The following is a 443,858-nucleotide window of genomic DNA, read 5'->3' as shown; positions in this document are numbered from 1 at the left end:
GTCAGGACTGCACCCGGTAGCGCGGTCTCGCGCATCACCGGCTCGCCGGTGACGACCGCGGCGAGCGAGCGCGTGGTCGGGATGCCCAGCGCGAACATCGCCTCGCTGACGATGTATTCGCGCAGCACCGGGCCGAGCGCGGCGCGGCCGTCGCCACGGCGCGAGAACGGGGTCGGGCCCGATCCCTTGAGCTGGATGTCGCGGCGGACGCCGTCCTTGTCGACAACCTCGCCGAGCAGGATGGCGCGGCCGTCGCCGAGCTGGGGCACGAAGTGCCCGAACTGGTGGCCGGCATAGGCCATGGCGATCGGGTCGGCGCCTTCAGGCAGCCGCTTGCCGGCAAGGATTTCGGCGCCCTCGGCCGTCGACAGCAGGTCCGGATCCAACCCGAGCTGGACCGCGAGCGGCCGGTTCAGCTTGATCAGCCGGGGGGCGGCGACCGGGGTCGGCGCGACGCGGGCGAAAAAGTTCGCCGGCAGCGCCGAATAGGTGTTCTGGAACGGGAAATGGATGGTCATATCGGGAAGATAGGCCTGCGGGGCGAATAGGCAAACGATTGGCGCCGGGCCGCCGCAAAATGTGCGGTTTCGGGGCAAAAGCGGGCGTTCCATTGGTTGCCGCACCCGGCCTCGTCGGGTAAACCCTCCGCAACTTCGGACAGGGCATTTTGGCCCTGTCGCGATTCGACCCTCCGACATCAGTTTTGGAACGAATATGCATCGCTACCGGTCACACACATGCGGCGCGCTCCGTGAGAGCGATATCGACCAGACGGCCAGGCTGTCAGGCTGGGTCCACCGGGTCCGCGACCATGGCGGCGTGCTGTTCGTCGATCTGCGCGACCATTACGGCATCACCCAGTGCGTGGCCGATCCAGACTCGCCGGCGTTCGCCGAAGTCGAGAAGTTCCGCTCGGAGTGGGTGGTGCGGATCGACGGCAAGGTGCGCCGCCGTCCCGCCGGCACCGACAATCCGGAATTGCCGACCGGCCTGATCGAAATCTACATCAAGGAGATCGAGGTGCTTGGCCCGGCGGCCGAGCTGCCGCTGCCGGTGTTCGGCGAGCAGGAATATCCTGAGGACATCCGGCTCAAGTACCGCTTCCTCGACCTTCGTCGCGAGAAGCTGCACCAGAACATCATGACCCGCGGCGCGGTGGTCGATTCCATGCGCAAGCGGATGAAGGAGCAGGGCTTCTTCGAATTCCAGACCCCGATCCTGACGGCGTCGTCGCCGGAGGGCGCGCGCGACTTCCTGGTGCCGTCGCGCATCCATCCCGGCAAGTTCTACGCGCTGCCGCAGGCGCCGCAGCAGTACAAGCAACTGCTGATGATGTCGGGCTTCGACCGCTATTTCCAGATCGCGCCGTGCTTCCGCGACGAGGACCCGCGCGCCGACCGCCTGCCGGGTGAGTTCTATCAGCTCGACGTCGAGATGAGTTTTGTGACTCAGGACGACGTGTTCGCGGCGATGGAGCCGGTCATCACCGGCGTCTTTGAAGATTTTGCCAAGGGCAAGCCGGTGACGAAGAACTGGCCGCGGATTCCGTTCGCGGAAGCCGTGCGCAAATACGGCTCCGACAAGCCCGATCTGCGCAACAAGATCGTGATGCAGGAGGTTTCCGAGCACTTCCGCGGCTCCGGCTTCAAGGTGTTCGCGCGGATGCTGGAAGACCCGAAGAACCAGGTCTGGGCGATCCCCGGCACCGGTGGCGGCAGCCGCGCGTTCTGCGACCGCATGAACTCCTGGGCGCAGGGCGAGGGCCAGCCCGGTCTCGGCTACATCATGTGGCGCGAGGGCGGCGAGGGCGCCGGTCCGCTCGCGAACAACATCGGAGCAGAGCGCACGGCCGCGATCCGCGACCAGCTCGGTCTCAAGGAAGGCGATGCGGCCTTCTTCGTCGCCGGCGATCCCGAGAAATTCTGGAAGTTCGCGGGCCTTGCACGGACAAAACTCGGCGAGGAGCTGAACCTGATCGACAAGGACCGGTTCGAGCTCGCCTGGATCGTCGACTTCCCGATGTACGAGTATGACGAGGAGAACAAGAAGGTCGACTTCTCGCACAACCCGTTCTCGATGCCGCAGGGCGGCCTCGACGCGCTGAAGACGCAGGACCCGCTGACGATCAAGGCGTTCCAGTACGACATCGCCTGCAACGGCTACGAGATCGCCTCCGGCGGCATCCGCAACCACAAGCCGGAAGCGATGGTGAAGGCGTTCGAGATCGCGGGCTATGGCGAGCAGGAGGTCATCGACCGCTTCGGTGGCATGTACCGTGCGTTCCAGTACGGCGCCCCGCCGCATGGCGGCATGGCGGCCGGTCTCGACCGCATCGTGATGCTGCTCTGCGGCACCAACAATCTGCGCGAGATCTCGCTGTTCCCGATGAACCAGCAGGCCATGGACCTCTTGATGGGCGCGCCGTCGGAAGCGACGCCCAAGCAGCTCAAGGAGCTGCACATCCGCACCAATCTGCCGGCGAAGGGATAGGTTGGGAGGAGAGGTGCGTAGCCCGGATGGAGCGGAGCGAAATCCGGGGCGGCCTCTCCGATGGAGATACTGCCCCGGATTGCGCTCCGCTTCATCCGGGCTACGGAAGGGGAAGTGTGATCACAACCCCGTCGAGGCCTCGATCTTGAATTGCGCCAGCGCCAATGGCGGATCGGTCTTGAGCAATTGCATCAGCTGAAGCGCCGGCGCCTTTGCGCGTGGCGTCAGCTTGATCACCAGCGTCTGCCCCGGCGTCTCGATGAACTGGCTGATGGCGGTGACGAGCGCCGTGACATCGGCACTGCCTCCGCTCATCGCTTCGCCCTGCGCCTTGATGCCGTCGAGGACGGCATTGCGCGCCTCGTCGCGGCTGACATTCTGGGAGCGTGCATACTGGGCGATGGCAAGGTCGATGGCGCCGAGGTCGTGGACCGCGAGCTCGATCGCGCCGGCCTCGATCTGTGCGGCCGCGCCCATCGCTTCCGCGGCGTTGGCCGAGAATGCCTCGCGCGGCACGTTGGCGAGCGCGACCTTCGCCGACGCATTCAACAGTCCGGCCATGTCGAGCTTGACCGGCTCGAGCGCGAACGAGCGGGACGCCTCGGTCCAGACCGCGCCGAGATCGGCATCGACGGCCATCCGGTCGATTCCGGCGGCGGCGAGCACCTGTTGCTGCGGATCGGCCACATCCAGCGGCGCCGCCATCTTCGCGACCAGCCGAAGCTTGCTCGGGATCGATCCGACGAACTGACCCCAGTCGAGACTGAGGACGTCGATGTTGACGGGCTTGCCGGTCGCCTTGTAGGGCGACGTGACGCCCTTGACTTCGACGCCCTCGATCAGCGGCAACAGCGCGAGCGCCTGTTCAGGCGACGGCTTCTGCGCGGCGAACTGCGCCGACAGCCGCATGAGGCTTGCGAGGTCGAGCGATTTCAGCGCGAAGCGTCCGACCTTGAGAGGGCCGTTCGGCGCACGCGCATCGAGCCCTTCGATCGCAAGCTCGCCGATCTTGCCGTGCTCGAGATTGAAGCGCACCGAGGACAGCTTGAATGGGCCCTCCGGGGTTTCAACCGAAAGACCGCGGATTTCGGCATTGCCGATTCCTGCGCCCGAATAGAGGCGCGCCACCTTTTCCAGCACCTCGCGCGCCTGTGCCGGACTTGGCGGTGCGCTGCCCTGCGGCGGGATCATCGCCAACAGCGCCGGCAGTTGCATCCGCGACGGGTTGATCTTGACGTCGTCGACGGTGACGCCCTCGATCCGCATGTTCAGGCCAGGCATGGCAGCGACGCCATCAGCTTTGGCCGATATGACATAGGGACCGACCGAAACATGGCCCTGAACCCGATAGTCCCGGTCGTCGTTGGCCTTGGCCGGATCAAACATCGCCGCCATCGCAGCGACGTCGATGTCGGTCGTGGCGATATTGGCGAGCTCGCCGGTCATCCTGACCGGCTTGCCCGCCTGCGGCTGCGTATTGATCCTGAACGCAACCTTGTCGGTCTTGCTGGACGCGATCTTTCCGTCCTTCAGATTTTCGATCACAAGGCCCGAATAGTCGAACGTGCCGCCGGCGCCGTCGCCCGCGTGTGCCGCGGCGCTGAAGGTCATCGTTCCGCTCAATGTGGGGATGGTCACCAACGAGGCGTTGATGCTCGCGACCTGGGCGAATGCAAACCGGTACAGCTCGATGAGCGACGATGAGGCCGGCAGCTGCGGCAGGGAGGCGGGACCGGAATAGTCCTTCACCGTGATCTGCGGCGCCTTGTAGGTCAGGATGGCGATGGTCGCCGTCGGTCCCGTCGCGCCGATCTCGACGTCATTGAATGCGATATTGTCGGCGGAGATCCGGCCCGCGTCGAGTTGACCGAGGCCCGTCATGGTGAGGCTGGCAATCCTGACGTTGATCGGGGGCTGCGTCCCCGACTCGGTGGCAATGTCCGAAATCGTCAGGGTGCGGCTCCTGGTGTCGAACGCGATCTTGCCGTGGCTCGCCTTGGCGCCGTTGGCGCGGACCTGCTCGAAGGCGGCCTCGACGTCGCGGGTGACCCGGCGCTGGGCATAGAAGTCGAGACCGAAATAGCCGCCGGCCGCGAGGACTGCGACGGCGACCAGGCCGAGCAGAATTTTCTTCATTCGGTCAACTCCGGATCATCGAGGAAAAAAAATTGCCAATCGGCGGTCGGAAGGTGCAGCATCGATGAACGGGCCCGCCCGGGCCTGTTGACGAGGACAGTATCCGATGTTGCATCCAAGCGGCGGGACATGCTTCACATCCGGCTCGATTTACCGGACAACTGACTTTTGCCTGGATTAGCACAGAAACAAGAAATTTGGGCCGGAAACGCGGGGAGCACGCATGTCGTCATCGTCTGAAGAACTCCACAACGCCGCGCTCGCCTATCACCGGCTGCCGCGACCGGGCAAGCTCGAGATCCAGGCGATCAAGCCGCTTGCCAACCAGCGCGACCTGGCGCTGGCCTATTCGCCGGGCGTCGCCGCCGCCTGCACCGAGATCGCCAATAATCCGGCCGAGGCGGCGACGCTGACCACCCGCGCCAATCTGGTGGCGGTGGTCTCGAACGGCACGGCCGTGCTCGGGCTCGGCAATATCGGCCCGCTGGCCTCCAAGCCCGTCATGGAAGGCAAGGCGGTGCTGTTCAAGAAATTCGCCGGCATCGACGTATTCGACATCGAGATCAACGCCGACACGATCGAGCGCGTGGTGGAGACCGTCGCGGCACTGGAGCCGACCTTCGGCGGCATCAATCTGGAGGACATCCGCGGGCCGGAGTGCTTCGAGATCGAGACCCAGCTCAAGGAGCGGATGAAGATCCCGGTGTTCCACGACGACCAGCATGGCACCGCCATCATCGTCGCGGCCGCGATCGTCAACGGGCTGCTGCTGAACGGCAAGCAACTGTCCGACGTGAAGATCGTCTGCTCCGGCGCTGGCGCGGCCGCGATCGCGACGCTCAATCTCCTGGTTTCGATGGGGGCGCAGCGCAAGAACATCTTCGTCTGCGACATCGACGGTGTGGTCTATGAGGGCCGCAACACCACGATGGACCGCTGGAAGGCGGTCTATACCCAGAAGACCGATGCGCGCGTGCTGGCCGACGTCGTTCCGGGGGCGGACATCTTCATCGGGCTGTCGGCGCCGGGCGTGCTGAAGGCTGAAATGGTCAAGCAGATGGCCGACAAGCCGCTGGTGATGGCGCTTGCCAATCCGGTGCCGGAGATCATGCCGGAAGAGGCGCGCGCGGCGCGTCCCGACGCGATGATCTGCACCGGCCGGTCGGACTATCCGAACCAGGTCAACAACGTGCTGTGCTTTCCCTTCATCTTCCGTGGTGCGCTCGATGTCGGCGCCACCGCGATCAACGAGGCGATGAAGCATGCCGCGGTCGATGCGATCGCGCAGCTCGCGCGCGATCCGCCGTCGGATGCGGTGGCCCATGGTTTCGAGAGTGGCGAGACGCAGGGCTTCGGTCCGGGGTCATTGATCCCGAGCCCGTTCGATCCGCGCCTGATCCTGCGCATCGCACCGGCCGTCGCCAGGGCCGCGATCGAGTCCGGCGTCGCGACCCGGCCGATCGCCAACTTCGACGAATATGCCGCCAGCCTCGAACGATTCGCGTTCCGCTCCGGCCTCACCATGAAGCCGGTGTTTGCCAAGGCGAAGACCCAGCCGGTCCGCGTGATCTACGCCGAAGGCGAGGACGAGCGCGTGCTGCGCGCGACTCAGGTGGTGCTCGAGGAAAAGCTGGCGCGGCCGATCCTGGTCGGCCGCCCGTCGGTGGTCGAAACCAGGATCAAGCGCTTCGGCCTGTCGATCAAGGCCGGCCGCGATTTCGACCTGATCAATCCCGAGGACGATCCGCGCTACCGCTCCTACGTGCAGTCCTATATCGACGTCGCCGGCCGTCGCGGCGTGACGCCCGAGGCCGCGCGAACGGTGGTCCGCACCAACAACACGGTGATCGCGGCGCTGGCGGTCTCGCGCGGCGAAGCCGACGCGATGCTGTGCGGCGTCGAAGGCCGCTATATGAGCCATCTGCGCCATGTCCGCGAGATCATCGGCTTCCTGCCGGGGGTCAGCGACTATGCCGCGCTGGCGCTGATGATCACCTCCACCGGCGCCCATTTCCTCGCCGACACCCAGGTGCGGCCGAACCCGAGTGCGGAGGAACTCGCCGAAGTGGCGTCGCTCGCGGCGATCCATGTCCAGCGCTTCGCCTTCAAGCCGAAGGTCGCCTTCGTGTCACATTCCGACTTCGGCAGCTATGATACGGAGTCCTCGCGCAAGATGCGGCGGGCCACCCAGCTGTTGAAGGACAAGCATCCGGAGCTCGAGGCCGACGGCGAAATGCAGGGCGACACCGCGCTGTCGGCGGTTGCGCGCAAGCTCGTCCTGCCGCAATCGCGGCTGGAAGGCGAGGCCAACATCCTGATCATGCCGAACCTCGACGCCGCCAACATCGCCTATCAGATGATCAAGTCGCTGGCCAACGCGTTGCCGGTGGGGCCGATCCTGATCGGTCCGGCGCGCCCGGCGCACATCCTCACGCCCGGCGTCACGGCGCGCGGTATCCTCAACATGACCGCGGTTGCCGCGGTCGAGGCCCAGGAGCGCGCCGGTCGCGCGCAGCCGACGCTGTTCGGGTGAACCAGCGACGTCGGACGGATTCGATTTGATCGAAGCAGGCGGGGCGGCCATACTCGCCCCGCCTGCTTCGTCCGATTTCTGCCATCCAGTGAGGCCGACCCATGCCAGCGTTCATCACCTTCGGACGGATTCTGTTCGCCGTGCTGTTCCTCTATTCGGGGGCGAGCAAGCTGTTCGGCATCCAGGCAACGGCGGATCTGCTCACGGCCAAGGTGACGATCCCCGCCATCGTCGCGCCCTATACGCAGCAGATCGAGACCTTCGTCGGGATGCCGTTCATGCAGCTGCTGGCGATCACGATCGGTGGCTTCGAGATCATCGCGGGGCTGATGATCGCGGTGAACGTGCTGGCAAGGTTCTTCGCGATCCTGCTGATCATCTTCGTATGCTTCACAACCTTCTATTTCCATGATTTCTGGAATCAGCCGGCGCCCGACAACGCCAAGACCCTGATCGACGCGCTGAAGAACCTGTCGCTGATCGGCGCGCTGTTCATCATCGCCGGCTACGGCCGCGGCCCACGCCGCGACGACCCGGCGTATGGGGACGTGTAGCGCGCCGGAGCACCGGTCAGGCAGGCCGGGAGAGCGGTCGGCAATCAGTCCGCGATGCGGGGCGGGGCGATTTCCCGCATCCACCTCGAGATCGTCGCGCTGTCGGCATCGGCCGCTGATCGGTCGATGCGGGTGCCGAGCAACGCGGCCGCACGCGCTGCGCGGGGCGTGATGCCGTAGGCGGTCTTGAACGAGCGGGTGAAATGCGCGTCGGTGCCGAGGTGCCAGCGCCTTGCGACTTCGCTGATCCTCAGGTTGCGTCCGTCCGACCCCGCAAGGTCGAAAAGTGCCCGATGCAAACGTCGGCTGCGGATGTATTCGGCGATGCCTCCCACCGGCGCGAACAGCCGGTAGAGCGAGGCCCGGGACAGGCCGAAATGGACCGCGAGCGACGCGACCGAGAGCTGTTCGTCACCGAGCTTCGCCTCGATATGTTGCCTGACCCGCATCAGCGATGCATTCGCGGTGACGCCACGGTCGGCATCGCCCCGCTCGAGCTGGCCCCTGAGGCAAGCTGAGAGCAGCGAGATCGTGCCTTCGACCACCGATGGGTATTCCTCGAATGTCATGCGCGGCGCGAACTCGAACAAGGCCGTGAGATGCCCGGCCAGCAGGCGTCCGACTGCGCTGCTCGCCGGTAGCACGAGGCCGTGCAGGGCATCGACCTGCACGATGTGGGCCGCGAACATCGGCCGCGGCACGACGAGGGTCACGTTCTCGAAAGCGGTCGCTCTGGTCTCCAGCGTCTGGGCGAGGTCGAACGCACAGATGTCGCCGGCGCGCACGCGGACCGGCATTACGCCGGCAACGCCGTCGAAGCCGCCCTTCAGATAGAGCTGCAGGATGATGTGATCGACACCGGACCGCGCCACCGTCGCGGCGGTGCGCAGGAAGCGCTGGCCGCTGGCGCGACTGAACCCTATCAGCAGGGGTCCCATCCCATAGGAACAGAGATCCGCCGAGAATGGTGCAGGTTCGCCGCGCGCCAGTTCGTCGACGTCGAACAGCGTGGCGACTGCTTCCTGCCAGGCTGCGATGTTTTCATCCGGACCCATCCGTGCGGCGGCAAAACCGAAGGTCGGTAGCAGGGACGACACGGAGGCAGCATCGCCGGCTGCTTCGGCCGTTGGCCGCTCGCCGGTCGTGGTGGGGTCGTCGGTCATTGTGGCAGGAGCCCAGTCTTCTCGGGAATTCGATTTCGCATCCGGCTCGGGGGATAGGCCGCAGGTCGTGCCATTCCCTTGATGAATCGTCTCTGAAGACCCGGGTATAGGTCGCCGCTGTCGGAACGGAAAGTCGCCGGCGGGCCGTTTGGCGCGACCCTCGTCATGTTCCATCAAGATCATGGCCGCGCGGCAGGGGCGATCGCTCGTCCGTCGCGATACCCCAGTTTGCGTTTTTGTCTCAGTCTATTGATCTGGCGTTTCGCGAGCATCAGCCTGTATTGACGATATTCATCCCATGCCGGTTATAGCTCGGCGCGCGTCGGACACCGACGCAGGCCTGCGCTCTGGTTTCCTCGAGAGACGGAACAAGCCGCTGGTTTGGGACCGCCGTCGGGGCCGATTGCTGGCTCTTGGCATATTGTGCGAGCCGGCTTTTCGCTGGCCGGCGGCGGTACCAGTTTCAGGCAATTGACGGGTTTCGGTCGATTGACGTGGCGAGAGCGACGAGGGTCGTGCCCTCCGTTAATCCGCGCGCCGCCACGGCGTCACGCTGACATCGTGCTCCGCATCGATCAGCTGCGGCGTGCCGGCGTGAAGGCCGTGCGCCGCTAGCACCTGCTGCGGGGTGCGGGCAGGGACGCCGGGAAAGCACGGCTCGCCGTCAGGGATACGCACCTTCGGCGCGACCGAGAGCCAGAATGTGTCGTAGCGGTCCATGAACATGCCGAACACGGCGGGACCGCCGATGATCGCGACCATGCCCGAGCTCACGCCGGCCTCGCGGCTCGCGGTCTCGAACGGGCAGCCGGCGGGATTCCACAGCAGCGCCTTCGGATTGTCGGGGTCGGGTGCGATCGCCGCGACCTTGCCGGTCAGGATCAGGCGGCGCCGTTTCGGCGCGTTCGGCTGCTCTTCCTGGGAGTGGCGGCCATGCACGACGAGATCGGCACGGTCGAGGGCGGCGGTGAAGAACCGCTTGTCGCCCTCGATCTTGAGGTCGTCGGGCATCACATTCCGCGGGTTCGCCAGTCGGCCATCGGCGGAGACGATGACGAAGCCCTCGATACGCAACCCAGACACTGGAAATATCGCCGGCGCGCTTACTGATCGACTGTCGTCACGACGCTGTTCACCGGCCGCGAGCTCACGGTCGGCAGCTTGACGTCCTTGGCGAGCTCCTGCTCGTATTGCGGCAACACGGTCGCCGGGAATTTGGCGCGCATCGCCACCACCTTGTAGCCGCCGGCCTTGAGCTGCGTCAGCAGCGTCGGCAGGGCTTCCGCGGTGTGCTTCTGGAAGTCGTGCATCAGGATGATGCCCTTGCCGAGCTTGGCGAGCTTCTTCATCACGGTGTCGATCACCTGTTGCGGGTTCTTCGACTTGAAGTCGAAGGAGTCGAGGTCGCAGGAGAAGATCGCGATGTTGCGGTTGCCGAGATAGGTGACCATCTCCGGCGGGTGCTGCAGGGCCGGGAAGCGGAAGAACGGCGAGGGTGACGTCTCGAGCGCCCACTTGACCGCAGCCAGGCCGCGCTCGATCTCGTCCTTCTTCTGGTCCTCGGTCAGCTTCTTGCTGTTCAGATTCTCGTGCGACCAGGTGTGCGAGCCGACGGTGTGGCCGGCGGCATAGACCTGGCGCAGGATCTCGGGGTGATAGGTGGCGTGCTTGCCGATCGGGAAGAAGATGCCCGTGGTGCATTCATCCGCGAGCGCCTTCAACACCGCCGGCGTGTTGCCCGGCCACGGACCGTCGTCGAAGGTCAGCACCACTTCGTGATCGCGCAGGAAGTCGAGCTGCTTGAAATGCTCGAAGCCGAAGCCGGGACCGCCTGTCGTGTCGATCTCGACCGTGCGCGCGACGCCGAGCGCGTTCGGATTGTTGCAGGCAGCGCGCGCCGGCTGCGGCGCTTGCTTCGGCGGCACTTGAGCGGCCGCTGCGGCGGGCGCAGGCGCTGCTGCAGCAGGGGCCGGGGCTGCGGCCGCTGGTGCTGCCGCCGGCGCCGCGGCGGCGCCCTTGGTAGGTGGCGTCTGCGACCAAGCTGCGCTCGAGGCGAGCAACGATACGGTCCCTGCGAAAATCAGACCTGCCGCAATGCGCATGGCGTGTTCCCTGCTGATCGCGCTCCAGATCGCGGTATTGCCGCAACCGGACCGCTTCACCCCCAACTCATCGTACCCTAGTCGCAGTGGCGACGCCAAGGCAATGAACGTGGCGGGGGGTGTCCGAAATCCCAGTTAATTCCGTGGATTACCCTAGCCCCTCAGGCCGCGGCCAATGCCCGTGCGATCCCGGTCTTGATACGGGTGTCGTCCGGCGTCACCGACTCAGGGAAGACCTCGGCGATATAGCCGTCGCGCCCGATCAGGTATTTGTGGAAATTCCAGCGTGGTACGTCCCTGGGCCGAGCCTCCGCCGCCCAGCGGTAGAATGGATGTGCGTTCGCGCCCTTGACCACGGCTTTCGCCGCGATCGGGAAGGTGACGCCGTATTGATGCTGCGCGGTCTCGGCGATCTCGGTCGGGCCGCCGGGCTCCTGGCCGCCGAAATCATTGGACGGCACGCCGATGATGACAAAGCCGCGGTCGCGGAATTCGGTCCACAATTGCTGCAGGCCGGCATATTGCGGCGTGAAGCCACAGAGCGAGGCCGTGTTGACGATCATCAAGGGATGGCCGGCATAGTCGGCAAGCCGAATGTCGCCGCCGGCGAGCGCCGGAAATGAGAAGGCGTAGGCTGTGATCCGGCTCATCGCGGGTTGCTCCGCATGCAGCGCACGGGATCCTGCAGCCGCGGCGAACGCCGCCACGATCAGTGTCCTGCGGTCCATCATGGTCTCGTCCCCGGAACAGATGCTCCCAGGGATCATAATCCAGAGTGGAGGCGTAGGCCTTCAAGAAGGCGTTATGTCCGGGTCTAGCGCAGCGGCAGAATGAAGTCGGTGCCTTCGCCGGTCTCGCCCTGGTTCACGCCGAGGTCGGAGACGATGATCGATCCGCCGGTGCCGAGCGCTTCGTTGATCCGCGCCATCACGTCGGCCGGGATCGAGATGCGATCGAGCGCCTCGGCCGGGGTGTCGGTCGCCGGCTGCGGCTTCGCCTCGACCGGGGCTGCGGCCGCCACCTTGCGGCGATGCGAGGCGCGCTCCTCGACGTCGATGCGGGCGGCGCTGCGGGTCGGCAGCGTCACCACCGACCAGCGCAGCAGGTTCGCATCGGTCTTGTCGGCTTCCGCGGTGAACACATGCGTGCCGAGCGGCCGGTCGCTTGCCGCGATCGTCACCGGCACCTCGAACAGCGGCGCGAAGTTCTGCCGCACGTAGAGCCTGGAATCCTTGCGGCTGATGAACACCGCGATCTGGCCGGCGCGCTTCGACACGTCGATCCTGGCGACGCCCGGCAGCCGCGCCGGATCCTTGGCCACATCCTTGTTGACGTCGGCTGTGTCGGCCGCGGTTGCCGCCTCAGATGGCCTGGCAGCGGCCTTGGCGGTATCCGTCGTCTTGGCTGCATCCGACTTCGATGTATCCGTTCCGGGCGCGTCGGCAACGCCGGGCTTGGCGGCGTCTGCCTTCGGCTCGTCGGCCTTGGCTTCGGCCTTCACTGGGTCCCTTGCGGAAACCTCGGACTTCGCCGTGTCGGTGCTGCCGGTGACTTCGCCGACGGTCTTGTCGTCGCCAGCGGCGGAATTGGCCTCGGCCGGCTTGTCGGCTGCGGCAGTCTCGGTCGCGCTCGCCTCGGACTTGTCAGCCGCGATCTTCTGCGCAATGGCGTCGCGCGCGGAGGAGGACGCATCGGACATCGTCGCCGACGCGCTTGCCGCCGGCATCGCGCTGCTAGCGTCGGCGGTGTGGGTGTTGTCGCGCAGTGATGCGGCAGCATGGCCGACGCTGCTGCGCAGGTCGAGGTCGGTCTGCGGCTTGTCCGCGCCCTTGTCGCTCTTCACGCCGAGCGGCGCATCCATCTTCAGGATGTCCTCGGCAACCGGCTGCTGTGGCGCGACCTTCTGCGTCACCAGCAGCGGATGCGAGAAATTCTCCGGCGAGATCGTGCCCGGCGTGACGAATACGCGGGCGCCCATCCGCGTCCAGTTGTACATCTTGACCGCAAACGACATCGGCATGCGGATGCAGCCATGCGATGCCGGATAGCCGGGCAGCACGCCGGCGTGCATGGCGATGCCCGACCAGGTGATGCGTTGCATGTACGGCATCGGCGCGCCGCTATAGATGTTGGACTGATGGTACTTCTGCTTCTGGATGACGCTGAAGACACCCATCGGGGTCGAATGCCCCTTCATGCCGGTCGATACCGGACTCTCGGCGTAGAGGCCGTTGGCGTCGTAGATGCTGACCCGCTGCTGGTCGATCGAGACCGAGATGATCAGGGGGCCTTGCGGCTTGCGGCCAGCCTCCTTCTCGATCGCCGGACTTTTCTTGGCTGTATTACGCTTCGGCTTCGGCCGGGGCTGCTGCGGCAGCATCGGCTCGACCTCGCCGTAATAGGCGGAGTCACGGTTCCAGTAGAACAAGGCTGCATCGGCCTGAGAGGAAGCGGCCACAGTGCCGGCCGCCGTCAGAATTGCAAACTGCCAGAACCGCCCATTCGCAGAATCAAAAATCGAAATCCGACGTCCGCTTGCGCGCATATTCCGAATCCCAGTCCAAGCTATCTGTTGGTTGTCGCAGACGCCGAACACGTTCACCAGCGCAAGCGATCTAACCCTTCCGTGAGGGGCGGATTTTCGACGAAAGAGTAGCAAAAAAGCCTCACAGGAGGTTAAAGCGCCCGGTCCGTTCACCGAACTGTCAGCGCCTTCCTGTGCGGCGTTTGCGCACTACATAGGCGGGAACCACCCGGCCGGAGACCTCGATGAGAAATGTGAGCTTGTGTGACGTGCGGCTGTTGCCTCGATTGGGCGGCGCGGTGCTGCTGATGTTGCTGGCTTTGGGGCAGCCAGTTCCCGCGGCCGCGGCCGACGAGCCGGACCTGATCTTTCGCCGCTCGACGGTGTTCAAATGGGTGAGCCCCAACGACAAGCTTGCGACCTATGGCGTCGACGACCCCGAGGTCGAGGGCGTCGCCTGTCACTTCACGGTGCCGGAGAAGGGCGGCTTCAAGGGTTGGCTCGGCCTTGCCGAGGAAGTCTCTGACATCTCGCTGGCTTGCCGCCAGATCGGGCCGATCCGCTTCAAGAGCAAGCTTGGCCAGGGCGACGACATGTTCAGCAAGCGGCGGTCGCTGTTCTTCAAGAAGATGCAGATCGTGCGGGGCTGCGACGCCAAGCGCAACGTGCTGGTCTACATGGTCTATTCCGACAAGCTGATCGAGGGCTCCCCGAAGAACTCGACGTCGTCGGTCCCGATCATGCCTTGGGGCGCGGCCGACAGCACCGCCGTGCAGAAGTGCGGCGAGTTCATTCAGTAGCTGGAGCAGGGACTTGGCCCTGTTGGCTGAAGCGGCGGGCGAGCTAGCGCTTGGTTTGCCCGAACTGCTTCGCACCGATGCTGAGGCCTGGCTTGACCTTCGAGTCGCGGCAACCGACCAGGCGGACCAGCTTTTGCTGCGCGCACTCATTGTCGCCCATCACATAAGCGCCTTGCTGCGGCATCGCGGCCGTCATCTGCTGCTGCTGGCCGGATTTGCTCGCCGCGGATTCATTGCCAACACCGATGTTGCCATTTCCCACGACTGACATCCTTCGTTGGATCGGATCACAACAACCGTTGGATCGGGAATCACCACAACGCGCCACCACGAAGATGGTTGCACGACGCCCAGATGAGTCGGCCGAACCGCCGACCGGTTCACGTCCCCTTGCTGGGCCGCTTCCTGTCTAAGCAGAGGAAAGTTAAGAAAACGCGGTAGGACGCTCGATTTGCACGCATAATCGAACCCTCCACTGCCCGGCAGGTTGAACGCTCGAAATCTTGAGCAGGCTGGCTGCAGTGTCGCGGCTACTGAAAACATTGGGGTTTTCCGGCGAATGTTTCGTGGGCTGCCCGCCGACGAAACAATTGTCCCGGCGACGAAACCATTTTCTGCTTGTTCCGCAGAACTCCGGAAACGGCAGATCGTTATCAAACCGTCAACACAACGGCGCCGGGCGCCGAACCGGAATGACGGAGACTGTCAGATGCGGACCATGAGCCTGATCCTCGCCTTCGCTTTCGTGATGGTGGGTTCGTCGATGGCTGGTGCCCCGGACAGCGGTTTGCCCGGTATCGGGACCTTCTCCTATAACGGCTCGCCGGTGGTCGCCTCGGCCCCGATGGTGATGGCGCAGGTCAACTGAGCGCGACGTAAAAAGCAGAACTGCCGGTAAAAGCTCCCCATGTCGCTCCGTATCTGTTCCGCCGCGCTCCTGGCATCGCTCGCTCTGGCCGGTTCCGCGCAGGCCCAATCCCAACTTCCACTCGAGTCGATGCAGATCCGCTCGCTCTACCGGGTGCCAGAACCGCGCGATGAATTCGTGCGCCAGTGCGCGCCGCATATGCTCGGGCGCTGGGCGCATCCCGAAGCCGTGTGCGGCTGCTTGCACGACCATGCTGCTGCGACCGTGGACGATCCCGATCTGCGCCAGGCGCTGCTGCGCGGCATCAGCGAAACCGGCGTGCCGACCATCGAGACCGATTGGGTGCCGCCCTCCAAGCAGGCCGAGATCGGCCCGACCTTCACCAAGATCGCCAAGCCGACGCTGCAATGCATGTTCGAGCCGATCTCGAACTGAGCAACGTGACAAGGCGCAGTGATGCAGCAAGCGCCTCGCGACAGCGAGGCGCTTTACCTTTTGGCGAGCCGCGGCACGCAGCTGCTGGTGCGCACGACGCCGTTCTCACTCAGTCTGGAACCAACGATCTGCTTGATCTGTCCGGCCGGGCACGACCCGTCATCGACCAGGACGCGCTGGCCGACCCGGAGATCGACGATGTCGGCCTCGCGCATAACGGCCTGCTGGGCGGAGGCGGAGTGAGCCATCGCACCGATGGCGACGGTGCCGATCAGCGCGACCAATCCGAAGCGCGGCATCCGAGCCTCCTTCACTTGCTCTGGATCTTGAGCCCGTCGGGGCCGACATTGATCTGCAGGCCTTCCGGCTGCTTCTTCGCCTGGTAAAGATTGTAGCCGAGCATGCCCGCGATCACGACCAGCGCGCCGATCACGAGATACAGGACGTTGCGATTGGGCATCCGGTATCTCCTTAGGCGGACACTGACTCGACGACTCAACGCGGGCGACCTTAGTCAGGTGGTTGCGATTCTCCTAGAGCGCCGCGGCGCGGCGGATGCCTTGACGGATATCTTGCGCGTCGCGCGCAGCGCAGTCAGCGTTGTCCTTGCCAGTTGTTCCGCCGAAGAGACAAGTTGCGGAACCGGGTGACCGGAGAATCCCAGCACGAAGCCGGGCAGGGGCCGCGCGCGGTGATAAGTCTCGGCGAGCAGCCAGCCGCCGACGCCGGCACTGGCCTTGGCCTGCGCGGCAACCAGCGGATCGGTTGCGGGATCGAGCCGCGCCACGAGATGCAGGCCTTGCGACGGCACCGGAACCGTGAGTTCGCCCTCGGATGCACGGGTGAGTGTCGACGCCAGCACGTCACGTGCCTCGCGATAGAGCTTTCGCGATTTCCGCAGGTTCGCGGCGAAGGCGCCGGAGTTCAGCATGTCCGCGACCGCGCCTTCCATCAAGGTGCCGGGAAAGCGATCGAGCGCGGCGCGCGCCGCAGTCACTGGACCGATCAAGGCTTCGGGCAGGGCGCAGTATCCGATCCGCAATCCCGGAAACAGCGTCTTCGCAAACGTGCCCATGTAGATTACGCGGCGCAGATGATCGATGCCGGCGAGCGACAGCAGCGGCGCGCCGTCATAGCGGAACTCGCTGTCGTAATCGTCTTCGAACACGAAGGCGCCGGCATCTCGTGCCCAGTCGAGCAGTTCGAGCCGGCGCGGCATCGACATCTGCACGCCGAGCGGAAATTGGTGCGACGGCGTGACATAGGCGGCGCGCGCGGCGGAAGCGGATGCGCGTCCCTTGTCGGTGCGCATGCCGGAGCCATCGACCGGCACCGACACCGGGCGATAGCCGCAATGCTCGATCGCGCGCCGCGCCGCCGGATAGCCGGGGTCTTCGCACCAGACCTGGTCGCCGGGCTTGAGGATGGCGCCGAGCACGATGCGCAGCGCATGCAGCGTGCCCGACGCCAGCATGATCTGGTCGGGATCGCAGCGCAGCCCGCGCGCCGACAGCAAATGGTCCGAGATCGCGGCCCGCAATTCGCTGCTGCCGCGGGGATCGCCATAGTGCAGATGCTCGGCGCCGAAGGCGCGCAGCCTCCGGCCGGCAAAGGCGCGGAAGCGCTGCAGCGCGCGGTCGTCGATATGGGTGCAGCCGAGCGAGAGCGCATTGTGCTGCGGCGGCTCGATCTCGATCCTCGCACGCCGCGGCGCGCTGGCCTGGGCCGGAATGCGCGCGGCGACGAAGGTGCCGGAGCCCGTGGTCGCCACCGCAAAGCCGTCGGCGATCAGCCGCTCATAGGCCGTGGTGACCGCGTTGCGGCGGAAGCCGGTCTGCTTGGCCAGCGCGCGCGACGGCGGCAGCGGCTCACCCGGCTTGACGAGGCCGCCGACGATCGTGTGGCACAGCGCCTGGTAGAGCCGCTGCTGCGAGGCCGCGCCCTGCGTGATGTGCGGGCCGGTGAGGTCGAGCGGCAGCTCCGCCTTGCGCGCTGCGGGCTTGCGGGAATTGGTCGGAATTTTTCGCATGGAATTGGCACTATCGCAGACCAAATGGGCCGCTACAACTCTGGACAGATTCCAGATTTCGAAAGGCACTGCCGTGACCGAAGGCGCGTCCAATCCGTCCTACCCCATGTCGTCCCGCAACCGGGTCAAGCGCCGCCATGACCGCGGCTTCTACGATCATGCCACCGTGCACAGGATCCTGGACGCCTCGATGCTGTGCCACGTCTCCTACGTGATCGACGGCCAGCCCTATTGCACGCCGACCTTCTTCTGGCGCGAGGGCACCAGGCTCTATTGGCACGGCTCCAGCGCGAGCCGGATGCTGGAGAACCAGTCGGAAGGCCAGCGTGTGTGCCTGACGGTCGCGCATCTCGACAGCCTGGTGCTGGCGCGCTGCGGCTTCAATCATTCGGCCGACTACCGCGCGGTGATGGCGTTCGGCTCGGCCTATCTCGTCACCGATCCCGAGGAGAAGGAGCGCGCGATTGTCGCGATGGTCGACCGCTTCTTTCCGGAGCGCACGGCGAGCCTGCGCGCCAGCAGCAAGCAGGAGATCAAGGCAACGTCGTTCATCGCGATGGAGATCGAGGAGGCCTCGGCAAAGGTACGCGCCAAGGGCGTCGCCGACGACGATGAGGATTACGAGTTGCCGATCTATGCCGAGCGCATTCCGGTGCGCACCGTGCTCGGCGCGCCGGAGCCGTGTCCGCGGCTGCTCGACGGCGTGACGCGGCCTGCGACGCTCGATGGCTATTCGGAAGGCCGTCTGCTCGAAGATGCATTGCGAGATGCCTATTTTGCGCAATACCCGGAGGGATAAATCGGGTTACGGTGCGGCTCCCGCCTTTTCTGATGTCCCCCATGGAGCTGCCGCATGACTGCCGAGACTCAACAACGAATCCTTGATGCCGTTGACCAGGGATTCGATGCGCAGCTTGCGACCACGCAGGCCTTCGTCGCGATCCCCTCGACCCGCGGCGCCGAGGGGCCGTGCCAGGACATGATCGGCGATCTCCTGCGCGAGCGCGGCTATGAGGTCGACGACTGGCACATCAATCTCGACGAGCTGAAGGACCTGCGCGGCTTCGGCCCGATCGAGCATGATTTCTCGAAGGCGCGCACGGTGGTCGGCACCTACCGCCCGGCGACCAATGCCGGCAAATCGCTGATCCTGCAGGGCCACTGCGACGTGGTGCCGACCGGGCCGCTCGAGATGTGGGAGACGCCGCCGTTCTCGCCTGTGATCAAGGAAGGCAGGATGTACGGCCGCGGTGCCTGCGACATGAAGTCCGGCACCATCGCCGCGCTCTATGCGCTGGATGCGATCAAGAAGGCCGGCCTGAAGCCGATGGCGCGGATTCACTTCCAGTCCGTGATCGAGGAGGAGAGCACCGGGGTCGGCGCGCTCTCGACCTTGCAGCGCGGCTATCGCGCCGATGCCTGCTTCATCCCGGAGCCGACGGGCGGCAAGATGATCCGCTCGCAGGTCGGCGTGATCTGGTTCCGCCTGAAGGTGCGCGGCTTCCCGGTGCATGTGTTCGAGGCCGGTGCGGGCTCGAACGCGATCATGGCGGCGTATCACCTGGTGCACGCGCTGGAGAAGCTCGAGATCGCCTGGAACGAGCGCGCCAAGGCCGACCGCCATTTCAAGGACGTCAATCATCCGATCAACTTCAATCCCGGCATCATCAAGGGCGGCGACTGGGCCTCCAGCGTGCCGGCCTGGTGCGATGTCGACTGCCGCATCGCGGTGCTGCCGGGCTGGTCTATCGCCGAGTGTCAGAAGGAGATTTTGGCCTACGTGTCGGCCGCGGCACGCGATCACCGTTTCCTCTCCAACAATCCGCCGCAGGTTGAATGGTCGGGCTTCCTGTCGGAAGGCTATGAACTGGTGAACTCCGAGGCGCCGGAAGCCGCTTTCGCCAAGGCGCATCAGGCGGTCTATGGCGGCGCGGTGGAAGATCGCGCCTTCACGGCGTTGACCGACACGCGCTTCTACGGCCTGAATTACGACATCCCGAGCCTCTGCTTCGGCGCCAGCGGCGCGGCGATGCACGGCTTCAACGAGTATGTCGAGCTGGACTCGCTGCGGAAGGCGACCAAGGCCATGGCGCTGTTCGTCGCGGAATGGTGCGGGGTGGAGAAGGCGTAGGCGGTCTCTCTGTCATTGCGAGGAGCGAAGCGACGAAGCAATCCATGTCTCGCCACGTGGTGACGTGGATTGCTTCGCTTCGCTCGCAATGACGCCGGTAAGCGTTTAAGCGGGCTCCGCCCACAACGCCTTCACGATCGCATCGAGCCCATCGGTCAACGCGGCAGGGCCGGGCTGCAGGATGATCGGCGATTTGATCTCGATAATGCGATTATCGCGCACGGCCGGAATCTCGCTCCATCCCTTACGCGCGCGGATGCGGCCGGGCACGACCTTCTTGCCGCACCAGGATGCCAGGATCACGTCGGGCATCGCCGTGCGTACGGCATCAGGCGTGACGATGCGGTCCTTGGCCGCCTTCTGGGAACGCAGATGTGGCAACACGTCTTCGCCGCCGGCGATCTCGATCAGTTCGGACACCCAGCCGATGCCGCTGATCAGCGGATCATCCCACTCTTCGAAATAGACTTTTGGCCGCGGAGCCGGACGCGGCGTTGCTGCGATTGCGGCGAGCCGTTGCTTGAGGCTTTGTGCCAACTGCCCGGCGCGATCGGCGGCGGCGACCATCGCGCCCAACGTGCGGATCATCGCAAGGATGCCGGCTACGTCGCGCTGATTGAAGACATGGACCGCGACACCGGCCCGCACGAGGTCGGCGACGATGTCGGCCTGGAGATCGGAGAAGGCGAGTACCAGGTCGGGGTCGAGCGCCAGGATCTTCGGGATGTCGGCGGAGATGAAGGCCGAGACCCGCGGCTTTTCGCGACGGACCTGCGGTGGCCGCACCGCGTAGCCGGAGACGCCAGCGATGCGGTCCTGCTCACCGAGCAGATAAAGCGTCTCGACCGTCTCTTCGGTCAGGCAGACGATCCGGCGGGGAGGGAAGTCACGCATCGCGGACGGTAGGCAGACTCGCCAAGGATTGTCACGGAATGTCACGACGGCCATGACGTCATTCGCACCATTACCTCGCACGTCATTGCCGGGCTTGACCCCGCAATCCATCATGCAGAGCAAGCTTCCCACGAAGAACGATGATGCGCGGGTCAAGCCCGCGTATGACGCCAGAAACCGGAGGAACCTGATGACACCGCTCGAGAAGATCCAGTCGATGAAGATGCCGTTTGCAGAACTGAAGGGCGTCATCTTCACCGAGGCCAGCAAGGATAGGGTGATCGCCAAGATGGTGGTACGGCCGGACCTCTGCACCCTCCATCACACCGTCCATGGCGGCGCGGTGATGGCATTTGCGGATTCGGTCGGCGCCGCTGCCACCGTGGTCAACCTGCCCGAGGATGCCAAGGGCACTACGACATTGGAGAGCAAGACCAACTTCATCGGCGGGGCCAAGGAGGGGACCATCGTGATCGCGACGGCAACCCCAGTTCACCGGGGCCGGCGGACCCAAGTCTGGCAGACCAGGCTGGAGACCGAAGACGGCAGGCTGGTCGCCGTCGTCACCCAAACGCAGCTGGTATTATGATGAGGCAATGATGTGATTTAGAGATCACATCATTGTTTACTTAAATGAATCTGGGCACTTGAATTATATGGTGCGACGCACAATATGGGGCTGCTAGGGACTCGACGCCTCCTCGAGGGCTACCAAGAGGAGTTATGAAATGAACTACGATTCCATCCGTCCGACGTCCGCGAAGGGCACCGTGCGGACGTTGAGCCAGCAGGAGGAGCTTCCTCTGCTGCGCGATCATTTGTTGCGACTGGATCGTGCCAGCCGCCATGATCGTTTTCATGGCTTCATCGACGACAGTTTCATCCGTCGCTACGCCGAGCGTTGCGCCAACGACGGCACCGTCATCATCGCCTATTTCGAGGATGGCGTAGTCCGCGGCGCGGCCGAACTGCATCCGCCGGAGCAGTCACCGGACGCGCAGCCCGAGATCGCCTTCAGCGTGGAGCGGTCGGTGCGGCGCAAGGGAGTCGGCAGCACGCTGTTCCGCAAGCTGATCGCCGAGGCGCATGCCAAGGGCTACGGCAGCCTGCGCATCACCACCGGTGCGCAGAACGACGCGATGCGCGCGCTCGCCACCAAGTTCGGGGCGCAGCTGAGCTTCCGTCACGGTGAGTCCACCGGCAGCATCGACCTAACTGAGCAGCACCAGCCGGAGCCCGCGCCGGCGATTGCCCCGGTAACGCCGGTCGAGGCCGCGCGCGCGATCGTCGACATGAACCGCGCCTATTGGCGAATGGTGATGCAGATGTCCGGCTGGGGCCGGGCTGCCTGAGCCATCGGTCTTAGATCTAACGTAAAAAGGGCAATCCGCTCAGCGGATTGCCCTTCTTCTTTGAGCAATCGGATGTTGTATTTCAGGTGCCGGTGCGCTTGGCGGGCGCGAGACGGCGGACCACGCGGCGCTCGACCACGACCGAGCGCTGCGCGCCCTGCTCGCCGGCGATCACACGGGTCGCCGTGCCGGTGCGGGCGCTGACGCGCGCGGTCTTCTTCACCTCGGCCAGCACCTCTTCATAGGGTAGCCCCATCAGCGACGACGCGATCTCGGCCTGGGCCTCCACGTCATCGGTGATGCCGATGGCGGCGAAGATTGCCTCCTCCAGCGTCGGCGGATCATGCCGCACGCGCCTTGTGCCGTACTTGGTATTCCAGTCTCCGCTCATCGCCGCCTCATCTTTGAATCGCGGGAGATACGTAAGGTCCCCAATGTTGCATTGCAATATGAATATGAGATGGCAATCCAGCCATGCAGCTAGAGTCTCTCAATCTTGTGAGCGTCGTAAAGTTCGATGGCGGTCGCCGCGGCCGCAAGAGATTGCAGGGAGCGGACGAAATCGCGTGACGCGGGGACCGCGAAATGCGCCGCCAGCGCGGCGCGGTCGGCCCATTGCTCGAAAAATACCAGCTTGAGCGGATTCTCGCAGTCGACATGAACCGCGTGCGAAATGCAGCCGGGCTCGGTGCGCGAGCGATGGACATGCGCGAGGCTCAATCGCCGCACCTCGTCGAACGAGTCGGAGCGGGCGGTGACGCTGCCGGTGACGACGATCATGATCTCCCCCCTGTTGTTATGGAGCGGCTTCCGCCCCTGACGCGCTCACCGGCTGCGGCCAGCGCTTCAGCGCGGCGCGGCCGGCATCATTGAGTACATAGATGCCGCGCTCGGCACGATCGAACCAGCCGTAGACATTGTGCAGCAGGATCTTGCCGGCGTCGGGAATCTCGGCGCGCAGGTCGCGCACCCGCCGGGGGCCATCCGACAGTGCACAGGCGCAGGCCAGCGCCTGCTGCCGGTAGGCGGTCATGATCGGCGCCCGCGTCGATCCGCCCATGGCGGGATCGCCCTTGCGCTTGCGATGCTCGGCGATCAGGCGCGAGCGCTTCTTCGGATTGCGGCGCGGTGCCGCGGTTGGTGGCGGCACCAGCACCTCGACGTCGCCGCGATCGGTAACGCCGAGCATCCCGAAGCCGAGCCGCCGGCACAGGTTGCGATACCGCGCGTCGCTCTCGCGGCCCTTGCCGCGGGCCGACACCTTGGCCGCGATCCAAACCTCATCGGCGGCCGCGGCGCGATCGACCGCCTGCAATATCAATTCGAGATTGAAGGCGAGCTTCAGCTCACCGATCACCACGACAGGCGGATCGCCGTCGCTCAGCGCCACGAGGTCGCACCCTCCGATCTCGCCCTTCACCGTGAAGCCGAGCTTTTCCAAGAAGTGTTTGACGGGCAGATAAAGCGCGGTTTCCAACAGGCAGGCTCCTGCGGCATCCTGCCGCGACTCAGGTGCCCAGCATAGCGCGGAATGGTACTCCCTAAGCCGGATGGAATTTGCCCAAAGCGCGGCCAGGCGGCTATTATTGGACCGGACAGGGCGCGACCATTTCATGATCCGGAACGGCCTTTATCACATCACCGTTGAATTTCTCGATGGCGTCTCTGGCGGCAACCAGGGTGTCATGGTGCTGCGCGACGGCCAGATGCGCGGCGGCGACTCGTTCTTCTTTGCCCATGGCAGCTACACCGCGGCCGACGGCAAGTGGAAGGGCGAGGTCACCAACGAGGAGCACTCGCCGACCTATGGCGAGCGCCCGGTGTGGGAACGCAAGGTGGTGACCATCGGCTTCACCGGCACCTATACCGACCAGACCGCCGAGGGCGACGGCATGGCGCTCGCCGGTAAGCAGAGCATCCGCTTCAGGTCGAAGCTGCGGCTGCTGGTTGCTGACTAAGACGCCGAGCCAGGCCTGCAAGGTCGCGGTCGGGGACATCGGCCGCCCCGCGGCGTCCGGGTCGCGCGCGATTGACCTACGGCTTTCTTGCTAGCCTTGTCCGCCTGGTGACACCGATTGAAATGTTACTGCTTGTTGCGCGGATGGCACAGGGGCCCCAGCCCAGATCGATTAAGTTCCAACCCGGACTTGGAAGGTTAAGCATCACTGGGGCCAAGCGTGATGTCGGACACCGTCAGCCTGTCTGGTACACCAAGTGTCGCCGACGCCGCGGCTGCTGCCGCGCGGTTCGGCGTGAAGATCATGACGCGCGGCGAACTCGCCGGTTGCCGCGCCTGGGCTGACACCTTCGCTGCCCTGCGCAAGGATCGTCGCTACTACGAAATCCTGGAGGATACGCTCCGCGACGGCGTTGAGTACCGCTACGTCGCGATCGTCGACCGGGCTGGCTGCATCCAGGCCGTCCAGCCGTTCTTTCTTCTCGACCAGGACATTCTCGAAGGACTTGGCGCGGAATGGCAGGTTTGGCTGGCGCGCATCCGGCGCTTCGTTCCCCGATTTCTCAAGATGCGCACCTTGATGGTTGGATGCTTCGCCGGGGAAGGACATCTCGGCGCATCAGACACGGTCCCACCAGGCGAGATGGCGGAGATTCTCTGCCGCGAGATCGTCAATCTCGCTAGATCGTGCCGGGCGCAGCTCATCGTCCTGAAGGAATTCCCTGCGCGCTATCGGCCGGTGCTGGATTGCTTCGTCCGGCACGGCTTTGCCCGCGCGCCGAGCATGCCGATGACGGTGCTCAATATCGAGCACGAGGATTTCGACGCCTACATGCAACATGCGCTGCCGCGATCGGCGCGGTGGCAGCTTCGCAAGAAATTCAAGGCGACCGACGGCGTACCCCTTGTCCTCACCGTCACCGATGATGCCGGGGATGCCGTCGACGACATCCATCCGCTCTATTTGCAGGTCTTCGACCGTTCGAAATTCCGTTTCGAGAAGCTGACAGCCGAGTATTTGCGCCGGGTCGGCAGTGACATGAAGGACAAGGCCCGTTTCTTCATCTGGCGGCGGGGCGGGAAGGTGATTGCCTTCAGCCTCTGCATGGTCGAAGGCGACAGCCTGTTCTGGGAGTATGTCGGGCTGGACTATGCTGTCGCCCTTGACCTCCATCTTTACTACTACACCATTCGCGACATGATGAACTGGGCGATCGCCAACGGTTACAGGTGGTTTCGCAGCACAGGTCTCAGCTACGAGCCGAAATTCCGGATGCGGCATGAGCTCGATCCGCTCGACCTCTATGCGCGTTTTCGCTCTCCGCTTCTGAATGCGATTTTCAGGCTGCTGTTGCCCTGGATCGTACCGGCCCGCTACGACGAGACCCTCCGAAAGTTCGCGAACTATCGCGATCTCTGGTAGCGGGTCCGTTCGGCAGCGACAGGCTCAAACCCGCCCGTTGACCGGCAGCAGCGCGCCGGTGACGGCGCTGGCGGCATCGCCGGCGAGGAACAGGATCACTTCGGCGAGTTCCTTCGGCGTCACCCATTTGGAGATGTCGGCCTTCGGCATCGCCGCGCGATTGGCTGCGGTGTCGATGATCGATGGCAGGACGGCGTTGACCGTGACCTTGCCCTTGAGTTCCGCCGCGAGCGACTCGGTGAGGCGATGTACGCCGGCTTTCGAGGCCGCATACGGACCCATGCCGGACGCGGCCTGCAAGGCGCCGAGTGCACCGATATTGATGATCCGTCCGGCGCCCGATTTGATCAGGTGCGGAATGGCCGCGTGCGATGTGTTGAAGGCGGTCATCACGTTCATCGCATACATGCGCTGCCAGGTCGCGGGATCGCCGTCGCTCACCGCTTCGAAGGTAAAGCCGCCGGCGATGTTGATCAGCCCGTCGAGTCGGCCGAAATGCGACGCCGCCTTGTCGATCGCAGCCGTCGCCTGCGCGGTGTCGGTGAGGTCGACATTGCCGAGCTCGATACGATCGGCCGTCGCGGCAAGCTGCGAGGCCGCATGATCGATGCCGGCAACGCGCGCGCCGCTCGCCAGGGCTTCTTCGGCGACCACTTTGCCAAGCGCGCCGAGCGCGCCGGTGATGACGATGGCTTTTCCCTTCATGGCGGTCTCCGTATCAGCAACAGGTTGCTGCCCACTATGATCAGGCGGATTTCATTTGCAATGCCGCCAATTTTGTCTCCTACTGCGCGCATTCATCAATTCATTCGCCTCAAGGATGTTTGCGATGCCGACATCAAGGCCGTGCGAAACCCATCTCGAACTCGTCAAGTTCGCTCATCGGCTGCCGCACTTCGCGGAAGCGCTTCGGCATCAGCGCAAGATCAAGGTGGTGGCGCTCGGATCGTCGTCGACCGCGGGCGCCGACAACATCCTGCCATTTCCGCCGCGGCTCGAAATCCTGCTGCGGCAACGCTTCTTCGGCCGGATGATCGATGTCATCAACCGCGGCATCGGCGGCCAGGAAGCGCCGGAGGAATACTCGCGCATCGAGTCCGACGTCACGGCCGAGGCGCCGGCGCTGGTGATCTGGCAGGTCGGCACCAACGCCGTCTACAAGAGCTACAATCCGGCCGAAGTGCGCGCCACGCTGGAGGCTGGGCTCGACGTGCTCGCGGCGGAGCCGCTCGACGTGATCGTGATGGATTCACAATACACGCAGGCGATCGTCGGAACGGACGCTGCGCTCAACCTCGCCAACGCGATCATGCCGATGATCGCGGACGTCACCTCGAGCAAGGGCGTCAACCTGTTTAGCCGTTTCGCGCTGATGAAGCGGTGGGCCGATGCCGGGATTCCGCTTGGCGAGCTCGACGATGGCGGCCAGCTTCACACCAGCGAATGGGCGACCAATTGCGTGACCCAGTCGCTGTTCGGCGCGATCGACGAAACCTTGAAGCCGGAGGCGATCACGTAACGCTGACTACGTAAGACTACGGAGGTGGGCCGGTTCGATAAAATTTGCAGCAGTTCTGTAAGTGGTTTTCAGAACCCTTTGCTTAGAAGCGGAACTCCAGCCAAGGTAGGGGTTACGCGAATGGGAAATCTTCCGGATCACGGTTTACCGCTTGTTCAGCTTAAGGAGCAGCGGCGCGATCTCGTGGTGGCGCTGCAAAACCGCAACGGACCCGTGGGCAGCTGGGAGCTGATGCAGATCGCAGCGATTCAGCAGGCAATCTCGGCGTTCGAGGATGTGATTGCCGACCTCGATGCGGAGCTCGAGCTCGAGGCCGCGGCGGCCTGAGCGAAGTAAAATAGTCAGGCCTGCAGATAGCGGCCCTCAAGCGCCCTGCGCTCGGCCTGGCCGAGCCCGAGGCCTTCGCGGAAATATCCGTCGAGGCTGCCATAATCGGCATCGATCGCCTCGAACGCCGCCTCCAGAAACGCCGCGCGAACGGTGCCGAGCACCTGCTTGACGTCATCAGGCAGCTCGGTGCTGTGGGCCGGGTCTCGCTTGTAGAACTGGTTGGTCAGGAGATAGTCGTCCGCGATCACCTGACCGGACACGCCGAGCGCGTGCAGGATCAGCGCGCAGGCAAAGCCGGTGCGGTCCTTGCCTGCGGTGCAATGGATCACCAGCGGGGCGCTGTCCTCGAGCAGATGGGCGAACAGCGTGCGGTAGCGCGGCGTGTTGTCCTGGACGTAGCCGCGGTAGGAATCCCGCATCACCTCGATCGCGTCGGCTTCCAGGAGTTGACGCTTGCTGGCGATCGCCCGCAGCGAAGCAACCACCGTCGGCTCGACCGGCAGTGAATGCACGGTCACGTCGCTCATGCTGCACAGCGCATCGGCGCGCTCGGCGACACCGCGGAAGTCGAACGCGCTCTTGACCCCGAGCGAGCGCACCACGGCGACGTCCTGCTCGGTGAGATAGGCAAGATGGTTGGAGCGGAAAATCTGCCGCCAGCGCACCGTCCGGCCGTCGCGTGTCTGGTAGCCGCCAAGGTCACGAAAATTGCTGGCGCCGGCGAGATTGAGGTGACGGGCAGGGGCTTCTTACATCGGGCGGGCCTGTTGCAGCTCATGAGCTCTTGGCGCAAAAATCCTGGCGCAGAAATCCTGGCGCAGGGGTGTCGGCGCAGACAGGTTTATAATGAGCCTCTCGGGGGGAGAATATGACTTATCGCGGAGGCGCCATTCTCGCAGGCGTAATTCTTTTCGAGATTCTTGGGCTCTCGGCAGCGCCGGCGCAATCCGCCTTCCGGAATTATCACTGTGCCGACGGCACGCAATTCATTGCGGCGTTCTTCGGCGGGGATACCCGCGCGCATCTGCAACTCGACGGCAAGGCGGTGACACTGACGAAGCGTCTGGCGCTGACGGGCATGCGCTACAGAGGCGGTGGGGTCACGCTCGAGATTACGCGGGCTGGACTGACCCGGCTCCGGCACGCGAAGCGGCCGGTGACGGCCTGCGAGCCGGCATGAAAAAAGGGCCGAAACGCTGCGTTCCGACCCTCTCTTACTTGGCTGTTGCTGTCTGACGTTTTTGCGTCGCGCCTCTCTGCCTGATCCACATCAGTGATCGCGGCTCGGCTTGGCGTCGTCGATGGCCGCCTGATGGTACCAGCTCTCGCTGCAGGCGGAGGTCTCGACCTCAGCGGCAAGCTCGCGCGCTGTCCGCATCTCGCCGTAGCGTCGTCCGCCGAGAGCCGCGCGGCCCCCTGCCGGGAATTGATAGATCGTTGCCGATCCCTGATTTTGGCCCGTCGTGATCATGTCAAAGTCTCCTATGGCCGGAGCGAGCCTCCATGGTGCGCCCGACTCATTCGCGTGTCGTTACCGTCATTTTGATATCGGCCCCGGCTCGGCGGGGTGCAAGTTGACCAAGAAATAATCGTCAGCTGTCTAAATCGTGTGCAAATCGTCGTTTGCATCCTGCGAGGCAGGATGCAGCTGACCAACGCTTGGGCCGAGCGGATGGTTGCTCGGCGCCCGATGGTTGGACACGGACTGTCACACGGCGCTGCCGCTGCATTAATCGGCGGCCGACGCCGTAGCTGAATTTGCTGCAGAAACGGGCGGCGGAGGGCGCTGAGAGAAGATTTTGGCTGACGGTGGTGCGCGCCGGCTGCGCTGCTTTGTCGCAGCTGAAAATGCGATGTCCGCTGTGGACATCCGCGAGGAGGCCGGGTGCCGCAGTGCAGCGACTGGCATTTTAATTGCTTAGTAAGAGCTGGCCGATGGTGGCCGGGTACGCGTGCGGCGGCCGACTGGCTTTCGGTTCCTCACGGTTTTGCATCATCAACAGAGAGGTTCAATGACCAAGTACAAGCTCGAGTATATCTGGCTCGACGGATATACGCCGACGCCGAGCCTGCGCGGTAAGACGCAGATCAAGGAATTCGCGTCGTTCCCGACCCTCGAACAGCTTCCGCTGTGGGGCTTTGACGGTTCGTCCACCCAGCAGGCTGAAGGCCACAGCTCTGACTGCGTGCTGAAGCCGGTCGCCTGCTATCCCGACGCCGCGCGCGAGAACGGCGTGCTGGTGATGTGCGAAGTCATGATGCCCGACGGCAAGACGCCGCATGTGTCCAACAAGCGCGCCACCATCCTGGACGACGACGGCGCCTGGTTCGGCTTCGAGCAGGAATACTTCTTCTACAAGGACGGCCGCCCGCTCGGCTTCCCGGAAGAGGGTTATCCGGCTCCGCAGGGCCCGTACTACACCGGCGTCGGCTACAAGAACGTCGGCAGCGTCGCCCGCAAGATCGTCGAAGAGCATCTCAATCTCTGCCTCGCGGCCGGCATCAACCACGAAGGCATCAACGCCGAAGTGGCGAAGGGCCAGTGGGAATTCCAGATCTTCGGCAAGGGCTCCAAGACCGCCGCTGACCAGATGTGGATGGCCCGCTATCTGATGCTGCGTCTCACCGAGAGCTACGGCATCGATATCGAATTCCACTGCAAGCCGCTCGGCGACACCGACTGGAACGGCTCGGGCATGCACGCCAACTTCTCGACCAAGTATATGCGCGAAGTCGGCGGCAAGGAGTACTTCGAGAGCCTGATGAAGGCGTTCGAGAAGAACCTGATGGATCATATCGCCGTCTACGGCCCGGACAACGACAAGCGCCTGACCGGCAAGCACGAGACCGCGCCGTGGAACAAGTTCAGCTATGGCGTGGCTGATCGTGGTGCGTCGATCCGCGTGCCGCACTCCTTCGTCAACAATGGCTACAAGGGCTATCTGGAAGACCGCCGTCCGAACTCGCAAGGCGACCCCTACCAGATCGCTTCGCAGATCCTGAAGACGATCTCCGAGGTTCCGACCGGCGCCAAGGCTGCGGCCTAAGCAGCTATCGGAGCCGGATGGAGCCATCCGGTATCGCAATCGGGTCCGCCAGGGCGACTGCCTTGGCGGACCTTTGCATTTAACGACAGTCTTTGCGGCGGGCCTGCCGCCGAAAGCGGTTTCGCTGCGTTATGAACCGCGCTAGACAACGGTTGTATCTTGGCTGCCGGGGACGCGGCGCTTGTTTGAGGGGTTCTACAAGGTTCGGTTCGAGCTGGGCGGCGCCGTCGGCCGCAGCGTGATGTATGTCGGCGACGGCAAGATGCTCGGCGGCAATTCGGCCTTTGCCCATATCGGCACCTACGAGAAGACCGGCGACGAGGTCGCGGTCGAGATCCAGACCGTCCGCCACAACCCCGATCCGAACTACCGCGCGATGGCCGGCACCGATGATGCGACGCTGCTCGCCAAGGGCGGCCCGGACGGCGAGCTCTACCGCTTCAAGGGCGAGCTCAAGGAATTGCCCGGCGTGCCGTTCCAGTCGGTGATGACGCCGATCACCGAGGACGAGGCCCCGATCGCGGGCGGGGTCGGTGAGGGTGGCATCGTCAACGGGCTGTATTCAATCCACATCCAGCTGCTCGACGGTGTCGACGGCAATCTCACGGGCGTGATGCTGCTGAACAACGGTCGCATCCTCGGCGGCGACGCGTTCTTCTACTATCTCGGGACCTACACCTCCGAGAAAGGCCGCTGGAAGGGCCAGATCCTCAATCAGGAGCACACCTCGGCGATGAGCGAGAATCCGGTGTTCGGCGGCCATGAGGTCGGCATCGGCTTTACCGGGACCTGCGACGCGGAAGGCGCCGTGCTCGAGGCAACGGCGCTCGCCGGCAAGCGCAGCCTCCGCCTCAAGGCCACCCTCAAGCTGATGCGGCGGGCGTAAGCGGGATGGACAATTCGGTTCGCGTACTCTCGACGCTGGCGCTGAAGGGCGCGGTCGCGCGCCTTGCCGCGGCCTACCAGGCGGCGAGCGCCGTGCGGATCGATGCCGATTTCGCGCCGACGCTGGCGCTGCTCGAACGCCTGCGCGAAGGCGAGGCCGCCGACCTCGTGATCCTGACCCGCGAGGGCCTTGACGAGATGACCGGCGAGGGCCGCATCGCGCGGGACAGTGCTGTGGATCTCGCGCGCTCCTACGTCGGTGTCGCGGTGCGGGCAGGCGCTGCGCATCCCGATATCGGCAGCGAAGCCGCATTGCGTGCGGCGCTGCTCGGTGCGCGGGCGGTGGCTTATTCGCGGCTCGGCGCCAGCGGCGTCCTGTTTGCGCAGCTGATCGCCCGTCTCGGCATTGCCGAGGTGATCAACGCCCGTGCGGTGATCATTCCGGTCGGCTTCACGGCGGAAAAGCTCGTCAGCGGCGAAGCCGATCTTGCGATCCAGCAGATCAGCGAGTTGAAGCAGATCGATGGCATCGAAATCGTCGGGCCAATCCCCTCGGGCCTGCAGACGCCGGCGGTATTCTCGGCGGGCCGAATGGTCGCCTCAGAGCGCGCATCGGCCGCCGATCACTTGCTGCGGTACCTCGCGTCGGCCGATGTCGCGCCGGTGTTGCGCGAGACTGGGCTCGAGTCTTGGCTCGAGCCTTGAATTTGCCTGCACGGCGACGCAACCTGCCGGTCATGTTCAGACCTCTCCATGCAATCGTCCTTGCCGCGGCGCTGGCCGCGCCTGTGCTGGCTCATGCGCAATCGGCCGACCTCGTGCTCTGCGACCGGCTCGCCGCCGATCCCACCGATCCCGACAAGCCGGCCGACGTGAAGGGCGTGCCTGAAATCGCGCCGGCAGATGTCGCGACCGCGATCAAGTATTGCGCAGTTGCCGCAAAATCGTCGCGCCGCGCGATGTACGAGCTCGGCCGGGCCTATGCCGCCAACCGGCAGACCGCGGAAGCCATGTCGGCTTGGCGCAAGGCAGCCGACAAGGGCTCGACATCGGCGATGGTCGAGCTCGGCGTGCTCTACGGTAATGGCACCGGCGTTGCCAGAGACGAGGCGCAGGCGCGCAAATTGTTCGAGCGCGCGGCGCAGGCCGGCAATGCGCGCGGCGTCAGCAATCTCGCCGCGCTCGGCGGCGGCGGCGCGGCTGCCGATCCGGCACGTGCGCGCGAATTGCTCGCCAGGTCGGCCGAGACCAACGCGGAGGCGCAGTACCAGCTCGGCCTGATGCTGGCGGAAGGCAAGGGCGGCGCGCAGGACGATGCCGGCGCGCGGGCGCTGTTCGAGAAGGCCGCGGCGCAGAACCATCCGGGCGCGCTGGAGCGGATGGGCGCCTTCGCACAGGCCGGCCGCGGCGGTCCTAAGGATAGCGATGCGGCAAAAGCCTACTACGAACGGGCGACCGCGCTTGGCGACGAGGACGCCAAGAAGGCGCTGGAGCGCGCCCGCTGTCCCTACGTGATCAAGGACAAGCGCGGCAATGCCGTGACCAACCTCTGCTTCTAGTCAAACTGGAACGCTCGCCGCGGCTGGTCGTTGACATGCGAAAGACATCGGCGAGGCGCTGTCATGATCCGCAAGTTGCGTTCCGGCGAGTACCGGCTGTATTCCCGCAAGGTCAATCCGAAGACCGGCAAGCGTCGCAATCTCGGCACCTTCAAGTCGCGCGCCGCGGCCGAGAAGCACGAGCGCGACGTGCAGTATTTCAAGCGCCACTAAGCGTGTACGCTACGGCGGGCAGGCCGCCCCGGTCTTGACCCAGGCCTCGACCAGCGCGCCGGCCTCTGCCTGCGTGCCGGGCGCCGGCGAGCGGCCGAGGCCGGGATGCCAGGCCCAGCCGACCAGCGTGTCCTTGCCGATATGGTCGATCAGCTCCTCGACCTTGCGGCCGCCGTTGCGCGCAGGGTCGCGGATCTGCTGGCAGATCTCGCCGATGGTCTTGCCGGCCCAAGCCATCTCGCGCGGCGCGAGATGCCATTCGGGATGACCCGGCACGTGGCCGGGATCGAAATTGGCGCGCTGGTGGCAGATCGAGCAGCGCATCGCGGTGGTGCCGTGGCCGTCGGCGCCGCGCGTGACCGGGGGCTGGTGCATGCGGCTGACATCACCTTGCCGCGGGCTGTCGCCGGCAGGATGGCAATTGGTGCAGCGCGGATGAGTCAGCACCTTGCCGAGCTCGGTGAAGATCGCCGCCGAGCGCTGTTCGATATTCTGTATGCCGGCAAAGCTTTCCGGTGAGGCGAGGGCGTGGCTCGCGCTCTCCGACGCCGCATAGCCGGCGCACAGGCTGGTCGCGAGCGCCGTCAGCACCGCAATGATCCGAAACCGCGTTTCCGATGTCATCGCGCGTGGGCTCACTTGTTGGCGGTCAGATAGCGCGTGGCATCGGCGAGGATCACGTCGCGCACCGCCTGATGATATTTGATGTAGCCGGTGCAGCGGCACAGATGGCCGTCGAGCGCATCAGCGATGACGGTTTCGAGCCGGTCGCGCGGCACAGGCTCTCTGGCCAGCAATTCGAGCAGCACCTGGCCTTCGTTGAGGAAGCCGGCCGTGCAATAGCCGCACTGGAACGCGAAATGGTCGATGAAGGCGCGCTGCAAGGGCGAAAGCTCGCCGTCCTTGGCGTGGCCCTCGACGGTGCGGATCGCCTTGCCGTCGAAATTCGCCGCCGGCACCACGCAGGTCGGGCTGGTGTAGCTCGTGCCATCAGGGTTATCGATGATGACAGCGCAGCTCAGGCACTGCGCGGCGCCGCAGCCGAACTTGGTGCCGGTCATCCCGAGCATCTCGCGAAGGAAATCGTTCATCGAGAGGTCGTCGCGGACCTCGATCGGGCCGTGCTTCTGGCCGTTGATGGTGAGGTTGAGCGTCGTCACGCAAGCGCCCCCCTGAGCAGGCTCGTTGTCACCGGCAATGAGCGGAAACGGTGGCCGGTGGCATCGTTGATGGCGTTGAGCAGCGCCGGCACGATCGGGATCATCACCACCTCGGCCATGCCCTTCGGCGGTTCGTCCGGCGTCAGCGGCGGCAGCATCTCGATCTCGAGATCGTGCAGCGGCAGGTCGGAGCCGCGCGCGATCAAATATTGGCCGAGATTCCATTGGCCGTTGCCGGGTCCGCCTTCGAACGGCGGCAGGGTTTCGAGCAGCGCGTAGCCGACCCCCATGGCAAAACCGCCATGCGCCTGGCCGAGCACGACTTCAGGCACCAGCGCCTGGCCGCATTCGAACACGCTGTAGGCCTTGGCGATGCGCAAGATGCCGGTCGCGCGCTCGATCTCGACACGCACCAGCGTGCCGCACATCGAGGTGTAGGCGGTGCCGATCCGGTTGTTGTCGGTCGGCGGAAACTTGACGCTGACGCGGTCGATCCGCTCGAACCGGCCGTGGCCGCGGCGGATCGCGAGTGCATCGATCTCGGCGCGGTACTGCTCGCCGAACAGCGGGAAGCGCGCACGCGACCAGGCCCAGCGCGAGAAGCTGTGCGCGATTGCGCCGGTGACGAAGCCGCGCGCATGCGCGGTCGCCGCAAGTTTTGGTAGCGGCAGCGGCGCGAGATCATCGAGCACGAGCTGGCTATCGCTCCAGCGCGCTTTGTTCCATTGCCCGGCACGGGCATCGGCCTTGCCGACGTGCCAGAGCTCGAGCGCCGCCGGCCATAGGCCGAAGCGGAAGATGACCCGCGCGGCTTCGGCCGAGGAGTGCGTCCCGACATGGGCGCCGATCGAGGCGCTGGTGGCCGAGCTGATCGCCGGCACCCAGCGCGGGTTCTTCTCGGCGAGGTCCTGGGTCTTCTGATCCATCGTGTAGGGATCACCCGACGTTACGAGCCCGAGCGCGTCGTAGCTGTCGACCCGGGAGACGGCGACCTCGTCGGCCACGGCGCCGAGATGGCCCGCAACGCGGTTGGCGAGCGCGGTGCCGACGCCATTGCCCATCTCGACGTGGTCGCAATGGATCGCGATCCGTCCCTCGGCATCGATCTCGACCCGGCCCAGCGAGCAATCTGCGCCGGAGCCGTAATCCTTGGTGACGCAGGCGAGGCCGGTGCCGACCAGCCGTCCCTCCGGCGCCTGCTGCTTGAAGGCGGCGCGCTGCTGCCAGATCGGATGCGTCTCGAGCTTGTGGAGGATGTCGGGCGTGCGCACCGACACGATGTAGGGGTTGCCGGTCATGGTCCGGCCGTTCTGCTTCAGCGCGTTGTTGCGGCGGAACGCGATCGGATCGACCTTGAGCTCGCTCGCCGCCTCGTCGATCAGGACTTCGAGCGCGGTCATGGTCTGCAGCGTGCCGTAGCCGCGCATCGAACCGGCGGTGACGCCGCGCGAATGCACTGCCACGGTAGTGACGTCGACCTTCGGGATGTCGTAGATGCCGATCGCGGCGGTCGCGGCCACGACCGCGACATTGGCGGAGAAGTTGGCGAGCCCGCCGCCGTCGAGCACGTGGTCGGCGGCGAATGCCGTGATCCTGCCGCTTGCGCGATCGATGCCGATCCGCGAGCGCATCTTGATCGGGTGGCGCTTGATGCCGCCCTGGAATTGCTGGTAGCGGTCGTGTGCCAGCCGCACCGGCCGTCCCGGGAAGAACATCGCCGCGAGCGCCACGTAAAGCACGAACGGGGTGTGGTCGCGGCCGCCGAAGCCACCGCCGACATGGGCGAACTGCGCATTGATGTGCGAGGGCCGGAATGGCGGGCGGGCCTTGCCGAGCAGATGCGCGATCGACTCGGTCGCCTCATAGGGCGACTGCACGCCGAGCACCAGTTCGAGATTGCCGCTGTTGTCGCTGTACCAGGCGAGCCCGCTCTCGGGTTCGAGGAACATCGGATCGACCGACTGGGTCTCGAACTCGCGGTCGAGCACGAGCTGCGACGGATCGTCCTTGGCGAGCTGGGCGCGGATCGCTTCGCCATGGATCGCGGCTTTGGCGTAGTCCGCCTTGGTCTCCTTGGCGAGCGGCAGCCAGACCGGCAACGCCGCGTTCTGGATGCGGCTCGGTGAGACCCAGCCGGCCTGGATCGGCGAGTAGACGTCGGGTGCCTCAGGCGTGGCGCCGGCGACGCGCGTGAAACGATAGGCGCCGAAGTCCGGCAGGACGACCGGCCCGGTCTCGTCGCCGAACCTGACGAAGCCGCCATCGCGCAGCGCAAGGCGGGCGCGATCGAAGGCATCGAACCGTTCGAAGATCAACAGCGCGACGGGTTGGCCGAGATAGAGCGGCGTCTTGCCGACCGGGCAGAACAGATCGCCGGTGTAGAACTCCGGCACCCGGGTCCCGATCCGGTCGAGATCTGCCGCTGTCACGACGACCGCGGGCTTTGCGGGACCGTCGAGGCGGGCGAGGTCCAAGCCGGCATAGACATGTGTCGCGTCGTCGGCGCGGACCAAAATGGCGTGCGAGGTGGTCGCAGGCCAGCCCGGCATGTCGATGGCGCGAAAGTCGGAGGCGTAGAGTTTTGCGCCGGTGACCTTGGCGACGCCGTCGACGCGGCCGGCGCCCCTGGCCGCCGGATTGAAATGGCCGCGCCCGGGCAGCGTCTCGCGAGCCGCGAAGGCCGGGTCCTTTGCCAGCGCCAGATGCGACAGGCTGACCGAGATGCCGCCTGCCGACAACCACTTCACGAATTCGCGTCGCGAGGGCTGCATGGTCTGATCTTTCATCAACACCTCGACGGCATATCGCGCCAAGGTTTAATAAACTGTGCAATACAAGCTGCAGTGTTGCGGCAAAGCGAATGCGATCGCAATGTCGCAATAGGTCGTAGCCGCGACCTCACTTGAGGTCGGCGATGGTGGCCGGTCCCGGACCTGATGTGATCAGCGTCGGCCATTGCTTGGAACCGAACGGCACCAGCGGTGGTAGGAAGGCCGTCATGCCCCGCTTCTTGGTCTCGGCGATGATCGCCTCGCGCGCGTCGCCTCCCATCAGCTCATAATCCATCAAATGATAGCTGCCGAAGAACAGCGCGCCCACCGAGCGGTCGGCAATGATCCGCGTCAGCGATTCCAGCATGTCCGAAGGCGTCGTGGTAAAGGAGATCGTCTCGATCAGCATCAGCCGGCTGTTGATGGCGTCAGGGCCGAAGAACTGCGCCAGCACGCTGAAGATCACGTTGTTCTGCCGCGCGACGTAGATCGTGTTGCTCGCCCCATAAGCCTTGTCCCAGTCCGGGCCGAGCTGGGTCTTCCAGTCGGCCATGACGCCCATCCAGTGCGCGACCTGGGTCTGCGCGGCCCAGGCGACGTTCTTGGCGAGCAAGGGCGCCTGCTTCTTGCCGAAGGCCTCGAGCGTCGCGAACGGGATCGCGCCGGCGCTGAGGCATTCGTCCATGAAGGCGATGTTGTTCTTGAGGATGGCGCGATTGTTGTCGCGCCAGTCCGCCTGCATCGGCGTGGCATCGAGCCCGTCGAGCGCCGACTGCATCCGGCTGCGATAGGCCTGCATCGAGCCGCGCCACGCCTTGTCGTCGGGATTGTTGACGTAGGGGCCGACCACCTCCGCCAGCGCCATCGTGCTGTGGCCGACCGATTTGAGCAGCTGATAAACCACCGGCACCTGCGGCGCCTCGGTCGGTGGCTTGCCCGGCCGGTACAGGATCAGGCGGCCGCCGGCGCCCGAGAACAGGCCGAGGATCACCGGATGCTTGTCGAGGATGTTCTTCTGGAAGATCCGCGCCGCATCCCCATAGAGCTCGAACATGCCGGTGTTGAGCGCCAGCACGTCCTTGGTCGCGACATCGGCCGGCGTCGATGCGGTCTTGCCCGAGATCGGCGCCATGTAGTCGGGCAGCGACTGGGCGAGCGCGGCGCCAGTGCTGCCGAGCAGCAGCGCCAACGCAGTGACCAAATGCAAACGATGGGTCATGTGATGCTCCTCGCAGCCTCCGACCCGCGCCGAAGCCCGCGATGCGGCCTCTCGACACTGGGGGGATGCTCAATACTTCTTTGACGCAAATGAACAGGGATGGTCGGTCCCGCATGACGCAACACGACGAGGGCGGGTGCTTACAGCTAAGCGACGAATCGGCGGGTGTCCACACCCGGAGATGACCCCGGAGGTTGCATCATAACGTCAGTCGCCGCCGGATTCAGCGGGGCTTTCTCATTCAGGGAATCAATCGCGTCGACCGGCTTGTCGATGGCCTCAATCCTTGATCAGCAGCACGCCGCCGATGATCAGCGCGATGCCGGCCAGCCGCGAGAACGATACCGGATGCTGCGTCAGCCCGAACATGCCGAAATGGTCCATCGCGATGCCCGCGATCATCTGACCCGCAACCACCAGCGCCAGCAGGGTCGCGGCGCCGAGCGAGGGCAGCAGCAGGATCATCAGCAGGATGAAGACCCCGCCGAGGATGCCGCCGCTCCAGGCCCACCACGGCACAGCCGAGACCAGCTTCCAGGACGGCACCGGCTCGCGCGTTGCCACCAGCACGACCGCCATCGTCACGAGACCGCCGAGATAGCTGACGAGGCCGGCCCAGGCCGGCGAGTTCAGCGCGGCGCGGAGGTTGCCGTTCAGGACCTGTTGAACGGCCACCGCGATGCCGGCGCCGAGCGCGAGGAGATAGAGAAGCCAGACTTGCATGCGATGCCCCAGAACCGGTCGCCGAACGGTTTCCTGTCATATTCGATCTGCAACGATCGTGGCATGCATTGGCGCGCGGAGCGAAACCCGCGGAATGGGCTTCCACCGGCGTCCGAGATCGAATAAGAGGCCGCAACCCCTTAATTCCCCAATATTTGAAGCATGATCCGCCTCGATAACGTCTCCAAGCAAGTCGGCCACCAGATCCTCTTCATCGAAGCCTCCGCGGCGCTCCAGAAGGGCGAGAAGATCGGCCTTGTCGGCCCGAACGGCTCCGGCAAGACCTCGCTGTTCCGGATGATCTCGGGCCACGATATCCCCGATGAAGGCCAGGTCTCGCTCGATCGCGGCATCTCGATCGGCTATTTCAGCCAGGATGTCGGCGAAATGTCCGGACGCAGCGCGGTCGCCGAGGTGATGGACGGGGCGGGACCCGTCAGCGTGGTGGCAGCCGAGCTTCGGGAACTCGAGGCCGCGATGGCCGACCCCGACAAGGCCGACGAGATGGACGACATCATCGCGCGCTATGGCGAGGTGCAGCATCAGTTCGAGGAACTCGATGGCTACGCGCTCGATGGCCGCGCGCGCGAGGCGCTCTCGGGGCTCGGCTTCAGCCAGGAGATGATGGACGGCGACGTCGGCAAACTCTCCGGCGGCTGGAAGATGCGGGTTGCGCTGGCGCGTATCCTCTTGATGCGGCCCGACGTCATGCTGCTCGACGAGCCGAGCAACCATCTTGATTTGGAAAGCCTGATCTGGCTCGAGCAGTTCCTGAAGGGCTACGAGGGCGCGCTGCTGATGACCTCGCATGACCGCGAGTTCATCAACCGCATCATCAACAAGGTGGTCGAGATCGACGGCGGCCAGCTCACCAGCTACTCCGGCAATTACGAGTTCTACGAGCAGCAGCGCGCGCTGTCCGACAAGCAGCAGCAGGCGCAGTTCGAGCGCCAGCAGGCGATGCTCGCCAAGGAGATCAAGTTCATCGAGCGCTTCAAGGCGCGCGCCTCGCACGCAGCGCAAGTGCAGAGCCGGGTCAAGAAGCTCGACAAGATCGAGCGGGTCGAACCGCCGCGGCGGCGGCAGACCGTGGCGTTCGAATTCCAGCCGGCGCCGCGCTCCGGCGAGGACGTCGTCAGCCTGAAGAACGTCCACAAGGCCTATGGCAGCAAGCGCATTTATGACGGGCTCGACTTCATGATCCGCCGCAAGGAGCGCTGGTGCGTGATGGGCATCAACGGCGCCGGCAAGTCGACACTCTTGAAGCTGGTCGCCGGTTCAACCGAACCGGATGACGGCGCGGTCGCGATCGGCGGCAGCGTCAAGATGGGCTATTTCGCCCAGCACGCGATGGATCTGCTCGACGGCGAGCGCACCGTGTTCCAGTCGCTGGAGGATGCCTTTCCGCAGGCCGGGCAGGGCTCGTTGCGCGCGCTGGCCGGCTGCTTCGGCTTCTCGGGTGACGATGTCGAGAAGAAGTGCCGGGTGCTTTCGGGCGGCGAAAAGGCGCGGCTCGTCATGGCCAAGATGCTGTTCGATCCGCCGAACTTCCTGGTGCTGGACGAGCCGACCAACCACCTCGATCTCGCCACCAAGGAGATGCTGATCAATGCGCTCTCCGAGTTCGAGGGCACCATGCTGTTCGTGTCTCACGACCGGCACTTCCTCGCCGCGCTCTCCAACCGCGTGCTGGAGCTGACGCCTGACGGCATCCACCAATATGGCGGCGGCTACACCGAATACGTCGCCCGCACCGGCCATGAAGCGCCGGGATTGCGGAGCTAGGATTGCGATCAAGCGCGCCAGTCTTGTAGCCCGGATGCAGCGAAGCGAAATCCGGGTCAGTCCTTCCGCTCGCCAAAGTCGTCGTTGTCTGTCGCTCCGTTGCCGCCCCAATCGGACGGCAATACACCCTGGCGGATGTATCGATGAAGCGACGAGTGCGGCCAGTCCCCAGGCGACGAGGCCAGCCGGTGCTTGGCGGGATTGTAATGGATGTAGTCGACGCAACGCTCAAAGTCGCGTTCGTTGCGGACAGTGTGCTCCCAAAACCGCCGCTGCCAGAGGGCGTATTCGCCACGATGATTGGCTGAGAGTGGTGCACCAGCGGCAACCAGCCCGCGAGTGAAGTAGCTCTTGATCTGCCGCCATCGATCCGAGAAGTCGGCATCGCCGGACGGCAAGGTCATCACCGCGTGCAGGTGCTCGGGCAGAATCACAATGGCATCGACCGTGAACGGCTTTTTGCCGCGTGCTGCACGAAATGCAGCACGCAGTAGTTCGATATGATCGACAAGCAACGACGACGACCGGTCTTCCAATGTCACCGTGAAGAAGAACGTTCCGCCTGGCAAGAAGTTACGTCGATAGTGCACCATGCGGATAGATTACTCCGGATTTCGCTTCGCTTCATCCGGGCTACGAAGTCAAATGGCTCTATTCTGTAGCCCGGATGAAGCGAAGCGAAATCCGGGGCAGTCCTAGGGGTTCACGCCCGCCACCGCGCGCAAAAGGCCTCGACGTCGCCGGACTGAAATTCCGGCAGGCGCTCCCAGATGGTCTCGGGCGGCCAGTTCCACCAGGCGATCTGTGATAGCTCGGCCGCGATCTTGCGGCTGAACCGCTCCTTGATCGGCCGCGCCGGGACGCCGCCGACGATGGTGTAGGGCGCGACATCGCGCGAGACCACCGCGCCGGCCGCCAGCACCGCGCCGTCGCCGACGGTGACGCGGGGCAGCACGATCACGCCGTGGCCGATCCAGACGTCGTTGCCAATCACGACGCGGTCCGCGCGCCGGTCGCTGAAGAAGCCATGATCGCGCTCGGCTGTGGCCGCGTAGTATTCGGGGCAGTAGGTGAAGCGATGCTGGGAGGGGCGCTCGACCGGATGGTTGGGCGCGCCGATCCTGACCTGCGCCGCGATCGCACAGAACCGGCCGATCACGGCATCGGCGACGATGCAACCGCTGCCGAGATAGGAGTAATCGCCGAGCTCGGTGTATTCGATCGCGGTGTCGCCGAGCACTTCGCAGCAGCGGCCGACCTTGACCTCCCGCAGCTTGACCGTCGGTTCGATGACGGTTTCGGCAAGCTTGGGGCGGGAAGGATTCGGTGCGTTCATAGCGTTGTCCTCGATGCGGCGAGCCGTCTCAGTCGCATGATTTCTATTACGGCGAGATGACAAGGGCGGCAGGCCGAGCGCCGCCCTGCTCGCGGAGCAGTTGGGCGCATGGCGCATTGCGTGCTGCGCGCCTTGTGGGGTTCGGTCCCGCTCGCTACGCTTCACGAAAAAGTGGGAGCGAAACGGCATGAAGCAGATCAGGATCGGCGACATCACGATCGACGCGGTGATCGAGCGCGAGGGGCCGTGGCGGCGGCCGCAGGATTTCTTCCCGACCTATGACGACGGTGTGTTCAGGCATCATCTGAAGACGATGGAGCCGGAAGTCTTCGACGCCGCGCGCGGCATGATGATGATCACATACCAGACCTTCGTGGTGCGGACGCCGCGCTACACCATCCTGGTCGACACCTGCACCGGCGAGGACAAGGGCCATCCGCCGCCGTTCGACTTCCCGGGCAAGGAGCGCTGGCGCAACGAGCTGTTCGCGGTCGGCATCTCCTATGAGCAGGTCGACTACGTGTTCTGCACCCATTTGCACATCGATCACACCGGCTGGAACACCACGCTGCGCGACGGGCGCTGGGTGCCGACCTTCCCGAACGCGAAATACGTCTTCCACAAGGGCGAGTATGCGGCCTGGGAGGCCGAGAACGCCAGGGGCGCCAACCCGCCCGGCACGGTGTTTCGCGACAATTGCCTCCCGATCGTCGAAGCCGGGCAGGCGCTGCTGGTCGACGACGACTATGCGCTCGACGACACCGTCACGCTGACGCCGACGCCGGGCCACTCGCCCTGCCATTGCTGCGTCAACATCTTCTCGAAGGGGCAGCGCGCCGTGGTCGCCGGCGATCTGATGCACCACGCGATCCAGTGCCGCGAGCCGGAGTGGTCGGCGAAGCCCGACTGGGACCCGAAGCAATCGGCGGTGTCGCGGCGGAAGTTCTTTGCCTCGGTTGCCGGGACCGACACGCTGATTCTGCCGATCCATTTTCCGGCGCCTACCGTCGGCCTGATTAGGGCGGATGGCGACCGCTTCGACTATCGCTTCAAGCGCGAGTAGGGCGCGGCAGTCGGCGGCTCGAGGTCACCGCGTCGTGCTGGTCTGGCGCGGAACTTGGGTTAGAAACCGCTCGAGATCGCTGCAGAGGCGATGGGCAAGCTCCTCGTCGATCTCGAACGTCGCGACGGTGCCGGAACAATCGATTGCGATGGTGCCGCGTAATGGTGCGGCGGAGACGGCCGATACCGCGATGTTGGTTGCTCTGTGCATGGTCATGTCGTCAACTTTCCTTGAGGGCAGGTTGCCGCCAATCCTCATCTCGGAATGACGGCTCGTCCCTTTCGCTTTCGCTCTTCGATGAATCGCACGCCGATCTCGGTGCCGTCGACCCGAACCAGCTCGCAGCGGCGGAACGCCAATCCGCGCGAGGACAACACAAGGAAGAACTCCTGGGCCTTCAGCACATCAAGCGTTCCATCGACCTCGAGTCGGGCACCGCTTTGCGAGACGTCGAGCAGGATGCAGCTTCGCCGCCACGTGCCGTCGACCCCCATGAGGTTGACGGGATGACGCGTCTCGAGCTTGACGCGCTCCGCCCTGCGGTCACCATACGTCATGACGCCACTCATACTGCCTGAACGGGTTTCGCAGCGAGGCCGGCATCGATCGCGGCGCGGATTGCGTCCCGAAACTCGGGGCGTGCACGTTTGAGCAGCCGGGCCTGCTGGGGCGGCGTGGATCGCTTGATGAGGTCGGCAAGCACGTGGTGAGGCAGGTCCTCGCGCGAAACCAGTGCGGCTGCGATCTCCGCGTCGCGCTCGGCGGCGTCGACCATCATGGCAAGGCCTGCGCTGGTGATGTCGGCGCCAGGATTGCGCGCGAGCGCGCGAAGCACGTTGCCGTCGCCGCGCATCAGCAGAATGTCCGTGAGCTCCTGGTTGACGGCCTTGCGTCCCGCGATCGCGCAGAGATGCCCCTCGGCCCGCATCCAGGCAATGTCGATCAGATCGACATCCGGAATGCACGCGCATTTTCGCAGGATCGGAGCGGCAACATCGGCATCGTCATGGTTGGCGAGGCGACGGGCGAGCTCCCGCGGCACCAGATGCAAGTCGGCGAGCGAGCGGCTGAGCGTGGTCAGGGTCCGCAGCTCGACGCTCTCGGTCAGACAGATCAGGATGTCGTCGAACAAACTCACCTGATGCTCGCTGAGGCGGTGAGCGTCGTCGAGAAACAGCCCGGCCACCTCCTGCAGCATGCGCGTGCGGAGGTCCGGGGAACCGGCTCTCAAGACATGGTCGAGCTTGGCAATAAGGTCAGGCGAGGCAATGGCTGTCATTGCGGTCTCTAAAATGTTCCGCGACGGAGAACATCATCGTTCCCGATGTCAATCTGCTCCCCAAATCTTTAATAGGGGTATAGAATTTGATGTGGAGGTTGACCTAGCCGGTGGATATCCTGGCAAACACTATCGAAATTCGGCAGCGGCGCTGTTTTGCCAGATTGTCCGGTTCGACCGACGGATCGCATTTTTCTTGATCGAATACTTTGGACGATTCGCATTTTGTGCACGCAATTTATCAACGCGGCCGGCGCGCTATGCGCGGCGTCGGGCGCCAATTTTAGAAATCATTTCGCAGGAGCAGCCATTTGACGGCGCAATTGCTGCTGCCGAGAGTCTTTCGTTTTGACGATGTCGACGCATTCCGGAGTTCGATCCGGGATCTGGATGTTGATTTCACGCCACTCGCACGGAAGATTTCGGCCGAGCAGATCATCCTGAGTTTGCCGGGATGCGAGCTCAACTACACACAGTCGTTCCCGCGGATCGTCGACGCGCAGCTCGCGCGGCATACGACAGCGGTCGGTTTCACGATGGATGACGGCGTTCCGATGCGGTTCAACGGCGTCGAGCGCGATCGTGCGGTGATCGTGCTCGGCGGCGGCGGCGCGTTCTACACCTCGGTGGAGGAGACGCCCCGCCAATACGTCTCGATGATGTTCACGCCCGAGATTGTCGACCGCGGCTGGCCGGAACCTGGTCTCCATTTCAGCATTCACGAGATCTCTCAGCGCGCGCAGGATCGGCTGCGCGAAGTGGTGAGGCAGGTTCTGCTCGTCACGTCGGATCAGGTCACGATCGCGGAGTTCGCCACGGGCGCGGCGATCAAGGAGACGTTGCTCACCGCAATCGACAACGCGTTCGCCGAGATCGTGCCGGCCAAGTGGACGACGCGGGCCAATACGACGCGCCAGTTCAAGGTCTTCAACGACGCGCGCGCCATCCTGGCCGGCGACGTGGCTCACCCGATCTACAGCGGCGAACTCGCCAGGCAGATCGGCGTGTCGGTGCGCACGCTGCATGACGCGATCCAGCGGTACCGGGGCATCAGCCTGCATCGCTATCTGCGGCTGCGCCGGCTCTGGCTGGTGCGCCAGCAACTCCTTGCAGGTGCGCCCAGCGTCAAGGCCTGTGCGCTGGCCTACGGGTTCTGGCACCTCAGCGATTTTTCGCGGAGCTATCGATCGCAGTTCGGGGAAGCGCCATCGGAGACGCTGGCGGTCTCGCGCCGTGCTGGCGTCGGGCCGGCCGAGCCGGCCGGCGGCAAACACGAATCGTAACAATTCGCCTGAACGGAATCTTAACGGGCGGTTGCGAATCTGTGGGTACGATTCCACCAGAGGCGGCCTGATGCATCCCCGACGATTTGCGCGTGTTCGTCCGACAGGATGCGTCTCCAGCGTGGTCAAGCTCCAGCTCGAACCGAAGGCGCCGCTGATCGAATGCCGGCTGGTGGATTATTCCGCCGGCGGGGCCTGCCTGGAGTTTTCGAAGCCCGTCCAGCTGCCTGAACGCTTCGAGATGTTTCACGGCAACACCCGCAAGCGCGTCCGGCGGGTCTGGAGCAAGGGCGTCCGGGTCGGCGTCTCGTTCTGAGGACACCGGTCAACAACGGCTCGGGCCGCGGCCTGCGCGACCCGATGATCTGTCCCGATTAAAGGGGGCTAAATAAGCGCCGGCGAGGGCTCAGGCGCCGCTCTGGCACTTCTTCATGAACGAGGTCTTGGCCGCACCGGCGAGCTTCTTGCCGTCGGAGCCGACTGCCTTGGTCTCGCAGGCGTCGGTCGTGCACTTCTTCATGAACGAGGTCTTGGCCGCGCCGGCCAGCGGCTTGCCGTCCTTGCCGACGGCCTTCGTCTCGCAGGAGGCGTCCTGAGCAAATGCCGAACCGGCGGCAAAGGTCGCGATCACGGCCGCCAAGAAAATCCGCTTCATCTGGGTTCTCCCTAAACCAAACCAGTGGACGGATTGGATATCGGATTCTTGGCTCGATCAAGTTCCCACGGCCGAATTTGTCTATAAAATGCCCGGATAACCGTGAGAAAATTCCGTGTGCAGCGCGGAACAAAATGGGGAAACGCGGAATGGAATTCGAGACGCTGGTACAGACACGCAAAAGCGTGCGCGGGTTCAAGAAGCAGCCGGTGTCCCGGGCGACCGTCGAAGAGATCATCGAGGTGGCCAAGCGCGCGCCGTCCTCGATGAACACCCAGCCCTGGCACGTCCATGTCCTGACCGGGGCGCCGCTGGAGGAAGTGCGGCGCCGCAACATGGAGGAGATGCTCGCCGGCGCCAAGGCGAAGCGCGACATCGTCAGCCACGGCGAATACCAGGGCGTGCACCGCGGCCGCCAGGTCGACATCGCCAAGAAGCTGTTCGGGGCGATGGGGATCGCCCGCGACGACAAGCCGATGCGGCAGGACTGGGTGCTGCGCGGCTTCCGCCAGTTCGACGCCCCGGTCTCGCTGGTCCTGACCTACGACCGGATCCTCGATCCCGGCGCGGTCTGCCACTTCGACCTCGGCGCGCTCTGCTACGGCATCGTGCTGGCGGCGTGGGATCGCGGCCTCGGCAGCGTGATCAACGGCCAGGGCATCATGCGCTCCGACATCGTGCGCGAGGTCGCCAACATCCCGGAAGACCAGGTGATCATGACCTGCGTCGCGATGGGCTATCCCGACGACAGCTTTGCCGCCAACGCGGTGCGGTCGGACCGCGAGGCCAACAGCGACTTCGTCCGCTATGTCGGCTTTGCCGAGTAGGGCACGCCCGAACTCGATCGCCTGCTTGCTGCCAAGAACGCCGCGCTGCGTGATCGCTCGGTCGACGCGGCCGCGCGTGCGAGCTCAATTGCGCACGTGCTGACCGCGCCGCGGGATATTGAATTTCGCTTGATGAAACCCCTCGCGCGACAGTGAGTGAACGCGCGCATTTCCGCTATTCGTGCCGATAAAAAATGCGCTACTGGTTTTGTGAAGCGAAACAGCACATGCGAGGAATCCCAGATGAGCGACGATGAACAGACAGCCATGATCCGCGAGACTGTCGCGAGATTCGTCGATCGCGAACTGATCCCGCTGGAGCCGCAATATCTGAAATCGAAACTGCCCGGCAGCGATCATCCCGAGCTCACCGCAGAGCAGCGCAAGCGGCTGCGCGATGTCTCCAAGGAGCTCGGCCTCTGGGGCCTCGATGCACCCGAGGACCTCGGCGGCCACGATTTGCCGACGCGCACGATGGCCGCGGTGCACGAAGAGCTCGGCCGCAGCTGCGTGCCGTTTGTGCTGCCGCCGGATTCGCCGAACCTGCGCATGCTGCAGGCGGTCGGCACCGACGCGCAGAAGAAGAAATATCTGCAACCCTATATCGAGGGCCGGATGGCGTCGGCGATCGCGATCTCCGAGCCCGGCGCCGGCGGCGATCCCGCGGGTATGAAGACGCGCGCGGTGCTCGAAGGCGAACAGTGGGTGCTGAACGGCCGCAAGATCTGGATCAGCAATGCGCGCGCCGCCGACTTCATCATCGTGATGGCGCGCGTGGGCAGCGACCAGCGCCAGGGCGGCATCACCTCCTTCATCGTCGAGAAGGGCACGCCGGGCTTCATCATCGAGCGCGAGATTCCGATGGTCGGCGGCGGCTCGACCTACGAGATCGTGTTCGAGGACTGCCGCATCCCGAAGGACTCGGTGCTGGGCGAGGTCGGCAAGGGTTATGCGCCGATGCAGCTGCGGCTGCGCACGCGGCGGCTCGAGATGGGGTCGACCTGCGTCGGCATCACCAAGCGCGCACTCGACATGATGTGCGAGCACGCCAAGCAGCGCGAGACCTTCGGCGTCAAGCTCGCCGAGCGCCAGGCGATCCAGTGGTGGATCGCCGACATTTCCACGCGCATGCACGCCTGCCGGCTGATGGTGCGCGAGGCCGCGGACAAGACCGATCGCGGCGAGGACATCCGCCACGAGGCCTCGATGATCAAGGTGTTCGCAACCGAGATGGCCTATGACGCCTGCGACCACGCCATGCAGACGCTCGGCGCGCTCGGCGTGACGCTGGAGTTGCCGCTGAACGCGCTCTGGCAGAAGGCCCGCCTGATGCGGGTGTATGAAGGCCCGAGCGAGGTCCATCGCCAGGCGATCGCCCGCCGCGTGCTCGGCCTGCGGGGCGGTTAGAGAGCCGCGAGGTTCTTAACATTATTGCGAGGAGCGACAGCGACGAAGCAATCCACGCCTCCATGTGCGGCATGATGGATTGCTTCGCTGCGCTCGCAATGACGCGGACAAAGCCGTGGCCGTTCCGCGAGCGGCGCGGCCCCGCGACTACGCCGCCCGCACGTCCGACAGGAAGCGGTTGACCTGACCGGCGAGGTCCTTGGACTGCGTCGATAGCTGCTCGGCGGCGCCCAGCACCTGGGTTGCCGCCGCGCCGGTGTCGTCGGCGGCGCGCTGCACGCCGGAGATGTTGGAGTTGACCTCCTGGGTGCCGCGCGCGGCTTCCTGGACGCTGCGCGAGATCTCCTTGGTCGCCGAGCCCTGCTCCTCGATCGCGGCGGCAATCGCAGTGCCGATCTGGTCGATCTCGGTGATGACGTCGACGACGCTGCGGATCGCGGTCACGGTCTCGTCGCTCGCGGTCTGGATCGCGGTGATCTGCTCGGAGATTTCCGTGGTCGCCTTCGCGGTCTGGCCGGCCAGCGACTTCACCTCCGAGGCGACGACGGCAAAACCGCGGCCGGCCTCGCCGGCGCGGGCCGCCTCGATGGTGGCGTTGAGCGCGAGCAGGTTGGTCTGCGCCGCGATGCTCTGGATCAGCGTCACGACATCGCCGATCTTCTGGGCGCCCTCGGCCAGCGAGCGCGCGGTGTCGCCGGTGCGCCGGGCATGATCGACGGCGCGCGCGGCGATCTCGGTCGAGGTCGCGACCTGGCGGGCGATCTCCGAGATCGAGGAGGTCAGCTCCTCGGTCGCGCTCGCCACCGTCTGCACGTTGGTCGAGGTCTGATCCGACGCCGCGGCGACGACCGCGGCCTGGCGGTTGGTGGCGGCCGCGGTGGCCGACATCGATTGCGCGGTGTCCTCCATCACCGATGAGGCCGCGGACAGTCCGCCGACCAGTTCGGTGACCTTGGCTTCGAACGCGCGGGTCAGATCGTCGAGCACGCGGGCGCGGCGCATCTTGACGTCGCTCTCGGCTTCCTTCTCGCTCGCGAGGCGATCGGCTTCGATCCTGTTGTCCCTGAACACCTGCACGGCGGCGGCCATCGCCCCGATCTCGTCGTTGCGTGCGGCGCCCGGGATCGCCTCGGCGACATCGCCCGCGGCAAGGCGCGACATCCGGCCGGTGAGGGCTGCGATCGGGCTCAGGATGCGGCGGCGGACCACGACGATGAGGCCGGCGCTGACGGCAATGACCGCGAGCAGCCCGATCAGCGCGACCACGAAGCTGAGGCGCGCCGACGAATAGGCGCTCGCAAGGCCTTGCTCGGCATTCTCGTAGAACGCGTCGCGCACCGTAATGATGGCAGCGAGGCCGACCTGGGACTCCGGATAGTAGGCTTCGAGATCCTGCTCGTACTTTCCGGTCACGGCGCCTTCCTTGGCGAACTTCAGCGCCTTGCCGAACCTCTCGACATAGTCGGCCTGCATCTTGCCGAGCGCGGTCATGACGTTCGCCGGCGTCGCCGGATTGTTGCGCAGCTCCAGCAACGTCGAGAGGATCTGCTCGGTGCGGCCGGTCGAGCGATAGAGCTCCATCTTCTCCTGATCGGTCGCGACGCGCTTGGCGCCGACCAGCGCCTTGTGCAGGCTGGCGTTGAGGCCGCCGATGTCGCGCAGCGTCCAGGCGACGTTGGCGTAGCTGGCCTGGCGATAGGCATTGCCGTCGAGGCCGGCGAGGCGGCGCACCTGCTCGTCGAGCAGCGCGGTGACCCCGGCATTGAACACGGAATTGTCGGCGACGATCTTGCTGGCCGCCGCGCGGCGCGCATCGGCCGGTCCGGCGATCGCAGCCGCAATGGCGTCGCGCAGTCCGCCAAACTTCGCCTTCAGCGAGTCGATCTCGCGCGCGACGGCCTCGCCGTCGTCGAGCGATCCCGGCAGGGTGGCGCGCACCTGGTTGACCTTGGCCAGCGCGCCGTCGGTCAGCTGGCGCTGACGGTCGAGTTCTGCGACCTGCTTCGGATCGATCGTGGCCCCGCCAAGCAGCAGGTTGGTAGCGTAGCCGCGCTCGGGGTTCATGTAGCGCGGGATGTCGCCGACGGCGCGGACGATCTCGAGCCGGCTCTGCGCGGTCGAGACCTTGTCCATGGTCTGGTACTTGGTCACCGCGACATAGGCCGCAAGGCCGCCGCCGACCGCGGACAACGAGACGATCGCGGCCGTCAGGAGAGTACCGATTTTCATGAGATGCGCGCCATTTCTTGACGGAAGAGGAGAGGCCTCAACCGTACCGGGTGCGCATTAAGCTTGGGTTTATGATACGGGAGCCGTGGGTGGCGCGGCCCCCCGATTGTCGTCTCTGCCAAAGCAGAGACCCATAACCACACAGGGGGCGTGTTGTTGGAGAGCGCTGTGCCCCCCGCGTCGTGCGATCATCACCTTCGGTGGTTATAGGGTCCTTGCTTTCGCAGGACGACACCGGACGGCGCGACGGTCAATGCTCGTCGTCGTCCGCTCTCTTGGTCGTGGCGCGGTGTTGGGTTGAGCCATTGGAGCCCGCTTCCCCGCAGGGAAGCTGGTTCCAGGTGCCGTCAGGGGCCTGCTGGTAGGCCTGGCAGCCGCTCGGGGTGGCGGTGGCGGACTTCTCGTCGGCCTTCTGCCGCTCGGCACCCTTGCCGAGCGCCGGTGTGGCAATGGCGGCGATGGCCGCGAGCGAACCTGCAAAAACCAGCCTTGCGATCGGCATGTCGGGGTCTCCTTTCTCGAAGCGACGACATATCCAGAAAACAAATCTGGCGATTTTTGGCCATCGCGGCGAGCCTGCGACCAATTGCTTAACGCCGGGAAAATACCCCGCGTATGGCGGTTAACGTCTGCGGCGCCGGGTCAGCGCGCCAAGGTCGCGGGACGGCAGTCGCAGCGCCGTGGTAGGATCGCGCCATGACCCACCGCATTCTCGTTTTCTACGGCTCCTATCGTTCGGATCGCATGGGCATCCGCCTGGCGCATTTCGTCGTCGACGGCTTTCGCGCGCGCGGCGACGATGTCGAATTGATCGACGCCAAGGAGGTCGGCCTGCCGATGCTCGACCGGATGTACAAGGAACATCCGAAGGGCCAGGCGCCGGCCGCGCTTGAGACGCTCGCCGGAAAGATCCGCGACGCCGACGGCTTCCTGTTCGTCACAGGCGAATACAATTGGGGCATTCAGCCCGGCCTGAAGAACCTGACCGATCATTTCCTCGAGGAATGGTTCTGGCGTCCGGCGGCGATCGCAAGCTATTCGGCGGGGCGGTTCGCCGGTGCGCGGGCTGCGACCGCCTGGCACGGCACGCTGTCGGAGATGGGCATGGTGGTGGTGTCGAGCACGATCAGCGCGGGGCCGATCGCGCAAACTCTCTCGGCCGAAGGCAAGCCGATCGGCGAGGGCGGCAAGTCGCTCGAGCGCGCCTTCCCACGCTTTGCCGACGACTTCACCTGGTGGATCGAAGCCGCCAAGGCGCAGCGGGCGCGCAAGGCGCCACCATACTGAGCGCAGGTCTTGTTGCTGAGCGCAGGTCTTGGTCGGGCTGACGATCTCGCTCCGATCGGGCTCGCCGCATTGCGTGCGGGACAGCTTCGCGCGAAAGCGCTTCTACTCCTTGCTCCTGATGTAGCCCGCGAGCCGCGCCTTCTGGTCGCTGCACCAGGTCGTCATGCCGATGCGGCGCTGGTCGAGGTCGGTGGTCTGGGTCGCGATCGCGACTTCGGTCATCAGGTCGTCGGCCTGCTTCTCGCCCATTTTGCCGCCGGTGTGCATGTAGGCGATCGCCTTGCGCACCTGTTCGGTGGTGCCGTCGGGCAGGTGCATGTCCTGTGCGCGCTGCACGAGGTCCTGATAGACCAGATCGGTGCCGGGGCACTCGACCTTGGCGGCAAAGGCCTGCAGCACCATCGTGACATAGGCCGCTCGCGGGTCGGCATGGGCCGGGTTAGCCGCGACGATCAGGCCGCCGATCAGCAGGGCGTAACGCATCGAATTCCTCCCGGTGTTTTAGCCATTTTGTGGCAAGGCTAGCGTCCGCGGCAACCGACTGCAACCGTAAGGACACACTTGCCGAAGGAACCGATCAAACAGCCGTGTTCCAGTTCGAGCTGCCACGATTTCAGCACGATTTCGGCAGCAAGTGCCACAAGTTGACGCAGGGGAGAATGATCGTGTCGAAGTTGGGGCTTGCTGCGGTGCTGGTGGGTTCGCTTGCGCTTGGCGGCTGCATGCAGGCGACGCTGTCGCCGGTGACGGATGCCGCGATGACGCCGCGCGATCGGCAATTGCTGGCGCATCCGCCTTATGCGGAGGCCAAAATTCCGGATCAGTTCCAGCGCCACATTGTCGATTACACGCGCAAGGAGCAGCCGGGCTCGATCCTGGTCGATACCGACGCGCGCTACCTCTATTACGTGTTGCCCGGCGGCAAGGCGATCCGCTACGGCGTCGCCGTCGGCGAGGAGGCGATGGCGTTCTCCGGCGTGGCCACGGTCGGCCGTCTGGCGGAGTGGCCCGATTGGGTCCCGACCCAGGATATTCAGGAGCGGCTGGGGCCGTATCCGAAGCGTGTCGCCGGTGGACCGGCCAATCCGCTCGGTGCCCGCGGCATCTACCTCTACCAGGGAAACAAGGACACGCTGTACCGCATCCACGGCACCAACCAGCCCGAATATATCGGGCAGGCGATCTCGTCGGGCTGCATCCGCATGAACAACGCGGACGTGATCGACCTCTACCAGCACGTCAAGCCGGGCGCGACCGTGGTCGTGCTGCCGCCGGGACAGAGCGCGTAATTCGCCTATAGAGATGCAGGGGCGCCGATCGCGTGTCATCGCGATCGGCGCCCCTCTTCTTTCACCCGTCAGCTGGTCGTCAGCGCAGCGGCATCGGCGGTCGAACCACGGGGCCGTCATCATCGGCATCGACAACAGAGGACTGCTGCGGCTGAACCGGCCGCGGTGCTACCGTCTGCGGCGCGGCCGCGACTGGCGCCGGCAGCGGGGCCGCTGATGATGCAGCCGGCGGCGGCGGGATGTAGGCCTGTGCCGGCGGGTACGACCGGCGCACCGGCGGTGGAGCGGCAGCCGCCCGTGGCGCCGCAGGCGGCGGTGCGATCGCGGCGCGCGGGCGCGGCGCAACCGGCCGCGGTTCGACGGCCCTCGTCTCGGTGGTCCGTGCGACCCGCTGCGTCAACTGATCCTGGCTCGCCTTCAGCTGATCGATGCTGGTCTTGAGCTGCTCGATCTGCTGTCCCATCGACGCGAGATCGCGCGCCATCGACTGCAGCAATTGCGTTTGGTCAGGTGCGGTTGCGGCTGCTGCGGCCGGGGCGGCAGCTGCAACCGGCGCCGCTGCGGCAGCGGGTGCAGCAGCAGGAGCGGGCGCGGCTGTGGCGACGTCCTGCGGCGGAGCCGCCGGAGCAGCCTCAGCCGGCTGATCCGCGGCAGCCGCCTGCACGGGCGGGCTCGCCTGATCGGCAGCGGGAGTAGCCTTGCCCGGCAGCAGCGACGTCAGCGCCTCGACCTGCGGCACGTACTCCGCCACCACCTGCTTGACGCGATGCCCGTAGTGTTGCCACGCCGCGGTGCCCATGGCGCCGACGATCGCGAACATGAACCAGAAGGCGCGGATCGCCCATTTGCTGGTCGGACGCGGCGCGCGCTCCAGCCTGATGTCGTCCAGCCTGCCGTCATGGCTCGCAGTGCTGTATTCCGGCGTGGCCGGCGGCGCCGACACTGGTATCGGCGTCACCGGTGGCACCGAGGCGATCGTGGCGGCGGGCGCGACCTGTGGCGCGGCAGAGGGCGCGAGGCTCGGGCCGAACCATGGCTCGCGCGGCCCTGCCTTGCCGGCAGGTGCCGGCGCAGTGCCGCTGTCCGGGCGTGCCGGTGCGAAGCTAGGTTCGATCGCGAAAATGTCGTGCGGATCTGCGTCTTTCAGTGTCGATTGCATGGCGGTCCCCGTTTCAGTCCAAGGTCAACCGCAAATGGGCGGCCGGCAATTTGAGCTCTGTATTGACCCTCTGGTCCACCCCTGGCCCTGTCCCCACGACTCCAGTCCGGTTTGACCAAAGCAAGGCGAGAGGGTGGAGAGGTTGGGGAGTTTCGGGAACAAAACCGGGAGCCGAGGGAGCGGGCGCCGACCGGCGCGCCCGGGGATGCTCGGGGGATCGCATTGCCGGGTGAATCTCCACGGTTGTGTGGCGCATCTACCACACCCGGGGGGGAATCGGGCTGTCTGTGGTACGTCTGGCCGCGCTCCGCCTCCGTTCCGCCCCGATTGGATTCGGCGATGCGGGTGTTGGATTTTCGGCTTGGGCTGGGGGCGCAAGTTGGGGGTGCAACATGTCACGCGACGATGCAGTCATCTCGTACGTCGGCGTCAACCGCAGCGCGCGCGGCGCTGCGCCTCCGATCCTGTTTTCGCATGCCCCAAGGCCGTTGCGGCTGTTCGCCGTCGTGATCGGCGCTGCGTCACTTGCTGCCTGTGCGCAGTCCTCGGTCGTCAGCCAGCGTTCGCAGGCGCTCGCGAGCCGGTCGGCATCGGCCGAGCCGGTCCGGGCTGCGTCATCGGCGCCGCGCACACATGTCGCAACCGCGCGCAAGCACACGCCTTACGCCGCACGCAAAAGCGGCAGCACCAGCATTGCATCGCAGGGCGTCGCGAGCTTCTACAGCGACGAGCAGGAGACCGCGAGCGGCGAGAAATTCAACGCGCACGAACTGACCGCCGCGCATCCGACACTGCCGTTCGGCACCAAGCTGCGCGTCACCGACGTCAAGACCGGTCGCTCGGTCACGGTGCGTGTCAATGACCGCGGGCCTTACGTTCCCGGGCGCATCGTCGATGTCTCGTATTCTGCCGCACAGTCGCTCGGCATGATCGGCAAGGGCGTCGCGAATGTCAGGCTCGACGTGGTGCAGTGAGCCGCGCCGCAAGCCGGGTTCGGGAATTTTGCCGGGTGGATCGGGAAAAAGTCCCGGCTCTGCGCGCGCTTTAATCCTGTTGTCCGAACGCTAGCCGCAAATAGAATTGTCGCCGCTACTTCCTCGCGCTCGCCTTTTCAAGGCGCGTGGATTTCTACCCAATGAACTTCTGCCCCGCCTTGGCGTCCCACCGAGGCGGGTTTTTTCTTTGCGCGCCGAGTGCGCCAAGCACGCGCTCGATATGCCGACCTTGATGGGTAAGTTGAGCTAGCCGCGACCGTACGTTGCGCTGCGTGCTATCCGGCGCCTGTGCTTCCATCAAATTGTCATGCTGCCGGCGAATTGCGGCCCAACGCCGCTGCCAACACACCGCCGAATGGATGACGTCGGCGAGGGACAAGCGTTGGCCTACAAGATGATCGCAGAACGCGAGAACGAAACGGTCAGGATCGAGCGGGAGAGCACCTTCATCATCATCGCCAAGGCCAAGGTCTGGGCGAGCGAGGGATGGCAGGTGGTGATCACCGACAAGGACGGAAAATCATATCCGCCGGAGGAATTCGACAAGCTGCTCGCGGCATAGTGCTAGCGCTGCGCCGACACCAGCAGCATCATCGGTCGCTCCAGTTCGTCGGCGAGTTCCGGCATCGCCTTGATCTGCTCCCGCGTCGGGGAGAATTCCTCGACATGGCGAAGCGTGAAGCCGGCGCCAATCAGCGCGTTGAGCGTGGTGCCGATGGTGCGATGATATTTCAGCACGCCGTTGACGTACCAATCCGTCCGGCGTTCGCCCTCGATGAAGTAGCGGTTGACCGGCCAGGTCTTGCGGCCGTTCTGGTCCAGTCCCCAGTCGGGATGGGCGGCTGCCATGTAGATCGGATGCTCGATGGTGAAGACCAGATGTCCCTCCGGGACCAGCGTGCGATAGAGCATGCGCGCCAGCCGATCGAAGTCCCTGATGTAATGGAAGGTGAGCGCGCTGTAGGCGAGATCGAAGGTGGCCTTCGGCAGCTCCAGCGTCTCGAGGTCGGCGATTTCGTAAGTGACGGCCGGATCCTGCGTCATCGCCGTGGCGCGCGCGATCATGTTCTGCGACAGGTCGACGCCGAGCACGCCCGAGGCGCCTTGCTCGCGCATCCAGCGCGACACCCAGCCGAAGCCGCAGCCGAGATCGACCACGCGCTTGCCTGAAATGTCGGGCAGCATGGCGCGGATCGCGGGCCATTCGGGCGCCCCGCGCAGCCCGCGAACCTGCCGCGGTAGCTGGCTGTAGCCGGCGAAGAAGGTGGGATCGTCATAGATGTTCTGGGCCATGGCTCAGCCAAGTCAGGGCAGCGACGGAATTCGTCTCTCTGTAACCGCCGCCGCGGCACGTGGGAACCGCTGATTGTGCAGTGCCCGGCTGAGCGGCTGGAACCAGACACGGCTTTCGGCGGTTTTTGATCTCAGCAGTCGACAGCCGAGGAGAGCGCCATGATAGCCGAGATGCAGATCCACACCATCGCGCGGCAGATGCTGCTGAAGCACGGCCCCGAGGCGATCGCCCAGGCCGCGCAGAACGCGGTGGCCTGCGAGCGCAAGGGTGAGACCGAAGACGCCCGCGACTGGCGTCATATCGAGGACGCGCTGAAGATGATGCGCGGGCCGCACCAGAGCTGACGGCGGAAGCCGCAACACCTGATCGGGTGATCCGGCGCGGCGCGCTGGACTCATCGACTTGCGAATTCCCTGTTCTGCTTGCCTTCTCGGGAAATTCCGGGAACTCTGTTCCCGCAAGCAGCAGACAAATTCTGTTAGGGGGAATTCGCCATGACCTTTTCACTCTACGACGCGACCGTTGCCAACTATCTGCAGATCCTCGGCGCCGTCTCGGGCTTTCTCGACAAGAGCCTTGCGCACTTCAAGGACAACGGCATCGATCCGGCCGAGATCGTCGAGACCCGGTTGTTTCCGGACATGTTGCCGTTCCGCTTCCAGGTGGTCTCGCTCGCCCATCACTCCCGCGGCGCGATGGAAGCCGCCAGGAACGGCGTGTTTGTCCCGCCGTCCGGCAAGCCCGATTTGGACTTCGCCGCGCTGCAGGCGCTGGTGAAGGATGCGCACAGCGAATTGTCGGCGCTGACGCGGGACGCCGTGAATGTGCTGGTCGGGCGCGAAGTGACGTTCAGGGTCGGCGACCGGTCGATGCCGTTCACGGCCGAGGGATTCCTGATGTCGTTCTCGCTGCCGAACTTCTTCTTCCACTCGACCACCGCCTAAGACATCCTCCGCCACAAGGGCGCGCCGCTCGGCAAACGTGACTTCATTGGCCGGTTGAACATGAAGAAGTGATCGGCCGCGCGCCGCCGACTGGTCTTGTTGAGGCGGCGACCTCAGCCGCTATGCGCAGCAAGGCCAGAACCGCGCGCCGACCGGCGCGGTCAACAGACTCCGAAGCCTGCCGGTGCTAGCCGGCCCTGCGCCACCGCGGCACAGGATCGAGCGGCGTCCGGTAGAGCTCGCGCCGGTCGATGTCGGTGACGCGCACGGCGCAGCCGCGCGCCTTCAACTCCGGCTTGACCTGCGACAGCTCGTTGGCGAGCTGATCGGCGCGATCGGAAGCGAGGTTGATGTTTTCGAGGATGATCGTTCCTTGATTGCGGAACTCGTCCCCCACCACGAGATCGAAGGTGTAGTACGGCATTCCGAAGTTCTCCGTTTCGGTTTGCATCACAGGGTAACACTGAGTCGTGCATTCCCTAAGATGCATCGCGCACAATCGTCGAGCGATCGGCGCAAAAACGATGTGCAGCGTATCAGGCACGATGAACGATGAAGCTGCGCTGCACGGCGAAGGAGTTCTGCCACCCAGCTCACCGCCATGCCGTTAAGATTTGATTAAAACTGTCGTCGCAAGCTTGGGAGCAAGTGGAATTGCGGCGGAACCGGACTCCGGGAACCGGCAGTCGCAGGAGAAGGCCGGTGGCGTAACGCCCATCGGCCTTTTCTCGTCGCTCAAGCCCTTGGACTAGTCGCGCAGCATCGCCTGACGCCTGGCGCGGCATTTCGGACCCGGCCCGCGCATGTAGTACAGTTCGGGGCGATAGGGGTTGACGACACCCTCGATCAGCGCGACGCAGCGCGCAACGAGACGGGCGACGCGCAGCCGCAAGGGCTGCAGGGCGAGTTCCATCGGATTCATGGCACGCCTCAGTGCAATTCGCCGAGGATGGCGGTGAACGGCAGCTCGAAGATCTCGGTACCGATATCGTCGGTGACGTGGACCGCCCAGTTGCGCCAGTCTTCCACACTCGGTGTCATGACAAAGCTGCGCGCCAGCTGCTCCGCGTGCACCCGCACCTCCGAAAAATCCATCGCGGCGCCGATACGATCCATGATGACGTGCTTGTCGTCGGAGCAGTGAAAGTAAACTGCAGACATCTTCCGATTCCCATGCCGAAGCGATTCTCGTGTGCTGGCATAGCAGCGCGCGCGGGCAGTTAGAATCCGGGTGATCCCCCATCGGTAAACTACGGGGAATCCAGAGGATTTGAATCACGCGGCCGTGATCGGGGCGAAGTCAGTAGATCGGCTCGCCGACTGCCACCTCGCTCCGCGGGCCGAGCACGATCACCTGGCCGCCGGCGCTCTTCGCGCCCAGGATCAGCAGTTCAGAGGTGAAGCCGGCGATGTTCTTCGGCCCGAGATTGCAGACGCACACCACCAGCGAGCCGACGAGCGCCGCCGGCTCATAATTCGTGATCTGCGCGCTCGACCACATGATCCGCCCGGCGCCGACATCGACGCCGACCTTGTAGGAGGGATTGCGGGCGCGTGGAAACGGCTGCACCTTGAGCACCTTGCCGATCCTGATGTCGAGGCGGGCGAAGTCGTCGTAACTGGCTTGTGGCTTAAGCGGCGACATCAGCGCTCCTGAAACGCGAGGCGGATGCCGAGCGCGATGTAGATGGTGCCGATCACGCGGCCCTGCCACTGGCCTATGCGGCGATGCTGCCGGATCCACGGGCTGATCTGGCCGGCGGCGAGCGCGAGCAGCGAGGTGTAGGCCGCGCTCATCGCGACGAAGATCAGGCCGAGGGTCGCGAACTGCGCCACGGCCGAGCCGTGGCCGGGATGCACGAACTGCGGCAGGAAGGCGAGGAAGAACAGCGCGGTCTTCGGGTTGAGCATTTCCGCCCAGATCGCCTGCCGGAACGCACGCCGCGGATCGACCGGCTGTGCCGTCGGCAGATGCAGGTCGTGGTTTTTCTCGAACAAGGCGCGCACGCCGAGCACGATCAGGTAGATCACGCCGGCATATTTGACGATCGAGAACGCCAGCGCCGAGGTCATCAGCACGGCCGACAGACCGAACGTCGCCATCGCGGTGTGGACGAGGTCTCCGAGCGCGATGCCGAACCCGGTCGCGACGCCGACGCGTGGTCCGCCGGTGATCGATCGCGCGAGCACAAGCAGCACGGCCGGCCCAGGGATCAGGAACAGGCCGAGCACGACAGCGGCGTAGGTGAGGAGGGTGGTGATGTCGATCATGAGTAATGTCCCGGATGTCAGGATGCGGGGATGGCGACCGCCGCGAAGCGCGGCTTCGGATCAAGCATCACATTGGCGCTCTCGACAATGCGCATTTCCTCGGTCCCGTGCTCCGCGGTGCGCACCAGCACGCCGTGGATGCCGGAGGCGGCGTGGCTGAGCGCCTCCGGCGTCGCCAGGCCACGCGCGCGGCCGGCGATGAACAGCGCGGCGAACAGGTCGCCGGTGCCGGACGGGCTGATCGGCACGCGCGGGGTACGCACGCGCCAGGCGCAAATCTTGCCCGATTGGGTGCGCTCGATCGCCAGCGTCTCGATTTCGCCGTCGGGCGTGCCGGCAAGCTCGGCGCTGGTGATGACGATGGTCGCAGGGCCCCGCGCCGTCAGCACGCTCGCTTGCGCGATGACGTCATCGATCGTCGCCACGCGTGCGCCGCAGAGGAATTCGAACTCGAAATGGTTGGGCGTGATGATGTCGGCCAGTGGACAAAGCTGGTCGCGCACCAGCGGCGGGATATCGGCTCGCACGAACATGCCGCGGTCGCGGTCGCCGAGCACGGGATCGCAGCAATAGAGCAGGGTGGGGTTCTCCGCTTTCGCGCGGGCGGCGAAGTCGGCGACCTCGATCGCGATGTCGGCCGAGCCGAGATAGCCCGACAGGATTATGCGGGCGCTTTCGACCGCGCCGCGCTCCTCGATGCCGCGCAAGAGGTCGGCGACCAGCTGGACGTCGAGCACGCGGCCGCGGATCGTCGGATAGCCCGGCCGGTTGCTGAGCAGCGTGGTCGGCACCGCGACGACGTCAATGCCGTGCAGCTGGATCGGAAAGGCGGCCGCGCTGTTGCCGACATGGCCCCAGGCGACCTGTGACTGGATCGAGATGACGGTCATCTTGTTCGCATCACCCGAACAGCGCCGCGTAGATCACGTAGAGCCAGCCCAGGATACCGTGGATGATCGCCCACAGGATCGAATGGTTCTTGGTGTAGGAGATCGCGATCGCCAGCGCCGAGCCGAACCCCACGCCGTATTTCGCACCTTCGACGCGCACGCCATAATATCGATTGCCGTTCATGGTGGTCCTTCCAGCGAGAGGGCGCGATTGGCGGCAGCGTAACCCGCCAGTCGCCGCGAGTTCAACGGCGGATCGGTATCGCGGCAATGACGGCCATGGAGTTGGAGCGCGGATCTATCTCCATTCGTCGTCCCGGCGAAGGCCGGAACCCATACGCCGCAGCCGGCGTTGCGAACGGGACTCGTCGTTCCCATGTCGCGCAACAAGTTGCACGAGGCTGCGCCAACAGACCTCGCCTCACCGGGACAGGCACCGTGATCATAGCTCTTCGTTACGTCGGAAGCGACATCTCCACGAAGCACCTCGATATCCTTGATGAGGCTGATGGCGTGCCGAGGCGATTGCCAACGCGCCGGTCTTCGCCGGGACGACAGCGGAGTTGCGGCCGCTCGAACCTTAGGTCCCGGCGCTCACGCTCCGATCAATCGAATGTGTCGAACGGAGCCGCAGAACGCGCAAACTCGCTGTGTAGGCGCGGAATAATCGGGGCGCATCGCGCGTCATGGCTTTAGCGAAAACGCTTCAGCAGGCCGGCGAGAAGGTCCGATCCTGTTGAATCCGGCAGGAGACGCTCGATGACCACGATCAAACACGTCGCGGCGGGTTTGCTCGCTCTCGGCATGCTGACGACATCCGCCATGGCGCGAGAAGTCCCGGCTGGCCCATCTGCGCTGGCAAAAGGACATGCCGCGGCCGCCGGCCGCTGGGGCGGCGGGACGCCGCGCATGGCCGTGCCGCGCTACGGCGAGTTCGAAACGTTGCCCCGGGACCAGCCCGGCGGCGTCTGCGATCACGGCGACAATGCCATGATCTGTTGAGCCGGACGGTGCATGGCGGTGATCTCCGGCAAAAGTTGCGCTGGCTTCGCTGGGCCGTCTCCCTCCAGCCGCGAGCGCCGCCGCCATGCACATCCTCCGTCCCCAGTTTCGCATCGAGGACGACCGCGCGCTGGCCTTTGCCGCAGCGTGCGGCTTCGGCGCCATCGTCGCCGCCGATGCGCGCGGCCCGCGGGCGTCGCATGTGCCGTTCGTGATCGCGCGGCGCGAGGATCGCGTGACCGGGCAGACTCATCTCACCGCGAAGAACCCGCTGGTCGAACTCGCCGACGGCACAAGGCGTTTCCTGCTGATCGTCTCCGGCGATGATGCCTACATCTCGAACGACTGGTACGTCTCGCCTGAAGCGACCATGGGACCTCACGCAGATGAAGCCCGGCAAGCGCGAGGCGATGCTCGCCGGGATCCGGGTATGACAGGCTCCGCGTAACCCGCCATCTTTGTTGCGTGGACGGCGGATTACGCCTTCGGCTGGTCGCCCTACAAAGTAGACCGGCACCGAAATCGCACACGTGTTGTTAAGATTTGCTTCGCGCTGATTTGTCCGATTCCGATTCGTTCTTTGCGAACAAAATGGAGTCGGATGAAGAACGGTTAGGGGGCGTCTTGCAGGAAGCGCGCGACCTCATTGTTGAATCGATCCGCCTGCTCGACATTGAGAATGTGAACGCCGGGCAGCAGAAACGCCTTGTTAAGGATCGCTTCGTGCTGATTTTTCGATTCCGATTCGTTCCCCGCGAACAAACTGGAGTCGGATGGGGAACGTGATTGTGATGCGAGTCGTCACTTGATCGCTGAGGCAATCGAAGGCAATGCACTCGAAATGCGCGGAGATATTCCGTGCCGGGAGCAATTTTCCCATCCCGGTACAACATCGGCTCCTCAGATGCTGCGGATGCATACGTCCTATTAATGCTTGAGCCGCACCGATTTTATCGATTCCGATTCGTTCTTCGCGAACAAATTGGAGTCAGATGCAGAACGGGTGGTGGCGTACGATGCGTTTCTCTGCTCCACTCGGTGCGCAAGAGAAAGTGCATTGATGGCCAAGAAGACAGGCAGGAAGACCAACAAGAAAAGGGCAAGGCCCGCGTCGCGGCGGACGGTGCTGGCGATCGACATCGGCGGCACGCATGTGAAGGTCATGACCGACAAGGAGCGCATCAAGCGCGAATTTGAGTCGGGTCCAGCATTGTCCGCCACCGAGATGGTGCGGCAGGTCAAGGCGCTGACCAGGGACTGGTCCTATGATGTGATCTCGATCGGCTATCCCGGACCGGTGGTTCACGACCGACCGCTGACGGAGCCGCACAATCTCGGCCGCGGCTGGGCCGGCTTCGATTTTCACGGCGCGTTCGGCCGGCCGGTCAAGGTCGTCAACGACGCGATGATGCAGGCGATCGGCAGCTATCAGGGCGGACGGATGCTGTTTCTCGGCCTCGGCACGGGGCTTGGCTCGGCGATGATCGTGGAGGGCGTGTGCGAGCCGATGGAGCTTGGGCATTTGCCCTATCGCAAGGACGGGACGTTCGAGGACTATGTCGGCGCTGCCGGCCTCGAGCGGCGCGGCCGGAAGAAATGGCGCAAAAGTGTCGACGACGTCATCGCGCGGCTGTCGGCGGCGCTGGAGCCCGATTACATCGTGCTCGGCGGCGGCAATGCCGACAAGGTCGACAACCCGCCGCCCAAGGTGAGGTTCGGCGACAACGCCAATGCATTCGAGGGTGGATTCCGGATGTGGAAGAAGAGCGCGCGCAAGCCGCGCGGCGTGCATCGATGAAACTGGAACTGCCACCGAATTGCCGCAACTGCCGAAGTTTCACGCCGTTCCGTCGTTGCTGTTCCTGGAACTGATCGGGTGCGCTGCTCGTTTGATGCGACATGACATCCCGTTCCATGAGGAGTGACTGATGCGAAGCTTGATTATTCCCGCAATTGCGGCCTTGGCGATCGGCGCAGCGACGCCGGCGATGGCCTATGATTCCGGCAGCCAGATCTCGATGGAGGCCGCCCTCGACGTTGCGACAAGTATCGGCGTCGTGACGGTGTCCAACACCCAGTTCCTCGGCGACGAGTGGGAGGTCGAGGGCCGTGACAGGCTCGGCCGTTGGATGCAGGTCGATGTCGATGCGCGTACCGGCGAGGTGCGCAACGTGGATCGCAGCTGGTAGCCGCATATTCACTGCAGCGGGAAATCCGCAACGGCCGGCGGTGCAAGGCGCTCGCCGGCCGTTCGTTATCCAGAACTGTCTGATGCCGTGCTTTGGCTTGATGGCATGAAGCTGGGGTATGCTGGTCGCATCATTCCGGGAATCGCCGCCAGCGCGGCGGCCCGTGACCAGGAGACCGGCCATGACAAAACCGTTTCCATCCAGAACCCACATCGGCAACCATCTGCTGCATCCGGAAACCCAGATGCTCAACTACGGCTACGATCCGCAGCTGTCGGAGGGCGCCGTCAAGCCGCCGGTGTTCCTGACCTCGACCTTCGTGTTCCGCACCGCCGAGGACGGCAAGGATTTCTTCGATTTCGTCGCGGGCCGGCGCGAGCCTCCGGAAGGCATGGGAGCCGGGCTGGTCTATTCGCGCTTCAATCATCCGAACAGCGAGATCGTCGAGGACAGGCTTGCGATCTATGAGCGCACCGAGAGTTGCGCGCTGTTCTCATCCGGCATGTCGGCGATCTCGACCACGGTGCTGGCCTTCGCGCGGCCCGGCGACGTGATCCTGCATTCGCAGCCGCTCTATGGCGGCACGGAGACGCTGTTCACCAGGACGCTGGCGGGGTTCTCGATTCAAGCCGTGGGCTTTGCCGACGGCCTCGACGAGCGCGTCGTCCGCGCCGCCGCCGACGAGGCGATGAAGAAGGGCCGCGTCGCGATGATCTTCATCGAGACGCCGGCCAATCCGACCAACGGCCAGGTCGATATCGCGCTTGTCAGGCGCGTCGCCGACGCGATCGGCAAGGCGCAGGGCTTCACACCGATCATCGCCTGCGACAACACCCTGCTCGGGCCGGTGTTTCAGCGGCCGATCGAGCACGGCGCCGACCTCTCGCTGTACTCGCTGACCAAATATGTCGGCGGCCATTCCGACCTGATCGCGGGCGCAGCGCTCGGCTCGAAGAAGCTGATGAAGGACGTCAAGGCGCTGCGCGGGGCGATCGGCACCCAGCTCGATCCGCATTCCTGCTGGATGATCAGCCGCTCGCTGGAAACGCTCAGCCTGCGCATGGAAAAGGCCGACCGCAATGCGCGCATCGTCGCCGACTATCTGCGCGACCATCCCAAGGTGGCGCAGGTGCATTATCTCGGCCATCACGATCCGGCGTCGCCGGCGGGGCGAGTGTTCGCGAGCCAGAGCAGCGGCGCCGGCTCGACTTTCTCGTTCGACATCGTCGGCGGGCAACAGGCGGCGGAGAAATTCCTCAACAGCTTCCAGATATTCAAGCTCGCGGTGAGCCTCGGCGGCACCGAGTCGCTCGCGAGCCTGCCGGCGACGATGACGCATTCCGGCGTGCCCGCCGATATCAGGAAGAAGATCGGCGTGCTCGACACGACGATCCGGCTCTCGATCGGAATCGAACATCCCTCCGATCTGATCGCCGACATCGCGCAGGCATTGAGCAAGGTGTGAGCGTGTAGGATGGGTAGCGCTTCGCTCCCCCATCCTGCCGCTACGTCTGCGGCTTGATCCCGCCGGCCTCGGCGATCAGCTCGAACGAGCGCAGCCGCTTCTGATGATCGTAGACGTCGGACACGATCATCAATTCGTCGGCGCCGGTCTCCGCGACCAGCGCGTCGATGCCGGCGCGCACGGTCTGGGGCGAGCCGATGATGGAACGCTCCAGCATCCGCATCGCCTGGACCTTCTCCGCGGGCGACCAGTAGGTCTCGATGTCGTCGATCGGCGGCTGGCTCAGGCCGCGGGCGCCGCGGAAGATGTTGGTGAACGACATCTGCTGCGTGGTGGCAAGCCGCCGCGCTTCCGCATCGGTGTCGGCGGCGATGATGTTGACGCCGACCATCGTGTACGGTTGCTGGAGCTGCTCCGACGGCTTGAAGCGCGCGCGATAGATCTGCAGCGCCTGGAGCAGCAGCTCGGGGGCAAAGTGCGAGGCGAAGGCGTAGGGCAGGCCGAGCTCGCCGGCCAGCATCGCGCCGAAATTGCTCGATCCCAAGATCCACAGCGGCACGTCGGTGCCCGCGGCCGGCACCGCCTGGATGCGCTGGTTCGGACCTGCGGCGGCGAGGAAGGCCTGCACCTCGAGCACGTCCTGCGGAAAATTCTCGGCAGATTCGGGCGTGCGGCGCAGCGCGCGCAAGGTGAGCTGATCGGTGCCCGGCGCGCGGCCGAGCCCGAGGTCGATGCGGTCCGGAAACAGCCGCGCCAGCGTGCCGAACTGTTCGGCGATCACGTAAGGCGCGTGGTTCGGCAGCATGATGCCGCCGGCGCCGACCCGGATGGTCTTGGTGCCGGCCGCGATGTGCCCGATCACGACCGACGTCGCGGCGCTCGCGATGCCGGCCATGTTGTGATGCTCCGCCACCCAGATCCGGCGATAGCCGAGCGCCTCGGCGTGAACTGCGACATCGCGCGCATTGTACAGCGCGCCGCGCGCGTCGGTCTCTTCGGTGACGCGGACGAGATCGAGGATGGAAAGGGCGGCCACGGGAGCTCCGGAACGTTGGGGACGGCGCCGGTGGGATTTGGCTATGTCCAGGCGGGGGCGAAACGGCGGGGCGCAGCCGGTTCATGCAGATGCATATGGATATGGTCGCCATCCCGGTCAATCCGCCCGTGCCCGTCCCAAAATATCGAAAACAACCCCATGCACAGTAGCAATGGCGAGGGGCGGCCCGAAGAAACGACTTGACGCGTCGGGCAACTCAGCGGTAAATTTCCATTATTCCGAAATGGTGCAGGCGCCCGCCGCCATGCCACGTCAGCCTTGCCCCACAGCAAGGCCACGCTCACCGGCGCTTTAGCGCCGTGCAACCTGGCGAAAATGTTACTAATGACGACCGCTACCACCCGCGGCCGATCCACCCTACTTTCGCGGAGCGCCGCCCGCACAGTCCCGCCGATCCGATCCGGAGCAAACCAATTCCCCAACTCATCTTCGGCCTGACCAGCCTCTTGATCCTGGCCCGCTTCATCTGGCCGCTCGACTGGCCGCTCGCGGCAAAGCTCGTCGCCGCGGTGCTGGTGCTGGTCGCCTTGCAGTTTCACCGTTGGAACAGGCTGTCGTCGGGATCGGTATTTTCGCCGGAGTTTCCGCGCCCGGTGGTCGCGCTGTTCAACTGGGCGTTCGGCGCGGTCGTGCTGCTCGCGCTGCTGCAACTGGCGCTCGATGCTGGCCTGCTGGTCGCAGCGCTGATCCACGGCGGCTTTGTCGGCGCGCCCGACAGTGTCCGCTACGCACTTGCCGGCGTGGCGGGCGTCGCCGCCGCGATCGGCGTCCATCAGGCGATGCGCATTCCGCCGCTGAAGGATGTCGAAGTCGCCATCGGCGGGCTTCCGCGCCAGTTCGACGGCTACACCATCGTGCAACTGACCGACCTGCACATCAGCCGGCTGTTTCCCGCGCCATGGGCGCGCACCATGGTCGCGCGCGCGAACAAGCTCGGCGCCGACCTGATCGCGATCACCGGCGACCTGATCGACGGCAGCATCGATGCGCGTCGGGACGACATCGCGCCGTTGCGCGACCTGATGGCCGCCGACGGCGTCTACGTGATCTCGGGCAATCACGAATACATCTTCGGCTATGACGGCTGGATGGCGCATTACGAAGCGCTCGGCCTGCGCTCGCTCGAGAACCGGCACATCGTTCTCGAACGCGGCGAGGGCCGCCTGGTGATCGCAGGGATGACCGACCGCGCCTCGCGCCACCGCGGCCATTCGATCCGCGACCTTGCCGCGGTGCTCGACGGCGCGCCTGCGGGCGCGCCTGTCATCCTGCTCGACCACCAGCCGAGCGACGCCCGCAACGCCGCTCGGCTCGGCGTTGCCCTGCAACTCTCCGGACACACCCATGGCGGATTGATTTGGGGGATCGATCGTCTCGCCGCACCCGCCAATGCCGGCTTCGTCTCGGGCCGCTACGACGTCGACGGCATGACGCTCTACGTCAACAACGGCACCGCGCTGTGGCCGGGTTTTGCCTTGCGGCTCGGCCGGCCGTCGGAATTGACCCGGATCACGCTGCGGGGGGCGGGCGATATCTAGAACGAGATGAAGTTGGCCTGAAACGATTTGACCGCGGGTTCGATTCTCTCTCCCCATTGGGGAGAGGTCGATTTGCGCAGCAAATCGGGTGAGGGGCCGCAGCTCCAACGAGAGACCGCAACCCCTCACCCGGCGCTGCGCCAAAGCCGAAGCTTCGCTTCGCCGCGGCTCCAGCCCAACCTGATCTCACGCGATGATGCGAGCGTATCGTCGCCACAAAAATACCCTAGCGATGAACGCCTCACAGGGATCGCGCATGCTTAAGACATTGGTCATCTCTTTGCTCTCATTTTCACGACCTCATTCAGCAGGAGGCACCATGTCCGACATCACCATTCCCGGCGGAAGAATTCGTTCCTTCGTCGAGCGGATCGAGAACCTTGACACTGAAATGGCGGAACTGAGCGAGCAGAAGAAGGAAGTCTTCTCGGAGGCGAAGGGCGAAGGCTTCGACGTCAAGATCCTCAAGGAGATCATCAAGCTGCGCAAGCAGGACCAGGACGAGCGCGACGAGCGTGAAAGCCTGCTCGATCTCTACATGCGCGCGATGGAAACGGCGCCGGCGGAAGACAAGACCGCGAAGGCGGCGTGAGGTTTGGGAAGCGTGATGCTTCCATAAGCGGACAGCGAAGTAGGGCGGGTTCGCGACTTGTCTGCCATCGCTCATTGAGCGAAGGTGGAAGCGCAACCCGCCGCGACTGTTGCGAGCGAAACGGCGGATTACGCCTTCGGCTAATCCGCCCTACGCTTCCTTTGCGATCCCATGCTCGTAAATGAATCCGGTCCAGAACGAGAGCGCTTCGACAAAGACCTGCTCGGCCCTGATCTTTTTACCGGCATGTTCGAAGTAGACCAACCAGCCAGTTTCGAGTTCACATGCAACCGTCACTCGCACCGTAGGATCAGGATTGTTGCTCACCGCCCAATGCTTTGAGGCGGTTGCAGCTTGGCGACAGAGGTGGAGGGCGTTGCAGGCCTTCCTTGCGCGATTCTGAAGGTCCCTAAGTTTTGTGATGCCGAGCTTGTTGCGCTGCTCAGCTGTCATGTCGCTGAACACCCAATCGGAGAGGTGCCAGGCAGTTACGCTCCATCACCAGCGACATGCTCTCGCAAATTCTGAGGATATTTTGGTAATCTTCCTCGGCAATCATCCATGACCTCTCTGTAGGTCGTTGGACCGGCTGAGGAGCAATCTGCTTCGGCGTCTCTGGGAGCCTGTAGGTTTGAAGGGCGTTGGCGACCTGACGTAGGGGAAATTTAATGTCCTGGGTCGTCTTGCGAGACTGCTCCGCCAGCCGGCGCCGGTTGTCCAAGCGGGGGCGGATAAAGGTCGGCAGGGCGGAATTGAAGCGCTCGGCGTTTTCTCGCAGCCGATTGAGCGCATCGTCGAGGATATTTAGGTCCTGCTCGAATTTCTGAGTAATCGATTCCGCCGTGTGCCAAGCTCCCGCGGCGTGCACCTTCACTTCTGTAGAGTTCGTAACACCGTGGACCGCGAAGCGGGGCGGTACCGGAGGCATACAGTGGAACAAATGCTCCTGTCCGGTAAAGGGTACTTGCCATGACAATGCTTAAATCTAAGCCCACTTCCGCAGGGGCAAATTTGATTGCGTCTTATCGGGCTAGAGGTTTGCATGGGGTCAATTGACATAGAAGGGAGCGATAGGATCGCTCCCTTCTCCGTCGATTCGTTGTTTTCCTCGCAGGATCAGCTCACGAACACCCCGTCGTGCTGCCGCAAGTATCGCACTTCATGCACGTCCCGTTCCGGACCAGCGTGAAATTGCCGCACTCCGAGCACATCTCGCCTTCGTAGCCTTTTGCCTTGGCTTCGGCGCGACGCTCGGCCTTGGATGGGGCGGCGGCTGCGGCTGACCCGGGCTTGCCCCAGTTCAGGGCCTCGAGCTTCTCGGTCGGCGAGAGGTCGTGGCTGACTTCCTGCTTCAGCGCGACGGCGCCTTCGATGGTGTCGGAGACGCCGCGGGCGGTGGCACCGTGCCCAGCCATCGACGTCACGCGGTTGCCGCCGGCGGGGGCGTTGTCGGCGTTGCTGCTGACTGCGGCGGAGCCACCGCGCATGACGACGAGGTTGTCGGTGCGCGAGCGGGTCAGGCCCTTCGACAGGTACTTCGTCGCCTGGTGGTGCGGCGCCTCTTCCGGCTGCTCCTTGCCTTCCTCGACGCCCTTGCCGAGCGCGTCGAAGCCACTCTCGTTCGGATCGACATGGGCGAGATCGAAGCGCGACATGTAGCTCACCGCGAGCTCGCGGAAGACATAGTCGAGGATCGAGGTCGCGTACTTGATGGAGTCGTTGCCCTGCACCGGGCCCGCGGGCTCGAAGCGGGTGAAGGTGAAGGCGTCGACATATTCTTCCAGCGGCACGCCGTATTGCAGGCCGAGCGAGACCGCGATTGCAAAATTGTTGATGAAGGAGCGCAGCGCCGCGCCTTCCTTGTGCATGTCGATGAAGATCTCGCCGAGCCGTCCGTCGTCATATTCGCCGGTGCGCAGATAGACCTTGTGGCCGCCGACCACCGCCTTCTGGGTGTAACCCTTGCGGCGGTCCGGCATCTTCTCGCGCTCGCGCATCACGACGATGCGCTCGACCAGCTTCTCGACGATCTTTTCCGAGACCTGGGCGGCACGCGCCGCCATCGGCTTCTCGTAGAGCGCCTCGACCGCATCGTCCTCGTCCTCATCGTCGGAGATGAGCTGCGAGTTGAGCGGCTGCGACAGCTTGGAGCCGTCGCGGTACAGCGCGTTGGCCTTCAGCGCCAGCTTCCACGACAACAGATAGGCGGACTTGCAGTCCTCCACCGTGGCGTCGTTCGGCATGTTGATGGTTTTCGAGATCGCGCCCGAGATGAACGGCTGCGAGGCCGCCATCATCCGGATGTGGCTCTCGACCGAGAGGTAGCGCTTGCCGATCTTGCCGCAGGGGTTGGCGCAGTCGAACACCGGGTAGTGCTCGGCCTTGAGGTGCGGGGAGCCTTCCACCGTCATCGCGCCGCAGATGTGCACGTTGGCGGCCTCGATCTCGCGTTTTGTAAACCCGACGGCCTGGAGCAGGTCGAAGCCGGGGGCTGCGATCGCCTCGGCGCCGATGCCGAGCTGGTCGCGGATGAAGTCCTCGCCGAAGGTCCACTTGTTGAAGGCGAACTTGATGTCGAACGCGGTCGGCAGCGCCTTTTCCACCTTGGCGATGGCTTCGTCGGTGAAGCCCTTGGCCTTGAGGGTGGAGGCGTTGATGCCAGGCGCATTCGACAGCGAGCCGTGGCCGACGGCATAGGCCTCGATCTCGGCGATCTCGCTCTCGCGATAGCCGAGCGCGCGCAGCGCGGACGGCACCGCCTGGTTGATGATCTTGAAGTAGCCGCCGCCGGCGAGCTTCTTGAACTTGACCAGCGCGAAATCAGGCTCGATGCCGGTGGTGTCGCAATCCATTACCAGGCCAATGGTGCCGGTCGGCGCCACGACAGTAACTTGCGCGTTGCGATAGCCGTTGACCTCGCCGAGCGCCAGCGCGTCGTCCCACGCGAGCTTGGCATGCGCGACGATATCGGCTTGCGGGCACGAGGCGTGATCGAGCGGAACGGGATTGACCGCAAGCGCCTCGTAGCCACCGGCGTTGCCATGGGCGGCGCGGCGGTGGTTGCGGATCACGCGCAGCATGTGCGCGGCGTTCTTCTTGTAGCCCGGGAAGGTGCCGAGCTCGGCCGCCATCTCGGCCGAGGTCTTGTAGGAGATGCCAGTCATGACGGCGGTCAGCGCGCCGCACAGCGAACGGCCTTCCTTCGAGTCGTAGGGCAGGCCCATGGTCATCAAGAGGCCGCCGATGTTGGCAAAGCCGAGGCCGAGGGTGCGGAACTCGTAGGAGAGCTCGGCGATCGCCTTCGACGGGAACTGGGCCATCATGACGGAGATTTCGAGCACGATGGTCCAGAGCCGGCAGAGATGCTCGTAGGACTCGATGTCGAACCGCTTGGTGGTGGTGCTGTAGAACGTCAGCAGGTTGGCCGAGGCGAGGTTGCACGCCGTGTCGTCCAGGAACATGTATTCCGAGCACGGATTGGAGGCGCGGATGTCGCCGGACGCCTTGCAGGTGTGCCAGTCGTTCATCGTGGTGTTGAAGTGCAGGCCGGGATCGGCGGAGGCCCAGGCGGCGTAACCGATCTTCTCCCAGAGGTCGCGCGCCTTCAGCGTCTTCGTCACCTTCTTGGTGGTGCGGCCGACCAGATTCCAGTCACCGTCGGTTTCCACCGCGCGGAGGAAGTCATCCTTCAGCGACACCGAGTTGTTGGAGTTCTGGCCGGAGACGGTGAGGTACGCCTCGGAATCCCAGTCGGTGTCGTAGATGTCGAACTGGATGTCCTTGTAGCCCTGCTTGGCGAACTGGATGACGCGCTTGATGTAGTTGTCGGGCACGAGGTTGCGGCGCGCGAGCTTGATCTCGCGGCGGGAGCGCCGGGTTCTTCTCGGGATCGAAGCAGTCGTCGCCACTGCCTTCGCAGTTGACGCAGGCCTTCATCACGGCCTTGAGGTGCTTCTGGTTGATCTTGGAGCCGGTGACCAGCGCCGCGACCTTCTGCTCCTCCTTCACCTTCCAGTCGATATAGGTCTCGATATCCGGGTGATCGGCATCGACCACCACCATTTTGGCGGCGCGGCGCGTGGTGCCGCCCGACTTGATCGCGCCCGCGGCGCGGTCGCCGATCTTGAGGAAGCTCATCAGGCCCGACGAGCGGCCGCCGCCGGACAGCTTCTCGCCTTCGCCGCGCAGGCTCGAGAAGTTGGAGCCGGTGCCGGAGCCGTATTTGAACAGGCGCGCCTCGCGGACCCAGAGGTCCATGATGCCGCCTTCGTTGACGAGGTCGTCGCCGACGCCCTGGATGAAGCAGGCATGCGGCTGCGGATGCTCATAGGCCGACTTCGATTTTGTCAGTTTGCCGGTCTTCCAGTCGACGTAATAGTGGCCCTGGCCGGGACCGTCGACGCCGTAGGCCCAATGGAGCCCGGTGTTGAACCACTGCGGCGAGTTCGGCGCGACCATCTGCTTGGCGAGCTGGAAACGCAGCTCGTCGAAGAAGGCGAGGGCGTCTTCTTCCGTGGAGAAGTAGCCGCCCTTCCAGCCCCAATAGGTCCAGCAGCCGGCGAGGCGGTCGAACACCTGCTTGGCGCTGGTCTCGCCGACGATGCGCTCGTTCTCGGGGAGGCTCGCGAGCGCCTCGGTGTCCGGCACCGAACGCCACAGCCACGACGGCACGGTCTCTTCCTCGACCTTCTTCAGGCGCGCGGCAACGCCCGCTTTACGGAAATACTTCTGCGCCAGCACGTCGGAGGCGACCTGCGACCAGAACTCCGGAACCTCGACGTTCTCGGCGCGGAACACGACCGAGCCGTCCGGGTTGCGGATCTCCGAGGTGGTCAGGCGGAAATTGATCCCGGCGTAGGGAGATTGTCCGCTGGTGGTGTTGCGTCGTTCGATTCGCATGGTCGAGCCCCGTCTCTTGTTCTGCCCGGTCCCACGTTTCCCGCAGGTTGCCGGAATTGTTGTCTGTTCGCAGACTTTGGGAACACGCGTGGCACGCCTCCCGTCATCCGCAGCTCAGCCGGTGGACCCGGCCTGTTTTCTCTCATCCGCCAGGCGCCGGTTTGACCCGGCCCGGCGGTGGCATGATCCCGGGGGGGCGCCCGACTGGTCGGGTCCTCCGGGTCATGCATTCAACGCCCCAAACGCTCACGCGACACGTCACGCGTACGCTTCTTGCGGGCCGGTTACGGCCTCTGTTTCCGGGTCCTTCTCGGCCCGTTTGTCGTCCCGGACTCGAAAGACCTCGGGCCCAAAATCAGGGCAGACAAGCCCTTCACCCGCGGCCCGAAGGCCTGGCGGAGTGGTCATTTTGGAACCCTGTGGGAGCGACCGGCGGGGACCCAAACACACTCGCGCCGAACAGGTTGAAAGCTAGGCCATGTCCGTTGCGCCCGTCAAGGACTAGTACGAGTTTCTGAATCAAACACTAAATATGGTGGAAGGAGGGGGATAACAGGGGTCGGTGCCGCGCCTGTGATCGAGCCAACTATCGGTGAGTCCTCAGGGATTCCCAAGCCAAAAAAATTCCTGGTCCCTGTGGATTGGAGTTTCGCCCCGCTTTTCACAGGCGAAGTTTTTATTCGCCGCGGCGGATTGAATTTTGGGGACTCACGTAAGCGTACGGGCAACTTAGGGATCAGGCATGTCAGAGCCGTGATGGTCGGGCGACAAAATCGCGGGCAAGGTGTGGCCGACTCACGTCGTCTTCACTCCTTTGCTTTCACACCCTTGCCGGGTTCCATGACAGACCAGAAACCTTCCGGGCGGACGCGCCTTGCGCCCGCCGGCCTGATGTTCCTCGCCATCACCTCGGTGGGCTGGGGGTTCAACTGGCCGTCCACCAAGTTCCTGCTCAGCGAGCTGCCGCCGCTGACCTTGCGTGGCATCACCGGCGTGATCGGCGCCGTGCTGCTGGCGGCGCTGGCGCTGCTCCGTAGCCAGAGCCTGCATGTCGAGGCAAGGCTGTGGCCGCGCCTCGTGCTGTATGCCGCGCTCAACGTCTCCGGCTGGATGGTGCTGATGGGGCTGGCGCTGCTCTGGCTGCCGGCGAGCGAGACCGCGCTGATCGCCTACACCATGCCGGTGTGGGCTTCGCTGCTGGCCTGGCCGGTGCTCGGCGAGCGGCCGACGTGGCTTCGGACCATCGCGCTGCTGATGGCGTTCGCGGGGCTCGCCGCGATCATGGGCGGCAACGGCATTTCCGCGAGCAAGGACAAGCTGCCGGGAGTCATCATGGCGCTCGGCGGCGCGTTCGGCTTTGCGCTCGGCACCGTGCTGGCGAAGAAATATCCGCTGGTGATGCCGCCGATCCCGGCCGCGGCCTGGCAGATCGGCCTCGGCTGCGTGCCGATCGCGATCATCGGCCTGATGATCGAGACCACGCATCTCGACCGCGTCACCACGGTCGGCTGGTGGCTCTTGGTCTATTCGACGCTGATCCAGTTCTGCGTCGCCTATGTCGCCTGGTTCGCCGCGCTGGCCCGCCTGCCGGCCTCGGTGGCGGCGATCGGCACCATGGCGGTGCCGGTCATCGGCGTGATCGCCTCCGCGATCGCGCTGCACGAGCCGCTCGGGCCGACCCAGATCACCGCGCTGCTGTTCACGCTCGCCGGCGTCGCGCTGGCGACGCGGTAGCTCACATCACTCGCCGAGCGCCTGCTGCAGCATGCTGGCGAGCTGCGCCTTGCGGTAGGGCTTTGCCAGCAGCAGCACGCCTTCGTCGAGGCGGCCGTGATGCACGATCGCGTTCTCGGTATAGCCCGAGGTGTAGAGCACCTTGATGCCGGGGCGCCGCTTTCTCACTTCGTCGGCGAGCTGGCGGCCGTTCATGCCGCCGGGCATGATCACGTCGGTGAACAACAGGTCGAACTTCTCGCCCTTGTCGACCAGCGCCAGCGCGGCGCGGGCGTCGGGAACGGCAATGGTCTTGTAGCCGAGGCTGCCGAGCTGCGTGACGACGTAGTTGCGCACCAGCTGGTCGTCTTCCACCACCAGGATGACTTCGCTGCCGCGCCGCGCCGGCTCCGGCGCAGACGCCTCCACCTCGACCTGGCCGCGGGCAGGGGGCAGATACAGCTTGATCGTGGTGCCGTGGCCTTCCTCGCTGTAGATCTTGATATGGCCGCCGGACTGCTTGACGAAGCCGTAGACCATGCTCATGCCGAGTCCGGAGCCCTTGCCGACCTCCTTGGTGGTGAAGAACGGCTCGAACACCTTGTCCTGCACCGCGAGCGACATGCCGGTGCCGGTGTCGCTGACCGCGAGCAGCACGTAGCGGCCCGGCGTGATGTCGGGATTGGTGGCCGCATAGGCGTCGTCGAGCACGACGTTACTGGTCTCGAACAGCAGCTTGCCGCCGTTCGGCATCGCGTCGCGGGCGTTGATCGCCATGTTGAGCAGCGAGTTGGCAAGCTGCGACGGATCGATATGGACGCTGGCGACATCGGGCGCGAGCATGGAGTCGATCTCGATCTGCTCGCCGAGCGTCGGCCGCAGCAGCTTGGCGATATCGACCACGGTGCCGTTGATGTCGACGGTGCGCGGCTCCAGCGGCTGGCGGCGGGCGAAGGCGAGCAGATGCTGGATCAGCTCGCGGCAGCGCTCGGCGGCGCGGTCGATCAGCTCGGCGGTTTGCGCAAGCTTCGGCTGCGAACGCAGGCTGTCGACCAGCGTCTCGGTGGTGCCGGTGATGACCGTCAGCATGTTGTTGAAGTCGTGCGCGACGCCGCCGGTCAGCTTGCCGATGGCGTCGAGCTTCTGCGCCTGCTGCAGCTTGTGCTCGGTTTCGCGCGAGGCGGTGATGTCGTGATAGATCAGCGCCGCGCCGGTGATGGTGCCGTCGCCGTCGCGCAGCGGCCGGCCCGACACCACGAGGTGAATTTCCGGCGCGCCGCGCACCGGCCGGGCGACGAATTCCAGCCCGTCGAATTCCTCGCCGCGGAGCGCCCTGGCCGAAGGCATGTCGTTGGTCTGCATCGGCGTGACGCCGTCGGCCTGGAACACGGTGCTCATGGCGCGCAATTCGCGGACCGTCATACCCGGCTTGTAGCGCAGCATCTTCTCGGCGGCCGGGTTCGAGAGCAGCACGGTGCCGCCGCTGTCGATCACCAGCACCGCCTCCGCCATGGTGCGGAAGGTGGTTTCCATCACCGAGGTGGAACGGCGGAGCTCTTCGAGGGCTGCGCCGAGATCCTTGGTGCGTTCGGCCACCTTGCCCTCGAGCGACAGATTGGTCGCCTTGGTCGCGCTGAGCGCGCCCTGCAGTTCGCGGCTGACGCGCCGCGCCGTCAACGTCAGCGCGACCGCGAGCAGCAGGATCATCACCACGCCGGCAAGGTCGACCGCCAGCAACAGCCGGCCATTGGTCTTCGACTGTTCGGTGCGAATCCCGAGCAGGCGGCGCTCCTCGGCGACCAGGCGGTCGAGCGCCGCCCCGACCTTGTCCATCAGCGCGCGGCTCTCGTCCGCCGAGATCAGCGCCGCAGCGCCGGCCGTGTCGCCCGCCGTGCGCAACCTGATCAGTTCGGCACCAAGCGCAATGGCGCGCTCGACCTGTCCTCGGGTGCCCTCGATCAGCTTTGCTTCCTCCGGGGCCGACTTCACCGCAGCCATCAAATCGTCGAACGCGGCGCTGAGGGCGGTGCTCTGCTCGCGAAACTCGTCCGCGAAGGAGGCGTCGCCGGTCAGCGCGAAACCGCGCGCCGCGCTCTCGACGCCGCGCGGCAGCGAACGCGCATCCGAAATGCGCTTGAGGACGCCGAGTGCGTGATCGACCGAATCAATCTCGCTGCGCGACTTGACGTCCAGCCCGATCGACGCCGCGCTGATGACGAGGAGGATCGCAAGGCCACTGCCAAGGATGAGACGCTGGGAAGCCATCGACGATTAGTACGAGCAATTATTTGGAAAGACGAGCAGAAGGAGCGGACTTCGCAAGACATTCGTTAACCGCGGCAACCAGCGCCTGCGGGGTGAACGGCTTGCGCAGGCAGGCCGATGCGCCGAGCTCGATCGTCATCCGCAGGAAATCCGGCGCACGGTCGGCATTGGCGAAGGCATAGCCGGACATCGCGATCACGGGAATATCGGGGGCGCGCTCGTGGAAGACGCGGATCGCCTCGAAACCGCGCATATGCGGCATGAAGACGTCGATCAGCATGACGTCGAATGACGCCTTGTCCAGCGCGCGCAGACCCGATTCGCCGCCATCCGCGACGGTGACGTCGAAGCCCTGGCGCTGCAAACAGACCTCGATGGCGACGCACACCATCGGGTCATCATCGACCACGAGAACGCTCGGCACGATGCATCCTCTTGCTGCGGCCTCGCGTGCCGGCGACTCGCTTGGCCACTCTCCCGATTAAGGCGGAACCTGGACGGAAAGTCTGTATCATAAAATGCATATGCTGTTTGCTGACAAGCAGATTTCCAGCTAGCCCTGACACCATCACTTGTATTTGTCCGCCCACATTGCGACGGGTCCATGACCGCAGTTCCAGTCGACGGCCGCACCCCGCCGTCACCGCTCGGCCTCGCATTCCTGGTGGTCGCATCGACCGGCTGGGGCCTCAATTTCCCGATCATGAAGTTCCTGCTTAGCGAGTGGCCGCCGCTGTCGTCGCGCGGGCTCTGCGGCGTGGTCGGCGCGCTCGCGCTCGGCCTGGTGGCGATCGCGCGCGGACAGCCACTGCGCGTCCCCGACGGCATGTGGTTGCGGCTCGTCCTGGTGTCGACGCTGTCGATCGGCGGCTGGGTCGCGTCCATGGGCCTGGCGCTGATCTGGCTGCGCGCCAGCGAGGCGGCCGTGCTCGGGATCTCGATCCCGGTGTGGGTTGCGCTGGTGGCCTGGCCGGTGCTCGGCGAGCGTGTCTCGCTGCCGCGTGCGCTCGCGCTTGCCGTGGCGCTCGCTGGCATCGCCGCGCTGATCGGCGGTGGCGGTCTCGACGCGAGCCTCGGCAAGCTGCCCGGCATCCTGTTCGCGCTCGCGGGCGCGCTCTGCGTCGGGCTTGGCACCGTGCTGACCAAGTTCTTCAAGCTCGCAATGCCGCCGCTGTCGCTCGCGGCCTGGCAGCTTGCGATCGGCTGCGTGCCGATCGCGATCGCCGGCGTCCTGATCGAGCAGCCGCAGCTTGCCGCGCTGTCGCCGCTCGGCTGGGCGTCGATGGTCTACATGACGCTGATCCAGTTCTGCCTTTGCTATGTCTGCTGGTTCGCGGCGCTGGAGCGGCTGCCGGCGGCGACCGCGTCGATCGGCACGCTGTTGGTACCCGTCGTCGGCGTGCTGGCGGCCGCGGTCATGCTGCGCGAGCCGCTCAGCGCGAGCGACATCATCGCGCTGGTAGTGACTTTCGCAGCCGTCGCGGTGGCGCTGCGGACATGACAAAGGGCGGCGTTGCCGCCGCCCTTTGCCAACTCAAGCACTCAGCCCGTAATTACGGGCAGGGGTGCCGCAGGCCGTCATAGCCGAGATAGGTGCCCGAGGCCGGGTCGTAGGACCTGTAGCGCTGCGCGCAGTAGCTCGCGTCGCCGCCCGGCACCGCCTCCACGGCGACAGACGGTTCGTCGTAGTAGCCGTAGCTGTCGTCATAGTAGCCGGGGCCGTAGCCGCCGTAATACGCGCCGGAGGCGAGGGCTCCGCCGACGACTGCACCGGCAACCGCGCCCGGCCAGAAGCCGCCACCACGGTGATAGCCACCGTGCCAGCCGCCACCGCCGCCGTGCCAACCGCCGCCGCCGCCACCGGCCCAGTGGCCGCCGCCACCACCGGCCCAATGACCGCCGCCGCCACCGGCCATCGCAGCACCACGGCCGCCGCCAAAGCCACCACCACCGCCGCCGCCGATATGGCCACCGCCACCGCCGCCGCCGCCGCGCGCACCACCGCCACCGCCCATCGCGCCCATCTGCGCGGCAGACTGGGCGAACGAAACGGTCGGCGCCACAGCCAACGGCAGCGCAAGCGCCAGCGCCGCGGCGGTGCTCAGAACCTTCATATTGATCATTTTGGACTCCATCAAAACGGACAATGTCTAACCATCTCTGCGGTCGGGCGTTCCAGTGCTCGACATTGATTGTCCGTCATCTTTGCTTGACCGGCGGCGCATGTATGGCGGGTGAACAAAACTCCTCGCGATCGCGTCATTTGGTCGCCAAAGGACCCGCAAGCCGGGTGTAATTCGGGAGTGTCCGGCTACCTTGGCGGCGACTGGACATTTGCAGATTCAGGTGGCATCAGAGCCGGACTGCCTCGAACCGACGACCGGCCACGCATGAAACAATTCCTGCTGAAATTCTTCACCTGGTGGAACGGCCAGACCTTTGGCACGCAATTGTGGACCTCGCGCTACGGCGAGCTGGTCGGCGAGGACGAGCAGGGCAATCGCTACTACCGGACCAAGGGCGGCGAGATCGACCCGACGCTGCATTTCGAGCGCCGCTGGGTGGTCTATAACGGCTATGCCGAGGCGTCCCGGATCCCGTCCGGTTGGCACGGCTGGCTGCATCACACGGTCGATGTGCCCCCGACCGACGAGAAGTACGTGGCCCGGGAGTGGGAAAAGCCGCATCTGCCGAACATGACTGGCACCGCGCAGGCTTACCGTCCGTCCGGCTCGACGCTGGCGAGCGGCCGCCGCCCCAAGGCGACCGGCGACTATCACGCCTGGACGCCGGGAAGCTGAGCTTCACGCATTGTTGTTTCGGACGCGGCGCGTGTAACAGCGCGCGTGCACCGCACACGCACCTGTGGCAACGCGAGTGCGTGCCTGTGGACAACGGTAACAGCGGGGACAGCTGTGCCGTGTCCGATGCTGTCCGCTTGCGCTGCGCACGTCTTCGCGGCTCAATGAAGCCATCTTACGGAGATGGGAAACCATCGCGTCGGATCGGGCTCCAGATCGCGACTGTCCCGATGAGCAGCGGCCTCCGAGTTGGATGCGGCCGGGAGATAGGCCCCCGGCACAGACGTCCTGAAATCGCCCGCAAATGTGAGGCTACCGTGAGACAGGAAGGGCCGCTCGGGAAACCGGGCGGCCTTTTTCTTTGCCTCGCAATTTCGTTGTCTCACGATCAGTCAGGGCAGCCGTGCGGCCGCCTGGCTCATCAATTCGCCCCGGCGCGTGTGTGCCGGTCCCATCCGCTCCTTCATGGAGGCGAGGACCTCGGCCGGCGCGGTATCGGGCGAGCCGGCATTGAACGGCGGGGCCGGGTTGTATTCGAGCCTGAGCTGGATCGCTTCGGCGGTCTTGCGATCGACGAGCTCGGAGACCAGCGTCAGCGCGAAATCGATGCCGGCGGTGACGCCGCCGCCGGTGAAACGGTTGCGGTCGACACAGACCCGCGTCTTGGTCGGGATGGCTCCGAACCCCGACAGGAAATCGATCGCGCTCCAATGCGTGGTGGCGCGATAGCCCTTCAAGAGACCGGCGGCGCCGAGCACCAGCGAGCCCGTGCAGACCGACGTGACGTATTTCGCTCCCTCGGCCTGCTTGCGCAGGAAGGCCAGCATCTCCTCGTCGCCGACCATGTCGTCGGTGCCGAATCCGCCCGGCACGCAGATCACGTCGAGCTGCGGGCAATCGGCGAAGGTCGTGGTCGGCGTCAGGACCATGACGGAGTCGGTCGGAACGGGTTCGATCCGTTTCCAGATCAAATGCACCTTGGCGCCGGGGACCGAGGAGAACACCTGCAGCGGCCCGGTGAGGTCGAGCTGGGTCACCTTCGGGAAGACGAGCAATCCAATCTGCAGGGGTTCGGACATCGGAGCTCTCCAAATAGCGCTTGACGGAACCACGATGCCATGATGGCTTTCTGTCCAAAATGGCGTAATTCCCTCATTTTCGGACGTTGCCGCCGCCTCCGGGGATTTGGCATTGCAAGGATCTGGCAGATGATCGGCATCCTGATCTTTCCCGACTTCCAGCTGCTCGATGCGGCCGGCCCGATCGCGGCGTTCGAGATCGCGGCGCGCTTCGCCAACGACCCGCCCGCGATCAAGACGATCGCGGTGAAGGCCGGACCGGTGCGCTCGTCGTCCGGCGTCGAGATGCTGGCGCGCGGCTTCAGGCCGTCGGCGGCGATCACGACGCTGATCATCGCGGGCGGCAACGGCGTGCGCACGCCGGCGACGTGTCCTGTCACGCTGTCATTCGTGCGGCGAATGGCGAGCCGCGGCATCCGCGTCGCAAGCGTCTGCTCGGGCGCCTATGTGCTGGCCGAGGCCGGCCTGCTCGATGGCCGCCGCGCCACCACGCATTGGCAGCGGACGCCGCACTTCGTGAAGACCTATCCGAAGGTCAAGCTCGAGCCGGACCAGATCTTCGTCCGCGACGGCAATATCTGGAGCTCGGCCGGAATCACCGCCGGCATCGACCTCGCGCTCGCGATGATCACCGAGGACTACGGCGACGAGGTCGCGCAGAACACCGCGCGGCAGCTCGTGCTGTACCATCGGCGCAGTGGCGGGCAGTCGCAGTTTTCCTCGCTGCTGGAGTTGAAGGCGCCGAACGGCCGGTTCGGGCCATTGCTCGCCTGGGCGCGCGAACATCTCGACGCGCCGCTGACGGTCGAGGATCTCGCCGACAAGGCCGGGATGAGCTCGCGGCATTTCACCCGCGCCTTCATCGCAGAGACCGGTACCACACCATCGAAGGCGGTGGAGCGATTGAGGATCGAAGTGGCGCGGCAGCGCGTGCAGTCGTCGGGCGAGGCGATCGAACGCGTCGCCGAGATCACCGGCTTCCGCGATCCGGAGCGGATGCGCCGCGCCTTCATCCGCGCCTTCGGCCAGCCGCCGCAATCGCTGCGCCGGGCATCGCGCGCCGGGTAGGCCGCGGACGTGCGCAATCGCGGCGCGTTGTTGGAAAGATAGGGCAATCATTCCACGGCGAAGCCAACGCGGTTGCCGATGAAGGACCGTCGCCAAGCTCACCGGCGTTACCGGCAGCGGCAATTTGAGTTTGGGACAAGCTCGTTGTCCGGTCTCACACGATTCATTCAGTCGTTGCACCGATGAACCGCGCGAAGGTTCCTGTGACCCACGTTAGGTGGGGCGTTGCGGACCCGAGGAGGTTCCACATGACAAAGCATCGAACGATTACCGGGTTCGTGGCCGTCACCCTGCTGGCTGTCACTGCAACCGCCGCGACGATCCGGTCACACCTGCCCCGAAGCGATGGCGTTGTCGTCGAGACGGGCCCGCTCCCGGCTAGGGATTTCAGCGACCGCTGGTCCCCGATTTCAGCTTTGCCCCCGGCAATAAACATGACTGAGCGCGCACCTGAGGAGCGTTAAACCGGTCATCGACGCAGATCCGGCCGGTTCCCGGATAGGCCGCGCGCAGAGATTAGCGCAGGACAAACGCCCCGCCGAAGGCGGGGCAAGATGTTGAACCACTTGATCCTGCACGACTTGATCTCAAAACGACTTGGTCTGAATAGAACTAACGGTTCCGCCGCGCCGGAATAGCGCAGCCATTCACCTTGCAAACGATCAGTACGATCACTGAAAATCCACGGACGGCGAGATATCAATTGCTCAATGTATCGGTCGCGATCTTCTTCTTGAGTGCTTCGCAGGTATTCCGGACCTCCGTGGTCATCAGCGAGACGGCTTCGATCTGGAGGAAGAAACGCTTGCCCTGATCGCGGTAACCCGCGGCGAATTCCTTGATTTCCGCGATCATGTCATGAACGCCCGCCACCATGACCTCGCAGTTCTTGGCGGCCAGTTGCAGTTCCGATCCAAGGGCCTCGATCTCTCTCACCGCCGCTTCGTATTCGCGCACGACCGCCTCGGCCGATAGCTTGCCGACCTCGTTGACGCCGTTGCGGTGCTCGACGTAGTCCGGCATCGGCGAGAGAGGCCGAATGTTGCTGCGTGGGCGATGCGTACTCACCGTGTCGATTTCGCTCTCCGTCGTTTCCAACGGGGCGCGGGCGAGGACTTCTGCACTCACACTCATGCGAAGGCTCCATAAGTTGTTACGGCGAGTGGAGTTTAGCAATGTCAACGGATTTGTCTCGCTTTTCCACAAGTTTAGGAGAAGTCCAATTGTGCGTTGCAGCATAGCGAATCCTGCGCCGCAATCGCTGCGCCGGGCATCGCGCGCGAGCCAACGAGGCGTCGGGGGATCAGGTTCGTTTGCCGTCCGCGAAGCGTCACGGGTGCGCAGCTGCCTCTTTGTGCTGGCGACGCGCGTGGGCCACTCCCCAGCCGAGCCCAAACAGGGCGGCGGCGAGCGAGCCCCCGAGCACCCCGAGCTTTGCTGCGTTGAGCAGGGCCTCGTCGGGGAAGGCGAGCATGGCGGTAAAGATAGACATGGTGAAACCGATTCCGGCCAACAGGCCGATGAGGCAGACGCCGCCCCACGTAATGCCCGGTGCCAGCCGACAGCCCAACTTGACCGCAAGCCAGGTGGCACCGATCACACCGACCGGCTTTCCCAAGGCAAGGGCAAGCCCGACGCCCAGCATCACGGACTGAGCTCCGGAACCGAGGCCGGAAGCTGTGAGGCTGATGCCGGCGTTCGCCAACGCGAACAGGGGCATGATGCCAAAGGCGACCCAGCCATGCAGCGCCGTCTGCACGCGCACGACGGGCGGCAACATTTCGCGATTCGCGACGTGGAGCGTACGGCGCCGTGACCTGAGGCGATGGGTATCCTTCCAGGCCGCATCGCTGTCGCGCAACTCCGCGATCACGCGCGACACCATTTGCAGGGGCGGCTCCCGCAGCGGCATCGGCCGCACCGGCGTCATCAGGCCGAGCACGACGCCGGCAAGGGTCGGATGCGCTCCGCTCATCAGCAGCCCGGTCCAGACCAGCGCTCCCGGCGGAACGTAGGCGAGGGCGGAGCCGATGCCGATCCGCTGAAGCCCGACCACCATCAGAATGCCGAGCGCCGCCACGATAAACCCGCTCAGCTCCAGTCCGCTGGAGTAGACGAAGGCGATGATCAACACCGCGATGACGTCGTCGATGATCGCCAGCGCCAGCAGGAACACCCGTAGATTGACCGGGATCGATCGTCCCAGCAAAGCGAGCGCCCCCACGGCAAAGGCGATGTCCGTCGCCGTCGGTACGGCCCAGCCCTGGCCGCGCACGGGATCGGCATTCAGGCCAATGTAGATGAGCGCGGGGGCGATGACGCCGCCGGCTGCCGCGATCACGGGCAGCAGCGCCTGGTCGAACCTGCTCAGCGCGCCTTCATGGATTTCGCGCCGAATCTCCATGCCGACAACGAGGAAGAAAATCGTCATCAGCCCGTCGTTGATCCAGAAATGCAGCGATCGGGAGCTGACGAAGTCGCCAAACCCGAGCAAGAGTTGCTGGTGCCAGAGAGCGTGATAGCTGTCGGCGAAAGCCGAGTTGGCCCAGATCATTGCAGCGGCTGCCGCGGCCAGCAGTACGCCGCCGCCGACAGCCTCGACGTGCAGGAAGCGCTGGAGCGTGGCGAACGCTCGCTCGGCAAGCAGTTGAGCTCGTGGCAGGTCTTGGGTGGGCAGTCGGTGATCCATCGGGCGCACGCACTCGGCGTGGTGGCCCGACCATCGCTTCACCTGTCGCTGCGCCATGCAGCGGACACCCATAGCCCGTTTTGCACAGCGACAGGCATAGGGCAACCCTATTCGGGCGTCCTGCGACCGTTTGCCATATCGCTGGGAGGCGACTTCGGACCAACGTGGCTTTCGGCGCTAGAACCGCTCAGGCCTCAGCAGGGCGTAGATCAAGTCGACAGGCAGGCCAGCGGCGAGTGACTAATCGAAGATCATCCGCGCTCTCGCTGGAACAATCGATAATCATCCTGGTGGTTCCGCGCCCAGGGCTGGCGATCACAGCCAGCTCGCGAGCATGTTGAGCTGGGTTGCTGCACCGAATATCAGCAGAACCGCGATGCACACCGGCAGAGAGTAGGGGGTCCGATTGTTCTCTTGCGACATGTCAGCACCAAATCGGGAGAGAGTTCCCATGCGCGTGAAAGCTACGCGCTGATTGCCTCATGCAATATCAAGCCGATCGCATAGGAATGCGAGACGAACGCCAAGCCGGCGTTATAAATGCAGAATAAGTGTCAGCGTTAGCTCTCATCGGTTTCCAGCAGCCCTAGCTTCGACGCAAGCCAGCGCGTGGTGGAGGCCTGGACCAGGATCGTGGTCAGGATCGCGACGAAAGTGACGGAGGCGATCATCTCCGCGCCCGGCGCCTTCATGCCGAGCAACAGGCCGGCGAGCGCGGCGGGGATGACACCGGTTTCGCGCGTCCAGCACATGAACAGCAGCTCCGCGAGACTCCAGCGCGCGCGGCGATCCGGCGCTGCGCACAGGAACACGGTGATGGGGCGGGCCACGAACATCAGCACCAGCGTCACCGCAATGCCGCCGAGCCAATATTGCTGCATCAGCGCAAAATCCACCTGCGCGCCGAGCAGGATGAAGATGAACAGGCGCAGCATGAAAGCGGTGGTCAGGACGAACTCACTGAGTTTCTGAGATTCGCCCGGCTCCATCGCGAAGCCGAAGGTCTCCTTGTTGCCAAGCATGATGCCGAACACGAACACCGCCATGAAGCCTGAGGCATGCAGGCCCTCGGCTGCGAAGTAGGCGGCAATCACCGCAACCACTGTGACGACGGGGGCATATTCGGCAAGGAAGGCCCACTTCTCATGGGCGATGAAGATCGTTGCGAGATAGCCCAGTACGATGCCGGCGGTGACGCCGATGATGGAATGCGTGATCAATTGGCTCAGCGAGGCCGAGAGCGAGAACGTGCTGCCGGTCGCAAGGCCGAGGAGAGTGAGGGTGATGATCGCACCCATGGCATCGTTGAACGCGGATTCGCTCATCACGGTCTGGGCGACGCGGTGGCGGATCGGGATCTGGCGGAAGATCGGCACCAGTGTCGCCGGATCAGTCGAGGCCACTGTCGCCGCCAGCAGGAACGCCACGATCGGGGGAACGCCGAGAATGTATTGCGCGGCGAAGCCCGTGATCGCCGCCGTTATGATCACGCCCAACGTTGCGATCACCACGATGGTGATCCACACTTGCTTCAGCACAGCGAGCCGAAGCGTTGCTCCGCCGTCGAACAGGATATAGCTCGCGCCGAACAGCAGGATGATCTGGTTCAGCGCAGAGTCGGCACCGATGTGCACGAGCCCGAGCGCATGCGGCCCGATCGCGATGCCGGTAAGCAGGAACACCGCGACGTCGGGAATTCTGACCTTCTGAGCGAAGAGCGCGGCAATCGTGCCAATCGCCAGGATCAGGCCGCATGATAGCAGCGTGTGCCTGGCGATTTCGATCGAGGACGACACGATCAGCCCAGCGTCTTCAGCCAGGCGCTGATCTCGGTCACCGCGACATTGGCCTGGTTGAGCAGCTTGCCCATGGTGAAGAAGCCGTGGAACTGGCCGGGGAAATGCCGGTAGGTGACGGGCACGCCGGCATCCGTGAGGAATTTCGCGTACTCGTCGCCTTCGTCGCGCAGCGGATCGGCGCCGGCGGTCAGCACATAGGCCGGCGGCAATCCGGCAAAGCTTTTTGCGCGCGCAGGCGAGGCGCGCCAGTCGCTGTTGTCGGCATCGCCGAGATAGTGGTTGCCGAACCAGCCGATCACCGAATGCGTCAACAGGATGCTGGTCTCGGGCTCGCGATGCGAGGGATGCTTGCGCGAAAAATCGGTCGCGGGATAGACCAGCAGCTGGGCCGCGAGCTTCGGACCGCCGTCGCGGGCGGTGAGGGCAACCACCGCCGCCAGATTGCCGCCGGCGCTGTCGCCGCCGACGATCAGGCGCGACGCATCGATGCCGAGCTCCGCAGCGTTGGCAGCGACCCATCTGGTCGCGGTGACGGCGTCGTCTACCGCCGCCGGGAAGCGGTGCTCGGGCGCGAGGCGATATTCGACCGAGATCACGATCAGTTCGCCCTCATGGGCCAGCTTCTGGCAAACCACCTCATGGGTATCGAGATCGCCGATCACCCAGCCGCCGCCATGGAAGAACACCAGGCACGGCGCGAGCCCGTCCGTCTTGCGCAGCGTCTTCGGCGTGTAGATGCGTCCCGGGATCGCGCCGTGCGGCGCCGGGATCGCCAGCGCCTTGCTCGATTCAAGCGCGGGCGGCTCGGGATTGGAGACAATGCGGGCGGCCCGGTAATATTCACGCGCTTCCGGTGCGGTCAGCGATTCATAGGCGGGGCGACCGGCCTCCTGGAATGCCTTGTAGACGGCGGCGGCATCGGGATCGAGAACGACGGGCATTTGCGGGGACCTTCTTGATTTCTGTTGTGTCATTCCAAGGCGATGCGATGCGTCGAACCCGGAAGCGCGAGATTCCGGGTTCGGCCCTGCGGGACCGCCCCGGAATGACGGTTGTATCAGGCGGAGCTTAGCGGTTTGGATGACGCCGGCAGCGCCGGTGACCCGGACCGTCGAGCCTGATGCGAGCTGGCATATTGGGTTTCCTCTGGCTGGTCTGGTTCGATCCGGATTTTCTCAGGTTTTCACGCGTTGCCGCGTGGCTTCAGCGTGAGGACTATCACACGTGTCCCCAGGGGTGGCCAGTGTGCGGGGAGGGCCGGCCGGGCGCCCTTTCCCCGCCGTATTCGGCGTGTTAACCGGTGGCCTGCGAGCGGCCGATATCTAGGTAGACTGTCGCGAGCCCGATTCGCCCTTTAAAGCCGCGCGAGATGCTTCGAACCATTGCCCTGACTGGCTTTGCGGCCTTGGTTGCCGCCTCAACCATCTCGCTTGCGCAGCCTGCGCGCGCGCAGATCGGAACGATTTTCTCCGATCCGCCGCCGCGTCCGCCCGGCGCGATCCCGCGCGGCCAGGCGGCGCCGCCCAGCGACGACGATGAGGAAGTGCCGGAACTGCCGCGCGGCCGCCTGCTGCCGACCCAGCCGCGGGCGTTGCCGCCGGGCCAGGCGGTGCCGCCGCCCGGCAGCGTGCAGTCGCAGCCTTTGGCGCCGCCGCCCGGCAGCACAGTCGCTCCGCCCGGCGTTGCGGTGCAGCCGCCGCAACCGGGCGGGCCGGCCGTCGCCAACACGCCGCCCGGAGCCAATCCGGCGCCGGGGCAGCGTCCGCCGGCCAAGGGCACCGCTCCGGGCACGGCACCGCAGACGCCTGCCGCGTTGCAGCCGGGCGACGAGGTCGTGCAGGAGCCGCCGTCGACCAAGATCACCAACAAGAAGGCGAGCTTCTCCGGCCTCGACAAGATCACCGGACGCATCATCAATTTCGACGAGGATATCGGCGAGACCGTGCAGTTCGGCGCGCTGCGGGTGAAGACCGATGCCTGCTACACCAGGCCGTCGACGGAAGCCGCCAACACCGACGCTTTCGTCGAGGTCGACGAGATCACGCTGCAGGGCGAGGTGAAGCGGATCTTCTCGGGCTGGATGTTCGCCGCGAGCCCCGGCCTGCATGGCGTCGAACATCCGATCTACGACATCTGGCTGACCGACTGCAAAGGGCCGGACCAGACCATCGTGACCGCGGCGCCCGATCCGCCCAAGGCGCCGACGCCGCCACCGCCGCCGGCCCAGAAGCGTGCGCCGCCGAAGCAGGCCGCGCCGCGTCCGCCGCCGCAACCGCTGCCGCAATACCAGCAGCAGCCGCCACCTCCGCCGCCCCAGCAGCAGCGGCCGGGCGGATTGTTCGGCGGCTTGTTCGGAAATTGATCGGCACTGCGTAGCCCGGATGGAGCGTCAGCGAAATCCGGGTTCTTTCTGCGCGGATGGCGTCGTCCCGGGCTACATGCGTCGCAAGATCAATTGCGCTCTGCGATGATCGCCAGTGCGTCGGCCCCCTTGACCGGCTGCGTGGTGTCGAGCTTGCCAAAGTCCGCCGGCGCGCCAGCGATCGCCTTGTCGAGCAGCGCGCGATAGCGGCGGCGCGAAATCTCCACGGCGCCGAACGTCTTCAGATGCTCGGTGACATATTGCGTGTCGAGCAGCTCGAACCCGCCGGCGATCAGCCGCGCCACCAGATGCACCAGCGCGACCTTCGAGGCGTCGCGCGCGGTGTGGAACATGCTCTCGCCGAAGAAGGCACGGCCGAGGCTGACGCCGTAGAGGCCGCCGACCAGATTGTCGTCCTGCCAGACCTCGACACTGTGGCAATGGCCCGACATGTGCAGCCCCACATAGAGGTCGCGAATGCGCTTGTTGATCCAGGTGTCGTCACGGCCGGGCTGCGGCGCCGCGCAACCGGCGATCACGGCCTTGAACGCGGTATCGACGGTGACGGTGAAGACATCCGAGCGCACGGTGCGCGCGAGGCGGGAGGCGACACGGAAGCCGTCGAGTGGAATCACGCCGCGCAATTCGGGCTCGACCCAGAACAGGGTCGGATCGTCGGCGCTCTCTGCCATCGGGAAGATGCCGCAGGCATAGGCGCGCAGCAGCACCTCGGGCGTGATCTCGGAGGAGGCGGAGTCGCGTGAGGTCATGCTGGCGAAGATAGCAAAGCGCGGGCGGTCTTGCGATGGGGCCGGCTACGGGGTTGCGACGTGTTGACGAAGCGCGCCGGTTCCTCCACAAGCCGCGCCATTCCGCCGCAGTTTCCCGAGACGGACTGCGCGGCCATGCTAGATTGCCACAAAATATGGCGCCGCCGCCCGGGACATGGCGGCTTGCGCCTGACAATCAACACAGGTGAGGGGGACGCTGCATGAAATCGTCCTGGCGCACGTTTGCGCCGTTGCTGGTCTGGCTGGTGATCTATCTGGTCCCGGTGCCGTCAGGGCTGAACGCCAATCAGTGGCACTATTTTGCGGTGTTCGCCGCCGTCATCACCGGGCTGATCCTCGAATCGATGCCGGTCGGCGCGGTGGGGCTGATCGGCCTCACGGTCGCCGGCGTCGGCGGCTATGTCGAGCCCGACCCGAACAAGTCGCTGCGCTGGATGCTCAGTGGCTTTTCCGAGAGCACGGTGTGGCTGATCGTCGGCGCCTTCGTGTTCTCGATCGGTTACCGCAAGAGCGGGCTCGGCCGAAGGCTGGCGCTGCTCCTCGTGCGCGGGCTCGGCCGCCGCACCATCGGCCTCGGCTATGCGGTGGCGTTCTCCGATCTGGTGCTGGCGCCGGCGACGCCGTCCAATACCGCGCGCTCGGGCGGCACCATCTATCCGATCGTCAGCAACATCCCGCGCATCTACGGCTCCGAGCCCGGTCCCACCGCGGGCAAGATCGGCACCTTCGTGATGTGGACGGCGTTTGCGACCACGGCCGTCACCAGCTCGCTGTTTCTGACGGCGCTGGCGCCGAACGCCGCCGCGCTCTCGATCGCCAAGAAGCTCGTCAATGTCGAGGTCGGCTGGTCGCAATGGTTCATCGGCTTCGCGCCGCTGGGCATCCTCTTGCTGTTGCTGGTGCCGCTGCTGAGCTACATGGTCTGCCGGCCCGAGATCAAGGCGAGTCCGGAGATCGTGACCTGGAGCGAGGGCGAACTCGCCAAGATGGGGCCGCCGTCGCGGCAGGAATGGATCATGGCGGTGCTGGTGCTGCTCGCGATGTTCTTGTGGATCTGCGGCTCCAATCCCAACATCAGCGTGCCGCTGCTCGGCTCGAACTTCATCAACGCCACCACGGTGGTGTTCGTCGTGATCTCGCTGATGCTGCTGTCGGGCGTGATCGCGTTCGAGGACATCGTCGCGGAGAAGAGCGCGTGGGAGGTATTTTTCTATTTCACCTCGCTGCTCACGCTATCGTCGGGTCTCAACGAGATCGGCTTCATCAAATGGGTGGCCGAGGGTTATGCGAAGCCGCTCGCAGGGACGTCGCCGCTGGTCGGAATGATCCTGCTCGTCACCTTCTTTTTCTGGATCCACTATTTCTTCTCGAGCATCACCTCGCATACCGCCGCCGTGCTGCCGGTGGTGCTCGCCGTCGGCTCCAGCATTCCCGGCCTGTCGGTGCAGACGCTGATGCTGTTGTGCGTCTATTCGCTCGGGCTGATGGGCGTGATCTCGCCCTACGCGACGGGGCCGGCGCCGATGTATTACGGCAGCGGCTATATCGGCAAAGGCGACTTCTGGAAGTTCGGGCTGATCTTCGGCGTAATCTACTTTGCCGGATTGTTGCTGATCGTGTTGCCCTGGCTACAGACGATCGGGTAAAATAGCCACAATCCAGCGAGAAACAGCGGCCGAGCGGGAAGGAGGGCTATCCTTTCCGATTCTTAACGCGCTTTGTCTGACGGAAGCGTCCAAAATGCTTCCTCGGATGTGGCGCGCGCGAACGTCAGGGGACACTTGGGACGGCGCGAGCTCGTTCGTGTTTCTTCGTGGGCAAGTTTATGGACCAGCATATCAAGAACCCGTCGATCGTGGCGTCCGAACAAACCAGGCGGCCGTCGCGCTGGCGAGGCTTTCTGACGGGATGTATCGTGCTGGCGGTGCTCGCCGGCATCGTCTGGTGGACGCGGCAACAGGCTGCGCCGCCGCAGGCCGGCGGCGGGCGCAACGCCGGGCCGATGTCGATCGTGCCGGAGGCGGTCGGCAAGGGCGATATCGGCGTCAGCCTGAATGCGCTCGGCACCGTGACGTCGCTCGCCACCGTGACGATCCGGAGCCAGATCAGCGGCTACCTGATGAAGATCGATTTCAAGGAGGGCGACGAGGTCAAGAAGGGCGATCTGATCGCCGAGATCGACTCGCGTCCCTATGAGGCGACGCTGGCGCAGGCCAAGGGGCAGCTCGCCCGCGACGAGGCGCAGCTGAAGGGCGCCCAGGTCGATCTCACCCGCTACCAGAACCTCGCGGCGCAGAACGCGGTGCCGCATCAGACGCTCGACACCCAGGTCGCGCTGGTCGCGCAGTATCAGGGCACGGTCGAGGCCGACCGCGCCTCGGTGAAATCGGCCGAAGTGAATTTGGCGTATTGCCACATCGTGTCGCCGATCAACGGGCGGGTCGGGTTGCGCCAGGTCGACCTCGGCAACTACGTGACGCCGGGCGACACCAACGGCCTCGTCGTGATCACGCAGCTCGAACCGATCAGCGTGCTGTTCACGCTGCCCGAGGACAATCTGCAGGCGGTCGCGAAGCGGCTGAAGGAGGGCGCGGTGTTGCCGACAGCGGCCTATGACCGCAGCGGCGCCAACAAGCTCGCCGAGGGATCGCTGCAGACCTTCGACAGCCAGATCGATGCGACCACCGGCACGATCAAGCTGCGTGCCCAGTTCGAGAACGACAAGCGCACGCTGTATCCGAACCAGTTCGTCAACATCCGCCTGCTGCTCGACACGCACAAGGATGCCACGACGATGCCGACCGCTGGCATCCAGCGCGGCGTGCCCGGCACCTTTGTCTATCTCGTCAATGCCGACAGCACGGTCTCGGTGCGGCCGGTCAAGCTCGGCGTCACCGACGGCGACCGTGTCGAGGTGCTCTCGGGGCTGGTGCCCGGCGACCGCATCGTGATCGACGGCGCCGACAAGCTGCGCGAGGGCGCCAAGGTGGTGGTGCGCTCCGCCACCGACGCCGCGAACCCGGCTGGTGCAGCTAAGGGGACCGCGAACGGCGCGGCGAAGGGAGGCGGGGCTGCTCCCGACAAGCCTGGAAGCGGCGACCGCAAAGGTCCTGCGGACGGGCAGACAAAATGAACCCGTCGCGGCCATTCATCCTGCGGCCGGTAGCGACGACCCTGATGATGATCGCCATCATGCTGTCGGGCATGCTGGCGTTCCGATTCCTCCCCGTCGCGGCGCTGCCTGAGGTCGACTACCCGACCATCCAGGTGCAGACCTTCTATCCGGGCGCGAGCCCCGACGTGATGACGTCGTCGGTGACGGCGCCGCTCGAGGTGCAATTCGGCCAGATGCCGAATTTGAATCAGATGAGCTCGGTGAGCTCGGCCGGCTCATCCGTCATCACGCTGCAGTTCGGCCTGTCGATCTCGCTCGATGTCGCCGAACAGGAGGTACAGGCCGCGATCAATGCCGCCGGCAACCTGTTGCCGTCGGACCTGCCGGCGCCGCCGATCTACGCCAAAGTCAATCCGGCCGACGCGCCGATCCTGACGCTGGGCCTGACCTCGAAGACCATGCCGCTGACGCAGGTCCAGGACTTCGTCGACACCCGGCTGGCGCAGAAGATCTCGCAGCTGCCCGGCGTCGGCCTCGTCAGCATCAGCGGCGGCCAGCGGCCCGCGGTGCGGATCCAGGCCGATATCCGCAAGCTCGCGGCCTACGGGCTCAACATCGACGATCTCCGCACCACGCTCGGCAACGCCAACGTCAATACGCCGAAGGGCAATTTCGACGGCGCGATGCGCGCCTACACCATCAATGCCAACGACCAGATCCGCAATGCGAGCGACTACCGCTCGCTGATCATCGCCTACAAGAACGGCTCGCCGGTTCGCCTCAGCGACGTCGGCAACGTCGTCGACGGCCCGCAGAACGACAAGCTTGGCGCCTGGATGAACGAAACGCAGGCGATCATCCTCAACATCCAGCGCCAGCCCGGCGCCAATGTGATCTCGGTGGTCCAGGGCATCAAGGACCTGTTGCCGCAGCTGCAGGCGACGCTGCCGGCGGCGATCGATCTCAACATCCTGACCGACCGGACCGTCACGATCCGAGCCTCGGTCCGCGACGTCGAATACGAGCTGGCGCTTGCGGTGATCCTGGTCGTGCTCGTGATCTTCGTGTTCCTGCGCTCGACCCGCGCGACGCTGATCCCGAGCCTGTCGGTGCCGCTGTCGCTGGTCGGCACGCTGGGTGCGATGTATCTGTTCGGCTTCAGCCTGAACAATCTGTCGCTGATGGCGCTGACGATCGCGACCGGCTTCGTGGTCGACGACGCCATCGTCGTGATCGAGAACATCTCGCGCTACATCGAGGAGGGCGAGTCGCCGCTCGAGGCGGCATTGCGCGGCTCCGAGCAGATCGGCTTCACCATCATCTCGCTGACGGTATCGCTGATCGCGGTGCTGATCCCGCTGCTGTTCATGGGCGACGTCGTCGGCCGCCTGTTCCGCGAATTCGCCATCACGCTGTCGGTCACGATCCTGATCTCCGCCGTGGTGTCGCTGACGCTGGTGCCGATGGCCTGCGCCAAGCTGCTGAAGCCGGAGAGCATGACGCGGGAGAACACCTTCCAGCGGCTCAGCCGGGAAGGCTTCGATCATGTCATCGCGATCTACGCCCGGATGCTCAACTGGGTGCTGGATCGCCAGACCTTCGTCCTGCTGATCGCCCTCGCCACCTTTGGTCTCACGGCGCTGCTCTACGTCGTCATCCCCAAGGGCTTCTTTCCGGTGCAGGACACCGGCGTGATCCAGGCGATCTCCGAGGCGCCGCAATCGGTGTCCTATGCGGCGATGGCCGAGCGGCAGCAGCGGCTTGCCAGCGCGATCCTCAGGGATCCCGACGTCGAGAGCCTGTCGTCCTTCATCGGAGTCGACGGCACCAACACCACGCTCAATAGCGGCCGTATCCTGATCAATCTGAAGCCGCATGCGCAGCGCAAGGCCGGCGTCGCGACGGTGATGGACCGGATCAAGGCCAGCACCGCCGATCTGACCGGCATCACGCTCTACATGCAGCCGGTCCAGGACCTCACCATCGAAGGCACCGTGAGCCGGACGCAGTATCAGTTCATCCTGCAGGACGCCGATCCGAACGAGCTTGCGGAGTGGACGCCGAAGCTGGTCGACAAGCTCAGGGGATTGCCCGAGCTCAGCGACGTCAGCAGCGACATCTCGGCGCAGGGGCTTTCGGTGTTCGTCGACATCGATCGCGATCAGGCCGCGCGGTTCGGCATCACGCCGGCGACGATCGACAACGCGCTCTACGATTCCTACGGCCAGCGCATCGTGTCCACCGTCTTCACCAATTCGAACCAGTACCGCGTCATCCTCGAGGCCCGATCCGTCGCTGCAGACCTCGCTGGACTCGCTGTCGTCGATCTATCTGCCCTCATCGGTGGGCTCGACGCCGGTGCCGCTGTCGGTTATGGCCAAGATGCGGATCGAGACCGCGCCGTTGCAGGTCTCGCATCTCGGCCAGTTCCCGTCGGCAACCGTCTCGTTCAATCTCGCCCCCGGCGCCTCGCTCGGCGGCGCGGTGACCGCGATCAAGCAGGCGCAGGCCGAGATCAACCAGCCGCTCGGCATGATCACGAGCTTCCAGGGCGCGGCACTGGCGTTCCAGTCCTCGCTCTCCAACCAGCTGTTCCTGATCCTGGCCGCGATCATCACGGTCTATATCGTGCTCGGGGTGCTCTATGAGAGCTTCATCCATCCGCTGACCATCCTGTCGACGCTGCCGTCGGCCGGCATCGGCGCGTTGCTGGCGCTGATGATGGCCGGGCAGGATCTCACCATCATCGCGATCATCGGCATCATCCTCCTGATCGGCATCGTGAAGAAGAATGCGATCATGATGATCGACTTCGCGCTCGATGCCGAGCGCAACGAGGGCAAGCCGCCGCGGGAGGCGATCTACCAGGCCTGCCTGTTGCGGTTCCGGCCGATCATCATGACGACGATGGCAGCGGTGCTCGGTGCGCTGCCGCTGATGCTCGGCAGCGGCGCCGGCTCCGAGCTGCGGCATCCGCTCGGCATCTCCATCGTCGGCGGCCTCCTGGTGAGCCAGCTCTTGACCCTGTTCACGACGCCGGTGATCTATCTCTGGTTCGATCGCCTCGCGCTGCGGTTTGCCGGGCGGGCGGACGAGGTCGGCGAGGCGAGCGGGTCGCGTTGAGCCATGGATCCGTCAACGCCCTTCATCCGCCGGCCGGTCGCAACCACGCTGTTGACGTTCGGGCTTGCGGCGGCGGGCCTCGTCGCGTTCTTCAAGCTGCCGGTGTCGCCTCTGCCGCAGGTGGATTTTCCGACCATCTCGGTGCAGGCGACGCTGCCCGGCGCCAGTCCGCAGGACGTCGCGACCACGGTCGCCAGCCCGCTTGAGCGGCATCTCGGCCAGATCGCCGACGTCAGCGAGATGACGTCGTCGAGCTCGGTCGGGCAGACCCGGATCACGCTGCAGTTCAACCTCAATCGCGACATCGACGGCGCGGCGCGGGACGTGCAGGCCGCGATCAACGCGGCGCGCGCCGATCTGCCGACCAGCCTGCGCAGCAATCCGACCTACCGCAAGGTCAATCCGGCCGACGCGCCGATCCTGATCCTGACGCTGACGTCGGACACGCTGACGCGCGGCGCTCTCTACGATGCCGCCTCCACGGTGCTGGCGCAGAAGCTGTCGCAGGTCGAGGGCATCGGCGAGGTGGTGGTCGGCGGCAGCTCGCTGCCTGCCGTGCGCGTCGATCTGATCCCGCAGGCGCTCTACAAATACGGCATCGGTCTGGAAGACGTGCGCGCGGCGCTGTCGAGCGCCAACGCCCACAGCCCCAAGGGCGGCATCGACGTCGGCGACCAGCGCTATCAGGTCTACGCCAACGACCAGGCCAACAAGGCCGACGACTACAGATCGTTGATCGTGGCCTACCGCAATGGCGCCCCGGTTCATCTCTCCGACGTCGGCGAGGTAGCCGACGGCGTCGAGAACCTGCGCAATGCCGGGCTCGCCAACGGCAAGCCGGCCGTGCTGCTGATCCTCTATCGCCAGCCGAACGCCAACATCATCTCGACGGTCGACCTGGTGAAGGGCCTGACGCCGCAATTGCAGGCCTCGATTTCGCCGGCGATCGACATCGGCCTCGCGGTCGACCGCTCGACAACCATCCGCACCTCGCTCAGGGACGTCGAGCGCACGCTGGTGCTGGCGGTGCTGCTCGTCATCATCGTGGTGTTCGCGTTCCTACGTAATCTGCGCGCCACCTTCATTCCGGTCGTGGCGGTTTCGGTGTCACTGGTGGCGACCTTCGGGGCGATGTACCTGTTCGGCTACAGCCTCGACAATCTGTCGCTGATGGCGCTCACGGTCGCGACCGGATTCGTGGTCGACGACGCCATCGTGGTGCTGGAGAACGTCACCCGCTACATCGAGGAGGGCCTCAGCCCGCTCCAGGCGGCGCTGAAGGGCGCAGGCGAGGTCGGCTTCACCGTGCTGTCGATGAGCATCTCGCTGATCGCGGTGTTCATCCCGATCCTGCTGATGGCCGGCATCGTCGGGCGGCTGTTCCGCGAATTCGCGATGACGATCTCGATCTCGATCCTGATCTCGCTCGCGGTCTCGCTGGCGACCACGCCGATGATGTGTGCCGTGCTGCTCAAGCCGGACCGCGGCGGCCGCGGCCGGCTCTATTGGGCCAGCGAGCGCTTCTTCGAGGCGATGCTGAATTTCTATCGCAGGACGCTGACCGCGGCGCTGCAGCACCCGCTGTCGGTAATGCTGACCCTGGCGGCGGTGTTCGGCCTCAACTTCTATCTCTACGACGTGATCCCGAAGGGATTCTTTCCGCAGCAGGACACCGGCCGGCTGATCGGTTCGATCCAGGCCGACCAGAGCGTGTCGTTCCAGCTGATGCAGCAGAAGCTCGCGCAGTTCGTGGGCATCATCCAGAAGGATCCGGCGGTGGAGACGGTGGTCGGCTTCACCGGCGGCGGCCAGACCAATTCCGGCTTCGTATTTGTCTCGCTGCGCCCGCTCGACCAGCGCAAGATCGGCGCCGACGGTGTCATTTCACGGCTGCGCCGCCAGATGGCAGTGGTGCCCGGCGCGAGCCTGTTCCTGCAGGCGGTACAGGACATCAGGGTCGGGGGCAGGGCCTCGAACGCGCAATATCAATACACATTGCAGGGCTCGACGCTGGAGGAGCTCAATGACTGGACGCCGAAGATCGCGGCAGCCTTGCAGCGCGATCCGAACCTCGCCGACGTCAACAGCGACCAGCAGAACAAGGGCCTGGAATCCGAACTCGTGATCGACCGCGACGCCGCGGCCAGGCTCGGCATCACGGTAAGCCAGATCGACAACACCCTCTACGACGCCTTCGGCCAGCGTCAGGTGTCGACGATCTATGTCGCGCGCAACCAGTACCACGTGATAATGGAGGTCGCGCCACGCTACTGGCAGAACCCCGAGACGCTGAAGGACGTCTACATCAGCACGTCGGGCGGGTCGGTCGGCGGCTCGCAATCGACCAACGCGGTGGCCGGCACCGTGGTGGCGCCGGGAACCTCGAGCGCGGCCAGTTCAGCCAATGCCCAGGCCGCGCGCAACCAGGCCACCAATTCGATCGGCTCGACCGGGAAGGGCGCGGCGTCGACCGGATCGGCCGTCTCGACCAACAGCGAGACCATGATCCCGCTGTCGGCCGTAGCGGCGTTCAAGCAGGGCGCGACGCCGCTGGCAGTCAACCATCAGGGCCTCCTGGTCGCCAATACCATCTCTTTCAACTTGCCGCCGAACGTGTCGCTGAGCACCGCGGTCGCCAGCATAGACGCGACCATGAACCGGATCGGCGTTCCGGCGACGATCCGCGGCACCTTCCAGGGCTCCGCGAAGGCGTTCCAAGATTCGCTCAACAACCAGCCGTTCCTGATCCTGGCCGCGATCGTCACGATCTACATCGTGCTGGGCGTGCTCTATGAGAGCTATGTCCATCCGCTGACCATCTTGTCCACACTGCCCTCGGCAGGTGTGGGTGCCTTGCTGGCACTGATGGCATTCAAGACCGAGTTCAGTATCATGGCGCTGATCGGCGTCATCCTGCTGATCGGGATTGTGAAGAAGAACGCCATCATGATGATCGACTTTGCGCTGGACGCGGAACGCAGGCGCGGGCTGGAGCCGCTCGAGGCGATCAAGGAGGCCTGCCTGCTGCGCTTCCGTCCCATCATGATGACGACGATGGCCGCGCTGCTCGGCGCGGTGCCGCTCGCGATCGGGATGGGCGACGGCGGCGAGCTGCGGCAGCCGCTCGGCATCGCCATCGTCGGCGGCCTGATCCTGAGCCAGGTCCTGACGCTCTACACGACGCCGGTCATCTACCTCTATCTCGACCGGTTCCGCTTGTGGGCCCAGCGCGTCCGCCGCGGCAGCGCCATGCCGATGCCGGGCTCCTCACTTCAACCGGGCGAGTAAATGCCCACAGGTGCAGCGTTGCATAGTTTTCGAATATTGGGGAAACCGGTCCGGTTTCGCCGCGTGGCGGCGTTCGGCGGGCTCGGCCTTGGTCTGAGCCTTGGCCTGACCGGCTGCATTCCCGGGGTTGAGAAGCCCGAGCTAAGCCTCGAAGTGCCGGCGAGCTATCGCGCCGCGGCCAAGGGCGATGCCGACGCCGCCGTTCCGGCGCTCGCCTGGTGGCGCGGCTTCCGCTCGCCCGAGCTGACCGGGCTGATGGAATCCGCGCAGCAATACAATCTCGATATCGCGGTGGCGATCGCCCAGATCGTGCAGGCCGACGCGCAGACCGGCGTGTCCGGCGCCGCGCTGCTGCCGTCGATCTCGGGATCAGCGAATGCGGAGCGTCAGAAGGTAGCGACGGGATCGAGTTCGTCGCTCGGCGGGAGCAGCGGGACGTTCTCGCAATACAATCTGGGGCTGAGCGCGAGCTATATCGTGGATTTCTGGGGCAAGAACCGCGCGACGCTGTCGGCGTCGGAAGAGAGCGCGACGGCCTCCCGCTACAATCGCGAGGTGGTCGCGCTGACCACGATGGCGACGGTGGCCAACACCTATTTCCAGGTGCTGGCGGCGCAGGACCAGATCAAGGCCACCCGGCGCAATCTGGCGGCGGCCGAGCGCATCCTGGCCTTGATCAAGTCGCAATTCGCCGGCGGCACGGCCTCGCAGCTCGACCTGTCGCAGCAGGAGGCGCTGGTCGCCACGCAGCGCGCGGCGATCCCGCCGCTCGAGGTGACGCTGGGGCAGAACACGGCCGCGCTCGCGCTGCTGGTGGCGCGCGCGCCGGCCGATTTCTCGGTGCGCGGCGGCAGCACCACGCAGATCTCGGTGCCGCGCATCACGCCGGGCATGCCGTCGGAACTGCTCTACCAGCGGCCTGACGTCCGCCAGGCCGAGGCGCAGCTCGCGGCCTCCAATTTCAGCGTCGACGCGGCGCGCGCGGCGTTCTTCCCGCAGATCCAGCTGACCGGCACCACGGGCTTCCAGAGCGCGGCGCTCGCCTCGCTGTTTGCGCCGGGCGCCTGGTACTACACGCTCGCCGCCGGGCTGACCCAGCCGCTGTTCGACGGCTTCCTGCTGGAGAGCCAGTTCAAGCTCGCCAAGGGCCAGCAATTGCAAAACCTGCAGGCCTATCGCAAGGCGGTGCTGTCGGCCTTCGCCGATGTCGAGAAGGCGCTGATCGCGTTGCAGAAGTATACCCTGCAGGAGCGGCTGCAGTCCGACGTCGTCGCCGCCTCGCGCAAGGCGTTCGAGGTCTCCGAGACGCAGCTGCGCGGCGGCACGGTCAATCTCATCACGGTGCTGCAGACGCAGCAGACGCTGTTCACGGCCGAACTCAATCTGGTGTCGGTGCGGCTCAACAAGCTGCTGGCGGCGAGCAGTCTGTTCCAGGCACTCGGCGGCGGCTGGACGCCGGCCGGCACGCTCGCGACGGCAGTGCCATGAGGTCGGTCATGCAGCGGTTCGTCACGCTCTTCGTCGTTATTCTCGTCATCGCGCTCGGCGCGCCGGCCGGCACGGTCCGTGCGCAGCAGCGGCCACCGAACAGCATTCCGCTCGCCTTCGGCATGAGCGCCGACCAGGCCAGCCAATCGCTCGGTGTTCCCCTGAACTACGTTCGCGGCACGCCGGGCAATGAATTGTTCGTCGCGCTGCCCAATGTGAGGGGCAGCGTGCTGTCGCGGCGCAGCGACGGGCTCTATCTGCAGTTCGGGAAGGGGCGCCTGATCGCCTGGAAGGGTGACTGGGGGACCATTCCGCAATGAAGGCCTTGGCCATGACCGCCATCAGAATACTGATCGCCTGCGCAGCCATCACGCTCAGCGCTGCTGCTGCGTCAGCCCAGAACCTGGAGCCGCGACGGCCGCTGCGCTACGGCAGCACCGGCGGTGCGTATTTCGACGGCAGGAACGACGACCGCGATTTCCGCAGCAACGGCTCGTTTCCGGGCAGCTTCGCCGCCGATCCCTTCAGCGCGGGCTTCGGCGCGGCGGGCCTGTTCGGCTCGACGCCGTATCACTCGACGCGGCCCTATCCGTCGCAGGTGACCTTCGGCGCGCCATGCCAGGATTGCCGTCCGCAGCGCACGCGGCGGCACCGCGACCGGCAGGAGTGAGGAGCTCGGGAGATCGACACTTCTAGCTCTTACGCAGTAGATCTTCGATGATGCGCGGCTTCATCCAGCCGACCTTGTCGATAATCTCCCTGCGCAACGCGTCCTTTTCCATCTCATATTGCTCGCGCGAGGTGTCACGGTCGCCGCTCGCGGTGGTTCCGAGCGTCTTGAGCAGCACGTTGTGCCGCGCCTCCCACGCGATCACTTGCTCGGTCATGGCTTGCGTCACCGCCGGCAGGAAGCCGGGATGGCCTGCCAGGCCGCATGCTTCCGTGGTCTGCGGATCTGCCGCCAGCATGATCACGTTCCACTGGTCGTAGCCGATCAGATCCAGCTGCGCGTAGAGGAACGCGCCGTGCGGCCCATCCCAGATCTTGTGGTCGATGACCAGGAACGGCAACGCGTGGCAGTAGCCGTGGCGCGCCGTCATGTCACGGTTGAAGCTCTCGGTACGCTCCTGCAGCCGTTGGCTGGCCGCAGCGAACACGGCGAGGCGATTGTCAGCGCTCGGCGCGATGCTGGCTGCGTCGTCGGGTGCGAACCCCGCATCGCGCAGCATCGGTCCGATCCGCGGATCTTCCCACTGCTTCTTGTGAAAGGCGGGTGCCGCGCCAGCGGCATCCGGTGCCGGACGCAAGGGCTTCTTGAGCTCGCCCGAGGTCGCCTGCTTCTTTCCGAAAACCACCCTGCGCTCGAACATCGTGCCGTTCCTGCCAAGTTGGGGGAAAAGCATGGCAAACAATGCCCAGATTTGTCTTAATCGGTCAGGGCAGGCGGCGGCGATCGAACAACAGGGTGACGCAGCCGTTAAGGCCAACGCGAAAAATCGACCGATTCGCTGCCGTCAGCGGCCTAACTTGCGGCGGCGCTTGTCGATTTCGCCGGCGCGGGGGTGACGCGGGCGAACCGCACCACGAAACGGGTGCCCTTGTGATCCGGGTCGCGCTCGACGCTGGCGTCGAGCTTGGCGGCCATCGCCGCGACGATGCGCTGGCCCATGCCGGTGCCGCGCGGATCGGCTTTGTCGGAGAAGCCCACACCTTCATCGCTGATCGCAAGCTGCAATTCGTCGGCTTGCGGCTTCAGTTCGACATGGATCGGGCCGGCGCCGTCGGGATAGGCGTATTTTACGGCGTTCATCACCAGCTCGTTGACGATGATCCCGATCGCGACCGCGCGATCCGGATCGATCTCGATCGGGTCGGCCTTCAGCGTCAGCCGCGACATCTTGTTGCCTTCGGCCGATCGCCTGAGATCCTCGAGCAGCGCTTCGAGATACTGGTTGAGCATCACCGTCTTGAAGTCGTGCGAGGTGTAGAGGCGGCGATGCACCTGCGCGACGGCGGCGACGCGGCCCATCGCATTGGTGAGCGCCGCCTTGACGTCCTGCTGGCTCGCGGAATTGGCCTGCAGATGCAGCAGCGAGGCGATGATCTGCAGCGAATTGCCGACGCGATGGTTGACCTCGCGAAGCAGCACCTCGCGCTCGGCGGCGAGCGCGGCGTAGCGGTCGCGGGAGGCGTGCACCTCGGCCTCGGCCTCGTCGCGCGCCTTCTGGATGGCGGCGCGCCGCAGCGCGCCGTTCACCGCGACCTGGAGCAGGGGGATGAATTCGCCCCTGACGTCCTTGACCAGATAGTCCGCCGCGCCGGCCTTCAGTGCGGTGACGGCGATCGCCGAATCCTGCGAGGCGGTGACGAACACCACCGGCGGCGCGTCCGCAATCTTGAGGATCTGCTCCAGCGTCTCCAGCCCGTCCAGGCCGGGCATGTACTGGTCGAGCGCGACGACGTCGATGCCGCCCTGCGCGAGGCGGTCGAGGCCTTCCTGGCCGCTTGCGGCGTGCACGACCTTGTAGCCCGCGCGCGTCAGCCCGCGTTCGACCAGGCGCGCCAGCGCCGCGTCGTCGTCGATATAGAGCAGTGTCGGCGTTGCGCTGGTCATAGGGAAGCTGGCGGCACCTGAATCACGGAAAAGAACAGGCCAAGCTGGCGAATGGCGTTGGCAAAACTTTCGTAGTTCACCGGCTTGGTGATGTAGACGTTGCAACCGAGTTCGTAGCAGCGCTTGATCTCCTGGGAGTCGTCGGTGGTGGTCAGTACGACGACCGGCGTCGCCTTGAGATGCTTGTTCTCCTTGACCCGCTTCAGAATGTCGATGCCGGTCATGTCAGGCAGATTGAGATCAAGCAGGATGAGCAGGGCCTGGTTCTTGCGCTCGACCGCGCTGCCGTCCTTGCCGAACAGGTAGTTCACGGCCTCTGTACCGTTGGTGAACGGGACGATCTCATTGTTGACACCTGAGCGCCGGATATTCCGCTCAATCAGGCGCGCATGGCCCTCATCGTCCTCGATCATGATGATGGTGACTGGATCGCTCATGATTCCTTATCCCGGTGCTTGTCTGAGTTCTTGCCTGACCATTTGATAGGCAGCGTGATCGTGAACGTGCTGCCGCCGTGAAGTTCCGATGCTACCGACATGGTGCCTCCCAGTCTGCGCACAAGTGCGCGGACATGGGCAAGCCCGATGCCCTGACCGGGCTTGTCCTGGGTCCCAGCACGGCGGAACAGATCGAAGATACGCTGATGGTCTTTCGGATCGATGCCGCGGCCGTTGTCGGTGACCTCGAAGATCGCAAAGCCGAGCTTGGTGCGGCCCTCGATCGTAATCTCGCCGGGGACGCCGTCCTTGAGATATTTGAGCGCATTGTCGATCAGGTTGGAGAAGATCTGCTCCAGCGCGAGGCGGTCGCTGACGATATTCGGCAAGGCGCGGACCTCGATGGTCGCATTGGCCTCGGCCGCCTGATGCGCGACCGTCTTGACGATGCCGTCGATCAGCTCGCGCAGATCGATCCGCTCTGGCTTGAACTCGCGGCGGCCCTCGCGGGTGAGATTGAGGATCGCGCTGATCAGGCGGTCCATCTTGGCGATCGACGATTTGATGAACCCGAGCGATTCGTTGAATTCGTCGGATAACCGCTTGTCGGAGCCTTCGAGCTCGGGCTCGGCCACGTCGGTCGCGTCTTCCATCGTTGGCGTCAGCGACACAGTGCGATTGAGCGTGGCAATGCGCCTGAAGATATCGCCGCGCAATTCCTCCAGCTCGCTGGTGAAGCCCATGATGTTGACCAGCGGCGAGCGCAGGTCGTGGCTGACGATATAGGCGAAGCGCTGGATTTCCTCGTTGGCCTCGCGCAGGTCGGCCGTCCGTTCGTTGACGATGGCTTCGAGATTGACGTTGCTGTCGCGCAGCTTGGCCTCGGCCTCGTCGCGCGCCCGCGAGGATTGCCGCAGCAGCACGAGAGAGAGGGCGGCGAGCGCCAGCACCATGCAGGAGCCGGCGATGGTGACGGAGGAGGCCAGCACCTGGGTCCTGTCCGCAGTCGCGGTGCGCGTCGCCAGCAGGCGATCTTCCTCGGCGCGCATGTCGCGGCCGATCCGGGCGATCACTTCCAGCGCGTCGGTCGATGTGCCCTTGCGCAGGATGTCGATGCTGGTCGCGGTGTCGTTGTTGTTGACGCGCTCGATGCTGAGGGCGAACTCGGCCAGCCGTTGCTCGACGGCGGCCTTTAGCTTCGCGGCATTGGCGACCTGCGCCGGATTGTCGACGGTCATCATCTGGAGATGGCCGAGCGCCGCCGGAAGCCCGCCTGCAGCCGACCGGTACTCGGACAGGTACTGTGGTGCTGACGTCAAAAGATACGCCCTGGTCGCGCTTTCGGCGCGCCTGATGTCGAGCAGCAGATTGGCAACCTGGCTCTCCACCTCGACCGTATGGACCACCAAGGCATTGTCTTCACGCGCCTTGTTGACCAGCAGGACGGAGGCCACGCTGACCGCGACCAGCACGAAAAATCCCGCCGAAAGCAGCAGGATCTGTAGCGTGGACCGGCGTCGTGAAACCAGTGTCACGACGGTCTCTTCGCGGGAGTGGGATTCAATGCGTCCCCGTGGAAAGCCAATACCCCTCAAATACGCTTGTACAGGGCTCTCGGTTCCACCGGGTTCCAAACTATTTCGAGGCGTCGGACGGCTGGCCGGCGAGGTACTGCTCCAGCCAGTGGATGTGATAGTCGCCCTCGATGATGTCAGGCTCGCGCACCAGCGCGCGGAACAGCGGCAGCGTCGTCTCGATGCCGTCGACCACCATCTCGTCCAGCGCCCGGCGCAGCCGCATCAGGCATTCGCCGCGGGTCTTGCCGTGCACGATCAGCTTGCCGACCAGCGAGTCGTAATAGGGCGGGATCACGTAGCCCTGATAGACGGCGGAATCGATCCGCACGCCGAGGCCGCCCGGCGGATGGAATTGCGTGATCCGACCGGGCGAGGGACGGAACGTCTGCGGGTTCTCCGCATTGATGCGGCACTCGATGGCGTGGCCGATGATCGCGATATCGCTCTGCTTGGCGGGCAGCTCGCCGCCGGCGGCAATCCGGATCTGCTCCAGCACCAGATCGATGTCGGTGATGCTTTCGGTGACGGGATGCTCGACCTGGATGCGCGTGTTCATTTCGATGAAATAGAACTCGCCGTCCTCGTAGAGGAATTCGATGGTGCCGACGCCGAGATACTTCATGTCCCGCATCGCCTTGGCGCAGGTCTCGCCGATCCTGGCGCGCGCCGCGGCCGCGAGCACGGGCGAGGGGCCTTCCTCCCAGACCTTCTGGTGACGGCGCTGCAGCGAGCAGTCGCGCTCGCCGAGATGGATGGCGCCGCCGCGGCCGTCGCCGAGGATCTGGATCTCGATGTGGCGCGGCTTCTGCAGGTATTTCTCGAGGTAGACCGAGGCGTCGCCGAATGCCGACTTGGCCTCGTTGGCCGCGGTCGTGAGCGCCAGCGCGAGATCGGCCTCGGTGTGGGCGACCTTCATGCCGCGGCCGCCGCCGCCGGCCGCCGCCTTCACCAGCACCGGGAAGCCGATCTGCTTGGCGATCGCCATGGCGTCGTCGTCCGCCGTCACTGCGCCGTCCGAGCCGGGCACCACGGGAATGCCGAGGCGCTTCGCGGTCTTCTTGGCCTCGATCTTGTCGCCCATCAGGCGGATGTGCTCGGCCTTCGGCCCGATGAAGCCCAGATTGTGGTCGGCGAGAATCTCGGCGAAGCGCGCATTCTCGGACAGGAAGCCGTAGCCGGGATGCACGGCGTCGGCGCCGGTGATCTCGCAGGCGGCCAGCAGCGCCGGCACGTTGAGATAGGAGTCCTTCGACGGCGGCGGGCCGATGCAGACGCTCTCGTCGGCGAGCCGCACATGCATGGCGTCGGCGTCGGCGGTGGAATGCACCGCGACGGTTGAGATGCCGAGCTCCTTGCACGCCCGGAGCACGCGAAGCGCGATCTCGCCACGATTGGCTATGAGGATCTTGTCGAACATCGCAGCGCCTGACGTTGACGGAAGCTATTCAATGATCACGAGCGGTTCGCCGAATTCGACCGGCTGGCCGTCCTCGACGAGGATCTGCGTCACGGTGCCCGCGCGCGGCGACGGGATCTGGTTCATCGTCTTCATCGCCTCGATGATCAGAAGTGTCTGGCCGGCCGTCACTCTGGTGCCGACTTCAATGAACGGCTTGGCGCCGGGCTCCGGCGCCCAATAGGCGGTACCGACCATCGGCGAGGGCACGGCGCCCGGGTGTTTTGCGAGGTCGGTGGCGGCAGCAGCGGCAGCAGCCGGAACCGCCACGGCGGCCGGCGCAGCGACCGCATGCACGGCGGCAGTGGGCACCGATGCGGCGATGCTGATGTTGCGTGCGACCCGGACGCGCAGGCCGGCGCGCTCGATCTCGATCTCGGTGAGGTTGGTCTCGGCAAGCAGCAGCGCGAGCTCGCGAATGAGGACGCTGTCGTCGCTCTTGGTGTCGTTCTTGGACTTTGCGGCTGATTTGTCGTCTGGCTGGCGCGCCATGTTGTTTGATCCGAAATCTCTGTCTGGTGACGGGGAACGTCAGGATTGACGATTAAGTCTTTGCCTTCGCACCGATCCTGGTGGCGAGGCCGATGATCGCAAGCCGGTAGCCGTCGATCCCGAAGCCGCAAAGTGACGCGAAGGCGGCTTTAGCAGTGAACGAGTGGTCCCGGAAGCTCTCGCGGGCGTGGATGTTGCTGACATGGACCTCGACGGCGGGAATCTTGACTGCGACCAGCGCGTCATGCAGCGCGATCGAGGTATGGGAGTAGCCGCCGGCGTTGATGACGATGCCGACCGCTTTCTTGGCGTGGGCCTCATGGATGAAGTCGATCAGTTCGCCCTCGCGGTTGGACTGTCGGCAGTCGGCAGTCAGCCCGAACTGGCGCGCAGTGTCCGCGCACAGCTTCTCGACGTCGGCGAGGGTGGCATGGCCGTACGTCTCCGGCTCGCGCGTCCCCAGCAGGTTGAGGTTCGGGCCGTTCAGCACATAGATCGTTCCGGCAGCAGCCATTCCAAAATTTCCTGCCAAAATTTCCTGCCAGAGGTTCCGGCCAATGGTCCCGATAAGGGTTCCGACAAGGGGTGAAGTGGGCCGGGTTATAGGTAACAACCGGCCGCAGGGGAAGTCTTTAGGTGGAATCGGAACGTGTCCAACAACTTCTCCCAGGCTATCAGGTACTTGCCGTAACCTGCGGAAATTGCTGATTAACCAAATCCTGCGGAATGTAGCCTCATGGAGCGCGCTGCGCAGCCATCCACTGCCGTCTGGGGCTGTGGCCGAACGCAAAACCCCGCCCCAATGGGGCGGGGTTGCGAATGGGCGAGGACCCGTGGCGGCACCCTCGCGCCTGAGGCCGGGTTAGCCCTCGATGATGTAGACGATCTCATGGGTCTCCGGCTGCACGATCACGTAGCGGCCATGGACCAGGATGAACTCGTAGCCGCGCCACTGCGGATAGATCGACACCACCCGCTCCGGCAGCGGATAGAAGTGAACGTCAGCCGGGACTCGGGTGCCGACCGCCACGTTGAAGTTCACGTTGGTGGCTTCGGTGACGTGCTCCGACTTAATTGCGGTCGAGATCTGGGTGCGCTTCTCGGCCGGCGGAGCCGCGGTAGCCGACGTCGCAGCGTTGCCGGTCGTGGTCTGCGTGCGGCTTGTGTCGTTGGTCTGCGCGCGATTGGTGTCGGTCGGGCTCTTGGTCTGAGCGTTCTGGTTGGTGGTGGCGCCGCTCTTGTCGCGATTTTCCGCGGCGTTGTTGCGCTCGCGGCCCTCACGGCTCTCCGCGTTCATCTTGCCGCTCTTGTCGCGCTCCTCGGCCTTCATGTTACCGTTCTTGTCGCGGCCCTCCGCCTTCATCTCCTTCGAGCTCTCGCGTGAGCCCTTGGTGGCCTCGTTCTCCGAGCTCATGCCCTTCGACTTCTGGGTGCTGTCCTCCGCGCCCTTGGTGGCCGTTCCCGACTTCTCGGACTCGGCGCCCTTCGCGCTCGGGGACTGACCCGTCGTGGAATGCTCGGAACCCTTCATGCCGCCCGATTCGTGCTGCATCGTGCCGGACGATGCACCACCGGACGGTGCAGAGTGCTGCATGGTCGCACCGCCGCCGGCCCCGGATTCCCTGTTGGCGCCGCCGGCGCCCTGTGCATTCGCGAAGCCGGTGCCGGCGATCAGGGCCGCCGCAGCGACCGAAATCAGAAAGCGTTTAGACATCGTAAATTCCTCCTCGTAGTTCAGCATTGCCCGCGCCGACAACGGGAGAGGATGTGCGATGTTCCTGTTGAATTGCGGTTCCCCGCGGTTTGTTTCTTGTGTGAATGCGCGATGAACAATCTGCGCTTCAGCCGCGGGCCCAGTCGAACTCCATGCTCGCAAGATCGAGCTGGCCGTTGCATTGGGACCGTCGTCGCGCGTTGCGAGGCCAAGGCATGCGCGCGGCCTTCACTGTTGGTGAGGCCTCTTGCGGCCGGCATGGAGCAGGTTCGATGCCGCCAATAAAAAATCCGGCTGCCAGAGGCAGCCGGATCTTGTCGGGTGAACGAGCTGTGTCGAAGCAACGATCAGCAGGTCGCCTTGCCGCAGCGGGCAATCCCGATCTTCTCCTTGAGGCCGTCGACGCCGACCGCTCCGATCACGACCTGCTTGCCGATCACGTAGCTCGGCGTGCCGTTCATGCCCATGGATTCTGCGAGGCGGAAGTTCTCCTCGATGGTCGCCTTGACCTCGGGGCTTGCCATGTCCTTCTCGAGCTTGGTCATGTCGAGACCGACGTCCTTGGCGACCGCCAGCGCGCGCGCCTTGTCGGCGGCGCCGCGGCCGCCCAGCAGTTTCTGGTGAAACTCGAGATACTTCTTGCCGGTCGGATCCTGCATGCGCACGGCGACCGCGACTTGCGCCGCCTCGACCGAGCCCTGGCTCAGCACCGGGAATTCCTTCAGCACGACCTTGAGCTTCGGATCCGACTTCATCAGGTCGAGCATGTCGGACATCGCGCGCTTGCAGTAGCCGCAATTGTAATCGAAGAACTCGACGAAGGTGACGTCGCCGTCCTTGTTGCCGATCATGACGCCACGCGGCGAGTTGAAGATCGTGTCGGCGTTCTTTGCGACGCTCTGCTCATGCTTCTCGGCTTCGGCGGCGGCCTGCCGCTTGCTGAGCTCGTTCATGGCCTCTTCGAGCACCTCGGGATGCGCGATCAGGTAGTTGCGCACGATGGTCTCGATGTCGCCGCGCTGGGTGTCGTTGAAGCTCTGCGCGGACGCAGTCAACGGCGTGGCGCAAATGCCGAGCGCGAGCAAGGCAGGGGCGAGAAAACGAAGCGCTGGCATGACAAAATCCTTGTTCGAGGTGGCCCGAAATACGGCAGGGCCGCGGGCCGGTTTCGGTGATCGTTGTATGGAACTACGGTTTATTTCTAGTTGTTTTTCTGACCCGGCATCGGCTTGGCGCTCACAATGTCGTCAGCTTTGACCCAGCCGGGCGTACCGATCGCGAACCGCGTCTTGGCGCGCGAGGCAAGTTCGCGGGCGGTCTTGTTGTCGCCCCGCAGATAGGCGGCCTGGGCCGAAGCAAGGTCGGCCTGGGCATAGTCGCCCTTGCGGCCGTAGGCCATCGCGAGCTGGGTATAGCCGAGCGGCGCCTCCGGCTCGCGCGCCACGGCGGCGCGCAGCATGCTGATCGCATCGTCGGTGTAGGCCTTGTTGTCGGAGGCGACCAGGGCTTGACCCAGCAGCATCTCGATCAGCGGGGAGCTGTTTGAGAGCTGCACCGCGCGGCGCAGCGGCGCGATGGCCTCGGCGGGCCGGCCGCCTTCGAGCAGCGCCTGGCCGCGCAATTCATAGAAATAGGGATTGTTGGGCTGGACCTGGATCAGGCCGTCGATCTGCGCGATCGCCGAACGCAGGTCGCCGTGCAGATAGGTGGTGATCGCGCGCGCGTAGCGCGCCGGCAGGCTGGTGTTGGACAGGGGATAGCGGCGGTAGACCGTGTCCTGCCGCTCCATGAAGCCCGAGATCTTGGCGCGCATCATGTCGTGACGCAGCTGCAGCGCCGGATCGTCCTTCTTGTCCCAATAGGGGCTCGACCGCGCCATCTCCGCCAGCGCCGAGACACGATCGACCGGCATCGGGTGCGATTGCAGGTAGGGGTCGGCACCGCGCGCGGCGAACAGGCTCTCGTCGGTAAAGCGCTTGAACGTCTCGTACATGCCCTTGGCGGACTGCCCGGTCGCGTTCAGGAACTTGACGCCGGCGCGGTCGGCGTTCTCCTCCTGCTGGCGCTGGTAGGACAGCAGCGTGCGCTGAATGACCGACTGCGGTGCCGAGATCGCGGCGGCTCCTGCGCTGGAGAGGCCGTTGCCAACGCCGCCGCCCGCAGCGCCTGCGGCCAGCGCACCGACGCCGAGCAGCATCGCAATGATCATCTGGGTCTGCGCCTGTGCCAGTTGCTCGCGCATCTTGGCGAGATGGCCGCCGGCCAGATGGCCGGTCTCATGCGCCAGCACGCCGATGATCTGGTTCGGCGTCTCCGATTGCAGCAGCGCGCCGTAATTGACGAAGATGCGGCGGCCGTCGGCGACGAAGGCGTTGAACGAGCCGTCGTTGATGATCACGATCTGGATGTTCTGCTTCTCGAGACCCGCGGCGCGCAGGATCGGCCGCGTGTATTCGCGCAGCAGCTGCTCGGACTCGGTGTCGCGCAGCACCGGCGGACCCTTCTGCTGGGCCCGCGCAGGGACGATGGGACCGACGGCGAGCGCAGCCGCAGTCAATAATGCGGTCAGCTTGGAGGTCTTGGTGCGCAGCGTGAGGCGGAGCAGCATGGGCGATCTATCGGCGATGGCTGGCCGCGCCGCGGCAAGGTCCGGTTCCCGACCCGACCGGATCAGGCGCGTGGCACAGTCTGTTGTTTTTGCAGTTCTTCTTCACGCGAACCGGGTATGCACTTGGCCTGAAAGCGTTATAAGGAGCCACCGAATGCGGCCAGTCTGGGGCGGTAGCCGGTAACGGGAACCCGAATTCGGCAGCGGCCGTGCAATAGCAGAAATCCATGCGTGAATCGACACCGAGAGACCGCCTGAACAGCCTGTTGACAGCGTCCGGCCGGAGCGACGTTCCACCGTTCATGGTGATGGACGTGATGGCCGCCGCGGCGCGAATCGAGGCCGCGGGCGGCCACGTCATCCACATGGAGGTGGGGCAGCCCGCCGAGGGTGCGCCGAAGCCGGCGATCGCGGCCGCGCAGGCCGCGCTGGCCGGCGGGCGGATCGACTACACCTCGGCGCTCGGCATTCCCTCGCTGCGCGCGCGCATCGCCCGGCATTACAGCGACACGTATCGCTGCGCGATCGATCCGGAGCGCATCATCGTCACCACCGGCTCGTCGGGTGGCTTCATCCTGGCGTTTCTTGCGATGTTCGAGCCGGGCGACCGGGTCGCCGTCACCGTGCCCGGCTACCCGCCGTATCGGCATATCCTGACCGCGCTCGGCTGCGAGCCCGTGCTGATCGAGACCTCCGGCGACACCCGTCACGCGCTGACCGGGGAGGCTCTGCTGGCCGCCCATCGCAAGGCGCCGCTGAAGGGCGTTTTGGTCGGTAGCCCCGCGAATCCGACCGGCACGATGATGTCGCGCGAGGCGCTGTCGAGCCTGATGGCGACCGCCGACAGCGCGGGCATCCGCTTCATCTCCGACGAGATCTATCACGGCCTCGACTACGCGTTTCCTGCGGTGACGGCGGCAGAGCTGTCGCCGAACGCGCTCGTGATCAACTCGTTCTCGAAGTACTTCTGCATGACCGGCTGGCGCGTCGGCTGGATGGTGGTGCCCGAGGTGCTGGCGCGGCCGATCGAGCGGCTGCAGCAGAACCTGTCGATCTCGGTGCCGACCCTGTCGCAGATCGCCGCCGAAGCGGCCTTCGAGGGCCGCGAGGAGATGGAAGCGATCAAGCGCGGCTATCAGGAGAACCGCCGCATTCTGATCGAAGGCCTTCCCAAGGCCGGGTTGACCAAGTTCCTGCCGGCCGACGGCGCGTTCTATCTCTATACCGACGTTTCCGACTTCACCTCGGACAGCTTCGCCTTCGCCAGTGAGATGCTCGAGAAGGCGCATGTGGCGGCGACCCCCGGCGTCGATTTCGATCCGATCCACGGCCGCGCCTTCATCCGATTTTCCTATGCGCGTTCGGCGGCGGAGATGCAGGAAGCGGTTGCGCGGATCGCGCATTGGCTTAAATAGCCCGCGAAGTTCGACAGCCTTCCGTCTTGTCAGACTGATCGATTTCGCATCCGGCGCCGTGATTTCGGCTGCGCGGTGCGCGGCAGATCGTCGCGGATAAGCGGCAGGCGCCAACAGTTCCGGTTTGACTCGAACGGCCAAGTTGATCTTGGCTATTTCCGCCATTTCTGAGGGGGAGTGACACATGGCAACGGCAACCGTTGCCACGGCTTCACCGGCGCCTGCCGGCAGCAAGCCGTGGTACAAGATTCTCTATGTGCAGGTTCTGATCGCGATCGTGCTCGGCGCGCTGGTTGGCGCGTTCTGGCCGTCGCTTGCCACCAACGAGTGGATCAAGGCGCTCGGCGACGGCTTCATCAAGCTGATCAAGATGGTGATCGCGCCGATCATCTTCTGCACCGTGGTCTCCGGCATCGCGCATATACAAGATGCCAAGAAGGTCGGCAGGATCGGCGTCAAGGCGCTGGTCTATTTCGAGATCGTCTCGACCTTCGCGCTGGTGATCGGCTTGCTGGTCGGCAACATCGTGAAGCCGGGCGCGGGCTTCGGCGGCGCGGCGGCGAACGCCCAGGCGGTTGCCGGCTATGCCAAGCAGGCGGAGGCGCAGAAGAGCGTCGACTTCGTGCTGCACATCATCCCGGACACCGTGGTCGGCGCGTTCGCGCAGGGCGAGATCCTGCAGGTGCTGCTGTTCTCGGTGCTGTTCGGCTTTGCGATCATGGGCCTCGGCGAGCGCGGCCACACCATTCGCTCGTTCATCGACGATGCCGCGCACGCGGTGTTTGGCGTCATCTCGATCGTGATGCGGGCGGCGCCGATCGGTGCGTTCGGCGCGATGGCCTTCACCATCGGCAAGTTCGGCACCGGCGCGATCCTCAACCTGATGGGACTGATTGCGACGTTCTATCTGACCGCCGCGCTGTTCGTGCTCGTCGTGCTCGGCATCATCGCGCGGATCGCCGGGTTCTCGATCTTCAGGTTCCTGGCCTACATCAAGGACGAGCTGCTGATCGTGCTCGGCACCTCGTCCTCCGAGAGCGCGCTGCCGTCATTGATGGAAAAGCTCGAACGTCTCGGCTGCTCCAAATCCGTAGTCGGCCTCGTGGTGCCCACGGGCTATTCGTTCAACCTCGACGGCACCAACATCTACATGACGCTGGCGACATTGTTCATCGCGCAGGCACTGGGCTACGACCTTTCGTTCAGCCAGCAGCTCACGATCCTGGTGGTGGCGATGCTGACCTCGAAGGGCGCCTCCGGCATCACCGGCGCGGGCTTCATCACGCTGGCGGCAACGCTTGCCGTGGTCGATCCGCGGCTGGTGCCGGGCATGGCGATCGTGCTCGGCATCGACAAGTTCATGAGCGAGTGCCGCGCGCTGACCAATCTGTGCGGCAATGGCGTCGCCTGCGTGATCGTCGCCTGGTGGGAGGGCGAGCTCGATCGCGACAAGCTCAATGCCAATCTTTCCCGGCAGATCGACCCGACCGACATGGAGACCGCGCTGACGACGGACTAGCTCGACGTCAGAACCGGTCCAACCGATACGGCGAGGTGTCCACGGAGGATGCCTCGCCGTTCATCGTTTCGGCCAGCACCCGCGCCGTCGCGGGGCCGAGCGTGAAGCCCTGATGGCCGTGACCGAAATTCACCCATAGCCCGCGATGTCGCGGCGCGGGCCCGAGCACCGGCAGCATGTCGGTGGTGCAGGGGCGGGTGCCGAACCACGGCTCGGGCTCGACCCGGCTGCCGATCTCGATCAGTTCGCGCGCCGCCGTCTCGGCATAGCCAAGCTGGATCGGCGTCGCCGGAGCATCGGGGCTGGTCAGCTCCGCGCCGGTCGTGATGCGGATCCCCTTGGCCATCGGCGCCATCGCATAGCCATTGGCGGTGTCGACCAGCGGCAGGTCGAGCGAGCGGCCGCCCTGGTAGTGCATATGGTAGCCGCGCTTGCGTACCAGCGGGATCCGGTAGCCGAACTTGCGCAACAATTGTGGTGACCACGGCCCGAGCGTGACGACGACATGGGCGGCATCGATCCGGCCGCCGGTCGTCTCGACCGACCAGCCGGTGGCGGTCTCCGCCAATGTCTGCGCGTCGCCGCGTAGCAGCGTCCCGCCCAGACGCTCGAACAGTCCGGCATAGGCCGAGACGAGACCGCCGGGGTCCGACACGGTCCAGGGCCCGAGCCAGTGAATGGCGCCGGGCAGGTCGTCGCGCAGCAACGGCTCCGCCTTGGCGAGTTCGCGGCCATCGAGCACGCGAAACGTCACGCCGAAGTCGCGCTGGTTCTCTTCGGCGACCGCGATCGCCTGCGCCAGCGCCGCCGCGTCGCGATGCAGGAGGCGATAGCCGGCGCGGCGGATCAGATTGTCGGCATGGGCATCGCGGATCAGCGTGTCGTGCTCCGCGGTGGCATAGGCGATCAGGCGCGCCCAGGCGATGGTGGCTTCGCGATGCCGTTCGGGCGTCGAGTTCCACCAGTAGCGCAGCAGTGGACCGGCGTGCTGCGGCAGCGAGGCCAGGCGATAGCGCACGTCGTTGGTGCGCCCCATCGCGATCCTGGCGAGGACAGCCGGATCGCGGGGCATCGGATAGGGGCGCACCGCCTCGCTCTGAATGATGCCGGCATTGCCGTAGCTGGTCTCGCGGCCAGGCTCCTTGCGGTCGACGAGCGTCACCGACCAGCCGCGGCGTTGCAGGTGCAGCGCCGTGCTGACGCCAACCATGCCGCCGCCAAGAACGATCGCGCTTTGCATCGGGATCCGTCTCCGTCAGGCTCCGCCACGCCGGTGTCTGACGAACGGATGGCCTGTCCAATAAAAACGCCCGGCGTGAACCGGGCGTTTTGACTTGCGGGTGGTGCTAGTTGCCGCCGCCGAACCGGCGCGACCACCAGCCCTTGCGGGCCGGAGCCTCGGCCGCGGCGGCTGGCGCCGGCTCCGCTGCGGCGGGCTCGGGCGCAGGAGTTGCTTCTTCTGCGGGGCTCTGGACCAGAGCGGGTGCCGCTGCCTCGGGCTGCGGGCTCGATCCGAAGCTGACCTTTTCACGCACCGTCGAGCGGCGCCGCTGCGCGCGGTCGCTTTCGGCGGCCGTGTCGTCGGCGGCTGCGCGCGGTGCCTCCGGCGCAGGTGCTGCAACGGATGCGACAGGCGCGGTCTCGACCGGCTGCCAGTCCGGCGGCGAGACCAATTCCGGCTGCGCGAGCGAGGGAGCCGGCTCGGTGTCATGGCTGTCGAAATCGGCGACCGCATCGGCCGCCTCGGGCGCTGCCGCCGGGCTCAATTCGTCGGAGATCGATCCGGCGAGACCGTCATCCGGTCCGCCACTGCCGCGACGGCGGCGGCCGCCACGACGTCCGCGGCGCCGCGGGCGGCGATCGCCGTTGGCGGCCTGATCGTCACGCCCTGCGCCCTGCGCTTCGTCGCCTTCGTCCTCATCGCCTTCCGCTTCGCCCACGGCAACCGCCTCGGTGCCCTCGGGCAGGACATGCATCAGATCGCCGTCCTCGCGCGGCTGCTGGGCGCCGTCACGCGGCTCATTGGCGCCACCACGGCCGCGACGCCGGCGGCGGCGCTTGCGGCGCTGGCCGTCGCCTTCGCTCTCGGCGGCACCTGATTCCTCGCCGGCCGCCCGATCATCGGCGAGGCCTTCGGTCTCGTCGGTCTCGATCTCGGCCTCGTATTCGAACAGCTCTTCCTCGTCATCGGCCTCTTCGACCTGGGCCGGCGCAGCGGCGGCCTGCGCGGCCAGCAGCGCCTTGGCGGCTTCGAGCGTATGCACCTGCTCGCCGCGATCGATGACGTAGGATTGCTGGCCGTGCACCGTGGCGTCGGCCACGATCGACAGCGAGACGCGGAAGGAGTCCTCGAGGTCGCGCAGATGGCCGCGCTTGTGGTTGAGCACGTAGAGCGCGACGTCGGTGCGGGTGCGGACCACCAGATTGTGAGTCGCGCCCTTCATCAGGATCTCCTCGATGCCGCGCAGCAGCTGCAGCGCCACCGACGAGACCGAGCGGACGTGGCCGCTGCCGCCGCATTGCGGGCAGGGCTCCGTCGAGCTCTCCAGCACGCTGGCGCGGATGCGCTGGCGCGACATTTCCAGCAGGCCGAAATGCGAGATGCGGCCGACCTGGATCCGGGCACGGTCCTGGCGCAGGCAGTCGGACAGCTTGCGCTCGACCGCGCGGTTGTTGCGCTTCTCGTCCATGTCGATGAAGTCGATGACGATCAGGCCCGCGAGGTCACGCAGACGCAATTGACGCGCGACTTCTTCCGCGGCTTCCAGATTGGTCTTGAGCGCGGTGTCCTCGATATGGTGCTCGCGCGTCGCGCGACCGGAGTTGACGTCGATCGAGACCAGCGCCTCGGTCTGGTTGATCACGATGTAGCCGCCGGAGCGGAGTTGCACTGTCGGCGAGAACATCGCGTCGAGCTGGCTTTCGACGCCCATGCGCGAGAACAGCGGCTGGCCGTCGCGATATTGCTTCACCGCGCGCACATTGGCCGGCATCAGCATCTTCATGAAGTCGCGCGCTTCGCGGTAGCCGGCTTCGCCCGCCACCTGAATCTCGTCGATCTCCTTGTTGTAGAGGTCGCGCAGCGAGCGCTTGATCAGCGAGCCTTCCTCGTAGACCAGGGTCGGCGCCTGTGACTTCAGCGTCAGGTCGCGCACCGTTTCCCACATCCGGATCAGGTATTCGAAGTCGCGCTTGATCTCCGGCTTGCTGCGGGAGGCGCCGGCGGTGCGCAGGATGATCCCCATGCCCTCGGGCACGTCGAGGTCCTGCACCACTTCCTTCAGCCGCGAGCGGTCCTGGGCGGAGGTGATCTTGCGGCTGATGCCGCCGCCGCGCGCGGTGTTGGGCATCAGCACGGCATAGCGGCCGGCGAGCGAGAGATAGGTGGTCAGCGCGGCGCCCTTGTTGCCGCGCTCTTCCTTGACGACCTGCACCAGCATGACCTGCCGGCGCTTGATCACTTCCTGGATCTTGTACTGGCGACGGGGGCGGAACGCGCGCTCCGGAACCTCCTCGAGCACGTCGTCGCCGCCGACGGACTCGACGACATCCTCTTCCTCGCCGTCATCCTCGTCGTCGTCTTCGCCGGCCTCGTCGCCATGCACGGCCTCGGGTGCGGAGACGTCCGCGAGCGCCGCGTATTCTGCGACGCCATGCTCATCGGCCGCGGCGAGAACGTCGTCGGCGGCCACATACGGCGCGTCGTCGGCATGGGCGGCGTTTTCCTCGACTTGTTCTTCATGCGCCCGCTCGGGCTCACGATTGACCTCGGAGGCCTCAACGGTCTCCGGCGCGGCCGACGCAACGGAGGCTTCGACCACCGCGACGACGGGATCGGACGGCGCGTCGGCTGCCGGCGCCTCGCTCGTGACCGGGGCGTGGTCGTGATCGTGCGCATGATCATGGTCGTGACGATCATGATCGTGATCATCGTGGCCATGATCGCCGTGACCATGGTCATGGTGCTCGTGATCGTGGTGATGCTCATGGTCGTCGTGATGCGCATGATCATGCGCCTCATGCTCGTGACCCTCGTAGGCGGCGACGCCATGCTCGTGATGCCCGGCATCATGTTCGTGATGCTCGGCATCGACGGGATGCTCGTGAGCCTCGGCAACGGCCTGCGCCTGCGCGTCGACGGCACCCTCGATCACCTCGCTCTGGACCCGCTCGCCATGGCCGCGGCGGCGGGCATTGCGATGGCGCGACCGGCGGCGATGGCCGCGGTTCTCGTGCTCTTCCTCGGCCTCGCGATGGGCGCGCTCGTCGGCCTCGATCAGCGCCTGACGGTCGGCGACCGGGATCTGGTAATAGTCGGGATGGATTTCGCTGAAGGCCAGGAAGCCGTGCCGGTTGCCGCCATACTCGATGAAGGCAGCCTGCAGCGACGGCTCTACGCGCGTAACCTTGGCGAGGTAAATGTTGCCGCGCAGTTGTTTGCGCTGGGCGGTCTCGAAATCAAACTCTTCGACGCGATTGCCACGGACCACGACGACCCGGGTCTCTTCCGGGTGGGTGGCATCGATCAACATCTTGTTGGGCATTTTGGAACTCTTGACGGCGGCGGGCGCGGATCATGGCGCGCGCAAACTGCGCCGCCCGGTGACGCGACGGTCCACCTGATTCGGGGGTGAGGGGAAGGCCAAAACGCGTCTCGCGGCGCAGCGCCGGACGGGAACCCACCGGGATGATGCGACGGGCGAGGTTTTCACCTCGCGTCAGCGCGATCATTCGGGGGATCCTGGTCGGCAATGCAGTCTGGCGCATTAAGCGTCGGCCCGTCTAAACATGTTGGCGGCGAAATTGACCGCCGTATCTTTTGCTGAAGGCCCCGCCTGGCGCCGAAGCGCCTGCCGGCCATCGCATATCGAGGCCCCAAGGAATCCACCAGGGGGCCGGATAATCGGTTACGCCGTGTCTCAAACCGCCCCTCTGGCGAGGGAGTGTGTCTGGGACCGGACGCCGCTCGGGCTTGAATCCGCCTCTCCGTGTCAGCCGCGCGCGGCGCTGGCTGGGGAGGGACCGGAAAAACACGGCGGGATCTTCGACTTGGAAGGTTCCACCGCTGCACCGGGAGGCTGAACGCGACACAACCGGGAGTACTAGCCGTCAGCACCCCGTACATACGTGGATTGCCCGCCGCGTGCAAGGGAAGCGTCACGCCGCCGCAACACTCGGTTCTTTTCACTGTCGCGTCATTAGGGTGCGATTAACCGTGCGGTTCTAATGCGGTAAGAAGCAGCTGGGAGGCTCCGAATCGAGTGGAGAACCGCGCAAAACATCTTGTTTTCCTGGGGTGCGGGCTGTTGTGCGCTGCAGCATTGGCGATTGCCGTGGCCAGCCCCCCGAGCGCGGCCGAGGGACCGCAGGACGGCCAGTCGGCGCCGGCCGCCGCTGCTTCTTCTGCCGGTGCTCCGAATTTCCCGGTCGCATCTGGCGCCAGGCTCGCCGGCGACGACAAGCAGACCCGATTCATCCTCGATCTCGACCGCAAGATCGAATTTCGCGCCTTCCCGCTGGCCGACCCCTACCGTGTCGTGGTCGATATCCCGCAGGTCAATTTCCAACTCGCCGCCGGCACCGGCTCGGCGGCGCGGGGATTGGTGAAGGCGTTCCGCTACGGCCTCGTGATGCCCGGCGGCTCCCGGATCGTGTTCGACATGACCGGTCCGGTGAAGGTCGCCAATTCCTATGTGCTCGATGCCGCCAACGGCCAGCCGCCCCGGTTGGTGCTGGATTTCGAGCAGGTCGATCGCACCATCTTCGTGCAGTCGCTGGCGCCGGAAAGCCGGCCCGAATTGAAGCCCGCGATCTCCGAAGGCAATACGGCAAGCATCCCCGCCGTCACCACGGCGGCATTGCCGCCGGTTACGACCACCGACCCGCGTCCGCTGATCGTGATCGATCCCGGTCACGGCGGCATCGATAACGGCACCCAGTCCGGCGACCAGACCGAGAAGAATCTGGTGCTGGGCTTCGGTCTTGCCTTGCGCGACCGGATCGAGAAGTCGGGCAAATATCGGGTGGTCATGACCCGGTCGGACGACACCTTCATCCCGCTCAACGACCGGGTGAAGATCGCCCGCTCGCAATCCGCGGCGCTGTTCGTCTCGATCCACGCCGATGCCCTGCCGCGCCGCGAGGGCGACGCCCAGGGCGCCACGATCTACACCGTCTCGGACAAGGCTTCCGACGCCGAAGCCGAGCGGCTGGCGGAAACGGAAAACAAGGCCGACGCGATCGCCGGCGTGAACCTGACCGACGAGCCGACCGAGGTCGCCGACATCCTGATCGACCTCGCGCAGCGCGAAACCAAGACGTTCTCCAACCGCTTCGCCCGTCTCTTGATGGACGAGATGAAGACCACGGTGCGGATGCACAAGCATCCGCTGAAATCGGCCGGCTTCCGGGTGCTGAAGGCGCCCGACGTGCCGTCCGTTCTGGTCGAGATCGGCTACGTCTCCAACAAGGGCGACCTCGAGCATCTGGTCTCCGAGAACTGGCGGAACAAGGCCGTCGGATCGATGGTCCAGGCGATCGACACGTTCTTCGCCAAACGGCTGGCAACTGCTGGACCGGCAAAGTGAAACTGGCCGTCTGAAAAGCCGGGGCCGTTGCCCGGAAGCCCTAGTTTGGCCACAGCGGCAACGCTATAGACTAAAGGACCGCAGGTCCGCAGAATCGACCATATTGTCCGGCGGCTTTTGTTTGTTCGCCTGCGCAAGGCGGCTCGCTGGGTCAAAACTTCGTTTGTTGGAAGCCTCGCTGTAGAGGCGTGCTCTGTGAGGCTTTCGCACTTTTGGACAGGCGCTTCGAACCATTAGGCGCCCGAGGGTAGGAACGGAACGTCGATAATGCGCCTGCTCGTGCGGTTCATGGGTTTCTTGTTCGCCGCCGGAACCGTGGTGTTCCTGGTCGGTGTAGCCGCCGTCGCCGGCGCCATCTGGCATTTCTCCAAGGATCTGCCCGACTACTCGCAGCTGCAGGATTATGAGCCGCCGGTGATGACCCGCGTTCACGCCGCCGACGGCGCGCTGCTCGGCGAGTACTCCAAGGAGCGACGGCTCTATCTGCCGATCCAGGCGGTGCCGAAACTCGTGATCAACGCGTTCCTCGCCGCCGAAGACAAGAATTTCTACGAGCATGGCGGCATCGACTATCAGGGCATGGCGCGCGCCGCGATCCTCTATGCCCAGAACTACGGCTCCAACCGCCGCCCGCAGGGTGCCTCGACCATCACCCAGCAGGTCGCCAAGAACTTCCTGCTGACCAACGAAGTCTCGTTCGCGCGCAAGATCAAGGAAGCCTTGCTGGCAATGCGCATCGAGCGCGCCTATTCCAAGGACCGCATCCTCGAGCTCTATCTGAACGAAATCTATCTCGGGCTCGGTGCTTACGGCATCGCGGCCGCGTCGCTGGTCTACTTCGACAAGTCGGTCAACGAGCTGACGATCGCGGAAGCGTCCTATCTCGCTTCTCTGCCGAAGGCGCCGGCCGCGCTGCATCCGGTCCGCAACCGTGACCGCGCGATCGAGCGCCGCAACTATGTGATCGACCGCCTGCTGGAGAACGGCTGGATCAAGCAGGCCGACGCCGACAAGGCACGCAAGGATCCGCTCAACGTCACCAACCGCTCCAACGGCGCTCATATCTTCGCCGGCGAATATTTCGCCGAGGAAGTCCGCCGCGACATCTTCGAGCGCTACGGCGAGAAGAAGCTGTACGAGGGCGGCCTGTCGGTCCGCACCACGCTGGATCCCAAGATCCAGGTGATGGCGCGCAAGACCATGGTCGCGGGTCTCGTGAATTACGACGAAGCGCAGGGCTGGCGCGGTCCTGTCCACAAGCTCGACATTTCCGGCGATTGGGGCGTCAAGCTTGCCGACGTCAAATCGCTCTCCGACATCTCGCCGTGGCGGATGGCGGTGGTGCTGGAGACCAGCGATCAGTCGGCGCGGATCGGCTTCCAGCCGGGCCGCGAGCTCGGCGGCGCGGTCAGCAAGGAGCGGCAGACCGGCATCATCACGATGGACGGCGTGCGCTGGGCCAAGACCAAGGGCAAGGCGCCGACGGCGGTCTCGCAGGTGCTGCAGCCCGGCGACGTGATCTATGCCGACCCGCTGGTGACCAAGGAAGGCGCTGCGGTCGAGGGCCAATATCGGCTGCGGCAATTGCCTGAGGTTTCCGGCGCGATGGTGGCGATGGATCCGTGGACCGGCCGCGTGCTTGCGATGGTCGGGGGCTTCTCGTTCGACCAAAGCCAGTTCAACCGCGCGACGCAGGCCTATCGGCAGCCCGGCTCGTCGTTCAAGCCGATCGTGTACTCGTCGGCGCTGGACAATGGCTATACGCCGTCGACCACCGTGATCGACGCGCCGATCGAGATCGATCAGGGGCAGGGCGCCGGCGTGTGGCGTCCCGAGAATTATTCGACCGGCAAGTATTACGGCCCGACCACGCTGCGCAACGCGTTGCAGCGCTCGCTCAACACAGTGACGGTGCGGCTCGCGCAGGACATCGGCATGCCCTTGGTCGGCGAGTATGCAAAACGCTTCGGCGTCTATGACGAATTACCGAACTATCTGTCCTATGCGCTGGGTGCCGGTGAAACCACCGTGATGCGCATGGTCACGGCGTATTCGATGTTCGCCAATGGCGGCCGCCGGGTGAAGCCGACCTTGATCGATCGCATCCAGGACCGCTACGGCCACACCATCTTCAAGCACGATACCCGCGAATGCCGCGGCTGCGATGCGCCGGGGGGCTGGAAGAACCAGCCGGAGCCGCAACTCGTCGACCGCCGCGAGCAGGTGCTCGATCCGATGACCGCCTACCAGATCACCGAGATGATGGAAGGCGTGGTCCAGCGCGGCACTGCGACCGTCGTGAAGGAGGTCGGCAAGCCGATCGCCGGCAAGACCGGCACCACCAATGACGAGAAGGACGTCTGGTTCGTCGGCTTCTCGCCGGATCTCGCGGTCGGCGTCTATATGGGCTACGACAAGCCGCGCAATCTCGGCCGCACGGCCACCGGCGGACACGTCGCGGCGCCAATCGCCCGCGACTTCCTCAAGCTTGCACTCGCCGACAAGCCGCCGACGCCATTCAAGGTTCCGGCCGGCATCAAGCTGATCCGCGTCGACGCCAAGACCGGCATGCGCGCCGGACCGGGCGATGGCGGCAACACCATCCTCGAGGCCTTCAAGCCGGGCACCGCGCCGCCGGAGAACTACTCGGTGATCGGCGTCGCCGATGCCGATGGCCGCGGCCCAGCGCCCGGCCCGCAGCCGTCGCAGAGCGGTGGCCAGTCCGATGGCGGCTTCTTCATGCGGCCGGGAACCGGGGGGCTGTATTAGCCGTCTCTATGTCCGAATCGGCGGTATAGCCCCAGCCAAGCCGATTGCGCTTTGCCCCGCCGGTCGCTACATCCCCGGAACTGTTTCGCCAACACCTGAAAGATCATGCGCGCGGAAATCGAACGCCTTGTTGAAGAGATCAAGCAGTCAGTCGGGCTGCTGAGGAGGCATCTTTGACGTCGAACAATCGACGGCACGCCTCGCTGAGCTGAACAAGCTCGCTGAAGACCCCAATCTCTGGAACGATCCCCAGAAGGCCCAGCGGCTGATGCAGGAGCGCACCTCGCTGGAGGACGCGCTGTCGGGCATCGGCAAGGTCGAGCGCGAGCTCGAGGACAATATCGGCATGATCGAGCTCGGCGAGGCCGAGAACGATGCGGCCGTGGTCGCCGAAGCCGAGAAGGCGCTGAAGGACCTCAAGAAGGAGGTCGCCCGGCGCGAGCTGGAAGCGTTGCTTTCGGGCGAGGCCGACAAGTTCGATTCCTATCTTGAAGTCCATGCCGGCGCCGGCGGCACCGAAAGCCAGGACTGGGCGCAGATGCTGCTGCGCATGTACACGCGCTGGGCGGAGAAGCACGGCTTCAAGATCGAGTTCCTCGAGGAGTCCCAGGGTGAAGAGGCCGGCATCAAATCCGCGACCATCCAGATCTCCGGCCACAACGCCTATGGCTGGCTGAAGACCGAGGCCGGCGTGCATCGCCTGGTGCGCATCTCGCCGTTTGATTCCAATGCGCGGCGGCACACCTCGTTCTCGTCGGTGCAGATTTTCCCGGTCATCGACGACTCGATCAAGATCGAGATCAAGGAGTCGGACGTTCGCACCGACACGATGCGGTCGGGCGGCGCCGGCGGTCAGCACGTCAACAAGACCGAGTCGGCGGTGCGCCTGACGCACATCCCGACCGGCATCGCAGTGGTCTGTCAAGCCGGCCGCTCCCAGCACAAGAACCGGGCGCAGGCCTGGGACATGCTGCGCGCGCGGCTTTACGAGATCGAGCTGAAAAAGCGCGAGGAGCAGGCCGCTGCCGATCAGGCTGCCAAGACCGATATCGGCTGGGGTCACCAGATCCGCTCCTACGTCTTGCAGCCCTACCAGATGGTGAAGGATTTGCGCACCGGCGTGCAGACCTCCGATACCTCGGGTGTGCTCGATGGCGATCTCGATGAATTCATGGCGGCGACGCTGGCGCAGCGTGCTTTCGGCACTGGGCCCGGCTCCGTCGAGGATGTGGATTAGGCCATGCCGCGCGTCGCCTTCATCGGATTGGGACGCATGGGCCACGGCATGGCCGGCCGTTATCTCGATGCCGGCTTCACCGTCGCAGTGTGGAACCGGAGCAAGGCAAAGGCCGACGATCTGATCGCGCGCGGCGCCCTGTGGGCGACCTCGCCGGAGGATGCCGCGATCGATGCCGATGCCGTCGTGACCATGGTTGCCGACGACGAGGCATCGCGCGCGGTCTGGCTGACCAGGGACGGCGCCGCCGCCACCATGAAGGCCGGGACGCTCGCGATCGAGTGCTCCACGGTCTCGTACCAGCACACGCTGGACATGGCGCGCGAGCTGCAGAGCCGTGGGCTGATCTACATCGATTGCCCCGTCACCGGACTGCCGGAGGCGGCGGCTGCCGGCAAGCTGACGCTGTTGGTTGGCGCTGATCCGGCCGATCTCGAACGGGCGCAGCCGTTCCTCGCGCCGATAGGCAGCACGATCCGTCATTTCGGCGCGGTCGGCGCCGGGACAGTGTTCAAGCTGATCAACAATCTGATCGGCGCGGTGCAGATTGCAAGCCTCGCCGAGGGCGTTGCGATCGCCGAGCAGGCCGGCCTCGACATGAAACTGGTGGCCGAGGCGCTTGGGACCGGCGCGATCGCAAGCCCGCAGGTGATCCGCCACTCCAAGCGGATGATCGAGCGAAACTTCTCCGGCGCGTCATTCACGGCGGCGCTGCGCCACAAGGATGCCGACTACGCGGTGCGGCTCGCCGAGACGCTGCTGCCCGGTGTGCCCGTGAGCCGCGCTGCGCTCGCCGCCTACGACAAGGCCAAGGCCCACGCGCCCGATGGCGACGAGGGACAGATGATCGAGATCGTGTCGCGGCCGAAATAGGCAGAGCTGCCATTCATGGAAATCGGGTGGCCATCGCCACCACACGCGGTTAGGCATCTGCGCCATCGCAGATGAGCGCCCGCCATGCCTTCCGCCGACAACAGGATTGATCGCCGCGACTGGGGGCTGCTTCTCTTTCTGTCGGTGCTGTGGGGCGGCTCGTTCTTCTTCAACGGCGTGATCCTGCGCGAATTGCCGCCGCTGACCCTGGTGCTGCTGCGGGTCGTGCTCGGCGCGCTCATCCTGCTGCCGCTGCTGCGGGCCCGGAAGATCGAATTCCCTCGCGGCCTGTCCGGCTGGGCGCCGTTCGCTGCGATGGGGCTGTTCAACAACGCGCTGCCGTTCTCGCTGATCGTGTTCGGCCAGACTTACATTCCGAGCGGGCTGGCCTCGATCCTGAATGCGACGACGCCGCTGTTTGCAGTGGTCGTGATGGCTGTGGCTGGCGAGGAGCGGCTGCAAATGCGCCGCGTGGCGGGCGTGGTGGTCGGACTGATCGGGGTTGCGATCCTGCATGGTGATGCGCTCGGCTTCGAGAGCCGGCAGGGCATCGGCATCCTGCTCTGCCTCGCCGGCGCCTTGAGCTACGGCATCGCAGCGCTGGTCGGGCGGCGACTGCCACAGCGCGTACCGCCGCTCGGAACGGCGACGTTCCAGATGATGGCCTCCAGTGTGATGATGGCGGTCGTCGCCGGTGTCACCGAACGGCCCTGGCAGCTCGCGATGCCGCATCCGACCACGTGGCTCGCCGTGCTCGGGCTCGCGGCGCTGTCGACGGCGCTGGCCTACATCGTGTTCTTTCAGATCCTGCAGCGCTCCGGCGCGACCAATGTGATGCTGGTGACGCTGCTGCTTCCGGTCACCGCGATGCTGCTCGGCTTCTTCATTCTTGGCGAGCCGGTGGCGCCGCGCGAGGTGATCGGCGCGCTCGTGATCGCGAGCGCCCTGCTGCTGATCGACGGCCGTGTCTTGAGCTGGTTCAGCCGCGCGCCTGCTTCCACGCCGCGTACCATCCGCTGAAGCGGCCGCTGTCGCGCTCGCCGCCATGCCAGGCGGCATACGTGGTGCCGTCGTCGGCGACCAGCACCACGGCATCGAGCCCCCTGGAGCGCCGCAGCGTGTCCATCGCCTGCATCGGCGTCTGCGCGATCGGCCCTGCGACGTTGAACGACGTGTTGACCGACATCTCGACGCCGATATGGCGGCCTAGCGCCTTCAGATAGGCGTAGGTGAGGGGATCGTCGGCCTCGCGCACGATCTGGATGCGGCCGGTGCCGTCGGCGTGGACGACGGCGGGAATCTTCGCCCGCGCCTCCGGCTTCGAATGCGCCGTGAGCACCATGTAGTTGTAGGCGTTGTAGTCGGCGTCGGATGCGCCGTCCTCAAGATCGAAATAGTCGCGCGCGGCCCGCAAGGTCGCCATCGGCGCCAGCGGCCGGATCGCCTCGCGATATTTGACGCGTTCGTTGAGCCGCTCGCGGACCTCGGGGTCGCAGGGATTGGCGAGGATCGAGCGATGGCCGAGCGCACGCGGACCGGTTTCGGCGGCGCCCTGATAGATCGCGATCACGCCGCCTTGCGCCACCATGCTGGCCATCAGGTCGGCGACCGCGTCGCGTCCCTCCGATGTCGCGACATTGCCGATCACGGTCGAGGCGATGTCGTCGGCGGCGAGCGCCGCGGTGATGTCGGCGTTCGAGGGCGGCAGGCCGCAATAGAAGGCGTGCGACAGCGGCGCGCCACGCGCCGCACCCGCCAGATGCGCGAACAACCAAGCCGCGCCGATCGGCACGCCGGGATCACCGGGCACCGGCGGCACCCACATATGCAGCCGCGTCTTGCGCTGCTGCACGCGTTCGAACCACGCTTCGTCAAAGTGCTCGAGTAGCCGCATGTTGCCGAGCGCGTTCAGCGCCACGCCGCCGGTCAGCACCAAACGGTCAGTACCGGTGATGCGCAAGAGGTGATCGATGACGTGGATCATCGCATCCTCGAACACCATTTGCGTGGCGGCGGCCTTGTCGACTCTGTCCTTGGTGTCGGGGCGGTGATTGATATCCTCGACGCGCAGCACGGCGTCGGGATTCCACAGCTGGTCGGGCCGCAACGGCGGGCCGAGAATGTCGATCAGCGGCTGATGATAGGGGGCGTCGGCGGGGTCGGCGTACCAATTGGCCATCGCGCGATTGAGCTGCACGCTGCCATTGGGCCCGAGCTGCAATACCGCCTTCAGGCGCTGATAATAGGGATTGGTGGCGCGGTTCATGTCGCCCCAGGCGGCGGCGCCCATGTAGCGGCCCTCGCTGGAGAGCCAGGTCCAGCCGCCCTGGCTCGACGAGATCACGGTGTAGAAGGCGCCGAGCGAATCGAACAGGCTCTCATTGCAATAGAGCCGCTTCATCTCGCCGTTCTCGGCGACATAGAGCGAGATCGAGCCGACGTCGCCGGTGCCGTCGAGCACCGCGATCGCGACGCGCTCGCGTAGGTCCGCGAACGGCGATGCGGTGAACGAGTACCAGGCGTGATTGTCGTGATGCGGCATGCAGATCAGCGGCAGCTGTTCGCCGAGCCCGTAGATATTGCCGAGCCTGCGCGCGATGCGCCGCACCTGGTCCATCTGTCGCAGGTTGATCGCCGGCGCGATCGGCGCGCGCAGCAATTTGATGCTGGCCGGCGCTTCCTCGAGCGAAGTACGGATCAGCATCGGCAGCAGCGCTGGATAATCCCACGTGGTGACGAAGGCCGCGATGTCGCCGATGTCGCGGCCCATCCGTTGCAGCACCTTGCGCATGTCGTCGAGCGCGTGTTGCGGAAATTCGTTGGTGTGCTTTTTGCCGGAAAAGCGCTCTTCCTCGTTGTTGACGATCAGGCGCGGTCCGTCGTTCTGGGTGACCTCGACCAGTGCAACGCCGGTGTTGTGGGTGCCGGGGCAGGCGAGGCCGGCGATGTAGACGGTCTCGCCGCGCTGCAGCTTTTCGCGGATCGAGGCGATCGTGCGTTGTGCGAACTCACCATTGACCTTGTGCAGGCCACGCTTCGCCAACGCGGACTCGCTGAGGCGGCGCGTGATCTCATAGCCCGCGGCCGCAATACGCGGATGCCGTGGACCGGTACGAATGTCCGGTTTACGCAATCAGACGCCTCGACTCGTGATCCCCAGTCGACCTTCAATCATAAACAGCGCCAGCCAACAATGCAGTTTCGCCCAACGGAAAAACCCAGCGCTTGCCAGCACATGCGTCTCTTGCGAGACTTGTCGTCAAAACCACGATAAAAATCGGGAGAAAACGATGCCGGCTCGTTCTGGATATATTGGCGCAATCCTGGCCTTCGCAAGTGCCGCATTGATCACGACCTCGGCCACCGCACAGAAGAAGTACGATCCGGGCGCGACCGATACCGAAATCAAGATCGGCAACATCATGCCGTATAGTGGCCCGGCGTCGTCCTACGGCGTGATCGGCAAGACCGAAGCCGCGTTCTTCAGGATGATCAACGAGCAGGGCGGCATCAATGGCCGCAAGATCAACTTCATCAGCTACGACGACGCCTATTCGCCGCCGAAGGCGATCGAGCAGGCGCGCAAGCTGGTCGAGAGCGACGAGGTGCTCTTGATCTTCCAGGCGCTCGGCACACCGTCGAATTCGGCAATCATGAAATACATGAATGCCAAGAAGGTGCCGCAATTGTTCGTCGCCTCCGGCGGCACCAAATTCGGCGACCCCAAGAACTTTCCCTGGACGATGGGCTTTCAGCCCAACTATCAGAGCGAGGGGCGGATCTATGCGAAATACATTCGCGACAAATTCCCCGACAGCAAGATCGCGGTGTTCTGGCAGAATGACGACGCCGGCAAGGATCAGTTCAAGGGCCTGAAGGACGGGCTCGGCGACAAGGCCGGCATGATCATCGCCGACAAGTCCTACGAGGTCTCCGATCCCTCGATCGATTCGCAGATCGTCGCGCTGCACGATTCCGGCGCCGACATCTTCTTCTCCTGGGCGGCGCCGAAGGGATCGGCGCAGGCGATCCGCAAAGTCGGCGAACTCGGCTGGAAGCCGAAGTTCTTCCTCGCCAATACCGCGACCACGGTCGCCTCGGTGCTGAAGCCGGCGGGGCTCGAATATGCCAAGGGCATCATCTCGACCCAGTACCTGAAGGATCCGACCGACCCAACCTGGGACAAGGACCCCGCGGTCGTGAAGTGGCGCGGCTTCATGGATAAATACTATCCCGAGGGGGACAAGGCCAATTTCAACAACGTCTATGGCTATGTGCAGGCGGAGGCGATGGTGCAGGTGCTCAAGCAATGCGGCGACAATCTCACGCGCGAGAACGTCATGAAGCAGGCCGCCAGCCTGAAGAACTTTCACTCCGACCTGATGCTGCCCGGTATCATGGTCAACACCTCGCCCGACGACTACTACCCGATCGAGCAAATGCAATTGATGCGATTCAACGGCGAGGCGTGGGAGCTGTTCGGCGACGTCATCACCGGCGAGGTCGGGCACGATGCGACGCGGTAGGAACTCGCCGGTCAAGCGATTGTTCGTGCCAGCCGCCATTGTCGTCCCTGCGAAGCAACGACCCGACTACGCGGTCAGCGGCGGTGGACCGTTCGGACCTTGCGGCGGTTCGGCGGAGGCAGCCCGTCTGGCGCACGATCGGCGGCCGCCGCTGAGCCACAAACGCGATCGGCGCAAGCAGGGCCGCTTGCGCCGATGTTCAGATCGATCGTTGTGAGATTGAGCTAGCCCGCGCTGAGCCGGACGCCGGCGCGGAGGAATTTTTGCGGATCGACGGCTTCGCCGTCGATCCGGGTCTCATAGTGCAGATGCGGACCGGTGGAGCGGCCGGTAGAGCCGACGGCGCCAATGACCTGGCCGATCTTGACGTACTCACCGACCTTGACGCCGATTTCGGAGAGATGGCCGTAGCGCGTCGACAGCCCATTGCCGTGATCGACCTCGACCATGCGGCCGTAGCCGCCGGCCCAACCCGCAGACACCACCTTGCCGTTGGCCGTGACGCGCACCGGATCGCCCTGCGCGGCGCGGAAGTCGAGCCCGGTGTGCATCGCCGGACGACCGAGGAACGGATCGGAGCGCACGCCGAAGCCGCTGGTGAACTCGACCTCGCCGACCACGGGCTTGCGGTAAGGCACCAGCGCCAGCGTCTGGTTCAAGCGCTGCATCTGCGCGCGGTTGATGTTGATGCGGTAGAGTTGGCGCTCGAACGCCCCGGCGTCGGGCGCGAGCTTCACCGGCACGAAGGGGCCGCCCATGCCGGAGCGCGGGGTTGCGGCTTCGAGCTGCGCCATGTTGAGGCCGAGATCGGAGATCACGCCGCGCATCCGGCGCACCCGAGATTCGATGCTGTCCTCGACCGAGGAGAGCGCGGCGACCTGGCGCCGCTCGACCTGGTCGAGCGAGGTCTGCAGACGGACCAAAACGTTGTCGACGCCCTGGGCCTTGGCGAACTGGTTCGGCTGCGCCTTGGCGATCAAAGGCGCGCGCGATTCCAGCCGCGCCTCGCGATCCGGCGGCGCCACGAAGATCACGGTGTCGCTGATCGGGGAGGGCTTTGGTGTGCCGGATGACGGCGCGGCATCGGCGCGGCCCTGCGGCTTGATCGATCCGGTGGTCGTAACGTCAGGCATGGCGCCGAGCGCAGTGGCGCGCGATTCCAGCATCGACTGCCGCTTCATGATCTGGTCGAGCTTCTGGTCGAACTGTTCCTGGTCGAGCAGCTGGCGGCTGGTGGTGCGGTCGACCTTGGCACGGAGTTCCGAGATGCGGTCCTCATAGGCGTATTGCATCTCGGCCTGGCGCGCGATCAGCCGGGTCAGGACGTCGTCACGGAACGCGAAGTACGTCGCGGTCGCCGCCGACCACATGCCGAGCAGGACGACGGTGCCGACCGCGATCCAGAACACTACAGGTCCAAAGCGGACCTGCTTGCCGGCATGGACCAACGTATAGCCCTCGCCGGAGGCGGCAACGGCGGCCGTTTGCCGGGCGACCGGACGGCGCGCCGGCGTCCGGCCATGGTCTTGAGGATGATGGTGTTTCTGGTGATGACCGGACCGGCTCGACATCGGTACTCCCGCGGCCGGTCGGACCAAGCTCCGTACGGCTTAATTGCGAGGCCGATTTGAGCCCGTCATGGTTAATTTTCAGGAAACGGAACCGTCCGGTCAGAGCGCGCGGGCGGCCTCCAATACCGCTTCGGCATGGCCGTCGACCTTCACATGGCGCCAGATGCGGGCGACTTTTCCGCTGGAATCGACCAGAACCGTGGTGCGAATAATTCCCATGAAAGTCTTGCCATACATGGATTTTTCGCCCCAGGCACCATACGCCTCCAGCATCTGATGGGCAGGATCCGAGACCAGCGGCACGGACAGCTGGTGTTTGTTTCGAAATGACTCCTGCGCCTTCACCGTATCGGCGGAAATGCCGACCACCTCCGCCCCTGTTGCGATGAACTCGCTCTTGAGCCGGGTGAAGTCGATCGCCTCCCTGGTGCAGCCGGGGGTGTCGGCGCGGGGATAGAAGAACAGCACCAGCTTCTTGCCGGCAAAATCCTTCAGCGAAACGCTGCCTCCGCCGTCGCGCGGCAGGTCGAAGCCGGGCGCCGGGGCGCCTTCGGTGAGTGTAACGGATGACGACTTGGTCACGGTCGCGGCCGCCTTCGGCTTTAACGGCTTCGATGCAGCCTTGTGCGAGGCTTTCTCCTGAACACCCGCTACGGACTTGGTCTTCGCTGCTTTGGCCGCGGCCTTCTTCGCAACCGTTGTGCGGGTTTTGGTCGCGGACTTCCCAGTGCTTGCGCTTGCGGCGCGCGCAACCTTTGTTGCGACCCGCTTTCCGGTTGTGTTGGAGGATTTCTTGCGCGTTTTCTTGGACATACGCCTTCCTTTCGTCGCTTTCCGAAGCTCAACCATTGGGGTATTGCGGGTCTTATTCGCAGCGGCCGGATTCGCATCGGCCGCTGGGCAAGTTTGATGGCCACGGAGTATGGTGACAAGGAATTCGATGCGTTACCCGTCCGCTTGCTGAATTGGCTTTCGATTTGATTGGTTTGGTCCGTTCTTTTGGTCCGTTCTTGGGGCCATCGGCGAGTAACATGATTAGGCGAGGATAGGCGGCGATGCCGGCAAGGGAGCGCTCGATAGTCGTCGACGGGCGCCCCGATGGCGGTGATCAGCTTCGCCGTCAGCACCGAGAGGCAATGGCAAGGAACACGTCGCCGCAGGGTCCAAATCCGCGCGCCGGGACCGACTTCTCGCAATGGGAAGACGCCGCCGCGTGGGACGAGCAGGATGAGGCGGCGGGCAACCGTGCGCGGCAATTGCTGGCGCGTTCCAACACCAACCTGCATCGTTTCACCGACTTCTGCTCCGGCATGCAGCGCTGGCTGAACGGCGAGCGCTGGATTCGTCGCATCGGGCTGGTCCTCGTGGTGCTGGTCGTGTTGTTCGCGACCTGCTTCGGCGCGCTGTGGTGGCGGCTCGGTGCCGGTCCGATCAATCTGGATATGGCGACGCCATGGCTTGCCGCGGCGATCGAGGAGAATATCGGCCACGGCAACACGGTCGAGGTCGGCGGAACGCAGATCGAGCGCGCCGGCCGGGTCAGGATCGCGGTGCGCATCCGCGACATCATCGTCCGCGACCGCGACCACGCGGTCGTCGCCAGCGCGCCGAAAGCCGAAGTGCGCTTGTCCGGAACGGCATTGCTGATGGGCCAGTTGCGGGCCGAGAGCCTCAATCTGGTCGATGCGGAACTGTCGGTGCGCATCACGCCCGATGGCAACGTCACCGTGTCTGCCGGCGACACCGCAAAACCGCTTGCCACCGGGGTCGCATCCAAACGGGAGGCGGGGCTGCCGCCGACATTCCCGCGGCCTGCACCCGCAGCTCCGCAGCCGCCGACTGCCCCGCCGGTTGCCTCCGGGCCTCCGTTGGCCGCCCCCGATTCGGCCCAGAGCGGGCTGCTCGCCGGCCTCGACTGGCTCGACAGCCTCAGCATGACCGGCCTCGACGGTCAGAACCTCAACGAGATCGGCCTCAAGAACGGCAATCTCGTCGTCGACGACCAGCAGCGCGGCAACAAATGGAGCTTTGAGAATATCAGCCTGAGTCTGCGGCGCCCGAGCGGCGGCGGCGTTGCGCTCAGCTTCGGCGAGGACGGGCCAAAGCCCTGGTCGGTGCGTGTCCTGGTTGGGCCGCAGCAGAACGGCGTGCGCTCGGTCGACATCAAGGCCGACAAGGTTTCCACCCGCAACATCCTGCTCGCGATGAGGACCAAGGACCTCACCTACACCGCGGACCTGCCGCTCTCGGGCGAGATGAGGGGCGAGCTCGGCCGCGACGGCCTGCCGACCTATTTCCGCGGCAAGCTCAATGTCGGCGCCGGCAACATCATCGACACCGACACGCCAGACTATCCGATGCCGGTCGATTCGGCCGAGATGAGCGTCGAATGGGATTCGGGCCGCCGCGTGCTGCTGGCGCCGATCAAGATCGTCTCGGGCGCCAACCGCATCACGCTGCTCGGCCATCTCGAGCCGCCGAACGACAATGTCACCGATTGGCAGGCGGGCCTGTCCGGGGGCACCATCGTGCTGGCCGGCGCCGACAAGGACGAACCGCCGCTGATCTTCAATCGCATCAACATCGGTTTCCGGTTCGACACCGAGAAGAAGCGGGTGCTGCTGACCCAGGCCGATATCAGCAACGGCGAGATCGGGGTCGCCGGCACCGGCAGCATCGACTATTCGGGCGAGCCGCGGTTGCAGCTCGGCTTCGCCGGCACGCCGATGTCGGCCTCCGCCCTGAAGCGGATGTGGCCGATCATCGTCGTGCCCGAGGTGCGCGAATGGGTGCTCGAGCGGATTGACCGCGGCACGCTCCAGCGCATCGATGTCGGCGTCAACTCGCCGGTGCACAATCTGTCGCGCAAGGGACCGCCGATCCCGGATGACGGCCTCTCGGTCAACATCGTCGCGTCGGGTGTCACGGTACGCCCGGTGGACAAGATGCCCGCGGTGCATGATGCGGATCTGAAGGCCAGGGTGACAGGCCGCACGGCGACCGTAACGATCAACCAGGGCGTTGCCGATACGCCGGCCGGCCGCAAGATCACCCTGTCGGATTTCACCTTCGAGGTGCCGGACATGGCGCCGAAGCCGTCGCCGTCGAAGGTCAGGTTCCGGGTCGACTGTCCGGTGCCGGCCGCCGCCGAAATCCTCGCGTCCGATCGGCTCAGCGATCTCTCCGGTCCGCCGATCGATCCCAGCACCAGCAAGGGCAACGTCACGGCCGCGATCAATCTCGGAATGCCGGTGACGGGCGGGCTGACCAAGGCCGACACGCAATATTCCGTCACCGCCGACATCTCCGGCGTTGCCGTCGACAAGCTGGTGATGAATCAGAAGCTCGAGGCCAACACGCTGAAGGTGATTGCGAGCAACGCCGGCTTCCAGGTCAAGGGCGACGTCAAGATCAACGGCCAGGCCGCCTCGCTCGACTACCGCAAGCCGGCCGACGGCGATGCCGACGTCAAGCTGCAGGCGACGCTGGACGATGCGAGCCGCGCGCGGCTCGGGCTTGATCTCGGCCCCGCAGTGTCGGGCGCGATCCCGATCAAGCTCTCCGGCAAGCTCGGCAGCGGCGATAATCCGACCACCAAGCTGGGCGTCGAGGCCGACCTGACCCAGCTCAAGCTCGACAACATCCTGCCTGGATGGGTCAAGGCGCAGGGCAGGGCCGGCAAGGCGACCTTCAACGTGGTGCCGAAGGGGCAGTCGACGCGGTTCGAGGATATCTCGATCGAAGGCAGCGGCGTCTCGATCAAGGGGGCGCTCGAAGTCGACCAGAACGGCGACCTGATGAATGCGAACTTCCCGACCTATGCACCGTCGGACGGCGACAAGACATCACTGCGGGCCGATCGCGGTCCTGACGGCGTGATCAAGGTGACGATGCGCGGCGACGTGTTCGATGGCCGCGGCTTCCTGAAATCGGCGATCTCCGGCCGCGACAGCGATCCCAAGAACAAGGCCAAGACCATCGATTTCGATGTCGATCTGAAGCTCGGCGCGGTGGCGGGCTTCAACGGCGAGGCGCTGCGCGGCGTCGACGCCAAGGTCTCGCGTCGCAACGGGTACTTCAAGACGTTCACGCTGAGCGGCAGGGTTGGCCGCGATACCCCGGTCAGCGCCGACTTGCGGCGCCAGCAGGCGCGCGAGGTGATCTACCTGCAGACCGCTGACGCCGGCGCGTTCCTGCGCTTCATCGACACCTATTCGAAGGTGGTCGGCGGCCAGCTCATGCTGGCGATGGAGCCGCCGATTCCCGATCCGGGCCCGCGGGAAGGACTGCTCAACATCACGGGCTTCTCGGTGAAGGGCGAAACCCAGCTCGACCGCGCCGTCGCTGGCGGGCCGGTCAGCACCCAGAACGGCATCGGGTTCGACGCGCTGCGCGCCGAGTTCACGCGCCAGAGCGGCCAGCTTTCGATCCGCAACGGCGTGGTCAAGGGACCGAGCATCGGCGCGACCATCGAAGGCAGCATCGATTATCTCGGCAACCAGGTGCGGATGAACGGCACCTTCATTCCGATGTACGGGCTGAACAACATGTTCGGCCAGATCCCGTTCTTCGGAATTTTCCTCGGCGCCGGCAGCAATGAAGGCCTGATCGGCGTGACCTATGAAGTGGTCGGCACGCCCAGCCAGCCGGTGTTGCGCGTCAACCCGATCTCGGCGCTGGCGCCCGGCCTGACGCGAAAAATCTTCGAGTTCAAGCAGTACGGCCCGAACGACCTGCCGACGACGAACAATTAGCGCGTCGGCACATTCCCTCGGCCGCGGCCGAGGGCCCGGGACGGAATTGCCGGGCATAACCGACTGATCATCCATCGTGACGAGCGTGACGCCGCAGTGGACATGCGGTCGATTGTCGCACGCCCGTAACAGTCCGCCCGCAGATTGCGCGCGCCGGCCGCCGACATGGCGGGTGGCTACGCCCCCCTCGTTTTCTGAGAAAATCTTACATTGGGAGAAAAGCAATGATCGCCAAAGGATTGCGCCCGCCTGTGGGGCTTCCGCTGTCTCGGCCGGTTTTTGCGTTGACGCTGCTGGCCTCCACGGCGCTCGCCAGCAGTCTTGCGCACGCCGACGGCGACGACGTTCATTTCCGGCCGGGTCATCTGTTGTTGAGCCGTGCGGTGTTCGTCAACAACGCCGTCACCATCACGCCCGGCGTGACGCAGTTGCCGCCGAATTGCGTGTCGCCCAATTGCGTGACCGCAACGGCCGATGGCACCTATCCGACGGTGTTCAACAACGACGGCGTCGACAGCTCGTTCGGCCTGACCGCGAAGATCCTGCTCGACGAGCTGCGTCTCGACGGCAGGCACGTGCAGTCGCTCGAAGTGCCGAACAGCACCCAGCGCGGCATCTCCCCGAACAAGGACCAGATGGTCACCAGCTTCTCGTCGAAATCCGAGCTGGCGCTCAATCTGTCGCTGGATCACCGCAGCGTGACCTTCATGGGTTATCTCGCGCCGATCGGCACCATCGACGTGTCGAACTCCAACACGCCTGATGTCATCGATCCGACCAATCCGGTGCCCGGCACCTACTATCGCCTGGTCGCCGAAGTCGACGAGAACGGTCGCTTCCACTTCACTAAGGTGAACGGCTATAGCGGCAACAACGGCCGCGCCGCGGTGTTCAACGATCGGCACGGCGCCGGTGTGTTCTACACTGCCGGCAATGCGGGCAATGGCGGCAATCCGCAGCCGGCCGGAGTCATCACCGGCGCCGGCATGCAGATCGCGCGAGAGGCCGACGCGCCGCTCGCCCGGCAGCCGGATCCCGGCGGTCCGTTCCCGCTCGGCAGCTTCAACATCACCGAGCTCGGCCAGAAGGCCGACAAGATCGGCAAGGACACCAACTTCCGCGGCCTCACCGTGTTCAACAACGTGATCTACACGACCAAGGGCAGCGGCGGTAACGGCATCAACACCGTCTACTTCATCGACACCACCGGCAACGCCGCCAACGGCAACCCGAAGGCGTGCCCGAACGGCGTGGGCGTGCCGGCCGCGTCTGCATCGCTGCCGACGACGCAGATCTTCTTCGATGGCTCGAAGTTGGCGACGCAGGGCGTCACGCCCTACAACATGTGCGTGCTGAGCGGCTTCCCGACGGCGCTCAAGAGCACGACTTCGTTCCCGTTCGGCATCTGGTTCGCCGACGCCAATACGCTCTACGTCGCCGACGAAGGCAACGGCACCGCGACATTCGATCCGACATCGAACAGCTACACCGCCGCCAAGGCGCAGACCACGGCCGGATTGCAGAAGTGGGTGTTCGACAGCAAGGCCGGCGCCTGGAAGCAGGCCTACACCTTGCAGGCGGGACTTGACCTCGGTGTGCCCTACACGGTGCAGGGCTATCCGACCGGCAACAACGCCGCGACCGGCAAGCCGTGGTCGCCGGCGACCGATGGCCTGCGCAACATCACCGGCCGGGTCAATCGCGACGGCAGCGTGTCGATCTGGGCGATCACCTCCACGGTGAGCGGCAGCGGCGACCAGGGTGCCGATCCGAACAAGCTCGTGATGATCACGGACACGCTTTCCGCGACGACGCTGCCGGCCGGCGAGCGTTTCGTCACGCTGCGGACTGCGAACTCCGGCGAGGCGCTGCGCGGCGTGTCGTTCACGCCGGGCACCGGCGATGGCCGGGAGGAAGCCCACGACCACGGCTCCTGCGGCCATGACCATCGTGGCGACGACTGCCACGATATCGACTGAGCGAAAGACGTCGTAGCCTTCGGCCTCTCCCCACGTACCTGTGGGGAGGGGCTGTCGGCCAGCCAGATCATTGTGCCGTGTCGGCCTCCCGCTAGGGCCGGCCTTGCGGCGGAGGCGGTAGTGCCCCGATCTGATGAAGCAGCGCAAACCGGTCGGGCACGCCCCAGTGCTCGACGAGCCTGCCGTCGGCAAATCGACAGATGTCGATGACATCGATGGCAACCGGCTTTCCCGAGTGCGGGTCGACGCCCGTTGCCTTGCTTCGCGCCCACACCGTATCGCGCGTTTCCAAGATCGCCTCGATCGTGAGCTTCAAGTCCCTGATGCTGCGCCGCGCATCTGCGATCTGCGCTTTCAGGATCTGCGGGCCCGGAATATCGGTCTTCGACAGATACTCGTGCTCGATCAGCGTTTCGGCGCAGATTTCGTCTGCGACCGTCAGATCACCCTGAGAAAATCCGCGTTCGACGATGGCTTTGAAGCGCTCCAGATTGGTCGACATGTTCATGGCTCCGGCTCCCGGGCCGGCGATCGCGATTCCGATCACGACGCCGCCGAACTCGCGCCGCGTCATTCTCACCGCCATGCTCGCCTCCCTGCGAAGCCGGACCATGCGGGAAGCGCTTGCGACAGCGCTTGTAGATTTTGGTCATCAAGCGGGGAAAAAAATGTTGTCCCACTCGCCGATCAGGCTGCTTGGCGGCAAGCCGGCGAAGGCGTGGCAGTCGCGGATGAAATGGGCCTGGTCGAAATAGCCGAGTTCGTGGGCGATGTCGGTCCAAGACCGGTTCGGGGCGTCACGACGGGCGACCAATGCCCGGTCGAACCGGATCGTGCGCGCAAACAGCTTTGGCGTTATTCCAACCTGCGCCGCAAAGCGACGCTGGAACTGGCTGGTGCTGAAGCCGGACTTTGCAACGAGGTCCTCGATCCGCGTGCGCCCCCGGACGGCGATCATCCGGCGCGCCGCGGCGGCGATCGCGCAGTCGGGACCGCGCGTCTCGAGCATGGCCTCGACCCAGCGTTCGACCGCAGCGACACGCAGATCGAAGTCTGGCGCCCTGCGCACGGCATCACCCAGCAACGTGGCGGATCGGCCGAGAACGTCGGAGGCCGCCGGGTCCTGGTTGACCAAGGTGGTCATGTCGATCCCGACCAACCGGTTGAGGCCGGTCGGTTGAAAGAGGATGTTGAAGACATGCACCGAGCCCGACAGGCAAACATGGGCGCGGCGATAGGTTTGTGGTCCGACCAGTCCGACGTCCGCCGTCGGACTGGCCCTGCCGCCGTCGATGCACACGCGATATGGTTCAGCCAAATGGATATCGAGGATCTGATGCGGCCGCGCGGCGACCGGCCAGGCCAGCACGGCGCTCCCAAGGTCCATGCGCCTTTCCTCGAACGAGCGCAGAACGCCGCGAAGTTCTGGGTGGGGGAGCGCTCGCTTGATATCCATTCGAGGACCTCGGCTGCGGAAGCCTAGATCGGGCCGGCGGTTGCAACAATATCCGTCTGCTTGGCGCTGAGTGCAATCTGCTGCGTATGCTCCGAACGCAGCGCTAGCGCCGCAGCGCCGGCACCACCAGGAACGGGATCAGGCCGAGCACGACGTTGACGAGCGCGAAGGCGATCAGCGGATTGTAGCTGTGGGTCCAGTCATGGATCAGGCCACCGCTCCATGACCCGAGCCCCGATCCGAGACCGCTGCCGATCATGATGGTGCCGTAGATCGTGCCGACGCGCTCGCCGCGGAAGATCTTCAGCGCGGTCGCGGTGATCAGCGGGCCGCGCGAGCCGATCATGCTGCCGAAGCAGATGATGAAGCCGGTCAAGAGCCCGTAGTTCGGATACCACTGCAACAGCCAGAGCAGGATGATGCCGAGGATCGAGACGCCGTAGCTGAACAGCACCGAGGGCCGGCGGCCGATGATGCCATCGAGGGTCGACACGCCGAGCATGCCGACGAACAGCGCGACCCCGGAGAAGCCCCAGGCGGTGGCGGCCTGCAGCGGCGGGAAGCCGACATCGATCAGGTAGGCGACGATCTGGGCCGTCAGCGCATACATCGCGATCGCCGTGAAGAAGAAGGTCGAGAACAGCGCCCAGAAGGCGTGGTGGCGCATCGCGCTCAGCAACGTCCAGCCTTCATCGATCAAGCCGGTCTCAGCCTTCTTCACGATGTGCGGCGATCCGCCCGCGAGCAACCGCCACGGCAGGAACACGAGCGGAACAAGCAGGCAGAGCGCACTGACGCCGAACACCTGGTAGGCCTCGCGCCAGCCGATCCGGTCGATCAAGACTTGCGACAGCGGCAGCAGCAAAAGCAGGCCGGCGCCGGTCGCCGAATACATCACGGCCATCGCCGTCGGCAGCTTTGGGCCGAACCAGCGGCCGAGCAGGATCGAGTTCGAGACGTTGCCGATCAGCGCGGTGCCGAAGCCGATGCAGAGGCCGACGCTGAGCTGGAATTGCCACAGCGCTTGCGCGCGCGATGCGACGAGAAACGCGCAACCGAGCAGCGACAGACCGAGCGCATAGACCACGCGCGGGCCCGAGCGATCGAACAGCCGCCCGACCAGCGGCGCAGTCAGGCCGCTGGCGAGCCAGGTCAGCGAATAGACCGACACGACGGAGGCGCGATCCCAGCCGAAAGTTTCCGAGATCGGCTTCAGGAACACCGTGAAGCTGTCGCTGAAGCCGCGCCCGAGCACCGACAGCACGAAGCAGAGCGCAAGCACGTTCAGCGCGACGCGGGACTGCTTCGCAGGCGCGGAAAGTGTGTCGTTCGGAGTCGTGGTCTGGTCCATTTGGGAAGCAGGGAGCGCGCTTTCCGCACTCCCTACAACCGACAAATGCGAATGCGCCTATGCAGGCTTCAGCAAGACGTGGCGCTTCTTGCCGAGCGACAGCTTGACGACGCCTTCCGGCGTCAGATTGGCCGGCGTCAGGACCATCTTCTCATCGGTAACGGCAGCGTCGTTGACGCGCAGGCCGCCGCCCTTGATCTGCCGCCGCGCTTCGCCGTTGGACGCGACCAGCTCGGCCTTGACGAAGGCGGCGAGCACGCCGACGCCGGCTTCAAATTCGCCGCGCGGAATTTCCACCGTCGGCAAGGTTTCGGCCAGCGCGCCTTCCTCGAAGGTACGGCGCGCGGTCTCGGCGGCTTCATTGGCGGCATCGCGGCCGTGGAGCAGGGCGGTCGCTTCGGTCGCCAGCACCTTCTTGGCTTCGTTGATCTCGCTGCCACCGAGCGCCGCGAGCTTGTTGATCTCGCTCATCGGCAGGATGGTGAACAGCTTGAGGAACTTGACGACGTCGGCGTCCTCGGTATTGCGCCAGTACTGCCAGAAATCGTACGGCGAGAACTGGTCGGCATTGAGCCAGACCGCGCCCTTGGCGGTCTTGCCCATCTTGTCGCCGGAAGCGGTGGTGAGCAGCGGCGTGGTCAGCGCGAACAGTTGCGGCGTGCCCATGCGGCGGCCGAGATCGACGCCGTTGACGATGTTGCCCCACTGGTCGGAGCCGCCCATCTGCAGCCGGCAGCCGGCGCGGCGGGACAGCTCGACGAAGTCGTAGGCCTGGCAGACCATGTAGTTGAACTCGATGAAGCTCATCTCCTGCTCGCGTTCGAGCCGGAGCCGCACCGAGTCCATCGTCAGCATGCGATTGACCGAGAAGTGCCGGCCGATGTCGCGCAGCATCTCGATCCAGTTCAATTTGGTCAGCCACTCGGCGTTGTCGAGCATGATGGCGTCGGAGGGCCCATTGCCATAGCGCAGCACCTTGGCGAACACGCCGCGGATGCTCGCCTTGTTGGATTCAATCTCCGCGACGGTGCGCATCGCGCGCGTCTCGTCCTTGCCGGAGGGGTCGCCGACCATCGTGGTGCCGCCGCCCATCAATGTTATCGGCTTGTTGCCGCTCTGTTGCAGCCAGTACAGCATCATCATGGTGAGGAAGTTGCCGATGTGCAGCGATGGCGCGGTGCAGTCATAGCCGACATAGGCGGTTGCCTCGCCCTTCGCGGCAAGCGCGTCGAGGCCCTCGAAATCGGAGCACTGGTGGACGAAGCCGCGTTCCTGTAGAGTGTTCAGGAAATCCGATTTAAATGCAGTCATTTGTCGGCGAGCCAGATCATTCTTGTTTTACGGTTTTTGCATCTATTTGCGGAACCTTGATGCTCGGGCTGCCGCAGGCAGACGCGCAGTGGCATTATAGGATGTACTTGTTTGAGACAAGCCGGGGGTTCCCGGCTGGGGCGCTTCCACGATGATGTTAACGGCACTCGGTCTGATGAGCGGCACCTCGCTCGACGGGGTCGACGTGGCACTGATCGAGACCGACGGCCGCCAGATCAAGACCTTCGGACCTACGGGCTATCGCCCCTATACCGAAAGCGAGCGCAGCCTGCTGCGCCAGGCGCTGACCGAGGCCGCTCATCTGTCGCAGCGCGATGCACGGCCGGGTATCTTGCGGCAGGCCGAGCAGGCCGTCACGACCGCCCATGCCGAGGCGGTCGCCAGCTTCACGGCGCAGACCCGGATCTCCGCCCAGGACATCGACATCGTCGGGTTCCATGGTCAGACCGTGCTGCATCGCCCGGAGCGGAAGTTGACGGTGCAGATCGGCGACGCCCTGGCGCTCGCCAGGGCGATCCACATTCCGGTGATGCATGATTTCCGTGCCGCCGACGTCGAAGCCGGCGGGCAGGGTGCGCCGCTTGTGCCGGTCTACCACCGCGCGCTGGTGCAATCGCTGAACCGCGAGGGGCCGACCGTCGTGGTGAATATCGGCGGCGTCTCCAACATCACCTATATCGACGGAACCGACACGCTGATCGCCTGCGACACCGGGCCCGGCAACGCGCTGCTCGACGACTTCATGTTCCGTCAGATGCATCAGCCGTTCGACACCGCGGGCAAGTTCGCCGCGCTGGGCAGGCCTGACGAGGCCTGGATTGCCGACGCGCTGAAGCTGCCGTTCTTCTCGGCTCCGCCGCCGAAATCGCTCGACCGCAACGACTTCGCCGGCCTCAAGCTCGGCGCCGTGGCGCCGGCCGATGGCGCGGCCACGCTGACCGCGTTCACCGCCGCGGCGATCGCCCGCATCGTGCCGCTGCTGCCGAAGCGGCCGAAGAGTTGGATCATCTGCGGCGGCGGCGCCTCCAACCTCACGATGCTGCGGATGCTGCGCGAGCGCCTGGCGCCGGCAACCGTCGAGCCCGCCGAGGCGCTCGGCTGGGCGGCGGACGCGATCGAGGCGCAGGCGTTCGGCTTCCTCGCCGCGCGCGGCATGAAGGGGCTGCCGCTGAGCTACCCGGCCACCACGGGGGTGCCGATCCCGATGACCGGGGGCATCATCGCGCGACCGTGATTTAGATGCAAATGCATCTACCTTGACAGTTCTATGCCGCTGCATTTAGTTGGATGCAGATGCATTGAACGCGAGGTTCGTCCATGGCCGCCCTGAAGCTGATCAGCCACAAGCTCTGTCCCTATGTGCAGCGCGCGGTGATCGCGCTGCGCGAGAAGGGCGTACCGTTCGAGCGGATCGACATCGATCTCGCCGACAAGCCGGACTGGTTCCTCAAGATCTCGCCGCTCGGCAAGGTGCCAGTGCTGGTCGTGACCGGCGACGACGGCAGGGAAGTCGCGCTGTTCGAGAGCAACGTGATCTGCGAATACATCGAGGAGACACAAGCCGGCGCCAAGCTGCATCCGGAGCATGCGCTGACGCGCGCCGAGCATCGCGCCTGGATGGAATTCGGCTCCGCCATTCTCGGCGACCTCTGGGGGCTCGAGACTGCGACCGATGCCGCGACCTTTGAGAGCAAGCGGCAGGCGGTGGCCGCAAAGTTCGCGCGCGTCGAGGTGGCGCTCGGCGCGGGTCCGTTCTTTGCCGGAGAGAACTTCAGTCTGGTGGATGCGGTGTTCGCGCCGGTCTTCCGCTATTTCGATCTGTTCGACCAGCTGACCGATCTCGCGGTGTTCACCCACACGCCGAAGCTGCGCGCCTGGCGCAGCGCGCTGGCCCAGAGGCCGAGCGTACGCAGCGCGGTCTCTCCTGATTATCCCGCGCTGCTGCACGCGTTCCTGGTCGGCCACCGCGCGCACATGCTGAAGCTTGCCGCGTAAGCCATGTCGCACTCCATTGCCTGGATCGCGCTGGTCGTTGCCGGTCTGCTCGACGTCGGCTGGGCGATCTCGATGAAATATGCCGAAGGCTATACGCGCCTGGGCTGGACGCTGGTCTCGCTGGCGCTGCTCGCCGCGTTCGTGTTCCTGCTCGGGCGCGCGTTGCAGGTACTCGGTGTCGGTGTCGCCTACACGGTATGGACCGGCATCGGCGCGGTCGGCACGCTGACCATGGGCGTGCTGCTGTTCAACGAGGCGTTGAACCCGATGAAGGTGGCCGGGATCGCGCTGGTCTTGGTCGGCATTGCCGCGCTGAAGTTTGCGCCGGAGTAAGTGGCGTCGTAGCCCGGATGAAGCGAAGCGCAATCCGGGATCAGTCGTGCCACAAGTGAGGATGGTCCCGGATTTCGCTGCGCTCCATCCGGGCTACAAGAGCGGTAGCGTCACCGCACGTTGGCGAGGCGCATGTCGAGATAGCCGGTCACCGTCTCCATCAGCGGCTCGAGCTTGCCGTCGAAGAAATGGTTGGCGCCGGGGATGACCTGCTGGTCGATCACGATGCCCTTCTGCGTCTTCAGCTTCTCGACCAGCGTGTTGACGTCCTTGGGCGGCACCACAGCGTCCTTGTCGCCATGCACGATCAGGCCCGACGACGGGCAGGGCGCGAGGAACGAGAAATCGTAGAGATTGGCCGGCGGTGCGATCGAGATGAAGCCCTCGACTTCGGGCCGGCGCATCAGGAGCTGCATGCCGATCCATGCGCCGAACGAGAAGCCCGCGACCCAGCAGGCGCGCGCCTCGGGATTGATCGCCTGCGCCCAGTCGAGCGCGCTCGCCGCGTCGGACAATTCGCCGGTGCCGTGATCGAACGAGCCCTGGCTGCGGCCGACGCCACGGAAGTTGAAGCGCAGCACCGAGAAGCCGCGATGCGCGAACGCGTAGTAGCACTGGTAGACGATCTGGTGGTTCATCGTGCCGTGGAACTGCGGATGCGGATGCAGGATCATCGCAATCGGCGCGTTCTTCTGCTTGGCCGGGTGGTAGCGGCCTTCGAGACGGCCAGCAGGGCCGGTGAAAATGACTTCAGGCATTGTGTTCCCTTGATTGACGCGTTCCCTTGATTGACGTCGATCAATCAACCGGTTGGAGCCATCTTCGGCGACGGGCGCGAGCAGAGCGGCTCGTGTTGAAATCGGGCGCAGGCGCCGCCGGGCGGCACGCTGGAGGGCCTTCTAGCATGACGCAAGGGGCAAAAATCAAGGAAATTGTGCCGCTTGGCAGAGGCTAACCCGCTCGGCGCCGCGGGCCGCCGGCGATCCGGGCCAGGACGTCGAATTGTTCGTTGGCTGCCTGAAGCTTTGGTTTGTCATGTTGCCATCGCGCTTTGCACGCAGACGAATGTCTTGCCCGGCAACACGGCGGGACGTCCGGTGAAAAATCTCCCGCATTGGTGACTCTGATCTGGTCTCGGTGCCCGGCTGTCGTTATCTCGCGGTGGAGGACGCAACCACGGTGGTTGCTGCGGACAAGCTCGATGGCCGATCGCGTCTATCTCGACTGGAACGCCACCACGCCGCTTCGCCAGGAAGCGAAGGCGGCGATGGCTACGGCGTGGGAGTTGAGCGGCAACCCGTCCTCGGTGCACAGCGAGGGACGCCGCGCGCGCCGGCTGGTCGAGGATGCCCGCGGTGCGGTGGCGAAGGCGGTCGGCGGCCGGCCCCAGGACGTCGTGTTTCTCTCCGGCGGGACGGAAGCCAATGCGCTCGCATTGACGCCGGGATTGCGCCGAGGCGCCGGCGCGCCGGTCGGGCGGCTGTTGGTGTCCGCGATCGAGCATGCGTCGGTCCTCGCGGGCGGACGGTTTGCGCGCGCGGCGACCTTCGCGATCAATGTCACGCGCGCCGGCGTGATCGATCTCGATCATCTGCGTGCGCTGCTGGCGGATGGCGCGACCGCGCTGGTCTCGGTGATGCTGGCGAACAACGAGACCGGCGCCATCCAGCCGGTGGCCGACGTCGCCGGGATCGTTCACGCGGCCGGCGGCCTGCTGCATGTCGATGCGATCCAGGCGTTCGGCAAGATCCCGTTCGATCTCGCTTCGACGCAGGCCGATCTGGTGACGCTGTCGGCGCACAAGATCGGTGGACCGAAGGGCGTAGGCGCATTGGTGCTTGCTGAAGGCGTTGAAGGACTGGAAGCGTTGTTGCGTGGCGGCGGGCAGGAGCTCGGGCGGCGGGCAGGGACCGAGAACGTCGCCGGGATTGCCGGCTTTGGCGCGGCTGCGAAGGCCGCGATGGCGGCGCTAAAGGCCGACGCCGCCCGGGTCAGGGAGCTGCGCGACCGGCTCGAACATGGACTGCGGCAGACGCCGGACGTCGTGGTCTTTTCCGATGATGTGAAACGGTTGCCAAATACCGTTTTATTCACCGCGCCGGGCATGAGGGCCGAAACGGCGGTGATCGGCTTCGACCTGGCAGGGGTCGCGGTGTCCTCCGGTTCCGCCTGCTCGTCGGGCAAGGTGCAGCCCTCTCATGTGCTGGAGGCAATGGGATACCGTTCGGAGGTGTTGCAGGGAGCGGTGCGGCTCAGTCTTGGCTGGTCTACCACCGAGACAGACGTGGATTTCACCCTCAAGGCTTGGCGAAAGCTCGCCGATACCCTAGTTAATGGGGAACGACGAAACACAGCTTGAACTGTTCTAAGCCAGTGATTTCGTGTTCAAAGCATCGTAAGCGATTTTTCTGAACTTGAGATCCACCGCGGTCCTTGAAACCGCGAGCGGAGGATTGAATGCCTGCTGTACAAGAGACGGTCGAGCGCGTCCGGCGCATCGACGTCGACCAGTATCGATATGGGTTTGAGACGCAGATCGAGTCCGACAAGGCCCCGAAGGGGCTGTCGGAAGACACCGTCCGCTTCATCTCGGCAAAGAAGAACGAACCGGCGTGGATGCTGGAATGGCGCCTTGAGGCGTATCGCCGCTGGCTGACCATGACCGAGCCGACCTGGGCGCGCGTCGACTATCCGAAGATCGACTACCAGGACGTCTATTATTACGCGGCGCCGAAGCCGAAGAAGACGCTATCCTCGATTGACGAGATCGATCCGGAAATCCTCAAGACCTACGAGAAGCTCGGCATTCCCCTGCGCGAGGTCGCGATCCTCGAAGGCGTCGAGCCGCCGCCCGGCGGACCGGCGTCGGCCAACCGCAAGATCGCGGTCGATGCCGTGTTCGATTCGGTTTCGGTCGCCACCACCTTCCAGAAGGAGCTGAAGGCCGCCGGTGTGATCTTCATGCCGATCTCGGAGGCGATCCGCGAGCATCCGGAGCTGGTGCAAAAATATCTCGGCACCGTGGTGCCGACCTCGGACAATTACTTCGCGACGCTCAACTCGGCGGTGTTCTCCGACGGCTCGTTCGTCTACGTGCCGCCGGGCGTGCGCTGCCCGATGGAGCTCTCGACCTATTTCCGCATCAACGAGCGCAACACCGGCCAGTTCGAGCGCACGCTGATCATCGCCGACAAGGGCTCCTACGTCTCCTATCTCGAAGGCTGCACCGCGCCGCAGCGCGACGAGAACCAGCTGCACGCCGCGGTGGTCGAGCTCGTCACGCTCGATGACGCCGAGATCAAATATTCCACGGTGCAGAACTGGTACCCCGGCAATTCGGAAGGTAAGGGCGGCATCTACAATTTCGTCACCAAGCGTGGCGACTGCCGCGGCAAGAATTCCAAGATCTCCTGGACCCAGGTCGAGACCGGGTCGGCGATCACCTGGAAATATCCGAGCTGCATCCTGCGCGGCGACAATTCGAGCGGCGAGTTCTACTCGATCGCGATCTCGAACGGCTTCCAGCAGGTCGATAGCGGCACCAAGATGATCCACCTCGGCAAGAACACGTCGAGCCGGATCATCTCCAAGGGCATCGCCGCGGGCAAGTCGCAGAACACCTATCGCGGCTTGGTCAGCGCGCATCGCAAGGCGACCGGCGCGCGCAACTACACCGCCTGCGACTCGCTCCTGATCGGCGACAAATGCGGCGCACACACCGTGCCCTATGTCGAGGCCAAGAATTCCTCGGCGACGTTCGAGCACGAAGCGACGACGTCGAAGATTTCCGAGGACGTGCTGTTCTACTGCATCCAGCGCGGGCTCTCGCAGGAAGAAGCCGTCGGCCTCGTCGTCAACGGCTTCGTGAAGGACGTGTTGCAGCAACTGCCGATGGAGTTCGCGGTGGAAGCGCAGAAGCTGATCTCGATCAGCCTTGAAGGTTCGGTTGGCTAATCCATCCCGCTTGAGGGCGCGGCCGACGCGCCCCGGGGTGATGCTCAGGAAAAATCAGATGTCTCTACTTGAAGTGAAAGATCTGCAGGTTCGTGTCGAGGAGCGTGAGATCCTCCACGGGCTGTCGCTTAACGTGAACCCGGGCGAGGTCCACGCGATCATGGGGCCGAACGGCTCCGGCAAGTCGACGCTCTCCCACGTGATCGCCGGCAAGCCCGGCTATGAAGTCACCGGCGGCCAGATCCTGTTCAGGGGCGAGGACCTCCTGGAGATGGATCCCAACGAGCGCGCCGCCAAGGGCGTGTTCCTGGCGTTCCAGTATCCGGTGGAAATCCCCGGCGTCACCACCTGGAACTTCCTGCATGCCGCGCTCAACGCCCAGCGCAAGGCGCGCGGCGAGGACGAGATCTCATCGCCGGCCTTCCTGAAGAGGGTCCGCGAGGTCGCCAAGTCGCTCAACATTCCGCAGGACATGCTGAAGCGCGGCGTCAATGTCGGCTTCTCCGGCGGCGAGAAGAAGCGCAACGAGATTCTGCAGATGGCGCTGTTCGAGCCGGCCGTCTGCATCCTCGACGAAATGGATTCCGGCCTCGACATCGACGCGCTGCGGATCGCAGCCGACGGCGTCAACGCGCTGCGCTCCCCGGAGCGCGCGATGGTCGTCATCACCCACTATCAGCGGCTGCTCAACTACATCGTGCCCGACGTCGTGCACGTGATGTCGAAGGGCCGGGTGGTGAAGAGCGGCGGCAAGGAACTGGCGCTGGAGCTGGAAGAGTCCGGCTACGCGCAGTTCGAAGACGCTGCCTGACAAATACGGGTTCTCAGATGAACGTTGTCGCAAAGACCGAGACCGGGCGCGCGCTGGGCGATGCATTCGCTGCGGCGCGCGACCGTCTGCCGGGCAAGGGCAAGATCGCCGAGCAGCGCCGCGAGGCGTTCGAGGCCTATGAACGATTGGGCCTGCCGCATCGCCGGATCGAGGATTGGAAATACACCGACCTGCGCGCGCTGATGCGAGAAGTGCTGCCGCTGGCCCCTGCGCCGGATGCCGCAGCGCTGGGGCGGGCTGCCGACGCGGTCAAGCTGCGGGCGATCGACGGCGTGCGCCGCCTGGTGCTGGTCGACGGCGCGTTTGCGCCTGAACTTTCCGATCTCGGAACTCCCGAAGAGGGCCTCAGCATCCGCCCGCTGCGTGAGGTGCTCGACGCCGGCGATGGCGCGCTCTCCGCGCAGGCCTTTGCCTCCGACATCTCCAATCCGATGATCGCGTTGAACGGCGCGATGGCGACCGATGGCGTCGTCATCGAAATTGCCAATGGCGCGGTGCTGGCCCAGCCGCTGCACATCGTCCACGTCGCGTCCGGCACGGCGCCGGCCTCGACGTTCACGCGCTCGCTGCTCCGGCTCGGTCGCGATACCGGCGTGACGCTGGTGGAGAGCTATCTCGCCGGCGAGGGCGCCAAGGCTTACCAGACCCATGACGGGCTGGTCGTGGCGATCGGCGACAATGCGCGGCTCGATCACGTCAGGCTGGTCGAGGACGCCGTCGACGCGTTCAACATTTCCTCGGCGACGGTGTCGCTCGGCGCGCATGCGCATTTCAACACGTTTAGTTTGACCTCGGGCGGTCATGTCAGCCGCTACCAGCTGACGATCACCTGTGCCGGCGAGGGCTCCAAGGTCGAGACCAATGGCGTCAATCTGATCAACGGCAAGCAGCACGCCGACACCACGCTGTTCATGGATCACGCGGTGCCGCACTGCGCGAGCCGCGAGATCTTCCGTGCCGTCGTCGACGACCGCGCCCATTCGGTGTTCCAGGGCCGCATCATCGTTCGTCCGGACGCCCAAAAGACCGACGCCAAGATGATGACCCGCGCGCTGCTGCTGTCCGACGACGCAGAAGCCGACAACAAGCCGGAGCTGGAAATCTTCGCCGACGACGTCACCTGCGGTCACGGTGCGACCACCGGTGCGCTCGACCAGAGCCTGCTGTTCTACATGCGGGCCCGCGGACTGCCGGAGAAGGAAGCACAAGCGCTTCTGATCCAGGCCTTTGTCGGTGAGGCGATCGAGACCATTGCCAGCGACGCGTTGCGCGAGGTCGCAATTGCCGCCGCACAGCGTTGGCTTCAGGCGAGGGCGTGAGCATGCACAAGGCGGTCGCCAACGGTTCTTACGACGTCGCCCTGGTGCGGCAGGATTTTCCGGCGCTCGCCATGCAGATCTACGGCAAGCCGCTGGTCTATCTCGACAACGCGGCCTCGGCGCAGAAGCCGAATGCGGTGCTCGACCGCATGACCGAGGCCTACAAAAGCGAATACGCCAACGTGCATCGCGGCCTGCATTACCTCGCCAATGCGGCGACGGAGGCCTATGAGGGTGCCCGCGGCAAGGTCGCGCAGTTCATCAACGCCCGCCGCAGCGAAGAGATCGTCTTCACCCGCAACGTCACCGAGGCGATCAACCTCGTGGCGTCGTCCTGGGGCGGGGTGAACATCGGAGAGGGCCACGAGATCGTCCTCTCGATCATGGAGCACCACTCCAACATCGTGCCGTGGCACTTCCTCCGGGAGCGCCAGGGTGCCGTGATCAAGTGGGCGCCGGTCGACGACGAGGGCAACTTCCTGATCGAGGAGTTCGAGAAGCTCCTGACGGCGCGCACCAAGATCGTCGCGATCACCCAGATGTCGAACGCGCTCGGCACCCTGGTTCCGGTCAAGGACGTGATCCGGCTGGCTCACGCCCGCGGCATTCCGGTGCTGGTCGACGGCGCGCAGGGGGCGGTGCACCTGCCGATCGACGTCCAGGACCTCGACTGCGATTTCTACGCTTTCACCGGCCACAAGGTGTACGGGCCGACCGGCATCGGCGCGCTCTATGCCAAGCACGAGCATCTGGTGGCGATGCGGCCGTTCAACGGCGGCGGCGAGATGATCCGCGAAGTGGCCAGGGACTGGGTCACCTATGGCGATCCGCCGCACAAGTTCGAGGCCGGGACGCCGCCGATCGTCGAGGCGATCGGGCTGGGGGCCGCGATCGACTACGTCAATTCGATCGGCAAGGAGCGCATCGCCGCGCATGAGCGTGAGCTGCTCACCTACGCGCAGGACCGTTTGCGCGAGATCAACTCGCTGCGCGTGATCGGCACCGCCCGCAACAAGGGTCCGGTGATCTCGTTCGAGATGAAGGGGGCGCACCCCCACGACGTTGCGACCGTGATCGACCGCCAGGGCATCGCGGTGCGCGCCGGCACCCATTGCGTGATGCCGCTTTTAGAGCGGTTCAATGTCACGGCCACCTGCCGTGCATCCTTCGGGATGTATAATACAAGGGAAGAAGTCGACCATCTGGCGCAGGCGCTGATCAAGGCGCGGGAATTGTTCGCATGACCGATACAGCCGAAGTCAAGACGGCCACCATGGAAACCACCTCGGCACTGCCGGCCGAGGAGACCGAGCGCATGAGCGGCGAGATCGTCGCGGCCCTGAAGACGGTGTTCGACCCGGAAATCCCGGCCGACATCTACGAACTCGGCCTGATCTACAAGGTCGACCTCAAGGACGATCGCTCGGTCGACATCCTGATGACGCTGACCACGCCGAACTGCCCGGCCGCCGGCGAATTGCCTACGATGGTCGAGAACGCGGTTGCCAGCGTCCCCGGTGTCGGTGTCGTCAACGTCAATCTGGTGTGGGATCCGGCCTGGACGCCGGACCGGATGTCGGACGAGGCTCGCCTCGTCCTCAATATGTGGTGATGCGTATCGGGCTTAACCTTGGAATATCGGCAATTGATTTGCCGCCGGGACTGACCACATGAGTGACATGACGCAAGCTTCACCAACCCCAGCCAAGCCGAAGCGGCCGCGCCCGCAGGTCATGAAACTGACCGATGCCGCGGCGGAGCGGATCACCGAGCTGACCAGGCGCGCCGATTCCGAGATCGTCGGCCTGCGCGTCGGCATCAAGAACGGCGGCTGCGCCGGACAGTCCTACACGGTCGAATACGCCCATGAGATCCGCCCGACCGACGAAGTGGTCGAGGACAAGGGCGTCAAGATCCTGGTCGATCCGAAGGCCGTGCTGTTCCTGCTCGGCACCGAGATGGACTACGTGGCCGACAGGATGCAGGCCCAGTTCGTGTTCAACAACCCGAACCAGGTCTCCGCCTGCGGTTGCGGCGAATCGGTACAGCTCAAGCCGGCCACGGTCTGATCGCTGCGCCTGGCGAGCGCGCGATCGCGCTCGCGCGTTACCCGCCACCCACCATCGTTGCATGTCGACGTCGTCGTCGACCATACTGCGCTGCCAACAGGCTGCGGCAGGCGCGTTCGGCCGCGCTGGAACGAAGGTGGGCACATGGACCGCGAATTCCTGATCGACCTGTTCGCCGATTTTGGCCCGGTCACGCTGCGCCGGATGTTCTCCGGCTACGGCATCTCCGTTGACGGCACCAACTTCGCGCTTGCGCTGCGCGCCGGGCTCTACTTCCGTGCCGACGAGGAGACTATCGCGCAGTTCGAGGCCGAAGGCTGCGGGCCGTTCCAGTACCAGACCCGCGCCAAGACGGTGAAGGTGAATTCATACTGGCAACTGCCGGCGCGGCTGTTCGACGATTCCGAGGAGCTTGCGGTCTGGGCGCGCCTGGCGCTCGGCGCCGCCCAGCGCGCCGCGCTGCGCAAGCGGCCGAGGAAGGCGAGGGCGCCGGCGAAGAAGGCTATGGCTAAGAAGGCCGCGGTGAGGAAGGCGGCGGCGAAGAAGCCGTCGGCCAAGAAGGAGCGATCGGCACGGAAGCGATCCTCCTGACGTGAGGGATCACGCCACCCGGGTCTGGGTCTCGGCGCTGTATTCCGGGTCGGCTTCGCAGATCACGCGGTTGCGGCCGGAGCGCTTGGCGGCATAGAGGCAGGCGTCGGCGCGCTCGATCAGGGAATCCGTGTCGTCCGCCGGCTTCAGCATGGAGACGCCGACCGAGATCGTAACGCGGCCGAGGATCTCGCCGGTCGACTTCTTCTTCAGCTCCTTCGCCATCACGGCGCGGCGGATGTGGTCGGCGACCGTCAGCGCCTGGCGCAGCGCGGTGTTCGGCAGCACGACGGCGAACTCCTCGCCGCCGTAGCGGGCGGTGATGTCCTGGCCCTTGATGTTCTGCTTCAGCGACTGTGCCACCAGCCGCAGCACCTGATCGCCGGTGAGATGGCCGTAGGAATCGTTGAACGACTTGAAATGATCGATGTCGAACATCAGCAGCGACAGCGGCTCGCCGCTGGCCAAAGCGGCCTGCACCGCCATGTCGATCGAGCGGTCGAAATATTTGCGGTTGCCGAGGCCGGTGAGCGGATCGGTCAGGCTCTCGGCGCGGATCGCCTCGAGGCTGTGTTGCAGGTCGCTGATCTCCGACTTCGACAGCGCAAGCCGGTTCTCCAACGCCTGATTTGTCTCGCGCATCTCGCGCGTCGATTTGGCGAGCGCCTCGACGATGATCTTGATCTGGTCGCGCGTGGTCGCGGTCGAGAGCCGATCGCTGGCGCCGACGAGGTTCGCGTCGTAGGTCGCGGACACGTCGAGCGCATCGGTGATTAGCCGCATGACGGCATCGATCTCGCCGATGACGCGCGCGCCGACCTTGTCGATGCGGTCCGAGGTCTTGATGTGCGAGAGATAGGTTTCGTAGATCTGCTCAAGGTCGGATTCAGAGAGCTTGCCGCTGCGCGCCAGCGTCTCGTTGATGACCTTGTTGAGCGGTGCGTTGTACCCGGTCGCGTAGACGTACCAGATCTCATAGTTGCGAGGGACGGCGGTCTGGCGAAGCGAGCGGATCTGGCCAAGCGCGACTTCGGCAAAAGCCAACGTACGTTCGTGTTCGTCCAGCAGCTTGACCACTGTTACGTCCTCAATGCACGCAATGCCGGTCGTGCCCGGCAGCAATGACTAAATTATTGGTGCGAGGGTACGGGACGAGGATGAAGGCAAGGTAAACAGTGGAACTACGGGGATTTCGTCGCGACGAATGTCGTACGAGCGCGATCCCATCGCGGATCGCGCGCGGCTCTCGCAAGCTTTTCGCTCGCTCCCCCTTTGCGCTGCGAAAACTGCGCGCATTTGCGTCAAACGCGAGGAATCGGCCTGGGCGCTGGTCGCCGGCGGCGACACGGATTCCGAAGGATACCGCCGCTGGCGCGGCGGTATCGGAGCCGGCCTTAGGCGCGCGCGCGCACAGGTCGCAGCAGGAAGGCGGGCAGGTGCGAATGATCGCCGGGCTCGTGGTCCACCTCGCGCTGCGGCCGCCGAGGCTCGGCACGCCCGATCGACGGCACGTGCGACGGGGTGGCCTGGGGCGAGGAGTTGCGGCCGTGGCGCGGTTCGCGCTCCGGCCTGGCTGCACGCTCCTGGCGGGGCTCCTGGTCCTGACGTGGCTCGCGTTCACCGTGACGCGGCTCGCGTTCACCGTGACGCGCTTCGCGCTCGCGTCGCGGCTTGCGACCGCCACGGGCACCATCGCGCGAGCCTTCGCGGCTGCGCGAGCGGCGCGGTGCGCCGTCCTCGTCGGAAGCCTCGCTGTGAACGGTGTAGTCGCCCTCGGCGCGCGGGATCGGCTGGCCGATCAGCTTCTCGATCGCGGTCATCGACTTGCTGTCGAGCGAGGTGACGATGGAGATCGCGGTGCCGGTGCGTCCGGCGCGGCCGGTGCGGCCAATGCGATGGACGTAATCATCGGGGTGGTGCGGCACGTCGAAATTGAAGACGTGGCTCACCGCGGGAATGTCGAGACCGCGCGCGGCGACGTCGGAGGCGACCAGCAGCGGAATCTCGCCCTTGCGGAATTGATCCAGCGCCGCGGTGCGGGCGGACTGATCCATGTCGCCGTGCAGGGCGCCGACACTGAAGCCGTGCTTCTGCAGTGATTTGTGAAGGACGGCGACTTCGCGCTTGCGATTGCAGAAGATAATCGCGTTGTTGAGATCCTTGGCGTCGCGCAGCAGGCGGCGGAGGATCTCGCGCTTGTCATGCGCTTCGCGACCGGCCGGGACCTGCAATTGCGTCACGGTGACGGCGGTGGTCGCGGGCTTGGAGACTTCGATCCGGGCCGGATTGTGCAGGAAGGCCTCGGTGATGCGGCTGATTTCCGGCGGCATCGTCGCGGTGAAGAACAGGGTCTGCCGCGTGAACGGGACGAGCTTGCAGATGCGTTCGATGTCGGGGATGAAACCCATGTCGAGCATGCGGTCGGCTTCGTCGATCACCAGCAGCTCGACGCCGGTGAGCAGCAATCCGCCGCGCTCGGTGTGGTCGAGCAAGCGGCCGGGGGTTGCGATCAGGACGTCGACGCCGCGCATCAGCTTGGAGTCCTGGTCGCCGAACGAGACGCCGCCGATCAGGAGGGCGACGTTCAGTTTCTGACCGGCGCCGTATTTGTCGAACTGCTCCTTCACCTGCGCGGCGAGTTCGCGGGTCGGCTCGAGGATCAGGGTGCGCGGCATGCGTGCCCGCGCGCGGCCCTTCTCGAGCAAGGTGAGCATCGGGAGAACGAAGGCAGCGGTCTTGCCGGTGCCGGTCTGCGCAATGCCGAGGACGTCGCGCCGGGCGAGGACGTGCGGGATTGCCTGTTCCTGGATGGGGGTGGGGTTGGTGTAACCGGTGGCCGCAACTGCGGCGAGGACCTTATCGGACAGGCCTAGATTGGAAAAAGACATTGAGCCTCTGGTCGAAACCGCCGTTCGGCATCGCAGGTAAAAGGCTGTCGCGTTCGGCCCCGAAACGGCTCGCTTTTCGATAAAGCTCGGGGGCTCTGACTAACGCTGACGGACGGCAAACCTGACGAATCGCGTTTCGATCCGAGGGCCGCGTTGCCCGCAACATAGGGGGGAAAGCGGCAAAGTCAATCTTGGAACCGGCCGGATAGCCGAAAAAGCTTAACGTTTTCGCCAAAATAACCGTCGTTTCCGTCATTTGGCGGTCAAATGAATCGCTGTCCCGGAACCTGGAGACGAGACCTCGGCGAGGGGCGTTCGCGCGGCTTTGCCGCCAAAAATCCGCCGCGCCGGTCCCGCGCGGGCGGCTGCCTACCATGCATAACGGACCACGCCCTTGCCGGCGTAGGACCGGGTCACGTTGGAGAACTCGCCCTCGAAGCTTGCGAGCGCCGACCAGCCGCTGGCCCATTTCAGTTCGGCCGAGGCGGTGGTGAGAGCGGACTCGGAGGCCTGCCCCGCGCCGCTCACGACGAAGCTGGCGCCGGGCAGGGTCTGGAACGTTGCGGCGATGCTGCGGTCCGGGTTGAAATCATGCGCCCAGGCAACACGGCCGCGCAGCGTCAGCGCCGCATCTGACAGCGCGAAGGATTTGTCGGCGCGCAGGCCGAGTTCTCCGCGCGCGTCGGTGACGCTCTTGGCGTTGTAGGCGAGCGCAAAGGTGCTCGCGCCGACGACGGTCTGCTCGGCGTAGCCCGGCAGCTGGAACGTCGTGAACTGGCCGGCGGCGTAGGGCGTCAGGCCGATGCCGCCGATCCATGGCGCAGCCAAGCGATAGCCGCCTTCGGCGCGGCCCGACCATGCGTTGGCCTTGAACTCGGCGCGCAGGCGATCGACGCTGCCGACGGTCACCGTGCGGTCGGTGGTGACGTCCTGCCAGCCATAGGCCAGCGCACCGGCGAGATAAGCCGCGCCAATATTGTGCCTGATGAAGCCGCCGGCCTGGAACAGGTCGGAGCGGCCGCCGCCGCTGTTGGCGACGCCGAAATTGGTGCCGCCGCCGGCGAGCGCGAAGCCGGCTATCGTGTTCGGCGAGAACCGGTAATCGGCGCCGACAGCGGTGCCGAACAGCTGGCTTGTGGTGTTGTTCGAACCGAGCGCGGTATTGCCGCTAGTCGTCTGCGAGCCGCCGTAGGCTGCCGCCCACATGCTCCAGCGTGGATCATGGCTATCGGCGATCGGCGCCTTGCGATAGATCGCGGCATAGGCATCGCTGGTCGAGCGCTTGGCGGCATAAGCCAGCGAATTGTCGTCAGCGTAGGCCGGGGCGCCGGCCGGGATCGCCGTCGCGGCGCGGCCGTCGATGAACGGATCGAGCAGCGTACCCATGAACTGGTTCATCGCGTTGAACGTGGTCTGCTGCGATCCGGCGGCGCTCTCGCCGGAGAGCTGGGTCAGGCCGCTCAGGAGATTGTCGCCCGACACCTTGAAGATCGCGCTGAAGGCGTTGGAGAGGTTGGCGGCGCCGAGCAGGCTGTTGTCGATCGCACCGGCGACGCTTCTGTGGTTGATGCTGGCGTTGGCCGGCAGGATCGGGGAGAGCAGGCCGGGATCGACCGACAGCAGCACGTCGTTGCCGACATAGCTCAGCACCGGATTGCGTGCGAGGTTGTTGGCAAGCAACAGGCTGGCCGAGCCGAACGTGCCGCTCAGCGTTCCCGCATTGACGATCGTGTAGGTGGTCTTCTTCGTGATCCGCTCGAGCGGCTCGACGACGACATTGCCGGCAAGGTTGGCGGTGCCGGTGACGATCGCCTTGTCGCTGATCGTGTTGGTGACCTGCACCAGATAGGTCGCCGCGGCCGTTATGGTCAGGCTTGCCATCGTGATCGTCCCCGGCGAGTTGCCGGGCGACAGTATGCCGCTGATCACCGTGTTGCCGATGGTGCCGTTGCCGCCGAGCGTGCCGTTTGGGCCGACGGTGACGCTGGCGTTCGGCACCGCGCCGTTGAGGATGAAGGTGCTGTCGACATTGACGGACCCGGCAAAGTTGGAGCTGCCGGTGAAGCTCCAGTTCGAGCCGGCAAGAACCCCGAAATTGACGAAGCCGGTGCCGAGCTTCGACAGGTCGAAGCTCGAAGCGGTCGTGCCGCCGAATTGCACGATGCTGGTCCCGCTGCCGACGATGTTGCCGTTGAACACGGCGCCGGACTGGACTTGCAGCAAATCGTTGGTGCCGCCGAACTGCACGGCGGTGCCGCCGGTGCCGGTGATGGTGCCGTTGGCGATCAGCGTGGTCGTGCCGCCCGACGTCTTGATGCCGGTGGTGCCGGTGACGAAGGTGCCTGTCGTGATGAAGATGTTGCCGGGGGTCGAGCGCGACGCGGAGATGCCGATGCCACTGCTCTGCACACCGGCCAGCGCATCGATCTTGATGTCGCCGAGACCGTCGCGTTGGGCGAGGATGCCGTAGCTGCCGGCGGCCGTGCCGTTCGCAATGACGTTGCCTTCCGCGCGCAGCGCCAGTGTTGCGGCATTGTCGGCGCCGTGGGTGATGATGCCGCTGATGCCGATCGCCGCCGCGCTCGTCGAGGTCGCGCTCACAGTCCCCTTGGTGTCGAGATCGATGCCGCCGAGTCCCGCGGTGAGGGTCGAGAACCTGGAAATGCCGCGGCTCAGCGCGATGCCGGTCGCGGCACCGTCGGAGGCAGCGGTCACGTCGCCATTGGCGCGAACGGTGAGCGTGCCGGTGCCGATGAGGGTCGGCGGAAGGCTGAGGGTTGAGGCCGTGATTCCGGTCGCCGTGCTGCCGGTGCCGATGGCGGTGGCCGTCACGGCGCCATCGACCGTCAACCGGGTCGTGGTCAGATTGTTCTGTGCGACGCTGATGCCGATGACGTTTGAGGCGGTATCGCTGATCGAGGTTGCCGTCACTGCGCCGTGCAGATTGAAGTCGACCGGGACCACACCGGAGGCGCCCAGGGACGCTCCGGTGACATTTGCGACCTTGCCGGACGGCGTCATGCCGGTAACCGTGATCGATCCGTTGACGTTCAGCGCCGCCGAGCCGTCGCTGGATGTGCTTCCCAATCCGGCGGAAAGACCGGCGACGCTGCCACCGGCCGAAGCGGAGGTCGAAGTTCTGGTGTCAAAGACTCCGGAGATGTCGCCATTGAAGGTCGCGGTGTTGGTGCCGCTGGCACCAGAGAAACTGACGGTCGCCAGGGCGCCGTAGTAGGCCGTGTCCGGGCGGTTTCCCTTGGCAATATTGCCGTCCACGACGAGGCTGTTGTTGGCGCCGCCCGCGTCGTAAACGGACAGCGTGCCGCCCGTGATGCCGCGCGTTCGGACCGTCATGGTGCCGGTGCCGTAGTTCTGCAAGCTCACGGAGCCACTGACATCCTGATTGAGCTTCGCCGTGAACGCGCTGCTATTGGCCGAATTGTTGCTCTCGAGGGTGATGTTGCCCGCGACGCTCGCGTTGGTGGTGAGGTCGACGGTGCCGACGCCGCCGTTCTGCAGATCGATGTTGCCGGTGACCGCGCCGTTCGTCGTCACGGACAGGTTGCGCGCAGTGTGGGTGATCTGTCCCGTCCGGACGAACATTGCGCTGCCTAACGTCGGAGTGGTGCTGGTGATCGTGCCTGTCGCGATCGTGACGTCGGATTGTGGGCCATCGGTCCGAAGGTAGATTCCCAGACCCGCCACGATCTGGCTTCCGGTCGTGTTGATATTGACGCTGTTGCCCGCTCCTAAGCCCGTGACCTCGATGCCGGTGCCGCCCCTGATCGTCCCGGCGGTCTGCGTAATGGAGACCGGACCGAGGCCCATCTGGGCACTGATCGAATATCCATTGGAGGTGACGTCGGCTGACCCTCTGTAGGTGATCGCGCCTTGGGCGCTGAGCCCGATGCCGTTGTAAATGGACGATGACGTGATGCCGGCGGGATCGTTGTGATTGAACGTCAGGTTGCCGCCGCTGTTCGCGGTGGCGCCACGGGAGTTGATCCCTGCGCCGGCATTGACGTTCACGGTGAGATCGCCGCCGAAATTGACGTTGAGCCCGCCGTCCGACGGATGGGCGGCGTCACAGAGCACGTCGGCGGTGCCGACGCCAGAGCAGGGGGCCGTCGCCTCGGCCGTGGAGGCCATCGCAATCAGTGACGCCGAGCCGAGCAGCGCGCCGCGCCACATCCTCAGCCTGCCGCCGATGCCGATCATGACCTTGCCCCAAATATTGTAACCGTATGTTTCTGGCGCAACCGTCGTGCGGCGTCTTCTCAGTGCGCGCATACCGTCGATCCAAAATGCGGCTGTTGCGAAAATGCGTTCAGGTGTGGCTGCCCGGCATCATGCTGCACGGAGCGTTTCGGCCGCGCGGCAGCGCCGCCAGGCGCTAGTGCCCCGCAGCCCGGTACTCACCTGGCGTCAGGCCTTCGGAGGCACTGAAGATCCGGTAGAACGTGGCGAGGCTGCCGAACCCGCAGGCGAGCGCGATATCGGCGATCGGCCGAGGCGGCTTCTCACGAAGCAGCCTGCGGCTCTCGCTCAGGCGCTGGGCCGTGACGGTCTGCGAGAAGCTCGCCCCGGTCGCTTCGAACAGAACGTGCAGGTAACGCACCGAGACGCCGAGGATGTCGGCGACCATCCCTGGCGACAGTGCGGGCTTCGCGAGATGACGCGTGATCAGGCGGCGTGCGAGGCTGAGCCGGCCGACCCGCAGCGCCTGCTGGGCGCGGCGGCTGCCCGGCCTGATCGCGCCCCGCTCGATCAGCGCGAGCTCCGCCACGATCTTGACCAGCGCGGAAATGCGAGCGGTATCACCGGCCTCGGTGGCTTCGTTGAAGTCGGCAAGGCAGGCTTCGAGCAACGGCGCCCAGCCCCGATCGCTTGTCGTCGGAGCGTCCTGACGAGCCGGCCGGGGGGCCGAAGTTGGATCCGCCTGCAGGCCCGCGGCGTCAGACACGCGTATGCCAACCAAGCCTTCCGGGCTGTGTTCCTGGCGCTTACCGCGCATCGTGCGTGATCCCTCGCTCCGCGTGAGCGCGCGCGTCGCCGGTCAGGAGATTTGCTGTGCCGCGACCGGGCGAAGCGCCTGCATTGTTCTGGCGAAATCGCCGGAAAATATCTTCTCAATGCGCGCAGGCTGTTCAGTTCGGTCGTGAGAGCTTCGGATCGGCCGGCGGGCCGGTCATTGCGGGAAAGGCGCACGAAGTCCGCTATTGTGACCCGGAGCGGACTTTCAGACTTCTTGAACGATTATTTGCAGCTGGGTCCAAGCGCAGCCTGATTGTATGGCTGATCGCTGCGTGGCCACTTAACCTGCCCGGATTGCGCGGCCTCGCCAGCACATTGTTCCCGCGGGAGGTGATGAGAGGTGACGATGCGGCTGCCGAGCGGCTCGGCGGATGTGTGCATCTGCCAACCAACGAATTCTGGGTTCGTGGCTTCTGGTGGATAGATGCGGTTCCTATAAAAGGAAGTTGGTCCGCCGAGCAGATGCAGGTCCGCGAACGAACCCTGCTGATTGCGCTCTGCATCTTTGTGCCAACGCTTCTAGCCATCGCCTGTGAGATGATGTCGCGAGGAATCAGTGAGCGTGGTTCTGCGCTTTTCGCGTTCCTCTGGCTGCCCCAGCTGCCCTCTATTTTGCTCGTCGCATTTCGGTGGCGCGATGGCCTGAACTTGTGAAAAAAGCCGACGACGATGCAGTGAGATTGGCTAATGAAGCAGTTCCGCCCCGAACGTAGCGACCGACTCTTTAGCTGATCAGCAGGCCATGTCGGCTTGCCGTTATCGAGAACCGCCGGTCGATCTGTCTCACCAGCGCCCGAGTGCCGGCTCGCCAACATTGCGAGGCCCGTCCGCGCTCAGGCCACCCGTGCTCGGTAATCGCCCGGTGTCATCCCTTCGGACGCATTGAAGAGGCGGTAGAACGTCGCGAGGCTCTCGAAGCCGCAGGCGAACGCGACCTCGGCGATCGTCTGCCCGGACTGCTCGCGGAGCAGGCGGCGGCTTTGCGCGAGCCGAAGTGCGGTGACCGTCTCCGAGAAGGTCTTCTCCGTCTCCTCGAACAGGATGTGCAGGTGACGCACCGAGATGCCGAGCAGGCCGGCAATCAGGGTTGGCGTCAGCGCCGCACTCGATAGATGCCGCCGGATCAGGCGGCGAGCCAGCGACAGATGGGCGCTTCGCAGGGCCTGCTGCGCAAGCCGGCTCTTCGGCCGCATGATGCCGCGCTCGATCAGCGCGATATGGGCAAGTGCCTGCACCATCGGGGCCGCATCCGCCGCGCTGGCGTCATGGCGTTCGACGAGGTCGCGGAAGCAGGATTCCAGCAGTGGCTGCAGCGCGGTCTCATCCTGCACGGGCTTCGGGACCAATTCGCCGAGCTCGGCACCCGGCGGGACGACGTTCCTGACCGGGATCTTGATGATGCGCAGATGGAAGCCGTCATCGTGCAGTGGGGTGGTGCGATAGGGCAGGTCCGAATAGCTGGTCGCGAACATGCCATCGCGCACCGCGAATTCATCGAGCCGCGCGCCGCCGAACCAGCCGCCACCGCCGAGCTGCTGATAGATGCACAGGCTGTCGCTGCGGGCGTCCGCGATGTCGCCGGCGCGGCGCTCGACGCGGTAGGGCGAGGCACGCAGCTCGACCAGCCCGGCGTCGCCGAGCTGGCGCAGCGAGAACTCGCCGAAAAAGTCGCGGCGGCGCTCGGGTTCGAGTTCCGCGGTGACGCCGAACAACCCCTTGGCGCGCACCTCGCGCCAATAGTCGAAGCGATCACAGGGATCGACTTGCTCAGTAGACCATGTGTACACGGAAAAGCCCCTGGAGTGCCCTTGGGACGTGCGAGAGTTCGCGCCGGATGGAGGACGGAATCTATCACGTGGGCCGTAAAAAGAAACTTGACCTGAGACCGACGGGGCGCCCCATGGTGGCCAAGAAGGTCGCCAGGCGGCGGTCACGGCGGCCATCCGGCGTCGGCCTTGAACCCGCCAAACGGCTGATCCGACTATTAGGCGGCGGTCGCACGAGCGGCGCAGGTGTCGTGCAAGCGGGAATTGGGATGAAGAGCTGGCTTTCGAGACTTTCCGCGACGCTGTTGGCGGTCGCCTTCGCCGCATCGGCGGCGCCCGCCCAGGCCCAAAAGCGCGTCGCGCTGGTGATCGGCAACAATGATTACAGGAACGTGCCCAAGCTGCAGAAGGCGGTCAACGACGCCCGCACCATGGGCGACACGCTCAAGCAGCTCGGTTTCAACGTCATGGTGGCCGAGAATCTGAACCGGCAGGCGTTTTCCGAAACGCTGCTCGCCTTCGACCGCACCGTGGAGCCGGGCGACACCGCGTTCTTCTTCTATGCCGGCCACGGCTTCGAGATCGCCGGCCAGAATTTCCTGCTGCCGACCGACGTGCCGGCCGCCACCGAAGGGCAAGAGGAGCTGGTGCGCGACGCCTCGGTGCTCGCCGATCGCATTATCGAACGGCTGCAGAACAAGAAGGCGCGGACCTCGATCCTGGTGTTCGACGCCTGCCGCAACAATCCGTTCGAGCGCGCCGGCACGCGGGCGGTTGCCGGCGGTGGTGGCCTCGCGCCGATGACGCAACTGCCTGAAGGCGTGTTCTCGGTGTTTTCGGCAGGGCCGCGCCAGACCGCGCTCGACCGCCTTTCGAACGACGACGCCAATCCCAATTCGGTATTCACGCGGACCTTCGCCAAGGAGCTGCTGCAGCCCGGCGAAAACCTGGTGCAGGTCGCGCAGCGCACGCGGCGTCTGGTCAGCGAAATGGCCGAGACGGTGAAGCACAAGCAGATCCCGGTCTATTTCGACCAGATGGTCGACGACGTTTTCCTGAACGGGATTGCCAAAGGGAAGGCAGAGGCGCTGGCCGAGGCGGCCAAGCCGTCGGCTCCGCCGCAGCAGGTGGCCGCGCTGCCGCCGGTCTCGGTGCCGAAGCTGCCGAAGGAAGACTCGATCAACGCGCCGATCGCGAGCTTCTCGCGGCACAATGGCGGCTGGACCGTCGTGTTCTCGATCGCCGATCCGACGCTCGGCATCTCCTGGCGGATCGGCGACAGCGGCGACTTCCGCGAAACCGGCTTCATGGACACGCTCGATCCGCGCACCCGCAAGCGGATGCCCAATCCCTCGATCGAGCTGCCGGCGGACGCGCCGGCGGCGACGATCGAGCTCCGCTATGTCGACACCCAGGGCGAGATGCAGGGGCCGTTCCCGATCAAGTTCGATCCCGACGCCGCGCTGATCCGCGACCAGCGCAAGATCCTCGACATGACCGCGACGAGCTGGCTGTCGTTCCGCGAGTTCAACGGGCTGCTCGTCTACTACACCCACCTAATGTCGTATCGCTGCGCGATCCGCGAGGTGCGGATCGGCATCGACACCGCGGTGCCGGACAAGGTGCTGAAGATGCCGGCCTGCAATCCGCGCGATCCGGGCGCAATCCCGTCCGATGCGCAGCCCTATCTGAAGCTCGCGCCGCAGACCAAGTCGGTCTCGGTGGAACTGACCTATCGCGACGGCAGCGTGTCGGAAATCAAGACCTTCAGGCGATAGCCTTGCATCCTTGTCGTCCGCTCCGCGTTACAGTGGAAGCGGTGAGGCAACGCTCCGGACGGCATCATGGATGCAGGCAATCAGGCAGGATCGAACACGCGTCAGATGAAGGCGCGCTGCTGCGTGGTCGGCGGCGGGCCGGCCGGCATGATGCTCGGCTATCTGCTTGCGCGCGCCGGGGTCGATGTCGTGGTGCTGGAGAAGCACGCCGACTTCTTCCGCGACTTCCGCGGCGATACCGTGCATCCGTCGACCCTGCAGGTGATGGATGAACTCGGACTGATCGATGGCTTCCTGAAGCTGCCGCACCAGGACATCCAGAAGCTCGACGGCATGTTCGGTGGCACCTCGGTGCGGATCGCCGACCTCAGCCGTCTCAGCGTCAAATATCCGTTCATCGCGATGATGCCGCAGTGGGACTTCCTCGATTTCCTGCGCGAGAGCGGCAGGCGTTTCCCCTCGCTCAAGGTGCTGATGAGCGCCGAGGCGACCGACCTGATTCGGCGCGGCGATGCGGTTACAGGCGTCCATGTGAACACCCCCGATGGCCCGATCGAGATCGAGGCGGATCTCACCATCGGCTGCGACGGCCGCCATTCGATCGTGCGCGAGCGCGCCGGCCTCGTCGTCGAGGAGATCGGGGCGCCGATGGACGTGCTGTGGTTTCGGGTCGGGCGGCGCCCCGACGAGACCGAGAATCTGTTCGCCCGCATCGACCACGGCAAGATGATGGTGACGTTCGATCGCGGCGACTATTGGCAATGCGCCTATGTGATCGCCAAGGGACAGTACGAGGCCGTGAAGGCGAGGGGATTGCCGGCGCTGCTCGACGACGTGCTGCGGCTCGCGCCGATCCTCAAGGCCGGCATTGCCGATGTGAAAAGCTTTGACGACGTCAAGCTGCTCACGGTCGCGATCAATCGCCTGACGCGCTGGACCCGTCCCGGACTGCTCTGCATCGGCGACGCCGCGCATGCGATGTCGCCGATCGGTGGCGTCGGCGTCAACCTCGCGGTGCAAGACGCGGTCGCGACCGCAAACATCCTGACGGTCAGGCTCGCACAAGGCTGTCCGACGGAGCACGAGCTCGATGCCGTGCGACGTCGGCGCGAATTCCCGGTGCGGGTGACGCAGCGCATGCAGGTGATCGCGCAGAACAACATCATCCGCGCCGCGCTGAAGGGCGGCGATCAACCGGTGCCGTTCGCGTTGCGGTTGATCACCGCGATGCCCTGGCTGCAAGGGCTGACGGCGCGTCTTGTCGCGGTCGGGGTGCGGCCGGAGCACGTCCATTCGCCGGCCGCGAACTGACAGGCATCGTTGCAGAGAAGGAAATTATCAAGGATAACAGCTGCTTAAAGGGACTACTAGAAGTTGCGTGATTGCAACAGACAGACATGATTCGAAACCGGCGCACATGGATTCCGCACCGCCGGTTCCCGCGGTTTGCTTTTGGTAAGGGTCTCTCTGGGAAAGCTCGTCCCCATCGGACAATCTGGGGATGTCACCATGTCTCATGCCAAATTCATTGCCGCGCTCACCGTGACCACGGCGCTCGGCCTCAGTGCCGCATCGGCCGCCGATCTTGCCGCCCGTCCGTACACCAAGGCGCCGGCCTATGTGGAGGCGCTCTATAACTGGTCCGGCTTCTACATTGGCGGCCATCTCGGCGGCGCCTGGACCAACCAGCAGTGGGTCAACAGCGCGAACACGACGGCGTTCGGCGATCTCGCGCCCGGCCAGGGCTTCCGGCAGCGCGGCTCAGGCTTCATGGGGGGCGGCCAGATCGGCTACAACTGGCAGGCCAACGACTTCGTGTTCGGCGTCGAGGGCACGATCTCCGGGCTCGACAATTCCGGCCGCGTCACCAACACGGTGTTCGGCGTCGGCCGCGACGATCAATTCAGCTGGCGCACGAACGTCATGGCAACGATCGTCGGTCGCGCCGGCTACGCGATCCAGAACAATCTGCTTTATTTCAAGGGCGGCTATGCCGGCGTGAACAACCGCCTGTCCGTCGTCGACAATGTTCCGCCGGCAACCGGCTCCGGCAGCCAGACCCATTGGGCCAGCGGCTGGACGGTCGGCGCCGGCTGGGAATACGGCATCACCCGCAACTGGACCATCGGCGTCGAATACAATTACGCGGCCTTCGAGCGGCAGACCTATCAGCTCGCCGGCACCGCGGCGGGCACCTACACGTTCGACGCCAAGCCGCGCGACATTCAGTGGGCGGTGGTGCGCATGAACTACAAATTCGACGCGCCGGTGATCGCGCGCTACTGAATTTGCACTGAGGCGAACAGGACGCAGGAGCCCCGGCTTGCCGGGGCTCCTGTGTTTCAGACCATCACCGAATAGCCGCCATCGACCGGGATCGCGGTGCCGGTGACGAAGTCCGATGCCGGCGAGGCCAGGAACACGGCGATCCCCGAGAAGTCGTCGATGGTGCCCCAGCGGGCCGCCGGCGTACGCGCGAGCACGCGCTCGTGCAGCCCGGCGACCTGCTGGCGCGCGCCCTTGGTCAGATCGGTGTCGATCCAGCCGGGAAGGATGGCGTTGACCTGGATGTTGTCGGGGGCCCAGGCGTTGGCGCAGGCGCGGGTGTACTGCACGATGCCGCCCTTGCTCGCGGCATAGGCCGCAGCGAAGCTCGCGCCGAAGATCGACATCATCGAGCCGATATTGATGATCTTGCCGTGGCCCGACGCCTTGAGCGCCGGATAGGCCGCCTTCGAGCACAGGAAGGCGCTGGTGAGGTTGGTATCGATCACGCGGCTCCACTCGTCGAGCTCGAGCTCGTGCGGGGCTTTGCGGATGCTCATGCCGGCATTGTTGACGAGGATGTCGATCCGGCCGAGCTCGCCGATGACCTGCTCGACCATCGCCGCGATGGCGGCCTTGTCGGTCACGTCGGTGGCGACCGCAATCGCCTTGACGCCGCGCTTGCCGAGATCCTCGACGGCGGCCTTCGATTTCGCCTCGTTGCGGCCAACCACGGCAACCGCTGCGCCGGCATCCGCGAGGCCGCGCGCCATGCCAAGCCCGATGCCGCCATTGCCGCCGGTGACGATCGCGACCCTGCCCGAGAGATCAAACTGTCCGTTTCTCATTGTTGTTGTCCGCTGTGGTTTGAATCCGGTCGCGAGAGTGCCTGATCGCCACAGCGCTGACCAGATCGGGCGGGGCCGGGCGGCTCTGCATAGGCCGGCGCGCGCGGGACGGTTCCCGAAGCCAGCGGGCAAAACAAAAAAGCCCCGGACGATGCCGGGGCTTTTAGTCTGCTTGATCAGCAGAGATCAGTGCGCAGCTCAGTACTTGGCAACAACCGGACCGGTCCAGTTGAAGCGGTAGACCAGCGAGGTGCTGATGGTCTGGACCAGCGGCTTGAAGGTGATGTCCGTGCCGGCCAGCGCGTTGGTGCCGTCGACCCGCTCCGAGATGCTCTTCTTGTCGTAGTAGGCAGCGCGGTATTCGGTCTTCATGAACCAGCCCGGCGCCGTGATGCCGAAGATGTTCAGGTTGTTCTCGACGCCGCCGCCGACGAACCAGCCGCCGCGATCGAAGTCGTTGGTGTGCAGGCCAGAGGGAAGCGCGGACGCGGTGTTGAACAGCGTGGTGCCCTTCCAGTGTGCGTCGGAATAACCGGCGTTGACATAGGACAGGACGTTCGGAGCGACCAGGTAACCGAGGCGCGCACCGGCAGCCCAGCTGTAGTCGTTCTTGATGTTGCCGGCGAGGAACGCCGTCTGATCCTGGATCGTACCCTTCAGGCTGCCGAACTGACCGTCGGCGAACACGCCGATGACCCAGCTGTTGGCGGTCTGCCAGTCGTAACCGGCGCCGACGGTGCCGAACCAGCCGTCACCACCCTGGCGCTGGTTGAAACCGAGGATCGGTGCGCCCGTGGCGGTCGACTGGGTGCCGGTATCAGCGTCCCAGACGCCACCGCCGCCGCCGCCGAAGATGTAGAAGCCGGTCCAGCTCGGCGCCACCGCGATCGGGGCCGGCGCCTTGGTGTAGGGTCGGGCGGCCAGATCGGCCGCCGACGCGGAACCCGTCATCGCAGCAACCGCGGTCAGAGCGAGCAAAATCTTCTTCATTTCCAAATCCTCGACTTTAGCGTTCGATCGGGTCGCTGACTGGGGCGCGGTGGCACCGATTCCCGAAACTCATGCTCGGACTATACGTGGTCCCGCCGGAAATGCTGTTGCGGGTGAGACACAACCGCCCGAAAACGAAACCGCAGGCACGCTCCGAAAGCGCGAATGAAAACGGCCGCCCCGATCGGTGGGCGGCCGGAAAACCATTTCAAATCAGTCGGTTGGCCTCAGACGTCGAGCAGGTCGTCACTCGCGAATTCGGCCTTGTCGGAGATGAAGGCAAAGCGGGCTTCCGCTTTCGTGCCCATCAGCCGTTCGACCGAGTCGGCGGTGCCTTCACGATCGTCGGCAAGCAGCACCACCCGCAGCAGCGTGCGCTTGGCCGGATCCATCGTGGTCTCCTTGAGCTGCGCCGGCATCATCTCGCCGAGGCCTTTGAAGCGATTCACCTCGACCTTGGCGTTGGCGTTGAATTCGCTCTTGAGCAGCTCTTCCTTGTGCGCGTCGTCGCGCGCGTAGACCGACTTGGTGCCGTGCTTCAATTTGTAGAGCGGCGGCACTGCCAGATAGAGATGTCCCTCGTCGATCAGCCGCGGCATCTGCCGGTAGAAGAAGGTGATCAGGAGCGATGCGATGTGCGCGCCGTCGACGTCGGCGTCGGTCATGATGATGATGCGCTGATAGCGCAGATCCTCTTCGCGGTAGTGCGCGAGCGTACCGCAGCCGATCGCCTGCACGAGATCGGAGAGCTGCGCGTTGGCGGTCAGCTTGTCCTTGCCGGCGGAGGCGACGTTGAGGATCTTGCCGCGCAGCGGCAGAACGGCCTGCGTCTTGCGATCGCGCGCCTGCTTGGCGCTGCCGCCGGCCGAGTCGCCTTCGACGATGAACAGTTCGGAGCCTTCGGTGCCGGCGTCGGAGCAATCCGCGAGCTTGCCGGGAAGGCGCAGCTTCTTGCCGGCGGTCTTGCGCGCGGTTTCCTTCTCCTGGCGACGGCGCAGCCGTTCCTCGGCGCGATCGATCACGAAGTCGAGCAGCCGGTTGGCCTGGTTCGGATTGCCCGACAGCCAGTGGTCGAACGGATCCTTCATCGCCTGTTCGACGATGCGCTGCGCTTCGGCGGTGGCGAGGCGGTCCTTGGTTTGGCCCTGGAATTCAGGCTCGCGCACGAACACCGAGAGCATCACGGCCGCGCCCACCATCACGTCTTCCGAAGTGATCGAGGCCGCGCGCTTGCCCTGACCGGCGCGCTCGGCGTGATCCTTCAGGCCGCGCAGCAGTGCGCTGCGCAGCCCCGATTCATGCGTGCCGCCATCGGGTGTCGGCACCGTGTTGGTGTAGGACGACAGGAAGCCGTCGGCATCGGCCGTCCAGGCCACCGCCCATTCGCAGGCGCCATGCGCGCCGCTGCGGCCGGATTTGCCGGAGAAGATGTCCTGATGAACCAGCGTGTCGGCGTGGATCGCCGCGGCGAGATAGTCCTTCAAGCCGCCGGGGAAGTGGAATTTGGCTTCGGCCGGGACGTCTTCGACGCCCTTCAACAACTCCTGGTCGCAATGCCAGCGAATCTCGACGCCGCCGAACAGATAGGCCTTTGAGCGCGTCATCTTGAACAGACGCTGCGGCTTGAAGGCCGCCTTGGCGCCGAAAATGTCGGTGTCCGGCTTGAACCGGATCCGCGTGCCGCGGCGGTTGTTGACCTTGCCGAGGTCTTCGAGCTTGCCCTTGGGATGGCCGCGCTCAAACGTCATGCGATGCAGCTGCCCGCTGCGCGCAACCTCGACCTCGAGCCGTGAGGAGAGGGCGTTGACGACGGAGACGCCGACGCCGTGCAGACCGCCCGAGGTCTCGTAGACCTTGGAGTCGAACTTGCCGCCCGAATGCAGCGTGCACATGATGACTTCGAGCGCCGACTTCTTCGGAAATTTCGGATGCGGATCGACCGGAATGCCGCGGCCATTGTCGGTCACGGTTAGGAAGCCGTCGGCGGTGAGCTCCACGTCGATGAAGGTGGCGTGGCCGGCGAGCGCCTCGTCCATGCAGTTGTCGATCACCTCGGCGAACAGGTGGTGTAGCGCCTTCTCGTCGGTACCGCCGATATACATGCCGGGCCGCCGGCGGACCGGTTCCAGCCCTTCCAGCACCTCGATGTCAGCCGCCGTATAGCCGGCTTCGGCGCCTCCAGCGGGTCGCGAGGCAGCCTTCGCCGGGGCTCGTCCCTTCGGCTCCGGGGCTCCGAACAGGTCGTCGGCAGATTTTCTTTTTGCGTTCGATTTCAGTGGCTTGGACATGGCTCTTCAAGTGATGCGCCGATCTGGGCGCAGCGAATCGGTTGCTCTGACTATGCCACGGATGGGCTGCCAAATGGGGGCGGCCGCGCCTCCAGGCCCAGCCGCCTGTGTAGATAGGAGCCCGCGATTACGCCCGCGAGGTGCGGAATACAATGACCGTGAACAGGGCCATGGCGGCCACCACCATCAGCGATCCGACGATCGGCGCGGCCTCGAATGAGGGTCCCTTCAACAGCACGGCGGCCACACCGGCCGGAAACAAGACGCCACCGACGATATGCAGCCAGCCCTGGACCTTGGCGAGCAGCATGCTGCCCGCGGCCGGCACCAGCCGGTAGTAGAGCCCGAACAGGAACAGCAGCACGCCGCCGACGAGATTGAGATGCGCATGCGCCGGCCCCAACGTGAAGTCGTGCTGGATACCCATGGCGATGCCCGCGAGCATTCCGAACAGCAAGACGAGCACGCCGACGCACATCATCAGTGACCCGATCATCAAGTGATTCCTTTTTTGTGAGGGATATGCGAGCCAGCCCCGACCGCGGGGGCCTTACGGGAAATCACGTTTGATCCCCGCCTTTGTGACTTGATGTCACGCAATGGGCCGGCTTACCTGTTCTTAGGCTGCGTGCGGCTAGAAAGGTTCATTCGAGGTTCAACGGAGCGGGAAGGCACACGACGAGATGGAAGAGCTTGCGCAGGCCTTGGCCGAATTCGTGCGCCATCATCAGGCCTGGGCCGCTCCGATCGTCCTGCTGCTGGCGTTCGCAGAATCGCTCGCCTTCATCTCGTTGCTGGTGCCCGCCTGGGGCGCGCTGGTCGCGATCGGCGCCCTGATCGGCGTCAGCGGGATCAACTTCTGGCCGATCTGGATCGCCGGCGGTATCGGGGCCGCGCTCGGCGACTGGGTCTCCTACTGGTTCGGCTATCGCTACAAGGAGCACGTCGCGCAGATGTGGCCGCTGTCGCGCTATCCCGAGATCCTGCCGCGCGGCGAGGCCTTCGTGAAGAGATGGGGTGTGCCCAGCATCTTCATCGGCCGCTTCTTCGGCCCGCTGCGCGCCTCGGTGCCGCTTGCGGCCGGCATTTTCGAGATGTCGTACTGGCAATTCCAGATCGCCAATTTCGTCTCTGCCCTGGTCTGGTCGGCAGCGCTGCTGCTGTTCGGCGACGTGATCGGGCAAGGCATCGAGTGGATGTGGCGGGCGGCGTAGGGCCGCGCGGAATAACGCTTTAGGGCAGGGGTTAGGCGGGAAGACAACTGCTAGCGCCGTCGTCATCGCACGCGCATCGAAACGCTGATACAACCTCGCCCACCAAACGCGAATTCACCGGGCGCCGTTTCACTGGGAGGACACCACATGGAATTGACACGACGTCACGCTCTGGCCGGCATCGCCGCCGCACCGTTGCTTTCGGCCGTTCCTGCGGCCGCCGCGGCGCCCGCAGCCGACAAGCAGGCGCCGAGCTTCTATCGCTACAAGGTCGGCGACATCCTCGTCACCGTGGTGTCCGACGGCAAGAACGTCTTCAAGCTGGAAGACGGCTTCATCCCGAATGCGAAACGCGACGAGGTGAACGCGGCGCTGGAGAAGGCGTTCATGCCGCGCGACATGGTGTCGATCTGGTTCGCACCGCTGGTGCTCAACACCAGCGGCAAGCTGGTGGTGATCGACACCGGCAACGGCGCGCTGGCGAAGGCCAGCAGCAAGGGCGCCAACGGCCTGTTCGCCGACAATTTCGTCGCAGCCGGCTTCGATCCCAAGGCTGTCGACATGGTCGTGATCTCGCACTTCCACGGCGACCACGTGAACGGTCTGCTGACGGCCGAGGGCACGCCGGCATTCCCGAATGCCGAAGTGCTGGTGCCGGCGACCGAATGGAAGTTCTGGATGGACGACGGCGAGATGAGCCGCGCGCCGGCCGGCCGCATGGCGGGCCTGTTCAAGAACAACCGCAACATCTTCGAGGCCGGCCTGAAGAAGAAGGTCACGCCCTATGAATGGGGCAAGGAGATCGCGCCGGGCCTGACCTCGGTCGAGACCGTCGGCCACACGCCGGGCCATACCTCCTATGTGCTGGCCTCGGGTCCGGACAAGGTCTTCATCCAGTCCGACGTCACCAACAATCCGAACCTGTTTGCGGCCAATCCCGGCTGGCATGCATTCTTCGACCAGGACGGCGACGTGGCCGAGAAGACCCGGCGGCGGATTTACGACATGGTGGTCGCGGAGCGGCTCCAGGTGCAGGGCTTCCACTATCCGTTCCCGGGCCTCGGCAATGTGGTCAAGGACGGCAGCGGCTACCGCGTCGTGCCGGCACCGTGGAATCCGGCGATCTGAACGGTTTTCCTTGACGCAAAACGGGCGCGGCCTTATAGCCGCGCCCATGATCAACGCAGCGACCATCATCATCGCCCGCCGCCGCCGCATTCTCGCGGTTTGGGCGGTCGCTCGCGTTTAAGACGCCTCTGCCGCCGGACCTGATCCCGCGGCGCTCTCCTGAAAAAGACACGCGGTTCGATCTGGCGGCTCCTTCGTCACGCAGGAGTTTTCGACCATGTATACGCCACCGCCTTTCAAGCCCGACCGTGCCGCGAGCCTTGCGTTCGCGGAAGCGCGCGGTTTCGGCGTTGCCTGCGCGTGGGACGGTGCCAAGCCGATCGCTTCCGCGCTGCCGTTCTATTTGACTTTCGCCGCCGACGGCACGCCGCGGGCGCTGTTTCATGTTGCTCGTCACAATCCGCTGGTAAAGCTGGCGGGTGGCTCGTCCTGGCTGCTGGCCGTCACCGGCGCCGACGCCTATGTTTCGCCGGACTGGTACGTGTCACCCGATCAGGTACCGACCTGGCTCTATCAGGCGGTGCATCTGACCGGGCCGGTGCGGACCTCGTCGGATGACGAGCTTGCCGTTCAGATCGACACACTGAGCGCCAAGTTCGAGGAGCGGCTGCTGCCGAAAAAGCCGTGGGTGTCGGGCAAGATGACCGCCGCGCGGCTGGAAGCAATGAAGAAGGCCATCGTCGGTCTCGAGATGACGGTGGAAGAGGTGGAGGGCAGCTTCAAGCTGAACCAGCACAAGTCTGAAATCGATTTCGCGGCGGTCGGCAACACGCTCGCATTGCAGGCCGAAGCCGGTGCCCGGGACATCGCGGCCTTGATGCGCGAGGTGCGCCCGCAGGCTTTCGCAACGACACAGGCCGAGATGACGACGCTTCCGGGGAGCGAGTAATGACGAAGAAGAATATCGGAATCTTGGGCGCGTCCGGCTACACCGGCGCCGACGCGGTGCGTCTGCTGGCGCGGCACCCGAATGCCGAAATCACCGCGCTTACCGCCAACACCCATGCCGGCAAGGCGATGAGCGAGGTGTTTCCTCACTTCTTCATGCTCGACCTGCCAAAACTCGTGGAATGGGAAAAGGTCGACTGGACCCGGCTCGATGCCGTGTTCTGCGGACTGCCGCACGGGACGACGCAAGAGATCATCGCCGCGGTGCTGAACGCCAATCCCGGAATCAAGATCCTCGATATGTCCGCGGATTTCCGGCTGCGCGACAAGGACAGCTACGCGCAATGGTACGGCCATGAGCACCGGGCGCTCGAATTGCAGGACGAGGCCGTCTATGGGCTGACCGAACTCTACCGGGAGAAGGTCACGGCCGCGCGGCTGGTGGCGTGTCCCGGCTGCTATCCGACGGCGGTGCTGCTGGCGCTTGTTCCGCTGGCGAAGGCAAAGCTGATTGACGTCGACGACATCATCATCGACGCAAAGTCGGGCGTCACCGGCGCCGGACGCGGACTGAAGCAGAACACGCTATTCAGCGAGGCCGGCGAAGGGTTGTCGCCCTATGCGATCGGAAGCCATCGACACTCGGCGGAGATCGAGCAGGAAATCGGCGCGGCCGCTGGCTCTCCTGTGACGGTGAACTTCACCCCGCATCTCATTCCGATGGCGCGGGGTGAGTTCTGCACATCCTATGTCAAGCTCAACGGGGCTACGCCGGACGATTTGCGCGCCGAGCTGGAAAGGGCCTACGCCAATGAGCCGTTCGTCTATGTGACGAAGAAGGGCGTGCTGCCACAGACGCAGAACGTACGCGGTTCGAATTATGTTCAGATCGGCGTCGTCGCCGACCGGATCACGAACCGCGCCATCGTGCTCTCGACGCTCGATAATCTCGTGAAGGGTTCGGCCGGACAGGCGATCCAGAACATGAACCTGATGTTCGGCCTGCCCGAAACCACCGGACTGGAGCAGATCGCGCTGTTTCCGTGAGCGGAGGTGTTGTCGCGGACGGGGATGCGCTCAATCTATTGGCGGTGCGGGCGCGGCCAGATGTGCTAGCAAACGAAACGAATGAGCTTGAAAGGAACGTGCCATGACCCTCACCGATACCAATCAGACGACCAGGAGTGGTGCGACCACGGCGACCGTATTCGTCGACGGCGGTTCCGGCACGACCGGCCTCGGCATCCAGGAGCGGCTGCGGCTATTGCCTGACGTCGCGGTGAAGCACATCGCCGAGGACAAGCGGAAGGATGCCGGCGCCAAGCGCGCGCTGATGGAGGAGGTGGATCTCGTGATCCTCTGCCTGCCTGACGACGCGGCCAAGGACACCGTCGCGCTGATCGACACCATGGGCAATGCCGCGCCCAAGGTGCTCGACGCCTCGACCGCCTACCGGGTCGCACCCGACTGGGCGTACGGCTTCCCGGAGCTCGCAGCCGGCCAGGCCGACAAGATCCGGACCGCGAAAAAGGTCTCCAATCCGGGCTGCTATCCGACCGGTGCGATCGCGCTGCTGCGGCCGCTCGTCGACGGCGGCCTGCTCCCGGCCGACTATCCCGTCACCATCAACGCGGTGAGCGGCTATTCGGGCGGCGGCAAGTCGATGATCGCAAGCTTCGAGGACGGGTCGGCGCCAGCCTTCCACCTCTACGGCCTCGGCTTCGAGCACAAGCACGTGCCGGAGATGCAGCTCTATTCGCATCTGACGCGGCGGCCGCTGTTCATCCCGTCGGTCGGCAACTACCGGCAGGGCATGCTGGTGTCGGTGCCGTTGCAGCTCGACACGCTGCCGGGCAAGCCTGATGGTGCCGATCTGCAGGCCGTGCTGGCAAAGTGGTACGCCGGCAGCAAATACGTCTCGGCGATGCCGCTGCAGAACGAGGCCAGCCAGAGCGGCAAGATCGAGCCGGAGGCGCTCAACGAGACCAACCAGCTCGAGCTCTATGTCTTCGCCAGCGACAAGCATCGCCAGGCGGTGCTGGTCGCGCGGCTCGACAATCTGGGCAAGGGTGCCTCGGGTGCCGCGGTCCAGAACATGCGGCTGATGCTCGGCCTCGCCGACAGCTGACGGCGAGAGGCGCATCGTGGACGACGCCACGCTGCAATTCTACCGGCGCAATGCCGAGGCCTATGCCGGGTGGGCGAAAGCACCGTCCACCCGGCTGATCGGTTTTCTCAAGCTGCTGCCGCCGGGCGGCGCGATCCTCGAACTCGGCTGCGGCGCCGGCAATCATGCCGCGGTCATGCTCGCTCAAGGTTTCGTGCTGCGCGCCACCGACGGTTCTCCTGAAATGGCTGAGGTCGCGGCTCGACGCATCAACCATCCCGTCGAGGCGATGCTGTTCGATGAACTCGAGGATCGTGAGGCCTATGACGGCGTCTGGGCCAGCGCGTGCCTGCTGCATGTGCCGCGCGACGAATTGGCCGGCATCCTCGGCCGCATCCGTCGAGCGCTGAAACCCGGCGGCATGTTCTACGCGAGCTACAAGGTCGGCCATGGCGACGGCCGCGACAGCATCGGCCGCTACTACAATTATCCGCCAGCCGATTGGCTGGCGGCAACCTACGCCGCGTCAGGGGCGTGGGTTGAAGTCTCGTCAGATACCAGCGAGATCAAGAGCTTCGACGAGGCGCCTGCGACGATGTTGCATATCGTGGTGCGCAAGAGCGGGGAATAGCGCCGGCGCGGCCGTCACCGCGGCCGGCGCGAATGTGTGGCTCTAGAGGATCTTGAAGATCGCGAGCGCCAGCACGGCCTGCGCGAGGAACCCGACCGTGAAGGCGACGGTGCGGAACACCGGCACGCCGAGCGCGTAGACGATCAAATGCGCCACGCGGGCCCAGAAATAGACGGCGCAGGCCAGCACGGTCCATTTGGTGGAGTAATCGGCGGCGTTGAGGATCAGGACCAGCGGTGCGAAGATCGCAAGGTTCTCGACCGCGTTGTCATGGGCGAACATCAACCGGTTGGCCCATTCCGCTTGTGGCTTGTCGTTGCGCGAGGGATTGGCCATGGCGCCGGACAGGCCGCGCACCTGGCAGCGGTTGATGGTGTAGGGGATCCACAGTATGCCGGTCAGGATCACCGTCAGCGACAGCCAGAACAGTTCGCGCGTCATCGTCTCCCCCTCACGTGAATTCGATTCCCGACCGTCGGGATCATCCGTTTATAGCTGAGCGGAAGACTTGGCGCTACGCGCAGCCTTTGCGCCGCGCGAAGACTTGGCGCTACGCGCGGACCCGGACATAGCTGCCCGGAGCGTCCTCGAGCACCGACACCCCGTTCGCGCCCACGATGCGCGCCGGCACGGTTTCGGGGTCGTGGCTCTCCAGCCAGTCGCGCCAGTCGGGCCACCACGATCCCTTGTGTTCCTCGGCGCCCTTCAGCCAATCGGCGAGCTTGATGTCCTTGATGTTGTCGTTGGTCCAGTACTGGTACTTCTTCGAGGCGGGCGGATTGACCACGCCGGCGATATGGCCGGAGCCGGACAGCACATACTTCACCGGGCCGCCGAAGAACTGCGAACCGTAGAGCACGGATTCCGCCGGCGCGATATGATCCTCGCGTGCCGCGAGGTTGTAGACCGGCACCTTCACCTTCGACAGATCGAGCAGCGTGTTGTCGAGCACCATCGTGCCGGTCGACAGCCGGTTCTCCAGATAGCAGTTGCGCAGATAGTAGGAGTGGTTCGACGACGGCATCCGCGTCGCGTCCGAATTCCAGTGCAGCAGGTCGAACGAGGAGGGCGGCTGGCCCTTCAGGTAATTGTTCACGACATACGACCAGATCAGGTCGTTCGAGCGCAGCATGTTGAAGGCCATCGCCATCTTGCTGCCCTCGAGCACGCCGGATTCCTGCATGTCGCGTTCCAGAGCCGAGATCTGGTCCTCGTCGACGAACACGAGCAGATCGCCGGCGTGGGTGAAGTCGACCTGCGCGGCAAAGAACGTCGCCGACATGACACGCTGGCGGCGCTTCTCGGCAAGATAGGCGAGCGTCGAGGCGAGCAGGGTGCCGCCGACGCAATAGCCGGCGGTGTGCACCTTCAACTCGCCGGTGACCTTCTCGATCACGTCCATCGCCGTGAGCGGGCCTTCGGTCATGTAGTCGGCCCAGGTCTTCTTGCCGAGTTCCTTGTCCGGATTGACCCAGGAGATCACGAACACCGTGATGCCCTGGTCGACGCACCATTTGACGTAGGATTTCTCGGGGCGCAGATCGAGGATGTAGAACTTGTTGATCCAAGGCGGCACGATCAGGAGCGGCGTGCGCAGCACCCTTTCGGTCGATGGCGAATACTGGATCAGCTGCATCAGCTCGTTCTGGTAGATCACCTTGCCCGGCGTCGTCGCCATGTTGACGCCGACTTCGAGGTTGCTCGAATCGGACTGGCGGATCCGCAGCGTGCCGCGGCCGGCCTCGATATCCTCGGCCAGCATCTTCATGCCGCGGACCAGATTGTCGCCATTGGTCTCGACCGTTGCACGCAGCACTTCCGGATTGGTCAGCACGAAATTCGACGGCGCCAGCGCGTTGGTGATCTGCTGGACGTAGAACTCGGCCTTCTTGCGGGTGTGCGGATCGATCCCGTCGGCGTCGTGGACGAGCTGCTGCGCCCATTTCGCGGTCAGCAGATAAAGCTGGAGGATGAAGTCGAAGAACTGATTCGACTTCCATTCCGGATCCTGGAAGCGCTTGTCGCGCGGGGCCGGCACGATCGCGGGCTTGGCATCGGCTTCGCCCGCCATGCGGCGCACGGCCGATCCCCAGAGGTCGAGGTAATCCTTGCCGAGCTGCATTTGCAGCGACGAGGCCCGCTCCTTGTCGGCCAGCCAGTATTCGGCGATCACGCTGAAGGTCTTGATGACCTCACCGAGCTCGTTCGGCGGTTTGTCGCGGACTTCCCCGGTCTGGCGCGGCTTGAGATAGGCTGCCAGCGCCTGGCCGCTGCTCTCCATCGCCCGGGCGATATTCATGGCGAAGGCTTCGGCGTTGAATTTCGGGGCGGCTTGGGTGTCGGTATTGACGTTGCTCATCTGAGGGACAATATCGCGTCGTTTGGAGGGCGTCATCGCGCGGTGCGGTAGCGGAAATCAGTCAAAAGCCGATGTTTCGCTCTGCTGCGGTGCGATAAAGAAATCTTTGTTCCGTCATATTGAAGCCTCAGGGGTCGCCTTTGTTGTTCACGCTTTAAGCGTTTCGGGCGACAATGGTTTGAAACGGCTAAAGCCAGGATTGATGCAGCGGGGACGCTGCAAGGCTCGTACCAGTGCGACCCGTGTCGGCAACGTGCGACGTGCGCGCTAGCTTGTTGGGGACAATTCGGCGCATGCCGATCGATCGAATGAACAGGGGGCTCGCAGCCGCAGCGCTGCTCGCGTCGATGCTGGCGCTGAGCGGGTGCTCCAGCACGATCGCCGATATGGCCATGCCGGCCGATGCGCCGGCGCGGCAAAAGGATGCCAACGGCTACCTCCCGGTCCACGATATTCCGCCCGACCGCGCCGATCCGACCATCAAGCCGGCGGATCAGGCCAAGATCGAGCAGGAGTTGATTGCCGCACGCGATCGCCAGGCCCAGGCTCAGGCCGCGACGGCCGCCCAAAGCGGGAAGTGAGCGCGCCAGTTTGGCCGATCAGCGCTGGCGCCGCCCGGCGTCCGTGCTAAAAGAAACCCAATTCAACCGCAGATCCGGCCGCAGCCCCCTGATCGTGCGCCTGAATTCGCCCTAAGTCATTGATTCAGTGCGATTTCTGTAAGAGGCCAAGCCGGCTTCCGCAAATCTACCAAGGGGGACGATTCTGGCATCGCGGTTGTCGGAGCAAGGGTCCCATGGAAGATTTTTACCGCATTCGCCGTCTGCCGCCTTACGTCTTTGAGAAGGTCAACCAGGCCAAGGCGGCCGCGCGCAATGCCGGGGCCGACATCATCGACATGGGCATGGGGAACCCCGACCTGCCGACCCCGCCGCATGTGATCGAGAAGCTCAAGGAGACGCTGGGCAAGCCGCGGACCGACCGCTACTCGGCCTCCCGTGGCATCAACGGCCTGCGCAAGGCCCAGGCCGCCTATTATGGGCGCCGCTTCGGGGTCAAGCTGAACCCCGATACCCAGGTGGTTGCGACGCTCGGCTCGAAGGAGGGATTCGCCAACGTCGCGCAGGCGATCACCGCGCCCGGCGACGTCGTGCTGTGCCCGAATCCGAGCTACCCGATCCATGCGTTCGGCTTCCTGATGGCGGGCGGCGTGATTCGCTCGGTGCCGTCGGAGCCGACGCCGCAGTTCTTCGAGGCGGTCGAGCGGGCGATCCAGCACTCGATTCCGAAACCGATCGCGCTGATCGTCTGCTATCCATCGAACCCGACCGCCTATGTCGCGGACCTCGACTTCTACAAGGATCTGGTCGCGTTCGCGAAGAAGCACGACATCTTCATCCTGTCGGATCTCGCCTACGCGGAAGTCTATTTCGACGAGAACAATCCGCCGCCGTCGGTGCTGCAGGTGCCCGGCGCGCTCGACGTCACGGTCGAATTCACCTCGATGTCGAAGACGTTCTCGATGGCCGGCTGGCGCATGGGCTTTGCGGTCGGCAATGAGCGCATCATCGCGGCGCTGGCGCGGGTCAAATCCTATCTCGATTACGGCGCCTTCACGCCGGTCCAGGTGGCGGCGACCGCCGCGCTGAACGGCCCCGATGACTGCATCCGCGAGATGCGCGACACCTACCGCAAGCGCCGCGACGCGCTGGTCGAGTCATTTGGCCGCGCCGGCTGGGACATTCCGCCGCCGCAGGCGTCGATGTTCGCCTGGGCACCGCTGCCCAAGGCATTCGAGACGGTCGGCAGCATGCAGTTCGCGACCCTGATGGTGGAGAAATCCGGCGTCGTGGTGTCGCCCGGCGTTGCATTCGGCGAGCATGGCGAAGGCTATGTCCGCATCGCGATGGTGGAGAACGAGCAGCGCATCCGGCAGGCCGCGCGCGGCGTGCGCCGCTTCCTTGAAAGCGGCATCGAAACGTTGCACAACGTCGTTCCTCTCGCCAACCGACGCTAATCCTTCCAGGTTGCTTTATCTCATGGTCGCACCCCTGAACGTGGGCATAGCGGGGCTCGGCACCGTCGGTGCCGATGTCGTCCGCCTCATCGAAACGCAAGGACGGGCGCTGGCCGAGCGCAGCGGCCGCGGCATCCGCGTCGTCGCCGTCACAGCGCGCTCGAAAGCCAAGAAGCGCGGCCTCGATTTGCGCGGCATCGCCTGGGCGAAGAGCCCGCAAGCGTTGGCCGAGGATCCCAACATCGATTGCTTCGTCGAGCTGATGGGCGGCGCCGGCGATCCCGCGCTGTCCGCGATCGAGACCGCGCTGAAGGCCGGCAAGTCGGTCGTGACCGCCAACAAGGCGCTGATCGCCAAGCACGGGCTGCGGCTTGCTGCCGCGGCCGAGAAGCACGGCGGCGCGCTGAATTTCGAAGCGGCGGTCGGTGCGGCGATCCCGGTCATCAAGACGCTGCGCGAGGGCCTCGCCGGCACCAGCGTCAACCGCGTCTACGGCATCCTCAACGGCACCTGCAACTACATCCTGACCCGGATGGAGCAGGAGGGTTTGTCGTTCGAGGAATGCCTGAAGGACGCCCAGCGGCTCGGCTATGCCGAAGCCAACCCGTCATTCGACGTCGATGGTCACGACACCGCGCAGAAGCTTGCGATCCTGGCGAGCCTCGCTTTCGGAACCAAGGTCGCGGAAAGCGCGGTCTATGTCGAAGGCATCTCCTCGATCACGCCGGAAGACCTCAAGGCCGCATCGGAACTCGGCTACCGTGTCAAACTGCTCGGGGTTGCCGTGCGCACCGCAAAGGGCATCGAGCAGCGCGTGCATCCGACCATGGTGCCGAAATCATCCTCGATCGCGCAGGTGATGGGCGTCACCAATGCCGTCGCAATCGACGGCGAGGGGATTCCCCCGATCACGCTGGTCGGCCCCGGCGCCGGCGGTGGCGCGACCGCCTCGGCGGTGGTCGCCGACATCGCCGATGTCGCCCGCGGCATCCGTGCCAAGCCGTTCGGGCGTCCGGTGGAGCGGTTGCGCGACACCACCAAGGCGCCGATGGAACGCCACGAGGGTGGCTACTATATCCGCCTGATGGCGCGCGATCTTGCAGGCACTGCCGCAACAATCGCCACCCGGCTCGCGGAACAGAAGATATCTCTGGAGTCCATCGTGCAGCGGCATCCGGATGGCGTCGATGTGAACGGAGCGGCCAAAAAACCTTCACCGGTCCCGGTCATTCTGATTACCTATGCGACCAGCGAGGATGCGGTGCATCGTGCGCTGGCCGCAGTGCAGCGCGATAAGGTCATCAGCGGCCGGCCGCAGGTGATCCGGATCGAGAAAAACTAGCGCATGGCCTGAACGGGTCGGGCGTGAGACGATTGATGCGGGCAGGCTGGCCTGTCCCAAAGGCTTAAGGAGTACGCCGATGTCGACCCATATTTCCGTTCCGCCGCAGATGCTGCTCGAGCGCATCCTGACGCTCGAAATCGTGCGCGTGACGGAGCGCGCGGCGGTGTCGGCCGCGCGGCTGCGCGGCCACGGCCAGGAGAAGGCCGCCGACAAGGCCGCGGTCGACGCGATGCGGCGCGAGCTCAACAAGCTGCCGATCGAGGGCACGGTGGTGATCGGCGAGGGCGAGCGCGACGAGGCGCCGATGCTGTTCATCGGCGAAAAGGTCGGCCTCAATGCCGGCCCCAAGGTCGACATCGCCGTCGACCCGCTCGAAGGCACCACGCTGTGCGCCAAGAACATGCCCGGCTCGATCGCCACCATGGCGATGGCCGACGGCGGCACGCTGCTGCACGCCCCCGACGTCTACATGCAGAAGATCGCGATCGGCCCGGGCTACGCCAAGAACGTGATCGAGCTCGACGCGCCGCCGGCCGACAATGTCCGCCGGCTCGCCAAGGCGAAGGGCGTCGATCCCACCGCCATCAACGTGCTGGTGCTCGACCGTCCGCGCCATGCCGAGATCATCAACAGCGTGCGCTCGACCGGCGCTGCCGTGCAGCTGATCACCGACGGCGACGTCGCCGGCGTCATTCACTGCGCCAAGCCCGATGAGACCGGCGTCGACATGTATATCGGCACCGGCGGCGCGCCCGAAGGCGTGCTGGCAGCCGTCGCGCTGCGCTGCATCGGCGGCCAGATGCAGTGCCGCCTGATCCTCGACACCGAGGAGAAGCGCGAGCGCGCCCACAAGATGGGTGTCCTCGATCCGAAGATGATCTACGGCATCGAGGACATGGCCAAGGGCGACTGCCTGTTCGCCGCCACCGGCGTCACCACCGGCTCGCTGCTGACGGGCGTGAAGTTCAAGAAGGACGTGATCGAGACCGAGACGGTCGTGATGCGCTCCGTCACCGGCACCGTGCGCTACATCAAGGCCGAGCACCGCCAGCTGGAGAAATTCCACCTGGATTGACAGACACGTCATTCCGGGCCTGCGCCAAGAGGTGCATCCCGGAATGACGAGGAGAGATCTAGCGCAAGCAAGAACAACAAAAGGGGAAGCACCCATGTCCGATCTTTCCGGCGTCAAGGCACTGGTGTTCGACGTGTTCGGAACCGTGGTCGACTGGCGCAGTAGCCTGATCAACGACTTCACCAAATGGGGTGAGACACGCGGCATCAAGGCCGACTGGACCGCGCTGGTCGATGGCTGGCGCGCGGTCTACACGGCCTCGATGGACGAGGTGCGCAAGAACCCGCAGAACGGCTACGTCATCCTCGACGTCCTGCATCGCCGCTCGCTGGAGAAGCTGGTCGCGCAGTTCGACATCAAGGGCCTTACCGAGGCCGATTTGCAGCATCTGACGCTCGGCTGGCATCGCCTGCGCGGCTGGCCCGACAGCGTCGCCGGCCTGACCCGGCTGAAGAGCAAATACATCATCTCGCCGCTGTCGAACGGCAACGTCGCGCTGCTCACCAACATGGCGAAGTTCGCAGGCCTGCCCTGGGACCTCGTGATGTCGGCCGAACTGTTCGAGCACTACAAGCCCGATCCGGAAACCTATCTCGGCGCTGCCAGGCTGCTTGGCCTGCCGCCGGAGCAGGTGATGATGGTCGCTGCGCACAATTACGATCTGAAGCATGCCCAGAAGCACGGCCTGAAGACGGCGTTCGTGGCGCGGCCGACCGAATACGGTCCGTTGCAGAAAGTCGATTTCGAGGCCACCGGAAGCTGGGACATCGTAGCCAAGGATTTCGGGGAAATCGCCACCCGGATGGGTTGCTAGAACTGGCTTGGGATTCATTGAGGCGCTACGATTCCTGCCTGATTGGAAAGGAATCATGACGCTCCACGCATCCGCATTGCCCGTCGAGGTGCCGCAGGCGTTCCTTGGCGTGGCGCGGTCGCTGACCGGAAAGCTCTGGCGCGACCGGCTGGATGCGCGCGGGGCGGCGCGGGCGCTCGCGATCGTGCAGCGGCACAATCTGCCGGAAATGCTGGCGCGCGTGCTGGCCGGCCGCGACGTCGCGATCGACGATGTGCCTGATTTCCTCGATCCGACCATCCGCAAGCTGATGCCGGACCCGCACACCGTCACCGAGATGGAGCATGCGGCCAAGCGGATCGCGGATGCCGCTGTCCGTGGCGAGAAGGTCGCGATCTTCGGTGACTACGACGTCGACGGCGCAACCTCGGCGGCGCTGCTGACCTGGCATCTGCGCCATTGCGGGCTGGATCCCTTGATCCACATTCCCGACCGCATCTTCGAAGGCTACGGGCCGAACGTCGACGCCGTCCGCGCCCTGGCGGCCAAGGGCGCGACGCTGCTCGTCACGGTCGATTGCGGCACCACCAGCATCGAGCCGCTGGCGGAAGCCAGGAAGCTCGGCATGTCGGTCGTGGTGATCGATCATCACCAGACCGGCGACGAACTGCCCGAGGTCGACGCGCTGGTCAATCCGAACCGGCCCGACGACCTCTCCGGGCTCGGTCATCTCGCCGCCGTCGGTCTGGTGTTCGTCACGTTGGTCGCGGTGAACCGCGAATTGCGCCAGCGCGGCTTCTGGACCAGCGTGATGCCGGAGCCCGACCTGCTCAGCGTGCTGCATCACGTCGCGCTCGGCACTGTCGCCGACGTCGCGCCGCTGATCGGGCTCAACCGCGCCTTCGTCGCCAAGGGCCTGATCGCGATGCGCCGCCGCGACCATGTCGGCCACACCGCGCTGATGGATGTGGCGCGGCTCAATGGCCCGCCGGAGGCCTGGCATCTCGGCTTCATGCTGGGGCCGCGCATCAATGCCGGTGGCCGCATCGGACGCGCCGACCTCGGCGTGCGGCTGCTGCTCGAAGGCGATGTCTCGGAGGCCGCGCGGATCGCGGCCGAGCTCGATCGCCTCAATGCCGAGCGGCGGGTGATCGAGCAGGCGGCCGAAGCGCAGGCCGAAGCCGAGGCGCTGGCCGCGCTCGGGCTCGAGGACAAGGGCGCCGTCATCGTCACTGCGGCGGAAGGCTGGCATCCCGGCGTGGTCGGGCTGGTCGCCGCGCGGCTGAAGGAGAAGTTCGCGCGTCCGGCGTTTGCGATCGCGCTCGAGCCGGGCGGCATCGGCACCGGATCTGGTCGCTCGATCGGCGGCGTGGACATCGGCAAAGCGGTGCGGCAGGCGGTGCATGACGGCCTTCTGATGAAGGGCGGCGGCCACGCGATGGCGGCCGGCGTCACGCTACGCAAGGAGAAGCTCGCCGAATTCCGCGCCTACATGGAAAGCGCGCTGGCAGCCGACGTCGCCAACTCGCGCCACGAGAACGAGCTGTTCATCGATGGCGCCGTCACGGCGCGCGCGGTGACGCCGGAATTCGCCGCGACGCTCAATCGGGCAGGACCATTTGGCGCCGCCAATCCGGAGCCGGTGATCGCGCTGCCATCGCATCAGCTGGTCTATGCCGACGAGGTCGGGCAGGCGCATTTGCGGCTGCGATTCAAGTCCGGCGATGGTTCCATCGTCAACGGTATCGCATTCCGCTCGGTCGGACAGAAGCTCGGCAGCGCCTTGACGCAAAATCGCGGCCAGCAATTGCACGTGGCGGGCTCTCTCGCAGTCGACCGTTGGCAAGGCACCGAACGTGTGCAATTCCGTGTCCTCGACGTCGCGGCACCGGATCAGGGCCCGGCGGTGATCAGATAAGAAACGTCGGGAGTGGACATGGCAGGACAGGTTGAAGGCAAGGTCGCGCTGGTGACCGGTGGCGCGTCGGGTATCGGCGAGGCGATCGTCGAATTGTTCGCGCAGGAAGGTGCGACGGTCGTTGCGACCGATATCGACGAGTTGCGGGGACCCGAGCTCGCGGCGCGGCTCAAGAAGGCTGGTCGCGAGGTGGTTTTCCTGCCCCAGGATGTCACCAGCGAAGAGCGCTGGATCGAGGTCGTCGCCGAGATCGGCAAGCGCTACGGCCGCCTCGACATCATGGTCTCCAACGCCGGCATCGGCATCGGGGCGCCCTCGATCGTCGAGATGTCGCTCGCGGACTGGCGGCGCCAGACCGCGATCAATATCGACGGCGTGTTCCTGTCGGTGAAGCATTCGCTGCCGCTGATGCGCAAAACCGGCGGCGGCTCGATCATCATGATGTCGTCGCTGGCCGGCCTGCGCGGTGCGGCGACGCTCTCCGGCTACAGCGCGACCAAGGGCGCGGTGCGCTTGTTCGCCAAGTCGATCGCGATGGAATGCGCGCAGGTGAATGACGGCATCCGTGTCAACTCCGTGCATCCCGGCATCATCGACACGCCGATCTGGGGCAAGATTCCGACCGGCGCGACGGGCGCCGGCCAGAACGCACCGATCGATCCTGAGGAGCGCGCCAGGTTCGCCACGCCGCTCGGCCGCGCCGGCCAGGCCATCGAGATCGCGCAGGGCGTGCTCTATCTCGCCTCGGATGCGTCGCGTTACGTGACCGGCAGCGAGCTCGTGATCGACGGCGGCATGAATGCCGGCGGCGTGGTGCGGCAGCCGCAATAGTCTTCGTCATTGCGAGCGAGCGAAGCGAATCGTTCCGCACTTGTCGTGCTACGGTTCGCTTCGACAACTTGCAATGAGCAGGAATAATGCTGCTTCTGACAAATAGCCATGGCGGTGTCCAGCCCTCGATAGATCGAGAGTGACAGCCGCAATTCATGCGCCAAAGGACAACTGGAAATTTCATTGCAATATTGGTGTGCGATATTCAGCGTCAGCAGGTAGGAGTACGTGGCCACGAAGATTGTTACTGAAACCAACAGATCAGCGACTACTAGGACAAAAAACAGGAGCGCCGGTGCACGCAGAGCATCTACCAGTCGAATGAGCAATCTTGTCTTGTACAAATTAATGAAGTCAATAATGATGCTCCAAAATAGCCATCCGAAAAAAATAATCCTGTAAGCTGGCTTGTAAAAAATGACGAATGGCATCGTCTGAAAATACTCGTAGTGGTTTAGAAAACCAAAAGCGAGCAGAAGGATTATCGCTAGAATCGAAAACAAGAATGACCGTCGCAGGCACTTGGCAGAGAGTTGATGCTTTCCAAATACCGCTTCGAAGACCTCTTTGAACGCTTCAGTCAGTTTAAGAGGAGCAGCGCTCCAGTCCGTCGAGCGCAGCAATTGCGTCAAGACCGCCTTTTTTTCCGATGACGTAACTTTCTCTAGAGTGGCGAACGCTCCCCATACGATTCCGAAAGCTGCTGCCACGGACGCGGGAAATCCAAGCCAGCTCATTAGCTCGGCCACAAGTCGCTCCCTATCGGTTCTACCGTAGAGCGATTTATTTCCTTGTGCATCCGCCATGCAAGGGGTTTACTTGGGGAATCCCCTATATTGCTAGTTTGGTTATCGTGGCATATCGATTCGACCTGTCCGGGTAGCCGATAGCCTCATATGCTTATGTCAGCTTCTGCGCGCCGTGCTTCCGCTTGAAGGGCAGGTTCGCGGGACTAGCAGTCAATGGAGGCCGCGCGGCGAGCGCCCGCACTAGGGAGCTCACCACGACGGCGGTGCGGCTAGCCGCCTTGCCGCAGCCGCGCCAGCACCTTGAGCCCGCCGTAGCCATCGGCGGGCAGCAGGCCCGCCTTGATTTGAAAATCCTTGATCGCCTGCATCGTGTCGTTGCCGACGCGGCCGTCGGTGCCGCCGGTGTCGAAGCCAGCCTTGGTCAGACGCGTCTGCATCTCCTGCACCTCGGCCAGCGTCAGCGCGCGCTCCGAGCCCGGGAACGGCTGGATGAAGGGCCGCCCGCCGAGACAGCGGTCGCCGAGATGGCAGATCGCCAGCGCGTAGTTCATCGACGGATTGTAGCTCTTCACCGAATTGAAGTTCGGGCCGAGCAGGAAGGCCGGGCCGCCGGCAACGGGAATCCAGAGCTGCGCCGACGCGTTCGGCTGCGGAAACGGCTGTCCGTCGGCGCGCACGATGCCGGTGCTGGCCCAGGCCGCATAGGTGCGACTGCCGCTGGCGCCGCCGCCCGGCGCGCGGACCTCGTAGCCCCAGTGCTCGCCGCGGTGCCATTTGCCGCGATTGACCAGATACTTCGCGGTCGAGCCGAGCGCGTCGTCGGGACGGCCGAACGGCGAGACCTTGCCGTCGCCGTCATAGTCGAAGCCGACATTGAGCCAGACTTCCGGCATCCACTGCGAATGGCCCATCGCGCCGGCCCACGAGCCGTTCATCTCCTCGGGCGTGCTCCAGCCGCGCTGCACGATCTTCATCGCGTTGATCAGCTCGGTTTCCCAATAGGCCTTGCGCCGCGGCTCGTTCCAGGCGAGCGCGGCGAGGGAGGGAAACACCGGCGTCATGTGGTTCTGCTGCACCAGCGGATCGCCATAGGCGGATTCAACGCCCCACAGCGCGAGCAGCGTGCCGCGCTCGACGCCGAAGTCGCGCTCGATCCGGCCGAACAGCGCCTCGTTCTTCTTCAGCGCCTCGCGGCCGTGGATGATGCGCCAGTCGGAGACGCGGCGGTTGATGTACTGCCAGATCTGCTCATGGAATTCGGGCTGGTTGCGCATCTGCTTGAACACGCTCATGTCGGGCTCGACCCGTCCCATGCAGCGATTCCAGGTCGCCTCCGAAATGCCCTTTGCCAGTGCGCGGGCGCGAAAATTGTCGCGCCACTGGTCGAAGCCAGCAGGCGTGGCTGCCAGTGCGCCGAATGGATTGGCGAGCGTCACGCCGGCGGCTAGTGCTGCCTTCAGCACGGCGCGGCGGGCAGGGAAATTCAAAGAATCAGGCTGTTTCATGCGCCCAGTCTAGCGGCGCCGTCCGGGTGGGCCAAAAGCCATGACGCCGCAAGACCTAGGTATCCTGCAAATCTGTGGCGATTTTTGACAGCCATTGCCGGACAATCTGTTCCGATCTGGCATCGAGGCTGGCGGCGAGCCGCCGCTCCTGGGCCTGGGCGATATGCCGGCATTTCTCCAGCAGCGTGGTTCCATGGCTGGTCAGCGTCCATTGCAGCACCCGGCCGTGGACCGGGTGCGGCGTCTTGCGGATCGCGCCGTCGCGCTCGAGGTTGCGGATGATCACGCTGACGGTCTGCGGCGTCAGCAATGCCACCCGGGCCAGATCGGCGCCGGAAAGACCCGGATAGGCCTTCAGCATCGTCAGCACCACGAATTGCGGCGAGGTGACGCCGAGGTGTTCGAGTTCGCGCTCCATCGACAGCCGCGAGGCGGCATGCGCCTGGCGCAGCAGATACGCGAGATAGCCCTGTTCGCCGCGCTTGCCTTCGCCCGGCGGCGGGACGACCGAGGCGGGCAGGGCGTCCGCTTCTGCTCCGCTCGCGACCTTGCCCGCCGGTGCTTTTCCCGCTGGCCGCCGCGCAGCGGCACCGGATTTCCCACGTTTGTGCATTCCCGCCATGTTGCCTTCGCGAATGTCTGCGTGTTGCTCTATATCAGAGCTCTGATAATATATCAGTATACTGATAACATGAGGCCAGGCCGATGTCACACGCCCGCAAGGAATATCTCGACTTCGAGAAGCTCGCGCCCGATGTCTTCGCCGTCGTGCGTGAGCTCGGCCAGTTCGCGGCGAAGGCCGGTCTCGACAAGCAGCTGCTGGAGCTGGTCAAGCTGCGCGCCTCGCAGATCAATGGCTGCGCCTTCTGCGTGCAGTATCACATCCTGCAAGGCGAGAGCCTCGGCGTCCCCACAGATAAGCTCAACCTCGTCGTGGTGTGGCGCGAGGTGGCGCAGTTCTCGGCGCGCGAGCGCGCGGCGCTGGCCTGGACCGAGGCGCTGACCACCTTGCCGAACGGCGTCAGCGACGCGGTCTATGCCGAGGTCACCGCTGAATTCTCGGAAAAGGAGCTGACCTACCTGACCTCGGCGATCGCTTCGATCAACGTCTGGAACCGGTTCGGCGCCGCCTATCGCTGGACGCCGCCGCCGCGCCGGCAGCGGACGGCCGCGGCGGCTTCGTGAGACGGCGCGAAAGCAATCGACAAGGGAGAACGGCCGATGACCTCGATGGCGATGACACCATCTCTTTCATTCGCGCGGCCGCCGCGCGCGGTCTCGCTGGCCGTGATTGCGTGGCTGGCGTCAGCTTTCGTAATCGGAAAAGCCTTGCCGACCCCGATGGATGCGATCTCCGCGGTGATCGCGCCGCTCTGCGCCAGCGCCAATGCGGCGTCGCCGCTCGACAAGGTCGAGGTCATCGCCTCGCATGCGCTGCCCAACGTGGCTGGCAAACGCGTCACGGTGGTGCGCGTGTTCTATGGTCCCGGCGGCTTCACGCCGCCGCACCGCCATTCGGGCTCGGTGACGGCCTACATCACCAAGGGCGAGATCCGCTCCCAGCTCGGCGGCGGCCCGGTCGAAACCTTCAAGGTCGGCCAGTCCTTCTTCGAGCCGCCGGGTTCGACCCACATGGTCTCGGCCAATGCCAGCACCACGGAGCCGGCGGAACTGATCGCGGTGTTCGTCGCCGACGAGGGCGCGCAACTGACCACGATGCTGGAATAGCCATCGCTGCGCACTGGACCAGTTTGCCGTGAAGTCCGCAGCAAACTGGACCTTGCAAGCGGAATTGGGCGCGGTGATTGATGGCGCTGCGGCGCCGACCGCAACGCGATGGCGCCGTTCGCGCGGCGGTCACCGAACAGGAGCAACCGATGGCCAATCTCAAGGGGCTTTCCGCCTTTCCGATCACGCCCTCGAACCGGGATGGGCAGGTCGACGCGGGAGCGCTTCGCGCATTGCTGGAGCCGTTGGTCGCGGCGAAGGTGGATTCGATCGGGCTGCTCGGAAGCACCGGCTCATATCCCTATTTCAGCCGCGACGAGCGGCGGCGTGCGGTGCAGGTGGCCGCCGCGCTCGCAGATGGCAAGACGCCGCTCCTGGTCGGCGTCGGTGCGCTGCGCACCGATGATGCGGTGAAGCTGGCGCAGGATGCGCGCGATGCAGGCGCGGCGGCAGGCCTGCTGGCGCCGGTGTCCTATACGCCGCTGACCGATGACGAGGTGTTCGAGCACTTTCAAACGGTGGCGCGTGAAAGCGGATTGCCGATCTGCATCTATGACAATCCGGGCACGACGCATTTTCGATTTACGCCTGACCTGGTCGGCCGTTTGAGTCACATTGCAGGAATCGTCGCGGTGAAGAGTCCCGCACTGGACGCGGCCGCAGTGCCGGGCCATATCGCCGAATTGCGGGCTGTGGTGCCGAGCGGCTTCTCGTTGGGCTACAGCGCCGACTGGAACTGCACCGAGGCGCTGCTGGCGGGTGGCGAGACCTGGTACAGCGTTCTCGCGGGAGTGTTCCCCAAGATCTGCGTCGACATCGTCCGTGCCGTGGCAAGTGGCGATGCCGCCGGGGCCCGGCAGCTCGACGCGAGGCTGCAACCGGTCTGGCAGCTGTTCAAGACATTCTCGAGCGTGCGGGTGGCTTACGCGATCGCCAATCTCAGGGGGATCTGTGCGGCAGAGCCTCCGCGTCCGATCCTGCCGTTGCCCCCGGATGCCCAGAACAAGGTCCGTGACGTGTTGGCCGGCATGGATTTCGGTTGATCGCATCGACGCGGTTCGCAAGGGCGTTCGCGGTCGCTCGACCGCCATGGTGGCTTCCATCGGTGCGTAAAATCGGCATAACCGTCGACAGGGGAGCTTGCTGACACGGAGGCGTTCGATGCGATTGCCGGCGGTTCTGTTGATGCTTCTGATCCCCGCGATGGCGTGGGCCGAGGAGCCCGTGACCAATGCGCCGGCGTTGTGGGGCAGTCCCACCGTCGACAACGGCGCCTGCTGCAAGACGCTCGGCGAGGTGCGCAGCAATATCGACCGGCTCGACCGCGAGATCGTCCGCCTGATGGCCGAGCGCGGCCGATACGTCCATGAGGCCGCGCGCTTCAAGGCCAACCCGGCGCAGGTCGAGGCGCCGGAGCGCGCCGAGGCTGTCGTGAAGAAGGCGATGGCGCTTGCGGAAGCGGACGGGCTGTCGCCGAAGGTTGCGGAAGCCGCATATCGCGCAATGGTGCGCGCCTTCATCGACTACGAGCAGGGCATCTTCGCAGACGCCGCGGCACGCGGCGATACGCCCTGGAAGAAATAGGCGAACGCGGCTCACCATGCGGGCCGCCCTCCAGCGCGTGCTCGCGGGTGCGACGTTCGTCCTGATCGGCTTTATGGCCGGATCGGTCCCCGCGTTTGCCGACGTCCCGCTCCATAGCGTGGCGTTGCTCACCAATCGGTTCGCAGTTGATACCGATTCTTCAGGCGGGTCGCCGTGACGCTCGTCGCGTGCTGGATCCGGTTGAGATCTGCACCGTCCCGTACCGATGCATGAAGGCTCCAGTCCGCATTCGCCGAGACGATTTCCACGTGGCATACGTGCTCCCCACCGGGAAGACTGCGTATTTCGCGCAGCGCAATCAACTCGAGATCTCTTGCCGAAATTGGCGTTCTCATCATTGAGCCTCGCCATCCACACGTTGTCCATGGGCAACCCGATCAGGCGGCCCGGGCCACCTGAGTGAGATCAGCGTACAGCCGTTCCAGGTTGCGCTTCTCTTCGTCGATCCTTCTTGCGAACTTCTCCCGCTCCTGATCCGATTTGGCAGTGTCGAGCAAGAACTGATAGTGACTGATTACCTTCTCGCTTCCGCGTATCAGAAACTGCGTCGTGCTCATGGCGAGGCGCCTTCCCATCTACCAACGCTCAGCGATGGCCGTTCATGCAATAGAGGTGGCATGTCGGCGGCCACAGCCCCCATCGCCGAGGATTCCTCGGAAAGACGTCGTTCGATGAACTGGCGCTCAAGGTCGCTCAGCTTGGTGCTGAGTAACCGTCGATACCGCCGGATGTTGTTGCGGTGCGCCCGAAGCTGTTCGAGCCGGCGGTCGACGATCTCGCGCCTTTCCTGCCTTGCGCACCAGCGGGCTTCGATTCTGTCTACGATGTGTTTCGGAAGATTGATGTCGGTCATATCACCCTCCTACGCCGCCAGCGGACGCACCGTTGAGCGAAGTCGATGGGGCTCGCCGCCCGGCGGACGATGGGGATCGCTGTCGAGACGACATAGCGCGTCAAGAACACCGTCGATGGTTACTGCTGATCGCTCTGTTGGCGCCCGCAAGTCCGGACGACACCGGACTGCGGCAGCACCAGACGCCCATGACGCCAGGAGAGCGCGTTTTTCTTCCGTGGTCAGCGAGAGATCTGCCAGGACATCCCGGGGATGATTGAACCGCGCCTTACTGCGGTCAGGTCTCAAACAAATGACTTCGGCGGTCGTCGGCCGCATGTTTGCCTCCGTTCTAAGACGAGAATTGAATGTTGAGGCCGCGCTCGGCGTTCCGAACGCGGCTACTCGTGTGTCACGCTGCAGCTGATTCGAGCTGTTGCGGCCGGTTCGGCTGCGTTGCGTTGATCGCGATCCTCCGCGGCTTCATCGCTTCCGGAATTTCGCGTGCCAGCTCGATCCTGAGCAGACCATTGTCGAACGCGGCGTCCTTCACCAGGACATGGTCCGCCAAGCTGAATTGCCGCCTGAATCGACGGGTCGAGATACCTTGATAGAGATAGTTGTGGTCTGCTTGTTCGACCTTGTTGCCCTCGACCGTCAGGACGTTCTGCTCGGCCGTAACCGAGATCTCGTCCGGTGAGAAGCCTGCAACCGCGAGTGCTATCTGGTAGCGATCTTCGGCAAGTCGTTCGATGTTGTAGGGCGGGTAGTTGTCTTCGGTGGCCCGCTGAGCGGTCTCGGCCAGATCGAAGAGACGGTCGAACCCGATCGTCGACCGGAAGAGGGGAGAGAAATCGTGCGTGCGCATAGCCCAATCCTCCAAAGAGCAAGATGGGTATGAGAAGCACCGGACACGACCGGTGCCCGTTACGCCTGGACCCGACCGGCGTCCAGGTGATCGGCCACGCGGACCGACGTGTCACGAATTAGATCGGGCTCAGAAAGTATCAAGAGCTCTTCGCAAAAAAATACGACAGCATGTGAGCGCCCACTGCTCAAACCGTCGAGGATCTCCGCGAGGGTCTCGCAGACGTGTAGCCGGCGTTGATGGCATGGTCGATCGAGGGCAGCGGATCGACCGAGCCGCCGCCGGCCCACATCTTCGCGTTCCAGCTCTCGCAGAGCAGGGCGCCGGCCTCTCGGCTCAATACGCTGCGAGGATCGCCGTGACCGCTCTGGCACGCGGAGCTTCTTCATCAGCGCTCTGCGAATAGGGGGGTGATGTTTCGTGGCTATCGTCCATGATCGCGCCGCAGCCATCCTGCAGGCCGATGTGACCCACGGGAACGGAAGTTCCGGAAAGTGGTGTCGACGGAGCCATGGCCGTGGCTCCCAGGCGAGCGGCGGCACGATTTCGGAATAATGGAAAAATACCCCTGAGTTGCCCGACGTGTCAAGCCGCCGTGTCCGATGACGGCAGCCGCCGGCTACTTTGCATGGGGTTGTTTTCGATATTTTGGCAGTGCGCCCGCGAACCGCGGTTCGCTCGCCCTAATTGCCGCCGCCTTCCTGGGTGTCGATGCGATGCACGACATCGTCGGGCAGGGCATGGGCCACCGCGGCCGCAGGCCCCGGCTCCGGTCCGATCTCGCGGCCGCGGCCGCGGATCAGTCGCTCATAGGCCGACACAAGCGTGGTGTAGGGATTGACCCAGAGCCAGCCGTCGCGTGTGAACACCTGCACGTCGAAATGCAGATGCCGCGACGTGCCGTTGGGATGGTCGAGATAGTTCGAGACCACGCCGATCTTCTCGCCCTCGCTGACCTGGCGCCCGTTGAGCAGGCCGTCGGCATCCATCACCGACGGGTTCATGTGCATGTAGCGGAAGCGGATATGCTCGGTGCTTGTGTTGACCTGCAATGTCGCGGCCTGTTGCTGCGCCGAGCGGATCACGACGCTGTCGCGCACCGCGACGACCGCCTGCTGCCTGGGGTCGCAAGTGTTCTTGCTGTCGGCCGGACACGCGCCCGGTCTGATATCCTGGCCCTGATGGCCGTAGCCGCTGGCGCATTGGCCGACCTCGAAGCTGCGCGCTTCGCAGAAATTGTCCTGCCAGGGATACTCGTCGACCACAGCGCCTGCCTTGCGCCTGGCGAAGGATTGCGAGTGCGCGAAGGCCGGCGCTTTCTGCAGCGGAAAGCGGATCTGCGAGTACACCGTGAAGTCGGCGTGGCCACCCTGCTGCCTGCGGCTGCCGCTGCCCGCGACGATGTCGCCGCTCGGGCGGTAGGTGAAGTCCGCCGACTGAGCGAGCGGCCGCTCGGCGATGCCGGAGGCGACGTCGCTGCGCGGCCGCGACGGCTCTCCGCCGGCGATGCGCAATGCCTTCAGGAAGCGCTCGGCGACTGGATAGGCCTCGCGGCAGGCCAGCCGCTTCGGCCGCGGCGCGCTGTCGAGGCACTGGATCGAAACGACATAGGGAATCCCGAAGCGGGTGAAGGCGTAACGGACATAGCCTTCGCGGATGAAGCGGCGCAGGTCCGGAAACTGCGCGGCCAGCGTCTTGACCGGTTCGCCCCTGCCGCCCAGCCGGTCGGCGAAGTCGTAGACCAGGATCGAGCCCGAGATCTGCACCTCGACCGGTTTTGCAAAGGTCCGCGGCGGCATGCCGTCGCCAGCGCCCGGGTCGAGCGAGAACACCGCGTCATAGCCCGACGCGCCGGCGTGAAAGACGTCAGCCGCGCGGAAGTCGGCTTGGTAGCGTGCGACCGGCAGGCTGGCCGGTGCGCCGTTCTGTCGGGCGTCGAGATAGTCTGCGGCGTCGAACGGCAGCAACACCGGGATCGGGCTGCGCCCAATGCCGGGGAACAGCGGCGACGTCACCGCGTTCAGCTGCACCAGCGCGGGCATGGCGCGCGGATCGGAGGCCGGAACGCGGCGCTGTCCGGCGAATGTGAAGCTGGCGGCGATGGCCGGGCGGGAGGTGATCTCTTGCCGGAGCTGGTCGAGCACCGAGCGCCATTCGACCCGCATGGCCGAGATCGAAGGCGTCCGGAATTCGTCGGCATGAGCGCCGGGAGGAGGCAAGAGCAGGGGTGCCAGCCAGCAACTGATGAAGCTGACGACCGTCCTGTTCACCGCACTCCCCGGGTCATGTCTGATCGTGAGAGATTAGAGCAAGTTCCGGAAAAGTGTGTAGCAGTTTTCCGGAAAGTTTGAGCTTTAACAACAGCCTGATGCGCGGTGATGGTTCGTTGCGAATACCACCGCGCCTCGCGCTCAAATCCTTGCGCTCATCCGTGGCTCAATCCTTGGCGCGTTCGACGTAGGAACCGTCCTCGGTCATGACGACGATGCGCGTGCCGGTGGAGACGTGCGGCGGCACACCGGTGCGGATGCCGTTGGACAGCACCGCGGGCTTGTACGACGAGGAGGCGGTCTGGCCCTTGGTGACGGGCTCGGTCTCCACCACTTCCAGTGTCACGCGCTGCGGCAGCTGGATCGCGACCGGATTGCCTTCGTGCATCGAGAGCTTCACGGTCATGTTCTCCTGCAAATACGGCGCAGACGAGCCGACGATCTCCTTGGAGACCTGGACCTGGTCGTAGTTGTCGTTGTTCATGAAGTGGAAGCCGTCGGCGTCCTCATAGAGGTAGTTGTAATTGTGGTCCTCGACGGTGGCCTTCTCGACCTGGTCGGTGGTCTTGTAGCGCTCCGACACCTTCACGCCATCGCCGATGCGGCGCATTTCGATCTGGCTGACGGGCGTGCCCTTGCCGGGATGAATGTTTTCGGCGGAGAGGACCACATAGAGCTTGCCATCCTGCTCGATGATGTTGCCCTTGCGGATGGAACTGGCGATGACTTTCAAAGGTGTTTTCCTGAATTTGAGAAGCGGGGGCGCAAACCGGACCGGCAGCCCCTCGGCCGTGGCGGCGATTTCGGGCTGCAACATACTGATTTGTCCCTGAGATGCCAGTCTTTTGCGGCCGAATTCGGCAGTTTGCCGGCCCCGAGTCCAGGCCGCTAGCCGAGGTTCAGCCGAGGCTGCGCATGGACAATGCGGGCTTCTTTCGACAAGAAGGGACACGCTTCGCTGAGTTCCGCTGCGACCAAGGCCGTGTCGACCATGTATTCGTATGGAATCAAGGATTTGCGCCGGGCTCTTCATTTGGAGCGGTGGCTTGTTGATGTTGAATCCGCAACCGTCGGGGTTGCCGGTCGATGACAGCCCATGACCAGCCCTCGGCGTGGTGGACGCCGTCAAGGTACGCAGACCGCAGGCCCTTCCTGCAGGCGCGGACCGCGATCACGCGGGCGCTCCGGGCCTGGTTCGAGGAGCAGGGCTTTGCCGAGGTCGAGACCGCCATCCTGCAGATCTCGCCGGGCAACGAGACGCATCTGCACGCCCCGCGCACCGAGCTCAGGCGCCCCGATGGCTCAGCTGCGCCGCGCTATCTGCGCACCTCGCCCGAGTTCGCCTGCAAGAAGCTGCTCGCCGCCGGCGAGCCAAAGATCTACGAGTTCGCGCGGGTGTTCCGCGATCGCGAGCGCGGCGACCTGCATCTGCCTGAATTCACCATGCTGGAATGGTACCGCGCCAATGCCGGTTACGACGCCATCATGGCCGACACGATCGTGGTGATCGCCCATGCGGCGCAGGCGACCGGGATCGGCCGGTTTTCCTTCCGCGGCAGGACCGCCGATCCGTTTGCCGAGCCGGAGCTGCTGACGGTTGCCGCAGGTTTCGAGCGCTTCGCCGGCATCGACCTGCTCGCCACGATCTCGGGCGGCGAGGGCGACCGCACGGCGCTGGCGTCTGCCGCGCGGGAGCGGGTGCGGATCGCCGATGACGACACCTGGTCTGATATTTTCAGCAAGGTGCTGGTCGAGCATGTCGAGCCTCATCTCGGGCAGGGCCGCCTGACGGTGCTGTTCGAGTATCCATCGCCGGAGGCTGCGCTGGCGCGCACCAAGGCGGGCGAGCCGCGTGTCGCCGAGCGCTTCGAGGTCTATGCCTGCGGGGTCGAGCTTGCCAACGGCTTCGGCGAATTGACCGATGCGGCCGAGCAGCGCCATCGTTTCACCGCAGCGATGGACGAGAAGGCCCGCCGCTACGGCGAGCGTTACCCGCTCGACGACGATTTCCTTGCCGCCGTCGGCCAGATGCCGGAAGCGAGCGGCGTCGCGCTCGGCTTCGACCGGCTGGTGATGCTGGCGAGCGGCGCGCCAAGAATTGACCAGGTGGTCTGGACGCCACCTGCAGGAGAGCCATGAACAGGATCGATCCGAAACTTGCGGCGACGCTGCGCCAGCCGCGACAGCTGGCCGATGCAGGCCTCGTGCCGGTCGCGGCCCTTGCCGAGCTCGAACAGGTGGCCGCGCGCTATGCGGTCGCGGTGACGCCGGAGCTCGCGGCCCTGATCGACCCGGACGACGCCAACGACCCGATCGCGCGGCAGTTTGTCCCGAGCGCTGACGAGCTCGTGGAGCAGCCGGGCGAGAACGCCGATCCGATCGGCGACGATGCGCATTCGCCGGTCGCCGGCATCGTGCATCGCTATCCGGACCGGGTGCTGTTCAAGCTCGTCCATGTCTGCGCGGTCTATTGCCGGTTCTGTTTCCGGCGCGAAATGGTCGGGCCGGGCAAGGCCTCGGCCTTGTCCGACGATGCCTACCGCGCCGGGCTGGAGTACATCCGTGCCCATCAGGAAGTCTGGGAAGTGATCCTGACCGGCGGCGATCCCTTGATGCTGTCACCGCGCAGGCTGTCCGAGATCATGGCCGATCTCGCTGCCATCGATCATGTGAAGATCATCCGCCTGCACAGTCGCGTCCCGATCGCCGATCCCGAACGCATCACGCCCGACATGGTCGCTGCGCTACGGGTCGAGGGGGCGACGACCTGGATCGCGATCCACGCCAACCATCCGCGTGAACTCGCCGCCAATCCCCGCGCGGCGTGCGCGCGCCTTGCCGACGCCGGCATCCCGTTGGTGAGCCAGTCCGTCCTGCTGCGCGGCGTCAATGACGATGCCGCGACGCTCGCGGCGCTGATGCGCGCCTTCGTCGAGTGCCGGATCAAGCCCTACTATCTGCATCACGGCGACCTTGCGCCCGGCACCGCGCATTTGCGCACCACGATCGAGGCCGGGCAGGACTTGATGCGGGCATTGCGCGGACGCGTCTCCGGATTGTGCCAGCCGGATTACGTGCTCGACATTCCCGGCGGCTACGGCAAGGCGCCGATCGGTCCGACCTATTTGTCGCAGCCAGCTTCCCGCGAACGTGAAGATTCGCCGGAAAGGCAGTACCGCATCGTCGATTATTGCGGCGACGTTCATCTCTACCCGCCGCAATCCTGAGGGGTGATGGGCGGGGCTGGGGATGGACGGCAGCAGCCACCCGAGGACGAGGACAGCCGCAGCGTGGAAAATGCTGTGATGTTCGGCTTCTTTGTGGTGCTGGTCGCCGCGGCAATCTGGCTCCTTGGCGCGATGGCCGATATACGGAAGGTCCAGGATTGCGCAGCGCAAGGGCGACGCAACTGTGCTACCGTCGAGGTGCCGGAACGGGCGCGATAGGATTGAGAAGCGGAGACGCGAGATGCGGAAGACAGTTTTGTTGATGGCTCTGATGGCGGTTGCGGTTGGAGCGCCCCAGGTTGGAACGTCCCAGGCATGGGCGCAGCAGCAGGGCGGATCGTCCTCCATGCAGAAGAATTCGGGCGGCGTACCGGAAGCGCCGATCGGACATCGTCAGCCGCGCCGCGGCGACGTTGGCAATGAGAAGAATATCAGCGATCCGAACAGTCAGGCCAACAAGGAAGACGCGGCGCTCGACAAAAAGATCAAGAGCATCTGCCGCGGCTGCTAGGCTGCGGAAGAGATCGGCGGAGCGCGATGCACGCACGCTCCGCCGGCAACGCTCAATCCGTCCGGCCACGTCAGGCCGAACGCTCCTGCAGTCCGTCACGCCGCACGCTGCGCCTGGCGTCGACGGCATCGGCCAGCCGCTTCAGAACATCCGCCGTTGTCGCGAGATCGATGCAGCCGTCGGTGATGCTCTGGCCGTAGGTCAGCGGCTTGCCCGGCACGACGTCCTGACGTCCGGCAACGAGGTTGCTCTCGATCATCACGCCCATGATGCGCTGCTCGCCGCTTGCGACCTGCTTGGCGATGTCGGCGGCAACGACCGGCTGGTTCTCCGGCTTCTTGCTGCTGTTGGCATGGCTGGTGTCGATCATCAGCCGCGCTGCGACACCGGCGTGGCCGAGCTCGATGGCGGCCGCATCGACGCTCGCTGCATCATAGTTCGGCACGCGTCCGCCGCGCAGGATGACATGGCAGTCCTCGTTGCCGCTGGTCGCGGCGATCGCCGAACGGCCACCCTTGGTGACCGCCATGAAATGATGCGGGTGCGAGGCCGACTTCACCGCGTCCGCCGCGATCCGCACGCCGCCGTCGGTGCTGTTCTTGAAGCCGACCGGGCACGACAGGCCGGACGCCAGTTCACGGTGAATCTGGCTCTCGGTGGTGCGCGCGCCGATCGCGGCCCAGGAGACCAGGTCGGCGATGTATTGCGGCGTCGTCATGTCGAGGAATTCGGTGCCGGCTGGCAGGCCGAGATTGTTCACGGCCGACAGCACGTTGCGGGCGAGCCGCAGGCCCTTGTTGATGTCGAAGCTGTTGTCGAGATCGGGGTCGTTGATCAGCCCCTTCCAGCCGACGGTGGTGCGCGGCTTCTCGAAATAGACCCGCATCACGATCTCGAGGCGGTCGGCGAGCCGTTCGCGCAGGCTGGCGAGACGCTCGGCGTAATCGACGGCCGCCGCGGGATCGTGAATGGAGCAGGGGCCGACGACGACCAGCAGGCGGTCATCGGTGCCGTTCAGGATCGCGTGGATGGCGTTGCGGGCGCCCATCACGACGCGGGTCGCCGTCAGGGTGCGCGGGACCTCCCGCATCACCTCTTCGGGCGTGCTCAGCTCTTTCAATTCCTTGATGCGAAGATCGTCTGTCGTACTCAACACGGCTGGCTCCTTTGGATTTTTGGGACCTGCCGGCAAACAAAAAGCCGCCAGGTCTGGCGGCTTGTTTTGGACGTTTGCTGCAATTCTTCAGATTGAGCGCGATCCTCCTGCCGCCAGCGAGCTGTCGTAGCTAAAGTACCAAAAATAGCTGGTGGCGACGGTGATCATGGGCGGCTCTATAGCCCAGGGATTTCGACCTGTCACCCCTCAAATCCGGGAGGGGAGCCAGTTCGCCGTCAGGTGTTGCGCGCGGCCAACGCCATACCTATGAGGGTGGCACCTCCGAACATCAGATTGAGGCCGACCAGAAGCCCGATCGCCCAGCCCGCCGACTCAGGCAGGCCCGCGATGATGAAGAAGGCGACGAGGATATCCATCAGGCCGGCGATCAAGAGCCAGGACCAGCGTCCCGACAATTCGCGGCGGTGCTCCAGCGCGTACATAATGGTAGCGACGCCCTCGGCGACGAAATAGGCGCCGATCACGATGGTCAGCGTCAGCACGCCCTGCATCGGGTGGGCGAGCAGCACCATGCCGGCCAATACGGCGAGCGCGGCCGAGATCAGCGACCACCAGAAGCCCGGCATGTTGCGCGCCCAGAAGGTCACGATCAGCCCGCCGATGCCTGAGATCAGGAACATCCAGCCGAGGAAGATCGTGACGGCGAGGCTCGCGAATGTCGGCACGATCATCGCCGCGATGCCGAGGATGACGAGCAGGATGCCTTCGAACAGGAACGCCTTCCAGTGCTGCTTGACCGCCGCCTGCATCTCCGATCGCAGTTTGTCGAGATCGTTGGACAGGGTCATCACGGCTCTCCAAATCTGCAACTGAAAAGTCTGCAACGGCAAAGTCTGCGGGCGTGCAGCGTATCCTAGCTCTGGCCCGGCGCGGACGGAAAGCCCTCCGCGGCGGTTCGCATCCGGTTGCGGCCGAGGAAATACACGGCGGTGGTCGCGATCAGCAGCGCCAGCCCGATCAGGATCGAGGTGAAGCCGATCGGGACCAGGATGAACGACGCATTGCGCTCGGGATTGACGTACCAGTGATGCAGCGACGTGAGCAGGAAGGCGACTCCTGCAAAACCGGCGCCGCCGCCGACCAGCAGCAGCGCCCACATCCGCCGCAACTGGCTGAGCCGCTCGCGCGCAACGTCGGTGCGCGGGGCATGATGCCGGCCGAGGCGGCGCACCAGGCGGATCGCAAAGCCGATCGAGGAGAAGCCGACCAAGACGCTCGCCGAACCGAGCAGCAGGCGCGTGGTCGGGCTGAGATCGGGAATCCGCTGCAGCGAGAGCAGCGGAAAGTCGAAGGCCGCGTGCAGCAGGACGGGCGCGACCAGCACCAGCGTCCAGTTGGTGATGCGCGCCCAGTCGCGGTGACCCCGGTACGCGCCAAGCGCGCCACCCGAGCGCGCAATCGCAAGGTAGGCGCCGGCGATGATGCCGAGCGCGCCGTGAAACGGCACGGTGAGCACGCTGCGCAACGCCGCGAGCGCGCGCCACATGTCCTTGTGCTGAACGAGATAGGCGAGGTTCTCGTAAGCCGCAAATCCGAGGCCCGCGGCCGCGCCATAGACCACCGTATCCATCGGATCGGCGAAGGCGCGCCGCCGCGTCGAAATTACGACGATGACGAGAACCTTGACGATCTCCTCCGGCGCCGCGACACCGAACAGCGCGCGGACCGCCTGCGTCGCCCAGGGATTGTCGGGAATGGCGAGCAGCGCGTTGAAAGGAATTCGCGCCAGCCCGAGCAGCGAGATGCTGGCCGCGCCGAGCACGAAGGCGAGCCAAACCTGCACCGGCGGCCCCGGACGCTCGTCGGCGGCAATCACCAGCCACAGCACTAGCAGTGCGGGTGCGATGGCGGCAGCGCCGATCACAGTCGGAAGCGACTCAAGCAACAACATGAGCCGGAAGGCCCCTTTTATGGCACCAAAGCGATGCGTATTGAAGAAATGGCAGCAAGTTCAGCGGATTGCAAATCAGACAACCGGGAAATCGGCTCGGCTGATGCCGTTCTCGTGTCCAATATGCCACGGTTGCCGGCGAAAGCGCGGCGTGAGCCTCGATCGGCTCAAAGCAAGGGGCGACGGCCGGCTGCCGGGCAGTTCCTGGCAGCGAAACGCCCCGTGCGGCGTACCAGGCGCAGAACCTCAGCACCGAACTGTGATCGGGTGACGATCCGTCGGTCCAGCCAGCCAGCTTGCTTGAATGCCGCGAGCGGCGCGCCGACGTCGTGTCGGGGTGAGATCGGGGGCACAGCGAGGTGGCTCTCGGCACGATGAGATCACCGACCCGCAGATGGGGCGAACTTCACGGCGCGTGGCCGCAGCGCGACGTGGTGGCGGCAAGTTTCGACACCGCGTGGCTTTCCGTGGGCTATAATGTCGCGGGCAAGGCGACTGATCCGGTAAAAGCTAAAGATGTCTTCGATTGATTCCGCTGTGATCGTTCTTGCCGTGATCGCCCTGTTTGCGGCGTTTGTAAACGGTGCGCTGGGTTACGGGTTTTCCTCGCTTACCGTGCCGGTCGCGCTTGTCTTCTACACCAACCGTGTCCTCAATCCTGCGGTCGTCATCGTCGAAGTCTTCGTCAATCTGTATGTTCTGTGCATCAATCTGAGCGGCGTTCCGGCGGTGTGGCGACGCGTGCTGCCCATTCTCATCGGCATGCTGCCCGGCATCGCCGTCGGAGCTTTTGCGCTGACGTCACTGCAACCCGGCTGGATCAAATTCGCCACCTACTCGATCATTCTGCCGCTGATCCTGGTGCAGGCAGCCGGCTGGCGGAAGCCGATCCAGTCGAAGTGGCTCGTCGGCCTGCCGTTCGGAACGGCGCTCGGAGTGCTGTACTCGGTCACGACCATCTCGGGACCGCCGCTGGCGATCCTCTTCAACAATCAGGGCCTGGTGAAAGACGAGTTTCGGGCCGGTCTCGCACTGGTGCGGGTGACGGAGTCCGGCCTGACCGCGATCGCGTACTACAAGCTCGGTCTGTTCATCGAGGAGAGCCGGAGCATCTTGTTCGTGCTCGTTCCCTGCGTGGTCGTCGGCATTCCGTTCGGGGCCTGGATGATCCGGCGGCTGGATGCCGAGACGTTTCGCCGGATCTGCATGAGCTTCGATGCGTGGGTCGTGGGATTCGGTCTGTCGCGCGTGTTGGTCGAAGTGAATTTGGTGGGAAGCCCGTGGGCCTACAGCGTCATGGCCGGCACGATCCTGATCGACATCTGCTTGTTGTATGTCTTCTTCAGCGCGCGGAGAGGGATCGCGCAGGGCCCGCACGCGTTGGCGCCGATGAGATCCGGACTAGGGGCGGCCCAACCTGATGCCGACAATGCCGCGGGGCGGCGTTCGCAAGGTGGCTAGAGCTTTTCCACCTCGCGCGAAGGCGCTCTAACCTGCCAGCAGGCGCCGGCAGGTTTCGACGAATACCTCAGCGCCGGTGACGATATCGGCGTCGTCAGTGTTCTCGCTCCAGTGATGGCTGATGCCGCCGATCGACGGCACGAACAGCATCGCGGCCGGCATGATGGTGGCGAGGACCTGGGCGTCGTGGCCGGCGCCGCTCGGCATCCGGATTGATTTGCCGCCGGCGCAGGCCGCGCTCGCAGCCTCGATCGCATCCTGAAAGGCGGGCGTCATCATCGCGGGCACGCCGGTGCGGATGCGCTCGACCTTCACGCCGCAGCGGCCCTGCGCGTTGGCGTCTTTCGCCAACTGATGCAGGTGCGCCTCGAGCCGCGCGATCACCGCAGGATTGTCGTCGCGGATCTGGAACAGCATCTCGGCGTGGCCTGGGATAATACTCGGCGCGCCGGGGTCCAGCGTGATGCGGCCGGTGGTCCAGACCGTGCGCGGTCCGCACAGGGCAGGGAAGCTGTCGTCGATCGCGACGCAGAACCGAGCCAGCGCCAGGCCGGCATCGCGGCGCACCGCCATTCGCGTGGTGCCGGCGTGGTTCTGCTCGCCGGCGAAGGTGATGCGATATTGCCAGATGCCGACGATCGAGGTGACGACGCCGATCTTGAGTCCGCTGCTTTCCAGCGTGTCGCCTTGCTCGATATGCGCTTCGAGATAGCCGATATGGCGACCTTGTTCAGCGGTGACGCGCGGGCGGCCGGCGAAGCCCGCATCGTGCAACGCGCCTCGCATGGTGCGATCGCTGGAGCGATCGCGCGCCGCATCGATGTCGGCCTCGGTCACCGCACCGGTAAACGACCGGCTGCCGAGGAAGCTGCCGAAATGGCCCTCCTCGTCGCACCAAGCGGCGACCTCGATCGCGCCGTCGATGCCGGGATCGCCGTTGATGACGCGCGCGGCCTCCAGCGCATAGATCACGCCGAGCGGCCCGTCGAGCCAGCCTGCATGGTTCTGGCTTTCGAGATGCGAACCAGCGAGCAGCTTCGGTCCCGCTTTCGCGCTGGTGCCGAACACGTTGCCGATGCCGTCGATCGTCGCGGTGAGACCGGCATCGGGCAGGTGCGTCGCAAGCCAGTCGAGCGAGCGCAGATGCGGCTCCGAAAATGTCGGCTTGTGTACGCCGGTCTTGTAGGCGCCGATCGCGCGCAGCGCATTGAGATCGGCGAGCACGCGCTCGCCGTCGAAGCGACCGTTGATGCCTGGCATGGTTGGACTACTCCGGATTAGCGTCTTGGTGCCTCAATCCCGTCTTGATGCGGTCGCGGTTGGATGCGACGGAACAATCAGGGTGAACGATTTCTTAGCGGTTCTGCTCTTAGTTCGCAGGACTGATGTCGCGGTACGAATAGCGTGTGAGTGTGATCATGTCTGCATTCAGGAACTGGGCCGGCAAGGCCGCTGTGCTGTTTCTTCCGATCGCGCTCGGCGCCTGCGCGCAATATTCGCAGCAATACAGCATGACGACCCCGCCGCCGGGAGCCGGTCCGCTCGCCTGGGACGGCGCCGGGCAGGATCCCAACCGCCCGCCAACGCGACGCCATACCCGGAATGCGTCACCGGCCGCAGAGACGCAATTGTCGGAAGAGGATGCCGACGACCGGTTGGCGCGCAAGCTCGTGATCTGTAGCACCTGCATCAAGCAGACGCCGGCGGTGGCGGCAGCGCAGCCGAGCAATCGTCAGGACGTCGCCAGCAATCACTAGCCGGCCGGGCACAGCGGGTGAGCGGCTGCGTACCGCGCGTTTCGTTGCCGGCATCCATCCGGCCCGCAGGCCATAGTTAGGCCACGATATCGTTCGATGCGCAGGCCCATGTCGTTCCGTCGATTCATTGTTCCCGCCATCGTCGTCGCGCTTGCGGCCGCGATCCTGATTCATGCCGGCGGTTCGCGGGCTCATGCCCATGTGCCGTCGCATTGCGGCTTCTGGACCTCGATCGAAGCCGGATTGTCCTGCAAGTGACCTCAGGGGCGATGGTCTGCGGGTGATCCGGGCGGCAATCCGGGAAAAGCGTTCTGAACGCTTGCCCGTCCGCCCAATCGCCACTATACGTTCGCCCGTCGCGGCCGGGTGCAGGTCACGGCCAGTCCGGCCTATCTCACGTCTAACGTATTGATTTGCCGGGAGTTTTGCTCCCTTCGTCTATCGGTTAGGACGCCACCCTTTCACGGTGGAGAGAGCGGTTCGATTCCGCTAGGGAGCGCCATTGCGCGACTGCGCGAAAAAATCTGATTAAATTCCAGTTACTTGATGGGCGTCTCGTTCACGTGTTGGACGTTTTGTTGCACGCAGGTACGACCATATCGTTCCTTTTCTGTTCGTATCCAAACATGGGTATTTGACCCCGAGTGTCCGAATTCGAATCTGATAGTGTCCTAAATCGCTTAGCCGGAGGTTCTGACGTTCTCGGTAGACTACACCGAGGGAAATGCACGCTACTTGGGCATAACGGCCTTCTATAGGGCAGCAAACTCGTTCTCTACGGTGTTCTCCGTAAGAAAAGTCCCGGGGCTCCCCGCTATCTCAGCTAGCGCACGTTATTGACGCCTCTAGAAACGCTCTCGCAGAATAGGTTCGACGTCGGGGAACCTCGCTATGAGAGACATGCAGGCGCACTTGGAGAAGCTTCGGGTTGAAGCGGAAGAGTGTGAACTAATCAGCAAGCTCGCGACCGACGCGACGAAAAAGACCCTTTTCGCGAAGCTGGCCGCTCATCATCGCGCATTGGCTGATGAAGTCGAAAGAGCGATGAAGGAGCCGAATAGAAACCTTATGGCCCCGGACTCCTAGGCACTCCGAGCCACTTCATTGGGGAGGTCACAATGATCGCTCCCGACGACGACCCGATGACCTTTGCGGGGGCGGAAGCGAAACTTGAGCAAATGGAGCGTGAAGTCACCCAGCTCGAGTCGCGAGCACTCCGCATAGAGTTTCAGCGCTTGATCGACGAGTACCGCGATATCATCAAACAGCTTTATAGGTGTTACCATTAAGCTTCAGATGACCGGTTTGCGCGGCTCCTCTCATCGCGATCTGCGGCCTAAACAAACGGCCTCAGCGCGTGAAACGAACGGCTGAGGCCGCCCTACCGCGCCGCAACCTCCAGGTACCACTTCTGGGGTAATCGCCCCAACATGCATTTTGTGCCAAGCTGTCCCCATCAGGATTTTGCAGCAACCTTCCTGGGGCTAGAGCAAGCGCCGCTCGCGTGAATTTTAAGCGGGCGGCGTTCTGATGTGCGCGCCCCGAAGAAAAGGCCCCAGCGGGGGAAACGTGCTGGGGCCTTTTAGTTTGGACTTCGAATGTCGGGCGAACGTGAGCCCCTAGCGGCAACCACGCGAATGGACCGCATAAGCATGATACCGGGTATAGTTGCCGGGACAACTTCACGCCGCGCATGGGCCTATGTGTTGTGCTCCACAACCCGCTTCCTGATAATCGTAAGCCGAGCGCTAACCGCAGCCTCGGTGCGCCCCATCTTATGAGCGATCTCCCGCTGAGTTAGTCCGGTCTCCCGGATCAGTTGCAACAGTTGTTGCTCTTCCTCAGCGGACCATGATCTTACCGGCATGGGAACTCTCCGCAATTGTTCCGTGATGAAATGCCAGTAGGAATTGCATGTTGCGTCAGCCGCGTCTGCCCGGGTGTTTACCGGGTTGTCCTGATTTGGGGACCTATATACTTGACAAGGACGAATGAGTAGCGCGTGCTGGGCACAAATTACACTTTCAACGGGAATGTTTCGAACTTAGCCTATGTAGGCGGCCGCACTATCGGGAGTGTGCCTGTCCGAGTTCGTTTTCCGCATTGCAATCGTCGCGCTTGGTTTGTGCCCTGTCGTAATTGCAGGAATAGCCCTGATGCTCTAGGAGCCTTGGCAAGCTTCCTTGGCTCCGGCTTTTTGCCAGCTAGCCGCCTCATGACTTCGGCAGCGGAAGTCCCCTCGGTTCCTATTCGAAGTTCCCCGGATTCTCCGAATGGAACGAGCGAAATGTACAAACGTTAACAGAATAGGCCCCGATAGATCTGACGAGAACGCAACGAAGCGCTCCCGCCTTCCCAGAAGGAAAGGACAGCGCATGACTGTCAAGCGTCGTCGTTTCAAACAGACCTATTCCCTTGAAGAACGACTTGCCAAAGAGGCGGAGCAGCTACGCGAGCAAGCGAAAGCCCTTCCGCCGTGCTCCGAACGGGAGATCCTTCTTAAGAAGGCTCGTCAGGCGGAGACCGGCGCTCACATGAGCGAGTGGTTGCGCTCCCCGGGCCTCCAGCCACCAAACTAGGCGCCTGGCGGCAAGAACGTCTATCGCGGCGAGGACGGGGCAGCGATCATCGCGATGGCGCGCGTCTCGATCCCCAAGTGGCGGCGTGCGCGGCTAACCGGATCGTCATAGCGTTTGAGAGCATCGAGCTCCTGCTCGAGTCGATCGAGCAGCGGAGCGTATTTCGGCCCATGCAGGATGATCACCTGGGAAACCAGCGCGATCGCGTCGAGCAGTCGTTTCTCGGTGATCGGCGCGCTCATATGCGGCGCCCGCTGCGTTGTGCGTCGCTGTCGCCATTGACCGTGATCGGTGGATAGAGGCGCTCTGACGCCTCTACGCCACGTTCGAAGCCGCGGCGGTAACCGACGCGGAGGCCGGCCAGGAGGCCGGCCGCAAAGCTGGCTGCGATGTAGATCGCCAGCATCATCGATGGTGCCTCTCGGCGGCCGCGCGCACCACTGGACGCAACTTGTCATCAACGATCAGCGCGCGGCCGCCGGCGATCAGGCGGTCGGCCATCTCGCTGGTGATCCTCCTGGCGCCGAACCGCCAGCCGCCGCGCGGATGCCGCTCGAATGGGCTGTATTCGAGCAGCGCGAGCGCAATGTAGTGATTGCGTTGAAGGCGCTTCATCAGGGAAGGGCCGTTCTCACAAGCTCGGGCCAGCGAGCTGCTGCGCTAATGCGCGGGCATCAGCCGCATGTGCTTTGATCTGCGACCGGGTGAAGCCCTTGCGTTCGAGATCATCCTCGGTGAGGCCGCCCTCGCGGTAGGAAGCTTCGCGCATATCATCAGCCATGCGTCTAACGGTTTCGCTGGGCGACAGCGGTGCGCGCGGCTTTACGAGTGCGGTATCAATGTAGTTTGGAATAGTTGCCAATGCAGCCGGCGTGCGGCTGATGGCGGGCAGGCGATTGCAGGATACACGTCGCATTGAGGTTCCCCGTTTGTTTCACGGGAAACAAAATCCCACCAAAATGGTGTTTGGTCAATTATCAAATCACCAAAATGGTGACGATGCCTAAAATGGTGTTCTGATCTTCTTCGCGCCTGGTTTGTCCGTGATGAGCTAGCCCAGATCGTTGATGACGCGCCCGACGCGGCCGATGATCAGCGTCTCGCTCGACATCTGAATGGTCTCGTGATCCGGATTCGTGGAAAACGGTTGTAGGCGCGGCGGATTGCCGTGACGATATCTCTTGAAGGTAGCGTCGCCCTCCGGAGTACCGAAGACATAGAATTTGTCTGTGAGCAGTCGATGGTCTGACAAATTGACGCAGATATAGGATCCGTCGGGGGCGATCCGATCCATAGAGTCACCCTGCACTTCAAGGACGATCCAGTCGCCTTTCGGTAAATCCGCGAGGTAGACGTACTTTCGCACGTCCGACTTTCGCACACCCTCCTGACCTGCAAGTCGTCCAGCGCTGACCCACGATAGAAGGGGTGCTCGAAACGTCCTTAAGCCGGGGAATACGAGCCGCTCGGGGGACGTGCGCAGGGTCGGGGCCAATCGCTCAGCCCAGAGCGCGGTCATCTCTCGCTCGCCATGAATTAGACGATTGATCTGTTGCGGGCTTGTGCCGGCCGCCTTTGCAAGTTCTGCCTGCGTCACAGTGGGCCGCTTCGTGAGCGCCTCTGCCAATCCGTTTGGGTATTTCTCCTTCATGACGGCAATGGGCACCAAATTGGTGTTTGTTGATAGCACCATTTTGGTGATAATTGCTTGCGAATCATCACCAAATTGGTGATGTGATGGGGCATGCGCTTTGACCCTTGGATGATCGCTAACAGAGAGAGCAACGCTAGCTTTGGAAAGCGGGCTGGCTGGAGCGGCGAAACCGTACGCCGCTACCGTGCGGGCGAACGCGAGCCAGACCATGCGGCGATGGCGACCATATTCGCGCTGACCGCCGGCGAGGTGACCCCCAACGATTGGGTTGGGGTCGGCCCCCGGTCAGATGATGCAAACGTAAAAGAGCAATTGAGCGCATGACCCGCAGCGTAAAATCCGCGCGGGGACAGTCAAACTCCGCCACTGACAAAGTCGTCAGCAGATCACGACGAAGTCGTCAGGCCTGGTTGCGGCTGCTGCCTGTGCTCGAAAAGCGCTTCCGGTCTGATTTTGCTTGGGAAATGCACATCCGCACGGGTCGGTCCGAGCGCGATTGCTACCGGTGGAAAACGGGCAAGGCGGCACCGGATTTCGAGGCGGTCGACCGCCTGATCAACAGCGACATTGGCGACCTCGTTCTGCTCACCATGACGAGCGGCAACAACCAGGCCTGGGCACGGGCGCTCCGTCGCACTCACGAAATCTCAAAGCTGCGCAGCCTGCAGGCGGACACGCAACGCCGGCTGGAAGCGCTCGAACGGGGGATCGAGCCATGATCACAGATCGTCTGTCGGACCCGCAGTTCTACGCGCTGATGGCAATCTTCCTCGGGCTCGGCATTGCCGGGCTCGTCACCGTCATCGCGTGGCCGTTTCATCCCGAGCGCGATACCGGCGCCGGCTTCCGCTGGGTGAAGCGATGAGCGAGATCCGCACCAAGGGTGCGCGCGAGGCCCTGAAATCCTTCGTCGAGCGGATCGAGAGCCTCGCCGAGCAGATCGCCGATCTGAAGGATGACCAGAAGGCGGTTTTCGCCGAGGCCAAGGCCGATGGCTTCGATCCGAAGTCGATACGGCGGATCATCAAGCGGCGGCAGAAGGACCCGGCCGAGATCGCCGAGAATGAGGCGATCGATGGCACGTACATGCACGCGATCGGAATGCAGGCCGAAAGCCCGCTGCACGTCCAGGTCGGTCGCCTGGTGCGCGACGGCATGTCCCGCGAGCAGGTGATCGAGACGTTCCAGCTGCTGGTGCCGGTCAACGGCGAGGTGATCGCCAGCATCGGCGGCGAGGCCGTGCGGATCTGGCGTACCGAGGACGGCGAGGCATTCGCCGAGCCTTACGTGCGACCGACAGCGGCGCCGGAGCGGCCCAGCCGCGACCTCGAGTCCGATGCGATCGAGGAGACGCACGACCGCGACGCAGATCGCATCAGGGCTGCGGCCGATCGCGCCGAGCGGCGCCGGAGGACGCATTGATGCACGGCTTGTTCGCGATCGCACGCCAGCGCATCGAGACCGTCTCGACCGAGCTGATCGACCTGACCGGCACGCCCTGGCGGCGCATCATGTTGTCGGCGCGCGAGCCGGTCTATGCGCTGGTCGATGCCGAGGATTACGGTTGGCTCTCCGAGAACGTCTGGAACGTCTGGCACGCCGGCAGCGGCGACTGGATGCGCTACGCCAAACGGAACGAGGGGCCGGCGCGATCGACGGTGCGGATGCATCGCGAGATCCAGATCAGGCGCGACCCGCGCAGCGAGCGCTACATGGCCTCGCATTCGGTCGACCATATCAACGGTCAAACCCTCGATAACCGCCGCGCCAATCTGCGCTGGTCGACCAAGCTGCAGAACGCGCGCAACCGCCGCCCGCGCGGCTCCGCGCCTGCGCTCGAGGACATCATTGCCGGTCTCGTCGCCGGCCTCGGCTCGCGTTCCAAACTGCAGGAGATCCCGTTTTGACCGACGTCCCCGCCAACGGCATGGGGCTGACGCGTCGCATGGTCGACGCGCTGGCCGCGATCACCGAATTTGTCGGCCGGCACGGTGCGATGCCCTCGCGCCGGACGCTGGCCGAAGCGATGCGCTGCTCGCCGAACAACGCCAACCGCCTGATGCAGGGCTTGGTCGAGCGCGGCGAGCTGTCGACCGTGTCGCAGGGCGGCCCGCTTGCCGGCTTCGGCCGGGAAGGCGTGTTGATTTCGGTTCGGCCGCATACCGCCGCGCGCCTGGCGGCCTTTGCGCTCGCAACCGGCGACAGGATGACGGCCGTAGCCGATGACGCGATCAATCTGCATATCGACCAGGCTGAGGGCAATGTCGCGGCGATCGCGCAGTGCGGCGACGGCATCGCGATCCTGGTCGGCGAGGAGGGCGAGGGGCAATGACACAGCTCGCCTTCCATCGCTATGCGAACATCTTTCCGCTGATCGAGGGCGAAGATTTCTTCGCCCTCGCCGAGGACATCCGCCGGCACGGTCTGCGCGATCGAATTGACCTGATCGAGATCGACGGCGGCCTGCAGATCCTCGACGGCCGCAACCGATACCGTGCGCTTGTCTGGCTGGTGTCGACCGGAGAGGTGCTCGGCGACGGCTGGGCCGACATGGCGGGCGAGCCGCTGACCGCGGACTATCTCGCCGATTACGACAATCTGCATATTTACGTCATCGGGGACGAGGAGACGGATGGTGACCCGCTCGACTACGTCATCTCGAAAAACCTGCCTCGGCGGCATCTGACCGACGATCAGCGCCGCATGGTGGCGGCCGATCTGGTGACGATGCGGCAGGGCCGCCAGTCGCAAACTTCCCAAATTGAGAACATTAGCCGTGACCAGGCTGCGCGGTTGCTTTCGACCGATATTAAGGGGGTCGATCGAGCCCGCTCCGTCATCGCCCATGCCGCTCCGGAGATTGTCGAGGCGACCAGGGCGGGAAAGGTTTCCGTCGCCGCCGCGGCCGAGCTAGCGGCGCAGCCGGTCGAACGGCAGGCCGAGATCGTCAAGGCGCTGCCGCGCGATGCCGAGGGCAGGCTGACGCCGGAGGTCAAGAAGGCCCTGGCGCCGGTCATCAAGGAGATCCGGGCCGAGAAGGTAGCCGCCAAGAAAGAGCGCCGTGCCGAGCGGGAGCAGGATTTCGGCCGCAAGCTGCAGGCGCTGCCGGAAAAGATGTTCGGCGTCGCGGTCGAGGATTTCGAGTGGCATCACGAGGTCTGGTCCTCCGAGACCGGCATGATCAAGCATCCCGCGAACCACTATGAGACTGCATCGGATGCGCTGACGCCGGAGGACATCGTCGCGCGCTGCGCCGAGCGGTTCGCCTGCCTCGCCGACGACTGCATTCTGTTCAAGTGGACCACGCAGCCGCACCTTGCCATTGCGATCCGGACGCTCGAGCTGCAGGGCTTCCGCTACGTTACAAACCTCGTCTGGAATAAGGAGCGTCCCGGCGAGGCGCGCGGGCACGGCTATTGGTTCACGGGCGAACATGAGATCTGCCTGGTCGGCGTCCGCGGCAAGGTCGTGCCGCCGGCGACCGCGCATTTCCGCAGCAACTTCTCGGCGCCGGTCGGCGACCATTCCGAGAAGCCTGCGAACATTCATGAGATCATCGAATTCCACTGGCCGAGCGTGCCCAAGGTGGAATTCAACGCGCGGCGCGCGCGTCCTGGCTGGACCTGCTGGGGCTTTGATGCGCCCAGCGTTTCGCCGCAAGGCGAAATCGCGCCCGCGACCGATGCGAGCGACAGCTCGTCATCGGCGCGTGTCGGGCTGGCTTCGCTGATCGTCGCAGGCGAGAAGGCCGAGCGAGGCGAGGTCGAGGGCGCGGGCTCACGGCTTCCGCCTTCTGATGATCCGGTGTTCCTGGAATGGAAGGCGCTTTCGGCGATCGACGCTCACCTTGTCGTCACTGGTCCGGCGGTCGAGGAGTTGATCGAGCGCGGCCTGGTCATCCGCGATGTCGACGATGACCTGTTTGTGACCGATGACGATGGTCGCGATCGTCTCAACGAGCTCGACGCCAAATTCTTACCGATTGCGAACGGCAGTGGAGCGACTCCCGCTGCCGAACCTCCAGCCCCGTCCGCCGATGTTGCCCCGGCCGATCGCGGGGAAGTCGTTTCGGATGCCGCTGCGCCCGCAGCCCGCGCCGATGCAGCCGTGTCGCCGGCGAACCGACCTGGAGCAAGTTCAAACGACGATGGCCTCGACATCCCGGCATTCCTGCGCCGCAAGCCGATCGCGCATGACGAGGTGCGGGCATGACCGACAAAATCGCCCTGAGCCGCCAGATCATGGCTGTTGAGACCGAGCTTAGGGATCGCCGCAGTGGCGCTCGCACAAAGCTGACCCCGTCACAGGCGACATACCAACGCGATGGCCTCGAGGCCGCCGCGAACACGCTGCGCTGGTTGCAGCAGAACGAAGCGCGCATCAAGGGGGCAGTGGGGCAATGAGCGACCAGGTGAACCACCCGCCGCACTACAACTCGCATCCGTCGGGTGTGGAGTGCATCACCGTCACCGAGCACATGAATTTCAATCTCGGAAACGCCGTCAAATATATTTGGCGCGTCGGGTTGAAGTCGGACGACCCGATAGTCGATCTCGAGAAGGCCCGTTGGTACATCGAGCGCGAGATCTCGCGGCTGAAAACGGGCCAACGGCCATGACTAAGCTCGCCTTCGCTGCGCTGCCGGTCAGTGCCTTCGCAGGTCCGAGCCAATGACGGCATGCTCGGAAACTTCGCAAATTGCGAACATTAAGCCGGTTTTGTCTCGGCATCGCTGGGGCGAAAAGGTCCGCTTTCCGCTCAAAACCGAGCAGTCCTGCCTTCGCTGCGACATCGTCAAGGTCGGCCGGCATGAATTCGAGGGCGGGCGCGACCAGTATTGGACCGAATACTGGCGCGACGAGGAGCGCATCCGCTGCGATGCGACGCCGCCATGTGACGCGAGACTTGAGCTGGGCGCGTCATGAGCGGGCCGCTCAACGCCGTGTTGCGCGCGCTTGCGGAGGAAAACCCGGAGGCGATGCGGCTGGCGGACGCGATCTGCTGGCTGGTCGTCAAGGGCAAAGAGCTCGGCGAACTGTCGCCGCTTGGCCTGCGCCCTGAATGGCTGCCGCGCCTGGCCCGCGCTGTCGAGGTAGGCGCCGTCTCGCGGTTGTCTGGCGAGGAGATCGCCGACCGCATCCTGCAGGTGCCTCCAGCTTGAACAAATCCAGTGGCCGTTGCGTCGCGTTATCCGACCCTCTTTGATCAGGAAATGAAGCTATGACGATCGCGAAACGGCGACCCCGCCGCATCGCCGCCGACGAGGCGCACAGCTGGGCGCGCCATTTGCGGTTGCGCAATCCAGGGGCGAAGGATGTTCTGAAGAACCTGACGATCTATGTCGACGGCGAGGGATGTTGCTGGGTCGGCATCCCGTCGCTGGCCGAGGATCTCGAAATGTCGCCGGACACCATTCGCCGCCGGTTGGCCTGGCTCGAGATGGTCGGCGCGATCTCGCGCGAACCGCAATGGATCGACGAGTACGGCGCGCGCAACGGGCAGCAGCGCGGCCGGCGCACCACCGACAAGATCCGCCTGCTGTTCGAGGCCGATGTCGATGCGATCGAGGCGCGGGCGGCCGGCGAGACGGTCGACGCGGAAAACCACGCTGTTTCAACGGCATCTGACCCTAGCAAATTGCGAGGGTCAGACCCTCCTGCTGGGACTCGGTTGGGACTCGGCCGACCCTCGCAATCGTGCGAGGGCCTAATCTCTGAACCTGAACCTGAAGATTCCCCCCAAGCCCCCTTGGGGGGCGGGCGTGAGCCGGATCAGTCCGAGGAAGGGGAAGGCGAGCCGGAGCATTTCGCCGAGGCGTGGGACGCGTGGCCGGCGAAGCTGCGGCGCGACCTTGCGCTTTCCGAGTTCGCGAAGCTGGCGCCGGATGACCGTGCGCTGTGTCGGGCCGCGATCCCGCATTTCCTCAAGATGCTGCGCGATCTCCGCCGCAACCATGTCCCGAATTTCCATCTCTGGATCCGGACGCGGGGATTTGACGAGTTTCCGAACGCAGGCAAGCCGGCCGAGAAGCCAGCGCAACCGACGCGGCGGTTCGTCCAGGGCGAGGAGCTGAAAGGCCTGCAGGTGGCTGTGGCAATCGCCGAGCGCCGCGATCTTCCGCTGGTGCAAGATCAGACTCTCGGTTGGGGCTACTGGACCGGCATCGCTCCCCAGCCCGACCTCGTCGCCATGGCGTCGTATGCCGGCGCCGACCGTGATGGCTGGCTGATCGTCGAGCCGGGTACGCCGCAGTTCGCCGCTTGGCGCGATCGGTTCAAGCTCTGGCTCGGCGTCGAGCCGCAGGCCGAGCGCATCTTCCTCGAGCCGTTCGATCCAAACGTGCACGGAGTGTCGTCGTCGCATCCGAATTTCAGGCTGCGCAAGGCGAAGTCCGGTTTCCGAGTTCCGCGGGACTATCCACCGCGTCGCGACGGCAAATGGTCAGGGGAGAGCGAATGAACATGCATTACGTCAAGGGGCAGATCGTCGATTACGTCACGGTCGAGGATGGCAGGTCCGAGGTCCCCGTTCCGAACCGCTGGTATTTGCGTCATTGCTCGCCGGGCTGCGACGCGCGCGTGATCGAACGGCTCCGCATGCTCGACGTCAGCGCATGGTCGCCGACGGTTGTGCGGTTTATCGATCGTCGCACTGGCAAGGTCGCGGCCAAGCCTCACCTCGGCAAGCGCGTCGAAAAGCCGTTCTTGCCGGGCTTGATCTTCATTCCCGATTTCGAGTTGAACAATGCGGTGGCCCGCTACGGCGTTCCGGACCTCGGCGAGTTCCTGAAGGTCACGGTTTCCGGCGGCGGTAGGGTTGTCGAGCGCGGCGGCTTGATGCGAGAGGTCAATCTGATCGATACGTATACGTTCGCGTCGATGACGGTGCAGGACATGGCTATCTTGCGCGGCATTGTGAGCGGCGAGAACGGCCAGCGCATTGGTCGCGGAAGCCGCGGCAAATACAAGCCCGGCGATAAGGTCTATGTCAGTGACGGCGACAGCCCGTTGTTCGCGTTTGCTGCCGAGGTACAGCGCGGTGTTGACTCAAAGGGGCGACTCAAGGCTTTCATTGCCGCGTTGATGGGCGGCGTCTCGGTCATACTCTCCGAAACGCAAGTTGAGCCGGCTTAGGGATCGCCATCGCGGCCTAACGGTTCAACGTCAAGCCGGCGGCTTGATGCCCTGATCTGGTGACTCCAGATCGACGCGCGAAGCGTACCCAGCAAGCCCGGCCGTCGTGCCGGGCTTTTGCTTGCATAGGGTGTGCGGTAGCGCATCGCGCTATCGCTGCCCTCCTTGGGCGTTTCCTCCCTAGACTTGGGCCGCTTGTTCACTCAGGCGGCCCTTTTTCTTTTGGTAGGGATGCCAGTTCGCCCGCCGACGTTCCGCCCTAATGGCCAGCGCAGCCGCCAACAGACCAATGCGGAGTATGATGCTCGTCGTGGCAGCGCGCGGGATCGCGGATACGACGCGGCATTCGACCGTGCGTCGGCTCTGTTCAAGCAGCAGCATCCGCTCTGTCTCGGCTGCGAGGCCATCGACCGAGTGTCGGCTACCGACGTCACCGACCATGTCGTTCCGCACAAGGGCGACCGAACCGTGTTCTGGGATCGGGATCGATGGCAGCCCGCATGCCGATGGCACCACGACGTGGTCAAGCAGCGGCTCGAGGCGATGTACGCCAGCGGCGCCATCACTGCCGCTGATCTCTGGCTCAACAGTGCCGTAGCCATGCGCCTGACGCGCCAGCTCGATCCATAGGGGTGGGGAGGGTCAAATCCCTCCCGCGATCCCCGCCCGGACCGGCGCCATAACCACGCGCATCTTTTCGCAGGTTTCCGAAAACTTTTTTTTGTGAGGACGATGGTCATGGGACGTCGCGGTCCGAAGCCGGAGCCGGCTGCTGTGAAAGAGGCGAAGGGGAATCCCGGTCATCGGCCGATCGGCGCCGATGTCGTGTCGAGCGACGCGGCGGCGCAAGCGTCGACGGTCGCGGCGCCGGCCTGGCTGAAGAAGGCGGGGCTCGAGGTGTGGAACAGGCTGGCGCCGCGCCTGGTCGCGCAGCGGCTGTTGAGCGCTGTCGATGCCGAGGCATTTGCCCGTTATTGCCGGAACTTTGCCCGCTGGCACAGCATGCAGACCATGCTCGACAAGGCGAAGGAGTTCTATGAGAGCGAGAGCACGCATGGGAAGCTGTGGCGGATCCATCCGGCGTTCTCGATCGCCGAGCGCCTCGAGCGCAACCTGCTCGCTGCCGAGGATCGCTTCGGCCTCAATCCTGCCGAGCGTCAGCGCATCTTCGCCGCGCGCGCGGCCGGGGCCGGTAGCAGCGACCTGTTCGACCAGCCGGCGCCGCAGCGGCCGTCTGCCGATCGGCATCCCGATCCCGCGGCCGATGCCGAGCAGTCCAAGTCGAAATCAGCCATCGGTCTGTTGAACTGACATGCCGGCATCGTCCGCAGCCGTCGCGATCCGCGCGGATGAGTATTGGTTTGATGAACGCGCCGCCAACGCCGCGGTGCGGTTCTTCACTGATCATCTGTGCTTCACCGAGGGTGAGTGGGCGGGCCGCCCGTTCGCGCTCGAGGATTGGCAGGCGAACGACATCATCCGGCCGCTGTTCGGGTGGAAGCGGGCGGATGGGACACGGCGCTACCGCCGCTGCTACGTGTGGATCCCGCGCAAGAACGGGAAGACGGAGCTCGCCGCCGGCATCGCGCTGTTGCTCCTGGTCGGGGATGCCGAGCAGGGCGGTCAGGTGTTTTCGATCGCGTCGGAAAAGGACCAGGCCCGACTTGTGTTCGACAAGGCGACCGCGATGGTCGGGAAATCGCCGACGCTGACCGCTGAGTTGGTCTGCCTGAAGCCATCGATCTACTGCCCGTCGCTGAACGCGTCGTTCAAGCCGCTGTCGGGCAAGCCAAGCGGAAAGCACGGCCTCTCGGCCTCGGGCCTGATCGGCGACGAAATCCACGAATGGGCCTCGGGCGAGCTCTACGGCTTCATCCATGACTCCGAGGCCGCGCGACGGCAGCCGCTGGAATTCCTGATCTCGACGGCCGGCAAGAAGGGCGGCTATGGCGAGGAGGTCTGGGACGAGTGCCAGAAAATCCTCGACGGCACGATCGACGACCCGGAAACCCTTGTCGTGGTCTACGCCGCCGGCGTCGACGACGACTGGACCAAGCCGGAGACCTGGGCGAAGGCCAATCCGAACCTCGGCGTCTCGAAGAAGTTGGACACGCTTGCCGCCGATGCTCGCCGAGCGCAGCAGCTCCCGCGCCTCGAGAACGACTTCAAGCGCTACCACCTCAACCTCTGGACCGAGCAATCCGTCCGCTGGCTGCCGATCGACGGCATCGACGACGAGGGCAAGCGGTTCGGTTGGGACCATTGCATAGGTCCCGTGCTTTGGCGCGAGATGGATGACCGGCTTGCCGGCAAGATGTGCTTCGGCGGCCTCGACCTGTCGTCGACGATCGACCTTGCCGCTCTGGCGTGGTGGTTTCCCGTCCAGGACGGCGTCGACGTGCCCGCCGTGCTGATGCGGTTCTTCAAGCCGGCCGACCTGGTGAAGTCGCATGCCAAGCGCGACAAGCTGCCATACGACCGCTGGGTGAAGGAGGAGGCGATCTTCGCCACGCCCGGCAACGTGATCGACTACGGCTTCATCCGCCAGCGCATCTACAAGGACGCCGAGCGCTTTCGCGTCGCGCATGTCGGCAACCACAAGCGCGAGGCCGGCACCGGCGGCATCGCGATCGACCGCTGGAACGCCACCGATACCGCCGTCCAGCTCGAGCAGGAAGGCCTGCCGGTGGTGCTGATGGGGCAGGGCTTCGCCTCGCTGTCGGCGCCGTCGAAAGAGCTCGAGCGCCTGGTGATGTGCAACGGCTTCCATCATGGCGGCCATCCGGTGCTGCGGCGTCATGCGCAGGTCGTGGCCGTCGAAACCGACCCGGCCGACAACATCAAGCCGGCGAAGAACAAATCGACCGAGCGGATCGACGGCATCGCCGCCCTGGTCAACGCGCTCGCGATCGCGGCGAAGGGCGATGTCTACGTTCCGCCTTCGCCATGGGAAGACCCTAACTTCAGGTTGGCACGGGTATGAAACGCCTCTTTTCGCTGTTCGATGGCCGCGATGCGCTGTTCTGGGGCGGCCTTGTGCTGCTCGGGACAGGCGTCGGGCTGCATGACGTCTCCACCGCGCTGATCGTCGACGGCGCCATCGTCGTCTACGTCGCCATCTTCGGAACCAAGTGATGGGCCTGCTCAACTCCCTGTCGCGCGAGCAGCGCGCCGTGTCGGTCGAGAATCCGGCCGTGTCGCTGTCTGATCCGGCGGCGCTGTCGCTGCTGTTCGGCTCCTTCGCATCCGCTGCCGGCGTCGAGGTGTCAGTCGAGCGGGCTCTGTCGGTTCCGGCGATCTGGTGTGCCGTGAACTTCCTCGCCGGCACGATCGCGTCGCTGCCGCTGTTCATGTATCGGCGCGAGGGCGACGATGCCGTGATGCAGGCCGGGCCGCTCGGCTCGATGCTGGAGGGCGTCGTCAATGAGGACTACCTGACGTCCTACAAATGGCGTTATGGCGCCATGGTGCAGACGCTGACGCGCGGCCGCAGCTACACCTATGCCAAACGCAACGCGTCGTTTGCCATCGCCAACCTTTGGCCGCTGGATGCGGACAGCATGCGGGTCGGCCGCAAGAGTGCGCGGACGGTGTATTCATATCGCGACGGCGGCGGCGATCTCACCTACAGCGCGCCTGATATCATCGACCTGCCGTTTTTTGTCGAGATCAACAACATTGCGCGGCGCGACCCGGTGCAGCAGCTGCGCAACGCGATCGGGCTTGCCATCGCGGTCGAGGAGTACGCCAGCCGGTTCTTCCAGAACGGCGGCGTGCCGCCGCTGGCGCTGCAGACATCCGCGGCATCGCCCGGCGCGGTCACCCGCGCGGCGGATGCGACATGGGAGGCCGTTCAGCAGTCGCGGCGCGACAATCGCAACGTCCTGGTGCTGCCGCAGGGCGACAAGCTTGTCCCGGTCGGCTTCGAGCCGTCCAAGCAGCAGATGGTCGACGTGCGGCGCTTCCAGATCGAGGAGGTCGCGCGCTGCTACATGCTGCCGCCGTCCTTCCTTCAGGATTTGACGCACGGCACGTTCTCGAATGTCGAGCAACAGGACCTCAACTTCGTCAAGCACACGCTGCGCCGTTGGGTGCGCCTCTGGGAGAGCGAGCTGAACGCGAAGCTGTTCTCCCGCCGCAACACCCAGCTGTTCGTCCGCTTCAATCTCGACGACCTCGAGCGCGGCGACTTCAAGTCGCGCATGGAAGCCTGGGCTGCCGGCGTGCAAGGCGCCGTCGTCAAGCCGAACGAGGCGCGCCGCGTCGAGCATCTGCCGGCCGATCCGAGCGGCAACCAGCTCATGATCAACGGCGCTTCGGTGCCGATCGCCCAGGCCGGGCAGAAGCCGCAGCCTGGTAATCCCGAGCCCAAGAAGGAGCCGACGCCATGATCACGCGCGAGACGCGGTCGTTTTCCGATTTCAAGGTCGAGTCCCGCGACGATGGCCCGAAAATCATCATCGGCTATGCCGCCGTCTTCAATTCGCCGGCCGACATCGGCGGCTATTTCCGCGAGCAGGTCGCGCCAGGCGCGTTCACCCGCGCGATCGCGGAGGACGATGTCGTCGCCAACATCAACCATGAGGATTGGCCGATCCTCGGCCGCAACACGGCCGGTACGCTGAAGCTGTCGCAGGACGAGCGTGGCCTGCGGGTCGAGATCTCGCCGCCGGATACCCGCTCGGTGAGAGAGCTGATCACTGCGCTAAAGCGCGGAGATATCTCCAAGATGAGTTTCGCCTTCCGCGCGACCAAGGAGCAGTGGGACGAGACGGTCGATCCGCCGCTGCGCACGCTGCAGGAGGTCGAGCTGCTCGACGTCTCGATCGTGACCCGCCCGGCCTATGACGACACCGAGGTGGGGGTGCGGATGCTCACCGAGCTGCGCGCGAAGAATACGCCGCCTGCCGGCAACACGGCTCGCCGGCTCCGCATGAAGCACGCTCTCAACGAGCGCACCAGGCTCGCCCGCTAAAGAATTCCCGCACGCGATCGACCGCGTGCGGGCCGCCATGACCGCCCTTTGGCAAGGCTCGGCCGACAAGGAGAAACCTCATGGCCATCGAACGTATCATTGAGCTCCGAGAGAAGCAGACCAAGGTCCTGACGGAAGCGAGGGCCAAGCTCGATGAGATCAAGCCGGACACGCCGGAGGCTCGCGCCAAGGAGATCGAGGCCGAGTATGACCGCGCCATGGCCGACTTTGACGACCTCGGCAAGAAGATCGCCCGCGAGGAGGACTATCTGAAGCGCGCGCAGCAGCTCGAGGGCATCGACACTTCCCGGCGCCCGAGCGGCGATCAGGATCCGGAGCAGCGCGGCGGTCCGAAGAAGGACGGTCCCGATGCCAAGGATGTCTTCAAGCGCGCGCTGCAGTTCGGCGTCGGCGATCTGTCGAAGGAAGAGCGTGCGGTGCTGGTGCCGGCGCAGGTCACGCCGGAAATGCGTGCCCAGGGCACCGGCAATGGCGCGGTCGGCGCCTACACCGTTCCGCAAGGATTCCTGCCGGAGATCGACAAGGCCCTGAAGGCTTGGGGTCCGATGCTCGATCCCGGCATCACCCGGCAGCTCAACACCGACAGCGGCAACCTGATGCCCTGGCCGACCATGGACGATACCGCCAACGAGGGCGAGATGATCGGCGAGAACGTGCAGGTCGGCGGCGGCAACCAGGACGGCTCCGGCGATATCGCCTTCGGTCAGAAGACGCTGTCGGCGTACCTGTTCTCGTCCAAGGCGATCCAGGTGCCGTTCACGCTGCTGCAGGACTCGGCCTTCAACGTCGAGACCGACATCATCAACCCCGCGTTCGGCGAGCGCATCGGCCGCGGCGTCAACCGCAAGCTGACCGTCGGCACCGGCGCCGGTCAGCCGATGGGCATCGTCACGGCCGCGTCCGCCGGTATCACCAGCGCCGCGCCGCTGGCGGTTGCCGCGGACGAGCTGTTCGACATGGCGCATTCGGTCGATCCGGCCTATCGCGCCTCGCCGAACTTCCGCTGGATGTTCAACGACCAGACGCTGAAGTCGATCCGCAAGCTAAAGGACGGCTATGGCCGGTACATCTGGGAAATGGGCGACATTCGCGGCCAGCAGGCGCCGACGCTGCTCAACCATCCGTACTCGGTGAACCAGCACATGGCGGATATCGGCGCGAACAACGTGCCGATCATCATCGGCGACTTCAGCAAGTACATCGTGCGCCGCGTCCGCGAGATCACCATGCTGCGCCTGGTCGAGCGCTATGCAGACTTCCTGCAGGTCGGCTTCCTCGCCTTTGCCCGCTTCGATGGTCAGCTGTCGCAGCCGGCCGCGGTGAAGAAGTACACCTGCCACGCCTGATGAAAGACTGCTGGCGGCTTTTCAGCCGCCGGCGTCCCTCCACCTGGAAAGAGAGAGGTCCGGATATGAAGGTCCGAATGCTGGTGCCCATGGAAGGGCCGAACACCTCGTTGAAGCCTGACGATATCGCCACCTTTGAAGAGGCTGAAACAGCGCAGAGCTTGATCGACGCCGGCTTCGCCGAGCTGGCCGAGGATGCGCCGCCTTCGCGGCGCGAGGTAACCGTGTCCAAGCCCGAGCCTGTCGAGCTTCCCGGCGCCTTCGGCAAGCTCAGCCGCGCCGAGCTCGACGAGCTCGCCCGCAAACTCGGTTTGGATCTGAAGCCGTTCAAGTCCAAGGCGGATGTCATCGCCGCGTTGGAGAAGGCGGCGGAAGAGGAAGCGGCTGCGAAGGCCGCGCAGGAGACCGCCGCGATCGAGGCCGCCAAGCAGTCCGGCGCTGCGCCGAAGGAAGCCGCAACCGCGTCCGCCGGCGGCGTCGAGAAGCGCGAGGGCTGATCAGCCATGTGGAATGCATTGACGCGCAAGATCGCTTCGGATGTCCCTGCCATGAGCGTGGCGGATGCCAAGGCGCATCTGCGCGTCGATTATTCCGATGACGACGTCATGATCGAGGCGCTGATCGCCGCAGCGCAGGCGGCGATCGAGGGGCCGGAAGGACGCGGCCTGGCATTGACGACGCAGAGCTGGGTGATGACGCTCGATAGCTGGTACGGCTATCGTTACGAGACCTGGTGGACGCAGGCCAAAGTCTATGACCAGGTGGTGCGCTCGCCGGTCAAGATCCCGCTGTTTCCGGTCCAGTCGGTCACCTCGATCCAGTTCGTCGCGCCGGACGGCACCACCCAGACGCTCGATCCTTCCGAGTACCGGGCCGATGTTTCGCGTCAGCCGGCGCGGCTCGTGCCGGAATTCGGCCATGTCTGGCCGGTGCACCGTTTCGTGCCGTCGCCGATCGCGATCGAGTTCAAGGCAGGTTTCGGCGATACGGCCGACAAGGTCCCGCGCGATCTCGTCCAGGCGCTGAAGCTGCTGCTCAAGCACTATTACGACAACCGCGATGCCGTGCTGGTCACCTCCCGCGAGAACCGCGGCGCGATCGAGCTGCCGTGGGGCGTCGAGTCCATCGTGGCGCGTTACGCGCCGGTTTCGGTCGGCTGATCCATGTCCTATGACCTGACGCGCAGCCGCGTCGCCTTCGAGCGGCGGATCGATGCCGATGACGGATTCGGCAACACGGTCGGCGATTGGGCCGAGCAGTTCCGGTGCGCCGCCAACCTGGAGCCGAAGTTCGGCACCGAGGCCGTGATGGCCGGCCGGCTGTCCGGTACCAACACCTATGTGCTGACGGTTCGCTATTCCAGCCAATCGAAGGGCGTGACGCCGGACTGGCGCGCCCGCAACGTCCGCACCGGCGAGATCTACAACATCCGTTCGATCACGGATCCGAACGAAACGCACCATTGGCTGGAAATGCTGGTGCAGAGCGGCGTCGCATCATGAGCCTGACGGATCCGTCGCTGGCGCTGCAGGGCGCGATCGTCGCCGCGCTGAAGGACGATGCCGGGGTGTCGGCGATCGTCGCGGCGCGCGTGTTCGACCAGGTCGGCCGCAATCCGGACGGGTCGCCGACCGTCGCCTTTCCGTACATCGCGATCGGTGACACCCAGGTGTTGCCCGAGCTCGCCGAATGCACGGATGCGGCCTCGAGCTATGTGACGCTACACCTTTGGTCGCGTGCGGTCGGATTTCCCGAGGTGAAGCGGCTCGGCGCCGCAGTCATCAAGGTGCTTCACGACGCGGCCCTCGAGCTCGCCGGCGGCACGCTGCAATCCCTGCTGCTCAACAGCACGCATTACATCCGCGACCCGGATGGCCTGACCAGCCATGCGGTCCTTGTCTTCGAAGCCCTCACTGACGCCAATTAGGAGAACCGGCCATGGCCCAGGCTCAAACGACTACCTTCGGAAAATTCCTGATCGAGCTCGGCGACGGCGCGACGCCGACCGAACTGTTCAAGGCGCCCTGCGGGATGAATTCCCGCGGCTTCAAGCGGACCGCCGCAACCAACACGACCAACGTGCCGGACTGCGACGATCCCGATGCGCCGTCCTGGCTGGAAACCGATGTCGTGTCGCTCGCCTGGAGCCTGTCGGGATCCGGCGTCGCGGCCAGCGAGGATTTTGCGACCTGGGAGACCTGGTTTCACAGCGGGGTGTCCAAGAACATCCGCATCACCCGCGACAAGGGCCTGGCGACCGAAAAGAAGTGGACCGGCGCGGCCAAGCTGACCGATCTCGAATACACCGGTCAGCGCGGCAACCGGAACACCTTCACGGTTGCGATCGCCGGCGACGGCATCCTGTCTGCCGTCGCGCCCTGATGGCGAAGCCGGACGACGAGCTCCAGAGCTGGTTCGACGGCTTGTCCTACAAGGTCAAGCGCGAGCTGGCGCAGGCGATCAAGGATGAGGCCGATGGGCTCGCCGACGCTATCAAGCAGGCGGCGCCGGCGAAATCCGGCGCCCTGCGGGATTCGGTCAAGGTCCGGCGCAAGAAGAACGATCTCGACCTCGAGGTGACGGCCGGCGGCGACGCCACGACCAGGGAAGTGCGCGCCGGATCCGGCGTGCCATACGACTATGCGCGCGCGGTCGAGTTCGGGACGGTCAATGCCGAGGCCGAGCCCTTCTTCTATTCGACCTATCGCGAGCGGGCGCCGGAGATCCGCGAGAATATCGAGGCGGCAGTAGAAAGGGCAATCAACTCATGAGCGCGAACGGAACGCGGACGATCATCTGGGCCGGCGGCGAGGACGTGTTCTGCCTCGCCAAGGTCGGCCTGATCCTCGACCTCGAGGAGAAGTGCGGCGCCGGTATCGCCGCGATCATGGGCCGTTTGGGTAACGGGGCCTGGCATCTGAATGATGTCAGGGAAACCATCCGCCTCGGCCTGATCGGCGGCGGCATGGACCCGGTGAAGGCGATGGCCGCGGTGAGGAGCCACGTCGACGACAACCCGCTCACCTCGAGCGTGCTGCTCGCATACGAGATCATCGCCGCGGTGATGGTCGGCGTGAAGGATGATCCGGTGGGAAAAGGGACGCCGGCGGCGGGACCACAGGCCGGCTCTTCCATCCAGACGGACGCCTCCGCCGCTCCGAACTGATCGCCCTCGGCATGGGGCTCGGCTGGAATCCTCGCGTCACCGAGCAGGTGACCTTGTGGGAGCTCGTCGCCGCGATCGACGGCCACAACCGAGCCAATGACGGCGAGGAGCAGATCGAGGCGCCGAGCGACGACGAATTCGACAGGATGCTGGGAAGTTAAGCGATGGCCGTACCTGCCTTGCGGATTCCTTTGGGACTCAACATGGATGAGTTCCAAAGGAACATCGATAACGCGAAGTCTGCGACATCAGAGATGACGCAGTTCGCGGTGAAGAAGTTCATCGACCTGAATTCCTCGATCATCGCGTCGGCCGGCACGGCCGGCAAGCTGGTCGTCGCGATCCGGGACGTCCAGCGCGCGCTGCTGCCGATCGCGGCCGGCGTGCTCGTCGTCGTCGAGGCGTTCAAGCTGATGGGCTACATGACCGATCTCGCCAAGGAGCGGATCGAGGAGTTCAACGCCATCGCCGAAAAGGCCGGCAAGACGGGGTTGTCGACCGACGCCTTCCAGCGTCTGACCAAGTCCGGCGAGCAGCTCAAGCTGACGGTCGAGCAGGTCAACGATCTGCTCGATCGCTTCGCCGACAAGTCGAAGGACAAGCTCGGCGGCAGCGACCTGCAGAAGCGGATCGACGACCTGGTCGGCTACGGCAATTTCGGCGGCAACGCGGGTGTTGCCGGCGTCGCCAATGCGATCGGCACCAACGACAAGCTGCGGGCGACCGTCGACCTGATCACGCAGGCCCTCGACCAGGGCGAGCGGCTTGCCGCGCTCGATCTGGCCGACAAGGTGTTCGGGCGCGACGTCGCCGACAAGCTCCGCGCCAATTCGGGCTTCCTGCGGGAAATGCTCGACAGCGCCGACAAGATGTCGGCGCAAAAGATCATCTCCGAGGAGGACGTCTCCCGCGCGCTCGATCTCAAGAACCGCATGGACGAGGTACAGAAGATCCTCGCCGAGCGCTGGAAGCCGATCCAGGACGATCTCGCCAAGCTCGGCATGAACTATCATGAGAGCTGGGTCGACATCGTCCAGGACCTCGCCCAGGCCGTGAACTATGCCAACCAGTTCTATCAGGCGCTCAAGCAGGTGCCGGACTGGTTCGCCAACCGGATCGGCAATGCCTCGATCTGGAAGTCGCTGACGGACGCCAGCGGCGCGCTCGGCCTCAACTCGACGCCGGACGGCCTGGTGCTGAAGGGGCAGCCGGGTTTCGACGGCACCGAGGCCGGCTCTCCGGCCGGCCGGACGCTGGCGGCCGGCTTGCGCAACCGTGCGGCGGTCGAGCGGTCGATGCAGGATGCAATCGACGTCCAGACCAGGGTCCGCGGCGATCGCTCCAAGGCGCCTCCGCAGAAGGAGGCCGAGGACAATAGCCGTGATCAGTTCGAAACCACGGTCGACCAGCTCACCAAGCGCATTGCGCTGCTCAATGCCGATACCATGGCGGTCGGGCAGAACGTCGGCGTGCGCGCTCAGCTTCGCGCCGAATTCGAGCTTTTAAACTCGATCATGCGCGACGGTGGCGAGGTGACGCAGGACCAGATCAACAAGTATGAGACCCTGCGCGCCACGATGAGCGCGCAGAACGCGCTGACCGCCGCGGGCATCCAGCTGACTGGCGAGCATGCCCAGAAGTTCCTGCAGGTCTCGTCTGCGGTCGGCACGATGACGACGGCGCTGCAGCAGGCCAAGGACAAGTTCGAAGGCCTCGACGAGTCCCTGCGGTTCGGCGGCAACGAGCTCGTCAACGTCCTCGACCAGGCGACGCAGAAGGGCTTCAAGTTCAGCGATGCGATGGCGCAGATCATGCGCAACGTCACCAAGCAGATACTGCAGGCGGCGATCACGGGCGAGGGCGCGTTCGCCAAGCTGTTGGGGCTGTCGTCGGGCAATGGCGGCGTCGGCGGCCTCTTTGGGCTGCTCTCCGGTAACTTCGGATCGTCGAATCTGACCGCGGGCGCCTCATGGTCATCCGGGCTCGGCGCGGGGACCGGCGGCCTGTCGTTTCCGATGTTCGCCGGCGGCACCGACTTTGCGCCGGGCGGTCCTGCCATCGTCGGCGAGCGTGGTCCGGAGATCGTCAATCTGCCGCGCGGTTCGCAGGTGATCCCGAACGAGATCGCGCGCGGCATCGGCGGCGGCGGCAACGTGACGATCAACAATTACACGGATGGCGAACCTTCCGTGCAAAAGAAGCCGAACGGGGACATGCTGATCACGATCCGGCGGATGGTCGATGACGCGGTCGGCGATTCCTTGTCGAGCGGCAGCGGCCGGCGCGTCCTCGGCGATCAGTTCGGCGTCAAGCCGTTCATGGGGCAGTGACATGGCAGTTCCAGCCTGGCCTGCGGATTTTCCCTATGCGCCCGATCTCGGCACGGTGCAGCCGGCGCAGCGGTTTCTCGATCCGATCCGGACGCCGATGGAAGGCGGCAATCTTCGCCTTCGAACGCGCCCCGGCGACAACGTCGCCCAGGTCGCCTATTCGGTGCCGATGACGACGGCGCAGCTCGCCGCCTTCAACACTTGGGTCAAGACCGCGCTGAACAATGGCACCGGCCGGTTCTCGGTACCGGTCTGGCTCGACGGCATCTTCGTCACCAAGGTGTGCCAGTTCGCGGCCGTGCCGAAGTCGCGGCGCAGCGGCAACGGCAGGCAGGCCGTCGCCTTGTCTCTCAGGGTTTACGACGTCTAGCCATGCCGACCCACAGCGAAGCACTCCTCGAGGCCTATGCCTCCTGCCGCCCGAGCGCGCGCGTGTACTACACGCTCGAGATCTGGCATTCGTCGTTTGATGTGCCGGCGCGCGTCGTCGCCAATGTCGGCGATGACATGGCGTTCGGGATCGAGCTCGGCGCCGCGCGGGATTCCGGCGCGATGGTGACCTTTACGGCCTGTCCCTTCGAGGCCGGCTATCCGGAGCAAAAGGACGGGCAGCCGCCCTCGGTCACGATCAAGATCGACAACGTCAACCGGGAGCTCATTCCGAAGATCCGCGCTGCGCAGTCGATCCGCGAATATATCCAGGTGCTCTATCGCGAGTATCTGAACAGCGATCTGACCGAGCCGGCCTATGGCCCGGTCGAATTCGAGCTGCGCAACGTGCAGGCGGTCGCAACCTCACTGTCCGGAACAGTGATGGTGCGAAATCTGCAGAACAAGCGGTTTCCGCGCATCACCAGGAATTACGATTACGTCCAGTTTCCGAGCCTGCTGCCCTAGGGGCGGGACTGTCCAGCAAGAAGGTCGGCTCTTCGTCCGAAAGGCGACGTTACAACAGAGTCGGGCAGTGTCAGAGTTGGGCCATCAGGGGACATCGGCCGCGCCATTTCTTATGTCCACTATAGGCCTACAATAAGCCTCGCCAGTCGAGCCGGGATGGCGACCGCTCGTCAGAAGGCTGTCGCGAATTTTGTTGGTCTCGTTTAACCTGCCGAAGCTCGTGCGATTTACTTTCGAGAGGACAACATGGTGCGTCTCCTTGCCTTGGTTCTTGCCGTGTATTGCTATCTGCAGCCTGCGCTGGTTCGCGCGGACGACACAGCGAAGCAACTCACGGGGAGCTGGAAACTCACGGCGTGGACCATTCAGATTATCGGTGGCGAGCTCACGGAACCTATGGGCCACGATCCGAAAGGCCGGGCAGTTTTTACGCCGGATGGGTACGTCGCGTTCATCATTGTCGCGGGAAATCGCAAACCGGCAGCGAACGATGCAGAGTCGGCAGCGCTGCTCAAATCGCTCCTGGCCTACACCGGTCCCTTCACAATCGATGGCGACAAGTTTACGACCAAGGTCGACATTTCTTGGAATGAGCTTCTCACCGGGCAAGACCAAGTGCGCTTCTTTAAGCTGGAAGGCGACAAGCTGAGCCTTAGAACAGCTGAACAGGTCAGCGCCGTCTATCCCGGCAAGAAAGTTGTCGGAATGCTCACGTGGGAACGCGAACACTAAGACCGTTCGAAGTCTGCTTTGGGTCAAAACCGGACGTCCGGCGTTCCGACTGACGCGTCAGCTAAGGGCCAGCAGCGGACTAGTACCGCTGCAACGTGGTTTCACGTCCAGCGAAGCCGCTCTAGGAGCGAGCGACCCATGATCCAATCCTTGTCGCTCTCGTTGAGGAAGGGAAGCTCCTCTGTGAATTGCGTTACGCGCTGCCGGTAGGTCGCCCTCGCGAATGAATTCGTCACATCGGTCCCCCAATGGCAGCGCTGCGGGCCGTAGGCATCGAACAGGCGGCGAATGTGAGGGATGGTGTCCCGGAATGGGTAGGTCCCATCTGTGAGCCACGCCGCTTCGTCAGCGACGAAGTTCAAGCGTACACCCAGCACGCCGACCTGATCGCGCCAAGTCGTAAGCCGCGCCGCGCGATCGGGCTTATCAAGCGCTATGCGCGCCATGATGGCAAAGCGGCCCGGGTACCGCCTAACTGCCTCTTGCGCATAGTCGATGCGCTCGCCTTCGAGCGAGCCCGGCGGAACGATGACGACGCGATCAACGCCAGCTTCGTCCATCAGCGGGATTATTCGTTCAATAGTGAAGGGCTCCGGAAGCTGAGGCTTGGCAGCGGGTAACCAGGGCCTCTGCGGCGTACTTGCGGGCCAGAGATGAACCTGGGAATCGACGATAGTTCGCTTTTGTTGAGCGATTGCAGTCCTAAAGGGTTGCGACGATAGCGCGACGCCGGTCGCGACGGTGCCAGTCAGAAAGCTGCGGCGTGAAGGCATGGAATGTCATTCCTGTTTGTTTATCCGCCCTTTCATGTCTCAGATTACAGGAAATCCAACCCCGTAAGGGACTGATTTCCGCTTTGGGTCAAACTGCGACATCAGGGCCTCGGGACCGGGCGTCTGCTGTACTCTCGGACCCGGACGTCTTGACGATGGCACCGGAGGTCAGCAACGGGCCACCACAGGAATACGTCGCCAACTGAGGCGGCCTTTGGCATCTTGCCCAAACCCACCGGCGTTTTCTTACTGAACGATTTCGGTTAAGGGCTTGCCCTTATCGACCACGAAGACGTTGATCAGCTTCAGCGTCTTATCACCACCGATCTTGAATCCCGCGTGCGGCACGCCGCGCTGGTTGATAACTCCGGCGCCTGTGGGTAGTTCGCGCTGCGAGCCATCTGGCAGGATCAGGGTCGCACCCTGAATGACGTACACGATCTCCTCGCCGTAGTGTGTATGAAGCGGGAGACTTTCACCCGGCGGGACTTCAAGATAGACCTCGATGGCTTCCATGTTAGTCCCAGCCACGTCAGCCCGCTTCAGTTCTTTGCGGACGATTTGAGCATGAGCGGTGGTGGCGGAAATGAGCAAAATCAGCGCGGCAATACGCAGCATAGTCAATGTTCCCTCTTGCAAAGAAGGGAGAATGGCACCTCACGAGATGACCGTCCAGCCGCAGCTCACTTCCAGGAGACTCCATTCAGCCATGGTGAACTCGGCTGACATGTCGGTTGTGGGTCAAAAGCCGCCTATTGGCGGTCGATCGACCGACGTCCGCTCTTTCCAATGAACTGACCTGTCGTCAGTGTTACCTGCCAAGCCGTTCGGAAGGCTACGGGCTCTTGTCCATTAACCGTTCGTCATTCCTGTCGCCGCTGATCGGCGAGCCGTGGGCCTGGCAGTCGCGCAATTGCTGGGATTTTGCCTGCCATGTGCAGCGCGAGCTGTTCGGCCGCGAGCTGCCGCGCGTCACGGTGCCGGACGGATTTTCCGAGCGCTGGGTGCTCGAGGCGATCGCCGGCCATCCGGAGCGCGGCGCCTGGCGCGAGATCGCCGATGGGCCTGGTGGCTTGGTGACGGCCGGCGACGGCGCGCTGGTGCTGATGGCCCGGCTGCGCTTCCCGGCGCATATCGGCGTCTGGCTGCGGCCGGAGGCGCGCGTCATCCATTGCGACGGCAAGGCCGGCGTCGCCTTTGAGGCCGTCCTGGCGCTGCGCCAGATGGGCTGGAAAAAGCTGACCTTCTTTGAGCCGAAGTGACATGCACGGATCTCTGAAACGATCGCCGCGGCCAGTGACGGCCGACGCGTCAAGGCCGAGCGCGCGCCGCGAGCGCCGCAGCGCCGCGGCTCGCTGCGCGGTCACCCACATGGTGATGCCGGGCCTCGAGGTGGCGAGCGCTGAGCCGCGCCGCGGCGAGACCGTCACAGCATTCCTGCGCCGGACCGGATGGGCTGTGCGCGATCGCGAATATGGCTGGCAGTTCCGGAAGGGTCTGCCGACCATCCTCGAGATCAACGGCGAGGCCGTGCTGCGCAAGGATTGGCGCCGGCGCCGGATCCGCGCGGCCGATGTCGTTCGCTTCACGTCCTATCCGCTCGGCGGCGGCAATGGCGGCGGCGCCAAGCAGGTCATCGGCCTGATCGCTCTGGTCGCAGTCAGCGCTTTCGCGTTCTGGGCAGGGCCTGCGCTGGCCGGCGCGCTGTTCGGCGACTCCGCGCTCGCCGGCAGCCTGCTGACCGCCGGCATCGCGATCGGCGGCTCGCTGCTGGTCAACGCCCTGGTGGCGCCGAAGGCGGGCGCGACGAATACGCCCGGCTCGACGCAGGACCAGATCTATTCGGTCCTGGCGCAGGGCAATGTCGCTAAGCTGGGGCAGCCGTTGCCGGTCTGGTATGGCCGCCTGAAGGCCTATCCGGACTTCGCGGCGACGCCCTGGGCCGAATTCGTCGCCAACGATCAATACCTCAACGTGCTGCTCTCGGTGACGATGGGCAGCATGGCTTACGAGGCGATCTATGTCGACGAAACGGTCTTTTGGGATTCCGTCAATGGCCTCTCGGCGACGTTCGCCGGGGCGCAGATCGCGTTCTATGAGCCCGGCGACCAGGTCACGCTGTTTCCGACCAACGTGGATCAGTCGGCCGAGGTCACCGGGCAGCAGCTGCCGTCAGGCTCCGGCTTCCTCGGCGGCCAATACATGGGCGGCCAGCCGGTGTCGCCCGGCGCCTGGCTCGGGCCGTTCGTCGCCAATCCGGCCGGGACCCAGGCGCAGTCGATCGCGATCGACTTCGTGTTTCCGGCCGGCTGCTTCACCTACAATAAGGACAACGGCAGTATCGGCTATGCCACGGTCGGGTTGACGGCTGAGTATGCGCCCTGCAATGACGCCGGCGCGCAGACCGGCGCTTTCGTGCCGCTGTTCGCGATCGCGCGCTCCTACAATGCGCAGTCGCCGATCCGCGACAGCCTCAAGGTCGACGTGCCGCCCGGCCGCTACCTGGTGCGCTTCCGCCGCGAGGATGCCGAGCTTTCCGGCAGCAATGGCGCAAACTCGGTCATCTGGGCGGGCCTGCGCTCGTTCCTGAAGGGCAACAATTCCTTTCCGGATGTCTCGACGATCGCGATCCGCCTCAAGGCGTCGCAGTCGACGCAGGGCTCTTACAAGTTCGGCGTGCTGGGCACGCGCAAGCTGCTGGTCTGGGACGGCTCGACCTTCACGCTGCAGCCGACGCGTAACAATGCCTGGGCTTTTCTCGACGCTGCGACCAGCGGCCAATACGGCTCCGGCCTGCCGATCTCCAAGGTCGATTTCAATGCCGTGGTGACGCATGCGCTCGGTTGCGCCGCGCGCGACGACACGTTCGATTATCGGTTCACGACCGCGGTCGCCGTTCCTGACGCGCTCGACAAGATCCTGACGCCGTCGCGGGCCAAGCATTACTGGCTCGGCGACACCATCTCGATCGTCCGCGACGAGTGGCGCGATGTTCCGACCATGTTGCTGACCGATCGGGAGATCGTGCGGGATTCGACGCAGGTCTCTTTCACCATGCTCGGCGACGAGGATCCGGACGCCGTCATCGTCGAATATATCGACGAGGATACCTGGCTGCCGGCGCAGGTGCAGTATCCGCCGAATGGCCCGACGTTCACCTCGGTCTTTGCCGACACCAGGCGCGTCGACGGCATCGTGAACCGCGAGCAGGCATTCCGGGAATGTGCGTTCTACTACCTGCAATCGATCTATCGGCGCGAGAACGTCCAGCTCGGCGTCGAATATGAGGGCAGGGCGATCACGCTCGGCTCGGTGGTGCGGGTCCAGTCCGAGCTGCCGGAGAGTTACGGCTATGGCGGCGCGGTCACTGATGTCGCCGGCTTGACGTTGACGCTCTCGCCGGCGCCGGTCTGGAGCGGCGGACCGTTCTACATCCGCCTGCGCCGGCCGAATGGCAAATTCTTCGGTCCGGTCGCCTGCAGCCAGGGCGCCGACCCGACGCGCGCCCTCCTCAATGCCGGCAGCCTCGCAGCGGCCGAGGCGGCGCAATCCACGACGCTCGCCGCCGTCCTGGCGCGCGAGGATGGCGGCGAATATCCGTCATTCGAGCTCGGCAGCGGCGTCAGCCAATCGCGGCTCTGCGTCGTGCTCAATGGATCGCCGAACGGCGAGACGTTCACGCTGAAGCTGGTTGTCGACGACGAGCGCGTCCACGCTACGGATCTCGGCAACCCGCCGATCCTGCCGATCGGTCAATTCCCGGCAAACGACAAGGTCCCGCTGATCGCCGGCCTCAACGCGAATTTCGGGCAGGGCACGGCCGAGCCGAAGCTGTCCGCCAGCTGGTTTCCGTCCGCCGGCGCGCTCTACTACATCGCCGATGTTTCCTATGACAGCGGCGTGTCCTGGATACAGGTCTATGAGGGGCAGGCGTCCGGCTTCGATGTCGTCGTCTCGCCGGCGGCGCTGCGGCTGCGCGTCCAGGCCGTCAACCAGGTTGTGCGCGGGCCTTACGGCATGGTCGATCTCGAGGCGCCGACCATCCAGATCGCTCCGGGGGCTGTCGCGCTGCAGTCGCTGATCGACGGCATCAAGTACCAGGTCACGACGCTGCAGGATCAGGTCGCCGATACGCTGCAGGAGGTGACGCAGAAAATCGCGGCGATCGCCGCGAACCAGGACGCCCGCAACTGGCTCGACAAGAAAGAGGTCCGTTCGCAGCTGGCCGCGAGGTCGGATGCCGCCTTCGCCGAGATCGATGACGTCCGAACGGTCGCCGTCGATACGCAGGCGGCGTTCGCCAGCTTTTCGACGACGGTCACGGCGCGCTTTGGCACCGTCGAGGCCTCGGTCACGACCAATGCGCAGGCGATCGCCACGCTTGACGGCTACGCCGCGGCGGCCTGGAGCGTCACGGTCAATGCGGCCGGCGCGGTCGCCGGCGTACAGCTCGTCAATGGCGGATCAGGGAAGTCGGCCTTTGTCGTCTCCTCGGACAAGTTCCAGATCCAGCTGCCGGGCTACAATGGCGGCAACCCGGTCCCGGTGTTCACGGCAGGCACGATCAACGGAAGCCCGGCGATCGGCATCGCGGGAAACGTCTATCTCGACGGCTTCATCTTCACCCGCATGATCGGCGCCGGCCAGGTGACGACCATTAACCTGGCTGCCCAGTCCGTCACTGCGGCGATCATGGCCGTCGATTCCATCACGGCCGCGAACGGCGCAATCCAGAATCTGTCGGTCCAATCGCTGAAGATCGCCGACAATGCGATCATCGTGCCGATCGTCCAGTCAGCGCGATCGCTGTCGGCGGCTCGTCGACGACGATCTACAGCGGCGCCCTGTCGATCGATACGACCGGCCTCGCCGGCAAGCTGTTGACGCTCTATTTGAATTGCCCGCTCGTCGTTTATGAGAGCGGCAGCATCGCAAGCTCCTGCGCCTTTACCGCGACGATCAATGGCACGGTCGTCAGCTCCTACACCTTCACCGGGCAGAACGTCGCCTTTACGCCGACGCTGTCCGGCTCGGTTCAGCTGGTTGCTTCGGGCGGGGTGATGAGTATCCCGCTCGGCGTCACCTTCAGTAATCCCGGCTTCTGGGGCGTGCAGTCGGGCTCTTTCTTCGTGATGGCGGCGAAGCGATGACAGAACAGGACAGCGTGATCGAGGGCGCCGCGCCGGCGCCGGCGGTGCCTCCGCAAACGATCATCCACTACTGCGTTGCGACCGGCTATATCCGCTCCTGGGGCAATCTCGAGCCGATTGGCAACGTCAGCCCGCATCCGGACCATGCGCTGCTGCGCATCGTGTGCGATCGCGACATCGATCCTGTGAGGGACATGGTCGACCTCGCGCGCCTCGCGGTCGTCGAAAGGCCTGCGGACGCGCAGCGCGTGTTGCTGCTCGAGCAGCTGTCACTGGCGGTGCGGCTGGCGGTCGGCGCCGAACTCGCGGCGACCGACCAATTCATGGTGCCGGATCGCGTGGTCGCGGACCGCAATGCCTGGGTGACCTATCGGCAGCAGCTCCGCGATCTCTCCAGGCTGCCGGACGCAGAGACCATGGTGCGTTGCTGGCCGGCCCGGCCCGACGCCGGCGACGTCTGTGAAGATCTCCGTGGCCAGCTGGCGCGTATCGCGTCCTTGCCTGCGGCTGCTCGATAACCGGCCTCGGCCCTTTCCCGAAAGCTAAAAGCGATGACCGCACTTACTCCTTATCGGACCGGAACCGTCTCAGTCGATGCCGGCGGCACGATCGTCACAGGCAGCGGAACGATCTGGTCCGGCGTCAATGTGCGTCCTGGCGACATCCTGCAGATCGGGAATTTCCAGACCATCATTGCAGACGTCACCGACGTCACGCATCTGGTCATTCCGCCCTGGGGCGGCGGCGCGCAGGCGAACGTTGCCTATACGATCTGGCAGTGGTTTCCGCAGCGCGTTGCCGGCGCGCAGCCGATGGCGGACGTGTCGGCGCTGGTCGCGGCGTTGAATACGACCGGCTTCTTCGTCTTTGTTGATCTAGCGCTCACAGCGCCAGATCGTTCGCTCGGCGAAGACAATCAGTACGCTCTGCAACCGACCACCGGCAAGATGTGGTTCAAGAGCGGAGGCGTTTGGACCTACCTCGGAATCTACCGAGGGTTCGGCGTCCCGGCGCCGTACGACAACGCCAAGACCTACAACCTGATGGACGTCGCAACGTTTGGCGGCTCGTCCTATGTCTGGATCAGCACGGCGCCCGGCTCCGGACACGCGCCGCCAGATCCGGCCCTTTGGCAGCCGCTCGCAAGCAAGGGCGATACAGGAGCGACTGGGCCGGTGCCGTGGCTGCAGACGGCGACATGGGCTTCGGGGCAGAACTATGTTGCCGGTCCGCCGGCGAGCGTCGTCGTGCATCCGGGAAACAAGAACATCTATCAGTGCCTGATCCCTCATATCGCCGGCACGTTTGCGACGGATGTTGCTGCCGGGAAGTGGAGGTTGATCGGTCAGAATGCGGCCGAAGGAACAAGCGCGACTTCGGTGACGATCGGCGCCGGCACCATCGGGTTTACGACGCAGACGGATCTGTCATACCAGAACGGGGTTCGGCTTCGGGCATCGTCCAATGCCAACATCGGCAACTGGCAAGAGGGGGTCTGCACTTACGATCCATCGACCGGCGCGCTGCTCATGTACAGGGATAAATTTGCCGGCGCCGGCACGTTCAACGATTGGAATTTCAGCCGCGTTGGTCAACCCGGCGCTGGCGACTTGTCATCGACCGCTAACCTGTCCGATCTGACGAGCAAGCCTGCTGCGATCGTCAATCTCGGTATCCCCGGTGTGCTGCTCGGCCATCTGTCCGGATTGAAGATCACGTCGCCGGGCGCTGTTTCGACGTTCAGCGTCAGCGCCGGTGTCGCTTGCGATCGAAGCGGGGGCGATATGATCGTTCTCAGTGCTTCACTGACTAAGTCAAGTTCGGCATGGGCGGCCGGCAACAACAATGGTTGCCTCGATACCGGGGCGCTCGCGAACGGCTTCTACCATGTCTTCGTGATTAAAAACCCGACGACGTCGGTTGTCGATGTGCTGATGTCCAAGAGTGCAACTGCGCCAACGATGCCTGCCGGATATGCGTTGTTCCGTCGCATCGGCGTCGTGTGGTTCAATAGCGGTGTCAATTTCTCGCAGCTGTTGCAGCGTGGCAGAGAGTTTTTCTGGCCTGGCTCGGCGCTGGATGTAAGTGCGACGATCGGAACGGCGTTGCAGACGTTCGCGCTCGCCAGCTGTCCAGCCGGCGTCAGGGTGCAGGCCTTGCTCAACGTCATCGCCTGGAACGCCACGCAAAACACCACTTGGTGGACGCACGAGACCGGCATCGCAGACAACGCGCCAAGCTATTCCGTTGGTGCGAACGGTCTGGAAGCTTCGACCGCGACCTCGGGCAATGCGTCCGATTTGAGAGTCTGGACGGACACGTCCGCGCAAATCTGCGCGCGATCTTCCGCAGCCGGGACGTCATATCGCTGCTTTACGCGCGGCTGGTTTGATCCATTGGAGGGCTGATCGATATGGGATTTGTAGAACGAGACGGCGCCGGCGCAATCGTCGCATGGTTTGGCTGCGACCAGCCTGGCCGCGTGCTGGAGCAGGTCGCCGACGATGATCCGGCCGTCATGGCGTTCCTGGACCCGCCGCCGGCGGTCCCGGAGTCCTGCACCAAGCTCGGCTTGAAGCGGGCTTTCGACGAGCTCGGCACCTGGGCCGCGGTCAAAGCCGCGATCGCGGCCGACGCCAATGCGCAGGAGGAATGGGACCTCGCGACGGAGATCCGTCGCGCAGATCCTCTGGTGCAGCACATGATCGCCGTCGTCGGCCTGTCCGACGCGCGAGTCGACCAACTGCTGATACGCGCCAATGCGTTGGTCTGACGGGGCATCTTGACACGCCGAGTTCCGGGGTCAAAATTGCCATCAGGTGTGTACACGCTGAGCGCTTCGGTGTGCGGTCATGAAGATGCTTACCGAATTCCTGGAACGGGCCATCGAGTTCGAGAAGCTAGCAGAGTCCGAGCAAAACGAGGCCTTCAAGGCTGAGCTCTTGAAACAAGCCGCAGCGTACCGACAGCTCGCCGAGAAGAGGGCAGAGCAATATGGTCTGCCAAAGCCGAGCCCTCCCGAGACGAAGTGAATCAATCACAACCGCCGGATTGGACAGCCTCCATCGCGCTTAAGGGCGTCCTCGCCAGATCACGTCGGCCTCTGCAGGTTTATTGATTTCGGGTTCGTGATCAAGAGTTGGAATAAGGCGCGGTCTGCCGCGTACTTTGCAGCTCGACGGGTGGCTGCCCTTCCGGCCATTAATGTATTGCCGGATTGGTCGCGAACCTCCCACTCCCAGCCGCGTCGGCGGCGGTCAATCAAGACGACTTCCAACATTTCTGGCACCCTACGGGACATATGCCGATAGCTGTCGAAGGGCTTCGCCCCAGAAAAAAATTAGGGCACGCACGTCGACTGTCAATACGTCGCTTTTTGTTGGGGGCGACGGTTCTTTTGGTCCGCTTTACCGCCAGCCTCCGGTCCAGCACTTGATCGAGGTCCTCGGGCCTTGGCGCACCGGGTGCCGCTCAACACCTCACCACGTCTGAACAATGGGGAATACCGATGGTCGACCTGACCGCGCTTAAACGCGCGAACGATAGCCGCTGGTCTCATGCCAGGATCACGCGTGCCTCGAGCACGTTCACTCAGGTGGCGGAGCGTCTGGCCGCGCCCGCGGCGAAGGCGCGCTATCTGGCAGTGGCTTCGCGAACCGGCGTGCCGTGGTTCTTCATTGCTGTCGTTCACGAGCGCGAATGCTCGCAGAGCTGGGCCGGTTCGCTGGCGCAAGGCGATCCCTGGAACAGGAGGTCGGTGCATGTGCCGGCCGGCCGCGGGCCGTTCAAGTCCTGGGAGGATTGCGCCGTCGACGCGCTGGTGAATTGCGCGCCCTATGCCGCCCGCAACAAGGACTGGTCGATCGGCGGCATCCTGACGCTGCTCGAGCAATATAACGGCCTCGGCTACGCGTCGCGTGGCCGGCCGTCGCCCTACATCTGGGCCGGCACCGATCAGTATGTCAGCGGCAAGTATGTCCGCGACGGCGTCTATGATCCGAACGCCGTGGATCAGCAGCTCGGCTGCGCCGGCATGCTGCAAGCCATGCTGCGCCTCGACGCTTCGATCAAGTTCGGTGCGGCGGCCGCGATCGGGCCGGCGCCGGTCGCCCAGAAAACCGGGCAGGCGGTTGTCGCTGCGCCCTCCGATTCCGTTCCGTCGATCACGCGTCCCGCGCCTGGCAGCATTGGTGCCTGGATCGCGTCCTTCTTCAAAAAAGCTGCTTAGGAGAAAGAACCATGCTCTGGCTTGCCCTCATTGCCGGCATCGCGCTCGCGATGGTCTACGTCCTGATCGTCCGGCCGATCCTCAAGACGCAGCCGATGCTGGCGCCGGCGTTTGCGGCCGAGGCTACGTTCCTGCAGAAGGCGCGTGCCAAGCTGACCGGGTTCAAAACCCTGATCGCGGCCTGGCTCACCGTGATCTCCGGCGTCGTCGTTGAGTTGTACGACCAGGCGCTGCCGCTGATCTCCGGGCAGGACTGGACGCCGCTGACGGCAAAGCTGCCGAGCTGGGCGCTCCCGGTCGGCATGGTCTGCATCGGCCTGTTGTTCGGGTATCTGCGCAAGCTCACCGAGAACCCGCCGCAGGTCATCATCCAGAAGGTCGATGGCATCGCGCAAGTGGTCGACGTCCATCCGCCGGCGAAGGGCTGACCGCCATGTGGCAATTTCTCGCCAACCTGATCGGCGGCCCGATCGTCAGCGGGCTGATCAGTGCCTACAAGGCGAAGCTTGCGGCCGGCAACACGTCGGAGCACATCGCCGCGGATCTGGCGGCGCGCGAGCTCGCGGTCGAGAGCCGCGAGCGCGAGCTTGCCGTCCAGCAAAACATCGCCGACGAGGGGCGATGGTGGACGGCCGCGCCGCGGGCGATCGCGTGCTGGTCGTTCGCGCTGTTCATCGCGAAATGCGTGGTCTGGGACACCGTGCTCGGGCTCGGCACCACGCCGCCGCTCAAGGGCGATCTGGCGACGTGGGCCGGCTGGCTGATGGCGTTGTGGTTCGGCGGACGCTCGATCGAGAAGATCGCGCGGATCATCAAGAGGTAGGCCGATGAGCGATGCAGTGGTGACATGGGGCGCGATCGTCGCGGCGATCGGCGTGCTCGGAACGATCATTACCTTCTGGACGCGCTATTCCGATCGCATCACCAAGGCCGAGGCGGCTGCAGCCGCGGCAGGAACGGCGGTGGCCGAGGTCAAGCGCGCGTCCGAGCTCGCGATCGCCGAGGCCAAGCGCGAGGCGCAGGAAGCCGCGGAGGCGTCGCGCGCGCTCGCCGCCAAGCTCTACCAGGTGGAAATCTGGTCGCGGGACGAGTTCGTCCGCAAGACCAGCTTTGAGAATGTCGTCCGGCGTCTCGAGGCGGGCTTTAGCGAGCTCAGGACTGATATCGGCGGGCGCCTCGACCGCATGACCGACCGGATCGAGGCGGTCAAAGCCGGAGCGCATCAGTGAAGCTCTAGCTGGCTGCCAAGGGCGGCTTTTTGACCTTGAGCGGACCTTCACCCACCCGCCAAATTAAAAAGGGGCCGCTCGCGTAAACGGCCCCCCTGCCGGACATTCTCGAAATACCTGACCTTGATGAAAACCTGCCCCAGCCTCGAAATGCTAGCTCACTTCGCGCCCGCAGTAATTCCGGGAAAACACGTAGGATCCCTAGTTTGTTCTCCCGAATGTCCTAGCTAGGACAAAGCACCTATCTGTGGGTGCTGCTCGAATTTGACCCCGATAATTAGATTCTTGCAGTGTTCTAAATCGCTTAGCCGGATCGCTTTTAGCCGTTCATCTCAGTAGGACCCGGATAAGCCGATAAAGAACTTTTTAAAGCCGCTCTGCGATCCTCGTTATCAACGGATCAAAACTCGCCATGGGAATGGCTCATGCCTGCGCCGCGGTCCGAATATGCTCGACTGGCGGGTTGGGTGGTGAGCGACAACAGAACGGTGGAGGCAAGCCGATTGCCGGAGCCGACGCGGACCGAAGCGCCAGCTAGATCCCCTCGATCGTCACGACTTCCGGAGCCGCCCAGACCCTAACGGAGCGTCATTGCATGAAAGGCTCATTGCTCGCTGTCGGTGTCCTTTTGGCTCTTTACGTCGCCGATCAGCATTTCAGCCACGGTCAATACACCGACGCTGTGCAGCGCATGGCAGCTCAGATGAGACATTCGTTCGGTGTGTAGGGCCGCCCCTCAGTTGGCGGCCTCTTTCATCAGCCATCCGCTGACTCTGCTGCTCGCCCAACGGAGATATTTTGGCCTTTTTGGTGCTATGATTAGCTGCTAACGAGCACTGCAGCACCTACATTTCCGGACTTCCCATTGACATCCAAAGACCAACCGGGACTTCAACGCAGGCCTCTCGTCAACGAGCCGGCTCAGGAACGTGCCGAGCGCTTGGCCAATCTGCTGGCCTCCATAGTTGAGTCCAGCGACGACGTGATCGTCAGCAAGAATCTGGACGGCATCATTACGAGCTGGAACAAGTCGGCCGAGCGCATCTTTGGCTACTCGGCCTCCGAGGCGGTCGGTCGGCCCATTACGCTTGTGATCCCGGAGGACCGACTAAGCGAAGAACGGGAGATTTTAACGCGCATCCGACGTGGTGAACGGATCGACCACTTTGAGACTGTTCGCCGACGTAAGGATGGTAGCTCCATCGTCGTTTCGCTCACTGTTTCTCCCGTCAAAGATGCCCACGGCAACATCGTTGGCGCATCGAAGATTGCCAGGGATGTTACCGAGCAGAAGCGGGCTCAGGAGCAGATTAGCATTCTCGCTCGGGAGGCCGAGCACCGAAGCAAGAACATCCTCTCGAACGTACAGGCAATCATCAATCTTTCGCAGTCCGACACTTCCGAGGGTCTCAAGGAAGTGATCAGCGGGCGCATCCAAGCAATGGCAAATGTTCACTCGCTGTTTGTTGAAACGCGGTGGATAGGCGCTGAAGTCTCGGCGATCGCCAAGCAGGAACTTGCCCCTTATCTCGATGAACACGGCACGCGGGTTCGGATGGACGGTCTTCAGACCGTGTTAGAACCTACCGCTGCGCAAGCGATTGCTGTGGTCTTGCATGAGTTGGCAACCAATGCTTCCAAGTATGGAGCGCTGTCTAACGCGAAAGGCCACGTTGAGTTGAAGTGGTCGCGCAGCAAGGATGGACAACTGGCGCTCCGTTGGACCGAATTGGATGGTCCGAGTGTGAATGCGCCACAACGGAAGGGCTTTGGTAGTCGCCTCATCGAAGGAACGATCAACCCACTTGGCGGGAAGGTGCTCTTTGACTGGCGTGCGGAAGGGCTGCTTTGCGAAATCGCCGTTCCGACGTGACAGCGAACTGGCTTCGCTGCTCTTGCGGCAACTGCCGCTCATGGCCCGAGGCTGACAGCAGCTACGTCGGCTTCAACGTCAGCTTTCGCTGGCCGAGGGGATCGTCGTTAATGGCCTTTTAGTGTGCGTCTGACTTGACTCATTCGCCCACCAATCGGGACAGGCTTGCGAGGACCAAGGACTTCGTATTCGAACGCGACGCCCTCCGGGTCGTTTGCTTTGAACCATTCGTCAGCGGCGTCATCGGTAACGAAGACCTTGAGATGGTCTCGGTCGCCGACCTGTTTATCGGTATTGGTATAGATCCAGACTTTCACGGGCTTCTCCTTTTGTTTGGTCACCCGCGCGGGATCTCGGCAAATCTCTAACTAGCTCGCAACGCATCCTTAAAATTCCCGCGACATTGCCGGATGCGTCCGGTTCTTGACTTTGATCCAGTGCGGGCACCGGCCGCCTCGGTAGGGAAGATCCGACCGCTTCGACACCAGGCCCTCAAAGCCGAACTCGCAGGCCTTGCGGAAGAGGTCCGGTCCGATCTCGCCTTGCTCGTAGTCAGACACGAAGATGCCTTCCGGCCGCCGCGCCAGCAGCCGTTGCAGGTTCGTCTTGCGCATCGAGAGTGGCAGGGCGCGCAGGTCGTGCCCATCCAGCGCCAGGATATCGAACGCCAGCATCTCGACCTCGGCATTGTGCTTGCCTGAGTGCAGGGCGTTGAAGTCTGAATAGCCATCGACGCCGCGGACGACCGCCTCGCCATCGATCACGAACTGCTTCTGGCGGTTCTTCAGCGCCGCCTCGACGATCCACGGGAAGCGCTTCGTCCAGTCGTGGCCGCCCTTGGTAATCAGCCGCACGCGATCGCCTGCGCGCTCCAGGCGGAGACGGTAGCCGTCATACTTGATTTCGTGAAACCACTCCGGGCCTGCAGGAACCGTCTTCCCGACGGTCGGCAGGCAGAACTCGAATTTGGTCATGCCCGGAAGATAGGTATCCAGGGCTGGTTTGGCGAATCCCCGGCACCCGCCAACTGAGGCGCCCTTACTCTGTCGCTGGCTCGTTCTGCGGCTTTGGATCGGGCGGCGAGGGCTTCTTTTCCGGGAGCAGCCTGATCTTCTTCGACTGAGCCATCAGTTCGCGCAACCTGGCTTCGGCTCGCTTGGCAGACGTATCAATTTGCCGACCTTTCCGCGTTCCAACCATACCGGTTTTCCTCCTGCGGGAATGGCTCCTGCGTCTTGCGACCGATGAATGTGTCAGGCGGCGGATTGTCCCTGAGTAGCTGAAATGCTCGCCCTGAGACCTTGATCGCTTCCTCGACTATCTGGGCATCCAAGTTGTGCGACCGGTAGATGCGGTTGATGATGCGTTGTCAACCATTGACGTGACCCGGATTGATCGACCTATCAACGTACACGCGCGAAACATGTTTCTATTGGAACTCGTTCACCCACGGGAACACCGGGCTTGATCTAGATCAAAGTGGATTGGTCAAGGTCACCCGATGTCCGTGCGATGGCGGAGGTAATCCAAGCGCGTCATCGGCGTTGCGGCGTTTTCCAGGTACTATACTCAACGCTCTCACCATAGAGAGCGCTTGTGGGGACGGCTCTGACGCGCCTGATTTAGCCCCGCACAGCGTCGGAGCCGTCTCATATCGACGGGACAATCTCACTGTCTTTCCTATTTTAATGCGGGCGATCGGAACCGGGCGCTAGACTTCACCATGGTCAGGTTCAGTCACCCAGACAGCGTCGAATGGAGCTTCATGGCGCTGGCGGCGATATCGTTCGTAGCGCTCATCGTAGGCCTCGGCGCATTGCTGATCGGCTGAACCTGTTCGTCATGGATAGATCGAACACCTTGGCCTCAGCTTGTGCCCCTCGCTGGGGCCGCTTCTTTAGGCAGGATATACGCCGGCCGTCGAAAGAACGTGTGCACTCATGCGTCCGGCGAATTGAAACGGCCCCAACCGGGGGCCGCCAACCCGAATGCGGGTTTTCTTCCAGCTCTCGGGGGGGGGGGCGTTGTGATGGCCGGAAGCGACGATTCGACGTCCGGTCCTTTCGATGGTTCCTTGCCGACAAAAGATCTTCGGAAAAAAGTGGCAATTACATCGGCGCACGTTCGGAATCTTGCGACGCATTGGCGAGAGCCCCGGCAACCTTTGGGGGCCAAGGAGGCGGTTGCCGGGGCCCTCTATGCGGCTGGTTCAATGCCAACCGACTCGCAAACAAGAGGCTGCCAGCGTTAAAGGACCAACGCAATCGCAGCGATGACGACGGGGCAAAGACCCAACAGGACGATGCCCACGCGGACGAATGTTTCGGCTCCCCGGCAAAAGGTCGCTTATCATATGTTGGGCCGGGAACAGTCTCGGGGAAAGTGCAATTCGTGCCGGTCGCACGTAGCTCGAATAGGCTATCGGTGAATCCCATCGCGCTTCTGCGCGGCATAGATGTGTTGGCGGTGCGCGTAGCTTTCCGCCGGGCTGTGGCTATCAAAGGTCGCGCCGCACGGACAGCGCATCAGTGACGACAGCTGTTGAGAAGGCAGCTTTTCGCCGCGGTCCCACATCGCCTGCTTGCGGGTGGTCCAATCCCGTTGATCACGCCAGGCTTGGAGGTCGGCCTCGGTCAGGGTGGGTAGCAACGCGCTCCATGCGTCCTCGAATGCAGCGCGCGCTTGCTCGAACGTGCTGGCCTGGCCGCCGGTCGATCGATTGCAACCGGGGTGAAAGCCACACTTCCACTCCCACTGATCGACATGGTTAGGAACGCCGGCGCGCAGACCGACCGAGCCGATGCAGACGTCGCCGTAGAAGATGTTCCATTTCTCGCGAGCGGCTTCCTTGTCGAGCCTGCGCGTCAGTTCAGTCATGGCTCCTCTCCGATCGGGCACCGCTGCCAAAGCTGCAGTAGGTCGGCTGCCGGCCGCTTGCCGGTTCCGCTGCACTTCATGCACCGCAGGCGGCGAGCCAGGTCGTGCACCATCGTTGTCGGAGCGTGGCGGAGCGCAGCGAGATCCACCGCGCGCGGCGTCTTGCACCTCGAGCACTTGATCTGCAGCCACGGGTAGCCGGCATTGATGGCCTGGTCGATCGACGGCGAGGGGTCGATCGGACCGCCATCGGCCCACATTCTCTCGTTCCAGCTTTGGCAGAGCAGATCATCGGCCTCGCGGATCAGCGCCTCGCCGGCGGCGCGCTTCTCGGCCGAGCGAGCGGCAAGGATCGTGGTGACCGCCCGGGCGCGTGCCAGCTCCTTAGTCAGCGCCTTACGGTCTCCGCCGGAGAGCGGGGTGGGGTGGTGCTTGGGGGCCATGCGGGCATTTTCCCGCGGAATTGAGTACGCGGGAAGTCGCTAGACATTGTCGATGGCACGCTGGGCCGCGCTATTCATTGGTCAATTATTCTTCGGTCAGGTCGGTAGGGATGGCCTAGCCGGTCGCAGCTACCAATTGCAGTGGGGCAGGAACCTGCATTCCTGGAGCCAGTGCGATCAGCTCGATGTACTTCCGTTTCAGGTCGAGCCCGTGACCATCGCCGTACTTCGGCTTCTTGGTGTCATGGCCCATCAGCTCGTCCTTGAGCTCGTCTGGCGTTTCGACGCTGCGCAATCGATCCTTGAATCCGTGTCGAAGCGAATAGAGCGTGTGTGCCTCGGTTTCGCGCAACCCATGATCGGAGAAATATGCGTTCACTGCAGCCGAGAGCGTGTCGCCCTTGTCGCGGTAGTGCGGGAAGCCATCAGGGAATTGCTGCATTGCCTCGAGCGAGATCCCAACCAGCGGAATGTCGCGGTCGGAGAATGCTGTTTTCAGGACGCGATCGTCGGGTCGGACGCGGATGAAGGGAATCGGCCCGTCGAGGACAATGTGCTTGCGGCGAAGATTGATGACCTCGCTCGGCCGGGCGCCAGTGTTGATTATCACCATGACGACGGCGCGCTCTTCGTCGTTCATGGTCTCCAACGCGCCGGCCGCCAAGAGACGGTTGACGATCCACCAGGGCGAGAAGGGCGGCCGGGGCCTCGACTTGTCGCCCTCGAGGCGAGCGCCGGCGAACACGCGATCGAGGTTCAGCCGATGACGCTTGGAAACAGCGGACAGCATGCCCGTGAGATGCGTCAGGTTTCGATTGGCGGTCGCTGCCAGGACCTCGCCGTCGACGACCCGCTCGGTCCAGTGGTCGGTATATTTCAGCGCGTCGTCGCGGGTCAGTCGCGTAATGGGCTTGTCGCCAATGACCGTAATGAGCAGCTCGATCGCGCGCTTCTTGCCGTTCTGCCATTTCTTGAACTGGCCGGGCGACATCTTGGCGATCGTGGTTTTCTTGGCGACCTCGAATTCGTCGAACAGGCCGGACAGCATGATCTCTGGCAGGTCGACGCCGCCGAGAGTGGCCGCGGCGGTGGCGGGGTCGTGCCGCCGATCGCCGACCGCAAGCGCGTCGATCCGCCGAAGGATCTCCGAAAGGGCCTCTTTCGCGACGTCGTCGACCGGCCTGTAGGTCAGCTGCAGGGCCTGCGCCCGCTGCCGTGCCTCCTCGAGCGCGACAATGGCATCCCGCGTTCCCTGGCCCGCGGCGGCTCTCCACGACGCCTCCAGGTCGATATTGAGCTGGTCAGCGATCCGGCCCGCGCGGATACCGGACCGATCGTCGGCGACGCGGATCTTGGTCGATTGTTTGACGATCCCGCGCGGGTCTACCGCGGCGAATTCGGGCGGCACGCGCCGAACGAAATGCCAATAACCATTCCGCTTTGTAAGACGCTCAGGCATCGGACCCTGTTGGACGTTTTGTTGCACGCCAGCATCCAGGGAGTGGAGGTCGAAAGTCAAGAAATTGCGAATTGTCCAGAGATATCAACAGCCTCGCCGAGCAGCCCGCACGCGCCGCTAGGGAGCGCCACAAGCGCCAAACGGGAAATCCAGCAGACTCAACGAATTATCGCGCCGGCGAAGGCCTTGCCATGCGGTTCGGCTCGCTGTGAACAACGGCACGATCACTGCAATCCGTCGATCTTTCTCAACCCTTTGGTAAGCCCGCGGCGATACGGCTGGGCCGGGGATGATGTGATGGCTTTAGGGTCCAAGAAGCGCGAAACGCGCAAATCGCTGCGTCAATCCGGCTGGATCACGCTCGACGGCGGATTCGCCGCGCGGCCTTGCGTGGTCGAGGATATTTCCTCGTCGGGCGCGAAGATCACCGTTGAGGACAACAACACGCTGCCGGCCAAGCTGCGGCTGGCGTTTTCGCGCGATGCCCGCACCGGGCGCGCCTGCGAAGTGGTCTGGCGCGAGGGCAGGACGTTCGGCGTCAGATTCGTGCGCTAGCCTGATCGTCCGACGCGCGATAAAAGGCGGGATGCGCAAGAGCTGCTTCGCCATCCTCGCCGTGCTGCTTCCCGCCGCTGCGTTCGCGCAAGCCGGCGACCGCCGCAACTTCCAGACGCCGCCCGATGCCGGCCGGACGCTGCCGTCGAAATCCGCGACGCGGAGCAATCCCTGCGCGTCGTTCGGACCGGGCTTCGTCAAGGTCGAGGGCTCCGACACCTGCGTGAAGCTCGGCGGCGCCGTCAGTGTCGGTGCGGGGGTGTCCAGCGGACGCTGAGCGGCTTGCCGCTCACGACATCGGCGGCGCGACGATGCGAACGAAGGCCGGCCGCTGCGCGATCTCTCCGAACCAGCGTTCGAGATGCGGCAGCTTCGGCCTCGTCACGCCCTCGACACCGAACCAGCGCCGCGCAAAGGCGCCGAGCGCGATGTCGGCGATCGTGAACTGATCGCCCTCGACATAGCGGCGGCCTGCAAGCTGCGCCTCGACGACGCGCCACACAAGGCCGGCGGCATCGGCGTCCTTCTGGCTCTGGATCATGTCGCGCTTGTCCGGCGCCGTGCGCACCAGTCCCCAGAACAGCGGGCGCTCGACCGGTTGCAGCGTCGACAGCGTCCAGTCGAGCCAGCGGTCGACGGCGGCGCGCGTCTTCGGCGTCTGCGGATAGATCGGCGAGCCCTGACCGTAGGCCAGGCAGAGATAGCGCATCACCGAATTGGATTCCCACAGCACGTAGTCGCCGTCGACCAGCGTCGGGACGCGGCCGTTGGGATTCATCGCGAGATAATCAGGCTGATCGTTCTTGCCGAACTGCATGCCGGCATCGATGCGCTGATAGGGCAGCTCGAGCTCGGCGAGACACCAGAGCACCTTTTGCACATTGACCGAATTGGGCCGGCCCCAGATCGTCAGTTGCGGCTTGCTGTCCATCACGCGTCTTCTTCCCGCTGTTGCGCTTTGCGCGCGTTGTTAGCCGAACCGTCACCGAAAATCGCGGGTTGAATTGTACCGAGCGCAAAAAAAGAGGCTCCGCCGCGTACGGCAGAGCCTCGTCGAGATCGGTCAAAGCGCAGTCAGTGGCCGAACAGCAACCACAGCACGATGATCACCGGGATCGGCACACCCAACAGCCAAAGCAAAAGTCCTTTTCCCATCTCATTGCCTCCTCGCATTCCTCTTGTGAGGAGGCAACGTCAACCAAAGTGCCATGTTCCTCGCGATCGCTCCGCACACCGCCGATGGAAAGACACGGATTAGGAACGTGCGCGCGGGCGCGGCGTTTACCAGTGCCCGGTGTTCGGCATCGAGGCCCATGGTTCGGCCGGTGCCTTCGGATCGCCCTTCTGCAGGATCTCGATCGAGTGCAGGTCCGGCGAACGCACGAACGCCATGTTGCCGTCGCGCGGCGGACGATTGATGGTGACGCCCATCTTCATCAGCTTCTCGCAGGTCGCGTAGATATCGTCGACCTCGTAGGCGAGATGGCCGAAATAGCGGTCCTCGCCGTATTTCCCCTCGTCCCAATTGTAGGTCAATTCGACCAGCGGCGCGCCGCGGCTTGGCGGCAGCGACTTGAGCAGATGGAGGTCCTCCTCCGCGCAGAGGAACACGAGCGTGAAGCGGCCCTTGTCATTGTCGATGCGGCGCACTTCCTTCAGCCCCAGCGCGTCCTGATAGAATTTCATCGCGACATCGAGATTGCGGACGCGCAGCATGGTGTGCAGATAGCGCATTTTCTTGTCCTCCTGGGAATTGCGAGATTTTGTTTTGGCTCGGGCGAGACGGGTCAAGAAATAGCAGCAAAACGCGACGCCGGGCAGGGGCTTGCATGATTTTTGCCGACCGTTCGCAGCGGTTGGGCTCTCAAGCTTTCGCGAGCCTTTGTATTGAGCGACCGGCGACGTGCGCATGCCGCACGCGATACGAGAAAGCCCCGCCCAGGAAAATTCTGGAACGGGGCTTTCGTGGTCGAGCCTTGGAGGCACGGCCATCTATCTCATCGAATGCCCATCACGGCCAATCAAGGATGCGCGAGTTGGACCTCATCTAAAAGTAAAACTCCGCGAGCGGGGCTCGCGAGGTCTGATGCCGGCCGGCCTTGGGGAGATCGTGCCGGCAACCGAATACTCAACGATGCTCGCGCCGGCAGGTTCCAGCATCCCAAAAATAGAAAGCCCCGCAGGCTGGATGCGGGGCTTTCCCAGTTGACGGACTGGGGATCTCTCAGGGCGTGAGCCGTCAACTGTTGGGGACCAAACTTAAGGTTGAATTTACAAAATGCAACAGCGCCGCGTAGACGGAATATCCTCGTCCCACAGCGCTGCGCCAAACACTGGGCCCTGAAATCCCCAGCGCACGTATGTCTTGGCACCGCGCAAAAGGTTCAAAGGAAAGCCCGGCGAGGGGATTTGCGGCGCCGCCCAACGGCTGCCGGGACGGTGGCTCAGGTCACGCGCGCCATGTGTCGGCGCGCTGCCAGGTGTACAGCGCAAGCGCCGCAAAGCTGGTTGCGATCTCACACCTTGATGTCGAGAAGGGTCTCGACGGCATCGCGATCGGCCTTGTTCTTGGCGGCGAAGACGTCGAGCACGTCCTCGCTGATGACGTGCGGCTGCTGCTTCGCCGTTTGATCGGCGACAAGGTGCACTCTGGCTTGCGTGACTTCGACAGGTACGGGGTAAATGAGCATGGCTCTCTCCCTCCGGCTGTCGAACCCTGTCAGGGCTTTCTTAACGATTTGTAAGCGCGTGAACCGGCGCCTGCGGCTCGAATCGGCGGCCGGGTGGTATCGGGCCGCTCGCCTGCCGCCCTGCCTGGGGCCATACTGGGGGCCGTTTGGGACGGGACGGCGCGATCGATGAGGAACGGGCTCTATTCGATCCACATCCATATGTTGGACGGGGTGCGGGGCCGCGACAGTGGTGTCCTGATCCTGCGCGATGGCCTGCTGCTCGGAGGCGGACCGTATTTCTGGTCGATCGGCGCCTATACGGTGGGTGAGGGCACCTGGAAGGGGCATCTCAGGACCAACCAGCATTCCCCGCTTTCCGATCCGTTTGCCCGGCCGCTGTTCGCGGGGCAGGAAGTGACGAGCGGCTTTTCCGGCACCTTCAGCGGTGACCGGGCCGAAGTGTTCGGGACAGTGCTGGTTGGAACCCGCAGCCTGAGCTTTCATGCAACCCTGAAAAGGCTGGCCGACGCCTGATTGCGGCGAGCTGTGGACGAGTGCGCAGCAAGCTCCGTATTTTGCTAGGCAAAAGGCTTCGCCGAAGCTGTGGATTTGCTGCGGACAGGCCCGGGATATCGTTGTGGAATGTCGCGACACATCGCCCGACGACCCGATACCGGGCCACCGCTAACCCTACCGGGTTAGGTTAAGAGCGGCATCGCGTTGTCACCACCTGCGATTGCAGGTGAGATGGCTGCAGGTGACAGCCATGACGCCATCGTTCCATAGCGCTGACAGACCGACCCACCGACGCGTGATAGTGGTGGGTTTGCTGCTCTGCTCCGCCTTTGTCGCGATCAGCTTCTGGCTTCGGCCGCAGCCGGAGAGCGGCAAGGTTCTTTTGAAGGCGGACCGGCTGGTCCGCACGGCGGGAGAGGCGCGCAAATCAAATTAGAATTGGCAAGCTGAGCCGCCCTCGGCGCTCAGTCCGGCAGCTTCCCGTTCGGGTGCCTGTGATACATCGCGATGCCGACAAAGCCGGCAAAGCCCATCACGTTCAGCAGCAGTTCCATCCACGCCGGCATCGATGCCAACCTCACTCAACTCAAGCTTACCATTGAGGTTGTGTTTTTGTTCCAATGATAACCGATGGTAGATTTGCGCCATCGCATGGCTGCGGAACCCGAACCGCCATTTCGCTGCAACCATCCCAGTGTGCCCGCGTTGATGCCCATAACCACGTGAGGAGGTTGCCATGAAAAAGACACTGGCAGTTTTGGCGACGGTTGCGACGGTGGGCGCAACAATGGTCAGCGCGCCGGCGCAGGCGCGTCATATCGGACCCGGTCTGGCTTTCGGTCTGGCCGCCGGCGCACTGGCCGCAGGCGCGGCCGGTGCTTATTACGGCCCACGCTATTACGGTCCCGACTATGGCTATTATTATGGCCCGCGTTACGGCTACTACGACGACGGGTACGCCTATTATCGCGGTCCGTACTATCGGCACCACTATTATCGCCATTACTGGTGACGGCGACGAGCCCGGAGCATATCGCTCCGGGCTTTCTCAATTGCGCGTCATGGTGTGATCGCGCGTCAGCGCATTCGCAGCTATTCGCCGGCGAGCGCGCCCGGTCGGCGCGACGTCACGCGCTCTTGCGTTGCAATCCACTCCAGACATTGCCGAGCGTGTTATCGTAATACTCCTGGCGATCGCGCTCGAACTTCTGCTGCGTCGCCCGGAAGCTGGCAACGCGTGCGACGATCTCTTCGCGCTCGCGCGCGACACGGTTTTCCAGATCGGTCATTGCCCATCCTCTTGGTCGTGGTCCTATCCCGGCGCATTGGCGTCGGTGAATTGGGCGTCAATGCGGAGCGGGCAGTGCGGGATTGTGATGATGCTGGGGCGGCGGAGGAGCGACGCAGCCGATGAGCCGGCGGAGCAGCTCGTCGTCGCAGTCCGATCGCGCGCGTGATGGTTGAGCGCGCAATCGCTCCGGCCATGCTATAGTCGCCGCCGGTCAACCGGATCATTCCCAGTGATTGCAAAAGACTTGCGCAGCGGCGTCGAGCAGCTCGGCAACATGATTGCCGAGGCATCGTCGATCGTGCCCTTCACCGGGGCGGGTATCTCCACCGAGTGCGGCATTCCCGATTTCCGCTCGCCTGGCGGGCTGTGGACGCGCAACCGCCCGATTCCGTTCGACGAGTTCGTGGCCAGTCAGGAGGCGCGCGACGAGTCGTGGCGGCGGCGCTTCGCGATGGAACCGACATTTGCGGCCGCCAAGCCGGGGCGCGGGCATCGCGCACTCGCGCAGCTTTACCGGGTCGGCAAGGTTCCTAGCATCATCACCCAGAACATCGACAATCTGCATCAGGCGTCGGGCTTCAAGGCCGATGATGTCATCGAACTGCACGGCAACACCACCTACGCCCGCTGCATCGGTTGCGGCAAGGACTACGATCTTGCGTGGGTGAAGCTGCACTTCGACAAGACCGGTGGTGCGCCGGACTGCGCGGAGTGCGGCGATCCGGTGAAGACCGCGACGATCTCGTTCGGGCAGTCGATGCCCGAGGATGCGATGCGCCGCGCGGCGGAACTCTCGCGGCAGTGCGACCTGTTCCTTGCGATCGGGTCGTCGCTGGTGGTGTGGCCCGCTGCAGGCTTTCCGATGATGGCGAAGGAGAGCGGTGCGCGGCTCGTGATCATCAACAACGAGCCGACCGATCAGGACGACGTCGCCGACCTGGTGATCCGCCATGACATTGGCGACACGCTTGGTCCTTTCGCAGGCAATTGACGCCTGATTGATTCGCGGCTGTGCAAGCCTGTTCATAGTTCCCGCAAGAATCGTTTTTTAGCTATGCCCGGCAAGCGGGAGTGTTATCTTTTGGTTGAGAGATTCGCGCAGCGTCCAAATGAGTTGGTCATGGAAAGCAGCGTGTACAGGGTGCGCCGCAACGTCGGCGCTCTGCATTTGACGTGTGGGGTCCGGGGTCATGGGGTCGGACGGATTTGAGTCCAAGAAGCTCGGCGGACCGCCGATCGGCGGAGTTGGGCAAAGCAGGATTGCGCAAGGCGAGTATGGCAGCGCGCCGCGCGATCCGGCGCTGGATGCCTTCTCCGGTCTCGGCGACGCCGCGGCCAACCTCGTCGAAGTCTCCGGCGTCATCAAATGGTTCGATGCGTCGAAGGGATACGGCTTCATCGTCCCCGACAATGGCTGGCCTGACATCCTCCTGCACGTGACGGTGCTGCGGCGCGACGGCTACCAGACCGCCTATGAGGGCGCGCGGCTCGTTGTCGAATGCGTGCAACGCGCGAAGGGCTACCAGGCCTTCCGCATCGTCTCGATGGACGAGTCGACCGCCATCCATCCGGCGCAGATGCTGCCGCCGCGAACCCATGTCACCGTGACCGCGACCAGCGGGCTCGAGCGTGCACAGGTCAAGTGGTTCAACCGGCTGCGCGGCTTCGGCTTCGTGACTTGCGGGGAGGGCACGCCCGACATCTTCGTGCACATGGAGACGCTGCGCCGCTTCGGCATGACCGAGCTGCGCCCCGGCCAGTATGTGCTGGTGCGGTTCGGGCCCGGCTCCAAGGGCATGATGGCCGCCGAGATCCACCCGGAGACCGGCCCCTCGGCGCTGTCGTCGCACTGAGCCCGGAGCCGGACGCCCTGACGGAAACGTGAGCCTCCGGCGAGCCGTCTGAGCTCTGGCATTTGCCGCAATCATCGGGTTAGGGTCCGCCGGAAAATCTTCCCCGGTGTGAGTATTTGTAGATGAATTTCGATTGCATGGTTGGGCGGCTCCGCCCGTGGCTGTTGGCCTCCCTCGTCATGGTGTTCAGCGCGCTGCTGGTCCCGGCCGCGCAGGCGGCCAGCGTCCAGCCGCTCGAGATCGTCACCAAGTCAGGCGTGCACGTCTTCTCCGTCGAAATGGCGACCACTGAGCAGGAGAAGGAGACCGGCCTGATGTACCGCAAGGAGCTCGCGGACGGCAAAGGCATGCTGTTCGACTTCACGCCGGAGCAGGAGGTGTCGATGTGGATGAAGAACACCTACATCTCACTCGACATGATCTTCATCCGCGCCGACGGGCGCATCCTGCGGATCGCCGAAAACACCGAGCCGATGTCGACCAAGATCATTCCATCACGCGGGCTCGCCAAGGGCGTTCTCGAGGTGATTGCCGGCACCGCGCAGAAATACGGCATCCAGCCCGGCGACCGGGTCGGCCACCCGCTGTTCGGCGGCCACTAGACTCTCTGTTCCCTTGCGCTTTCCGGCCAGGAAACCGCTGCCAATCTTCGAGCCGGAGGTCCCGCACCGGTGCCTTGCTGGCGCTGGCTGAAGCGTGTATCCACGGGCTTCTCGGAAATGTCGGGGTATAGCGCAGCCTGGTAGCGCGGCAGTTTTGGGTACTGCAGGTCGTTGGTTCGAATCCAGCTGCCCCGACCATTTAAATCGAGCGCCGGACTGAAGCCTCGCGGCTCCCGCTCGTTGCAACTCCAGCCGCCCAGGGGCTGACCAGATCAACGAGCCGGCGGGTTGTAGCGATCGAGGATCACGGTTCTTGAGCCGCTCGCCGACGGTCGCGAGATGGCGTCGTCAAATTTGTGATAGCGGTCGAACTGCTGCTGCTCATCGCGCAGATGTGGCGCGTCCGCGGACGAGTAGGCTCTATTTGCACCGTTCCAGTGATCAAATCCCGACACGACGCAACCCCGTCTTGGTTCAGATGCAGGTTGGTTAGCATCGTTGCAGGGGTATCTCTGTATCGTCGTGGCAACACCACCGGCAAACCGCCCGACATCAGCACACGGATTGTTTCTGCGGCTCTCTGTGCGTGAACGGCGTTCTGGCAGGGGTAGCCATGCTTCGGCCGCGATGCCACACCGGACGCAACAACGCCGCCTGGACGGAATATATTCGCCCAGACGGCGTCGCCGAATACTGGGCCCTGAAATCCCCAGTGCCCATGGGTCGTCCGCGCGGGAAATAGGTTCAACGCCGCGGCGCCTTACCGCTGCCGGCGACCGGGGCAGGCCCTGATCTCGAGCGGATGTGGCTTGCCGATGGTGCGCGCGGACTGGCAGGTTGCTTCAGCCTGACAAGACCAATCCGCGAGGAGGCACCATGGCGCGCAGACTGATCGATATCTCGGTTCCCTTGCAGAACGATGTTCCTGCCGATCCGCCGGGCAACCATCCGACTATCCAGTATATCGACCATCAACAGGGGCTGCCGCGCATCCTGCAGTTCTTCGATGGGCTGAAGGCTGCGGATCTGCCTGACGGGCAGGGCTGGGCCGTCGAGCAGGTCTCGCTCTCCACCCACAACGGCACGCATCTCGATGCGCCCTGGCATTTCCATCCGACCATGAACCGCGGAGAACGCTCGTGGACGATCGACGAGGTGCCGCTGGAATGGTGCTTTCAGCCCGGCGTGAAGCTCGACTTCCGGCATCTGCCTGACGGCTACGTCGCGACCGCAGGCGATGTCGAGGCCGAATTGAAGCGGATCGGCCACACGCTGTCGCCGCTCGAGATCGTCGTCGTCAACACCAGTGCCGGCGCGAAGTATGGCCAGGCCGACTACGTCAATTCGGGCTGCGGCATGGGCTACGAGGCCACGATGTATCTGCTCGACCGCGGCGTGCGGCTGACCGGCATCGACGGCTGGAGCTGGGATGCGCCGTTCGTTTTCACCGCGAAGAGATATGCCGAGACCAGGGACGCCAGCCTGATCTGGGAAGGCCACAAGGCCGGACGCCACATCGGATACTGCCACATCGAGAAGCTGCACAATCTGGAGCAACTGCCGTCGACCGGGTTCATGGTGTCGTGCTTCCCGGTGAAGATCGAGCGTGCATCGGCGGGGTGGACGAGGGCGGTTGCGATCCTCGACGGCTAGCCGCTATCGGTTTTTCGGCCGGTCGGAACCGGTGGACAGGGCGTTCATTCCGCCGGGTGTTGCGGCACCGCTACAGCCTAAGGCAGATGAATCTGCTCTGATGCACGTCGTAGATGCATTGGGTGATCGGGCCGGCGGCTCGTCCTCGCGTCCCGATTGCCGAAAGCGTTCTCTCCCGTGACTAGAGCCCCGGCGTCTTCCGGGGCTCTTTCTTGCGTGCCGCAGGCGCGCCAAGCCACGGCGCGTGCACCAACCCCTCAAAGAAAATCAGGTGCGCCGGAACCGACGCACCTGATTCATGCCTTCAATATCGCTTGTGCGTCGGGGGCTGTTACCACCGGCAAACGCGAACACCACGCGGGGTCCACCAGCAGCGGGGACCGACGTAGCCGCCGTAGTAACCATAGCCACGGCCATAATATCCGCGGCCATAGCCCCATCCGCGGCCGCGACCCCAGTAGCCGCGTCCGCGCCATTGCGCTTGCGCGGAAGAGGTGGTTGCGCCGACCAGGATGGCGGAGGTGCTTGCGACATAGACGAACAACAAAGCGACCGCTGCGAGGCAACGAGTCAGGATATTGTAGCGTTTAGTCATTCTGAAGATCTCCAGTCACTTCCAAACATCAGAACCGATGCTGGCTGTCTCGCTTAGACGCGTGAGACCGGCGTCCGGTTCGCGCATGCTAAGACAATATTTTCACTAAGGTTCTTGCGAGCTTTAACGACTCTATTGAGACCAACAGGTAAGGTCAAGTTACGTTCCTGTCTGCAAAGGATGATGTGGTTGCTACGCTCATCTTGTCGTTCATCCGCCGTTCATTCTGTTCATCTTGCACTGCATCGACTTGGCGCCGATTTGATTTGTGCATCGCAGAAGCAGAGATTTGCGAGCCGCGGAAAATGCCGTCGAGAACTTGAAGTCGACACGATCATGTTCTCTGAGCGTTGAGAATCCTCCCTGAAGAGTGCCCATGCCGAAACAACACACCTACGTCCTTGGTCTCAACGTCTACGACCATGACGTGAGCGCCTGCCTGCTGCGTGACGGCGCGATCGCCTACGCGATCTCCAAGGAGCGTATCACCCGCGAAAAGCACGCCTCCGGCTTCTACAAGGAGGTCGTCGACTACTGCCTGTCTGCAGAGGGCATCACGCTCGACGATGTCGACCTCGTGGTGCGCAACAGCTACATCCTGCCGGTGCCCGAGATGGAGGAGCGGATGCTCCATCAGGACATGCCGGGCTTCCTGCCGATCGCCGAACGCAATGAGGCGATCAAGCATCCGCTGTTTCGCTCCAAGTCCGACAAGGTGGTGTCGGTCTCGCATCACCTTGCGCATGCCTACAGCGCGTTCGCGGTGTCGCCGTTCAGGGATGGCGTCGTGATGATCGTCGACGGCGTCGGCAACTATCGGGCCGACGCGATGGAGTCCTATCCGCAGGATGGGGCCTCGCCGCTCGCCCGGGAGTCCGAGAGTTACTACAGGTTCGACGACACCAAACTCGAATGCCTGAAGAAGGTCTTCATGGAGCCGGCACGCGGCCTGTTGTCGGACGAGTTCTACAACATGCCCGGCTTGGGGGCGCTGTACAGCAGGGTCTCGACCTATGTGTTCGGCGACTGGAACAAGTGCGGCGAGCTGATGGGGCTTGCGCCCTATGGCCGCCGTGGGCAGGTCGGCCATCTGCTCGAGATGAAGGACGGCGAACTCCACGTGCCGTTCTGGGGCGAGGAGAACCGGCAGCCCTTCGTGCTCGACAGCGGCAGCTGGGAAAAGAGCCCGACGATGCGGCACTGGGAGGACATCGCCTGGCGGGTGCAGGACGACACCGAGAACGTGCTGCTGGCGAGGGCACGCTGGCTGCGCGAGACCACGGGGGCGAAGAACCTCTGCATCGCCGGCGGCGTCGCGCTGAACTGCGTGGCCAACGGGCGCATTGCGCGCGAGGCCGGCTTCGAGAACGTCTGGATCCAGCCCGCCGCCGGTGACGACGGCATCGCGATCGGCTGCGCCTATTACGGCTGGCTCGAGATCCTCAAGCAGCGCCGCTCGTTCGTGATGGACCATGCCTATGTCGGCCGGCGCTACAGCGACGCCGAGGTTGCGGCCGCGTTGCAAAGCTTTCTGGTGCGCATCCAGGTCGACGCGAAGCGCAGCGACGATATCTGCCGGGACACCGCCAAGCTGCTCGCCGATCAGCGCGTGATCGGCTGGTTCCAGGGTCCCTCCGAATTCGGTCCGCGGGCGCTCGGCAACCGCAGCCTGATCGCCGATCCGCGCAAGGCCGAGATGAAGGACATCCTCAACAGCCGCGTCAAGCACCGCCAGGCCTTCCGCCCGTTTGCGCCGATCGTACTGGCCGAGCGCATGAGGGAGATCTTCGAGGGCGAGGAGGACTCGCCCTATATGCTGATCGCCAAGCCGGTGCGGCCAGAATGGCGCGACAAGATCCCGGCGATCGTGCATGTCGACGGCTCGGCGCGGGTGCAGAGCGTGCGGCAGGAAACCAACCCGGTGCTCTATCGCCTGCTGAAGGAGTTCGAGGCGCTGACCGGCGTACCGGCCTTGATCAACACCTCGTTCAACGTCAAGGGCGAGCCGATCGTCGAGACGCCGCACGATGCGGTGAGCTGCTTCCTGACCACCGGCATCGACAACCTCGTGCTGCACGACACGCTGGTGTCGAAGACAGCCATGCACAAGGTTGTCACGCCCGTGATGACGACGTTCGGCGACGTCGCCACCATCGTCTCCTCGACGACGCAGGACGGCAGCCGGGGAGGCGCCTGAAGCTACAGCGTGACCCGGAAAAGTATGATGCGGTTTTCCCAGCGACAAACGCGAAGCGTTTGCGCGTAGGCCACGCTCAGGTAAGAGGGCTTACGCTGCCTTTGCCGGTGCCGCGGGTTTCTGCGCCGGCGGCTTGATCGGCTTGTCCTGCCGCTTCGACCACGAGATGTAATAGGCTACGATCGTCATGATCGCGATGCCGGAGATGCTGACGAAGATCTGCGCGAACAGCGAGCCCGAGCTCATCGAGAGCTCGAAATGTCCGACAAAGGACAGAAAAACGCCGACGCAGAACACCGCGAGCGACTGCTGGCCGCAGACGATCAGGGGATCGAACACCTTCCACTCCAGCGCCGACCAGTCCTTTGGGACGAAGCGGATCACGAGTATCGTGATCACCACGAAGTGCAGGAAGCGATAGGGCGCGAGGTTGGTCTTGTCGTTCGGGTTGAAGGTCGAATAGAGCCAGTCCGGGAACATCGCGCCGAAGTCCGGGAAGCGGCCGGCCATCGTCATGATCAGGGCGAAGATCAGATAGGCGACGCAGAACCACAGCGTGTAGCGCGAATTGATGATGTGCATGTTGGCGCGCGCGCCGCCCATCGCGCACCACGAGCCGAACACGAACAGCACCTGCCACGCGAACGGATTGAAGTACCAGGTCCCGGCCGGGTAGGCGGGCAGGTTCCAGCCCATGTGCCGCGACACCAGCCACAGCGCGAGCGAGGCCAGCATGGTCCAGTTCGGCTGCCGCAGCATGAACCACAGCACCGGCGGAAACAGCCCCATCAGCACGATGTAGAGCGGCAGCACGTCGAGATTGACCGGCTTGAACTTCAGGAACAGGCCCTGGCGCAGCGTCTCGGTGGCGTTGTCGACGAGGCCGGCGACGTTGAACTCGTTGATGATCTCGGAATCGCCGAAGCGCAGCGCCAGATAGCTGATCGAGGCGATGTAGATCACGAACAGGATGATGTGGGCGACATAGAGCTGCCAGACCCGCTTGGTCAGCCTGGTCGCGCCGACGATGAAGCCGCGCTCCAGCATCATGCGTGCATAGACGAAGGATGCGGTGTAGCCGGAGATGAAGACGAACAGGTCAGCGGCATCGCTGAAGCCGTAGTTCCGCGTCGTGATCCAGTTCACGATGTTGTCGGGGATGTGATCGAGATAGATCGCCCAGTTCGCGATCCCGCGGAACAGGTCGAGCCGGAGGTCACGGCCTTTTTCGGGCAAATGAGCGTGAATTTCCATGGAGCCCCGCTTCCTCGATGTGATGCTGTCGAGAACGCGCCGCGGGCCCGAGGGGTCTCCAAAGGAGGCCTCCCGGGGCCAGATTGTCACAGCGCGGTAGAATGACTATACCGGTCCGGCGAAGGCTGCCTCCGAGATCGAGGAATCACCGATCAGTGCGTAGAACGGTGTCTCTATACTATCCCGGCGGTTTCCTTCAAATCGCTTCCATATTGCACATCCCACGGGGCCGACCATCCATGACCGCACGCATTTTTAAGCCCGCCAAAAACGCGATGCAATCGGGACGTGCCAAGACCAAAGCGTGGCAACTGGATTACGAGCCGGAGCAGCCGCGCACCGTGGAGCCCTTGATGGGCTGGACGTCGTCCACCGACATGAAGCAGCAGCTCACGCTGCACTTCGAGACCAAGGAGGAGGCGGTCGCCTATTGCGAGCGCAAGGGCATCGCCTACCAGGTGATCGAGCCAAAGGATTCGGCGCACCGCCAGGTCGCCTATGCCGACAACTTTGCGTTCCGCCGCTGGGAGCCGTGGACCCACTAGGGCAGGCGATCAGCTCGCAGGGTTTGGCGCGGCCAGCGCTCCCGGGATCGGCAGCGGCGCGTCCTTGGAAACGCCGAGCACCGGAAAGCTTCGAATTTTGCGCACGTTGGGCAGGCCGGGGAATTGCAGCAGCTGTTGACGCATGTCGTCGACGCTGGGCGCGACGCATCTCAGCATGAAATCGGCATCGCCTGAGATCCGCCAGCATTGCAGGAAGCGCGGCACGGCGGCCACCGCGGCCTCGAACGTCTCGATCGCAACCCGGTTCTGGCTGTCGAGCTGGATCAGGACGAAGGTCGTCACCTCATAGCCGAGCAATCGTTCGTCGAGCGTGGCGCGGATCGCCTGCACCACGCCTCGGCTGCGCAAGGCGCGGACCCGGCGCAGGCAGGGCGGGGCTGATATGCCGACGCGCTCGGCCAGCTCGTTGATCCTGATCCGGCCGTCCCGCTGCAGCTCGGACAGGATCCGCAGATCAATGTCATCGAGCTGTGGGCGCTCTGTCACAGTCACAGGCCCGCCACCGCAGTCCGAGGGCTGCCGACCCGACCAAGCGCGGCTTGCGGTGTGACGCCTGACAGCACCAGCTTCTCATGCGCGGCGATGATGGCGTCGCGAGTCAGGCGGCCGCCGGGGCGGTACCAGGTGCAAAGACCGGTCAGCAGCGAGATGATGGCGAAGGTCGCGACCTGGATATCGACGACCTCGAACACGCCCTCCGAGACCCCGTCGGTCAGGATCTGCGCCAGCCGCTGCTCATAGGCGCCGCGCAACGCCACCACGGCGTCGTAGTTCTTGGCCTCGAGGCTGCGCAGTTCGGAATTGGCGATGAAGACCTCGCGCTTGCGGGTCATGTGATAGCTGACGTGGAAGGCCACGAAGGCTCGTAGCTTCTCGACCGGATCGGCCTTGCCCTCCAGCGCGAGATCGAGTTCGCGCAGCAAATCGTTGATATGCTCCCGCACCAGATCGAACAGCAGGTCCTGTTTGGTTGAGATATGGTTGTAGAGCGAGCCGGCCTGGATGCCGACCTCGGCGGCGAGCTGGCGCAGGCTCATCGCCTCATAGCCGCGCTCGAAGATCAGGTGCACGCCGGCCTTGCGGATCGCCTCCAGCGTCGTGGGGCCGTGTGAGCCGATCGTGCGTGCCATCAGCGCCTCGGAGGGATGTTTGCCAGGGACAGCCGGAAACAAGCAAACGACCGTATGTATATCGCATGAAATCCCAGTAAATTCAATGAACTGCGGATTTCATAGGTAAATCATAGCACAGTCGCTTGCGAAGCCAAGAAAAAAACGTATGATCGTTTAATTGCAAGATGAATCTCATGGGAGGGATCATGGCCTCGAACCGGGCGGCAATCTTCAATTTCGACCTTGGCGAGACCGCGGATGCGATCCGCGAGACGGTGCATGATTTCTCGACCAACGAGATCGCGCCGCGCGCCGCCGAGATCGATCGCTCCAATACCTTTCCGCGCGACCTCTGGCCCAAGATCGGCGCACTCGGCCTGCACGGCATCACGGTCGAGGAGGAGTACGGCGGCTCGGGCCTCGGCTATCTCGAGCACTGCATCGCAGTCGAGGAGATCTCGCGGGCGTCCGCCTCGGTCGGGCTGGCCTACGGCGCGCATTCCAACCTCTGCGTCAACCAGATCCGCCGCAACGGCAACGAGGCGCAGAAGCGCAAATATCTGCCCAAGCTGATCTCCGGCGAGCATGTGGGATCGCTGGCGATGTCGGAGCCGTCGGCCGGCTCCGACGTGGTCTCGATGAAGACCCGCGCCGAGAAGAAGGGCGACCGCTTCGTGCTCAACGGCAGCAAGATGTGGATCACCAACGGCCCGCACGCCGAGACGCTGGTGGTCTATGCCAAGACCGATCCGAACGGCGGTCCGCGCGGCATCACCGCCTTCATCATCGAAAAGGGCATGAAGGGCTTCTCCACCGCGCAGAAGCTCGACAAGCTCGGCATGCGCGGCTCCGACACCTGCGAGCTGGTGTTCGAGGATTGCGAGGTGCCGGAGGAGAACGTGCTGAGTGAGGTCGGCCGCGGCGTCAACGTCTTGATGAGTGGCCTCGACTATGAGCGCGCGGTGCTGGCAGCGGGACCGATCGGCATCATGCAGGCCTGCATGGACGTGGTGCTGCCTTACGTCCACGAGCGCAAGCAGTTCGGCGAGCCGATCGGCTCGTTCCAACTGGTGCAGGGCAAGATCGCCGACATGTACACCACGATGAACGCCTCGCGCGCCTATGTTTACGCGGTGGCGAAAGCCTGCGACCGTGGCGAGACCACCCGCGAGGATGCTGCCGGCGCCATCCTCTATGCCGCCGAGAAGGCCACCCGATGCGCGCTGGATGCGATCCAGCTGCTCGGCGGCAACGGCTACATCAACGACTATCCAACCGGCCGGCTGCTGCGTGACGCAAAGCTCTACGAGATCGGCGCCGGCACCAGCGAGATCCGCCGCATGCTGATCGGCCGCGAGCTGTTCGCCAAGACGGCCTGACCCGCGCCCCGTCGCGCCTCTCGCGCGACGGCCCGCCTTCACAAAATCCTGTCGGCTCCTCCAACGAAACGTGCAACACCGATGCCGCTTCATTCGACGATCGATCCCACATCCTCCGAATTCGCCCGCAACGCCGATGTGATGCGCAGCCTGGTCGCGGAGCTCCGCGACAAGCTCAAGCAGGTGGCCGGCGGCGGGGGCGAGACCTCGCGCAAGCGACATACCTCGCGCGGCAAGATGCTGGCGCGCGATCGCGTCGATCTGCTGGTCGATCCAGGTACGGCGTTCCTCGAACTGTCGCCGCTCGCCGCCAACGGGCTCTACGGCGGCGACGTGCATTCGGCCAGCGTCGTCACCGGCGTCGGGCGCATCTCGGGGCGCGAATGTATCATCGTCGCCAATGATGCCACCATCAAGGGCGGCACCTATTACCCGATGACGGTGAAGAAGCATTTGCGCGCCCAGGACATCGCCCGGCAGAACAATCTGCCCTGCGTCTACATGGTGGATTCCGGTGGCGCCTTCCTGCCGCTGCAGGACGAGATATTTCCCGACGAGCGGCATTTCGGCCGCATCTTCTATAATCAGGCGCAGATGTCGTCGCAGGGTATCCCGCAGATCGCTATCGTGATGGGCTCCTGCACGGCGGGCGGCGCCTATGTGCCGGCGATGTCGGACGAGAGCATCATCGTGCGCAATCAGGGCACGATCTTCCTCGGCGGCCCGCCGCTGGTGAAGGCCGCGACCGGCGAGGTGGTCACCGCCGAAGAGCTCGGCGGCGCCGACGTCCACTCCCGTCAGTCGGGCGTCACCGATCACTACGCGCAGAACGACGCCCATGCGATCGGGATCGCGCGCCGCATCGTCGGCACGCTGAAGCAGCCGGCGAAGGCACCGCTGAACATGCGTCCGGTCCAGGAGCCGCTGTTTCCCGCCGAGGAGATCTACGGCGTGGTCTCCGCCGACGGCCGCAAGCCGTTCGACGTGCACGACATCATCGCGCGGATCGTCGACGGCTCCGAGTTCGACGAGTTCAAGAAGCTCTACGGCACCACGCTGATCTGCGGCTTTGCCCATATCTGGGGCTATCCGGTCGGCATCATCGCCAACAACGGCATCCTGTTCAGCGAGAGCTCGCTGAAGGGCGCTCATTTCATCGAGCTGTGCTGCCAGCGCGGCATCCCCCTGGTGTTCCTGCAGAACATCACCGGCTTCATGGTCGGCAAGAAATACGAGGCCGGCGGCATCGCGCGCGACGGCGCCAAGCTGGTGACGGCGGTCGCGACCGCCGGCGTGCCGAAATTCACCGTCGTGATCGGCGGTTCCTACGGCGCCGGCAATTACGGCATGTGCGGCCGCGCCTACAGCCCGCGCTTCCTCTGGCTGTGGCCGAACGCGCGCATCTCAGTGATGGGCGGTGAGCAGGCCTCGATGGTGCTCAGTCAGGTGCGGCGCGACGGCATCGAGGCCAAGGGGGAGAGCTGGTCGGCGGAGGAGGAAGACAAGTTCCGTGAGCCGATCCGCGCGCAATACGAGAAGCAGGGCAATCCCTATTACGCTACCGCGCGGCTCTGGGACGACGGCGTGATCGATCCCGCCGATACCCGCCTGGTGCTCGGGCTCGGCCTGTCGGCCGCCGCCAATGCGCCGATCGAGCCGACGAAGTTCGGCCTGTTCAGGATGTGACCCGGAATCTGACCATGGACCGCTCAAAACTCTACCGGCGTTTCCGCACGCTTTTGATCGCCAACCGCGGCGAGATCGCCTGCCGCGTCATCCGCTCGGCGCGTGCCATGGGGCTGCGCACCGTCGCGGTCTATTCCGAGGCCGATCGCGATGCGATGCATGTCGCGCTCGCCGACGAGGCCGTGCTGCTCGGGCCCGCACGGGCGCGCGACAGCTATCTCAACATCGAGCGCGTCATCGCCGCTGCCAAGCAGACCGGCGCGGAAGCGCTGCATCCCGGCTACGGCTTCCTGTCCGAAAATGCCGAGTTCGCGCAGGCCTGTCTCGATGCCGGCCTGGTCTTCGTCGGCCCGACCGCCGCGATGATGACCGCGATGGGTTCGAAATCCGGCTCGAAGGCGCTGATGGAGAAGGCCGGCGTGCCGCTGGTGCCCGGCTATCACGGCGAGGCGCAGGACGAGGCGATCCTGGCGGAGGCTGCCAACCGGATCGGCTTCCCGGTGCTGGTGAAGGCGTCGGCCGGCGGCGGCGGCCGCGGCATGCGCGTGGTCAATTCTGCGGGCGAACTGTCCGCCGCGATCACCAGCGCCAAGCGCGAGGCCAAGGCGGCGTTCGGCGACGACCGCATGCTGATCGAGAAATACGTGCAGAACCCGCGCCATATCGAGGTGCAGATCATCGGCGACAGCCACGGCAATCTGCTCTCGCTGTGGGAGCGCGAATGCACGCTGCAGCGCCGGCACCAGAAGGTGATCGAGGAGGCGCCGTCGCCGACGCTGAACGCCGCGCAGCGCGAGACGGTCTGCGAGGCCGCGCGTAAGGCGGCCGGCGCGGTCAATTTCGTCGGCGCTGGCACGATCGAGTTCGTCTCCGACGGCAAGGACGTGTTCTTCATCGAGATGAACACCCGCCTGCAGGTCGAGCATCCCGTCACCGAGTTGATCACCGGTGTCGATCTCGTCGAATGGCAGCTGCGCGTCGCCTTCGGTGAGGCGCTGCCGCTGAAGCAAAACGAGATCAAGCTCAATGGCCACGCCATCGAGGCGCGCGTCTACGCAGAAAATCCGCAGAAGAACTTCATGCCTTCGGTCGGCCGCATCAAGACCTGGCGGACGCCGCCCGAGGGCGAGGGCCTGCGCATCGATGCCGGCTACCGCAGCGGTGATAACGTCTCGCCGTACTACGACGCGATGCTTGCCAAGGTGATCGCCTGGGCGCCGACGCGCGAAGGCGCGATCGAGAAGCTCAACCGTGGGCTGGAGCAGACCGACGTCCGCGGCATCGTCACCAACATCCCATTCCTGTCGGCGCTGGTGACGCATCCCGCCACCAGGGCCAACGCGATCGATACCGGCTTCATCGAGCGCGAGCTGAAGAACCTGACATCAGGCGCCGGCGCGGCCGGCGAGTTCGAGCTGTGCGCGGCGGCGGCTGCGATCGTGAACGCCGAGCAGACGGCGGCGCGGCGCGAGGCGAACTCGCCCTGGCAGGCGTTCGGCTGGATGCCGGTCGGCCGTCGCCAGCGGGTGTTTTCGTTCCGGCAGGGCCACGAGCCCGCCCACACCATCACGCTGCACTATGGCAACGGACCGTCGACGCTCTCCGTCGGCGGGCGCGAGCTTGCCCTTGCGATTTCGTCATCCGGTGATGACGGCTTCGACCTGACGCTCGACGGCCTCAAATCGCGCGTCGCCTCGGTCATCGAGGGCCACGAGCTTTACCTGCGCACCCGCAACGGCCGCTTCGACCTGCACTGGGTCGACCCGTTCGGCGGCGAGAGCGAGGAGCAGGTCGGCGAGGACAAGATCGTGGCGCCCTTGCCGGGCACCGTGGTCGCACTGCTGGCCGAGGAGGGCGCGACGCTGGAGAAGGGCGCCCCGATCCTCACGCTCGAAGTCATGAAGATGGAGCAGACCCTGCGCGCGCCCTATGCCGGGGTGCTGAAGAAGCTCAAATGCAAGGTCGGCGACATCGTCGGCGAGGGCGTCGAGCTTGCCGAAGTCGAGGCTGCGGCCGCGTCATGAGCGATCAGATCCACATCGTCGAGATGGGGCCGCGCGACGGCCTGCAGAACGAGAAGACGCCGGTCAGTGTCGAGGCGCGCATCGCCTTTGTCGAGGCGCTGGTGGCGGCGGGGCTTGGCACCGTCGAGGTCGGCGCCTTCGTGTCGCCGAAGGCGATCCCGCAGATGGCGAGCTCCGACCAGGTGCTGCGCGGCGTCAGCCACATCAAGGGCGCCGAATTCCACGTGCTGGTGCCGAACGAGAAGGGCTATGACGCCGCGCGCGCGGCCGGCGCCCAGATCGTCTCGGTGTTCGCGGCGGCCTCCGAGGGCTTCTCGCGCGCCAACATCAACTGTTCGATCGCGGAATCGATCGAGCGCTTCAAGCCTGTGCTGGCGCGCGCCAAGGCCGATGGCGTCAAGGTGCGCGGCTATATCTCCTGCGTGCTGGGCTGTCCGTTCGACGGTGAGATCAAGCCGAAGGCGGTCGCCGATCTCGCAGTGACCCTGTGGGATCTCGGTTGCTACGAGATCTCGGTCGGCGACACCATCGGCGTCGGCACGCCGCTCAAGGCCAAGGAGATGCTGCGCGCGGTCGGCGCCGAGCTGCCGGTCGCCAACCTCGCGATGCACTTCCACGACACCTATGGCCAGGCGCTCGCCAATCTCTATGCCGGCATGGAGGAGGGCGTTCGCGTGATCGATGCCGCCGCCGGCGGCCTCGGCGGCTGCCCCTACGCGCCCGGGGCCACCGGCAACGTCGCGACCGAGGATGTCGTCTACATGCTCGAAGGCATGGGCGTGAACACCGGTGTCGACATGGAGAAGCTGCTGGCTGCGACGAACAAGGTCGCCGGCTTGCTCGGCCGTCCGCCGGTCAGCCGCGTCGCCTCCGCGCTGAACGCAAAGCGGAAGCGGCTCGGCGGGTCGTAGTCCTCCAACGCACGGGTTCCAGGAATCGAATGATGGAACCTGTTTTGCAGCGCACACCGCCTTTTGCTCTGGGTCAAAACGCCTCGAAAGCGTTCATGGCTTGGTGACTCAAACATGCTGATGTGAGCGGGCTCGCAATTGCTCCAGGTGCGTCTCGCCATGTCCGGACAGGTGTCAGCTTCCCGCGGCCGAACGTTTCTGGCCGGAAAGATCGTCTTCAATTTCGGCCGGTCGGCCTTCGATTGCACGGTCCGGCAGCTCACCGATACGGGCGCGACCGTGGAACTCGAAAGTGTGGTCGGCATTCCCGACCTGGTCCAATTGCTGATCGTCGGCACCAATCAGGTGCGACCATGCAAGCGGTTGTGGCAGTCGGACCGCCAGCTCGGCCTGGCCTTCGAGGCGCAGCAGGCGACCGCTGCGGCTCCTGCGGCTGCCGTGTCTGCCGCTCCTGCGCCATCGGCCATGCCGGAGCGGCGCGCCGGCGATATCTTGCGCGGGCACATGCTGGCGCTGCGTGCGGCGCTCGATCAGATCCCGGTCGGCATCCTGCTCCTGGACGCAGAGCTGAAAGCTCTCTTCATCAACCGCGCGTTCCGGAACATGTGGCAGCTTCCGGACGCGGTGGCCGACCGCAACCCCAGCTTCACCGATCTGATGCATCAAGGCTGCAAGATCATGGCCTATGAGCTGCCGGCTGAGCAGCTTCAAGCCTACGTCGCCGAACGCGTCCGCCTCGTCGCCGTCGGCGACGCAAACCCGATCGATCTCAGGCGCAGCAACGGCGATGTGGTGCGGTGTCAGTGCACGCCGCTGCCCGACGGCGGCCGGATGGTGAGCTACACGCCGGTAACCGATATCGTGCGCGCATCGGACAAGTTGAAGGTGCTGACCGGCGCGCTCGAGAACGTGGAGGACGGCGTCGTCCTCCTCGACCGCGATCTCAATGCGGTCTTCCTTAACCGCCGAATGCGTGAATTCTGGGAGGTGAGCGAGGAGGAAGTGGCGCGGCATCCGGCCTACATGACGCTGCTCACGCGCAATCGCCGGGCAGTCCCGACGGGCTCGACCCCGGAGCAGATCAGAGCCTTTCCGGCAAAGCGGATCGCGGAGATCAAGGCGGGCGATCACAAGCGCGACGTGCAGACGCCTGATGGCCGCAACATCAGGATCCATTGCTCGACGATGGCGAACGGCGGCCGGATGCTGACCTTTGTCGACGTGACAGATCTTGTCGGTAACGCGCGTCAGCTCGAGGTGCTCGCGACCACCGATCCGCTCACCGGGCTGTTCAACCGCAGGCACTTCCTGACCACGCTGGATGCAGAGTGGAGCCGGTTCCAGCGCTACTATCGCTCCGTCTCCGTCCTGATGGTCGATATCGACTACTTCAAGAGCATCAATGACCGGTTCGGTCACGCGGCCGGCGACGAGGCCATCAAGGCCGTCGCCGAGATTTGCACGCGCGGCAAGCGCAAGTCCGATGTTGTCGGCCGCGTCGGAGGCGAGGAGTTCGCGGTTCTGCTGCCGGAAACGACGTTGTCGCGCGCCCGAACCGTCGCCGAGCGCATTCGCAGGAGGGCGGAAGGGTTGGCGTTGCGGGCCGACGATCGTCCGATGCGACTGACGGTGAGCATCGGCGTTGCCGAGGCCATCACAAGCATGCCCGGGATCGAGGCGCTGATGAAGGCCGCCGATGCGGCGCTCTACCAGGCCAAGGACCGCGGCCGGAATCGCGTTGAGTGCTGGGCGCCTCCGGCGCCGCCGAAGCTGGCGGCTGAGTAGATTGCAGGAAGGGTGGAGCTACTTGTCCGCGTAGCGAGGGCGCAAATCCACAAGTCAGGCGCGTTTCTTCGAGGGATGGCAACGTTAGGGTCATTTGGCGAGGCACCGGTCAGGTTCCCATAAGGACCGATAATACATGGTTGCCCGGGAGCCACGATTGTTGCGTCATCGCAACAGTTGCTCGGCATTTAACCCTAAACACAGCTGGTCCGTAGTCACGCCGCTTTTTGGCCACACCCTGACATGAAAGGATATTCACCTAGCTGAATAGCCAGCGCTCGCGACAACGGGACTTTTGGTCGGTTCCGGCGTTGTTGGAGGAAAGAGCGTCGGGAACAGGGTCGCGATGGACGCCAAGGCGGACGGCAAGACGAACATCAAGGGCAGGTTGCCGAGCCGTCACGTGACGGAAGGCCCCGAACGCGCGCCGCATCGTTCCTATCTCTATGCGATGGGGCTGACGACAGCCCAGATTCATCAACCGTTTGTCGGCGTTGCTTCATGTTGGAATGAAGCTGCTCCCTGCAACATTTCGCTGATGCGCCAGGCCCAGGCGGTGAAGAAGGGCGTGGCTTCGGCCGGCGGCACGCCGCGCGAGTTCTGCACCATCACCGTCACCGACGGCATCGCGATGGGCCATGACGGCATGCGCTCGTCGCTGCCGTCACGCGAATGCATCGCCGATTCGGTGGAACTCACCGTCCGTGGCCATTCCTATGATGCGCTGGTCGGGCTCGCCGGCTGCGACAAGTCGCTGCCGGGCATGATGATGGCGATGGTCCGCCTCAACGTGCCGTCGATCTTCATTTATGGCGGCTCCATCCTGCCGGGCAACTTCCGCGGGCAGCCGGTCACCGTACAGGACATGTTCGAGGCGGTCGGCAAGCACTCGGTCGGCGCCATGTCGGACGAGGATCTCGACGAGATCGAGCGGGTGGCGTGCCCGTCGGCCGGCGCCTGCGGCGCCCAGTTCACCGCCAACACCATGGCGACCGTCTCCGAGGCGATTGGCCTCGCGCTGCCGTATTCGGCCGGGGCCCCGGCGCCGTACGAGATCCGCGACTCCTTCTGCGCCGCCGCAGGCGAGAAAGTGATGGAGCTGATCGAGAAAAACATCCGGCCCCGCGACATTGTCACCCGGGAAGCCCTTGAAAATGCTGCGGCCGTGGTTGCAGCCTCAGGTGGTTCGACCAATGCTGCGCTGCACCTGCCGGCGATCGCCCATGAGTGCGGCATCAAGTTCAATCTGTTCGACGTTGCCGAAATCTTCAAAAAGACTCCTTACGTCGCGGATTTGAAGCCGGGCGGCCGTTATGTTGCCAAAGACATGTTTGAAGTTGGCGGCATTCCGCTGCTGATGAAAACGCTGCTCGACAATGGCCACCTGCACGGGAATTGCCTGACCGTCACTGGCCGAACGATCGCCGAAAACCTCAAAAGCGTGAAATGGAATCCGCACCAGGACGTGGTGCGGCCCGCCGACAATCCGATCACCGTGACAGGTGGCGTTGTCGGACTGAAGGGTAATCTCGCTCCGGAGGGTGCGATCGTGAAGGTCGCGGGAATGTCCAACTTGAAGTTCACCGGTCCGGCCCGGTGCTTCGACCGCGAGGAAGACGCCTTTGAGGCGGTGCAGAAGCGCACCTACAAGGAAGGCGAAGTGATTGTGATCCGCTACGAGGGGCCGAAGGGCGGTCCCGGCATGCGGGAGATGCTGGCGACCACGGCGGCGCTGACCGGGCAGGGGATGGGCGGCAAGATTGCCCTGATCACCGATGGCCGGTTTTCGGGCGCCACCCGTGGCTTCTGCATCGGCCATATTGGACCCGAAGCGGCCGTCGGCGGGCCGATCGGGCTATTGCAGGACGGCGACATCATCGAGATCGATGCGGTCGCCGGCACACTTGACGTAAAATTGAGCGACGCCGAGCTCGCAAATCGTAAGACCAAATGGGCCCCTCGGGCGACTAACCACACATCTGGTGCGCTGTGGAAGTACGCCGAGCAAGTGGGGCCGGCGGTGGATGGCGCAGTCACCCATCCGGGTGGCGCGCACGAGAAACAGTGTTATGCGGACGTTTAGGCGTACGATATTGGCGTTTGCGTTAGGGGCCATTCCGGTGGCGGGCCCCGGATTCGGATTCGACGGCGCCCCGGTCAGCCCCCAGGATACCGTTCTTCCGGTGGTCGCGCCGCAGCCCGGTACGGCCGGTGCGTTGAAGCGCGCCACGACGCCGGTTGCCCCCGCGGCGACCGTGCCGACCTCGTCCTTCAGCACGCTGCAGTACCAGGCCGAGGGCGGTCATCCCGTGGCGCAGTGGAAGCTCGGCAAGATGTACGCCGAGGGCGACGGCGTCATCCAGGACGACATGCGCGCCTTCGAGTATTTCAGCCGGATCGCCAATGCGCATGCCGAGGATTCGCCGTCGGCGCCGCAGGCCTCGATCGTGGCCAACGCGTTCGTGGCGCTCGGCCGCTATTATCTGAGCGGCATCCCCAATTCCAAGGTGAAGGCGGACACCGAGCGTGCGCGAGAGATGTTCTCCTATGCCGCGTCCTATTTCGGCAATGCCGACGCCCAGTACGACCTTGCCCGGCTGTACCTGAAGACGCCTGACGCCTCGCGGGACGATTTCCGCTATGGCGCACGCTGGCTCGGGCTCGCGGCCCAGAAGGGCCAGCATCAGGCGCAGGCGCTGCTTGGCCAGATGCTGTTCAACGGCGACCGGCTGCCGCCGCAGCGGGCCCGTGGCCTGATGTGGCTGACCCTGGCGCGCGACAGCGCAACGCCCGACGAAGCCTGGATCAAGGAAAGCTACAACCGGGCCATCGCCAAGGCGTCCGAGGACGACCGGGCGATGGCGCTGCAGATGCTCGAGCATTGGGTGCAGGGTCGTCGCGATTAGAGGCCGGGATTGATATTCCGGGCGGCCCCGATCGTTTGATCCGCAAGGCTCAGGGGGTCTCGAAATCGAGATCGGCCCAGACCGGGACATGGTCGGACGGCTTCTCCCAGGCGCGGACATAGCTGTCGATCCCGACATCGATCAGCCGGTCGCTTGCCTGCGCCGACATCAGGAGATGGTCGATGCGCAGGCCCCAGTTCTTCTGCCAGGCGCCGGCCTGGTAGTCCCAGAAGGTGTACTGGCCGGGCTCGTCATTGACCGCGCGCAGTGCATCGGTCAGGCCGAGGCCGAGCAGCGACTGGAAGGCCTCGCGGGTCTGAGGCCGGAACAGGGCATCGTCGGCCCACGCAGCCGGATTGTAGACGTCGCGGGCGGCCGGAATGACATTGAAGTCGCCGGCCAGGATCAGCGGCTCCTCGGCCTTGAGCCGTTCCCGCGCGTACTCAAGAAGCCGCGACATCCATTTGAGCTTGTAGGGGTATTTGTCGGTATTGGCGGGGTTGCCATTGGGCAGGTAAAGGCACGCCACCCGCACCACGCCCTGCTTCAGCGTGACGACGCCTTCGAGAAAGCGGGCATGGGCGTCCTCCTCGTCGCCGGCGAGGCCCGATTTGGTCTCGTCGAACGGCAGCTTGGAGAGCAGCGCGACGCCGTTGAAGGTCTTCTGGCCGTGGGTGACGACATTATACCCGAGCGCCTCGACCTCGAGCCGGGGAAACGCGTCATCGACGCATTTGATCTCCTGCAGGCAGACGATATCGGGGGAGCACTCCTTCAGCCAGGCGACCAGAAGTTCGATCCGTTGCCGGACCGAGTTGACGTTCCACGTAGCGATGCGAACTGCCATCGGACTTCCTTCATTGATGGGACACGCGACCGAGCCCCCGCTTAGACCAAGCGCTTCCGCATTTTGATGTGTGGGATGCCGGCTTCCTCGAATTCATCGCCGACCCGCTCGAACCCGGCGCGCGCGTAGAACGGTTCCGCGTGCGTCTGCGCGTTGAGGATCAGTTCGGGATAGCCGAGTTCGGCCGCCTTGGCCATCAGTGCGTCCAGCACGCGGGCGCCGATGCCGGTGCCGCGCGCTGGTTTGAGCACGGCCATGCGGCCGATATGACCATCGGGCAGCAGCCGGCCCGTCGCAACCGCCATGCCGTCATCGGCAAACGCCAGCGCATGCCAGCTCGACGCGTCCAAGTCGTCCCATTCCAGTTCTACCGGCACGCGCTGCTCCTCGACGAAGACGCTGTAGCGGATGGCACGGGAGCGTTGGCGGGCCTCTTCCCAGGTGCAGACAAGAACGGAGCTGGACATAAGGTCGCGATTCGGGGGAGCCGCAGGATTTTACTTAGGTGGCATACCACGGGCTGTCCGCCTGTGCTAACCCTCCCCAGAAACAAGGCGTAACAATTGCCGATGGGGGAGTTGCGAAGCGTCCCGGCCTCCAAGGGTAGCCGGCGGCGCACGTGCAAGACGTATGAAGAAACGCAATTTGGTTCTGACTGTCGCTGTTCTCGGCATTGCGGCCGGGGCGGCTTACGTGACCCGCGCTTCATGGATGGGAGGCAACCCCCCCACCGCGCAGGGGACGCCGAGGCCGCGGGTGGTCTCGGTGGATTTCGCCAAGGCCGAACGCAGATCGGTGCCGGTCGATGTCGACGCGATCGGACAGGTCACGCCGATCTCCAGCGTGGCGCTGAAGTCGCGGCTGGAGACCACCATCGTCTCGGTGCATTTCGAGGATGGCGCCAAGGTCAATGAGGGCGACCTGCTGTTCATGCTCGACGCGCGGCAGATCGACGCCCAGATCGAGCAGGCCGAGGGCGTGCTGGCCCGCGACCAGGCCCAGCTCGAGGGCGCCCAGCGCGACCTCCGCCGCTATACCGAGCTGGTCGGCAAGGGCGCCACCACCCAGGTCAATCTGGATAACGCAAAAACCCAGTCCGACGTCCTGATCGGCACCATCAAGGCCGACCAGTTCGCGCTGGAAAACCTCCGCGTCCAGAAGAGCTACACCGTGATCCGCGCACCGTTCGCGGGCCGGATCAGCGCCGCCAACGTCAAGGTCGGCAACTTCGTCCGTCCCGCCGACACCCAGCCGCTCGCGGTCATCAACCAGATGGCGCCGGTCTACGTCACCTTCGCCATTCCCCAGCGCGCGCTGGTCGATCTGCGCGACGCCATGGCGAAGGGCGATTCCCAGGTGATCGCGACCATTCCCGGCCACCAGCGCTCCGAGAGCGGCAAGGTCGCGATGGTCGAAAACACCGTCGATGCCACCACCGGCATGGTCACGGTGCGCGGCATCATGAACAATGCGAGCGAGACGCTCTGGCCCGGCACCATCGTGCAGACCAAGCTGATCATCCGCAGCGAGGAGGCCGTCGTGGTGCCGACGGTCGCGGTGCAGCGCAGCCAGAACGGCAATTTCGTTTTCGTCGTCCAGGACGGCACAGCCAAGGTCCGGCCGGTCAAGGTCGATCGCACCTTCCAGGGCTCGTCGGTGATCTCGGACGGATTGGCGGGCGATGAAAGCGTCGTCGTCGACGGCCAATTGCTGCTGTCGGAGGGATCGCGGGTCGAGCTGCGGGCAAAGGCCGGAGCCTGACCGATGACGCTGTCCGAGCTCTGCATCCGCCGTCCGGTGATGACGACGCTGATCACGGCGTCGATCATCGCATTCGGCGTGTTCGGCTTCCGTCTGCTGCCGGTCTCGGCGCTGCCCAAAGTGGATTTCCCGACCATCGCGGTCACCGCCACGCTGCCGGGCGCCAGCGCCGACACCATGGCCGCCTCGGTCGCCGGCATCATCGAGCGCCAACTCTCGACCATTGCCGGCATCTCCTCGATGAACTCGAACTCCTCGCAGGGCACGAGCGTCATCACCATCCAGTTCGACCTCAACCGCAACATCGACGCCGCCGCGCTCGACGTGCAGACCGCATTGACGATCGCGCAGCGCCGGCTGCCGATCGAGATGACAATTCCGCCGAGCTTCCGGAAGGTGAACCCGGCCGATTTCCCGGTCCTGTTCGTCTCGTTGGGCTCGGCGACGCTGCCGCTGTCGTCGGTCAACGAATATGGCGACATCACGATCGGACAGGCGCTGTCGCAGCTGCCGGGCGTCGCCCAGGTCTTGATTTACGGCGCGCAGAAATTCGCGATCCGGGTCCAGGCCGATCCGGAGGCTGCTGCCGCCCGCGGCGTCTCGATGGAGGACATCCGCGCGGCGGTGGCGCGCGCCAATTCCTCGACCCCGGTCGGCACGCTGAACGGCCCCAAGCAGGACGTCGCGCTGCAGGCCTCCGGCCAGATGGACAAGGCGGCAGATTATCGCCAGATCTATGTCGCCTGGCGCAACGGCTCGCCGGTCCGGCTCGACGAGATCGCCAAGGTCTATGACAGCGTCGAGAACGACAAGATCGCGACCTGGATGAACGACGAGCGGGCGATCGTGCTCGCGATCCAGAAGCAGCCCGACGCCAACACCGTGGCGGTGGTGGACGCCGTGCTGGCCAAGCTGCCGTCGCTGCGTGCCGCGATCCCGCCCTCGGTGACCATGCAGGTCATGATGGACCGTTCGGTCTCGATCCGGCAGGCGGTCAGCGACGTCGAGGAGACTCTGCTGATCGCGATCGCGCTGGTGATCCTCGTGATCTTCCTGTTCCTGCGCTCGGCGTCGGCGACCTTCATCCCGGCGCTGGCGGTGCCGATCTCGCTGTTCGGCACTTGCGCCGCGATGTACGCGCTGGATTACTCGATCAACAACATGACGCTGCTGGCGCTGACGCTCTCGGTCGGCTTCGTGGTCGACGACGCCATCGTCATGCTGGAGAACATCGTGCGCCATATCGAGCACGGCATGAAGCCGTTCGAGGCGGCGCTGAAGGGCGCCCGCGAGATCGGCTTTACTATCATCTCGATCACCTTCTCGCTGATCGCCGTGTTCATCCCGGTGCTCTTGATGGGCGGCATCGTCGGCCGTGTGTTCCGCGAATTCGCCGTCACGATCTCGGTCGCGATCATCGTCTCCGGCTTCGTGTCGCTGACCCTGACGCCGATGCTGTGCGCCCGCGTGCTGCGCGCGCATGACGCCACCAAGCGGCCGAATATCGTGCTGCGGGCGTTCGAGGCGATGTTCGAGGCCTGGCTGCGCGCCTATGAATGGGCGCTGGACTGGGTGCTGGCCAAGAAGGCCCTGATGCTGATCGTGACGCTGGCGACGCTTGGCGGCACCGTCTATCTCTACATGATCGTGCCGAAGGGCTTCTTCCCGCAGGAAGACACCGGCTTCCTGATCGGCGTAACGGAAGCGGCGACCGACACCTCTTTCGAGGCGATGAAGGTGCGCCAGCAGGCGCTGGTCGATGTGATGCGCACCGATCCGGCGATCGATTACATCAATTCGACCGTCGGCTCCGGCGGTCCCAATCCGACAACCAATTACGGCCGCCTGTTCATCGCGCTGAAGCCGCAGAAAACCCGCGACAATGCCGCCGTGGTGATCGGGCGGTTGCGCCAGAAGGCGCGCGAGATCCCGGGCATGCAGGCGTTCTTCCAGAGCGTCCAGAACCTCAACATCGGCGGCCGCATCTCCAAGAGCCAGTACCAGTATGTGATGCAGAGCGGCGATACCGAGGCTCTGTACCGGCTGGCGCCGGAGATGCGCGACAAGATCGAGAAGATCGCAGGGCTGCTCGACGTTACCACCGACCTCTACATCAAGAACCCGCAGATGACGGTCGACATCGACCGCGAGAAGGCGGCGGTCTACGGCGTCACCGTCGACCAGGTCCGCAACCAGCTCTACAACGCCTATGGCGCGCGGCAGGTCGGCACCATCTACATGCCGTCGAACGACTACCAGATCATCCTGGAGGTGCAGCCGCAGTTCCGCGTCGACCCGTCGGATCTGTCGAAACTTTACATGAAGACCGCGAACGGCCAGACCATTCCGCTCGATGCGGTGGCGAAGCTGGTGCCGACGGTCGGGCCGTTGCAGATCAACCATCAGGGCCAGCAGCCGGCGGTGACGATCTCGTTCAATCTGGCGCCTGGCATTTCGCTCGGCTACGCGGTCGACAAGATCACCGAGCTCGAGCAGAACGCGAATTTGCCGCCGACGATTGCGACCGGATTCTCCGGCACCGCGCAGGTGTTCCAGGATTCGCTGCGCGGGCAGGGTGTCCTGATCCTCGCCGCCGTGTTCGCGGCCTTCGTGATCCTCGGCATCCTCTATGAGAGCTTCATCCACCCGATCACCATCATCTCCGGCCTGCCGTCGGCCGGCATCGGCGCGATCCTGACGCTGATGCTGTTCGGGATGGAGCTGTCCGTGATCGCGATGATCGGCATCGTGATGCTGGTCGGCATCGTCAAGAAGAACGCGATCATGATGGTCGACTTTGCGCTGGAGCGCCGCCGCGTCGGCCTCAGCGCCGAGCACGCGATCCGCGAGGCGGCGCTGCTGCGCTTCCGCCCGATCATGATGACGACGTTCGCGGCGATCTTCGGCACGCTGCCGATCGCACTTGGCGCCGGCGCCGGCGCCGAACTGCGTCAGCCGCTCGGCGTCGCCGTGGTCGGCGGCCTCTGCGTGTCGCAGCTGCTGACGCTGTTCATCACGCCGGTGATCTACATCTATCTCGACCGCATCGACCGCCGGCTGCGCCGCAAGCTCGATCCGCAGGCCGATGGCGTCGTCGAGCGGCCGCAGGTGGTCGCGGCGGAATAGTCAGCCGTGCCGCGCGAGCCGCAAAACGATTCGCGAAGAAACCACCCAGGATGCGGAAGCGTTAGATCGAGAAGCTGGTGCCGCAGCCGCAGGAAGCAGTGGCGTTCGGGTTGACGACGCGGAACGAGGCGCCGATCAGGTCGTCGACGAAGTCGACTTCCGAGCCCGCGAGGAACGGCACCGAGGCGGGGTCGATCAGTACGACCGCGCTGTCGCGCTCGATCACGAGGTCGTCATCGGCCTGGGTGCGCTCGACGTCGAACTTGTACTGGAAACCGGAGCAGCCGCCGCCCTCGACGGAAATGCGCAGCTTGGCGCCGTCGCCTTCCTTGCTGAGGATCTGCCCGATCCGGCGGGCGGCCCGTTCGCTGACGGTGATGGCAGCAGTCATGTCGGTCTCCGAAACCTTATTTGAGCATGGTCTGATCGGATCATGCCCGGCGTCATGCCCAATTCATTTGGCCGGCCGCGTCAGGCATAGTTAAGTGCGTCGGACCATGGAATCAAATGGATAAGGACTAAAATACCGTGTCGGTCGGAATGGCTGCCCCCCGCGCGCCTTATGCCTGCGACCCCGACCGCAGCCGCGGCCGGCTTGTCGCGGAGCCGCCGAGCCGGACCCGCAGCCCGTTCCGGCGCGACTGCGACCGAGTGATCCATTCCACCGCGTTCCGTCGCCTCAAGCACAAGACCCAGGTCTTCGTCTTCCACGAGGGCGATCATTACCGCACCCGGTTGACCCACTCGCTGGAAGTCGCGCAAATCGCCCGCGCGCTGGCCCGCCAACTCGGGGTCGACGAGGATCTGACCGAGACGCTGGCGCTGGCGCACGACCTCGGCCATCCGCCGTTCGGGCATGCCGGGGAGCGGGCGCTCGACGACTGCCTCAAGGACGATGGCGGCTTCGACCACAATGCGCAGGCGCTGCGGGTCGTCACCTCGCTGGAGCATCGCTACCCCGAATTCGGCGGGCTGAACCTGACCTGGGAATCGCTCGAGGGCATCGTCAAGCACAATGGGCCGCTGACCCAACGCAACGGCGCACCTCGCGGTCGCTACCTCAATAGCGGCCTTCCGATCGGGATCGCCGACTACAACCGGACTTACGACCTCGAGCTTTGGAGCTATGCCTCGCTCGAGGCGCAGATCGCGGCCTTCGCCGACGACATCGCCTATGACGCGCACGATATCGACGACGGCCTGCGCGCCGGCCTGTTTGCGGTCGACGACCTCAAGGAGATGCCGCTGACATCGGAGATCATCACCGAGATCGACCGCCATTACCCCGGGCTCGACGAGGTCCGGCGCGGCGCCGAGCTGGTGCGTGAGCTGATCTCGCATTTCATCAGCGCTGTCTTCAACGAGGCGACCCGGCGCCTCGCGGCCGCCCAGCCGCAATCGGCTGAAGACGTGCGCCACCACAACGCGCCGCTGATCGCGTTTCCGCCCGAGGTGGCCGAGCAGGAGGCGGCGATCAAAGCGTTCCTGTTCCGGCGGATGTATCGACACCGGCGGGTCATGCTTGTGATGCGGGAGGCGGAGCAGGTGGTGCGCAATCTGTATGAGCGCTACCGGCAATCGCCGGGGGACCTGCCGGCGGAATGGATCGAGGGCAGCGTGCAGGAGACCGGCAGCGCGCGGAACAGGCGGATCGGCAATTTCATTGCCGGGATGACCGACCGTTTTGCCCTGATCGAGCACCAAAGGCTTTTTGACTCGACCCCGGATTTGCGTTAGCGCCCTGCCATGGCCGACACCACTGCACCATCACACCTTTTTGCCGACATGCTGGCGCGCGTGCACGCGATCTGTGCCGCTGTCGCAGCCGAGGACGACTGGCCCGCGGGCATCGATCTCACCCGCGTCGTGGTCGAGGCGCCGCGCGATGCCAGCCATGGCGACATGGCCACCAACGCCGCGATGGTGCTCGCCAAGGAGGCCAAGGCCAAGCCGCGCGAGCTCGCCGACAAGATCGCCGAGCGCCTGCGCGCCGACGCGCTGGTGGCATCCGTCGACGTCGCGGGACCCGGTTTCATCAACCTGACTTTGAAGCCGCAGGTCTGGGCCGACGCGCTGCGCGCCGTGCTGGCCGCCGGCTCGGCCTATGGGCAGAGCGACATCGGCAAGGCCGAGAAGGTCAATGTCGAATACGTCTCCGCCAATCCGACAGGGCCGATGCATGTCGGCCATTGCCGCGGCGCGGTGTTCGGCGATGCGCTGTGCAGCCTGCTGCAATTCGCGGGCTTCGACGTCTGCCGCGAATATTACATCAACGATGCCGGCGCCCAGGTCGACGTGCTCGCGCGCTCAGCGTTCCTGCGTTACCGCGAGGCGCTCGGGCAGGATATCGGCGCGATCCCGGAAGGGCTTTATCCCGGCGATTATCTCGTGCCGGTCGGCGCGGCGCTCGCCAAGGAGTACGGCGAGAAACTGCTCGATATGAACGAAGCCGCGTGGCTGCCGATCGTGCGCGACCAGGCGATCGCCATGATGATGGAGATGATCAAGGGCGATCTCGCCGCGCTCAACATCCATCACGACGTGTTCTTCTCCGAGCGTTCGCTGATCACGTCAGGCAACAACAAGGTCGCCGAGACGATCGATTTCCTGCGCGCCAAGGGCGATATCTACGAAGGCCGCCTGCCGCCGCCGAAGGGCAAGCCGGTCGAGGATTACGAAGACCGCGAGCAGTCGCTGTTCCGCGCCACCGCGTACGGCGACGACGTCGATCGTCCGCTGATCAAGTCGGACGGCTCGTACACCTATTTCGCATCCGACATCGCCAACCATCGCTACAAGTTCGAGCGCGGCTTCACCAACCTGATCGACGTGTTCGGCGCCGATCACGGCGGTTACATCAAGCGGATGCAAGCGGCAGTGAAGGCGGTGACCGCCGGCAAGGCGACACTCGACGTCAAGATTGTGCAGCTCGTGAAGCTGCTGCGTGACGGCGAGCCGGTGAAGATGTCGAAACGCTCCGGCGATTTCGTCACGCTGCGCGAAGTGGTCGACGAGGTTGGCTCGGACGCGGTGCGGTTCATGATGCTGTTCCGCAAGAACGACGCGGTGCTCGATTTCGACCTCGCCAAGGTGATCGAACAGTCGAAGGACAACGCGGTCTTCTACGTCCAGTACGGCCACGCCCGTGGCCATTCGATATTCCGCAACGCGCGGGAGGAGGCGGTTCCCGATCTGCCCGAGACCGACGAGGCCCGGCTGGCCTATCTGCGGAGCGCTGCGGTGGAACGGTTGACCGACCCGGCCGAGCTCGACCTGCTCAGGCGGCTTGCGCTTTATCCCCGGATGATCGAGGCTGCCGCGGTGGCACATGAACCGCACCGAATCGCTTTTTATCTATATGATTTGGCCAGTGAATTTCACGCGCTGTGGACCAAGGGGCGCGATTTGCCCTATTTACGCTTCATTATCAATAATGATGCAGAGATCACGAGGGCGCGACTGGCAATGGTTCAGGGCGTCGTCTCGGTTCTGGCATCGGGCTTAGCTGTTCTAGGCGTCCACGCTCCAACCGAGATGCGGTAGGCAGGGGCATTAGGCCTTCACGAGTGGGGATTTGTGAGGGCATCTGGCAGGGGCCAACTCGTTCGGACCGGCTGTGCCGGCGATCTTGGCGCTGTCCCGAAGGGGATGCATCATCACGATGGCTGATCGATATCAGGACCGACTTTTTTCCACCGACACGGCCCACAAGGCCGAGAGCGATCCGCTCGCCGAACTGGCCCGGTTGATCGGCCAGACGGATCCGTTCGGCTCCGCGAACAAGCCGCCGCCGCGTCCGCTGTCGCGCGCCAACGCGCGGCCGCAACAATATGAGCCGCAAGCGGATGAGGACGACACACCGCCCGCGGGTCCGCCGCCGTGGATGCAGCGCGCACGGCAGGAGACTGTCGTTCCGCCGCCCGTGCAGCGCACCGAGTACGAAGAACCCGAACCGGACTACCAGCCGAAGCCGGTGCATCCGTTGCATCGGTATGCGGCCCAGCAGGCGCAACCGCTTGCGCCCGAGCCGGTCGCAACCTATCGGCCGGTCGAGCCCCCTCGACAACCCGAGGCCTTTGACGACGAGCCGCCCTACCAGAGCGGCGACCAGGGCCATGATCCGTCGCGCTACGACGATGCGCTCTACGGCCAGCTGGAAGCCGGCGAACAGGATCTGCAGCGCGATCCATCCTATCCGGATGATCCCTATGCCTACGAGGCCGACGAGGAAGAACCCGAACCGCGCCGCCGGAGTAGCGGCCTGATGACGGTCGCCGCCGTCCTGGCGCTTGGCGTGTTCGGCGTCGGTGGCGCGTATGCCTACCGCACCTATGTCGGCTCGCCCCGCACGGGTGAGCCGCCGATCATCAAGGCCGACAACACGCCGACCAAGGTGATCCCGGCCCAGGCCGATGCGCCCGCGAAGGCGCCGGACCGCATGGCGACCGGCGACGGCACCGAGAAGATCGTGTCGCGGGAAGAGACGCCGCTCGACGTAAATTCGAAGACTGCCGGACCGCGCGTCGTGTTTCCTGCACTGAATGCCAATGCGAATCCGCCGCCGGCCGCCAGCGTGCAGACCGCGCAGCCCGCGCCGGCGCCGATCACCGCGAACGGAACCCTGCCGAACAACGAGCCGCGCAAGATCCGCACGCTCGCGGTCAAGGGCGATTCGCCCGATGGCGCGCAGGCCGCGGCCGCCGTGCCGGCGAGGCCCGCTGTCGCTGGGAAGCCTCCGGTGTCGCATGGCAACCCTTCGGCGGCCAACGCCAGCGTGAACGCGCCAATGTCGCTGGTTCCCGGTCAGGCTGACGCGGCTCCCGCTGCGCCCCCGACCCGGGTGGCGTCGACCTCGACCGCCTCGGTTGGTGGCGGTGGGTATCTGGTCCAGGTGTCGTCGCAGAAGAACGAGGCGGACGCGCAGGCGTCCTATCGGACCCTGCAAGGCAAGTATCGCAGCGTACTCGGATCGCAGCCTTTGGTGGTGAAACGCGTCGATCTCGGTGAGAAAGGCGTCTACTACCGCGCCTTTGCCGGCCCATTCGCGTCGTCGGAAGAGGCGAACCAGCTGTGCCGGAGCCTGATGTCGGCCGGTGGGCCGCAGTGCCTCATCCAAAGAAATTAAGGGCCGTTTCCTTGACCCGTGAGCTGCATACGGCCTAATCGGCCGGATGGCGAACCGCGCATTCATCACGGGCGTATCCGGGCTGATCCTCAACGACGCTGAACGCGAATTCATTCGCGCCGAGCGGCCATGGGGCTTCATCCTGTTCAAGCGCAACATCGAGAGTCCTGCTCAAGTGGCGGCTCTTGTTGGGGAACTCAGGTCGGCGGCCGATACGGCCGATGCGCCGGTCCTGATCGACCAGGAAGGCGGGCGGGTGCAGCGGCTCGGCCCGCCGCATTGGCCGCTCTATCCGCCCGGCGCGAGCTTCAGCGCGCTCTATGACATCGCCCCGAAGCTCGGCCTGACCGCAGCCCGCCTCACCTCACGGCTGATTGCGGCCGACCTGATCGATCTTGGTATCACCGTCGATTGCCTGCCCCTGGCCGACGTTCCGGTGGCCGGCGCAGATGCGGTGATCGGCAACCGAGCCTATGGAACCAAGCCGGAGCAGGTCGCGACGATCGCGCGTGCGGTCACGGACGGGTTGGAACAGGGCGGGGTGCTGCCGGTTCTCAAGCATATTCCAGGCCATGGCCGCGCCACGGCGGACAGCCATTTCCGGCTTCCAACGGTGGATACCGCCAAAATCGAGCTGGAACGGACCGATTTTGCCGCCTTTCGGCCCCTGGCGGACTTGCCGATGGCGATGACTGCACATGTTGTGTTTAGCGCGCTCGACCCCGTCCATCCGGCGACGACTTCTGCGACAATCATTGATCAGGTGATTCGCGAGTGGATCGGGTTCCAGGGTTTGTTGATGAGTGATGACGTGTCGATGAATGCGCTGGCCGGATCGATTGCCGAGCGGACCCGCGCCATCGTCAGCGCCGGTTGCGACATGGTTCTGCACTGCAACGGCAACATCGACGAAATGCGCGAGGTCGCACGAGAGACGCCGGAATTGGCCGGCAAGGCGCTTGAGCGGGCCGAGGCAACGCTCGCCGCGCGGAAGCCACCTCAGCCGCTCGACCGGCAGGCGGCACGGGCTGAACTGGATGCGTTGTTGGATCGGGTAGGGACGGCATGACCGCTGAAATTCTATCGTTCGAGACCGGGCGGCCGGCTGACCTCGCCGACGACGAGCCGGCGCTGGTGGTCGACGTCGAGGGCTATGAGGGCCCGCTCGACCTGCTGCTGACGCTGGCGCGGCAGCAGAAAGTCGACCTGTCGAAGATCTCGATCCTGGCGCTCGCCGACCAATATCTGTCGTTCATCGAGGCCGCACGCAAAATCCGTCTCGAGCTGGCCGCCGACTATCTGGTGATGGCGGCCTGGCTTGCGTTCCTGAAGTCGCGGCTGTTGCTGCCCGAGCCGCCGACCGCGGAGGGGCCGAGTGCCGAGGAAATGGCCACCGCGCTTGCCAACCGGCTGCGACGCCTGGAGGCGATCCGCGAGGCGGCGAACCGGCTGATGAACCGACCGCAGTTCCAGCGCGATATCTTTCCGCGCGGCAATCCGGAATCGATCGCCGAGATCAAGCATCCGAAGTTCACCGCGACGCTGTACGACCTGCTGTCGGCCTATGCCACGCAGCGCGCGTCGCGCGTGCTGACCTCGGTGCATCTGGCCAAGCGGACGGTGTGGTCGCTGGCGGAAGCGCGCGCCTCGCTGGAGCGCTTGGTCGGCCTTGCGGAGGAATGGAGCTGCCTCGACGAGTACCTGATGAAGTACGTCGCCGATCCCAAGCAGAAGGCGACGGTGTTCGCCTCGAGCTTCGCTGCCGCCCTCGAGCTGGTTCGCGAAGGCGAGATGGAGATCAACCAGAAGCAGGCGTTCGCGCCGATCTATTTCCGAAAGCGTCAGGCGCAGGCTGCAATGGCGGCGCCGGACCTGTCGGTTGAGTAAGTGGAAGAAGGAGAGCAAGCCCATGGCAAGCTTGGCGGAAGTGCGCAGAGACGAGCCCGAGGAGGAGGTTTCTCCTATGGATCATCCGGTAGCGCGTCCTGAGGAATTGCGGCTCCTGGAAGCCCTGTTGTTCGCATCGGCCGAGCCGATCGATCAGGCAACGCTCGCGAAGCGGATGCCCGATGGCGTCGATATCAAGGCGGCACTCGCACAATTGCAGGCGGAATATGCGCCGCGCGGCGTCAACCTGGTTCGGGTCGCCAACAAGTGGACGTTCCGTACCGCTGGCGATCTGTCGTGGCTGATGACGCGCGAGAGCACCGAGACGCGGAAGCTGTCGCGTGCGGCGATCGAGGTGCTGGCGATCGTCGCCTATCACCAGCCGGTGACCCGTGCCGAGATCGAAGAAATCCGCGGCGTGGTTACCTCGAAGGGAACGATCGACGTGCTGCTGGAGACCGGCTGGATCCGCCCGCGCGGCCGCCGCAAGACGCCGGGCCGTCCGCTCACCTTCGGAACCACTGACGCCTTCCTGTCGCAGTTCAGCCTGGAAGCGCTCGGCGACCTGCCGGGGCTGGAGGAACTGAAGGGCACCGGTCTGCTCGACTCCCGCCTGCCGACCGGCTTTTCCGTTCCCTCGCCATCGGATGATGCGACGCTGCGCGAAGACGAGGAGCCGCTCGAGCCTGGCGACACGCTGGAACTGCTGCTCGCGCCGGCGGTCGAGTCGGAAACCGAGGAACCGAAGCCCGAGAGCGAAGCGACCGAGGTTGAGACTGCCGAGGTCGAAATGACCGTCGAAGCGGGAGCCGAATCCGAGGCGGACGCTGCCGCCGAGGAGGATGCAGTCGAACCTGACGCGGCCGAACCTGACGCTGGTGAGCCGGAAGAACGCATCGACCACGCGGACGATGACGACGGCACCGAGGAGAAGGGCGAATAGCCCGGAATATTCCCGGTTGAGCCTAGCAATATTACGTAGCCGCGACAGCGATTTGCCGCGGCTGAGGTCCTTGTTTTTGACACCCCGCGGGCCTAACTTCCGGCCATGTTCAGGCCGGTCCCCCGGCCATTTCTGGAGGGTTGCAGGATGGGTTCGCTTAGCATTTGGCACTGGATCGTCGTGATCGCAGTGGTCCTGCTGCTGTTCGGACGCGGCAAGATTTCGGACCTGATGGGTGACGTCGCCCAAGGCATCAAGGCCTTCAAGAAGGGCATGCAGGACGACGACAAGGTTGCGGACAAGCCGGAGTCCACCAAGGCGATCGACCACAATGCGGCGCCGTCGGCCGCGCGCCAGGACGTCGGCAGCAAGGCCGTCTAACGCGCTTGTACTGACGCATATTTCGACGTTTTTCCTGGCGCGAAACGGTGACGCCGTCGCACAGACGCGCTATGGACGCCGATTGAGAAAAGGCGCCGGCAGCCCCAGATCCTGCTAGGGATCGATGGGGCCGATAGCGGCGCGCTTAGGCGGAAGCATTCATGTTCGACATCGGGTGGAGTGAACTGGTCGTCATCGCGGTCGTCGCGCTGATCGCCATCGGCCCGAAAGAACTTCCGGGCGTGCTGCGCATGGTCGGGCAATGGATGGGCAAGGCCCGCAGGATGGCCGCCGAATTCCAGGGCCAGTTCCAGGAGGCCATGCGCGAGGCCGAGATGGCCGACCTCAAGAAGAGTTTTGACGAAGTCAGGGAAGCCGCAACCGGCATCACCAGCGGCGGCATCATGACCTCGCTGGAGAAGGACGTCAGCGACGCTCTGCAGATCGACAAGCCGGTCGATGCGCAGGTTGCCTCCGCGATCGACGCACCGGTCACACCCACGATACCCGCAGCTCCGACGCCGGAAACCTTCGTCGAGGCCGAGGCGCACGCCGCCACCACGAGCGAGCCGCTCGCGATCACCAGCGAAGTGAAGCCCGAGTCGGCGCCTGCGCAGGGCGCGACGCCGGCGCAGCCCGACGTGCTCAAGGACGCGAGGGCGTCATGAGCGCCGAAGATATCGAGGCCAGCAAGGCCCCCTTGATGGATCATCTGATCGAGCTGCGTTCGCGGCTGATCAAGGCGCTGCTCGGCTTCGGCGTGGCCTTCATCATCTGCTTCTTCTTCGCCAAGCAGATCTTCAACGTCCTGGTCTGGCCCTTCATCTGGGTGGCGGGGCCGGAAAATTCCAAATTCATCTATACCGCGCTGCTCGAATATTTCCTGACACAGCTCAAGCTCGCGTTGTTCGGCGCCGGCTTCATCTCGTTTCCGATCGTCGCGACGCAGATCTACAAATTCGTGGCGCCCGGGCTCTACAAGCATGAGCGCAACGCGTTCCTGCCTTATCTGATCGCGACGCCGGTGTTCTTCGTGCTCGGCGCGATGATGGTCTATTTCGTGGTCTTCCCGATGCTGACCCGCTTTTCGCTCGGCATGCAGCAGGCGGCGGGCACGGAGACGGCGCAGATCCAGCTGCTGCCCAAGGTCGGCGAGTATCTCTCGCTGATGATGTCGCTGATCTTCGCCTTCGGCATCGCATTCCAGCTGCCGGTGATCCTGACGCTGCTCGGCCGGATCGGCATCGTCACCTCGAAGATGCTGAAGGAGAAGCGGCGCTACTTCATCGTGATCGCCTTCATCATCGCCGCCGTGCTGACGCCGCCCGATGTGCTGAGCCAGGCCTCGCTCGCGATCCCGCTGCTCCTGCTCTATGAGGGGGCCATCATCGCGGTCCGGATCGTGGAGAAGAAGGCCGCCCCTTCGAACGCCTCGTCCGGAGCGCCGTCGGCGACCAATCCGGCCGAATAGGGCATTTTTCCACGCACGCGGTGTCATACCCCGCGAAAGCGGGGTATCCAGTACGTCGCGACCTCTCAGCGGCACGCCGACGTCGCTGGAATACTGGATCGCCCGCCTTCGCGGGCGATGACAGTTGTGCTAGTTCAAGCACGCCGCAACACGTTGACACACAACGTTATCTGCCTGAGCGACGTTAGGACCCCGACTGCCATGCACGACATCAAAGCGATCCGCGACAACCCGACTGCCTTCGACGCCGGCCTGAAACGCCGCGGACTCGAGGCGCTGTCGCCGTCGCTGCTTTCGATCGACGAGAAGCGGCGTGCGGCGATCCTGGCGTCGGAGCAGGCCCAGGCGCGGCGCAACGCTGCCTCAAAGGAAATCGGAGAGGCCAAGAAGGCCAAGGACGAGGTGCGCGCGGCGAAGCTGATGGCCGAAGTCGCCGAGCTGAAGACCACGATGCCAGAGCTCGAGGCTGCCGCGAAATCGTTCGACGACGAGCTGACTAGGGAGCTGTCGTCAATTCCGAACTTGCCGCTCGACGAGGTGCCCGACGGCACCGACGAGCACGGCAATGTGCAGCACCATGTGTTCGGCAAGGCGCGCGATTACGGCTTTGCGCCGAAGCTGCATGACGATCTCGGCACCGCGCTCGGCTATATGGATTTCGAGGCGGCGGCGAAACTGTCCGGCGCGCGCTTCGTCGTGCTCAAGAAGGGGCTGGCGCGGCTCGAGCGTGCGATCGGGCAGTTCATGCTCGATTTGCACACCGGTGAGCATGGCTACACCGAGATCAATCCGCCGCTGCTGGTGCGCGACGCCGTGATGTTCGGTACCGGCCAGCTGCCGAAATTCGAGGACGACCAGTTCTGGGCGATCAAGGGCGAATTGCTCTCGACACCGAATGCCGATCTGCGCAGCGAGCGCCTCGGCCTGATCCCGACCGCGGAAGTCTCGCTGACCAACCTCGCGCGCGAATCCATCCTCGACGAGAAGGAGCTGCCGATGCGGCTCACCGCGCTGACGCCGTGCTTCCGCGCCGAAGCTGGAGCTGCGGGTCGCGATACGCGCGGCATGATCCGGCAGCACCAGTTCACGAAGGTCGAGTTGGTGTCGATCACGACGCCCGAAGCCAGCAAGGACGAGCTCGAACGCATGCTGTCCTGCGCCGAGCAGGTGCTGCAGAAGCTCGACCTGCATTATCGCGTGATGACGCTGTGCGCTGGCGACATGGGCTTCTCCGCGCAGAAGACCTACGACATCGAGGTGTGGATGCCTGGGCAGGGCGACGGCGGCGCCTATCGCGAGATTTCGAGCTGCTCGGTGTGCGGTGATTTCCAGGCCCGCCGCATGGACGCGCGCTATCGCGGCCCCGACGGTAAGCCGCGCTTCGTGCATACGCTGAATGGCTCCGGCACGGCGGTGGGGCGCGCCTTGATCGCCGTGATGGAGACCTACCAGCAGCAGGACGGCTCGATCGCGGTGCCCGATGTGCTGCAGCCCTATATGGGCGGGCTCAAAGTCATCGAGCACGGCATGTGAGGCGAGGGCCAGTGTGATGCCGCTCCACCGGGACATCCACTGGCTTGGTCGACAATGGGCCGTCACGGGCCACGGTCTGCAGCTGATCAATCAGAAGCAGATGGGCTACTACGACATTGAGGCCGCGCGCTTGTGGGAGGCCCGCGTGACCGAGATACAGTCGAAGGTCTGGATCGACAGGCCGGACTTCGACAAGGCACTGGAGATCGCGCGCGGCAAGTTCGCCTATTTAGCGCCGGCCGATCTGCCCCCGCCAGCAGCCGTCGCGCCGCCGCCGGCGCCTCCGGTCCGGGCCGTGCTCCGGGCTCCGCTTGGCGCGGAATCGGTGCCCTCCATCGAGGAGCTGCTGGCGAGGTTGAAATCGAAATCGGTTGCGGCCGCGCCGGTCGCAAAGCCGGCCGAGGAGGCGCCCGCGCGGCCGCCGCTGAAGCCTGAACCGCCCAAGCTTGAAACGCCCAAGCCTGAACCGCCCAAGGTTGAATCGCCCCGGGCTGAACCTGCCGAACGCGGGGCTCCCAAGCCTGAGCCTCCAAACACCGAGCCCATCAGGTCCGAAGCTCCCAGATCCGAAGCTCCAAAGCCCGACGCTTGCCAGGTTGCACCGGTTAAGCCGGAGGCGCCCACGCCGCCGGTTCTCACGACCGTTCGGCAGTCAGCCCGACCGGCGTGGCCGGTGTTCGACCGCAAGATCGCCGGTAGCGGCAGATTCGTGCACCCATGGCGCGTCCCCTCGGCGCGATGGCACGGGCCCGGTTTGCCTCCGCGGCCCTAGCCGGTTAAGACGGCAAATCAACTCAAGAAACCGCAACTCAAGAAACCCGCGTCGAATCGAAACAAGAGGCACTTTGACGGATGCGAATTCTCTGCACCAATGATGACGGCATCCACGCCCCCGGCCTGCAGGTCGTCGAGCAGATCGCACGCGCATTGTCCGACGACGTCTGGATCGTCGCCCCCGAACTCGATCAGTCCGGCGTGTCGCATTCGCTCTCGCTCAACGATCCGCTGCGTCTGCGCGAGGTCAGCCCGCGTCACTTCGCGGTGCGCGGCACGCCGACCGATTGCGTCATCATGGGCGCGCGCCACATTCTCGGAGACAAGCTGCCCGATCTCGTGCTGAGCGGCGTCAACAAGGGCCGCAACGTCGCCGAGGACGTGGTCTATTCCGGCACCATTGCCGGCGCGCTGGAAGGCACCATCCTGGGCTTTCCGTCGTTTGCGTTGTCGCAGGAGTTTTCGATCGAGACGCGCAACGCGCCGCTGTGGGAGACCGCGCTGAAATTCGGGCCCGACATCATCCGCAAGGTGATCGGCGCAGGCGTTCCCCGCAACACCGTCATCAATGTCAACTTCCCGTCCTGCATGCCCGATGACGTCAAGGGCATCCGGATCACGCGGCAGGGCAAGCGCAATCAGGGTTTCCTGAAAATCGATCGTCGTCACGACGGACGCGGCAATCCGTATTTCTGGATCGGCTTCGAGCGCGCGGCGATGATGGATACGCCGGTCGAAGGCACCGATCTCGCCGCGCTTGCCGCGCGCTACGTCTCGGTGACGCCGCTGCGGCTCGACCGCACCGATGAGGCGTTTTCGGAAACGCTGACCGCGACGTTGAAGTGACGCAGGGAATCTATAGCCCGGATGGAGCGCAGCGAAATCCGGGGGAATCTTAAACGCATAGAGCGCAGTCCTGGATTTCGCTGCGCTGCTCCGGGCTACGAATACGAATGCGGGTGAGATTTAAACCGGTGCGCTCCGCATTGCGCTGGAGATCACCTGCGCCAGCGTTTCCAGCTGGAAGGGCTTTTGCAACGCCGGACGATCGCGATACTCCGGTGGCAGGCCGGACGAGCCATACCCGGTTGCGAATATGAAGGGGCGGTTGCGGGCATTGATCAGCTCGGCGACCGGGGTGATCACCTTGCCGTTGACGTTGACGTCGAGGATCGCGAGGTCGAATTCGGTCGATTGCGCGAGCTTGACGGCTTCGCCGATTTCGCCGGCCTCGGCCGCGACACTGTGGCCGAGTTCCTCCAGCATATCGGCGACCATCATCCGGATCATGACCTCGTCCTCAACGAGGAAAACTGAACAGCCCGCCGGCCGTGTCGCTGTCATGATGGAATCCTTGCCCGTCCCCGAAACAGGCTCGCAAATAACGCCAAAAGGCGCAATGCAAACGTTTGGAATTTGTCGGTTTCCAGCGCGCGACGCTGCGTCGCCGGATCGTTTTGACTGACTCTGTTGCGCAGGATTAGAGCAGACTGAGCTCCTGTCCCTGGGCGTTAGCCGCGCATCGCCGGTATTATATGGGAAGCTGCTGTGTTCGCGCCAATACGAAATCGGGCTGCCGGTTCCTGGCGGGGAACAAAAGGTAACGGGAAATTTTTCCTTAACGCGGCATTTCGGATTTCAATGGCATGAAGCTTAAGGAAGATTCCGCGCTACTGCCCAGAGACGCTGATGAACATGGCCGTGAAGCCCGATCCGACCGAGAAGATGATGTTTCAGCTCACCCTGCGGCGGCGAGGGGTCAGTGATCAGGCGGTGCTGCGCACCATGGAGGAGGTTCCGCGCGAGCTGTTCGTCGATCCGCGCGATCGCAACGAGGCCTACCGCGACAGCGCGCTGGGGATCGCCTGCGGGCAGACTATCAGCCAGCCTTTCGTCGTCGCCTACATGACCGAGCAACTGCAGCTGCAGAAGGATCACCGCGTGCTCGAGATCGGCACCGGTTCGGGCTACCAGGCCGCGGTCCTGTCCCGGCTGTGCAAGCAGGTTCTGACCATCGAGCGCTACCGGACGCTGGCTGACGCCGCCCGCAAGCGCCTCGAAAAGCTGGGCTATTACAACATCGAGGTGCTGCTCGGCGACGGCTTCGACGTCCCGGCGGGGGCCGGCGATTTCGACCGCATCATCGTTACCGCGGCAATGGAGCAGATCCCGGAGAAGCTGCTGGAACGGCTCGATCCCGGCGGCATCCTGATCGCCCCGGTCGGGCCGCATCAGGGGACCCAGACCCTGGTCCGCGTGGTGCGCACGGAGAGCGGCTTCGACCGCAAGGAATTGGTCGACGTCCGCTTTGTGCCGGCGCTGCCGGGAATCGCGCGCGAATTGTAAATTCGGCGATTTGCCGCTTGGCACCAACGCCTTATTCGCAGGGTTAAGCGGTTATTTACTCGCGACGTGTTTACTCAAAACAGTCTTTTGTTGCGTACGAGTGAGTAACCATGTCTGGGGTTGTTGAGTTGCTTCGCTCGCGTCGCGTACCGCAGGTTGCGGTGCTGACGCTGATGTCCATGGCTTTTGCCGGTTGCAGCGCCGACATGTCGTCGCGCTTCTCGCAAAACTCTTACTCGCAAAATCCGTTTGCGTTTGATCCGCAGCCGACCGGCACCGTGCAGGCACAGCCGCCGCGCGAGCTGCCGCAATACGCGCGGCCACGAACGCAACCGCAATATTCACAGTATCAGTCACAGCCGTTGCCGCCGCCGGTTGCTGCGCCGCAGTCCTATCCGGTTGCCAATGCCGGCGTCTCCGGAGGCGGGCGCGGGGTTTCGTCCTACACGCCGCCTGCGCAGCCGCAGATCGAAGCCACCGGCACCGTTCCGCATTCGGTCGCCGCAGCGCATGCCGGACACAGCGGCACCACCATCATCGTCGGCACCAGCGATACGCTCGAAGTGCTGGCGCGCCGCTACAACGTCTCGACCGCCGAGATCCTGCGCGCCAATGGCTACAAGGGACCGCGCGCGCTGTCGCCCGGCCAGCAGCTCGTCATTCCGCGCCCGACGGCCGCTGCAGCAGTGCCGGCGATGGCCGCACCGGCCACGCGACCCGTTGCCGTGGCCGCCGCGCCTTCCGGCGTCCACTATGTCAATCGCGGCGACACGCTGCACAGCATCGCGCGCCAGCACCACATTCCCGTGGCGGAGCTTGCCCGCGCCAACAATCTCGATCAATCAGCCCGGCTGAGTCTCGGCATGAAGCTGGTGGTGCCCGGTGCCAAGACCGCGATGGCGGCTCCTGCGCCCGTTGCACAGCCTCTTGCCGCTGCGCCCGTCGCCGTTGCCCCGGCGCCGGCCGTGGCGGCTCCGAAGGTCGTCGCGACGGCGCTGCCGCAGCAGAGCGCGCGGCTGGTGCAGCCGACCGCTACCGTCGAACAGCCGGTCGCCGCCGCAGAAGCGCCGGTTGCCACCAAGTCCAGCGAAGCCACCGGGGCATTGCCGACGTTCCGCTGGCCGGTGCGCGGCAAGGTCATCACCGCCTACGGCTCGAAGACCAACGGCAAGGTCAACGACGGCATCAACGTCGCGGTGCCCGAAGGCACGCCGGTCAAGGCGGCCGAAGACGGCGTCGTCGCCTATTCGGGCAATGAGCTGAAGGGCTACGGCAACCTCGTGCTGGTTCGCCATTCCAACGGCTATGTCACCGCCTACGCTCATGCGAGCGAGCTTCTGGTGAAGCGCGGCGATACGATCAAGCGCGGCCAGGTGATCGCCAAGTCGGGCCAGTCGGGCGAGGCCGGCTCGCCGCAGCTCCATTTCGAAATCCGCAAGGGATCGTCTCCGGTCGATCCGCTCCAGTTCCTCAACGGCGCGTAAGTTACGCGCCGGGACTTCCAAGGGACTTCCAAGTCTCACAACAAAGACAACGGGGGAGGCGCAAGGCCTCCCCCGTTTTGTTTGATTTAGAAGTCGAAGGTCATGCCCGTCGTGACAGCGCGCGCCTTGTTGCCGGCGACCACGTTGTTGTTGGCATCGCGTCCGCAAATGCCATAACCATGACCGCTGACGCCAAGGCAGTAATGCGCGCCGGGGCCGTTCCGCAGGTAGCTGCCGACGAGATACCAGGTCGCGAACGGGCTGAAGTGGTACTTGACGCCGGCTGCATATTGATCGGCGCTGCTGTCGACCGAGTTGAGCGCAAAATCGGCCGATCCCGGTGCTGGAGTGACGGTGTAGTTGTTGAATACGCCGGTGCCTGGCGAGCCGGGAGAGGCGTTGGCATGGGCCCATGACGCGCTGACGTCCCAGGCGCCGACGCTCTGGGTGGCGCTGAGGAAGTAGCCGTCGCGCGACCGCTCGTTGAAGTCGGCGACGGTGTTCTCGCGCCGCATCACCTCGTAGATGCCGTAGAGTTGCAGCTTGCCGATGCCATCGTCGAGGCGATACCCGGCGCCGATCTTCGCGGCCCATTCGTTGGCGATGCCGACGGCTCCTGGCGGAACGATCAGCACGCCGCCATTGCTCAGCGGCGTGACGGCTTCGTCGCCGGTACGGTTGGTGCCCTCATGCATCTCGTAGGCGGCGACCGCCGTGAACGGTCCCTGATTGTAGGTCAGCGAGGCGCTGTAGAGATTGCCGTAGGAGCCGTCGGTGCATCCCTCCGGTGCCGCGGTGAGCGGGAAGCCGCTGCCGCTGCCGCGCGCGGACGTGGCGGGACAATTGAAGTCGCCGAGCGCGAAATCGCTGTTGTCCTTTGCCGTGTTTTGTCCGGGCGAGATCATCAGCGTGGTCTGGAAGCCGTTCCAGACCGGCGATTCGTACCAGAGGGCATGGGCCGCGCGCCAATCGAACTCCGCACGCAGGTCGCCGCCGGTATTGCCCATGATCGAGTTGTAGTCGCCGAGCGTCGCCGAGAACGGGTCGAACTTCGATGTGGCTTTCTTGTACGGCGTGTCGGACTTGCCGGCCTTGATGGTACCCCATGGCGTTGCCATCCCGATGAAGCTGTCGCGCGTTCCGAGCGCGGCACGCTCGGTCGGAACCGCGGCGACCTCGACCAGGGATTCAAACTGGGCGACGGCGGCCCACCCGGCAAAGCCATACGGTGTGAGATCGTGACGCGCGTGGACGCCGAAAAACGTGAGATTACTTGCCACACCGAATTTGGTGCCCTGATCGAACACGCCGGCGTTGAAGACATCTCCTGACAAGTCCACGTGGCCGTAGAGCGTAACGGTGGTGTTGTCGACGAAGGCGTTGCCGCCTGACGCCTTGCTGTAGAGCGGCGCGCCTCCGATGCTTACGACGGCGTGCTCGGATGCCGCTGGCGTCGGGGAGGGGGCAACGGCCGCATGCTGGACCGGATTGCCCTTCGTTGTCGAAGCCGCAGCTGCGGCCGGAGCCGGGCGGCTGGTAATGTGATTCACGCGATCCCTGAGTTGAGCGTTCTCCTTGGCGAGCTTTGCATTGTTTCGTTCGAGTGCATCCAGACGTGCCATGACGTCGTCGAGCGTTGCCGCACGCACCGGCTGTTGCGTGAGCGCCAGGCAAATCGCCGCGGATGCAGTTCCTGCCAGCAGTCTCTTTTTCATTCGATTCCCCCATTTGCCAATCGCCTCAGCGGAAGGCTGGGGCTGCAAACAGGTGGAAATGCTAATGTATACCAAATGCCAGATACACGGCGGGCGGATGCTCTGAAGACGATAAACCCGCCGTGTGACAAAATAGGTACTATGATACTATTGCAGTGCATCAATTTGTCGCAGCGGCGTTTCTGGAATAAGTTTTGACTTACTTGGACGGCGCTGAAGCCCTTGATAAAAATACAGTTTTCGGAATGCGTCAGTGTCGCTGACAAGTTATGCTTGCGACGCAATATGAATTGCCCATTCTGGGATAATGAATGCCAAAATGCAGGTCGCGCGGAGCGGAGCCAGGCTTGGCTTGCGGTTCTATACTACCCTAACGGGTCGAGGGCCGCCTGAGATGCGCGCGACCATGTCGCGCAGGAATTGCGGCGGCCCATGCGCGTGCCATTCGCCGTCCGATTGCAGCAGCAGCGGCCGCCGCTTGTCGCGGCTGAAGGCTTCGAGCCAGGCGCATGCCTTTGCCTTCGGGCGCGTACCGACGGCAACCGCGACATCGACGGGGATGGTCCGCCAGGAGAAGCTTGCGGGAAGGAAGATGAGGTCGGATTTGTCGGGACGCATCCAGTCAGGCAGCGGGCTTGTCGGCGTAAGCCATCCGCAGACGAAATTCCGGCACGGATCGACCGGACGCTCGTCATAGATGGTGCATTGGCCGGCGCTGCTGAATGGGCACGGCTGCCCCGGATGCACGTCGTGGCCACGGATCCGGATTTTCAGCCAGCCATCGCAGCACGCGGTGCACTCGCCACATCGTCTCGCAGTCGTGCTGGGTTCGGCCGGCATGCGTCGAGTGTACCCACGCCGCACCGAATCCAGAAGGCCTGCGATTTGCCGGACGTGCGGCTCGCGCTATGCGCCGCTCAGCCGCACGCCGAGCCGGCCGGCGAGTTCCTGCGTGTACTGCCAGGCGACGCGGCCGGAGCGCGAGCCGCGGGTGGTCGACCATTCGAGCGCCTCGCGCTCGAGTTCGTCCTCGGCGATCTTGATGCCGTAATGGTCGCAATAGCCCTTCACCATCGCAAGGTACTCGTCCTGGCTGCAGCGGTGGAAGCCAAGCCAGAGACCGAACCGATCCGACAGTGATACTTTCTCTTCGACCGCTTCGCCCGGATTGATCGCGGTCGAGCGTTCGTTCTCGATCATCTCGCGCGCCAGCAAATGTCGCCGGTTCGAGGTCGCATAGAGGATGACGTTCTCGGGGCGTCCCTCGATGCCGCCTTCCAACACCGCCTTGAGCGATTTGTAGGAGGCGTCGTTGCCGTCGAACGAGAGGTCGTCGCAGAACACGATGAAGCGGAAGGAGGAGCTGCGCAGAAGGTCCATCAGGCCGGGCAGGCTCTCGATGTCCTCGCGATGGATCTCGATCAGCTTGAGCCGGTCGGCCGGCTTGCGATCGACATTGATGCTGGCATGGGTGGCCTTGACCAGCGACGACTTGCCCATGCCGCGGGCGCCCCAGAGCAGCGCATTGTTGGCGGGCAGTCCGTTGGCGAAGCGCTCGGTATTTTCCATCAAGATATCGCGCATCCGGTCGACGCCCTTGAGCAGGCCGATCTCGACACGGCTGACGCGCGGCACCGGGGCAAGGCGTCCGTCCGGATGCCAGACAAAGGCGTCCGCGGCGCCGAATGAGCGGGCCGGATCGGAGGCCGGGGAGGCGTCCGCAAGGCGGCTCGCGATGGCCTCCAGGGCGCTCGCGATCCGCTCGGCGGCCGCGCCGTCGAGCTGCATGACCGGGCGTTTTGTCGCGGCGTTTGCGGCGCGCTTGGCGGCAGCTTTGGGGGCGGTTTTGCTGGTTGTTTTACTGGTGGTTTTTTTGGCTTTTTTCGGCATTTGTCCAGTTCCTGACGGCGCAGCCTTATCGGGCTGGCGGCGGTCCCGCAAGCGCCCTAAATGAAGGTCCGTTAACGTTGCAATTGGGACCGCGGCCGCTATAGTCCGCGCGAATTTGTCCGGACCGCCATACCGCCCCGAAGGTCGAGGGCGCTGCCGGTTCTTTCCCGTCTTATCCGAGGATCGTCCGAATGCTGATTACTCCTGCGTTTGCTCAGGCTGGAGCAAGTGGTGACACCAACAGCATGTTGATGTCGCTGCTGCCATTCGCGCTGATCTTCGTCATCATGTACTTCCTGATTCTGCGCCCGCAGCAGAAGAAGGTGCGCGATCATGCGGACCTCGTGAAGAACATCCGCCGCGGCGACACCGTGGTGACCTCGGGCGGCCTGGTCGGCAAGGTGACCAAGGTGGTCGACGACGACCAGATCGAGTTCGAGATTTCGGATGGCGTTCGCGTGCGGCAGATGCGCCAGATGATTTCGGGCGTGCGGACCAAGGGTGAGCCGGCGAAGGGCGACGCCAAGGACGAGGCGTCCGCGAGCTGATCGCCGCGGAGCCCCTTGCCGAATCTGACAGGTCAATTCGATGTTGTATTTCACGCGGTGGCGAGCGCTGGGGATTATCCTGACAGCGCTGGTGGTCTGCCTGTGCGCCGTGCCCAATTTCTTCCCCGAAGCGCAGGTCAAGACCTGGCCGGCCTGGGCGCAGCGGCGCCTCGTGCTCGGTCTCGATTTGCAGGGCGGGTCGTACCTCTTGCTCGAGGTCGACGCCAACTACGTGAAGAAGGAAAAGCTCGAACAGGTTCGTGACGACACAAGAAAGGCGCTGCGTGACGCCCGGATCGGCTTCACCGGAGGCATCACGATCCGCAACGACGCCGTCGAGGCCCGGATCGCGAAGGAGGCCGATGTTCCGGCGGCGCTGACCAAGCTTCGCGAGATCGCGCAGCCGATCGGCGGCCTGCTCGGCTCCAGCGGCCAGCGCGATGTCGACGTGACCGACGCCGGGGGCGGCTTGATCCGCCTGACCGTGTCGCAGCCCGCGATGATCGAGCGGATGCGCAAGACCATCGAGCAGTCGATCCAGATCGTCGAGCGCCGCGTCAACGAGCTCGGCACCGTCGAGCCCTTGATCCAGCGTCAGGGCACCGACCGCATCCTGGTGCAGGTGCCGGGCCTGCAGGACCCGACCCATCTGAAGGAGCTGCTCGGCAAGACCGCGAAGATGGAATTCCGCATGGTCGACACCACGGCGTCGCCTGATCAGGCCACGGTGCCGGCGGATTCGGAGCGGCTGGTGAGCGCGTCGCCGCCACCGGTTCCGTACATCGTGAAGAAGCAGGTGCTGGTGTCCGGAGCTGAACTGTCCGATGCTCAACCCGGCTTCGACCAGCGCACCGGCGAAGCAATCGTCAGCTTCAAGTTCAATACCTCGGGCGCGCGCAAATTCGCTCAGGCGACCGCCGACAATGTCGGCCAGCCGTTTGCGATCGTGCTCGACAACAAGGTGATCTCGGCGCCCGTGATTCGTGAACCGATCACCGGCGGGCAGGGCCAGATCTCCGGCAGCTTCACCGTGCAATCGGCCAACGATCTGGCGATCCTGATGCGCGCCGGTGCGCTGCCGGCGCCGCTGACCGTGGTCGAGGAGCGCACCGTCGGTCCCGGCCTCGGCCAGGACTCGATCGAGAAGGGCGAGCTGGCGGCCTATGTCGGCTCGATCTTGGTGATCGTGTTCATGTTGCTCACCTACCGGCTGTTCGGGGTGTTCGCCAACATCGCCGTGGCCATCAACGTCGCCATGATCTTCGGGCTGCTGTCGCTGCTCAACGCCACGCTGACCTTGCCCGGCATCGCCGGCATCGTGCTGACGGTCGGCATCGCGGTCGACTCCAACGTGCTGATCTACGAGCGCATCCGCGAGGAATTGCGCGGCGGCCGCAACGCGATCTCGGCGATCGACGCCGGGTTCAAGCGGGCGCTCGCGACCATCCTCGATTCCAACATCACCACCTTCATCGCTGCCGCCGTGCTGTTCTACATCGGCACCGGACCGGTCCGCGGCTTTGCCGTGACGCTCGGCATCGGCATCATCACCACGGTGTTCACCGCCTTTACCCTGACGCGCCTGATCGTCGCGGCATGGGTGCGGTGGAAGCGGCCGCAAACCGTGCCGATCTGAGAGGCCTATTGTGACTCATACCGTTCTCATTGGCCTTGGCATCCTGATCGCCGCGCTGACCGTGGTCGCGGCGCTCGGCCTCCTGCCGTCGCTGCGCATCGTGCCCGACGACACGCATTTCGACTTCACGCGCTTCCGCCGCATCAGCTTCCCGATCTCGGCGCTGCTCTCGATCGTCGCGATCACGCTGTTCTTCACCCACGGCCTGAATTTCGGCATCGACTTCAAGGGCGGCACGCTGCTGGAAATACGGGCCAAGTCCGGCACCGCCGACATCGCCGCGATGCGCACGACCTTGAACGGCCTCGGTCTCGGCGAGGTGCAGTTGCAGCAACTCGGCGGTACGGGCGAGTCTGACGTGCAGATTCGCGTCGCTGAGCAGCCGGGCGGCGACAAGGCCCAGCAGGATGCGGTGGGCAAGATCCGCGGCGCACTCGGTGAGTCCGTCGATTACCGCCGCGTCGAGGTGGTGGGACCGCGGGTCTCGGGTGAACTGCTCGCCTACGGCATGCTCGGCCTGATGCTCGCGATCGTCGGCATCCTGATCTATCTCTGGTTCCGGTTCGAGTGGCAGTTCGCGCTCGGCGCCATGATCGCCAACGTCCACGACATCGTGCTGACGATCGGCTTCATGTCGGTCACCCAGGTCGATTTCGACCTCACCAGCATCGCGGCGTTGCTGACAATTCTCGGTTATTCGCTCAACGATACCGTCGTCATCTACGACCGCATCCGCGAGATGCTGCGGCGCTACAAGAAGATGCCGATGCCGCAGCTGCTCAACGAATCGATCAACTCGACGCTGTCGCGCTCGATCATCACCCACGTCACCGTGACCCTGGCGCTGCTCGCGCTGCTGTTGTTCGGCGGCCACGCGATCCACAGCTTCACCGCGGTCATGATGTTTGGCGTGGTGCTGGTCGGCACCTACACCTCGATCTTCATCGCGGCACCGATCCTGATCTACCTCGGCGTCGGCACCACGCGGCGCGACGCCGCCGATGATGAATCGGAGAAGAAGCCGAACGCGGCAGCCAAGAAGTAGCGGCTCATGAGCAACTCCTCGGACGCTCCCCATCTTCCGAGGTCGGCGCCGATCGAGGCCTACGGCAAGGGCGGCTTCGCGTTCGCCGATATGTCGCACCGCGGCTCGCTGCTGTGCTTGCCCGACTCGATGTGGGCCTGGCCGGTGACCAGGGCGCAGGAGATCGACGAATATTCGCTGCAAAAGGTATTCGCGGCCGCCAATGCGATCGATACGCTGATCGTCGGCAGCGGCACCGAGGTCTGGGTGCCGCCTAAGGGCCTGCGCGAGGCCCTGCGCGCGGTGCGGGTGGTGCTCGACCCGATGCAGACGGGCCCTGCGATCCGCACCTACAACATCATGCTGGGCGAGCGGCGTCGCGTCGCGGCGGCCCTGATCGCGGTGCCATGAGCGCGACGGAGGCGCCGACCGACGGCGCGGCGTTCTGCGCCGATCTGGTGCGAAGCCATGACTTCGTGCGTTACGCGTCGACCTTGTTCATGCCGGGTCCGGAGCGCCGCGCGCTGCTCGCCATCTACGCCTTCAATATCGAGGTCTCGCGCGTGCACGAGCAGGTCAGTCAGCCGCTGCCCGGCGAGATGCGGCTGCAATGGTGGACCGACATGCTGGCGGGCGCCGGACACGGCGGCGTCGAGGGCAATCCGGTCGCGGCCGAGCTGCTGTATGCGATCCGCAATCACCGCCTGCCGGTCTCGCCATTCTCGCTCCTGGTCGAGGAGCATCAGTTCGATCTCTACAACGACCCGATGCCGTCGCTGGCCGCGCTCGAGGGCTACCTCGACGCCACGGTGGCAGCGCTGTTCGCGCAGGCGACGCGCGTGGTGGCGCGGCCGTCGGAGGCGATCGATCATTTGGCCCGTCATGCCGGCCTCGCCCAGGGCATCGCGCAGGTCATCGCCGGGCTCGGCCGCGATGCCTCGCGGCAGCAACTTTTTCTGCCGGTCGAGCTGTTGCAACAGCACGGCAGCAGCAAGGAAGAGGTGTTTGCCGGCAAGCCGACGCCGAACATCCGCGCGGCGATCGATCAGCTGGCGGAGGAGGCTCAAGCTCATCTCAAGACCGCATTCGGACTGCTTGCGGATGTGCCGTCCGGCGTGCGGCCGATCTTCCTGCCGCTCGCTTACGTCAGGCGCGAATTGAGCCGGGCGAGGGGCGCCGACTACGATCCGTTCCTGCCGAAGCCGGTCTCTCGGCTGCGCACGCTCTGGACGTTGTGGCGAGCGGCGCGCACCGAGGAGTTCGGTCGCTAGCTCTATTGTTTCGCTAGGATATGCTTGGTGAAGATCCGGATCGTCGCACCTCTGACCACCGGGCTGCTGTCATAGACGTCGGATGCGATTTGCTCGACGGCGTCGCGGAGCGCAACAAATTGCGCCTGCCGCGCCATGCTCGCCGTTCCACGTGTGCCGGCCAGCTCGTCCATTGCGGCGTCGCTGATCTGGCATTCGATTTCCTGATCGCCGTTCATCATGGTGAATCCGAACGCAAGGCGTTCGGAATCATATCCCCCGATACGGCCACGGGTGAGTGGCATTGGACTTGTCCCTTTGAGCGCGCTAGCCCTCACGAGATTGGCGCGTCGAGCTGCGTTTGTCGAGAGTGCGCGCGCTTCAGCGCGCCGGCCGATCCATCTCGGCAACTTCGAAATTGAAGCGGTCGCGCAGATTCTTGCGTTGCTCGAGGATGTCCTTGAGGAACTCGCGATCAGCGTCACTGCGCATCATCGGCTCGATCAGGTCGATCTGGTTCATGGCGACGAGTTGCAGGATCTCGGTACGCGGCTTGCCGGCCGCATCGCGGGGCAACGCGTGCACGACCTGGATGTGTTCGGGCGGCTTGACGCCCTTAGCTGTGGCAAGCTCGCTCCGCAGCGTCTTCTCCAGCGCAGACTGGTCGGCCTCGACGAAGGCGTAGAGGCCGACGCCGACGCGCCGGTCGGCAAAGGCGACGATCGCGGTGTCGCGCACGTCGGGATTCCTGCGGATCAGATCGACCAGCACCGGCGCGTCGTTGACCAGCCGCCGGCCGCCGCCCTCGCGGTCGGTGAAATTGAAGATGCCGCGGGTAATCGCCTGATAGACCTTCTTGCCGGTCTTGAGCCAGAGGCTGGCGACCGCAGACTTCTTCGCGAGCACCTTGCGCTCCTTCGGCGTCAACGCCTCCGGCGCGTAGCTGCGCTTGTGCTTCAACAGATGCCGCAGATCTTCATAGGCCGCGATGCGGAACAGCCGGCTTCGGGTCTTGAAGCAGGCGGCGAGCTGAAAGTCGGTGAGGTAGGCGCGACCGTCGCGGCCGACCAGCCAGTTCTGCTCCTTGGCGAGGTCGTTGTGGCAGATGCCGGCGCGATGCAGCTTGCGCAACGCAGCCTTGGCAGAGCGGAAATAGGCGACGTCGCCATGCGGCTTCGCCAGATGCAGCGCCGCGCCGTCGATGAAGCCGCGTACCAGTGCGCGCCTGCCTGCCCATAACAGCTTGGGGCCGACGTCAAGATCGCGCGCCAAGGTCAGCGCGCGACGTTCGCGCGAGAACAGATGCAGCGCCACGGCGAACGACCAGAACGGCACCTGATCGAGCCGGCGCAGCACGCCGTCGACCTCGCCGTCATCGGTCCGGAAACGGCCGCGCTCGACCGTCGAGAACACGTCGCGCTTGAGCAGCACGCCCTGGCTCCATCGCGCCGACAGGATGGCGCCGTCGTCTTTCGGCAAGCTCATGACGGTCAAGCCGCTGCCGCAACGCGCAGGTGCTCTGCGATCCAGTGGTCGAGGTCGGTGAGTGCCCGCGCACTGATCGCCTGCTTCTTGGCGATGGTCTTCTCGTTGCCGCGCAGACGCGAGCCGTCCGGCTTCTTGGTCGGAGGGCTGGCCAGCGGCGGGAACAGACCGAAATTAATGTTCATCGGCTGAAATGAACGCGAACCGGCGTCGATCGTCTCGATATGGCCACCGGTGATGTGACCGAGCAGCGCACCGAGCGCGGTGGTGGCGGGCGGTGGCGTCAACGGCGTGCCGCGCATGTCGGCGGCGGCGCAAAGGCCCGCGATTAAGCCGACGCTGGCCGACTCGACATAACCCTCGCAGCCGGTCATCTGGCCGGCGAAACGCAGCCGCGGCTGCGTGCGCAGGCGCAACTGGCCGTCGAGCAGCTTCGGCGAGTTCAGGAAGGTGTTGCGATGCAGGCCGCCGAGGCGGGCGAATTCCGCGTTCTCAAGACCCGGAATGGTACGGAACACGCGCTGCTGCGCGCCGTGCTTCAGCTTGGTCTGGAAGCCGACGATGTTATAGAGCGTGCCGAGCTTGTTGTCCTGCCGCAGCTGGACGATCGCATATGGCTTGACCGTCGGATCGTGCGGATTGGTCAATCCGACCGGCTTCATCGGACCGTGGCGCAGCGTCTCCGGACCGCGCTCGGCCATCACCTCGACCGGCAGGCAGCCGTCGAAATAGGGCGTGTTGGTCTCCCAGTCCTTGAAGTCGACCTTCTCGCCGTCGATCAGCGCCGCGACGAAGGCGTCATATTGCTCCTTGGTCATCGGGCAATTGATGTAGTCGGCGCCGGTGCCGCCGGGACCGACCTTGTCGTAGCGCGACTGAAACCAGGCCACCGACATGTCGATGGAATCCTTGTGCACGATCGGCGCGATCGCATCGAAGAACGCCAGCGCGCTCTCGTCGGTGAGCTGCCTGATGGCGTCGGCGAGCGGCGCCGAGGTGAGGGGACCGGTGGCGACGATCACATTGCTCCAGTCGGCCGGCGGGAGCCCTGCGACCTCCTCGCGACTGATCTCGATCAGCGGATGTTCGCTCAGTGCTTTGGTGACGGCAGCAGAGAAGCCATCGCGGTCGACCGCCAGCGCGCCGCCGGCCGGCACCTGGTTGGCATCGGCCGAGCGCATGATGAGGGAGCCCAGCCGCCGCATCTCGGCGTGCAGCAGCCCGACCGCATTGTTGGCGGCGTCGTCGGAGCGGAAAGAATTCGAGCAGACCAGTTCGGCGCAGCCTTCGGTCCGGTGCGCCTCGGTCATCCGGCGTGGACGCATCTCATGCAGAACGGCACGGGCGCCGGAATTGGCAACCTGCCAGGCGGCTTCCGAGCCGGCGAGCCCTGCGCCCACGATGTGCACGGGTTGGGAAGAGGATTGAAGCGGTGTCATCGCGCAGCGTTAGCGCGTTTCGAGTCCATATGCATCTGAAACCGCACCAAAAACGAGAACGCCCGCTGTGGAAGCGGGCGTTATCCGTTCATCAGATGGCTTGCGGGCCGATTAACCGTTGTAGGTACCGGCGGCAACGCGCGGAATGTCCGAGCGGTCGAGGCCGATATCGGCCAGTTCACGATCGCTGAGCTGGGACAGTTCGCTGACATTGCGCTGATAATCCCGGAAAGCCTGGATCATGCGGATGAGCGAGAGCAACATGGTAGTCTCCTAGTAATTCAGATTCAGCTTTTCAAAGCCTCATCGTTGAAGTGAATATAGATGATATGGTGCGACGCGGTAGTTCCAATGGTGCGATGCAGCTAAGCCTAAAACGCATGGCGGCAGTAAGTTTCGATTAACCGTTTGGGGCTTGCCGGGAAGGCCCATAAACGAAAGTTCCGCCGTCGCGGCGCGGTCCGCAAAAATATGTCTAAAATCAATTAATTGGTGGAATTTCGGTGTGCCGGATCACACTTGATACATGGTAGCTAAAGACCGCCCAATCAAGTTTTCCCGCGCCTCACTGGCCGGATCACGGCCACGTGTTCCATGCGTGATTCGCATGCGACAAGATGCCATAGAAATGATTATTTGTTCATCTTATGAGGCCCTCGCACACGCCAAATGGGCGTAGCGTCAATCAGTCGCATTGACGTAAGAGGTGATTTGATCCGTCCACGTCGCGTGGAATCTCCGTCCCGTCCGGCGCGTCGCGCTGAATGTGCTGAGGATTATCGGAAGTGCATTCGATTGAACTGAACGCTGGCAACGAAGCTAATGCGGCGCCGCCTCCTTACCGGCATGTAATCGAAACACTATGCAACGCATGCGCGATCCGCGCGCAGCGCCGATCACATTCGCGTCGCGCGAAGTTCATTCCGAACGGCGCCAGGAACAGCGAATAATTGCGCTGCAGATTCCGCAATCACGCAGGGATCTGTCCAAGAACAAGAGATGGATCATTCCCATGATTAAAACATTCATCGCCGCAGCCACCATGGCTGCCGTTGCTTACGCTGTCGCTGCTCCTGCTCAGGCCGCACATCGCCACCACATGGGTGTCGGCTGCAGCGGTGCCAATTTCGGCAAGACTGAAGCTGCGGTCGAAGCTATGGCCGACAATGAGGCCAAATTCGCGGCGGAGAAGGAAGTCTCGCTCGCGCAGGACGCAATGCTGAACAACAAGTGGGGCGCATGCGGCGCGCACCTCAGCAAAGCCGCCGAAGAGAGCATGGCGAAGTAAGCTTCTGATCATGGAATAAGGGCCGATTGCCTGGGGCAATCGGCCCTTTGATTTGCGTACCGCGTGATCGGCTCGGTTGGGTCAGAAACTACTGCTCGCAATCACGCTTCGAAACTTATCGAAGCGGCCGGTTACGCTTCACGGATTGTCGAACGCCCTTCTTCCGTTCTGGATGGAGTACCGATGATTTGCCCTCTTCGCGCCGATTCACGCACATCCGAGGGGGGCGCTCCGTATTGACGACGAAAGGTGCGGTTGAAATAGGACACGTCGCCGAAACCGACCTCAAAGGCGACCGCGCTCACAGGCCGATCGGCATAGCGTGGATTGACGAGCAATCGATGCGCTCGCGCGAGACGGCGCCCAAGCACGAATTGTGAAAATGTGGTCCCGTCGGCTTCAAACATCCGTTGCACCTGGCGCGGGGTGACGGCGTGCCGCCGCGCTACAGTCGCAACCGTGAGATTACTATGATTGAGATGGTCGATGATATCGGCTTTGATGGCACGCAGCCGCGCTGCGCGCACGCCCCGCCCATGGGCAAGAGCCGCGGCATCTCCCGTTGCGCCGAGCGCCACAGCGATCAGATCGTGCACATGCGAGGCCACGTGGTGCCGTAGCTGAGGCGTGGCAAGCGCATAATCCTCCTGCAGCGCTCCAACATAGTTCACCAGCAATTTCAGTGCCTCGGTGGAGCGCGCGATCGGCTGCATCACGGAGGAATCGACGCTGCTCACCAGCGGCGCCAGCGCCTGCCGTGGAACGTGAAGGCACAGAATCTTCGCCGGGGCAGGGCAGACCATCGCGACCGGATCCGCCGAGCTGACCAACAGCCCGTCGCCGGCGCTCCACCTGACCTCGCATCTACGCTGCACCATCATGGCATCGTGCGAACCCGTCACCAGAACAAGCCCGTCGTTGCCATCCGTCAACTGTTCGGCACCCCGCTCGTAGCGAAACGCCGACATGCTGGCCGACGTGATGGACAGCCCGGGGAGCATCCGCACGGTCACGTCCGCATGCAATGAATGATCCGGCAGTGGCGTGAGGTCGGCATTCAGCACCAGCCGGCCGTACAGATCACGCCATGCGGCCATGCGGTCCTGTTCGGCAAAATCTTCCAGGGAAAACCGGGAAAGTGCAACGTCGTCGGCCGTCGAGGTCATCGGGAAACTCAGGCTGTCGCAACAGATGTCGCCGAATTGCCGCGTCTGGTTCACCAAGGCGACCCGGTTCGGCGGCAAAAACCGCACGCGACGCAGGGGCTTCTAGCCAATGACTCGGCTGTGTCAAAGCCCCGAGATATGTTCCATCCGTGGTCGCTCCTGCGGCAATTCCGAGTTCGACCGCACGTCCCATGGCCGAAACGTATACAAACTTGAAAATCCCGACCCGCCAGGTCGTTTTCATCCAATGCGTTGTCGCGCCTGTCCAAGCCGGCGGGCGGGCACGTCGCTAAAAGCCATCGCGCAAGCTTGGTTCATTCGCAGAAAGATATGATGTGATCCTAACACTGCCTTTGCGTGTTGAAGTCGCGCCCGGCGACGTCAGGCTTGCTACACGGGTGTCACGGGCGTACTGGCCGTGTTCCCCGGAATGATGATGTTTGCCTGGATCGTGTTCCGCAATACCCAAGACGTTGTAAAGCTCACAGTTCGAACTTCATGCGCGCACTGATCCTGACTGCGGCGTGGCTTGTCCTCGTTGCCGGAACCAACACATCCACCGCCGAAGGCGCAGCAACGTCCTGCCAGTTGATCAATGGCAAGTCGATGATGCAGGCCGAACTGCTGTTTGGACGCCGGATCGCCGGACATGGCCGCGTATCGGACGCCCAATGGTCGGACTTCCTTCTGAGGGAGGTGACACCGCGCTTCCCAGATGGATTGACCCAGCTCAGGGCTTCCGGCCAATGGCGCGACCCGGACACCGGCCGGATCACACGCGAGCCGTCCTTTGTCGTGCGCATCATCGCTGCCGAGACCCCGGAGACCTTGGCGCGCCTGACACAGATCAGCACCGCGTACAGGCAGCGCTTTCATCAACAGTCGGTTGGCCTCACGCTCTCGACCACTTGCGCATCGTTCTGAACGCTCGCTGTAACCGCGACATCCATCCCGATCGCGCGCCCCAGGTTTTGCTCGCCGGCCAGATGACAGGAATCTGCGCCTATCTTGCAGCAGCAAACGATCTCATGGCGCTTTGGCGAGTTGGGTGGCGAAGTAGCCGATCGTCTTGGCGTACACCTCGCTCTTGTTCCACTGCTGGATGACCGCGAAATTCTCGCTGCCGGGCTCCCAGCCTTTGCCCTTTTTCCAGCCGTAGCTCTTCAGGAAGTTCGCCGTCGACGCCAGCACATCAGGCACGTTGTGCAACAGGTCGCGTTTGCCGTTGCCGTCGAAATCGACCGCGAACTTGATGTAGGAGGACGGCATGAACTGGGTCTGGCCGATCTCGCCGGCCCAGGCGCCGCGCATCTCCTGCGGCGTGAGATCGCCACGCTCGACGATGCGCAACGCATCCATCAACTCGGCCTTGAACATGTCGGAGCGGCGGCAATCATAGGCCAGCGTCGCCAGCGAGCGCATGGTGGGAAACTTGCCGGTGTTGACGCCGAAATCGGTCTCCAGCCCCCAGATCGCGACCAGGATCTCGCCGGGCACGCCGTAGGCCTCCTCGATCCGCGACAGCACCGAGCCGTAGCGCTTCATCATATCGGAGCCGCGATTGAGCCGCGGCGGCACCATGCGACCCGAGAACTGCTCGAAAGTCTGGCTGAACACCTGCTGCGAATGGTCGCGCGCCAGGATAGCCTTGTCCTGCGTGACGCCATTCAACCCGGCCTGGATCGCATTCTGCGAAATGCCCTTGGTCACAGCCTCTTTCTTGAAGTCGTCGAGCCAGGACTCGAACGTGCCGGTGCCGCATTGGGCGGCGAGCGCAGACGCGGTCGAGGTCAAGAGCCACGCCCCGACGGCGAGCGTGTGAAAGGAAAAGCGCGAGGTCATAGGCAATTGCACTCCGGCATCTGCGATGTCATCGATTGGTCGCGAAACCCGGCAGGTATGTTCGCGGCAACAGCGGCCAAAACATGGCTCGTGATCGAGCCGTTGATCTCAGGCATTGCTGCAAATGCCACGCCAACTTCATACCCATTTGACGATCCGGAACGACAAACCGCCGGCCGAATATAATCGGCCGGCGGTTGCTTTGGAGTTTACGAGTTCGGGTTAACGGGCGCTTATCCGCGATCGCTGCGCCGCCACGGGAACAGGTTGGCCGGGAAGTCGGCGGCGGGCTTGCGCTCGCGCGGCTCGGGGATCACCGGCCGTGCATTCGGATCCTTGACGATGACCTCGCGATAGAGATGCCAGGTGGCGTGACCGAGCAGGGGGATCACGACGGCAAGCCCGAGGAAGAACGGGATCGTACCGAGCACCAGCAACAGCGCGACGATCAGGCCCCAGGCAGCCATCGGCACCGGATTCTGTGCAACGGCACGCATCGACGTCACCATGGCTTCGCCGGCGGTCGCATGGCGGTCGAGCATCATGGGGAAGGCGACCACGCTGATGCAAAGCGCGACGAGCGCGAACAGAAAGCCGACGCTGCAGCCCACCACGATCAACCACCAGCCCTGCGGGGTGGTCAGCACGCGCGCGGCAAAATCGGGAATGTCGGCCGCGACCTGATAGCCGAACACCGCGGTGTAGATCGCCTGCGCCGTCGCGATCCAGGTCACGAACAATGCGAACAGCAACGTTCCGACCCCGAGCATCGCGCCGAACGACGGCGAGCGGAATACCTGCATGGCGTCCCATGCGGATGCCTCACCGCCGTCCTCGCGGCGGCGGCTCATCTCGTAGAGGCCGATCGCGGCGAACGGGCCGAGCAGGGCGAAGCCCGCGGCCAGCGGAAACAGCAGCGGCAGCACGGAATAGCCGTGCACGGTGCGCGCAAGCACGATGCCGAGCACGGGATAGATCAGACACAGGATGATGGCGTGGCTTGGTACTGCCTTGAAGTCTTCCCAGCCGAGACGCAGCGCTTGATGCAGATCGGACAGGCCGATGGTGCGGACAACCGGCGCGGATGCGGTGTCTTGTCCGCTCTGCGTCATCCCTGTGACATTGCCTTGGTATGGAGTGGCCATGGTCGTTGTCTCCCTCTGGGCGGGCGCATTCTGCGCCCGGTGCGCGGGCACAAACGTACCGCCTCTCGAAGCGATCACGAGCAAGCCAGACGCGAAAGACAAAGCAGGGAACTGGCCGTGTCGCGAACTGTGCAGCAAGGGTACTCCCAAACCGCGGCAAAAGCACTCACGCTTAAGTGAATGTCGCATTGGCAAGCTATTGAGGGAGCGATACAGTTGAACTGCGACCTTGGTCAGCCGGCGCTTTGCCGTTTGGCCTTCACATCTCAACTCTCTTGGGAGCGAACGATGAGCATTTTCGGAAAAATCATGGGCGCGATCTTCGGCAGCAGCGCCAGCGCCGCGCCCGCCGGCGGAACGGCCACGAGCGCAGCTCCCGCCGGTGGATCCGGCAGCGCATCGGCGTCTCCTGCCGCGGTGCCCGCCGGCGCGGCGCCCGCCCAGTCCGTTGATGTCGCCCCGATCCTCGACAAGGCGGTTGCCGCGAAGGGCGAGAAGCTCGAGTGGCGGACCTCGATCGTCGATCTGATGAAGGCGCTCGACATCGACTCCAGCCTGTCGGCGCGCAAGGAGCTCGCCAAGGAGCTCGGCTACACCGGCGATACCAACGATTCCGCCAGCATGAACATCTGGCTGCACAAGCAGGTGATGACCAAGCTCGCGGCCAACGGCGGCAAGCTGCCCCCGGATATCAAGCACTGACGGGATCGCCTTCCCGCAGACGGTCAGGGCCCGCGCCAGCGTGGGCCCTTTTTTATGGACCGGCGAACATCTATAGATCGGCGAACAAGAAGGAGAACGCCCATGAAAATTCCCATGAAAACTCCCAAGAAAGCTTCCGTGACTGATCTCGACCGCCGCACGATGCTTGCGACCGGCGCCCTCGCGCTGGCCGGTGCCGCCGCGCAATCCGCGCCGGCCCACGCTGAGGCCGCACCGAAGGCGATATTTCCGGTCCCCGCCGTGACGATCCCGATCGTCGGCGCCGCCGAGGTGTTCCAGGTTCGCCGCATCTACTGCATCGGCCGCAACTACGCCGCGCACGCGATTGAGCGCGGCTCCGATCCGACCCGCGAGCCGCCGTTCTTCTTCCAGAAGCCAACCGATGCGATCCAGAATGTCGCGATCGGCACGGTCGCCGATCATCCCTATCCGTCGCTGACCAAGAACTATCACCACGAGGTCGAGCTGGTCGCGGCGCTGAAGTCCGGCGGCACCAACATCCCCGCCGACAAGGCGCTCGATCACGTCTACGGCTACGCGCTCGGCCTCGACATGACGCGGCGCGATTTGCAGAACGGCATGGCCGCGGAAAAGAAGCCGTGGGAGATCGGCAAGAGTTTTGACCACGCCGCGGTGCTGGGGCCGATCCATCCGGCTGACAAGACCGGCCATTTCACGCACGGCGCGATCTCGCTCGCAGTCAACGGCACGGTGCGGCAGAGTTCGGATCTGAAGAACATGATCTGGAGCGTTGCCGAGCAGATCGCAAAGCTCTCAGAGGCGTTCGAGCTGAAGGCCGGCGACATCATCTATTCCGGCACGCCGGAGAATGTCGGCCCGGTCGTCAAGGGGGACGTGCTGCTCTGCAAGCTAGAGGGCCTGCCCGATATGTCGATCAAGATCGTCTGAGGCCGAGCAGGGCCCTATTCGGCAAGGTCCGCGTATTCCGGATGCTTGTCGAGGTAATCCACCACGAAGCCGCATCCGGCGATCACCTTGTGGCCGTCGGCGCGGATCAGCTCCAGCGCCCCCTTGACCAGCTCCGACGCGATGCCGCGGCCGCGCAGGGCGCGCGGTGTCTCGGTGTGGGTGATGATGACGGCCGAAGGCGTCCGCCGGTAGTTCGCAAAGGCTAGCCCGCCCTCGGTGTCGAGCTCGAAGCGGTTTTGGTCCCTGTTGTCCCGGACGGTAGCCATCGCAAAATCCTGATTGATTCACCGGCCCCTGATCTAAGCGGGTGAACCCGCCAGCGCAAAGCCGCGACGAAGCCGCATATTTGGCATTTTTGGATTGATATGCGCATTTTGGCGTGCCTGAGCGCCACATTCGCGGCTCGGCGGGACGCGTGCCTCGAAGCCGTCGGTCCTGCCGCATCGCACACTGGCCGATCGGGCCTTGCGGGCCGATGCAATTTGATTAGGCTTGATCTCCAGACATACGCCCTGATGCGGCCGATGGTCGTCAGGTACGGAGTGATGGGACCGGCCGCTGACGTATGCCCCTTGTCGCAAGGAGGTTCGTCATGTCGGACAATCGTTTCTTCGGCACACACCGCCCCTGGGAGGACTGGCTCGGCATGTTGCTCGGCGTGCTGATCATGGTCTCGCCCTGGTTTCCGATGCAGGTCAGCGACGTCGTCGATGTCGAGCGCAGCCACCTGGTGCTCAACAGCTTCGTGGTCGGCATGCTGGTGCTGGGCCTCGCCCAGCTCGAATATGTCGCGCTGCATCGCTGGGAGGAGGTGGCGAGCATCGTGCTCGGCCTCTGGCTGATCGCGTCGCCCAACATCTTCGGCTATTCGGATGACCAGACGCTGCAGCTCTGGCACATCCTGCTCGGCGGGCTGGTCGCCATGATCGGCGCCTTGCAGCTTTGGCAGGACTGGAACCTGAGCGAGCAGGAACTGGCCAAGCATCCGCAGTAGTGGTCCGGGCAAGCAACCAAGGGGCTCGCCGCCATCGGCGCGCGGTATCATGCGGCTGCGCGGCAGGCCTTGCCGGGGGCGGCGGCTTGGCGATAAACCGGTTGGCAGCAATCCCTTGCGGCGCTTGAAGACGTCCGGTTCTGACCGAGGAAATAGCCGATGACTGTTCCGACCTTGCCCTCTCTGTTGTGTGTAGCGGCGGGGTGGCAATGAGCGGGTCGGCTGAGACCGCGCCGCGCGGCGGGATCGCGCGGGTGTCGCGCCGGGTGATGAACCTCGCCTACGTCCTGACCCAGAACGCCCGCCGCCACGGCGATCGTCCCGGCTTCATCTGGAACGAGAAGGTCTGGTCCTGGCGTCATATCGACCAGAATGTCTCAGCGCTGGCGGCGGCGCTCGCCGCGCGCGGCATCGGCAAGGGCGACCGCATCCTGGTGCATTCCAAGAATTGCGACGAAATGTTCTGGTCGATGTTCGCGGCCTTCCGGCTCGGTGCGGTCTGGGTGCCCACCAATTTCCGCCTGATGCCGGACGAGGTCGCCTATCTGGCGGCAGCCTCAGGCGCCAAGGCGTTTCTCTGCCATGCCGACTTCCCCGAGCACGCCAAGGCGGCGGCCAATCCCGCGCTCGAATTCGTCTGGCGGATCGGTGAGGAGGGCACGTTCGGCGAGGCGACGGTTGGCGACGTCATCGCCAAGCATGCCGGCGCCGCGGTCGAGAACACGGCGGTCGAGTACGACGATCCCTGCTGGTTCTTCTTCACGTCAGGCACCACCGGCCGGTCCAAGGCCGCAGTCTTGACCCACGGCCAGATGGCCTTCGTCATCACCAACCATCTCGCCGATCTGATGCCCGGCACCACCGAACAGGACGCCTCGCTGGTGGTGGCGCCGCTGTCGCATGGCGCCGGCGTGCACCAGCTGGTGCAGACCGCGCGCGGCGTGCCGACCATCCTGCTGCCGTCGGAGAAGTTCGACATCGCCGAGGCGTACCGCCTGATCGCGAGATACCGCGTCAGCAACATGTTCACGGTGCCGACCATCCTGAAGATGATGGTCGAGCATCCCGCCGCCGACCAGCACGACCATTCCTCGTTGCGCTACATCATCTATGCCGGCGCGCCGATGTATCGCGAGGATCAGAAGGCCGCGCTGAATAAGCTCGGCGGCGTGCTGGTGCAGTATTTCGGCCTCGGCGAGGTCACCGGCAACATCACGGTGCTGCCGCCCGGTCTGCACGATCCCGAGGATGGCCCGCATGCCCGGATCGGCACCTGCGGCTTCGAGCGAACAGGCATGCAGGTCTCGATCCAGGGCGACGACGGACGCGAGCTGAAGGCGCACGAGACCGGCGAGATCTGCGTGATCGGTCCCGGCGTGTTCGCGGGCTACTACGACAACCCCGAAGCCAATGCGAAGGCGTTTCGTGACGGCTGGTTCGGCACCGGCGATCTCGGTCATATGGACGAGGACGGTTTTGTCTACATCACCGGCCGCGCCTCAGACATGTACATCTCCGGCGGCTCCAACATCTATCCGCGCGAGATCGAGGAGAAGCTGTTGACGCATCCCGCGGTCGGCGAGGTCGCCGTGCTCGGAGTGCCCGATCCGTTCTGGGGCGAGGTCGGGGTCGCCGTCTGCGTCGCGCGCGAGGGCGTCGACGCGGTCGCGGAAGCGGAGCTTGCCGCCTATCTCGCGCCGAAGGTGCCGCGCTACAAGATGCCAAAGCGGTTCTTCTTCTGGGAGGCGTTGCCGAAGTCCGGCTACGGCAAGGTGCCGAAGCGGCTGATCCGCGACGAGCTCGAGGCGCGCGGGCTGCTCGAGGTGATCGCAAAATCGACGGGCGCGTGAGGCGATGCGCAGCATCGCCCAGCCCGGCACTCCCATACCCGAGCGCATTCAATGGGTCGCCGCGCGCGGCCGCGCGTTTTCATTCGTGCTGGAAGCCGGCATTCCCTTGCTCGAAGCCGTGCGGCGTGGCTTTGCGGCGGAAGGCTTTTGCGGCGGCGTGCTGAGCGCCAAGGGTGGCGCGCTCGGGCCGTTCGCCTATGTGATGCCGGCGCTGTCGAAGGACGGCGTCAACGCCGCGTTCTACAGCGATACGTTCCGTCCCGATGGCGTGACCCGGCTCAAGCTCGCGGCGCTGACCTTCGGCGAGCGCGACGGCGCACCTTTCTTCCATTGCCACGGACTATGGACCGAGGCCGATGGCCGCTTCAACGGCGGACACATGCTGCCGGACGAAACCATTGTCGCCGAGCCGTTCGAGGTCAGCGCGTTCGGCATCGACGGCGCGACGTTTGTGGCCGAGCCCGACAGCGAGACCAATTTCAAGCTGTTCGGGCCGGTCGGAAGCGCCCCGGCGGGTGCGAAGACCACGAGCCATGCGTTCGCGCTGCGGCTGCGGCCGAACCAGGATTTTGCCTGTGCGCTGGAAGGATTCTGCCGCGAGCATGGCATCCTGCGCGCGCGGTTGCATGGCGGGGTTGGCTCGACCATCGGTGCGGTCTTCAGGGACGGCCACAGCGTGGTGCCGTTCGCGACCGAGCTCGCGGTGACCTCCGGGCAGATTGCGCCTGACGCCAATCGCCGCCTGCGCGCCAGTCTCGATGTCGCGCTGGTCGACTATCTCGGCGGCATCGCCGAGGGACGCCTGGTGCGCGGCGACAATCCAGTGCTGATGACGATGGAGCTGGTGCTGGAGGTGCTGGAAGAGGCGGAGCGGCCATAGGATGCCCTCCGGCCCCTCCACCGGTCGTTCCCGGTGTTCGCTGGAGCCGATACCCCGCATTCTCCGCTGTCGTCCCGGCGAAGGCCGGGAACCATAACCGCAGGGCGTATGGATGGAGCGAGTTGGGGCCACAGCGTCGCGCAACAACAGTCATTTTGGGGAAATGGGCCCGGCCTTCGCCGGGACGACGGGGAGCGTGCTGAGCCGCCTGTGGGTCACACATCCGCGTTCTCGCAACAGGTAAGGGCCGCGGCGCTCACCGCCGTTTGCGGACATGGACGTTGATGTCGAGGTCGATCGCGCTGACACAGGTCTGCTCGGTGCGGTGCGAGCTACCCTCATGCCAGCGCTCCTGGCGCAGGCTGATCTCGCCGACATTGGCGAGACGCAGGCAACGCCATTGCGGCAGCCTGCCTGAGCTTTCGCCGGCGAACTGCCAGGCCAGCACGACCTCTTCACCGCTCTCGTTGTGACCGATGATATGCGGGCAGAGCTCGCGAGGCCGCCCGTCATAGATGCAGACCACTTGCTGCTCGGTGAGGATCGCCTCGCGGAAGTGGGCATAGGCCTTCCTGGGCATGGGATATCGGGTCATCTAGGATCGTGACGGGCTGCCGTTATAAACTCGGCCACCCACCATTGTTTCCCCGGATCCGCGCATATGGCCAGAGGACGACACCGCCCGATCAACATGCCCGCACCGTATCTCCGGCGGGTCTGGCTCGATCCCGACCGGATTCCCGACCGCGACGCATATCCGTTCGTGCTGCCGCTGCTGCGCGACGAATTCGAGCTCAGCTTCGACAAGGCGATCACCATCATCGTCGGCGAGAACGGCACGGGCAAGTCGACGCTGCTGGAAGGCATCGCCGTGATGGCGGGCTATGACGACGCCGGCGGCGGCAAGGGCTATCGGCCGGTCGACCACAGCAATGCGGTGGAGAAGATGGGCGGCTCGCTTGCGTCAGCGCTGCGCGCGAGCTGGCTGCCCAAGATCACCAACGGCTGGTTCTTCCGAGCCGAAAGTTTCTTTTCGGTCGCCAGATATCTCGATTCCGTCGCCAGCGCTTATGCCGACTTCCTGTCGCATTCCCATGGCGAGGGTTTTTTGCGCTTCTTCGAGGAGCGCTGCCAGCGGCAAGGCATCTTCATCTTCGATGAGCCTGAATCTGCGCTGTCGCCCGCGCGCCAGATCGAATTCCTCAAGCTGCTGCGGCGGATGGACAGTTCCGGCAATTGTCAGGTCATCATGGCAACGCACGCGCCGATACTGATGGCCTATCCGAACGCGACCCTGCTGCGGCTGACGAAGTACGGGCTCGAGCCGGTGAACCTGAGAGACACGGATCACTACAAGGTCATGCGCGAGTTCTGCGACGATCCGAAGGGGTTCGTCGAGGCGGCGATCGAGGATTGACGCCGATCGCGGCGGGGGTGCCGAGGTCAAGGTCGGCGACGGCCCGCGCGCGTTCGGGCGCTTCTGAGAAGGACGAAGTAGGTGCAGCCGGCGCCCGCATGAGCGAAAGCTGCATGCCGGCTCCTTCATCGCACGCGTGCTGCGAGGTTCAGCGCGCGGTCTTCAGATAGGCAATGACGTCGGCGCGATCATGAGCGTCGGGCAGCCCCTTGAAGAACATCTTCACGCCGTGAACGTCGCCGCGAGGATCGGCGAGGTAGGCATCAAGCGCTGCTGTGTCCCAGGGGGTCTTGTTGCCGCGCATGGCGTCCGAATAGTCGAAGCCCTGGACCGACGCCGGCTGGCGGCCAACGATGTGCCAGAGGCTCGGGCCCACCTTGTTCACGCCGACATCGAGCGAATGGCAGTTCACGCAAGTGCGCTGGAAGATGGCCTGGCCCGCGATCGGGTCACCGTCCATCGCGCGGACCGGCGCGGGCGATGTTGCGAGCAAGGTGGCGGCGAGCGTAACGCTGCCGACGGTGCAGGCGGCGCCGAATTTCATTCCCATCATGAGAGTCCCCTGAAATGGATTGGATTGCAATCGGTGAGACGTGGGGCGATGTGCCGGCAGCCGCCCGGCATGGTGGCTAATGCCGCTCGGCTTCCGCCTCCTTCTCCAGCTCTATAATGTGGTCGCGCAGCACGTCGAACCGCGCCTCGGTCACGTCGCTGAACAGCGGATCCTTGTGCGGGGAGAGGGTGGACGCGATTTCGGCCCAGTCCTGCGCCGTCAATGCCTTGACCGCGGCCGGGAAGAAATCGCGGTCTTCCATCCTGATGTGCCGCCGTTCGTGCACCAGGAAATCGCGGATGATCGCGTCGACATTCTCGCGCGGAATTTCGGCCCCCGCGCGCACATTGGCGACGGCATGCGCGACGCGGTGCAGGCGATCGGAGCCCTTCTGATGCTCGCGCGCGAGGTCGCCGACTTTCGCGGCAGCGACCGGATCGCGGAGCTGGAGCTTGGCGAAAATCAGATCTTCCTGGCGGTGATGGTAGAGTTCTGTGTAGACTTCGAAATAGGCAATGATGCTGCCGATCACCTCGTAGTCCGGCCGGCCGGCGTGATCGAAGATGTTCAGCTCGTGCTCAAGAACGGTAAGCAGCCGCTCGATATTGCGGTGTTCCCGGGACAGGATGTCGATGACCATGGCAGTGATCCACGCAGAAGGCTGAATGAATCAGTAGACGAAAAGACCGTCCCGGACTTTGCGCTGGATCAAGGTGCCGCCGAATTCGCCTGACGGCTCCAGGGCGGAAATCGCCGCGAAAGCATCGGGCGACCGCTAACGGATGGGCCGCGGCGGCTGAAGCCGCGGGGGAGGCGGCGGGTTTGGCGCGCTGCGGTGGATGCGATCTCTGCACATCCGGCGTGCTCTGGTGCTATAATGTCTGCTAAACAAGGGAAAACAGGGAGGATGCCATGCATCATACCTTGGTGCCCAGCGACCGCGTCGAGCATGTCTGCGTGTTCGGGCGCGATGGCTCAAAGCTCGGATCGATCGAGCGGCTGATGCTCGACAAGGTGAGCGGCACGGTGGCCTACGCCGTGATCAAGACCGGCGGCGTGCTCAGCAGCCACCACCATTATCCGGTGAAGTGGACAGCCTTGAAATTCGATCCCGCGCGCCAGGCCTTCGAGGCCGAAGTGACGCTGGACGATCTGCGCACCGGCCCATCCGAGTTCGACGGCGACGAATTCGACTGGGGCGACCGCTCGCACGCGTACACGCACCCGAATTATTGGGCGGTGTAGCAGAGCAGGTGAGGGGAACTGGAGCCCGCATGAATGAAGCGACATGCGGGAGCCGCCAACTGTTCGGTTGGAAGTTCCGGATATCGCTTCGTCCATCCGGGCCACTCGCTTAGTCTACGACAGGCATACATGACCCAATTCAAGCCGGCCGGCAGGCCTTCCGTCATCCCGAGAATTGTCACGCGCGACCTGACCGGCCTGGCCGGATTTCTGAGAGACGTTTTCGGCGCGGAAGGCGAAGTCCGGTCTGGCGCGCCAACGGAAATTCGGATCGGGGACTCGATCATCCTGATCAGCGACGGCGGAGGCGTCCGCGAGGCGATGCCGGCCTTTCTCTATGTCTACGTCGAGAATGCAGACGAGACCTACCGGCGGGCGATTGCGGCGGGCGCTGAAACGATCGAGGCCCCTGCGAATACGCCTTATGGCGACCGACGTGCGATGGTCCGGGATGCCTCGGCAAACGTCTGGCAGATCGCCACCTACCGTGGGAGCTGACTCGCAGTCCGTAGGATGAGTGCAGCGAAGCGATACCAGTCATTCGGGCCGAGAGATAAGTCGATGGGTTTCGCTTCGCTCTACCCATCCTACGCGCTCACCCGCAAAAGGCCCGCAAGCCGCGCAATCGCCTGCGCGTGGTGCGCCTACTCCGCCGCCTCGCTCGCCGAGCTCTTCCTTGGCTTGCTGTTCGCCTTCTTCAGCACCGGCGCCAGGAACTTGCCGGTGTAGCTCCTCGGCGCCTTGACGATGTCTTCCGGCGGGCCCCAGGCGACGATTTCGCCGCCGCCGTCGCCGCCTTCGGGGCCGAGATCGATCACCCAGTCGGCGGTCTTGATGACTTCGAGATTGTGTTCGATCACCACCACCGTGTTGCCCTGGGCGACTAGCTCGTGCAGCACCTCGAGCAGTTTTGCGACGTCGTGGAAGTGCAGGCCGGTGGTCGGCTCGTCCAGGATGTAGAGCGTGCGGCCGGTGGCGCGCTTCGACAGCTCCTTGGCGAGCTTGACGCGCTGGGCTTCGCCGCCGGACAGCGTGGTGGCCTGCTGGCCGACATGGATGTAGTCGAGGCCGACGCGGTGCAGGGTCTGGAAGGTCTCGCGCACGCGCGGCACCGCCTTGAAGAACTCGGCGGCTTCCTCGACCGTCATGTCGAGCACGTCGGCGATGCTCTTGCCCTTGAACAGCACCTCCAAGGTCTCGCGGTTGTAGCGCTTGCCCTTGCAGGTGTCGCAGGTGACGTAGACGTCGGGCAGGAAGTGCATCTCGATCTTGATGACGCCGTCGCCCTGGCACGCCTCGCAGCGGCCTCCCTTGACGTTGAAGGAGAAGCGCCCGGGCTCGTAGCCGCGCGCCTTGGCCTCGGGCAGGCCGGCGAACCATTCGCGGATCGGCGTGAAGGCGCCGGTATAGGTCGCCGGATTCGAACGCGGGGTGCGGCCGATCGGCGACTGGTCGATGTCGATGATCTTGTCGATGTGCTCGAGGCCCTCGATGCGGTCGTGCGGCGCGGCGCCCTCGCTGGCGTTGTTCAGCTTGCGCGCGATCGACTTGTAGAGCGTGTCGATCAGCAAGGTCGACTTGCCGCCGCCGGAGACGCCGGTGACGCAGGTGAACAGGCCGAGCGGGATCTCGGCCGAGACGTTCTTCAGATTGTTGCCGCGGGCGTTGATGACCTTGATGGTGCGCCGGTGGTTCGGCGGCCGCCGGTCCGGCACCGGAACCGAAAGCTCGCCGGTGAGATACTTGCCGGTCAGCGATTTCGGGTTGCGCATGATCTGGTCGGGCGTGCCCTCGGCGACGATGTGGCCGCCATGCATGCCGGCGCCGGGCCCGATGTCCAGCACATAATCGGCGAGCCGGATGGCGTCCTCGTCATGCTCGACCACGACCACGGTGTTGCCGAGGTCGCGGAGCCGCTTCAACGTGTCGAGCAGGCGGGCATTGTCGCGCTGGTGCAGGCCGATCGACGGCTCGTCCAGCACGTAGAGCACGCCGGTCAGGCCCGAGCCGATCTGCGAGGCGAGGCGGATGCGCTGGCTCTCGCCGCCGGACAGCGTGCCCGACGAGCGCGACAGCGTCAGGTAGTTCAGGCCGACGTCGAGCAGGAAGGTCAGGCGCTCGCGGATCTCCTTCAGGATGCGTGCCGCGATCTCATTCTGCTGCGCGTTGAGTGCCTCCGGCACGGTCTCGAACCATTCGCCGGCGCGCTTGACCGAGAGCTCGGAGATCTCGCCGATATGCTTGCCCCCGATCTTGACGCACAGCGCCTCCGGCTTCAGCCGGTAGCCGTGGCAACCTTCGCAGGGCACGTCGGAGAAATACTTGCCGAGCTCCTCGCGCGCCCACTCGCTCTCGGTCTCGCGGTAGCGGCGGTCGATGTTGGTGACGACGCCCTCGAACGGCTTCTTGGTGTCGTAGGAGCGGACGCCGTCCTCGTAGGAGAACTTGATCTCGTCGTCGCCGGAGCCGTGCAGCAGCGCGTTCTGGACCTTCTTGGTCAGGTCCTTCCACTTGGTGTCAAGCGTGAACTTGTAGTGCTTGCCGAGCGCGGTCAGGGTCTGGATGTAATAGGGCGAGGACGACTTCGCCCAGGGCGCGATCGCGCCCTTGCGCAGGGTCAGCTCCTTGTCGGGGATGACCAGGTCCTCGTCGATATGCTGCTCGACCCCGAGGCCGCCGCAGGCCGGGCACGCGCCATAGGGATTGTTGAACGAGAACAGGCGCGGCTCGATCTCGGGGATGGTGAAGCCGGAGACCGGGCAGGCGAATTTCTCCGAGAACAGGATGCGCTCGGGTCCGCTCTTGTCGTGGATCTTCGCGGTCTTCTTCTTGTCCTCTTTCTTCTCATCCTGCCCGGCCGCGGCGGGCGCGTCGGCGTATTCGATCACCGCAAGGCCCTCGGCGAGCTTCAGCGCGGTCTCGAAACTTTCCGCGAGGCGCTGGGCGAGGTCGGGGCGCACCACGATGCGGTCGACCACGACGTCGATGTCGTGCGGGAATTTCTTGTCGAGCGCGGGCGCCTCCGACAACTCGTAGAAGGTGCCGTCGATCTTGACGCGCTGAAAGCCCTTCTTGAGGTACTCGGCGAGCTCCTTCTTGTACTCGCCCTTGCGGCCGCGCACGACCGGCGCCAGCAGATAGAGGCGGGTGCCCTCGGGGAGCGCCAGCACGCGGTCGACCATCTGCGAGACGATCTGGCTCTCGATCGGCAGCCCCGTTGCCGGCGAATAAGGCACGCCGACGCGCGCCCACAACAGGCGCATGTAGTCGTAGATCTCGGTGACGGTGCCGACGGTGGAGCGCGGGTTCTTCGACGTGGTCTTCTGCTCGATCGAGATCGCCGGCGACAGGCCGTCGATCTGGTCGACATCCGGCTTCTGCATCATCTCCAAAAATTGCCGCGCATAGGCCGACAACGACTCGACGTAGCGGCGCTGGCCCTCGGCATAGATGGTGTCGAATGCCAGCGACGACTTGCCGGAGCCGGACAGGCCGGTGAACACCACGAGCTTGTCGCGCGGAATCTCGACGTCGATGTTCTTCAGATTGTGTTCGCGCGCGCCGCGGATCGTAATGGCGCGCGATGAGGAGCCGGCGTTCTGTTGGCGCTTCGCCTTGAGCACTTCATCCATAGCGACAGTTCCGGGCGCATGATCGGGCGCCTTTTTTGGGCGCGCATCGCCGGTGCTGCCGGGACCTTGCGCCGATGGGTGAGAAGACTGGAACGTAGGAAGAACAGCCGACAATTTCCAGTGCTGAGTCGCGTCCATCAACGGATAGTTTGCCTGTTGGCAGCAGCCGTCAGCAGGAACCGGTTCCCAAACGTAAAAAGGCCGGCGCGAGGCCGGCCTTTCCGAGACCCTGAGGTCCGTTTCGCTCAGTACTTGGCGACGATCGGGCCGCCGAAGTGATAGTTCACGCCGAACTGCACGGTGTGCAGGTTGATGTCGGCAGACGGAACGCCGAAGTAGGTCTCGCCGCCGAGGCTGCGATACAGGTACTCGCCCTTGATCGACCACTGCGGCGCGATGAACGCCTCGATGCCGGCGCCGACCGTCCAGCCGGAGTGGAAGTTGCTCTGCGAGACGCTCACGCCGCCAGCGCTGACGGTGAGCTTGTTGTCGGCCCAGGCATAGCCGCCGGTGCCGTAGAACAGCACCTTGTCGACGGCGAAGCCGATGCGGCCGCGCGCGGTGCCCAGCGAGTCGATCTTGCTCGTCGCGGTGATGCCGAACGCGGTCGCGGACGCATTGACGTCAGCCCAGGCGCCGTCGGCCTCCAGGCCGTACACAATGTTGCCGGCCTGCCAGTTGTAGCCGATGGTGCCGCCGCCGAAGCCGCCTTCCATCTTCGGGTTGCCGGAGTCCTCGCTGGCATAGCCACCGAAGCCGCCGATGTAGAAGCCGGTCCAGTTATAGATCGCGGCCGGCGGCGGAGCCTTCACGTAAGGCGCGCGAGCCGCCATGTCGGCGGCCATTGCCGGTACAATTGCGCTGAGGGCAAACATGCCGGCCGAGGCCAGCAAAACATTCCTGATTTTCAAAGTCCCAGTCCCATTTTCTTGTTGTCCCCTTCAAACGTTGAAGGGAGCGCCACGGCAGTGTCGCGTGGCCCTGACGTGTTTCTACATAGAAATCTTGGAAGTTGTGTATCTGTGAAACCACAATGCGCGGAAAACGGCCCAAGCCATGCGCGCGCTTGCACGCGACGAAAGGACCGGCGCTGTATTCGCTGCGCAGAAGCGGCGCGCGCCGCCGGTACCTCAGTATTTCGCCGATACGACCGGGCTTGGCGCGTTGAAGTGGTAATTGATGCCGAGCTTGACGGTGTGGAAGGTGTCCTTCCACTCCGAGCGATCGTTGATCGCAGGCGTGTACTGGATCGGCGCGACCTTGCCGAGATCGACGTAGTTGTACTCGAGCTTGGCCGACAAGTTGGCGGCGAACATGTATTCGACGCCGGCGCCGGCGGTCCAGCCCCAGCGGGTGTCGCTGGCCGAGGCCGAGGGCGGCGCGAGCCCGGCATTGTAGCGGTGCAGGATGTCGCCGACCGCGGCGCCGCCGTTGACGAACCACAGCGTGGCGCCGTCGGCGTAACCGAGCCGGCCCTTGATGTCGCCGAAACTGCGTAGCTCGGTGTAATAGCTGTCGAGCACGCTGGGCGGTCCGACATTGATCACGCCGGAGCGGCCGGTGACGGCGGACCAGTGGTAGTCGCCCTCGACACCGAACACGACGGGTCCAGTCTGGACATTGTAGCCGATCACGCCGCCGACAAAGCCGCCGCTGGTGTTGTAGGTTTGGGTGCCGATGAACGCTGCGTCGTTCGGTGCGCCAAGATAGGTCTCGCTGCTGGTGCCCCAGCCGCCGCCGCCTTGGGCGCCAAGATAGAAGCCGTTCCAGCTGGTCACGGGCGCTACGACCGGCACCGGTGTTGGGGCATGCGCGGCGAGGTCAGCCGCCGATACGGACGAAACACTCAGCGCGGCGAGGCCGGCTGCGGCAACCCAAAGCTGCTTCATGGAATCCATCCCGCTTCGAATCGATCAATGACGGGACAAGGCTACCAGCACAGGTTGCAATCGAGCGTGGCGCGCCTGCAACACATGTAACATATTGAATCCACTTAATATTTTACAATTTATTAAGGTTTAGCCGCGTTTGATTCGTTGCCTTCGTTGGCCGCTCGCCGACCGCGCAAACAAAAGGGCCGGCACGAGGCCGGCCCTTCGTCTGGATCAAATCCGTGCGGCGCGATCAGTAGCGCGCAACCACCGGGCCGCCCCACTTGTAGTTCACGCGGACGGTGACGAGGTCGACGTCCTGGCGATCGCGGATGCTGCTGAACAGCGCGCCGGTCGGCGTGGTGAGATTGTAGGTCTTATCCTGCATGAACAGGTGATCGTATTCGACACCGGCGGTCCAGTTCGGCGCGAAGCCGACTTCGATGCCGGCGCCGATGGTGCCGCCCCAGCGGGTGTCGGTCGCGCGGCCGGCAAGCACGCCGGTCGGCGTGAAGTAGGTGCTGAAGCGGTTGTCGGTCAGCGCCGCGCCACCCTTGGCGTACAGCAGCACGTTGTTGACGGCGTAGCCGATCTGGCCGGTGAACAGGCCGAACGCGTCGATCTTGCTCTGGTTGGTGAACAGGCCCGGGAAGATCGCGCTGTTGTTGCTGCCCTTCAGGTCAGCCCAGTCGCCCTGCGCTTCGAGGCCGAACACCCAGGTGCCAGCCTGCCAGCGATAGCCGATCTGGCCACCGGCAACGCCGCCGGTCGCATCATGGCAACCATCCGAACCGATGAAGACGCCGGCCGGGATCTGGTCCCAGCAATTGTGGCTCGAGCCCCAGCCGCCGTTGGCGCCGATGTAGAAGCCGCTCCAGTCATAGACGGCGGCAATCATCGGCGGCGCCTTGGTGTAGGGGCGCGCAGCGAGATCGGCAGCTGCGGCCGGCGCAGCGAACGCAATCAGGGCAACCGTACCGAGCAAAAACTTCTTCATCATCACCCTCAGCTTCCCAATCGGCTCCCACAGGTCCCGAAGCGCGACTTCAGACGCGAGCGCCCGTCTGATGGACGGTAGCTATACGCTGATTCAACCGGAAACGCCGTCTCCCAAAAGCCACACTCGCGCAAGAAGTGTGGCCATTGCAAGGCACTGATTTATGGCTTGTTTTTCGTTCTAATGGAGCGGAGCAGGCGGCCCGGATCTAAACAGGCTGCCGCTCGATCGGTATCGGCCGCTTCTACGGCTGGTTGTGGCGAACAAAACTGGAACAATCCCGGCGGCGATGCTATATCTCGATATCCGTGGATAAACCGCGCAACGGCAACGGCAGCGAGCCGGCGCCGTCGTATAGGGTCTTCCACGACGCCTGCAAGGTAAGTGGCGAAGGTTGAGAGTGGCGGCCGATGTCCGGCGCCCGGTTTTGAGCGGAGATGATGCGATGGCGGGAAGCGTGAACAAGGTGATCCTGGTTGGAAACCTCGGCAAGGATCCGGAAATCCGGCGGACGCAGGACGGCCGTCCGATCGCCAATCTTTCCATCGCGACCTCGGAAACCTGGCGCGACAAGGGCACCGGCGAGCGCAAGGAAAAGACCGAGTGGCACCGCGTGGTGATCTTCAACGAAGGCCTCTGCAAGGTCGCCGAGCAGTATCTGAAGAAGGGCGCCAAGGTGTACATCGAGGGTCAATTGCAGACCCGCAAATGGACCGACCAGAGTGGCGTCGAGAAGTACTCGACCGAGGTCGTGCTGCAGGGCTTCAACTCCAACCTCACCATGCTCGACGGGCGCGGCGGTGGAGGCGGCAGCTTCTCCGATGATGGCGGCAGCGATTTCGGCTCGTCCGGTCCGGTCAGCTCGGCGCCGCGCCGTGCGGTCGCCGCCGGCGGCGGCAGCCGCAACAGCGACATGGACGACGACATCCCGTTCTGACGACGGGGCGCGCTCCCCACTGTTCAATTGGATGCCGTTCCGTGAAGATCATTTCGCGGAGCGGCGTTGCAATTTGCCGTGGCAGCTTCCTTGTGTGGATTATGAGGGTATTCCGATAAACGACTGCAGGATCTCGCGCATCTAGGGACAATCAGCTCAGGTTCCCTAGACTTTGACACAGGCTGATGTAAATGATATTTACATTCGCCTGCGGCGAGCGACGTCTGGCCGCGAGCTTCATTCGAGGGCTGCCATCATGAGCCTCGCGCCATTGCTCGACGCTGCGCCTGCGATCCCGCTCCACGCCTTTGCCGCGATGGCCGCTTTCGTGCTCGGCTCGATCCAGCTCGCCGCACCGAAGGGCACGCTGCCGCACCGGACGCTGGGCCGGATCTGGGTGATCCTGATGTTGGTGGTCGCCGGGAGCTCGTTCTGGATCCATCAGATTCGGCTGGTGGGCCCGTGGAGCCCGATCCATCTGCTGTCGATCTTGGCGCTGATCATGCTGGTGCTCGGTGTCGCGGCCGCGCGGAGTCACAACGTTCGCCGCCATAAGTTCACGATGATCGGCATTTTCTTTGGCGCGCTGGTCATTGCCGGTCTCTTTACCTTTGTGCCCGGGCGGATCATGCACGCGGTGATTTTCGGCCAGTGATCGGACGATCAGGGCTGTGCGAAGGCCGGTTCCACCAGGTCTTTGCGACCTCGCTACCGCAGGGCAATGCGGGCGCGCCGCAAACCTGCGATGCGGCCGGTAAGTGCATGAAAAAACGAAGGGAAAAACGGCTTTCCGGAGCCACGCAAGGGTGGTTATCAGGCCCCCGATGGGCTATATGATTCCCCAGCAGAACTGACCGGATTTCCCCTTTGTCCGATAACGACGACCACAAGCCCGGCGAGCCGCCGGGGCCCTCAGATATTCGTCCCGTTTCCATTCTCGACGAGATGAAGAAGTCCTACCTCGATTACGCGATGAGCGTGATCGTGTCGCGTGCGCTGCCCGATGCGCGCGACGGGCTCAAGCCGGTGCACCGGCGCATCCTCTATTCGATGCATGAGCAGGGACACACGCCGGACAAGAAATACGTCAAGTCCGCGCGCGTCGTCGGTGACGTGATCGGTAAATATCACCCGCATGGCGACCAGTCGATTTACGACGCGATGGTCCGCATGGCGCAGGATTTCTCGCTGCGCGTGCCGCTGATCGACGGCCAGGGCAATTTCGGTTCGGTCGACGGCGATCCGCCGGCTGCCTATCGATATACCGAGGCGCGGCTGACCAAGGCGGCACTCGCCGTTCTGGCCGACATCGACATGGAGACCGTCGATTTCCAGCCGAACTATGACAACTCCGAGAAGGAGCCGTCGGTTCTGCCGGCCCGGTTCCCGAACCTGCTGGTCAACGGCGCCGGCGGCATCGCCGTCGGCATGGCGACCAATATCCCGCCGCACAATCTCGGCGAGGTCGTCGACGCCTGCGTGGCGCTGATCGACAATCCCTCGCTCACGATTGACGAGCTGATCGACATCATTCCAGGTCCTGACTTCCCGACTGGCGGCGTCATCCTCGGCCGCCAGGGCATCCGCTCTGCCTACCATCTCGGCCGCGGCTCCATCGTGATGCGCGGCAAGGTCACGATCGACACCATCCGGAAGGATCGCGAAGCGATCATCATCACCGAGATTCCCTATCAGGTGAACAAGGCGACGATGGTCGAGCGCATCGCCGAGCTCGTCAAAGAGAAGAAGATCGAGGGTATCGGGGACCTGCGCGACGAGTCCGACCGTGACGGCTATCGCGTCGTCATCGAGCTGAAGCGCGAAGCGGTTCCCGACGTGGTGCTGAACCAGCTCTACCGGTTCACGCCGCTGCAGACGAACTTCCCGGCCAACATGCTGGCGCTGGATTCCGGCCGTCCGCAGACGATGAATCTGAAGGACCTGCTCACCATCTTCGTCGCGTTCCGCGAGCAGGTGGTGACTCGGCGGACCAAGTTCCTGCTCGGCAAGGCCCGTGATCGCGCCCACATCCTGGTCGGCCTCGCGATCGCGGTCGCCAACATCGATGAGATCATCCGCGTGATCCGAACCTCGCCCGATCCGAACACCGCACGCGAGGCGCTGATGTCGCGCGACTGGCCGGCACGCGACGTCGAGGCCATGATCACGCTGATCGACGATCCCCGGCATCGCATCAACGAAGACGGCACGCTCCGGCTGTCGATGGAGCAGGCCAGGGCCATCCTCGATCTCCGGCTGCAGCGCCTGACCGCACTGGGGCGGGACGAAATTTCCGACGAGCTCGACAAGCTCGCGGCCGAGATCGCCGACTATCTCGACATCCTGCGCTCGCGTGCCCGCGTGCAAGGCATCGTCAAGACCGAGCTTGCCGAGGTCAAGCAGCAGTTCGCGACGGCGCGCAAGACCGTGATCATCGAGCAGGAGGGCGAGGTCGAGGATGAGGACCTGATCCAGCGCGAGGACATGGTCGTCACCGTGTCGCATGCGGGCTACGTCAAGCGCGTGCCGCTGTCGACCTACCGGGCGCAGCGTCGCGGCGGCAAGGGCCGCGCCGGCATGCAGACCCGCGACGAGGATTTCGTCTCGCGGCTGTTCGTGGCCTCGACCCACACCCCGGTGCTGTTCTTCTCGTCGCGCGGACAGGTCTACAAGGAGAAGGTCTGGCGGCTGCCGATGGCCGCTCCCAACGCGCGCGGCAAGGCGCTGATCAACATCCTGCCGCTGGAGCCGGGCGAGCGCATCACCACGATCATGCCGCTGCCGGAGGATGAATCCTCCTGGAGCAATCTCGACGTGATGTTCGCGACCACCAGCGGCACCGTTCGCCGCAACAAGCTGTCCGATTTCGTCGACGTCCGTCGCTCCGGCATCATCGCCATGAAGCTCGGCGAAGGCGAGGCGATCGTCGACGTGCAGATCTGCACCGAGCGCGACGACGTGCTGCTGACCGCCGCCGGCGGGCAGTGCATCCGCTTCCCGGTCACCGACGTGCGCGTCTTCACCGGCCGCACCTCGATGGGCGTCCGCGGCATTGCGCTCGCCGAAGCCGACAAGCTGATCTCGCTGGCGATCCTGCGCCATGTCGAGACCACCTCGGACGAACGCTCCGCCTACCTGAAGATGCGCCGTGCGGTGGCCGGCGAGGCCGCAAGCGAAGAGCCGGCGGATGCCGAGGGCGAGGAGACGACGAACGCGATCCAGCTGTCGCAGGAGCGTTACGCCGAGCTGTCGGCGGCCGAGCAGGTGGTGCTCACCGTCTCGGTCAACGGCTACGGCAAGCGGACCTCGTCCTACGAGTACCGCACCACCGGCCGCGGCGGCAAAGGCATCGTCGCGATGAGCGTCAACAACCGCAACGGCAATCTGGTGGCCTCGTTCCCGGTCGAGGACGCCGACCAGATCATGCTGGTCACCGACAAGGGCCAGCTGATCCGCTGCCCGGTGGCCGACATCCGCGTCGCCGGCCGCTCGACCCAGGGTGTGATCGTGTTCGACACCGCCGAGGACGAGCACGTGGTCTCGGTCGAGCACATCCCGGAAGAGGAAAACGGCGAGAACGGCAACGGCGGCTAGCGCCGCCGTAACGGCCCAAGCCAGGTAACCCGGAAGCCCAGATGCAGCGCAGCGAAAGCCGGGGCCGGCAACGCGTCGCTGAGCGTCCCGGATTACGCTTCGCTCATCCGGGCCGCAAGGCTAAATCTCGATCTCGGTGCCGAACTCCACGACTTGGCCGCTCGGCACGCCGAAGAACGCGGCCGACCGCTCGGCGTTGCGCTGCAGGAAGGCGAACAGCGATTCCCGCCACACCCACATGCCCGGAACGTCCTCGCGCGGGATGATGGTCTCGCGGCCGATGTAGTAAGTCACGTCTGAAAGATCGATGCCGGGCAGCTTGCCCTGCCGGCAGGCCAGCTGCAGCCCTTCGTAGATCGTCGGATACTGCATGAAGCCGTAGTGCAGGATGATTCGGGTGATGCCCGGGCTGATCTCGTGAACGTCGGCGCGTTCCTCGTCGGGAATCCTCGGCCGCTCCTCGATCTGCACGGTGACGAGCAGCACGCGCTCATGCAGCACGTGATTGTGCTTGACGAACTGGGTGAGCGCCAGCGGCACGCCATTGGGGGCCGAGGCGAGGAATACCGCGGTGCCGGGCAGGCGCGCGCTGCACTTGTTGACCGCGGTCTCGATCAGGTCCTCTTCCGGCTGGCGCAGCTTGGCGCGCGCCTTTTCGACCAGCTTGACGCCGCCGCGCCAGGTCAGCATCAGGAACGCCACCGCGGCCGCAAGCAGCAGCGGGAACCAGCCGCCTTCGAACAGTTTCTCGGTGTTCGCCGCAAAGAAGATCGCGTCGATGATGAAGAAGAAGCCGTTCACCGCGACCACGAGGATCGGCGAATAGCCCCACTGGATCGCGACCAGCGCCGCGAGCAGCGTGGTGATCGCCATCAACAGCGACACGGCGATGCCGTAAGCGCCGGCGAGTGCATCCGAAGTGCCGAACGCCAGCACAGCCCCGAGCGTCGCGGCCGCGAGCAACCAGTTCACCAGCGGCACGTAGATCTGTCCGATCGCATCGCTCGTGGTGTGCTGGATATGCATCCGCGGCAGGAAGCCGAGCTGGATCGACTGCTGGGTCAGCGAGAACACGCCCGAGATGATGGCCTGCGAGGCGATCACGGTGGCAACGGTCGCGAGCAGGACGAGCGGGTAATGCGCCCAGTCGGGAGCGAGCTGAAAGAAAGGGTTGTCGATCGAGCTTGGATTGTTGATCAGCTCGCCCGCCTGGCCGAAATAGTTCAGCACCAGCGCGGGCAGGCAGATCGCGAACCAGGCGAGCCGGATCGGAAAGCGGCCGAAATGCCCCATGTCGGCATACATGGCCTCACCGCCGGTGACGGCGAGGAACGCAGCGCCGAGGATGGCGAAGCTGACGTGGAAATCCTGATGGATCAGGAAATCGAACGCATAGAACGGGCTCAGTGCAACCAGCACGCCGGGCGCCTTGACGATGCCGTGAATGCCGAGCGCTGCCAGCACGGCGAACCAGAACAGCATCACCGGGCCGAAGATCTTTCCGATGAAGCCCGTGCCCTGCTTCTGCATGAAGAACAGGCCGATCAGGATCACGACGGTGAGCGGCACCACCGCCGGCGTCAGCGAAGGCGCGTCGACCTTGAGGCCTTCGATCGCCGAAAGCACGGAAATGGCCGGCGTGATCGCGCCGTCGCCATAGAGCAGGGCTGCGCCGATGAGGCCGACGACCAGAAGATGGGCACGCCAGGTGCCGGGTGCCGCGTTGCGTGCCGAGAGCAGCGCCAGCAGGGCGACGATGCCGCCTTCACCGCGGTTGTCCGCGCGCAGGATCAGCATCGCGTATTTGACTGAAATGATGAGGATCAGCGCCCACAGGATCAGCGAGACCGTGCCCAGCACCGCAGTTTGGCTGAGCGGCCCGCCATGGGCGGCGGCCTTGGCGGCTTCCTTCAAGGCGTAGAGCGGGCTGGTGCCGATGTCGCCATAGACGACGCCGAGGGCTCCGAGCGTGACGGCCACCGGAATCGGGCTGCTCGGAGGATGGCCGGAAGAAACGATCGCGGGCGTACTGGTCACGGCAATCCCCTGATGGCTTGCGCCCGCCGGGTCATCCGGTCGGGCACGTTAGACGATAGTCTGCGACGGGACGTCGCAAATTACCATTGGGTTTTGTGTGACGGATCGAGCTTACACCGAACTGACGGGCCGGTTTCCGGTTCGATCGCGGCGGAGCGGCAAGGCGATCGCTTTGCGTTGCTGCGATGGGCAGCTACTTTGCATGGGGTTGTTTTCGATATTTGGCAACGCCCATGCAGCTTGTCGGGATTGGCCGTCTGCGCCTGGACCCGTGCCAGGCTTGGACCAGAGCCGAATGTCCTCAAATCACCTACGGGGTGCGGTCGGCGGTGACGAGGCGGGCTTCGCGAACCGCGGTCTTGTTGCCGGCGCTGCGCAGGCAGGAGGCCTCGAAGTTCGGCCAGGCCTGCTGGGAGCAATCCTTGCCGACCGGATGGATGTCCAGGCGATCGCTCTTGGCCAGCGGCTGCGGGGTGGAAGCTTCGACCTGCGGCGCAAAGCCCGGCAGAACGGTCAGCGCGGCGGCAATGAACGCGGCAACGGCGATGGCGGAAAATGCCTTGATCATGACGGTCCCCATATGATCGGGCCCCCGGGGCCCGTCGTTTCGTTGTCTAACGTCTACCGGCCGCCCGTTTCCTGGCGTCTTCGCCAGCGTGGAAAATGGTTTCATCGCGGGCCGGTTTTGTTTCATCCGCCAGTGGCCGACGAAACTTCACCCACATAGACGCTGGCATCCCAGAACTCGTTCACTGGACGAGGAGAGATTTATTTCGTTCGAAGGGTGGAACCCGGGCGGCTTGCCGGGGCGAGCGGGGCGGGTTAGGAGGGACGATGTCCCGTATCGCGATCTACCCCGGCTCCTTCGATCCCGTCACCAACGGCCATCTGGACGTGGTGAGACAGGCTGTCTTTCTCTGTGACCGCCTGATCGTCGCCATCGGCGTCCATCCCGGCAAGAAGCCGCTGTTCTCCACCGAGGAGCGGCTGGCCATGGTCCACGAGGTGTTCGGTCCCATCGCCCAGAAGGCGGGCTGCGCCTTCGAGAGCGCGACCTATGACAACCTCACGGTCGCGGCGGCGCGCGCGGCCAAGGCCACGCTGATGATTCGCGGCCTGCGCGACGGCACCGATCTCGACTACGAGATGCAGCTGGCCGGCATGAACGAGGCGATGGCGCCCGAGGTGCATACCGTGTTCGTTCCGGCGTCGGTCGCGGTCCGCCCGATCACCGCCACACTGGTGCGCCAAATCGCCCAGATGGGCGGTGACTTCTCTGCATTCGTGCCGTCATCAGTCGCCGCTAGCCTGAAGGCCAAGTTCGCCGGCTGATGCCGGCGGCCTGCTACACCCAGAACGTCCAGAGATCCGGAGTTTCCATGATCCGCATTCTTGCATTCGTTGCCGCGCTGCTCTTTGCCGTGCCCGCGGTCGCGCAGCCGCTGCCTGCCAATCTCGACAAGGCCAATGCGATCGTGATCGACACCACCAAGGGCCGCATCGTCATCAAGCTGCGCACCGACATTGCGCCCCAGCACGCCGAGCGCATCAAGCAGCTGGCGCGCGAGGGCTTCTACAACAACGTGCCGTTCCATCGCGTGATGGACGGCTTCATGGCGCAGACCGGCGACGGCCAGAACTTCAACGGCACCGGCGGCTCGAAATATCCGAACCTGAAGCAGGAATTCTCGCAGGTCCCGTTCAAGCGCGGCATCGTCGGCATGGCCCGGCGTGGCGACTCTGTCGACAGCGCCAATTCGCAGTTCTTCATCATGTTCGCCGACGGATCGAGCCTCAACGGCCAGTACACCGTGGTCGGCGAGGTGGTGTCGGGCATGGACGTGGTCGACAAGCTGAAGAAGGCGTCGGCCGGTTCGCCCGGCGGCGCCGTCACCGATCCCGACAAGATGGTGAAGGTGCAGGTCGCATCCGACATCAAGTGACCGGCGATGGCAGCGCGCAGCAAGCCATTTGCCTGGTTCGCCGCGCCGCTGGTGCTGTGGCTCGCGCTGGCCGGATCGGCGGCCGCGGAGCCGGAGCAACTCAATACGATCCGGGACGTTGTTCTGGCGATCCATCGCTGCTGGCGGCCGCCGCCGGCGGACAAGGCTGGCCCGATCGACATTACCGTCATCGTCAGCTTCAACCGTGAAGGCGCGATCCTTGGGCATCCCAGGATCAGCTACGAATCGCAGGAGGCGACCGACGACGACCGGATCGCGTACCGGGTCGCGGTGATGGAGGCGTTGCAACGCTGCACGCCGATGCCATTTACCGAGAGCCTGGGCGGCGCGGTTGCGGGCCGTCCATTCGCGATCCCGTTCCGGAACAAGAAATATCCACCCCGAAGCCAGGAGAAGCGAGCATGGCTGCTACCGAAAATACTCTGATCCTTGAAACCACCCAGGGCCCGGTCACGATCGAGATGCGCCCGGATCTCGCTCCCGGCCACGTCGCGCGGATCAAGGAGCTGGTGCGGGAAGGCTTCTATGACGGCATCGTGTTCCACCGCGTGATCGACGGCTTCATGGCGCAGACCGGCTGCCCGCAGGGCACCGGCATGGGCGGCTCCGGCAAGAAGCTGAAGGCCGAGTTCAACAAGGAGCCGCATGTCCGCGGCACCGCCTCGATGGCCCGCGCCGCCAATCCGGATTCCGGCGACAGCCAGTTCTTCATCTGCTTCGACGACGCCTCGTTCCTCAACGGCCAGTACACGGTCTGGGGCAAGGTCACCGAGGGCATGGAGAACGTCGACAAGATCAAGCGCGGCGAGCCGGTGAAGGATCCGGACAAGATCGTCAAGGCGCGCATGGCCGCCGACGCGGCCTGATTTTTTGAACCATCGTCATTCCGGGGCGTCGTGAAGCGACGAACCCGGAATGACAGCATTGAACCATGCGCACCGATCTCTTCGACTTCGAGCTGCCGCCCGAAAGCATCGCGCTTCGCCCCGCGAGCCCGCGCGATTCCGCGCGGATGCTGGTGGTGCATCCGGACGGTGTGCTGCGCGACGCCACCATCGCCGACCTGCCGCATTGGCTGGAGGCGGGCGATCAGATCGTGGTCAACGACACCAAGGTGATCGCGGCTCAGCTCAAGGGCCGCCGGATCGGGCGCGAGACCGAGCCGAAGATCGAGGCGACGCTGATCAAGCGGCTCGACGGCTCGCGCTGGCAGGCGCTGGTGAAGCCGGCGAAGAAGCTTGCGCCCGGCGACACCATCCGCTTCGGCAATGAGGGCAAGGTCTGCCTGCTCGGCAATCTCGATGCGGAGGTCGAGGCGAAGGGGCAGGAGGGCGAGGTGACGCTGTCGTTCTCGTTCCATGGTCCGGTGCTCGACCAGGCCATCGCCGATGTCGGCGCCACGCCGCTGCCGCCCTACATCGCCTCCAAGCGCACGCCCGACGAGAAGGACGTCAGCGACTACCAGACCATGTTCGCCGCCAATGAGGGCGCGGTCGCTGCACCGACGGCCGGGCTGCATTTCACGCCGGCGCTGGAAGCCACGCTGAAGAGCCGCGGCGTCGCGTTGCATCGCCTGACGCTGCATGTCGGGGCAGGGACGTTCCTGCCGGTCAAGGTGGACGAAACCTCGGAGCACAGGATGCACGCCGAATGGGGCTGCATCACCGCCGAGACCGCTGCTGCCTTGAACACAGCGCGCGCAAAGGGCGGCCGGATCGTCGCGATCGGCACCACGTCGCTGCGGCTGCTGGAGAGTGCTGCCGATGCCGACGGCACCATTCAGCCGTTTGCGGCGGAAACCTCGATCTTCATCACGCCGGGCTATCGCTTCCGCGCGGTCGATATCCTGCTGACGAACTTCCATCTGCCGCGTTCGACGCTGTTCATGCTGGTCTCGGCCTTCTCCGGCCTCGAGACGATGCAGCGTGCCTACGCGCACGCGATCAGCGACGGCTATCGGTTCTATTCGTATGGCGATGCGTGTTTGCTGTTCCGGCCAAAGGCGTAGGGTGGGTCACGCTTCGCTAACCCACCCTACGAACTGCGCAGTCCATCTTTCTCACGCCATCGCGCGTTCGGGCAGCAGCTCGGCGATCTGCACCGCGTTCAGCGCGGCACCCTTGAGCAGCTGATCGGCCGCGACGAACATCGAGATCGAGTGCCCGCTGGGGTCGCTGAGATCCTTGCGGATGCGGCCCACCAGCACATCGTCCTGGCCGGACGCATCGATCGGCATCGGGAAGTAGTTCTTGGCACGATCGTCGACGATCTTGACGCCCGGCGCCTGCGCCATGATCGCGCGCACCTGGTCCTCGGTGATCGGCTTCTCGCATTCGAAGGTGATCGCCTCGCAATGCGCGCGCAGCACCGGCACCCGCACGCAGGTGACGCCGACCGCGATCTTGTCGTCCTCGAATATCTTGTGGGTCTCCTTGATGACCTTGGTCTCTTCGTCGTTGTAGCCGGTCTCCGGATCGACAGCCGTGTTGTGGTTGAACAGGTTGAAGGCGTAGGGGTGCGGCATCACCTTCGGGGTGTAGACCTGTCCGTTGAGATTGGCGCGGGTGGATTCGACGAGCTCTTCCATCGCGGCAGCTCCTGCGCCGCTCGCGGCCTGGTAGGTCGAGATGATCACGCGCTTGATGCGGTTCTTCTGGTGGATCGGCCACAGCGGCACCAGCGCGGTGATGGCGGCGCAGTTCGGGTTGGCGATGATGCCCTTGTGGTCGCGGATGCGCCTGGCGTTGATCTCGGGGATCACCAGCGGCACGTTCGGATCCATCCGGAAAGCCGAGGAATTGTCGACCACGACGGCGCCGGACTTCACGGCAACGGGTGCGAACTTCCTGGAGATGCCGCTGCCGGCCGAAAACAGCGCGATGTCGACGCCCTCGAAGGCGCGCTCGGTCAGTTCCTCGATCACAACCGGCTTGCCGAGGAAGCTGACGGTCTTGCCGGCCGAGCGGGCGCTCGCCAGCGCCTTCAGCTTGCCGACACGAAAGCCGCGCTTGTCCATGGTGGCGATGAATTCGGCGCCGACTGCGCCGGTGACGCCGACAATTGCGACGACGGGATCGTTACTCACTTTGTCCTCCATTCGAGTTTGAGCATGACGCAGGCAACAAAAAAGCCCCGGACCTTTCATCAGGCGGGGCTTCGGGTAGAGATGATGCTGTACGACCGACTACGCGCGCACGCCTCCCGAGGCCCCAGAGGGCTTGGTGGTTTTGGTGGTGCGTTTGGTCGCGGTGATCATGGTGCGGACTTATGCGGCAGAGATCGGCGTCCGTCAACGGCTTTTGGGCGAAAACTTGGCGAGGGAGAACCAGGCAAGCCCTGAGACGCCCTCAGCGCTTGCGGACGCCGGGCGGCTCGAGGATCACCTCTTTCAGGTCGCTGCCCGTCAGCACCACGATGACGAAATTGAGCTTGCCGCGTTCGCGCATCAAGCCGCCGCTGATCGCCTTCCCCGAGGTGGTGTGCTCGGCGACACGCACCGCATCGGCGAGCCGATGCCGGAGCGCCCTGAGCACGACGAGGTTGTCGCGGTCTTCAGCACCGAGGGAGGCGAGCGGCGAAGGCGGCTCGCCGCCGACCACTTGGCCCGTCGAGGCATCGATCGCATGCTGCCAGATGAGGTTCTGCTGCATGGTCTTGACCCGATAGACCGCGGGGTCCGACGCGCCGTCGAAGCTGATATCGGCGGTGATCGAGCCTGCGTGCAGCGCCTCTGCAATCGCCATCGCCTTGCGCAGCGAGACCTGGGCGGACTGGAAGCTGTCGAGCTCGCGGCGAACCGCATGCGCGTCGAGCGCGCTGTCGCTGTCTAGCGGGGTGAGCGCGGCGGCAGCCGAACTCGTGATCGCATGAGCCGGGGATGCCAAGGGCAGGGCCGGCAGCGCGGCTGCAAGCAGCCACGTTCCCAATGCCCAATGCCTCGGTGCGCGCAATCGTCCTGTCCTCATCGTCGAACCTGCATTGAACATCTGCACGCGCATGGCCCGCGTTCGCCGAGCGACGGGGCGGGCCGAGAAAGGTGCGGCCGACCTTATATTAGTCAAAGGTCGGCCGCCGAACGTTCAGGCGGAGCGATGGCGGCAGCTCCGTCATGACGGTCGAAGTTACAAGGCGACGCAAAACCCTAGGGGGGCTGATTTAGGTTCGGCGTCTCTTTGCAACTAAACAATACGGTTTCGTTCTGTTTATTCAAGTCTCATCACGGCAACGTGTAAGCCGGCGAAACGATCCTACAAACGGTCAGCGCGCCGGCCGGCGACGGGCCTTGGCGGCGTCGCGCAGCCGGTCCCGCGGTCCCACGGCACCGGCGAGGAACAGCCGGATCGAGACTTCCATCCGCGTCACGGCGGCCTTCATGTCGATCGGAATCCCGAACGTCGCCATCCGGTGGGTGTGGCCGACCACCATGTTGAGGAAGGTCTCGGCCGCGATCGTGGTGTCTTCGAGGTCGAGCGCGCCCTTGTCGACCAGATGGTCGAAGAAACCCGCCGTCGTCGACACGGCTTTCGACCAGCCTTCATCGACGGCGAGCTTCGCCACCTCGGGGAAATTGATCGCCTGCGCGGTCAGGATCCGGCTGAAGGCGATCGAGTCCGCGCTGCAGTTCAGCACCAGCAACTGGCGCCCGAGCTCGATCAGCCGTTCCTCGACCGAACCGTCGCAGCTGCCAGCGGCCTGCGCTTCGGCCGCCGCGGCGGCGAGCGGGGCGAGCCAGCGGGCGATTTCGCGCCGGAGCACCGCGGTGAACAGGCCGCGCTTGTCGCCATACTGTCCGTAGACGGTGGGCTTGCTGACGCGGGCGGCCTCGGCCACGGCGTCGATCGAGGTCGCATCGAAGCCGCGCTCGAGGAACAGGCGCGTGGCGACCTCGATCAGCCGCTGGTCGCGCTCGATCGCAGCGTCCCGGGTCGGCCGGCCGCCGCGTGACTTGATCACGCCGCGTTTGGCCGCCTTGCTGGCTATCTTGGCCTTGGTTGCCGTTAATCCCATTTGCCCATTCATCTCGTTTGCACCGGGCGGGTCTGTCCGGTCTATAACCCGCGCAATGCGGATTCGTCCATTCGGCGGTACCGGGAGCGGGCCCGCTTTAGGGCGGCGTCGCGGTCCAGGCCTGCCCTGCGGCCGCCTTCTCGTAGCCGTGCTGGTAGAGCGCGCGCATATAAGCGGTATCGAAGCCCTGGGTTTCCGGCGCAGGATAGTCGCGCTCGATGTAGGACAGATGGAAGCCCAGCCGGTTGCGGCGGGCGAAATCATAGGTCGAGAGAATGACCGAGCGCGTCTGCGCCTGGGTGATCGCGGAGATGCTGCGCGAAGCAACGTCGATCGTCGAGTTCGACACCAGCTCGAAATTGCCCTCCAGCTTCTTGTTGACCAGGATGTAGATGTCCATGCGGCCGTTGGCGGGCCAGGCACGCTCGCGGAACAGCAATGCGTCAGGCAGCGTCAGGACCGGCGCCGTGACGCCGCCGTCGACATGCATCTCCTGGAAGCGGCGGCCCTGGCCTTCGGCGTCGATCATGATCGGCGGAAACACCAGCGGGATACTGGCGGAGGCTGCCATCACGTCGCGAAACAGCTGCAGCGCCTCCGGCGTTCCGACGGAGGCGATCCGCCCCATGTCCCAGATTACCGTGCGCTGGGTGTCGAGATCGGTGGTGACGATCAGGAGCTTTCGGCCCCTGGCGTTTTCGCGCGCCACCTCGCTCAGGATGTCCTGGTCGACGTACCGCGCCACCAGCTCGCGCAGCCGCTTGTTGCCGAACAGGCCGGAGCCGAACAACACCCCCATCAGGCTCGGATCCTGCAGCAGGCTTTCTGCGATGCCCGATGTGTAGACCTCCTTCAGCGTGTCGTCGTAGCGCGAGCCAAGAAATGCAAAGGGCGCGATCAGCCCGCCGGTGCTGACACCGGAAACGACCGAGAAGCTCGGGCGGTTGCCGGCCGCGGTCCAGCCGTTGAGGACACCGACGCCATAGGCCCCATCGGCGCCGCCGCCGGAGAGGGCGAGATAGGTCTTGATCGGGGCAACGGTATTCTTCTCGAGCCGGAATTTGGACGCCGGCTCGTCGGCGTAGCGGCGCAGCCCGTCGAGATCGAGCACCCGCGAATTGGCGGCGTCGGCAGCCGTGTAGGGCATCCGCGGCAGCGAGCTGCAGGCCGCCAGCGCGAAAGCCAGCCCGCACAGCAGCCCCGCTTGCCGGATCGCATGAACGGGTGTCATCCGATGGCGGACGCCGTCAGGCCGGGCGCTGAAGGGTGGGAACATCTCGGCCGGTGAGGTTTCGCGCAGATCGCAGTCGCGGCGGGAAGACCCGTCGCCTTATTCTTGACATAAAACGATACCGTTTCGTTTTGTTTAGCGGAAGGACTGTCCCTCGGCAAGCATCCGTCCGATCGTTGGCGTTCACGAAGTCGCGCGAAGACCGTTACCCGACGGGTTGATCGGGCTTCGGCGACACGCAATAAGCAGCCGCATGACTCTTCCCAATCATTTCGAATTGCTGGCCACTGACGGCGCCGCCCGCACCGGGCGCTTGACCACGCCGCATGGCCTCGTCCGGACGCCTGCATTCATGCCGGTCGGTACCGCGGGCGCGATGAAAGGCATGCATTGGCGCGAGGTGCGCGATGCCGGCGCCGATATCGTGCTCGGCAACACCTATCACTTGATGCTGCGGCCGGGCGCGGAGCGGATCGCAGGGCTTGGCGGCCTGCAGCGCTTTACCGGCTGGGGCGGCCCGATGCTGACGGATTCCGGAGGCTTCCAGGTGATGTCGCTCTCCGAGCTGCGCAAGGTGACCGAGAAAGCCGTGACCTTCCGCTCGCATATCGACGGCGCCAAGGTCGAGCTGTCGCCGGAGCGCTCGATCGAAGTGCAACGGCTGCTCGGCTCCGACATCGCGATGCAGATGGACGAGTGCGTCCGGTTGCCGGCCGAGCGCGCCGACATCGAGCGCGCGATGCAGCTGTCGCTGCGCTGGGCCGAACGCTCCAAGCGTGCCTTCGAGAGCGCGCCGGACGGCTACATGCTGTTCGGCATCGTCCAGGGCGGCGACATCCCCGATCTTCGCCACGCCAGCGCCCGCGGGCTGACCGAGGTCGGCTTTCACGGCTACGCGATCGGCGGGCTGGCGGTCGGCGAGCCTCAGGCGGTGATGCTGTCGATGATCGAGGAGACCGCGCCGGTGCTGCCGTCCGATCGGCCGCGTTACCTGATGGGCGTCGGCACGCCGGAGGACATTCTGGAGGCAGTGGAGCGCGGCGTCGACATGTTCGACTGTGTGATGCCGACACGGAACGGACGTCACGGCATGGCGTTCACCCGGTTCGGGCAGATCAACTTGCGCAACGCCCGGCACATCGACGATCCGCGTCCGCTCGATGAGGAGAGCACATGGCCGGCGGCGCGCAGTACTTCGCGCGCCTATCTGCACCATCTGGTGCGTGCTGGCGAAACACTTGGGGCAATGCTGCTGTCCGAAATCAACGTCGCCTACTACCAGGAACTGATGCAGGGCATCCGCGACGCGGTCGCAACCGGCACGTTCGAGGAATTCAAAATGAGAACGCGCGCCGGTTGGGCGCGCGGTGACATCGCTCCGAGGTGAGCTTGAGTGATCAGTTGCACACGATCGGTTTCACCGTGTGCTTGGTCACGAACCCGTAACCGCAATTGTCGCAGGTCCAGAGATAGCTGATCAAATTGTCGAACAGATACGCGGACGCTTCCGCCGCTACCATGGAGTCAGCACACACCGGACAGGTCGGCAGATCGCTGCCGCGCGGATCGGGCCTGGACGCTGCGGTCGACCGGACTTCAGCAAGTGCTGGCATGTGCGCCTCCCTTTGCGTTCTGAGCTGCACCTGACGAAAGTATATAGACGCACTTGTTTGACCTTGTCGCAACACAAATACGTAGGTTTTACGTTATTTGCGTAGGTTCTTATTTTGCGATGCAACGAATTGGCGCCTCGGCGGTTTCTCACTTGCGCGTTATGATGCGCTGCTTCTAATGAGAGAAGACCGCATATTTCCAGCATATCCGCAACAGGAGCCGCTTGATGGACGCGCCGTCGACAACGAGTGCAGTGCAACCCGGACGCGGCCGCGTCTTTGAATCCATCGTCGATGCGATCGGCTCGACGCCGATCGTGCGGCTGCGCAGGCTGCCGCAGGCAAGCGGGGTCACTGCGACGATCCTCGCCAAGCTGGAATATTTCAACCCGGCGGCCAGCGTGAAGGACCGCATTGGCGCGGCAATGATCGTGGCGATGGAGAAAGCCGGCATCATCAACGCCGACACCGTGCTGATCGAGCCGACCTCGGGCAACACCGGGATTGCGCTTGCCTATGTTGCGGCGTCACGCGGCTATCGGCTGAAGCTCGTGATGCCGGAATCGATGTCGATCGAGCGGCGGCGGATGCTCGCGTTCCTCGGCGCAGAGATCGTGCTGACCCCCGCCGCGCAGGGCATGAAGGGCTCGATCGCGACCGCGGAAGAGCTCGTGCGCACGACGCCCAACGCGGTGATGCCACAGCAGTTCAAGAATCTCGCCAACCCGGAAATCCATCGCCGCACCACGGCGGAGGAAATCTGGAACGACACCGGGCGGCAACATCGACTATTTCGTCGCCGGCGTCGGCACCGGCGGCACCATCACCGGCGTCGGTCAGGTGCTGAAGCCGCGCAAGCCGTCGCTGCGCGTGGTCGCGGTGGAGCCGGAGGAGAGCCCGGTGCTGTCGGGCGGCCAGCATACACCGCACAAGATCCAGGGCATCGGCGCCGGCTTCATCCCTGACATCCTCGACCGCTCGGTGATCGACGAGATCGTCAAGATCAACAGCGCGACCGCGATCGAGACGTCGCGCGCGCTGGCGCGCAACGAAGGCATTCCCGGCGGCATTTCGTCGGGTGCCGCGATCGCGGCCGCGTTGCAGATCGGCAAGCGACCGGAAGCTGCGGGCAAGACGATCCTGGCGATTGTGCCGTCGTTCTCGGAGCGCTATCTGTCGACAGCGTTGTTTGAAGGAATTTGATACACAGGAATCCACGACATGGCCGATCAGCCTAGGCGCCCGCGAACCCTGAACGATGCCCGTAGCGAAGCCGAGGCGGCGTTCAAGCGCGCCACCACCAAGGTCGCGGACGCGGTGCCGAAGACGGTGGCCGTCCCCGGCGTCCGTGAGCAGGTCACGCTGCGGATCGATCAGGACGTGCTGGAATATTTCCAGGAGGGCGGTCCCGGCTGGCAGGACCGCATCAACGCGGCGCTGCGCAAGGCCGCCGGGAAGTAACGCTTCTGAGAAGGCAGTCCGGGACGATCCCCGGGCCCCCAGCCAAAGTGTGGAATTCAAAGCCGCCCAAGGGGCGGATGACGGTCGCTACGCCTGGATGAGGCTGAGGGCCCACGGTACCGGGCCCTCGCCGTTAGGTCAGGCGCGACTATGCCGCTTCGGTTACCTGTTCGCAGCAATTGGCCACAAACTCTGCGATCAAATCGTGCATCTCTCGAACCCGGGGAATGAAGCCGCCCATGTTGAAGACACCGTGAAACAAGCCGTCGAGGCGACGCAATCGCACGGGTACCCCGGCCGAAGCCATGGCTTTAGCATAATCCTCGGCTTCATCGCGAATGGCGTCGAGCTCAAGTGTCAAGACCAGAGCGGGTGCCAGGCCCGCAAGGGTGGCAGCCCGTGATGGCACGGCGAGCGCGGTAACCTCGGCGCCGCTCAAGTAAGCCGCCCACATCTTTTCGCCGGCGGCCCGATTCAGGAAGGGCCCGTCTGCGAATTCCGTCCGGGATGGCGTGCACGCATCCGGGTCAATCGGCGGATAGATCAGGACTTGCCCGGCGAGCGGCAGACCGGCGTCGCGTGCGCGGATCGCGGCAACCGCAGCCAGATTCGCACCGGCGCTCTCGCCCATGACGACGATTCGGTCGGGATCGCCGCCGTATTCGGCAACATGCTTTCGCGCCCAGCAGAGTGCCGTGAACGTGTCATCGGTCGCAGCCGGGAAGGGATGTTCCGGTGCGAGCCGATAGTGCGCGGAGACGACGATCGCGCCAATTTCTTGGGCCATCTGCCGGCAGGGTGCGTCGGCCAGATCGAGCGACCCTGCAATCCAGCCGCCGCCGTGATAGAATACGATCACCGGCAACGGACCCTCGCGGTCTGGAACGTAGATTCGAGCACGTGGCGCTTCGATGGTTTCGACTCGCATCGCTGGCCCCGGCAGTTGCAACTCCTTCAGCGACTCCGCCACCGCTCGCATTTCATCGAGACTGAGTTCATCGAGGGGTTTCATGCCACGCGCCAGCATGGAGCCCAGAAGCAGGGCCGCAGCCGGATCGAGTTTGACCATTGGGGGGATCGGCACCGACACACGGTCGAGAGCGAACCCGCCATAATCGGCATGGGCGATCTCGGCACAGATCGCGCGGTACAGGGGGGCTCCACCCGCAAAGAAATAGGCTGCCCTTGCCTTGCCCGGGATATTTTCGCCCATGTACCAAGAGCCTTTGGCGCGCGGGATGACGGTCAGGTTGAGAATGCCTTCGCACAGGCGCCCCCAGGCTTCTTCGGCTTCCGCTGTCGCCTCGAGTGTCGCGATCTTATCGGCCGCCAGACGGGCGATGGCCGCAGCGACAAAGTCGACGTTGTCCTCGGTCGCCAATGGCACGTTGTAGAGCGCGACTGCGCTCTTGGGGCCGTTTATGAGGAAGAGGTTCGGAAAACCAGCGATCTGGATTCCCAGATAGCTTGTGGGTCCCTTCGCCCAACGGTCTTCGAGCTTCAATCCGTCACGTCCGGTCACACCGAGATTCAACAGCGGCCGGGTGAAGACATCGAAGCCGGTTGCAAGGATGATCACGTCGAACTCGTAAGATTTTTCCGACGTTCTGATTCCGGTGGGCGTAATCGCCTCGATCGGCGCGGAACGCACGTCGACCAGGTGGACGTGCGGGAGATTGAAGGCCTCGTAATAGCCGCTCTCGAAGGGCGGACGCTTCGACGCATAGGGATGATCAGTCGGACAGAGCAGCGCCGCCGTCGCCGGATCGCGTACACGTTCGCGGATGCGCTCGCGGATATACCCCGCGATCGCCTCGTTGGCTTCCTGATTGAAAATGACATCGCTGAATGTCGAGACGAGCAGCCGAAAGCCGCCGCGATCCCAATACTTATCGCATATCCTGCGCCGCTCGTCCGGTGTCGTCGCCAGAGCGGGACCGCTGGGCGGCTCGTAGGGTACGCCGATCATGTGCTGGCGCGAGCCGGCCCGCAGCTCCGCATGATGCTCTGCATTCCATCGTCTTTGTGCGGGAGGAACCGGTGCGTTGCCTAAGGGAGCGGCGAAATTGGGCGTCCGCTGAAAAACGGTCAGTTCCGCTGCCTGCTTCGCAATCTCCTGGATGACCTGAATGCCCGTCGAGCCGGTGCCGATCACTGCGACCCGCTTGCCCGTGAAGTCGACGGGCTCGTGGGGCCAATTACTTGTCCGATAGAGCTCGCCTTTGAATGTCTCCGAGCCGGCGAACTCCGGTTCCTTGGCGACGGAAAGGCCTCCAACGCATGACACCACGAAGCGCGCCGTGCAGGACGCGCCGTCGTCGGTACAAACCGTCCAGCGCCCGGCCTTGTCGTCCCACGTCGTTGAGGTCACGCGCGTGTTGAATCGGAACACGCGACGGACGTCCAGCCTGTCAGCCACCCATTCCAGATATGCGAGGATTTCCGGCTGGCCTGCAAATCGCTCCGACCACTCCCATTCGCGCTGCAAATCCGCGGAAAACGAGTAGCTGTAGTGCACCGATTCGAAGTCGCAACGCGCACCCGGATATCGGTTCCACCACCAGGTGCCGCCAACTCCGCCAGCCGCCTCGAAGCCTTGAACGGCGAGCCCCAGCTGATTGCGCATCTTGTGCGCTGCGTACAAACCAGCAAAGCCCGCGCCCACCACAACGACGTCGTAATGCAACTCCATTGGCGTATCCTCCATGTGACTTGGCCCTAGGTTTTCCTTGGTGACCGGCGCAGATCCTGGACCTGGCCGACATTCATTGTCTTCGGCCGAACGTTCAAATTCTTGAGGCAGAATTGACCAATTGGCGTATAGTCAATCTATGGCGCGTCCATCGGAAAAACTGATCCTGGCAACCGTTCGTCGTGTCGCGACGGCGTTACTGCCCGAATTACCCTCGATTGGTGACGGGACGCTTTCCCACATCCTGGCGGCGATGCCGGAAGTTCCGCGAGGGGCGATGATCGACCTTGCTCGGGCGAGTTGCCACGCTAACAGCAAGGCCGTCCTGCACGCGCTGATCGATGCAGTCCCGTTCGAACAGATGACTCCCCCGGCCGAAGTGGTGCAGTCGACGCGCGCGATGGTTCGGCACAACTTCGGCTACGACGCAATCATGCGGGCATACCGGGTGGGACTGATGTACTGGTGCAAGCGCTGGTCCGATGCGGTCGAGCGGCATTGCCGCGATACGACCATTGCCGTCGCTGTTGTCAGCTTTGGAACGACGTTTCTGATCGGTTGGTTAGATCTGATCACGCACCGGCTGGGTGCGGAGTATAGAGATGAAGCCGAGCGCGTTGCGCGAGAGGGCTCGTTGGCGTGGGCAGCCTACGTCCAGCGTCTCCTGATCGAAGACGATGTCAGCATGCGCGATGCAAGCCTGCGTTTGGGCTATAATCTTGCCGGGCATCATGTTGCACTCGTTTTGCAGCGACACCAAACCGGCGATCAGACGCCGCTGGATTCGGTCGCGCAAGAGATAGCCGCTACTTTGAGCCGAGCAAAGCCGCTACTGGTCCGCACCGACATCGACACGGTTTGGTGCTGGGTCTCGGCAAACGTCTCGCGCGCGCCCCCTCCGACGCAAGCCGCAGTGCTTGTTGGTCAGGGAAGGCCAGCCGTTGGTCTCGTCGGGTTCCGCCGCAGCCACCGGGAAGCACGCGATGCGCTTCGTGTAGCACGTTCTGCAAGCTACCCCGCCGGGAGCGTGGCTCACTTTGAGCACGTGGAACTCGCCGCTTTGTGCGGAAATGATCCCGCATACTGCCGTGCCTTCATAGCCGACAAGCTTGGCCCTTTGGCAGACGAGACTGTCGAAGCGCGTCGCTTGCGGGCCACCCTCAAAGGATTCTTTGATGCCAACAGCAACCTCCGCGCAGCCGGTGCTTGCCTCGGGCTCCATCACAATACGATTCGCTACCGTCTCGATCGCGTGGAAACGCTCCTTGGGCGCCAACTCGAGAAAGATCGGCTGCATCTCGAACTCGCCCTCCACCTTGCGGACCGGCTCACGGCGCCCCAAGCTCCGGCACCTTGAACTCCGGCTCTTTGCTGTTATGGGCATAGCTACGCTGGACGTGGCGCGATGCGAGCTCACGTCGGACGTGCCGGCACCTTTCCGCCTGGCCTCAGGTTCAGGAGGTTACCGGCCAGGATCATGGCCGCGCCGAGCACCGTGTAGGCGTCGAGCTGCTCGGCATAGATCAGCCACCCGACGATCGCCGTCAGCGGCACCCGGACGAAATCCATCGGGATCACGACGGTCGCATCGGCATGGAGCAGGGCGCGCGCCATGCAGTAATGCGAGAAGGTGCCGCAGAACGCGATCACCGCAAGCCAGCCCCAGGTGGACAGCGACGGCCAGGTCCAGACATAGAGCGCAGGCCCGATGCTGGCGAGCGACTGCACCACCAGCATCCAGAAGATGATCGTCAGCGCCTGCTCGGTTCGCGTCAGCGATTTGACCACGGCAATCGAGATTCCGAAGCCGATGGCCGCGGCAAGCGCGATCAGCTGGCCCGGATTGATTGCACCGGTCGCCGGCCGCACAATCACGATGACGCCGACCAGGCCAAGCACGGTCGCGACGATCTTCCAGGATGTCATCCGTTCGCCGAGGAAGCCCGCCGCAAGGACCGCGGTCCAGATCGGCATCGTGAACTCGATCGCCACCACCTGGCCGATCGGAATCAGCGTCAGCGCATAGAACCAGCCAAGCTGCGCGCAGAAATGGATCAGGTTGCGCGCGATGTGCAGGTGCACGCGCGCGGTCTTCACGATCGCAAGCCCGCCCCTGATGTGGACCAGCGGATACAGCATCACGAAGCCGAGCACGCCGCGCACCGCCATCAGCTGGAAGACGTTGACCTCGCGCGTCGCCTCGCGGCCGGCCACCGCCACGATCAGCATCAGCGCGAGCCAACCGGACATCCATAGTGCTGCGCGGGTCTTTGAGGGCGTGCGATCCATGATGGAAACGAGGTGAGGAGGGATGCCGGGTATCGGCGAGCTGTCATGAATTTGCAACGCGCAATTCTGCCGACGCGGTGATGCGCCGACCACGCAATCTCTGCTAAGCAGGTCGGGAATAATCACATCAGGAGGATCTGCTCATGCGTATCTTGCAACCGGCCGAATGGTCGAAACCCCGCGGCTTCTCGCACGGCGTTGCGTTCGACGCGCCCGGCAAATGGATCGTGCTGGCCGGGCAGACCGGCGGCGACGAGAAGGGCGACTACGCGCCCGAGATGGCCGCCCAGGTCGGCACCGCACTGAAGCGGATCATCAAGCTGTTGAACGAAGCCGGCGCCGGTCCCGAGCACATCGTCCGCCTGACCTGGTACCTGACCAGCCGTAGCGAATACGAGGCCGCTGGCGCCGGTATCGGCGCGGCGTGGAAGGAGACGCTTGGACGCAATTTCCCGCCATCCACGCTGCTCTATATCGGCGGGCTGGTCGATCAGCGCGCCAAGGTCGAGATCGAGGTCACGGCATTCATTCCCGCGGCACAGGACCTTTAGCGATGAACCAGAGCAACATGCGAAAGGCGCCTGAGCTTCTCACGGGGTTCGCGACCGGTTGGCCGGAGCAACAACCGGATATCATGGTGATCTCCATGACGACGGACAAAGGCGTGCACGACTTTGCGGTCACCAAGGATCAGGCGCTGTTGATCGCCCGCACCATCCAGCAGACCGCCGAGAATCTTGGCAAGCCACGCACTGCGTAGCGAGCGCATGGCGAATGAAAAACGCCCCCGAGATTTCGGTCCCGGGGGCGTTGTTGTCTGAAGGCCGGTTACTTCGACAGCGTGATGTTGGCGCCGCGGAACTGGCTGTCGGCCCTGATGGTGACGGACTGCTTGTTGCCGGCGGTGCGCATCGCGATGTCGGCGTTGAAGCCGGGCGCGCTGGCAACGACCTGGAAGTTGCCGCCGCCGCCGCGACCACGGAGGTCGCCGCTGACATTGCGGCTGGATTCGCTCCAGTTGCCGGTCACCGCGTTGCCCTCGGCCGCCACGTCGGCTGCCAGGTTGAACTTGTAGGCGTCGCTGGCGCAGGTGAGGCTCATGGTCATCCGCGGCCCGCCGACGTGATAGGTCGCACGGCAGCGGATACGCTCGCTGGAACCGTCGTCGAGGGTGACTGAGCCCACGCCCGACCAGGTGCCCGCCATGCCGGCGAACGGGCCGGACTGGGCATGGCCTGCGGTGCTTGCCAATGCCGTCACGAAAAACGCGGCGGCTGCAAATGCTGGCCGCCGCGCGATGGCGAACAAATTCGATACGCTGGTGATCTTACTGACGGGATGCTTCCCATCGGCCGCTGCACGGTACGCCAGCTGATGCCCCATTCCACTTCCCCGATCCGGAGTTGCCACTGAGTTGTCCGTTCGCATATGCACCATTGATCGAGACTCGCACAAGGCCCCCGCTGCCGACGGTGCCGGAGATCGCCGCGCCCTGCGCTGAAATCTTTCCGTCGACGACATTCACCGTCGAGCTGGAAGACGGCTCGCAGCTGCCGGTCTTGGTGACGACAGTGACGCTCCAAAGGCCGTCATAAGGCTGCTGGGCGGAGGCGGGAGCAGCGGTGAGGGCGGCAGCCGAAGCGACCGAAGTGACCAAAATCAGGTCGCGAATGCGGATCGAACGCATGAATCAAATCCCTGTCATTTCGTGTGATGACGCGGCTTATCCTGTCACAATGTGTTCAAAATTTGCTGCGTCGCAAGAGTCCCCAGATGTTCCTGTGAACTCAAACACATCATGGTGAATTCGGTTCCGGATCAGGAACGAGGAATCTGTTCCCCTGTTCCTTATTTTTGTGGTGCTTTAATACCGCAATTGCGGATTAGTGTTTGTCTGGGCGGAGGTCGGGCGCCTTGGTCGCAAACTGCTCATCTTGGGGCTTGGCCGGTAGCGAGCCGTTGACTTTGCCGTAGTCGATGACCTCACCCAGCAGGCGCAGGCCGAGCGGTGCCAGCGCACGCTCCCAGAGCTCGCGTGCGGTCTCGCCTTTCTTCACGAACACCCAGTCCTGGGCGGCGATGGCGCCGGCGTCCATGCGGTCGGCGAGGTGGTAGATGCTGCCGCCGGCGATCGGATCGCCTTCCTTGATGGTCCATTCCACTGCCGCGATGCCGCGGTGACGGGGCAGCAGCGACGGGTGGTACCCGATGCCGCCAAGCTTGGCCACGGCAAGCGCTTCCCTGCTGACGCGGGCGTGGCTATGGGCGGTCACGATCAGGTCGGTGTTAGGGGCGATCTCGGCGGCCGTCACCAGCTTAGGATCGGCCTGGACCACGACCTCGATGCCCGCCGCCCTGGCCGCTGCCGCCAGCCGGTCCTCGCCGTCATGGACGACCACCCTGACCAGCGTGACGTGATGCTCGCGCAGCATGTTCAGGGTCGTCACGCCGAAATGGCGGGAACCGACAAGGGTAATGCGCATGGGATCAATTCCGTGGGAGTTACGCGGGATTTGCTTGGGCTGCCGCCATGGCGATAGCACACTGCGGGCGCCGGTTTGGCCGTCCTGCCCGTTATCAACAGGCCGGCCGGCTGGCAACCTCTCAGGCCGCTGCCTGCTTGCTCGCCAGCACCTTGTCGATGCGCCGGCCGTCGAGGTCGACGATCTCGAACTCCCAGCCCTGCGCGCTGGTTTTCGCGCCGGTGTCGGGGATCGCGCCGAAGGCATGCAGCAGGAAGCCGGCGGCGGTCTGGTAGGGCCGCGGCGAGGGCAGCACGATGCCGAGCAGTTCGCTGAACTCGAGCGCGGGCATCCAGCCCGAGATCAGATAGGAGCCGTCGTCGCGCCTGACATAGGCGGGCTCGGCCGGGCCTTCCTCGGTATGGAAGGCGCCGACGATGGCCTCGAGGATGTCGGCGCTGGTGACGACGCCCTGGAAGGTGCCGTATTCGTCGTGCACGAGGCCGATATGCACCGCGGAGTCGCGCAGGATCGCGACCACGTCGCGGGCGTCGACGGTCTCCGGAATGATCGGCGCATCGCGCGTCAGCGCGCGGATGTCGGGCGTCTGGCCCGCGAGGTAGACGTCGAGCACGTCCTTGGCCTGCACGATGCCGAGCGCATGATCGCGATTGCCGTCGAACACCACGCAGCGCGAGTGATTGCTCTTCTGCAGCGTCGACAGGATCTCGGGCGCGGGGGCGGCGAGGTCGATCAGGCTGACTTCGTGGCGCGGCGTCATGACGGCGCCGACCGGGAGATCGCCGAGCCGCATCACGCCGGCGATCATCTCCTTTTCGCCTGGCTCCAGCACGCCGGCGTTTTCGGCTTCCACCACCAGCGTCTTGATCTCTTCCTCGCTGACCCGGTCCTGCGCATCCTCGCGATGCCCCAACAGCCACAGCAACGACTTGCCGGAGCGGTCGAGCAGCCACACCACCGGCAGCGACAATTTTGCCATCACCGTCATCGCGGGCGCGGCGCGCACCGCGATTGCCTCGGGATCGCGCAGCGCGATCTGCTTCGGCACCAGCTCACCGACGATCAGCGAGGCATAAGTGATTACACCGACCACGATGCCGACACCGGTGGCGTCGGCCACGTTGGCCGGCACGCCAAGCTCGAACAGCCATTGCGAGAGGCGCTGGCCCAGCGTCGCGCCCGAGAAGGCGCCCGACAGTACGCCGATCAGCGTGATGCCGATCTGCACCGTGGAGAGGAATTTTCCGGGATTGGAGGCCAGCGCAAGCGCGCGGCGCGAGCCGCTGACACCGCGTTCGACCAGCGCGGCGAGGCGCGCCGGGCGGGAAGAGACGATCGCGAGCTCCGACATCGACAATAGACCGTTGACGACGATCAGGACCGCCACGATCGCAAGTTCCAGATATAACACGGGAGTCCCTGAGGTTTGGCGGCATGGGCCGCTTTGCGACGCCCAATATAGGCATACCGGGGCCGTTTTGCTGTGCCTTGCCGGGCACTCCTGCACAAGCAGAGGTATGGCGCGCATGCAGCAGGAGATCGCGGCATTTTGGCGCGCTGGCGCTCGTAACGGCGGCGCGGTTTCTTCACGCGAAGCCGGTATCCGGTTCGCTGCGAAACGCGCCTAGGCGAGTATTCGGAGCGCAGGTCTGGCGAATGTCTTGCCCGATCCAGCCGGCTGACTAAGCATCTGCTTGGAAGCGGCTTGCAGCTGCATGCGCAGATCGGCATTGCATTGCTTCATCTGGTTGCGCAGCTCGCGCCGGGAGAAGGCAGTGAGGGAAGGGTCCGCGAGCTGTTGCCAGGCGGTGCGGAGCCATTCCTGCAGCTCGCGAATGTTCTGATCTGCACTCTTCTGATCTAGGACGCTGGGCTGGGTCATGCAGCCAAATCCCACGAAGTGATCAGTTGCAAAGTAACGCTGATTCGCCTCGCTTCACCTAGCGCTATGTTGCGCACGCGCGTAGACGGCAGGGGACGCCTCAGGGCGGGCTGCCGGGGCCGGTGCGCAGGAAATCCAGCGCGATCGGCAGCGCCAGGAACAGCGCAGCCACCATCGAGAAATGGCGCGTCTGCGCGGCGGTCAGGCCGAGATCGTCTTGGGCGAGATAAGCGAGCATGATCGCAGTGTAGGCGGCGACGCTGTCGCCACGGCGATGCTCCCGAAATCGATTTTGCTGTCGGTCTCACAGTCCATGGCGGCACCACGTCGTTACGGGAGTGGTGTAGCGCGGCTCGCCTTCACCGACTATGAGCTGGATCACGGGCGCAAGCCTGCCGAGCGGCTTCGCGTGCCGCGGCGATCGGTGAGGCTTGCCCGCGGCAAGGCGCCTAGCGAGGGAGCTTGCGTTCCGGCTGGCTTTCCTGCGGAAGCTTGACCGGTACGTGGGGTGACGTGCTCACCACACGCGGGCTTCCGTCGGAGTGGGTCTGGCCGTTAAGCAATGTCTCGAGAACCAAAAAGAATTTTTCAGAAAGCATGGGCGTAGCCCTCGTCGTCCAATGTCCTTATGTCGCCGCGCCCGGCGGAAAATTCGATCAACTAAAAGCGAGTCGCGCCGCCATGGCGATGCTGCGGCGGGGGGCTGCCCTGGTGCAATCCGGGAGATTACCGCCGCCGAACCTGCAGCCTGCGCGCCGATGGTTGCCAAATTCCTAACGATTGCCGGCGCTGCGCGTGATGGCGCTCACCGTTCCTTCAAGGATGCACGTTAACGATAGGGGTATGGATCGTGACCAGGACATCGACGAAGGATTTGGATCGGCGCTGCGCCGCAGCTACGGCCGGTTCGCCTGGTGGATCGTGCGGCTCAACCGCGTGCTCGAGCCGTCGCGCCCGGCTGAGCCGCCGCGCACCCAATTGCCGCCGCGCGCCGCCGTCCCGCCACGGCGACCCATCCCGCCGCGCGCGGAATAGACCCTACCAAGATACCGCCGTCTCCTGTATCGGCCGTTCAGCCGGACTGCTATGCATGCCCCATCCGCGGACCCCGGGGGGCCGCCACTTTGACGATACGGCCGCGAGGCGGCGCAAGCGACGGGAAGGACGAACACTATGATCGAGACGGTTGGCATCATCGGCGCCGGAACCATGGGCAACGGCATCGCGCAAATCTGCGCGGCGGCGGGGCTTACCGTGACCATGGTGGATATCTCGGACGCAGCCGTGCAACGCGGCCTGAAGACGGTCGGGTCCAGTCTCGATCGCCTGGTCTCCAAGGAGAAGATGTCGGCGGCCGATCGCGACGCGACGCTCGCGCGGATCAACGCGACCACCGACAAGTCCAAGCTTGCCGCCTGCGATCTCGTGATCGAAGCGGCGACCGAGAACGAGGAGCTGAAGGTGAAGATCCTGAAGGATCTCTGCGCCGGGCTGAAGCCAAGCGCGCTGGTCGCGACCAACACCTCGTCGATCTCGATCACCCGCCTTGCGGCCTCGACCGATCGTCCTGACCGCTTCATCGGAATGCACTTCTTCAATCCGGTGCCGGTGATGGCGCTGCTCGAATTGATCCGTGGCCTGCAGACCTCGGACGACACGGTCGCCAAGGCCGAAGCGTTCGCCAAGCGCGTCGGCAAGGTCGCGATCACGGCGAAGAACAGCCCGGGCTTTGCGGTGAACCGCATCCTGTGCCCGATGATCAACGAGGCGATCTTCGCGCTGCAGGAAGGCATTGCGACCGCGGAGGAGATCGATGCCGGCATGAAGCTCGGCTGCAACCATCCGATCGGGCCGCTCGCGCTTGCCGACCTGATCGGGCTCGACACCATGCTGTCGGTGATGGAGGTGTTCTACACCGGCTTCAACGACCCCAAGTACCGGCCGGCGCCGCTGCTGAAGGAGATGGTCGATGCCGGCCATCTCGGCCGCAAGACCGGGCAGGGGTTCTACAGCTACAGCAAGTGAAATCTGCGCGCGCCCGACCCCGTAGTCATCCGGGATGGATCGCGCCGACAAGCTCGCGTAACCAAAACACCTGATCCGCCACTGAGGCGGGGGACATCAGACACGAGGCCCGGGCTCCTAGGCACACCGGGCCTCGTGTTTTTTGTTGGATGCCGCACCCATCGATGGCGCCTTGCTTCCGGTGTCCTGCGCCGCGCTCGGGTCACACCTTCTTGAGGCGATGAGCGGAAACCTCGCAGATTTTCCCAGCGTACCTAAATCAACGACTGGGTGCCGCGCGAGGAAGGAAGCAGGATCATGCGCAGGTCGAGTTTGGCATTTCTGACGTTCGCGGCGCTCGGAACGAGCTGGATTGTCGGCTCCGCACAGCCGGCGGCAGCCGATCCCTACGATTATCCCTGGTGCATCCAGGGTAGGGATGAGGGATATCCCGGCTATTGCGGCTACCAGACCTACGAGCAGTGCCAGGCGTCGGCGTCAGGCCGCGATGCCTATTGCGGCATCAATCCGCGCGTTGCATTCAGCCAACCGCGCGTATCGCCGCGGCGGATCCAGTAGGCGCCGCCAGCATGTCGACCGGTCGGCCATCAGGCATGATGGTTGCATTGTCGATGGTCGAATAATTCCCCCTGCGTTGGAGAGCACATGGGCGAGATCATCAAGTTCATCTCGAAGTCGGAACGCGAGCGTGCGCGCCTGATTCGCGAGGCGCGAGCCAACTACGAGCGCATTTTTCCGTCGGCGGACCCGGCTGAAGCGCTAGGCGCGACGGTCGGGAGCGACGGCAGCGAGGCCTCGTCGAAGCCGTAGCCGCCGGCGTTGTGCTCGAGAGGATGCCGGACGGGGCGATGTGGAAACGGAACCGGCGGCTGTGGCAAGCCTTCTGGCAAACTTGGACGATCGACAAGCCGGCCGTGCTTGGCGGCTGGCTCTGGTAGGTCCTGGTCGTTGAGCTCGCAGCCGTGCTGGATCGGCTGACGTTGCGGAAGCTGATTGCGCTGATCCCGGTCGTCATCTTGATCGCTGCCTATCTGCACCGGATTCCGCTGCCTCCCGAATTGATGCTGGTCGGCGATGTGTTGGCCTATATCGACGTGTTCTCGATGGTCTTCCTGATCGGCCTGTTCACGCGCGTGGCGACCGTCATGGCCGTCGTCAGACAGGCCGTCGAGCTCGCTCAACGCCTCGCGCGGCGTGTGCCGATGGCGCTGCGCCGGTTTGACACGCGTCATCGTCGCGCCAAGGACGGCGCGCGCCGCAGGCGGCTGACGGGTGCGAAGACCGACGACGATGAGCCCGCTGTCGTCGCGGGCCTGGCGTGGCCCTAAAGCATGATCCGGAAAAGTACGAAGCGGTTTTCCGATAAGATCATGCTCAATCAAAGAGCTAATGCGCGATGACGATTCAACCTAATCACATCGCGCTTTAGGTCGGGACGATGCGGTGGTGAAGAACGCTATTGCGCCAGCTATCGCGGCGGTCGGGCCCGTTCGTCGCCAGCGGCGGGCCGGGCAGGGCTACTTGGTCGATCTGCGCAGCGCGCATCCGCACTGGTCACGGAGCAGTGATTATCAAATCATGCATCCAGAAACACTCCGATCAGATATTCCGGCGTCCGCAACAATCTTGCCAAATTTTCACTAGGCCGTTGGCGCACTGAGTTCGAAGATGCAGATGAAATCGGACGAATCGCAATGACCGAACTTGAGGAGCTTCGCTACTTCGAGCATCAGTGTCTGGAGATGGCCAGGCAGTCCACGCTGCCGGATGCTCGACGCGCGCTCCAGATCCTGGCGTGCAACTACGCCACGGCGGCCGAAATCCTCGAACGCCGCGCCCAATCCGCCAACACGGCGCTCGCCCAACTGTTTCGATGCCTGAGGTTTTGACGCGGCGCGCGGAGCGGCACATTCGAGGATCTGGCAGAAGTAACGCTCGCTGAATGGCGGCGCACCGGTCACGCAGATCGATCTTCCGCCGCTGTCGCGCCGAACCCGCCACGATGTTGAACAGGCGTTCAGGAAAGTTCCGAACTTGTTCCTGCAACATGCGCGGACGGCAGTCGTTGTCATGGGGGACTGAAAAGGAGGATGCCATGACAAAGCTTAGGTACGCTCTTGCCGCAGTTGCGGCCCTCGCGATCGCAGTACCGACCATTGCCAGCGCGCAGGGGGTCGGCGTCTATTTCGGCAGCAGCCCGGGTTATTACGGCGATCGATATGACGGTCCGCGCGTCTACCGGGAGCACGATCGTGGCTGGCACCACGGCTGGTACCATCATCGCGACTACTACCGCGACCGTGGCGTCGTGATTCGTGGTCGCGACTGGGACGACGACTAACGGGCGCCGCACGGATCTCGCACAATCAAAGGGGGGCCTCGCTTCGGCGGGGCCCTTCTTTGTCGGTGAACTGCAACTGTGCCGCCGCACGAACAACGTTTCATTAACCCGACTCACCCACGCTCATGTCGGGCCGTCTGGATGGGCCGCCGTGCAGAAGGCCGCCACGACAAGCTCCGTGGCGGCCTTTTGCGTTCCGAGAGTGCTGAGGGAGACGACCGATGGATTACGGCGCCTTCACCGACGCCAGCCTGAAGATGATGTACGAAGCCATCCGCGGCGCGCTCAAGGCCGACGATGAATTCGAGGCGCACAGCGAAGAGCCCAAATTCCGCGTCCGCTCAACGCCCGAATGGAAACGCCACGCCGGCAGTCTCGAGGCCGAGATGCTGAAGCGAGGGCTGCAGCTCGAGATCATCGACTGGACCGGCGGTCAGGGCGAGCTGCCGCTGACGGTGGGGCCGTGAGGCTGGCTCGTGAGGCTTGCTCTTGGCCGCCCGTTGCAACTGGCGTGATCGTCAATGGGTATGTATGGCGTCGTAGACGTGGGCGCCGAAGATCGTGGCGCTCAGACACAGCAAAGCGATGATAGCCGCTTCCATCATGACACTTCCCCGTATGGTTTTGCGGAAGTGGTAGCGGCCGAATGTTTCAGCACGGTTTCGACCGTTTGCGAAAATGGTTTCGTGGCCCGGCTTGGCGCGCCGCCGCAGCGCAGGAGGCCCCCGATCGCCCAGGTGCCGGTGCCGAGGTTCTGACAATTCTTCATCTTCGGGCACCATGGTCTGACGACTATCGAGCCCGGCAGACGCGGTCGGATTGGGGTAATCCTTAATGCCGTCGGAATGGGCCACGGTGACGGGGGTAGAATAGACGGCTCCCGTCATCTCAGTTGCGCAACCCGACTGCGGGAGATTGAAATGCGGCCTCGACGCAGCCCACGTGTCGAGGCCGCCCCCTGCGCGGAAAACCTTGCGACGGTCGGCAGCGGCTTGCTGTTCTGATCGTCCCAGGAAAAGACGCCGCCGGTCTCACAAATACACGCCCGGCGGCGTTTTCTTCCTGAACTGGGACACTGAAATCCCCAGCGTCAAACGTACTGCACCGTCTGTGCCGCAGGGTCACGACCGGCGGCGACGAAGGCCCTTGAGGGTCTGAGGAAGTTCAGTGACGAGCGCGGTGAGCAGCCACGCAAGCCCGACGCCGATTAGACTTGCGAGATATCCGTTTGGCGTCCATTGCCAATGGATGTTCGACGCAACTACCGCGAAGATCACGAGCGACTGAATAGGAGCCACATCGCCGCATCCTATCCCGGATCGCCGAAACTGTTGACCGTCGCGATCAGCGCGACAGCGGCGGCGACGAGCAACACCACCGCCAGCGCGCCAACTCCCAGCACCATAAGGGCTATCGTCATTGCCGCACCTAGCGTGTGCTGGGTGTGTGCTTGACGAAATCTCTAGTTCGGTCTGGAGGCTGATTTTTTGACTTAAGTGATTGATATTGTTTGGTGAGCGCGGAGGGACTCGAACCCTCGACCCCATGATTAAAAGTCACGTGCTCTACCGCCTGAGCTACGCGCTCACTCACCTGAACATAGGATCCGGACGATAGGCTCTGAGCCGCTCCGGATCATGCTCCAGCCCGCGCTGTGTAGGGGGCAGGGCCCATCGGGTCAATAGCCGACGGGCGGCCAATTGTGCACCGTGATGGGGGATTTGCCGTTCCGGCCCCTCGGGTTAGGCCGGTTTCTTGAAGTTGGAGCTCTTCCGTTTCGATTGAATCGGAACGGAAGAGCTCCGGATTCTTGTCTTGACGCGTTTTCCTCACGCGAACCGGGATCCACTTCGCTCGAAAACGCTCTAGCTGTCGTGGCGGATTTCCGAGCCGACCGGCTGCGACGGGGCGGCGACCGAGGGCAGGCTGACCGGACGCAGCCCGATCAGTTCCGCGGTCCGGATCGCGCTGTTGCGCCAGAACGCGAACTCGTTGATCCGCGAGTTCTCCAGGATCGCAATCGAAACCGCGGCAAGGAACGGCAGGCTTTGCAGCACCAGCACGCCGGCGAAGATGTAGATCTCGCGCACCTGCTTGTAGCCGTTGGTGACGACCAGCACGGTGGCGCCGACCAGCAGCAGCACGCCGATCACGGCCTCCCAGAACGCCTGGAATTCGATCGACATTCGCGACAGGCCGCCCTTCGAGGTGCGGGCGAACGCGAGGTGCTCGGTGATCAGGCCCTGCGCCACCGCGCGCGACACCGTCCACTGCACGCTCATCGCCGCGATCATGGCGCCCAGCATCTGGCCGGCCTTGATATTCACCCGGAGCCGGTAGAGCGCGACGAAATGCACCAGCGAGACGATGAAGGAGGCGATGATCGGAAGGGTCAGGATCTTGTCGGGGATCGCGATGTCGGCGAAGGCGACGATCGGCACCCAGATCAGATTGAGGATCGCGACCACGACGCCGAGGCTTTCGGCCCCGAGCCAGTTGAGCCAGCCGAGCGAAAACTCGCGGCGCTGGTCGGGCGTCAGCCGGCTGGCGCCGGGCAAGAAGCGCCGCCAGTGCTTCTTGACGATCTGGAAGCCGCCATAGGCCCAGCGGTGGCGCTGTTTCTTGAACGCCTCATAGGTGTCGGGCAGCAGGCCTTCGCCGTAGCGTACATTGGTGTAGTGCGTCAGCCAGCCCTGTTGCTGGATCGAGAGGCCAAGATCGGTGTCCTCGCAGATCGTGTCAGAGGACCAGCCGCCGGCTTTGTCCATCGCGGCGCGGCGGATCAGGCACATCGTGCCGTGCACGATGATGGCGTTGAACTCGTTGCGCTGGACCATGCCGATGTCGAAGAACCCGGCATATTCGCCGTTCATGATGTAGTGCATCAGCGAGCGGTCGCCGTCGCGATGCTCCTGCGGCGCCTGCACCAGGCCGACGCGCGGATCGGCGAACGCCGGTACGAGGTCCTTGAGCCAGTCCGGATGCACGACATAGTCGGCGTCGATGATGCCGATGATCTCGGCGTCCGCTGCCGTCCGCTCCATCGCAATCCGTAGCGCGCCGGCCTTGAAACCCTGCACCTTCTCGGCGTTGATGAACTTGAAGCGCTCGCCGAGCAGCCGGCAGTGATCCTGGATCGGCCGCCAGAAGTCAGGGTCGGGGGTGTTGTTGATGATGCAGACGCACTCGAAGTTCGGATAGTCGAGCCGCGACACCGCATCGAGCGTCTGTTTCAGCATCTCCACCGGCTCGAAATAGGCCGGGATGTGGATCGAGACCTTCGGAAACTTGACGTCCTCGCCCATCGTGGCGGGCGCCAGCGGCGCGCTCCTGCCGATCAGCCGGCGCGGGCCGCGGCCGAACGCCACCGCGGCGATCTCCTCGATCCGCGCCATCGCGATCAAAACCAGCGGAACCAGCAGCACGAGGCCAAGGCTGAGCGCGAAGGCCGAACCCCAGACGAAATAGTGCGTGGTCCAGTACGAGAATACGGTCGCGGCCCAGGCGCCAACGCCGTTGGCCGCGGCCGACAGCAGCAGCGCCTGCATTACGGTCGGCTGGTCCAGCCGCAGGATCGGCAGCGACATGAACAGGCCGACCAGCACGGCGACGAGCGCAAGCTTCCAGTAGTCCAGATTGGTGACCGGACCGGTCCAGGCGAACTTCGCCTCGCGGTCGGCGTTGAGGATACCCCAGTAAGGACCGACGCCGCCTTCGAAGTACTTCCAGGGCTGATCGATGGCTTCGACGATGTTGTAGTCCATGCCGATGGCCTCGGCGCGGGTGACGAAGTTGCGCAGCACCGTGGCCTGCTGGAACTGGCCGGGATCGGCGTTGCGCAGATTGTAACCCTGGCTCGGCCAGCCGAATTCCGCGATCAGGATGCGCTTGCCGGGGAAGGAGTCGCGCAAGAGGTTGTAGCGGTCGACTGCCTGGTCCACCGCCTGCTTGTCGGTGAAGTTTTCCCAGTACGGCAGCACGTGCGCGGCGACGAAGTCGGCCGAGTTGGCGAGCTGCGGATGGTCGCGCCAGATGTTCCAGATTTCACCTGTCGTGACGGGAACGCTGACGGACTTCTTGACGCGCTGGATCACCTTGATCAGCCGATGGACGTTGTTTTCGGCAATCGCCCATTTGACGGCTTCATCCCGCTTGTCCTCGGGCTGCGCCTTGGCGTCTTGAAGTCGTCCATCCTCTTCTTGATCGATGCGCGGGGTTTCTTCGTGAAGGAAGCGCGCAGACTCGGCAGTATAGCGCTCGTTCTCTTCGGAGGTCGGCTTGAGCTTTGGTATCGGCCCGAGGTTCTCGATTGGAATCTGCTCGCCACGATAGACGGTTTCGTTGCCGATCACGATGCCCGTAACGTTGCTGTTGCTCTTGGCAAGATCGATAGCGGATGCAAGTTCGCGACTGTTGCGGTCGGCATCCGTGCCGATCCAGACGCCGATCATGACCTTCATGCCGAACTCGGCAGCAATCGGCGGCACCAGTTCGTTGCCCTCGGTCGAGGAGTATCCACGGACTGCTCGCGTTAGCGTGGAGAGTTTCCTCAGGTCGGCGCGTACCTTGTCGGCATCACCATCGACGACGGTGTGCTTTGGCTCGAACGGCGTATAGGACAGGCTCGGCAGCGTGCCACGGAAATCGGGCGCCGACTGCCTCTCCTGGAAGAGACCCCACAGGGCGGCGTGGGCGGCGGTGACAAGCAACAGGACGGCGGCGACGGCGCGCATCGCGGTTAAACCATACGGGGCCTGAGATTGAGGACTAAGCGAACCCGTCCCCTGGGTTCGACCAACTAGCGGCGACGGAAAGATATCTCCGCCATCAGATTTAACAACTGGTATGCCGCAGTGGCGTTTTAAGGGCGCAAGCCGTTCCAGCCGCGAAAAAAATCGCGGCCGGACCCGATCTGCGGGATGCGGCTATTTCGACGCCGGCGCGGGTGACGCCGACGGGATCGGCGCAGGCGAGGGCGATGCTGCCGGCGCAGGCGCGGCATTGCCTGCCGTCGACGGCGCGGGGCTGGGCGCGGCGGCTGCCGCGGCCTGCGGCTGGGCACCCGGGTTGATCCAGCAGGCGTGGATGCGGCCGTCGAGGCTGCCGCTCACCTTGCTGTCGATCTGGGCGCCGAACCGGGTCAGGCATCGGAACGCGGCCTGGACGTGGCCGCCGGGGCAGCCGAACCGGTCGTAGAGGTCGAGATGGCGAAACGCCGTATCGAGGTCGTCGTTCCACATCAGGCGGACCACGCGGCGGCCGAGCCAGACGCATTCCGGGTTGCCGGCCGGGCCGTTGATGGCCTGCTGGGCCTCGACGAATTCCTCGACCTTGCGCTGGTTGGCCTCGCGCGCGGCGTTGGCATTGGCGTCGGGCTGACCGGGCTGCTGCTTGGCCTGGTCGGGCGGATTCGGCGTGCCGCTCTGGGCGAACGCACCGCCGGCTCCGTTCAAGAGCGCAAGCGCTGTGACAAGGCCCGTTACGGCAAGATGGCGCAAAGCAGTGTTCTTCAACTCAAGCAGCCGTCGACGCATGCATTCCCCGATATGTTCCTGCCCCTGCGGGATCATCCTAACGGCTCGCGTGATGCCGTCCAAATAGGTCTCCAGTGCGGCGGAGACTCTGGCGGAATCCCATGACTGGAATTTGGTATTTTGTCCAGCAAACTCACAACTTTATCGATCCGGCGTAAAACTGTCGCAGGACAACCATGGTATTGACCGATTCCTGGACTTGGCAGACGGGCTGTGACCGGCTAATTCGACGGTCCCCCGGAGGATGGAACCGATTTCGCTTCGTACGCCGCTGGCGCTTCTCCTGATCTCGCTCGCCGTGATTGCATCCGTGTGGTGGTGGCTCGCCACGCCGATTACCCTCCCGCGTGCGCCGATCGATCCTGCCGCAAAGCTGCAATGCGTGTCCTACACGCCGTTCCGCGGCGCCCAGACCCCGCTTGATCCGACCACGCAGATTCCGGTCGAGCAGATCGAGCAGGACCTCGCCGATCTCGCCAAGGTCACCGATTGCGTGCGGACCTATTCGATCGAGAACGGCCTCGACCAGGTGCCCGGCGTTGCGGCCAAGGTCGGGTTGAAGGTGATGCAGGGCATCTGGCTCAGCAGCAACCGCTTCAAGAATTTGCAGCAGATCGCGATCGCGGTCCGGCTCGCCAAGGAATATCCTGGTGTCGTCACCTCGCTGATCGTCGGCAACGAGGTGCTGCTGCGCGGCGAGATGACCGCCGCCGATCTTGCCGGCAACATCCGCGCGGTGAAGGCTGCGGCGGGTAATCTCCCCGTCACCTATGCCGACGTCTGGGAATACTGGGTGAAGAACCGCGAGATCTATGACGCGGTCGATTTCGTCACCATTCACATCCTGCCGTATTGGGAGGACGTCCCGGTCAAGGCGAAATATGCCGCCGCGCATGTCGATGATATCCGCAAGCGGATGGCGGTGACGTTCCCGGGCAAGGAGATCCTGATCGGCGAAACCGGCTGGCCGAGCCAGGGGCGCATGCGGGAGGGCGCGTTGCCGTCGCGCACCAACCAGGCGCGGGTGGTGTCCGAGATCCTCGACCTCGCCAGGCGCGAGGGCTTTCGGGTCAACCTGATCGAGGCCTATGACCAGCCCTGGAAGCGCAAGCTCGAGGGCACCGTCGGCGGCAACTGGGGCCTGTTCGATTCGATCAAGCGGCAGGTGAAGTATCCGCCCGGCGTCGCCATCAGCAACTATCCGGACTGGAAGCTGCAGATGGTGGGCGGCATGGCGCTGTCGATCGCCACCTTCCTTGTCGCCTGGCTGACGCTGCGCCGCCGGCCCTGGACGCCGCGGCCGTCGGCCTGGATCGCGGTCGCGATTTCGGCGACCACGGCAGGGGCGCTGCTCGGGATCGCCGGCGACAAGATGTACTACGAGAGCTACGGCCTCGGCGGCTGGCTGCATTGGGGCGCGCTGCTCGCCGCCGCGATCGTCTCGCCGCTGCTCACCGCGCATGCGCTGATCGCCGGGCGCTCGCTGCCGACTTTCCTCGAACTGGTCGGGCCGCGCGACTATCGCGGCAAAGGCGCGATCGGCGCGTTGCTGGCGATCGTGCTGGTCATCACCACGGTGATTGCAGCCGAAACCGCGCTCGGCTTCACCTTCGATCCGCGCTACCGCGATTTCCCTTATGCCTCGCTGACCATGGCGGTGGTGCCGTTCGCGCTGCTGACGATGCTCAATCGCCCGAAGGAAGGCATCCGGCCGCTCGCGGAATCCGTGTTCGCCGGCCTGCTCGTGGTCGCCGCCCTCTACACGATGTTCAACGAGGGCACGATCAACTGGCAGTCGGACTGGACCTGCGTGATGTACCTCTTGCTCGCCGCTACGCTGTGGCGGGCGCGGGCCGCGCAAAACCCAGGATGAACAGCCCGATCGCGAGCCCCGACAGCACGACGTTGTAGAGCACGATCCCGAGCCCGGCTGCGATCAAGCCGAAGGTCAGCAGCACGATCGACGGCCGCGTCAGGTTCAGCACCGCGATCACCAGCGCGGTGATCCCGAACACCGAGTTCTTGAACAGCACGGTCGACAGCGCCCGCGCCTTGCACAGCATGGTCTGCGTGCCGGCGTCGCAGGCCAATGCAACGGGCGAGAACTCGATGGCGAGATACCGCACATACAGCGCGTAGCCGACGGTGATGAAGCCCACGACCATCAGGAACTGGACCTGATAGGGGGAGAGGCGGAACGGAGGTTTTGTCATCGCGGCACTATGGTCGGGAACGGGGTCTGGGACAAGGCTCGGTCAAAGCAGCGAAATCGGTTGAGAATTTGGCCGCAATCCCTTTGCCGGGCATGATTATTGGCTGTTCCGCCGGAACATCGAGGAGATTGTCGTTCCTTCCGGCTTCTTTTCCTCGGCAGCCGGCTGCGGCGGTGGTGCGACGGTGCGCCTCGGCACGGCGCGCCGGTGCGGCAACGCCGGCTTGGCGCTGGCGGGTGGCTCGTTCAGGGCCAACCGCTGGCCGTCATAGATCGCCGTCTCGCAGGTCCGCTGGACCAGGCTAAGCCCGGCGCAAATCTTGGCGGCGGTCCCGGCGTCGTTCAGCGGTCCGGCGACCAGGCGCAACTGCATGCCGAGCCCGTTGCTGTTCTCCTTGATGACGATGATCGGCCGCAGCGCAGTCAGCGGCGCGTTGGCCTTCGACTTCAAGAGGCCGCGCCACAGCGCGCGCAGTCCATTGACCGAATTTGCGGTGCCGAGATCGACGCCGAACTCGGTGCGCTGGATCTGCGCCTTCGGTGCATCGTCGTCAGCGTCGGAGTCCGGATCCGGTGTGATCACCAGCGGCGGGATCGGCGCGACGCTGACATCCTTGGCAGTCGCCGGTTTGGCCACTTCGGTTGCCTTGTTCGGCGCAGGATCGCGCGATGCCATCAGCGGCTTGTCCGCGACCGGCTTGTCCGCGACCGGCGTGGCTGCCGACGCCTTTGTTTCCTCGGCGCTGGCCGCGGCAACGGCGGCGCTCATCGGACTGGCAACGGATGGGATGGAGGCAGCAATCGTCGGCGAACTCTCGGAGGCGGACGGCTTCTCCGCGGCTAGCTGTGGCCTGCTCGCGGCGGCGGCTGGCTTCTTGTCGGCCGCCATAGGCTTCTCGGCCGCAGCGACCGGCTTCTCGACCGGCGCTGGCGCCTTGCTGTCGACGGATGACACCTTATCGGTGGCGACCGGCTTGTCCGATGCGGCAGGCGGCGTTGTTGCGACGGCGGCAACGGCTGGTGCCGCCGCCGCGGGCGCCGAATTGGCTGAGGCGGGCGGCGTAGCGGGCGCCGCCGGCTGTTTCGCGATCGTGCCGGTCACGGAGTCGAGGCCCTGTTCCAGCGTGGTGACGCGCGAATAGAGCCGGTCGCGGTCGCCGTTGAGCGTATCGATCGCGGAGGCCAGCCGGCGCGTTTCGTTGTGGCTCTCCTTAGCCAGCGTCTGCAGCTGCTGGGCCTGCCGTGCGATATCGGATGCGGCAACCTGGTCGCGCCGCAGCGTCAGTGCCGACTGGTTGGCCATCACGGCGATGGTGACGGCACCGACCGCAGCCGCGCCCCACGAGCCGAGCCGCCACAGCATGCGCCGATCGAGAGCATCCTCCTCGGCCAAAAAGCCGGTGGTGCTCTCGGTGTCGAAATCCGCCGCCAGATTGTCGGGATCTTTGGCCAAAGCCCGCTTGGCCCTCCTCGAGGCCCGCCGAATCACGAGGCAAAGATTAACAGGAAATGGACCGGGAACCTGAATCTGAAGGGCCGCGGAGGCGAATCGGTTTCTTCTGCCGGGGAAAACAATTAAAGACGGCCTCGAAGAAAGCCTTGCGCAGCGAACTGCGCGAACCGTCGAGGATACTGAATGACTGCGCGATCGAGCCTGACAGTGGTGCTTGCGGCCGGCGAGGGCACGCGGATGCGCTCGTCGCTACCGAAGGTGCTGCACCTGGTGGCCGGGCAGTCGTTACTGGCGCATGTGCTCTATGCCACAGCCGCCGGCGAGGGATCGCAGCTCGCGGTCGTGATCGGTCCCGACCACGAGGCGGTCGCTGCGGAGGCGCGCCGCGTGCGGCCCGACGCGCGGATCTTCGTGCAGCGCGAGCGGCTCGGCACGGCGCATGCGGTGCTCGCTGCGCGCGAGGCGCTCGGCCGCGGCGCTGACGACCTCTTGGTCGCGTTCGGCGACACGCCGCTGATCTCGGCCGAGACCTTTGCGCGGATGCGCGCGCCGCTGCGCGAGGGCGCTGCGCTCGCGGTGCTCGGTTTCCACGCCGCCGACCCGACCGGTTACGGCCGGCTGGTGACCGAGAACGGCAAGCTCGTTGCGATCCGCGAGCATGCCGATGCCAGCGCCGGGGAGCGCAAGATCACGCTGTGCAATGCCGGCGTCATGGCGTTCGACGGCGGCAAGGCGCTCGCGATCATCGAGAAGATCGGCAATGCCAACGCCAAGGGCGAATATTATCTGACCGATGCCGTCGGCATCGTCAGGGAACTGGGACTGGAGGCCGTCGTGATCGAGACCAGCGAAGATGAAGTGCGCGGCATCAACACCAAGGCGCAGCTCGCCGAGGCCGAGGCCGTGATGCAGGCCCGGCTGCGCAAGCAGGCGCTCGAGGCCGGCGTGACCCTGATCGCGCCTGAGACGGTCTATCTCGCCGCCGGCACCAAGTTCGGCAAGGACGTTGTGATCGAGCCGTTCGTGGTGATTGGACCGGGCGTTTCGATCGACGACGGCGCCGTGATCCATTCCTTCTCGCACATCGTCGAGGCCACCATTGGCAAGAAGGTATCGGTCGGTCCCTATGCCCGGCTGCGGCCCGGCACCTCGCTCGGTGACGGCGCGCGGATCGGCAATTTCGTCGAGACCAAGGCCGCGACGCTGGAGGCCGGCGTCAAGGTCAACCATCTCTCCTATGTCGGCGACGCCCATGTCGGCGCCAATTCCAATCTCGGCGCCGGCACCATCACCTGCAACTATGACGGCTTCCTCAAGCACAAGACGCTGATCGGCGAGGGCGCCTTCGTCGGCACCAACACCTCGCTGGTCGCGCCGGTGACGATCGGCAAGGGCGCCTATATCGGGTCGGGCTCGGTCATCACCAAGAACGTCCCCGACGACGCGATGGCGCTCGAGCGCAGCGAACAGTCGATCCGCGAAGGCGGCGCCGCGCGCTATCGCGCCGCGAAGCTGAAGGCGAAGGCCGCGAAGGGGAAGTGAAGACGTCGCGCGACGTTCGCGAGCGTGTCTCATCGATATGACGTCGTCCCGGCGAATACGTAGCGCTGGCAGTGACGCGCCGCGGTTCAGGCCGCACTCTTTGCCCGGGCGGGCTCATCGGCGCCGCGCTGAACAGGACCGAGCAGGATGCGCCGCTGCATCTCGTCAAAGGCGAGATTGGCGTTCTTCTCCTGCGTGACCAGCGAGAGAAGGATCGCGACCGCGAACGATAGCGGCATGCTGACGATCGCCGGATTGCGCAGCGACACGAACCACCATTGCTGCTCGACCGCGGCCAGCGGCTTGCCGAGAATGTCGACCTGGATGGTCGGCGACAGATAGATCAGCACCAGCGAACTCAGCGTGCCGACGAGGATGCTCGCCACGGCTGCAGGCGTCGTGAAGCGGCGCCAGGTGATGGCGAGCACCAGCGAGGGGAAGTTGGCGGCGCAGGCGATCGAGAACGCGAGGCCCGCCATGAAGGCGACGTTCTGGCCCTCGAACGCGATACCAAGAAGGATGGCGAAGATCGAGATCATGACGGTCGCGATCCGCGCCACCTTGAGCTGCTCGGCCTCCGAAGCGGTGCCGTTCCGGATCACATTGGTCCAGACGTCATGGCAGAGCGTGGCGACGCCCGACAGCGTCAACCCCGCGACGACGGCGAGCATGGTCGCGAACGCGACCGCGCAGATGAAGCCGAAAAAGGCATTGCCGCCGACCGCGAGCGCGAGCAGCGGCGCGGCCATGTTGCCGCCGCCTCCGGCCTTGGCCACCGCGTCGGCGCCGACCAGCACCATGGCGCCGAAGCCGATGATGAAGACCATGAGATGAAAGACGCCGATCAGGCCGGTGGCATAGAGGATCGACAGCCGCGCGGCCTTGGCATCCTTCACCGTATAGGCCCGCATCAGCACATGCGGCATCGCGGCGGTCCCGAACATCAGGCCGAGCCCGAGCGAGATGGCGTCCCATTGGCCCGAGACTACCTTCGATCCCGGCTGCAGGACTTTCGTGCCGTATTTCTCGGACGCCGCGGCGAACAGCTTGAGCGGGTTCATGTCGAAATGGGTCAGCACCAGGAAGGCGAGCAGGATGCCGCCGCCCATCAGCAGCGCGGCCTTCACCACCTGCACCCAGGTCGTCGCCAGCATGCCACCGAACAGCACATAGACCAGCATGACGCTGCCGACCACGACGACCGACCAGGTGTAGGGCAGGCCGAACAGCAGCTTGATCAGCGATCCCGTCGCGACCATCTGGGCGATCAGGTAGAACAGGATGACGGCGAGCGTCCCGACGGCGCCGGCGAGGCGCACCGGGCGCTGGCGCAGCCGATAGGCCACGACGTCGGCAAATGTAAAGCGGCCGACGTTGCGCAGCGGCTCGACGATCAGGAACAGGATGATCGGCCACCCGACCAGCCACCCGATCGAATAGATCATGCCGTCGAAGCCATTCGAGGTGACGATGCCGGCAATGCCGAGCAGGGCGGCGGCGCTCAGGAAGTCGCCTGCGAGTGCCCAGCCGTTCTGCCACGGCGTGACCTGGCCACCGGCGGCAAAAAAGTGTTCGGTGGTGCGCGTGCGCCGTGCGGCCCAATAGGTGATCGCCAGCGTCAATGCCATGAATGCAAAGAAGAACCCGATCGAAAGCGTGCTGTTGCCCATCTTGCACCGCTCCCTTAGCGAAGATCGCGGATGCCGGCGTCGAACACCCGGTTCGCCCACAGCACGTAGACCAGGCAGAGCACGAAGGAGGAGACGATGACGAGCGGGCCGAGCACGATGCAGAGCGACAGACCGGGCACCAGGATGGTGCCGAGCAGCGGCTTGTCGAACGCGAACAGCCCCATGAAGCCGAAATAGATCGCGATCATCGCAGCACTGAGCACGAGCGCGACGGTCAACCGCTTTTTGGCCAGTTTCTTGGCCAAGGCGGCGCTGGCGCTCGGCGCCAGATCGGGTTTGCCGGGAATAACCACGTTCATGCTTGCCCTCTCAAAGCTTCAGTGCGCGCTACCTTGCGCCAATCGGACGAGCTTCAGCCGGGCTCCGATGGAAGGGAACTATGGATTTTTGCAATCTGCCGTGCGCGGCTGCGCCACGGCATCGGCCAGCGTGACCTGCATGTCGGGGTCCTGCTTCAGGGTATTTTTCAAGAACGCGCGGACGGCGCGGATGCGTGGGGCAAATTGCAGGTCGCTGTGGACGTTGAGCCAGACCTCGCGAAAGGTGCCGGCGAGGGCGGGCAGCACGGGGATCAGGTCGGGCCGATCATTGGTGGCAAAGCTCGGCAGCATGACGATGCCGAGGCCACCCGCCGCGGCGTTCATCTGCGCGATCATGCTGTTGGAGTGGAATGCGACCTTTGGCTCTTCGATGACGTCGGCGAGCCAGCGCACCGAATCGACCTGGATCAGGTCCTCGATGTAGGAGACGAACCAGTGATCGGCGAGGTCGCGCAGGCTTGCGGGCATGCCGTGATTGTCGAGATAGCTCCGGCTGGCGAACAGTCCAAGCCGAAACTTGCCGATGCGCTCGGAGATCAGGCCCGGACCCGGCGGCCGGAAGAACGACACGAACAGATCGGCTTCGCGCTTGTGGACGTAGACCGTCTGCGCTGACGTGACGAGTTCGACGGAGAGTTGCGGCGCGCTCTGACGCAGTTTCGCAAAGCGTTGCGCCAGATAGAGCGAGGCGATCCCCTCCATGGTGGCGAGCCGCACGGTCCCGATCAGTTCCTGGGTGTCGCTGGCCTCCTCGCGAATGGCGATCACCGCGCTCTCGACCCGCTCGGCATGACGCAGCAAGCGCTCGCCGACTTCGTTGAGCTTGAGCCCAGTGCGATGGCGTTCAAACACCGCGATCCCGAGAGAGGCCTCCATCTGGGCGATACGCCGGCTCACCGTGGAATGATCCAGCCGCAGCCGTTTGGCTGTCTGGCTCAGATTGCCGGCGCGAGCGGCGCAGAGAAAGACCCGCAGATCGTCCCAGTTGATCGTATCGAACATGACCTGCCTCCGGATTGCGGCCCCTGTCAGCAAAGCAATTCTCGTTCCAACGCGCCGGACGGCTCCGATCCTTCGCAACCGACCTTGCGACAATTCCCATGCATGCCGGGAAGGTAGGAATGATACCGCTTCCGCCTCCTGGTCCTAGCCGGATTTTCGACATGCTCCCTCGTTTCAAGGCTGCCGCCGTGCACGCCGCACCCGTCTTCCTCGACAGCCGGGCGACCACCGAAAAGGCGATCGCCATCATGCGCGAGGCAGCAAGGGCTGGCGCCGAGCTGATCGCGTTTCCTGAAACCTACATTCCGGCCTTTCCGGTGTGGGCCGCCCTGTGGCCCCCGATCGACAATCACGACCTGTTCGTACGCATGGCGGAGCAGTCGGTGCTGGTGGACGGACCGGAAGTGGCGAGGCTGTGCGCCGAGGCGCGCAGCCTCGGCGTCACCGTCTCGATCGGCATCAGCGAGCGCTCGGCCGTCAGCGTTGGCGGACTGTGGAACTCGAACCTCTTGATCGGCGAGACCGGCGAAATCCTGGTCCATCACCGCAAGCTGGTGCCGACCTTCTATGAGAAGCTGGTGTGGTCGTCGGGGGACGGTGCGGGCCTCAAGGTGGCGGAGACGCGGCAGGGCCGGATCGGCGGGTTGATCTGCGGCGAGAACACCAATCCATTGGCCCGCTTCGCACTGATGGCGCAGGGCGAACAGGTGCACATCTCGAGCTGGCCGCCGATGTGGCCGACAAGGCGCCCGGCGGGCGGCGGCAATTTCGACAACGTCGCCGCCAACCGCATCCGTGCCAGCGCGCACTGCTTCGAAGCCAAGGTCTTCGGAATCGTCACCGCCGGCTACATGGACCAGCCGATGCGGGCCTTCCTCATCGAACGCGACAGAGCCATCGCCGACGTGATCGACCAGACGCCGCGTGCAGCGAGCTTCTTCGTCGATCCGACGGGGGGCGTCTTTGGCGATGAGTTGCAGGACCAGGAGGGGATCGCCTATGCGGAGATCGATCTCAATCGCTGCGTCGAGCCGAAGCAGTTTCACGACGTGGTCGGCTACTACAACCGCTTCGACATCTTCGGCATGACGGTCGACCGCCGCCGGCTTACTCCGGCGCGCTTTCGCGATGAAGAACTGCAAACTGCGAAAGCGAGCGACGAGGCGCTTCTGTCCGTCGACGTTGATATCGCCGATCGCTGATTTGGATCGCTGCTCAGCAGTCCTGTTGCCAACGCGGGAATGTCTGGCTACGGTTTACCCCAGGTAAGCCCTTAAAGCGCTCGTTCGATCGGCCGGACGCTCATGCCCAAATTCCTTCGCATCGGAGTGCATCAGTCGAACGTGTCCGGATACACGTCGAAGGCATGGTGCATTCGACGCACCGGCTCGACCGTGTTCCTGAAGTGGGGCGCGGTGGAGGTGCAGGGCGCCGGAGCCGGGCGAAAGGTCTATTGGACCTTTCCACCGCAGGAAAAAACCATTCGCTGCCGCACCGTACAGCGTGCCCAGGACTACACCAAAGCCGCCATCGCGCGGCGGCGCAGCCATAGCTATGAACCGCTGACCGGAAATATCGCGAACCGGCGCCGGACCGCCGACCGAAGTTCGGAGCTGAAGCAGGCGCTCGCCACCATCCTCTACGTCGATATCGTCCGATCCACCGAAAAGGCCGCCCGGCTCGGCGACGCGCGCTGGGCAACGGTGATGAATCACTATTACGCCGCGGTTCGCCGCGAGCTGAAGGCGTTGCGCGGCAAGGAGGTCGTGACCACCGGGGACGGCGTGCTGGCGACGTTCGGCGTGCCGGTGGCCGGGGTGCGTTGCGCGACCGCGATCCGTGACGCCGTGCGCACGCTGGGGCTCGAGATCCGGGTGGGGTTGCACGCCGGCGAATACAAGGTCAGCGGCGCGGAGGTCATCGGCCTTGCGTTTCACATCGGCGCCCGCGTCGCCGCGAAAGCGCGGGCCGGCGAGGTGCTGGTCTCGAGCGCGGTCAGGAATCTGATGCTGGAGTCCGAGATCCGTTTCAAGGATCGCGGCGCGCACCAGCTCAAGGGCGTGCCGGAGCGCTGGCGGCTCTACCGGGTCGAACCATAGAGCGCCTTGCCAGCGTGGCGCCGGTTTCGCAGCCCGCAGGTCAGGTGAAGGCGACCTCGATCCGGTTGTCGGCCTTCGCGGTGATCCGGCAGGCCCGCGACAGCGCGTCGGCGGCGATCGCGAGCTTGAACTGGTCGGGAATGCCCGAGGTCGACATCACCTCGATCGTCGCGGTGTCGCGGGACAGGCCGCGCACCGTGCAGTCGATCGTCGAATGGCCGGCGTTGAAGCTGATCGTGCCGGCCTTGAACACCCGCCGCGCGGTTGGTGCAATCGACGGCGCCCGCTCGACCCAGGCCAGCGCCTGGTTGCGGCCACCTTGCTTGGCGCCGTACATCGCAAGGTCGGCGTTGCGCAGCATGTCGTCGAAGCAGTTGCCGGGCGAGAGCACCGCGCCGCCAAGGCTGCAGGTGACGCCGATCGTGCCGGCCGGTGTATCGATCCGCGTCGCCGCGACGGCGGCGCGCACCTTCTCGAGCACGCCCATCGCCTGATCGAGCCTGGTGTGCGGCAGCAGGATGCCGAATTCCTCGCCGCCGAGCCGACCGATCACGTCGGAGCCGCGCACCGCGCCGCGTGCTGCGTCTGCGACCGCCGCCAGCACCATGTCGCCGACCGCATGGCCGTAGGTATCGTTGACTGCCTTGAAGTGATCGACATCGAGCACCGCGCAGGACAGCGGGCTCAGATGGCGTGTCGCCAGCGCGGTCAGCCGCTCGCCTTCGCCGCGGAAGGCGCGCCGCGAGGAGCAGCCGGTGAGGCCGTCCTGCATCGACAGGTTCCGCAGCTTCAATTCGTCGACCGCGATCGCGGCGAGATCGACCAGCATGCTGGTCGCCTCGGCGTCAAAGTCATCGCGCGGGCGGGTGTCGATGGCGCACAGGCTGCCGATCACGACACCGGACAATTTAAGCTGTGCGCCGGCATAGAAGCGGACGAACGGTGCGCCACGCACGAAGATGTTGTCGGCGAAGCGCGAGTCGCGCGTCATATCTGGGACGACCAGCGGCTCATCGAGCGTAATGGTCACATTGCACGGCGCCGGCCGTCGGTCGGTTTCGCGCAGGTCCAGTCCATCGGAGGCTTTGAACCATTGCCGGTGGCCGTCGATGAAGGTCATCGTCGACATCGGTACGCGAAAGATTTTGCGGCATAGCGATATCAGGCGGTCAAATGCCAGTTCGCGCGGCGTGTCGAGGATGTCGAGTTCCGCGAGCGTATCGAGGCGACGGGCCTCGCGATCATGCGCAGTGTGCATCGGGTTACCTCCGGCGGCGGCACCCTCTCCGAAAGGCGTTAATGCTGCGTTGACGTGATCCGACATGTTCGCCGGTGGCGGTTTCACTGGCTTTAGCAGGCGACGAGGCAAAACACGTCATGCGCAATCATGCCGCGACTGTCTTGATTGGAGTCTTTTGCAGCCTGGTGACGTATTTCAGCGCCGCACGAGTGTACCAATGGGCCGAGACCGGACACCTGGCCGTGCTGTCCCGGAAGACGCACGACCAACCCGAGTTCGTTTCCTGGAGCGACGACCGGCTCAGCTTCGTGCTGCTGTTCGCGCTTTATCTGTTTTTCCTCAAGAACGGACTGCACGGCATGCTGGTCACGTGCCGCGACGTCTGGCTGCGCGGCCGGGGTTGGGAACCGTGATCGAATATCTGGTCCAAGCACTGGTCGAAACGATCTTCACAAAGACCGGTCGCGGGCTGTGGGGGCTCCTCGGTCTGCGGCCGCACGACGTCGTGGCGATGATCAGCGGAATGATATTCTGGGCCTTCGTGAGCATATTCGCTTACGCCAAGATGCATGGGTAGAAGCTCAAGGCTGGGCTGCCGTAGACGGATCCCGACGACGCGCTCTTGCCAAAATAGTTAGCCCCGATTAACCAGCCCTTCGCACCAACCTTGCCGCTTAAGACTGTCGCAATCGGCAATAATTATTGAGTATCTTGCGACCGGCGATTCCCGTTAAGGGACCATGTCGCCGCTTCGGCAAATTTTCGGCGATTTTTGGGGACATTGAACCGCATGTGCGGCATCGTCGGCATTCTTGGACGCGCTCCGGTCGCGGAGCAATTGGTGGATTCGCTGAAGCGGCTGGAGTATCGCGGCTATGATTCGGCCGGTGTCGCCACGCTGGAGAATGGCTCGCTGGCGCGGCGCCGCGCCGAGGGCAAGCTGAAGAACCTCGAGGCCCGGCTGCAGGCCAAGCCGCTCGGCGGCCACACCGGCATCGGCCACACCCGCTGGGCCACCCACGGCCGGCCGACCGAGAACAACGCGCATCCGCACTCAACCGAACGCGTCGCCGTGGTGCATAACGGCATCATCGAGAATTTCCGCGAGCTGCGCGAGGAACTCGAGCACAAGGGCGCGGTGTTCGCGACCGAGACCGATACCGAGGTCGTGGTGCATCTGGTCGACGATCTGCTCACGGGCGGCGTCAAGCCGATCGAGGCGGTGAGGGCGGTGCTCTCGCAGCTGCGCGGTGCCTTTGCGCTCGGCTTCATCTTCGCCGGCGAGGACGATCTGATGATCGGCGCCCGCAACGGCCCGCCGCTCGCGGTCGGCCATGGCGACGGCGAGATGTATCTCGGCTCCGATGCGATCGCGCTCGGGCCGTTCACCGATACGATCAGCTATCTCGAGGACGGCGACTGGGTGGTGCTGACCCGCAAGGGCGCCACGATCTTCGACAAGGACAACGCCATCGTCCATCGCGAGGCGATCAAGCACACGACTGCAACGGCTTTGGTCGACAAGGCGAATTATCGCCACTTCATGGCGAAGGAGATCCACGAGCAGCCGGAAGTGGTCGGGCACACGCTCGCACGTTATGTCGACATGGCGACCGAGCGCGTCACCTTGCCGGTCAAGCTGCCGTTCGACTTCAAGGACATCCAGCGCATCTCGATCACGGCCTGCGGCACCGCGAGCTATGCCGGTTTTGTCGCAAAATACTGGCTGGAGCGGCTGGCGCGGCTGCCGGTCGAGCTCGATGTCGCCTCGGAATTCCGCTACCGCGAGGCGCCGCTGCGCAAGGGCGACCTTGCGATCTTCATCTCGCAGTCCGGCGAGACTGCCGACACGTTGGCGGCGCTGCGCTACGCCAAGGCGCAGGGCGCGCACACGCTCTCGGTCGTCAACGTGCCGACCTCGACGATCGCGCGCGAGAGCGAGACCGTGCTGCAGACGCTGGCCGGTCCCGAGATTGGCGTCGCCTCGACCAAGGCGTTCACCTGCCAGCTGATGGTGCTGGCCTCGCTCGCGGTTGCCGCCGGCAAGGCGCGCGGCGAGCTGTCCGACGCCGACGAGGCCAAGCTGGTGCATGGCCTTGTGGAAATTCCGCGCCTGATGTCGGAAGCGCTCACGTCGGAGCTGCAGATCGAGAAGCTGGCGCGCGAGATCTCGAAGTCGCGCGACGTGCTCTATCTCGGCCGCGGCACCAGCTATCCGCTGGCGCTGGAAGGCGCGCTGAAGCTGAAGGAGATCTCCTACATCCATGCCGAGGGCTACGCCGCCGGCGAGCTCAAGCACGGGCCGATCGCGCTGATCGACGAGCACATGCCGGTCGTGGTGATCGCGCCCTATGACAAGGTGTTCGAGAAGACCGTCTCCAACATGCAGGAGGTCGCCGCCCGCGGCGGCAAGATCATCCTGATGACCGACGCCAAGGGCGCCGCGGAGGCGACCATCCAGTCGCTGGTGACGATCGTGATGCCGGACATGGGGGCGACCTTCGCGCCGATGGTCTATGCCGTGCCGGTGCAGCTGCTCGCCTATCATACAGCCGTCGTAATGGGCACCGACGTCGATCAGCCGCGGAATCTGGCCAAATCGGTCACGGTCGAATAGCCGCAAGCCGGGCCGTTACGCGGGCCCTTCAAAAATGCGTCAGAATGGCTTAGCTGGGTGGTGGGCAACGGCCGCTTCGATGCCGCTTCCACGACCTTGGAACCGCAATGACCTCCAACCAAGTGCCTCCCGTCACGGGTGATTTGCCCCCGGATGCCCCCCGCGGGCTCATGGCGCGTTTCCGCAACTATTTCCTGACCGGCCTGGTGGTGGCCGGCCCGGTTGCGATCACGCTGTATCTGACCTGGTGGTTCGTGAACTGGGTCGACAATCTGGTCCGGCCGTTCGTGCCGACGGCCTACCGGCCGGAGACCTATCTGCCGTTCGGGCTGCCCGGTTCCGGCCTGATCGTCGCCGTCATCGCGCTGACCTTGCTCGGCTTCCTCACCGCCAACCTGATCGGCCGAACCCTGGTCGACCTCGGCGAGCGGCTGCTCGGGCGCATCCCTGCGGTGCGCGCGATCTATCGCGGCCTGAAGCAGGTGTTCGAGACGCTGTTCTCCGGCAACGGCTCGAGCTTCCGCCGCGTCGGCCTGGTCGAGTTTCCCTCGCCCGGGATGTGGTCGATCGTGCTGATCTCGCAGGCGCCGAGCACCGAGCTCGCCGCCAGTTTCCCCGGCGATGAAGAGCATATCTCGGTGTTCCTGCCGTGCGCGCCGAATCCGACCACCGGTTTCTTCTTCTACGTGCCGAAGAGCAAGATCATCGAGATCGAGATGAGCACCGAGGATGCCGCGACGCTGATCATGTCGGCCGGCGTGGTACAGCCTGGCGCCAACGATCAGAAGCGCGCCGCAGCGCTTGCCGGCATGGCCAACGCCGCGCGGATCGCGAACCAGGCCTCGCTGCAGCCGGCCACTCAGCCCACGCCGGCGAAGGTGGAGTAGGGGCCCCGCTCCATCCCGTCATTGCGAGGAGCGAAGCGACGAAGCAATCCATGGCTCCATGCATGCGGAACGATGGATTGCTTCGCTTCGCTCGCAATGACGGGGGGAGGGCTCGCAATGATGCGGTTGGCCGCTACCCCGCGCCGATCAGCGGCACGGCCTCGTCGCGTTCGTAGAGGTAGAGCAGGACCCGCAGCGCTTCGCCGCGTTCGCCCTTCAGCTTCGGATTGTCCTTCAAGATCCGCAGCGCCTCGTCGCGCGCCTGGGTGATGAGCTGGCCGTGCACCTCGGAGCGCGCGATGCGGTAGCCGGGCAGGCCGCTCTGGCGGATGCCGAGCACGTCGCCTTCGCCGCGCAGCTTCAGATCTTCCTCGGCGATCCGGAAGCCATCGGTGGTCTCGCGGATCACCTTGAGCCGCGCCTTCGACATCTCGCCGAGCGGCTCCTTGTAGAGCAACAGGCAGGTCGAGGCCTCCGAGCCGCGGCCGATGCGGCCGCGCAGCTGGTGCAATTGCGCGAGGCCAAAGCGTTCGGCGTTCTCGATCACCATGATGGTCGCCGCCGGCACGTCGACGCCGACCTCCACCACCGTGGTCGCGACCAGCAAGCCGATCTCGTGCGCAGCGAATTGCGCCATCACGCGATCCTTCTCGGTGCCTTTCATCTGGCCGTGCACCAGGCCGACGCGATCGCCGAACCGCTGCTGCAGGCTCTCGAAACGTTCGGTCGCGTTGGTGAGGTGTTCGGTGCCCTCGGCCTCGGACTCATCGACCAGCGGGCAGATCCAGTACACCAGCTTGCCGGCGCCAAGCGCGCGGCCGACGCCGTCCATGACATCCTCGATCCGGCTCATCGGCACCGCGCGGGTGTCGATCGGCTGGCGGCCGGCGGGTTTTTCGCGCAGCTCCGAGACGTCCATGTCGCCAAAATAGGTCAGCACGAGCGTGCGCGGGATCGGCGTGGCGCTCAGCACCAGCACGTCGACGGCCTCGCCCTTGGAGGTCAGCGCGAGGCGCTCGCGCACGCCGAAGCGATGCTGCTCGTCGACCACGGCGAGCGCCAGCGCCTTGTAGGTCACGTCGTCCTGGATCAGTGCATGGGTGCCGACCAAAAGATCGATCTCGCCGGCCTCGAGCCGCGCCAGCAGCTCGCGGCGCTCCTTGCCTTTCTCGCGGCCGGTCAGGATCGCAACCCGCATGCCGGCGCGTTCGGCGAGCGGCGCGATGGTCTTGATGTGCTGGCGCGCCAGGATTTCGGTCGGCGCCATCAGCGCCGCCTGCTTGCCGGCTTCCGCGACGGCGGCGGCCGCCATCAGCGCCACCACGGTCTTGCCGGAACCGACGTCGCCCTGCACGAGGCGCAGCATCCGTACCGGTTGGCGCAGATCCTCGATGATCGCCGCGACCGCCTGCTGCTGCGACTTGGTCAGCGCATAGGGCAGGGCGTCGATGATCCGGTTGCGCAGATGGCCGTCGCCGGCGTTGCGGACGCCGGCGGGGCGGCGCAGGGTGGCGCGGATCAAGGCCAGCGCGAGCTGGCCGGCGAGCAATTCGTCGAACGCGAGGCGTGACCAGAACGGGCCGTCGGGCAGGATGTCGGTGAGTTCAATCGGAACATGGACGCGGGTCAGCGCCTCCCGGATCGGCGGAAAGTTGCAGCGGCGCAGCACCTCGGGACTGATCCACTCCGGTAGCTCCGGCAGCTTGGTCAGCGCCTGAGCGATGGCGCGGCGGAGCGAGCCGATCGCGAGCCCCTCGGTGAGCGGATAGACCGGATCGATACCGGACAGTTTTGCAAAGCCGGCCTCATCGACGACGCGGTCGGGGTGCACGATCTGCGGGATGCCGTCATACATCGCCAGCGTACCGGAGACGTAGCGCTTTTCGCCGACCGGCAAGAGCTTCTCGACATAGCCGGGCTGGGCGCGGAAGAAGGTCAAGACGACATCGCCGGTGTCGTCGCTGGCATAGACGAGGTAGGGCGCGCGCGAATTGCGGGGCGGCGGCGGGCGATGGCGGTCGACGGTGACCTCGAGCGTCACCATGGTTCCGACCGCGGCGTCGCGGATCTTCGGCCGGGCGCGGCGATCGATCACGCTCGCCGGCAGATGCAGCAGCAGATCCACCAGCCGCGGCGTCTCGCTGCGGTCCAGCAGATAGCGCAGCAGCTTGTCCTGCTTCGGGCCGACACCCTGCAAGGTCGTGACCTGGGCAAACAGCGGATTGAGCAGGCTGGGGCGCATCGGTGCCTTTACACACGACTCACGGCATGCGCGCAAGGCAACCGCAAAAGGGGGCAAATGAGGGCTGACATGGGCCGCCGCCATCGCTATATCAAGCGCGCCCGGCACGTCCGGGCTTTTGGCGTTCGATGGATTTTGGAACATGACGGGATCGACACGATCGAGCCAGGGGCTCGATGACCGCCGCAAGCGGCTTTTGTTTCGCTGCTGGCATCGCGGCACCCGGGAGATGGACCTGATCCTCGGCCGGTTCGCCGATGCCAGCATCGCCGACCTGTCCGATCAGGAGCTCGGCGAACTCGAGCATTTGATCGAGGTGCCGGACCCCGACCTCTATGCCGCGCTGACCGGCGACAAGGTGCTGGCGGCGGAATATGCGACCGCGCTGTTCGCTCGCATCAAGGCGTTCCGGGTCGCGGATCCCAGCGCATGAAGCAGCCGATGAAATCGCCGGCCGCAATGCTCGCGCCCGGCCGGGTGCTGACCATCGCCAACGTCGCCGAGGGCGCCGAGGGGCTCGTGATCTCGGACCTGGCGCGCGCCATCGCCGCGCAGCCGAAGCGGCCCGCGGTCAGTCTCGCAGTGGTGTGCCGCGACGGCGCGCGGATGCAGCAGCTCGCCCGCGCGCTGGAGTTCTTTGCGCCCGATATCGCGGTGCTGCAGGTTCCGGCCTGGGACTGCCAGCCTTACGATCGGGTCTCGCCGCATTCCGGTATTTTGGCGCAACGCCTGACCACGCTCGCCAAGCTGTCGCGGCTGGTCGGCAGCGATAAGCCGCTGATCGTGTTGACCACGGTGAACGCCGCGGTGCAGCGGGTGCCGGCGCGCGATCAGGTCGCGGCGCAGGCGCTGTCGGTTGCACCCGGTAACGTCGTGCCGATGGATTCGGTCGTTGCGTGGCTCGAGCACAACGGCTACACCCGCTCGTCGACCGTGCGTGAGCCAGGCGAATATGCCGTGCGCGGCGGCATCCTCGATCTGTTTCCGGCCGGCCTTGACCAGCCGGTGCGCTTCGACTTCTTCGGCGACTCCCTTGAATCGATCCGCACTTTCGATGCCGAGACCCAGCGCACGCATCTGGACATGCGCGGACTCGATCTCGTGCCGGTCTCCGAATTCCAGCTCACGACCGAAACCATCCGCCGTTTCCGCATGGGCTATGTCGCGGCGTTCGGCGCGCCTGAACGTGACGACCAGCTCTATGAAGCGGTCTCCGAGGGGCGCCGCCATCCCGGCATGGAACACTGGCTGCCGCTGTTCCAGGAGCGGATGGACACGCTGTTCGACTATCTCGACGGTGCAACCATCGCGATCGAGCCGCAGGGCGAGGACGCCGCGCGCGAACGCTTCTCGCAGATATCAGACTATTACGACGCGCGGCGCGAGGCGCTGGAGCATCCCGGCAGCGGCGCGATCTACAAACCGCTGCCGCCGGACAAGCTCTATCTGACCGAAGCCGAATGGACCAAACTGCTCGGCGAGGCGCCGCTGGCGCGGCTGACGCCGTTCGCAGTGCCCGAAGGCTCGCCCGACGTATTCGACGCCGGTGCCCGGCAGGGCCGCAACTTCGCGCCGGAGCGCGCCGATACCAACGTCAACGTGTTCGAGGCCGTGGTCGGCCATATCGGCGCGCTGCAGTCGCAACGCAAGAAGGTCATCGTCGCGCTGTGGAGCGAGGGCTCGCGCGACCGCATGGGTGCGATGCTGCGCGACCACAAGCTGCTCAACACCACCAGCGTCAACACCTGGCGGATCGTGCAGGCAACCCCGCGCAACGAGACAATGCTCGCCGTACTCGGCATGGAGTCCGGCTTCGAGACCGACGAATTCGCTGTTATCAGCGAGCAGGACATTCTCGGCGACCGCCTGGTGCGGCCGCGCAAGGCGAGCCGCAAGCTCGACAATTTCATCTCCGAGGTGACGAGCCTTGCGACCGGCGATCTCGTCGTCCATGTCGAGCACGGCATTGGCCGCTTCGTCGGGCTGCAGACGCTGGAAGTCTCCGGCGCGCCGCATGATTGTCTTGAGCTGCACTATGCGGCAGAGACGAAGCTGTTCCTGCCGGTCGAGAACATCGAGCTGCTGTCGCGCTACGGCTCCGACAGCGCCAATGTCGAGCTGGATCGCCTGGGCGGCGGCGGCTGGCAGGCGCGCAAGGCGAAGCTCAAGAACCGCATCCGCCAGATCGCCGGCGAATTGATCAAGATCGCAGCCGAGCGGCAGCTGCACGAGGCGCCGAAATTCCCGCTGCAGCCGCACGTCTATGACGAGTTCTGCGCGCGCTTCCCCTATGAAGAGACCGAGGATCAGCTGGGGGCCATCAACTCGACCCTGAAGGACCTCGAGATCGGCCGCCCGATGGACCGCCTGATCTGCGGCGACGTCGGCTTCGGCAAGACCGAGGTGGCGCTGCGCGCAGCGTTCGCGGTGGCGCTCGAGGGTCGGCAGGTCGCGGTCGTGGTGCCGACCACGCTGCTGGCGCGGCAGCACTCGCGGACCTTCACCGAGCGCTTCAAGGGTTTCCCGGTCAATGTGGCGCAGGCCTCGCGGCTGGTGTCGACCAAGGAGTTGAACCAGGTCAAGAAGGGGCTCGCCGACGGCAGCGTCGACATCGTGGTCGGCACCCACGCGCTGCTCGGCAAGGCCATCAAGTTCAAGGACCTCGGCCTCTTGATCGTCGACGAGGAGCAGCATTTCGGCGTCAGCCACAAGGAGCGGCTGAAGCAGCTGCGTGCCCAGGTCCATGTGCTGACGCTGTCGGCGACCCCGATCCCGCGCACGCTGCAGCTAGCGCTGACCGGCGTCCGCGAGCTCTCGATCATTGCCTCGCCGCCGGTCGATCGCCTCGCGGTGCGCACCTTCGTCGCGCCGCACGATCCCCTGATGATCCGCGAGGCGCTGCTGCGCGAGCGCTACCGCGGCGGTCAGGCGTTCTACGTCGTGCCGCGGATCGAGGATCTCGCCGGCGTCAAGGATTTCCTCGACAAGAACGTGCCGGAGATGAAGGTAGCGGTCGCGCACGGCCAGATGCCGCCGACCGTGATCGAGGACATCATGTCGGCGTTCTACGACGGCAAATACGACATCCTGCTCTCGACCACGATCGTCGAATCCGGTCTCGACATCCCGAACGCCAACACGCTGATCGTGCACCGCGCCGACATGTTCGGTCTCGCCCAGCTCTACCAGCTGCGCGGCCGCGTCGGCCGCTCGAAGCTGCGAGCCTATGCGCTGTTCACGCTGCCGGCCCAGCAGAAGATCACGGCGCAGGCGGAGCGGCGGCTCAAGGTGCTGCAGTCGCTGGAGACGCTTGGCGCCGGCTTCCAGCTTGCCTCGCACGACCTCGACATCCGCGGCGCCGGCAATCTGCTTGGCGAGGAGCAGTCCGGCCACATCAAGGAAGTCGGCTTCGAACTGTACCAGTCGATGCTGGAGGAGGCGATCGTCAACCTCAAGGCCGGCGTCGCCGAGCCCGCCGCCGACCGCTGGTCGCCGCAGATCACGATCGGCATGCCGGTCCTGATCCCGGAGGACTACGTCAACGACCTCAGCGTGCGGCTGTCGCTCTATCGGCGCCTCGCCGATCTGGAGACCGACGACGAGATCGACGCCTTCGCCGCCGAGATGCGCGACCGCTTCGGCGTGCTGCCCGACGAGGTGCGCTATCTGTTCAAGGTCGCGGCGATCAAGGCCTACTGCCGCGGGGCCAATGTCGGCAAGGTCGATGCCGGCCCGAAGGGCGCCGTGATCGCGTTCCGCGACAACAGCTTTGCGCATCCGGAGCGGCTGGTGACGTTCATTCGCCAGCACGGCCAAGCCGCAAAGGTACGCCCCGACATGAAGGTGGTGTTCTTCCAGGAATGGGATACGCCGGAGGAGCGGCTCGCCGGCACCACCGAGATCCTGCGCCAGCTCGCCAACCTTGCGGAGAGCAAGAAGGCGGCGTGAGGCATTCGCGCCCGGCAGGCACGGCTGTGGCATCGGGGGCGAGGTGATCGGCGTTTGTCGCAAGCTTGGCATGGCCGCGCTTGTGCCGGTCACGACTGTTCTGAAACGTCCAGAAACATTTGGAGAGGGCGGATCGCTCGCGGCGATCGAACGGAATATTCAAGGCGGGCGCGAAGGTCCCACATTGTGAACAACAGGCGAGGAACATTGGACTTTTGCCAACGCGACCTTGACGGCCTTTGTGCGATTTGTAAGCTGGTCGTGTATTTAGTTCAGATCGGCCTTTATATTTTGGATGACGTAGTAACTTGAATCTGGTTCGCGTCCCGCCAGCATTTCAACTGCTCTCCAAAACTCAGTGATCAGGAGCTCGCGCCAAGTGAATTGGCGAGGGCTTGCAGGCGTCTTGATTCCGCTGTCGGCAGGATTTCGGGCGGGCCGGGCCGCGGGATGAATTGCACGACGGACGTATTGCATTTCGTAGGTTTTTTTTCGGGGGGGTCTATGGGGGTGTTCGTTTCCAGCGGAAGCACCGCTTCTGTTTCCAATACGCAAAGCGGCAATACAGTCCAGGACGGCGGCACGCTCTACGTGCTGAATGGCGGGACGATCAGCAGCACGCTCGATGTCGGCACTGTCGTTGTGTCCTCCGGCGGCACCGATATCGGCGACACCGTATCCTACGATTCAAACGGTGCCGCGCAGTTGTATGTTCTCGGCACCATCATCAGCGCCGTGATCGACGGCGGCAACGCGATCCTCGGCTTCAGCTATGTCCCTTCATACACAACCGGCGTTGGAACCGCGATCAACACCACGATCAGTGGCGGCCGACTGTCAGTGGACACCGGCTCAACCGCGAGTAACACCACGCTCGACAGCGGCGGCAGGCTAGACCTGTTCGGCGGCACCGCCAGCAATACGACTGTCAGTGGGGGAGGACAGGAAATCTATGGCGGTACCGCGTTCAACACGACGGTTGTGAGCGGCGGATACCAGTACATCTCGAACGACTACAACAACAACCCTAACGCCTACGGCAGCGCATTCGCGTCCAATACGACATTGCAAGGCGGTTCCGAACAGATCGTTGGATTTCTTGGGGCCGGCTCTGCGGTCAGCACCGTCGTCGACGCCAGTACGCAGTACATAGGCTATGCCGCCTTCGGGAGCGCCGGTATTGGTTACGCCAGCAATACCACCGTTACCGATGGCGGAATCCAGTACATTGCGCCATACGGCTACATTGAAACCGGCACAGCCGTCAGTACGACGGTCACCGGCAGCGGCAGCATCCAATACGTCGGCAGTGGCCAATACTGCGGAAGCGCAACGGCGATCTCCACCACGCTGATCGCGGGCGGCGAACAGATCGTGTGGGGCGGCGGCGTGTACAGCCCCATCGCCACCAGCACGGTGATCAGCTCCGGCGGCGCCCAGATCGTTTCATCCGGGGGCATCGCCAGGACTACGGTGATCAGCGCCGGCGGCACCGAGACCGTGATGGCGGGCGGCATCGCCAGCAGCACAGTGATCAGCTCCGGCGGCACCGAGGTCGTTTCGTCCGGCGGCACCGCAAGCGGCATCACTGTCGATAGCGGCGGCACCTTGATTCTCATCGCCGGCGCCAATGTCACGAACGTGACCAGCAATGGCGGCACGGTTGTGATCGAAAGCGCCCCTGTGACCGTCAGCAGCGGATCGTCCTACACGGTGTCGAGCGGCCAAACCGACACCGGTGATACCGTGCTCAATGGCGGTTCGATGTTCGTTGCCTCGGGCGGGACAGCCGTCAGCACCACCGTCAGCAGCGGCGGCCTTCTGACCATCAGCAAGGGCGGCAACGACACGGGTACGACCATCTCTTCCGGCAGCACCGAAGTGGTCGCGGGGAACGATGCGAATGCCGTCGTTGCAAGTGGCGCGACGATGTTCGTCAGCAGCGGCGGTGCGGCCAGCGGAACGCTCGTCTCCGGGGGAACGCTCGACGTGCCGGGTGGTGGATTTGCCACTGGAACGACGGTCTCGGCGGGCGGCACTCTGAATGTCACGGGGACCACGTCCAATACGGTCGCGGTGTTGAGCGGCGGCATCGAGAACGTCTCGTCCGGTGGCGTGATCCAGGGCACCATCAGCGGCACGGCTGGTACGGGAACGTTCGTCGCGGCGGGCGGAACGCTCAACGTGCTGGCTGGAGGCTCGGCCAGCATGATCAACGTGTCCGGCACGCTCAACGTGCGGGGCAAGATCACCAGCAATGTCACCATTCAGAGCGGCGGCCACGAAATCGTCTCGGCAGGTGGCTCCGTCACCGGCGTTACCGGTTCGGGGACCGCAATTTCCGGGCTGGTCGACGTTCTCTCCGGAGCGTCGTTCGAATACGCGACAGTCTTCAATGGCGGTGACCTGAATGTCTCGTCCGGCGCGACGGCGGACCATATCTCCGTCTCGAGCGGCGGTATCTTCAACGTCGGCGGTACGGTTCTGAGCAATGTCGCGGTCTTTGCCGGCGGCATCGAGAACGTTTTCTCCGGAGGTGTGGTCACCGGCGTGACCGGCTCCGGGACCGGCATTTCGGGCGGCACGGTGAACGTGTCGTCGGGAGGCGCGATCGACCACACGACCGTCATCAGTGGCGGCGTCTTGAACGTTCGGTCCGGAGCGACTGCGCACAATGTTTCCGTCTCCAGCGGCGGTACGTTCAATGTGGCCGGCGCAGTGACCAGCAACGTGGTGGTGTTTGCCGGCGGCGCGGAAATCGTCTCCTCCGGCGGGTCGACAGGTCCGGTGTCGATCTCGGGCGGCGTGGTCGAGTTGCAGGCGGGCAGCACCGCGAGCGGCGGCATCACCTTCAGCGGGTCCGGCGGTCAGCTGAAGATCGACAGCACGTCGTTGGCCGGCACGACCGTCGGCAGTCTGGTCTTGGGCGACAGCATCGATATGGCAGGCCTCAATTTCGTCTCCGGCGGGTCGGCGACCTTGCTCGCCGGCAACATCCTGCATGTCACCGAGGGAGCCTCCTCCTTCGATCTGCAGCTTGATGCAACGCCCGGCGTGCGCTTCAGCGTCAGCGCGGATTCCGGCACCGGCACGCTGGTCACGACGCGCGCCGATGTCGCACCGGTGACGTCCGCGTCCAACGTCACGGCAGTTCGTGGCGAGAGCTCTGCGCTGGCTTCCAGCCTCTTTACGGTGTCGGACCCCGATGGCGATCCCATCACCCAATATGCGTTCTGGGACACGCAGGGTAACGGCCACTGGGCCATCAACGGCGTCGTCCAGGCCACTAACGCCGAGATCGATGTTGCGGCGGCGAACCTGTCGCAGGTGAGCTACGTCTTCGGTCCAAGCGGATCGACTGACACGCTTTACGTTCGGGCTAATGACGGCACGGCTTGGAGCAGCTGGACTGCATTCACGGCCAAAGCATTCGCCGACACCGCGCCGACCGTGAACGCAGTCAACGTGACTGCGGCGCACGGCCAAACGTCGATTGCCGCATCCAGCCTGTTCACAGTGAGCGATCCGGACGGCGACACGATGACCCAGTATGCGCTCTGGGACACCGGAGGAAGCGGTCATTGGGTGGTGAACGGCGTGGCGCAGGCCGCCAACACCGAGATCGATATTACGGCGGCGCAGCTGTCGCAGACGAGCTACGTCTTCGGGCCCACAGGGTCGGCACCCGATACGTTGTACATCAAGGCGAACGATGGAACGTTGTGGGGAGGCTGGACCGCGTTCACGGCAACGCCAGGATCCGATCACGCTCCGGTTGTGACGGCGCAGAATGTGACTGCCAGTCACGGGCAGACGTCGGCGCTCGCCTCGAGCCTGTTCTCGGTCTCCGATGCCGAGAGCGATGCGATCACCCAGTACGCGTTCTGGGACACCGGCGGCAACGGCCATTGGGTTGTGAATGGTATTGCTCAAGCGGCCGGCGTCGAGATCGATGTTGCGGCGGCGAACCTATCGCAGGTCAGCTACGTGTTCGGTCCCGGCAGCTCTCCATCCGATACGCTCTACGTGCGGGCCAATGACGGCATGCTGTGGGGAGGTTGGACCGCGTTCACGGCATCACCGGGCTCCGACACGGCTCCGGTGGTGACGGCGCAGAACGTGACCGCCAGTCACGGCCAGACGTCGGCGCTCGCCTCGAGCCTGTTCTCGGTGTCGGACGCCGAGAACGATGCGATCACCCAGTACGCGTTCTGGGACACCGGCGGCAACGGTCACTGGGTGGTCAATGGAGTCGCCCAGGCAGCCAATGTCGAGATCGATGTCTCGGCGGCGAACCTGTCGCAGGTCAGCTACATGTTTGGTCCCGGCGGCTCGACGCCAGATACGCTCTACGTGCGGGCCAACGACGGATCGAAGTGGGGCGCCTGGGCCGCATTCACGGCGACCCCGGGACCTGATCAGGCTCCGGTGGTAACGGCGCAGAACTTGGCAGCGGTTCACGGCGAGTTTTCAACGCTCGCCTCGAGCCTGTTCTCTGTCTCCGACGCCGAGAACGATGCGATCACCCAATACGCATTCTGGGACACCGGCGGCAACGGCCACTTTGTGGTCAATGGTGTCGCCCAGGCGGCCGGCGTCGAGATCGATGTGTCGGCGGCGAACCTGTCGCAGGTGAGCTACGTGTTCGGCCCCGGCGGCTCGACGCCAGATACGCTGTGGGTGCGGGCCAACGACGGCATGATGTGGGGAGGCTGGACCGCGTTCACGGCCACACCGGGCCCCGACACGGCTCCGGTCGTGACGGCACAGAACGTCTCCGCAATCCACGACCATTCGGTCGCGGCCTCTAGCCTGTTCTCGGTGTCGGACGCCGAGAACGATGCGATCACCCAGTACGCGTTCTGGGACACCGGCGGCAATGGCCACTTTGTGGTCAATGGGGTCGCGCAGGCGGCCGGCGTCGAGATCGATGTTGCGGCGGCGAACCTGTCGCAGGTGAGCTACGTGTTCGGCCCCGGCGGCTCGGCATCAGATACGCTCTGGGTGAAGGCCAATGACGGCAGCATGTGGAGCGCCTGGAAGAGCTTCACGGCAACCGCCAGCAACCAGGCGCCGACGGTCTCGGTCGCCAACGTCGTGACGGTCTCCGGGCAGACGTTCGCAGCATCGAATCTGTTCAGCGCGACGGACGCCGACGGCGATACCATCACGAAATATGCGCTGTGGGATTCCAACTCGAACGGGCACTGGAGCATCAACGGCACATCGCAGCCGATGAATACCGAGATCGATGTCACTGCGGCGCAACTTTCCCAGACCACCTATCAGGCCGGCTCGGGCACCGATCAACTCTGGATCCGGGCCAATGATGGCATTGCGTGGGGAGCCTGGCAGCCCTTCAACGTGACGGGCGAAAGCTCCGGCAATGCCACCATCGCCGCGGGCACCACCCTCGAATTGCCGGGGGCGTCGAGTGCCACCGTTGCGTTCCAGGGCGCGACCGGGACGCTGAAGCTCGACAATTCCGCGAGCTTTGCCGGTACGGTTGCCGGAATGACCGGTGCGGACGCGATCGATTTCGCGAACATCAGTTTCGCGAACGTTCACACGCCGACCTTCAATGGGACCAGCTCGAGCGGAACGCTCACGGTGACCGATGGCACCGTCACGGCGAGCATTGTGCTGCTGGGCAACTACATGGCCTCGACCTTCGCGACCTCGAGTGACGGCCATGGCGGTACCCTCGTTGTCGATCCGCCCGCGACGCAGGTCAGCCAGCTTGCGCAGCCGCAGCATGCGTGAGGCTTGGAGATGAGGGCATGCGGAGCCGCCGAGATAAGGTGGCTTCGCCTGCTGCCGCTGACTGCACAGCGATTGCAGCAACGGAGAGACGCGCGATAGAGCTAGTTACGACGCCGCGCGCTCCGGCGTGCCGAACAGGCGCCCGAGCAGCGAATGCGCGGAGTCACCGGGCAGCAACGTTGCGACGCTGACGGCGGGCTCGGCTTTGTCGCGGCGGCCGTTCTGGGTGTGGCGCATCACGCTCGCCAGGCGCCGCGTGATCGCCTGCGCGTTGCGCAGGTCGGTGCCGGCGAATGCCACGACGAGTGAACGATCATCGTACACCGCGCCGAAGTCAGCCTGCCGCATCAGCCGGCTGATGATCCGCGCGCCGTCGAATTGCGCGCGCGGCTGCGTGTTGTCGAAGGTGAAGCGCGCCACCGAGAGCGCGCCGCCGCGCTCGGCGGTCTGGTAGACGGCGGTCGCGAAGTCGCGCTCGAACGCGGCCTTGGTGAGCAGGCCGGTGCGGGGATCGATCAGGCCCTTGGCATCGATCGCCTTGAGCATGCGGCCAAGCCGCGCCTCGAAGGCGTGCTGGCGGATCATCGGCAATACCATGTCGCCGACGCGCGCCGGCCCGGCCGTGACGATCTCGAGATTGGGCAGCTCGTAGCGCGGCGTCAGCTCGCCGGAAGCAACGATCACCGGCAACGGACGGAAGCGGACATCCTCGGTCAGCACCGTCAGGAACGCATCCATCACGCGCGGGGTGAAGCCTTCGGCCAGCACGATGCCGTCGATGTCACGGTTGGAAAGATGTTTTGCGGCCGCCTCGATGCTCAGCGCACCGACCACGCCGGCGCGCTCGCCGAGCGCGACCGACAGGGCCGGGTAGGCGCCGCCGCGGCCGATCAGGAGAGCGGTGGCCTCGCCGACCGGATCGATGTCCGATAATGCGATCGGCGCCGGGGGCACCAGGCGGCGCATCACGGTCGCATGCAGCGCACGAACGCGTAAGGACGCATTGAGCCGAGCGACCAGGCGATCCGGCATGCCCTTGTGCTGGAAGAACGCGATGACCGTGTCGGGCAGGGTGGTCGCGGGATCGACCGCGATCAGCGGCAGATAGGGCGCGCGGGCGGCAGCGCGCTTGGCGAGGCCCGAAAGGGTGACGAAGTCGACACCCTCGGCGGCTGCGATGATCGCTGCCGGCTTGACCTGTTCGATGGCGCGTCCGACCTCGTTCCAGTCGGTGAGCACGACCGGGAACAGCTTCGTCTCATCGAGGACCGCGGCGAACGGCGGCTTTGCCGACGCCGATACGATGAGGACCGGACCTTGTTGAGACATTCGAACGCTCGAAACCAATGCTTAAGTTCAGCAAACGGCTGCGATGCTAGTCGGCATGGCTTAATGCGGCGTCAACACAATGCTAAGACTAACGCAATGATAAGATCTCAAAGCGCCCCGGTGCCGCTGCGGTCGCGAAATGCCTCGACCATCAATGGGTTAAGACCAAGTTCTGTCAGGGCGTCGCGGGCCCGCGCATTGTCCTGAGCCCGGCCGGCCAGCCGGTGGCCGCTGAGGCGGTCGGGCAGTGCCGTCAACATGGCACCCTGGCCGAGACGGCGCGACCACTCCTGCAACTCCCCGGCGAGGAAGCGGTAGCCGCCGACCGTCATGACCCCTGACGGCGGGGCGGTGATGTTGATCACGCCGGTCGCGCGGTCGATCCGCGCGGCATATTCGGTGTCGACGTAATCGCGCGCCGGCGGCGCAATCAGGGTGTCGCCCGGGGGCGGCGGCGGCGCATAGGCAGCGACCGGCACCATCGGGCCGCGCAGGCCCAGCGTGCCTTTCGGGGTCAGCAGGATCTCGCCGGCGATTGATGCGCCGGGAGCTTCGCGCGGCGCGCTGTGCGGGCCGGGCTTGATCGGGGCCGGCGATCCATCCTCGGCATTGCGGCGGGCGCCGAACAGCCCGGCCTCGCCGAACAGATAGACGTCGGTCAAGCTCACCCGCCGCGACGTCCAGTGCGCGCTGGAGGCAACCTGCTCCGGCGTCCGCCACAGGCCGATCGCGTTGCGCAACGTCGGCAGGCGCTCCGACAGGCCGCACTCGTCGAGCCGCAGCGCGAGTTGCGCCGGCGCGATCAGCGTGTCGCAGCCGTGATCGTTGAACTGGGCTTCGAACGCTTCTTCGTCGAACGGGTGATGCATGACGAGCGTTCCGCCCGACAGCAACCAGATTACCAGCGACGAACAAATGCCGGCAAACGACATCGGCGCGAAGGCCGACATGATGGTCGCGCCCTGGGCCAGGTCGCTCTCCAGCGACATCGCGAGCCCGCCGGCGATCAGGCCGAAATGCGCGCGCGGCACCGGACGAAAGCCCTCGCTGGTGACGTCGAAGGAGATCAGCGCCGGCTTGCGGCCGTCCTGGATCATCGGGCGCGAGGTCCGGGAGTCCTGCAGGATCGCATCATCGAGCGATGCCATGCCTTCGGGCAGATCGGTGCCGAACCCGCAGACATGGCGGATCGAAAATGCTTCCGCCGCGGCATTCATCGCGATGTCAGCGTAGGACACGCCGTCGATCCTGCCGCAGGTGACGATTGCCCGCGCCGCGGTGCGGTTGAGGACGGCGGTCAGCTCGGCCTGCCGCCACAATAGCGGCAACGGCGCCACCACGAGGCCGACCCGATGGGCGGCGAGCACGGTCAGGGCGAATTCGATCGTCGAGGGAAGCTGAACCGCGATCACGGCATTGGCCGGCAATCCGCTCTCGACGAAGTGGGCGGCGATCGCCGAGATCGCGCGGTCGGCCTGGGCATAAGTCAGGCGCTTGCGGGTCTGTCCGGTGACGCGCTGCTTGTTGATCGGGTCGACCAGTGCCAGCGCCTCGGGGTGTCGCGCCAGGCTGCGCTTGAACAGCGTATCGAGCGTGGGCGAGGTGATCGACTGGTTCACAGGTTCAACGTCGGTTGCATCGCTTCGATCGGACCGGGTCATGCCGCGTCGGGTCGCAAATCACTTGGTCGCTCAACTCGGCAGCTCAATTGGATTGCGCGCCGGGCTTCTGCCACCAGGTCTCCGGCAGGTAGCCCGTCAACGCCGTGGCCGAAGGCCGTTCTATCCGATTCCAGCGCGCGATCCATTGCTCTCCCAAGTTAAATAGGGGGATAGCGTAGAAGCCCGACATCAGGGCCCGGTCCAGCGCCCGCACCGCCGAGACGAAGTCGGGCCGCTCCCGCGCCGCAAGCAGCGCCGCGATCGTGGCGTCGATCGCCGGATCCTTGGCGCCCATGTAGTTGCGGGTGCCCGGCACATCGGCGGCCTGGCTGCCCCAGTAGAACCACTGCTCGTTGCCCGGCGACAGCGACTGGTCCCAGCGAATGGGGATCATGTCGAAATCATAGGCGACGCGGCGCTGCTCGAACTGCACCGCGTCGACCACCCGGACCGCAGCGTCGATGCCGGCCCGCTTCAGGTCGCGCTGATAGGCGAGGGCGATCCGCTCATGCTCGCGTGTCGTCACCAGGATCTCGATCCGGAGCGGCGTCCCGGTCGCGCGCTGCTTCAGCACGGTGTCGTCGAGCGCGTAGCCGGCGTCCGACAGCAGCGCGAGCGCGTCGCGCAGGACGGTGCGGTCGCGGCCCGAGCCATCGGTAATAGGGAGGCGATAGCGGCCGTCGAGGATGTCGGGCGCGATATGCGACAGATACGGCTTGAGGAGTTCGCGCTCGCGGTCATCGGCCGGGTGGCCATAGGCCGACAAATCCGAGCCGGCGAAGTAACCGCCGGCGCGCGAATAGAGTCCGAAATAGTAATTGCGGTTGATCCATTCGAAATCGAACAGCATCAGCAGCGCCTGGCGCACCCTGACGTCGGCGAATTTCGGCCGCCTGGTGTTGAACACCAGGAATTCGGACGGATCGGGCGTGCCGATCTTGATGGTGTCGCGGATCACTTCGCCGCTTCTCGCGGCGGGAAAGTCGTAGCCGTCATGCCAGCGCAGCGGCTCGGGCTCGGTCCGGAAGTCATAGAGGCCGCGCTTGAACGCCTCGAACTGGCCGTTGGCGTCGCGGTAGTAATCGAGCCTGATCTCGTCGAAATTCCAGAAGCCGCGGTTCACCGGAAGGTCGCGCCCCCAGTAGTCCGGATTGCGGGTGAAGGTCACGCTGGTGCCGGGCCTGACCGCCGTCACGCGGTACGGGCCGGAGCCGATCGGCGGCGCCAAGGTGGTCTCCTCGAATTTGGCGACGTCGGTGGCGTGGCGCGGCAGGATCGGCATCAGGCCGAGGATCAGCGGCAATTCGCGGTCGGGTACGCCGCCGAAGTCGAACCGCACCGTGAGCGGGTCGAGCACCTCCGCCTTTGCGACTTTCGAATAATACTGGTGATGCAGCGGACGGCCGTGATCGCGCAGCAGTTGGAGCGAGAACACGACGTCGTCGGCCGTGACCTCGTGCCCGTCGGAGAAGCGCGCGCGTGGATCAATGTGGAATGTCACATAGCTTCTGGCATCGTCGGTCTCGACGCTGCGGGCGAGCAGGCCGTACAGCGTGAACGGCTCGTCATTGTTCCGTACCAGCAGGCTCTCGTAGACATAGCCGCGCTCATAGGCGTAGCCCCGGAGCTGCTGCACGGCGAGACCCCTGACGATCAGGGGATTGAGGCTGTCGAAAGTGCCCTCCCGGGGGCTCAGGACCAGGCGGCCGCCCTTGGGGGCGTCAGGATTGGCGTAGGGTAGATGGCTAAAGTCGGCAGCCAGGGCGGGCGCGCCATGCATCGCGATGGCGTGGCTCTCGGTGGCGGCCGCAGGGGCAAGTGCGGTCGTCGGCAGACCCACGACCGATGTCAGCACGAGGCAGATGGCAGCCAATGCGGCGCGCCAAACGTGACCGGGAACACGTACATCAGGCGCCGGATTTGATTCGCGAAACGTCACGCCAAAGGTTTATCACAGGGCGCTGAAACTCGCCGTGACAGGTGCGCAATTGCGCTTTGTCGGCATTGATCTTTCCGCGCGCCGCTGTATTGAAGGCGTGCAATTCGAGGGCGGGAACGCCTGTCACGTATCCGCCTCAATTGACTAGGAGACAGCCGCCCAAACGGCTATGTGTCGGCGCCTGCAGCGGTTTCGGGCGCTGCCGTTCAGAAAGGGTTTTCCGCAATGAATTTCCGTATCTTGGCCGCCCCGGTCCGGCCGCATGGGCGAATTGTCGCCCTGATGGCGGCGACGGCATTCTCTGCAGCGCTCCTGGTTCCTGCCGCTCGGGCCCAGCAGCCGGCAGCGCCTGCGGCACCGAAGGCTGCGCCCAAGGCGGCACCGAAGGCAGCTCCGAAGGCGCCGGCTCCGGCAGCCCAGGCACCAGCCGCCCAAGCACCGGCCGCAGGTCAGGCGCCCGCCGCGGCCGCCCAGCAGCCGCCCCAGGATCAGCAGATCCAGCTCATCTACGCGCCCTGGACCAAGTTCTGCCTGAAGGGCCAGGAAGCCAACGCCAAGCAGGTTTGCTTCACCGGTAAGGACGGCCGCATCGAGTCCGGCCAGCCGGTGATCGCCGCGGTGATCATCGAGCCGGAAGGCGAGCCGAAGAAGATCCTGCGTGTCACCCTGCCGCTCGGTATGCAACTCGTGCACGGCACCCGCATCATCGTCGACGGCAACCCGCCGCAGCAGGCACCCTATGTGATCTGCTTCCAGAACGGCTGCATGTCCGACTATGAAGCAACCCCCGAGCTGATCGCCAACATGAAGAAGGGCCAGAACCTCGTGGTCCAGGCGATCAATTCGAACGGCGCGCCGCTGACGCTGCCGCTGCCGCTCAACACCGAATTCGCCAAGGCCTATGACGGCCCGCCGACCGATCCGAAGGTGTTCGAGGAAAACTCGAAGAAGCTGCAGGAAGAGCTGCAGAAGCGCGCCGAGGAACAGCGCAAGAAGCTTGAAGGCGCGGGCGGGGGCGCAGCGCCGGCGGCTCCGGCCAATCCGGCAGCCAAGTAGAATTTCAAGTAAACTTTCGAGCAACCGCTCACGAGATCGCGAGATCATTGCAAATCAAAAGGCGCCCGGAAGGGCGCCTTTTTTGTCATGCGAAACCGACTGGCTGGTGGCAGCCTGCTGCGCTGGTGAGGGCGCGCCTCGTGTGCGATGGTTGCTCAAATCGATCGCGCCACACCGCGTCGAAACACAATCATAAATCCGCCACGGGAGGCCAGACGAAAGCGCGGAGAGCGCGCCTTCGGTGCGCAAATGCGCGCGTGGTTCCGTGCGAACCCTGGCCGCCGTTCGCAGTCATGGAAGTCGCGCAATGTCCCAGCGAGCCAACACGCAGCGGCGGGAACCGCTTTCCCGGCCATCGGAGCAGCCGAGCGCCCGCGCTTCGGTGGATGCCCGCGGGCGCCTCAACCAGGACAACGTCGCCGGCAGCTTTCATCCGGGCATCGTTCATCTGGCGCTGGCAATGGGCGGGTTCGCGATCGGCATCGCCGAATTCGCGACCATGAGCCTGCTGCCGTTCTTCGCTCACGACCTCAACATCAGCGAGCCCCAGGCAGGTCACGCGATCAGCGCCTACGCGCTCGGCGTCGTGGTGGGCGCGCCGGTGATCGCCGTGCTCTCGGCGCGGATGACGCGGCGAACGCTCTTGATCGCGCTGATGGGCTTCTTTGCGCTGATGAACGGCCTCTCCGGGCTCGCGCCCGACTACCACACCATGCTGGTGCTGCGCTTCCTCGCCGGGCTGCCGCATGGCGCCTATTTCGGCATCGCCATGCTGGTCGCGGCCTCGCTGGTCCCGACCGACAAGCGCACGGCGGCGGTCGGCCGCGTGCTGCTCGGCCTCACCATCGCGACGACGATCGGCGTGCCGCTCGCCAATGGCGTGGGGCAGGCGATCGGCTGGCGCTGGGCCTTCGCGATCGTTGCCGGCCTCGCGCTGCTGACGTCGATCCTGGTCCTGATCTTCGCGCCGCGTGACGTCCCCGACCGCAAGGCGAGCCCGTTGCGCGAGCTCTCGGCACTCGGGCGCAAGCATGTCTGGCTGACGCTCGGGATCGGGGCCATCGGCTTCGGCGGGCTGTTCTCAGTCTACACGTATCTGGCGTCGACCATGCTGGCGGTGACGCACACCTCGCCCGCGCTGGTGCCCGTCACGCTATGCGTGTTCGGCGCCGGCCTCACCGCCGGCAACATCATCGTGCCGCGCTTCGCCGATCGCGCGCTGATGGCAACCGCGGGCGGGCTCTTGCTGTGGTCGGCCGCGACGCTGGCGCTGTATCCGCTGGCGGCGATGAATTTCTGGACGCTGAGCGCCGACGTGTTCCTGATCGGGCTGGGCGGCGCGCTCGCCACCGTGCTGCAGACCCGGCTGATGGATGTCGCGGGCGAGGCGCAGAGCCTCGCCGCCGCGCTCAACCATTCCGCCTTCAACATCGCCAATGCGCTGGGGCCGTGGCTCGGCGGAATGGCGGTTGCGGCCGGCTACGGCTGGACGTCGACCGGCGTCGTCGGCGCTGGACTGGCATTGGCGGGTTTTGTGGTCTGGGCGATCGCGATGGCGCTGGCCAAGCACGAGGGCGTGTGAGCGCCCCGCATCCGCTGTCAGTTCAGCGACGGATTGCGCGGACGGTAGCCGCCCGACTTGTCCTTGATGAAGATCTCCGCGACCTGCGAGTGCCGGATCGGTTCGCCGGAATCGTCGGGCAAGAGGTTCTGCTCGGACACGTAGGCGACGTACTCGGTCTCCGAGTTTTCCGCGAGCAGGTGATAGAACGGCTGGTCCTTGTGCGGCCGCATGTCCTCGGGGATCGACAGCCACCATTCCTCGGTGTTGTTGAACTCCGGGTCGATATCAAAAATCACGCCCCGGAAGGAGAACACCCGGTGACGGACGATCTGCCCGATCTGAAACTTGGCGGTGCGCGCTTTGATCATGGTTCGTCGATAGACCAACATTGTGGCCGATGCTAGGGGCTAAGCTGCGAATTAACCTCTGCTTTACCGATTCCCGCCCTGCAAGAACGCCCCGAAATCCGGCCGAGAAACTACTTTCAGAATGATCGATATCCTCAATCTGGCGTTACCGTATTTCGGCTTGATCTTCATCGGCTACGCATGCGGAAAAGCCAAGGGTTTGCCCGAGAATGGGCTCGCCTGGATGAATTTCTTCCTGCTTTACGTTTCGTTGCCGGCGCTGCTGTTCGGAATCATGTCGAAGACGCCGTTCGCCGAGCTGAACAACCCCCCGTTCCTCGTCGCCACCACGCTCGGAACCGTGATCGCGTTCTTCCTGGCGATGATCGCGGGCAAATTGATGGGGGGCTTAACGCTGCGCGAGGCGACTCTGGCCGGCCTGTCCGGCGCCTACGGCAATATCGGCTACATGGGGCCTGGCCTGGCGCTCGCCGTGCTCGGCACCAAGGCGGCGGCGCCCACCGCGCTGATCTTCTGCTGCGACAGCATCTTCCTGTTCTCGATCGTGCCGCTTTTGATCGAACTCACCGACCGCGACCATCCCTCCCTGTTGCACGCGTTCGGCGTGGTGCTGCGGCAGATCGTGCAGAACCCGCTGATCATGTCGGCGGTGTTCGGGGCGCTGGTGGCGGCGTTCCACATCCCGATCCCGGTCGCGCTCGACCGCACCATCCAGTTCCTGCAGAACGCTGCCGCGCCGATGGCGCTGTTCGCGCTCGGCGTCACCGTGGCGCTGCGGCCGTTCGAGCGGGTGCCGTGGGAGGTGCCGGGTGTGATCGCAATCAAGCTGCTGATCCACCCGCTGGTGGCGTTCGGTCTGATGCTGCTGTTCGGTCCGTTCGCGCAGCCCTGGGCCGCGACTGCGGTGCTGATGGCCTCGCTGCCGCCGGCGCTCAACGTGTTCGTGATCGCACGGCAGAACGATACCTGGATCGAGCCGGCATCGGTCGCGGTGCTGATCGGCACCTTCGCCTCGGTCGTCACGCTGACCAGCGTGATGTGGTTCATCCAGAGCGGACGGCTGGTGTTTCCCTGAGACGAGCCGCCTTTATTTGACGCGTTTTCTTAACGCGAACCGGTGCCCACTTCGCTCGAAAACGCTTTATCGCCGCCACGACGGCGCGAGGCCCTCGCGCATGGCGAGCCGCCGCAGCGGGCCGAAGGCGCCGAGCAGATGCAGGCCGGCGGCCCGCGCCGTCTGCACGCCGAGGAAATCGCTGAGCAGCGAGCGGTTGGCGATATCGATCGCCCAGGTCCGGCTGGCAACGTCGGGCCGCCGCGCCGCCTGGTAGCGCGCCAGCACGTTCGGTGCGCCGGGATCCTCGCCGCGGCCGATCGCCTGGCCTGTGATCTCGGCGATATCGGCGGCATCGCGCAGTCCCATGTTGAGGCCCTGCGCGCCGATCGGCGGCAGCACATGGGCGGATTCTCCGACCAGCGCGATCCGGTCCTTGGCGAATTGCCTAGGCCGCTCGATGGCGAGTGGAAACACGTGACGACCAACCTGGACCTCGACGCGGCCGAGGATCGAATGCGACTGCCGCTCGGCCGCATCGGACAATTCGACATCGCCAAGCGCCTTCAGCCGTTCGGCCTCCTTCGGCGCCGAGACCCAGACCACGCTGCTGCGGTTGCCGCTCAGCGGCACGAACACGCATGGGCCGTGCTCGGTGTGAAACTCGGTCGAGATGTTGTGGTGCGGCCGGCTGTGGCTGATGTTGAAGGTGAGGGCGGACTGCCCGAGCTCGCGGCTGACCACCTCGATGCCGGCGGCCTCGCGGGACAGCGAATTGCGGCCGTCGGCGCCGACCACGAGCCGGGCCCGCAATGATTGGCCCTGCCGCGTCACCACGGTGACCCCTGCGTCATCCGGCTGCACCGAGGCGGCTTCGTCGTCGAACCGCATCAGCGCGGCCATCTCGCCGGCGCGCTCCTCGAGCGCTGAGACCAGCGAGCGATTGTCGATGTTGAAGCCGAACTGCTCGCGGCCGATCTCCTCGGAGGAGAACCGCACCTCCGGCGCGCGGATCAGGCGGCCGGTGTCGTCGACGAGGCGCATGGTCTTGAGCGCCGCAGCCTGGTCGCTGCAGCGGCACCAGACGTCGAGCCGCTCCAGGATATCGGTCGAAGCGCCGAGCAGCGCGGTGGTCCGGTTGTCGGCATAGGGGGCGCGGCGCGCCAACAGCGCGGTGCGCGCGCCGGCATCGGCGAGGGCAATCGCAGCCGTCAATCCGGCCGGGCCGCCGCCTATTACGATAACGTCATAATCCTGCGAGCTGTCGGTCATATCAGGACATTTGACATGCCTGGCCCGATTTTCAAGCCATCGGTAACCACCAAGGGTTTCCAATGATCTACGCGGCGGAACGCCGCAAGACTGCATATGCAAACGGGGCCGATTCCTGATAGCACTTCGGCCGATGGAGCACTCGAGCCAGCCGGATGCGTTGCCAGAACGGATGCGGACCGCCGCATTCTCCGTTCATATTTTCACGGCGCTCGGTGCCGGGGTCGCGCTGCTGGCGATGCTGGAGGCGGTGCGCGAGCACTGGGCCAACATGTTCGCCTGGCTCGGGGTCGCGCTGATCATCGACGGGATCGACGGCCCGCTGGCGCGCCGGCTCGATGTGGTGCGGCTGCAGCCAAACTGGTCGGGCGAGGTGCTCGACCTCGTGGTCGATTTCGTCACCTATGTGTTCGTGCCGGCCTACGCGATCACCGCGAGCGGCATGCTGCTGCCGCTGGCCGCGCCGATCCTCGGCATCGGCATCGTGGTTTCCAGCGCGCTGTATTTCGCCGACCGCCGCATGAAGGCCGACGACAACCATTTCCGCGGCTTCCCGGCGCTGTGGAATGCGGCGGCGTTCTATCTGTTCCTGCTGCATCTGCCGCCGGTGCTGTCGACGATCGTGGTCGCGGCGTTGATCGCGCTGACCTTTGCGCCGTTCCATGTGCTGCACCCGTTCCGCGTGGTGCGGCTGCGCTGGCTGACGCTGTGGCTGCTCGGCGCCTGGGCAGTACTCGGCATGTATACGCTCGCCAATGATTTCGTGGTTGGCGCGCCGATCACGTTCGGTCTCTGTGCGATTGCCGTCTATATCGTCGGTAGCGATACCGTGATCCGCCGGATGAAAGCCTTCAGAGCATGATGCAATTGATCACCAGCCCGGAAGCCTGGGCTGCGCTGTTGACCCTGACTGCGCTCGAGATCGTGCTCGGCATCGACAATGTCATCTTCCTCTCGGTGCTGGTCTCGCGGATTCCCCAACCCCAGGCCAACCGCGCGCGGCAGATCGGCTTGCTGCTGGCGCTGGTGTTCCGCATCATCCTGCTCAGCGTCCTGGTCTGGCTGATCGGGCTGACGCAGCCGGTGATCACCATCGAGAGTGTCGCGCTGTCCTGGCGCGACATCATCCTGATCGGCGGCGGCCTGTTCCTGATTGCGAAAGCGACCCACGAGATCCACGCCGAGGTCGAGGCGCGCGATGTCGAGGAGCAGGACAAGCCGAGCCCCAACGCGTTCTTCTGGGTGATCGTGCAGATCATCATCATCGACCTGGTGTTCTCGCTGGATTCGATCATCACCGCGATCGGCATGGCGCAGGACCTCGAGATCATGATCGCGGCGGTCGTGATCGCCTGTATCATCATGTACGTCTCGTCGGGACCGGTGGCGCGGTTCGTCGCGGAGCATCCCACCACCAAGATGCTGGCGCTGGCCTTCCTGGTGCTGATCGGCGTCGCGCTGGTGGCTGACGGTTTCAAATTCCACATTCCGCGCGGCTACATCTATTTCGCGATCGCGTTCTCGGCTGCGGTCGAGGCATTCAACATCATGGCCAAGCGCAACCGTAAGAAGGCCTAGCGGGCGATATGGCTGGTCCGGGCAGCTCGGTTGACAAGCCGGCGCCGATGGCATTCGCTCGGCTGACGCTGAGATCTGAGGGAGCGACGACATGACCAAGGCTGTGCGGGTGCACAAGGTGGGGGGCCCTGAGGTCCTGACCTATGAGGATGTCGAGGTGGCGGCGCCGGGGACCGGCGAGGTCCGCATCCGCCAGCATGCGGTCGGGCTGAACTTCATCGACGTCTATTTCCGCACCGGCCTCTACAAGGCGCCCGGCCTCCCGTTCATCGCCGGCAATGAGGCCGCCGGCGAGGTTTTGGCGGTCGGCCCCGGGGTGACCAATTTCCACCCCGGCGATCGCGTCGCCTATTACTACAACCTGGGCGGTTACGCCTCGGAGCGCGTGATCCCGGCCGACAAGCTCGTCAAACTGCCCGACCACATCACCTACGAGCAGGGTGCCGTGCTGATGCTCAAGGGGCTCACGGTCTGGTACCTCCTGCACAAGACCTTCAAGGTCGAGCAGGGCCATCGGGTGCTGATCCACGCCGCGGCCGGCGGCATCGGACTGCTGGCCTGCCAGTGGGCCCACGCGCTCGGCGCGCATGTCATCGGCACCGTCGGCTCGAAGGCGAAGGCCGATCTCGCGCTCGCCAATGGCTGCGACCACGTCATCCTCTACAACGAGGAGAACTTCGTCGAACGCGTCAAGCAGATCAGCCGCGGCGAGCTCTGCGACGTCGTCTATGATGGCGTCGGCAAGACCACGTTTCCGGGATCGCTGTCGTGCCTCAGGCCACGCGGCCTGTTCGTCTCGTTCGGCAACGCCTCGGGTCCGGTGCCGCCGTTCCCGCTCGCCGAGCTCAACAACCACGGCTCGCTGTTCGCGACGCGGCCAAAGCTGAACGACTATGTCGGCACCCGCAAGGAGCTGCTCGAAGGCGCCGACACGCTGTTCGCCGCCGTGATCAACGGCAAGCTGCACGTGCCGATCAACCACGCCTATGCGATGAAGGATGCGGCGAAGGCGCATAGCGACCTGGAGAGCCGGGCGACGACTGGCGCGGCGATTTTGCGGCCGTAGTTTCGGCCGTCATTGCGAGGAGCGAAGCGACGAAGCAATCCATTGTTTCCCCGAGTGGAAAGGTGGATTGGTTCGCTTCGCTCGCAATGACGGGCGCAGCGGTCGTTACGCCACCCGCCGCGCCGCGCCGACCTTCGTCAGCACTCCATCCAGACAATCGATCATCGCCGATATCTCCTCCCGCGTGACGTTGAGCGCCGGCATGAAGCGCAGCGTGTCCGGTTGGGGCGAATTGACCAGCACGCCGGCCGCGAACGCCTCGGCGACGACGGCCGCGCCGATCGGCATCTTGAGATCGAGCGCGAGCAGCAGGCCACGGCCCCTGATCTCACCGAGCCCGTGCCGCGCCGACAGCCGCTGCAATTCGCGCTCGAGCAGCAGGCCGGCGTCGACGACCGATTTCAGGAAGTCGGGCCGGCTGATCTGATCGAGCACGACAAGCCCCGCAGCGCACATCAGGGGATTGCCGTTAAAGGTGCCGCCCTGATCGCCGTGATCGAAGCAGGAGGCATGTTCGGTCGCGAGCAGCGCTGCGAGCGGCACGCCGCCGCCGATGCCCTTGCCGAGCGTCATGATGTCGGGCGCGATTCCGGCGTGCTGATAGCCGAACAGCTTTCCGGTCCGGCCGATGCCGGTCTGGATCTCGTCGACGATCAGGAGCAGGCCACGCTGCTGGGTCAGCGCCCGCAACTCTTGCAGGAACGCGTCGGTCGCCGGCCACACGCCGGCTTCGCCCTGGATCGGCTCCAGCATGACCGCGACCGTCGACGACGAAATCAACTTCCGCACCGACTCGATATCGTTGAGCCTGGCTTTCCGAAAGCCCGAGACCTTCGGCTCGAACAGCGGCTCGAACGCCTTCTTGCCCGAGGCCGACATGGTCGCGAGCGTGCGGCCGTGAAAGGCGCCTTCGAAGGTGATGATCTCGTGCGCGCCACCCTTGTACTTGGCGCCATATTTCCGTGCGAGCTTGATCGCGCCCTCATTGGCCTCCGCGCCGGAATTGGCGAAGAACACCTGATCGAAGCAACTGCTGTCGACCAGCGCCTTGGCCAGCTTCAGGCTCTGCTCGTTGTAGAACGCCGGGCTCGGCGTGAGCAGCCGCCTGGCCTGCGCGGCCAGCGCGTCGGCCACGATGACCGGCGAGTGGCCGAGCGGATTGACGGCCCAGCCCTGCACGAAATCGAGATAGCGGTTGCGGTTGCTGTCCCACAAATACGAGCCCGCGCCGCGCACGAACACGACCTCGGGGCGGGCGGTGATGTCCATCAGCGCATCGAACGGATGGGCGGCGTTGGTCATATCGATCTCCTCTGGGGTTGGTGTGGGGATGATGGTCAGGCCGAAAAGCAAGAAGGCCGCGCTTTGCGGGCGCGGCCTTCTCGAAAACGTTGGCTGATTTTAGCTAATCAGCGATGGCGTCGGACACGGCGCAGCCCAGCATCGTCGCGGGTGCGACGACGGTTGATGGCGCGGCGGTGGGTCCGGTTCAGCTTCATGGCGCAGGCCCATACAGCCGAACGCCAGATCGTGTCAAGCGTCAGAATCCGGCGACGCTGCCGTGCAGATCGTATTGGTCGGAGCGCTCGATCTTCGCGGTGACGATCTCGCCGACCTTCAGCGGGCGGCGGCTGGTGAGATAGACCGCGCCGTCGATCTCTGGCGCATCGGCCTTTGACCGGCCCTTGGCGACCGTCGGGCCGATCTCGTCGATGATCACCTGCTGGCGGGTACCGACCTTGCGCTTCAGGCGCCGCGCCGAAATCTTCTGCTGCCGCGCCATCAGCGCATTCCAGCGCTCCTGCTTGACCTCGTCGGGCACGGCGTTTGGAATCGCGTTCGACGTCGCGCCAGCGACCGGCTCGTATTTGAAGCAGCCGAGACGGTCGATCCCGGCCTCGTCGAGCCAGTCGAGCAGATAAGCGAAATCGGAATCGGTCTCGCCGGGGAAGCCGACGATGAAGGTCGAGCGCAGCGTCAGCTCCGGGCATTGCTCGCGCCACTTCTGGATCCGCGCCAGCGTCTTCTCCTGGGCGGCCGGGCGCTTCATCGCGCGCAGCACGTCGGGGCTCGCATGCTGGAAGGGGATGTCGAGATAGGGCAGCACCTTGCCCTCGGTCATCAAGCCGATGACCTCGTCGACATGCGGGTAGGGGTAGACGTATTGCAGCCGGACCCAGGCGCCGAGCTCGCCGAGCTCCTTAGCGAGATCGTAGAATTTCGCGCGCACGGCGCGATCCTGCCACGGGCTTTCGGCGTATTTCAGATCGACGCCATAGGCCGAGGTGTCCTGCGAGATGACGAGCAATTCCTTGACGCCGGCCTTCACCAGCTTCTCGGCTTCGCGCAGCACGTCATTGGCCGGCCGCGACACCAGATCGCCGCGCAGCTTCGGGATGATGCAGAAGCTGCAGCGGTTGTTGCAGCCTTCGGAAATCTTCAAGTAAGCGTAGTGGCGCGGCGTCAGCTTGACGCCCTGCGGCGGCACCAGGTCGATGTGCGGATTGTGCGCCGGCGGCAGCGCGCGGTGCACGGCGTCCAGCACGCTCTCATATTGCTGCGGGCCTGATATCGAGAGCACGCCGGGATAGGCGCTTTCGATCTGCTCGGGCTCGGCGCCCATGCAGCCGGTGACGATGACCTTGCCGTTCTCGGCCATGGCCTCGCCGATCGCGGCGAGCGATTCCTGCTTGGCGCTGTCGAGGAAGCCGCAGGTGTTGACGATGACGATGTCGGCGCCGTCATGCTTGCGCGCCAGCTCATAGCCCTCAGCGCGCAGCCGGGTGATGATGCGCTCGGAATCGACCAGCGCCTTGGGGCAACCCAAGGACACAAAGCTCACTTTCGGCGCGGCGGCCTCTTGCATATCTTCCCAAATCTGCCTGATTGACGGGCAGGAGCTAGTCCCAATTGCCGAGAATTACAACCCTTTCCCGAGCCGTTCGGCATGATATGGATGCGTCTGCCGGGCTTTGAGAGTGGTCGATGAGCGCTGAGTCGTCTCCCAAGATCGTCATAGTCGACGAGAGCCCGATCCGTGCGGCCATCCTGGAGGAGGGGCTGCGGGAGGCCGGCTATACGGACGTTGTCCATATCAGCGAGATGCAGAGCCTGCTGTCGCGGATCTATGCGCTCGATCCCGAGATCATCGTCATCGATCTCGAGAACCCGAGCCGCGACGTGCTGGAACAAATGTTCCAGGTCAGCCGTGCGGTCCGCCGCCCGATCGCGATGTTCGTCGACCAGAGCGATGCCGCCTCGATCCAGGCCTCGGTGGAGGCGGGCGTCTCCGCCTACATCGTCGACGGCCTCAAGAAGGAGCGGATGAAGCCGATCCTCGATCTCTGCGTCTCCCGCTTCAATGCCTTCGCCAAGCTGCAGGACGAGCTCGACCGCACCAAGCATGCGCTGGAGGAGCGCAAGGTGATCGACCGCGCCAAGGGCATCCTGATGAAGGTGAAGGGGCTGACCGAGGAAGAGGCCTACGTGCTGATGCGCTCGACCGCCATGCGCGAGAAGAAGAAGATCGGCGAGATCGCGCAATCGATCCTGACGGCGTCGGAGCTGCTGAAATGACCACATCCCTGCGCATCGGGTTCATTCCGCTGGTGGACGCCGCCGCCCTGATTGTCGCGGTCGACAAGGGGTTCGCGGCGACTGAGGGCCTCGACGTCACGCTGCTGCGCGAAGTGTCGTGGTCGAATGTCCGCGACAAGCTCAATATCGGCCTGTTCGACGCGGCCCATCTGCTGGCGCCGGTGGCCATAGCCTCGAGTCTTGGGCTCGGCCACGTCAGGGTGCCGATCGCGGCGCCCTTCAATCTCGGGCTCAACGGCAATGCCATCACCGTGTCGCCGGCGCTGCGTGCCGCGCTGATGGAGGAGATCGACGGCGACCGCTTCGATCCGATGGCGACCGCGCAAGCGCTCGCGCGGGTGGTTGCAAAACGGCGGAAGAGCGGGGCCGAGCCGCTGACCTTCGGCATGACCTTCCCGTTCTCGACCCACAATTATCAATTGCGGTTCTGGATGGCCGCCGGCGGCGTCGATCCGGACGAGGACGTCCAGCTCGTGGTGCTGCCGCCGCCCTACATGGTGGACAGTCTCGCCAACGGCCTTGTCGATGCGTTCTGCGTCGGCGCGCCCTGGAATTCGATCGCGGTCGATCTCGGCGTCGGCCACATCCTGCATTTCGTCTCCGACATTTTGCTGAGCGCGGTAGAGAAGGTGCTGGCGGTGCGCCAGAACTGGTCGGAGAAGCATCCCGACATCGTGGCGGCGCTGGTGCGCGCGCATCTGCGCGCCGCTGACTTCATCGAGCAGCCCGGCAACAGGGCCGAGGTGGCGCAGATCCTGGCGCAGCCCGAGCGGCTCGGCGTCGACGCCAGCGTCATCCAGCGGACGCTCGACGGTCGGCTGAAGATTTCGCCCGACGGCACCATGCGCGAAAGCAGTCGCTACCTGCTGGTCGGGCGCGAGGCGGCCGCGCGGCCGGACCCGGGGCAGGCGGCCTGGCTCTACGCGCAGATGGTTCGCTGGGGCCAGACGCCGTACCGGCCGGAGGCGCTGAAGGCTGCCATGGCGGTGTTCAGGCCCGACCTCTACGACGCCGCATCCGGGCGATCGGCCGATGCCTCCAGCGCGATCGGCGCGTTCGCCGGTCCGCCGTTCGATCCGAACGATGTTCCCGGCCATCTGGCGGCCTTCAAGATCGGGCGCTGGAAACCCTGAACGGGCCAGCGTCTCACTCCGGCTACTGTGCATGGGGTTGTTTTTGAGTTTTTCGGTTTACGGGGCGGGTGCGGGTTCCCGGCGCCTCGAATTGCAGCGAATAAGTTTCTCGGGCGAGCCCGCGGGAAAGAATATTCCTCTGGGAACCCGGTTCACCGCGGCGACGGCGTCGCTATTTTTTCGACCCGCTTGAACTGGCTCGCGAACGATATTCCATATGCCCGAGAATGGGGTGTTGGAGATCGACCATGCGCGAGCTATCGGCGGAAGCCCGCCTGCACTTTTACGCGCGACACATTTCAAGGAAGTCCGGGACCGGAATTCACACTGCGGCGCTTTACAGCGCCTTTGCCGTGATCGCGGCCATCGTGTTCGGCACGCTTTCCGTCCACCCGTTCTGAGGCCCTGAGAGAACTGCAAAGCCGCCGTCTGATGTCCTCAGGCGGCGGCTTTGTGCTGTCGGGATGCTGACGGCTCAGTAGCCGTAGCCGCGACCATACCCGTAGCCGTAGCCATAGCCACCGCCGCAGGTGCTGCAGGTCTGCTGGACCGGCGCGTAGTAGGAATAGCCCGGCGACACCATCTCGGTGCGCTCTTGCGTCGCGTATTGCGGCGCGATGCGCTCATAGGCGACGCCCTCGGGCGCAACCATCACGGTCTTCGGCACCATCACGGTACGATACTGCGCCGGCGTGCGATGCGCGATGACGCGGCCCGGCGATACCATCACGGTCTCCTGCACGGTGCGATATTGCGGCGGCACGGTCTGCACCTGATAGCAGGTCGTGCAGGGCTGCGGCGGCGGCGTATAGCAGCTGTAGCAGCCGGCAGAGGCGGCACTGGTGAAGGCGGCCGTGGCCACCGCAGCAATTGCGAGGGAGAGGCTGGTGCGGAACATGCTTTCGTACCCAATTTTCCTGAGAGGACAATCAAAGGCTCGGAAGCTGCACCTAGCAATCAAAACGGCAAGTTTGGGTTTAAGAAGACTCTTAACGGAATCTAAAGGGCCGGCGCTGTGGCCGTCCCTCGTGATCGATACGTTCGTGGCTCAGTGCGCGGTCTTGAATGGCGCGACCGTGATGCCGGCCTTGCTCAGCGCTTCGCGCAGTCCGCGCGCGATCTCGACGGCGCCATGCGTGTCGCCGTGGATGCAGACGGTGTCGGTCTGCATCTTGATCACCTTGCCGGTGACCGAGACGACCGCGCCATCCTGCACCATCCGCACCACGCGTTCGGCGATCGCCTTGGGATCGTGCAGCACCGCGCCGGGCTTCTTGCGCGACACCAGATTGCCGTCGTCCTCGTAGGCGCGGTCGGCAAACACTTCATGCGCCATCCGCAGATTGGCGGCTTCACCGGCGCGCACCAGCTTCGAGTTGGCGAGCACCACGAAGACGAGATTGCGGTCGACCGCCTTGATCGCGTTGGCGATCGCGCGTGCGGTCATGTCGTCCTCGCAGGCGACGTTGGAGATCGCGCCGTGTGCCTTCACATGGGTGACCTTATGGCCGGCCGCGGTTGCGATCGCCTGCAAAGCGCCGATCTGATAGGCGATCAGGTTCTCGATCTCGGAGGATGTCAGCCCCGGCATCGGGCGGCGGCCGAAACCATGCAGGTCGCGATAGCCAGGGTGGGCGCCGACGCTGACGCCGCGCGCCTTCGCGAGCTCGACCGTCTTGCGCATGATGTCGGCGTCGCCGGCATGGAAGCCGCAGGCGACGTTGACCGAGGTCGCAAGCTCGATCATCGCGGCATCATTGCCCATCTCCCAGGGTCCAAAACTTTCGCCGAGATCGCAATTGAGGTCGATGGTTGAGGTCATGACGATCGATCCGTCCGTTGTTCGCAGTGATTCAGGGTAACGCAACTTGCCAGGTCGACACATCGACGGCGCTGACGGCCTGACCCGCGACATTCGCATCCCGCAGCGCCTCGATGTTGAGACCGAAATCGTCGATGCCGCGGAGGCGATCGGGCAGGGAGTGCAGCAGCGCGTGGAACTTGACCGCCTCGGCCTGCGCTTCCGTCATCGACACGGCCTTGAAGCGGAACGGCCGGCCGGCGGAGATCTGCGCGAAGCGGCCGAGATCGGCCGTGATCACGGTCGCGATCTTTGGATAGCCACCGCTGGTGCCGCGGTCCGGCATCAGCACGATCGGCTGGCCGTTGCCGGGCACCTGGATGCTGCCGTTGACGGTGCCGTCGGAGACGATGTTATGGCCGTCGCGGTGTTTGATGACAGCCCCTTCAAGCCGGTAGCCCATGCGGTCGCTGGTGGCCGAGATTGTCCACTCGCTGTCGAGGAACAGCTGCTTGTTTTCCTCGCTGAACTCGTCGTCCTGCGGGCCGAACACGACGCGGATCGGCGCATCGCTGGCTATCGGCAATTCGATGCGGCGCTCGGCGGCGCCGCTCGCGGCTTTCGTCGTCAGCTCGTCGCCGCTTTGCAGCGGCCGCGGGTAGGGGCTGCCGAGCCCTGCGCGGGCGTTGACGGCGAGGCTGCCGAACATCGGCTCGCCCTCGATGCCGTGCTCGATCGCGAGATAGCTGAACGAGCCGCCGCGCGCAAAACCGAGATTGAGCGTCTCACCTTCGGCGAGCGTTGCCGAACTGTCGAAGGCGACCGGCCGGCCGCCGATATCGGCATTGCGCGATGCGCCGGCGAGCCCGACGCGGACCGCGCCACCGCGCGCGGTGAAGCTGGCGCCGAACGGGCCGATCTCGACCCCGGCAGCGAACGGCTCGTTGCCGACCAGCGTGTTGGCGGCCGCGAGCGACAACCGGTCCATCGCGCCGCTCGGCGTCAGGCCATAGCGCTGCGAGCCCGGACGTCCGCCGTCCTGCACCGAACTCGCCGGGCCGATCGAGGCGACGACGAGCTTGCTCATGGCGTCACCAGTTCTGCGACGAACTCGCCGGCTTCGGCGGCGCGGTCCTGTTCGGCAAAGGTCTTGGCATCCACCGCCGTGAAGGTGACGGCATCGCCCGGCTCCAGCAGGAAGGTCGGATCGCGATGCAATTGGTAGGTTCGCACCGGGGTGCGGCCGAGCAGGTGCCAGCCGCTCGGGCCGGCCAGGCACTGCACGCCGGTCTGAATGCCGCCGATCGAGATAGTGCCGGCAGGGGTCAGGAGCCGGGGGTCCTTTCGCCTCGACATATGCAGGAACTTGTCGAGCCCGCTGAGATAGGACCAGCCGGGCGTGAAGCCGATCATGGCGACGCGATAGTCGCCGGCGGCGTGGCGTGCGACGATGTCATCGGGCGTGGTCTGCAGTGCCTTCGCCACATCCTCGAGATCGATGCCATGCTCGCCGCCATAGGTGACGGGAACGCGCCAGCGCCGCGCGCCGGTTTCGCTTGGCGGCGCCTTGGCGGCGCGCGCCAGCAGTTGCTCGCCCAGCGCATCGAAGCCGATCTGCACGGGATCGTAATGCACCAGCAGCGAGCGGTAGGTCGGCACGGTCTCGGTGATGCCGGAGATCGGCTCGGCCGCAATCACACGGTCGAGCGCGAGCACCCGCCGGTTGGCGGCGTCATCGATGGTGCGGCTGAATTCCACCGTGATGGCGCTGTCGCCACTCGGCAAAAGGCGGGGAGGACTTAAGGGTTCGGCCATCGGATCAAGCAGACTTTGGTCGCCATCAAGCTAGCGTGTTTCGATTAAAAACGGAATTCGCTTCGTGCAAAATGATGCAGCAACTTCAATAAATTAATCGGCATGCCGGCGATAAATTTGGATGATCGCAGGTTTTTCGCACGGCCCTTGACGCAGGGCCTTCGCCCGGCAACATGCGCCGGTCTTTTCCTCCATCGGAGCAAGCTTTCCAGATGTCACTGTCCACTGAGGCGATCGCGACGCTGTCGCACGTGTCCACCGCCACCATCACTACGGTCCTGCTCAAGAAGGGCCTGCGCAACATCTGGATGCGCGGCACCAAACCCTTGAAGCCCGGGCAGAAGCGGTTGGTCGGACCGGCCTTCACGCTCCGCTTCGTGCCGGCCCGCGAGGACCTGGCGACACCGGAATCCTGGTCGTCGCCGATCTCGACCCGTACCGCGATCGAGGCGATGCCGGCAGGCTGCATTGCCGTGGTCGATGCCATGGGCATTACCGATGCCGGCATTTTTGGCGACATCCTGTGCGCCCGCATGGTCAAGCGCGGGGTAACCGCGCTGATCACCGATGGCGTGGTGCGTGACGTCGAGGGCGTGCTCGGCACCGGCCTGCCGGTGTGGTGCGACGGCTACGCCGCGCCGCCGTCGGTTGCAGGGCTGACCTTCGTCGGCTGGGGTGAACCGATCGGCTGCGGCGGCGTTGCCGTGTTTCCGAACGACGTGGTGGTGGCCGACCAGGACGGCGCGGTGCTGATCCCGCAGGCGTTCCTCGACCATGTGCTCGCCGAGGGACCCGAGCAGGAGCGGATGGAAGCCTGGATCGTCAACGAGGTGAACAATGGCGCCCAGCTGCCCGGCCTGTATCCGATGAACGCCGAGACCAAGGCGCGCTACGCCGCATCCAAGAAATAACGTCAAGAGAGGGAGGTAACCCCATGGATATCCACGTTTCGGGCTCGCGGCCGACTCGCCGCGCGCCGAACGAGCATTTCACCGGCAGCGTGCTGCAGGACCCGATCAACATGGCGCCGGCGCCGGCCCGGCTGAATGCCTCGCGCGTGTCGTTCGAGCCGGGTGCCCGCACCGCCTGGCACACCCATCCGCTCGGACAGACGCTGTACGTGATCTCGGGCATCGGTCGCGTGCAGGCCAAGGGTGGCCCGATCCGTGAAATCCGCCCCGGCGACGTCGTCTGGATTCCGCCGAACGAGAAGCACTGGCACGGCGCTTCGCCCGACAACAGCATGACCCATATCGCCATGCAGGAGGCGCTCGATGGCGTATTCTCGACCTGGATGGAGCACGTCACCGACGAGGAGTATAACGGCAAGCTCGGCTGACGGCGTTGCTGGCGAAAACGAAAAGCCCCGCTGATGAAGCGGGGCTTTTTGAGTCCGGGTTGCCGTTTCCCGTCGATCAATTCACCCGCGTCCAGGTCTGTCCGCCGCAGAACATGCCGCCGAACGCGCAGCCTTGGACACGTAGCGTATCGGGGCTTTTCAGCGCGATGGTGGAATCGTAGGTGCTGCCGCTGTTCGGATCGAAGATGCGGCCGCTCCATTTGTCCTTGCCCGGCTTCATGTTGATCAGAACCTGCTCGCCGTTGGCGTTCGATTTCTTGTCGACGGAGTAACCGCAGAGATTGGCGCCGCATTGCTCGATGCGGACCTTGCCTTCCTTCTCTTCGGTCAACCAGACGCCGAGCGGCGAGTTGGCCTGTTGCGCCGGGTTCGCCGCCGGCTTGGGCACAGGCGATGCGGTGCCGACCGTCGGCGCCGGGATTGGATCTGCCGCCGGCGGTGCTGCGTTTTGCTGCACAACTGGCGGCGCCGGCGGTGTGGTCGTTGCCGAAGCCGCCGACTGATCAACGGCAGGCGGAGAAGGTGAGGCAGCGGCTGCGGGTGGCGTGGCAGGCAGGGACGGAGAATCCGTCTTGGCGTCCTTCGGAGCCGTCTCGCGCTTCTGCTCGGCGTCTTTGTGCTTGGCGCGCTTGGTGCTGCGCCCGGTGTTGTCATAGACACCCGGGATCGAAACCGTTCCGCGATCCGGATCGATGCGAATGGTACGGCCGCCGTAATCGAACGTGTATTGCGCCTGCGCTGTCGCCGTGCTCGCCAGCACGAGCGTGGCGATCGCCAGAAGCTTTCTCATCTCGACCTCCAGTGCAGGGAACCCCGTTCGCAAGGCTATCTGGTGGCCGCCTCGCTGAACGTGCCCCAATTCACGGTCAGAACATGAGTCGTGGCCTCGCGCCCCAGGTTCAAATCACCGGATTGCGATCTGGTTTCAGACCGCGCGTATCAATTTTCATCACGGGTGCAGCAAACCTGGCGCAGGCTATTCAAACCACGCGGCATAGATGTTCGCGTAGCTGCCGTCTTCGCGCGCGATGTGGAGCCACTGGTCGACGAACGCCTTCAAGGCGACGTCGCGCTGCATCCAGTAGGCCTTTTCCGCGAAGTCGAAGGGCTTGTCGGGATGCACGGCGCAAAGCACGCCGGGATGCAGTTTCTGCTGATAGCGCGTCTCGGACGCGTCGGTCATCATCAGGTCGGCATCACCCTTGGCGATCTCGTCGAAGATTTTGGTGTTGTCGTTGAAGACACGGATATCGGCGGCCTTCACATTGGCGCGCGCGAAGCGCTCATTGGTACCGCCAGGATTGACGATGACACGGGTGCCGGGTCTGTCGATCTCGGCAATCGTCTCGAACTTGCCCTTGTCGGCGCAGCGCGCGATCGGCGTCTTGCCCTCGCGCATGATCGGTGTCGAGAACAGGCCCTTCTTCTGCCGGTCGAAGGTGATGGAGACGCCGCCCATCGCGATGTCGAAATTGTCGGCCTCGAAATCCCTGGTCATCTGCGGCCACGACGTCGGCACGAACTCGACTTTGACGCCGAGCGCCTTGCCGAGCGATTGCGCCATGTCGACGTCGAAGCCGCGAAACGCCTTGGTCTCCTTGTCGAGCGCCGTGAAGGGCAAATAGTCGCCGGTCATGCCGACGCGCAGCGTGCCGCGCTTGACGATCTCATCGAGCCGGGACGGCGCCTGCTGCGCATGCGCGGTGGAGAGGAGCAGTGCGAGAGCGAGGCCGGCCAGCGCGCGAAACATCAGACGTCTCCGTCAATTCCGATGACATGTCGTTGCGGACCGTTTAGACCAGATGAGACGATCGGGCCAGCATAGCGGGCGCAACAGTGACCATCTCGCTCCACGAAGCATCCGTCGGCGTCTATGTGCCGTTTCTGCGCAATCTTTCCGCGCTGCTCGATCATGCCGAGGCCCATGCCGGGGTTCGCAGGATCGATCCGAACGTGCTGCTCGACATGCGGCTTTCACCGAACATGTACAGCCTGCGCCAGCAGGTCGGGGAGGCGAACCGGCATGTCGTGCTGAGCTGCGCGTTGCTTGCGGGGTGCGCGCCGCCGGCCTTGGCCGACACGGCGCCCGGCATCGCGGGGCTGAAGGCGCAGATTGCCGCCGCGATTGATTTTGCGCAGGGCCTGCCGCGGGAGACGATCGATGGCGCCATCGACAAGGATGTCGTGTTCACATTCCAGAGCGGTGCGACCCGACCGTTCATCGGCAAGTCGCTGATCCTGACCTTCAGCGTGCCGCAGTTCTTCTTCCATGTTGCGACGGCCTACGACATCCTGCGCCATGCCGGCGTCGATCTCGCGAAGAAGGACTTTCTGGGACCACCGAGGCCGCCACAGGGCTAGAGCGTTTTCGAGCGAAGTGGAGACCGGTTCGCGTGAAGAAAACGTGTCAGCACAAGAATCTAGAGCTTCGGTTCTGGTCCAATCAGAACCGGGGCTCTAGGCCTCGTTGCGGTCGCTGCGCAACTGAAGCGCGGCTGCGGTGCGGCTGGCGATCTCGTGCTTGAAATGCTCGAAGCGCTGCCGCGCTTCGGCCTCGCGATCGTCGACGAACTTGATCGCAGCATCTCTGTCCATCGGCCCGTTGACCAGCGGTGTCGAGCCTTCGCCGATGGTCTCGTCGACATAGTATTGGGCGCCGTCCTCGCGCACCGTCCAGCGGAAGCGCAATGCGGCCATCGGGCCGGGGCCGGACTTGGAATAGCCGTTGGCCTCGATCGGTCGGGGCGGCTGGACCGGCTCCGGCTCGCTCGGCTCGGGTTCGCTGAGCTTCGCCTCACTCGGCTCGGACTGTTCGACCGCTAACTCGGATTGATCAAGCGGCGGCGGCTCGACTGTCGTCGGCTCGGCAGGCGGGGACTCCACGGCCACCGTCGTGATGGATACCGTCTCGACGGTAATGACCTCGACGGATGATGGCAGAGGCGGCGGCATCGCTATCGAGACAGGCGGCTCTTCGACAGGCGCAGACGCCTTGTCCGCCGTCTTGTCGGACGACCTGGCATGGGACGATTTGGACTTCTCGGGAGGCGTCGTCGTCTGATCGAGAATGCTCGCGATGGCGGCGAGCGCATTGTCGGTCGGGTCACTCACGGTTCGGTCTCCCAGGCATGGCGCCGGCGGAATCGTGCCAGCGTCCTTCCTATCTACCTGATCTGACTGCCCTTTGTCAGCTAGGCGCAAACCGGCGGCCGCCGGTCCTTCCAGGGCCGGACCTGCTCGAGCTGGCCGGCCAGACGGAACAGCAGTCCTTCCTCGCCGAGCTTGGCCGCGAACATCATGCCGAGCGGCAGACCGGCCTGGTTCCAGGCCAGCGGCACCGACATCGCCGGCTGGCCTGACATGTTGAACATCGAGGTGCCTGGCATGTAGCTGCGCAGCACCGGCGCGATGTGAGTGAGGTCCTCGGACATGGTGTTCAGCTCACCAATGCGAAGCGGCGGCGCACACAGCGTCGGGCTGAGGAAGACGTCGCAGCCTTCGAAGAAGGTCGCGAGCCCGCGCGAGATCTGGAACGCCGCAAGCTGGGCTGCGACGTAGTCGGCCGGGGTCATCTTGACCGAGTTCTGGCCGCTGGCGAGCGTCAGCCGCTCCACGTCATCGGACGTTAGCGTGCGTCCGACGCGCTGCTCGAGCAGGCGGATGGTCAGCGCCGTGTTACCGCCGACGATGGTCGTCATGACCGCGGCGGGATCGGCGGCAAGCGGCGGTGCGCGCTCCTCGACATGGTGGCCGAGGCCCGCGAGCAACTTGGCGACGTCGCGGACCGCCGCGGCGATCTCGGGATCGATAGCATCGCCATAGGGCGACTTGTCGGTGAAGCTGATGCGCAGGTGGCCGGGGTCGCGGCCGACCTCCTGGGAAAACGGCCGCTCCGGCGCCGGCGCGACGTAGAGGCTCGATGGCTCCGGACCATGGATCGCATCCATCATGACCGCGCTGTCGCGGACGCTGATGCTCAGCACATGGCCCACGGAGAAGCCGCCCCAGCCCTCGCCGCGATCGGGACCGCAGGGGTTGCGGGCCCGCGTCGGCTTCATGCCGAACACGCCGGAGGCGGAGGCCGGAATCCGGATCGAGCCGCCGCCGTCGCTGGCATGCGCGACGGGCAGGATGCGTGCAGCGACCGCAGCGCCCGCGCCGCCGGACGAGCCGCCGGAGGAATGGTCGAGATTCCAGGGATTGCGGGTCGGGCCGAACAGGCGGGATTCCGTCGTCGGCATCAGACCGAATTCCGGGCTCGCGCTCTTGCCGAAGATCGCAAGACCGGCATCGAGGAAGCGCTGGGCCAGCGTGCCATTGTGGTCGGCGACGAATTCCTTCAGCAGGCTGGCGCCCGACGTGGTGCGGGTGCCTTCGAGCAGATCGAGATCCTTCAGCAGGAACGGCACGCCGGTGAAGGGGCCGTCGGGCAATCCCTTGGCGACCTGGCGCTCGGCGTAGTCGTAGTGCTTGACCACGACCGCGTTGATGTCAGGATCGACGGCGGCGGTGCGCGCGATCGCCTCGTCGAGCAGTTCCTTTGCCGTCACGTCCTTGTTACGGACGAGCTCGGCGAGACCGACCGCATCGTAGTTGCCGAATTCCTTGAATGCCATGTGCATGCTCCGCATCGCCGGGCCGACCTCGCGGGATCGGCCACGGCGCCAACGAGAAAGGCTGAAAGCTCAGCCGAGGACGTCCTGATTGATCACGTTCTGGCGCAGCGGATTGCCGTCCAGCACGCTCAGGATATTGCGCGCGGTCTGCTCGCTCATGCGATCGACAGCCTCGACGGTCACGCCCGCGACATGCGGTGCCATGATCACATTCGGCAGGGCATGCAGAGGCTGGCCGACCGGCGGCGGCTCGACCTCGAACACGTCGAGGCCGGCGCCGGCGAGCTTGCCCGACACCAGCGCGTCGTGCAGCGCCTTCTCGTCCACGATGCCGCCGCGGGCGGTGTTGATGAGATAGGCGGTCGGCTTCATCAGCCTGATCCGCGCGGCGTTGAATAAGCCGACCGTCTCGGGCGATTTCGGGCAGTGGATCGTGACGAAATCCGCCCGCGGCAGCGCAGCCTCCAGGCTCGGCACCGCCTCACAGCCGGCCGCGGTGATCTCGCTGGCGGGCTTGTAGGGATCATAGACCAGCACGTTCATTTCCATCGCGAGGCAGCGCTTGGCGGTGCGGGTGCCGATGCGGCCGAAGCCGACGATCAGGACCGTCTTTCCATAGAGGTCGAACGGCAACACGCCGAGGCGGCTCGCCCAGGTGCCTTCCTTGACCATGGCGTGCATCTCCTGCGCACGCTTGGCCAGCGTCAGCATCATGAACACGGCGTGCTCGGCGACCGACGGCGAGTTCGCGGTGCCTGCGACCATCAGCGGCACCTTGCGGCGTGACAGTGCCGGCACGTCGACGGCGTCGTAACCGACGCCGATCCGGGTCACCACCAACATGCCCTTGGATGCCTCGAGCTCCGCCTCGCCGAAGCGGGTCGCGCCGAGCGCCACGCCATGGACCGGCGCATGCTGCTCGAGCATCGCCTGGAAGTCCTTGGCCGAGATCAGGTTGGGAAATTCGACGAGTTCTACATCATCCCGCTCGTTGAGGAGGGCCCGCGCCCCCGGAGACAGAGTCTGGGTGATGAAAATCTTCTTCTTGTTGGTGGCCATTTCCTGCCCTTGCGGTTTCTTGTGCGCCGTCAAAGGACGGCACCGGTCACCTCGTTTAGCAAATGCATATTGTTGAGGTCCACAGCCAATCGGAGCGGGCTGCCATCCTGCGCGCCTGCGTTGGGACTGACCCGGCCGCAGAGCTGGGAGCCCTCGAGCGTGAAGTAGACCAGCGTCTCCATGCCCATCGGCTCGGTAACGTCGAGCACCGCGTCGAACGGCTCGACGCCGGGCTCGGCATGCGGCCGGGCCTCCATGACATGCTCGGGCCGGAGGCCCAGCAACAGCTTGTCGGTGCGGGAAATGGCCTGGTAGCGGGCGGCGCGCGCCGGCGGCAGCGGGAAGGCGAGGCGGTCGGTCAGCCGCACGTTGAGCTTGCCGCCGACCTCCTCGAGCCGGCACGGCACGAAGTTCATCGCGGGCGAGCCGATGAAGCTTGCGACGAACCGGGTCGCCGGCTTGTGGTAGAGCTCGTTGGGCGTGCCGATCTGCTCGATCTTGCCGTGGTTCATCACCACCACGCGGTCGGCCAGCGTCATCGCCTCGACCTGGTCATGGGTAACGTAGACAGTCGTGGTGCGGACCTTCTGGTGCACCTTCTTGATCTCGATCCGCATCTGGACGCGCAGCTTGGCATCGAGGTTGGACAGCGGCTCGTCAAACAGGAAAACCTTCGGATTGCGGACGATGGCGCGTCCCATCGCGACACGCTGGCGCTGGCCGCCGGAAAGCTGCTTCGGCTTGCGGTCGATCAGGTCGGTGATGTCGAGCATCCTAGCGGCTTCCGTCACCCGGCTCTTTATCTCGGCCTTGGGGTAGTGCTTCAGCCGCAGCCCGAATGACATGTTCTCGGCGACGGTCATGTGCGGATACAGCGCGTAGTTCTGGAACACCATGGCGATGTCGCGGTCCTTCGGCGGCACGTCGTTGACGACATCGCCGCCGATCATGATGTCGCCGTCGGAGATGTCCTCGAGGCCGGCGATCATCCGCAGCGTCGTCGACTTGCCGCAGCCGCTCGGCCCGACCAGCACCACGAACTCATGGTCGGCGATGTCGAGATCGATGCCGCGCACCGCTTCGACCTCGTCGTAACGTTTAACCACCTTGCGCAAACTGACGTCGGCCATGAATCCTACCCTTGTCCTACCTTTGTCGCGTTCAACCCTTTGTCGCACCGGCGGTCAGGCCGGCAATGTAGTAGTCCATCAAGAAGGCATAGATGATCAGCGGCGGCGCGGCGCCGAGCAGGGCGCCGGTCATGATCTGGCCCCAGTTGAACACGTCGCCCTTGATCAGGGTCGTGATGATGCCGACCGGCAGCACGAGCTGATCGGTCGAGGTGGTGAAGACGAGCGGATAGAGGAACTGGGCCCAGGAGACGGTGAAGGCGAAGATCGTCGCCGCGATCAGGCCGGGCAGGGCGACCGGAATGAAGATTCGGGTCAGGGTCTGGAACCAGCTGGCGCCGTCGATGATCGCGGCCTCGTCGAGCTCCTTCGGGATCGAGGCGAAATAGCCGATCATGATCCAGGTGCAGAACGGCACCGTCAGCGTCGGGTAGATGAACAGCAGCACGTACCAGCGATTGACCAGCTGGATTCCGGTCCAGTCGCCGAACACCGCGAACATCTTGAACAGCGGAATGAACAGCAGGCTGTCGGGAATGAGATAAGTGAGGAACACGCCGGTCGCGAGCGTCGCCGAGCCCCAGAACTTCATCCGCGCCAGCGCAAAGGCCGCCGGCACGCTGATCAGCATCGTGATGGTGACCACGATGATCGAGACCCAGGCCGAGTTCCAGAAGAAGCGCAGGAACTGGTTTGAGGTCAGGAGCTGGATGTAGTTCTCGAATGTCGGATGATAAACCCACCACGGATTGGTCGCCGCCGAGATCTCCGCGCTGCCCTTCAGCGAAGTGATCAGCATGTAGAACGGCGGCACCAGCGAGAAGACCGCAAACAGCGTCAGGAAGAAGTAGGACCAGCGCAGCGCCCAGGTCCGGTCGCGACTCATGCTGCCGTATTTGACCTTGCGGGTCGGCCCCGACTTGTCGATCGTCACCGTGCTCATCAGGATTCGTTCCCGCGTTTGGTGATGTCGCGCAGGATGAAGATCGCCGCGATCGCGAGGATCGGCACCATGAACAACGAGACGCTGGCGCCGAGTGGAATGTCGCTACCCTCGATGCCGACCCGGAACGCCCAGGTCGCGAAGATGTGGGTGTGGTCGAGCGGCCCGCCTGCGGTCAGGATGCGCACGATGTCGAAATTGGCGAAAGTCACGATCAGCGAGAACAGCGTCGTGATCGCGATGATGTTGCGCATCATCGGCAGGGTCACGTACCAGATGCGCTGCCACCAATTGGCGCCGTCGATCGCCGCCGCCTCGTAGAGCTGCTCGGGCACCGATTTCAGCGCCGCCAGATACATGATCATAAAGAACGGCGCGCCGTACCACACGTTGACCAGGATCACCGAAAAGCGCGCCCACATCGCGTCGCCGGTCCAAGGGATCGGCCCGAGGCCGAAGAAGGACAGCGTGTAGTTGAAGGCGCTGTAGGAGGGGTCGAACAGCCACAGCCAGGCCAATGTACTCATCGCCGGCGGAATCACCCATGGCACCAGCAGCATGCCGCGCCATTTGCGCTGCTTGTTGGCGGGGACGTTGTGCACGAAATGCGCGACGATGAAACCGATCAGCGCTTTGAAGATCACCGCCGAGATCGCGAAGATGCAGGATTGCTTGACCACCAGCCAAAAGGTGTCGCGCTTGAACAGGAACTCGAAATTGCCGAAACCGACGAACTTCGTCATCGCCTTGTTCAGCGTCGCCAGATGCAGCGAGTAGATCGCCGGATAGATCACCAGGATGGCGATCAGCAGGATCAGCGGCAGCGTCATCAGGAACGCCGACATCGACTTGCGCCGCAAGGCGTTGCGCAGGCCGACGCGCCTTCGCCCTGCCTGGGCCGCAGCGGTGCGGCTGGATTGGAATGCGACATCAACCATGACGCTGGTCCCTCGCGCGGGTTGGTTGCACGGCTCGCCGGTTCGGCGGTTGGGTTACGAGGACGAAACCTCGCGCGGCCGGCACGACCGGCGGCCGCGCGCGAGCTCGTCCGTTCGTCAGCTTCGCATGAAGCCTTCGCACTCGCCCTCGGCCCAGGCGAGCGTCTTCTCCATGCTTTCACCCTGGTAGTAGCGCAGGCACATCTTGGTCAGGGTGGCCTGGAAGTAGATCTGCTGCGCGACCTTTGGCGGCGCAGGCGAGGCCGCGATCGACAGCGTCTGGTGCTTGTAGGGGTTCGGGTAGTGATAGAGCGTGCCCTTCGGCGGCCCTTGCTCCTCCCAGACCTTCAACGTCGTGAGCTTCTCGTAGGCCGGCAAGTCGTAGCCGCCGCTCGCCACCACCATCTTCTCGATCGACGCCGGCTGCGACAGGAAGGACAGCAGGCTCTTCGCCGCTTCCTTGTTCTTCGAGAACGACCAGATCGACCAGAAAAACGGCAGATAGGGCGCGAAGCGTCCCTTCGGCCCGGCCGGGAACCCGTGCGTCCAGCATTGCTCCGCGACTTGCGGCGCATCGCGCTTGGCGACCGCCCACGCGCTCGGCGGGTTCATGATCATCGCGCCCTTGCCGGCGACCAGCCACTTGTTGTTGGAGGCATCGTCCCATGCGGCAACGTCGGGCGGCAAGAAGGCCAGCAGCTTCTTGTAGTAGTCGAGCGCCGTGCGCACCGCGTCGGTCTTGACGGTCAAATTTCCCTTGGCGTCGACGAGTTGCGCGCCGAACGATTGGAAGATCGCGCCCGCGGTATCGACACTGTCGCTGGTTTCGCCGAGACCGATGCCGAACGGGAATCCAGCCTTGTGGCAGGCCTCAGCCGCCTTGAGGAACGTATCGAGCGTCCAGTTGTCCGCTTTCGGCGGGCTGCCGGCCGGATACATCTCCTGGACGTCGATGTTGGCGTACTTCTTCATCAGGTCGATGCGCGAGCAGGGACCCTTGATCTGGCTGCCGACGCTGGCGGGAACGCCGAGCCATTTGCCGTCGGCCTGGCCGAGATACTTAACCGTGCCGTTGACTTCGCCGTTCAGCTTGATCAGCGGCTCCATGATGTCGTTGACCGGCTCGAGCAGCTCGGCATTGGACTGTGGCCACCAGGTCGGCATCTGGAAGATATCGTGACCGGATTTGGCCTGCGCCTCGGCGGCGATGGTGACGATGTTCTTGTTGCCCTGGCTGGTGATGTAGTCGAGCTGAACCTCGACCTTTTCCTTGGCGGCCCATTCATTGACGAGTTCGGTGGAGGCGCTGTTCGCTCCCGGCACCCAGTGATCCCAGAAGCCCATCGAGAGCTTGCCGGCTGCGTAGGCGCCGCGGACGTAGGGGGCTGTAATGAGCGCCGCCGATGACAGCGCTGTCGCTGCAACGAATTCCCGGCGCGAAAGCTTCTTCCGTGACATGGCATTCCCTCCCTGGTAGCCGACGGACAAAAGGCTTTTTTGAATCCCGTTGTTGTTTTTGTGCGTCGCGTTCGCGCGACGTCGCGGGATTTCATTCACACCGATCAGAACAGAATTGCCGGCTGCTGTCGAGAAACGAGATGCCTGTGCCAACTAGTACTAACGTTGTGGTCAAATCGCAGGCAGTGTCATCGGCATCACCGTAGTTGCCCGTGGTTTGCCGCGCTTCCGATGATCATGCTGCGACGCACGCGGAGGTCGGCGCAGCGACGCTCGCACGCGGACCGGCGTTGAGCCGCAGGTTTCCGGCCGTGCCGGATCGAGCCGTGTTCCGTCATGTTGATGGCGAGCGCGACCGATAGACTTGCCGAAGTCGGAAACGATAAAGTCCGGATTCGTCGAACCTGCCCGCCGAGTCAGTCCTGCAATCCACCACCGATCACGGAGACCCGATCATGCTCATTCCGGTTGCGAAGCTGCGAGCACAATGGAGATTGTGCGCCGCGGTTGGGGCCGCCACCGTCACGCTGCTTGCAGTGCCTCATATGGTCGATGCGCAGATCGTGCAGGGCGTCGAAAATGGCGCGCGCGAAGGCAACAAGGCCGCCGGACCGGTCGGCGGCGTTCTGGGCGGAGCAATCGGCGGCGTCGTCGGAGTGGTGACCGGCGTGACCGGGGTGCTCACCGGCAACAACAACGCCACCCCCAATGCCGGCAACGGCAGGAATGCACAGGCTCCGGCGTCCGGTGACAAACAGGGTGCCAAGGCTGCGAAATCGGCCAAGGCTGGTACCAAAGACACCGCCGCCAAGGACAAGGGCGCAAAGCAAGCGCCGACCGTGCTGACCCAGGCCGCCGCACCGCAGCTCACGGCCGAACAGATCGTCGCCAACAGCGACGCCAACATCGAGCGGATCAAGAAGGAGCTCAACCTGACGCCGGAGCAGGAGAAGAATTGGGCCGGCTTCAACAGTGCGATGCACTATCTCGGGCACAACGGCGCCGACCGTCTCAACCTGCGCATTGCACGGGCGCAGCGCGATCCGCCTGACGATATCATCGAGCAGATGCGCAACGAGGCCCAGTTCCTCAACGACCGCGCCGTCGACCAGCGCAGCGTCGCCGACGCCGCCGAGCCGCTCTATGCGAGCCTCGACGACAAGCAGAAACAAATCTTCATCAACGAAATGGTCCGCCTCAGCCACGAACGCGGGCTCGATTGAGGATCCATCGTCGGCGAAGTGGGGACGAATAGCCGGGCCACCAGGCCCTGGGGTAGGTTAAAGGCGCAGCACCCGGCTATTCTGCCGCAGCGGCGCGGCCCGGTTAATTCGTCATTCAATGTTGAAGAAAAACGGACCGGATCACGCCCGAGTGATGGCCGAGTCGGGGCCTTGTCAGGAACCGCTTTGCCGACGTGAAAATTGGCCGGCACATGCACCGGCCATCTATTGAGCAGCGGGATAATCCGGCGAAGACCGGTTCAGGTCTTCGGGAAGTTCAGCTCCACGCCGACGCCATCGGGATCGTAGAGGAAGATCTGGGTGTCGCCAGTGCGCGGCACGATCTGCTCGCGGAAGCTGATGTTGTTCGCCTGCAGGCGCTTGCGCACGGCGTCGACGTCGGTGGCTGCGAAGGCAATATGATCGAGCCGGCCGGTGTCGTCATATTTCTTCTCGGTGCCGCGCACCACGATGCCGTCGCGCGGCTTCCGGTTGCCCATCAAATGGACGGTGGCCTGGCCGCCGGAATAGAGCCAGTAGCCGGGGAAATCGAGCGGCGGACGATCGCCGTTCTCGAGGCCGAGCACGTCGCAATAGAACGCTTTGGTCTTTTCCAGATCCTGCGGCTCGATTGTGTAATGCTGCAGTCCGCCCAATGGCATGGTTCTTCTCCTTGAGAATTAGGGTTAGACGAAGCTGAGATCGGCCTCGACGCCCAGCATCCAGGCGCCGACGGTCTCGAAATGACTGAAGCGGCCCTGCAGTTGCTGGGTCACGGTGTGGATGTCGCGGAAGCGCCGTTCCAGCGGATGGCCGTCGAAGATCGCGGTGGCGCCGGCCGTGTTGTAGGCGAAGTCGACGGCCTCCCGCGCCTTGTGGATGGCGTGGGTTGCCGCCATCCGGATCGTGATGCGCTGAGCGACCGTGATGCTGTAGCCGGCAACCAGGTCCTTCCAGATGTCCGCCATCGACTGCAGCAGGAAGCCGCGGGCGGCGCGCAGATTGACCTCGGCCTGGGCGAGGCCCGATTGCACCACGGCATTGTCGCGCAGCGCCTTCTGCATGCCGCGCGGCACCTTGTTGCGGGCGACGTCGACGAAATTGTCCAGCGCGCTACGGGCGATGCCGCAGGCAACGCCGGCGAAGCCGACCTGGTAGCAGGTGTGGTTGCTCATCCGGTACAGCGGCCCGTTCTCGCGGCATTCGCGATCGAACTCGCGGGTGATCGAATGGTCCGAACGGACGAAGACATCGTTCAGCGCGAACTGGTCGCTGGCGGTGCCGCGCAGCCCGACCGTGTTCCAGATATCGGTCCATTCGACGTCTTCGGTCCGCACCAGCATGGTGCGCTCGACCTGTTCGCCATTGGCGTCGCGACGCGGCGAGCCATCCGCGGCATAGATCGGGCAGTGGGCGCCGAGCCAGGTGGCGTGCCGGCCGCCTGATGCAAACGACCACACCCCGGTGACGCGGTAGCCGCCCGCGCATTCGATCGCCTTGACCTTCGGACCGGGTCCCCAGGCCAACACGGCGCGCGGGTCGGCGAACATCTCCTGCGCGACCGGCAGGTCGAGATAGGCCGCCGACATCGCGCAGCCGCCAGCCTGGCTCAGGCACCACGCCGTCGAGGCATCGGCCTTGGCGATGGTTTCGATGACATGGAAGAAGGTGACGGGATCGGTCTCGATCCCGTTCGTCGAGCGCGGCAAGAGCAGGCGGAACAGCCGCGCCTCGTGCAGCCGGTCGAGCAGGTCGGGCGGCAGGCGGCGCGTCGTCTCGATCGTGTCGGAGGCCGCTGCAACCGCGTCCCTGACCGCCTCGGCGCGGGCGATCACGTCGCGATCACCGGCAAGATCGGCTGAAGTCACGCTCATGCTGGCCTCCCTCAGGCGCGTCGGATGGTGGCGGAGGCCGCGACGTCAGCTGCCGCGTTGAGCTCCTTGTCGATCTGCTCGATCGACTTGCCCCGCGTCTCGAGCCCGAAGAACAGATAGACGGCACCCGCCATCAGGAACCAGCAGCCGAGATAGACGAAGGCAGTCGGGATCTGGGTCAGCGGCACGTCCGGCTTGAGATAGTTGTTCGAGCCGACGATCAGGGCAAGCCCGACCGGCCCGATGATCTTGCCGATGCCGCCGAAGCCATAGGCCGATCCCATGCCGGTGGTGCGAAGATGTGACGGCCAGACCTCCGCGGCATAGGGCCCAACGATCGCAAAGCCGCCGTCGGCGAAGAAGAACGCGGCGCCGAGCAGCAGCCAGAACGCCGACATGCCGAACAGCGTCGCGTCGTAGTGGTAGCCGGCAATAATGGTCAGCGCGCCGGCGCCGAAGCCGAGCAGGCCGCCGGCGACGCGCCGTCCCAGCAGTTCCGAGAAATACGAGAACGAGATGCGGCCGAGGAAGCCGGTGATGCTGAGCAGGATCATCATCTTGGCGGCCTCCTGCGGCGTGACCTTCAAGAGCAGCACGAACAGCGCGGGCGCCCACAGCGTGATGCCGTAGACGCCGGTCTGCGCACCCGCATTGCCAAGCCAGGAGACGATGAGGCTACGCGGATATTTGAACAGGTCGAACCAACTGGTCTTGACGATCGGGCCGGCGTCGGCCGCGCTCGGCAATGGCAGTTCCGAAGGCGGCACCTCGAGGGCCCAGGCCAGCGACTTGCGGGCTTCGTCATAGCGTCCCTGCCGGCACAGCCAGCGCGGCGATTCCGGGACCCAGAGCCGGATCAGCAGCACCATCACCGACGGCAGCACGCCGATCGCAAACAGCAGCCGCCACTGATCAGAGCCCATGATCGCGCCCAGCACCGCGCCGAGGCCGACGCCGAGCGGGATCACGCAGGTGACGAGGCCGCCGACCCAGCCGCGCTTGTGCGAGGGCATGAACTCCTGCACCAGCGGCAGGTCGACGCAATAGAGGCCGCCGACGCCGGTGCCGACGAAGAAGCGCAGGATCGCCAGATAGACCCAGCCGTTATCGGGCGTGAAATAGAGCAGCCCGGTCGCGATCGAGAAGTTCAGGACGGTGCCGGTGAAGACGATGCGGCGCCCGACCCGGTCGGCGAGCCAGCCCCAGAGATAGGCACCGAGGATGGCGCCGATGCCGGAACTCATCAGCACGGTGGCCGATTGGCCGAAGGTGAGTTTCCACGGCCCGATCAGGAACGCGAGCACAAAGCCGATCAGGAAGTAGTCGAAGAACTCCAGCGCATCGCCGATGATGGCCGCCGCAAGGATCTTGATCTGGTTGCCGGTCAGAGCCGTCCGGCGATCGAGAATCTCGAACATGGCGCGTCTCCCCATGGCGCCTGTTCGTTGCTGTTGGGTGCGTGCGTCGCGCCAGCGCATCGCCCATAGGGTGAGGCTATCCTCGCTGTCGCTAACGGCAAGCCCACACCGACGCGGGGCTCATCTGCACGGGCGCACAAGCAATCTGCCTTACCGCTGCGCACAAATCGTGGTGCGAAAGCCCGATGTAAGCCGCGGGAGCCGTTGACTCCTGCAATGCCGATCGCCCACGTTCGCGTGACGAAAACCGAGGGGCAGGCCGGGTGGACGAAAAGCGCAAGCATCCACGAACCGAGATCGATGAACCCGGCTACGTCTCGTCGGGCGGATCGGTCATGCATTGCACGATCGTGAACATATCGCCGGAGGGCGCCGCCATCGAGGTCGAGAATCCGGCCTTCGTCCCGCACAGATTCCGCCTGGTGATGGCCAACGACGCCTCGGTGGTCTACGAGTGCCAGGTGATCTGGAGCAAGAAGACGCGAATTGGGCTGAGCTTCGTGCCGACCGCCTGAGCGCCGTACGCCGGTTCCGACCACGTTCCGAAACGCGTCGACTGGCCTGTCACGCTGTTCCGCACGGCTTGACGCGGCGCAAAAAAAGGCTCCGCGCTTTCGCGGCGGAGCCGTTTGGGATGGTCGTTTGCCGATTACGAACGCGCGTTCAACGCGAGACCGACAGCTTCGTTCCCGGCGGTCGGAGAATCTTTTCGGACCGGCGTCAGCGCCACATGCCGCGCATCCGGGCGCCGACGTCGATCGGCGGCGCGCGGTTGGCGGAGGAGGCCTGCGCGGCGCCGGCTCGCGGCCAGCTGGTCCGCTCGAACATCGGCAGCAGCCGCTCCGGGATGAAACGGGTGCGCGAGGCGTACATGTGGCGGTCGCCCTTGGCGGCCTGGCCGTGGACGAAAAAGCGCTGCGGTACCATCAGATGCAGATCGTCCTTGGCGCGGGTCATCGCGACATAGAGCAGGCGGCGTTCCTCCTCGAGCTCGGCCGAGGTGCCGGCACCGAGATCGGAGGGCATGCAGCCGTCGACGACATTGAGCACGTAGACGGATTTCCATTCCTGCCCCTTGGCGGAGTGGATCGTCGACAGGATCAGATAGTCCTCGTCGAGCAGCGGCACGCCGGCCTGATCGCTGGTGGCGTCGGGCGGATCGAGCGTGAGCTCGGTGAGGAAGCGTTCGCGTGACGGATAGCCGGCGGCGATCTGCTCGAGCTGAATGAGGTCGGCGCGGCGCACCTCGCTGTCCTCGTGGATGCGATCGAGATGCGGCTCGTACCACAGGCGCGCGCGTTCGACGTCGACAGGCCATTCCGAGTAGCGGAGGTTCTCGATTGCCTCGACGAACAGCCGCCAGTCGGCGCCGGCGCGGGGCGGGGCGGGCAGCGCTGCGAGCGCGGCGATCGGATCGGCCGCCTCGCTCATGCGGTCGAGCACGCGCTGCGCCGAGGCCGGCCCGACACCGGGCAACAGATGCAGGATGCGAAAGCCGGCGACCCGGTCGCGCGGATTGGCGGTGAAGCGCAGCAGTGCCAGCATGTCCTTGACGTGCGCAGCGTCGAGGAATTTGAGGCCGCCGAATTTCACGAACGGAATGTTGCGGCGGGTCAGCTCGACCTCCAGCGGTCCGCTGTGCGATGAGGTGCGGAACAACACCGCCTGATGCTTCAACAGCGTGCCTTCCTCACGGTTGGCCAGCACCTGCTCGACGATGTAACGGGCCTGGTCGGCTTCATCGCGGATCGTGACGAGCAGAGGCTTGCGGGTCGAGGTCCGATCGGTCCACAGGTTCTTGGTGAAGCGTTCCTTGGCGAACGAGATCACGCCATTGGCGGCCGACAGGATCGGCTGCGTCGAGCGGTAGTTGCGGTCGAGCGTGATGATCTCGGCGGCCGGGCTGAACTGGCTCGGGAAGTCGAGGATGTTTCGCACGGTGGCGGCGCGGAACGAGTAGATCGACTGTGCGTCGTCGCCGACGACGGTGAGCCCGCGTCCGGCCGGCTTGAGCGCGAGCAGGATGGAGGACTGCAGGCGGTTGGTGTCCTGATATTCGTCGACCATCACATGGTCGAAGCGGCCGCCGATCTCTTCTGCGAGCGCCGTATCCGTCACCATCTGCGCCCAGTAGAGCAGGAGGTCGTCATAATCGAGCACGTTCTGGCGCTGCTTGGCTTCGACATAGGCCGCGAACAATTGCTTCAACTCGCTGGCCCAGCCGGAGCACCACGGGAAGAACTGGCCCAGCACGGCCTCGATCGGCATCTCCGCGTTGACGCAGCGCGAATAGATCGCAAGGCAGGTGCCTTTGGTCGGGAACCGGCTTTCGGTGCGGGAGAAGCCGAGATCGTGGCGGACCAGGTTGATCAGGTCGGCGGAGTCCTCACGGTCATGGATCGTGAAGGCCGGGTCGAGCGCGATACGTTCGGCGAATTCACGGAGCAGCCGCGCGCCGATGCCGTGGAAGGTGCCGGCCCAACTCAGCGCATCGGTCATGATCGAGGCGCGATCGCCGAGCACGCGCCGCGCGATGCGCTCGACACGGCCGGCCATCTCGGCGGCGGCGCGCCGCGAAAAGGTCATCAACAGGATGCGGCGCGGATCGGCACCCGCGACGATCAGATGCGCGACCCGATGGGCGAGCGTGTTGGTCTTGCCGGAGCCTGCACCGGCGATCACCAGCAGCGGCGCGCCGACAATGCCGTCCTTGCCGACGCCGTGCTCGACGGCGCGGCGCTGCTCGGAATTGAGCGCATCGAGATAGGCTGTGTTGGCAAGATCAGGCACGAATCACCCCCACGAAACGCTAACAGACATTGCGATTCAGTGGGGCCGGCGCACCCGCGTCCGAGCAGAGAAATTAGATTGACATTAACGCGGCACGGCGCACAACCGCGCCATGGGTGACCCTTCCAAATCCGACACGCCGCTGAAGGCGACATTCAAGGTGCGGCTGAACGGCGAGACGGTAACGCTCGCGACCGTTGGCCAAGCCTATCGCTTCATCAGCAATCTCAGCGCCGTCGAATGGATGGAGTTCCGCTCACTGCATGACGATGCCTTGGTCGCGCTGGAGCGCGCAGCCGGCAATGCCATGCTGACGGTGCAGGCAACCAACGCGCTCCGGACGCTGTTCGTCCGCGCCAAATTGCTTTGAAAAGAAATGGGCCGCCTTGGCCCTCCGAGGCGGCCCGAGAGTCCGGCCGAAAGCGCAATGCGCACCCGGCCGTCGCGTGTACCGCCGTTACCTTGTTTGCGGCCATAACGAGCGGGCTTTACGAAAGGCGCGCCGATTCGGCTGTAGCTGCAAAACCACAATCACTGGCCGTCGTCGTCAGCGAGGCGATCGTACACAAGGGCAGAGCGCAAGTTGATCGTTGCGATCCTCAGATAGCTGGGCTCGCGCATGGCGTTGTTGAACATCAGGATCGCAATCTTCCAGTACCCGCGCTCGCGCTGATCCACGTTCAATGCTGACAAATAGTCCGCCGCGTCGCCGACGGTTGCGAGCGTTCGCCCGTCTTTCAGCGTGATCGGGAACGCAAGCGGCGACCGCTTCTCCAACTCCAGCACGAAAGCTCCCCCAAAGACCCAAGCAGCAATACCAGAACAGGGCTGGCTGCGCCGCTATATCAAAGCCTTAAGGGAGTGTCCGGCTCGGCCGGTGCGGTGGTTCAGAAAGAATCCGCCAGTGCGATCTCCGCCTTCAGGGCATCGATGCGCCGTTCGGCTTCCTCCGATGTCAGGTCGCGCGCGTACTGGTTCGGCTGATAGGCCTCCTCGGCCAGGCTCCTCAACCGCAGCGCCTGGGCACGCGACATCAGCCCGCCAAGCCGCTCCGCAACCCCGCCAAATCTCACCGCTGCCATGCTCATCGCTCACCTCGCTTGCCGGATCGTGACTTGACAATATGTTCTATTTTTGTTCTAACAAGCCATGGACAACAAGATCAATGAAATTCGTCGCAGGATCAGCACTTTGCGCGCTGAGATGACCTTGGTCGAGGCGTCGATCCGGGACCAGGTCAACCGCGATCTGGATTGCAGCGAGGCGTCATACCGGCTGATGGCGATGCGCGCCGAAGTGGCCGAGCTCGTCGGCCGCTGGAAGGCCGCCGGCGGCGGCGAGCGTCTCCCCACGGTTCGGGAGCGGCTGAGCCGAAGCTACGGCGATCGTCCGGTCGCAACCGCCAAGCCGAGCCACGCCAAATCGGACAAGGGCAAGGGGAGGCCGGGCCACAGCAACGCGAGGGTTTGATCGACCCGAACGAGCGGGCGGGCGCGTCGCGTGGGCCCGCGCCCAAATCTGGTTTCGAGACGGGAACCCGAGCCACGGGGTGGGCATTTTCTTGTGGTGAGAGCCAACACCATAGCATCGCCCAGCGCCATGATCGCCGATCCGACCGCGCCGCCGCGGGAATCGATGAATGACGATCGCAGTCCGCTGCTGACGCTGATCTCGTGCATCAGCTGCATCAGGACGATGCGGCTTGAGAGCAGCTCTCCGGGTAGCAAGGGCAGGGATATTCTCCAATACCGCTGCGAGCAGTGCAGCCGCATTGAACGGGTGCTGCTGGTGCGGCGAAGCTGGCCGGACAAGCAACCTTAAGTTCTTCTTACCGACGTGCTCGCGCGCTGCTCGGCGCATCTTGCCCTGCGGGATCAATCTCGCCTGACAGACTTTCAGATCGTTGCCCTGTCAGCTTCGAGAGTTCGCGGCTGAGGTCGTGTATGTGATACGGCTTGCGCAGCACCGGGAAATCGGACCTGACGTTGCGTGCACTGTCGCTGTAGCCTGTCGTTAGCAGGATCGGAAGATCGGGCTTCCTGTCCCGGATCGTACGCGCCAGCTTCAGCCCATCCATCCGGCCAGGCATGACGATGTCACTGAACACCACGTCGATCCCGTTTGCATCGATCTCCGACAAGGCTGCCTCCGCGCTTGACACCCAGCGCACCGCGTAGCCGAGTTGCTCGAGCAGACCCATGCTTGCGTCCGCGACCGCGGGATTGTCCTCGATCAACAGAACAGTGGCCGGGCCATGCTCCGTAGCGTCGACCGGGGCAATCGCGGCGCTGCCGGTTCCCCGGGGGAGATAGATGCTGACCGTGGTACCCTTGCCCAGCGCGCTCCTGATTTCGACTCGGCCATCGGCCTGGTGGGCGAAGCCGTGAACCTGGGACAGTCCGAGGCCGGTGCCCTTGCCGACCGGCTTCGTGGTGAAGAATGGATCGAAGACCTTGCTCAGGACGTCGTCGGGAATGCCTGCGCCGGTGTCGGTCACGCTCACGACGACCTGGGCCTGGTGAGGCACATTGCGGGCAGCGATGGTGAGAGTTCCGCCGTCGACCATTGCGTCTCTCGCATTGACCACCAGGTTGATCAGCGCCGTCTCGAACTCGGTCGGATCGGCGAAAACCGGCCAGACGGCCGGCTCGACATCAATGTCGAGCCGGATCGCGCCGCCAAGCGCGCTGATCAAGACCTCACGCAGCGACGTGATCCTGTCGGTAACGTTGATGGACTGTGGGTTGACGCTTTGCCTGCGTGCGAAGGTGAGGAGCTGGCTGGTCAGCGATGCCGCACGCTGCGATGCGGTTTCGATCGCGCCTAGCGCAAGCCGGCCGCGTTCGCTCATCACCTCGCGTTTGATCCGGTGCAAATTGCCTGAAATGATCATCAACAAGTTGTTGAAATCGTGCGCGACCCCGCCAGTCAATTGGCCCAGCGCATCCATCTTCTGCGATTCCGCGAGCTGACGCTGCACCTGCTCGAGCTTCTGCTGGGCTTCGCGGCGCTCGGAGATGTCCCGAGTGATCTTGGCGAAGCCGACCAGCTTGCCGTGGTTGTCGCGGATCGGATCAATTACGACACTCGCCCAGAAGAACGAGCCGTCTTTGCGCACCCGCCAGCCTTCCTCGACATAGTGTCCGCTTTCCTCGGCGATCTTGAGCGCACGGGCCGGCTTGCCCGCGGCCTGGTCGGCCGGCGTGTAGAATCGCGCGAAACTCTGGCCGATGATTTCGGCGGGGGAGTAGCCCTTGATGCGCTCGCCGCCGGTGTTCCAGTTGGCGACGATGCCGTCCGGCGTCAGCATATACAGCGCATAATCAGTGACGTTGCTGACCAGCAGACGAAACTGGCTTTCGCTGGCCTCGAGATCCGCGCGCGCCTGCTGCCGCTCGGTTATGTCGCGGATGACCATCGCGTAGCCGACCAGCCTGCGCTTCTCGTAAACCGGGTCGATGACGACAGCGGCGAAGAATTGTGATCCATCCTTGCGGACCCACCAGCCTTCGGCAGCCACATGCTTTTCCTTGCGTGCGACTTGCAGCGCCCTGGCGGGGATACCCGAGTCGCGATCATCATCGGGATAGAAGATCGAGAAGTGCTTACCGAGGATCGCCTTGGCCGAATAGCCGGTGATCCGCTCGGCGCCCTTATTCCAATTGGTCACCCGGCCATCGGCGCCAAGCATGCAGATGGCGTAGTCGATCGCTCCTCCGGCCAACAGCCGAAATCTGCGCTCGCTTTCGAAAATGTCCCGCTTGAGACGATCTGTTTGCTTGATCATTGTCAGTCCTGCCCCGCGCTAAACGCCGGGCGCGGGCCGATGTTCCGAGACGCTCGCACGCGGCCGCGCGGACCGAGCAAGACCTTAGGCTGCCGCCGGCCGGCGAAAAGTTCCAATGAGCATTGGAACCTTTGGTTCCGTTGGCGATTAAGGTCCTCGGTTTGCGTCACAAATCGTGGTTTTGGCGTTTTCCCGCTTGAATAGATCAAAGGCAGTCCTTCTTATGGTCACACTGGCCTTTCCGAGTCTCCGGATTCGTGGCCAGCGCGTAGGGGAAATTCCATGACCGATCTCGGTTCGCCGCCTCGTCCCCGTGCTGATACACGCCGCGCCCAACCATCGAATGGAAGCCTCGACTCCTCGCACGATCTGCTGCAATCGCTGCAGGCGATGCGCGGCGGCGACTTCTCGGTCCGGATGCGTGGCGACTATCTCGGTATCGACGGCAAGATCGCGGACGCCTTCAACGAAATCGCAGCCGCCAACGAGCGCATGGCCCAGCAATTGGCGCGCGTCGGACAGGTCGTCGGCCGCGAGGGACAGACCCGCCAGCGCGTCAATTTCGGCCTCGCCAGCGGCGCCTGGGCCGATATGGAGAGCTCGGTCAACACGCTGATCGACGATTTGCTGTGGCCGACCCGCGAAGTCACCCGGGCGGTCGCCGCGGTGGCACAGGGCGACCTGCTGCAGACCGTGCAGCTCGACGTCGAGGGCAGGCCGCTGCGCGGCGAATTCCTGCAGTCGGCGAACATCGTCAACACGATGATCAAGCAGCTCTCGGTGTTCACCTCGGAAGTCACCCGCGTTGCCCGCGAGGTCGGCACCGAGGGCAAGCTCGGCGGCCAGGCCCAGGTGCCGGAAGTGACCGGCGTCTGGAAGGACCTGACCGAGAGCGTCAACTCGATGGCCAACAATCTGACCGGCCAGGTCCGCAACATCGCCGAGGTGACGATCGCGGTCGCCAACGGCGACTTGTCCAAGAAGATCACGGTCGACGTCCGCGGCGAGATCCTGCAGCTGAAAGAGGCCATCAACACGATGGTCGATCAGCTGCGTTCATTCGCCTCGGAAGTGACGCGCGTGGCGCGCGAGGTCGGTACCGACGGCAAGCTCGGCGGCCAGGCGATCGTGCCCGGTGTCGCCGGCACCTGGAAGGACCTGACCGACTCCGTGAACGCGATGTGCGGCAACCTGACCGCCCAGGTCCGCAACATCGCCAACGTGACCACCGCCGTGGCGCGCGGCGACCTGTCGCGCAAGATCACGGTGGACGTCAGAGGCGAAATTCTCGAACTGAAGGACACCATCAACACGATGGTGGACCAGCTCAACTCGTTCGCCTCGGAAGTGACGCGCGTGGCGCGCGAGGTCGGCACCGAAGGCAAGCTCGGCGGTCAGGCCCAGGTGCCCGGCGTCGCCGGCACCTGGAAGGATCTGACCGACAACGTCAACTTCATGGCGTCGAACCTGACCGCGCAGGTCCGCAACATCGCCGACGTCGCGACCGCGATCGCCGGCGGCGACCTCTCGAAGAAGATCACGGTGAACGTGTCGGGCGAGATCCTTCAGCTGAAGGAAACGCTCAACACGATGGTGGACCAGCTCAACGCCTTCGCCTCGGAAGTGACGCGCGTGGCGCGCGAGGTCGGCACCGAAGGCAAGCTCGGCGGCCAGGCCAACGTGCTCGGCGTTGCCGGCACCTGGAAGGACTTGACCGACAACGTCAACTTCATGGCGTCGAACCTGACGGCGCAGGTCCGCAACATCGCCGGGGTCACCACCGCGGTCGCCAACGGCGACTTGTCGAAGAAGATCACGGTCGACGTGCGCGGCGAGATTCTCGAGCTGAAGGACACCATCAACACGATGGTGGACCAACTCAACGCCTTCGCCGGCGAGGTGACGCGCGTGGCGCGCGAGGTCGGCACCGAGGGCAAGCTGGGCGGCCAGGCCGAGGTGCGCGGCGTCGCCGGCACCTGGAAGGACCTGACCGACAGCGTCAACTCGATGGCCTCGAACCTGACCGCGCAGGTCCGCAACATCGCCGAGGTCGCAACCGCCGTGGCAAAGGGCGACCTGTCGAAGAAGATCACCGTGAACGTGTCGGGCGAAATCCTTCAGCTGAAGGAAACGCTGAACACGATGGTCGACCAGCTCAACGCCTTCGCCGGCGAAGTCACGCGGGTGGCGCGCGAGGTCGGCACCGACGGCAAGCTCGGCGGCCAGGCCGAGGTGCCCGGCGTCGCCGGCACCTGGAAGGACCTGACCGACAGCGTCAACTCGATGGCCGGCAACCTGACGGCGCAGGTCCGCAACATCGCCGAGGTCGCGACCGCGATCGCCGGGGGCGACCTGTCGCGCAAGATCACGGTCGACGTGCGCGGCGAGATCCTTCAGCTGAAGGAAACGCTGAACACGATGGTCGACCAGCTCAACCGCTTCGCGGGCGAGGTGACGCGCGTGGCGCGCGAGGTCGGCACCGACGGCAGTCTCGGCGGCCAGGCCAACGTGCCCGGCGTCGCCGGCACCTGGAAGGACCTGACCGACAGCGTCAACTCGATGGCCGGCAACCTGACCGCGCAGGTCCGCAACATCGCCGAAGTCACCACCGCGGTGGCGCGCGGCGACCTGTCGCGCAAGATCACGGTCGACGTGAAGGGCGAAATCCTCGAGCTGAAGAACACCATCAACACGATGGTCGACCAGCTCAACGCCTTCGCTGGCGAGGTGACGCGTGTCGCGCGCGAAGTCGGCACCGAGGGTAAGCTCGGCGGCCAGGCCGAAGTGCCCGGCGTCGCTGGCACCTGGAAGGATTTGACCGACAACGTCAACTTCATGGCGTCGAACCTCACGGCGCAGGTCCGCAACATCGCCGAGGTCGCGACCGCGATCGCCGGCGGCGACCTGTCGAAGAAGATCACGGTGGACGTGCGTGGCGAGATCCTGCTGCTCAAGGACACCCTGAACACGATGGTGGAACAGCTGCGCTCATTCGCCGCCGAAGTGACGCGCGTGGCGCGTGAGGTCGGCACCGAGGGACGGCTCGGCGGCCAGGCCGTGGTGCCAGGCGTTGGCGGCACCTGGAAGGATCTCACCGACAACGTCAACCTGCTCGCCGCGAACCTGACCACCCAGGTCCGCAACATCGCCGAAGTGACCACGGCCGTGGCGCGCGGCGACCTGTCGCGCAAGATCACGGTCGACGTGAAGGGCGAAATCCTCGAGCTGAAGAACACCATCAACACGATGGTCGACCAGCTCAACGCCTTCGCCGGCGAGGTGACGCGCGTGGCGCGCGAGGTCGGCACCGAGGGCAAACTGGGCGGCCAGGCCGAGGTGCGCGGCGTCGCCGGCACCTGGAAGGACCTCACCGACACCGTCAACTTCATGGCGGCGAATCTGACCGAGCAGGTGCGCGGCATCGTCAAGGTGGTCACCGCAGTCGCCAATGGCGACCTGAAGCAGAATTTGACGGTGAAGTCGAAGGGCGAGGTGGCCGCGCTCGCCGAAACCATCAACAACATGACGGAGACGCTCGCGACTTTCGCCGAGCAGGTCACCAGCGTGGCGCGCGAAGTCGGCGTCGAGGGACGGCTCGGCGGCCAGGCCAATGTGCCCGGCGCTGCCGGGACCTGGAAGGATCTCACCGGCAACGTCAACCTGCTCGCGGCCAACCTGACCTCCCAGGTGCGTGCGATCGCGGAGGTGGCGACGGCGGTGACCAAGGGCGACCTGACGCGCTCGATCCAGGTCGACGTGCGCGGCGAAGTTGCCGAGCTCAAGGACAACATCAACACCATGATCGGCAACCTCCGTCTCACCACGGAGCGCAACACCGAGCAGGACTGGCTGAAGACCAATCTGGCGCGCTTCACCAACATGCTGCAGGGCCAGCGCGATCTCGCGACCGTCGGCCGCCTGCTGCTGACCGAGCTGGCGCCACTGATCAACGCGCATATGGGCGTGATCTACCAGGTCGACAATCCCGAGAATGCGCAGCTGCGCCTGCTGTCGGCCTATGCCAGCGACAGCAGCAATCCGCATCCGCAGATCGTCCAGTTCGGCGAGGGACTGATCGGCCAATGCGCACTCGACAAGCGGCAGCGCCTCGTCTCGGATATTCCCGGCGATGCGGTGCCGGTCAACTCGGCCTTGATGCGGATCATGCCGAAGAACCTCGTCGTGTTGCCGGTGCTGTTCGAGAACCAGGTCAAGGCCGTGATCGAGCTGTCCTCGATCTCGTCGTTCACGACCTCGCAGATTACGTTCCTCGAACAGCTCACCGACAGCATCGGCATCGTGCTCAACAGTATCGAGGCGACGATGCAGACCGAGGCGCTGCTCAAGCAGTCGCAGCAGCTCGCCGGCGAGTTGCAGACCCAGCAGAAGGAATTGCAGCAGACCAACGACCAGCTCGAGCAGAAGGCCCAGCAGCTCGCCGAACGCAACGTCGACGTCGAGCGCAAGAACCAGGAAATCGAGCAGGCCCGCCGCGCTCTGGAAGAGAAGGCGACCGAGCTGTCGCTGACCTCGAAATACAAGTCCGAATTCCTCGCCAACATGTCGCACGAGCTGCGCACGCCGCTGAACTCGATCCTGATCCTCGGCCAGCAGCTCACCGAGAATCCGGACGGCAACCTGACCGGCAAGCAGGTCGAGTTCGCCCGCACCATTCACGGCGCCGGCACCGACCTGCTGAACCTGATCAGCGACATCCTCGACCTCTCCAAGATCGAGTCCGGCACGGTGACGGTTGATGCCGAGGAAATCCTCACCTCGAGCCTGCTCGAGACCGTCGGGCGGCCGTTCCGGCACGAGGCGGAGAACCGCCATCTCTCCTTCAGCATCGATGTCGACGCCAATCTCGCGCGCAGCATGGTGACCGACTCCAAGCGATTGCAGCAGGTGCTCAAGAACCTGCTGTCGAACGCATTCAAGTTCACCGCGGACGGCGGCGTCAGCCTGACCGTGTCGGCCGCGCTCGGCGGCTGGAGCGCCGAGCATCCGATCCTGAACGCAGCACCCGCCGTCGTCGCCTTCGAAGTGTCGGATACCGGCATCGGCATCCCCCAGGACAAGCAGAAGCTGATCTTCGAGGCGTTCCAGCAGGCCGACGCCGGCACCAGCCGCAAGTATGGCGGCACCGGGCTTGGCCTTGCCATCAGCCGCGAGCTGGCCGGCCTGCTCGGCGGCGAGATCCATCTGCGCAGTGCGCCGGGCAAGGGTTCGACCTTCACGCTCTATCTGCCGCTGAAATATGCCGGACCGTCGGCGGCCTTGCGTCCGCAGGCGCTGGCGATGCCGCACACCGCGGCACCGGCGCTGCAATCGTCCAGCGTGCAAGAGCGCGTGATCGAGCAGCTGCCGGACGACCGGCTCGATCTCAAGCCCGGCGACACGATCCTCTTGATCGTCGAGGACGACCCGCATTACGCGCGGGTGCTGATCGATCTGGCTCGCGACAAGGGCTTCAAGGTGCTGGTCGCAAGCCGCGGCGCCGAGGCGCTTGACCTCGCCAAGCAGTTCCAGCCGAGCGCGGTTTCGCTCGACGTCTTCCTGCCCGACATGCTGGGCTGGACGGTGCTGAGCCAGCTCAAGCACAATCCGCTGACCCGTCACATTCCGGTCCAGATCATTACGCTCGACGAGGACCGGCAGCATGCGCTGGCGCGCGGCGCCTTCTCCTTCGTCAACAAGCCGACCACGACCGAGGGCGTTAGCGCTGCGCTGTCGCAGATCAAGGAATACGCCAAACCGCGTCGCAAGCGGCTGCTGATCGTGGAGGACAATGCGGCGGAGCAGCTCAGCATCACCGAACTGCTCGGCCACGAGGATATCGAGATCGTGACCAGCGGAACCGGGGCAGGGGCACTCTCGACCTTGCGCGAACATCCCTGCGACTGCGTCGTGCTCGACCTGCGGCTGCCTGACATGAGCGGCTTCGAGGTGCTGGATCAGATCCGCAAGGACGAGACGCTGTCCAATATTCCCGTTGTCGTATTTACCGGCCGGGAACTTTCCGCCGAAGAGGATGCGGAACTGCACACCATGGCGCGCAGCATCGTC

At 64.6% G+C, this 443,858-nt stretch carries 435 protein-coding genes, 3 tRNA genes and 7 pseudogenes (2 of these 445 cut by a window edge); 250 read left to right on the top strand and 195 right to left on the bottom strand.

Features of this window, described 5'->3' with window-relative positions; translation table 11 throughout:
* Nucleotides 1-518, bottom strand: the beginning of a protein-coding gene (locus tag ACVISU_RS03445) for a protein adenylyltransferase SelO (RefSeq protein ID WP_456706008.1). 955 nt of this gene lie to the left of the window's left edge; only the first 518 of its 1,473 coding nucleotides appear in the window; the start codon lies at nucleotides 516-518; its stop codon lies beyond the left edge, outside the window.
* A 196-nt stretch (nucleotides 519-714) separates the two neighbouring features.
* Here ACVISU_RS03445 and aspS point away from each other — a divergent pair, with 196 nt between their 5' ends.
* Nucleotides 715-2,490: an aspartate--tRNA ligase gene (aspS, locus tag ACVISU_RS03440; RefSeq protein WP_456706007.1), complete on the top strand. Its 1,776-nt coding sequence runs from the start codon at nucleotides 715-717 to the stop codon at nucleotides 2,488-2,490.
* Between the two features lie 120 nt (nucleotides 2,491-2,610).
* Here the strand turns inward: aspS and ACVISU_RS03435 are convergent, their stop codons facing one another.
* A complete protein-coding gene (locus tag ACVISU_RS03435; protein ID WP_456706006.1) occupies nucleotides 2,611-4,626 on the bottom strand; it encodes a hypothetical protein in 2,016 nt (671 codons plus the stop codon).
* A gap of 223 nt (nucleotides 4,627-4,849) precedes the next feature.
* Between ACVISU_RS03435 and ACVISU_RS03430 the strand changes: the two genes are divergently transcribed.
* A complete protein-coding gene (locus tag ACVISU_RS03430) occupies nucleotides 4,850-7,159 on the top strand; it encodes an NADP-dependent malic enzyme (protein ID WP_456706005.1) in 2,310 nt (769 codons plus the stop codon).
* 101 nt (nucleotides 7,160-7,260) lie between these two features.
* Entirely contained in the window at nucleotides 7,261-7,713 is a 453-nt protein-coding gene (locus ACVISU_RS03425; RefSeq protein WP_050401433.1) for a DoxX family protein, read from the top strand.
* Between the two features lie 44 nt (nucleotides 7,714-7,757).
* On the opposite strand, the gene ACVISU_RS03420 is transcribed toward ACVISU_RS03425, so the two are convergent.
* The 5 genes from ACVISU_RS03420 to ACVISU_RS03400 form a co-directional block, all read right to left on the bottom strand.
* Nucleotides 7,758-8,876: a helix-turn-helix domain-containing protein gene (locus ACVISU_RS03420; protein ID WP_456710748.1), complete on the bottom strand. Its 1,119-nt coding sequence runs from the start codon at nucleotides 8,874-8,876 to the stop codon at nucleotides 7,758-7,760.
* A 525-nt stretch (nucleotides 8,877-9,401) separates the two neighbouring features.
* Entirely contained in the window at nucleotides 9,402-9,959 is a 558-nt protein-coding gene (locus ACVISU_RS03415; protein ID WP_456706004.1) for a dihydrofolate reductase, read from the bottom strand.
* A gap of 20 nt (nucleotides 9,960-9,979) precedes the next feature.
* Nucleotides 9,980-10,978, bottom strand: coding sequence for a polysaccharide deacetylase family protein (locus ACVISU_RS03410; protein ID WP_456710747.1), 999 nt, complete (start codon nucleotides 10,976-10,978; stop codon nucleotides 9,980-9,982).
* Between the two features lie 161 nt (nucleotides 10,979-11,139).
* On the bottom strand, nucleotides 11,140-11,709 hold the full coding sequence (locus ACVISU_RS03405) for a glutathione peroxidase (protein ID WP_050401429.1): 570 nt from the start codon (nucleotides 11,707-11,709) through the stop codon (nucleotides 11,140-11,142).
* A gap of 83 nt (nucleotides 11,710-11,792) precedes the next feature.
* Entirely contained in the window at nucleotides 11,793-13,523 is a 1,731-nt protein-coding gene (locus ACVISU_RS03400; RefSeq protein ID WP_456706003.1) for a L,D-transpeptidase family protein, read from the bottom strand.
* Between the two features lie 287 nt (nucleotides 13,524-13,810).
* Between ACVISU_RS03400 and ACVISU_RS03395 the strand changes: the two genes are divergently transcribed.
* From ACVISU_RS03395 to ACVISU_RS03380, 4 genes are all read left to right on the top strand, one after another.
* Nucleotides 13,811-14,302: a CreA family protein gene (locus tag ACVISU_RS03395; RefSeq protein WP_157113247.1), complete on the top strand. Its 492-nt coding sequence runs from the start codon at nucleotides 13,811-13,813 to the stop codon at nucleotides 14,300-14,302.
* Nucleotides 14,303-14,315: 13 nt separating this feature from the next.
* Nucleotides 14,316-14,570, top strand: a complete 255-nt coding sequence (locus tag ACVISU_RS03390; protein WP_456706002.1) for a hypothetical protein — start codon at nucleotides 14,316-14,318, stop codon at nucleotides 14,568-14,570.
* A 441-nt stretch (nucleotides 14,571-15,011) separates the two neighbouring features.
* Nucleotides 15,012-15,170: a hypothetical protein gene (locus ACVISU_RS03385; protein ID WP_456706001.1), complete on the top strand. Its 159-nt coding sequence runs from the start codon at nucleotides 15,012-15,014 to the stop codon at nucleotides 15,168-15,170.
* A gap of 39 nt (nucleotides 15,171-15,209) precedes the next feature.
* Complete coding sequence (locus tag ACVISU_RS03380; RefSeq protein WP_050401425.1) at nucleotides 15,210-15,605, top strand: hypothetical protein; 396 nt, start codon at nucleotides 15,210-15,212, stop codon at nucleotides 15,603-15,605.
* 53 nt (nucleotides 15,606-15,658) lie between these two features.
* Here the strand turns inward: ACVISU_RS03380 and ACVISU_RS03375 are convergent, their stop codons facing one another.
* From ACVISU_RS03375 to pdxR, 3 genes are read right to left on the bottom strand one after another with little or no spacing between them, the layout of a single operon-like run.
* Nucleotides 15,659-15,904, bottom strand: a complete 246-nt coding sequence (locus ACVISU_RS03375) for a DUF6719 family protein (RefSeq protein WP_456706000.1) — start codon at nucleotides 15,902-15,904, stop codon at nucleotides 15,659-15,661.
* An 11-nt stretch (nucleotides 15,905-15,915) separates the two neighbouring features.
* Entirely contained in the window at nucleotides 15,916-16,065 is a 150-nt protein-coding gene (locus ACVISU_RS03370) for a hypothetical protein (protein WP_172803471.1), read from the bottom strand.
* 54 nt (nucleotides 16,066-16,119) lie between these two features.
* Nucleotides 16,120-17,634, bottom strand: a complete 1,515-nt coding sequence (pdxR, locus tag ACVISU_RS03365; RefSeq protein WP_456705999.1) for a MocR-like pyridoxine biosynthesis transcription factor PdxR — start codon at nucleotides 17,632-17,634, stop codon at nucleotides 16,120-16,122.
* A 106-nt stretch (nucleotides 17,635-17,740) separates the two neighbouring features.
* On the opposite strand from pdxR, the gene ACVISU_RS03360 reads away from it, so the two are divergent.
* Together ACVISU_RS03360 and ACVISU_RS03355 are read left to right on the top strand one after the other, a co-directional pair.
* Entirely contained in the window at nucleotides 17,741-18,433 is a 693-nt protein-coding gene (locus ACVISU_RS03360) for a pyridoxamine 5'-phosphate oxidase family protein (RefSeq protein WP_430641499.1), read from the top strand.
* Between the two features lie 54 nt (nucleotides 18,434-18,487).
* On the top strand, nucleotides 18,488-19,765 hold the full coding sequence (locus ACVISU_RS03355; RefSeq protein ID WP_456705998.1) for an ArgE/DapE family deacylase: 1,278 nt from the start codon (nucleotides 18,488-18,490) through the stop codon (nucleotides 19,763-19,765).
* A 105-nt stretch (nucleotides 19,766-19,870) separates the two neighbouring features.
* On the opposite strand, the gene ACVISU_RS03350 is transcribed toward ACVISU_RS03355, so the two are convergent.
* A complete protein-coding gene (locus tag ACVISU_RS03350; RefSeq protein ID WP_456710746.1) occupies nucleotides 19,871-20,659 on the bottom strand; it encodes a cobalamin-binding protein in 789 nt (262 codons plus the stop codon).
* Between the two features lie 190 nt (nucleotides 20,660-20,849).
* Between ACVISU_RS03350 and ACVISU_RS03345 the strand changes: the two genes are divergently transcribed.
* A complete protein-coding gene (locus ACVISU_RS03345) occupies nucleotides 20,850-21,248 on the top strand; it encodes a PaaI family thioesterase (RefSeq protein WP_050401420.1) in 399 nt (132 codons plus the stop codon).
* A gap of 139 nt (nucleotides 21,249-21,387) precedes the next feature.
* Nucleotides 21,388-22,011, top strand: coding sequence for an N-acetyltransferase family protein (locus ACVISU_RS03340; protein ID WP_456705997.1), 624 nt, complete (start codon nucleotides 21,388-21,390; stop codon nucleotides 22,009-22,011).
* A gap of 82 nt (nucleotides 22,012-22,093) precedes the next feature.
* On the opposite strand, the gene ACVISU_RS03335 is transcribed toward ACVISU_RS03340, so the two are convergent.
* The 3 genes from ACVISU_RS03335 to ACVISU_RS03325 all read right to left on the bottom strand — a co-directional run bounded on the left by ACVISU_RS03335 (nucleotide 22,094) and on the right by ACVISU_RS03325 (nucleotide 23,488).
* On the bottom strand, nucleotides 22,094-22,402 hold the full coding sequence (locus tag ACVISU_RS03335; RefSeq protein ID WP_050401418.1) for a hypothetical protein: 309 nt from the start codon (nucleotides 22,400-22,402) through the stop codon (nucleotides 22,094-22,096).
* 89 nt (nucleotides 22,403-22,491) lie between these two features.
* Nucleotides 22,492-22,791, bottom strand: coding sequence for a putative quinol monooxygenase (locus ACVISU_RS03330; RefSeq protein WP_050401417.1), 300 nt, complete (start codon nucleotides 22,789-22,791; stop codon nucleotides 22,492-22,494).
* A gap of 16 nt (nucleotides 22,792-22,807) precedes the next feature.
* Nucleotides 22,808-23,488 (bottom strand): DUF2161 domain-containing phosphodiesterase, encoded by a 681-nt coding sequence (locus ACVISU_RS03325; RefSeq protein ID WP_456705996.1) that lies wholly within the window; start codon nucleotides 23,486-23,488, stop codon nucleotides 22,808-22,810.
* Nucleotides 23,489-23,624: 136 nt separating this feature from the next.
* On the opposite strand from ACVISU_RS03325, the gene ACVISU_RS03320 reads away from it, so the two are divergent.
* Nucleotides 23,625-23,969 (top strand): GrlR family regulatory protein, encoded by a 345-nt coding sequence (locus tag ACVISU_RS03320; protein ID WP_050401415.1) that lies wholly within the window; start codon nucleotides 23,625-23,627, stop codon nucleotides 23,967-23,969.
* Nucleotides 23,970-24,191: 222 nt separating this feature from the next.
* The gene (locus tag ACVISU_RS03315; RefSeq protein ID WP_456705995.1) at nucleotides 24,192-25,391 is read left to right on the top strand and encodes a GNAT family N-acetyltransferase; all 1,200 of its coding nucleotides are present in this window, start codon (nucleotides 24,192-24,194) and stop codon (nucleotides 25,389-25,391) included.
* A 24-nt stretch (nucleotides 25,392-25,415) separates the two neighbouring features.
* Here ACVISU_RS03315 and fabG read toward each other — a convergent pair whose 3' ends face one another.
* A complete protein-coding gene (gene fabG / locus ACVISU_RS03310; RefSeq protein ID WP_456705994.1) occupies nucleotides 25,416-26,096 on the bottom strand; it encodes a 3-oxoacyl-ACP reductase FabG in 681 nt (226 codons plus the stop codon).
* Nucleotides 26,097-26,220: 124 nt separating this feature from the next.
* On the opposite strand from fabG, the gene ACVISU_RS03305 reads away from it, so the two are divergent.
* Both ACVISU_RS03305 and ACVISU_RS03300 read left to right on the top strand, forming a co-directional pair.
* Complete coding sequence (locus ACVISU_RS03305) at nucleotides 26,221-26,910, top strand: SGNH/GDSL hydrolase family protein (RefSeq protein ID WP_456705993.1); 690 nt, start codon at nucleotides 26,221-26,223, stop codon at nucleotides 26,908-26,910.
* A 120-nt stretch (nucleotides 26,911-27,030) separates the two neighbouring features.
* Complete coding sequence (locus ACVISU_RS03300; RefSeq protein ID WP_038375209.1) at nucleotides 27,031-27,237, top strand: hypothetical protein; 207 nt, start codon at nucleotides 27,031-27,033, stop codon at nucleotides 27,235-27,237.
* A gap of 14 nt (nucleotides 27,238-27,251) precedes the next feature.
* On the opposite strand, the pseudogene ACVISU_RS03295 reads toward ACVISU_RS03300, so the two are convergent.
* Nucleotides 27,252-27,989, bottom strand: a pseudogene (locus tag ACVISU_RS03295) (tyrosine-protein phosphatase); the annotation flags it as partial.
* Nucleotides 27,990-28,108: 119 nt separating this feature from the next.
* On the opposite strand from ACVISU_RS03295, the gene ACVISU_RS03290 reads away from it, so the two are divergent.
* Entirely contained in the window at nucleotides 28,109-28,420 is a 312-nt protein-coding gene (locus ACVISU_RS03290; protein WP_456705992.1) for an MliC family protein, read from the top strand.
* A 90-nt stretch (nucleotides 28,421-28,510) separates the two neighbouring features.
* Here the strand turns inward: ACVISU_RS03290 and ACVISU_RS03285 are convergent, their stop codons facing one another.
* The gene (locus ACVISU_RS03285; RefSeq protein WP_050401411.1) at nucleotides 28,511-28,711 is read right to left on the bottom strand and encodes a DUF2735 domain-containing protein; all 201 of its coding nucleotides are present in this window, start codon (nucleotides 28,709-28,711) and stop codon (nucleotides 28,511-28,513) included.
* 541 nt (nucleotides 28,712-29,252) lie between these two features.
* Here ACVISU_RS03285 and ACVISU_RS03280 point away from each other — a divergent pair.
* The 5 genes from ACVISU_RS03280 (at nucleotide 29,253) to ACVISU_RS03260 (ending at nucleotide 32,944) form a co-directional block, all read left to right on the top strand.
* Nucleotides 29,253-30,287 (top strand): glutamine synthetase beta-grasp domain-containing protein, encoded by a 1,035-nt coding sequence (locus ACVISU_RS03280; RefSeq protein ID WP_050401410.1) that lies wholly within the window; start codon nucleotides 29,253-29,255, stop codon nucleotides 30,285-30,287.
* Nucleotides 30,288-30,468: 181 nt separating this feature from the next.
* A complete protein-coding gene (locus ACVISU_RS03275) occupies nucleotides 30,469-31,173 on the top strand; it encodes a GrlR family regulatory protein (protein ID WP_456705991.1) in 705 nt (234 codons plus the stop codon).
* 5 nt (nucleotides 31,174-31,178) lie between these two features.
* Nucleotides 31,179-31,877, top strand: coding sequence for a substrate-binding domain-containing protein (locus ACVISU_RS03270; RefSeq protein ID WP_050401408.1), 699 nt, complete (start codon nucleotides 31,179-31,181; stop codon nucleotides 31,875-31,877).
* A gap of 32 nt (nucleotides 31,878-31,909) precedes the next feature.
* Nucleotides 31,910-32,731, top strand: coding sequence for a tetratricopeptide repeat protein (locus ACVISU_RS03265; protein ID WP_456705990.1), 822 nt, complete (start codon nucleotides 31,910-31,912; stop codon nucleotides 32,729-32,731).
* Between the two features lie 63 nt (nucleotides 32,732-32,794).
* The gene (locus ACVISU_RS03260) at nucleotides 32,795-32,944 is read left to right on the top strand and encodes a hypothetical protein (RefSeq protein ID WP_016843021.1); all 150 of its coding nucleotides are present in this window, start codon (nucleotides 32,795-32,797) and stop codon (nucleotides 32,942-32,944) included.
* A gap of 9 nt (nucleotides 32,945-32,953) precedes the next feature.
* Here the strand turns inward: ACVISU_RS03260 and ACVISU_RS03255 are convergent, their stop codons facing one another.
* The 5 genes from ACVISU_RS03255 to ACVISU_RS03235 all read right to left on the bottom strand — a co-directional run bounded on the left by ACVISU_RS03255 (nucleotide 32,954) and on the right by ACVISU_RS03235 (nucleotide 38,817).
* On the bottom strand, nucleotides 32,954-33,568 hold the full coding sequence (locus tag ACVISU_RS03255; RefSeq protein ID WP_050401406.1) for a hypothetical protein: 615 nt from the start codon (nucleotides 33,566-33,568) through the stop codon (nucleotides 32,954-32,956).
* Between the two features lie 11 nt (nucleotides 33,569-33,579).
* The gene (locus ACVISU_RS03250) at nucleotides 33,580-34,104 is read right to left on the bottom strand and encodes a (2Fe-2S)-binding protein (RefSeq protein ID WP_050401405.1); all 525 of its coding nucleotides are present in this window, start codon (nucleotides 34,102-34,104) and stop codon (nucleotides 33,580-33,582) included.
* Nucleotides 34,101-36,875 (bottom strand): xanthine dehydrogenase family protein molybdopterin-binding subunit, encoded by a 2,775-nt coding sequence (locus tag ACVISU_RS03245; protein WP_456710745.1) that lies wholly within the window; start codon nucleotides 36,873-36,875, stop codon nucleotides 34,101-34,103. The genes ACVISU_RS03250 and ACVISU_RS03245 overlap by 4 nt, the downstream gene beginning before the upstream one ends.
* Nucleotides 36,876-37,002: 127 nt before the next feature.
* Nucleotides 37,003-38,094: a hypothetical protein gene (locus ACVISU_RS03240; RefSeq protein ID WP_456705989.1), complete on the bottom strand. Its 1,092-nt coding sequence runs from the start codon at nucleotides 38,092-38,094 to the stop codon at nucleotides 37,003-37,005.
* Between the two features lie 279 nt (nucleotides 38,095-38,373).
* Nucleotides 38,374-38,817: a DMT family transporter gene (locus ACVISU_RS03235; RefSeq protein ID WP_050401403.1), complete on the bottom strand. Its 444-nt coding sequence runs from the start codon at nucleotides 38,815-38,817 to the stop codon at nucleotides 38,374-38,376.
* Nucleotides 38,818-38,979: 162 nt separating this feature from the next.
* Here ACVISU_RS03235 and ACVISU_RS03230 point away from each other — a divergent pair, with 162 nt between their 5' ends.
* A complete protein-coding gene (locus ACVISU_RS03230; RefSeq protein WP_456705988.1) occupies nucleotides 38,980-40,602 on the top strand; it encodes an ABC-F family ATP-binding cassette domain-containing protein in 1,623 nt (540 codons plus the stop codon).
* A 56-nt stretch (nucleotides 40,603-40,658) separates the two neighbouring features.
* On the opposite strand, the gene ACVISU_RS03225 is transcribed toward ACVISU_RS03230, so the two are convergent.
* Together ACVISU_RS03225 and ACVISU_RS03220 are read right to left on the bottom strand one after the other, a co-directional pair.
* Nucleotides 40,659-41,195: an REP-associated tyrosine transposase gene (locus tag ACVISU_RS03225; RefSeq protein ID WP_456705987.1), complete on the bottom strand. Its 537-nt coding sequence runs from the start codon at nucleotides 41,193-41,195 to the stop codon at nucleotides 40,659-40,661.
* A 110-nt stretch (nucleotides 41,196-41,305) separates the two neighbouring features.
* The gene (locus tag ACVISU_RS03220; protein ID WP_456705986.1) at nucleotides 41,306-41,938 is read right to left on the bottom strand and encodes an acetyltransferase; all 633 of its coding nucleotides are present in this window, start codon (nucleotides 41,936-41,938) and stop codon (nucleotides 41,306-41,308) included.
* A gap of 187 nt (nucleotides 41,939-42,125) precedes the next feature.
* Here ACVISU_RS03220 and ACVISU_RS03215 point away from each other — a divergent pair, with 187 nt between their 5' ends.
* On the top strand, nucleotides 42,126-43,001 hold the full coding sequence (locus ACVISU_RS03215) for an MBL fold metallo-hydrolase (RefSeq protein ID WP_456705985.1): 876 nt from the start codon (nucleotides 42,126-42,128) through the stop codon (nucleotides 42,999-43,001).
* 24 nt (nucleotides 43,002-43,025) lie between these two features.
* Here ACVISU_RS03215 and ACVISU_RS03210 read toward each other — a convergent pair whose 3' ends face one another.
* The 3 genes from ACVISU_RS03210 to ACVISU_RS03200 are packed head-to-tail and all read right to left on the bottom strand — an operon-like array spanning nucleotide 43,026 to nucleotide 44,280.
* Nucleotides 43,026-43,217, bottom strand: coding sequence for a hypothetical protein (locus tag ACVISU_RS03210; RefSeq protein WP_050401399.1), 192 nt, complete (start codon nucleotides 43,215-43,217; stop codon nucleotides 43,026-43,028).
* A 38-nt stretch (nucleotides 43,218-43,255) separates the two neighbouring features.
* A complete protein-coding gene (locus tag ACVISU_RS03205; RefSeq protein WP_050401463.1) occupies nucleotides 43,256-43,558 on the bottom strand; it encodes a PilZ domain-containing protein in 303 nt (100 codons plus the stop codon).
* 8 nt (nucleotides 43,559-43,566) lie between these two features.
* Nucleotides 43,567-44,280 (bottom strand): DUF2336 domain-containing protein, encoded by a 714-nt coding sequence (locus tag ACVISU_RS03200; RefSeq protein ID WP_456705984.1) that lies wholly within the window; start codon nucleotides 44,278-44,280, stop codon nucleotides 43,567-43,569.
* Between ACVISU_RS03200 and ACVISU_RS03195 the strand changes: the two genes are divergently transcribed.
* The 3 genes from ACVISU_RS03195 to ACVISU_RS03185 all read left to right on the top strand — a co-directional run bounded on the left by ACVISU_RS03195 (nucleotide 44,270) and on the right by ACVISU_RS03185 (nucleotide 45,879).
* Nucleotides 44,270-44,632: a hypothetical protein gene (locus ACVISU_RS03195; protein WP_456705983.1), complete on the top strand. Its 363-nt coding sequence runs from the start codon at nucleotides 44,270-44,272 to the stop codon at nucleotides 44,630-44,632. The two genes, ACVISU_RS03200 and ACVISU_RS03195, sit on opposite strands and share 11 nt — an antisense overlap.
* On the top strand, nucleotides 44,592-45,563 hold the full coding sequence (locus ACVISU_RS03190; RefSeq protein ID WP_244521865.1) for an AraC family transcriptional regulator: 972 nt from the start codon (nucleotides 44,592-44,594) through the stop codon (nucleotides 45,561-45,563). The genes ACVISU_RS03195 and ACVISU_RS03190 overlap by 41 nt, the downstream gene beginning before the upstream one ends.
* A gap of 70 nt (nucleotides 45,564-45,633) precedes the next feature.
* Nucleotides 45,634-45,879 (top strand): PilZ domain-containing protein, encoded by a 246-nt coding sequence (locus ACVISU_RS03185; RefSeq protein WP_050401397.1) that lies wholly within the window; start codon nucleotides 45,634-45,636, stop codon nucleotides 45,877-45,879.
* Between the two features lie 90 nt (nucleotides 45,880-45,969).
* On the opposite strand, the gene ACVISU_RS03180 is transcribed toward ACVISU_RS03185, so the two are convergent.
* Complete coding sequence (locus ACVISU_RS03180) at nucleotides 45,970-46,218, bottom strand: hypothetical protein (RefSeq protein WP_021079659.1); 249 nt, start codon at nucleotides 46,216-46,218, stop codon at nucleotides 45,970-45,972.
* 149 nt (nucleotides 46,219-46,367) lie between these two features.
* On the opposite strand from ACVISU_RS03180, the gene ACVISU_RS03175 reads away from it, so the two are divergent.
* Entirely contained in the window at nucleotides 46,368-47,045 is a 678-nt protein-coding gene (locus ACVISU_RS03175; RefSeq protein WP_050401395.1) for a nitroreductase, read from the top strand.
* A gap of 243 nt (nucleotides 47,046-47,288) precedes the next feature.
* The gene (locus tag ACVISU_RS03170) at nucleotides 47,289-48,452 is read left to right on the top strand and encodes an acyl-CoA dehydrogenase family protein (RefSeq protein WP_456705982.1); all 1,164 of its coding nucleotides are present in this window, start codon (nucleotides 47,289-47,291) and stop codon (nucleotides 48,450-48,452) included.
* Nucleotides 48,453-48,599: 147 nt separating this feature from the next.
* Here the strand turns inward: ACVISU_RS03170 and ACVISU_RS03165 are convergent, their stop codons facing one another.
* Complete coding sequence (locus ACVISU_RS03165) at nucleotides 48,600-50,681, bottom strand: methyl-accepting chemotaxis protein (protein WP_456705981.1); 2,082 nt, start codon at nucleotides 50,679-50,681, stop codon at nucleotides 48,600-48,602.
* 250 nt (nucleotides 50,682-50,931) lie between these two features.
* Complete coding sequence (locus tag ACVISU_RS03160) at nucleotides 50,932-51,183, bottom strand: hypothetical protein (RefSeq protein ID WP_050401392.1); 252 nt, start codon at nucleotides 51,181-51,183, stop codon at nucleotides 50,932-50,934.
* A 194-nt stretch (nucleotides 51,184-51,377) separates the two neighbouring features.
* Here ACVISU_RS03160 and ACVISU_RS03155 point away from each other — a divergent pair, with 194 nt between their 5' ends.
* Nucleotides 51,378-51,968, top strand: coding sequence for an NADPH-dependent FMN reductase (locus ACVISU_RS03155; RefSeq protein ID WP_050401391.1), 591 nt, complete (start codon nucleotides 51,378-51,380; stop codon nucleotides 51,966-51,968).
* Nucleotides 51,969-52,070: 102 nt separating this feature from the next.
* Here the strand turns inward: ACVISU_RS03155 and ACVISU_RS03150 are convergent, their stop codons facing one another.
* Nucleotides 52,071-52,451: a hypothetical protein gene (locus ACVISU_RS03150; protein ID WP_050401390.1), complete on the bottom strand. Its 381-nt coding sequence runs from the start codon at nucleotides 52,449-52,451 to the stop codon at nucleotides 52,071-52,073.
* A 176-nt stretch (nucleotides 52,452-52,627) separates the two neighbouring features.
* Here ACVISU_RS03150 and ACVISU_RS03145 point away from each other — a divergent pair, with 176 nt between their 5' ends.
* Entirely contained in the window at nucleotides 52,628-53,257 is a 630-nt protein-coding gene (locus ACVISU_RS03145; RefSeq protein ID WP_244521864.1) for a L,D-transpeptidase, read from the top strand.
* Between the two features lie 79 nt (nucleotides 53,258-53,336).
* Here ACVISU_RS03145 and ACVISU_RS03140 read toward each other — a convergent pair whose 3' ends face one another.
* Nucleotides 53,337-54,416, bottom strand: a complete 1,080-nt coding sequence (locus tag ACVISU_RS03140; protein ID WP_456705980.1) for a hypothetical protein — start codon at nucleotides 54,414-54,416, stop codon at nucleotides 53,337-53,339.
* Nucleotides 54,417-54,808: 392 nt separating this feature from the next.
* On the opposite strand from ACVISU_RS03140, the gene ACVISU_RS03135 reads away from it, so the two are divergent.
* A complete protein-coding gene (locus tag ACVISU_RS03135) occupies nucleotides 54,809-55,390 on the top strand; it encodes a septal ring lytic transglycosylase RlpA family protein (RefSeq protein WP_456705979.1) in 582 nt (193 codons plus the stop codon).
* Nucleotides 55,391-55,766: 376 nt separating this feature from the next.
* Nucleotides 55,767-55,973 (top strand): hypothetical protein, encoded by a 207-nt coding sequence (locus ACVISU_RS03130; protein ID WP_050401388.1) that lies wholly within the window; start codon nucleotides 55,767-55,769, stop codon nucleotides 55,971-55,973.
* Between the two features lie 2 nt (nucleotides 55,974-55,975).
* On the opposite strand, the gene ACVISU_RS03125 is transcribed toward ACVISU_RS03130, so the two are convergent.
* Complete coding sequence (locus ACVISU_RS03125) at nucleotides 55,976-56,704, bottom strand: class I SAM-dependent methyltransferase (protein ID WP_050401387.1); 729 nt, start codon at nucleotides 56,702-56,704, stop codon at nucleotides 55,976-55,978.
* A gap of 159 nt (nucleotides 56,705-56,863) precedes the next feature.
* On the opposite strand from ACVISU_RS03125, the gene ACVISU_RS03120 reads away from it, so the two are divergent.
* Together ACVISU_RS03120 and ACVISU_RS03115 are read left to right on the top strand one after the other, a co-directional pair.
* Nucleotides 56,864-57,049 carry a hypothetical protein gene (locus ACVISU_RS03120; protein WP_128970955.1) on the top strand — a complete coding sequence of 62 codons (186 nt, stop codon included), beginning with the start codon at nucleotides 56,864-56,866 and terminating at the stop codon, nucleotides 57,047-57,049.
* 150 nt (nucleotides 57,050-57,199) lie between these two features.
* Nucleotides 57,200-57,649 carry a DUF1993 family protein gene (locus tag ACVISU_RS03115; protein ID WP_456705978.1) on the top strand — a complete coding sequence of 150 codons (450 nt, stop codon included), beginning with the start codon at nucleotides 57,200-57,202 and terminating at the stop codon, nucleotides 57,647-57,649.
* 187 nt (nucleotides 57,650-57,836) lie between these two features.
* Here ACVISU_RS03115 and ACVISU_RS03110 read toward each other — a convergent pair whose 3' ends face one another.
* The 7 genes from ACVISU_RS03110 to ACVISU_RS03080 form a co-directional block, all read right to left on the bottom strand.
* Nucleotides 57,837-58,073, bottom strand: coding sequence for a hypothetical protein (locus ACVISU_RS03110; RefSeq protein WP_050401458.1), 237 nt, complete (start codon nucleotides 58,071-58,073; stop codon nucleotides 57,837-57,839).
* Nucleotides 58,074-58,397: 324 nt separating this feature from the next.
* Nucleotides 58,398-58,571: a hypothetical protein gene (locus ACVISU_RS03105; RefSeq protein WP_456705977.1), complete on the bottom strand. Its 174-nt coding sequence runs from the start codon at nucleotides 58,569-58,571 to the stop codon at nucleotides 58,398-58,400.
* 8 nt (nucleotides 58,572-58,579) lie between these two features.
* The gene (locus ACVISU_RS03100) at nucleotides 58,580-58,810 is read right to left on the bottom strand and encodes a DUF6894 family protein (protein ID WP_050401385.1); all 231 of its coding nucleotides are present in this window, start codon (nucleotides 58,808-58,810) and stop codon (nucleotides 58,580-58,582) included.
* A gap of 139 nt (nucleotides 58,811-58,949) precedes the next feature.
* Nucleotides 58,950-59,294 (bottom strand): tRNA-binding protein, encoded by a 345-nt coding sequence (locus ACVISU_RS03095; RefSeq protein ID WP_456705976.1) that lies wholly within the window; start codon nucleotides 59,292-59,294, stop codon nucleotides 58,950-58,952.
* On the bottom strand, nucleotides 59,294-59,920 hold the full coding sequence (locus ACVISU_RS03090) for a LysE family translocator (RefSeq protein WP_456705975.1): 627 nt from the start codon (nucleotides 59,918-59,920) through the stop codon (nucleotides 59,294-59,296). Before ACVISU_RS03090 ends, ACVISU_RS03095 begins: the two co-directional genes overlap by 1 nt.
* 17 nt (nucleotides 59,921-59,937) lie before the next feature.
* Complete coding sequence (gene pdxY / locus ACVISU_RS03085; protein ID WP_456705974.1) at nucleotides 59,938-60,810, bottom strand: pyridoxal kinase; 873 nt, start codon at nucleotides 60,808-60,810, stop codon at nucleotides 59,938-59,940.
* A gap of 10 nt (nucleotides 60,811-60,820) precedes the next feature.
* Nucleotides 60,821-60,994 (bottom strand): hypothetical protein, encoded by a 174-nt coding sequence (locus tag ACVISU_RS03080; protein ID WP_016840760.1) that lies wholly within the window; start codon nucleotides 60,992-60,994, stop codon nucleotides 60,821-60,823.
* Nucleotides 60,995-61,569: 575 nt separating this feature from the next.
* Between ACVISU_RS03080 and ACVISU_RS03075 the strand changes: the two genes are divergently transcribed.
* The 6 genes and pseudogenes from ACVISU_RS03075 (at nucleotide 61,570) to ACVISU_RS03050 (ending at nucleotide 65,466) form a co-directional block, all read left to right on the top strand.
* Nucleotides 61,570-61,812 carry a hypothetical protein gene (locus ACVISU_RS03075; RefSeq protein ID WP_456705973.1) on the top strand — a complete coding sequence of 81 codons (243 nt, stop codon included), beginning with the start codon at nucleotides 61,570-61,572 and terminating at the stop codon, nucleotides 61,810-61,812.
* An 85-nt stretch (nucleotides 61,813-61,897) separates the two neighbouring features.
* Nucleotides 61,898-62,243: pseudogene (locus tag ACVISU_RS03070) on the top strand (FMN-binding negative transcriptional regulator); the annotation flags it as partial.
* A 160-nt stretch (nucleotides 62,244-62,403) separates the two neighbouring features.
* Nucleotides 62,404-62,598: a hypothetical protein gene (locus ACVISU_RS03065; RefSeq protein WP_456705972.1), complete on the top strand. Its 195-nt coding sequence runs from the start codon at nucleotides 62,404-62,406 to the stop codon at nucleotides 62,596-62,598.
* A gap of 274 nt (nucleotides 62,599-62,872) precedes the next feature.
* Nucleotides 62,873-63,610, top strand: coding sequence for an ROK family protein (locus ACVISU_RS03060; protein WP_456705971.1), 738 nt, complete (start codon nucleotides 62,873-62,875; stop codon nucleotides 63,608-63,610).
* A gap of 130 nt (nucleotides 63,611-63,740) precedes the next feature.
* Nucleotides 63,741-64,001 (top strand): PepSY domain-containing protein, encoded by a 261-nt coding sequence (locus tag ACVISU_RS03055; RefSeq protein ID WP_050401378.1) that lies wholly within the window; start codon nucleotides 63,741-63,743, stop codon nucleotides 63,999-64,001.
* A gap of 181 nt (nucleotides 64,002-64,182) precedes the next feature.
* Complete coding sequence (locus ACVISU_RS03050) at nucleotides 64,183-65,466, top strand: cystathionine gamma-synthase family protein (RefSeq protein ID WP_456705970.1); 1,284 nt, start codon at nucleotides 64,183-64,185, stop codon at nucleotides 65,464-65,466.
* Nucleotides 65,467-65,506: 40 nt separating this feature from the next.
* Here ACVISU_RS03050 and ACVISU_RS03045 read toward each other — a convergent pair whose 3' ends face one another.
* A complete protein-coding gene (locus ACVISU_RS03045; protein WP_456705969.1) occupies nucleotides 65,507-66,502 on the bottom strand; it encodes an LLM class flavin-dependent oxidoreductase in 996 nt (331 codons plus the stop codon).
* 434 nt (nucleotides 66,503-66,936) lie between these two features.
* Between ACVISU_RS03045 and ACVISU_RS03040 the strand changes: the two genes are divergently transcribed.
* Together ACVISU_RS03040 and ACVISU_RS03035 are read left to right on the top strand one after the other, a co-directional pair.
* Nucleotides 66,937-68,061 (top strand): metallophosphoesterase, encoded by a 1,125-nt coding sequence (locus ACVISU_RS03040; protein WP_456710744.1) that lies wholly within the window; start codon nucleotides 66,937-66,939, stop codon nucleotides 68,059-68,061.
* Between the two features lie 319 nt (nucleotides 68,062-68,380).
* Nucleotides 68,381-68,653, top strand: a complete 273-nt coding sequence (locus ACVISU_RS03035; RefSeq protein ID WP_456705968.1) for a DUF2312 domain-containing protein — start codon at nucleotides 68,381-68,383, stop codon at nucleotides 68,651-68,653.
* Between the two features lie 150 nt (nucleotides 68,654-68,803).
* Here ACVISU_RS03035 and ACVISU_RS03030 read toward each other — a convergent pair whose 3' ends face one another.
* The 4 genes and pseudogenes from ACVISU_RS03030 to ACVISU_RS03015 form a co-directional block, all read right to left on the bottom strand.
* Nucleotides 68,804-69,106, bottom strand: coding sequence for a hypothetical protein (locus tag ACVISU_RS03030; protein ID WP_456705967.1), 303 nt, complete (start codon nucleotides 69,104-69,106; stop codon nucleotides 68,804-68,806).
* Entirely contained in the window at nucleotides 69,096-69,527 is a 432-nt protein-coding gene (locus tag ACVISU_RS03025) for a hypothetical protein (RefSeq protein WP_456705966.1), read from the bottom strand. The genes ACVISU_RS03030 and ACVISU_RS03025 overlap by 11 nt, the downstream gene beginning before the upstream one ends.
* Complete coding sequence (locus ACVISU_RS03020) at nucleotides 69,524-69,697, bottom strand: SEC-C metal-binding domain-containing protein (protein WP_456710743.1); 174 nt, start codon at nucleotides 69,695-69,697, stop codon at nucleotides 69,524-69,526. The genes ACVISU_RS03025 and ACVISU_RS03020 overlap by 4 nt, the downstream gene beginning before the upstream one ends.
* A gap of 77 nt (nucleotides 69,698-69,774) precedes the next feature.
* Nucleotides 69,775-73,552: pseudogene (locus ACVISU_RS03015) on the bottom strand (vitamin B12-dependent ribonucleotide reductase).
* Between the two features lie 840 nt (nucleotides 73,553-74,392).
* Between ACVISU_RS03015 and ACVISU_RS03010 the strand changes: the two are divergent.
* On the top strand, nucleotides 74,393-75,286 hold the full coding sequence (locus tag ACVISU_RS03010) for a DMT family transporter (RefSeq protein ID WP_456705965.1): 894 nt from the start codon (nucleotides 74,393-74,395) through the stop codon (nucleotides 75,284-75,286).
* A 6-nt stretch (nucleotides 75,287-75,292) separates the two neighbouring features.
* Here the strand turns inward: ACVISU_RS03010 and ACVISU_RS03005 are convergent, their stop codons facing one another.
* Together ACVISU_RS03005 and ACVISU_RS03000 are read right to left on the bottom strand one after the other, a co-directional pair.
* Nucleotides 75,293-77,530, bottom strand: a complete 2,238-nt coding sequence (locus tag ACVISU_RS03005; RefSeq protein ID WP_050401369.1) for a CHASE3 domain-containing protein — start codon at nucleotides 77,528-77,530, stop codon at nucleotides 75,293-75,295.
* Nucleotides 77,531-77,549: 19 nt separating this feature from the next.
* The gene (locus ACVISU_RS03000) at nucleotides 77,550-77,954 is read right to left on the bottom strand and encodes a response regulator (RefSeq protein WP_456705964.1); all 405 of its coding nucleotides are present in this window, start codon (nucleotides 77,952-77,954) and stop codon (nucleotides 77,550-77,552) included.
* 180 nt (nucleotides 77,955-78,134) lie between these two features.
* On the opposite strand from ACVISU_RS03000, the gene ACVISU_RS02995 reads away from it, so the two are divergent.
* Nucleotides 78,135-79,031 (top strand): DMT family transporter, encoded by an 897-nt coding sequence (locus ACVISU_RS02995; RefSeq protein ID WP_456705963.1) that lies wholly within the window; start codon nucleotides 78,135-78,137, stop codon nucleotides 79,029-79,031.
* Nucleotides 79,032-79,083: 52 nt separating this feature from the next.
* On the opposite strand, the gene ACVISU_RS02990 is transcribed toward ACVISU_RS02995, so the two are convergent.
* The gene (locus ACVISU_RS02990; RefSeq protein WP_050401455.1) at nucleotides 79,084-79,653 is read right to left on the bottom strand and encodes a BA14K family protein; all 570 of its coding nucleotides are present in this window, start codon (nucleotides 79,651-79,653) and stop codon (nucleotides 79,084-79,086) included.
* A 267-nt stretch (nucleotides 79,654-79,920) separates the two neighbouring features.
* Here ACVISU_RS02990 and ACVISU_RS02985 point away from each other — a divergent pair, with 267 nt between their 5' ends.
* Complete coding sequence (locus ACVISU_RS02985; protein WP_050401366.1) at nucleotides 79,921-80,331, top strand: NADH:ubiquinone oxidoreductase subunit NDUFA12; 411 nt, start codon at nucleotides 79,921-79,923, stop codon at nucleotides 80,329-80,331.
* A gap of 392 nt (nucleotides 80,332-80,723) precedes the next feature.
* On the opposite strand, the gene ACVISU_RS02980 is transcribed toward ACVISU_RS02985, so the two are convergent.
* On the bottom strand, nucleotides 80,724-81,410 hold the full coding sequence (locus ACVISU_RS02980; protein ID WP_456705962.1) for a DJ-1/PfpI family protein: 687 nt from the start codon (nucleotides 81,408-81,410) through the stop codon (nucleotides 80,724-80,726).
* Between the two features lie 129 nt (nucleotides 81,411-81,539).
* Between ACVISU_RS02980 and ACVISU_RS02975 the strand changes: the two genes are divergently transcribed.
* Nucleotides 81,540-82,478, top strand: a complete 939-nt coding sequence (locus ACVISU_RS02975; protein WP_456705961.1) for a GlxA family transcriptional regulator — start codon at nucleotides 81,540-81,542, stop codon at nucleotides 82,476-82,478.
* A 699-nt stretch (nucleotides 82,479-83,177) separates the two neighbouring features.
* Here the strand turns inward: ACVISU_RS02975 and ACVISU_RS02970 are convergent.
* The 5 genes and pseudogenes from ACVISU_RS02970 to ACVISU_RS02950 form a co-directional block, all read right to left on the bottom strand.
* On the bottom strand, nucleotides 83,178-83,612 hold the full coding sequence (locus ACVISU_RS02970) for a hypothetical protein (protein WP_050401364.1): 435 nt from the start codon (nucleotides 83,610-83,612) through the stop codon (nucleotides 83,178-83,180).
* Nucleotides 83,613-83,808: 196 nt separating this feature from the next.
* Nucleotides 83,809-85,167, bottom strand: coding sequence for a Na+/H+ antiporter NhaA (gene nhaA, locus ACVISU_RS02965; protein WP_456710742.1), 1,359 nt, complete (start codon nucleotides 85,165-85,167; stop codon nucleotides 83,809-83,811).
* Nucleotides 85,168-85,344: 177 nt separating this feature from the next.
* Nucleotides 85,345-85,401 (bottom strand): annotated as a pseudogene (locus tag ACVISU_RS02960) (potassium-transporting ATPase subunit F); the annotation flags it as partial.
* Nucleotides 85,402-85,727: 326 nt separating this feature from the next.
* On the bottom strand, nucleotides 85,728-86,963 hold the full coding sequence (locus ACVISU_RS02955; protein WP_456705960.1) for a cation:proton antiporter: 1,236 nt from the start codon (nucleotides 86,961-86,963) through the stop codon (nucleotides 85,728-85,730).
* A 2-nt stretch (nucleotides 86,964-86,965) separates the two neighbouring features.
* Nucleotides 86,966-87,907, bottom strand: a complete 942-nt coding sequence (locus ACVISU_RS02950) for an alpha/beta hydrolase (protein WP_456705959.1) — start codon at nucleotides 87,905-87,907, stop codon at nucleotides 86,966-86,968.
* 428 nt (nucleotides 87,908-88,335) lie between these two features.
* Here ACVISU_RS02950 and ACVISU_RS02945 point away from each other — a divergent pair, with 428 nt between their 5' ends.
* Nucleotides 88,336-89,328, top strand: a complete 993-nt coding sequence (locus ACVISU_RS02945) for a DUF2155 domain-containing protein (RefSeq protein ID WP_050401360.1) — start codon at nucleotides 88,336-88,338, stop codon at nucleotides 89,326-89,328.
* Between the two features lie 89 nt (nucleotides 89,329-89,417).
* Here the strand turns inward: ACVISU_RS02945 and aat are convergent, their stop codons facing one another.
* Nucleotides 89,418-90,098 carry a leucyl/phenylalanyl-tRNA--protein transferase gene (gene aat, locus ACVISU_RS02940; RefSeq protein WP_050401359.1) on the bottom strand — a complete coding sequence of 227 codons (681 nt, stop codon included), beginning with the start codon at nucleotides 90,096-90,098 and terminating at the stop codon, nucleotides 89,418-89,420.
* 221 nt (nucleotides 90,099-90,319) lie between these two features.
* Between aat and ACVISU_RS02935 the strand changes: the two genes are divergently transcribed.
* The 7 genes and pseudogenes from ACVISU_RS02935 (at nucleotide 90,320) to ACVISU_RS02905 (ending at nucleotide 101,803) form a co-directional block, all read left to right on the top strand.
* On the top strand, nucleotides 90,320-91,765 hold the full coding sequence (locus ACVISU_RS02935; RefSeq protein ID WP_050401358.1) for a DASS family sodium-coupled anion symporter: 1,446 nt from the start codon (nucleotides 90,320-90,322) through the stop codon (nucleotides 91,763-91,765).
* A 179-nt stretch (nucleotides 91,766-91,944) separates the two neighbouring features.
* Nucleotides 91,945-93,252 carry an MdtA/MuxA family multidrug efflux RND transporter periplasmic adaptor subunit gene (locus ACVISU_RS02930; RefSeq protein WP_456705958.1) on the top strand — a complete coding sequence of 436 codons (1,308 nt, stop codon included), beginning with the start codon at nucleotides 91,945-91,947 and terminating at the stop codon, nucleotides 93,250-93,252.
* Nucleotides 93,249-96,357: pseudogene (locus tag ACVISU_RS02925) on the top strand (MdtB/MuxB family multidrug efflux RND transporter permease subunit). The gene ACVISU_RS02930 and the pseudogene ACVISU_RS02925 overlap by 4 nt, the downstream one beginning before the upstream one ends.
* A 3-nt stretch (nucleotides 96,358-96,360) precedes the next feature.
* Entirely contained in the window at nucleotides 96,361-99,645 is a 3,285-nt protein-coding gene (locus tag ACVISU_RS02920) for an efflux RND transporter permease subunit (RefSeq protein ID WP_456705957.1), read from the top strand.
* Nucleotides 99,646-101,133, top strand: a complete 1,488-nt coding sequence (locus ACVISU_RS02915) for an efflux transporter outer membrane subunit (RefSeq protein ID WP_050401355.1) — start codon at nucleotides 99,646-99,648, stop codon at nucleotides 101,131-101,133.
* An 8-nt stretch (nucleotides 101,134-101,141) separates the two neighbouring features.
* The gene (locus ACVISU_RS02910) at nucleotides 101,142-101,453 is read left to right on the top strand and encodes a hypothetical protein (protein WP_050401453.1); all 312 of its coding nucleotides are present in this window, start codon (nucleotides 101,142-101,144) and stop codon (nucleotides 101,451-101,453) included.
* 11 nt (nucleotides 101,454-101,464) lie between these two features.
* Nucleotides 101,465-101,803: a BA14K family protein gene (locus ACVISU_RS02905; RefSeq protein ID WP_456705956.1), complete on the top strand. Its 339-nt coding sequence runs from the start codon at nucleotides 101,465-101,467 to the stop codon at nucleotides 101,801-101,803.
* A 22-nt stretch (nucleotides 101,804-101,825) separates the two neighbouring features.
* Here ACVISU_RS02905 and ACVISU_RS02900 read toward each other — a convergent pair whose 3' ends face one another.
* The 10 genes from ACVISU_RS02900 to ACVISU_RS02855 all read right to left on the bottom strand — a co-directional run bounded on the left by ACVISU_RS02900 (nucleotide 101,826) and on the right by ACVISU_RS02855 (nucleotide 112,031).
* Complete coding sequence (locus tag ACVISU_RS02900; protein ID WP_456705955.1) at nucleotides 101,826-102,503, bottom strand: hypothetical protein; 678 nt, start codon at nucleotides 102,501-102,503, stop codon at nucleotides 101,826-101,828.
* Between the two features lie 152 nt (nucleotides 102,504-102,655).
* On the bottom strand, nucleotides 102,656-103,747 hold the full coding sequence (locus tag ACVISU_RS02895) for a sensor histidine kinase (protein WP_050401352.1): 1,092 nt from the start codon (nucleotides 103,745-103,747) through the stop codon (nucleotides 102,656-102,658).
* Entirely contained in the window at nucleotides 103,744-104,184 is a 441-nt protein-coding gene (locus ACVISU_RS02890; protein ID WP_456705954.1) for a response regulator, read from the bottom strand. Before ACVISU_RS02890 ends, ACVISU_RS02895 begins: the two co-directional genes overlap by 4 nt.
* A complete protein-coding gene (locus ACVISU_RS02885) occupies nucleotides 104,181-105,713 on the bottom strand; it encodes a sensor histidine kinase (protein WP_050401452.1) in 1,533 nt (510 codons plus the stop codon). The genes ACVISU_RS02890 and ACVISU_RS02885 overlap by 4 nt, the downstream gene beginning before the upstream one ends.
* Before the next feature lie 106 nt (nucleotides 105,714-105,819).
* Nucleotides 105,820-107,178 (bottom strand): acetyl-CoA carboxylase biotin carboxylase subunit, encoded by a 1,359-nt coding sequence (accC, locus tag ACVISU_RS02880; protein ID WP_050401350.1) that lies wholly within the window; start codon nucleotides 107,176-107,178, stop codon nucleotides 105,820-105,822.
* Between the two features lie 24 nt (nucleotides 107,179-107,202).
* Nucleotides 107,203-107,709, bottom strand: coding sequence for an acetyl-CoA carboxylase biotin carboxyl carrier protein (accB, locus tag ACVISU_RS02875; RefSeq protein ID WP_063695150.1), 507 nt, complete (start codon nucleotides 107,707-107,709; stop codon nucleotides 107,203-107,205).
* A gap of 52 nt (nucleotides 107,710-107,761) precedes the next feature.
* On the bottom strand, nucleotides 107,762-108,223 hold the full coding sequence (aroQ, locus tag ACVISU_RS02870) for a type II 3-dehydroquinate dehydratase (RefSeq protein ID WP_050404066.1): 462 nt from the start codon (nucleotides 108,221-108,223) through the stop codon (nucleotides 107,762-107,764).
* A gap of 348 nt (nucleotides 108,224-108,571) precedes the next feature.
* On the bottom strand, nucleotides 108,572-109,423 hold the full coding sequence (locus ACVISU_RS02865) for a DUF1236 domain-containing protein (RefSeq protein ID WP_456705953.1): 852 nt from the start codon (nucleotides 109,421-109,423) through the stop codon (nucleotides 108,572-108,574).
* A gap of 347 nt (nucleotides 109,424-109,770) precedes the next feature.
* Nucleotides 109,771-110,538, bottom strand: a complete 768-nt coding sequence (locus ACVISU_RS02860) for a DsbA family protein (protein ID WP_050404068.1) — start codon at nucleotides 110,536-110,538, stop codon at nucleotides 109,771-109,773.
* 86 nt (nucleotides 110,539-110,624) lie between these two features.
* Entirely contained in the window at nucleotides 110,625-112,031 is a 1,407-nt protein-coding gene (locus ACVISU_RS02855) for a M48 family metalloprotease (protein WP_050404069.1), read from the bottom strand.
* Nucleotides 112,032-112,258: 227 nt separating this feature from the next.
* Between ACVISU_RS02855 and ACVISU_RS02850 the strand changes: the two genes are divergently transcribed.
* A complete protein-coding gene (locus ACVISU_RS02850; RefSeq protein WP_456705952.1) occupies nucleotides 112,259-113,446 on the top strand; it encodes a pyridoxal phosphate-dependent aminotransferase in 1,188 nt (395 codons plus the stop codon).
* 184 nt (nucleotides 113,447-113,630) lie between these two features.
* Entirely contained in the window at nucleotides 113,631-114,965 is a 1,335-nt protein-coding gene (locus tag ACVISU_RS02845; protein WP_050404071.1) for a dicarboxylate/amino acid:cation symporter, read from the top strand.
* 7 nt (nucleotides 114,966-114,972) lie between these two features.
* Here ACVISU_RS02845 and ACVISU_RS02840 read toward each other — a convergent pair whose 3' ends face one another.
* Together ACVISU_RS02840 and ACVISU_RS02835 are read right to left on the bottom strand one after the other, a co-directional pair.
* On the bottom strand, nucleotides 114,973-116,205 hold the full coding sequence (locus tag ACVISU_RS02840; protein ID WP_456705951.1) for an FAD-dependent oxidoreductase: 1,233 nt from the start codon (nucleotides 116,203-116,205) through the stop codon (nucleotides 114,973-114,975).
* Nucleotides 116,206-116,311: 106 nt separating this feature from the next.
* On the bottom strand, nucleotides 116,312-119,509 hold the full coding sequence (locus tag ACVISU_RS02835; RefSeq protein ID WP_456705950.1) for an Rne/Rng family ribonuclease: 3,198 nt from the start codon (nucleotides 119,507-119,509) through the stop codon (nucleotides 116,312-116,314).
* Between the two features lie 717 nt (nucleotides 119,510-120,226).
* Between ACVISU_RS02835 and ACVISU_RS02830 the strand changes: the two genes are divergently transcribed.
* From ACVISU_RS02830 to ACVISU_RS02810, 5 genes are all read left to right on the top strand, one after another.
* On the top strand, nucleotides 120,227-121,552 hold the full coding sequence (locus tag ACVISU_RS02830; RefSeq protein ID WP_456705949.1) for an N-acetylmuramoyl-L-alanine amidase: 1,326 nt from the start codon (nucleotides 120,227-120,229) through the stop codon (nucleotides 121,550-121,552).
* Nucleotides 121,553-121,819: 267 nt separating this feature from the next.
* A complete protein-coding gene (locus ACVISU_RS02825) occupies nucleotides 121,820-124,321 on the top strand; it encodes a penicillin-binding protein 1A (RefSeq protein WP_456705948.1) in 2,502 nt (833 codons plus the stop codon).
* Nucleotides 124,322-124,426: 105 nt separating this feature from the next.
* A protein-coding gene (gene prfB / locus ACVISU_RS02820; protein WP_157113166.1) for a peptide chain release factor 2 occupies nucleotides 124,427-125,558 on the top strand; the annotation gives its coding sequence in 2 pieces (ribosomal slippage) (nucleotides 124,427-124,495 and nucleotides 124,497-125,558; 1,131 coding nt in all).
* Between the two features lie 3 nt (nucleotides 125,559-125,561).
* Entirely contained in the window at nucleotides 125,562-126,431 is an 870-nt protein-coding gene (locus ACVISU_RS02815; protein ID WP_063695147.1) for an NAD(P)-dependent oxidoreductase, read from the top strand.
* Between the two features lie 84 nt (nucleotides 126,432-126,515).
* Entirely contained in the window at nucleotides 126,516-127,451 is a 936-nt protein-coding gene (locus ACVISU_RS02810; RefSeq protein WP_456705947.1) for a DMT family transporter, read from the top strand.
* On the opposite strand, the gene ACVISU_RS02805 is transcribed toward ACVISU_RS02810, so the two are convergent.
* Nucleotides 127,411-129,564 (bottom strand): carbamoyltransferase C-terminal domain-containing protein, encoded by a 2,154-nt coding sequence (locus tag ACVISU_RS02805; RefSeq protein ID WP_456705946.1) that lies wholly within the window; start codon nucleotides 129,562-129,564, stop codon nucleotides 127,411-127,413. The genes ACVISU_RS02810 and ACVISU_RS02805 overlap by 41 nt on opposite strands.
* Before the next feature lie 157 nt (nucleotides 129,565-129,721).
* Here ACVISU_RS02805 and ACVISU_RS02800 point away from each other — a divergent pair, with 157 nt between their 5' ends.
* Complete coding sequence (locus tag ACVISU_RS02800; RefSeq protein ID WP_456705945.1) at nucleotides 129,722-130,957, top strand: ABC transporter substrate-binding protein; 1,236 nt, start codon at nucleotides 129,722-129,724, stop codon at nucleotides 130,955-130,957.
* A 224-nt stretch (nucleotides 130,958-131,181) separates the two neighbouring features.
* On the opposite strand, the gene ACVISU_RS02795 is transcribed toward ACVISU_RS02800, so the two are convergent.
* Both ACVISU_RS02795 and ACVISU_RS02790 read right to left on the bottom strand, forming a co-directional pair.
* Complete coding sequence (locus ACVISU_RS02795; protein ID WP_456705944.1) at nucleotides 131,182-132,528, bottom strand: peptidoglycan DD-metalloendopeptidase family protein; 1,347 nt, start codon at nucleotides 132,526-132,528, stop codon at nucleotides 131,182-131,184.
* A gap of 99 nt (nucleotides 132,529-132,627) precedes the next feature.
* Nucleotides 132,628-133,341: a peroxiredoxin gene (locus ACVISU_RS02790; RefSeq protein WP_456710741.1), complete on the bottom strand. Its 714-nt coding sequence runs from the start codon at nucleotides 133,339-133,341 to the stop codon at nucleotides 132,628-132,630.
* Between the two features lie 242 nt (nucleotides 133,342-133,583).
* Here ACVISU_RS02790 and ACVISU_RS02785 point away from each other — a divergent pair, with 242 nt between their 5' ends.
* Nucleotides 133,584-137,282, top strand: coding sequence for a YhdP family protein (locus ACVISU_RS02785; RefSeq protein ID WP_456705943.1), 3,699 nt, complete (start codon nucleotides 133,584-133,586; stop codon nucleotides 137,280-137,282).
* A 224-nt stretch (nucleotides 137,283-137,506) separates the two neighbouring features.
* Nucleotides 137,507-139,261, top strand: a complete 1,755-nt coding sequence (locus tag ACVISU_RS02780; protein ID WP_456705942.1) for a hypothetical protein — start codon at nucleotides 137,507-137,509, stop codon at nucleotides 139,259-139,261.
* A 91-nt stretch (nucleotides 139,262-139,352) separates the two neighbouring features.
* On the opposite strand, the gene ACVISU_RS02775 is transcribed toward ACVISU_RS02780, so the two are convergent.
* From ACVISU_RS02775 to tyrS, 4 genes are all read right to left on the bottom strand, one after another.
* Nucleotides 139,353-139,769: an ester cyclase gene (locus tag ACVISU_RS02775; RefSeq protein WP_456705941.1), complete on the bottom strand. Its 417-nt coding sequence runs from the start codon at nucleotides 139,767-139,769 to the stop codon at nucleotides 139,353-139,355.
* 144 nt (nucleotides 139,770-139,913) lie between these two features.
* Nucleotides 139,914-140,648, bottom strand: a complete 735-nt coding sequence (locus ACVISU_RS02770; RefSeq protein WP_456705940.1) for a helix-turn-helix domain-containing protein — start codon at nucleotides 140,646-140,648, stop codon at nucleotides 139,914-139,916.
* A gap of 172 nt (nucleotides 140,649-140,820) precedes the next feature.
* Nucleotides 140,821-142,068 carry an MFS transporter gene (locus ACVISU_RS02765; RefSeq protein WP_456705939.1) on the bottom strand — a complete coding sequence of 416 codons (1,248 nt, stop codon included), beginning with the start codon at nucleotides 142,066-142,068 and terminating at the stop codon, nucleotides 140,821-140,823.
* 57 nt (nucleotides 142,069-142,125) lie between these two features.
* The gene (gene tyrS / locus ACVISU_RS02760; RefSeq protein WP_456705938.1) at nucleotides 142,126-143,379 is read right to left on the bottom strand and encodes a tyrosine--tRNA ligase; all 1,254 of its coding nucleotides are present in this window, start codon (nucleotides 143,377-143,379) and stop codon (nucleotides 142,126-142,128) included.
* Nucleotides 143,380-143,530: 151 nt separating this feature from the next.
* Between tyrS and ACVISU_RS02755 the strand changes: the two genes are divergently transcribed.
* The 3 genes from ACVISU_RS02755 (at nucleotide 143,531) to ACVISU_RS02745 (ending at nucleotide 145,728) form a co-directional block, all read left to right on the top strand.
* Nucleotides 143,531-144,634, top strand: a complete 1,104-nt coding sequence (locus ACVISU_RS02755; RefSeq protein WP_456705937.1) for an anhydro-N-acetylmuramic acid kinase — start codon at nucleotides 143,531-143,533, stop codon at nucleotides 144,632-144,634.
* Between the two features lie 83 nt (nucleotides 144,635-144,717).
* On the top strand, nucleotides 144,718-145,395 hold the full coding sequence (locus ACVISU_RS02750; RefSeq protein WP_456705936.1) for a glutathione S-transferase family protein: 678 nt from the start codon (nucleotides 144,718-144,720) through the stop codon (nucleotides 145,393-145,395).
* A gap of 3 nt (nucleotides 145,396-145,398) precedes the next feature.
* The gene (locus ACVISU_RS02745; protein WP_342722190.1) at nucleotides 145,399-145,728 is read left to right on the top strand and encodes a DMT family transporter; all 330 of its coding nucleotides are present in this window, start codon (nucleotides 145,399-145,401) and stop codon (nucleotides 145,726-145,728) included.
* Between the two features lie 110 nt (nucleotides 145,729-145,838).
* Here the strand turns inward: ACVISU_RS02745 and ACVISU_RS02740 are convergent, their stop codons facing one another.
* Nucleotides 145,839-146,486 (bottom strand): alpha/beta hydrolase, encoded by a 648-nt coding sequence (locus ACVISU_RS02740; protein WP_016843213.1) that lies wholly within the window; start codon nucleotides 146,484-146,486, stop codon nucleotides 145,839-145,841.
* Nucleotides 146,487-146,929: 443 nt separating this feature from the next.
* Here ACVISU_RS02740 and ACVISU_RS02735 point away from each other — a divergent pair, with 443 nt between their 5' ends.
* From ACVISU_RS02735 to ACVISU_RS02700, 8 genes are all read left to right on the top strand, one after another.
* Nucleotides 146,930-148,087 carry a cysteine desulfurase family protein gene (locus ACVISU_RS02735; protein WP_456705935.1) on the top strand — a complete coding sequence of 386 codons (1,158 nt, stop codon included), beginning with the start codon at nucleotides 146,930-146,932 and terminating at the stop codon, nucleotides 148,085-148,087.
* 98 nt (nucleotides 148,088-148,185) lie between these two features.
* The gene (gene sufB, locus ACVISU_RS02730; protein ID WP_456705934.1) at nucleotides 148,186-149,682 is read left to right on the top strand and encodes a Fe-S cluster assembly protein SufB; all 1,497 of its coding nucleotides are present in this window, start codon (nucleotides 148,186-148,188) and stop codon (nucleotides 149,680-149,682) included.
* Nucleotides 149,683-149,740: 58 nt separating this feature from the next.
* Entirely contained in the window at nucleotides 149,741-150,493 is a 753-nt protein-coding gene (gene sufC / locus ACVISU_RS02725; protein ID WP_456705933.1) for a Fe-S cluster assembly ATPase SufC, read from the top strand.
* A gap of 17 nt (nucleotides 150,494-150,510) precedes the next feature.
* The gene (gene sufD, locus ACVISU_RS02720) at nucleotides 150,511-151,833 is read left to right on the top strand and encodes a Fe-S cluster assembly protein SufD (protein WP_050400606.1); all 1,323 of its coding nucleotides are present in this window, start codon (nucleotides 150,511-150,513) and stop codon (nucleotides 151,831-151,833) included.
* Nucleotides 151,830-153,077: a cysteine desulfurase gene (locus ACVISU_RS02715; RefSeq protein WP_456705932.1), complete on the top strand. Its 1,248-nt coding sequence runs from the start codon at nucleotides 151,830-151,832 to the stop codon at nucleotides 153,075-153,077. Before sufD ends, ACVISU_RS02715 begins: the two co-directional genes overlap by 4 nt.
* Nucleotides 153,074-153,445 carry an SUF system Fe-S cluster assembly protein gene (locus ACVISU_RS02710; RefSeq protein ID WP_021081118.1) on the top strand — a complete coding sequence of 124 codons (372 nt, stop codon included), beginning with the start codon at nucleotides 153,074-153,076 and terminating at the stop codon, nucleotides 153,443-153,445. Before ACVISU_RS02715 ends, ACVISU_RS02710 begins: the two co-directional genes overlap by 4 nt.
* A 67-nt stretch (nucleotides 153,446-153,512) precedes the next feature.
* Nucleotides 153,513-153,902: a HesB/IscA family protein gene (locus ACVISU_RS02705; RefSeq protein ID WP_050400605.1), complete on the top strand. Its 390-nt coding sequence runs from the start codon at nucleotides 153,513-153,515 to the stop codon at nucleotides 153,900-153,902.
* A 144-nt stretch (nucleotides 153,903-154,046) separates the two neighbouring features.
* Entirely contained in the window at nucleotides 154,047-154,493 is a 447-nt protein-coding gene (locus ACVISU_RS02700; RefSeq protein WP_456705931.1) for a TfoX/Sxy family protein, read from the top strand.
* Nucleotides 154,494-154,502: 9 nt separating this feature from the next.
* Here ACVISU_RS02700 and ACVISU_RS02695 read toward each other — a convergent pair whose 3' ends face one another.
* The 4 genes from ACVISU_RS02695 to ACVISU_RS02680 form a co-directional block, all read right to left on the bottom strand.
* Nucleotides 154,503-155,570, bottom strand: a complete 1,068-nt coding sequence (locus ACVISU_RS02695) for a GGDEF domain-containing protein (RefSeq protein WP_456705930.1) — start codon at nucleotides 155,568-155,570, stop codon at nucleotides 154,503-154,505.
* 317 nt (nucleotides 155,571-155,887) lie between these two features.
* Nucleotides 155,888-157,381: a DEAD/DEAH box helicase gene (locus ACVISU_RS02690; RefSeq protein ID WP_456705929.1), complete on the bottom strand. Its 1,494-nt coding sequence runs from the start codon at nucleotides 157,379-157,381 to the stop codon at nucleotides 155,888-155,890.
* 369 nt (nucleotides 157,382-157,750) lie between these two features.
* Nucleotides 157,751-161,599 (bottom strand): autotransporter outer membrane beta-barrel domain-containing protein, encoded by a 3,849-nt coding sequence (locus ACVISU_RS02685; protein ID WP_456705928.1) that lies wholly within the window; start codon nucleotides 161,597-161,599, stop codon nucleotides 157,751-157,753.
* Between the two features lie 175 nt (nucleotides 161,600-161,774).
* Complete coding sequence (locus ACVISU_RS02680) at nucleotides 161,775-162,395, bottom strand: helix-turn-helix transcriptional regulator (RefSeq protein ID WP_456705927.1); 621 nt, start codon at nucleotides 162,393-162,395, stop codon at nucleotides 161,775-161,777.
* Between the two features lie 56 nt (nucleotides 162,396-162,451).
* Here ACVISU_RS02680 and ACVISU_RS02675 point away from each other — a divergent pair, with 56 nt between their 5' ends.
* Entirely contained in the window at nucleotides 162,452-163,069 is a 618-nt protein-coding gene (locus ACVISU_RS02675) for a hypothetical protein (RefSeq protein WP_456705926.1), read from the top strand.
* 179 nt (nucleotides 163,070-163,248) lie between these two features.
* Here the strand turns inward: ACVISU_RS02675 and ACVISU_RS02670 are convergent, their stop codons facing one another.
* The gene (locus ACVISU_RS02670; RefSeq protein ID WP_456705925.1) at nucleotides 163,249-164,202 is read right to left on the bottom strand and encodes a helix-turn-helix transcriptional regulator; all 954 of its coding nucleotides are present in this window, start codon (nucleotides 164,200-164,202) and stop codon (nucleotides 163,249-163,251) included.
* A 248-nt stretch (nucleotides 164,203-164,450) separates the two neighbouring features.
* Here ACVISU_RS02670 and ACVISU_RS02665 point away from each other — a divergent pair, with 248 nt between their 5' ends.
* The 3 genes from ACVISU_RS02665 (at nucleotide 164,451) to ACVISU_RS02655 (ending at nucleotide 168,245) form a co-directional block, all read left to right on the top strand.
* Complete coding sequence (locus tag ACVISU_RS02665; RefSeq protein WP_456705924.1) at nucleotides 164,451-165,959, top strand: caspase family protein; 1,509 nt, start codon at nucleotides 164,451-164,453, stop codon at nucleotides 165,957-165,959.
* A gap of 66 nt (nucleotides 165,960-166,025) precedes the next feature.
* Nucleotides 166,026-167,270, top strand: coding sequence for an FAD-dependent oxidoreductase (locus ACVISU_RS02660; RefSeq protein ID WP_456705923.1), 1,245 nt, complete (start codon nucleotides 166,026-166,028; stop codon nucleotides 167,268-167,270).
* 198 nt (nucleotides 167,271-167,468) lie between these two features.
* Nucleotides 167,469-168,245 carry an outer membrane protein gene (locus ACVISU_RS02655; RefSeq protein ID WP_456705922.1) on the top strand — a complete coding sequence of 259 codons (777 nt, stop codon included), beginning with the start codon at nucleotides 167,469-167,471 and terminating at the stop codon, nucleotides 168,243-168,245.
* Between the two features lie 56 nt (nucleotides 168,246-168,301).
* Here the strand turns inward: ACVISU_RS02655 and ACVISU_RS02650 are convergent, their stop codons facing one another.
* From ACVISU_RS02650 to ACVISU_RS02635, 4 genes are all read right to left on the bottom strand, one after another.
* Complete coding sequence (locus tag ACVISU_RS02650; protein WP_456705921.1) at nucleotides 168,302-169,072, bottom strand: glucose 1-dehydrogenase; 771 nt, start codon at nucleotides 169,070-169,072, stop codon at nucleotides 168,302-168,304.
* Between the two features lie 198 nt (nucleotides 169,073-169,270).
* Nucleotides 169,271-170,062 carry an outer membrane protein gene (locus tag ACVISU_RS02645; protein WP_050400595.1) on the bottom strand — a complete coding sequence of 264 codons (792 nt, stop codon included), beginning with the start codon at nucleotides 170,060-170,062 and terminating at the stop codon, nucleotides 169,271-169,273.
* Nucleotides 170,063-170,289: 227 nt separating this feature from the next.
* On the bottom strand, nucleotides 170,290-172,350 hold the full coding sequence (gene parE, locus ACVISU_RS02640; RefSeq protein WP_456705920.1) for a DNA topoisomerase IV subunit B: 2,061 nt from the start codon (nucleotides 172,348-172,350) through the stop codon (nucleotides 170,290-170,292).
* A 127-nt stretch (nucleotides 172,351-172,477) separates the two neighbouring features.
* On the bottom strand, nucleotides 172,478-172,846 hold the full coding sequence (locus ACVISU_RS02635; RefSeq protein ID WP_050400593.1) for a hypothetical protein: 369 nt from the start codon (nucleotides 172,844-172,846) through the stop codon (nucleotides 172,478-172,480).
* Between the two features lie 187 nt (nucleotides 172,847-173,033).
* Here ACVISU_RS02635 and ACVISU_RS02630 point away from each other — a divergent pair, with 187 nt between their 5' ends.
* The 6 genes from ACVISU_RS02630 to ACVISU_RS02605 all read left to right on the top strand — a co-directional run bounded on the left by ACVISU_RS02630 (nucleotide 173,034) and on the right by ACVISU_RS02605 (nucleotide 178,318).
* A complete protein-coding gene (locus ACVISU_RS02630) occupies nucleotides 173,034-173,564 on the top strand; it encodes a DedA family protein (protein ID WP_456705919.1) in 531 nt (176 codons plus the stop codon).
* A gap of 147 nt (nucleotides 173,565-173,711) precedes the next feature.
* Entirely contained in the window at nucleotides 173,712-174,692 is a 981-nt protein-coding gene (locus ACVISU_RS02625; protein WP_456705918.1) for an MBL fold metallo-hydrolase, read from the top strand.
* 217 nt (nucleotides 174,693-174,909) lie between these two features.
* Nucleotides 174,910-175,581, top strand: a complete 672-nt coding sequence (locus tag ACVISU_RS02620) for an FMN-binding negative transcriptional regulator (RefSeq protein WP_456705917.1) — start codon at nucleotides 174,910-174,912, stop codon at nucleotides 175,579-175,581.
* Nucleotides 175,581-176,627, top strand: coding sequence for an N-acetyl-gamma-glutamyl-phosphate reductase (gene argC / locus ACVISU_RS02615; protein ID WP_050400589.1), 1,047 nt, complete (start codon nucleotides 175,581-175,583; stop codon nucleotides 176,625-176,627). The genes ACVISU_RS02620 and argC (ACVISU_RS02615) overlap by 1 nt, the downstream gene beginning before the upstream one ends.
* A 103-nt stretch (nucleotides 176,628-176,730) precedes the next feature.
* The gene (gene argC / locus ACVISU_RS02610) at nucleotides 176,731-177,708 is read left to right on the top strand and encodes an N-acetyl-gamma-glutamyl-phosphate reductase (protein ID WP_456705916.1); all 978 of its coding nucleotides are present in this window, start codon (nucleotides 176,731-176,733) and stop codon (nucleotides 177,706-177,708) included.
* A gap of 16 nt (nucleotides 177,709-177,724) precedes the next feature.
* The gene (locus ACVISU_RS02605; RefSeq protein WP_050400587.1) at nucleotides 177,725-178,318 is read left to right on the top strand and encodes a class I SAM-dependent methyltransferase; all 594 of its coding nucleotides are present in this window, start codon (nucleotides 177,725-177,727) and stop codon (nucleotides 178,316-178,318) included.
* Nucleotides 178,319-178,360: 42 nt separating this feature from the next.
* On the opposite strand, the gene ACVISU_RS02600 is transcribed toward ACVISU_RS02605, so the two are convergent.
* The gene (locus ACVISU_RS02600) at nucleotides 178,361-178,759 is read right to left on the bottom strand and encodes an MAPEG family protein (protein ID WP_050400586.1); all 399 of its coding nucleotides are present in this window, start codon (nucleotides 178,757-178,759) and stop codon (nucleotides 178,361-178,363) included.
* 109 nt (nucleotides 178,760-178,868) lie between these two features.
* Complete coding sequence (locus ACVISU_RS02595; RefSeq protein ID WP_050400585.1) at nucleotides 178,869-180,677, bottom strand: PHA/PHB synthase family protein; 1,809 nt, start codon at nucleotides 180,675-180,677, stop codon at nucleotides 178,869-178,871.
* A gap of 293 nt (nucleotides 180,678-180,970) precedes the next feature.
* Between ACVISU_RS02595 and ACVISU_RS02590 the strand changes: the two genes are divergently transcribed.
* The 7 genes from ACVISU_RS02590 (at nucleotide 180,971) to ACVISU_RS02560 (ending at nucleotide 188,656) form a co-directional block, all read left to right on the top strand.
* Nucleotides 180,971-181,258 carry a hypothetical protein gene (locus ACVISU_RS02590; protein ID WP_050400584.1) on the top strand — a complete coding sequence of 96 codons (288 nt, stop codon included), beginning with the start codon at nucleotides 180,971-180,973 and terminating at the stop codon, nucleotides 181,256-181,258.
* Between the two features lie 215 nt (nucleotides 181,259-181,473).
* On the top strand, nucleotides 181,474-182,694 hold the full coding sequence (locus ACVISU_RS02585) for an LL-diaminopimelate aminotransferase (protein ID WP_050400583.1): 1,221 nt from the start codon (nucleotides 181,474-181,476) through the stop codon (nucleotides 182,692-182,694).
* A gap of 22 nt (nucleotides 182,695-182,716) precedes the next feature.
* Nucleotides 182,717-184,036 (top strand): homoserine dehydrogenase, encoded by a 1,320-nt coding sequence (locus tag ACVISU_RS02580; protein ID WP_456705915.1) that lies wholly within the window; start codon nucleotides 182,717-182,719, stop codon nucleotides 184,034-184,036.
* 79 nt (nucleotides 184,037-184,115) lie between these two features.
* The gene (gene glpX, locus ACVISU_RS02575; protein ID WP_456705914.1) at nucleotides 184,116-185,114 is read left to right on the top strand and encodes a class II fructose-bisphosphatase; all 999 of its coding nucleotides are present in this window, start codon (nucleotides 184,116-184,118) and stop codon (nucleotides 185,112-185,114) included.
* A gap of 94 nt (nucleotides 185,115-185,208) precedes the next feature.
* Nucleotides 185,209-185,928, top strand: a complete 720-nt coding sequence (locus ACVISU_RS02570; protein ID WP_456705913.1) for a haloacid dehalogenase type II — start codon at nucleotides 185,209-185,211, stop codon at nucleotides 185,926-185,928.
* A gap of 55 nt (nucleotides 185,929-185,983) precedes the next feature.
* Nucleotides 185,984-187,825 carry a single-stranded-DNA-specific exonuclease RecJ gene (recJ, locus tag ACVISU_RS02565; protein WP_456705912.1) on the top strand — a complete coding sequence of 614 codons (1,842 nt, stop codon included), beginning with the start codon at nucleotides 185,984-185,986 and terminating at the stop codon, nucleotides 187,823-187,825.
* Between the two features lie 18 nt (nucleotides 187,826-187,843).
* A complete protein-coding gene (locus ACVISU_RS02560) occupies nucleotides 187,844-188,656 on the top strand; it encodes an SDR family NAD(P)-dependent oxidoreductase (protein ID WP_456705911.1) in 813 nt (270 codons plus the stop codon).
* Here ACVISU_RS02560 and ACVISU_RS02555 read toward each other — a convergent pair.
* From ACVISU_RS02555 to ACVISU_RS02545, 3 genes are all read right to left on the bottom strand, one after another.
* On the bottom strand, nucleotides 188,584-189,462 hold the full coding sequence (locus ACVISU_RS02555; RefSeq protein ID WP_456705910.1) for a hypothetical protein: 879 nt from the start codon (nucleotides 189,460-189,462) through the stop codon (nucleotides 188,584-188,586). The genes ACVISU_RS02560 and ACVISU_RS02555 overlap by 73 nt on opposite strands.
* A gap of 212 nt (nucleotides 189,463-189,674) precedes the next feature.
* Nucleotides 189,675-190,910: a lytic murein transglycosylase gene (locus ACVISU_RS02550; RefSeq protein ID WP_456705909.1), complete on the bottom strand. Its 1,236-nt coding sequence runs from the start codon at nucleotides 190,908-190,910 to the stop codon at nucleotides 189,675-189,677.
* A gap of 55 nt (nucleotides 190,911-190,965) precedes the next feature.
* Nucleotides 190,966-191,532 (bottom strand): MarR family winged helix-turn-helix transcriptional regulator, encoded by a 567-nt coding sequence (locus ACVISU_RS02545; protein WP_456710740.1) that lies wholly within the window; start codon nucleotides 191,530-191,532, stop codon nucleotides 190,966-190,968.
* Between the two features lie 83 nt (nucleotides 191,533-191,615).
* On the opposite strand from ACVISU_RS02545, the gene ACVISU_RS02540 reads away from it, so the two are divergent.
* From ACVISU_RS02540 to ACVISU_RS02525, 4 genes are all read left to right on the top strand, one after another.
* Nucleotides 191,616-192,095: a carboxymuconolactone decarboxylase family protein gene (locus ACVISU_RS02540; protein ID WP_050400575.1), complete on the top strand. Its 480-nt coding sequence runs from the start codon at nucleotides 191,616-191,618 to the stop codon at nucleotides 192,093-192,095.
* Between the two features lie 36 nt (nucleotides 192,096-192,131).
* Nucleotides 192,132-192,638, top strand: coding sequence for a cupin domain-containing protein (locus ACVISU_RS02535; RefSeq protein WP_456705908.1), 507 nt, complete (start codon nucleotides 192,132-192,134; stop codon nucleotides 192,636-192,638).
* Nucleotides 192,639-192,787: 149 nt separating this feature from the next.
* Nucleotides 192,788-193,681 (top strand): dihydrodipicolinate synthase family protein, encoded by an 894-nt coding sequence (locus ACVISU_RS02530; protein ID WP_456705907.1) that lies wholly within the window; start codon nucleotides 192,788-192,790, stop codon nucleotides 193,679-193,681.
* Nucleotides 193,682-193,799: 118 nt separating this feature from the next.
* Nucleotides 193,800-194,222 carry a chorismate mutase gene (locus ACVISU_RS02525; RefSeq protein WP_456705906.1) on the top strand — a complete coding sequence of 141 codons (423 nt, stop codon included), beginning with the start codon at nucleotides 193,800-193,802 and terminating at the stop codon, nucleotides 194,220-194,222.
* A 398-nt stretch (nucleotides 194,223-194,620) separates the two neighbouring features.
* Here ACVISU_RS02525 and ACVISU_RS02520 read toward each other — a convergent pair whose 3' ends face one another.
* From ACVISU_RS02520 to efp, 5 genes are all read right to left on the bottom strand, one after another.
* Nucleotides 194,621-194,800, bottom strand: coding sequence for a hypothetical protein (locus ACVISU_RS02520; RefSeq protein WP_456705905.1), 180 nt, complete (start codon nucleotides 194,798-194,800; stop codon nucleotides 194,621-194,623).
* A complete protein-coding gene (locus ACVISU_RS02515) occupies nucleotides 194,797-195,096 on the bottom strand; it encodes a hypothetical protein (protein WP_456705904.1) in 300 nt (99 codons plus the stop codon). The genes ACVISU_RS02520 and ACVISU_RS02515 overlap by 4 nt, the downstream gene beginning before the upstream one ends.
* A gap of 391 nt (nucleotides 195,097-195,487) precedes the next feature.
* Nucleotides 195,488-195,943: an Hsp20 family protein gene (locus tag ACVISU_RS02510; protein ID WP_456705903.1), complete on the bottom strand. Its 456-nt coding sequence runs from the start codon at nucleotides 195,941-195,943 to the stop codon at nucleotides 195,488-195,490.
* 683 nt (nucleotides 195,944-196,626) lie between these two features.
* A complete protein-coding gene (locus ACVISU_RS02505) occupies nucleotides 196,627-198,213 on the bottom strand; it encodes a M23 family peptidase (RefSeq protein WP_456705902.1) in 1,587 nt (528 codons plus the stop codon).
* 166 nt (nucleotides 198,214-198,379) lie between these two features.
* Complete coding sequence (gene efp, locus ACVISU_RS02500) at nucleotides 198,380-198,946, bottom strand: elongation factor P (RefSeq protein WP_456705901.1); 567 nt, start codon at nucleotides 198,944-198,946, stop codon at nucleotides 198,380-198,382.
* 353 nt (nucleotides 198,947-199,299) lie between these two features.
* Between efp and epmA the strand changes: the two genes are divergently transcribed.
* The 4 genes from epmA (at nucleotide 199,300) to ACVISU_RS02480 (ending at nucleotide 201,951) form a co-directional block, all read left to right on the top strand.
* Nucleotides 199,300-200,352 (top strand): EF-P lysine aminoacylase EpmA, encoded by a 1,053-nt coding sequence (gene epmA / locus ACVISU_RS02495; protein ID WP_456705900.1) that lies wholly within the window; start codon nucleotides 199,300-199,302, stop codon nucleotides 200,350-200,352.
* Nucleotides 200,349-201,440, top strand: coding sequence for a lysine-2,3-aminomutase-like protein (locus ACVISU_RS02490; protein ID WP_456705899.1), 1,092 nt, complete (start codon nucleotides 200,349-200,351; stop codon nucleotides 201,438-201,440). The genes epmA and ACVISU_RS02490 overlap by 4 nt, the downstream gene beginning before the upstream one ends.
* Before the next feature lie 78 nt (nucleotides 201,441-201,518).
* The gene (locus tag ACVISU_RS02485) at nucleotides 201,519-201,659 is read left to right on the top strand and encodes a hypothetical protein (RefSeq protein ID WP_244521862.1); all 141 of its coding nucleotides are present in this window, start codon (nucleotides 201,519-201,521) and stop codon (nucleotides 201,657-201,659) included.
* Between the two features lie 22 nt (nucleotides 201,660-201,681).
* Nucleotides 201,682-201,951 carry a hypothetical protein gene (locus ACVISU_RS02480; RefSeq protein ID WP_050400566.1) on the top strand — a complete coding sequence of 90 codons (270 nt, stop codon included), beginning with the start codon at nucleotides 201,682-201,684 and terminating at the stop codon, nucleotides 201,949-201,951.
* A gap of 70 nt (nucleotides 201,952-202,021) precedes the next feature.
* Here the strand turns inward: ACVISU_RS02480 and ACVISU_RS02475 are convergent, their stop codons facing one another.
* The 3 genes from ACVISU_RS02475 to ACVISU_RS02465 all read right to left on the bottom strand — a co-directional run bounded on the left by ACVISU_RS02475 (nucleotide 202,022) and on the right by ACVISU_RS02465 (nucleotide 205,019).
* Entirely contained in the window at nucleotides 202,022-203,107 is a 1,086-nt protein-coding gene (locus ACVISU_RS02475) for a 3-deoxy-7-phosphoheptulonate synthase (protein WP_456705898.1), read from the bottom strand.
* A 236-nt stretch (nucleotides 203,108-203,343) separates the two neighbouring features.
* Nucleotides 203,344-203,916, bottom strand: a complete 573-nt coding sequence (locus tag ACVISU_RS02470) for an HdeD family acid-resistance protein (RefSeq protein ID WP_456705897.1) — start codon at nucleotides 203,914-203,916, stop codon at nucleotides 203,344-203,346.
* 65 nt (nucleotides 203,917-203,981) lie between these two features.
* The gene (locus ACVISU_RS02465; RefSeq protein WP_050400563.1) at nucleotides 203,982-205,019 is read right to left on the bottom strand and encodes a PrsW family glutamic-type intramembrane protease; all 1,038 of its coding nucleotides are present in this window, start codon (nucleotides 205,017-205,019) and stop codon (nucleotides 203,982-203,984) included.
* A 374-nt stretch (nucleotides 205,020-205,393) separates the two neighbouring features.
* On the opposite strand from ACVISU_RS02465, the gene ACVISU_RS02460 reads away from it, so the two are divergent.
* Together ACVISU_RS02460 and ACVISU_RS02455 are read left to right on the top strand one after the other, a co-directional pair.
* Nucleotides 205,394-205,549: a hypothetical protein gene (locus ACVISU_RS02460; protein ID WP_456705896.1), complete on the top strand. Its 156-nt coding sequence runs from the start codon at nucleotides 205,394-205,396 to the stop codon at nucleotides 205,547-205,549.
* Nucleotides 205,536-206,480, top strand: a complete 945-nt coding sequence (locus ACVISU_RS02455; protein ID WP_456705895.1) for a sulfite exporter TauE/SafE family protein — start codon at nucleotides 205,536-205,538, stop codon at nucleotides 206,478-206,480. The genes ACVISU_RS02460 and ACVISU_RS02455 overlap by 14 nt, the downstream gene beginning before the upstream one ends.
* Nucleotides 206,481-206,507: 27 nt before the next feature.
* Here ACVISU_RS02455 and ACVISU_RS02450 read toward each other — a convergent pair whose 3' ends face one another.
* Nucleotides 206,508-207,740 carry a hydantoinase/carbamoylase family amidase gene (locus ACVISU_RS02450; RefSeq protein ID WP_456705894.1) on the bottom strand — a complete coding sequence of 411 codons (1,233 nt, stop codon included), beginning with the start codon at nucleotides 207,738-207,740 and terminating at the stop codon, nucleotides 206,508-206,510.
* 158 nt (nucleotides 207,741-207,898) lie between these two features.
* On the opposite strand from ACVISU_RS02450, the gene ACVISU_RS02445 reads away from it, so the two are divergent.
* The 5 genes from ACVISU_RS02445 (at nucleotide 207,899) to ACVISU_RS02425 (ending at nucleotide 209,526) form a co-directional block, all read left to right on the top strand.
* The gene (locus ACVISU_RS02445) at nucleotides 207,899-208,237 is read left to right on the top strand and encodes a hypothetical protein (protein WP_456705893.1); all 339 of its coding nucleotides are present in this window, start codon (nucleotides 207,899-207,901) and stop codon (nucleotides 208,235-208,237) included.
* A gap of 108 nt (nucleotides 208,238-208,345) precedes the next feature.
* Nucleotides 208,346-208,495 (top strand): hypothetical protein, encoded by a 150-nt coding sequence (locus tag ACVISU_RS02440; protein ID WP_172803463.1) that lies wholly within the window; start codon nucleotides 208,346-208,348, stop codon nucleotides 208,493-208,495.
* A 169-nt stretch (nucleotides 208,496-208,664) separates the two neighbouring features.
* Nucleotides 208,665-208,739 (top strand) — tRNA-Glu (locus ACVISU_RS02435).
* 389 nt (nucleotides 208,740-209,128) lie between these two features.
* A complete protein-coding gene (locus ACVISU_RS02430; protein WP_456705892.1) occupies nucleotides 209,129-209,323 on the top strand; it encodes a hypothetical protein in 195 nt (64 codons plus the stop codon).
* Nucleotides 209,324-209,355: 32 nt separating this feature from the next.
* On the top strand, nucleotides 209,356-209,526 hold the full coding sequence (locus ACVISU_RS02425) for a hypothetical protein (protein WP_456705891.1): 171 nt from the start codon (nucleotides 209,356-209,358) through the stop codon (nucleotides 209,524-209,526).
* Between the two features lie 410 nt (nucleotides 209,527-209,936).
* Here the strand turns inward: ACVISU_RS02425 and ACVISU_RS02420 are convergent, their stop codons facing one another.
* A complete protein-coding gene (locus ACVISU_RS02420; RefSeq protein ID WP_456705890.1) occupies nucleotides 209,937-210,104 on the bottom strand; it encodes an SANT/Myb-like DNA-binding domain-containing protein in 168 nt (55 codons plus the stop codon).
* A gap of 508 nt (nucleotides 210,105-210,612) precedes the next feature.
* Here ACVISU_RS02420 and ACVISU_RS02415 point away from each other — a divergent pair.
* Nucleotides 210,613-210,816, top strand: a complete 204-nt coding sequence (locus ACVISU_RS02415; RefSeq protein WP_456705889.1) for a hypothetical protein — start codon at nucleotides 210,613-210,615, stop codon at nucleotides 210,814-210,816.
* A 20-nt stretch (nucleotides 210,817-210,836) separates the two neighbouring features.
* Here the strand turns inward: ACVISU_RS02415 and ACVISU_RS02410 are convergent, their stop codons facing one another.
* The 5 genes from ACVISU_RS02410 to ACVISU_RS02390 form a co-directional block, all read right to left on the bottom strand.
* Nucleotides 210,837-211,058 carry a hypothetical protein gene (locus tag ACVISU_RS02410; RefSeq protein WP_456705888.1) on the bottom strand — a complete coding sequence of 74 codons (222 nt, stop codon included), beginning with the start codon at nucleotides 211,056-211,058 and terminating at the stop codon, nucleotides 210,837-210,839.
* Complete coding sequence (locus tag ACVISU_RS02405) at nucleotides 211,055-211,225, bottom strand: hypothetical protein (RefSeq protein ID WP_456705887.1); 171 nt, start codon at nucleotides 211,223-211,225, stop codon at nucleotides 211,055-211,057. The genes ACVISU_RS02410 and ACVISU_RS02405 overlap by 4 nt, the downstream gene beginning before the upstream one ends.
* Nucleotides 211,222-211,431 carry a hypothetical protein gene (locus tag ACVISU_RS02400; protein ID WP_456705886.1) on the bottom strand — a complete coding sequence of 70 codons (210 nt, stop codon included), beginning with the start codon at nucleotides 211,429-211,431 and terminating at the stop codon, nucleotides 211,222-211,224. The genes ACVISU_RS02405 and ACVISU_RS02400 overlap by 4 nt, the downstream gene beginning before the upstream one ends.
* Before the next feature lie 16 nt (nucleotides 211,432-211,447).
* Nucleotides 211,448-211,732, bottom strand: coding sequence for a hypothetical protein (locus ACVISU_RS02395; protein WP_456705885.1), 285 nt, complete (start codon nucleotides 211,730-211,732; stop codon nucleotides 211,448-211,450).
* Between the two features lie 135 nt (nucleotides 211,733-211,867).
* A complete protein-coding gene (locus tag ACVISU_RS02390; RefSeq protein ID WP_456705884.1) occupies nucleotides 211,868-212,680 on the bottom strand; it encodes a LexA family protein in 813 nt (270 codons plus the stop codon).
* Nucleotides 212,681-212,790: 110 nt separating this feature from the next.
* On the opposite strand from ACVISU_RS02390, the gene ACVISU_RS02385 reads away from it, so the two are divergent.
* From ACVISU_RS02385 to ACVISU_RS02240, 30 genes are all read left to right on the top strand, one after another.
* Complete coding sequence (locus ACVISU_RS02385; RefSeq protein ID WP_456705883.1) at nucleotides 212,791-213,189, top strand: hypothetical protein; 399 nt, start codon at nucleotides 212,791-212,793, stop codon at nucleotides 213,187-213,189.
* On the top strand, nucleotides 213,186-213,335 hold the full coding sequence (locus ACVISU_RS02380; RefSeq protein WP_456705882.1) for a hypothetical protein: 150 nt from the start codon (nucleotides 213,186-213,188) through the stop codon (nucleotides 213,333-213,335). The genes ACVISU_RS02385 and ACVISU_RS02380 overlap by 4 nt, the downstream gene beginning before the upstream one ends.
* On the top strand, nucleotides 213,332-213,892 hold the full coding sequence (locus ACVISU_RS02375) for a DUF2312 domain-containing protein (RefSeq protein ID WP_456705881.1): 561 nt from the start codon (nucleotides 213,332-213,334) through the stop codon (nucleotides 213,890-213,892). Before ACVISU_RS02380 ends, ACVISU_RS02375 begins: the two co-directional genes overlap by 4 nt.
* Complete coding sequence (locus ACVISU_RS02370) at nucleotides 213,892-214,377, top strand: HNH endonuclease (protein WP_456705880.1); 486 nt, start codon at nucleotides 213,892-213,894, stop codon at nucleotides 214,375-214,377. The genes ACVISU_RS02375 and ACVISU_RS02370 overlap by 1 nt, the downstream gene beginning before the upstream one ends.
* A complete protein-coding gene (locus ACVISU_RS02365; protein ID WP_456705879.1) occupies nucleotides 214,374-214,802 on the top strand; it encodes an ABC transporter permease in 429 nt (142 codons plus the stop codon). The genes ACVISU_RS02370 and ACVISU_RS02365 overlap by 4 nt, the downstream gene beginning before the upstream one ends.
* Nucleotides 214,799-216,682: an MT-A70 family methyltransferase gene (locus ACVISU_RS02360; RefSeq protein WP_456705878.1), complete on the top strand. Its 1,884-nt coding sequence runs from the start codon at nucleotides 214,799-214,801 to the stop codon at nucleotides 216,680-216,682. Before ACVISU_RS02365 ends, ACVISU_RS02360 begins: the two co-directional genes overlap by 4 nt.
* Complete coding sequence (locus ACVISU_RS02355; RefSeq protein WP_456705877.1) at nucleotides 216,679-216,873, top strand: hypothetical protein; 195 nt, start codon at nucleotides 216,679-216,681, stop codon at nucleotides 216,871-216,873. The genes ACVISU_RS02360 and ACVISU_RS02355 overlap by 4 nt, the downstream gene beginning before the upstream one ends.
* The gene (locus ACVISU_RS02350; protein WP_456705876.1) at nucleotides 216,870-217,088 is read left to right on the top strand and encodes a DUF3310 domain-containing protein; all 219 of its coding nucleotides are present in this window, start codon (nucleotides 216,870-216,872) and stop codon (nucleotides 217,086-217,088) included. The genes ACVISU_RS02355 and ACVISU_RS02350 overlap by 4 nt, the downstream gene beginning before the upstream one ends.
* 303 nt (nucleotides 217,089-217,391) lie before the next feature.
* The gene (locus tag ACVISU_RS02345; protein ID WP_456705875.1) at nucleotides 217,392-217,631 is read left to right on the top strand and encodes a hypothetical protein; all 240 of its coding nucleotides are present in this window, start codon (nucleotides 217,392-217,394) and stop codon (nucleotides 217,629-217,631) included.
* Between the two features lie 59 nt (nucleotides 217,632-217,690).
* Nucleotides 217,691-218,929, top strand: a complete 1,239-nt coding sequence (locus ACVISU_RS02340) for a hypothetical protein (protein ID WP_456705874.1) — start codon at nucleotides 217,691-217,693, stop codon at nucleotides 218,927-218,929.
* Nucleotides 218,926-219,603: a transcription termination/antitermination NusG family protein gene (locus tag ACVISU_RS02335; protein ID WP_456705873.1), complete on the top strand. Its 678-nt coding sequence runs from the start codon at nucleotides 218,926-218,928 to the stop codon at nucleotides 219,601-219,603. The genes ACVISU_RS02340 and ACVISU_RS02335 overlap by 4 nt, the downstream gene beginning before the upstream one ends.
* Before the next feature lie 195 nt (nucleotides 219,604-219,798).
* Nucleotides 219,799-220,233, top strand: coding sequence for an HNH endonuclease (locus ACVISU_RS02330; RefSeq protein WP_456705872.1), 435 nt, complete (start codon nucleotides 219,799-219,801; stop codon nucleotides 220,231-220,233).
* Nucleotides 220,234-220,341: 108 nt separating this feature from the next.
* A complete protein-coding gene (locus tag ACVISU_RS02325) occupies nucleotides 220,342-220,914 on the top strand; it encodes a phage terminase small subunit P27 family (RefSeq protein ID WP_456705871.1) in 573 nt (190 codons plus the stop codon).
* Between the two features lies 1 nt (nucleotide 220,915).
* Nucleotides 220,916-222,586, top strand: a complete 1,671-nt coding sequence (locus tag ACVISU_RS02320; protein ID WP_456705870.1) for a terminase large subunit — start codon at nucleotides 220,916-220,918, stop codon at nucleotides 222,584-222,586.
* Nucleotides 222,583-222,738 carry a hypothetical protein gene (locus ACVISU_RS02315; RefSeq protein ID WP_456705869.1) on the top strand — a complete coding sequence of 52 codons (156 nt, stop codon included), beginning with the start codon at nucleotides 222,583-222,585 and terminating at the stop codon, nucleotides 222,736-222,738. Before ACVISU_RS02320 ends, ACVISU_RS02315 begins: the two co-directional genes overlap by 4 nt.
* Nucleotides 222,738-223,994 carry a phage portal protein gene (locus ACVISU_RS02310; RefSeq protein ID WP_456705868.1) on the top strand — a complete coding sequence of 419 codons (1,257 nt, stop codon included), beginning with the start codon at nucleotides 222,738-222,740 and terminating at the stop codon, nucleotides 223,992-223,994. The genes ACVISU_RS02315 and ACVISU_RS02310 overlap by 1 nt, the downstream gene beginning before the upstream one ends.
* The gene (locus tag ACVISU_RS02305) at nucleotides 223,991-224,578 is read left to right on the top strand and encodes an HK97 family phage prohead protease (protein WP_456705867.1); all 588 of its coding nucleotides are present in this window, start codon (nucleotides 223,991-223,993) and stop codon (nucleotides 224,576-224,578) included. The genes ACVISU_RS02310 and ACVISU_RS02305 overlap by 4 nt, the downstream gene beginning before the upstream one ends.
* Before the next feature lie 80 nt (nucleotides 224,579-224,658).
* On the top strand, nucleotides 224,659-225,945 hold the full coding sequence (locus ACVISU_RS02300; protein ID WP_456705866.1) for a phage major capsid protein: 1,287 nt from the start codon (nucleotides 224,659-224,661) through the stop codon (nucleotides 225,943-225,945).
* Nucleotides 225,946-226,022: 77 nt separating this feature from the next.
* The gene (locus ACVISU_RS02295) at nucleotides 226,023-226,442 is read left to right on the top strand and encodes a hypothetical protein (protein ID WP_456705865.1); all 420 of its coding nucleotides are present in this window, start codon (nucleotides 226,023-226,025) and stop codon (nucleotides 226,440-226,442) included.
* 51 nt (nucleotides 226,443-226,493) lie between these two features.
* Nucleotides 226,494-227,105: a head-tail connector protein gene (locus tag ACVISU_RS02290; protein WP_456705864.1), complete on the top strand. Its 612-nt coding sequence runs from the start codon at nucleotides 226,494-226,496 to the stop codon at nucleotides 227,103-227,105.
* 3 nt (nucleotides 227,106-227,108) lie between these two features.
* On the top strand, nucleotides 227,109-227,447 hold the full coding sequence (locus ACVISU_RS02285) for a phage head closure protein (protein WP_456705863.1): 339 nt from the start codon (nucleotides 227,109-227,111) through the stop codon (nucleotides 227,445-227,447).
* Complete coding sequence (locus ACVISU_RS02280) at nucleotides 227,444-227,872, top strand: DUF3168 domain-containing protein (RefSeq protein ID WP_456705862.1); 429 nt, start codon at nucleotides 227,444-227,446, stop codon at nucleotides 227,870-227,872. The genes ACVISU_RS02285 and ACVISU_RS02280 overlap by 4 nt, the downstream gene beginning before the upstream one ends.
* A gap of 11 nt (nucleotides 227,873-227,883) precedes the next feature.
* Nucleotides 227,884-228,327 carry a phage tail tube protein gene (locus ACVISU_RS02275; RefSeq protein WP_456705861.1) on the top strand — a complete coding sequence of 148 codons (444 nt, stop codon included), beginning with the start codon at nucleotides 227,884-227,886 and terminating at the stop codon, nucleotides 228,325-228,327.
* Nucleotides 228,327-228,716, top strand: a complete 390-nt coding sequence (locus ACVISU_RS02270) for an HK97-gp10 family putative phage morphogenesis protein (RefSeq protein WP_456705860.1) — start codon at nucleotides 228,327-228,329, stop codon at nucleotides 228,714-228,716. The genes ACVISU_RS02275 and ACVISU_RS02270 overlap by 1 nt, the downstream gene beginning before the upstream one ends.
* Nucleotides 228,713-229,111 carry a gene transfer agent family protein gene (locus ACVISU_RS02265; RefSeq protein WP_456705859.1) on the top strand — a complete coding sequence of 133 codons (399 nt, stop codon included), beginning with the start codon at nucleotides 228,713-228,715 and terminating at the stop codon, nucleotides 229,109-229,111. Before ACVISU_RS02270 ends, ACVISU_RS02265 begins: the two co-directional genes overlap by 4 nt.
* 11 nt (nucleotides 229,112-229,122) lie before the next feature.
* Nucleotides 229,123-229,272 (top strand): phage tail assembly chaperone, encoded by a 150-nt coding sequence (locus tag ACVISU_RS02260; protein WP_456705858.1) that lies wholly within the window; start codon nucleotides 229,123-229,125, stop codon nucleotides 229,270-229,272.
* A gap of 42 nt (nucleotides 229,273-229,314) precedes the next feature.
* Nucleotides 229,315-231,441 carry a hypothetical protein gene (locus tag ACVISU_RS02255; protein WP_456705857.1) on the top strand — a complete coding sequence of 709 codons (2,127 nt, stop codon included), beginning with the start codon at nucleotides 229,315-229,317 and terminating at the stop codon, nucleotides 231,439-231,441.
* Between the two features lies 1 nt (nucleotide 231,442).
* A complete protein-coding gene (locus tag ACVISU_RS02250; protein WP_456705856.1) occupies nucleotides 231,443-231,811 on the top strand; it encodes a hypothetical protein in 369 nt (122 codons plus the stop codon).
* 2 nt (nucleotides 231,812-231,813) lie between these two features.
* Nucleotides 231,814-232,338, top strand: coding sequence for a DUF1833 family protein (locus ACVISU_RS02245; RefSeq protein ID WP_456705855.1), 525 nt, complete (start codon nucleotides 231,814-231,816; stop codon nucleotides 232,336-232,338).
* Between the two features lie 246 nt (nucleotides 232,339-232,584).
* Nucleotides 232,585-233,070 carry a lipocalin-like domain-containing protein gene (locus ACVISU_RS02240; protein WP_050406417.1) on the top strand — a complete coding sequence of 162 codons (486 nt, stop codon included), beginning with the start codon at nucleotides 232,585-232,587 and terminating at the stop codon, nucleotides 233,068-233,070.
* A gap of 101 nt (nucleotides 233,071-233,171) precedes the next feature.
* On the opposite strand, the gene ACVISU_RS02235 is transcribed toward ACVISU_RS02240, so the two are convergent.
* Both ACVISU_RS02235 and ACVISU_RS02230 read right to left on the bottom strand, forming a co-directional pair.
* Nucleotides 233,172-233,843 (bottom strand): amidohydrolase family protein, encoded by a 672-nt coding sequence (locus ACVISU_RS02235; RefSeq protein WP_456705854.1) that lies wholly within the window; start codon nucleotides 233,841-233,843, stop codon nucleotides 233,172-233,174.
* A 246-nt stretch (nucleotides 233,844-234,089) separates the two neighbouring features.
* Nucleotides 234,090-234,461: a cupin domain-containing protein gene (locus ACVISU_RS02230; RefSeq protein ID WP_050402859.1), complete on the bottom strand. Its 372-nt coding sequence runs from the start codon at nucleotides 234,459-234,461 to the stop codon at nucleotides 234,090-234,092.
* A 227-nt stretch (nucleotides 234,462-234,688) separates the two neighbouring features.
* Between ACVISU_RS02230 and ACVISU_RS02225 the strand changes: the two genes are divergently transcribed.
* The 12 genes from ACVISU_RS02225 (at nucleotide 234,689) to ACVISU_RS02170 (ending at nucleotide 246,323) form a co-directional block, all read left to right on the top strand.
* Complete coding sequence (locus ACVISU_RS02225) at nucleotides 234,689-235,105, top strand: hypothetical protein (RefSeq protein ID WP_456705853.1); 417 nt, start codon at nucleotides 234,689-234,691, stop codon at nucleotides 235,103-235,105.
* A gap of 34 nt (nucleotides 235,106-235,139) precedes the next feature.
* Nucleotides 235,140-238,727, top strand: a complete 3,588-nt coding sequence (locus ACVISU_RS02220; RefSeq protein ID WP_456705852.1) for a host specificity factor TipJ family phage tail protein — start codon at nucleotides 235,140-235,142, stop codon at nucleotides 238,725-238,727.
* On the top strand, nucleotides 238,724-238,993 hold the full coding sequence (locus ACVISU_RS02215; protein ID WP_456705851.1) for a hypothetical protein: 270 nt from the start codon (nucleotides 238,724-238,726) through the stop codon (nucleotides 238,991-238,993). The genes ACVISU_RS02220 and ACVISU_RS02215 overlap by 4 nt, the downstream gene beginning before the upstream one ends.
* A complete protein-coding gene (locus ACVISU_RS02210; RefSeq protein ID WP_456705850.1) occupies nucleotides 238,990-239,511 on the top strand; it encodes a phage tail assembly chaperone in 522 nt (173 codons plus the stop codon). The genes ACVISU_RS02215 and ACVISU_RS02210 overlap by 4 nt, the downstream gene beginning before the upstream one ends.
* Before the next feature lie 33 nt (nucleotides 239,512-239,544).
* A complete protein-coding gene (locus ACVISU_RS02205) occupies nucleotides 239,545-241,401 on the top strand; it encodes a hypothetical protein (RefSeq protein ID WP_456705849.1) in 1,857 nt (618 codons plus the stop codon).
* Between the two features lie 5 nt (nucleotides 241,402-241,406).
* Nucleotides 241,407-241,766 carry a hypothetical protein gene (locus ACVISU_RS02200; protein ID WP_456705848.1) on the top strand — a complete coding sequence of 120 codons (360 nt, stop codon included), beginning with the start codon at nucleotides 241,407-241,409 and terminating at the stop codon, nucleotides 241,764-241,766.
* A gap of 79 nt (nucleotides 241,767-241,845) precedes the next feature.
* Nucleotides 241,846-242,025 (top strand): hypothetical protein, encoded by a 180-nt coding sequence (locus tag ACVISU_RS02195; RefSeq protein WP_456705847.1) that lies wholly within the window; start codon nucleotides 241,846-241,848, stop codon nucleotides 242,023-242,025.
* Between the two features lie 476 nt (nucleotides 242,026-242,501).
* Complete coding sequence (locus ACVISU_RS02190; RefSeq protein ID WP_456705846.1) at nucleotides 242,502-243,221, top strand: hypothetical protein; 720 nt, start codon at nucleotides 242,502-242,504, stop codon at nucleotides 243,219-243,221.
* Between the two features lie 11 nt (nucleotides 243,222-243,232).
* Nucleotides 243,233-243,649 carry a hypothetical protein gene (locus ACVISU_RS02185; RefSeq protein ID WP_456705845.1) on the top strand — a complete coding sequence of 139 codons (417 nt, stop codon included), beginning with the start codon at nucleotides 243,233-243,235 and terminating at the stop codon, nucleotides 243,647-243,649.
* A 5-nt stretch (nucleotides 243,650-243,654) separates the two neighbouring features.
* Complete coding sequence (locus ACVISU_RS02180) at nucleotides 243,655-244,044, top strand: hypothetical protein (protein WP_456705844.1); 390 nt, start codon at nucleotides 243,655-243,657, stop codon at nucleotides 244,042-244,044.
* A gap of 4 nt (nucleotides 244,045-244,048) precedes the next feature.
* Nucleotides 244,049-244,450 (top strand): hypothetical protein, encoded by a 402-nt coding sequence (locus tag ACVISU_RS02175; protein WP_456705843.1) that lies wholly within the window; start codon nucleotides 244,049-244,051, stop codon nucleotides 244,448-244,450.
* 940 nt (nucleotides 244,451-245,390) lie between these two features.
* Entirely contained in the window at nucleotides 245,391-246,323 is a 933-nt protein-coding gene (locus tag ACVISU_RS02170) for a PAS domain S-box protein (protein ID WP_456705842.1), read from the top strand.
* 107 nt (nucleotides 246,324-246,430) lie between these two features.
* On the opposite strand, the gene ACVISU_RS02165 is transcribed toward ACVISU_RS02170, so the two are convergent.
* The 5 genes from ACVISU_RS02165 to ACVISU_RS02145 all read right to left on the bottom strand — a co-directional run bounded on the left by ACVISU_RS02165 (nucleotide 246,431) and on the right by ACVISU_RS02145 (nucleotide 250,283).
* Nucleotides 246,431-246,640, bottom strand: a complete 210-nt coding sequence (locus ACVISU_RS02165) for a hypothetical protein (protein ID WP_456705841.1) — start codon at nucleotides 246,638-246,640, stop codon at nucleotides 246,431-246,433.
* A 69-nt stretch (nucleotides 246,641-246,709) separates the two neighbouring features.
* Nucleotides 246,710-247,297: an ATP-dependent DNA ligase gene (locus tag ACVISU_RS02160; protein WP_456705840.1), complete on the bottom strand. Its 588-nt coding sequence runs from the start codon at nucleotides 247,295-247,297 to the stop codon at nucleotides 246,710-246,712.
* A 1,444-nt stretch (nucleotides 247,298-248,741) separates the two neighbouring features.
* Nucleotides 248,742-249,200 carry a hypothetical protein gene (locus ACVISU_RS02155; RefSeq protein ID WP_456705839.1) on the bottom strand — a complete coding sequence of 153 codons (459 nt, stop codon included), beginning with the start codon at nucleotides 249,198-249,200 and terminating at the stop codon, nucleotides 248,742-248,744.
* Complete coding sequence (locus ACVISU_RS02150) at nucleotides 249,197-249,643, bottom strand: hypothetical protein (RefSeq protein ID WP_456705838.1); 447 nt, start codon at nucleotides 249,641-249,643, stop codon at nucleotides 249,197-249,199. The genes ACVISU_RS02155 and ACVISU_RS02150 overlap by 4 nt, the downstream gene beginning before the upstream one ends.
* A 115-nt stretch (nucleotides 249,644-249,758) precedes the next feature.
* Entirely contained in the window at nucleotides 249,759-250,283 is a 525-nt protein-coding gene (locus tag ACVISU_RS02145; protein ID WP_456705837.1) for a hypothetical protein, read from the bottom strand.
* A 1,116-nt stretch (nucleotides 250,284-251,399) separates the two neighbouring features.
* Here ACVISU_RS02145 and ACVISU_RS02140 point away from each other — a divergent pair.
* A complete protein-coding gene (locus ACVISU_RS02140; protein WP_050400560.1) occupies nucleotides 251,400-251,657 on the top strand; it encodes a PilZ domain-containing protein in 258 nt (85 codons plus the stop codon).
* 31 nt (nucleotides 251,658-251,688) lie between these two features.
* Nucleotides 251,689-251,934: a hypothetical protein gene (locus tag ACVISU_RS02135; protein WP_063695143.1), complete on the top strand. Its 246-nt coding sequence runs from the start codon at nucleotides 251,689-251,691 to the stop codon at nucleotides 251,932-251,934.
* Nucleotides 251,935-251,946: 12 nt separating this feature from the next.
* On the opposite strand, the gene ACVISU_RS02130 is transcribed toward ACVISU_RS02135, so the two are convergent.
* The 3 genes from ACVISU_RS02130 to ACVISU_RS02120 form a co-directional block, all read right to left on the bottom strand.
* Nucleotides 251,947-252,588, bottom strand: coding sequence for a glutathione S-transferase family protein (locus tag ACVISU_RS02130; RefSeq protein WP_050400559.1), 642 nt, complete (start codon nucleotides 252,586-252,588; stop codon nucleotides 251,947-251,949).
* 350 nt (nucleotides 252,589-252,938) lie between these two features.
* Nucleotides 252,939-253,391, bottom strand: a complete 453-nt coding sequence (locus tag ACVISU_RS02125) for a VOC family protein (protein ID WP_456705836.1) — start codon at nucleotides 253,389-253,391, stop codon at nucleotides 252,939-252,941.
* 782 nt (nucleotides 253,392-254,173) lie between these two features.
* On the bottom strand, nucleotides 254,174-254,347 hold the full coding sequence (locus tag ACVISU_RS02120) for a hypothetical protein (RefSeq protein ID WP_456705835.1): 174 nt from the start codon (nucleotides 254,345-254,347) through the stop codon (nucleotides 254,174-254,176).
* Between the two features lie 168 nt (nucleotides 254,348-254,515).
* Here ACVISU_RS02120 and ACVISU_RS02115 point away from each other — a divergent pair, with 168 nt between their 5' ends.
* From ACVISU_RS02115 to ACVISU_RS02105, 3 genes are all read left to right on the top strand, one after another.
* Nucleotides 254,516-254,863, top strand: a complete 348-nt coding sequence (locus ACVISU_RS02115) for a GrlR family regulatory protein (protein WP_050400557.1) — start codon at nucleotides 254,516-254,518, stop codon at nucleotides 254,861-254,863.
* Nucleotides 254,864-255,095: 232 nt separating this feature from the next.
* Nucleotides 255,096-255,281, top strand: a complete 186-nt coding sequence (locus ACVISU_RS02110) for a hypothetical protein (RefSeq protein WP_456705834.1) — start codon at nucleotides 255,096-255,098, stop codon at nucleotides 255,279-255,281.
* A 300-nt stretch (nucleotides 255,282-255,581) separates the two neighbouring features.
* Complete coding sequence (locus ACVISU_RS02105) at nucleotides 255,582-255,857, top strand: hypothetical protein (protein ID WP_050400555.1); 276 nt, start codon at nucleotides 255,582-255,584, stop codon at nucleotides 255,855-255,857.
* A 115-nt stretch (nucleotides 255,858-255,972) separates the two neighbouring features.
* Here the strand turns inward: ACVISU_RS02105 and ACVISU_RS02100 are convergent, their stop codons facing one another.
* A complete protein-coding gene (locus ACVISU_RS02100; RefSeq protein WP_172803462.1) occupies nucleotides 255,973-256,134 on the bottom strand; it encodes a hypothetical protein in 162 nt (53 codons plus the stop codon).
* A gap of 231 nt (nucleotides 256,135-256,365) precedes the next feature.
* Here ACVISU_RS02100 and ACVISU_RS02095 point away from each other — a divergent pair, with 231 nt between their 5' ends.
* From ACVISU_RS02095 to ACVISU_RS02075, 5 genes are all read left to right on the top strand, one after another.
* Complete coding sequence (locus tag ACVISU_RS02095) at nucleotides 256,366-257,127, top strand: SIR2 family NAD-dependent protein deacylase (RefSeq protein ID WP_456705833.1); 762 nt, start codon at nucleotides 256,366-256,368, stop codon at nucleotides 257,125-257,127.
* A gap of 199 nt (nucleotides 257,128-257,326) precedes the next feature.
* Nucleotides 257,327-257,989 (top strand): cold-shock protein, encoded by a 663-nt coding sequence (locus tag ACVISU_RS02090; protein WP_097672215.1) that lies wholly within the window; start codon nucleotides 257,327-257,329, stop codon nucleotides 257,987-257,989.
* A gap of 122 nt (nucleotides 257,990-258,111) precedes the next feature.
* Nucleotides 258,112-258,591: a DUF192 domain-containing protein gene (locus ACVISU_RS02085; RefSeq protein ID WP_456705832.1), complete on the top strand. Its 480-nt coding sequence runs from the start codon at nucleotides 258,112-258,114 to the stop codon at nucleotides 258,589-258,591.
* A 121-nt stretch (nucleotides 258,592-258,712) separates the two neighbouring features.
* Nucleotides 258,713-258,789, top strand: a tRNA-Pro gene (locus tag ACVISU_RS02080).
* Between the two features lie 678 nt (nucleotides 258,790-259,467).
* On the top strand, nucleotides 259,468-260,244 hold the full coding sequence (locus ACVISU_RS02075) for a cyclase family protein (protein ID WP_456705831.1): 777 nt from the start codon (nucleotides 259,468-259,470) through the stop codon (nucleotides 260,242-260,244).
* A gap of 331 nt (nucleotides 260,245-260,575) precedes the next feature.
* Here the strand turns inward: ACVISU_RS02075 and ACVISU_RS02070 are convergent, their stop codons facing one another.
* Nucleotides 260,576-260,839 carry a hypothetical protein gene (locus ACVISU_RS02070; RefSeq protein ID WP_083991875.1) on the bottom strand — a complete coding sequence of 88 codons (264 nt, stop codon included), beginning with the start codon at nucleotides 260,837-260,839 and terminating at the stop codon, nucleotides 260,576-260,578.
* Nucleotides 260,840-261,215: 376 nt separating this feature from the next.
* Here ACVISU_RS02070 and ACVISU_RS02065 point away from each other — a divergent pair, with 376 nt between their 5' ends.
* Nucleotides 261,216-263,036, top strand: a complete 1,821-nt coding sequence (locus ACVISU_RS02065) for a carbamoyltransferase family protein (protein ID WP_456705830.1) — start codon at nucleotides 261,216-261,218, stop codon at nucleotides 263,034-263,036.
* Between the two features lie 90 nt (nucleotides 263,037-263,126).
* On the opposite strand, the gene ACVISU_RS02060 is transcribed toward ACVISU_RS02065, so the two are convergent.
* Nucleotides 263,127-264,290, bottom strand: a complete 1,164-nt coding sequence (locus ACVISU_RS02060) for an OpgC domain-containing protein (RefSeq protein WP_456705829.1) — start codon at nucleotides 264,288-264,290, stop codon at nucleotides 263,127-263,129.
* Nucleotides 264,291-264,529: 239 nt separating this feature from the next.
* Between ACVISU_RS02060 and ACVISU_RS02055 the strand changes: the two genes are divergently transcribed.
* Nucleotides 264,530-264,835: an ETC complex I subunit gene (locus ACVISU_RS02055; RefSeq protein ID WP_050400548.1), complete on the top strand. Its 306-nt coding sequence runs from the start codon at nucleotides 264,530-264,532 to the stop codon at nucleotides 264,833-264,835.
* A gap of 9 nt (nucleotides 264,836-264,844) precedes the next feature.
* Here the strand turns inward: ACVISU_RS02055 and ACVISU_RS02050 are convergent, their stop codons facing one another.
* Together ACVISU_RS02050 and ACVISU_RS02045 are read right to left on the bottom strand one after the other, a co-directional pair.
* On the bottom strand, nucleotides 264,845-265,342 hold the full coding sequence (locus tag ACVISU_RS02050) for an Lrp/AsnC family transcriptional regulator (protein ID WP_456705828.1): 498 nt from the start codon (nucleotides 265,340-265,342) through the stop codon (nucleotides 264,845-264,847).
* 2 nt (nucleotides 265,343-265,344) lie between these two features.
* The gene (locus tag ACVISU_RS02045) at nucleotides 265,345-265,986 is read right to left on the bottom strand and encodes a TetR/AcrR family transcriptional regulator (protein ID WP_456705827.1); all 642 of its coding nucleotides are present in this window, start codon (nucleotides 265,984-265,986) and stop codon (nucleotides 265,345-265,347) included.
* A 188-nt stretch (nucleotides 265,987-266,174) separates the two neighbouring features.
* Between ACVISU_RS02045 and ACVISU_RS02040 the strand changes: the two genes are divergently transcribed.
* The 7 genes from ACVISU_RS02040 (at nucleotide 266,175) to ACVISU_RS02010 (ending at nucleotide 276,659) form a co-directional block, all read left to right on the top strand.
* Complete coding sequence (locus ACVISU_RS02040; RefSeq protein WP_456705826.1) at nucleotides 266,175-267,347, top strand: isovaleryl-CoA dehydrogenase; 1,173 nt, start codon at nucleotides 266,175-266,177, stop codon at nucleotides 267,345-267,347.
* Nucleotides 267,348-267,428: 81 nt separating this feature from the next.
* Entirely contained in the window at nucleotides 267,429-269,033 is a 1,605-nt protein-coding gene (locus tag ACVISU_RS02035) for a carboxyl transferase domain-containing protein (protein ID WP_456705825.1), read from the top strand.
* A gap of 14 nt (nucleotides 269,034-269,047) precedes the next feature.
* Complete coding sequence (locus ACVISU_RS02030; protein WP_456705824.1) at nucleotides 269,048-271,057, top strand: acetyl/propionyl/methylcrotonyl-CoA carboxylase subunit alpha; 2,010 nt, start codon at nucleotides 269,048-269,050, stop codon at nucleotides 271,055-271,057.
* Nucleotides 271,054-271,968, top strand: coding sequence for a hydroxymethylglutaryl-CoA lyase (locus ACVISU_RS02025; RefSeq protein ID WP_456705823.1), 915 nt, complete (start codon nucleotides 271,054-271,056; stop codon nucleotides 271,966-271,968). Before ACVISU_RS02030 ends, ACVISU_RS02025 begins: the two co-directional genes overlap by 4 nt.
* A gap of 159 nt (nucleotides 271,969-272,127) precedes the next feature.
* On the top strand, nucleotides 272,128-273,753 hold the full coding sequence (locus ACVISU_RS02020) for a diguanylate cyclase (RefSeq protein WP_456705822.1): 1,626 nt from the start codon (nucleotides 272,128-272,130) through the stop codon (nucleotides 273,751-273,753).
* Nucleotides 273,754-274,099: 346 nt separating this feature from the next.
* Entirely contained in the window at nucleotides 274,100-275,836 is a 1,737-nt protein-coding gene (gene ilvD, locus ACVISU_RS02015) for a dihydroxy-acid dehydratase (RefSeq protein ID WP_456705821.1), read from the top strand.
* Nucleotides 275,823-276,659 (top strand): tetratricopeptide repeat protein, encoded by an 837-nt coding sequence (locus ACVISU_RS02010; protein ID WP_456705820.1) that lies wholly within the window; start codon nucleotides 275,823-275,825, stop codon nucleotides 276,657-276,659. Before ilvD ends, ACVISU_RS02010 begins: the two co-directional genes overlap by 14 nt.
* 49 nt (nucleotides 276,660-276,708) lie before the next feature.
* Here ACVISU_RS02010 and xth read toward each other — a convergent pair whose 3' ends face one another.
* Nucleotides 276,709-277,506 carry an exodeoxyribonuclease III gene (gene xth / locus ACVISU_RS02005; RefSeq protein ID WP_456705819.1) on the bottom strand — a complete coding sequence of 266 codons (798 nt, stop codon included), beginning with the start codon at nucleotides 277,504-277,506 and terminating at the stop codon, nucleotides 276,709-276,711.
* Between the two features lie 41 nt (nucleotides 277,507-277,547).
* Nucleotides 277,548-277,973 (bottom strand): GNAT family N-acetyltransferase, encoded by a 426-nt coding sequence (locus ACVISU_RS02000; protein ID WP_456705818.1) that lies wholly within the window; start codon nucleotides 277,971-277,973, stop codon nucleotides 277,548-277,550.
* 163 nt (nucleotides 277,974-278,136) lie between these two features.
* Between ACVISU_RS02000 and ACVISU_RS01995 the strand changes: the two genes are divergently transcribed.
* The gene (locus tag ACVISU_RS01995; protein ID WP_456705817.1) at nucleotides 278,137-279,267 is read left to right on the top strand and encodes an efflux RND transporter periplasmic adaptor subunit; all 1,131 of its coding nucleotides are present in this window, start codon (nucleotides 278,137-278,139) and stop codon (nucleotides 279,265-279,267) included.
* A gap of 3 nt (nucleotides 279,268-279,270) precedes the next feature.
* A complete protein-coding gene (locus ACVISU_RS01990; RefSeq protein ID WP_456705816.1) occupies nucleotides 279,271-282,393 on the top strand; it encodes an efflux RND transporter permease subunit in 3,123 nt (1,040 codons plus the stop codon).
* Between the two features lie 61 nt (nucleotides 282,394-282,454).
* Here ACVISU_RS01990 and erpA read toward each other — a convergent pair whose 3' ends face one another.
* The gene (erpA, locus tag ACVISU_RS01985; protein ID WP_021081206.1) at nucleotides 282,455-282,784 is read right to left on the bottom strand and encodes an iron-sulfur cluster insertion protein ErpA; all 330 of its coding nucleotides are present in this window, start codon (nucleotides 282,782-282,784) and stop codon (nucleotides 282,455-282,457) included.
* Between the two features lie 137 nt (nucleotides 282,785-282,921).
* Here erpA and ACVISU_RS01980 point away from each other — a divergent pair, with 137 nt between their 5' ends.
* The 12 genes and pseudogenes from ACVISU_RS01980 (at nucleotide 282,922) to surE (ending at nucleotide 295,353) form a co-directional block, all read left to right on the top strand.
* Nucleotides 282,922-284,130 (top strand): deoxyguanosinetriphosphate triphosphohydrolase, encoded by a 1,209-nt coding sequence (locus tag ACVISU_RS01980; protein ID WP_456705815.1) that lies wholly within the window; start codon nucleotides 282,922-282,924, stop codon nucleotides 284,128-284,130.
* A 9-nt stretch (nucleotides 284,131-284,139) separates the two neighbouring features.
* On the top strand, nucleotides 284,140-285,936 hold the full coding sequence (argS, locus tag ACVISU_RS01975) for an arginine--tRNA ligase (RefSeq protein ID WP_456705814.1): 1,797 nt from the start codon (nucleotides 284,140-284,142) through the stop codon (nucleotides 285,934-285,936).
* A 118-nt stretch (nucleotides 285,937-286,054) separates the two neighbouring features.
* On the top strand, nucleotides 286,055-287,518 hold the full coding sequence (locus ACVISU_RS01970) for an SPOR domain-containing protein (RefSeq protein WP_456705813.1): 1,464 nt from the start codon (nucleotides 286,055-286,057) through the stop codon (nucleotides 287,516-287,518).
* A 46-nt stretch (nucleotides 287,519-287,564) separates the two neighbouring features.
* Entirely contained in the window at nucleotides 287,565-288,587 is a 1,023-nt protein-coding gene (gene nagZ, locus ACVISU_RS01965) for a beta-N-acetylhexosaminidase (RefSeq protein ID WP_456705812.1), read from the top strand.
* Complete coding sequence (locus tag ACVISU_RS01960) at nucleotides 288,584-289,405, top strand: segregation and condensation protein A (protein WP_456705811.1); 822 nt, start codon at nucleotides 288,584-288,586, stop codon at nucleotides 289,403-289,405. The genes nagZ and ACVISU_RS01960 overlap by 4 nt, the downstream gene beginning before the upstream one ends.
* Before the next feature lie 22 nt (nucleotides 289,406-289,427).
* A pseudogene (gene scpB / locus ACVISU_RS01955) lies at nucleotides 289,428-290,324 on the top strand (SMC-Scp complex subunit ScpB); the annotation flags it as partial.
* A 171-nt stretch (nucleotides 290,325-290,495) separates the two neighbouring features.
* Entirely contained in the window at nucleotides 290,496-290,729 is a 234-nt protein-coding gene (locus ACVISU_RS01950; RefSeq protein WP_050400528.1) for a twin-arginine translocase TatA/TatE family subunit, read from the top strand.
* Between the two features lie 161 nt (nucleotides 290,730-290,890).
* A complete protein-coding gene (tatB, locus tag ACVISU_RS01945) occupies nucleotides 290,891-291,397 on the top strand; it encodes a Sec-independent protein translocase protein TatB (protein WP_456705810.1) in 507 nt (168 codons plus the stop codon).
* Nucleotides 291,394-292,200, top strand: coding sequence for a twin-arginine translocase subunit TatC (gene tatC, locus ACVISU_RS01940; RefSeq protein WP_050400526.1), 807 nt, complete (start codon nucleotides 291,394-291,396; stop codon nucleotides 292,198-292,200). Before tatB ends, tatC begins: the two co-directional genes overlap by 4 nt.
* A 201-nt stretch (nucleotides 292,201-292,401) precedes the next feature.
* Nucleotides 292,402-293,733 carry a serine--tRNA ligase gene (gene serS / locus ACVISU_RS01935; protein WP_456705809.1) on the top strand — a complete coding sequence of 444 codons (1,332 nt, stop codon included), beginning with the start codon at nucleotides 292,402-292,404 and terminating at the stop codon, nucleotides 293,731-293,733.
* A 13-nt stretch (nucleotides 293,734-293,746) separates the two neighbouring features.
* Nucleotides 293,747-294,505: a hypothetical protein gene (locus tag ACVISU_RS01930; protein ID WP_456705808.1), complete on the top strand. Its 759-nt coding sequence runs from the start codon at nucleotides 293,747-293,749 to the stop codon at nucleotides 294,503-294,505.
* 80 nt (nucleotides 294,506-294,585) lie between these two features.
* The gene (surE, locus tag ACVISU_RS01925; protein ID WP_456705807.1) at nucleotides 294,586-295,353 is read left to right on the top strand and encodes a 5'/3'-nucleotidase SurE; all 768 of its coding nucleotides are present in this window, start codon (nucleotides 294,586-294,588) and stop codon (nucleotides 295,351-295,353) included.
* 120 nt (nucleotides 295,354-295,473) lie between these two features.
* Here the strand turns inward: surE and ACVISU_RS01920 are convergent, their stop codons facing one another.
* Complete coding sequence (locus ACVISU_RS01920) at nucleotides 295,474-295,851, bottom strand: response regulator (protein WP_083991871.1); 378 nt, start codon at nucleotides 295,849-295,851, stop codon at nucleotides 295,474-295,476.
* A 345-nt stretch (nucleotides 295,852-296,196) separates the two neighbouring features.
* Here ACVISU_RS01920 and ACVISU_RS01915 point away from each other — a divergent pair, with 345 nt between their 5' ends.
* Together ACVISU_RS01915 and ACVISU_RS01910 are read left to right on the top strand one after the other, a co-directional pair.
* Entirely contained in the window at nucleotides 296,197-296,853 is a 657-nt protein-coding gene (locus tag ACVISU_RS01915; RefSeq protein ID WP_050400521.1) for a protein-L-isoaspartate(D-aspartate) O-methyltransferase, read from the top strand.
* A 110-nt stretch (nucleotides 296,854-296,963) separates the two neighbouring features.
* Nucleotides 296,964-298,337 (top strand): peptidoglycan DD-metalloendopeptidase family protein, encoded by a 1,374-nt coding sequence (locus tag ACVISU_RS01910; RefSeq protein ID WP_456705806.1) that lies wholly within the window; start codon nucleotides 296,964-296,966, stop codon nucleotides 298,335-298,337.
* An 86-nt stretch (nucleotides 298,338-298,423) separates the two neighbouring features.
* On the opposite strand, the gene ACVISU_RS01905 is transcribed toward ACVISU_RS01910, so the two are convergent.
* The 3 genes from ACVISU_RS01905 to ACVISU_RS01895 form a co-directional block, all read right to left on the bottom strand.
* Nucleotides 298,424-300,052 carry a porin gene (locus ACVISU_RS01905; protein WP_456705805.1) on the bottom strand — a complete coding sequence of 543 codons (1,629 nt, stop codon included), beginning with the start codon at nucleotides 300,050-300,052 and terminating at the stop codon, nucleotides 298,424-298,426.
* A gap of 360 nt (nucleotides 300,053-300,412) precedes the next feature.
* The gene (locus ACVISU_RS01900; RefSeq protein WP_456705804.1) at nucleotides 300,413-300,892 is read right to left on the bottom strand and encodes a hypothetical protein; all 480 of its coding nucleotides are present in this window, start codon (nucleotides 300,890-300,892) and stop codon (nucleotides 300,413-300,415) included.
* A 66-nt stretch (nucleotides 300,893-300,958) separates the two neighbouring features.
* A complete protein-coding gene (locus ACVISU_RS01895; protein WP_456705803.1) occupies nucleotides 300,959-301,942 on the bottom strand; it encodes an ATP-binding protein in 984 nt (327 codons plus the stop codon).
* 191 nt (nucleotides 301,943-302,133) lie between these two features.
* On the opposite strand from ACVISU_RS01895, the gene yajC reads away from it, so the two are divergent.
* From yajC to ACVISU_RS01870, 5 genes are read left to right on the top strand one after another with little or no spacing between them, the layout of a single operon-like run.
* Nucleotides 302,134-302,490, top strand: a complete 357-nt coding sequence (yajC, locus tag ACVISU_RS01890) for a preprotein translocase subunit YajC (RefSeq protein ID WP_021081225.1) — start codon at nucleotides 302,134-302,136, stop codon at nucleotides 302,488-302,490.
* Nucleotides 302,491-302,530: 40 nt separating this feature from the next.
* Nucleotides 302,531-304,126 (top strand): protein translocase subunit SecD, encoded by a 1,596-nt coding sequence (gene secD / locus ACVISU_RS01885; RefSeq protein ID WP_456705802.1) that lies wholly within the window; start codon nucleotides 302,531-302,533, stop codon nucleotides 304,124-304,126.
* A gap of 10 nt (nucleotides 304,127-304,136) precedes the next feature.
* Entirely contained in the window at nucleotides 304,137-305,171 is a 1,035-nt protein-coding gene (gene secF, locus ACVISU_RS01880; RefSeq protein ID WP_456705801.1) for a protein translocase subunit SecF, read from the top strand.
* A 6-nt stretch (nucleotides 305,172-305,177) separates the two neighbouring features.
* Nucleotides 305,178-305,561 (top strand): Mth938-like domain-containing protein, encoded by a 384-nt coding sequence (locus tag ACVISU_RS01875; protein ID WP_050400515.1) that lies wholly within the window; start codon nucleotides 305,178-305,180, stop codon nucleotides 305,559-305,561.
* Complete coding sequence (locus ACVISU_RS01870; protein ID WP_456705800.1) at nucleotides 305,558-306,421, top strand: phytoene/squalene synthase family protein; 864 nt, start codon at nucleotides 305,558-305,560, stop codon at nucleotides 306,419-306,421. The genes ACVISU_RS01875 and ACVISU_RS01870 overlap by 4 nt, the downstream gene beginning before the upstream one ends.
* A gap of 2 nt (nucleotides 306,422-306,423) precedes the next feature.
* Here the strand turns inward: ACVISU_RS01870 and ACVISU_RS01865 are convergent, their stop codons facing one another.
* The 4 genes from ACVISU_RS01865 to ACVISU_RS01850 all read right to left on the bottom strand — a co-directional run bounded on the left by ACVISU_RS01865 (nucleotide 306,424) and on the right by ACVISU_RS01850 (nucleotide 309,588).
* Nucleotides 306,424-306,705, bottom strand: a complete 282-nt coding sequence (locus ACVISU_RS01865) for a DUF1488 family protein (RefSeq protein ID WP_050400513.1) — start codon at nucleotides 306,703-306,705, stop codon at nucleotides 306,424-306,426.
* Nucleotides 306,706-306,781: 76 nt separating this feature from the next.
* Complete coding sequence (locus ACVISU_RS01860; protein WP_456705799.1) at nucleotides 306,782-307,885, bottom strand: serine/threonine protein kinase; 1,104 nt, start codon at nucleotides 307,883-307,885, stop codon at nucleotides 306,782-306,784.
* A 5-nt stretch (nucleotides 307,886-307,890) separates the two neighbouring features.
* The gene (gene trmFO, locus ACVISU_RS01855) at nucleotides 307,891-309,324 is read right to left on the bottom strand and encodes a methylenetetrahydrofolate--tRNA-(uracil(54)-C(5))-methyltransferase (FADH(2)-oxidizing) TrmFO (RefSeq protein ID WP_456705798.1); all 1,434 of its coding nucleotides are present in this window, start codon (nucleotides 309,322-309,324) and stop codon (nucleotides 307,891-307,893) included.
* 111 nt (nucleotides 309,325-309,435) lie between these two features.
* A complete protein-coding gene (locus tag ACVISU_RS01850) occupies nucleotides 309,436-309,588 on the bottom strand; it encodes a DUF1127 domain-containing protein (protein WP_016846063.1) in 153 nt (50 codons plus the stop codon).
* Between the two features lie 598 nt (nucleotides 309,589-310,186).
* Here ACVISU_RS01850 and ACVISU_RS01845 point away from each other — a divergent pair.
* Nucleotides 310,187-310,612, top strand: a complete 426-nt coding sequence (locus tag ACVISU_RS01845; protein WP_456705797.1) for a hypothetical protein — start codon at nucleotides 310,187-310,189, stop codon at nucleotides 310,610-310,612.
* 131 nt (nucleotides 310,613-310,743) lie between these two features.
* Here the strand turns inward: ACVISU_RS01845 and ACVISU_RS01840 are convergent, their stop codons facing one another.
* Entirely contained in the window at nucleotides 310,744-311,778 is a 1,035-nt protein-coding gene (locus ACVISU_RS01840) for an AraC family transcriptional regulator (RefSeq protein ID WP_456705796.1), read from the bottom strand.
* 498 nt (nucleotides 311,779-312,276) lie between these two features.
* On the opposite strand from ACVISU_RS01840, the gene ACVISU_RS01835 reads away from it, so the two are divergent.
* On the top strand, nucleotides 312,277-312,702 hold the full coding sequence (locus tag ACVISU_RS01835; protein ID WP_456705795.1) for a DUF3574 domain-containing protein: 426 nt from the start codon (nucleotides 312,277-312,279) through the stop codon (nucleotides 312,700-312,702).
* A 102-nt stretch (nucleotides 312,703-312,804) separates the two neighbouring features.
* On the opposite strand, the gene ACVISU_RS01830 is transcribed toward ACVISU_RS01835, so the two are convergent.
* Entirely contained in the window at nucleotides 312,805-313,620 is an 816-nt protein-coding gene (locus ACVISU_RS01830; protein ID WP_456705794.1) for a lytic murein transglycosylase, read from the bottom strand.
* 233 nt (nucleotides 313,621-313,853) lie between these two features.
* On the bottom strand, nucleotides 313,854-314,765 hold the full coding sequence (locus tag ACVISU_RS01825) for a DUF2189 domain-containing protein (protein WP_456705793.1): 912 nt from the start codon (nucleotides 314,763-314,765) through the stop codon (nucleotides 313,854-313,856).
* Nucleotides 314,766-315,053: 288 nt separating this feature from the next.
* Between ACVISU_RS01825 and ACVISU_RS01820 the strand changes: the two genes are divergently transcribed.
* The gene (locus ACVISU_RS01820; protein ID WP_456705792.1) at nucleotides 315,054-315,467 is read left to right on the top strand and encodes a DUF3597 domain-containing protein; all 414 of its coding nucleotides are present in this window, start codon (nucleotides 315,054-315,056) and stop codon (nucleotides 315,465-315,467) included.
* Between the two features lie 138 nt (nucleotides 315,468-315,605).
* Nucleotides 315,606-316,397: a fumarylacetoacetate hydrolase family protein gene (locus ACVISU_RS01815; protein ID WP_050400631.1), complete on the top strand. Its 792-nt coding sequence runs from the start codon at nucleotides 315,606-315,608 to the stop codon at nucleotides 316,395-316,397.
* A 14-nt stretch (nucleotides 316,398-316,411) separates the two neighbouring features.
* Here the strand turns inward: ACVISU_RS01815 and ACVISU_RS01810 are convergent, their stop codons facing one another.
* Nucleotides 316,412-316,684: a GNAT family N-acetyltransferase gene (locus ACVISU_RS01810; RefSeq protein ID WP_050400505.1), complete on the bottom strand. Its 273-nt coding sequence runs from the start codon at nucleotides 316,682-316,684 to the stop codon at nucleotides 316,412-316,414.
* Nucleotides 316,685-317,010: 326 nt separating this feature from the next.
* Here ACVISU_RS01810 and ACVISU_RS01805 point away from each other — a divergent pair, with 326 nt between their 5' ends.
* The 3 genes from ACVISU_RS01805 to ACVISU_RS01795 all read left to right on the top strand — a co-directional run bounded on the left by ACVISU_RS01805 (nucleotide 317,011) and on the right by ACVISU_RS01795 (nucleotide 320,142).
* Nucleotides 317,011-317,412, top strand: a complete 402-nt coding sequence (locus ACVISU_RS01805) for an SPW repeat protein (protein ID WP_050400504.1) — start codon at nucleotides 317,011-317,013, stop codon at nucleotides 317,410-317,412.
* Nucleotides 317,413-317,621: 209 nt separating this feature from the next.
* A complete protein-coding gene (locus ACVISU_RS01800) occupies nucleotides 317,622-319,262 on the top strand; it encodes an acyl-CoA synthetase (protein ID WP_456705791.1) in 1,641 nt (546 codons plus the stop codon).
* Nucleotides 319,263-319,266: 4 nt separating this feature from the next.
* The gene (locus tag ACVISU_RS01795; RefSeq protein WP_456705790.1) at nucleotides 319,267-320,142 is read left to right on the top strand and encodes a PCC domain-containing protein; all 876 of its coding nucleotides are present in this window, start codon (nucleotides 319,267-319,269) and stop codon (nucleotides 320,140-320,142) included.
* A gap of 256 nt (nucleotides 320,143-320,398) precedes the next feature.
* Here the strand turns inward: ACVISU_RS01795 and ACVISU_RS01790 are convergent, their stop codons facing one another.
* Complete coding sequence (locus ACVISU_RS01790; RefSeq protein ID WP_456705789.1) at nucleotides 320,399-320,737, bottom strand: hypothetical protein; 339 nt, start codon at nucleotides 320,735-320,737, stop codon at nucleotides 320,399-320,401.
* 66 nt (nucleotides 320,738-320,803) lie between these two features.
* On the opposite strand from ACVISU_RS01790, the gene ACVISU_RS01785 reads away from it, so the two are divergent.
* The gene (locus ACVISU_RS01785) at nucleotides 320,804-321,559 is read left to right on the top strand and encodes an AAA family ATPase (RefSeq protein WP_456705788.1); all 756 of its coding nucleotides are present in this window, start codon (nucleotides 320,804-320,806) and stop codon (nucleotides 321,557-321,559) included.
* Between the two features lie 148 nt (nucleotides 321,560-321,707).
* On the opposite strand, the gene ACVISU_RS01780 is transcribed toward ACVISU_RS01785, so the two are convergent.
* Together ACVISU_RS01780 and ACVISU_RS01775 are read right to left on the bottom strand one after the other, a co-directional pair.
* Entirely contained in the window at nucleotides 321,708-322,103 is a 396-nt protein-coding gene (locus tag ACVISU_RS01780) for a c-type cytochrome (protein WP_456705787.1), read from the bottom strand.
* Nucleotides 322,104-322,188: 85 nt separating this feature from the next.
* Complete coding sequence (locus ACVISU_RS01775; RefSeq protein WP_456705786.1) at nucleotides 322,189-322,752, bottom strand: hemerythrin domain-containing protein; 564 nt, start codon at nucleotides 322,750-322,752, stop codon at nucleotides 322,189-322,191.
* A gap of 272 nt (nucleotides 322,753-323,024) precedes the next feature.
* Here ACVISU_RS01775 and ACVISU_RS01770 point away from each other — a divergent pair, with 272 nt between their 5' ends.
* Together ACVISU_RS01770 and ACVISU_RS01765 are read left to right on the top strand one after the other, a co-directional pair.
* On the top strand, nucleotides 323,025-323,357 hold the full coding sequence (locus ACVISU_RS01770) for a PRC-barrel domain-containing protein (RefSeq protein WP_050400497.1): 333 nt from the start codon (nucleotides 323,025-323,027) through the stop codon (nucleotides 323,355-323,357).
* 129 nt (nucleotides 323,358-323,486) lie between these two features.
* A complete protein-coding gene (locus ACVISU_RS01765) occupies nucleotides 323,487-323,855 on the top strand; it encodes a VOC family protein (protein WP_456705785.1) in 369 nt (122 codons plus the stop codon).
* A gap of 146 nt (nucleotides 323,856-324,001) precedes the next feature.
* Here ACVISU_RS01765 and uvrA read toward each other — a convergent pair whose 3' ends face one another.
* From uvrA to ACVISU_RS01745, 4 genes are all read right to left on the bottom strand, one after another.
* Entirely contained in the window at nucleotides 324,002-326,989 is a 2,988-nt protein-coding gene (gene uvrA, locus ACVISU_RS01760) for an excinuclease ABC subunit UvrA (protein WP_456705784.1), read from the bottom strand.
* Nucleotides 326,990-327,234: 245 nt separating this feature from the next.
* The gene (locus tag ACVISU_RS01755; RefSeq protein WP_050400630.1) at nucleotides 327,235-327,894 is read right to left on the bottom strand and encodes an outer membrane protein; all 660 of its coding nucleotides are present in this window, start codon (nucleotides 327,892-327,894) and stop codon (nucleotides 327,235-327,237) included.
* A 225-nt stretch (nucleotides 327,895-328,119) separates the two neighbouring features.
* Complete coding sequence (locus tag ACVISU_RS01750) at nucleotides 328,120-328,878, bottom strand: outer membrane protein (protein WP_456705783.1); 759 nt, start codon at nucleotides 328,876-328,878, stop codon at nucleotides 328,120-328,122.
* Nucleotides 328,879-329,113: 235 nt separating this feature from the next.
* Entirely contained in the window at nucleotides 329,114-329,857 is a 744-nt protein-coding gene (locus ACVISU_RS01745) for an outer membrane protein (protein ID WP_063695226.1), read from the bottom strand.
* Nucleotides 329,858-330,302: 445 nt separating this feature from the next.
* Between ACVISU_RS01745 and ACVISU_RS01740 the strand changes: the two genes are divergently transcribed.
* The 3 genes from ACVISU_RS01740 to gyrA all read left to right on the top strand — a co-directional run bounded on the left by ACVISU_RS01740 (nucleotide 330,303) and on the right by gyrA (nucleotide 334,388).
* Complete coding sequence (locus tag ACVISU_RS01740) at nucleotides 330,303-330,794, top strand: single-stranded DNA-binding protein (RefSeq protein WP_021081257.1); 492 nt, start codon at nucleotides 330,303-330,305, stop codon at nucleotides 330,792-330,794.
* A 256-nt stretch (nucleotides 330,795-331,050) separates the two neighbouring features.
* Complete coding sequence (locus tag ACVISU_RS01735; protein WP_456705782.1) at nucleotides 331,051-331,449, top strand: DUF2306 domain-containing protein; 399 nt, start codon at nucleotides 331,051-331,053, stop codon at nucleotides 331,447-331,449.
* A gap of 212 nt (nucleotides 331,450-331,661) precedes the next feature.
* Nucleotides 331,662-334,388, top strand: coding sequence for a DNA gyrase subunit A (gyrA, locus tag ACVISU_RS01730; RefSeq protein WP_456705781.1), 2,727 nt, complete (start codon nucleotides 331,662-331,664; stop codon nucleotides 334,386-334,388).
* Nucleotides 334,389-334,508: 120 nt separating this feature from the next.
* Here gyrA and ACVISU_RS01725 read toward each other — a convergent pair whose 3' ends face one another.
* On the bottom strand, nucleotides 334,509-336,407 hold the full coding sequence (locus tag ACVISU_RS01725) for a potassium transporter Kup (RefSeq protein ID WP_050400627.1): 1,899 nt from the start codon (nucleotides 336,405-336,407) through the stop codon (nucleotides 334,509-334,511).
* Nucleotides 336,408-336,735: 328 nt separating this feature from the next.
* Nucleotides 336,736-336,993, bottom strand: coding sequence for a hypothetical protein (locus tag ACVISU_RS01720; RefSeq protein ID WP_456705780.1), 258 nt, complete (start codon nucleotides 336,991-336,993; stop codon nucleotides 336,736-336,738).
* Nucleotides 336,994-337,259: 266 nt separating this feature from the next.
* On the opposite strand from ACVISU_RS01720, the gene coaD reads away from it, so the two are divergent.
* The 5 genes from coaD to queA all read left to right on the top strand — a co-directional run bounded on the left by coaD (nucleotide 337,260) and on the right by queA (nucleotide 340,397).
* A complete protein-coding gene (gene coaD / locus ACVISU_RS01715; RefSeq protein WP_050630580.1) occupies nucleotides 337,260-337,757 on the top strand; it encodes a pantetheine-phosphate adenylyltransferase in 498 nt (165 codons plus the stop codon).
* Between the two features lie 47 nt (nucleotides 337,758-337,804).
* Entirely contained in the window at nucleotides 337,805-338,368 is a 564-nt protein-coding gene (locus ACVISU_RS01710) for a peptidylprolyl isomerase (RefSeq protein ID WP_050400492.1), read from the top strand.
* 6 nt (nucleotides 338,369-338,374) lie between these two features.
* Nucleotides 338,375-338,815: a hypothetical protein gene (locus ACVISU_RS01705; protein ID WP_456705779.1), complete on the top strand. Its 441-nt coding sequence runs from the start codon at nucleotides 338,375-338,377 to the stop codon at nucleotides 338,813-338,815.
* Nucleotides 338,791-339,255 (top strand): peptidylprolyl isomerase, encoded by a 465-nt coding sequence (locus ACVISU_RS01700; protein ID WP_016846097.1) that lies wholly within the window; start codon nucleotides 338,791-338,793, stop codon nucleotides 339,253-339,255. Before ACVISU_RS01705 ends, ACVISU_RS01700 begins: the two co-directional genes overlap by 25 nt.
* Nucleotides 339,256-339,320: 65 nt before the next feature.
* Nucleotides 339,321-340,397: a tRNA preQ1(34) S-adenosylmethionine ribosyltransferase-isomerase QueA gene (queA, locus tag ACVISU_RS01695; RefSeq protein WP_050400490.1), complete on the top strand. Its 1,077-nt coding sequence runs from the start codon at nucleotides 339,321-339,323 to the stop codon at nucleotides 340,395-340,397.
* A 51-nt stretch (nucleotides 340,398-340,448) separates the two neighbouring features.
* Here the strand turns inward: queA and ACVISU_RS01690 are convergent, their stop codons facing one another.
* From ACVISU_RS01690 to ACVISU_RS01675, 4 genes are all read right to left on the bottom strand, one after another.
* Nucleotides 340,449-341,486 carry an aspartate-semialdehyde dehydrogenase gene (locus ACVISU_RS01690; protein WP_456705778.1) on the bottom strand — a complete coding sequence of 346 codons (1,038 nt, stop codon included), beginning with the start codon at nucleotides 341,484-341,486 and terminating at the stop codon, nucleotides 340,449-340,451.
* Between the two features lie 250 nt (nucleotides 341,487-341,736).
* Complete coding sequence (locus ACVISU_RS01685; RefSeq protein ID WP_456705777.1) at nucleotides 341,737-342,339, bottom strand: PepSY domain-containing protein; 603 nt, start codon at nucleotides 342,337-342,339, stop codon at nucleotides 341,737-341,739.
* A 307-nt stretch (nucleotides 342,340-342,646) separates the two neighbouring features.
* A complete protein-coding gene (locus ACVISU_RS01680; protein ID WP_456705776.1) occupies nucleotides 342,647-343,396 on the bottom strand; it encodes a TetR/AcrR family transcriptional regulator in 750 nt (249 codons plus the stop codon).
* A 97-nt stretch (nucleotides 343,397-343,493) separates the two neighbouring features.
* Nucleotides 343,494-344,627 carry a patatin-like phospholipase family protein gene (locus ACVISU_RS01675; protein ID WP_456705775.1) on the bottom strand — a complete coding sequence of 378 codons (1,134 nt, stop codon included), beginning with the start codon at nucleotides 344,625-344,627 and terminating at the stop codon, nucleotides 343,494-343,496.
* A gap of 253 nt (nucleotides 344,628-344,880) precedes the next feature.
* Between ACVISU_RS01675 and tgt the strand changes: the two genes are divergently transcribed.
* Nucleotides 344,881-346,014, top strand: coding sequence for a tRNA guanosine(34) transglycosylase Tgt (gene tgt, locus ACVISU_RS01670; protein WP_456705774.1), 1,134 nt, complete (start codon nucleotides 344,881-344,883; stop codon nucleotides 346,012-346,014).
* A 10-nt stretch (nucleotides 346,015-346,024) separates the two neighbouring features.
* Here the strand turns inward: tgt and ACVISU_RS01665 are convergent, their stop codons facing one another.
* Nucleotides 346,025-346,240 (bottom strand): hypothetical protein, encoded by a 216-nt coding sequence (locus tag ACVISU_RS01665; protein ID WP_050400485.1) that lies wholly within the window; start codon nucleotides 346,238-346,240, stop codon nucleotides 346,025-346,027.
* A 227-nt stretch (nucleotides 346,241-346,467) separates the two neighbouring features.
* Between ACVISU_RS01665 and cysK the strand changes: the two are divergent.
* Both cysK and ACVISU_RS01655 read left to right on the top strand, forming a co-directional pair.
* Nucleotides 346,468-347,443 (top strand): annotated as a pseudogene (gene cysK / locus ACVISU_RS01660) (cysteine synthase A).
* A gap of 18 nt (nucleotides 347,444-347,461) precedes the next feature.
* On the top strand, nucleotides 347,462-347,701 hold the full coding sequence (locus tag ACVISU_RS01655) for a BrnA antitoxin family protein (RefSeq protein ID WP_050400483.1): 240 nt from the start codon (nucleotides 347,462-347,464) through the stop codon (nucleotides 347,699-347,701).
* Nucleotides 347,702-347,849: 148 nt separating this feature from the next.
* On the opposite strand, the gene ACVISU_RS01650 is transcribed toward ACVISU_RS01655, so the two are convergent.
* Entirely contained in the window at nucleotides 347,850-350,393 is a 2,544-nt protein-coding gene (locus ACVISU_RS01650) for a flavin-containing monooxygenase (protein ID WP_456705773.1), read from the bottom strand.
* A 121-nt stretch (nucleotides 350,394-350,514) separates the two neighbouring features.
* Here ACVISU_RS01650 and ACVISU_RS01645 point away from each other — a divergent pair, with 121 nt between their 5' ends.
* Nucleotides 350,515-351,750 (top strand): PucR family transcriptional regulator, encoded by a 1,236-nt coding sequence (locus ACVISU_RS01645; RefSeq protein ID WP_456705772.1) that lies wholly within the window; start codon nucleotides 350,515-350,517, stop codon nucleotides 351,748-351,750.
* A gap of 56 nt (nucleotides 351,751-351,806) precedes the next feature.
* On the opposite strand, the gene ACVISU_RS01640 is transcribed toward ACVISU_RS01645, so the two are convergent.
* Nucleotides 351,807-352,682 carry a DMT family transporter gene (locus ACVISU_RS01640; RefSeq protein ID WP_050400480.1) on the bottom strand — a complete coding sequence of 292 codons (876 nt, stop codon included), beginning with the start codon at nucleotides 352,680-352,682 and terminating at the stop codon, nucleotides 351,807-351,809.
* Between the two features lie 143 nt (nucleotides 352,683-352,825).
* On the opposite strand from ACVISU_RS01640, the gene ACVISU_RS01635 reads away from it, so the two are divergent.
* Together ACVISU_RS01635 and ACVISU_RS01630 are read left to right on the top strand one after the other, a co-directional pair.
* Nucleotides 352,826-353,233, top strand: coding sequence for a RidA family protein (locus ACVISU_RS01635; RefSeq protein ID WP_456705771.1), 408 nt, complete (start codon nucleotides 352,826-352,828; stop codon nucleotides 353,231-353,233).
* A 2-nt stretch (nucleotides 353,234-353,235) separates the two neighbouring features.
* Nucleotides 353,236-353,442 (top strand): hypothetical protein, encoded by a 207-nt coding sequence (locus ACVISU_RS01630; RefSeq protein ID WP_050400478.1) that lies wholly within the window; start codon nucleotides 353,236-353,238, stop codon nucleotides 353,440-353,442.
* A 68-nt stretch (nucleotides 353,443-353,510) separates the two neighbouring features.
* On the opposite strand, the gene ACVISU_RS01625 is transcribed toward ACVISU_RS01630, so the two are convergent.
* The 6 genes from ACVISU_RS01625 to ACVISU_RS01600 form a co-directional block, all read right to left on the bottom strand.
* Nucleotides 353,511-354,065 (bottom strand): hypothetical protein, encoded by a 555-nt coding sequence (locus ACVISU_RS01625; protein WP_050400477.1) that lies wholly within the window; start codon nucleotides 354,063-354,065, stop codon nucleotides 353,511-353,513.
* Entirely contained in the window at nucleotides 354,010-354,369 is a 360-nt protein-coding gene (locus ACVISU_RS01620; RefSeq protein ID WP_083991869.1) for a hypothetical protein, read from the bottom strand. Before ACVISU_RS01620 ends, ACVISU_RS01625 begins: the two co-directional genes overlap by 56 nt.
* Nucleotides 354,370-354,565: 196 nt before the next feature.
* Nucleotides 354,566-355,165: a formyltransferase family protein gene (locus ACVISU_RS01615; protein WP_456705770.1), complete on the bottom strand. Its 600-nt coding sequence runs from the start codon at nucleotides 355,163-355,165 to the stop codon at nucleotides 354,566-354,568.
* A gap of 121 nt (nucleotides 355,166-355,286) precedes the next feature.
* Nucleotides 355,287-356,576, bottom strand: coding sequence for a hemolysin family protein (locus tag ACVISU_RS01610; protein ID WP_050400475.1), 1,290 nt, complete (start codon nucleotides 356,574-356,576; stop codon nucleotides 355,287-355,289).
* Nucleotides 356,577-356,789: 213 nt separating this feature from the next.
* The gene (locus ACVISU_RS01605) at nucleotides 356,790-357,047 is read right to left on the bottom strand and encodes a hypothetical protein (protein WP_050400474.1); all 258 of its coding nucleotides are present in this window, start codon (nucleotides 357,045-357,047) and stop codon (nucleotides 356,790-356,792) included.
* 100 nt (nucleotides 357,048-357,147) lie between these two features.
* Nucleotides 357,148-357,285, bottom strand: coding sequence for a hypothetical protein (locus tag ACVISU_RS01600; RefSeq protein WP_456705769.1), 138 nt, complete (start codon nucleotides 357,283-357,285; stop codon nucleotides 357,148-357,150).
* A gap of 605 nt (nucleotides 357,286-357,890) precedes the next feature.
* Here ACVISU_RS01600 and ACVISU_RS01595 point away from each other — a divergent pair.
* The 5 genes from ACVISU_RS01595 to ACVISU_RS01575 all read left to right on the top strand — a co-directional run bounded on the left by ACVISU_RS01595 (nucleotide 357,891) and on the right by ACVISU_RS01575 (nucleotide 360,400).
* Nucleotides 357,891-358,082, top strand: a complete 192-nt coding sequence (locus ACVISU_RS01595; RefSeq protein WP_050400472.1) for a hypothetical protein — start codon at nucleotides 357,891-357,893, stop codon at nucleotides 358,080-358,082.
* A gap of 138 nt (nucleotides 358,083-358,220) precedes the next feature.
* Nucleotides 358,221-359,072 carry a 3-hydroxybutyryl-CoA dehydrogenase gene (locus ACVISU_RS01590; RefSeq protein WP_050400471.1) on the top strand — a complete coding sequence of 284 codons (852 nt, stop codon included), beginning with the start codon at nucleotides 358,221-358,223 and terminating at the stop codon, nucleotides 359,070-359,072.
* A gap of 297 nt (nucleotides 359,073-359,369) precedes the next feature.
* Nucleotides 359,370-359,630 carry a DUF3551 domain-containing protein gene (locus tag ACVISU_RS01585; RefSeq protein ID WP_050400624.1) on the top strand — a complete coding sequence of 87 codons (261 nt, stop codon included), beginning with the start codon at nucleotides 359,370-359,372 and terminating at the stop codon, nucleotides 359,628-359,630.
* Between the two features lie 87 nt (nucleotides 359,631-359,717).
* Nucleotides 359,718-359,882: a hypothetical protein gene (locus tag ACVISU_RS01580; protein ID WP_172803461.1), complete on the top strand. Its 165-nt coding sequence runs from the start codon at nucleotides 359,718-359,720 to the stop codon at nucleotides 359,880-359,882.
* A gap of 170 nt (nucleotides 359,883-360,052) precedes the next feature.
* Nucleotides 360,053-360,400 (top strand): hypothetical protein, encoded by a 348-nt coding sequence (locus tag ACVISU_RS01575; protein ID WP_456705768.1) that lies wholly within the window; start codon nucleotides 360,053-360,055, stop codon nucleotides 360,398-360,400.
* A 312-nt stretch (nucleotides 360,401-360,712) separates the two neighbouring features.
* Here ACVISU_RS01575 and ACVISU_RS01570 read toward each other — a convergent pair whose 3' ends face one another.
* A complete protein-coding gene (locus tag ACVISU_RS01570; protein ID WP_456705767.1) occupies nucleotides 360,713-361,033 on the bottom strand; it encodes a hypothetical protein in 321 nt (106 codons plus the stop codon).
* Between the two features lie 134 nt (nucleotides 361,034-361,167).
* On the opposite strand from ACVISU_RS01570, the gene ACVISU_RS01565 reads away from it, so the two are divergent.
* Nucleotides 361,168-361,413 carry a hypothetical protein gene (locus ACVISU_RS01565; protein WP_063695225.1) on the top strand — a complete coding sequence of 82 codons (246 nt, stop codon included), beginning with the start codon at nucleotides 361,168-361,170 and terminating at the stop codon, nucleotides 361,411-361,413.
* A 221-nt stretch (nucleotides 361,414-361,634) separates the two neighbouring features.
* Entirely contained in the window at nucleotides 361,635-361,880 is a 246-nt protein-coding gene (locus ACVISU_RS01560; RefSeq protein WP_456705766.1) for a hypothetical protein, read from the top strand.
* Nucleotides 361,881-361,931: 51 nt separating this feature from the next.
* Here ACVISU_RS01560 and ACVISU_RS01555 read toward each other — a convergent pair whose 3' ends face one another.
* From ACVISU_RS01555 to ACVISU_RS01540, 4 genes are all read right to left on the bottom strand, one after another.
* Nucleotides 361,932-362,300 (bottom strand): hypothetical protein, encoded by a 369-nt coding sequence (locus ACVISU_RS01555; RefSeq protein ID WP_050400468.1) that lies wholly within the window; start codon nucleotides 362,298-362,300, stop codon nucleotides 361,932-361,934.
* A 624-nt stretch (nucleotides 362,301-362,924) separates the two neighbouring features.
* Nucleotides 362,925-363,000 (bottom strand) — tRNA-Lys (locus ACVISU_RS01550).
* A gap of 278 nt (nucleotides 363,001-363,278) precedes the next feature.
* Nucleotides 363,279-366,146 (bottom strand): glycosyltransferase, encoded by a 2,868-nt coding sequence (locus tag ACVISU_RS01545; protein WP_050400321.1) that lies wholly within the window; start codon nucleotides 366,144-366,146, stop codon nucleotides 363,279-363,281.
* A 192-nt stretch (nucleotides 366,147-366,338) separates the two neighbouring features.
* Nucleotides 366,339-366,947, bottom strand: a complete 609-nt coding sequence (locus tag ACVISU_RS01540; protein ID WP_456705765.1) for a beta-1-3, beta-1-6-glucan biosynthesis protein — start codon at nucleotides 366,945-366,947, stop codon at nucleotides 366,339-366,341.
* A gap of 244 nt (nucleotides 366,948-367,191) precedes the next feature.
* Here ACVISU_RS01540 and ACVISU_RS01535 point away from each other — a divergent pair, with 244 nt between their 5' ends.
* Entirely contained in the window at nucleotides 367,192-368,820 is a 1,629-nt protein-coding gene (locus ACVISU_RS01535; RefSeq protein WP_456705764.1) for a glycoside hydrolase family 17 protein, read from the top strand.
* Here ACVISU_RS01535 and ACVISU_RS01530 read toward each other — a convergent pair.
* Nucleotides 368,780-369,160, bottom strand: a complete 381-nt coding sequence (locus ACVISU_RS01530; protein ID WP_050400318.1) for a hypothetical protein — start codon at nucleotides 369,158-369,160, stop codon at nucleotides 368,780-368,782. The two genes, ACVISU_RS01535 and ACVISU_RS01530, sit on opposite strands and share 41 nt — an antisense overlap.
* 96 nt (nucleotides 369,161-369,256) lie before the next feature.
* The gene (locus tag ACVISU_RS01525; RefSeq protein WP_456705763.1) at nucleotides 369,257-370,612 is read right to left on the bottom strand and encodes a hypothetical protein; all 1,356 of its coding nucleotides are present in this window, start codon (nucleotides 370,610-370,612) and stop codon (nucleotides 369,257-369,259) included.
* Between the two features lie 183 nt (nucleotides 370,613-370,795).
* Here ACVISU_RS01525 and glmU point away from each other — a divergent pair, with 183 nt between their 5' ends.
* Nucleotides 370,796-372,154, top strand: coding sequence for a bifunctional UDP-N-acetylglucosamine diphosphorylase/glucosamine-1-phosphate N-acetyltransferase GlmU (glmU, locus tag ACVISU_RS01520; protein ID WP_456705762.1), 1,359 nt, complete (start codon nucleotides 370,796-370,798; stop codon nucleotides 372,152-372,154).
* An 86-nt stretch (nucleotides 372,155-372,240) separates the two neighbouring features.
* Here the strand turns inward: glmU and ACVISU_RS01515 are convergent, their stop codons facing one another.
* The 3 genes from ACVISU_RS01515 to ACVISU_RS01505 form a co-directional block, all read right to left on the bottom strand.
* The gene (locus tag ACVISU_RS01515; RefSeq protein ID WP_456705761.1) at nucleotides 372,241-373,824 is read right to left on the bottom strand and encodes a solute symporter family protein; all 1,584 of its coding nucleotides are present in this window, start codon (nucleotides 373,822-373,824) and stop codon (nucleotides 372,241-372,243) included.
* Between the two features lie 14 nt (nucleotides 373,825-373,838).
* Nucleotides 373,839-374,144 carry a DUF485 domain-containing protein gene (locus tag ACVISU_RS01510; protein WP_050400315.1) on the bottom strand — a complete coding sequence of 102 codons (306 nt, stop codon included), beginning with the start codon at nucleotides 374,142-374,144 and terminating at the stop codon, nucleotides 373,839-373,841.
* Between the two features lie 78 nt (nucleotides 374,145-374,222).
* A complete protein-coding gene (locus tag ACVISU_RS01505) occupies nucleotides 374,223-375,167 on the bottom strand; it encodes a LysR family transcriptional regulator (protein WP_456705760.1) in 945 nt (314 codons plus the stop codon).
* A 161-nt stretch (nucleotides 375,168-375,328) separates the two neighbouring features.
* On the opposite strand from ACVISU_RS01505, the gene ACVISU_RS01500 reads away from it, so the two are divergent.
* Together ACVISU_RS01500 and ACVISU_RS01495 are read left to right on the top strand one after the other, a co-directional pair.
* Nucleotides 375,329-376,369, top strand: a complete 1,041-nt coding sequence (locus tag ACVISU_RS01500) for a carbon-nitrogen hydrolase family protein (protein ID WP_050400313.1) — start codon at nucleotides 375,329-375,331, stop codon at nucleotides 376,367-376,369.
* A 102-nt stretch (nucleotides 376,370-376,471) separates the two neighbouring features.
* Nucleotides 376,472-377,266, top strand: coding sequence for an adenylate/guanylate cyclase domain-containing protein (locus ACVISU_RS01495; protein WP_050400312.1), 795 nt, complete (start codon nucleotides 376,472-376,474; stop codon nucleotides 377,264-377,266).
* A 40-nt stretch (nucleotides 377,267-377,306) separates the two neighbouring features.
* On the opposite strand, the gene ACVISU_RS01490 is transcribed toward ACVISU_RS01495, so the two are convergent.
* On the bottom strand, nucleotides 377,307-378,524 hold the full coding sequence (locus tag ACVISU_RS01490) for a GGDEF domain-containing protein (RefSeq protein WP_456705759.1): 1,218 nt from the start codon (nucleotides 378,522-378,524) through the stop codon (nucleotides 377,307-377,309).
* 119 nt (nucleotides 378,525-378,643) lie between these two features.
* On the opposite strand from ACVISU_RS01490, the gene ACVISU_RS01485 reads away from it, so the two are divergent.
* The 4 genes from ACVISU_RS01485 to ACVISU_RS01470 all read left to right on the top strand — a co-directional run bounded on the left by ACVISU_RS01485 (nucleotide 378,644) and on the right by ACVISU_RS01470 (nucleotide 382,010).
* Nucleotides 378,644-378,919: a hypothetical protein gene (locus tag ACVISU_RS01485; protein WP_456705758.1), complete on the top strand. Its 276-nt coding sequence runs from the start codon at nucleotides 378,644-378,646 to the stop codon at nucleotides 378,917-378,919.
* Nucleotides 378,916-379,083, top strand: a complete 168-nt coding sequence (locus tag ACVISU_RS01480) for a hypothetical protein (RefSeq protein ID WP_456705757.1) — start codon at nucleotides 378,916-378,918, stop codon at nucleotides 379,081-379,083. Before ACVISU_RS01485 ends, ACVISU_RS01480 begins: the two co-directional genes overlap by 4 nt.
* 213 nt (nucleotides 379,084-379,296) lie before the next feature.
* Nucleotides 379,297-381,123 (top strand): glutamine--fructose-6-phosphate transaminase (isomerizing), encoded by a 1,827-nt coding sequence (gene glmS, locus ACVISU_RS01475; RefSeq protein ID WP_456705756.1) that lies wholly within the window; start codon nucleotides 379,297-379,299, stop codon nucleotides 381,121-381,123.
* A gap of 170 nt (nucleotides 381,124-381,293) precedes the next feature.
* Nucleotides 381,294-382,010: a DUF502 domain-containing protein gene (locus ACVISU_RS01470; protein WP_456705755.1), complete on the top strand. Its 717-nt coding sequence runs from the start codon at nucleotides 381,294-381,296 to the stop codon at nucleotides 382,008-382,010.
* A gap of 133 nt (nucleotides 382,011-382,143) precedes the next feature.
* Here ACVISU_RS01470 and recG read toward each other — a convergent pair whose 3' ends face one another.
* On the bottom strand, nucleotides 382,144-384,252 hold the full coding sequence (recG, locus tag ACVISU_RS01465; RefSeq protein WP_456705754.1) for an ATP-dependent DNA helicase RecG: 2,109 nt from the start codon (nucleotides 384,250-384,252) through the stop codon (nucleotides 382,144-382,146).
* A 142-nt stretch (nucleotides 384,253-384,394) separates the two neighbouring features.
* Here recG and ACVISU_RS01460 point away from each other — a divergent pair, with 142 nt between their 5' ends.
* The 3 genes from ACVISU_RS01460 to ACVISU_RS01450 all read left to right on the top strand — a co-directional run bounded on the left by ACVISU_RS01460 (nucleotide 384,395) and on the right by ACVISU_RS01450 (nucleotide 393,963).
* Nucleotides 384,395-384,685, top strand: coding sequence for an FAD assembly factor SdhE (locus ACVISU_RS01460; RefSeq protein WP_050405429.1), 291 nt, complete (start codon nucleotides 384,395-384,397; stop codon nucleotides 384,683-384,685).
* Nucleotides 384,682-388,200: a transcription-repair coupling factor gene (mfd, locus tag ACVISU_RS01455; protein WP_456705753.1), complete on the top strand. Its 3,519-nt coding sequence runs from the start codon at nucleotides 384,682-384,684 to the stop codon at nucleotides 388,198-388,200. The genes ACVISU_RS01460 and mfd overlap by 4 nt, the downstream gene beginning before the upstream one ends.
* 504 nt (nucleotides 388,201-388,704) lie before the next feature.
* Entirely contained in the window at nucleotides 388,705-393,963 is a 5,259-nt protein-coding gene (locus ACVISU_RS01450) for an AIDA repeat-containing protein (RefSeq protein ID WP_456705752.1), read from the top strand.
* A 105-nt stretch (nucleotides 393,964-394,068) separates the two neighbouring features.
* On the opposite strand, the gene ACVISU_RS01445 is transcribed toward ACVISU_RS01450, so the two are convergent.
* The 3 genes from ACVISU_RS01445 to ACVISU_RS01435 form a co-directional block, all read right to left on the bottom strand.
* Nucleotides 394,069-395,292, bottom strand: coding sequence for a hypothetical protein (locus ACVISU_RS01445; protein WP_050406635.1), 1,224 nt, complete (start codon nucleotides 395,290-395,292; stop codon nucleotides 394,069-394,071).
* 107 nt (nucleotides 395,293-395,399) lie between these two features.
* Entirely contained in the window at nucleotides 395,400-396,953 is a 1,554-nt protein-coding gene (locus ACVISU_RS01440) for an AMP-binding protein (protein ID WP_456705751.1), read from the bottom strand.
* Between the two features lie 43 nt (nucleotides 396,954-396,996).
* Nucleotides 396,997-398,733, bottom strand: a complete 1,737-nt coding sequence (locus ACVISU_RS01435) for an extracellular solute-binding protein (protein ID WP_456710739.1) — start codon at nucleotides 398,731-398,733, stop codon at nucleotides 396,997-396,999.
* 384 nt (nucleotides 398,734-399,117) lie between these two features.
* Between ACVISU_RS01435 and ACVISU_RS01430 the strand changes: the two genes are divergently transcribed.
* Together ACVISU_RS01430 and ACVISU_RS01425 are read left to right on the top strand one after the other, a co-directional pair.
* On the top strand, nucleotides 399,118-399,948 hold the full coding sequence (locus tag ACVISU_RS01430; protein ID WP_050406638.1) for an invasion associated locus B family protein: 831 nt from the start codon (nucleotides 399,118-399,120) through the stop codon (nucleotides 399,946-399,948).
* Between the two features lie 307 nt (nucleotides 399,949-400,255).
* The gene (locus tag ACVISU_RS01425; RefSeq protein WP_456705750.1) at nucleotides 400,256-401,530 is read left to right on the top strand and encodes an MFS transporter; all 1,275 of its coding nucleotides are present in this window, start codon (nucleotides 400,256-400,258) and stop codon (nucleotides 401,528-401,530) included.
* 17 nt (nucleotides 401,531-401,547) lie between these two features.
* Here the strand turns inward: ACVISU_RS01425 and hspQ are convergent, their stop codons facing one another.
* Complete coding sequence (gene hspQ, locus ACVISU_RS01420) at nucleotides 401,548-401,880, bottom strand: heat shock protein HspQ (protein ID WP_050406639.1); 333 nt, start codon at nucleotides 401,878-401,880, stop codon at nucleotides 401,548-401,550.
* Between the two features lie 121 nt (nucleotides 401,881-402,001).
* On the opposite strand from hspQ, the gene ACVISU_RS01415 reads away from it, so the two are divergent.
* Nucleotides 402,002-402,955: an AEC family transporter gene (locus tag ACVISU_RS01415; protein WP_456705749.1), complete on the top strand. Its 954-nt coding sequence runs from the start codon at nucleotides 402,002-402,004 to the stop codon at nucleotides 402,953-402,955.
* 66 nt (nucleotides 402,956-403,021) lie between these two features.
* On the opposite strand, the gene ACVISU_RS01410 is transcribed toward ACVISU_RS01415, so the two are convergent.
* Complete coding sequence (locus tag ACVISU_RS01410; RefSeq protein ID WP_456705748.1) at nucleotides 403,022-404,206, bottom strand: UbiH/UbiF family hydroxylase; 1,185 nt, start codon at nucleotides 404,204-404,206, stop codon at nucleotides 403,022-403,024.
* A gap of 133 nt (nucleotides 404,207-404,339) precedes the next feature.
* Between ACVISU_RS01410 and pcsA the strand changes: the two genes are divergently transcribed.
* From pcsA to ACVISU_RS01395, 3 genes are all read left to right on the top strand, one after another.
* Nucleotides 404,340-405,068, top strand: a complete 729-nt coding sequence (gene pcsA / locus ACVISU_RS01405) for a phosphatidylcholine synthase (RefSeq protein WP_456705747.1) — start codon at nucleotides 404,340-404,342, stop codon at nucleotides 405,066-405,068.
* Nucleotides 405,065-405,784 (top strand): TerC family protein, encoded by a 720-nt coding sequence (locus ACVISU_RS01400; RefSeq protein WP_050406643.1) that lies wholly within the window; start codon nucleotides 405,065-405,067, stop codon nucleotides 405,782-405,784. The genes pcsA and ACVISU_RS01400 overlap by 4 nt, the downstream gene beginning before the upstream one ends.
* A 91-nt stretch (nucleotides 405,785-405,875) precedes the next feature.
* Nucleotides 405,876-406,850 carry a quinone oxidoreductase family protein gene (locus ACVISU_RS01395; RefSeq protein WP_456705746.1) on the top strand — a complete coding sequence of 325 codons (975 nt, stop codon included), beginning with the start codon at nucleotides 405,876-405,878 and terminating at the stop codon, nucleotides 406,848-406,850.
* Between the two features lie 105 nt (nucleotides 406,851-406,955).
* On the opposite strand, the gene ACVISU_RS01390 is transcribed toward ACVISU_RS01395, so the two are convergent.
* Nucleotides 406,956-408,152, bottom strand: coding sequence for an acetylornithine transaminase (locus ACVISU_RS01390; RefSeq protein ID WP_050406645.1), 1,197 nt, complete (start codon nucleotides 408,150-408,152; stop codon nucleotides 406,956-406,958).
* 238 nt (nucleotides 408,153-408,390) lie between these two features.
* On the bottom strand, nucleotides 408,391-409,716 hold the full coding sequence (rimO, locus tag ACVISU_RS01385; protein WP_456705745.1) for a 30S ribosomal protein S12 methylthiotransferase RimO: 1,326 nt from the start codon (nucleotides 409,714-409,716) through the stop codon (nucleotides 408,391-408,393).
* Nucleotides 409,717-409,835: 119 nt separating this feature from the next.
* On the opposite strand from rimO, the gene ACVISU_RS01380 reads away from it, so the two are divergent.
* From ACVISU_RS01380 to ACVISU_RS01370, 3 genes are all read left to right on the top strand, one after another.
* Nucleotides 409,836-410,426 carry an ANTAR domain-containing response regulator gene (locus tag ACVISU_RS01380; RefSeq protein ID WP_028332037.1) on the top strand — a complete coding sequence of 197 codons (591 nt, stop codon included), beginning with the start codon at nucleotides 409,836-409,838 and terminating at the stop codon, nucleotides 410,424-410,426.
* Entirely contained in the window at nucleotides 410,423-411,580 is a 1,158-nt protein-coding gene (locus tag ACVISU_RS01375; RefSeq protein ID WP_456705744.1) for a CmpA/NrtA family ABC transporter substrate-binding protein, read from the top strand. Before ACVISU_RS01380 ends, ACVISU_RS01375 begins: the two co-directional genes overlap by 4 nt.
* 248 nt (nucleotides 411,581-411,828) lie before the next feature.
* On the top strand, nucleotides 411,829-411,981 hold the full coding sequence (locus ACVISU_RS01370) for a hypothetical protein (protein WP_171947587.1): 153 nt from the start codon (nucleotides 411,829-411,831) through the stop codon (nucleotides 411,979-411,981).
* 74 nt (nucleotides 411,982-412,055) lie between these two features.
* Here the strand turns inward: ACVISU_RS01370 and ACVISU_RS01365 are convergent, their stop codons facing one another.
* From ACVISU_RS01365 to pxpB, 4 genes are all read right to left on the bottom strand, one after another.
* Nucleotides 412,056-412,478, bottom strand: coding sequence for a hypothetical protein (locus ACVISU_RS01365; RefSeq protein WP_456705743.1), 423 nt, complete (start codon nucleotides 412,476-412,478; stop codon nucleotides 412,056-412,058).
* 150 nt (nucleotides 412,479-412,628) lie between these two features.
* Entirely contained in the window at nucleotides 412,629-413,402 is a 774-nt protein-coding gene (locus tag ACVISU_RS01360) for a LamB/YcsF family protein (RefSeq protein WP_050406649.1), read from the bottom strand.
* A 31-nt stretch (nucleotides 413,403-413,433) separates the two neighbouring features.
* Complete coding sequence (locus ACVISU_RS01355) at nucleotides 413,434-414,468, bottom strand: 5-oxoprolinase subunit C family protein (RefSeq protein ID WP_456705742.1); 1,035 nt, start codon at nucleotides 414,466-414,468, stop codon at nucleotides 413,434-413,436.
* Complete coding sequence (gene pxpB, locus ACVISU_RS01350) at nucleotides 414,465-415,196, bottom strand: 5-oxoprolinase subunit PxpB (protein WP_456705741.1); 732 nt, start codon at nucleotides 415,194-415,196, stop codon at nucleotides 414,465-414,467. Before pxpB ends, ACVISU_RS01355 begins: the two co-directional genes overlap by 4 nt.
* A gap of 212 nt (nucleotides 415,197-415,408) precedes the next feature.
* On the opposite strand from pxpB, the gene ACVISU_RS01345 reads away from it, so the two are divergent.
* Nucleotides 415,409-416,107, top strand: a complete 699-nt coding sequence (locus tag ACVISU_RS01345) for a ribonuclease activity regulator RraA (RefSeq protein WP_050406652.1) — start codon at nucleotides 415,409-415,411, stop codon at nucleotides 416,105-416,107.
* Nucleotides 416,108-416,130: 23 nt separating this feature from the next.
* Nucleotides 416,131-416,535 carry a (R)-mandelonitrile lyase gene (locus tag ACVISU_RS01340; RefSeq protein WP_050406653.1) on the top strand — a complete coding sequence of 135 codons (405 nt, stop codon included), beginning with the start codon at nucleotides 416,131-416,133 and terminating at the stop codon, nucleotides 416,533-416,535.
* A 76-nt stretch (nucleotides 416,536-416,611) separates the two neighbouring features.
* On the opposite strand, the gene ACVISU_RS01335 is transcribed toward ACVISU_RS01340, so the two are convergent.
* Nucleotides 416,612-417,346 carry a DUF2147 domain-containing protein gene (locus ACVISU_RS01335; protein ID WP_456705740.1) on the bottom strand — a complete coding sequence of 245 codons (735 nt, stop codon included), beginning with the start codon at nucleotides 417,344-417,346 and terminating at the stop codon, nucleotides 416,612-416,614.
* Between the two features lie 186 nt (nucleotides 417,347-417,532).
* Complete coding sequence (locus ACVISU_RS01330; protein ID WP_456705739.1) at nucleotides 417,533-418,306, bottom strand: transporter substrate-binding domain-containing protein; 774 nt, start codon at nucleotides 418,304-418,306, stop codon at nucleotides 417,533-417,535.
* An 86-nt stretch (nucleotides 418,307-418,392) separates the two neighbouring features.
* Here ACVISU_RS01330 and ACVISU_RS01325 point away from each other — a divergent pair, with 86 nt between their 5' ends.
* The gene (locus ACVISU_RS01325) at nucleotides 418,393-418,917 is read left to right on the top strand and encodes a DUF1993 domain-containing protein (RefSeq protein ID WP_456705738.1); all 525 of its coding nucleotides are present in this window, start codon (nucleotides 418,393-418,395) and stop codon (nucleotides 418,915-418,917) included.
* A 96-nt stretch (nucleotides 418,918-419,013) separates the two neighbouring features.
* Here the strand turns inward: ACVISU_RS01325 and ACVISU_RS01320 are convergent, their stop codons facing one another.
* The 7 genes from ACVISU_RS01320 to ACVISU_RS01290 form a co-directional block, all read right to left on the bottom strand.
* Nucleotides 419,014-419,667, bottom strand: a complete 654-nt coding sequence (locus ACVISU_RS01320) for a hypothetical protein (protein ID WP_456705737.1) — start codon at nucleotides 419,665-419,667, stop codon at nucleotides 419,014-419,016.
* Between the two features lie 80 nt (nucleotides 419,668-419,747).
* Nucleotides 419,748-421,172, bottom strand: coding sequence for an amidase (locus ACVISU_RS01315; protein ID WP_456705736.1), 1,425 nt, complete (start codon nucleotides 421,170-421,172; stop codon nucleotides 419,748-419,750).
* A gap of 69 nt (nucleotides 421,173-421,241) precedes the next feature.
* Nucleotides 421,242-422,231 carry a hydroxyacid dehydrogenase gene (locus tag ACVISU_RS01310; RefSeq protein ID WP_456705735.1) on the bottom strand — a complete coding sequence of 330 codons (990 nt, stop codon included), beginning with the start codon at nucleotides 422,229-422,231 and terminating at the stop codon, nucleotides 421,242-421,244.
* A gap of 29 nt (nucleotides 422,232-422,260) precedes the next feature.
* The gene (locus tag ACVISU_RS01305) at nucleotides 422,261-423,361 is read right to left on the bottom strand and encodes an ABC transporter ATP-binding protein (protein WP_456705734.1); all 1,101 of its coding nucleotides are present in this window, start codon (nucleotides 423,359-423,361) and stop codon (nucleotides 422,261-422,263) included.
* Between the two features lie 31 nt (nucleotides 423,362-423,392).
* Nucleotides 423,393-424,304, bottom strand: coding sequence for a carbohydrate ABC transporter permease (locus ACVISU_RS01300; protein WP_456705733.1), 912 nt, complete (start codon nucleotides 424,302-424,304; stop codon nucleotides 423,393-423,395).
* Nucleotides 424,304-425,242: a carbohydrate ABC transporter permease gene (locus ACVISU_RS01295; RefSeq protein ID WP_050406662.1), complete on the bottom strand. Its 939-nt coding sequence runs from the start codon at nucleotides 425,240-425,242 to the stop codon at nucleotides 424,304-424,306. Before ACVISU_RS01295 ends, ACVISU_RS01300 begins: the two co-directional genes overlap by 1 nt.
* Before the next feature lie 117 nt (nucleotides 425,243-425,359).
* A complete protein-coding gene (locus tag ACVISU_RS01290) occupies nucleotides 425,360-426,700 on the bottom strand; it encodes an ABC transporter substrate-binding protein (protein ID WP_050406663.1) in 1,341 nt (446 codons plus the stop codon).
* Nucleotides 426,701-427,155: 455 nt separating this feature from the next.
* On the opposite strand from ACVISU_RS01290, the gene ACVISU_RS01285 reads away from it, so the two are divergent.
* Complete coding sequence (locus ACVISU_RS01285) at nucleotides 427,156-427,923, top strand: Spy/CpxP family protein refolding chaperone (protein WP_456705732.1); 768 nt, start codon at nucleotides 427,156-427,158, stop codon at nucleotides 427,921-427,923.
* A 260-nt stretch (nucleotides 427,924-428,183) separates the two neighbouring features.
* Here the strand turns inward: ACVISU_RS01285 and ACVISU_RS01280 are convergent, their stop codons facing one another.
* Genes ACVISU_RS01280 through ACVISU_RS01270 form a run of 3 tightly spaced genes read right to left on the bottom strand, consistent with a single transcriptional unit; the run spans nucleotide 428,184 to nucleotide 431,215 of the window.
* Complete coding sequence (locus tag ACVISU_RS01280; protein ID WP_456705731.1) at nucleotides 428,184-428,585, bottom strand: VOC family protein; 402 nt, start codon at nucleotides 428,583-428,585, stop codon at nucleotides 428,184-428,186.
* A 24-nt stretch (nucleotides 428,586-428,609) separates the two neighbouring features.
* On the bottom strand, nucleotides 428,610-429,797 hold the full coding sequence (locus ACVISU_RS01275) for an acyl-CoA dehydrogenase family protein (RefSeq protein WP_456705730.1): 1,188 nt from the start codon (nucleotides 429,795-429,797) through the stop codon (nucleotides 428,610-428,612).
* An 11-nt stretch (nucleotides 429,798-429,808) separates the two neighbouring features.
* Nucleotides 429,809-431,215, bottom strand: a complete 1,407-nt coding sequence (locus ACVISU_RS01270) for an MFS transporter (RefSeq protein ID WP_456705729.1) — start codon at nucleotides 431,213-431,215, stop codon at nucleotides 429,809-429,811.
* A 263-nt stretch (nucleotides 431,216-431,478) separates the two neighbouring features.
* Here ACVISU_RS01270 and ACVISU_RS01265 point away from each other — a divergent pair, with 263 nt between their 5' ends.
* Nucleotides 431,479-431,730, top strand: coding sequence for a PilZ domain-containing protein (locus ACVISU_RS01265; protein ID WP_050406668.1), 252 nt, complete (start codon nucleotides 431,479-431,481; stop codon nucleotides 431,728-431,730).
* A 205-nt stretch (nucleotides 431,731-431,935) separates the two neighbouring features.
* Here ACVISU_RS01265 and ACVISU_RS01260 read toward each other — a convergent pair whose 3' ends face one another.
* A complete protein-coding gene (locus ACVISU_RS01260; RefSeq protein WP_456705728.1) occupies nucleotides 431,936-434,005 on the bottom strand; it encodes an ATP-dependent helicase in 2,070 nt (689 codons plus the stop codon).
* Between the two features lie 112 nt (nucleotides 434,006-434,117).
* On the opposite strand from ACVISU_RS01260, the gene ACVISU_RS01255 reads away from it, so the two are divergent.
* On the top strand, nucleotides 434,118-434,375 hold the full coding sequence (locus ACVISU_RS01255) for a hypothetical protein (protein WP_050406670.1): 258 nt from the start codon (nucleotides 434,118-434,120) through the stop codon (nucleotides 434,373-434,375).
* A gap of 161 nt (nucleotides 434,376-434,536) precedes the next feature.
* Here the strand turns inward: ACVISU_RS01255 and ACVISU_RS01250 are convergent, their stop codons facing one another.
* Both ACVISU_RS01250 and ACVISU_RS01245 read right to left on the bottom strand, forming a co-directional pair.
* Nucleotides 434,537-434,791, bottom strand: coding sequence for a hypothetical protein (locus tag ACVISU_RS01250; protein ID WP_456705727.1), 255 nt, complete (start codon nucleotides 434,789-434,791; stop codon nucleotides 434,537-434,539).
* Between the two features lie 101 nt (nucleotides 434,792-434,892).
* Nucleotides 434,893-435,093, bottom strand: a complete 201-nt coding sequence (locus ACVISU_RS01245; protein WP_063695424.1) for a DUF3072 domain-containing protein — start codon at nucleotides 435,091-435,093, stop codon at nucleotides 434,893-434,895.
* A 103-nt stretch (nucleotides 435,094-435,196) separates the two neighbouring features.
* Between ACVISU_RS01245 and ACVISU_RS01240 the strand changes: the two genes are divergently transcribed.
* Entirely contained in the window at nucleotides 435,197-435,475 is a 279-nt protein-coding gene (locus tag ACVISU_RS01240; RefSeq protein WP_157113466.1) for a hypothetical protein, read from the top strand.
* A gap of 129 nt (nucleotides 435,476-435,604) precedes the next feature.
* Complete coding sequence (locus ACVISU_RS01235; protein ID WP_050406674.1) at nucleotides 435,605-435,826, top strand: hypothetical protein; 222 nt, start codon at nucleotides 435,605-435,607, stop codon at nucleotides 435,824-435,826.
* A 7-nt stretch (nucleotides 435,827-435,833) separates the two neighbouring features.
* Here the strand turns inward: ACVISU_RS01235 and ACVISU_RS01230 are convergent, their stop codons facing one another.
* Nucleotides 435,834-437,792, bottom strand: coding sequence for a PAS domain S-box protein (locus ACVISU_RS01230; protein WP_456705726.1), 1,959 nt, complete (start codon nucleotides 437,790-437,792; stop codon nucleotides 435,834-435,836).
* A 282-nt stretch (nucleotides 437,793-438,074) separates the two neighbouring features.
* On the opposite strand from ACVISU_RS01230, the gene ACVISU_RS01225 reads away from it, so the two are divergent.
* Nucleotides 438,075-443,858 carry the 5' portion of a HAMP domain-containing protein gene (locus ACVISU_RS01225; protein WP_456705725.1) on the top strand. Its footprint extends 501 nt past the window's final position, so the window shows 5,784 of its 6,285 coding nt (coding positions 1-5,784); it begins with the start codon at nucleotides 438,075-438,077; its stop codon lies off the right edge, out of view.

The sequence above is a fragment of the Bradyrhizobium sp. USDA 4452 genome (assembly GCF_054063575.1).
Note: the sequence above shows the minus strand (reverse complement) of the source record. Positions and strands in the feature narration are given on the sequence as shown.

Excerpts from the sequence above, each read along its gene's own strand:
- aspS (WP_456706007.1), top strand. The coding sequence starts at position 715 with ATGCATCGCTACCGGTCACACACATGCGGCGCGCTCCGTGAGAGCGAT.
- ACVISU_RS03435 (WP_456706006.1), bottom strand. The coding sequence starts at position 4,626 with ATGAAGAAAATTCTGCTCGGCCTGGTCGCCGTCGCAGTCCTCGCGGCC.
- ACVISU_RS03430 (WP_456706005.1), top strand. The coding sequence starts at position 4,850 with ATGTCGTCATCGTCTGAAGAACTCCACAACGCCGCGCTCGCCTATCAC.
- ACVISU_RS03425 (WP_050401433.1), top strand. The coding sequence starts at position 7,261 with ATGCCAGCGTTCATCACCTTCGGACGGATTCTGTTCGCCGTGCTGTTC.
- ACVISU_RS03420 (WP_456710748.1), bottom strand. The coding sequence starts at position 8,876 with ATGACCGACGACCCCACCACGACCGGCGAGCGGCCAACGGCCGAAGCA.
- ACVISU_RS03410 (WP_456710747.1), bottom strand. The coding sequence starts at position 10,978 with ATGCGCATTGCGGCAGGTCTGATTTTCGCAGGGACCGTATCGTTGCTC.
- ACVISU_RS03405 (WP_050401429.1), bottom strand. The coding sequence starts at position 11,709 with ATGATGGACCGCAGGACACTGATCGTGGCGGCGTTCGCCGCGGCTGCA.
- ACVISU_RS03400 (WP_456706003.1), bottom strand. The coding sequence starts at position 13,523 with ATGCGCGCAAGCGGACGTCGGATTTCGATTTTTGATTCTGCGAATGGG.
- ACVISU_RS03395 (WP_157113247.1), top strand. The coding sequence starts at position 13,811 with ATGTTGCTGGCTTTGGGGCAGCCAGTTCCCGCGGCCGCGGCCGACGAG.
- ACVISU_RS03385 (WP_456706001.1), top strand. The coding sequence starts at position 15,012 with ATGCGGACCATGAGCCTGATCCTCGCCTTCGCTTTCGTGATGGTGGGT.
- ACVISU_RS03380 (WP_050401425.1), top strand. The coding sequence starts at position 15,210 with ATGTCGCTCCGTATCTGTTCCGCCGCGCTCCTGGCATCGCTCGCTCTG.
- ACVISU_RS03375 (WP_456706000.1), bottom strand. The coding sequence starts at position 15,904 with ATGCCGCGCTTCGGATTGGTCGCGCTGATCGGCACCGTCGCCATCGGT.
- ACVISU_RS03370 (WP_172803471.1), bottom strand. The coding sequence starts at position 16,065 with ATGCCCAATCGCAACGTCCTGTATCTCGTGATCGGCGCGCTGGTCGTG.
- pdxR (WP_456705999.1), bottom strand. The coding sequence starts at position 17,634 with ATGCGAAAAATTCCGACCAATTCCCGCAAGCCCGCAGCGCGCAAGGCG.
- ACVISU_RS03360 (WP_430641499.1), top strand. The coding sequence starts at position 17,741 with ATGTCGTCCCGCAACCGGGTCAAGCGCCGCCATGACCGCGGCTTCTAC.
- ACVISU_RS03355 (WP_456705998.1), top strand. The coding sequence starts at position 18,488 with ATGACTGCCGAGACTCAACAACGAATCCTTGATGCCGTTGACCAGGGA.
- ACVISU_RS03350 (WP_456710746.1), bottom strand. The coding sequence starts at position 20,659 with ATGCGTGACTTCCCTCCCCGCCGGATCGTCTGCCTGACCGAAGAGACG.
- ACVISU_RS03345 (WP_050401420.1), top strand. The coding sequence starts at position 20,850 with ATGACACCGCTCGAGAAGATCCAGTCGATGAAGATGCCGTTTGCAGAA.
- ACVISU_RS03340 (WP_456705997.1), top strand. The coding sequence starts at position 21,388 with ATGAACTACGATTCCATCCGTCCGACGTCCGCGAAGGGCACCGTGCGG.
- ACVISU_RS03335 (WP_050401418.1), bottom strand. The coding sequence starts at position 22,402 with ATGAGCGGAGACTGGAATACCAAGTACGGCACAAGGCGCGTGCGGCAT.
- ACVISU_RS03330 (WP_050401417.1), bottom strand. The coding sequence starts at position 22,791 with ATGATCGTCGTCACCGGCAGCGTCACCGCCCGCTCCGACTCGTTCGAC.
- ACVISU_RS03320 (WP_050401415.1), top strand. The coding sequence starts at position 23,625 with ATGATCCGGAACGGCCTTTATCACATCACCGTTGAATTTCTCGATGGC.
- ACVISU_RS03315 (WP_456705995.1), top strand. The coding sequence starts at position 24,192 with ATGTCGGACACCGTCAGCCTGTCTGGTACACCAAGTGTCGCCGACGCC.
- fabG (WP_456705994.1), bottom strand. The coding sequence starts at position 26,096 with ATGAAGGGAAAAGCCATCGTCATCACCGGCGCGCTCGGCGCGCTTGGC.
- ACVISU_RS03305 (WP_456705993.1), top strand. The coding sequence starts at position 26,221 with ATGCCGACATCAAGGCCGTGCGAAACCCATCTCGAACTCGTCAAGTTC.
- ACVISU_RS03300 (WP_038375209.1), top strand. The coding sequence starts at position 27,031 with ATGGGAAATCTTCCGGATCACGGTTTACCGCTTGTTCAGCTTAAGGAG.
- ACVISU_RS03290 (WP_456705992.1), top strand. The coding sequence starts at position 28,109 with ATGACTTATCGCGGAGGCGCCATTCTCGCAGGCGTAATTCTTTTCGAG.
- ACVISU_RS03285 (WP_050401411.1), bottom strand. The coding sequence starts at position 28,711 with ATGATCACGACGGGCCAAAATCAGGGATCGGCAACGATCTATCAATTC.
- ACVISU_RS03280 (WP_050401410.1), top strand. The coding sequence starts at position 29,253 with ATGACCAAGTACAAGCTCGAGTATATCTGGCTCGACGGATATACGCCG.
- ACVISU_RS03270 (WP_050401408.1), top strand. The coding sequence starts at position 31,179 with ATGGACAATTCGGTTCGCGTACTCTCGACGCTGGCGCTGAAGGGCGCG.
- ACVISU_RS03265 (WP_456705990.1), top strand. The coding sequence starts at position 31,910 with ATGTTCAGACCTCTCCATGCAATCGTCCTTGCCGCGGCGCTGGCCGCG.
- ACVISU_RS03260 (WP_016843021.1), top strand. The coding sequence starts at position 32,795 with ATGATCCGCAAGTTGCGTTCCGGCGAGTACCGGCTGTATTCCCGCAAG.
- ACVISU_RS03255 (WP_050401406.1), bottom strand. The coding sequence starts at position 33,568 with ATGACATCGGAAACGCGGTTTCGGATCATTGCGGTGCTGACGGCGCTC.
- ACVISU_RS03245 (WP_456710745.1), bottom strand. The coding sequence starts at position 36,875 with ATGCAGCCCTCGCGACGCGAATTCGTGAAGTGGTTGTCGGCAGGCGGC.
- ACVISU_RS03240 (WP_456705989.1), bottom strand. The coding sequence starts at position 38,094 with ATGACCCATCGTTTGCATTTGGTCACTGCGTTGGCGCTGCTGCTCGGC.
- ACVISU_RS03235 (WP_050401403.1), bottom strand. The coding sequence starts at position 38,817 with ATGCAAGTCTGGCTTCTCTATCTCCTCGCGCTCGGCGCCGGCATCGCG.
- ACVISU_RS03230 (WP_456705988.1), top strand. The coding sequence starts at position 38,980 with ATGATCCGCCTCGATAACGTCTCCAAGCAAGTCGGCCACCAGATCCTC.
- ACVISU_RS03225 (WP_456705987.1), bottom strand. The coding sequence starts at position 41,195 with ATGGTGCACTATCGACGTAACTTCTTGCCAGGCGGAACGTTCTTCTTC.
- ACVISU_RS03220 (WP_456705986.1), bottom strand. The coding sequence starts at position 41,938 with ATGAACGCACCGAATCCTTCCCGCCCCAAGCTTGCCGAAACCGTCATC.
- ACVISU_RS03215 (WP_456705985.1), top strand. The coding sequence starts at position 42,126 with ATGAAGCAGATCAGGATCGGCGACATCACGATCGACGCGGTGATCGAG.
- ACVISU_RS03210 (WP_050401399.1), bottom strand. The coding sequence starts at position 43,217 with ATGACCATGCACAGAGCAACCAACATCGCGGTATCGGCCGTCTCCGCC.
- ACVISU_RS03205 (WP_050401463.1), bottom strand. The coding sequence starts at position 43,558 with ATGACGTATGGTGACCGCAGGGCGGAGCGCGTCAAGCTCGAGACGCGT.
- ACVISU_RS03195 (WP_456705983.1), top strand. The coding sequence starts at position 44,270 with ATGGCTGTCATTGCGGTCTCTAAAATGTTCCGCGACGGAGAACATCAT.
- ACVISU_RS03200 (WP_456705984.1), bottom strand. The coding sequence starts at position 44,280 with ATGACAGCCATTGCCTCGCCTGACCTTATTGCCAAGCTCGACCATGTC.
- ACVISU_RS03185 (WP_050401397.1), top strand. The coding sequence starts at position 45,634 with ATGCATCCCCGACGATTTGCGCGTGTTCGTCCGACAGGATGCGTCTCC.
- ACVISU_RS03180 (WP_021079659.1), bottom strand. The coding sequence starts at position 46,218 with ATGAAGCGGATTTTCTTGGCGGCCGTGATCGCGACCTTTGCCGCCGGT.
- ACVISU_RS03175 (WP_050401395.1), top strand. The coding sequence starts at position 46,368 with ATGGAATTCGAGACGCTGGTACAGACACGCAAAAGCGTGCGCGGGTTC.
- ACVISU_RS03170 (WP_456705982.1), top strand. The coding sequence starts at position 47,289 with ATGAGCGACGATGAACAGACAGCCATGATCCGCGAGACTGTCGCGAGA.
- ACVISU_RS03165 (WP_456705981.1), bottom strand. The coding sequence starts at position 50,681 with ATGAAAATCGGTACTCTCCTGACGGCCGCGATCGTCTCGTTGTCCGCG.
- ACVISU_RS03160 (WP_050401392.1), bottom strand. The coding sequence starts at position 51,183 with ATGCCGATCGCAAGGCTGGTTTTTGCAGGTTCGCTCGCGGCCATCGCC.
- ACVISU_RS03155 (WP_050401391.1), top strand. The coding sequence starts at position 51,378 with ATGACCCACCGCATTCTCGTTTTCTACGGCTCCTATCGTTCGGATCGC.
- ACVISU_RS03150 (WP_050401390.1), bottom strand. The coding sequence starts at position 52,451 with ATGCGTTACGCCCTGCTGATCGGCGGCCTGATCGTCGCGGCTAACCCG.
- ACVISU_RS03145 (WP_244521864.1), top strand. The coding sequence starts at position 52,628 with ATGATCGTGTCGAAGTTGGGGCTTGCTGCGGTGCTGGTGGGTTCGCTT.
- ACVISU_RS03140 (WP_456705980.1), bottom strand. The coding sequence starts at position 54,416 with ATGCAATCGACACTGAAAGACGCAGATCCGCACGACATTTTCGCGATC.
- ACVISU_RS03135 (WP_456705979.1), top strand. The coding sequence starts at position 54,809 with ATGTCACGCGACGATGCAGTCATCTCGTACGTCGGCGTCAACCGCAGC.
- ACVISU_RS03130 (WP_050401388.1), top strand. The coding sequence starts at position 55,767 with ATGGATGACGTCGGCGAGGGACAAGCGTTGGCCTACAAGATGATCGCA.
- ACVISU_RS03125 (WP_050401387.1), bottom strand. The coding sequence starts at position 56,704 with ATGGCCCAGAACATCTATGACGATCCCACCTTCTTCGCCGGCTACAGC.
- ACVISU_RS03120 (WP_128970955.1), top strand. The coding sequence starts at position 56,864 with ATGATAGCCGAGATGCAGATCCACACCATCGCGCGGCAGATGCTGCTG.
- ACVISU_RS03115 (WP_456705978.1), top strand. The coding sequence starts at position 57,200 with ATGACCTTTTCACTCTACGACGCGACCGTTGCCAACTATCTGCAGATC.
- ACVISU_RS03110 (WP_050401458.1), bottom strand. The coding sequence starts at position 58,073 with ATGCCGTACTACACCTTCGATCTCGTGGTGGGGGACGAGTTCCGCAAT.
- ACVISU_RS03105 (WP_456705977.1), bottom strand. The coding sequence starts at position 58,571 with ATGAATCCGATGGAACTCGCCCTGCAGCCCTTGCGGCTGCGCGTCGCC.
- ACVISU_RS03100 (WP_050401385.1), bottom strand. The coding sequence starts at position 58,810 with ATGTCTGCAGTTTACTTTCACTGCTCCGACGACAAGCACGTCATCATG.
- ACVISU_RS03095 (WP_456705976.1), bottom strand. The coding sequence starts at position 59,294 with ATGTCGCCGCTTAAGCCACAAGCCAGTTACGACGACTTCGCCCGCCTC.
- ACVISU_RS03090 (WP_456705975.1), bottom strand. The coding sequence starts at position 59,920 with ATGATCGACATCACCACCCTCCTCACCTACGCCGCTGTCGTGCTCGGC.
- pdxY (WP_456705974.1), bottom strand. The coding sequence starts at position 60,810 with ATGACCGTCATCTCGATCCAGTCACAGGTCGCCTGGGGCCATGTCGGC.
- ACVISU_RS03080 (WP_016840760.1), bottom strand. The coding sequence starts at position 60,994 with ATGAACGGCAATCGATATTATGGCGTGCGCGTCGAAGGTGCGAAATAC.
- ACVISU_RS03075 (WP_456705973.1), top strand. The coding sequence starts at position 61,570 with ATGACCACGATCAAACACGTCGCGGCGGGTTTGCTCGCTCTCGGCATG.
- ACVISU_RS03065 (WP_456705972.1), top strand. The coding sequence starts at position 62,404 with ATGGAGTCGGATGAAGAACGGTTAGGGGGCGTCTTGCAGGAAGCGCGC.
- ACVISU_RS03060 (WP_456705971.1), top strand. The coding sequence starts at position 62,873 with ATGGCCAAGAAGACAGGCAGGAAGACCAACAAGAAAAGGGCAAGGCCC.
- ACVISU_RS03055 (WP_050401378.1), top strand. The coding sequence starts at position 63,741 with ATGCGAAGCTTGATTATTCCCGCAATTGCGGCCTTGGCGATCGGCGCA.
- ACVISU_RS03050 (WP_456705970.1), top strand. The coding sequence starts at position 64,183 with ATGACAAAACCGTTTCCATCCAGAACCCACATCGGCAACCATCTGCTG.
- ACVISU_RS03035 (WP_456705968.1), top strand. The coding sequence starts at position 68,381 with ATGTCCGACATCACCATTCCCGGCGGAAGAATTCGTTCCTTCGTCGAG.
- ACVISU_RS03030 (WP_456705967.1), bottom strand. The coding sequence starts at position 69,106 with ATGACAGCTGAGCAGCGCAACAAGCTCGGCATCACAAAACTTAGGGAC.
- ACVISU_RS03020 (WP_456710743.1), bottom strand. The coding sequence starts at position 69,697 with ATGCAAACCTCTAGCCCGATAAGACGCAATCAAATTTGCCCCTGCGGA.
- ACVISU_RS03010 (WP_456705965.1), top strand. The coding sequence starts at position 74,393 with ATGACAGACCAGAAACCTTCCGGGCGGACGCGCCTTGCGCCCGCCGGC.
- ACVISU_RS03005 (WP_050401369.1), bottom strand. The coding sequence starts at position 77,530 with ATGGCTTCCCAGCGTCTCATCCTTGGCAGTGGCCTTGCGATCCTCCTC.
- ACVISU_RS02995 (WP_456705963.1), top strand. The coding sequence starts at position 78,135 with ATGACCGCAGTTCCAGTCGACGGCCGCACCCCGCCGTCACCGCTCGGC.
- ACVISU_RS02990 (WP_050401455.1), bottom strand. The coding sequence starts at position 79,653 with ATGATCAATATGAAGGTTCTGAGCACCGCCGCGGCGCTGGCGCTTGCG.
- ACVISU_RS02985 (WP_050401366.1), top strand. The coding sequence starts at position 79,921 with ATGAAACAATTCCTGCTGAAATTCTTCACCTGGTGGAACGGCCAGACC.
- ACVISU_RS02980 (WP_456705962.1), bottom strand. The coding sequence starts at position 81,410 with ATGTCCGAACCCCTGCAGATTGGATTGCTCGTCTTCCCGAAGGTGACC.
- ACVISU_RS02975 (WP_456705961.1), top strand. The coding sequence starts at position 81,540 with ATGATCGGCATCCTGATCTTTCCCGACTTCCAGCTGCTCGATGCGGCC.
- ACVISU_RS02970 (WP_050401364.1), bottom strand. The coding sequence starts at position 83,612 with ATGAGTGTGAGTGCAGAAGTCCTCGCCCGCGCCCCGTTGGAAACGACG.
- nhaA (WP_456710742.1), bottom strand. The coding sequence starts at position 85,167 with ATGGATCACCGACTGCCCACCCAAGACCTGCCACGAGCTCAACTGCTT.
- ACVISU_RS02950 (WP_456705959.1), bottom strand. The coding sequence starts at position 87,907 with ATGCCCGTCGTTCTCGATCCCGATGCCGCCGCCGTCTACAAGGCATTC.
- ACVISU_RS02945 (WP_050401360.1), top strand. The coding sequence starts at position 88,336 with ATGCTTCGAACCATTGCCCTGACTGGCTTTGCGGCCTTGGTTGCCGCC.
- aat (WP_050401359.1), bottom strand. The coding sequence starts at position 90,098 with ATGACCTCACGCGACTCCGCCTCCTCCGAGATCACGCCCGAGGTGCTG.
- ACVISU_RS02935 (WP_050401358.1), top strand. The coding sequence starts at position 90,320 with ATGAAATCGTCCTGGCGCACGTTTGCGCCGTTGCTGGTCTGGCTGGTG.
- ACVISU_RS02930 (WP_456705958.1), top strand. The coding sequence starts at position 91,945 with ATGGACCAGCATATCAAGAACCCGTCGATCGTGGCGTCCGAACAAACC.
- ACVISU_RS02920 (WP_456705957.1), top strand. The coding sequence starts at position 96,361 with ATGGATCCGTCAACGCCCTTCATCCGCCGGCCGGTCGCAACCACGCTG.
- ACVISU_RS02915 (WP_050401355.1), top strand. The coding sequence starts at position 99,646 with ATGCCCACAGGTGCAGCGTTGCATAGTTTTCGAATATTGGGGAAACCG.
- ACVISU_RS02910 (WP_050401453.1), top strand. The coding sequence starts at position 101,142 with ATGCAGCGGTTCGTCACGCTCTTCGTCGTTATTCTCGTCATCGCGCTC.
- ACVISU_RS02905 (WP_456705956.1), top strand. The coding sequence starts at position 101,465 with ATGACCGCCATCAGAATACTGATCGCCTGCGCAGCCATCACGCTCAGC.
- ACVISU_RS02900 (WP_456705955.1), bottom strand. The coding sequence starts at position 102,503 with ATGTTCGAGCGCAGGGTGGTTTTCGGAAAGAAGCAGGCGACCTCGGGC.
- ACVISU_RS02895 (WP_050401352.1), bottom strand. The coding sequence starts at position 103,747 with ATGACCAGCGCAACGCCGACACTGCTCTATATCGACGACGACGCGGCG.
- ACVISU_RS02890 (WP_456705954.1), bottom strand. The coding sequence starts at position 104,184 with ATGAGCGATCCAGTCACCATCATCATGATCGAGGACGATGAGGGCCAT.
- accC (WP_050401350.1), bottom strand. The coding sequence starts at position 107,178 with ATGTTCGACAAGATCCTCATAGCCAATCGTGGCGAGATCGCGCTTCGC.
- accB (WP_063695150.1), bottom strand. The coding sequence starts at position 107,709 with ATGGCGCGCCAGCCAGACGACAAATCAGCCGCAAAGTCCAAGAACGAC.
- aroQ (WP_050404066.1), bottom strand. The coding sequence starts at position 108,223 with ATGGCTGCTGCCGGAACGATCTATGTGCTGAACGGCCCGAACCTCAAC.
- ACVISU_RS02865 (WP_456705953.1), bottom strand. The coding sequence starts at position 109,423 with ATGTCTAAACGCTTTCTGATTTCGGTCGCTGCGGCGGCCCTGATCGCC.
- ACVISU_RS02860 (WP_050404068.1), bottom strand. The coding sequence starts at position 110,538 with ATGCCAGCGCTTCGTTTTCTCGCCCCTGCCTTGCTCGCGCTCGGCATT.
- ACVISU_RS02855 (WP_050404069.1), bottom strand. The coding sequence starts at position 112,031 with ATGCTGCTCCGCCTCACGCTGCGCACCAAGACCTCCAAGCTGACCGCA.
- ACVISU_RS02850 (WP_456705952.1), top strand. The coding sequence starts at position 112,259 with ATGCGTGAATCGACACCGAGAGACCGCCTGAACAGCCTGTTGACAGCG.
- ACVISU_RS02845 (WP_050404071.1), top strand. The coding sequence starts at position 113,631 with ATGGCAACGGCAACCGTTGCCACGGCTTCACCGGCGCCTGCCGGCAGC.
- ACVISU_RS02840 (WP_456705951.1), bottom strand. The coding sequence starts at position 116,205 with ATGCAAAGCGCGATCGTTCTTGGCGGCGGCATGGTTGGCGTCAGCACG.
- ACVISU_RS02835 (WP_456705950.1), bottom strand. The coding sequence starts at position 119,509 with ATGCCCAACAAGATGTTGATCGATGCCACCCACCCGGAAGAGACCCGG.
- ACVISU_RS02825 (WP_456705948.1), top strand. The coding sequence starts at position 121,820 with ATGCGCCTGCTCGTGCGGTTCATGGGTTTCTTGTTCGCCGCCGGAACC.
- ACVISU_RS02815 (WP_063695147.1), top strand. The coding sequence starts at position 125,562 with ATGCCGCGCGTCGCCTTCATCGGATTGGGACGCATGGGCCACGGCATG.
- ACVISU_RS02810 (WP_456705947.1), top strand. The coding sequence starts at position 126,516 with ATGCCTTCCGCCGACAACAGGATTGATCGCCGCGACTGGGGGCTGCTT.
- ACVISU_RS02800 (WP_456705945.1), top strand. The coding sequence starts at position 129,722 with ATGCCGGCTCGTTCTGGATATATTGGCGCAATCCTGGCCTTCGCAAGT.
- ACVISU_RS02795 (WP_456705944.1), bottom strand. The coding sequence starts at position 132,528 with ATGTCGAGCCGGTCCGGTCATCACCAGAAACACCATCATCCTCAAGAC.
- ACVISU_RS02790 (WP_456710741.1), bottom strand. The coding sequence starts at position 133,341 with ATGTCCAAGAAAACGCGCAAGAAATCCTCCAACACAACCGGAAAGCGG.
- ACVISU_RS02785 (WP_456705943.1), top strand. The coding sequence starts at position 133,584 with ATGCCGGCAAGGGAGCGCTCGATAGTCGTCGACGGGCGCCCCGATGGC.
- ACVISU_RS02780 (WP_456705942.1), top strand. The coding sequence starts at position 137,507 with ATGATCGCCAAAGGATTGCGCCCGCCTGTGGGGCTTCCGCTGTCTCGG.
- ACVISU_RS02775 (WP_456705941.1), bottom strand. The coding sequence starts at position 139,769 with ATGAACATGTCGACCAATCTGGAGCGCTTCAAAGCCATCGTCGAACGC.
- ACVISU_RS02770 (WP_456705940.1), bottom strand. The coding sequence starts at position 140,648 with ATGGACCTTGGGAGCGCCGTGCTGGCCTGGCCGGTCGCCGCGCGGCCG.
- ACVISU_RS02765 (WP_456705939.1), bottom strand. The coding sequence starts at position 142,068 with ATGGACCAGACCACGACTCCGAACGACACACTTTCCGCGCCTGCGAAG.
- tyrS (WP_456705938.1), bottom strand. The coding sequence starts at position 143,379 with ATGACTGCATTTAAATCGGATTTCCTGAACACTCTACAGGAACGCGGC.
- ACVISU_RS02755 (WP_456705937.1), top strand. The coding sequence starts at position 143,531 with ATGATGTTAACGGCACTCGGTCTGATGAGCGGCACCTCGCTCGACGGG.
- ACVISU_RS02750 (WP_456705936.1), top strand. The coding sequence starts at position 144,718 with ATGGCCGCCCTGAAGCTGATCAGCCACAAGCTCTGTCCCTATGTGCAG.
- ACVISU_RS02745 (WP_342722190.1), top strand. The coding sequence starts at position 145,399 with ATGTCGCACTCCATTGCCTGGATCGCGCTGGTCGTTGCCGGTCTGCTC.
- ACVISU_RS02740 (WP_016843213.1), bottom strand. The coding sequence starts at position 146,486 with ATGCCTGAAGTCATTTTCACCGGCCCTGCTGGCCGTCTCGAAGGCCGC.
- ACVISU_RS02735 (WP_456705935.1), top strand. The coding sequence starts at position 146,930 with ATGGCCGATCGCGTCTATCTCGACTGGAACGCCACCACGCCGCTTCGC.
- sufB (WP_456705934.1), top strand. The coding sequence starts at position 148,186 with ATGCCTGCTGTACAAGAGACGGTCGAGCGCGTCCGGCGCATCGACGTC.
- sufC (WP_456705933.1), top strand. The coding sequence starts at position 149,741 with ATGTCTCTACTTGAAGTGAAAGATCTGCAGGTTCGTGTCGAGGAGCGT.
- sufD (WP_050400606.1), top strand. The coding sequence starts at position 150,511 with ATGAACGTTGTCGCAAAGACCGAGACCGGGCGCGCGCTGGGCGATGCA.
- ACVISU_RS02710 (WP_021081118.1), top strand. The coding sequence starts at position 153,074 with ATGACCGATACAGCCGAAGTCAAGACGGCCACCATGGAAACCACCTCG.
- ACVISU_RS02705 (WP_050400605.1), top strand. The coding sequence starts at position 153,513 with ATGACGCAAGCTTCACCAACCCCAGCCAAGCCGAAGCGGCCGCGCCCG.
- ACVISU_RS02700 (WP_456705931.1), top strand. The coding sequence starts at position 154,047 with ATGGACCGCGAATTCCTGATCGACCTGTTCGCCGATTTTGGCCCGGTC.
- ACVISU_RS02690 (WP_456705929.1), bottom strand. The coding sequence starts at position 157,381 with ATGTCTTTTTCCAATCTAGGCCTGTCCGATAAGGTCCTCGCCGCAGTT.
- ACVISU_RS02685 (WP_456705928.1), bottom strand. The coding sequence starts at position 161,599 with ATGATCGGCATCGGCGGCAGGCTGAGGATGTGGCGCGGCGCGCTGCTC.
- ACVISU_RS02680 (WP_456705927.1), bottom strand. The coding sequence starts at position 162,395 with ATGCGCGGTAAGCGCCAGGAACACAGCCCGGAAGGCTTGGTTGGCATA.
- ACVISU_RS02665 (WP_456705924.1), top strand. The coding sequence starts at position 164,451 with ATGAAGAGCTGGCTTTCGAGACTTTCCGCGACGCTGTTGGCGGTCGCC.
- ACVISU_RS02660 (WP_456705923.1), top strand. The coding sequence starts at position 166,026 with ATGGATGCAGGCAATCAGGCAGGATCGAACACGCGTCAGATGAAGGCG.
- ACVISU_RS02655 (WP_456705922.1), top strand. The coding sequence starts at position 167,469 with ATGTCTCATGCCAAATTCATTGCCGCGCTCACCGTGACCACGGCGCTC.
- ACVISU_RS02650 (WP_456705921.1), bottom strand. The coding sequence starts at position 169,072 with ATGAGAAACGGACAGTTTGATCTCTCGGGCAGGGTCGCGATCGTCACC.
- ACVISU_RS02645 (WP_050400595.1), bottom strand. The coding sequence starts at position 170,062 with ATGAAGAAGATTTTGCTCGCTCTGACCGCGGTTGCTGCGATGACGGGT.
- parE (WP_456705920.1), bottom strand. The coding sequence starts at position 172,350 with ATGTCCAAGCCACTGAAATCGAACGCAAAAAGAAAATCTGCCGACGAC.
- ACVISU_RS02635 (WP_050400593.1), bottom strand. The coding sequence starts at position 172,846 with ATGATCGGGTCACTGATGATGTGCGTCGGCGTGCTCGTCTTGCTGTTC.
- ACVISU_RS02630 (WP_456705919.1), top strand. The coding sequence starts at position 173,034 with ATGGAAGAGCTTGCGCAGGCCTTGGCCGAATTCGTGCGCCATCATCAG.
- ACVISU_RS02625 (WP_456705918.1), top strand. The coding sequence starts at position 173,712 with ATGGAATTGACACGACGTCACGCTCTGGCCGGCATCGCCGCCGCACCG.
- ACVISU_RS02620 (WP_456705917.1), top strand. The coding sequence starts at position 174,910 with ATGTATACGCCACCGCCTTTCAAGCCCGACCGTGCCGCGAGCCTTGCG.
- argC (WP_050400589.1), top strand. The coding sequence starts at position 175,581 with ATGACGAAGAAGAATATCGGAATCTTGGGCGCGTCCGGCTACACCGGC.
- argC (WP_456705916.1), top strand. The coding sequence starts at position 176,731 with ATGACCCTCACCGATACCAATCAGACGACCAGGAGTGGTGCGACCACG.
- ACVISU_RS02600 (WP_050400586.1), bottom strand. The coding sequence starts at position 178,759 with ATGACGCGCGAACTGTTCTGGCTGTCGCTGACGGTGATCCTGACCGGC.
- ACVISU_RS02595 (WP_050400585.1), bottom strand. The coding sequence starts at position 180,677 with ATGAGCAACGTCAATACCGACACCCAAGCCGCCCCGAAATTCAACGCC.
- ACVISU_RS02590 (WP_050400584.1), top strand. The coding sequence starts at position 180,971 with ATGCCGATCGATCGAATGAACAGGGGGCTCGCAGCCGCAGCGCTGCTC.
- ACVISU_RS02585 (WP_050400583.1), top strand. The coding sequence starts at position 181,474 with ATGGAAGATTTTTACCGCATTCGCCGTCTGCCGCCTTACGTCTTTGAG.
- ACVISU_RS02580 (WP_456705915.1), top strand. The coding sequence starts at position 182,717 with ATGGTCGCACCCCTGAACGTGGGCATAGCGGGGCTCGGCACCGTCGGT.
- glpX (WP_456705914.1), top strand. The coding sequence starts at position 184,116 with ATGTCGACCCATATTTCCGTTCCGCCGCAGATGCTGCTCGAGCGCATC.
- ACVISU_RS02570 (WP_456705913.1), top strand. The coding sequence starts at position 185,209 with ATGTCCGATCTTTCCGGCGTCAAGGCACTGGTGTTCGACGTGTTCGGA.
- recJ (WP_456705912.1), top strand. The coding sequence starts at position 185,984 with ATGACGCTCCACGCATCCGCATTGCCCGTCGAGGTGCCGCAGGCGTTC.
- ACVISU_RS02560 (WP_456705911.1), top strand. The coding sequence starts at position 187,844 with ATGGCAGGACAGGTTGAAGGCAAGGTCGCGCTGGTGACCGGTGGCGCG.
- ACVISU_RS02555 (WP_456705910.1), bottom strand. The coding sequence starts at position 189,462 with ATGGCGGATGCACAAGGAAATAAATCGCTCTACGGTAGAACCGATAGG.
- ACVISU_RS02550 (WP_456705909.1), bottom strand. The coding sequence starts at position 190,910 with ATGAAACAGCCTGATTCTTTGAATTTCCCTGCCCGCCGCGCCGTGCTG.
- ACVISU_RS02545 (WP_456710740.1), bottom strand. The coding sequence starts at position 191,532 with ATGGCGGGAATGCACAAACGTGGGAAATCCGGTGCCGCTGCGCGGCGG.
- ACVISU_RS02540 (WP_050400575.1), top strand. The coding sequence starts at position 191,616 with ATGTCACACGCCCGCAAGGAATATCTCGACTTCGAGAAGCTCGCGCCC.
- ACVISU_RS02535 (WP_456705908.1), top strand. The coding sequence starts at position 192,132 with ATGACCTCGATGGCGATGACACCATCTCTTTCATTCGCGCGGCCGCCG.
- ACVISU_RS02530 (WP_456705907.1), top strand. The coding sequence starts at position 192,788 with ATGGCCAATCTCAAGGGGCTTTCCGCCTTTCCGATCACGCCCTCGAAC.
- ACVISU_RS02525 (WP_456705906.1), top strand. The coding sequence starts at position 193,800 with ATGCGATTGCCGGCGGTTCTGTTGATGCTTCTGATCCCCGCGATGGCG.
- ACVISU_RS02520 (WP_456705905.1), bottom strand. The coding sequence starts at position 194,800 with ATGAGCACGACGCAGTTTCTGATACGCGGAAGCGAGAAGGTAATCAGT.
- ACVISU_RS02515 (WP_456705904.1), bottom strand. The coding sequence starts at position 195,096 with ATGACCGACATCAATCTTCCGAAACACATCGTAGACAGAATCGAAGCC.
- ACVISU_RS02510 (WP_456705903.1), bottom strand. The coding sequence starts at position 195,943 with ATGCGCACGCACGATTTCTCTCCCCTCTTCCGGTCGACGATCGGGTTC.
- epmA (WP_456705900.1), top strand. The coding sequence starts at position 199,300 with ATGACAGCCCATGACCAGCCCTCGGCGTGGTGGACGCCGTCAAGGTAC.
- ACVISU_RS02490 (WP_456705899.1), top strand. The coding sequence starts at position 200,349 with ATGAACAGGATCGATCCGAAACTTGCGGCGACGCTGCGCCAGCCGCGA.
- ACVISU_RS02485 (WP_244521862.1), top strand. The coding sequence starts at position 201,519 with ATGTTCGGCTTCTTTGTGGTGCTGGTCGCCGCGGCAATCTGGCTCCTT.
- ACVISU_RS02480 (WP_050400566.1), top strand. The coding sequence starts at position 201,682 with ATGCGGAAGACAGTTTTGTTGATGGCTCTGATGGCGGTTGCGGTTGGA.
- ACVISU_RS02470 (WP_456705897.1), bottom strand. The coding sequence starts at position 203,916 with ATGACCCTGTCCAACGATCTCGACAAACTGCGATCGGAGATGCAGGCG.
- ACVISU_RS02465 (WP_050400563.1), bottom strand. The coding sequence starts at position 205,019 with ATGTTGTTGCTTGAGTCGCTTCCGACTGTGATCGGCGCTGCCGCCATC.
- ACVISU_RS02460 (WP_456705896.1), top strand. The coding sequence starts at position 205,394 with ATGAGATCACCGACCCGCAGATGGGGCGAACTTCACGGCGCGTGGCCG.
- ACVISU_RS02455 (WP_456705895.1), top strand. The coding sequence starts at position 205,536 with ATGTCTTCGATTGATTCCGCTGTGATCGTTCTTGCCGTGATCGCCCTG.
- ACVISU_RS02450 (WP_456705894.1), bottom strand. The coding sequence starts at position 207,740 with ATGCCAGGCATCAACGGTCGCTTCGACGGCGAGCGCGTGCTCGCCGAT.
- ACVISU_RS02445 (WP_456705893.1), top strand. The coding sequence starts at position 207,899 with ATGTCTGCATTCAGGAACTGGGCCGGCAAGGCCGCTGTGCTGTTTCTT.
- ACVISU_RS02440 (WP_172803463.1), top strand. The coding sequence starts at position 208,346 with ATGTCGTTCCGTCGATTCATTGTTCCCGCCATCGTCGTCGCGCTTGCG.
- ACVISU_RS02430 (WP_456705892.1), top strand. The coding sequence starts at position 209,129 with ATGAGAGACATGCAGGCGCACTTGGAGAAGCTTCGGGTTGAAGCGGAA.
- ACVISU_RS02425 (WP_456705891.1), top strand. The coding sequence starts at position 209,356 with ATGATCGCTCCCGACGACGACCCGATGACCTTTGCGGGGGCGGAAGCG.
- ACVISU_RS02420 (WP_456705890.1), bottom strand. The coding sequence starts at position 210,104 with ATGCCGGTAAGATCATGGTCCGCTGAGGAAGAGCAACAACTGTTGCAA.
- ACVISU_RS02415 (WP_456705889.1), top strand. The coding sequence starts at position 210,613 with ATGACTGTCAAGCGTCGTCGTTTCAAACAGACCTATTCCCTTGAAGAA.
- ACVISU_RS02410 (WP_456705888.1), bottom strand. The coding sequence starts at position 211,058 with ATGAGCGCGCCGATCACCGAGAAACGACTGCTCGACGCGATCGCGCTG.
- ACVISU_RS02405 (WP_456705887.1), bottom strand. The coding sequence starts at position 211,225 with ATGATGCTGGCGATCTACATCGCAGCCAGCTTTGCGGCCGGCCTCCTG.
- ACVISU_RS02400 (WP_456705886.1), bottom strand. The coding sequence starts at position 211,431 with ATGAAGCGCCTTCAACGCAATCACTACATTGCGCTCGCGCTGCTCGAA.
- ACVISU_RS02395 (WP_456705885.1), bottom strand. The coding sequence starts at position 211,732 with ATGCGACGTGTATCCTGCAATCGCCTGCCCGCCATCAGCCGCACGCCG.
- ACVISU_RS02390 (WP_456705884.1), bottom strand. The coding sequence starts at position 212,680 with ATGGTCTGGCTCGCGTTCGCCCGCACGGTAGCGGCGTACGGTTTCGCC.
- ACVISU_RS02385 (WP_456705883.1), top strand. The coding sequence starts at position 212,791 with ATGACCCGCAGCGTAAAATCCGCGCGGGGACAGTCAAACTCCGCCACT.
- ACVISU_RS02380 (WP_456705882.1), top strand. The coding sequence starts at position 213,186 with ATGATCACAGATCGTCTGTCGGACCCGCAGTTCTACGCGCTGATGGCA.
- ACVISU_RS02375 (WP_456705881.1), top strand. The coding sequence starts at position 213,332 with ATGAGCGAGATCCGCACCAAGGGTGCGCGCGAGGCCCTGAAATCCTTC.
- ACVISU_RS02370 (WP_456705880.1), top strand. The coding sequence starts at position 213,892 with ATGCACGGCTTGTTCGCGATCGCACGCCAGCGCATCGAGACCGTCTCG.
- ACVISU_RS02360 (WP_456705878.1), top strand. The coding sequence starts at position 214,799 with ATGACACAGCTCGCCTTCCATCGCTATGCGAACATCTTTCCGCTGATC.
- ACVISU_RS02355 (WP_456705877.1), top strand. The coding sequence starts at position 216,679 with ATGACCGACAAAATCGCCCTGAGCCGCCAGATCATGGCTGTTGAGACC.
- ACVISU_RS02350 (WP_456705876.1), top strand. The coding sequence starts at position 216,870 with ATGAGCGACCAGGTGAACCACCCGCCGCACTACAACTCGCATCCGTCG.
- ACVISU_RS02345 (WP_456705875.1), top strand. The coding sequence starts at position 217,392 with ATGAGCGGGCCGCTCAACGCCGTGTTGCGCGCGCTTGCGGAGGAAAAC.
- ACVISU_RS02340 (WP_456705874.1), top strand. The coding sequence starts at position 217,691 with ATGACGATCGCGAAACGGCGACCCCGCCGCATCGCCGCCGACGAGGCG.
- ACVISU_RS02335 (WP_456705873.1), top strand. The coding sequence starts at position 218,926 with ATGAACATGCATTACGTCAAGGGGCAGATCGTCGATTACGTCACGGTC.
- ACVISU_RS02325 (WP_456705871.1), top strand. The coding sequence starts at position 220,342 with ATGGGACGTCGCGGTCCGAAGCCGGAGCCGGCTGCTGTGAAAGAGGCG.
- ACVISU_RS02320 (WP_456705870.1), top strand. The coding sequence starts at position 220,916 with ATGCCGGCATCGTCCGCAGCCGTCGCGATCCGCGCGGATGAGTATTGG.
- ACVISU_RS02315 (WP_456705869.1), top strand. The coding sequence starts at position 222,583 with ATGAAACGCCTCTTTTCGCTGTTCGATGGCCGCGATGCGCTGTTCTGG.
- ACVISU_RS02310 (WP_456705868.1), top strand. The coding sequence starts at position 222,738 with ATGGGCCTGCTCAACTCCCTGTCGCGCGAGCAGCGCGCCGTGTCGGTC.
- ACVISU_RS02305 (WP_456705867.1), top strand. The coding sequence starts at position 223,991 with ATGATCACGCGCGAGACGCGGTCGTTTTCCGATTTCAAGGTCGAGTCC.
- ACVISU_RS02300 (WP_456705866.1), top strand. The coding sequence starts at position 224,659 with ATGGCCATCGAACGTATCATTGAGCTCCGAGAGAAGCAGACCAAGGTC.
- ACVISU_RS02295 (WP_456705865.1), top strand. The coding sequence starts at position 226,023 with ATGCTGGTGCCCATGGAAGGGCCGAACACCTCGTTGAAGCCTGACGAT.
- ACVISU_RS02290 (WP_456705864.1), top strand. The coding sequence starts at position 226,494 with ATGAGCGTGGCGGATGCCAAGGCGCATCTGCGCGTCGATTATTCCGAT.
- ACVISU_RS02285 (WP_456705863.1), top strand. The coding sequence starts at position 227,109 with ATGTCCTATGACCTGACGCGCAGCCGCGTCGCCTTCGAGCGGCGGATC.
- ACVISU_RS02280 (WP_456705862.1), top strand. The coding sequence starts at position 227,444 with ATGAGCCTGACGGATCCGTCGCTGGCGCTGCAGGGCGCGATCGTCGCC.
- ACVISU_RS02275 (WP_456705861.1), top strand. The coding sequence starts at position 227,884 with ATGGCCCAGGCTCAAACGACTACCTTCGGAAAATTCCTGATCGAGCTC.
- ACVISU_RS02270 (WP_456705860.1), top strand. The coding sequence starts at position 228,327 with ATGGCGAAGCCGGACGACGAGCTCCAGAGCTGGTTCGACGGCTTGTCC.
- ACVISU_RS02265 (WP_456705859.1), top strand. The coding sequence starts at position 228,713 with ATGAGCGCGAACGGAACGCGGACGATCATCTGGGCCGGCGGCGAGGAC.
- ACVISU_RS02260 (WP_456705858.1), top strand. The coding sequence starts at position 229,123 with ATGGGGCTCGGCTGGAATCCTCGCGTCACCGAGCAGGTGACCTTGTGG.
- ACVISU_RS02255 (WP_456705857.1), top strand. The coding sequence starts at position 229,315 with ATGGATGAGTTCCAAAGGAACATCGATAACGCGAAGTCTGCGACATCA.
- ACVISU_RS02250 (WP_456705856.1), top strand. The coding sequence starts at position 231,443 with ATGGCAGTTCCAGCCTGGCCTGCGGATTTTCCCTATGCGCCCGATCTC.
- ACVISU_RS02245 (WP_456705855.1), top strand. The coding sequence starts at position 231,814 with ATGCCGACCCACAGCGAAGCACTCCTCGAGGCCTATGCCTCCTGCCGC.
- ACVISU_RS02240 (WP_050406417.1), top strand. The coding sequence starts at position 232,585 with ATGGTGCGTCTCCTTGCCTTGGTTCTTGCCGTGTATTGCTATCTGCAG.
- ACVISU_RS02235 (WP_456705854.1), bottom strand. The coding sequence starts at position 233,843 with ATGCCTTCACGCCGCAGCTTTCTGACTGGCACCGTCGCGACCGGCGTC.
- ACVISU_RS02230 (WP_050402859.1), bottom strand. The coding sequence starts at position 234,461 with ATGCTGCGTATTGCCGCGCTGATTTTGCTCATTTCCGCCACCACCGCT.
- ACVISU_RS02210 (WP_456705850.1), top strand. The coding sequence starts at position 238,990 with ATGACAGAACAGGACAGCGTGATCGAGGGCGCCGCGCCGGCGCCGGCG.
- ACVISU_RS02205 (WP_456705849.1), top strand. The coding sequence starts at position 239,545 with ATGACCGCACTTACTCCTTATCGGACCGGAACCGTCTCAGTCGATGCC.
- ACVISU_RS02200 (WP_456705848.1), top strand. The coding sequence starts at position 241,407 with ATGGGATTTGTAGAACGAGACGGCGCCGGCGCAATCGTCGCATGGTTT.
- ACVISU_RS02195 (WP_456705847.1), top strand. The coding sequence starts at position 241,846 with ATGAAGATGCTTACCGAATTCCTGGAACGGGCCATCGAGTTCGAGAAG.
- ACVISU_RS02190 (WP_456705846.1), top strand. The coding sequence starts at position 242,502 with ATGGTCGACCTGACCGCGCTTAAACGCGCGAACGATAGCCGCTGGTCT.
- ACVISU_RS02185 (WP_456705845.1), top strand. The coding sequence starts at position 243,233 with ATGCTCTGGCTTGCCCTCATTGCCGGCATCGCGCTCGCGATGGTCTAC.
- ACVISU_RS02180 (WP_456705844.1), top strand. The coding sequence starts at position 243,655 with ATGTGGCAATTTCTCGCCAACCTGATCGGCGGCCCGATCGTCAGCGGG.
- ACVISU_RS02175 (WP_456705843.1), top strand. The coding sequence starts at position 244,049 with ATGAGCGATGCAGTGGTGACATGGGGCGCGATCGTCGCGGCGATCGGC.
- ACVISU_RS02160 (WP_456705840.1), bottom strand. The coding sequence starts at position 247,297 with ATGACCAAATTCGAGTTCTGCCTGCCGACCGTCGGGAAGACGGTTCCT.
- ACVISU_RS02155 (WP_456705839.1), bottom strand. The coding sequence starts at position 249,200 with ATGACTGAACTGACGCGCAGGCTCGACAAGGAAGCCGCTCGCGAGAAA.
- ACVISU_RS02150 (WP_456705838.1), bottom strand. The coding sequence starts at position 249,643 with ATGGCCCCCAAGCACCACCCCACCCCGCTCTCCGGCGGAGACCGTAAG.
- ACVISU_RS02145 (WP_456705837.1), bottom strand. The coding sequence starts at position 250,283 with ATGAACGACGAAGAGCGCGCCGTCGTCATGGTGATAATCAACACTGGC.
- ACVISU_RS02140 (WP_050400560.1), top strand. The coding sequence starts at position 251,400 with ATGGCTTTAGGGTCCAAGAAGCGCGAAACGCGCAAATCGCTGCGTCAA.
- ACVISU_RS02135 (WP_063695143.1), top strand. The coding sequence starts at position 251,689 with ATGCGCAAGAGCTGCTTCGCCATCCTCGCCGTGCTGCTTCCCGCCGCT.
- ACVISU_RS02130 (WP_050400559.1), bottom strand. The coding sequence starts at position 252,588 with ATGGACAGCAAGCCGCAACTGACGATCTGGGGCCGGCCCAATTCGGTC.
- ACVISU_RS02125 (WP_456705836.1), bottom strand. The coding sequence starts at position 253,391 with ATGCGCTATCTGCACACCATGCTGCGCGTCCGCAATCTCGATGTCGCG.
- ACVISU_RS02120 (WP_456705835.1), bottom strand. The coding sequence starts at position 254,347 with ATGCTCATTTACCCCGTACCTGTCGAAGTCACGCAAGCCAGAGTGCAC.
- ACVISU_RS02115 (WP_050400557.1), top strand. The coding sequence starts at position 254,516 with ATGAGGAACGGGCTCTATTCGATCCACATCCATATGTTGGACGGGGTG.
- ACVISU_RS02110 (WP_456705834.1), top strand. The coding sequence starts at position 255,096 with ATGACGCCATCGTTCCATAGCGCTGACAGACCGACCCACCGACGCGTG.
- ACVISU_RS02105 (WP_050400555.1), top strand. The coding sequence starts at position 255,582 with ATGAAAAAGACACTGGCAGTTTTGGCGACGGTTGCGACGGTGGGCGCA.
- ACVISU_RS02100 (WP_172803462.1), bottom strand. The coding sequence starts at position 256,134 with ATGACCGATCTGGAAAACCGTGTCGCGCGCGAGCGCGAAGAGATCGTC.
- ACVISU_RS02090 (WP_097672215.1), top strand. The coding sequence starts at position 257,327 with ATGGGGTCGGACGGATTTGAGTCCAAGAAGCTCGGCGGACCGCCGATC.
- ACVISU_RS02085 (WP_456705832.1), top strand. The coding sequence starts at position 258,112 with ATGAATTTCGATTGCATGGTTGGGCGGCTCCGCCCGTGGCTGTTGGCC.
- ACVISU_RS02075 (WP_456705831.1), top strand. The coding sequence starts at position 259,468 with ATGGCGCGCAGACTGATCGATATCTCGGTTCCCTTGCAGAACGATGTT.
- ACVISU_RS02070 (WP_083991875.1), bottom strand. The coding sequence starts at position 260,839 with ATGACTAAACGCTACAATATCCTGACTCGTTGCCTCGCAGCGGTCGCT.
- ACVISU_RS02065 (WP_456705830.1), top strand. The coding sequence starts at position 261,216 with ATGCCGAAACAACACACCTACGTCCTTGGTCTCAACGTCTACGACCAT.
- ACVISU_RS02060 (WP_456705829.1), bottom strand. The coding sequence starts at position 264,290 with ATGGAAATTCACGCTCATTTGCCCGAAAAAGGCCGTGACCTCCGGCTC.
- ACVISU_RS02055 (WP_050400548.1), top strand. The coding sequence starts at position 264,530 with ATGACCGCACGCATTTTTAAGCCCGCCAAAAACGCGATGCAATCGGGA.
- ACVISU_RS02045 (WP_456705827.1), bottom strand. The coding sequence starts at position 265,986 with ATGGCACGCACGATCGGCTCACACGGCCCCACGACGCTGGAGGCGATC.
- ACVISU_RS02040 (WP_456705826.1), top strand. The coding sequence starts at position 266,175 with ATGGCCTCGAACCGGGCGGCAATCTTCAATTTCGACCTTGGCGAGACC.
- ACVISU_RS02035 (WP_456705825.1), top strand. The coding sequence starts at position 267,429 with ATGCCGCTTCATTCGACGATCGATCCCACATCCTCCGAATTCGCCCGC.
- ACVISU_RS02030 (WP_456705824.1), top strand. The coding sequence starts at position 269,048 with ATGGACCGCTCAAAACTCTACCGGCGTTTCCGCACGCTTTTGATCGCC.
- ACVISU_RS02025 (WP_456705823.1), top strand. The coding sequence starts at position 271,054 with ATGAGCGATCAGATCCACATCGTCGAGATGGGGCCGCGCGACGGCCTG.
- ACVISU_RS02020 (WP_456705822.1), top strand. The coding sequence starts at position 272,128 with ATGTCCGGACAGGTGTCAGCTTCCCGCGGCCGAACGTTTCTGGCCGGA.
- ilvD (WP_456705821.1), top strand. The coding sequence starts at position 274,100 with ATGGACGCCAAGGCGGACGGCAAGACGAACATCAAGGGCAGGTTGCCG.
- ACVISU_RS02010 (WP_456705820.1), top strand. The coding sequence starts at position 275,823 with ATGCGGACGTTTAGGCGTACGATATTGGCGTTTGCGTTAGGGGCCATT.
- xth (WP_456705819.1), bottom strand. The coding sequence starts at position 277,506 with ATGGCAGTTCGCATCGCTACGTGGAACGTCAACTCGGTCCGGCAACGG.
- ACVISU_RS02000 (WP_456705818.1), bottom strand. The coding sequence starts at position 277,973 with ATGTCCAGCTCCGTTCTTGTCTGCACCTGGGAAGAGGCCCGCCAACGC.
- ACVISU_RS01995 (WP_456705817.1), top strand. The coding sequence starts at position 278,137 with ATGAAGAAACGCAATTTGGTTCTGACTGTCGCTGTTCTCGGCATTGCG.
- ACVISU_RS01990 (WP_456705816.1), top strand. The coding sequence starts at position 279,271 with ATGACGCTGTCCGAGCTCTGCATCCGCCGTCCGGTGATGACGACGCTG.
- erpA (WP_021081206.1), bottom strand. The coding sequence starts at position 282,784 with ATGACTGCTGCCATCACCGTCAGCGAACGGGCCGCCCGCCGGATCGGG.
- argS (WP_456705814.1), top strand. The coding sequence starts at position 284,140 with ATGGCCGACACCACTGCACCATCACACCTTTTTGCCGACATGCTGGCG.
- ACVISU_RS01970 (WP_456705813.1), top strand. The coding sequence starts at position 286,055 with ATGGCTGATCGATATCAGGACCGACTTTTTTCCACCGACACGGCCCAC.
- nagZ (WP_456705812.1), top strand. The coding sequence starts at position 287,565 with ATGGCGAACCGCGCATTCATCACGGGCGTATCCGGGCTGATCCTCAAC.
- ACVISU_RS01960 (WP_456705811.1), top strand. The coding sequence starts at position 288,584 with ATGACCGCTGAAATTCTATCGTTCGAGACCGGGCGGCCGGCTGACCTC.
- ACVISU_RS01950 (WP_050400528.1), top strand. The coding sequence starts at position 290,496 with ATGGGTTCGCTTAGCATTTGGCACTGGATCGTCGTGATCGCAGTGGTC.
- tatB (WP_456705810.1), top strand. The coding sequence starts at position 290,891 with ATGTTCGACATCGGGTGGAGTGAACTGGTCGTCATCGCGGTCGTCGCG.
- tatC (WP_050400526.1), top strand. The coding sequence starts at position 291,394 with ATGAGCGCCGAAGATATCGAGGCCAGCAAGGCCCCCTTGATGGATCAT.
- serS (WP_456705809.1), top strand. The coding sequence starts at position 292,402 with ATGCACGACATCAAAGCGATCCGCGACAACCCGACTGCCTTCGACGCC.
- surE (WP_456705807.1), top strand. The coding sequence starts at position 294,586 with ATGCGAATTCTCTGCACCAATGATGACGGCATCCACGCCCCCGGCCTG.
- ACVISU_RS01920 (WP_083991871.1), bottom strand. The coding sequence starts at position 295,851 with ATGACAGCGACACGGCCGGCGGGCTGTTCAGTTTTCCTCGTTGAGGAC.
- ACVISU_RS01915 (WP_050400521.1), top strand. The coding sequence starts at position 296,197 with ATGAACATGGCCGTGAAGCCCGATCCGACCGAGAAGATGATGTTTCAG.
- ACVISU_RS01910 (WP_456705806.1), top strand. The coding sequence starts at position 296,964 with ATGTCTGGGGTTGTTGAGTTGCTTCGCTCGCGTCGCGTACCGCAGGTT.
- ACVISU_RS01905 (WP_456705805.1), bottom strand. The coding sequence starts at position 300,052 with ATGAAAAAGAGACTGCTGGCAGGAACTGCATCCGCGGCGATTTGCCTG.
- ACVISU_RS01900 (WP_456705804.1), bottom strand. The coding sequence starts at position 300,892 with ATGCCGGCCGAACCCAGCACGACTGCGAGACGATGTGGCGAGTGCACC.
- ACVISU_RS01895 (WP_456705803.1), bottom strand. The coding sequence starts at position 301,942 with ATGCCGAAAAAAGCCAAAAAAACCACCAGTAAAACAACCAGCAAAACC.
- yajC (WP_021081225.1), top strand. The coding sequence starts at position 302,134 with ATGCTGATTACTCCTGCGTTTGCTCAGGCTGGAGCAAGTGGTGACACC.
- secD (WP_456705802.1), top strand. The coding sequence starts at position 302,531 with ATGTTGTATTTCACGCGGTGGCGAGCGCTGGGGATTATCCTGACAGCG.
- ACVISU_RS01875 (WP_050400515.1), top strand. The coding sequence starts at position 305,178 with ATGAGCAACTCCTCGGACGCTCCCCATCTTCCGAGGTCGGCGCCGATC.
- ACVISU_RS01870 (WP_456705800.1), top strand. The coding sequence starts at position 305,558 with ATGAGCGCGACGGAGGCGCCGACCGACGGCGCGGCGTTCTGCGCCGAT.
- ACVISU_RS01865 (WP_050400513.1), bottom strand. The coding sequence starts at position 306,705 with ATGCCACTCACCCGTGGCCGTATCGGGGGATATGATTCCGAACGCCTT.
- ACVISU_RS01860 (WP_456705799.1), bottom strand. The coding sequence starts at position 307,885 with ATGAGCTTGCCGAAAGACGACGGCGCCATCCTGTCGGCGCGATGGAGC.
- trmFO (WP_456705798.1), bottom strand. The coding sequence starts at position 309,324 with ATGACACCGCTTCAATCCTCTTCCCAACCCGTGCACATCGTGGGCGCA.
- ACVISU_RS01850 (WP_016846063.1), bottom strand. The coding sequence starts at position 309,588 with ATGTTGCTCTCGCTCATCCGCATGATCCAGGCTTTCCGGGATTATCAG.
- ACVISU_RS01845 (WP_456705797.1), top strand. The coding sequence starts at position 310,187 with ATGCAACGCATGCGCGATCCGCGCGCAGCGCCGATCACATTCGCGTCG.
- ACVISU_RS01840 (WP_456705796.1), bottom strand. The coding sequence starts at position 311,778 with ATGACCTCGACGGCCGACGACGTTGCACTTTCCCGGTTTTCCCTGGAA.
- ACVISU_RS01835 (WP_456705795.1), top strand. The coding sequence starts at position 312,277 with ATGCGCGCACTGATCCTGACTGCGGCGTGGCTTGTCCTCGTTGCCGGA.
- ACVISU_RS01830 (WP_456705794.1), bottom strand. The coding sequence starts at position 313,620 with ATGACCTCGCGCTTTTCCTTTCACACGCTCGCCGTCGGGGCGTGGCTC.
- ACVISU_RS01825 (WP_456705793.1), bottom strand. The coding sequence starts at position 314,765 with ATGGCCACTCCATACCAAGGCAATGTCACAGGGATGACGCAGAGCGGA.
- ACVISU_RS01820 (WP_456705792.1), top strand. The coding sequence starts at position 315,054 with ATGAGCATTTTCGGAAAAATCATGGGCGCGATCTTCGGCAGCAGCGCC.
- ACVISU_RS01810 (WP_050400505.1), bottom strand. The coding sequence starts at position 316,684 with ATGGCTACCGTCCGGGACAACAGGGACCAAAACCGCTTCGAGCTCGAC.
- ACVISU_RS01805 (WP_050400504.1), top strand. The coding sequence starts at position 317,011 with ATGTCGGACAATCGTTTCTTCGGCACACACCGCCCCTGGGAGGACTGG.
- ACVISU_RS01800 (WP_456705791.1), top strand. The coding sequence starts at position 317,622 with ATGAGCGGGTCGGCTGAGACCGCGCCGCGCGGCGGGATCGCGCGGGTG.
- ACVISU_RS01795 (WP_456705790.1), top strand. The coding sequence starts at position 319,267 with ATGCGCAGCATCGCCCAGCCCGGCACTCCCATACCCGAGCGCATTCAA.
- ACVISU_RS01790 (WP_456705789.1), bottom strand. The coding sequence starts at position 320,737 with ATGACCCGATATCCCATGCCCAGGAAGGCCTATGCCCACTTCCGCGAG.
- ACVISU_RS01785 (WP_456705788.1), top strand. The coding sequence starts at position 320,804 with ATGGCCAGAGGACGACACCGCCCGATCAACATGCCCGCACCGTATCTC.
- ACVISU_RS01780 (WP_456705787.1), bottom strand. The coding sequence starts at position 322,103 with ATGAAATTCGGCGCCGCCTGCACCGTCGGCAGCGTTACGCTCGCCGCC.
- ACVISU_RS01775 (WP_456705786.1), bottom strand. The coding sequence starts at position 322,752 with ATGGTCATCGACATCCTGTCCCGGGAACACCGCAATATCGAGCGGCTG.
- ACVISU_RS01770 (WP_050400497.1), top strand. The coding sequence starts at position 323,025 with ATGCATCATACCTTGGTGCCCAGCGACCGCGTCGAGCATGTCTGCGTG.
- ACVISU_RS01765 (WP_456705785.1), top strand. The coding sequence starts at position 323,487 with ATGACCCAATTCAAGCCGGCCGGCAGGCCTTCCGTCATCCCGAGAATT.
- uvrA (WP_456705784.1), bottom strand. The coding sequence starts at position 326,989 with ATGGATGAAGTGCTCAAGGCGAAGCGCCAACAGAACGCCGGCTCCTCA.
- ACVISU_RS01750 (WP_456705783.1), bottom strand. The coding sequence starts at position 328,878 with ATGAAGCAGCTTTGGGTTGCCGCAGCCGGCCTCGCCGCGCTGAGTGTT.
- ACVISU_RS01745 (WP_063695226.1), bottom strand. The coding sequence starts at position 329,857 with ATGAAGAAGTTTTTGCTCGGTACGGTTGCCCTGATTGCGTTCGCTGCG.
- ACVISU_RS01740 (WP_021081257.1), top strand. The coding sequence starts at position 330,303 with ATGGCGGGAAGCGTGAACAAGGTGATCCTGGTTGGAAACCTCGGCAAG.
- ACVISU_RS01735 (WP_456705782.1), top strand. The coding sequence starts at position 331,051 with ATGAGCCTCGCGCCATTGCTCGACGCTGCGCCTGCGATCCCGCTCCAC.
- ACVISU_RS01720 (WP_456705780.1), bottom strand. The coding sequence starts at position 336,993 with ATGATCAAGGCATTTTCCGCCATCGCCGTTGCCGCGTTCATTGCCGCC.
- coaD (WP_050630580.1), top strand. The coding sequence starts at position 337,260 with ATGTCCCGTATCGCGATCTACCCCGGCTCCTTCGATCCCGTCACCAAC.
- ACVISU_RS01710 (WP_050400492.1), top strand. The coding sequence starts at position 337,805 with ATGATCCGCATTCTTGCATTCGTTGCCGCGCTGCTCTTTGCCGTGCCC.
- ACVISU_RS01705 (WP_456705779.1), top strand. The coding sequence starts at position 338,375 with ATGGCAGCGCGCAGCAAGCCATTTGCCTGGTTCGCCGCGCCGCTGGTG.
- ACVISU_RS01700 (WP_016846097.1), top strand. The coding sequence starts at position 338,791 with ATGGCTGCTACCGAAAATACTCTGATCCTTGAAACCACCCAGGGCCCG.
- queA (WP_050400490.1), top strand. The coding sequence starts at position 339,321 with ATGCGCACCGATCTCTTCGACTTCGAGCTGCCGCCCGAAAGCATCGCG.
- ACVISU_RS01690 (WP_456705778.1), bottom strand. The coding sequence starts at position 341,486 with ATGGAGGACAAAGTGAGTAACGATCCCGTCGTCGCAATTGTCGGCGTC.
- ACVISU_RS01680 (WP_456705776.1), bottom strand. The coding sequence starts at position 343,396 with ATGGGATTAACGGCAACCAAGGCCAAGATAGCCAGCAAGGCGGCCAAA.
- ACVISU_RS01675 (WP_456705775.1), bottom strand. The coding sequence starts at position 344,627 with ATGACACCCGTTCATGCGATCCGGCAAGCGGGGCTGCTGTGCGGGCTG.
- tgt (WP_456705774.1), top strand. The coding sequence starts at position 344,881 with ATGACTCTTCCCAATCATTTCGAATTGCTGGCCACTGACGGCGCCGCC.
- ACVISU_RS01665 (WP_050400485.1), bottom strand. The coding sequence starts at position 346,240 with ATGCCAGCACTTGCTGAAGTCCGGTCGACCGCAGCGTCCAGGCCCGAT.
- ACVISU_RS01655 (WP_050400483.1), top strand. The coding sequence starts at position 347,462 with ATGGCCGATCAGCCTAGGCGCCCGCGAACCCTGAACGATGCCCGTAGC.
- ACVISU_RS01650 (WP_456705773.1), bottom strand. The coding sequence starts at position 350,393 with ATGGAGTTGCATTACGACGTCGTTGTGGTGGGCGCGGGCTTTGCTGGT.
- ACVISU_RS01640 (WP_050400480.1), bottom strand. The coding sequence starts at position 352,682 with ATGGATCGCACGCCCTCAAAGACCCGCGCAGCACTATGGATGTCCGGT.
- ACVISU_RS01635 (WP_456705771.1), top strand. The coding sequence starts at position 352,826 with ATGCGTATCTTGCAACCGGCCGAATGGTCGAAACCCCGCGGCTTCTCG.
- ACVISU_RS01630 (WP_050400478.1), top strand. The coding sequence starts at position 353,236 with ATGAACCAGAGCAACATGCGAAAGGCGCCTGAGCTTCTCACGGGGTTC.
- ACVISU_RS01625 (WP_050400477.1), bottom strand. The coding sequence starts at position 354,065 with ATGGGGCATCAGCTGGCGTACCGTGCAGCGGCCGATGGGAAGCATCCC.
- ACVISU_RS01620 (WP_083991869.1), bottom strand. The coding sequence starts at position 354,369 with ATGCGTTCGATCCGCATTCGCGACCTGATTTTGGTCACTTCGGTCGCT.
- ACVISU_RS01615 (WP_456705770.1), bottom strand. The coding sequence starts at position 355,165 with ATGCGCATTACCCTTGTCGGTTCCCGCCATTTCGGCGTGACGACCCTG.
- ACVISU_RS01605 (WP_050400474.1), bottom strand. The coding sequence starts at position 357,047 with ATGACCCAGCCCAGCGTCCTAGATCAGAAGAGTGCAGATCAGAACATT.
- ACVISU_RS01600 (WP_456705769.1), bottom strand. The coding sequence starts at position 357,285 with ATGCTCGCTTATCTCGCCCAAGACGATCTCGGCCTGACCGCCGCGCAG.
- ACVISU_RS01595 (WP_050400472.1), top strand. The coding sequence starts at position 357,891 with ATGGATCGTGACCAGGACATCGACGAAGGATTTGGATCGGCGCTGCGC.
- ACVISU_RS01590 (WP_050400471.1), top strand. The coding sequence starts at position 358,221 with ATGATCGAGACGGTTGGCATCATCGGCGCCGGAACCATGGGCAACGGC.
- ACVISU_RS01585 (WP_050400624.1), top strand. The coding sequence starts at position 359,370 with ATGCGCAGGTCGAGTTTGGCATTTCTGACGTTCGCGGCGCTCGGAACG.
- ACVISU_RS01580 (WP_172803461.1), top strand. The coding sequence starts at position 359,718 with ATGGGCGAGATCATCAAGTTCATCTCGAAGTCGGAACGCGAGCGTGCG.
- ACVISU_RS01565 (WP_063695225.1), top strand. The coding sequence starts at position 361,168 with ATGACAAAGCTTAGGTACGCTCTTGCCGCAGTTGCGGCCCTCGCGATC.
- ACVISU_RS01560 (WP_456705766.1), top strand. The coding sequence starts at position 361,635 with ATGGATTACGGCGCCTTCACCGACGCCAGCCTGAAGATGATGTACGAA.
- ACVISU_RS01555 (WP_050400468.1), bottom strand. The coding sequence starts at position 362,300 with ATGACGGGAGCCGTCTATTCTACCCCCGTCACCGTGGCCCATTCCGAC.
- ACVISU_RS01545 (WP_050400321.1), bottom strand. The coding sequence starts at position 366,146 with ATGCGCGCCGTCGCCGCCGTCCTGTTGCTTGTCACCGCCGCCCACGCC.
- ACVISU_RS01540 (WP_456705765.1), bottom strand. The coding sequence starts at position 366,947 with ATGCGTCGACGGCTGCTTGAGTTGAAGAACACTGCTTTGCGCCATCTT.
- ACVISU_RS01535 (WP_456705764.1), top strand. The coding sequence starts at position 367,192 with ATGGAACCGATTTCGCTTCGTACGCCGCTGGCGCTTCTCCTGATCTCG.
- ACVISU_RS01530 (WP_050400318.1), bottom strand. The coding sequence starts at position 369,160 with ATGACAAAACCTCCGTTCCGCCTCTCCCCCTATCAGGTCCAGTTCCTG.
- glmU (WP_456705762.1), top strand. The coding sequence starts at position 370,796 with ATGACTGCGCGATCGAGCCTGACAGTGGTGCTTGCGGCCGGCGAGGGC.
- ACVISU_RS01515 (WP_456705761.1), bottom strand. The coding sequence starts at position 373,824 with ATGGGCAACAGCACGCTTTCGATCGGGTTCTTCTTTGCATTCATGGCA.
- ACVISU_RS01510 (WP_050400315.1), bottom strand. The coding sequence starts at position 374,144 with ATGAACGTGGTTATTCCCGGCAAACCCGATCTGGCGCCGAGCGCCAGC.
- ACVISU_RS01505 (WP_456705760.1), bottom strand. The coding sequence starts at position 375,167 with ATGTTCGATACGATCAACTGGGACGATCTGCGGGTCTTTCTCTGCGCC.
- ACVISU_RS01500 (WP_050400313.1), top strand. The coding sequence starts at position 375,329 with ATGCTCCCTCGTTTCAAGGCTGCCGCCGTGCACGCCGCACCCGTCTTC.
- ACVISU_RS01495 (WP_050400312.1), top strand. The coding sequence starts at position 376,472 with ATGCCCAAATTCCTTCGCATCGGAGTGCATCAGTCGAACGTGTCCGGA.
- ACVISU_RS01490 (WP_456705759.1), bottom strand. The coding sequence starts at position 378,524 with ATGCACACTGCGCATGATCGCGAGGCCCGTCGCCTCGATACGCTCGCG.
- ACVISU_RS01485 (WP_456705758.1), top strand. The coding sequence starts at position 378,644 with ATGCGCAATCATGCCGCGACTGTCTTGATTGGAGTCTTTTGCAGCCTG.
- glmS (WP_456705756.1), top strand. The coding sequence starts at position 379,297 with ATGTGCGGCATCGTCGGCATTCTTGGACGCGCTCCGGTCGCGGAGCAA.
- ACVISU_RS01470 (WP_456705755.1), top strand. The coding sequence starts at position 381,294 with ATGGCGCGTTTCCGCAACTATTTCCTGACCGGCCTGGTGGTGGCCGGC.
- recG (WP_456705754.1), bottom strand. The coding sequence starts at position 384,252 with ATGCGCCCCAGCCTGCTCAATCCGCTGTTTGCCCAGGTCACGACCTTG.
- ACVISU_RS01460 (WP_050405429.1), top strand. The coding sequence starts at position 384,395 with ATGACGGGATCGACACGATCGAGCCAGGGGCTCGATGACCGCCGCAAG.
- mfd (WP_456705753.1), top strand. The coding sequence starts at position 384,682 with ATGAAGCAGCCGATGAAATCGCCGGCCGCAATGCTCGCGCCCGGCCGG.
- ACVISU_RS01450 (WP_456705752.1), top strand. The coding sequence starts at position 388,705 with ATGGGGGTGTTCGTTTCCAGCGGAAGCACCGCTTCTGTTTCCAATACG.
- ACVISU_RS01445 (WP_050406635.1), bottom strand. The coding sequence starts at position 395,292 with ATGTCTCAACAAGGTCCGGTCCTCATCGTATCGGCGTCGGCAAAGCCG.
- ACVISU_RS01440 (WP_456705751.1), bottom strand. The coding sequence starts at position 396,953 with ATGACCCGGTCCGATCGAAGCGATGCAACCGACGTTGAACCTGTGAAC.
- ACVISU_RS01435 (WP_456710739.1), bottom strand. The coding sequence starts at position 398,733 with ATGCATGGCGCGCCCGCCCTGGCTGCCGACTTTAGCCATCTACCCTAC.
- ACVISU_RS01430 (WP_050406638.1), top strand. The coding sequence starts at position 399,118 with ATGAATTTCCGTATCTTGGCCGCCCCGGTCCGGCCGCATGGGCGAATT.
- ACVISU_RS01425 (WP_456705750.1), top strand. The coding sequence starts at position 400,256 with ATGTCCCAGCGAGCCAACACGCAGCGGCGGGAACCGCTTTCCCGGCCA.
- hspQ (WP_050406639.1), bottom strand. The coding sequence starts at position 401,880 with ATGATCAAAGCGCGCACCGCCAAGTTTCAGATCGGGCAGATCGTCCGT.
- ACVISU_RS01415 (WP_456705749.1), top strand. The coding sequence starts at position 402,002 with ATGATCGATATCCTCAATCTGGCGTTACCGTATTTCGGCTTGATCTTC.
- ACVISU_RS01410 (WP_456705748.1), bottom strand. The coding sequence starts at position 404,206 with ATGACCGACAGCTCGCAGGATTATGACGTTATCGTAATAGGCGGCGGC.
- pcsA (WP_456705747.1), top strand. The coding sequence starts at position 404,340 with ATGGAGCACTCGAGCCAGCCGGATGCGTTGCCAGAACGGATGCGGACC.
- ACVISU_RS01400 (WP_050406643.1), top strand. The coding sequence starts at position 405,065 with ATGATGCAATTGATCACCAGCCCGGAAGCCTGGGCTGCGCTGTTGACC.
- ACVISU_RS01395 (WP_456705746.1), top strand. The coding sequence starts at position 405,876 with ATGACCAAGGCTGTGCGGGTGCACAAGGTGGGGGGCCCTGAGGTCCTG.
- ACVISU_RS01390 (WP_050406645.1), bottom strand. The coding sequence starts at position 408,152 with ATGACCAACGCCGCCCATCCGTTCGATGCGCTGATGGACATCACCGCC.
- rimO (WP_456705745.1), bottom strand. The coding sequence starts at position 409,716 with ATGCAAGAGGCCGCCGCGCCGAAAGTGAGCTTTGTGTCCTTGGGTTGC.
- ACVISU_RS01380 (WP_028332037.1), top strand. The coding sequence starts at position 409,836 with ATGAGCGCTGAGTCGTCTCCCAAGATCGTCATAGTCGACGAGAGCCCG.
- ACVISU_RS01375 (WP_456705744.1), top strand. The coding sequence starts at position 410,423 with ATGACCACATCCCTGCGCATCGGGTTCATTCCGCTGGTGGACGCCGCC.
- ACVISU_RS01370 (WP_171947587.1), top strand. The coding sequence starts at position 411,829 with ATGCGCGAGCTATCGGCGGAAGCCCGCCTGCACTTTTACGCGCGACAC.
- ACVISU_RS01365 (WP_456705743.1), bottom strand. The coding sequence starts at position 412,478 with ATGTTCCGCACCAGCCTCTCCCTCGCAATTGCTGCGGTGGCCACGGCC.
- ACVISU_RS01360 (WP_050406649.1), bottom strand. The coding sequence starts at position 413,402 with ATGACCTCAACCATCGACCTCAATTGCGATCTCGGCGAAAGTTTTGGA.
- ACVISU_RS01355 (WP_456705742.1), bottom strand. The coding sequence starts at position 414,468 with ATGAGCAAGCTCGTCGTCGCCTCGATCGGCCCGGCGAGTTCGGTGCAG.
- pxpB (WP_456705741.1), bottom strand. The coding sequence starts at position 415,196 with ATGGCCGAACCCTTAAGTCCTCCCCGCCTTTTGCCGAGTGGCGACAGC.
- ACVISU_RS01345 (WP_050406652.1), top strand. The coding sequence starts at position 415,409 with ATGTCACTGTCCACTGAGGCGATCGCGACGCTGTCGCACGTGTCCACC.
- ACVISU_RS01340 (WP_050406653.1), top strand. The coding sequence starts at position 416,131 with ATGGATATCCACGTTTCGGGCTCGCGGCCGACTCGCCGCGCGCCGAAC.
- ACVISU_RS01335 (WP_456705740.1), bottom strand. The coding sequence starts at position 417,346 with ATGAGAAAGCTTCTGGCGATCGCCACGCTCGTGCTGGCGAGCACGGCG.
- ACVISU_RS01330 (WP_456705739.1), bottom strand. The coding sequence starts at position 418,306 with ATGTTTCGCGCGCTGGCCGGCCTCGCTCTCGCACTGCTCCTCTCCACC.
- ACVISU_RS01315 (WP_456705736.1), bottom strand. The coding sequence starts at position 421,172 with ATGGCATTCAAGGAATTCGGCAACTACGATGCGGTCGGTCTCGCCGAG.
- ACVISU_RS01310 (WP_456705735.1), bottom strand. The coding sequence starts at position 422,231 with ATGGCCACCAACAAGAAGAAGATTTTCATCACCCAGACTCTGTCTCCG.
- ACVISU_RS01305 (WP_456705734.1), bottom strand. The coding sequence starts at position 423,361 with ATGGCCGACGTCAGTTTGCGCAAGGTGGTTAAACGTTACGACGAGGTC.
- ACVISU_RS01300 (WP_456705733.1), bottom strand. The coding sequence starts at position 424,304 with ATGAGCACGGTGACGATCGACAAGTCGGGGCCGACCCGCAAGGTCAAA.
- ACVISU_RS01295 (WP_050406662.1), bottom strand. The coding sequence starts at position 425,242 with ATGGTTGATGTCGCATTCCAATCCAGCCGCACCGCTGCGGCCCAGGCA.
- ACVISU_RS01290 (WP_050406663.1), bottom strand. The coding sequence starts at position 426,700 with ATGTCACGGAAGAAGCTTTCGCGCCGGGAATTCGTTGCAGCGACAGCG.
- ACVISU_RS01285 (WP_456705732.1), top strand. The coding sequence starts at position 427,156 with ATGCTCATTCCGGTTGCGAAGCTGCGAGCACAATGGAGATTGTGCGCC.
- ACVISU_RS01280 (WP_456705731.1), bottom strand. The coding sequence starts at position 428,585 with ATGCCATTGGGCGGACTGCAGCATTACACAATCGAGCCGCAGGATCTG.
- ACVISU_RS01275 (WP_456705730.1), bottom strand. The coding sequence starts at position 429,797 with ATGAGCGTGACTTCAGCCGATCTTGCCGGTGATCGCGACGTGATCGCC.
- ACVISU_RS01270 (WP_456705729.1), bottom strand. The coding sequence starts at position 431,215 with ATGTTCGAGATTCTCGATCGCCGGACGGCTCTGACCGGCAACCAGATC.
- ACVISU_RS01255 (WP_050406670.1), top strand. The coding sequence starts at position 434,118 with ATGGGTGACCCTTCCAAATCCGACACGCCGCTGAAGGCGACATTCAAG.
- ACVISU_RS01245 (WP_063695424.1), bottom strand. The coding sequence starts at position 435,093 with ATGAGCATGGCAGCGGTGAGATTTGGCGGGGTTGCGGAGCGGCTTGGC.
- ACVISU_RS01235 (WP_050406674.1), top strand. The coding sequence starts at position 435,605 with ATGATCGCCGATCCGACCGCGCCGCCGCGGGAATCGATGAATGACGAT.
- ACVISU_RS01230 (WP_456705726.1), bottom strand. The coding sequence starts at position 437,792 with ATGATCAAGCAAACAGATCGTCTCAAGCGGGACATTTTCGAAAGCGAG.